Origin of the sequence: Microbacterium aquilitoris (assembly GCF_031932285.1) — a bacterium.
Lineage (GTDB): Bacteria > Actinomycetota > Actinomycetes > Actinomycetales > Microbacteriaceae > Microbacterium > Microbacterium aquilitoris.
Genome location: NZ_JAUZVT010000001.1, coordinates 956,653 through 1,397,464, shown reverse-complemented (window position 1 = coordinate 1,397,464; position 440,812 = coordinate 956,653). Strand labels below are relative to the sequence as shown.

At 70.0% G+C, this 440,812-nt stretch carries 430 protein-coding genes, 9 tRNA genes and 1 other RNA gene (1 of these 440 cut by a window edge); 161 read left to right on the top strand and 279 right to left on the bottom strand.

Annotated features, from left to right (window positions below; genetic code table 11):
• Positions 1-465: 465 nt before the first annotated feature.
• The 14 genes from tyrS to Q9S78_RS06735 all read right to left on the bottom strand — a co-directional run bounded on the left by tyrS (position 466) and on the right by Q9S78_RS06735 (position 14,935).
• Positions 466-1,779, bottom strand: coding sequence for a tyrosine--tRNA ligase (gene tyrS, locus Q9S78_RS06800; RefSeq protein ID WP_020098327.1), 1,314 nt, complete (start codon positions 1,777-1,779; stop codon positions 466-468).
• Between the two features lie 32 nt (positions 1,780-1,811).
• Entirely contained in the window at positions 1,812-2,162 is a 351-nt protein-coding gene (locus tag Q9S78_RS06795; RefSeq protein WP_231370949.1) for a VOC family protein, read from the bottom strand.
• Positions 2,163-2,201: 39 nt separating this feature from the next.
• Entirely contained in the window at positions 2,202-2,897 is a 696-nt protein-coding gene (locus Q9S78_RS06790; RefSeq protein WP_311869643.1) for a hypothetical protein, read from the bottom strand.
• A complete protein-coding gene (locus Q9S78_RS06785) occupies positions 2,894-3,535 on the bottom strand; it encodes a SatD family protein (RefSeq protein WP_020098325.1) in 642 nt (213 codons plus the stop codon). The genes Q9S78_RS06790 and Q9S78_RS06785 overlap by 4 nt, the downstream gene beginning before the upstream one ends.
• Before the next feature lie 79 nt (positions 3,536-3,614).
• Positions 3,615-5,045: an argininosuccinate lyase gene (gene argH, locus Q9S78_RS06780; RefSeq protein WP_311859534.1), complete on the bottom strand. Its 1,431-nt coding sequence runs from the start codon at positions 5,043-5,045 to the stop codon at positions 3,615-3,617.
• Positions 5,042-6,166 (bottom strand): DUF418 domain-containing protein, encoded by a 1,125-nt coding sequence (locus Q9S78_RS06775; RefSeq protein WP_311869640.1) that lies wholly within the window; start codon positions 6,164-6,166, stop codon positions 5,042-5,044. Before Q9S78_RS06775 ends, argH begins: the two co-directional genes overlap by 4 nt.
• Positions 6,145-7,068: an ornithine carbamoyltransferase gene (argF, locus tag Q9S78_RS06770; protein ID WP_311869639.1), complete on the bottom strand. Its 924-nt coding sequence runs from the start codon at positions 7,066-7,068 to the stop codon at positions 6,145-6,147. The genes Q9S78_RS06775 and argF overlap by 22 nt, the downstream gene beginning before the upstream one ends.
• On the bottom strand, positions 7,065-8,309 hold the full coding sequence (locus Q9S78_RS06765) for an acetylornithine transaminase (protein ID WP_311869636.1): 1,245 nt from the start codon (positions 8,307-8,309) through the stop codon (positions 7,065-7,067). The genes argF and Q9S78_RS06765 overlap by 4 nt, the downstream gene beginning before the upstream one ends.
• The gene (gene argB / locus Q9S78_RS06760; protein ID WP_018187244.1) at positions 8,306-9,205 is read right to left on the bottom strand and encodes an acetylglutamate kinase; all 900 of its coding nucleotides are present in this window, start codon (positions 9,203-9,205) and stop codon (positions 8,306-8,308) included. The genes Q9S78_RS06765 and argB overlap by 4 nt, the downstream gene beginning before the upstream one ends.
• Positions 9,202-10,359 (bottom strand): bifunctional glutamate N-acetyltransferase/amino-acid acetyltransferase ArgJ, encoded by a 1,158-nt coding sequence (gene argJ, locus Q9S78_RS06755; RefSeq protein ID WP_116228430.1) that lies wholly within the window; start codon positions 10,357-10,359, stop codon positions 9,202-9,204. The genes argB and argJ overlap by 4 nt, the downstream gene beginning before the upstream one ends.
• Positions 10,356-11,405, bottom strand: coding sequence for an N-acetyl-gamma-glutamyl-phosphate reductase (argC, locus tag Q9S78_RS06750; protein WP_311869633.1), 1,050 nt, complete (start codon positions 11,403-11,405; stop codon positions 10,356-10,358). Before argC ends, argJ begins: the two co-directional genes overlap by 4 nt.
• Before the next feature lie 208 nt (positions 11,406-11,613).
• The gene (locus Q9S78_RS06745) at positions 11,614-12,600 is read right to left on the bottom strand and encodes an NAD-dependent epimerase/dehydratase family protein (RefSeq protein WP_311869630.1); all 987 of its coding nucleotides are present in this window, start codon (positions 12,598-12,600) and stop codon (positions 11,614-11,616) included.
• Positions 12,597-14,183 carry a hypothetical protein gene (locus Q9S78_RS06740; protein WP_311859521.1) on the bottom strand — a complete coding sequence of 529 codons (1,587 nt, stop codon included), beginning with the start codon at positions 14,181-14,183 and terminating at the stop codon, positions 12,597-12,599. The genes Q9S78_RS06745 and Q9S78_RS06740 overlap by 4 nt, the downstream gene beginning before the upstream one ends.
• Positions 14,165-14,935, bottom strand: coding sequence for an ABC transporter ATP-binding protein (locus Q9S78_RS06735; protein WP_018187239.1), 771 nt, complete (start codon positions 14,933-14,935; stop codon positions 14,165-14,167). The genes Q9S78_RS06740 and Q9S78_RS06735 overlap by 19 nt, the downstream gene beginning before the upstream one ends.
• 59 nt (positions 14,936-14,994) lie before the next feature.
• On the opposite strand from Q9S78_RS06735, the gene Q9S78_RS06730 reads away from it, so the two are divergent.
• Both Q9S78_RS06730 and Q9S78_RS06725 read left to right on the top strand, forming a co-directional pair.
• Positions 14,995-16,119 (top strand): AAA family ATPase, encoded by a 1,125-nt coding sequence (locus tag Q9S78_RS06730; protein WP_311869628.1) that lies wholly within the window; start codon positions 14,995-14,997, stop codon positions 16,117-16,119.
• A 29-nt stretch (positions 16,120-16,148) separates the two neighbouring features.
• Positions 16,149-17,519, top strand: coding sequence for a carboxylesterase family protein (locus Q9S78_RS06725; protein WP_311869626.1), 1,371 nt, complete (start codon positions 16,149-16,151; stop codon positions 17,517-17,519).
• Positions 17,520-17,547: 28 nt separating this feature from the next.
• Here the strand turns inward: Q9S78_RS06725 and pheT are convergent, their stop codons facing one another.
• From pheT to infC, 10 genes are all read right to left on the bottom strand, one after another.
• Positions 17,548-20,058, bottom strand: a complete 2,511-nt coding sequence (gene pheT / locus Q9S78_RS06720; protein WP_311869624.1) for a phenylalanine--tRNA ligase subunit beta — start codon at positions 20,056-20,058, stop codon at positions 17,548-17,550.
• A complete protein-coding gene (gene pheS / locus Q9S78_RS06715; RefSeq protein ID WP_311869622.1) occupies positions 20,058-21,098 on the bottom strand; it encodes a phenylalanine--tRNA ligase subunit alpha in 1,041 nt (346 codons plus the stop codon). Before pheS ends, pheT begins: the two co-directional genes overlap by 1 nt.
• A 510-nt stretch (positions 21,099-21,608) precedes the next feature.
• The gene (locus Q9S78_RS06710) at positions 21,609-22,529 is read right to left on the bottom strand and encodes an amino acid ABC transporter permease (RefSeq protein ID WP_311869620.1); all 921 of its coding nucleotides are present in this window, start codon (positions 22,527-22,529) and stop codon (positions 21,609-21,611) included.
• Entirely contained in the window at positions 22,526-23,182 is a 657-nt protein-coding gene (locus Q9S78_RS06705; protein ID WP_311869617.1) for an amino acid ABC transporter permease, read from the bottom strand. The genes Q9S78_RS06710 and Q9S78_RS06705 overlap by 4 nt, the downstream gene beginning before the upstream one ends.
• Positions 23,183-23,251: 69 nt before the next feature.
• Positions 23,252-24,145 (bottom strand): glutamate ABC transporter substrate-binding protein, encoded by an 894-nt coding sequence (locus tag Q9S78_RS06700; protein WP_311869614.1) that lies wholly within the window; start codon positions 24,143-24,145, stop codon positions 23,252-23,254.
• Positions 24,146-24,205: 60 nt separating this feature from the next.
• Positions 24,206-24,925, bottom strand: a complete 720-nt coding sequence (locus Q9S78_RS06695; RefSeq protein WP_311869697.1) for an amino acid ABC transporter ATP-binding protein — start codon at positions 24,923-24,925, stop codon at positions 24,206-24,208.
• A gap of 141 nt (positions 24,926-25,066) precedes the next feature.
• Entirely contained in the window at positions 25,067-25,876 is an 810-nt protein-coding gene (locus Q9S78_RS06690; protein ID WP_028497503.1) for a TrmH family RNA methyltransferase, read from the bottom strand.
• An 82-nt stretch (positions 25,877-25,958) separates the two neighbouring features.
• Positions 25,959-26,339 carry a 50S ribosomal protein L20 gene (gene rplT / locus Q9S78_RS06685; protein WP_018187229.1) on the bottom strand — a complete coding sequence of 127 codons (381 nt, stop codon included), beginning with the start codon at positions 26,337-26,339 and terminating at the stop codon, positions 25,959-25,961.
• Between the two features lie 30 nt (positions 26,340-26,369).
• Positions 26,370-26,564, bottom strand: a complete 195-nt coding sequence (gene rpmI / locus Q9S78_RS06680; protein ID WP_018187228.1) for a 50S ribosomal protein L35 — start codon at positions 26,562-26,564, stop codon at positions 26,370-26,372.
• A gap of 47 nt (positions 26,565-26,611) precedes the next feature.
• Positions 26,612-27,286 (bottom strand): translation initiation factor IF-3, encoded by a 675-nt coding sequence (gene infC / locus Q9S78_RS06675; protein ID WP_081626449.1) that lies wholly within the window; start codon positions 27,284-27,286, stop codon positions 26,612-26,614.
• 202 nt (positions 27,287-27,488) lie between these two features.
• On the opposite strand from infC, the gene Q9S78_RS06670 reads away from it, so the two are divergent.
• Positions 27,489-27,887 (top strand): DUF1844 domain-containing protein, encoded by a 399-nt coding sequence (locus tag Q9S78_RS06670; RefSeq protein WP_018187226.1) that lies wholly within the window; start codon positions 27,489-27,491, stop codon positions 27,885-27,887.
• 46 nt (positions 27,888-27,933) lie between these two features.
• Here the strand turns inward: Q9S78_RS06670 and Q9S78_RS06665 are convergent, their stop codons facing one another.
• The 6 genes from Q9S78_RS06665 to Q9S78_RS06640 are packed head-to-tail and all read right to left on the bottom strand — an operon-like array spanning position 27,934 to position 32,281.
• On the bottom strand, positions 27,934-28,713 hold the full coding sequence (locus Q9S78_RS06665) for an SseB family protein (RefSeq protein WP_311869610.1): 780 nt from the start codon (positions 28,711-28,713) through the stop codon (positions 27,934-27,936).
• Positions 28,697-29,443, bottom strand: coding sequence for a bifunctional 1-(5-phosphoribosyl)-5-((5-phosphoribosylamino)methylideneamino)imidazole-4-carboxamide isomerase/phosphoribosylanthranilate isomerase PriA (priA, locus tag Q9S78_RS06660; RefSeq protein WP_018187224.1), 747 nt, complete (start codon positions 29,441-29,443; stop codon positions 28,697-28,699). The genes Q9S78_RS06665 and priA overlap by 17 nt, the downstream gene beginning before the upstream one ends.
• Before the next feature lie 50 nt (positions 29,444-29,493).
• Positions 29,494-30,141, bottom strand: coding sequence for an imidazole glycerol phosphate synthase subunit HisH (gene hisH / locus Q9S78_RS06655; RefSeq protein ID WP_018187223.1), 648 nt, complete (start codon positions 30,139-30,141; stop codon positions 29,494-29,496).
• On the bottom strand, positions 30,138-30,749 hold the full coding sequence (gene hisB / locus Q9S78_RS06650; protein ID WP_020098311.1) for an imidazoleglycerol-phosphate dehydratase HisB: 612 nt from the start codon (positions 30,747-30,749) through the stop codon (positions 30,138-30,140). The genes hisH and hisB overlap by 4 nt, the downstream gene beginning before the upstream one ends.
• A gap of 56 nt (positions 30,750-30,805) precedes the next feature.
• Positions 30,806-31,879, bottom strand: coding sequence for a histidinol-phosphate transaminase (locus Q9S78_RS06645; RefSeq protein WP_311869605.1), 1,074 nt, complete (start codon positions 31,877-31,879; stop codon positions 30,806-30,808).
• Between the two features lie 27 nt (positions 31,880-31,906).
• Positions 31,907-32,281 (bottom strand): LysM peptidoglycan-binding domain-containing protein, encoded by a 375-nt coding sequence (locus tag Q9S78_RS06640; protein WP_311859501.1) that lies wholly within the window; start codon positions 32,279-32,281, stop codon positions 31,907-31,909.
• A 304-nt stretch (positions 32,282-32,585) separates the two neighbouring features.
• On the opposite strand from Q9S78_RS06640, the gene lexA reads away from it, so the two are divergent.
• Positions 32,586-33,251, top strand: a complete 666-nt coding sequence (gene lexA / locus Q9S78_RS06635; RefSeq protein ID WP_020098309.1) for a transcriptional repressor LexA — start codon at positions 32,586-32,588, stop codon at positions 33,249-33,251.
• Between the two features lie 32 nt (positions 33,252-33,283).
• Positions 33,284-35,194 (top strand): prolyl oligopeptidase family serine peptidase, encoded by a 1,911-nt coding sequence (locus tag Q9S78_RS06630; RefSeq protein ID WP_311869601.1) that lies wholly within the window; start codon positions 33,284-33,286, stop codon positions 35,192-35,194.
• Between the two features lie 15 nt (positions 35,195-35,209).
• Here Q9S78_RS06630 and hflX read toward each other — a convergent pair whose 3' ends face one another.
• Positions 35,210-36,724 (bottom strand): GTPase HflX, encoded by a 1,515-nt coding sequence (gene hflX / locus Q9S78_RS06625; RefSeq protein ID WP_311869598.1) that lies wholly within the window; start codon positions 36,722-36,724, stop codon positions 35,210-35,212.
• A gap of 78 nt (positions 36,725-36,802) precedes the next feature.
• Here hflX and Q9S78_RS06620 point away from each other — a divergent pair, with 78 nt between their 5' ends.
• Positions 36,803-37,444, top strand: coding sequence for a class I SAM-dependent methyltransferase (locus Q9S78_RS06620; protein WP_311869596.1), 642 nt, complete (start codon positions 36,803-36,805; stop codon positions 37,442-37,444).
• Between the two features lie 6 nt (positions 37,445-37,450).
• Here the strand turns inward: Q9S78_RS06620 and dapF are convergent, their stop codons facing one another.
• From dapF to thyX, 19 genes are all read right to left on the bottom strand, one after another.
• Positions 37,451-38,317, bottom strand: coding sequence for a diaminopimelate epimerase (dapF, locus tag Q9S78_RS06615; RefSeq protein ID WP_116228414.1), 867 nt, complete (start codon positions 38,315-38,317; stop codon positions 37,451-37,453).
• Positions 38,318-38,355: 38 nt separating this feature from the next.
• Entirely contained in the window at positions 38,356-38,937 is a 582-nt protein-coding gene (locus Q9S78_RS06610) for a TetR/AcrR family transcriptional regulator (protein ID WP_311869589.1), read from the bottom strand.
• Complete coding sequence (locus Q9S78_RS06605) at positions 38,930-39,784, bottom strand: alpha/beta fold hydrolase (protein ID WP_311869587.1); 855 nt, start codon at positions 39,782-39,784, stop codon at positions 38,930-38,932. Before Q9S78_RS06605 ends, Q9S78_RS06610 begins: the two co-directional genes overlap by 8 nt.
• A 51-nt stretch (positions 39,785-39,835) precedes the next feature.
• Positions 39,836-40,756 (bottom strand): tRNA (adenosine(37)-N6)-dimethylallyltransferase MiaA, encoded by a 921-nt coding sequence (miaA, locus tag Q9S78_RS06600; RefSeq protein WP_311869586.1) that lies wholly within the window; start codon positions 40,754-40,756, stop codon positions 39,836-39,838.
• Positions 40,757-40,760: 4 nt separating this feature from the next.
• Positions 40,761-42,317, bottom strand: coding sequence for a tRNA (N6-isopentenyl adenosine(37)-C2)-methylthiotransferase MiaB (gene miaB, locus Q9S78_RS06595; protein WP_311869582.1), 1,557 nt, complete (start codon positions 42,315-42,317; stop codon positions 40,761-40,763).
• 49 nt (positions 42,318-42,366) lie between these two features.
• The gene (locus tag Q9S78_RS06590) at positions 42,367-43,245 is read right to left on the bottom strand and encodes an ABC transporter permease (RefSeq protein WP_311869580.1); all 879 of its coding nucleotides are present in this window, start codon (positions 43,243-43,245) and stop codon (positions 42,367-42,369) included.
• Positions 43,242-44,162 (bottom strand): ABC transporter ATP-binding protein, encoded by a 921-nt coding sequence (locus Q9S78_RS06585; RefSeq protein ID WP_018187209.1) that lies wholly within the window; start codon positions 44,160-44,162, stop codon positions 43,242-43,244. Before Q9S78_RS06585 ends, Q9S78_RS06590 begins: the two co-directional genes overlap by 4 nt.
• A 65-nt stretch (positions 44,163-44,227) precedes the next feature.
• Entirely contained in the window at positions 44,228-44,950 is a 723-nt protein-coding gene (locus Q9S78_RS06580; protein ID WP_311869578.1) for a regulatory protein RecX, read from the bottom strand.
• Positions 44,951-44,952: 2 nt separating this feature from the next.
• Entirely contained in the window at positions 44,953-46,011 is a 1,059-nt protein-coding gene (recA, locus tag Q9S78_RS06575; RefSeq protein WP_018187207.1) for a recombinase RecA, read from the bottom strand.
• A 227-nt stretch (positions 46,012-46,238) separates the two neighbouring features.
• Positions 46,239-46,460, bottom strand: a complete 222-nt coding sequence (locus tag Q9S78_RS06570; RefSeq protein ID WP_018187206.1) for a DUF3046 domain-containing protein — start codon at positions 46,458-46,460, stop codon at positions 46,239-46,241.
• A 7-nt stretch (positions 46,461-46,467) separates the two neighbouring features.
• A complete protein-coding gene (locus tag Q9S78_RS06565) occupies positions 46,468-46,788 on the bottom strand; it encodes a helix-turn-helix domain-containing protein (protein ID WP_018187205.1) in 321 nt (106 codons plus the stop codon).
• Positions 46,789-46,937: 149 nt separating this feature from the next.
• Complete coding sequence (locus Q9S78_RS06560) at positions 46,938-47,474, bottom strand: CinA family protein (protein WP_018187204.1); 537 nt, start codon at positions 47,472-47,474, stop codon at positions 46,938-46,940.
• A complete protein-coding gene (pgsA, locus tag Q9S78_RS06555; protein WP_311869575.1) occupies positions 47,474-48,040 on the bottom strand; it encodes a CDP-diacylglycerol--glycerol-3-phosphate 3-phosphatidyltransferase in 567 nt (188 codons plus the stop codon). The genes Q9S78_RS06560 and pgsA overlap by 1 nt, the downstream gene beginning before the upstream one ends.
• A 31-nt stretch (positions 48,041-48,071) precedes the next feature.
• Positions 48,072-50,777 (bottom strand): DNA translocase FtsK, encoded by a 2,706-nt coding sequence (locus Q9S78_RS06550; RefSeq protein WP_311869572.1) that lies wholly within the window; start codon positions 50,775-50,777, stop codon positions 48,072-48,074.
• A 66-nt stretch (positions 50,778-50,843) separates the two neighbouring features.
• The gene (locus tag Q9S78_RS06545) at positions 50,844-51,335 is read right to left on the bottom strand and encodes a GNAT family N-acetyltransferase (protein ID WP_018187201.1); all 492 of its coding nucleotides are present in this window, start codon (positions 51,333-51,335) and stop codon (positions 50,844-50,846) included.
• Between the two features lie 21 nt (positions 51,336-51,356).
• Positions 51,357-53,033, bottom strand: coding sequence for a ribonuclease J (locus tag Q9S78_RS06540; RefSeq protein ID WP_311869568.1), 1,677 nt, complete (start codon positions 53,031-53,033; stop codon positions 51,357-51,359).
• Positions 53,030-54,007: a 4-hydroxy-tetrahydrodipicolinate synthase gene (gene dapA, locus Q9S78_RS06535; RefSeq protein WP_018187199.1), complete on the bottom strand. Its 978-nt coding sequence runs from the start codon at positions 54,005-54,007 to the stop codon at positions 53,030-53,032. Before dapA ends, Q9S78_RS06540 begins: the two co-directional genes overlap by 4 nt.
• Positions 54,008-54,136: 129 nt before the next feature.
• On the bottom strand, positions 54,137-54,889 hold the full coding sequence (locus tag Q9S78_RS06530; protein ID WP_311869565.1) for an SDR family NAD(P)-dependent oxidoreductase: 753 nt from the start codon (positions 54,887-54,889) through the stop codon (positions 54,137-54,139).
• Between the two features lie 27 nt (positions 54,890-54,916).
• Positions 54,917-55,660, bottom strand: a complete 744-nt coding sequence (gene thyX / locus Q9S78_RS06525; RefSeq protein ID WP_311869563.1) for an FAD-dependent thymidylate synthase — start codon at positions 55,658-55,660, stop codon at positions 54,917-54,919.
• Positions 55,661-55,743: 83 nt separating this feature from the next.
• Here thyX and Q9S78_RS06520 point away from each other — a divergent pair, with 83 nt between their 5' ends.
• The 4 genes from Q9S78_RS06520 (at position 55,744) to Q9S78_RS06505 (ending at position 58,143) form a co-directional block, all read left to right on the top strand.
• Entirely contained in the window at positions 55,744-56,181 is a 438-nt protein-coding gene (locus Q9S78_RS06520; RefSeq protein WP_311869560.1) for a TlpA family protein disulfide reductase, read from the top strand.
• On the top strand, positions 56,174-56,740 hold the full coding sequence (locus Q9S78_RS06515) for a DUF4395 domain-containing protein (protein ID WP_311869557.1): 567 nt from the start codon (positions 56,174-56,176) through the stop codon (positions 56,738-56,740). Before Q9S78_RS06520 ends, Q9S78_RS06515 begins: the two co-directional genes overlap by 8 nt.
• Positions 56,741-56,834: 94 nt before the next feature.
• Positions 56,835-57,260 carry an OsmC family peroxiredoxin gene (locus tag Q9S78_RS06510; RefSeq protein ID WP_018187194.1) on the top strand — a complete coding sequence of 142 codons (426 nt, stop codon included), beginning with the start codon at positions 56,835-56,837 and terminating at the stop codon, positions 57,258-57,260.
• The gene (locus tag Q9S78_RS06505) at positions 57,253-58,143 is read left to right on the top strand and encodes a TIGR01777 family oxidoreductase (protein ID WP_311869556.1); all 891 of its coding nucleotides are present in this window, start codon (positions 57,253-57,255) and stop codon (positions 58,141-58,143) included. Before Q9S78_RS06510 ends, Q9S78_RS06505 begins: the two co-directional genes overlap by 8 nt.
• A gap of 17 nt (positions 58,144-58,160) precedes the next feature.
• Here the strand turns inward: Q9S78_RS06505 and Q9S78_RS06500 are convergent, their stop codons facing one another.
• From Q9S78_RS06500 to Q9S78_RS06475, 6 genes are all read right to left on the bottom strand, one after another.
• The gene (locus Q9S78_RS06500; RefSeq protein ID WP_311869554.1) at positions 58,161-58,610 is read right to left on the bottom strand and encodes a tetratricopeptide repeat protein; all 450 of its coding nucleotides are present in this window, start codon (positions 58,608-58,610) and stop codon (positions 58,161-58,163) included.
• Positions 58,607-59,419: a 4-hydroxy-tetrahydrodipicolinate reductase gene (gene dapB / locus Q9S78_RS06495; protein ID WP_018187191.1), complete on the bottom strand. Its 813-nt coding sequence runs from the start codon at positions 59,417-59,419 to the stop codon at positions 58,607-58,609. Before dapB ends, Q9S78_RS06500 begins: the two co-directional genes overlap by 4 nt.
• Positions 59,420-59,428: 9 nt before the next feature.
• Positions 59,429-60,250, bottom strand: a complete 822-nt coding sequence (locus Q9S78_RS06490; RefSeq protein ID WP_311869551.1) for a sulfite exporter TauE/SafE family protein — start codon at positions 60,248-60,250, stop codon at positions 59,429-59,431.
• Position 60,251: 1 nt separating this feature from the next.
• On the bottom strand, positions 60,252-60,851 hold the full coding sequence (locus tag Q9S78_RS06485) for a histidine phosphatase family protein (RefSeq protein WP_026302894.1): 600 nt from the start codon (positions 60,849-60,851) through the stop codon (positions 60,252-60,254).
• Positions 60,852-60,916: 65 nt separating this feature from the next.
• Positions 60,917-61,936: an aldo/keto reductase gene (locus tag Q9S78_RS06480; RefSeq protein ID WP_311869549.1), complete on the bottom strand. Its 1,020-nt coding sequence runs from the start codon at positions 61,934-61,936 to the stop codon at positions 60,917-60,919.
• A gap of 215 nt (positions 61,937-62,151) precedes the next feature.
• Positions 62,152-64,416: a polyribonucleotide nucleotidyltransferase gene (locus Q9S78_RS06475; RefSeq protein ID WP_018187187.1), complete on the bottom strand. Its 2,265-nt coding sequence runs from the start codon at positions 64,414-64,416 to the stop codon at positions 62,152-62,154.
• Between the two features lie 296 nt (positions 64,417-64,712).
• On the opposite strand from Q9S78_RS06475, the gene Q9S78_RS06470 reads away from it, so the two are divergent.
• Complete coding sequence (locus tag Q9S78_RS06470; RefSeq protein WP_018187186.1) at positions 64,713-64,895, top strand: DUF5302 domain-containing protein; 183 nt, start codon at positions 64,713-64,715, stop codon at positions 64,893-64,895.
• A 62-nt stretch (positions 64,896-64,957) separates the two neighbouring features.
• Here Q9S78_RS06470 and Q9S78_RS06465 read toward each other — a convergent pair whose 3' ends face one another.
• Positions 64,958-66,397, bottom strand: a complete 1,440-nt coding sequence (locus Q9S78_RS06465; protein WP_311869546.1) for a cation:dicarboxylate symporter family transporter — start codon at positions 66,395-66,397, stop codon at positions 64,958-64,960.
• 125 nt (positions 66,398-66,522) lie between these two features.
• Between Q9S78_RS06465 and Q9S78_RS06460 the strand changes: the two genes are divergently transcribed.
• Positions 66,523-67,788, top strand: coding sequence for a sensor histidine kinase (locus Q9S78_RS06460; RefSeq protein ID WP_311869544.1), 1,266 nt, complete (start codon positions 66,523-66,525; stop codon positions 67,786-67,788).
• Entirely contained in the window at positions 67,785-68,465 is a 681-nt protein-coding gene (locus Q9S78_RS06455) for a response regulator (RefSeq protein ID WP_116228397.1), read from the top strand. The genes Q9S78_RS06460 and Q9S78_RS06455 overlap by 4 nt, the downstream gene beginning before the upstream one ends.
• A gap of 4 nt (positions 68,466-68,469) precedes the next feature.
• Here Q9S78_RS06455 and Q9S78_RS06450 read toward each other — a convergent pair whose 3' ends face one another.
• The gene (locus tag Q9S78_RS06450) at positions 68,470-70,425 is read right to left on the bottom strand and encodes a GDSL-type esterase/lipase family protein (protein ID WP_311869539.1); all 1,956 of its coding nucleotides are present in this window, start codon (positions 70,423-70,425) and stop codon (positions 68,470-68,472) included.
• A 151-nt stretch (positions 70,426-70,576) separates the two neighbouring features.
• Between Q9S78_RS06450 and Q9S78_RS06445 the strand changes: the two genes are divergently transcribed.
• Positions 70,577-71,176, top strand: a complete 600-nt coding sequence (locus tag Q9S78_RS06445; protein WP_311869536.1) for a DedA family protein — start codon at positions 70,577-70,579, stop codon at positions 71,174-71,176.
• 2 nt (positions 71,177-71,178) lie between these two features.
• Here Q9S78_RS06445 and Q9S78_RS06440 read toward each other — a convergent pair whose 3' ends face one another.
• The gene (locus Q9S78_RS06440) at positions 71,179-71,823 is read right to left on the bottom strand and encodes an FMN reductase (protein ID WP_018187180.1); all 645 of its coding nucleotides are present in this window, start codon (positions 71,821-71,823) and stop codon (positions 71,179-71,181) included.
• Positions 71,820-73,016 carry an LLM class flavin-dependent oxidoreductase gene (locus Q9S78_RS06435; RefSeq protein WP_028497501.1) on the bottom strand — a complete coding sequence of 399 codons (1,197 nt, stop codon included), beginning with the start codon at positions 73,014-73,016 and terminating at the stop codon, positions 71,820-71,822. Before Q9S78_RS06435 ends, Q9S78_RS06440 begins: the two co-directional genes overlap by 4 nt.
• A 142-nt stretch (positions 73,017-73,158) precedes the next feature.
• On the opposite strand from Q9S78_RS06435, the gene Q9S78_RS06430 reads away from it, so the two are divergent.
• Positions 73,159-74,271 carry an acyltransferase family protein gene (locus tag Q9S78_RS06430; RefSeq protein WP_311869532.1) on the top strand — a complete coding sequence of 371 codons (1,113 nt, stop codon included), beginning with the start codon at positions 73,159-73,161 and terminating at the stop codon, positions 74,269-74,271.
• On the opposite strand, the gene ald is transcribed toward Q9S78_RS06430, so the two are convergent.
• Positions 74,244-75,353, bottom strand: coding sequence for an alanine dehydrogenase (ald, locus tag Q9S78_RS06425; protein WP_311869530.1), 1,110 nt, complete (start codon positions 75,351-75,353; stop codon positions 74,244-74,246). The two genes, Q9S78_RS06430 and ald, sit on opposite strands and share 28 nt — an antisense overlap.
• A 126-nt stretch (positions 75,354-75,479) precedes the next feature.
• On the opposite strand from ald, the gene Q9S78_RS06420 reads away from it, so the two are divergent.
• Complete coding sequence (locus Q9S78_RS06420) at positions 75,480-75,983, top strand: Lrp/AsnC family transcriptional regulator (protein WP_311869528.1); 504 nt, start codon at positions 75,480-75,482, stop codon at positions 75,981-75,983.
• A gap of 59 nt (positions 75,984-76,042) precedes the next feature.
• Positions 76,043-77,053 (top strand): isopenicillin N synthase family dioxygenase, encoded by a 1,011-nt coding sequence (locus Q9S78_RS06415; protein ID WP_020098278.1) that lies wholly within the window; start codon positions 76,043-76,045, stop codon positions 77,051-77,053.
• Between the two features lie 96 nt (positions 77,054-77,149).
• On the opposite strand, the gene rpsO is transcribed toward Q9S78_RS06415, so the two are convergent.
• The 4 genes from rpsO to Q9S78_RS06395 all read right to left on the bottom strand — a co-directional run bounded on the left by rpsO (position 77,150) and on the right by Q9S78_RS06395 (position 79,952).
• Entirely contained in the window at positions 77,150-77,419 is a 270-nt protein-coding gene (gene rpsO / locus Q9S78_RS06410; RefSeq protein ID WP_018187174.1) for a 30S ribosomal protein S15, read from the bottom strand.
• A 167-nt stretch (positions 77,420-77,586) separates the two neighbouring features.
• Complete coding sequence (locus Q9S78_RS06405) at positions 77,587-77,955, bottom strand: FKBP-type peptidyl-prolyl cis-trans isomerase (protein ID WP_018187173.1); 369 nt, start codon at positions 77,953-77,955, stop codon at positions 77,587-77,589.
• Between the two features lie 41 nt (positions 77,956-77,996).
• Positions 77,997-78,560, bottom strand: coding sequence for a YceI family protein (locus Q9S78_RS06400; protein ID WP_018187172.1), 564 nt, complete (start codon positions 78,558-78,560; stop codon positions 77,997-77,999).
• Positions 78,561-78,794: 234 nt separating this feature from the next.
• Positions 78,795-79,952 (bottom strand): PrsW family intramembrane metalloprotease, encoded by a 1,158-nt coding sequence (locus tag Q9S78_RS06395; RefSeq protein WP_311869525.1) that lies wholly within the window; start codon positions 79,950-79,952, stop codon positions 78,795-78,797.
• 64 nt (positions 79,953-80,016) lie between these two features.
• On the opposite strand from Q9S78_RS06395, the gene Q9S78_RS06390 reads away from it, so the two are divergent.
• Positions 80,017-80,880 (top strand): fumarylacetoacetate hydrolase family protein, encoded by an 864-nt coding sequence (locus Q9S78_RS06390; protein ID WP_018187170.1) that lies wholly within the window; start codon positions 80,017-80,019, stop codon positions 80,878-80,880.
• Between the two features lie 64 nt (positions 80,881-80,944).
• Here Q9S78_RS06390 and Q9S78_RS06385 read toward each other — a convergent pair whose 3' ends face one another.
• From Q9S78_RS06385 to Q9S78_RS06355, 7 genes are all read right to left on the bottom strand, one after another.
• Positions 80,945-81,397, bottom strand: coding sequence for a DUF4190 domain-containing protein (locus Q9S78_RS06385; protein WP_018187169.1), 453 nt, complete (start codon positions 81,395-81,397; stop codon positions 80,945-80,947).
• Positions 81,398-81,475: 78 nt separating this feature from the next.
• Positions 81,476-82,933: an aspartate ammonia-lyase gene (locus Q9S78_RS06380; protein ID WP_018187168.1), complete on the bottom strand. Its 1,458-nt coding sequence runs from the start codon at positions 82,931-82,933 to the stop codon at positions 81,476-81,478.
• 66 nt (positions 82,934-82,999) lie between these two features.
• Positions 83,000-83,980, bottom strand: a complete 981-nt coding sequence (locus Q9S78_RS06375) for an aldo/keto reductase (protein ID WP_311869523.1) — start codon at positions 83,978-83,980, stop codon at positions 83,000-83,002.
• Positions 83,977-84,366, bottom strand: a complete 390-nt coding sequence (locus Q9S78_RS06370) for a MerR family transcriptional regulator (RefSeq protein WP_116228388.1) — start codon at positions 84,364-84,366, stop codon at positions 83,977-83,979. The genes Q9S78_RS06375 and Q9S78_RS06370 overlap by 4 nt, the downstream gene beginning before the upstream one ends.
• 45 nt (positions 84,367-84,411) lie before the next feature.
• Positions 84,412-85,314, bottom strand: coding sequence for a phosphodiesterase (locus tag Q9S78_RS06365; protein WP_116228387.1), 903 nt, complete (start codon positions 85,312-85,314; stop codon positions 84,412-84,414).
• 36 nt (positions 85,315-85,350) lie between these two features.
• A complete protein-coding gene (locus tag Q9S78_RS06360) occupies positions 85,351-85,686 on the bottom strand; it encodes a hypothetical protein (protein ID WP_018187164.1) in 336 nt (111 codons plus the stop codon).
• Complete coding sequence (locus tag Q9S78_RS06355) at positions 85,683-86,933, bottom strand: inorganic phosphate transporter (protein WP_018187163.1); 1,251 nt, start codon at positions 86,931-86,933, stop codon at positions 85,683-85,685. The genes Q9S78_RS06360 and Q9S78_RS06355 overlap by 4 nt, the downstream gene beginning before the upstream one ends.
• 186 nt (positions 86,934-87,119) lie before the next feature.
• Here Q9S78_RS06355 and Q9S78_RS06350 point away from each other — a divergent pair, with 186 nt between their 5' ends.
• From Q9S78_RS06350 to Q9S78_RS06335, 4 genes are all read left to right on the top strand, one after another.
• A complete protein-coding gene (locus Q9S78_RS06350) occupies positions 87,120-89,219 on the top strand; it encodes a S9 family peptidase (protein WP_116228386.1) in 2,100 nt (699 codons plus the stop codon).
• Between the two features lie 69 nt (positions 89,220-89,288).
• The gene (locus Q9S78_RS06345) at positions 89,289-90,161 is read left to right on the top strand and encodes a hypothetical protein (protein WP_311859446.1); all 873 of its coding nucleotides are present in this window, start codon (positions 89,289-89,291) and stop codon (positions 90,159-90,161) included.
• Between the two features lie 193 nt (positions 90,162-90,354).
• Entirely contained in the window at positions 90,355-91,386 is a 1,032-nt protein-coding gene (locus tag Q9S78_RS06340; RefSeq protein ID WP_181900418.1) for a TerC family protein, read from the top strand.
• Positions 91,387-91,448: 62 nt separating this feature from the next.
• On the top strand, positions 91,449-92,735 hold the full coding sequence (locus Q9S78_RS06335; RefSeq protein ID WP_116228383.1) for a hemolysin family protein: 1,287 nt from the start codon (positions 91,449-91,451) through the stop codon (positions 92,733-92,735).
• A gap of 124 nt (positions 92,736-92,859) precedes the next feature.
• On the opposite strand, the gene Q9S78_RS06330 is transcribed toward Q9S78_RS06335, so the two are convergent.
• Together Q9S78_RS06330 and Q9S78_RS06325 are read right to left on the bottom strand one after the other, a co-directional pair.
• Positions 92,860-92,935: transfer RNA gene (locus Q9S78_RS06330), tRNA-Thr, on the bottom strand.
• Between the two features lie 29 nt (positions 92,936-92,964).
• Positions 92,965-93,933 (bottom strand): DsbA family protein, encoded by a 969-nt coding sequence (locus Q9S78_RS06325; protein ID WP_311859445.1) that lies wholly within the window; start codon positions 93,931-93,933, stop codon positions 92,965-92,967.
• 230 nt (positions 93,934-94,163) lie between these two features.
• Here Q9S78_RS06325 and Q9S78_RS06320 point away from each other — a divergent pair, with 230 nt between their 5' ends.
• The gene (locus Q9S78_RS06320; RefSeq protein ID WP_018187157.1) at positions 94,164-95,267 is read left to right on the top strand and encodes an ABC transporter ATP-binding protein; all 1,104 of its coding nucleotides are present in this window, start codon (positions 94,164-94,166) and stop codon (positions 95,265-95,267) included.
• A 79-nt stretch (positions 95,268-95,346) separates the two neighbouring features.
• A complete protein-coding gene (locus tag Q9S78_RS06315; protein WP_018187156.1) occupies positions 95,347-96,654 on the top strand; it encodes a DUF4032 domain-containing protein in 1,308 nt (435 codons plus the stop codon).
• Between the two features lie 6 nt (positions 96,655-96,660).
• On the opposite strand, the gene Q9S78_RS06310 is transcribed toward Q9S78_RS06315, so the two are convergent.
• From Q9S78_RS06310 to cysS, 3 genes are all read right to left on the bottom strand, one after another.
• Complete coding sequence (locus tag Q9S78_RS06310) at positions 96,661-97,299, bottom strand: NAD(P)-dependent oxidoreductase (RefSeq protein WP_311859444.1); 639 nt, start codon at positions 97,297-97,299, stop codon at positions 96,661-96,663.
• Between the two features lie 95 nt (positions 97,300-97,394).
• Positions 97,395-98,381, bottom strand: a complete 987-nt coding sequence (gene rlmB / locus Q9S78_RS06305; RefSeq protein ID WP_018187154.1) for a 23S rRNA (guanosine(2251)-2'-O)-methyltransferase RlmB — start codon at positions 98,379-98,381, stop codon at positions 97,395-97,397.
• A complete protein-coding gene (gene cysS, locus Q9S78_RS06300; protein ID WP_311859443.1) occupies positions 98,374-99,780 on the bottom strand; it encodes a cysteine--tRNA ligase in 1,407 nt (468 codons plus the stop codon). The genes rlmB and cysS overlap by 8 nt, the downstream gene beginning before the upstream one ends.
• Positions 99,781-99,838: 58 nt before the next feature.
• On the opposite strand from cysS, the gene Q9S78_RS06295 reads away from it, so the two are divergent.
• Both Q9S78_RS06295 and Q9S78_RS06290 read left to right on the top strand, forming a co-directional pair.
• Complete coding sequence (locus tag Q9S78_RS06295) at positions 99,839-100,765, top strand: DMT family transporter (RefSeq protein WP_311859442.1); 927 nt, start codon at positions 99,839-99,841, stop codon at positions 100,763-100,765.
• Between the two features lies 1 nt (position 100,766).
• Positions 100,767-101,240 (top strand): GNAT family N-acetyltransferase, encoded by a 474-nt coding sequence (locus Q9S78_RS06290; protein ID WP_311859440.1) that lies wholly within the window; start codon positions 100,767-100,769, stop codon positions 101,238-101,240.
• Positions 101,241-101,249: 9 nt separating this feature from the next.
• Here Q9S78_RS06290 and ispD read toward each other — a convergent pair whose 3' ends face one another.
• From ispD to Q9S78_RS06275, 3 genes are all read right to left on the bottom strand, one after another.
• Entirely contained in the window at positions 101,250-102,440 is a 1,191-nt protein-coding gene (gene ispD, locus Q9S78_RS06285) for a 2-C-methyl-D-erythritol 4-phosphate cytidylyltransferase (protein WP_311859439.1), read from the bottom strand.
• Positions 102,437-103,714, bottom strand: a complete 1,278-nt coding sequence (locus tag Q9S78_RS06280) for an acyltransferase family protein (RefSeq protein WP_311859436.1) — start codon at positions 103,712-103,714, stop codon at positions 102,437-102,439. The genes ispD and Q9S78_RS06280 overlap by 4 nt, the downstream gene beginning before the upstream one ends.
• Positions 103,715-103,809: 95 nt before the next feature.
• Entirely contained in the window at positions 103,810-104,292 is a 483-nt protein-coding gene (locus Q9S78_RS06275) for a CarD family transcriptional regulator (RefSeq protein WP_018187148.1), read from the bottom strand.
• Between the two features lie 133 nt (positions 104,293-104,425).
• Between Q9S78_RS06275 and Q9S78_RS06270 the strand changes: the two genes are divergently transcribed.
• A complete protein-coding gene (locus Q9S78_RS06270) occupies positions 104,426-104,911 on the top strand; it encodes a DNA modification methylase (RefSeq protein ID WP_311859435.1) in 486 nt (161 codons plus the stop codon).
• A 60-nt stretch (positions 104,912-104,971) separates the two neighbouring features.
• Here the strand turns inward: Q9S78_RS06270 and Q9S78_RS06265 are convergent, their stop codons facing one another.
• Positions 104,972-105,655, bottom strand: coding sequence for a winged helix-turn-helix domain-containing protein (locus tag Q9S78_RS06265; protein WP_311859434.1), 684 nt, complete (start codon positions 105,653-105,655; stop codon positions 104,972-104,974).
• The gene (locus tag Q9S78_RS06260) at positions 105,652-106,845 is read right to left on the bottom strand and encodes a sensor histidine kinase (protein WP_116228375.1); all 1,194 of its coding nucleotides are present in this window, start codon (positions 106,843-106,845) and stop codon (positions 105,652-105,654) included. Before Q9S78_RS06260 ends, Q9S78_RS06265 begins: the two co-directional genes overlap by 4 nt.
• Positions 106,846-107,022: 177 nt before the next feature.
• Between Q9S78_RS06260 and phoU the strand changes: the two genes are divergently transcribed.
• Complete coding sequence (gene phoU, locus Q9S78_RS06255; protein ID WP_311859433.1) at positions 107,023-107,694, top strand: phosphate signaling complex protein PhoU; 672 nt, start codon at positions 107,023-107,025, stop codon at positions 107,692-107,694.
• A gap of 79 nt (positions 107,695-107,773) precedes the next feature.
• Here the strand turns inward: phoU and Q9S78_RS06250 are convergent, their stop codons facing one another.
• Positions 107,774-108,523, bottom strand: coding sequence for a phosphoglyceromutase (locus tag Q9S78_RS06250; protein WP_311859432.1), 750 nt, complete (start codon positions 108,521-108,523; stop codon positions 107,774-107,776).
• Between the two features lie 41 nt (positions 108,524-108,564).
• Here Q9S78_RS06250 and Q9S78_RS06245 point away from each other — a divergent pair, with 41 nt between their 5' ends.
• On the top strand, positions 108,565-109,389 hold the full coding sequence (locus Q9S78_RS06245) for a class I SAM-dependent methyltransferase (RefSeq protein WP_311859430.1): 825 nt from the start codon (positions 108,565-108,567) through the stop codon (positions 109,387-109,389).
• A gap of 45 nt (positions 109,390-109,434) precedes the next feature.
• Here the strand turns inward: Q9S78_RS06245 and Q9S78_RS06240 are convergent, their stop codons facing one another.
• The 4 genes from Q9S78_RS06240 to Q9S78_RS06225 all read right to left on the bottom strand — a co-directional run bounded on the left by Q9S78_RS06240 (position 109,435) and on the right by Q9S78_RS06225 (position 112,679).
• Entirely contained in the window at positions 109,435-110,529 is a 1,095-nt protein-coding gene (locus Q9S78_RS06240) for an FUSC family protein (protein ID WP_311859429.1), read from the bottom strand.
• Between the two features lie 2 nt (positions 110,530-110,531).
• Positions 110,532-111,611: a CAF17-like 4Fe-4S cluster assembly/insertion protein YgfZ gene (gene ygfZ / locus Q9S78_RS06235; protein ID WP_311859426.1), complete on the bottom strand. Its 1,080-nt coding sequence runs from the start codon at positions 111,609-111,611 to the stop codon at positions 110,532-110,534.
• On the bottom strand, positions 111,611-112,216 hold the full coding sequence (locus Q9S78_RS06230) for a nitrobindin family protein (protein WP_311869519.1): 606 nt from the start codon (positions 112,214-112,216) through the stop codon (positions 111,611-111,613). Before Q9S78_RS06230 ends, ygfZ begins: the two co-directional genes overlap by 1 nt.
• 169 nt (positions 112,217-112,385) lie before the next feature.
• Complete coding sequence (locus Q9S78_RS06225) at positions 112,386-112,679, bottom strand: hypothetical protein (RefSeq protein WP_116228369.1); 294 nt, start codon at positions 112,677-112,679, stop codon at positions 112,386-112,388.
• A 109-nt stretch (positions 112,680-112,788) separates the two neighbouring features.
• Between Q9S78_RS06225 and Q9S78_RS06220 the strand changes: the two genes are divergently transcribed.
• The 8 genes from Q9S78_RS06220 to Q9S78_RS06185 all read left to right on the top strand — a co-directional run bounded on the left by Q9S78_RS06220 (position 112,789) and on the right by Q9S78_RS06185 (position 121,912).
• Positions 112,789-113,475: a response regulator transcription factor gene (locus Q9S78_RS06220; RefSeq protein ID WP_116228368.1), complete on the top strand. Its 687-nt coding sequence runs from the start codon at positions 112,789-112,791 to the stop codon at positions 113,473-113,475.
• 67 nt (positions 113,476-113,542) lie between these two features.
• Positions 113,543-115,711: an RNA degradosome polyphosphate kinase gene (locus Q9S78_RS06215; RefSeq protein ID WP_116228367.1), complete on the top strand. Its 2,169-nt coding sequence runs from the start codon at positions 113,543-113,545 to the stop codon at positions 115,709-115,711.
• Positions 115,708-116,646, top strand: a complete 939-nt coding sequence (locus Q9S78_RS06210) for an NUDIX hydrolase (RefSeq protein ID WP_311859419.1) — start codon at positions 115,708-115,710, stop codon at positions 116,644-116,646. Before Q9S78_RS06215 ends, Q9S78_RS06210 begins: the two co-directional genes overlap by 4 nt.
• 136 nt (positions 116,647-116,782) lie before the next feature.
• A complete protein-coding gene (locus tag Q9S78_RS06205) occupies positions 116,783-117,898 on the top strand; it encodes a phosphate ABC transporter substrate-binding protein PstS (RefSeq protein WP_116228365.1) in 1,116 nt (371 codons plus the stop codon).
• Positions 117,899-117,980: 82 nt separating this feature from the next.
• Complete coding sequence (gene pstC, locus Q9S78_RS06200) at positions 117,981-118,943, top strand: phosphate ABC transporter permease subunit PstC (RefSeq protein ID WP_018187132.1); 963 nt, start codon at positions 117,981-117,983, stop codon at positions 118,941-118,943.
• A complete protein-coding gene (pstA, locus tag Q9S78_RS06195) occupies positions 118,943-120,034 on the top strand; it encodes a phosphate ABC transporter permease PstA (protein ID WP_116228363.1) in 1,092 nt (363 codons plus the stop codon). Before pstC ends, pstA begins: the two co-directional genes overlap by 1 nt.
• A gap of 30 nt (positions 120,035-120,064) precedes the next feature.
• Positions 120,065-120,844, top strand: coding sequence for a phosphate ABC transporter ATP-binding protein PstB (gene pstB / locus Q9S78_RS06190; protein ID WP_018187130.1), 780 nt, complete (start codon positions 120,065-120,067; stop codon positions 120,842-120,844).
• Between the two features lie 258 nt (positions 120,845-121,102).
• Positions 121,103-121,912 (top strand): DUF559 domain-containing protein, encoded by an 810-nt coding sequence (locus Q9S78_RS06185; protein WP_311869517.1) that lies wholly within the window; start codon positions 121,103-121,105, stop codon positions 121,910-121,912.
• A gap of 121 nt (positions 121,913-122,033) precedes the next feature.
• On the opposite strand, the gene Q9S78_RS06180 is transcribed toward Q9S78_RS06185, so the two are convergent.
• From Q9S78_RS06180 to sigK, 4 genes are all read right to left on the bottom strand, one after another.
• Complete coding sequence (locus Q9S78_RS06180) at positions 122,034-122,918, bottom strand: aminodeoxychorismate lyase (protein ID WP_311869515.1); 885 nt, start codon at positions 122,916-122,918, stop codon at positions 122,034-122,036.
• Between the two features lie 293 nt (positions 122,919-123,211).
• Complete coding sequence (locus tag Q9S78_RS06175; RefSeq protein WP_311869513.1) at positions 123,212-123,850, bottom strand: DNA-directed RNA polymerase subunit beta; 639 nt, start codon at positions 123,848-123,850, stop codon at positions 123,212-123,214.
• Between the two features lie 76 nt (positions 123,851-123,926).
• A complete protein-coding gene (locus tag Q9S78_RS06170; protein WP_311869510.1) occupies positions 123,927-124,715 on the bottom strand; it encodes an anti-sigma factor in 789 nt (262 codons plus the stop codon).
• A complete protein-coding gene (gene sigK, locus Q9S78_RS06165; protein WP_311869508.1) occupies positions 124,712-125,299 on the bottom strand; it encodes an ECF RNA polymerase sigma factor SigK in 588 nt (195 codons plus the stop codon). The genes Q9S78_RS06170 and sigK overlap by 4 nt, the downstream gene beginning before the upstream one ends.
• Positions 125,300-125,514: 215 nt before the next feature.
• On the opposite strand from sigK, the gene Q9S78_RS06160 reads away from it, so the two are divergent.
• The 4 genes from Q9S78_RS06160 to Q9S78_RS06145 all read left to right on the top strand — a co-directional run bounded on the left by Q9S78_RS06160 (position 125,515) and on the right by Q9S78_RS06145 (position 127,925).
• Positions 125,515-126,189: a fasciclin domain-containing protein gene (locus Q9S78_RS06160; RefSeq protein ID WP_018187124.1), complete on the top strand. Its 675-nt coding sequence runs from the start codon at positions 125,515-125,517 to the stop codon at positions 126,187-126,189.
• A 118-nt stretch (positions 126,190-126,307) separates the two neighbouring features.
• On the top strand, positions 126,308-126,484 hold the full coding sequence (locus Q9S78_RS06155; RefSeq protein ID WP_311869505.1) for a glycine zipper domain-containing protein: 177 nt from the start codon (positions 126,308-126,310) through the stop codon (positions 126,482-126,484).
• Between the two features lie 39 nt (positions 126,485-126,523).
• Positions 126,524-126,596 (top strand) — tRNA-Lys (locus Q9S78_RS06150).
• Positions 126,597-127,337: 741 nt separating this feature from the next.
• Positions 127,338-127,925 (top strand): 1-acyl-sn-glycerol-3-phosphate acyltransferase, encoded by a 588-nt coding sequence (locus Q9S78_RS06145; RefSeq protein ID WP_020098252.1) that lies wholly within the window; start codon positions 127,338-127,340, stop codon positions 127,923-127,925.
• A gap of 28 nt (positions 127,926-127,953) precedes the next feature.
• Here Q9S78_RS06145 and Q9S78_RS06140 read toward each other — a convergent pair whose 3' ends face one another.
• From Q9S78_RS06140 to Q9S78_RS06120, 5 genes are all read right to left on the bottom strand, one after another.
• Positions 127,954-128,352: a nuclear transport factor 2 family protein gene (locus Q9S78_RS06140; protein WP_311869504.1), complete on the bottom strand. Its 399-nt coding sequence runs from the start codon at positions 128,350-128,352 to the stop codon at positions 127,954-127,956.
• Between the two features lie 108 nt (positions 128,353-128,460).
• Entirely contained in the window at positions 128,461-129,411 is a 951-nt protein-coding gene (locus Q9S78_RS06135; protein WP_311869500.1) for a manganese catalase family protein, read from the bottom strand.
• A gap of 106 nt (positions 129,412-129,517) precedes the next feature.
• Complete coding sequence (locus Q9S78_RS06130) at positions 129,518-130,228, bottom strand: glycosyltransferase family 2 protein (protein WP_311869498.1); 711 nt, start codon at positions 130,226-130,228, stop codon at positions 129,518-129,520.
• Positions 130,225-131,577: a PIG-L family deacetylase gene (locus Q9S78_RS06125; RefSeq protein WP_311869496.1), complete on the bottom strand. Its 1,353-nt coding sequence runs from the start codon at positions 131,575-131,577 to the stop codon at positions 130,225-130,227. Before Q9S78_RS06125 ends, Q9S78_RS06130 begins: the two co-directional genes overlap by 4 nt.
• Positions 131,571-132,641: an acyl-CoA dehydrogenase family protein gene (locus tag Q9S78_RS06120; protein ID WP_311869494.1), complete on the bottom strand. Its 1,071-nt coding sequence runs from the start codon at positions 132,639-132,641 to the stop codon at positions 131,571-131,573. Before Q9S78_RS06120 ends, Q9S78_RS06125 begins: the two co-directional genes overlap by 7 nt.
• 154 nt (positions 132,642-132,795) lie before the next feature.
• Between Q9S78_RS06120 and Q9S78_RS06115 the strand changes: the two genes are divergently transcribed.
• Entirely contained in the window at positions 132,796-133,398 is a 603-nt protein-coding gene (locus tag Q9S78_RS06115; protein WP_065571251.1) for a YdgH/BhsA/McbA family protein, read from the top strand.
• Between the two features lie 28 nt (positions 133,399-133,426).
• Here the strand turns inward: Q9S78_RS06115 and moaA are convergent, their stop codons facing one another.
• A complete protein-coding gene (gene moaA / locus Q9S78_RS06110) occupies positions 133,427-134,512 on the bottom strand; it encodes a GTP 3',8-cyclase MoaA (RefSeq protein ID WP_311869486.1) in 1,086 nt (361 codons plus the stop codon).
• Between the two features lie 138 nt (positions 134,513-134,650).
• On the opposite strand from moaA, the gene Q9S78_RS06105 reads away from it, so the two are divergent.
• Positions 134,651-135,040, top strand: coding sequence for a hypothetical protein (locus Q9S78_RS06105; protein WP_311869484.1), 390 nt, complete (start codon positions 134,651-134,653; stop codon positions 135,038-135,040).
• A 65-nt stretch (positions 135,041-135,105) separates the two neighbouring features.
• Here the strand turns inward: Q9S78_RS06105 and Q9S78_RS06100 are convergent, their stop codons facing one another.
• Both Q9S78_RS06100 and Q9S78_RS06095 read right to left on the bottom strand, forming a co-directional pair.
• Complete coding sequence (locus Q9S78_RS06100; RefSeq protein ID WP_311869481.1) at positions 135,106-135,444, bottom strand: hypothetical protein; 339 nt, start codon at positions 135,442-135,444, stop codon at positions 135,106-135,108.
• 36 nt (positions 135,445-135,480) lie between these two features.
• On the bottom strand, positions 135,481-135,957 hold the full coding sequence (locus Q9S78_RS06095) for an SRPBCC family protein (protein WP_311869478.1): 477 nt from the start codon (positions 135,955-135,957) through the stop codon (positions 135,481-135,483).
• 68 nt (positions 135,958-136,025) lie between these two features.
• On the opposite strand from Q9S78_RS06095, the gene Q9S78_RS06090 reads away from it, so the two are divergent.
• Entirely contained in the window at positions 136,026-136,814 is a 789-nt protein-coding gene (locus tag Q9S78_RS06090) for an NAD-dependent epimerase/dehydratase family protein (protein WP_311869475.1), read from the top strand.
• Positions 136,815-136,823: 9 nt separating this feature from the next.
• Here Q9S78_RS06090 and Q9S78_RS06085 read toward each other — a convergent pair whose 3' ends face one another.
• The 4 genes from Q9S78_RS06085 to Q9S78_RS06070 are packed head-to-tail and all read right to left on the bottom strand — an operon-like array spanning position 136,824 to position 139,801.
• On the bottom strand, positions 136,824-137,864 hold the full coding sequence (locus Q9S78_RS06085) for an ABC transporter ATP-binding protein (protein WP_311869472.1): 1,041 nt from the start codon (positions 137,862-137,864) through the stop codon (positions 136,824-136,826).
• The gene (locus Q9S78_RS06080; protein ID WP_311869469.1) at positions 137,861-138,643 is read right to left on the bottom strand and encodes a molybdate ABC transporter permease subunit; all 783 of its coding nucleotides are present in this window, start codon (positions 138,641-138,643) and stop codon (positions 137,861-137,863) included. The genes Q9S78_RS06085 and Q9S78_RS06080 overlap by 4 nt, the downstream gene beginning before the upstream one ends.
• A complete protein-coding gene (modA, locus tag Q9S78_RS06075; protein WP_311869466.1) occupies positions 138,640-139,407 on the bottom strand; it encodes a molybdate ABC transporter substrate-binding protein in 768 nt (255 codons plus the stop codon). The genes Q9S78_RS06080 and modA overlap by 4 nt, the downstream gene beginning before the upstream one ends.
• 1 nt (position 139,408) lies before the next feature.
• Positions 139,409-139,801, bottom strand: coding sequence for a TOBE domain-containing protein (locus Q9S78_RS06070; protein WP_311869464.1), 393 nt, complete (start codon positions 139,799-139,801; stop codon positions 139,409-139,411).
• Positions 139,802-139,915: 114 nt separating this feature from the next.
• Here Q9S78_RS06070 and Q9S78_RS06065 point away from each other — a divergent pair, with 114 nt between their 5' ends.
• Genes Q9S78_RS06065 through Q9S78_RS06050 form a run of 4 tightly spaced genes read left to right on the top strand, consistent with a single transcriptional unit; the run spans position 139,916 to position 142,639 of the window.
• Complete coding sequence (locus tag Q9S78_RS06065) at positions 139,916-140,698, top strand: HesA/MoeB/ThiF family protein (protein WP_311869460.1); 783 nt, start codon at positions 139,916-139,918, stop codon at positions 140,696-140,698.
• A complete protein-coding gene (locus tag Q9S78_RS06060) occupies positions 140,695-141,924 on the top strand; it encodes a molybdopterin molybdotransferase MoeA (RefSeq protein ID WP_311869457.1) in 1,230 nt (409 codons plus the stop codon). Before Q9S78_RS06065 ends, Q9S78_RS06060 begins: the two co-directional genes overlap by 4 nt.
• Positions 141,924-142,409, top strand: coding sequence for a cyclic pyranopterin monophosphate synthase MoaC (gene moaC / locus Q9S78_RS06055; protein WP_311869455.1), 486 nt, complete (start codon positions 141,924-141,926; stop codon positions 142,407-142,409). Before Q9S78_RS06060 ends, moaC begins: the two co-directional genes overlap by 1 nt.
• Positions 142,406-142,639: a MoaD/ThiS family protein gene (locus Q9S78_RS06050; RefSeq protein WP_311869453.1), complete on the top strand. Its 234-nt coding sequence runs from the start codon at positions 142,406-142,408 to the stop codon at positions 142,637-142,639. Before moaC ends, Q9S78_RS06050 begins: the two co-directional genes overlap by 4 nt.
• A 14-nt stretch (positions 142,640-142,653) precedes the next feature.
• On the opposite strand, the gene Q9S78_RS06045 is transcribed toward Q9S78_RS06050, so the two are convergent.
• From Q9S78_RS06045 to Q9S78_RS06035, 3 genes are read right to left on the bottom strand one after another with little or no spacing between them, the layout of a single operon-like run.
• Complete coding sequence (locus Q9S78_RS06045; RefSeq protein ID WP_116228340.1) at positions 142,654-143,082, bottom strand: molybdenum cofactor biosynthesis protein MoaE; 429 nt, start codon at positions 143,080-143,082, stop codon at positions 142,654-142,656.
• On the bottom strand, positions 143,079-143,567 hold the full coding sequence (locus tag Q9S78_RS06040) for a molybdenum cofactor synthesis domain-containing protein (RefSeq protein ID WP_116228339.1): 489 nt from the start codon (positions 143,565-143,567) through the stop codon (positions 143,079-143,081). Before Q9S78_RS06040 ends, Q9S78_RS06045 begins: the two co-directional genes overlap by 4 nt.
• Positions 143,568-143,588: 21 nt before the next feature.
• Entirely contained in the window at positions 143,589-145,148 is a 1,560-nt protein-coding gene (locus Q9S78_RS06035; RefSeq protein WP_311869448.1) for a molybdopterin-dependent oxidoreductase, read from the bottom strand.
• Positions 145,149-145,690: 542 nt separating this feature from the next.
• Here Q9S78_RS06035 and Q9S78_RS06030 point away from each other — a divergent pair.
• Complete coding sequence (locus Q9S78_RS06030) at positions 145,691-147,268, top strand: ATP-dependent nuclease (protein ID WP_311869446.1); 1,578 nt, start codon at positions 145,691-145,693, stop codon at positions 147,266-147,268.
• Positions 147,269-147,344: 76 nt separating this feature from the next.
• On the opposite strand, the gene Q9S78_RS06025 is transcribed toward Q9S78_RS06030, so the two are convergent.
• Positions 147,345-148,148, bottom strand: coding sequence for a MerR family transcriptional regulator (locus tag Q9S78_RS06025; RefSeq protein ID WP_311869444.1), 804 nt, complete (start codon positions 148,146-148,148; stop codon positions 147,345-147,347).
• Positions 148,149-148,284: 136 nt separating this feature from the next.
• On the opposite strand from Q9S78_RS06025, the gene Q9S78_RS06020 reads away from it, so the two are divergent.
• The gene (locus tag Q9S78_RS06020) at positions 148,285-149,139 is read left to right on the top strand and encodes a PhzF family protein (RefSeq protein ID WP_311859352.1); all 855 of its coding nucleotides are present in this window, start codon (positions 148,285-148,287) and stop codon (positions 149,137-149,139) included.
• Here the strand turns inward: Q9S78_RS06020 and Q9S78_RS06015 are convergent.
• Positions 149,136-150,068: an alpha/beta fold hydrolase gene (locus tag Q9S78_RS06015; RefSeq protein ID WP_311859350.1), complete on the bottom strand. Its 933-nt coding sequence runs from the start codon at positions 150,066-150,068 to the stop codon at positions 149,136-149,138. The two genes, Q9S78_RS06020 and Q9S78_RS06015, sit on opposite strands and share 4 nt — an antisense overlap.
• 86 nt (positions 150,069-150,154) lie before the next feature.
• Between Q9S78_RS06015 and Q9S78_RS06010 the strand changes: the two genes are divergently transcribed.
• Both Q9S78_RS06010 and Q9S78_RS06005 read left to right on the top strand, forming a co-directional pair.
• The gene (locus tag Q9S78_RS06010; RefSeq protein ID WP_311869441.1) at positions 150,155-151,228 is read left to right on the top strand and encodes a hypothetical protein; all 1,074 of its coding nucleotides are present in this window, start codon (positions 150,155-150,157) and stop codon (positions 151,226-151,228) included.
• An 88-nt stretch (positions 151,229-151,316) separates the two neighbouring features.
• Complete coding sequence (locus Q9S78_RS06005; RefSeq protein ID WP_311859347.1) at positions 151,317-152,336, top strand: ATP-binding protein; 1,020 nt, start codon at positions 151,317-151,319, stop codon at positions 152,334-152,336.
• A gap of 12 nt (positions 152,337-152,348) precedes the next feature.
• Here the strand turns inward: Q9S78_RS06005 and Q9S78_RS06000 are convergent, their stop codons facing one another.
• Entirely contained in the window at positions 152,349-153,527 is a 1,179-nt protein-coding gene (locus Q9S78_RS06000; RefSeq protein WP_311859346.1) for an NAD(P)/FAD-dependent oxidoreductase, read from the bottom strand.
• Between the two features lie 105 nt (positions 153,528-153,632).
• Here Q9S78_RS06000 and Q9S78_RS05995 point away from each other — a divergent pair, with 105 nt between their 5' ends.
• Both Q9S78_RS05995 and Q9S78_RS05990 read left to right on the top strand, forming a co-directional pair.
• Positions 153,633-154,145 (top strand): nucleoside/nucleotide kinase family protein, encoded by a 513-nt coding sequence (locus Q9S78_RS05995; RefSeq protein WP_311869439.1) that lies wholly within the window; start codon positions 153,633-153,635, stop codon positions 154,143-154,145.
• Positions 154,146-154,251: 106 nt separating this feature from the next.
• Complete coding sequence (locus Q9S78_RS05990) at positions 154,252-155,568, top strand: HNH endonuclease signature motif containing protein (RefSeq protein WP_311869437.1); 1,317 nt, start codon at positions 154,252-154,254, stop codon at positions 155,566-155,568.
• Positions 155,569-155,621: 53 nt separating this feature from the next.
• On the opposite strand, the gene Q9S78_RS05985 is transcribed toward Q9S78_RS05990, so the two are convergent.
• Together Q9S78_RS05985 and Q9S78_RS05980 are read right to left on the bottom strand one after the other, a co-directional pair.
• Complete coding sequence (locus tag Q9S78_RS05985) at positions 155,622-156,038, bottom strand: YciI family protein (protein WP_311859341.1); 417 nt, start codon at positions 156,036-156,038, stop codon at positions 155,622-155,624.
• Between the two features lie 91 nt (positions 156,039-156,129).
• Complete coding sequence (locus Q9S78_RS05980) at positions 156,130-156,771, bottom strand: TetR/AcrR family transcriptional regulator (protein WP_311859339.1); 642 nt, start codon at positions 156,769-156,771, stop codon at positions 156,130-156,132.
• A 179-nt stretch (positions 156,772-156,950) separates the two neighbouring features.
• Here Q9S78_RS05980 and Q9S78_RS05975 point away from each other — a divergent pair, with 179 nt between their 5' ends.
• From Q9S78_RS05975 to Q9S78_RS05950, 6 genes are all read left to right on the top strand, one after another.
• Positions 156,951-158,612, top strand: a complete 1,662-nt coding sequence (locus Q9S78_RS05975; protein WP_311859337.1) for an ABC transporter substrate-binding protein — start codon at positions 156,951-156,953, stop codon at positions 158,610-158,612.
• A gap of 88 nt (positions 158,613-158,700) precedes the next feature.
• A complete protein-coding gene (locus Q9S78_RS05970; RefSeq protein ID WP_018187080.1) occupies positions 158,701-159,525 on the top strand; it encodes an ABC transporter ATP-binding protein in 825 nt (274 codons plus the stop codon).
• Positions 159,522-160,331 (top strand): ABC transporter ATP-binding protein, encoded by an 810-nt coding sequence (locus Q9S78_RS05965; RefSeq protein WP_018187079.1) that lies wholly within the window; start codon positions 159,522-159,524, stop codon positions 160,329-160,331. The genes Q9S78_RS05970 and Q9S78_RS05965 overlap by 4 nt, the downstream gene beginning before the upstream one ends.
• Positions 160,328-161,407: an ABC transporter permease gene (locus Q9S78_RS05960; protein ID WP_311859335.1), complete on the top strand. Its 1,080-nt coding sequence runs from the start codon at positions 160,328-160,330 to the stop codon at positions 161,405-161,407. Before Q9S78_RS05965 ends, Q9S78_RS05960 begins: the two co-directional genes overlap by 4 nt.
• Before the next feature lie 2 nt (positions 161,408-161,409).
• Positions 161,410-162,423 carry an ABC transporter permease gene (locus Q9S78_RS05955; protein ID WP_311859333.1) on the top strand — a complete coding sequence of 338 codons (1,014 nt, stop codon included), beginning with the start codon at positions 161,410-161,412 and terminating at the stop codon, positions 162,421-162,423.
• Entirely contained in the window at positions 162,420-164,660 is a 2,241-nt protein-coding gene (locus Q9S78_RS05950; protein ID WP_311859332.1) for an exo-beta-d-1,3/1,6-glucosidase, read from the top strand. The genes Q9S78_RS05955 and Q9S78_RS05950 overlap by 4 nt, the downstream gene beginning before the upstream one ends.
• Positions 164,661-164,726: 66 nt before the next feature.
• Here Q9S78_RS05950 and Q9S78_RS05945 read toward each other — a convergent pair whose 3' ends face one another.
• Together Q9S78_RS05945 and Q9S78_RS05940 are read right to left on the bottom strand one after the other, a co-directional pair.
• On the bottom strand, positions 164,727-165,440 hold the full coding sequence (locus Q9S78_RS05945) for a response regulator (RefSeq protein ID WP_311859330.1): 714 nt from the start codon (positions 165,438-165,440) through the stop codon (positions 164,727-164,729).
• On the bottom strand, positions 165,437-166,699 hold the full coding sequence (locus Q9S78_RS05940; RefSeq protein ID WP_311859328.1) for a sensor histidine kinase: 1,263 nt from the start codon (positions 166,697-166,699) through the stop codon (positions 165,437-165,439). Before Q9S78_RS05940 ends, Q9S78_RS05945 begins: the two co-directional genes overlap by 4 nt.
• 59 nt (positions 166,700-166,758) lie before the next feature.
• On the opposite strand from Q9S78_RS05940, the gene Q9S78_RS05935 reads away from it, so the two are divergent.
• From Q9S78_RS05935 to Q9S78_RS05925, 3 genes are read left to right on the top strand one after another with little or no spacing between them, the layout of a single operon-like run.
• Positions 166,759-167,853, top strand: coding sequence for a tripartite tricarboxylate transporter substrate binding protein (locus Q9S78_RS05935; protein ID WP_376716530.1), 1,095 nt, complete (start codon positions 166,759-166,761; stop codon positions 167,851-167,853).
• Positions 167,850-168,446: a tripartite tricarboxylate transporter TctB family protein gene (locus Q9S78_RS05930; protein ID WP_311859324.1), complete on the top strand. Its 597-nt coding sequence runs from the start codon at positions 167,850-167,852 to the stop codon at positions 168,444-168,446. Before Q9S78_RS05935 ends, Q9S78_RS05930 begins: the two co-directional genes overlap by 4 nt.
• Position 168,447: 1 nt before the next feature.
• Positions 168,448-169,977, top strand: coding sequence for a tripartite tricarboxylate transporter permease (locus tag Q9S78_RS05925; RefSeq protein WP_311859323.1), 1,530 nt, complete (start codon positions 168,448-168,450; stop codon positions 169,975-169,977).
• A gap of 57 nt (positions 169,978-170,034) precedes the next feature.
• On the opposite strand, the gene Q9S78_RS05920 is transcribed toward Q9S78_RS05925, so the two are convergent.
• The 5 genes from Q9S78_RS05920 to Q9S78_RS05900 form a co-directional block, all read right to left on the bottom strand.
• Positions 170,035-170,931, bottom strand: coding sequence for an SDR family oxidoreductase (locus Q9S78_RS05920; RefSeq protein WP_116228321.1), 897 nt, complete (start codon positions 170,929-170,931; stop codon positions 170,035-170,037).
• Between the two features lie 35 nt (positions 170,932-170,966).
• Positions 170,967-172,778: a glycoside hydrolase family 15 protein gene (locus Q9S78_RS05915; protein WP_311869435.1), complete on the bottom strand. Its 1,812-nt coding sequence runs from the start codon at positions 172,776-172,778 to the stop codon at positions 170,967-170,969.
• Positions 172,779-172,858: 80 nt separating this feature from the next.
• Positions 172,859-174,046, bottom strand: a complete 1,188-nt coding sequence (locus Q9S78_RS05910; protein ID WP_311859321.1) for a glycosyltransferase — start codon at positions 174,044-174,046, stop codon at positions 172,859-172,861.
• 62 nt (positions 174,047-174,108) lie between these two features.
• Positions 174,109-174,804 (bottom strand): DUF2510 domain-containing protein, encoded by a 696-nt coding sequence (locus tag Q9S78_RS05905; protein ID WP_051090670.1) that lies wholly within the window; start codon positions 174,802-174,804, stop codon positions 174,109-174,111.
• A complete protein-coding gene (locus Q9S78_RS05900; RefSeq protein WP_311869433.1) occupies positions 174,801-175,418 on the bottom strand; it encodes an isochorismatase family protein in 618 nt (205 codons plus the stop codon). Before Q9S78_RS05900 ends, Q9S78_RS05905 begins: the two co-directional genes overlap by 4 nt.
• Positions 175,419-175,481: 63 nt before the next feature.
• Here Q9S78_RS05900 and Q9S78_RS05895 point away from each other — a divergent pair, with 63 nt between their 5' ends.
• On the top strand, positions 175,482-175,871 hold the full coding sequence (locus tag Q9S78_RS05895; RefSeq protein WP_018187062.1) for a DUF3054 domain-containing protein: 390 nt from the start codon (positions 175,482-175,484) through the stop codon (positions 175,869-175,871).
• A 9-nt stretch (positions 175,872-175,880) separates the two neighbouring features.
• Here Q9S78_RS05895 and Q9S78_RS05890 read toward each other — a convergent pair whose 3' ends face one another.
• The 12 genes from Q9S78_RS05890 to Q9S78_RS05835 all read right to left on the bottom strand — a co-directional run bounded on the left by Q9S78_RS05890 (position 175,881) and on the right by Q9S78_RS05835 (position 187,594).
• Positions 175,881-178,115, bottom strand: a complete 2,235-nt coding sequence (locus Q9S78_RS05890) for an MMPL family transporter (RefSeq protein WP_311869431.1) — start codon at positions 178,113-178,115, stop codon at positions 175,881-175,883.
• 36 nt (positions 178,116-178,151) lie between these two features.
• Complete coding sequence (locus Q9S78_RS05885) at positions 178,152-178,541, bottom strand: hypothetical protein (RefSeq protein WP_311869429.1); 390 nt, start codon at positions 178,539-178,541, stop codon at positions 178,152-178,154.
• A gap of 17 nt (positions 178,542-178,558) precedes the next feature.
• Positions 178,559-178,634: transfer RNA gene (locus tag Q9S78_RS05880), tRNA-Thr, on the bottom strand.
• 68 nt (positions 178,635-178,702) lie between these two features.
• Positions 178,703-180,256 (bottom strand): alpha/beta hydrolase, encoded by a 1,554-nt coding sequence (locus tag Q9S78_RS05875; protein WP_311869427.1) that lies wholly within the window; start codon positions 180,254-180,256, stop codon positions 178,703-178,705.
• Complete coding sequence (locus Q9S78_RS05870; RefSeq protein WP_018187058.1) at positions 180,253-181,407, bottom strand: DNA polymerase III subunit delta'; 1,155 nt, start codon at positions 181,405-181,407, stop codon at positions 180,253-180,255. Before Q9S78_RS05870 ends, Q9S78_RS05875 begins: the two co-directional genes overlap by 4 nt.
• A 30-nt stretch (positions 181,408-181,437) precedes the next feature.
• Positions 181,438-182,073: a dTMP kinase gene (gene tmk, locus Q9S78_RS05865; protein WP_311869425.1), complete on the bottom strand. Its 636-nt coding sequence runs from the start codon at positions 182,071-182,073 to the stop codon at positions 181,438-181,440.
• Positions 182,070-184,733: a type I DNA topoisomerase gene (gene topA, locus Q9S78_RS05860; protein WP_311869424.1), complete on the bottom strand. Its 2,664-nt coding sequence runs from the start codon at positions 184,731-184,733 to the stop codon at positions 182,070-182,072. The genes tmk and topA overlap by 4 nt, the downstream gene beginning before the upstream one ends.
• 77 nt (positions 184,734-184,810) lie before the next feature.
• Positions 184,811-185,137, bottom strand: a complete 327-nt coding sequence (locus Q9S78_RS05855) for an Rv3654c family TadE-like protein (RefSeq protein ID WP_020098196.1) — start codon at positions 185,135-185,137, stop codon at positions 184,811-184,813.
• Positions 185,137-185,433 (bottom strand): TadE family type IV pilus minor pilin, encoded by a 297-nt coding sequence (locus tag Q9S78_RS05850; protein ID WP_018187054.1) that lies wholly within the window; start codon positions 185,431-185,433, stop codon positions 185,137-185,139. Before Q9S78_RS05850 ends, Q9S78_RS05855 begins: the two co-directional genes overlap by 1 nt.
• A gap of 38 nt (positions 185,434-185,471) precedes the next feature.
• Positions 185,472-185,675 carry a DUF4244 domain-containing protein gene (locus Q9S78_RS05845; protein ID WP_018187053.1) on the bottom strand — a complete coding sequence of 68 codons (204 nt, stop codon included), beginning with the start codon at positions 185,673-185,675 and terminating at the stop codon, positions 185,472-185,474.
• A gap of 39 nt (positions 185,676-185,714) precedes the next feature.
• Entirely contained in the window at positions 185,715-186,608 is an 894-nt protein-coding gene (locus Q9S78_RS05840) for a type II secretion system F family protein (protein ID WP_311869420.1), read from the bottom strand.
• Positions 186,605-187,594 carry a TadA family conjugal transfer-associated ATPase gene (locus Q9S78_RS05835; RefSeq protein ID WP_020098194.1) on the bottom strand — a complete coding sequence of 330 codons (990 nt, stop codon included), beginning with the start codon at positions 187,592-187,594 and terminating at the stop codon, positions 186,605-186,607. Before Q9S78_RS05835 ends, Q9S78_RS05840 begins: the two co-directional genes overlap by 4 nt.
• A gap of 367 nt (positions 187,595-187,961) precedes the next feature.
• On the opposite strand from Q9S78_RS05835, the gene acs reads away from it, so the two are divergent.
• Entirely contained in the window at positions 187,962-189,932 is a 1,971-nt protein-coding gene (gene acs, locus Q9S78_RS05830; protein ID WP_311869417.1) for an acetate--CoA ligase, read from the top strand.
• A 6-nt stretch (positions 189,933-189,938) separates the two neighbouring features.
• Here the strand turns inward: acs and Q9S78_RS05825 are convergent, their stop codons facing one another.
• The 3 genes from Q9S78_RS05825 to sp36 form a co-directional block, all read right to left on the bottom strand.
• Positions 189,939-190,916, bottom strand: a complete 978-nt coding sequence (locus Q9S78_RS05825; protein ID WP_311869414.1) for a nuclear transport factor 2 family protein — start codon at positions 190,914-190,916, stop codon at positions 189,939-189,941.
• 74 nt (positions 190,917-190,990) lie between these two features.
• The gene (locus tag Q9S78_RS05820) at positions 190,991-191,458 is read right to left on the bottom strand and encodes a RidA family protein (protein ID WP_116228306.1); all 468 of its coding nucleotides are present in this window, start codon (positions 191,456-191,458) and stop codon (positions 190,991-190,993) included.
• Entirely contained in the window at positions 191,458-191,676 is a 219-nt protein-coding gene (gene sp36 / locus Q9S78_RS05815; protein WP_018187046.1) for a Sp36 family protein, read from the bottom strand. Before sp36 ends, Q9S78_RS05820 begins: the two co-directional genes overlap by 1 nt.
• 97 nt (positions 191,677-191,773) lie before the next feature.
• Between sp36 and Q9S78_RS05810 the strand changes: the two genes are divergently transcribed.
• From Q9S78_RS05810 to Q9S78_RS05795, 4 genes are all read left to right on the top strand, one after another.
• On the top strand, positions 191,774-194,413 hold the full coding sequence (locus Q9S78_RS05810) for a transglycosylase domain-containing protein (protein WP_018187045.1): 2,640 nt from the start codon (positions 191,774-191,776) through the stop codon (positions 194,411-194,413).
• Positions 194,410-195,369 carry a metallophosphoesterase gene (locus Q9S78_RS05805; protein WP_311869406.1) on the top strand — a complete coding sequence of 320 codons (960 nt, stop codon included), beginning with the start codon at positions 194,410-194,412 and terminating at the stop codon, positions 195,367-195,369. The genes Q9S78_RS05810 and Q9S78_RS05805 overlap by 4 nt, the downstream gene beginning before the upstream one ends.
• Before the next feature lie 16 nt (positions 195,370-195,385).
• Positions 195,386-195,459 (top strand) — tRNA-Pro (locus Q9S78_RS05800).
• An 86-nt stretch (positions 195,460-195,545) separates the two neighbouring features.
• The gene (locus Q9S78_RS05795) at positions 195,546-196,301 is read left to right on the top strand and encodes an HAD-IIB family hydrolase (RefSeq protein ID WP_311869404.1); all 756 of its coding nucleotides are present in this window, start codon (positions 195,546-195,548) and stop codon (positions 196,299-196,301) included.
• Positions 196,302-196,304: 3 nt separating this feature from the next.
• Here the strand turns inward: Q9S78_RS05795 and Q9S78_RS05790 are convergent, their stop codons facing one another.
• From Q9S78_RS05790 to sigJ, 4 genes are all read right to left on the bottom strand, one after another.
• A complete protein-coding gene (locus Q9S78_RS05790) occupies positions 196,305-196,943 on the bottom strand; it encodes a thymidine kinase (protein WP_018187042.1) in 639 nt (212 codons plus the stop codon).
• Between the two features lie 9 nt (positions 196,944-196,952).
• Positions 196,953-198,503 carry a malate:quinone oxidoreductase gene (locus Q9S78_RS05785; protein WP_311869401.1) on the bottom strand — a complete coding sequence of 517 codons (1,551 nt, stop codon included), beginning with the start codon at positions 198,501-198,503 and terminating at the stop codon, positions 196,953-196,955.
• A 132-nt stretch (positions 198,504-198,635) separates the two neighbouring features.
• Positions 198,636-199,706: an aspartate-semialdehyde dehydrogenase gene (locus Q9S78_RS05780; protein ID WP_311869400.1), complete on the bottom strand. Its 1,071-nt coding sequence runs from the start codon at positions 199,704-199,706 to the stop codon at positions 198,636-198,638.
• A 123-nt stretch (positions 199,707-199,829) separates the two neighbouring features.
• Entirely contained in the window at positions 199,830-200,735 is a 906-nt protein-coding gene (gene sigJ, locus Q9S78_RS05775; RefSeq protein WP_311869399.1) for an RNA polymerase sigma factor SigJ, read from the bottom strand.
• Positions 200,736-200,787: 52 nt separating this feature from the next.
• Between sigJ and Q9S78_RS05770 the strand changes: the two genes are divergently transcribed.
• Positions 200,788-201,531: an SDR family oxidoreductase gene (locus Q9S78_RS05770; RefSeq protein ID WP_020098185.1), complete on the top strand. Its 744-nt coding sequence runs from the start codon at positions 200,788-200,790 to the stop codon at positions 201,529-201,531.
• A 4-nt stretch (positions 201,532-201,535) separates the two neighbouring features.
• On the opposite strand, the gene Q9S78_RS05765 is transcribed toward Q9S78_RS05770, so the two are convergent.
• Positions 201,536-202,822 carry an aspartate kinase gene (locus tag Q9S78_RS05765; protein ID WP_018187037.1) on the bottom strand — a complete coding sequence of 429 codons (1,287 nt, stop codon included), beginning with the start codon at positions 202,820-202,822 and terminating at the stop codon, positions 201,536-201,538.
• A 132-nt stretch (positions 202,823-202,954) separates the two neighbouring features.
• Here Q9S78_RS05765 and Q9S78_RS05760 point away from each other — a divergent pair, with 132 nt between their 5' ends.
• Positions 202,955-204,346: a threonine/serine exporter family protein gene (locus tag Q9S78_RS05760; protein ID WP_311869393.1), complete on the top strand. Its 1,392-nt coding sequence runs from the start codon at positions 202,955-202,957 to the stop codon at positions 204,344-204,346.
• 19 nt (positions 204,347-204,365) lie between these two features.
• Complete coding sequence (locus Q9S78_RS05755; protein WP_020098183.1) at positions 204,366-204,764, top strand: DMP19 family protein; 399 nt, start codon at positions 204,366-204,368, stop codon at positions 204,762-204,764.
• A gap of 2 nt (positions 204,765-204,766) precedes the next feature.
• Here Q9S78_RS05755 and recR read toward each other — a convergent pair whose 3' ends face one another.
• Genes recR through Q9S78_RS05735 form a run of 4 tightly spaced genes read right to left on the bottom strand, consistent with a single transcriptional unit; the run spans position 204,767 to position 209,939 of the window.
• Positions 204,767-205,360 carry a recombination mediator RecR gene (recR, locus tag Q9S78_RS05750; RefSeq protein ID WP_018187034.1) on the bottom strand — a complete coding sequence of 198 codons (594 nt, stop codon included), beginning with the start codon at positions 205,358-205,360 and terminating at the stop codon, positions 204,767-204,769.
• 3 nt (positions 205,361-205,363) lie between these two features.
• Positions 205,364-207,481 (bottom strand): DNA polymerase III subunit gamma and tau, encoded by a 2,118-nt coding sequence (locus Q9S78_RS05745; RefSeq protein ID WP_028497492.1) that lies wholly within the window; start codon positions 207,479-207,481, stop codon positions 205,364-205,366.
• Positions 207,478-208,440 carry an asparaginase domain-containing protein gene (locus Q9S78_RS05740; protein WP_020098181.1) on the bottom strand — a complete coding sequence of 321 codons (963 nt, stop codon included), beginning with the start codon at positions 208,438-208,440 and terminating at the stop codon, positions 207,478-207,480. Before Q9S78_RS05740 ends, Q9S78_RS05745 begins: the two co-directional genes overlap by 4 nt.
• Complete coding sequence (locus Q9S78_RS05735; protein ID WP_311869387.1) at positions 208,437-209,939, bottom strand: amino acid permease; 1,503 nt, start codon at positions 209,937-209,939, stop codon at positions 208,437-208,439. Before Q9S78_RS05735 ends, Q9S78_RS05740 begins: the two co-directional genes overlap by 4 nt.
• Before the next feature lie 176 nt (positions 209,940-210,115).
• Here Q9S78_RS05735 and Q9S78_RS05730 point away from each other — a divergent pair, with 176 nt between their 5' ends.
• Positions 210,116-211,513 carry an aspartate ammonia-lyase gene (locus tag Q9S78_RS05730; protein ID WP_311869385.1) on the top strand — a complete coding sequence of 466 codons (1,398 nt, stop codon included), beginning with the start codon at positions 210,116-210,118 and terminating at the stop codon, positions 211,511-211,513.
• Here Q9S78_RS05730 and Q9S78_RS05725 read toward each other — a convergent pair.
• On the bottom strand, positions 211,479-212,192 hold the full coding sequence (locus Q9S78_RS05725) for a FadR/GntR family transcriptional regulator (protein ID WP_311869382.1): 714 nt from the start codon (positions 212,190-212,192) through the stop codon (positions 211,479-211,481). The two genes, Q9S78_RS05730 and Q9S78_RS05725, sit on opposite strands and share 35 nt — an antisense overlap.
• Before the next feature lie 91 nt (positions 212,193-212,283).
• On the opposite strand from Q9S78_RS05725, the gene Q9S78_RS05720 reads away from it, so the two are divergent.
• A complete protein-coding gene (locus Q9S78_RS05720; RefSeq protein WP_311869379.1) occupies positions 212,284-213,393 on the top strand; it encodes an NAD(P)-binding domain-containing protein in 1,110 nt (369 codons plus the stop codon).
• Positions 213,394-213,395: 2 nt separating this feature from the next.
• On the opposite strand, the gene Q9S78_RS05715 is transcribed toward Q9S78_RS05720, so the two are convergent.
• The 5 genes from Q9S78_RS05715 to ffs form a co-directional block, all read right to left on the bottom strand.
• Complete coding sequence (locus Q9S78_RS05715; RefSeq protein WP_311859269.1) at positions 213,396-216,002, bottom strand: glycoside hydrolase family 65 protein; 2,607 nt, start codon at positions 216,000-216,002, stop codon at positions 213,396-213,398.
• 69 nt (positions 216,003-216,071) lie between these two features.
• A complete protein-coding gene (locus Q9S78_RS05710) occupies positions 216,072-216,794 on the bottom strand; it encodes an HAD family hydrolase (protein WP_311869694.1) in 723 nt (240 codons plus the stop codon).
• A 22-nt stretch (positions 216,795-216,816) separates the two neighbouring features.
• Positions 216,817-218,040, bottom strand: coding sequence for an acetate kinase (locus Q9S78_RS05705; protein WP_311859266.1), 1,224 nt, complete (start codon positions 218,038-218,040; stop codon positions 216,817-216,819).
• Complete coding sequence (gene pta, locus Q9S78_RS05700) at positions 218,037-220,175, bottom strand: phosphate acetyltransferase (RefSeq protein ID WP_116228292.1); 2,139 nt, start codon at positions 220,173-220,175, stop codon at positions 218,037-218,039. The genes Q9S78_RS05705 and pta overlap by 4 nt, the downstream gene beginning before the upstream one ends.
• Positions 220,176-220,249: 74 nt before the next feature.
• Positions 220,250-220,346, bottom strand: an RNA gene (gene ffs / locus Q9S78_RS05695) — signal recognition particle sRNA small type.
• Between the two features lie 91 nt (positions 220,347-220,437).
• Here ffs and Q9S78_RS05690 point away from each other — a divergent pair.
• The 3 genes from Q9S78_RS05690 to Q9S78_RS05680 are packed head-to-tail and all read left to right on the top strand — an operon-like array spanning position 220,438 to position 224,963.
• Positions 220,438-221,469, top strand: coding sequence for an AAA family ATPase (locus Q9S78_RS05690; protein WP_311859263.1), 1,032 nt, complete (start codon positions 220,438-220,440; stop codon positions 221,467-221,469).
• 13 nt (positions 221,470-221,482) lie between these two features.
• Positions 221,483-222,730 (top strand): DUF58 domain-containing protein, encoded by a 1,248-nt coding sequence (locus Q9S78_RS05685; protein ID WP_311859262.1) that lies wholly within the window; start codon positions 221,483-221,485, stop codon positions 222,728-222,730.
• Positions 222,720-224,963, top strand: a complete 2,244-nt coding sequence (locus tag Q9S78_RS05680) for a transglutaminase TgpA family protein (protein ID WP_311859259.1) — start codon at positions 222,720-222,722, stop codon at positions 224,961-224,963. Before Q9S78_RS05685 ends, Q9S78_RS05680 begins: the two co-directional genes overlap by 11 nt.
• Before the next feature lie 78 nt (positions 224,964-225,041).
• Here Q9S78_RS05680 and Q9S78_RS05675 read toward each other — a convergent pair.
• The 3 genes from Q9S78_RS05675 to Q9S78_RS05665 all read right to left on the bottom strand — a co-directional run bounded on the left by Q9S78_RS05675 (position 225,042) and on the right by Q9S78_RS05665 (position 226,499).
• Positions 225,042-225,130: transfer RNA gene (locus tag Q9S78_RS05675), tRNA-Ser, on the bottom strand.
• 72 nt (positions 225,131-225,202) lie between these two features.
• Positions 225,203-225,979 carry an isocitrate lyase/PEP mutase family protein gene (locus tag Q9S78_RS05670; protein ID WP_018187020.1) on the bottom strand — a complete coding sequence of 259 codons (777 nt, stop codon included), beginning with the start codon at positions 225,977-225,979 and terminating at the stop codon, positions 225,203-225,205.
• Positions 225,980-226,052: 73 nt separating this feature from the next.
• Positions 226,053-226,499: an SRPBCC family protein gene (locus Q9S78_RS05665; RefSeq protein ID WP_020098170.1), complete on the bottom strand. Its 447-nt coding sequence runs from the start codon at positions 226,497-226,499 to the stop codon at positions 226,053-226,055.
• Between the two features lie 145 nt (positions 226,500-226,644).
• Here Q9S78_RS05665 and Q9S78_RS05660 point away from each other — a divergent pair, with 145 nt between their 5' ends.
• Entirely contained in the window at positions 226,645-227,442 is a 798-nt protein-coding gene (locus Q9S78_RS05660; protein ID WP_116228289.1) for a hypothetical protein, read from the top strand.
• A 4-nt stretch (positions 227,443-227,446) separates the two neighbouring features.
• Here the strand turns inward: Q9S78_RS05660 and Q9S78_RS05655 are convergent, their stop codons facing one another.
• The gene (locus Q9S78_RS05655; RefSeq protein ID WP_311869377.1) at positions 227,447-227,965 is read right to left on the bottom strand and encodes a GNAT family N-acetyltransferase; all 519 of its coding nucleotides are present in this window, start codon (positions 227,963-227,965) and stop codon (positions 227,447-227,449) included.
• 148 nt (positions 227,966-228,113) lie between these two features.
• Here Q9S78_RS05655 and Q9S78_RS05650 point away from each other — a divergent pair, with 148 nt between their 5' ends.
• The 5 genes from Q9S78_RS05650 to Q9S78_RS05630 all read left to right on the top strand — a co-directional run bounded on the left by Q9S78_RS05650 (position 228,114) and on the right by Q9S78_RS05630 (position 235,623).
• Positions 228,114-229,292, top strand: coding sequence for an ROK family transcriptional regulator (locus tag Q9S78_RS05650; protein WP_116228288.1), 1,179 nt, complete (start codon positions 228,114-228,116; stop codon positions 229,290-229,292).
• Between the two features lie 109 nt (positions 229,293-229,401).
• A complete protein-coding gene (locus tag Q9S78_RS05645) occupies positions 229,402-230,763 on the top strand; it encodes an extracellular solute-binding protein (protein ID WP_311859248.1) in 1,362 nt (453 codons plus the stop codon).
• A gap of 4 nt (positions 230,764-230,767) precedes the next feature.
• Entirely contained in the window at positions 230,768-231,712 is a 945-nt protein-coding gene (locus Q9S78_RS05640) for a carbohydrate ABC transporter permease (RefSeq protein ID WP_311859245.1), read from the top strand.
• The gene (locus tag Q9S78_RS05635) at positions 231,709-232,584 is read left to right on the top strand and encodes a carbohydrate ABC transporter permease (RefSeq protein ID WP_018187013.1); all 876 of its coding nucleotides are present in this window, start codon (positions 231,709-231,711) and stop codon (positions 232,582-232,584) included. The genes Q9S78_RS05640 and Q9S78_RS05635 overlap by 4 nt, the downstream gene beginning before the upstream one ends.
• 45 nt (positions 232,585-232,629) lie before the next feature.
• A complete protein-coding gene (locus Q9S78_RS05630; RefSeq protein WP_311859240.1) occupies positions 232,630-235,623 on the top strand; it encodes an alpha-mannosidase in 2,994 nt (997 codons plus the stop codon).
• A 6-nt stretch (positions 235,624-235,629) separates the two neighbouring features.
• Here Q9S78_RS05630 and Q9S78_RS05625 read toward each other — a convergent pair whose 3' ends face one another.
• From Q9S78_RS05625 to Q9S78_RS05610, 4 genes are read right to left on the bottom strand one after another with little or no spacing between them, the layout of a single operon-like run.
• The gene (locus Q9S78_RS05625) at positions 235,630-236,709 is read right to left on the bottom strand and encodes a DNA glycosylase AlkZ-like family protein (protein ID WP_311859237.1); all 1,080 of its coding nucleotides are present in this window, start codon (positions 236,707-236,709) and stop codon (positions 235,630-235,632) included.
• Positions 236,710-236,741: 32 nt separating this feature from the next.
• A complete protein-coding gene (locus Q9S78_RS05620; protein WP_311869374.1) occupies positions 236,742-237,473 on the bottom strand; it encodes a sulfurtransferase in 732 nt (243 codons plus the stop codon).
• Positions 237,474-237,514: 41 nt separating this feature from the next.
• The gene (locus Q9S78_RS05615; protein ID WP_311859233.1) at positions 237,515-238,453 is read right to left on the bottom strand and encodes an aldo/keto reductase; all 939 of its coding nucleotides are present in this window, start codon (positions 238,451-238,453) and stop codon (positions 237,515-237,517) included.
• Positions 238,454-238,495: 42 nt separating this feature from the next.
• Positions 238,496-238,858, bottom strand: coding sequence for a winged helix-turn-helix transcriptional regulator (locus Q9S78_RS05610; protein ID WP_311859230.1), 363 nt, complete (start codon positions 238,856-238,858; stop codon positions 238,496-238,498).
• 108 nt (positions 238,859-238,966) lie between these two features.
• Here Q9S78_RS05610 and Q9S78_RS05605 point away from each other — a divergent pair, with 108 nt between their 5' ends.
• From Q9S78_RS05605 to Q9S78_RS05595, 3 genes are all read left to right on the top strand, one after another.
• On the top strand, positions 238,967-239,827 hold the full coding sequence (locus tag Q9S78_RS05605) for an SDR family oxidoreductase (RefSeq protein WP_311869372.1): 861 nt from the start codon (positions 238,967-238,969) through the stop codon (positions 239,825-239,827).
• 77 nt (positions 239,828-239,904) lie between these two features.
• Positions 239,905-240,945: an LLM class flavin-dependent oxidoreductase gene (locus Q9S78_RS05600; RefSeq protein WP_020098159.1), complete on the top strand. Its 1,041-nt coding sequence runs from the start codon at positions 239,905-239,907 to the stop codon at positions 240,943-240,945.
• A gap of 93 nt (positions 240,946-241,038) precedes the next feature.
• Positions 241,039-241,692 carry a dihydrofolate reductase family protein gene (locus Q9S78_RS05595; RefSeq protein ID WP_311869370.1) on the top strand — a complete coding sequence of 218 codons (654 nt, stop codon included), beginning with the start codon at positions 241,039-241,041 and terminating at the stop codon, positions 241,690-241,692.
• Here Q9S78_RS05595 and Q9S78_RS05590 read toward each other — a convergent pair.
• Positions 241,689-242,078: a DUF3021 domain-containing protein gene (locus Q9S78_RS05590; protein WP_311859220.1), complete on the bottom strand. Its 390-nt coding sequence runs from the start codon at positions 242,076-242,078 to the stop codon at positions 241,689-241,691. The two genes, Q9S78_RS05595 and Q9S78_RS05590, sit on opposite strands and share 4 nt — an antisense overlap.
• Positions 242,079-242,149: 71 nt before the next feature.
• Here Q9S78_RS05590 and Q9S78_RS05585 point away from each other — a divergent pair, with 71 nt between their 5' ends.
• Positions 242,150-242,992, top strand: a complete 843-nt coding sequence (locus tag Q9S78_RS05585) for an alpha/beta fold hydrolase (protein WP_311869369.1) — start codon at positions 242,150-242,152, stop codon at positions 242,990-242,992.
• Here Q9S78_RS05585 and Q9S78_RS05580 read toward each other — a convergent pair.
• From Q9S78_RS05580 to Q9S78_RS05560, 5 genes are read right to left on the bottom strand one after another with little or no spacing between them, the layout of a single operon-like run.
• On the bottom strand, positions 242,959-243,804 hold the full coding sequence (locus Q9S78_RS05580; RefSeq protein ID WP_311869367.1) for a siderophore-interacting protein: 846 nt from the start codon (positions 243,802-243,804) through the stop codon (positions 242,959-242,961). The two genes, Q9S78_RS05585 and Q9S78_RS05580, sit on opposite strands and share 34 nt — an antisense overlap.
• Positions 243,801-244,616 (bottom strand): ABC transporter ATP-binding protein, encoded by an 816-nt coding sequence (locus tag Q9S78_RS05575; RefSeq protein WP_018187003.1) that lies wholly within the window; start codon positions 244,614-244,616, stop codon positions 243,801-243,803. The genes Q9S78_RS05580 and Q9S78_RS05575 overlap by 4 nt, the downstream gene beginning before the upstream one ends.
• Entirely contained in the window at positions 244,609-245,655 is a 1,047-nt protein-coding gene (locus Q9S78_RS05570) for a FecCD family ABC transporter permease (protein ID WP_311859211.1), read from the bottom strand. The genes Q9S78_RS05575 and Q9S78_RS05570 overlap by 8 nt, the downstream gene beginning before the upstream one ends.
• Positions 245,655-246,659: a FecCD family ABC transporter permease gene (locus tag Q9S78_RS05565; RefSeq protein ID WP_311869365.1), complete on the bottom strand. Its 1,005-nt coding sequence runs from the start codon at positions 246,657-246,659 to the stop codon at positions 245,655-245,657. Before Q9S78_RS05565 ends, Q9S78_RS05570 begins: the two co-directional genes overlap by 1 nt.
• Positions 246,656-247,573, bottom strand: coding sequence for an ABC transporter substrate-binding protein (locus tag Q9S78_RS05560; RefSeq protein ID WP_311859205.1), 918 nt, complete (start codon positions 247,571-247,573; stop codon positions 246,656-246,658). The genes Q9S78_RS05565 and Q9S78_RS05560 overlap by 4 nt, the downstream gene beginning before the upstream one ends.
• A 117-nt stretch (positions 247,574-247,690) precedes the next feature.
• On the opposite strand from Q9S78_RS05560, the gene Q9S78_RS05555 reads away from it, so the two are divergent.
• Entirely contained in the window at positions 247,691-248,515 is an 825-nt protein-coding gene (locus Q9S78_RS05555; protein WP_116228272.1) for an HAD-IIA family hydrolase, read from the top strand.
• Positions 248,516-248,539: 24 nt separating this feature from the next.
• Here the strand turns inward: Q9S78_RS05555 and Q9S78_RS05550 are convergent, their stop codons facing one another.
• Positions 248,540-249,037, bottom strand: coding sequence for a DUF427 domain-containing protein (locus Q9S78_RS05550; protein ID WP_020098152.1), 498 nt, complete (start codon positions 249,035-249,037; stop codon positions 248,540-248,542).
• Between the two features lie 73 nt (positions 249,038-249,110).
• Here Q9S78_RS05550 and Q9S78_RS05545 point away from each other — a divergent pair, with 73 nt between their 5' ends.
• Positions 249,111-249,734 carry a helix-turn-helix transcriptional regulator gene (locus Q9S78_RS05545; RefSeq protein WP_020098151.1) on the top strand — a complete coding sequence of 208 codons (624 nt, stop codon included), beginning with the start codon at positions 249,111-249,113 and terminating at the stop codon, positions 249,732-249,734.
• Position 249,735: 1 nt separating this feature from the next.
• Here Q9S78_RS05545 and Q9S78_RS05540 read toward each other — a convergent pair whose 3' ends face one another.
• Positions 249,736-251,871 carry a serine hydrolase gene (locus Q9S78_RS05540; RefSeq protein ID WP_311859199.1) on the bottom strand — a complete coding sequence of 712 codons (2,136 nt, stop codon included), beginning with the start codon at positions 251,869-251,871 and terminating at the stop codon, positions 249,736-249,738.
• 190 nt (positions 251,872-252,061) lie between these two features.
• On the opposite strand from Q9S78_RS05540, the gene Q9S78_RS05535 reads away from it, so the two are divergent.
• The 4 genes from Q9S78_RS05535 to cydC are packed head-to-tail and all read left to right on the top strand — an operon-like array spanning position 252,062 to position 257,852.
• Positions 252,062-253,489, top strand: a complete 1,428-nt coding sequence (locus Q9S78_RS05535; RefSeq protein WP_311859196.1) for a cytochrome ubiquinol oxidase subunit I — start codon at positions 252,062-252,064, stop codon at positions 253,487-253,489.
• 9 nt (positions 253,490-253,498) lie between these two features.
• Positions 253,499-254,533 carry a cytochrome d ubiquinol oxidase subunit II gene (gene cydB, locus Q9S78_RS05530; protein WP_020098147.1) on the top strand — a complete coding sequence of 345 codons (1,035 nt, stop codon included), beginning with the start codon at positions 253,499-253,501 and terminating at the stop codon, positions 254,531-254,533.
• A gap of 20 nt (positions 254,534-254,553) precedes the next feature.
• Positions 254,554-256,191: a thiol reductant ABC exporter subunit CydD gene (cydD, locus tag Q9S78_RS05525; protein ID WP_311859193.1), complete on the top strand. Its 1,638-nt coding sequence runs from the start codon at positions 254,554-254,556 to the stop codon at positions 256,189-256,191.
• Positions 256,188-257,852: a thiol reductant ABC exporter subunit CydC gene (gene cydC / locus Q9S78_RS05520; RefSeq protein WP_311869362.1), complete on the top strand. Its 1,665-nt coding sequence runs from the start codon at positions 256,188-256,190 to the stop codon at positions 257,850-257,852. The genes cydD and cydC overlap by 4 nt, the downstream gene beginning before the upstream one ends.
• Positions 257,853-257,870: 18 nt before the next feature.
• Here the strand turns inward: cydC and Q9S78_RS05515 are convergent, their stop codons facing one another.
• Positions 257,871-259,409 carry an SDR family oxidoreductase gene (locus Q9S78_RS05515; RefSeq protein WP_311859187.1) on the bottom strand — a complete coding sequence of 513 codons (1,539 nt, stop codon included), beginning with the start codon at positions 259,407-259,409 and terminating at the stop codon, positions 257,871-257,873.
• Between the two features lie 112 nt (positions 259,410-259,521).
• On the opposite strand from Q9S78_RS05515, the gene Q9S78_RS05510 reads away from it, so the two are divergent.
• Positions 259,522-261,030, top strand: coding sequence for an MFS transporter (locus Q9S78_RS05510; protein WP_311859186.1), 1,509 nt, complete (start codon positions 259,522-259,524; stop codon positions 261,028-261,030).
• Here the strand turns inward: Q9S78_RS05510 and Q9S78_RS05505 are convergent.
• The 3 genes from Q9S78_RS05505 to Q9S78_RS05495 are packed head-to-tail and all read right to left on the bottom strand — an operon-like array spanning position 261,025 to position 264,168.
• The gene (locus Q9S78_RS05505; RefSeq protein ID WP_018186988.1) at positions 261,025-261,630 is read right to left on the bottom strand and encodes a GNAT family N-acetyltransferase; all 606 of its coding nucleotides are present in this window, start codon (positions 261,628-261,630) and stop codon (positions 261,025-261,027) included. The two genes, Q9S78_RS05510 and Q9S78_RS05505, sit on opposite strands and share 6 nt — an antisense overlap.
• Complete coding sequence (locus Q9S78_RS05500; RefSeq protein WP_311869359.1) at positions 261,627-263,507, bottom strand: helicase HerA-like domain-containing protein; 1,881 nt, start codon at positions 263,505-263,507, stop codon at positions 261,627-261,629. The genes Q9S78_RS05505 and Q9S78_RS05500 overlap by 4 nt, the downstream gene beginning before the upstream one ends.
• A 4-nt stretch (positions 263,508-263,511) precedes the next feature.
• Positions 263,512-264,168, bottom strand: a complete 657-nt coding sequence (locus Q9S78_RS05495; RefSeq protein ID WP_311869356.1) for a phosphatase PAP2 family protein — start codon at positions 264,166-264,168, stop codon at positions 263,512-263,514.
• Between the two features lie 179 nt (positions 264,169-264,347).
• On the opposite strand from Q9S78_RS05495, the gene Q9S78_RS05490 reads away from it, so the two are divergent.
• Entirely contained in the window at positions 264,348-265,058 is a 711-nt protein-coding gene (locus tag Q9S78_RS05490; protein ID WP_311869354.1) for a thioredoxin-like domain-containing protein, read from the top strand.
• Positions 265,055-265,738, top strand: coding sequence for a DUF305 domain-containing protein (locus tag Q9S78_RS05485; protein WP_311859180.1), 684 nt, complete (start codon positions 265,055-265,057; stop codon positions 265,736-265,738). Before Q9S78_RS05490 ends, Q9S78_RS05485 begins: the two co-directional genes overlap by 4 nt.
• 67 nt (positions 265,739-265,805) lie before the next feature.
• On the opposite strand, the gene Q9S78_RS05480 is transcribed toward Q9S78_RS05485, so the two are convergent.
• The 3 genes from Q9S78_RS05480 to Q9S78_RS05470 form a co-directional block, all read right to left on the bottom strand.
• Positions 265,806-266,777 carry a carbohydrate ABC transporter permease gene (locus Q9S78_RS05480; protein ID WP_018186983.1) on the bottom strand — a complete coding sequence of 324 codons (972 nt, stop codon included), beginning with the start codon at positions 266,775-266,777 and terminating at the stop codon, positions 265,806-265,808.
• Positions 266,777-268,114, bottom strand: a complete 1,338-nt coding sequence (locus Q9S78_RS05475) for a carbohydrate ABC transporter permease (protein ID WP_018186982.1) — start codon at positions 268,112-268,114, stop codon at positions 266,777-266,779. The genes Q9S78_RS05480 and Q9S78_RS05475 overlap by 1 nt, the downstream gene beginning before the upstream one ends.
• Before the next feature lie 110 nt (positions 268,115-268,224).
• Positions 268,225-269,550 (bottom strand): ABC transporter substrate-binding protein, encoded by a 1,326-nt coding sequence (locus Q9S78_RS05470; RefSeq protein ID WP_026302873.1) that lies wholly within the window; start codon positions 269,548-269,550, stop codon positions 268,225-268,227.
• A gap of 266 nt (positions 269,551-269,816) precedes the next feature.
• On the opposite strand from Q9S78_RS05470, the gene Q9S78_RS05465 reads away from it, so the two are divergent.
• Positions 269,817-270,872: a LacI family DNA-binding transcriptional regulator gene (locus Q9S78_RS05465; protein WP_311859176.1), complete on the top strand. Its 1,056-nt coding sequence runs from the start codon at positions 269,817-269,819 to the stop codon at positions 270,870-270,872.
• 79 nt (positions 270,873-270,951) lie between these two features.
• On the opposite strand, the gene rplL is transcribed toward Q9S78_RS05465, so the two are convergent.
• The 6 genes from rplL to Q9S78_RS05435 all read right to left on the bottom strand — a co-directional run bounded on the left by rplL (position 270,952) and on the right by Q9S78_RS05435 (position 276,736).
• Positions 270,952-271,332, bottom strand: a complete 381-nt coding sequence (gene rplL / locus Q9S78_RS05460; RefSeq protein ID WP_018186979.1) for a 50S ribosomal protein L7/L12 — start codon at positions 271,330-271,332, stop codon at positions 270,952-270,954.
• Positions 271,333-271,382: 50 nt separating this feature from the next.
• Positions 271,383-271,871: a 50S ribosomal protein L10 gene (rplJ, locus tag Q9S78_RS05455; protein WP_018186978.1), complete on the bottom strand. Its 489-nt coding sequence runs from the start codon at positions 271,869-271,871 to the stop codon at positions 271,383-271,385.
• Positions 271,872-272,187: 316 nt separating this feature from the next.
• Entirely contained in the window at positions 272,188-273,210 is a 1,023-nt protein-coding gene (locus Q9S78_RS05450) for a hypothetical protein (RefSeq protein WP_311869352.1), read from the bottom strand.
• Positions 273,211-273,421: 211 nt separating this feature from the next.
• The gene (locus tag Q9S78_RS05445) at positions 273,422-274,426 is read right to left on the bottom strand and encodes a sugar phosphate isomerase/epimerase family protein (RefSeq protein ID WP_311869350.1); all 1,005 of its coding nucleotides are present in this window, start codon (positions 274,424-274,426) and stop codon (positions 273,422-273,424) included.
• A 36-nt stretch (positions 274,427-274,462) separates the two neighbouring features.
• Entirely contained in the window at positions 274,463-275,608 is a 1,146-nt protein-coding gene (locus Q9S78_RS05440) for a Gfo/Idh/MocA family protein (protein ID WP_376716535.1), read from the bottom strand.
• A gap of 81 nt (positions 275,609-275,689) precedes the next feature.
• Positions 275,690-276,736: a substrate-binding domain-containing protein gene (locus tag Q9S78_RS05435; RefSeq protein WP_311869347.1), complete on the bottom strand. Its 1,047-nt coding sequence runs from the start codon at positions 276,734-276,736 to the stop codon at positions 275,690-275,692.
• Positions 276,737-277,056: 320 nt separating this feature from the next.
• Here Q9S78_RS05435 and Q9S78_RS05430 point away from each other — a divergent pair, with 320 nt between their 5' ends.
• From Q9S78_RS05430 to Q9S78_RS05395, 8 genes are all read left to right on the top strand, one after another.
• On the top strand, positions 277,057-278,532 hold the full coding sequence (locus Q9S78_RS05430) for a sugar ABC transporter ATP-binding protein (RefSeq protein ID WP_020098132.1): 1,476 nt from the start codon (positions 277,057-277,059) through the stop codon (positions 278,530-278,532).
• A complete protein-coding gene (locus Q9S78_RS05425) occupies positions 278,529-279,596 on the top strand; it encodes an ABC transporter permease (RefSeq protein ID WP_020098131.1) in 1,068 nt (355 codons plus the stop codon). Before Q9S78_RS05430 ends, Q9S78_RS05425 begins: the two co-directional genes overlap by 4 nt.
• 113 nt (positions 279,597-279,709) lie before the next feature.
• On the top strand, positions 279,710-280,888 hold the full coding sequence (locus Q9S78_RS05420) for an ROK family transcriptional regulator (protein WP_311869340.1): 1,179 nt from the start codon (positions 279,710-279,712) through the stop codon (positions 280,886-280,888).
• Positions 280,889-280,955: 67 nt separating this feature from the next.
• Positions 280,956-281,633 (top strand): YqaJ viral recombinase family protein, encoded by a 678-nt coding sequence (locus Q9S78_RS05415; protein WP_311859164.1) that lies wholly within the window; start codon positions 280,956-280,958, stop codon positions 281,631-281,633.
• Positions 281,634-281,776: 143 nt separating this feature from the next.
• Positions 281,777-283,462 carry an MDR family MFS transporter gene (locus Q9S78_RS05410; protein WP_311869338.1) on the top strand — a complete coding sequence of 562 codons (1,686 nt, stop codon included), beginning with the start codon at positions 281,777-281,779 and terminating at the stop codon, positions 283,460-283,462.
• 1 nt (position 283,463) lies between these two features.
• Positions 283,464-283,949 (top strand): MarR family winged helix-turn-helix transcriptional regulator, encoded by a 486-nt coding sequence (locus Q9S78_RS05405; RefSeq protein WP_311869335.1) that lies wholly within the window; start codon positions 283,464-283,466, stop codon positions 283,947-283,949.
• Between the two features lie 139 nt (positions 283,950-284,088).
• Positions 284,089-285,120, top strand: a complete 1,032-nt coding sequence (locus Q9S78_RS05400; protein WP_116228251.1) for an NADP-dependent oxidoreductase — start codon at positions 284,089-284,091, stop codon at positions 285,118-285,120.
• Positions 285,120-285,398 (top strand): acylphosphatase, encoded by a 279-nt coding sequence (locus Q9S78_RS05395; protein ID WP_018186966.1) that lies wholly within the window; start codon positions 285,120-285,122, stop codon positions 285,396-285,398. Before Q9S78_RS05400 ends, Q9S78_RS05395 begins: the two co-directional genes overlap by 1 nt.
• Positions 285,399-285,401: 3 nt before the next feature.
• Here the strand turns inward: Q9S78_RS05395 and Q9S78_RS05390 are convergent, their stop codons facing one another.
• The 9 genes from Q9S78_RS05390 to Q9S78_RS05350 form a co-directional block, all read right to left on the bottom strand.
• The gene (locus Q9S78_RS05390; RefSeq protein WP_018186965.1) at positions 285,402-286,187 is read right to left on the bottom strand and encodes an amino acid ABC transporter ATP-binding protein; all 786 of its coding nucleotides are present in this window, start codon (positions 286,185-286,187) and stop codon (positions 285,402-285,404) included.
• Positions 286,174-286,848 carry an amino acid ABC transporter permease gene (locus tag Q9S78_RS05385; protein WP_176770681.1) on the bottom strand — a complete coding sequence of 225 codons (675 nt, stop codon included), beginning with the start codon at positions 286,846-286,848 and terminating at the stop codon, positions 286,174-286,176. The genes Q9S78_RS05390 and Q9S78_RS05385 overlap by 14 nt, the downstream gene beginning before the upstream one ends.
• A gap of 70 nt (positions 286,849-286,918) precedes the next feature.
• On the bottom strand, positions 286,919-287,716 hold the full coding sequence (locus Q9S78_RS05380; protein WP_311869329.1) for an amino acid ABC transporter substrate-binding protein: 798 nt from the start codon (positions 287,714-287,716) through the stop codon (positions 286,919-286,921).
• 108 nt (positions 287,717-287,824) lie between these two features.
• Complete coding sequence (locus Q9S78_RS05375) at positions 287,825-288,874, bottom strand: NAD(P)H-dependent flavin oxidoreductase (protein ID WP_311869326.1); 1,050 nt, start codon at positions 288,872-288,874, stop codon at positions 287,825-287,827.
• Positions 288,875-288,946: 72 nt separating this feature from the next.
• Complete coding sequence (rplA, locus tag Q9S78_RS05370) at positions 288,947-289,636, bottom strand: 50S ribosomal protein L1 (RefSeq protein ID WP_018186961.1); 690 nt, start codon at positions 289,634-289,636, stop codon at positions 288,947-288,949.
• A gap of 13 nt (positions 289,637-289,649) precedes the next feature.
• On the bottom strand, positions 289,650-290,081 hold the full coding sequence (gene rplK / locus Q9S78_RS05365; RefSeq protein WP_018186960.1) for a 50S ribosomal protein L11: 432 nt from the start codon (positions 290,079-290,081) through the stop codon (positions 289,650-289,652).
• A gap of 186 nt (positions 290,082-290,267) precedes the next feature.
• Complete coding sequence (nusG, locus tag Q9S78_RS05360; RefSeq protein ID WP_026302872.1) at positions 290,268-291,275, bottom strand: transcription termination/antitermination protein NusG; 1,008 nt, start codon at positions 291,273-291,275, stop codon at positions 290,268-290,270.
• A 106-nt stretch (positions 291,276-291,381) separates the two neighbouring features.
• The gene (gene secE, locus Q9S78_RS05355; RefSeq protein WP_018186958.1) at positions 291,382-291,648 is read right to left on the bottom strand and encodes a preprotein translocase subunit SecE; all 267 of its coding nucleotides are present in this window, start codon (positions 291,646-291,648) and stop codon (positions 291,382-291,384) included.
• A gap of 44 nt (positions 291,649-291,692) precedes the next feature.
• Positions 291,693-291,765: transfer RNA gene (locus Q9S78_RS05350), tRNA-Trp, on the bottom strand.
• Between the two features lie 220 nt (positions 291,766-291,985).
• Here Q9S78_RS05350 and Q9S78_RS05345 point away from each other — a divergent pair.
• Both Q9S78_RS05345 and Q9S78_RS05340 read left to right on the top strand, forming a co-directional pair.
• On the top strand, positions 291,986-293,803 hold the full coding sequence (locus Q9S78_RS05345; protein ID WP_311869323.1) for an HSP90 family protein: 1,818 nt from the start codon (positions 291,986-291,988) through the stop codon (positions 293,801-293,803).
• Positions 293,800-296,598: a hypothetical protein gene (locus tag Q9S78_RS05340; protein ID WP_311869320.1), complete on the top strand. Its 2,799-nt coding sequence runs from the start codon at positions 293,800-293,802 to the stop codon at positions 296,596-296,598. The genes Q9S78_RS05345 and Q9S78_RS05340 overlap by 4 nt, the downstream gene beginning before the upstream one ends.
• A 52-nt stretch (positions 296,599-296,650) precedes the next feature.
• Here the strand turns inward: Q9S78_RS05340 and Q9S78_RS05335 are convergent, their stop codons facing one another.
• The 7 genes from Q9S78_RS05335 to gabT are packed head-to-tail and all read right to left on the bottom strand — an operon-like array spanning position 296,651 to position 306,165.
• Entirely contained in the window at positions 296,651-298,015 is a 1,365-nt protein-coding gene (locus Q9S78_RS05335) for an NAD-dependent succinate-semialdehyde dehydrogenase (protein WP_311859148.1), read from the bottom strand.
• 38 nt (positions 298,016-298,053) lie between these two features.
• Complete coding sequence (locus Q9S78_RS05330; RefSeq protein ID WP_311869317.1) at positions 298,054-299,514, bottom strand: NAD-dependent succinate-semialdehyde dehydrogenase; 1,461 nt, start codon at positions 299,512-299,514, stop codon at positions 298,054-298,056.
• Positions 299,511-301,073, bottom strand: a complete 1,563-nt coding sequence (locus Q9S78_RS05325; protein WP_018186953.1) for an APC family permease — start codon at positions 301,071-301,073, stop codon at positions 299,511-299,513. The genes Q9S78_RS05330 and Q9S78_RS05325 overlap by 4 nt, the downstream gene beginning before the upstream one ends.
• A gap of 17 nt (positions 301,074-301,090) precedes the next feature.
• Positions 301,091-301,975, bottom strand: a complete 885-nt coding sequence (locus tag Q9S78_RS05320) for a universal stress protein (RefSeq protein WP_311869314.1) — start codon at positions 301,973-301,975, stop codon at positions 301,091-301,093.
• On the bottom strand, positions 301,972-303,330 hold the full coding sequence (locus Q9S78_RS05315; RefSeq protein ID WP_311869310.1) for a flavin monoamine oxidase family protein: 1,359 nt from the start codon (positions 303,328-303,330) through the stop codon (positions 301,972-301,974). Before Q9S78_RS05315 ends, Q9S78_RS05320 begins: the two co-directional genes overlap by 4 nt.
• Positions 303,323-304,804 carry an amino acid permease gene (locus Q9S78_RS05310; RefSeq protein ID WP_311869307.1) on the bottom strand — a complete coding sequence of 494 codons (1,482 nt, stop codon included), beginning with the start codon at positions 304,802-304,804 and terminating at the stop codon, positions 303,323-303,325. The genes Q9S78_RS05315 and Q9S78_RS05310 overlap by 8 nt, the downstream gene beginning before the upstream one ends.
• Positions 304,805-304,806: 2 nt before the next feature.
• Positions 304,807-306,165 (bottom strand): 4-aminobutyrate--2-oxoglutarate transaminase, encoded by a 1,359-nt coding sequence (gene gabT, locus Q9S78_RS05305; protein WP_311869304.1) that lies wholly within the window; start codon positions 306,163-306,165, stop codon positions 304,807-304,809.
• Between the two features lie 94 nt (positions 306,166-306,259).
• Between gabT and Q9S78_RS05300 the strand changes: the two genes are divergently transcribed.
• Positions 306,260-307,792, top strand: a complete 1,533-nt coding sequence (locus tag Q9S78_RS05300) for a PucR family transcriptional regulator (protein ID WP_311869691.1) — start codon at positions 306,260-306,262, stop codon at positions 307,790-307,792.
• A gap of 216 nt (positions 307,793-308,008) precedes the next feature.
• Here the strand turns inward: Q9S78_RS05300 and Q9S78_RS05295 are convergent, their stop codons facing one another.
• Positions 308,009-309,481 carry a helix-turn-helix domain-containing protein gene (locus tag Q9S78_RS05295; protein ID WP_311859136.1) on the bottom strand — a complete coding sequence of 491 codons (1,473 nt, stop codon included), beginning with the start codon at positions 309,479-309,481 and terminating at the stop codon, positions 308,009-308,011.
• Positions 309,482-309,604: 123 nt separating this feature from the next.
• Between Q9S78_RS05295 and aceA the strand changes: the two genes are divergently transcribed.
• Together aceA and aceB are read left to right on the top strand one after the other, a co-directional pair.
• Complete coding sequence (gene aceA / locus Q9S78_RS05290; protein ID WP_311859134.1) at positions 309,605-310,921, top strand: isocitrate lyase; 1,317 nt, start codon at positions 309,605-309,607, stop codon at positions 310,919-310,921.
• A gap of 43 nt (positions 310,922-310,964) precedes the next feature.
• Positions 310,965-312,590 carry a malate synthase A gene (gene aceB, locus Q9S78_RS05285; protein WP_311869301.1) on the top strand — a complete coding sequence of 542 codons (1,626 nt, stop codon included), beginning with the start codon at positions 310,965-310,967 and terminating at the stop codon, positions 312,588-312,590.
• A gap of 19 nt (positions 312,591-312,609) precedes the next feature.
• Here the strand turns inward: aceB and Q9S78_RS05280 are convergent, their stop codons facing one another.
• The 4 genes from Q9S78_RS05280 to Q9S78_RS05265 are packed head-to-tail and all read right to left on the bottom strand — an operon-like array spanning position 312,610 to position 316,736.
• Entirely contained in the window at positions 312,610-313,536 is a 927-nt protein-coding gene (locus tag Q9S78_RS05280) for a glycoside hydrolase family 43 protein (RefSeq protein WP_311869688.1), read from the bottom strand.
• A gap of 47 nt (positions 313,537-313,583) precedes the next feature.
• On the bottom strand, positions 313,584-314,468 hold the full coding sequence (locus Q9S78_RS05275; RefSeq protein ID WP_018186942.1) for a carbohydrate ABC transporter permease: 885 nt from the start codon (positions 314,466-314,468) through the stop codon (positions 313,584-313,586).
• Positions 314,465-315,445 carry a carbohydrate ABC transporter permease gene (locus tag Q9S78_RS05270; RefSeq protein WP_018186941.1) on the bottom strand — a complete coding sequence of 327 codons (981 nt, stop codon included), beginning with the start codon at positions 315,443-315,445 and terminating at the stop codon, positions 314,465-314,467. The genes Q9S78_RS05275 and Q9S78_RS05270 overlap by 4 nt, the downstream gene beginning before the upstream one ends.
• Positions 315,435-316,736: an ABC transporter substrate-binding protein gene (locus tag Q9S78_RS05265; protein ID WP_311869297.1), complete on the bottom strand. Its 1,302-nt coding sequence runs from the start codon at positions 316,734-316,736 to the stop codon at positions 315,435-315,437. Before Q9S78_RS05265 ends, Q9S78_RS05270 begins: the two co-directional genes overlap by 11 nt.
• A gap of 169 nt (positions 316,737-316,905) precedes the next feature.
• On the opposite strand from Q9S78_RS05265, the gene Q9S78_RS05260 reads away from it, so the two are divergent.
• Positions 316,906-317,925, top strand: a complete 1,020-nt coding sequence (locus tag Q9S78_RS05260; RefSeq protein ID WP_311869295.1) for a LacI family DNA-binding transcriptional regulator — start codon at positions 316,906-316,908, stop codon at positions 317,923-317,925.
• A gap of 48 nt (positions 317,926-317,973) precedes the next feature.
• Complete coding sequence (locus tag Q9S78_RS05255; protein WP_311869292.1) at positions 317,974-319,785, top strand: glycoside hydrolase family 2 protein; 1,812 nt, start codon at positions 317,974-317,976, stop codon at positions 319,783-319,785.
• A 126-nt stretch (positions 319,786-319,911) separates the two neighbouring features.
• Here the strand turns inward: Q9S78_RS05255 and Q9S78_RS05250 are convergent, their stop codons facing one another.
• The 8 genes from Q9S78_RS05250 to pnuC are packed head-to-tail and all read right to left on the bottom strand — an operon-like array spanning position 319,912 to position 329,452.
• Positions 319,912-321,711, bottom strand: coding sequence for a DEAD/DEAH box helicase (locus Q9S78_RS05250; RefSeq protein WP_020098110.1), 1,800 nt, complete (start codon positions 321,709-321,711; stop codon positions 319,912-319,914).
• A 42-nt stretch (positions 321,712-321,753) separates the two neighbouring features.
• A complete protein-coding gene (locus tag Q9S78_RS05245) occupies positions 321,754-323,103 on the bottom strand; it encodes an AMP-binding protein (RefSeq protein WP_311869289.1) in 1,350 nt (449 codons plus the stop codon).
• The gene (locus tag Q9S78_RS05240; RefSeq protein ID WP_311869287.1) at positions 323,096-323,707 is read right to left on the bottom strand and encodes a phosphohydrolase; all 612 of its coding nucleotides are present in this window, start codon (positions 323,705-323,707) and stop codon (positions 323,096-323,098) included. The genes Q9S78_RS05245 and Q9S78_RS05240 overlap by 8 nt, the downstream gene beginning before the upstream one ends.
• Positions 323,700-325,562, bottom strand: coding sequence for a VWA domain-containing protein (locus Q9S78_RS05235; protein ID WP_311869285.1), 1,863 nt, complete (start codon positions 325,560-325,562; stop codon positions 323,700-323,702). The genes Q9S78_RS05240 and Q9S78_RS05235 overlap by 8 nt, the downstream gene beginning before the upstream one ends.
• On the bottom strand, positions 325,559-326,194 hold the full coding sequence (locus tag Q9S78_RS05230) for a potassium transporter Kef (RefSeq protein WP_311869283.1): 636 nt from the start codon (positions 326,192-326,194) through the stop codon (positions 325,559-325,561). The genes Q9S78_RS05235 and Q9S78_RS05230 overlap by 4 nt, the downstream gene beginning before the upstream one ends.
• Complete coding sequence (locus Q9S78_RS05225; RefSeq protein ID WP_020098106.1) at positions 326,191-327,762, bottom strand: AAA family ATPase; 1,572 nt, start codon at positions 327,760-327,762, stop codon at positions 326,191-326,193. The genes Q9S78_RS05230 and Q9S78_RS05225 overlap by 4 nt, the downstream gene beginning before the upstream one ends.
• Positions 327,763-327,771: 9 nt before the next feature.
• Complete coding sequence (locus Q9S78_RS05220; protein ID WP_311869281.1) at positions 327,772-328,854, bottom strand: AAA family ATPase; 1,083 nt, start codon at positions 328,852-328,854, stop codon at positions 327,772-327,774.
• Positions 328,847-329,452 (bottom strand): nicotinamide riboside transporter PnuC, encoded by a 606-nt coding sequence (gene pnuC, locus Q9S78_RS05215; RefSeq protein WP_018186930.1) that lies wholly within the window; start codon positions 329,450-329,452, stop codon positions 328,847-328,849. The genes Q9S78_RS05220 and pnuC overlap by 8 nt, the downstream gene beginning before the upstream one ends.
• A 97-nt stretch (positions 329,453-329,549) precedes the next feature.
• Between pnuC and map the strand changes: the two genes are divergently transcribed.
• Both map and Q9S78_RS05205 read left to right on the top strand, forming a co-directional pair.
• Positions 329,550-330,323: a type I methionyl aminopeptidase gene (map, locus tag Q9S78_RS05210; RefSeq protein WP_020098103.1), complete on the top strand. Its 774-nt coding sequence runs from the start codon at positions 329,550-329,552 to the stop codon at positions 330,321-330,323.
• Between the two features lie 49 nt (positions 330,324-330,372).
• Entirely contained in the window at positions 330,373-331,590 is a 1,218-nt protein-coding gene (locus Q9S78_RS05205) for a pyridoxal phosphate-dependent aminotransferase (protein ID WP_311869278.1), read from the top strand.
• Positions 331,591-331,692: 102 nt separating this feature from the next.
• On the opposite strand, the gene Q9S78_RS05200 is transcribed toward Q9S78_RS05205, so the two are convergent.
• Genes Q9S78_RS05200 through Q9S78_RS05185 form a run of 4 tightly spaced genes read right to left on the bottom strand, consistent with a single transcriptional unit; the run spans position 331,693 to position 334,514 of the window.
• The gene (locus Q9S78_RS05200) at positions 331,693-332,829 is read right to left on the bottom strand and encodes a UDP-N-acetylmuramate dehydrogenase (protein ID WP_311869275.1); all 1,137 of its coding nucleotides are present in this window, start codon (positions 332,827-332,829) and stop codon (positions 331,693-331,695) included.
• A complete protein-coding gene (locus tag Q9S78_RS05195) occupies positions 332,829-333,236 on the bottom strand; it encodes a MaoC/PaaZ C-terminal domain-containing protein (protein ID WP_018186921.1) in 408 nt (135 codons plus the stop codon). Before Q9S78_RS05195 ends, Q9S78_RS05200 begins: the two co-directional genes overlap by 1 nt.
• The gene (locus tag Q9S78_RS05190) at positions 333,233-333,679 is read right to left on the bottom strand and encodes an FAS1-like dehydratase domain-containing protein (RefSeq protein WP_036324300.1); all 447 of its coding nucleotides are present in this window, start codon (positions 333,677-333,679) and stop codon (positions 333,233-333,235) included. Before Q9S78_RS05190 ends, Q9S78_RS05195 begins: the two co-directional genes overlap by 4 nt.
• A 37-nt stretch (positions 333,680-333,716) precedes the next feature.
• Positions 333,717-334,514, bottom strand: a complete 798-nt coding sequence (locus tag Q9S78_RS05185) for a sulfite exporter TauE/SafE family protein (RefSeq protein ID WP_018186919.1) — start codon at positions 334,512-334,514, stop codon at positions 333,717-333,719.
• Between the two features lie 87 nt (positions 334,515-334,601).
• Between Q9S78_RS05185 and Q9S78_RS05180 the strand changes: the two genes are divergently transcribed.
• Positions 334,602-335,636, top strand: coding sequence for a lactonase family protein (locus Q9S78_RS05180; protein WP_311869271.1), 1,035 nt, complete (start codon positions 334,602-334,604; stop codon positions 335,634-335,636).
• Positions 335,637-335,642: 6 nt separating this feature from the next.
• Here the strand turns inward: Q9S78_RS05180 and Q9S78_RS05175 are convergent, their stop codons facing one another.
• The 3 genes from Q9S78_RS05175 to Q9S78_RS05165 all read right to left on the bottom strand — a co-directional run bounded on the left by Q9S78_RS05175 (position 335,643) and on the right by Q9S78_RS05165 (position 338,615).
• Positions 335,643-336,200, bottom strand: a complete 558-nt coding sequence (locus tag Q9S78_RS05175) for an NYN domain-containing protein (protein ID WP_018186917.1) — start codon at positions 336,198-336,200, stop codon at positions 335,643-335,645.
• 70 nt (positions 336,201-336,270) lie between these two features.
• On the bottom strand, positions 336,271-337,998 hold the full coding sequence (locus Q9S78_RS05170) for an ABC1 kinase family protein (RefSeq protein ID WP_018186916.1): 1,728 nt from the start codon (positions 337,996-337,998) through the stop codon (positions 336,271-336,273).
• A 5-nt stretch (positions 337,999-338,003) separates the two neighbouring features.
• Positions 338,004-338,615 carry a PadR family transcriptional regulator gene (locus Q9S78_RS05165; RefSeq protein ID WP_018186915.1) on the bottom strand — a complete coding sequence of 204 codons (612 nt, stop codon included), beginning with the start codon at positions 338,613-338,615 and terminating at the stop codon, positions 338,004-338,006.
• A 264-nt stretch (positions 338,616-338,879) separates the two neighbouring features.
• Here Q9S78_RS05165 and Q9S78_RS05160 point away from each other — a divergent pair, with 264 nt between their 5' ends.
• Complete coding sequence (locus tag Q9S78_RS05160; protein ID WP_311869267.1) at positions 338,880-339,902, top strand: aggregation-promoting factor C-terminal-like domain-containing protein; 1,023 nt, start codon at positions 338,880-338,882, stop codon at positions 339,900-339,902.
• An 82-nt stretch (positions 339,903-339,984) separates the two neighbouring features.
• On the opposite strand, the gene Q9S78_RS05155 is transcribed toward Q9S78_RS05160, so the two are convergent.
• Entirely contained in the window at positions 339,985-341,280 is a 1,296-nt protein-coding gene (locus tag Q9S78_RS05155) for a M18 family aminopeptidase (protein ID WP_311869263.1), read from the bottom strand.
• Between the two features lie 514 nt (positions 341,281-341,794).
• Between Q9S78_RS05155 and Q9S78_RS05150 the strand changes: the two genes are divergently transcribed.
• Positions 341,795-342,520 (top strand): endonuclease domain-containing protein, encoded by a 726-nt coding sequence (locus Q9S78_RS05150; protein ID WP_311869261.1) that lies wholly within the window; start codon positions 341,795-341,797, stop codon positions 342,518-342,520.
• 129 nt (positions 342,521-342,649) lie between these two features.
• Here the strand turns inward: Q9S78_RS05150 and Q9S78_RS05145 are convergent, their stop codons facing one another.
• On the bottom strand, positions 342,650-344,266 hold the full coding sequence (locus Q9S78_RS05145) for a DHA2 family efflux MFS transporter permease subunit (RefSeq protein WP_311869259.1): 1,617 nt from the start codon (positions 344,264-344,266) through the stop codon (positions 342,650-342,652).
• A gap of 67 nt (positions 344,267-344,333) precedes the next feature.
• A complete protein-coding gene (locus Q9S78_RS05140) occupies positions 344,334-344,828 on the bottom strand; it encodes a metallophosphoesterase family protein (protein ID WP_311869258.1) in 495 nt (164 codons plus the stop codon).
• Between the two features lie 93 nt (positions 344,829-344,921).
• Between Q9S78_RS05140 and Q9S78_RS05135 the strand changes: the two genes are divergently transcribed.
• Positions 344,922-345,176 carry a hypothetical protein gene (locus Q9S78_RS05135; protein ID WP_116228474.1) on the top strand — a complete coding sequence of 85 codons (255 nt, stop codon included), beginning with the start codon at positions 344,922-344,924 and terminating at the stop codon, positions 345,174-345,176.
• A gap of 174 nt (positions 345,177-345,350) precedes the next feature.
• Positions 345,351-345,860 carry a hypothetical protein gene (locus tag Q9S78_RS05130; RefSeq protein ID WP_311869255.1) on the top strand — a complete coding sequence of 170 codons (510 nt, stop codon included), beginning with the start codon at positions 345,351-345,353 and terminating at the stop codon, positions 345,858-345,860.
• A gap of 51 nt (positions 345,861-345,911) precedes the next feature.
• Here the strand turns inward: Q9S78_RS05130 and Q9S78_RS05125 are convergent.
• The 4 genes from Q9S78_RS05125 to Q9S78_RS05110 all read right to left on the bottom strand — a co-directional run bounded on the left by Q9S78_RS05125 (position 345,912) and on the right by Q9S78_RS05110 (position 348,501).
• Positions 345,912-345,985 (bottom strand) — tRNA-Met (locus Q9S78_RS05125).
• A 24-nt stretch (positions 345,986-346,009) separates the two neighbouring features.
• A tRNA-Thr gene (locus Q9S78_RS05120) sits at positions 346,010-346,081 on the bottom strand.
• Positions 346,082-346,145: 64 nt separating this feature from the next.
• A complete protein-coding gene (locus tag Q9S78_RS05115; RefSeq protein ID WP_311869252.1) occupies positions 346,146-347,513 on the bottom strand; it encodes a M23 family metallopeptidase in 1,368 nt (455 codons plus the stop codon).
• Positions 347,514-347,712: 199 nt separating this feature from the next.
• Positions 347,713-348,501 (bottom strand): inositol monophosphatase family protein, encoded by a 789-nt coding sequence (locus Q9S78_RS05110; RefSeq protein WP_311869685.1) that lies wholly within the window; start codon positions 348,499-348,501, stop codon positions 347,713-347,715.
• Positions 348,502-348,532: 31 nt separating this feature from the next.
• Here Q9S78_RS05110 and Q9S78_RS05105 point away from each other — a divergent pair, with 31 nt between their 5' ends.
• Entirely contained in the window at positions 348,533-350,098 is a 1,566-nt protein-coding gene (locus tag Q9S78_RS05105) for a phytoene desaturase family protein (RefSeq protein WP_311869249.1), read from the top strand.
• 13 nt (positions 350,099-350,111) lie between these two features.
• On the opposite strand, the gene Q9S78_RS05100 is transcribed toward Q9S78_RS05105, so the two are convergent.
• The 5 genes from Q9S78_RS05100 to Q9S78_RS05080 all read right to left on the bottom strand — a co-directional run bounded on the left by Q9S78_RS05100 (position 350,112) and on the right by Q9S78_RS05080 (position 353,176).
• A complete protein-coding gene (locus Q9S78_RS05100; protein ID WP_311869246.1) occupies positions 350,112-351,119 on the bottom strand; it encodes a hypothetical protein in 1,008 nt (335 codons plus the stop codon).
• A 146-nt stretch (positions 351,120-351,265) separates the two neighbouring features.
• Positions 351,266-351,350 (bottom strand) — tRNA-Tyr (locus Q9S78_RS05095).
• Between the two features lie 87 nt (positions 351,351-351,437).
• A complete protein-coding gene (locus tag Q9S78_RS05090; RefSeq protein WP_018186904.1) occupies positions 351,438-351,926 on the bottom strand; it encodes an FBP domain-containing protein in 489 nt (162 codons plus the stop codon).
• A gap of 40 nt (positions 351,927-351,966) precedes the next feature.
• Positions 351,967-352,281, bottom strand: coding sequence for a hypothetical protein (locus Q9S78_RS05085; RefSeq protein ID WP_020098087.1), 315 nt, complete (start codon positions 352,279-352,281; stop codon positions 351,967-351,969).
• Between the two features lie 49 nt (positions 352,282-352,330).
• Entirely contained in the window at positions 352,331-353,176 is an 846-nt protein-coding gene (locus Q9S78_RS05080) for a LysM peptidoglycan-binding domain-containing protein (protein WP_311869243.1), read from the bottom strand.
• 93 nt (positions 353,177-353,269) lie between these two features.
• On the opposite strand from Q9S78_RS05080, the gene Q9S78_RS05075 reads away from it, so the two are divergent.
• From Q9S78_RS05075 to Q9S78_RS05065, 3 genes are all read left to right on the top strand, one after another.
• The gene (locus Q9S78_RS05075; RefSeq protein ID WP_028497481.1) at positions 353,270-353,761 is read left to right on the top strand and encodes a YajQ family cyclic di-GMP-binding protein; all 492 of its coding nucleotides are present in this window, start codon (positions 353,270-353,272) and stop codon (positions 353,759-353,761) included.
• Positions 353,762-353,857: 96 nt separating this feature from the next.
• On the top strand, positions 353,858-354,109 hold the full coding sequence (locus Q9S78_RS05070) for a hypothetical protein (RefSeq protein ID WP_020098084.1): 252 nt from the start codon (positions 353,858-353,860) through the stop codon (positions 354,107-354,109).
• Complete coding sequence (locus Q9S78_RS05065) at positions 354,106-354,555, top strand: BLUF domain-containing protein (protein ID WP_311869241.1); 450 nt, start codon at positions 354,106-354,108, stop codon at positions 354,553-354,555. Before Q9S78_RS05070 ends, Q9S78_RS05065 begins: the two co-directional genes overlap by 4 nt.
• Positions 354,556-354,613: 58 nt before the next feature.
• On the opposite strand, the gene Q9S78_RS05060 is transcribed toward Q9S78_RS05065, so the two are convergent.
• Positions 354,614-355,741 (bottom strand): Gfo/Idh/MocA family protein, encoded by a 1,128-nt coding sequence (locus tag Q9S78_RS05060; protein ID WP_311869239.1) that lies wholly within the window; start codon positions 355,739-355,741, stop codon positions 354,614-354,616.
• Positions 355,738-356,562, bottom strand: coding sequence for a sugar phosphate isomerase/epimerase family protein (locus Q9S78_RS05055; RefSeq protein WP_018186895.1), 825 nt, complete (start codon positions 356,560-356,562; stop codon positions 355,738-355,740). The genes Q9S78_RS05060 and Q9S78_RS05055 overlap by 4 nt, the downstream gene beginning before the upstream one ends.
• A 110-nt stretch (positions 356,563-356,672) precedes the next feature.
• Here Q9S78_RS05055 and Q9S78_RS05050 point away from each other — a divergent pair, with 110 nt between their 5' ends.
• Together Q9S78_RS05050 and Q9S78_RS05045 are read left to right on the top strand one after the other, a co-directional pair.
• Positions 356,673-357,272: a TetR/AcrR family transcriptional regulator gene (locus tag Q9S78_RS05050; protein WP_116228211.1), complete on the top strand. Its 600-nt coding sequence runs from the start codon at positions 356,673-356,675 to the stop codon at positions 357,270-357,272.
• On the top strand, positions 357,269-358,474 hold the full coding sequence (locus tag Q9S78_RS05045) for a multidrug effflux MFS transporter (protein WP_311869237.1): 1,206 nt from the start codon (positions 357,269-357,271) through the stop codon (positions 358,472-358,474). The genes Q9S78_RS05050 and Q9S78_RS05045 overlap by 4 nt, the downstream gene beginning before the upstream one ends.
• Here the strand turns inward: Q9S78_RS05045 and Q9S78_RS05040 are convergent.
• From Q9S78_RS05040 to Q9S78_RS05025, 4 genes are all read right to left on the bottom strand, one after another.
• Entirely contained in the window at positions 358,416-359,441 is a 1,026-nt protein-coding gene (locus Q9S78_RS05040) for an alpha/beta hydrolase (RefSeq protein WP_311869235.1), read from the bottom strand. The genes Q9S78_RS05045 and Q9S78_RS05040 overlap by 59 nt on opposite strands.
• Before the next feature lie 7 nt (positions 359,442-359,448).
• On the bottom strand, positions 359,449-360,822 hold the full coding sequence (locus Q9S78_RS05035) for an FAD-dependent oxidoreductase (protein ID WP_311869234.1): 1,374 nt from the start codon (positions 360,820-360,822) through the stop codon (positions 359,449-359,451).
• A 61-nt stretch (positions 360,823-360,883) separates the two neighbouring features.
• A complete protein-coding gene (locus tag Q9S78_RS05030; RefSeq protein ID WP_018186891.1) occupies positions 360,884-361,945 on the bottom strand; it encodes a polyprenyl synthetase family protein in 1,062 nt (353 codons plus the stop codon).
• A 23-nt stretch (positions 361,946-361,968) separates the two neighbouring features.
• On the bottom strand, positions 361,969-362,715 hold the full coding sequence (locus tag Q9S78_RS05025) for a demethylmenaquinone methyltransferase (protein WP_311869233.1): 747 nt from the start codon (positions 362,713-362,715) through the stop codon (positions 361,969-361,971).
• A gap of 93 nt (positions 362,716-362,808) precedes the next feature.
• Between Q9S78_RS05025 and Q9S78_RS05020 the strand changes: the two genes are divergently transcribed.
• A complete protein-coding gene (locus Q9S78_RS05020) occupies positions 362,809-364,059 on the top strand; it encodes an isochorismate synthase (RefSeq protein ID WP_311869231.1) in 1,251 nt (416 codons plus the stop codon).
• A gap of 12 nt (positions 364,060-364,071) precedes the next feature.
• Here the strand turns inward: Q9S78_RS05020 and Q9S78_RS05015 are convergent, their stop codons facing one another.
• Positions 364,072-364,551, bottom strand: coding sequence for a MarR family winged helix-turn-helix transcriptional regulator (locus tag Q9S78_RS05015; RefSeq protein WP_311869228.1), 480 nt, complete (start codon positions 364,549-364,551; stop codon positions 364,072-364,074).
• A 40-nt stretch (positions 364,552-364,591) separates the two neighbouring features.
• Here Q9S78_RS05015 and Q9S78_RS05010 point away from each other — a divergent pair, with 40 nt between their 5' ends.
• From Q9S78_RS05010 to Q9S78_RS05000, 3 genes are all read left to right on the top strand, one after another.
• Positions 364,592-365,485 carry an EamA family transporter gene (locus Q9S78_RS05010; protein ID WP_311869226.1) on the top strand — a complete coding sequence of 298 codons (894 nt, stop codon included), beginning with the start codon at positions 364,592-364,594 and terminating at the stop codon, positions 365,483-365,485.
• A gap of 10 nt (positions 365,486-365,495) precedes the next feature.
• The gene (locus tag Q9S78_RS05005; RefSeq protein ID WP_116228203.1) at positions 365,496-366,686 is read left to right on the top strand and encodes a GNAT family N-acetyltransferase; all 1,191 of its coding nucleotides are present in this window, start codon (positions 365,496-365,498) and stop codon (positions 366,684-366,686) included.
• A gap of 80 nt (positions 366,687-366,766) precedes the next feature.
• A complete protein-coding gene (locus tag Q9S78_RS05000) occupies positions 366,767-367,045 on the top strand; it encodes a hypothetical protein (protein WP_231370956.1) in 279 nt (92 codons plus the stop codon).
• Here Q9S78_RS05000 and Q9S78_RS04995 read toward each other — a convergent pair.
• The 4 genes from Q9S78_RS04995 to Q9S78_RS04980 form a co-directional block, all read right to left on the bottom strand.
• Positions 367,030-367,734 carry an esterase/lipase family protein gene (locus tag Q9S78_RS04995; RefSeq protein ID WP_020098071.1) on the bottom strand — a complete coding sequence of 235 codons (705 nt, stop codon included), beginning with the start codon at positions 367,732-367,734 and terminating at the stop codon, positions 367,030-367,032. The genes Q9S78_RS05000 and Q9S78_RS04995 overlap by 16 nt on opposite strands.
• Positions 367,731-368,522 (bottom strand): alpha/beta fold hydrolase, encoded by a 792-nt coding sequence (locus tag Q9S78_RS04990; RefSeq protein ID WP_311869214.1) that lies wholly within the window; start codon positions 368,520-368,522, stop codon positions 367,731-367,733. The genes Q9S78_RS04995 and Q9S78_RS04990 overlap by 4 nt, the downstream gene beginning before the upstream one ends.
• An 89-nt stretch (positions 368,523-368,611) precedes the next feature.
• Positions 368,612-368,902, bottom strand: coding sequence for a DUF1905 domain-containing protein (locus Q9S78_RS04985; RefSeq protein ID WP_020098069.1), 291 nt, complete (start codon positions 368,900-368,902; stop codon positions 368,612-368,614).
• A 20-nt stretch (positions 368,903-368,922) separates the two neighbouring features.
• Positions 368,923-369,195, bottom strand: a complete 273-nt coding sequence (locus Q9S78_RS04980) for a hypothetical protein (protein ID WP_311859062.1) — start codon at positions 369,193-369,195, stop codon at positions 368,923-368,925.
• A gap of 128 nt (positions 369,196-369,323) precedes the next feature.
• On the opposite strand from Q9S78_RS04980, the gene Q9S78_RS04975 reads away from it, so the two are divergent.
• Entirely contained in the window at positions 369,324-370,088 is a 765-nt protein-coding gene (locus tag Q9S78_RS04975) for an alpha/beta fold hydrolase (RefSeq protein ID WP_311869211.1), read from the top strand.
• Between the two features lie 43 nt (positions 370,089-370,131).
• The gene (locus Q9S78_RS04970) at positions 370,132-371,448 is read left to right on the top strand and encodes an HNH endonuclease signature motif containing protein (RefSeq protein ID WP_020098066.1); all 1,317 of its coding nucleotides are present in this window, start codon (positions 370,132-370,134) and stop codon (positions 371,446-371,448) included.
• Between the two features lie 6 nt (positions 371,449-371,454).
• Here Q9S78_RS04970 and Q9S78_RS04965 read toward each other — a convergent pair whose 3' ends face one another.
• The 3 genes from Q9S78_RS04965 to Q9S78_RS04955 are packed head-to-tail and all read right to left on the bottom strand — an operon-like array spanning position 371,455 to position 374,556.
• Positions 371,455-372,309, bottom strand: coding sequence for a PPK2 family polyphosphate kinase (locus tag Q9S78_RS04965; RefSeq protein ID WP_311869207.1), 855 nt, complete (start codon positions 372,307-372,309; stop codon positions 371,455-371,457).
• A 56-nt stretch (positions 372,310-372,365) separates the two neighbouring features.
• A complete protein-coding gene (gene menD / locus Q9S78_RS04960; protein ID WP_311869205.1) occupies positions 372,366-374,159 on the bottom strand; it encodes a 2-succinyl-5-enolpyruvyl-6-hydroxy-3-cyclohexene-1-carboxylic-acid synthase in 1,794 nt (597 codons plus the stop codon).
• Position 374,160: 1 nt separating this feature from the next.
• A complete protein-coding gene (locus tag Q9S78_RS04955; protein ID WP_018186876.1) occupies positions 374,161-374,556 on the bottom strand; it encodes a PLD nuclease N-terminal domain-containing protein in 396 nt (131 codons plus the stop codon).
• Between the two features lie 84 nt (positions 374,557-374,640).
• On the opposite strand from Q9S78_RS04955, the gene Q9S78_RS04950 reads away from it, so the two are divergent.
• Complete coding sequence (locus tag Q9S78_RS04950) at positions 374,641-374,958, top strand: DUF4229 domain-containing protein (protein WP_311869202.1); 318 nt, start codon at positions 374,641-374,643, stop codon at positions 374,956-374,958.
• Positions 374,959-374,961: 3 nt separating this feature from the next.
• Here the strand turns inward: Q9S78_RS04950 and Q9S78_RS04945 are convergent, their stop codons facing one another.
• From Q9S78_RS04945 to Q9S78_RS04935, 3 genes are read right to left on the bottom strand one after another with little or no spacing between them, the layout of a single operon-like run.
• Positions 374,962-375,942: a 1,4-dihydroxy-2-naphthoate polyprenyltransferase gene (locus Q9S78_RS04945; RefSeq protein WP_311869199.1), complete on the bottom strand. Its 981-nt coding sequence runs from the start codon at positions 375,940-375,942 to the stop codon at positions 374,962-374,964.
• 11 nt (positions 375,943-375,953) lie between these two features.
• Positions 375,954-377,129 carry an AMP-binding protein gene (locus Q9S78_RS04940; RefSeq protein WP_311869198.1) on the bottom strand — a complete coding sequence of 392 codons (1,176 nt, stop codon included), beginning with the start codon at positions 377,127-377,129 and terminating at the stop codon, positions 375,954-375,956.
• A gap of 9 nt (positions 377,130-377,138) precedes the next feature.
• Positions 377,139-378,041, bottom strand: coding sequence for a 1,4-dihydroxy-2-naphthoyl-CoA synthase (locus Q9S78_RS04935; RefSeq protein ID WP_020098061.1), 903 nt, complete (start codon positions 378,039-378,041; stop codon positions 377,139-377,141).
• Between the two features lie 95 nt (positions 378,042-378,136).
• Here Q9S78_RS04935 and Q9S78_RS04930 point away from each other — a divergent pair, with 95 nt between their 5' ends.
• A complete protein-coding gene (locus tag Q9S78_RS04930) occupies positions 378,137-378,550 on the top strand; it encodes a hypothetical protein (RefSeq protein ID WP_018186871.1) in 414 nt (137 codons plus the stop codon).
• A 7-nt stretch (positions 378,551-378,557) separates the two neighbouring features.
• Here the strand turns inward: Q9S78_RS04930 and Q9S78_RS04925 are convergent, their stop codons facing one another.
• Positions 378,558-379,319: a hypothetical protein gene (locus Q9S78_RS04925; protein ID WP_311869195.1), complete on the bottom strand. Its 762-nt coding sequence runs from the start codon at positions 379,317-379,319 to the stop codon at positions 378,558-378,560.
• Between the two features lie 59 nt (positions 379,320-379,378).
• On the opposite strand from Q9S78_RS04925, the gene Q9S78_RS04920 reads away from it, so the two are divergent.
• The gene (locus Q9S78_RS04920) at positions 379,379-380,272 is read left to right on the top strand and encodes a zinc-ribbon domain-containing protein (protein WP_028497479.1); all 894 of its coding nucleotides are present in this window, start codon (positions 379,379-379,381) and stop codon (positions 380,270-380,272) included.
• Positions 380,273-380,274: 2 nt separating this feature from the next.
• On the opposite strand, the gene Q9S78_RS04915 is transcribed toward Q9S78_RS04920, so the two are convergent.
• From Q9S78_RS04915 to Q9S78_RS04895, 5 genes are all read right to left on the bottom strand, one after another.
• Entirely contained in the window at positions 380,275-380,529 is a 255-nt protein-coding gene (locus Q9S78_RS04915; RefSeq protein ID WP_020098058.1) for a hypothetical protein, read from the bottom strand.
• Positions 380,530-380,554: 25 nt separating this feature from the next.
• Positions 380,555-381,124: a hypothetical protein gene (locus tag Q9S78_RS04910; RefSeq protein WP_311869192.1), complete on the bottom strand. Its 570-nt coding sequence runs from the start codon at positions 381,122-381,124 to the stop codon at positions 380,555-380,557.
• Positions 381,121-381,558 (bottom strand): hypothetical protein, encoded by a 438-nt coding sequence (locus Q9S78_RS04905; RefSeq protein ID WP_116228192.1) that lies wholly within the window; start codon positions 381,556-381,558, stop codon positions 381,121-381,123. The genes Q9S78_RS04910 and Q9S78_RS04905 overlap by 4 nt, the downstream gene beginning before the upstream one ends.
• 69 nt (positions 381,559-381,627) lie before the next feature.
• Positions 381,628-383,139 carry an arabinosylfuranosidase ArfA gene (gene arfA, locus Q9S78_RS04900; protein WP_020098055.1) on the bottom strand — a complete coding sequence of 504 codons (1,512 nt, stop codon included), beginning with the start codon at positions 383,137-383,139 and terminating at the stop codon, positions 381,628-381,630.
• A gap of 216 nt (positions 383,140-383,355) precedes the next feature.
• On the bottom strand, positions 383,356-384,369 hold the full coding sequence (locus Q9S78_RS04895; protein ID WP_116228191.1) for a LacI family DNA-binding transcriptional regulator: 1,014 nt from the start codon (positions 384,367-384,369) through the stop codon (positions 383,356-383,358).
• A gap of 76 nt (positions 384,370-384,445) precedes the next feature.
• On the opposite strand from Q9S78_RS04895, the gene Q9S78_RS04890 reads away from it, so the two are divergent.
• Together Q9S78_RS04890 and Q9S78_RS04885 are read left to right on the top strand one after the other, a co-directional pair.
• Entirely contained in the window at positions 384,446-385,258 is an 813-nt protein-coding gene (locus tag Q9S78_RS04890; RefSeq protein WP_020098053.1) for a DUF1206 domain-containing protein, read from the top strand.
• A gap of 55 nt (positions 385,259-385,313) precedes the next feature.
• The gene (locus Q9S78_RS04885; protein ID WP_311869188.1) at positions 385,314-386,300 is read left to right on the top strand and encodes an o-succinylbenzoate synthase; all 987 of its coding nucleotides are present in this window, start codon (positions 385,314-385,316) and stop codon (positions 386,298-386,300) included.
• A gap of 20 nt (positions 386,301-386,320) precedes the next feature.
• Here the strand turns inward: Q9S78_RS04885 and Q9S78_RS04880 are convergent, their stop codons facing one another.
• Positions 386,321-386,911 (bottom strand): TetR/AcrR family transcriptional regulator, encoded by a 591-nt coding sequence (locus tag Q9S78_RS04880; protein ID WP_018186861.1) that lies wholly within the window; start codon positions 386,909-386,911, stop codon positions 386,321-386,323.
• Between the two features lie 107 nt (positions 386,912-387,018).
• On the opposite strand from Q9S78_RS04880, the gene Q9S78_RS04875 reads away from it, so the two are divergent.
• Positions 387,019-389,904 (top strand): MMPL family transporter, encoded by a 2,886-nt coding sequence (locus Q9S78_RS04875; RefSeq protein ID WP_311869185.1) that lies wholly within the window; start codon positions 387,019-387,021, stop codon positions 389,902-389,904.
• Entirely contained in the window at positions 389,901-392,204 is a 2,304-nt protein-coding gene (locus tag Q9S78_RS04870) for a YhgE/Pip family protein (RefSeq protein ID WP_311869182.1), read from the top strand. The genes Q9S78_RS04875 and Q9S78_RS04870 overlap by 4 nt, the downstream gene beginning before the upstream one ends.
• 60 nt (positions 392,205-392,264) lie before the next feature.
• Here Q9S78_RS04870 and Q9S78_RS04865 read toward each other — a convergent pair whose 3' ends face one another.
• The 7 genes from Q9S78_RS04865 to Q9S78_RS04835 are packed head-to-tail and all read right to left on the bottom strand — an operon-like array spanning position 392,265 to position 398,679.
• Positions 392,265-393,134, bottom strand: a complete 870-nt coding sequence (locus tag Q9S78_RS04865; RefSeq protein WP_311869180.1) for an alanyl-tRNA editing protein — start codon at positions 393,132-393,134, stop codon at positions 392,265-392,267.
• A gap of 4 nt (positions 393,135-393,138) precedes the next feature.
• Positions 393,139-394,158, bottom strand: coding sequence for a c-type cytochrome biogenesis protein CcsB (ccsB, locus tag Q9S78_RS04860; protein WP_020098048.1), 1,020 nt, complete (start codon positions 394,156-394,158; stop codon positions 393,139-393,141).
• Between the two features lie 28 nt (positions 394,159-394,186).
• On the bottom strand, positions 394,187-395,923 hold the full coding sequence (gene resB, locus Q9S78_RS04855; protein WP_311869177.1) for a cytochrome c biogenesis protein ResB: 1,737 nt from the start codon (positions 395,921-395,923) through the stop codon (positions 394,187-394,189).
• A complete protein-coding gene (locus tag Q9S78_RS04850; protein WP_311869174.1) occupies positions 395,901-396,707 on the bottom strand; it encodes a cytochrome c biogenesis CcdA family protein in 807 nt (268 codons plus the stop codon). The genes resB and Q9S78_RS04850 overlap by 23 nt, the downstream gene beginning before the upstream one ends.
• The gene (locus tag Q9S78_RS04845; protein WP_018186854.1) at positions 396,704-397,303 is read right to left on the bottom strand and encodes a TlpA family protein disulfide reductase; all 600 of its coding nucleotides are present in this window, start codon (positions 397,301-397,303) and stop codon (positions 396,704-396,706) included. The genes Q9S78_RS04850 and Q9S78_RS04845 overlap by 4 nt, the downstream gene beginning before the upstream one ends.
• The gene (locus Q9S78_RS04840) at positions 397,300-397,929 is read right to left on the bottom strand and encodes a histidine phosphatase family protein (RefSeq protein ID WP_028497478.1); all 630 of its coding nucleotides are present in this window, start codon (positions 397,927-397,929) and stop codon (positions 397,300-397,302) included. Before Q9S78_RS04840 ends, Q9S78_RS04845 begins: the two co-directional genes overlap by 4 nt.
• 60 nt (positions 397,930-397,989) lie before the next feature.
• Positions 397,990-398,679 carry a DedA family protein gene (locus tag Q9S78_RS04835; protein WP_311859030.1) on the bottom strand — a complete coding sequence of 230 codons (690 nt, stop codon included), beginning with the start codon at positions 398,677-398,679 and terminating at the stop codon, positions 397,990-397,992.
• A gap of 108 nt (positions 398,680-398,787) precedes the next feature.
• Here Q9S78_RS04835 and aspS point away from each other — a divergent pair, with 108 nt between their 5' ends.
• The 6 genes from aspS (at position 398,788) to Q9S78_RS04805 (ending at position 405,448) form a co-directional block, all read left to right on the top strand.
• The gene (gene aspS / locus Q9S78_RS04830; RefSeq protein WP_311869167.1) at positions 398,788-400,128 is read left to right on the top strand and encodes an aspartate--tRNA(Asn) ligase; all 1,341 of its coding nucleotides are present in this window, start codon (positions 398,788-398,790) and stop codon (positions 400,126-400,128) included.
• A gap of 88 nt (positions 400,129-400,216) precedes the next feature.
• On the top strand, positions 400,217-401,389 hold the full coding sequence (locus tag Q9S78_RS04825) for a mechanosensitive ion channel family protein (protein ID WP_311869164.1): 1,173 nt from the start codon (positions 400,217-400,219) through the stop codon (positions 401,387-401,389).
• A 114-nt stretch (positions 401,390-401,503) separates the two neighbouring features.
• Positions 401,504-402,637, top strand: a complete 1,134-nt coding sequence (locus tag Q9S78_RS04820) for an ABC transporter substrate-binding protein (RefSeq protein WP_311869162.1) — start codon at positions 401,504-401,506, stop codon at positions 402,635-402,637.
• Positions 402,634-403,539: an ABC transporter permease gene (locus tag Q9S78_RS04815; RefSeq protein WP_311859024.1), complete on the top strand. Its 906-nt coding sequence runs from the start codon at positions 402,634-402,636 to the stop codon at positions 403,537-403,539. The genes Q9S78_RS04820 and Q9S78_RS04815 overlap by 4 nt, the downstream gene beginning before the upstream one ends.
• A complete protein-coding gene (locus Q9S78_RS04810) occupies positions 403,536-404,339 on the top strand; it encodes an ABC transporter permease (protein ID WP_020098039.1) in 804 nt (267 codons plus the stop codon). The genes Q9S78_RS04815 and Q9S78_RS04810 overlap by 4 nt, the downstream gene beginning before the upstream one ends.
• Positions 404,336-405,448, top strand: coding sequence for an ABC transporter ATP-binding protein (locus tag Q9S78_RS04805; protein WP_311869159.1), 1,113 nt, complete (start codon positions 404,336-404,338; stop codon positions 405,446-405,448). The genes Q9S78_RS04810 and Q9S78_RS04805 overlap by 4 nt, the downstream gene beginning before the upstream one ends.
• Before the next feature lie 5 nt (positions 405,449-405,453).
• Here Q9S78_RS04805 and Q9S78_RS04800 read toward each other — a convergent pair whose 3' ends face one another.
• The 5 genes from Q9S78_RS04800 to Q9S78_RS04780 all read right to left on the bottom strand — a co-directional run bounded on the left by Q9S78_RS04800 (position 405,454) and on the right by Q9S78_RS04780 (position 406,979).
• Positions 405,454-405,753 carry a Dabb family protein gene (locus tag Q9S78_RS04800; protein WP_020098037.1) on the bottom strand — a complete coding sequence of 100 codons (300 nt, stop codon included), beginning with the start codon at positions 405,751-405,753 and terminating at the stop codon, positions 405,454-405,456.
• Positions 405,750-406,007 carry a glutaredoxin family protein gene (locus Q9S78_RS04795; RefSeq protein WP_020098036.1) on the bottom strand — a complete coding sequence of 86 codons (258 nt, stop codon included), beginning with the start codon at positions 406,005-406,007 and terminating at the stop codon, positions 405,750-405,752. The genes Q9S78_RS04800 and Q9S78_RS04795 overlap by 4 nt, the downstream gene beginning before the upstream one ends.
• A 97-nt stretch (positions 406,008-406,104) precedes the next feature.
• Positions 406,105-406,203 (bottom strand): 30S ribosomal protein bS22, encoded by a 99-nt coding sequence (locus tag Q9S78_RS04790; protein ID WP_003792170.1) that lies wholly within the window; start codon positions 406,201-406,203, stop codon positions 406,105-406,107.
• Positions 406,204-406,283: 80 nt separating this feature from the next.
• A complete protein-coding gene (locus tag Q9S78_RS04785) occupies positions 406,284-406,475 on the bottom strand; it encodes a helix-turn-helix domain-containing protein (protein ID WP_018186843.1) in 192 nt (63 codons plus the stop codon).
• Positions 406,476-406,574: 99 nt separating this feature from the next.
• Positions 406,575-406,979, bottom strand: a complete 405-nt coding sequence (locus Q9S78_RS04780; RefSeq protein ID WP_311869155.1) for an ArsR/SmtB family transcription factor — start codon at positions 406,977-406,979, stop codon at positions 406,575-406,577.
• 67 nt (positions 406,980-407,046) lie between these two features.
• Here Q9S78_RS04780 and Q9S78_RS04775 point away from each other — a divergent pair, with 67 nt between their 5' ends.
• Positions 407,047-408,489: a TrkH family potassium uptake protein gene (locus tag Q9S78_RS04775; RefSeq protein WP_020098035.1), complete on the top strand. Its 1,443-nt coding sequence runs from the start codon at positions 407,047-407,049 to the stop codon at positions 408,487-408,489.
• Positions 408,482-409,153, top strand: coding sequence for a potassium channel family protein (locus Q9S78_RS04770; protein WP_026302859.1), 672 nt, complete (start codon positions 408,482-408,484; stop codon positions 409,151-409,153). Before Q9S78_RS04775 ends, Q9S78_RS04770 begins: the two co-directional genes overlap by 8 nt.
• A 9-nt stretch (positions 409,154-409,162) precedes the next feature.
• Here the strand turns inward: Q9S78_RS04770 and Q9S78_RS04765 are convergent, their stop codons facing one another.
• Positions 409,163-409,660 carry a MarR family winged helix-turn-helix transcriptional regulator gene (locus Q9S78_RS04765; RefSeq protein WP_018186839.1) on the bottom strand — a complete coding sequence of 166 codons (498 nt, stop codon included), beginning with the start codon at positions 409,658-409,660 and terminating at the stop codon, positions 409,163-409,165.
• A gap of 65 nt (positions 409,661-409,725) precedes the next feature.
• On the opposite strand from Q9S78_RS04765, the gene Q9S78_RS04760 reads away from it, so the two are divergent.
• A complete protein-coding gene (locus tag Q9S78_RS04760) occupies positions 409,726-410,982 on the top strand; it encodes an MFS transporter (protein WP_311869151.1) in 1,257 nt (418 codons plus the stop codon).
• Between the two features lie 9 nt (positions 410,983-410,991).
• Here the strand turns inward: Q9S78_RS04760 and proC are convergent, their stop codons facing one another.
• On the bottom strand, positions 410,992-411,825 hold the full coding sequence (proC, locus tag Q9S78_RS04755) for a pyrroline-5-carboxylate reductase (protein WP_020098032.1): 834 nt from the start codon (positions 411,823-411,825) through the stop codon (positions 410,992-410,994).
• Between the two features lie 59 nt (positions 411,826-411,884).
• On the opposite strand from proC, the gene Q9S78_RS04750 reads away from it, so the two are divergent.
• Complete coding sequence (locus tag Q9S78_RS04750) at positions 411,885-412,997, top strand: alpha/beta fold hydrolase (RefSeq protein WP_311869147.1); 1,113 nt, start codon at positions 411,885-411,887, stop codon at positions 412,995-412,997.
• Between the two features lie 9 nt (positions 412,998-413,006).
• Here Q9S78_RS04750 and tadA read toward each other — a convergent pair whose 3' ends face one another.
• Positions 413,007-413,435, bottom strand: a complete 429-nt coding sequence (tadA, locus tag Q9S78_RS04745; RefSeq protein ID WP_018186835.1) for a tRNA adenosine(34) deaminase TadA — start codon at positions 413,433-413,435, stop codon at positions 413,007-413,009.
• A 68-nt stretch (positions 413,436-413,503) separates the two neighbouring features.
• Here tadA and upp point away from each other — a divergent pair, with 68 nt between their 5' ends.
• Positions 413,504-414,136 carry a uracil phosphoribosyltransferase gene (gene upp / locus Q9S78_RS04740; protein WP_018186834.1) on the top strand — a complete coding sequence of 211 codons (633 nt, stop codon included), beginning with the start codon at positions 413,504-413,506 and terminating at the stop codon, positions 414,134-414,136.
• On the opposite strand, the gene Q9S78_RS04735 is transcribed toward upp, so the two are convergent.
• Together Q9S78_RS04735 and Q9S78_RS04730 are read right to left on the bottom strand one after the other, a co-directional pair.
• Complete coding sequence (locus tag Q9S78_RS04735) at positions 414,121-417,657, bottom strand: TM0106 family RecB-like putative nuclease (RefSeq protein WP_311869144.1); 3,537 nt, start codon at positions 417,655-417,657, stop codon at positions 414,121-414,123. The two genes, upp and Q9S78_RS04735, sit on opposite strands and share 16 nt — an antisense overlap.
• A gap of 22 nt (positions 417,658-417,679) precedes the next feature.
• Positions 417,680-418,579: a hypothetical protein gene (locus Q9S78_RS04730; protein WP_311869142.1), complete on the bottom strand. Its 900-nt coding sequence runs from the start codon at positions 418,577-418,579 to the stop codon at positions 417,680-417,682.
• A 56-nt stretch (positions 418,580-418,635) separates the two neighbouring features.
• Between Q9S78_RS04730 and Q9S78_RS04725 the strand changes: the two genes are divergently transcribed.
• Both Q9S78_RS04725 and Q9S78_RS04720 read left to right on the top strand, forming a co-directional pair.
• Positions 418,636-420,702: an NAD(+) synthase gene (locus Q9S78_RS04725; protein ID WP_311869140.1), complete on the top strand. Its 2,067-nt coding sequence runs from the start codon at positions 418,636-418,638 to the stop codon at positions 420,700-420,702.
• A gap of 22 nt (positions 420,703-420,724) precedes the next feature.
• Positions 420,725-421,282 carry a nucleosidase gene (locus Q9S78_RS04720; RefSeq protein WP_018186830.1) on the top strand — a complete coding sequence of 186 codons (558 nt, stop codon included), beginning with the start codon at positions 420,725-420,727 and terminating at the stop codon, positions 421,280-421,282.
• A 15-nt stretch (positions 421,283-421,297) separates the two neighbouring features.
• On the opposite strand, the gene Q9S78_RS04715 is transcribed toward Q9S78_RS04720, so the two are convergent.
• Genes Q9S78_RS04715 through Q9S78_RS04690 form a run of 6 tightly spaced genes read right to left on the bottom strand, consistent with a single transcriptional unit; the run spans position 421,298 to position 427,826 of the window.
• On the bottom strand, positions 421,298-421,477 hold the full coding sequence (locus tag Q9S78_RS04715; RefSeq protein WP_018186829.1) for a hypothetical protein: 180 nt from the start codon (positions 421,475-421,477) through the stop codon (positions 421,298-421,300).
• A 4-nt stretch (positions 421,478-421,481) separates the two neighbouring features.
• Positions 421,482-424,484, bottom strand: coding sequence for an AAA family ATPase (locus tag Q9S78_RS04710; protein ID WP_311869137.1), 3,003 nt, complete (start codon positions 424,482-424,484; stop codon positions 421,482-421,484).
• Positions 424,481-425,629, bottom strand: coding sequence for an exonuclease SbcCD subunit D (locus Q9S78_RS04705; RefSeq protein ID WP_020665440.1), 1,149 nt, complete (start codon positions 425,627-425,629; stop codon positions 424,481-424,483). Before Q9S78_RS04705 ends, Q9S78_RS04710 begins: the two co-directional genes overlap by 4 nt.
• Before the next feature lie 55 nt (positions 425,630-425,684).
• Entirely contained in the window at positions 425,685-427,166 is a 1,482-nt protein-coding gene (locus Q9S78_RS04700) for an MFS transporter (protein ID WP_311859009.1), read from the bottom strand.
• 42 nt (positions 427,167-427,208) lie between these two features.
• On the bottom strand, positions 427,209-427,526 hold the full coding sequence (locus tag Q9S78_RS04695; protein ID WP_311869135.1) for a DUF2277 domain-containing protein: 318 nt from the start codon (positions 427,524-427,526) through the stop codon (positions 427,209-427,211).
• Positions 427,527-427,568: 42 nt separating this feature from the next.
• Positions 427,569-427,826: a hypothetical protein gene (locus Q9S78_RS04690; RefSeq protein ID WP_311869133.1), complete on the bottom strand. Its 258-nt coding sequence runs from the start codon at positions 427,824-427,826 to the stop codon at positions 427,569-427,571.
• Positions 427,827-427,946: 120 nt separating this feature from the next.
• Here Q9S78_RS04690 and Q9S78_RS04685 point away from each other — a divergent pair, with 120 nt between their 5' ends.
• The gene (locus Q9S78_RS04685) at positions 427,947-428,279 is read left to right on the top strand and encodes a hypothetical protein (protein WP_018186823.1); all 333 of its coding nucleotides are present in this window, start codon (positions 427,947-427,949) and stop codon (positions 428,277-428,279) included.
• On the opposite strand, the gene Q9S78_RS04680 is transcribed toward Q9S78_RS04685, so the two are convergent.
• Positions 428,276-428,575 (bottom strand): GNAT family N-acetyltransferase, encoded by a 300-nt coding sequence (locus tag Q9S78_RS04680; protein ID WP_018186822.1) that lies wholly within the window; start codon positions 428,573-428,575, stop codon positions 428,276-428,278. The genes Q9S78_RS04685 and Q9S78_RS04680 overlap by 4 nt on opposite strands.
• 422 nt (positions 428,576-428,997) lie before the next feature.
• Between Q9S78_RS04680 and Q9S78_RS04675 the strand changes: the two genes are divergently transcribed.
• Positions 428,998-429,714: a winged helix-turn-helix domain-containing protein gene (locus Q9S78_RS04675; RefSeq protein ID WP_018186821.1), complete on the top strand. Its 717-nt coding sequence runs from the start codon at positions 428,998-429,000 to the stop codon at positions 429,712-429,714.
• A 61-nt stretch (positions 429,715-429,775) separates the two neighbouring features.
• A complete protein-coding gene (locus tag Q9S78_RS04670; protein WP_311869679.1) occupies positions 429,776-430,711 on the top strand; it encodes a DNA-3-methyladenine glycosylase family protein in 936 nt (311 codons plus the stop codon).
• 3 nt (positions 430,712-430,714) lie between these two features.
• On the opposite strand, the gene Q9S78_RS04665 is transcribed toward Q9S78_RS04670, so the two are convergent.
• Entirely contained in the window at positions 430,715-431,536 is an 822-nt protein-coding gene (locus Q9S78_RS04665) for an alpha/beta hydrolase (RefSeq protein WP_311859007.1), read from the bottom strand.
• Positions 431,537-431,604: 68 nt separating this feature from the next.
• On the opposite strand from Q9S78_RS04665, the gene Q9S78_RS04660 reads away from it, so the two are divergent.
• Positions 431,605-431,817 (top strand): hypothetical protein, encoded by a 213-nt coding sequence (locus Q9S78_RS04660; protein WP_018186818.1) that lies wholly within the window; start codon positions 431,605-431,607, stop codon positions 431,815-431,817.
• A gap of 25 nt (positions 431,818-431,842) precedes the next feature.
• Positions 431,843-432,574 carry a GNAT family N-acetyltransferase gene (locus Q9S78_RS04655; RefSeq protein WP_311869130.1) on the top strand — a complete coding sequence of 244 codons (732 nt, stop codon included), beginning with the start codon at positions 431,843-431,845 and terminating at the stop codon, positions 432,572-432,574.
• A 22-nt stretch (positions 432,575-432,596) separates the two neighbouring features.
• On the opposite strand, the gene Q9S78_RS04650 is transcribed toward Q9S78_RS04655, so the two are convergent.
• Positions 432,597-433,721 (bottom strand): zinc-binding alcohol dehydrogenase family protein, encoded by a 1,125-nt coding sequence (locus tag Q9S78_RS04650; protein ID WP_311869128.1) that lies wholly within the window; start codon positions 433,719-433,721, stop codon positions 432,597-432,599.
• Positions 433,722-433,802: 81 nt separating this feature from the next.
• Between Q9S78_RS04650 and Q9S78_RS04645 the strand changes: the two genes are divergently transcribed.
• Positions 433,803-434,369, top strand: a complete 567-nt coding sequence (locus tag Q9S78_RS04645; protein WP_311869125.1) for a TetR family transcriptional regulator — start codon at positions 433,803-433,805, stop codon at positions 434,367-434,369.
• A gap of 20 nt (positions 434,370-434,389) precedes the next feature.
• A complete protein-coding gene (locus Q9S78_RS04640) occupies positions 434,390-435,184 on the top strand; it encodes an aspartyl protease family protein (RefSeq protein WP_311869122.1) in 795 nt (264 codons plus the stop codon).
• A 3-nt stretch (positions 435,185-435,187) separates the two neighbouring features.
• Here Q9S78_RS04640 and Q9S78_RS04635 read toward each other — a convergent pair whose 3' ends face one another.
• Complete coding sequence (locus tag Q9S78_RS04635; protein ID WP_311858998.1) at positions 435,188-435,337, bottom strand: hypothetical protein; 150 nt, start codon at positions 435,335-435,337, stop codon at positions 435,188-435,190.
• Between the two features lie 2 nt (positions 435,338-435,339).
• Positions 435,340-436,170 carry an aldo/keto reductase gene (locus Q9S78_RS04630; RefSeq protein ID WP_020098019.1) on the bottom strand — a complete coding sequence of 277 codons (831 nt, stop codon included), beginning with the start codon at positions 436,168-436,170 and terminating at the stop codon, positions 435,340-435,342.
• Positions 436,171-436,272: 102 nt separating this feature from the next.
• On the opposite strand from Q9S78_RS04630, the gene Q9S78_RS04625 reads away from it, so the two are divergent.
• Genes Q9S78_RS04625 through Q9S78_RS04615 form a run of 3 tightly spaced genes read left to right on the top strand, consistent with a single transcriptional unit; the run spans position 436,273 to position 439,078 of the window.
• The gene (locus Q9S78_RS04625) at positions 436,273-437,544 is read left to right on the top strand and encodes a sensor histidine kinase (RefSeq protein WP_311869120.1); all 1,272 of its coding nucleotides are present in this window, start codon (positions 436,273-436,275) and stop codon (positions 437,542-437,544) included.
• Entirely contained in the window at positions 437,532-438,224 is a 693-nt protein-coding gene (locus tag Q9S78_RS04620; protein WP_018186810.1) for a response regulator, read from the top strand. The genes Q9S78_RS04625 and Q9S78_RS04620 overlap by 13 nt, the downstream gene beginning before the upstream one ends.
• Positions 438,221-439,078, top strand: coding sequence for a DUF4097 family beta strand repeat-containing protein (locus tag Q9S78_RS04615; RefSeq protein WP_311869118.1), 858 nt, complete (start codon positions 438,221-438,223; stop codon positions 439,076-439,078). The genes Q9S78_RS04620 and Q9S78_RS04615 overlap by 4 nt, the downstream gene beginning before the upstream one ends.
• A gap of 85 nt (positions 439,079-439,163) precedes the next feature.
• Here the strand turns inward: Q9S78_RS04615 and aztD are convergent, their stop codons facing one another.
• Complete coding sequence (aztD, locus tag Q9S78_RS04610) at positions 439,164-440,336, bottom strand: zinc metallochaperone AztD (protein ID WP_311869115.1); 1,173 nt, start codon at positions 440,334-440,336, stop codon at positions 439,164-439,166.
• A gap of 23 nt (positions 440,337-440,359) precedes the next feature.
• A protein-coding gene (locus tag Q9S78_RS04605; RefSeq protein WP_116228154.1) for a metal ABC transporter substrate-binding protein crosses the window boundary here: on the bottom strand, positions 440,360-440,812 show its 3' portion. Its footprint extends 444 nt past the window's final position; 453 of the gene's 897 nt are visible here — the last part of the coding sequence; its start codon lies beyond the right edge, outside the window — the gene reads right to left on this strand; its stop codon occupies positions 440,360-440,362.

Sequence of the window (440,812 nt, the reverse complement as noted above, 5' to 3'; positions counted from 1 at the left end):
AAGGAATCTCACCTCAGCCGAAGCTGAAGTCGAGGTTATTTGGCATTTGACAAGTGCACGCTGTTGAGTTCTCAAGGATCGGATGCTCCCACACCACCCCGCAGGGCTTCGTAGTGAGGCAACGTCACACTCTTCGCTCGACTCCCGAACGAGACGGCACGAAACGATCAGAAGATCATGTCGGGCTCATCACCACGGGGCTTCGAGGTGGAGTCCCCATCCTAGACCACGAGGTCCTGTTCTCTCTAGGAGAGGTTTGGGATGGATTTGGTTCTCCGCTTGAGGGGGCTGGGAGGCCTTTCAGTCTCTCGCTCTTCCCTGTGGGGCGAACAAGTAATAAGTTACGCGGCGCTCCGGAGTCGGGCAAATCTGGCCCGCATCCCGGGCGTGTCGCCTGTGTTTCCGGGCGAACGCGAGAGGCCGCCCTCCCTCGTCGGGGTGGGCGGCCTCGGGAGACGTCGGTCGTCAGGAGACGAACACGCCGGCCATCGTCTTCTTGCCGCGTCGGAGGACGGAGACACCGCCGGGCAGCGATCCCGTGATGACGTGTGCCTCGTCGACGACCTTCACACCGTCGACGGAGACACCGCCCTGCGAGATCGCGCGTCGCGCCTCACTCGCACTGGAGACCAGACCGGTGTCCAGAAGCGCTTGCACGACCGGGATCTCGCCGGCCGTCGCCACGTGCGGCAACTCCTCGAGCGCGGAGCGGAGCGTGGGCGCGTCGAGCGAGGTGAGATCCCCCTGCCCGAACAGCGCATCGGAAGCGGCGGCGACCGCAGTCGCGGCATCCACCCCGTGCACCGTCGTAGTCACCTCCATCGCGAGACGACGCTGGGCCGCGCGCCGGAAGGGTTCGTCGGCGACAAGGCGCTCGTACTCCTCGATGTCGGCGCGCGTCAGGAACGTGAACACCTTCAGGCGAGCGATGACGTCGGCATCATCCGTGTTGAGCCAGAACTGGTACATCCGGTACGGGCTGCACATGTCGGCATCCAGCCATACCGCGTTGCCCTCGCTCTTGCCGAACTTCGTCCCGTCGCTGTTGGTGATCAGCGGCGTGCCGATGGCGTGCACGGACGTCCCCTCGACGCGGTGGATGAGATCCGTACCGCTCGTCAGGTTGCCCCACTGGTCGCTGCCGCCGGTCTGCAGGACGCAGCCGTACTGCCGGTACAACTCGAGGTAGTCCATCCCCTGCAGGATCTGGTAGCTGAACTCGGTGTAGCTGATGCCCGCATCCGAGTTGAGTCGTGCGGCGACGGCATCCTTCTTCAACATCGTGCCGACCCGGTAGTGCTTGCCGACCTCGCGGAGGAAGTCGATCGCGCTCATCGGAGCGGTCCAGTCGAGGTTGTTGACCAGTCGCGCGGCGTTGTCGCCCTCGAAGCTCAGGAACCGTTCGACCTGGCCGCGCAGACGCTCGACCCACTCGGTGACGGTCTCGCGCGTGTTGAGCGTCCGCTCCGCCGTGGGCCGCGGATCGCCGATGAGACCGGTGGACCCGCCCACGAGCCCGAGCGGTTTGTGTCCAGCGAGCTGCAGACGCCGCAACAGGAGCAGCTGCACGAGGTTGCCGAGGTGCAGGCTGGGCGCGGTCGGGTCGAAGCCGCAGTAGTACGTGATCGGCGCTCCAGAGAGGAGTTCGCGAAGCGACGCTTCGTCGGTCGACACGTGCACGAGACCACGCCAGACGATCTCGTCCCACACATTCGCGAAGGACGGGTCGTTGGCGGGCGCGAGAGCCGTCAGTTCGGCACTCGATACGGATTCAGACACGCCCTCCAGGCTATCAGCGGGGCTCCGGCCGATCAGTCCGGCGACACCTCGTCGTACAGGCCGATGATGTTGCCCTCGGAGTCCCGCAAGTACACCCACCGCGAACGCTCATCGAGGGGCTGGATCTCGCCCATCTGCTCCCCGCCCGCGGCGACCGCGAGCGCGACGGTGTCTTCGATGCGGTCGACCGTGAAGACGACGGTGGGATGCGGCAGCACGCCCCGCACGTGCAGATCGCCGTTCGTCCCCTCGCCGTCGGGCTGCGTGATCGTCCCCATGTCGTCACCCCAGGGGGTGTAGTCGAAACCGAGCACGTCCTTGTAGAAGGCCTGGGCCCTCGGCATGTCGTCGACCGGGATCTCGAAGTGTTCCATTTTCGCCATGACCAGAGGCAAGCAGACCCCGGCATCCGCGGCAAGGGCTCAGGCGGCGGTGCCCCACCACAGGAGGATCGCCGCGCCGAGGGCAGTGACCCAGCTGACGAGACTGCCGATGAGGAAGTACTCCGCTCGCGTGCCGAGGTCGGTGTCTCGTGAGATCTCGGGGAAGCGCACGATCCCCTTCGCCGCGAGCACGGCGGCCAGGAGCGTGAACGCGCCGGTGACCGTCAGCGCGAACACGAGGACGCGCTCGAGCGGACCGATCAGACGCCCGCCCTTGAGCGCGGTGGGCGCATCGGGGGCGACCTCCCCGCCCCGGAGGGCGGCCCGGACGACGACGTTGCCGGACTCGGTCAGGAAGACGAGCGAGCCGAGCACGAACACGCCGACGTCGAGGCTCACGGCGCCGAGCGGTGACGTGACAGGCCACAGTTCGCCGAGAGGCCCCTGATCTTCGCGCACCCCTTGGAACGCGACCGCGCCGAGTGTCACGAGTCCCACCGCGACGAGCGGCCACAGCCCCGCACGGCCGCCGGCGGAGCCCGGAGTGGCGAGGATCCACATCGCGGCGGTCCCGGCAGCGACGAAAGCCCACACACCGGCATCCGCTCCCGACGCCACGATCAGCACAGCGAGCACGGCGACGACGAAGAACGCTGCCCGTCCGCGAGCCGGCGCGTGGAGTCGGATGAGATCCGCCAGACCCACGCCCAGGAGGACGATCCCGGCGCCGATCATGCGAGGCCCTCGCGCAGGTCGGCGAAGCCCGCGACGAGAGCGGCCGAACCCGCACTCGCCAGAGCCTGAGACACGGCGGGCTGCGTGATGCCCTCTGCATCCGCCAACTCGCGCTGGGTGCGACCGAGGCACCGGCCGTAGGTGAGGCGGCGAGCGCGCTCGCTCATCGACGCGACGAGTTCGTCCCTCGCGAGGAGGTAGGCGTTGGCGAGTGCCATGCGTTCGACCATGGCGGCATCCTCCCCCTGTGCTGCCGCGACACGCGTGCGCGCGTGCGGCACGGCGCGGTCTTGCAGCCGATGCGCCTCGTCGATGGCCGCGCGGGCCGCCCACCAGCCGGGCCCGTCCGTGATGTCGCCGCCGACGGGATCGACGGCGCCGACACCCAGCCCGAATCGCAGTCCGATGCCCTCCGGCAGATGCAGCTGGATCAGCAACAGCGACGTCAACGCGGCGGCGAGTCCGGGGAACACCGCCTGGAACTCGTCGCCGACCGTCGGCGCGAGAGGGGACTCGGCCACGGGATGATCGTCGTGCACCTGGCGCGACGTATCGATGATCGCTCGCTGCGCGCCGGCACGGTCGGCGAGGGTACGGGATCCGACGATGTCGGCGATCACCGCGACGCGAGAAGTCATGCCCCGCAGACTACGTCGGTTATGACTCGGTATCAATAAGCTTTTTGCTTATTTGAGACGAGGCATAAGAACAATCGGGTCAGAGTTGCAGACTCCGAGCGAGCTCCTGAGCCCGCGCGACGAGATCCGCCCGCTGCTCGGCGACCCGGACGGGCGCGGTTCCCCCCGCACCGTCGCGACTCGCGACCGAGCCCTCGACGGTCAGGACGTCACGGACTGCGGGATCGAGATGCGGCGACACCTCTGTCAGGAGCGCGTCATCCGCCTCCTCGAGTCCGATCCCCCGCTGCTCGCACGCCTGGACCAGTGCCCCTGAGATCTCGTGGGCGTCGCGGAACGGAACGCCCCGCTTGACGAGCCAGTCCGCCACGTCGGTGGCGAGGGAGAACCCCTCCGGCGCGGAGGCCACCATGCGGTCGGTGTGGAACCGCAGCGTCGCGATCATGCCCGCGAACGCCGGGAGCAGGACCTCGAGAGTCGTCACCGAGTCGAAGACGGGCTCCTTGTCCTCCTGCAGATCGCGGTTGTACGCGAGCGGAAGAGCTTTCAGGGTCGCGAGGAGTCCCGTGAGGTTGCCGATGAGACGACCCGACTTGCCTCGCGCGAGTTCGGCGATGTCGGGGTTCTTCTTCTGCGGCATGATGCTCGAGCCCGTCGAGAAGCCGTCGTCCAGACGCACGAAGGAGAACTCCCGCGTGTTCCAGATGATGATGTCCTCGGCGAAACGCGAGATGTCGACCCCGATCATCGCGGTCACGAAGGCGAACTCGGCGACCACGTCGCGTGCGGACGTGCCGTCCATCGAGTTCTCGGCCGGACGAGCCAGTCCCAGATCCTGCGCCACCGCCTGCGCATCGAGACCGAACGTCGCGCCCGCGAGCGCTCCCCCGCCGTACGGCGAGACGGATGCCCGCGCGGTCCAGTCGCGAAGACGCTCGAGGTCGCGGACGAGAGGCCAGGCGTGCGCCTGCAGGTGATGGGCGAGGAGGACGGGCTGAGCGTGCTGGAGATGCGTGCGTCCGGGCATGATCGCGGTGGGGTTCGCCTCGGCCTGCGCGACGATCGCGTCGATGACCCTCAGCAGGTCCCGCGCGATGACCCGCGAGTGATCGAGGAGATACAGACGCACGAGCGTGGCGATCTGGTCGTTGCGGCTGCGACCTGCGCGGAGCTTGCCCCCGAGTTCGGGGCCCACCTCCCGGATCAGAGCCGCCTCGAGGGCGCCGTGCACGTCCTCATCCGATTCGGCGGCGACGAGGTCGCCCGAGCGCACGGCATCGCGCAGGGCGTCGAGGCCCGCGTGCATCCGAGCCTCCTCGTCCGGCGTGAGGTATCCGGCGGACGCGAGTGCGCGCGCATGCGCGTGCGAACCGGCGAGATCGTATTCGGCGAGCGACCAGTCGAAGTGCGTGGAACGGCTCAGCGCGACGAGCTCCGGAGAGGGGCCCGTCGCGAACCGCCCGCCCCACAGTGCACCCTGATTCGTCGCCTCGCTCTTGCTCTCGCTCACGAGACCACCCTATCGGCGCCGGGTGGCTCCTCCCGAGGCACCAGGCGGCGCGACAGCGACGCGAGCGCCCGCTCGAGCGGGCCCTGGCCGAGGGTCGCCGCCCACGCGGAGCAGAGGAGCACGGCGCCCAGGCAGAACCACCAGAAGAGACCGAGGTCACGGAACGCCCGGAGGTCGGTGGTGTCCCCGAAGACGGCGAGAGCGACGAGGGCCCATACGAGGACCTGACCGACGTACGCCGTCAAGGGCATCGATCCGACGGCACGCAGCGGCGCCACGAGCCAGGTCACCGGCGTCCGGCAGAGCAGCAGACACGCGCCGATCACCGCGACCGCGAAGCCGCCTGACGCGATGACCTCCACGAGGCCGCCGCTGTGGGCCTCGGCGGAGAAGACCGCCTCCTCGTAGGACCCCGGCGCGGCGCCGCCAGCCCCGGCGACGGCCGAGACGCCTCCCCCGACGACCACCGCCGCGACCCCCGAGGCCAGGATCGTCACCTGGATCGATGCGCTCCCGAGATCCGATCGCCCCAACGCCATCCCGGCGACCACGAAGGCGATCCAGAGGGGGAACGGGTAGGCCCACCCCGTGAGGAAGAAGAGCGTTCGACCTGCGTCGGACCCCCATACCGGCAGACCGTCGATGAGCGGCAGCACCCACGGCACGGCCAGGGCCACGGATGCCGCGATCGCCCAGAGCGCGCGAGCGGAGAAGGCGAGCAGCGGAACGGCGAGGAGGAACAGGATCCCGTACGCCTGCAGGATGACGTAGATCGGGACGCCCGTCTGCGTGAGCAGCAGACCCACCGCCCACACGGCGCCCGCGCGGACGGCGAGTCGACGTCGGTCGACCCTCAACAGTCCGCCGCGGTGCGGCATCCGTCCACCCGTCATCAGCGCGATCGAGACACCCGCGAGGACGGCGAAGAGGATCGAGGATCGCCCGTTGACGAGATCGATCCACGTCGACGGGTCGGACAGCACGACGTCCTGCTCGATCGTCAGGAGATGCGCCGCGAGCATGCCGAACACGGCGAGCGCCCGGGCGAGGTCGATGCCGTGGAGCCTGGCGGGGCCGTTCCAGCTCCGCCAGGCATCCCTCACTGCTGTCGCAACAGCCACACCAGCAGCGCCTTCTGCGCGTGCAGGCGGTTCTCGGCCTCGTCCCAGACGACGCTCTGCGGTCCGTCGATCACGTCCGCGTCCACTTCGTATCCGCGGTCTGCGGGGAGGCAGTGGATGAAGACGGCGTCCTCCTGGGCGAGCGCCATCGTCTCCTGCGTCACCTTGTAGGAGCCCAGGTCCCGCAGGCGCGCGGTCTTCTCCTCTTCCTTCCCCATCGACACCCACGTGTCGGTCACGATGATGTCCGCACCGGCGGCCGCCTCGTTCGGATCGGTGAAGAGGGTGAGGGACCCGCCCGTCTCTGCGGCGCGGCGGTCGGCGTCGGCGACGACGTCCTCGCGGGGTGCGTAGTCCTCGGGCGAGGCGATGCGCACGTGCATCCCGGCGGTGACACCCGCCAGCGCGTAGGAGTGGGCCATGTTGGAGAGCCCGTCCCCGAAGAAAGCGAGAGTGAGACCCTTCAGCTCGCCCTTGTGCTCGCGGATCGTGAGCAGGTCGGCGAGCAGCTGGCAGGGGTGGAAGTCGTCGCTCAGCGCGTTGACCACGGGGACGCGCGTGTCCTTCGCCATCTCCTCGAGCCCGGCCTGCGCGTAGGTGCGCCAGACGATCGCGGCGACCTGGCGCTCCAGCACACGGGCGGTGTCGGAGGGGGTCTCCTTGCCGCCGAGCTGGCTGTTCGCGGTCGAGATGATGAGCGGCGAGCCGCCGAGGTCTGCGATGCCGACGGCGAACGACACGCGCGTCCGGGTCGAGGACTTGTCGAAGATGACGGCGACGGTCTGCGGACCCGCGAGCGGTTTCTCCTTCCAGCGGTCGGCCTTCAACTCGAGCGCGAGGTCGAGGATCTCGGCCTGCTCGGCGGGGGTCAGGTCGTCGTCGCGCAGCAGGTGGCGGGTCATGCGGAGGCCTCCGAGGTGTCGTGGGTCGTGTCATCGAGCATGAGGGCGTCCTCGACGGTGGCGAGGGCCCGGGCGAACAGGGTCTGGAACTCGTCGATCTCGACGTCGCCGATCGTGAGGGCCGGAGCGAGACGGATCGTCGAGTCGTTGGCGGCGTTGACGATCAGGCCGTGCTGCTGGGCAGCGGCGACGACGGCTCCGGCGACGGGATGCCGGAGCGCGACACCGATCAGCAGCCCCTGGCCGCGGCATCCCTCCACCAGAGGGGAGCCGATCGCGCCGACCGCGTCGCGGACCTGGCGGCCGCGCTCGGTCGCCGCCTCGACGAGGCCGGCGTTCTCGATCTCGTCGAGGACCGCAGACGCCACGGCCGTCGCGAGCGGGTTGCCCCCGAATGTGGATCCGTGCGTGCCGGGGTAGAAGAGCTCACTCGCGGCACCGAAGGTGATCAGGGCGCCGATCGGGATGCCGTTGCCGATGCCCTTGGCGACGGTGATCGCATCCGGGGTGATGCCGGTGTGCTGGAATGCGAACCACGCGCCGGTGCGCCCGGCGCCGGTCTGGATCTCGTCGACGATCAGCAGCGCGCCATGGCGACGGGTGATCTGCCGCGCGGCGGCGAGGTAGCCCTCGGGCAGCTCGAGCACCCCCGCCTCACCCTTGATCGGCTCGACGAACAGCGCAGCGACGCGGTCGTCGATGGCCTCTTCGAGCGCCTCGATCGTCGAGTCGAGGAACTCGACTCCAGGGACCATGGGCTCGAACGGCTGCTGCATGGCGGGCTTGCCGGTCAGGGCGAGCGTTCCCATCGTGCGCCCGTGGAAGGCGTTCTTCAGCGCGAGGATGCGAGGGCGATCGGTGCCGCCGTGCAGGCGCGCGAGCTTGAAGGCCGCTTCGTTGGCCTCGGCACCGGAGTTGCCGAAGTAGACCCGGCCGGAGTCCCCCGTGCCGGCGAGTCGCTTCAGCCGAGCCGCGAGACCGAGCTGGGGCGGCGTGGCGAAGTAGTTCGAGACGTGGCCGAGGGTCGCCGCCTGTTCGGCGACGGCCTGCACGAACACGGGGTGGGCATGGCCCAGGGAGATGACCGCGATGCCGCCGAGGAAATCGAGGTAGCGGGTGCCCTCGTCGTCCCACAGGTGTGCGCCTTCGCCGCGGACGAGCAGGGCGAACCGGTCCCCCGAGTTGAGGACGAGGTCGCGTGCCGCATCGTCCTTCCAGCTCACCGTCATCTGCGCGGTCATCCCGCCACCACCTCTGTTCCGATACCGCGTTGTGTGAAGAGTTCGACGAGCACCGAGTGCGGCTGGCGCCCGTCGATGATCGCCGCACGGTCGACGCCGCCGTCGACCGCGTCGAGGCAGGCCTGCATCTTGGGGATCATCCCCGACTCGAGGCTCGGCACCAGGGCGCGGAGCTCGGTCGCCGTCAGGTGCGAGACCAGCGAGTCGCGGTTGGGCCAGTCGGCGTAGAGGCCGGCGACGTCGGTGAGGATGACGAGCTTGACCGCGCCGAGAGCGACGGCGAGCGCGGCAGCTGCGGCATCCGCGTTGACGTTCAGGGAGCTGCCGGGCTGATCGACGTCCGGCGCGATCGACGAGACGACCGGCACCCGATCAGCGGCGAGGTGATCGAGGATCGCCGTCGGGTCGACGCCGACGACGTCGCCCACGTGCCCGAGGTCGTGCTCGGCTCCGTCGACGACGACACCGCGACGGCGGCCCCGGAAGAGTCCGGCGTCCTCCCCCGACATCCCGGTCGCGAACGATCCGTGCGCGTTGATGCGCGACACGAGCTGCGGGTTGATCTGCCCCGCGAGGACCATGCGGACGACCCCGATCGCCTCGGTGCTCGTGACGCGGTAGCCGCCCTTGAACTCGCTGGGGATCGCGAGGCGGTCGAGCATGGTCGAGATCTGCGGTCCACCGCCGTGCACGACGACGGGCTTCACCCCGACGTGGTGGAGGTACGCGATGTCCTCGGCGAAGGCGGCCTGCAACTCCTCGCTGACCATCGCGTTGCCGCCGTACTTGATGACGACGATCTGATCGCGGAAGCGCTGGAGCCAGGGCAGGGATTCGACGAGGACCGCGGCCTTGCCGGCGGCCTCTTCGGGCGTGGTCTGCTGGATATCGGTCATGACGAGTAGGCGCTGTTCTCGTGGACGTAGTCGTGCGTGAGGTCGTTGGTGAGGATCGTCGCCGCGGCCCGGCCGACCCGCAGATCGACGAGGATGTGCGTCGCGCGCGGAGTCAGGTCGACCTCCTCGCGGGGGCGGTCGGGACCGCCGGCCGTGCAGACCCGGACCCCGTTGAACGACACGTCGACGTCGTAGGGGTCGAAGGCGGCATCCGTCGTCCCGATCGCCGCCAGCACGCGCCCCCAGTTGGGGTCGTTGCCGAAGATGGCGGCCTTGAAGAGGTTGTTGCGCGCGATCGAGCGGCCGACCGTGACGGCATCCTGCTCGTTCTCGGCGCCGACGACCTCGATCGTGATGTCGTGGCTCGCACCCTCGGCATCCCCCTGCAGCTGCGCGGCGAGGTCGAGGCAGAGCTCGGTGAGGGCCAGCGCGAACGCGGCCGGCTCGGGACGGATGCCGCTGGCTCCGCTCGCGAGGAGCGTCACCTGGTCGTTCGTCGACATGCACCCGTCGGAGTCGAGCCGGTCGAAGCTGACCCGCGTGGCCTCGCGGAGCGCGGCGTCGGCGGCCGCGGCATCCAGGTCGGCGTCGGTCGTGATGACGACGAGCATCGTCGCCAGGCCCGGGGCGAGCATGCCGGCGCCCTTGGCCATGCCGCCGATCGTCCAGCCGTCCTGCGAGACGACGGCGCGCTTGGGACGGGAATCGGTGGTCATGATGGCGAGGGATGCCGCGTCTCCCCCGTCGGCGGAGAGGGCGGCGACACCCTTCGCGACACCGTCGAGGACCTTTCCGCGGAAGACCTCGTCACCGGTGCCGATGAGACCGGTCGAGCAGACGAGCACGTCACCTGCGCCGATCCCGAGGAGCTCGGCGGCCTTCTCGGCGGTCTGGTGCGTCGTCTGGAACCCGAAGGTCCCGGTGAAGCAGTTCGCTCCCCCGGAGTTGAGGACGATCGCCTCGACCACGCCGTCCCCGATGACCTGCTGCGACCACAGGATCGGGTTGGCCTTGGCGCGGTTGGTCGTGAAGACGGCCGCACCGACCTTCTTGGGCCCGCGGTTCACGACGACGGCGACGTCGTTCGCGCCCGTCGACTTGAGGCCTGCGGCGACGCCGGCCGCCTCGAATCCCTGTGCTGCCGTGACGCTCACGGTGCCACCCCGTTCACGCTCAGGCCCGTCGTCTCGGTGAGACCGAGGGCGATGTTCATCGATTGGATCGCGGCACCGGCGGTGCCCTTCACGAGGTTGTCCACGGCGGCGACGACGACGACGCGTCCGGCGGCCCGGTCGATCGCGAGTCCGAGGAGCGCCGTGTTGGCGCCCAGCACGTCGGCCGTCCGCGGGAACGAGCCCTCGGGCAGGAGGTGCACGAACGGCTCGTCGGCGTACGCCGATTCCCACGCGCCCCGGATCTGCGTGTCGGTGACACCGGGAGCGATGGGGGCCGTCGAGGTGGCGAGGATGCCGCGGGCCATGGGGACGAGGACCGGCGTGAACGAGATGCGGATGTCCGTCTCGGCCGGAGCGGCGGCGGCGAGCGCCTGCCGGATCTCGGGGATGTGCCGGTGCGTGCCGCCGACCGCGTACGGGTTGGCGGTGCCGAGGATCTCGGACGCGAGGAGGTTCGTCTCGAGGCTCTTGCCCGCCCCCGAGGGTCCGACGGCGAGCACCGTCACGATGTCGCCCGGGTCGATGACGCCGGCGGCGACACCGGGGGCGAGGCTCAGGGAGACGGTGGAGGCGTTGCACCCGGGCGCCGCGATGCGCCGCGCGCCGAGGAGGGCGTCGCGCTGCTTCGCGGTTCCGGTGGGGAGTTCGGGGACCCCGTAAGCCCACGGCTCGGAGAACGCACCCCCGTAGAACGCGTCCCACGCGGCGGGGTCGGTGAGCCGGTGGTCCGCCCCGGCATCGATGACGAGAGGAACGCCCTCGAGCATGTCGGTGTACTGCGCGGACTGACCGTGCGGCAGGGCGAGGAAGACGACGTCGTGACCGGCCAGGATGTCGGGGGTCGTGTCCTGCAGCGTCAGGTGCGCGAGCGACCGGAGGTGCGGCTGGTGGTCGATGAGGGGCTGTCCGGCGTTGGAGTGCGCCGTGACGGTGCGGATCTCGGCGTCGGGATGCGACGCGAGGAGGCGGAGGATCTCTCCACCCGCATAGCCGGAAGCGCCGGAGACGGCGACCGAGAAGGTCATGGATTCAACCTTATTGTCTGGAGTGAGCGGGGCCGAAGACGGCGACACCTGCGGCTCGATCCGCCGTGCGCGGAGAGCGGGAGGGGTCGCCTAGCGTCGGCGGTCGCCCAGACGTCGACGCGCGCGGACCACCGTCGAGACGGTGAGGGTCGCGGGCGAGGACATACCGCGACGGTAGCGCCGCGGCATCCGTCGTCGCAAATCGAGCTCAGCGCCCAGGCCGGAGCGCATCGATGAGAGCGAGCTCCTCGGCGCGTTCGAGACCCGCTGCGCGGGAACGGGCGACACCGCGTGCGCGCTCGTCCGCGAGGACGCGGTCGACCGTCTCGGAGAGGGGACGGATGCCGCCGCCCGCCGCCCGATAGGCGGCACCGCTCCGCGCGGCGAACCCGGGTACGTCGGCCGGGAGCCACAACGGGAGCGACCGGGGCCCGGACCAGAAGGCGACGCCGTGACGCTCGAGCCAGTCGGTCGGCGCGGCGTGCATCTCGCCGGTGTGGCCGGCGGTCTCCCGCGCGACGGTGAGGACGTCCGCGAGGGGGTGCGAGTGACCGACCGCATCGACGACACCGTCGAACCCGCGCGCCCCCGATGCCACGACGAAGGAAACCAGGTCGTCCACGTCGATCACCTGCGCGCGCAGCTCGGCGGCCTCGGGGACGAGGACGGGCTCCGCCCCGGCGGCGGCGAACCGCGCCGGCCAGTAGCCGAACCGATCCGTCGGGTCTCCGGGGCCCACGATGAGCCCCGGACGGACGATCGCCACGCGGGCGCCGAGCCCAACGGCAGCCTGCTCGCCGGCGACCTTGGCGCGGGCGTAGTCGTCCGGGTCGTCCTCGCCGAGAGGCTCCACCAGGCCCGCGTCCTCGTCGGCGCCCGGGGTGCTCGCGTCGGCATAGACGGACACGCTGGAGATGTACGTCGCGTGCGCGGCACGGTCACCGAGCGCGGATGCCGCGTGGGCGACGTGCGCCGGGACGGAGGAGACATCGACGATCTCATCCCAGTCGGTTCCGGCGAACGTGCGATACGCGTCCGGTTCGGCGCGGTCGAGCACGACGAGCTCGGCACCCTCCGGAGCCGTCCGACCGCCGCGACCGCTGACCGTCACGCGGGCGCCGCGGTCGAGCCAGGCCGCGGCGACCCGCCGGCCCACCCATCCGGTGCCGCCGAGGACGAGGACGCGGTCGCTCATGTCGTCGGGAGGGACCGGATGCGGTCGAAGAGCTCGGGTCCGGACCGGTCGAAGGTCCGCCCACCCAGGAAGACACCGAGGACGGCGGCACCGCATCCGACGATGAGGCCGACCGCGAGGGTCGCGAGACCCCAACCCGCCGGGCCTTGGACCATGCCGGTGACCGCGATGACGAGGACGGGGAGCGACAGCACGCCGATCACCGCCCACACGACGAAGACGAGGAGTCCGCTGACGAAGGTCTGGCCGGGGACGCTCTTGAACGGACTGTCCCCCGGCGCCGCAACGGGCGCGATGATCATCGCCGACGTCACCGCCGACACCCCGTATCCGACCAGGAGGACCCCCAGGGATGCGCCGAGCACGAGTGCAAGACGCCCGGCATCCCCACTGAGGACGCAGCTCACGATCGAGACGATGACGACGAGAGGGATGCCGAGGCTCGCCGCGCCGAGGAGACGTCCAAGACGGTCGTCTCGGCCGCGGATGCCCGTCGCGAGGACCGTCGCGTACGCCGTGCCGTCGTAGGAGATGTCGGCGTATCCACCGATCGCGAGCATGAAGGCCACGAGGACCGGGGACGCCGCGAACCCGAATCCGTCGACGCCGCCGATGAAGGCGAACAGGATCGGGAAGATCGGGACCACGAGCAACTGCCGGAGGTACCGCGGGTCGCGGAGCCACGCGTTGAGCGAACGGGCCCACGTCGCACCGACACCGCCGGTGGGCATGACGCCGAACAGACCGAGCTTGCCGGCGGCCACCTGCCGGCTCGACTGCCGCGGCGGGGCGGATGTCGACCGGTCGACGGCGCGGGACCAGGCCCACCCGAGGACGGCGAGGGTCGCGAGTGCGATGGCCACCCGAGCGAGCGCGAGCACTCCCTCGCCCGCGGCGAGCGCCGGCGCCACACCCCAGGCGGCGCCGAGCGGTGTCCAGGGCAGCACGGCGGCGGCGGCGCCGAAGCGATCGCCCAACGACCCCGTCCCCCCGTCGAGAAGGGCGAGGATGCCGGTGATGAGCGGGCCCGAGAGCATGATGACCACGAGCACGATCGTCCCGATGAGCTCCCGACCGCGCCGGTTCCCGCCCATGCCGCCGGAGAGCTCTCCCACGAGTCGCGAGGCGACGACGCAGATCGCGACCCCGATGAGCGCGGCGGGGATGCCCGCGAGCGCCGCCAGCGGCCAGCGCAGCCACAGGATGACGGAGATCAGGGCGACGAGCGTCGTGACGACGCCCGGGATGCCGGTGATCCCCGTACCGGCGAGCGCGAGCATCGTCTGGCGTCGCGTGAACGGGAAGGGGGCCAGGCGACGCGCATCGATCGAAGTGTCCATGCCGGTCGCGACGATCGGGGCGACGACCCATCCGAGGATCAGCGCGCTCCCCCCGAGGATGCTGACGCCGGCCGCGGCGTCGAGGGAGCCGAAGATGCTGAGCGAGATGATGCCCGCCGTCACGGAGGCCAGGATCCCGAGACCCCACAAGGCGCCGAAGATGAACCCGACGAGCTGCCAGGGCCGTCGGGCGAGCGTGTTGAAGAGCGCCCGGTACCGGAGCTTCAGGACTGTCGCAACCACTGCGGCCCCTCACTCGTGTGACGGCCGCCGACGAGCTCGACGAAACGGTCCTGCAGGGTCTGCCCCGCGCGGACCTCGTCGACCGTACCCGCGGCGAGGACCCGTCCGGCCGCGATGACCGCGACGTGGTCGCACATGCGCTGGACGAGGTCCATCGAGTGGCTCGAGACGATCACCGATCCGCCCGACGCCGTGTACCCGCGCAGCACGTCTTCGATGTTGGCGGCCGAGACGGGGTCGACGGATTCGAACGGTTCGTCGAGGACGAGCAGTCGTGGTGCGTGCACCAGTGCGCACGCGAGGGCGACCTTCTTGGTCATACCGGCCGAGTAGTCAGCGACGATCGTCCCGGCCGCGGGGCGCAGATCCATGAGGTCGAGGAGGTCGGAGACGCGGGGCGCGATCTCCGGGCGCGGAAGCCCGAACATCATCGCCGTGTAGGTGATGAGCTGCTCCCCGGTGAGACGGTCGAAGAGCCGAATGCCGTCGGAGAGGTTGCCGATCACGCGCTTGGCAGCGACCGGGTCGCGCCACACGTCGATCCCGTGCACCCAGGCGCCGCCCGCATCCGGACGCAAAAGCCCCGTCGCCATCGACAACGTGGTGGTCTTGCCCGCCCCGTTCGGGCCCACGAGGCCGTAGAACGAGCCGGACGGTACGACCAGATCGATGCCGGCGACCGCCGGAGTCGACCCGAACTGCTTCACCAGGCCGGAGAGATGGAGGGCGGGGACGCTCTGTTGCTCGCTCACGCGGCGAGCCTAGCGAACGGGCGTGTCGCGATGTCCACACCACCTGGCAGGGTGAGGGGATGCTGCGCACGCTCGCCGTCTCCGGTTACCGATCCCTCCGCGACATCGTGCTGCCCCTCGAAGCGCTCACGGTCGTGACGGGTCCGAACGGCTCGGGCAAGTCCAACCTCTACCGCGCGCTGCGTTTACTGGCATCCGCTGCGCGCGGCGACCTCGTCGGAGCCGTCGCACGCGAGGGAGGTCTGCCGTCCCTGCTGTGGGCGGGACCGGAGGAAGGTGGCGATCAGGGCACCGTGCGTCGGGGCCCGATCGCGGTGCAGCTCGGGTTCGCGTCGGACGAGCTCGGATACCTCGTCGACCTCGGCATCCCCCAGATCTCCCAGGAGAGCGTGTTCGCCCGTGACCCCGAGATCAAGCGGGAGCAGGTCTTCGCCGGCCCCCTGGCCAAGCCGGCGACCCTTCTGATCGACCGGCTCCGAACGCAGACGCGCGTTCGGGACGGCGCGTGGGTGAGTCTCGACCAGAAGCTCGCTCCGTTCGAGAGCATCATCACGGACCTGGCCGACGGCGACACCGCCCCGGAGCTGCTGGGGCTCCGACGGATGATGAACGGCTGGCGCTTCTACGACCACTTCCGGGTGGATGCGGACGCCCCCGCCCGCCGTCCCCAGGTCGGTACGCGGTCGCCGCTCCTCGCCCACGACGGGTCGAACCTCGCGGCGGTCTGGGCCACGGTCCACGACATGGGCTTCGGGCATCAACTCGATCGCGCCGTCGACGACGCGTTCCCCGGCAGTCGCGTGCGCGTCGAGGCTACCGACGGCGTGCTGCGACTCACCGTCAGGCAGTCGGGGCTCCTGCGACCCCTGGACGCGGCCGAACTCTCGGACGGGACCCTCCGTTACCTGCTCCTGTGCGCGGCGCTCCTGCCCGCCAGGCCCGCACCCCTCACGGTCCTCAACGAGCCGGAGTCGAGCCTTCACCCGAGCCTGCTCGAACCGTTGGCGCATCTCGTGCGGGCGGCATCCGAGCAGACGCAGGTCATCCTGGTGTCGCACGCGTCCGGGCTCGTCGACGCGATACCCGATGCCAACCGGGTCTCTCTCGAGCGGTACAGCAACGGCACGGCCGTCGAGGGACGGGGCCGATTGGACGGCCCACCGTGGAACTGGGGCAAGCGCTGAGCAGCCCCCTCGACGGATAGCGTTACGGGATGCCGCCACTCGCCGTCCCCGGTCCGATCCCGACGCGCTCCGGGCCCGTCACGGGCCTCCGCGACGGCGACGTCATCCGCTACCGGGGAATCCCCTACGCGACCGCCGCCCGCGGGGAGGCGCCCGTGGCGGCGCCGGCCGGACGCGCAGTGCTCAGCGCGGTGACTCCGGCGCCTGCCTGCCCGCAGCCGTCGTCGCGGATCCTCGACACCCTCCTGGAGGGCGCCCTCGACGGTGTGAGCCAGTCCGAGGACTGCCAACGCCTGTCGATCACGCTGCCGGCGGACCTCGATCCCGGTGAGGTCGTTCCCGTCATCGTCTGGTTCCACGGCGGCGGATACACGACGGGTGCCGGCGACCTCGAGATCTACGACCCCCGCGCGCTCGTCGTCGAGCAGCGCGTCATCGTCGTCGCCGTGACCTCGCGGTTGGGGCTGCTGGGGTTCGGCGGCGGCGGATCCGGCCCGAGGCATCCGCAGGACGGACCGCCCGCCAACCTGGGCCTGCTGGATCAGATCGAAGCGTTGCGCTGGATCCACGCGTCGATCGGCGCGTTCGGTGGGGATCCGACAACCCTCACCGCGATGGGCCAGTCCGCGGGCGCCGACGCGATCCTGCATCTCCTGATCAGCGAGGGGGCGCGCGGACTCATCCGCAGGGCCATCGTGCAGAGCCCGCCCCTCGGCGTCACCGGCGGACGGGAGCGCATGTTCCGAGCGATGGCGCGCGTGACGCGGGCGCTCGCCCCCGACGCCGCGACCGATGCGGTGCTGCGGCGGCAGTCCGGGGCGGAGCGCGCCTCCTGGCCGTTCGGCATCCGTTCGGGGCTTCCGTGGGGTCCGCGCTACGGTCACGCTCCCCTTCCGACCGAAGCGCAGCGGGATGCCGCGTGGCAGGCCGTCGCATCGGACGTCGACCTGCTCATCGGCACGACGCGCGAAGAGATCGCGATGTACCTGCCGGCGCTGCCCGTGGTCGCGCCGCTCCTGCGGGCTCCCGTCCTGGGGCGCGCTCTCCGAGCGCTGCTCATGCGCGCGATGGTGGGGCCGCTGACCCGCGTCGTCTACACGCGGCCCGTGCGGGCATTCGTCGATCGCCACCGAGCGGCGGGCGGTCGCGCCGTGCGGTACCTGCTGGAGGCAGCACCCGCGTCCAATCCGATCGGAGTCGGACACACCGTCGACGTCCCGCTGGTGCTCGGAACCCGCGATGCCTGGACGCGGACGAGCCTCGTTCCGCCCGACGCCTGGGCCGAAGTCGACGCGCGCGGGCGCGCGGTGCGGAGTGTCTGGGCTGACTTCGCGCGGACTGGCACCGTCGCACCCGACGCGGATGCCGATGCCTGCGGTATGCGCTTCGATCGCGGCTGACCGCAGCACACCCCGCAGGGTGATCGGATCAGTCGCGGATCGCGGCTCCATGCCGCTCGGCCGCGACCGCGACGCCCGCGAGCTTCGCGTCCGTCGCCTCCGCGGCGGTCAGCGTGCGGTCGTCGGCACGGAAGCGCAGGGCGAACGTGAGGCTCTTCGAGCCGTCCGGCAGACCGGTACCCCGGTAGTCGTCGACGAGGCGGATGTCCTCGAGGAGGGGGCCGGCCCCGTCGACGAGCGCGTCGCGCACCGCGCCGGCGGCGAGGTCGGCGGCCACGACGAGCGAGACGTCCTGCGTCGCGGCCGGATAGGTCGCGAGCGAGGCGGCGGCATCCGGTGCTGACGTGAGTGCGAGCACCGCGTCGAGGTCGAGCTCGGCGACGAAGGCACGGCCGTGCAGGTCAGCGGCCTCCGCGACGGCCGGGAGCAACTCGCCGACGTAGCCGACCTCGGTGTCCCCGACGAAGAGCGAACCGGCGCGTCCGGGGTGGAGCGCCGCACGCTGGGACTGGCGGACCTCGATCGCGACCCCGGCCGCCGCGGCGACCGTCTGGACCGCACCGAGCGCATCGGCGAGGTCGAAGGCGACCGCCGACTGGCCGGGACGCTTCACCAGGGCGTTGCCGTGCAGCAGGACGGCGACGTGCCGGGGCTGCGGCGGGATCGATGCGTGCAGTGCGGCGAGCGTGGCCTCATCGGGCAGCTGCGCGAGCGGCGGCACGGTGGTGGTGCCGTACTCGACGCCCTCGACCGGTGCGAACACCGTGCCGGTCTCGAAGAGGGCGACGTCGGTGAAGCCACGGGAGACGTTCCGGTGCGCGATCTGCAGAAGACCGGGAAGAAGCGAACGCCGCAGGAAGGGCGCCTGACCATCGAGCGGGTTGGCGAGCCTGATGGAGGGCAGATGCTCTCCCGTCGCAGAACCGTGCAGGTCGTTCTCATCCTCGGTCGTGAACGGGAACGCGACGACCTCGACGTGACCGGAGGCAGCCAACGCGTTGGCGACGCGACGACGTCCGCGCTGCGCAGCCGTGAGACCGCGTCCGGAGGGAGGCGTCGGGAGGATGGACGGGATCCGATCGAGCCCGTGCAGGCGCGCGACTTCTTCGGCGAGCGTCCATCGGTCGGTGAGGTCGGGGCGCCAGGAGGGCGGGATGACCTCCCAGCCGCCGTCGGCGTCGATGACCTCGCACCCGATGGTCTCGAGCGCGCCGACGATCTCGTCGGTCGTGTAGTCGACGCCGATGAGGCCGCTGACGAACGACTCGGGGAGGTCGACGGACGGGACGAAAACCTCGGCGAAGAGTGCGCCGCCCGCGGTCGTGTCGAGCGTGCCGCCGGCGAGTTCGACCATCAGGTCGGCGACGCGGCGTGCCGCGACGAACGGGATGAGCGGGTCGACGCCGCGCTCGAAGCGCCGGGACGCCTCGCTGGGCAGCTTGTGCCGACGCGCCGTGCGGGCGATCGACACCGGGTCGAAGATGGCCGCCTCGATGAGGACGTTGCGCGTGGCATCCCCCATCTCGGTCTTGCCGCCGCCCATGACGCCCGCCAGGCCGATGGGGCCCGAGTCGTCGGTGATGAGCAGGTCCTCGGCGTCGAGGGTGCGCTCCTTGCCGTCGAGGGTCGTGAGCTTCTCTCCTGCCGAGGCGCGGCGGACGGTGATGCCGCCGGTGAGCGTGTCGAGGTCGTAGCCGTGGATCGGGTTGCCCAGTTCGAGCATCACGTAGTTGGTGATGTCGATCAGGATGCCGAGCGAGCGGATGCCAGCGAGCGACAGGCGCGCGGTCATCCAGGGCGGCGTCGGCCGGGCCGGGTCGACGTCGCGGACGATGCGCACGACGAACTCGCTCGCACCGGGTTTGCCGTGGATGGGAGCCGCGTCGTCGACGGAGATGTCGAACCCGCCGGTGGGCTGCTCGAGCTCCTCGAAGGGGCGCAGGCCGGGGTCGGTGAAGCGGGCTCGGGTCGCGTGCGCGTACTCGCGTGCCGCACCGCGGATCGAGAGCGCGTACCCGCGGTCGGGCGTGACATTGATGTCGACGGCGACGTCGTCGAGGCCGAGGAGGGCGATCGCGTCGGTCCCGGCCTCGGGGTCGAAGCCGAGTTCCGTCAGGCGGAGGATGCCGGAGTGCTCCTCCCCCAGGCCGAGTTCCTTGGCGGAGGCGATCATGCCGTCCGAGACATGGCCGTACGTCTTCCGCGCCGCGATCGGAAACGGGCCGGGCAGGACGGCTCCCGGCAGCGTCACGACGACTTTGTCGCCCTCGAAGAAGTTGCCGGCGCCGCAGACGATGCCGCGGACGCCGCCGTTCGCCTCGCCGACGTCGACCTGGCACCACCGGATGGTCTTGCCGTTGGACTGCGGCTCGGCCTCGAACGAGACGACGCGTCCGACGACGATCGGACCGGTGAGGTCGAACGCGTGGACGTCCTCCTCCTCGAATCCGACGGAGACGAAGGAGGCGAGGACGTCCTCGGGGGTCGTGCCTTCGGCCACATCGACGTATTCGCCGAGCCAAGAGAGCGGGACGCGCATCAGACCACCATTCCGAACTGCTCGCTGAAGCGGACATCACCCTCGGCCATGTCGCGCATGTCCTGCACATCGCTGCGGAACATCAGCGTCCGCTCGATGCCCATGCCGAAGGCGAAGCCCGAGTACACCTCGGGGTCGATGCCGGCGGCGCGGAGGACGTTGGGGTTCACCATCCCGCATCCACCCCACTCGATCCAGCGCGCGCCACCGGGGAAGGTGGGGTGCCAGAGGTCGAGCTCGGCGGACGGCTCGGTGAAGGGGAAGTAGTTGGTGCGGAACCGGGTCTTCGCCTCGGCACCGAACAAGACCTTCGCGGCGTGGTCGAGGGTGCCCTTGAGGTGCGCCATCGTGATGCCCTTGTCGATCACGAGCCCCTCGAACTGCGTGAAGGCAGGGAGGTGCGTCGCATCGAACTCGTCGGTGCGGTAGACCCGGCCCGGGCAGAGGATGTAGATCGGCACGTCGCGCTCGAGCATCGAGCGGACCTGCACCGGGCTGGTGTGCGTGCGCATGACGAGGTGGCGGGCGACCGGGTCGACGAAGAACGTGTCCTGCATCTGCCGCGCCGGGTGATCGGGCGCGAAGTTGAGGGCGTCGAAGTTGAACCACTCGTGCTCGAGTTCGGGTCCCTCCGCGATCTCCCACCCCATGCCGACGAAGAGGTCGGCGATCTCCTCCTGGAGGAGGGAGATGGGATGCCGCGCCCCGACCCGTCCGCGCGGGGCGATCGCCGTGATGTCGACGCGTTCGGCTTCGAGCTTCGCTGCGGTCTCGGCGGCGGCGAGCTCGGCCTCTCGAGCCGCGAGCGCCTGGTTGACGCGACCGCGAGCCTGACCGACGAGCTTGCCGAGGGCGGCCTTCTGGTCGTTCGGGACGTTCCGCAGCTGCGCGTTCAGCCCGGCGAGGGGCGACCCCTCCGCGGTGTGAGCCGATCGTGCTGCTTTGAGCGCGGCGGTGTCGGGTGCGGCGGCGAAGGCTGCCAGCGCGTCTGAGACGGCGGCATCCACCGCCTCGGGGGTGATCTCGGGTGCGTCGGACACGAGAGACGAGTCTACCGGCGGGCCGGAGTGCGGCCCGCCGGTACTTCTCGAATCGGTTGTTACGGAGTCGCGCGGGAGTTTAGGCCCGAGTAGTCCAACCGCGACCCCGAGGGACACCCCGGAGATTTCGAGATATTGCCTGGTGTGCGCCACGGGCCGTAATAGCTGACGGTCACATCACTGAATACTGTGCTTCGGCAGACCGCAATGGACCTATACGCCCCCGTCCCCCCATCGCAGAGTGCGTAAGCCCGACCATCACTCTTCCAGTGAGCGCAGTTTGTGGGCCATCCCGCAAAGGCCGCCGACGGTCCGGCCAAAGTGAAAAGCGCAGCAATCACGATCGCGGCGCCTCCTACCCCTATTGACTTTTTCGTTTTGTTTCGCATGAATCCCCCCTGGATTCGGTGGGCAGACTGCCCTCCCGTTCTGGCAGAACTTACCGATGCACCTATTGGCAGTCAACGGCAACTGATAGCGGCAGTACGAGTCCGACCCGGCGATGAGCCCTCAGACAGCGCGTCCCGTGCCCGAGTCCTTCATGCTCGCCTTCAGCTGGGTGGCGATGAGTTCGGTGTCGGTCGTCTCTTGGATCGGACGACCGGAAGCGGCACCGGGAACGCGGGGTGAGCCGCTGAGGCGCTTCTCGACCAGCTTCGCTACACCGGACAGCGCAAGGCACAGACCGATGTAGATGACGGCGGCGACGATCGTCGCTTGGACGATGGGTCGGTCGAGCGAGTTCTGCGAGCCGAGGTACTTCGCATAGAAGAGAAGCTCCTCGTACGTGATGATGAATCCGAGGGCGGTGTCCTTCAACGTCACCACGAGCTGAGCAATGATCACGGGCATCATGGCACGGATCGCCTGGGGCAGGAGCACGAGACGCATCACGCCGGATTTGCCGAGTCCGAGCGCATAACCCGCCTCGGACTGTCCGCGCGGGAGCGATTCGACCCCTGCGCGAATTACCTCGGCGAGCACCGAGCCGTTGTAGACGATGAGGGCGATGACGACGACCCAGTACCCCTCGATCCGAACGCCGACGACCGGCATCCCGTAATAGAGGAGGAACATCGTGACGAGCACCGGCACCGCGCGCAGGAACTCGACGATGGCAGCGACCGGGACACGAACCCATGCGTGATTCGAGAGGCGTCCGATCGCGAGGATGAATCCGAGCGCAAGGGCTCCGACCGCAGCCACGGCGAAGGCCGCGAGTGTACGGCCCGCCGCGAGGAGGAACTGCTCCCAGATGCGGGTGTAGGTGAACGCGTTCCACTTCTCCGCAGAGAACTGTCCGGTCACCGCGAGGCGCCAAACGAGGAAGCCGATGACGGCAGCCACCACCAGGACGACGATCACACCGATGATGCGGTTACGTGCGATCGCTCGAGGGCCGGGGACGTCGTACAGGACGCTGCTGCTCATCGCGCCACCTTCCATCGGTTCTCGAGTGACCGCTGACCCCACGAGAGAAGCAGGACGAGGGCGACGAAGATGACCATGACCCAGATGATCACCACGAGTTGGTTCTCGCCTCGTTCGCTCAGCCAGTCGCGGGCGGACCCGAGGTTCATGACCGAGAACCCGGCGGCGACGGTCGTGTTCTTCAGAAGGGCGATGAAGACGCTCATCATCGGCGGGATCACGGAACGGAACGCCTGAGGGAGGACGACGAGCGACATGACCTGCCCGAAGGTCAACCCCAGCGCGCGAGCGGCTTCCGCCTGCCCCACGGGCACGGTGTTGATCCCAGACCGAACGGTCTCTGCGACATAGGTGGCCGTGTAGATCCCCAGGGCTGCGACGGCGAACGCGACCTGAACGCCTCCGCTCGACCTGATGTCGAGGAGAGGCGGAAGCGTGAAGGCGAAGCCGAAGAAGACGAGCGTGAGGGGGGTGTTCCGGATGGTGTTGACGTACGCCGTGCCGACCGCGCGCGCGATGGGAACGGGCGAGACGCGCATCGCGCCCACGATGATCCCGAGGATCAGCGCGAGAAGCCCTCCACCGAAGAACAGCACCAGGGTGCCTCGGAGCGCTTCTCCCCAGAAATCGAGGTTGTCGGTGATGACGCCCATGCGGTCCTTTCGAACGTCTCAAGAAGGGGAACCCCGGGGGGCGAATCAACGCCGCCCCGGGGTATCAGGTCAGTCGACCTGGGGCTGCGTGGCCTCGACGCCAGCCGGCTCGAGGTACTTCTCGTACAGGGCGGTCCAGACGTCGCCGCCGTCGGTGAACAGCTTGTTGATGTGGTCCTTCAGGACGGTGTCACCGTCCGCAAGGCCGACGCCGTAGCGCTCCTCGCTGAACGGCTTACCGGCGAGCTTGAGCTTGTCCTTGTCCTCCGCGACATAGCCGGCGAGGATCGCCTCATCCGTCGTGATGGCGTCGACCTGGCCGTTCAGGAGCTGCTCGACACACTCGGAGTAGGTCTGACGTTCAGTGACCTCGCCGTTGTACTCATCGCGGATGCGCTGCAGCGGCGTGGACCCCGTGACCGAGCAGGTGACCTTGTCCTTGAGGTCGTCCGGGCCGTTGATGGAGTCGTCGTCAGCGGCGACCAGAAGGCCCTGGCCGGTGATGAAGTACGGTCCGGCGAAGTCGATGACCTCGTCGCGAGCGGGGGTCATCGAGTAGGTGCCGACGTAGTAGTCGATGTTGCCGTTGACGATCTCCTGCTCGCGGTTGGCCGACGGGATCGTCTGGAAATCGATCTGATCCTCGTCGAAACCGAGGGATGCCGCGATCCACCGCGCGATCTCGACATCGAAGCCGGAACGCTCACCGGAGACGGCGTCCTCGTAGCCGAGGCCGGGCTGGTCGCTCTTGACACCGACGACGATCTTGTCGGCCTTCGAGGCGCGGTCGAACGTCGGGCTGCCGTCGAGGTTCACGTCGCTCGCGACCTCCCAGAGGGCCTTGTCGTCGTCACCGCCGGCAGCGCCGCCGGGGGTGGTGGGGCTGCCGCTGTTGCAGCCGGCGAGAGCGAGTGCCGCGATCGCGATGCCGGCGAAGGCGCCGGCGAGTCGAGTCTTACGCATGTGATCCTCCTGGTTTCGTGTCGTTCGTCATTCGTCGCGCCGGTGCAGGGCGCGGACGTCTCAGTGGGTGATGAGTTTGGAGAGGAAGTCCTTCGCGCGGTCGCTCTTCGGGTTGGTGAAGAACTCCTGCGGCGTCGCTTCCTCGACGATCAGCCCGTCGGCCATGAAGACCACGCGGTCAGCGGCCTTACGGGCGAAGCCCATCTCGTGCGTGACGACGATCATCGTCATCCCGTCCTGCGCGAGACCGACCATGACGTCGAGGACCTCGTTGATCATCTCGGGGTCGAGAGCCGAGGTCGGCTCGTCGAAAAGCATCACCTTGGGCTTCATCGCCAGGGCCCGCGCGATCGCGACACGCTGCTGCTGGCCTCCGGAGAGCTGAGCCGGCAACTTGTCGGCCTGGTGGCCGACGCCCACACGGTCGAGCAGTTCGCGGGCGAGCTTGTCGGCATCCGCCTTCTTCATGCCCTTGACCTTGATGGGCCCCAGGGTCACGTTCTCGAGGATCGTCAGGTGCGAGAAGAGGTTGAAGGACTGGAAGACCATGCCCACATCGGCGCGGAGGGCTGCGAGCGCCTTGCCCTCGGCCGGGAGATCCGCGCCGTCGATCGTGATCGACCCGCTCGTGATCGTCTCGAGGCGGTTGATGGTGCGGCAGAGCGTCGACTTACCCGACCCGGACGGGCCGACGACGACGACGACCTCGCCACGGTTGACCGACAGGTCGATGTCGGTGAGGGCCTGGAAATCGCCGTAGTGCTTCTGCACGTTCGTCATGACGACGAGCGGCTGGCCACGGCGGACATCGATGTTCGACGTGCGCGGCGCAGGATCGGCAGCAGGAGTGGTCATGCTCCGACCCTATGGGGGATGACGTCCGGAGACCCGCCTGGTTGCGCGGGGTTTACAGTTCCGTAATCATTCGGGTCCGTTGCCCGCGCGCTGGGCGAAAGCGGACTCGTACAGACAGACGCTCGCGGCGGTGGCGAGGTTCAACGATTCGGCCCGACCGTAGATCGGCAGTCGAAGCGACAGATCGACCAACGCCAGCGCATCGTCGTCGAGGCCTCGGGCCTCGTTTCCGAACACCCAGGCGGTCGGCTCGGCGAGGGTCCCGCGGTGATCGACGAAGTCCTCTCCCCCGACATCGGCAGCGACGATCCGGAGCCCCGCCGAGCGGGCACGACCCGCGGCATCCGCCAGTTCGATGCCGACCGCCACCGGAAGGTGGAAGAGCGAGCCGGTCGTTGCACGGACCACCTTGGGGTTGAAGGGGTCGACGGTGCGACCGGTGAGGATGACCGCGTCGGCACCGACGGCATCCGCTGCTCGGATGATCGTGCCGAGGTTGCCGGGATCGCGCACCTCCTCGCAGATCACGATGAGCTTCGGGTCATCGGCGAAGATGTCGCGCACCGACGTCGGCACCTGCCGGGCCACCGCGATGATGCCCTGCGGGGTCACGGTGTCGGCCATCGCCTCGATCACGGCCTCGCTCGCGAACTCTACATCGACGTCCGCGTCGGATGCCGCATCGCGAATGTCCTGGTGCTTCTCCCATGCCGACGGAGTCGCATACAACTCGATGAGCGTGTCGGGCCGCCAGACGAGGGCCTCCCTCGCCGCCTGCGGACCTTCGAGCAGGTAGAGCCCGGTCTCTTGACGGGCTGCACGCTTGGTCAGCTTCGCAACAGCGCGGACACGCGGCGATCGGGGGTTCTCGAGCACGTTCTCAGTGTAGGGCGCGGGTACGGCGGGCACGCGAAAGGGCGCCCTCCGAAGAGGACGCCCTTTCTGAAAGGTGCCGCGGTCAGGCCTTGGGGGCGTTGACGTCAGCCGGCAGCGCAGCCTTGGCGGTCGCGACGAGCGACGCGAAGACGGCGGGCTCGTTCACCGCGAGCTCGGCGAGCATGCGACGGTCGACCTGGACACCCGCGAGGCCGAGGCCCTGGATGAAGCGGTTGTACGTGACACCGTTCTGACGGGCAGCGGCGTTGATGCGCTGGATCCAGAGGCGACGGAAGTCACCCTTGCGCTTGCGACGGTCCCGGTATGCGTAGACGAGCGAGTGGGTGACCTGCTCCTTCGCCTTGCGGTACAGGCGCGAACGCTGTCCGCGGTAACCGGAGGCGCGCTCGAGGATGACGCGACGCTTCTTGTGGGCGTTGACAGCCCGCTTGACTCTAGCCATTTCTTCTACTTCCTAAATCTGCGTCGGCGATCAGATGCCGAGGAGCTTCTTGGCGACCTTGGCGTCACCCTTGGCCAGGACCTGCTCCTGGTCGAGGCGACGGGTACGACGGGTCGCCTTGCCCTCGAGGTTGTGGCGCAGGTTGGCCTGCTGCTTCATCAGCTTGCCGCTGCCGGTGACCTTGAAACGCTTCTTGGCACCCGAGTGGGTCTTCTGCTTCGGCATATCTCTTCCTTCGTTGGGGATCCCGCGGACGGGAGTCTGTGGTGCGCTTACTCCGCCGGAGCGGAAGCGGGGGTCTGTTCGTCGTCGGCCTGACCACCGCGCGCATCGCGCGCTGCCTGCTTGGACGCCGCGCGAACGGCGTTCTGCTCGGTCTTGACCTCGGACTTGTTCTTGTGGGGCGCGACGACCATGACCATGTTGCGTCCGTCGATCGTGGGGTTGGATTCCACGGTGCCGAACTCGGCCACATCCTCGGCGAACTTGCGGAGGAGACGGACACCCTGCTCGGGGCGCGACTGCTCGCGACCGCGGAAGAGGATCATCGCCTTCACCTTGTCGCCCGCCTGGAGGAAGCCCTCGGCGCGCTTGAGCTTGGTTATGTAGTCGTGCGCCTCGATCTTCAGACGGAACCGGACCTCCTTGAGGACGGTGTTCGCCTGATTGCGCCGCGCTTCCTTGGCCTTCTGCGCAGCCTCGTACTTGAACTTGCCGTAATCCATGATCTTGACCACGGGGGGCTTCGAGTTCGGGGCTACCTCGACGAGATCGAGGTCGGCCTCCTGGGCCAGGCGCATGGCCACCTCGATGCGGACGACGCCGACCTGCTCACCCGCGGGTCCGACGAGGCGGACCTCGGGGACGCGGATGCGGTCATTGGTGCGGGGATCGCTGATGCGGAACTCCTCTTCGTGCGGTGGACGGCCTCCGGTGACACGGAAAATGTGTCGCCGGGCGGAAGATCGTCACGTCCACCCCGCACGATGCATGCATCGGCGTTCTGTTCTGCACCCTGGACAACCTCGACGAGCGAGGCGGAGTGCGAGACCCGGTAGCCTGGAGCGGCAAGCGCGGGTGGGATGTGATCCTCTTTCGACACGGAGCAGAACACTCCGGTGCCCGCAGAAGTCTAGCAGAGAGCAGCACGTGAGTACTATTCCGGCCGACCACAGTGATCACGACCCCGAGCGCCTCTCGCGCTGGGAAGAACAGGAGCGGGTCGCACAGTCGGCCACGCGCGACATCGCGGACGTCCCGGCCGTCGAGGTGATCACCACCACGTCCGTTCACCTGATGAGCGCCGCCGCCGTCAAACTCGGTCTCGCCGACGATCCCGACCAGCAGAAGGACCTCGACGAGGCCCGCAAGCTGATCAACGCCCTCGCCGGCCTGATCACCGCCGCCGCCCCCGAGGTGAGCGACATGCACGCGCGCTCGCTCCGTGACGGGCTGCGGACGCTGCAGCTCGCGTTCCGCGAAGCATCCTCGATCCCCGACCCGATCGGCAAGGGTCCGGGCGAGAAGTGGACCGGCCCCGTCAACTGACACCGATACGAAGGGGGATGCCGTGCGGCATCCCCCTTCGTGCGTATCAGGCGCGGACGAGTTTGACCGTCAGGGCGTCCACGAGGACGGCGACGCGATCGTCCGCCGCCCATCGGGATGCGAGTCGCTGCAGGATGGCGTCGAGCGCGGGCTGATCGAGACCGTCGACGAGGTGCAGGCTCACGACGAGCTCGGGTCCCCGCAGACGCGAGTGGGGGTCCCCCGTCGCGACCGACAGATCCAGGACACCGAGCTCGGTGCCGATCGACTCCTGCAGGCCGGCGAAGACCTCCGGCGATACGTGCGGAGCCTCCCACGGCAGCCCCTGCCCGATCGCCCACACCGCGGGACGACGCAGGACGAACTCCGTTTCGCTGCCGGGATCGATGACGATGAGATCCGTGTCGTCCGCCGCGGCCGAGAGCGCGATCCGGATACCGTCGGCGGGGACCGGGCGGGCCGCGGCATCCCATCGCGACATCGCTGCGACCGACGTGAACACCGGAAGCACGCGACGGCCGTCGGGAGCGGCGACCGTGACGATCGAGAGTTCCTGCGTCTTGTCGACGATCAAGCCGGTCGGCCCGACACCCTCCTCGCCCTTCTCGGCGACCAGGGGGATGAGAAGGCGAGCCGTCCGGTAGGCGTCGACCACGGCTCCCGCCGAGCCCTCACCCGCGTGGAAGGCGGTCAGCGCCGCGAGCAGCGCCGGATCAGCGCTGCCGTCGTCTCCGCTGTGGGGGTTCGGCTGGAAGCTCCGCCCCTCCCAGGGGACGCCGGCGGAATCGGCCGCGCCGCCCGAGTGGGGGTCAGTGTCCGGCGACATCCAGCGCCTCGGCCAGCGTGAACGCGCCGGCGTACAGGGCCTTCCCGACGATCGCGCCCTCGACGCCCAGCGGGACGAGTTCGCGGAGCGCCGCGATGTCGTCGAGGCTCGAGATCCCACCGGATGCGACGACGGGCTTGTCGGTGCGGACGGCGACCTCGCGCAGCAGCTCGATGTTCGGCCCCTGCAGCGTGCCGTCCTTCGTCACGTCGGTGAGCACGTAGCGGCTGCAACCGGCATCCTCGAGACGGTCCAGGACCTGCCACAGGTCGCCGCCGTCACGGGTCCACCCGCGGGCTGCCAGGGTCGTCCCGCGGACGTCGAGCCCGACGGCGATCGCCTCGCCGTAGCGGAGGATGACGTCGGCCGCCCATTCGGGGTTCTCGAGAGCCGCGGTGCCGAGGTTGATGCGGGTCGCACCGGAGTCGAGCGCCGCGTCGAGGGATTCGTCGTCGCGGATGCCGCCCGAGAGCTCCACCTTCACGCCGCGGAGCGATTTGATCACCTTGCGCAGCAGTGACGCGTTCGAGCCGCGACCGAAGGCCGCGTCGAGGTCGACGAGGTGGATCCACTCCGCGCCCTGGCGTGCCCACTCCTGCGCTGCGTCGACCGGGTCGCCGTAGCTCGTCTCGGTGCCGGCCTCACCCTGCGTCAGTCGGACGGCCTTGCCGTCGGCGACGTCCACAGCGGGCAGCAGGGTCAGTTCGGGCGTGGATGCGAATTCGTTCATGGCTCCGGGTGGGATGGGGTGCACGCCGGGCGCGCGCACAAGGGGACAGGTTACTCCGACGCAGGAAGCGAGGAGATCCAGTTGGAGAGCAAGCGGATGCCGGCGGTCCCCGACTTCTCAGGGTGGAACTGCGTCGCCGAGAGCGGGCCGTTCTCGACGGCCGCGAGGAACGGCCGGCCGTAGTCGCACCAGGTCAGCACCGGCTCGCGGAACGGCTTGATGACGTCGAGCGTCCAGTCCTGCGCACCGTAGGAGTGGACGAAGTAGAACCGCTCGTCCTCGAGACCGGCGAACAGCGTGGAGCCCTCGCCCGTGCGGACGGTGTTCCACCCCATGTGCGGAAGCACCGGCGCCTGGAGTTCGGTGACCGACCCCGGCCACTCCCCCATCCCCTCGGTGTCGACCCCGCGCTCGACGCCGAGTTCGAACATGACCTGCATCCCGACGCAGATGCCGAGCACCGGCATCCCGCCCGCCAGGCGGCGACCGATGAGCTCGTCACCGCGACTCGCGCGGAGTGCGGACATGACCGCCGAGAACGCGCCGACTCCCGGGACGAGCAATCCGGCCGCGTCCGCGATGAGGCCGCGATCCTTGGTCAGTCGCGCATCGGCGCCCGCCTCGATCAGCGCTTTGACCGCCGAGTGGACGTTGCCGGAGCCGTAATCGAGGACCGCGACGACCGGTGCTGCGGTCACAGGGCGCCCTTCGTGCTCGGGATGCCCTGGACGAGCGGATCGAGCGCCTTCGCCTGACGGAAGGCGCGCGCGAACGCCTTGAACTCGGCCTCGGCGATGTGGTGGGGGTCGCGTCCGCCGACCAGCGTGACGTGGACGGTCAGACCGGCGTGGAACGCGATCGCCTCGAACGCGTGGCGGACGAGCGAGCCGGTGAAGTGGCCGCCGATGAGGTGGAACTCGTAACCCTCGGGCTCTCCGGAGTGAACCAGGTACGGACGCCCGCTGATGTCCACGACCGCCTGGGCGAGTGCCTCATCGAGGGGAACGAGGGCGTCGCCGTAGCGGGAGATGCCCGCCTTGTCTCCGAGCGCCTGACGGATGGCCTGCCCGAGGACGATCGCCGTGTCCTCCACCGTGTGGTGAGCGTCGATGTGCGTGTCGCCCGTCGCGCGGACGGTCAGATCGGTGAGCGAGTGTTTCGCGAAAGCCGTGAGCAGGTGGTCGAAGAACGGCACCGTCGTGTCGATCGTGCTCTGGCCGGTGCCGTCGAGATCCAGCTCGAGCTCGATCGTCGACTCGCTGGTCGCACGCCGGACGGAGGCGGTGCGGGACGCGGGGGTGCTCATGCGTCGAGTCTATCGACGCGCGGCATCCGTCCCGCCGCCCGATGTCGCGATGCCACTCAGAGCGAGGCGAGCGCCTCGAGGAATGCCGTCGACTCCTCTTCACTGCCCGCGGAGACGCGGAGGGTGTGCGGCAGCCCGACGTCCCGGACGAGGATGCCGCGGTCGTACAAGCCCTGCCACGTGGCCTGCGGGTCATCGACGCCGCCGAAGAGGACGAAGTTCGACCAGCTCTCGTACGGCGAGTACCCGAGGGCGCTGAGGGTGGCGGAGATCCGGTCGCGCTGGGCGACGATGTCATCGACCATTCGGAGCATCGTGGGCGCGTGCCGCAGGGCAGCGGTCGCAGCCGCCTGCGTGAGCGCGCCCAGGTGGTACGGCAGGCGCACCAGCCGGAGTGCGTCGATCACCGCAGGGTCGGCGGCGAGGTACCCCACCCGCGCACCGGCGAAGGCGAAGGCCTTGCTCATCGTCCGGGAGACGACGAGACGCTCACGCCCGTGGAGAAGGGTCAGCGCCGAGGGCTCGTCGTGCGGCGCGAACTCCTGGTACGCCTCGTCGACGATCACGATGCCCTGGGACGCGTCGTAGACCGCCTCGATGACATCGAGGGAGAGGGGCGTGCCCGTCGGGTTGTTCGGCGAGCAGAGGAACACGACATCGGGCTGTGCACGCTCGACCTGCTCGGCGGCGTCGGCCGCGGTGAGCGTGAAGTCCTCGCCGCGGGAGCCGCTGACGTACGTGGCGCCCGTCGCCCCCGTCAGCAGCGGATACATCGAGTACGTCGGCGAGAACCCGAACGCCGTCCGCCCCGGGCCGGCGAACGCCTGCAGCAGGTGGTGGAGGACTTCATTCGACCCGTTCGCCGCCCAGATCTGCTCCGGTTCGAGACCGTGGCCGAGGTAGTCGGCGAACCCCTCTCGCAGCACCGTGAACTCGCGGTCGGGGTACCGGTTGATGTCGCGGAGCGCCTGAGCGACAGCATCCAGGATGTCGTCCGCGACGTCTTCGGGAACAGGGTGGGTGTTCTCGTTGACGTTCAACGTCACCGGGAGGGAGGCCTGCGGGGCTCCATACGGGATCTGACCGCGCAGGTCGTCACGGAGGGGTAGGTCGTCGAGACTCGCACTCACCCCGCCATCGTAGGGCGTCACGACGCCTTATTCGGCCGCCTGAGCACTGTAGGAGGCGGGGATCGCGAGGGACTCGCCGGCGTCGACGGCAGTGGACGGGAGGGCGTTGAGGCGGACGATCTCGTCGATGACGTCACGCGGGTCGCTGTCGGGTGCGATGTCCTGGGCGATGGTCCACAGCGAGTCGCCGGGCAGAACGGTCACGGTGCTGAAAGAACCCGCGGGCGTGCCCGCATCGCCACTGGCGAGTGCGCCGCCGCCCGAAAGGATGCCGACACCCAGGGCGACGACGGCAGGCAGAGTCGCAACGGTCATGAGGGCGCGGCGCCCACGCGTCGTGAGACGCAGACGGGTGCGGACAGCGACCGGACGGGCGGGCGTGATGGTGGTGATCGAGTTCATGGTGTCCTCCTCGGGGCAACCCCGGTCAGATGAGATCTTCGCCCCCGCCCATCGGCCGGGACGGGCGGGTGCGAAGTTCTCTTCCGAATCTATCTTCGATGTTCGTACACTGTCAAGAGAGCGGTTATCCGCAGATCGATCGAAGACGACACGCGGTCGGCTACGGGACGATCCCATCGACACCGGATACGGTTTCGATGAACAGAGCCCATCACCAACCTCCGACATTCGAAGGCGAGTGCCCCCGGCTCGACGTCCGACGCCCGGAAAACCGGCGGGGACGCAGGGCCGTGAAAGGAACGACATGAGCGACAAGCCGCAGACCCGCCGGCGCAAGAGCCTGAGCGACAAGCAGCTCGCGATCCTCGAGGTGATCCAGCGGTCGATCGCTCGCTACGGGTATCCGCCGAGCATGCGTGAGATCGGGGATGCGGTCGGCTTGAAGTCGCTCTCGAGCGTCACCCATCAGCTCAATCAGCTCGAGCTGAGCGGGTACCTCCGTCGCGATCCCGGCAAGACCCGGGCTATGGAGGTCCTCATCGACCTCCCCGGCGCCGCCGGGGAGAACCCGGCCGATGCCGCGCCCGCCGTGGGCGACGCCGCCATGGTCCCCCTGGTCGGACGCATTGCCGCGGGGGTGCCGATCACCGCCGAGCAGCAGGTCGAGGAGATCTTCCCCCTTCCCCGTCAGCTCGTCGGCAAGGGCGACTTGTTCATGCTGAGGGTGTCGGGGGACTCGATGATCGACGCCGCCATCTGCGATGGCGACTGGGTCGTCGTGCGCTCGCAGGCGGATGCGTCAAATGGTGAGATCGTCGCGGCGATGCTCGACGGCGAAGCCACCGTCAAGACGTTCCGCCAGCGCGACGGACACACCTGGCTCCTCCCCCGCAACTCCGCGTTCGAGCCGATCCTCGGCGACGACGCGGTCGTCCTCGGGAAGGTCGTCGCTGTCCTTCGAGCCGTGTGATCCAGGTGGGCGCCACCGCGTAGCGTGAGGGCATGACGACGGTCGCTCCTTACGGTTCGTGGATCTCGCCCCTGTCCGCTGCGGACGCCTCCGCCGCGGCGCCGCGTTACGACGGTGCACGTTTCGTGGCCGACGAGGTCTGGTGGGGAGAGTCGCTGCCCGATCAGGGCGGTCGCTCGTCGATCCGGCGCTCGGTCGACGGCGAGGTCGAGGATCTCCTCCCCGCCCCGTGGAGCGCGCGCTCCCGCGTGCACGAGTACGGCGGCGGGTCGTGGACGACCGATGAGGACGGTCGGCTCTTCTTCGTCGAGAAGTCCGATCAGCGCGTCTGGTCGCTCCGCAGAGGAGAGGAGCCGACGCCGCTCACCCCCGACGACCCGCAGGCCCGTCACGGCGGCCTGCGGTGGCAGCACGGGGTGCTGCTCGCGATCCGGGAAGTGCACGACGGCAGCCCCGTGCCACGGCGATCGATCGTGTCCATCCCCCAGGACGGCGGCGAGGCGCGCGAGATCGTCGGGGGAAGCGACTTCCTCGCGCAACCGGCGCTGTCGCACGACGGCAGGCACCTCGCCTGGGTGGCGTGGGACCACCCGGACATGCCCTGGGACCGCACGCAGATCCGGGTCGGAGACCTCGCCCACGGCACCGTGACGACCTGGCGCCCGATCACGTCCGGCGAGACAGCGGCACTTCAGCCGGAGTGGGATGCCTCCGGCCGGCTCATCTGGCTCGACGACCCCTCGGCCGGTCCGAACGCCGGTCGGTGGAACCTGTGGCGGCGGGACGTGGCATCCGATCTTCCGGCGGAGCCGGTCGCCCCCGCGGACGCCGACACCGGAGGCGGACTGTGGGTGCTCGGCGTCCGGTGGTACGCACTCCTGCCGGACGGCGGGATCGTCGCGGTCCGGACGCACGGCGCCGACGAGGTGGTGCGCATCGACGCGGAGGGGACCGCTCGCGCGACCGGCATCCCCGTCCGATCGCGCGCGGTCGTCGAGGATGCCCTCGGATCCCGCGTGCTGGTGTCGGGGATGGCGCCCGGGGTCACCGGCATCTGGCAGCTCGACGAAAACGGCGACGTGACGCTCGTCGTGGGCTCGCGCTCCGACCTCGGCGACGAGTGGATCCCCCCGGCGCGCCCCTTCACGGTGCACGGCCGCCACGGCGACGTCCACGCGTTCGATCACCCGCCCACCAACCCGCACCACACGGCGCCCGAGGGCGAACTTCCGCCGTACATCGCCCTCGTGCACGGAGGCCCGACGGCCCACGTCGGCGGCGTGGCCGACAGCCGGATCACATTCTTCACGAGCCGGGGCATCGGCGTCGTCGAGGTGAACTACGGCGGCTCGACCGGCTACGGGCGGGCCTATCGCGACCGGCTCCGCGGGCAGTGGGGCGTCGTCGATCGCGACGATGTCGCAGCCGCGGCATCCGGTCTCGCCGCGGAGGGACGAGCGGATGCCGCGCGCCTGGCGATCGCGGGGAGCTCGGCCGGCGGCTGGACCGTGCTCGCGGCCCTCGTCGGCACCGACGTCTTCGCCGCGGGGATCTCCCGCTACGGCGTCGGAGACGCGCGCCTGCTCGCCACCGACACCCACGACTTCGAGGCCCGCTACCTCGACGGTCTCATCGGGCCGCTCCCCGCGGCGGAGGCGTTGTACCTCGAGCGCTCACCGCTCAGCCACACGGAGGGCTTCCGCGTGCCGGTCCTGCTCCTGCAGGGATCGGACGACGCGGTCGTGCCGCCGACGCAGGCGGAGGCCATCCGCGACGCCCTGGCCGAACGCGGCGTGCCGCACGCCTACGTCCTGTACGACGGCGAGGGGCACGGGTTCCGACGAGCGGAGACCGTCGTGCACGCGCTCGAATCCGAGCTGGCCTTCCTCGGTCAGGTGTTCGGCTTCGAGACCCCCGGGGTCCCCGCGATCGCGCTCAGCTGAGTCCGAGCCGATCGGTCAGCGCGCGTACGGCGCGAGCTCGGCCGCCAGCCGCTCCGACACGTGGGCGTGGACGGCGGTGCCGCCCTCCTCGTGACGGGTCGACAGGATATGACCGGACTCGTGGACGGCGCTGACGAGATCGCCGCGGTCGTACGGGACGAGCGCGTGGACCTCGACGGCCGGCAACGGCAGAGCGTCCTCGATCGTCGCGCGCAGCTCGACGATGCCTTCGCCGGTGCGCGACGAGACGAAGTGCGCCTTCGGCTCGAGGCCGCGCAGCACGAGGCGCGTGTCGGCGTCGATCAGGTCGGCCTTGTTGAAGACGACGATCTCGTTCGTCGAGCGCGCCCCCACATCGCCCATGACGTCGCGGACGGTCGCGAGCTGTGCGGCCGGGTCGGGGTGCGACCCGTCGACGACGTGCACGATGACGTCCGCGTCGCCGACCTCCTCGAGCGTCGAGCGGAACGCCTCGACCAGCTGGTGCGGGAGGTTGCGGACGAACCCGACGGTGTCGGTGAGCGTGTAGACCCGACCGTCGGCCGCCTGCGCGCGACGGACGGTCGCGTCCAGGGTCGCGAACAGCGCGTTCTCGACGAGGACGCCCGCGCTCGTCAGCTTGTTGAGCAGACTCGACTTGCCGGCGTTCGTGTACCCGGCGATCGCGACCGACGGGATCGTGTTGCGCTTGCGCTCGGCACGCTTGGCCTCACGGGCCGGCTTGAAGTCGCGGATCTGACGGCGCAGCATCGCCATGCGCGTGCGGATGCGTCGGCGGTCGAGCTCGATCTTCGTCTCACCCGGACCGCGCGAGCCCATACCGGCGCCGCCGGCGCCGACCTGGCCACCGGCCTGTCGGCTCATCGAGTCGCCCCAGCCGCGCAGGCGCGGAAGGAGGTATTCGAGCTGGGCGAGTTCGACCTGAGCCTTGCCCTCCCGGCTCTTCGCGTGCTGGCTGAAGATGTCGAGGATGACGGTGGTCCGGTCGATGACCTTGACCTTGACGACGTCCTCGAGGGCGCGTCGCTGGCTGGGCGCGAGCTCGGTGTCGGCGATGACCGTGTCGGCACCGACGGCGACGACCAGGTCGCGGAGTTCCGCCGCCTTACCGCGGCCGATGTACGTCGCGGGATCGGGATGCGGACGACGCTGCAGCACGCCGTCGAGGACGACGGCCCCGGCTGTCTCGGCGAGTGCGGCGAGCTCGCGCAACGAGTTCTCGGCATCCTCCGTCGACCCCTGGGGGTAGACGCCCACGAGCACGACGTTCTCCAGCCGCAGCTGGCGGTACTCGACCTCGGTGACGTCCTCGAGTTCGGTGGACAGCCCCGGGACGCGGCGGAGCGCGGCGCGCTCCTCGCGGTCCCACTGGTCGCCGTCCGTGTCGCCGTAGGCGACGGTGCTCTCGTCCTGCAGCGCCTGTGCGGCGCCGAACACGCGCACCCCCGAACGCGACTCCGCTCGCGCCAGCACCCGGTCTACCGGGTCCACCGGCTCGTCCGTCGCGGCAGGGGTGGTGGTGTCTGTCATGTGATCCTTTCGCGGCCTCGCGGCCATCCGTGAACTCTAGCTTCCCGCGGCTTCCACCGCCTCCGCTACGCTCGTCGCATGGGGAGCGACCATTACTTCAGCGCGTCCCCGTCCAGCTCCGAGAACCTCCGCCGCATCCGTGTGTCCCTCGCCGGTCGCGACGTCGAGGTGACGACAGCGGGCGGGGTCTTCAGTCCCGACCATGTGGACGGCGGGACGGCGGTGCTCCTGGCGAACACGCCTCCGCCCCCGGCGGGCGGTCATCTTCTCGATCTCGGATGCGGCTGGGGTCCCATCGCGCTGTCGCTCGCCATCGACGCGCCTCACGCGACGGTGTGGGCCGTCGACGTCAACGAGCGAGCCTTGGACCTCGTCCGCCGCAACGCTGCGGAACTCAGCCTCGATAACGTCAACGCCGTGCTGCCCGAAGATGTTCCGAGCGACGTCGCCTTCCGCACCATCCGGTCCAACCCGCCGATCCGTGTCGGCAAGGATGTCCTGCACGGACTGCTCGAGACGTGGATTCCCCGGCTCGCCGAGCGCAGCGATGCCTGGCTCGTCGTGCAACGCAATCTCGGTTCCGACTCGCTGCAGCGGTGGCTCGCGGCATCCCTCGACAGGGGCTATTCGGTCACCCGTGCCGCGACCGGGCGAGGATTCCGGGTGCTGAAGGTCCGCCGTCACGGCACGCCCGCGACGGGGACGATCACCCTCCCCTGAGCGACGTCAGGCGAGCGTGATCTCGCCCGAGAAGACGAGCGACGCGGGACCGGAGAGCAGGACGCGCTCACCGGCATCCGTCCGCACGACGCGCACCCCGAGACGGCCGCCGGGGACGTCCACCGTCCACCGGTCCGGGGCACCGGCGCCCGCCCAGTGACGCACGGCCAGAGCGGATGCCGCTACCCCGGTCCCGCACGAGAGCGTCTCCCCGACGCCCCGCTCGAACACGCGCATCCGGATCGCGCCAACGCCGTCGGTGATGAGGGGTTCTTCGGGGACGACGAACTCGACGTTCGCGCCGGCTGCCGGGACGGGGTCCAGGATCGGCTGGACCGTCAGGTCGAGCCCGTCGAGCTCGGCGATGCTCGAGAGGGCGACGACGACATGGGGGTTCCCGACGTCGATGCCGAGACCGGGGCGCGCGATCTTGAGACCGTGCGCCCGCACGAGGACCTCGTCGGAGGTCGGACGCCACAGGCCGAGGTCGACTTCGAATCCGTTGTCGGCGAGCGTGACGGTCTTGGTTCCGGCGCGTGTGCCGATGCGCAGGGTCTCGCCGGCGCCGAGCGTCGCGTAACCCGCACTCAGGAGGTACTTCACGAAGACGCGAACACCGTTGCCGCACATCTCGGCGATCGAGCCGTCGGCGTTGCGGTAGTCCATGAACCACTCGGCGTCGGGAGTCTCAGAGCCTGCATCGATGGCGGCTGAACGGACGACCCGCAACAGCCCGTCGGCTCCGATCCCGAAGCGTCGGTCGGTCAGCGCGGCGATCTGCTCGCCGGTCAGGTGCAGCGACCCGTCGGGGTCGGCGACGACGACGAAGTCGTTGCCCGTCCCGTGGCCCTTCGTGAATGCGATCGTCGACACCCGCCCAGTCTAGGTGCGGGTGGATGCCGCTTCGCCGGTCAGCGCGGCGGAGTCGACCCCGCTGCGCGGAGTCCCGCATCCATGAGATCGAGGGACCACGCGACGCTGTCCTCGACATCGATATCCATCCGGAAGCCGTGCGCGGCATCCAGGACAGCGAACCCGTGGAGCACGCTCCGGAGCATGCGGATGGCGTGGACGTGCTCCTGTCTCGGCAGTCCGTAGCTGTCGAACACTCCGCCGAGGGCGTCGAGACTGTCGTGGAGCGCGATCGCGAGCGGGTCGTCATCACCGGACGGCTCGGCGGCGGCGGTCGCGGCATACCGACCCGGGTGCGCCTGTGCATAGCGCCGGAAGGCGACAGCGACGTCGGTGAGGGCGGCGCCGCGGTGTTCCGATAGCGTCGCACGGAACACCCCCGCGAGGTCCTGCGCGGCCAGGGTCGCCACCCGATGGGTGAGCTCGACGAGCCCGCCCGGCACATGCTTGTAGAGCGACGGCGGACGGACGCCGACCCGCTCCGCCAGCGCCGTCATCGTCAGGGCGGCGAGCCCCTGCTCGTCGATGAGGTCGGCTGCGGCGCGCGTCACGGCGTCGACGTCGAGGCCGGCCCTAGGCATCCGCCGCCCCCGTCCCGATCGAGAAAGCCGTTCGCAGGAACGGGACGGCGAGGTCGACGACCTCCCCCGGCCGTTCGACGTGCGGGTAGTGTCCGGCACCCTCGATGACCGCCAGCCGGCCGATGCCGGGCCTAAGCGCGGCGATCACCCCTTCTCCCTCGGCCCGGGGGTCCGCCCAGTCCGGGTCGGCCGTGCCCATCACCACGAGGACCGGCACGGTCACCTGCGGGAGCTGCTCCCCCGCATCCGCGGGACTCGTCTGCCCCATGGCCCGGAGCGCGGCCATGCGCGCGGGATCGGCGAGATGACGGGCGATGCCAGCCTGCTCCTGCGCCCAGTCTGCGGGCTTCTGCGGAATGGCGAGGTCGAGGTAGCGGAGCCACGCGGGCACACTCCCACGGAGCATCATCGTCGCCAGGCGGGTCATGCCCTTCCGATGACGGGGGTGCCGGATCAGGCCGACCGGGTCGAATCGCTGCGTGCGGGTGAACGGGGCGAGCTCGACGACCCCGACGACGTCGTGCGGGGCGCGCGCTGCCGCGACCGTCGCAGCACCTCCGCTGATCGACTGGCCGACGATGACCGCGGGACCGCCGAGATGACGGATGACGGCGAGCAGATCACCGGCTATGTCACCGCGGCTGTAGCTCGCCCACGTGGCACTCGACTCGCCGCATCCGCGGATGTCGACGTTCGCCACACGGAACCCTGCCTCGACGAGGGCCGGCACGACGAAGCGATAGGAGCGCCGGGAGTCGCCCATCCCGTGTGCCAGAACCACGAGTGGACCGTCCCCGACCACGTCGAACGCGATCTCCCCGCCTTGGACCTGGATCTTCTCGACCATCGGCGTCTCCTTCGCATCGTGTTCGATACGAGAAGGCTACGGCTATTAGCTTTAGCTTGTCAAGGGGTCGAGGAGGCGGATGCCGGGGGTCCCGGCATCCACCCACCGAATGCCGGGGTACCTCTTGAACCACGAGACCTGACGCCGCGCGTACCGACGCGTGAACGCCTGAGTCTCGGCGACGGCCTCTTCTTCGTCCATCCGGCCGCCCAGCTGCGCGAGTGCCTGCGCGTAACCGATGGCGCGAGGCGCGGTCGGACCGGACTCGAGACCCCGGGCCCGGAGGCCCTCGACCTCGGCGAGTAGACCGTCCCGCCACATCCCCCGGACCCGCTCATCGAGGCGCTCGACCAGCTCTGCACGGTCCAGGTGGACACCGACGAGTTCGGTGGCGGGATGCCACAGCACGGGCGCCTCAGGGAGCGCAGCGCCGTGGGTGTCCGCCCCTTGGAGGAGCACCTCGAGGGCCCGGACGACACGCCGGCTGTTGCGCGGATCGAGGCGATCTGCTGCTCCCGGATCGAGGTCGCGGATCCGCTCGATCAGCGCCGCGGCTCCGAGCTCGTCGAGATCCGCCTCGAGCCGGGCGCGCAGCGCCGGGTCGCGGGGCGGGAAGCGGAAGTCGAAGACCACGCTCGACACGTAGAGCCCTGAGCCCCCGACAAGGATCGCGTCGGCCCCGCGATCGAGGATGCCGCGGATCGTCGCGCGCGCCCTCTCCTGGTAGACGGCGACAGCGACGTCCTCGGTCACATCGAACTCGTCGAACAGATGATGCGGGATGCCGCGCCGCTCTGCCAGGGGGATCTTCGCGGTCCCGATGTCCATGCCGCGGTAGAGCTGCATGGCATCGGCGTTCACGATCTCCGCCGCGCGGCCGCGACGGATCAACTCCTCGGCGAGGTTCAGCGACAGCGACGTCTTACCCGTCCCGGTCGCTCCGACGATCGCCCACAGGCGCTCCGCGCCCACGAGGTCAGAGTCCGGGCGTCGCGGTGCGGATCATCGGCAGGCCGAGCGACACGGCGCGCGGACCGGCGTCACCGGCCGGAGCCGGGAGACCGCAGGAGTCGGCCTGCGCACGATCCCACGCGTCGCCGGCGCGCGTGCGGCGGATGCGCAGCGGCGCGCCGTCCGGACTGTCGGCGAGGAGGTGGAACGGCGCGGCGTGCGTGACGACCGTCGTTACCACGTCGCCGGGACGCGGCGTCGGGGAACCCTCGGGCACCTCGAAGTGGACCAGGCGGTTGTCCTCGGCGCGGCCGGTCAGGCGGCGGGTCGCGGCATCCTTCTTCCCCTCACCCGTCGAGACGAGGGCCTCGACGGTGCGCCCGAGCTGAGCCTGGTTCTCCTCGAGGGAAATGCGCTCCTGCAAGGCGACGAGGCGGTTGTAGCGCTCCTGGACGACCTCCTTCGGGACCTGATCGGGCATCGTCGCAGCGGGTGTTCCCTCGCGGATCGAGTACTGGAAGGTGAAGGCCCCCGCGAATCTCGCTTGCTCGACGACGCGCATGGTGTCCTCGAAGTCCTCATCGGTCTCGCCCGGGAAACCCACGATGATGTCGGTCGAGATCGCCGCGTGGGGCATCTTCTCGCGCACGCGGTCGAGGATGCCGAGGAACCGCTCGCTGCGGTACGACCGCCGCATCGCCTTGAGGATGCGGTCCGACCCGGACTGCAGCGGCATGTGCAGCTGCGGCATGACGGCAGGGGTCTCGGCCATCGCGTCGATGACGTCATCGGTGAACGCAGCGGGGTGCGGGCTCGTGAAGCGCACCCGCTCGAGACCCGGGATCTCGCCCGCCGCGCGCAGGAGCTTGCTGAACGCCTGGCGGTCGCCGAACTCGACGCCGTAGCTGTTGACGTTCTGGCCGAGGAGGGTGACCTCGATCGCGCCGTCGTCGACGAGCAGACGGATCTCGTTCAGGATGTCACCCGGGCGGCGATCCTTCTCCTTGCCGCGCAGGCTGGGGACGATGCAGAACGTGCAGGTGTTGTTGCACCCGACGGAGATCGAGACCCAGCCGCTGTGCGCCGAGTCGCGCTTGGTGGGGAGCGTCGACGGGAACACCTCGAGAGACTCGAGGATCTCGAGCTCCGCCTCGCCGTTGTGCCGCGCCCGCTCGAGGAGGCTCGGGAGCGAGCCCATGTTGTGGGTGCCGAAGACGACGTCGACCCAGGGTGCCTTCTGCTGGACGGCGTCCTTGTCCATCTGGGCCAGGCAGCCGCCGACGGCGATCTGCATGCCGTCGTGCTTGTCCTTGCGGCTCTTCAGGTGCCCGAGGGTGCCGTAGAGCTTGCCCGCGGCGTTGTCGCGGACGGCGCAGGTGTTGATGACGACGACGTCGGCCTCGACTCCCGCGTCAGCACGGATGTAGCCGGCCGACTCGAGGGAACCGGACAGACGCTCGGAGTCGTGGACGTTCATCTGACACCCGAAGGTCCGTACCTCGTAGGTGCGGGAGCGGCCGTCGGCGGTGACGGCTGCGTCTGACGGGGCGATGAGAGTGGGGGCAGCGGAAGGGCTGGTCATGATCAGGCCATTCTACGAGCCGCGTCGCCTCGGGACGCCCCGGGCGGTGTCAGCGCAGGAGCGAGCGGATGCGGGCCGCAGAGATGGCGCTGAAGGTGACGGCGACGGCGACGAGAACGGTGACGGCGAGCCACACGGGGACGACGCTCGAGCCGACGAAGAGATCGATCCCGTAGATCTCCTTGAGGTCACTGATGGCGCCGGCGTCCCCGCCGGCGAGAGCGGCGATCGTCTCGTCGGTGAACGGCAGGCGCAGGAGCATGGCTCCTTGGGCGAACGGGAGGGCGTTGATGGTCGACGCGACGCCATCGGGGAGAGACCCGACCGGGATGTAGGAACCCGCGACGAATCCGAGGACGGTACCCACGACCGTCGAGAACGCGGAGTAGGCACCGGTCGTCTTCAGGAAGGAGGCCCCGAAGGCTCCGAGGGAGGTGAAGGCGACGCAGCAGAGCACCATCGCACCGATCGCCCGCAGGATCTCGAGAGGACCGAGCCACGTGCCGCGGACGAGTCCGAGTTCGAGCACGGTGAGGATGAGGATGATGCCCGACATGACGATCGCGACCGACACCGAGGACAGCAGGTAGCCGAGCACCAGCTGCGATCGACGGATGGGGGCGACGAGGAAGTCGGCGAACCGGCCCGAGGCGCGATCGTCCACGAACACGGAGACCGCGCCGATCCCCGAGGTCACGGTCGTGAGCAGGACGATGCCCGACAGCATCCAACTGTCGACGAAGGCCTCGATGTCGCCGCGGGATGCGCGCGGGAGGGTGCGCTCGAGACCATCGACCTGCAGCCGGGAGAGGAAGAGCGTGTAGAGGAAGAAGAGGATGAGCCCGCTCAGCAACGAGAAGAAGACGTTCATCCGATCGCGGAAGAAAAGGGTCAGATTGCGGCGCACGATGGCCGCGATGATGCTCATGCGGCGTCCCCGACGAGCTCACCGCGGCCGGTGAGGGCGAGGAAGACGTCGTCCATCCGACCGTGCCGGAACTCGAAGTCCAGAACGTCCTCGTCGTGCTGCGCCAGCAACGTCCGTGCCGCCCGCGAGTCGGACACCTCGATCGTCAGGATGTCGCCGTCGCGAGTCGCGCTCAGTCCACCGCGGGTGGCGAGAGCGGACAGCGTGTCCGGATCTCGTGTGGTGACGGTGAGGACGCTGCGACTGTGGCGAGCGCGCAGTTCTGTGGGCGTCCCGCTCGCGACGACGCGGCCCGCGTCGATGATGGTGACCTGATCCGCCTCCTCGGTCTCGGCCATGTAGTGGGTCGTCAGGAAGACGGTGAGACCCCGCTCGGAGCGGAGCCGATCGATCGCAGCCCACACCGCCACACGACTCGCCGGGTCCAAGCCCGCGGTCGGCTCGTCGAGGAAGAGGATCGACGGCTCGTGCATGAGCGCACGGGCGATGTCCGCGCGGCGACGCTGTCCGCCCGACAGCCGGCCGTAGGGACGGTCGAGGAACTCGTCGAGTTCGACGAGGAGCGAGAGTTCGTCGAGCCTGGCAGCGAAGCGCCGACGGTCGATGTGGGAGAGCGTGGCTCGCAGGGCAAGGTTCTCGCGGACGGTCAGACCGTCATCGAGCAGTGACCGCTGGAACACGACGCCGATCCGCGACCGCACCCGTTCGCTCTCTGCCGACACGTCGTACCCCGCGACGCGGACCGTCCCGGCGTCCGCTCGGAGCAGCGTCGTGAGGCATCCGATCGTCGTGGACTTCCCGGCACCGTTCGCTCCCAGGAAGGCGAACAGCTGGCCGTCCGGCACCGCGAAGGAGACCCCGTCGACTGCGGTGACGGTTTTGTAGGACTTCACGAGACCGTCGACCTCGATCGCCATGCGCACACTCCTCCGGCCGCGCCGGGCGCGCGTAGGGCGAGTCTGTCAGATGGACGCAACCGTGGTCACGGTTCGAAGCGAACCCCATGCCGCGGGGGTGCGCTCGCCTCGTCGAGCGCACGACGCGCAACCGACAGGGCGACGGAGCCGTACCCGCGCCGGGCCAGCTGACCGGCGAGGCGCCGGAGGGCCGTATCGCGATCGAGCCCTTCGAGCCCCCGCACCTTGGACCGTGCGAACTCGAGAGCCCTCTCGGCCTCATCGTCGGGAAGTTGATCGAGCGCCTCGTCGATCACGTCGCGAGGGATGCCGCGCTGCGACAGGCCCTGCGCGATCGCCATGCGACCCTGCGCCTTGCGGGACGTCGCTTTGTCGATCAGCTGCTCGGCGAGGGCGGCGTCGTCGAGGTACCCGAGCGAGACGAACCGATCGATGATGCCCTCGAGCTCGGCCTCGTCGAGATCGTGCTCGCGGAGCACCGACCGCGCCTCGCGAAGTGAGAGGGATCGCGTCCGGAGCTTGCGCAGCAGGATCCGCTCAGCCACGGCTGCGGGCGCATCCTCACCCGCCGGAGCCACGACGGGCACGGTGCCCGTCGCCGGGTGCGCGGCACGGGCCGCGGACCTCTCGGATGCCGCACGCTCGGCGATCCACGTCGCATGCCACGGCTGCGGATCATCGCCGTTTCCGGTGACATCGCCCGCGTCGGCCGGGGCCTCCGTCCGGCGTCCGAAGAGCGGGATGACGGGGGCGAGCGAGTCCCGCTCGCCCCCGTTCGAATCCGTCATGATCAGGCCGGGCGGCGAGCCGTCAGCTCGTCCGACACCGCGGCATCCTCGGCGACGGCCTTCGGCTGGCCGATGCCGAGCTTCTGCTTGATCTTGTTCTCGATCTCGGCAGCCACGTCGGTGTTCTTCAGCAGGAAGTTGCGCGAGTTCTCTTTGCCCTGGCCGAGCTGCTCACCCTCGTACGTGTACCAGGCACCCGACTTCTTCACGATGCCGTGCTCGACACCGAAGTCGATGAGGCTTCCCTCTCGCGAGATCCCGACGCCGTAGAGGATGTCGAACTCGGCCTGCTTGAAGGGCGGCGCCATCTTGTTCTTGACGACCTTCACGCGGGTGCGGTTACCGACCGCCTCGGACCCGTCCTTCAGGGTCTCGATACGGCGGATGTCCAGTCGCACCGAGGCGTAGAACTTGAGCGCCTTACCACCCGCGGTGGTCTCGGGCGACCCGAAGAACACGCCGATCTTCTCGCGGAGCTGGTTGATGAAGATCGCCGTAGTCTTCGTCTGGTTCAGGCCACCGGTGATCTTGCGGAGCGCCTGGGACATCAGGCGGGCCTGGAGACCGACATGGGAGTCACCCATCTCACCCTTGATCTCGGCCTCGGGGACGAGAGCGGCGACGGAGTCGATGACGACCAGGTCGATGGCACCGGAGCGGATCAGCATGTCGGCGATCTCGAGCGCCTGCTCACCGGTGTCGGGCTGCGAGACGAGGAGAGCATCGATGTCGACGCCCAGCTTCTCGGCGTAGCCGGGATCCAGCGCGTGCTCGGCGTCGATGAAGGCGGCGATACCGCCGGCCCGCTGCGTGTTCGCGATGGCGTGGAGCGTGAGGGTCGTCTTACCCGAGGACTCGGGACCGTAGATCTCGACGACGCGGCCGCGAGGGATTCCGCCGATACCCAGGGCGACGTCGAGGGCGATCGATCCGGTCGGGATGACCTCGACCGGCGCGCGCTCGTCGCTTCCGAGTCGCATGATCGACCCCTTGCCGAACTGGCGGTCGATCTGGGCGAGGGCCGATTCGAGGGCCTTCTCGCGGTCTGCAGGTGAGGGCATGTCGTACTCCTTGATACTCGCGGTTCCGTCGCCCGTAGGCTGTCGCGCTCCTCACCGACGGATCGGATGCTGCGACAGGGCGTGGGTGTCATCTGACGACATTCACGTTAGGAGGGGGCTCCGACATCGCTGCCGGATCCGGCCCTTACGTGAACGACGTCTCTACGACACCCGTTGTGCAGGAGACTACGCCCGCATCGAACGCATCTTCGATACGACACGCCGACTCACCGGCGTGGATCGAGCCTTCCGGCGCCGTAACGGCGGTCCACGGGGACGTCCGTCTCGGCGCACAGGGCATACCAGACATCACGCGGAGCGACACCTGCGGCCAAGGCCTCGCGGGCAGTCCGATTGTCGACGCCGGTCAGCACCAGGTCCGAGACGAGGGACGCGCCTCCCGATCCGAACTCGTCGGCGACGGCGCGATCGAATTCGCTGTGACGCATCGAGTGGTCAGCGCAGCGACAGCTCGGGGGCCGGGACCTCGTCGCCAAGGGAGGCGAGGTCGTCGGGAACGACGTCGGAGAGGGAATGCAGTCCCTCGAGCACCGAGATCCGCTCGCCGACCTCGCGCATGATCGCGGAGATCGGGACGTCGAGGGCCTCGGCCACGGCGGCGAGGATCTCGCTCGAGGCTTCCTTCTGACCGCGCTCGACCTCGCTGAGGTACCCGAGTGCGACGCTCGCCTTGCCGGAGACCTGTCGGAGGGTGTGACCCTTCTGCAGCCGGAAGTCGCGGAGGACGTCACCGATCTCTTGACGAACCAGGATCATGCGTGGGCCCTCCCTCAGCTGCGATCCACCGAATCCCTTGCGGGGGAACCACGGTACAACACGTTGGATGTCACCCTAGACCCCGCGTGCTGGGGAATGAGTGGGAATCACCGAGTCGTAACGCGCTCGGAACAAGGCCTATTCCCGGCTCAGAGCGCTTCCACCGCGAGGGCGATCGCACGGGCCGCTGCGGCCGTCCGGATCTCGTCCCGATCGCCCTCGAGCGCGAGGGACTCGACCCGCGAACCGAGCGGGGTCGACACGGCGATGTGGACTGTGCCGACGGGCTGGCCGTCCGAGGAGACCGGTCCGGCGATCCCGGTCGTGGCGATCCCCACGTCGGCCGGCTCGCCCTCGCCGACGACACGACGGATGCCGTCCGCCATCTGACGGGCGACACGGGGATGGACCGGCCCGTGCGCCTCGAGGAGGGTGCCGTCCACGCCGAGCAGCCGCTCCTTCAGATCCGTGGCGTACGCGACGATCGCCCCGCGGAACACCGAGGACGCCCCCGGGACGGACACGACGGATGCCGCGACCAGACCCCCGGTCAGCGACTCGGCGACGCCCAGCGTCCAGCCCAGTTCCCCGAGCCGTTCGACCAGTCGCTCCGAGTCCGAACGAGGACCGCGGGACACCGCGGTCTCCTCGAGCTCTTCCGGCAGTTCGCTGACGGTGCGGCGCATCATGCTCGGCGCGACGTGCTGGAACGGATGGCCGTGACGACGTAGTCGAGACCACTCGCAACGGTCAGCAGGACGGCGATCGTCATCGTCACCGTATTGACGACGTGGATCCACTCCCCTACGACCGTCCACAAGGGCAGGAGGGCGAGGGAGAGGGCGACGGCCTGTGCGACGGTCTTGAGCTTGCCCATCCACGCAGCCGCCACGACGTGGTCCGTCGCGACCACGAGGCGATGGACGGTGATGCCCAGTTCGCGCACCAGCACCAGCACGACCACCCACGGCGGGAGTTCACCGAGGATCGAGAGGACCACGAACGCGGCGCCGGTGAGCACCTTGTCGGCGATGGGGTCGAGCAGCTTGCCCAGATCCGTGACGATCTCATAGCGACGCGCGAGGTAGCCGTCGATCCCGTCGGTCGCGATCGCGACGATGAACAGGACGCCTGCCCACCAACGAAGCGCGCCGTCCGATCCGCCGTCGGCGAGCAGAAGCCAGACGAACACGGGTGCGCACAGGATGCGCACGATCGTGATGGCGTTGGGCAGCTGCCTCGGAATCGTCACGTCTTGAGCCTACCGAGCCCCGCAGCCGACGTCAGTCGCGGCCGGTGAGACCCCAGGCATCCTCATCGCCCTCGGACTCGACGACCTCGTAACCCTCGAACTGCTCCGTCACCGCGTCAGGCCCGTAAGGGTCGGTCGCGACGGCCTCAGCCGCAGGGGCGGCGGGGGCGGCATCCTCCGGCGGCTCCTCGCCGCGCAGGCGCGCGAGGACGGCAGGGAGCTCGTCGGGCGTCACGAGGACGTCGCGGGCCTTCGATCCCTCGGAAGGGCCGACGATCTCGCGCGCCTCGAGGAGGTCCATGAGGCGTCCGGCCTTCGCGAAGCCGACCCGGAGCTTGCGCTGCAGCATCGAGGTCGAGCCGAACTGGGTCGTGATGATCTGCTCGGCGGCCGCCAGGAGGAGCTCGAGGTCGTCACCGATGTCGGCGTCGATCTCCTTCTTCTCGATGACCGCTTCGACGTCCTTGCGGTACTCGGGACGCGCCTGGTTCTTGACGTGGCCCACGACCTTCTCGATCTCCTTCTCGGCCACCCAGGCACCCTGCACGCGGACCGCCTTCGAGGCGCCCATCGGCAGGAAGAGACCGTCGCCCTGGCCGATCAGGCGGTCGGCTCCGGGCTGGTCGAGGATGACGCGCGAGTCGGTGACACTCGTCACCGCGAAGGCCAGACGCGAGGGCACGTTCGCCTTGATGAGACCGGTGACGACGTCGACCGAGGGACGCTGCGTCGCCAGGACGAGGTGGATGCCGGAGGCACGGGCGAGCTGCGTGATGCGGACGATCGAGTCCTCGACGTCGCGGGGCGCGACCATCATGAGGTCGGCGAGCTCGTCGACGACCACGAGGAGGTACGGGTAGGGCTTCAGGACGCGCTCACTGCCCGCGGGGAGCTGGATCTCGTTGGCGACGACCGCCCTGTTGAAGTCGTCGATGTGGCGGAAGCCGAACGACGCGAGGTCGTCGTACCGCATGTCCATCTCCTTCACGACCCACTGCAGCGCCTCGGCCGCCTTCTTGGGGTTCGTGATGATCGGCGTGATGAGGTGCGGCACCCCGGCGTACGACGTGAGCTCGACGCGCTTCGGGTCGATGAGGACCATGCGGACGTCCGACGGCTTCGCCCGCATCAGAAGGCTCGTGATCATGGAGTTCACGAAGCTCGACTTACCCGAGCCGGTGGAGCCGGCGACGAGCAGGTGGGGCATCTTCGCGAGGTTGGCGACGACGTACCCGCCGCCGACGTCCTTGCCGATCCCGATCGTCATGGGATGCGTCGCCTGCTGCGCGTTCGGCGAGCGGAGGACGTCGCCGAGGGTGACGATCTCGCGGTCGGTGTTCGGGATCTCGACGCCGATGGCACTCTTGCCGGGGATCGGCGCGAGGATGCGGACCTCGTTCGAGGCGACGGCGTAGGCGATGTTGTTCGTGAGCGCCGTGATGCGCTCGACCTTGACCCCCGAGCCGAGCGAGATCTCGTACTGCGTCACGGTCGGGCCGCGGGAGAACCCGGTCACCTTGGCGTCGATGGAGAACTGCTCGAAGACACCCATGATCGCGCGGACCATGGCGTCGTTGGCCTCTGAGCGCGCCTTGTGGGGCGTCCCCGCCGCGAGCGCGTCAGCGGAGGGCAGGCGGTAGTCGGCGGCATCCGGATCGACGGAGTCGAGGTTCGCGGCCACGAAATCGGGCAGCGGCGGAACCGGCGGCGCCTCGGGCACGGCGTCGCGCTTGCGGCCGGGCGTGCGGGGAGCGGCGGGCGCGATGATCTCGGTGACCGCGTCGGGCACGACCTCGGGGGTCGGCGTCGTGACGGGGTTGTCGAAGCTGCCGTCACCGCTCGCCTCGAGAAGGGCCGTGAGGTCGTCCGCTCCGAGGCCGCCGTCGGCGTCCTCCTCACGGCCGGACTTGTTGCGGCGCCACCAGGGCAGGGAATCGCTCTCGTCCTCGGGAGCGTCGAACGCGACCGTCGGGCCGGTCTGTCCCTTCGCCGGGGCGGCGTCGGGATCGGGCCGCTCGGCGTCGAACATCCAGGCGTAGAGGTCGCCCAGGCGACGCCCGATGCGGTTGGGCGGCGTCTTGGTCAGGATGAGCACGCTCAGCAGGGCGAGCAGGCCCATGACGATTCCGGCGCCCACCTCGGTCAGCACCGTCAGGGGCTCACCGATCGCCCAGCCGAACAGTCCACCCGCGGCGCTCAACGCCATCAGACCCTCGCTGGGCTTCGGCCGGTCGGCCACGACGTGGCAGAAACCGGCCACCGCCAGGATGAACAGCCCCGCACCGATCCCGATGCGCCCGTTGTCGTGGACGGACGGCGGATGCCGGAACAGCCACCCGGCCAGGATCAGCAGGATGACGGGGAAGATAAAGGCCTCGCGGCCGATGAGCGCACCGACCGAGTAGGCGCTGATGTTCGTCCCGACCTCGGTACCGATGAGGAACCACTCCACGACGGCACCGGCGACGGCCATGAGCACCAGGAGGAACGGGAACCCGTCGCGGCGCTGATCCTTCTCGAGGGACTCGGATCCGAACGCCCGGAACATGCCGCCCGCGATGTGCGCGAGGCCCAGCCACGCGCGGACGACGATCGGCGGCCGATCGGCGTCATCGACGTAGTGGCGCGGTGCGGGTTCGGCCTTGCGGCGGGGGGCCGGATCGGCCTTCTTCGCGCGCGCCGAGGAGCCCGACGCGGACGCGCGGGGTTTGCTGGTCGGACTGCTACTCCTGGGCATACTCTCCACGGTAAGCCGCGGGACCGACATGTCCCAGGATTGACGCGACCCCGCGACCGTCGGGACTCAAGAGAGGCGCTTGATCATGGTGTCGCGCCCGAATCCGCTGCGGGTCACCGCGAACCCCTCCGAGCGATAGAGGACCTGCGCGAAATTACCTCGCTCGACGGAGAGGCAGATGCGCGCGCGGCCCTCGGCTCGAGCGGCCTCGCACAGCCGGCGCAGCAGAGTGCGACCGACGCCGTGCGAGCGCCAGAGCGCCTTCACCCCGATGATGAGCTCGGGCACCCCGGTCCCCACGTAGCCGAATCCGGGGTCGGTCCGAGGGAGGGTGCGGTACCAGGCCGCGCCGATCAGTTCCGACCCGGCGACGGCGACGAAACCGACGTCCCCCGGGCGCATCCATCCGGCGAGGTACCGACCGTGATCGGGATCGGCCAGGATCTCATGCCGCGGTCGCGGGGCGCCGGCTCGCCAGTTGGCGGCCTCGACGACCATGTCGCCGAGGAACACGCCGTCCGCCTGCGTGGCAGGACGAAGCGACCACGACTCGGGCATGCCCGAATGCTAGCGCCCGGGTCAGGCCTCGATCACCATCGGGACGATCATCGGACGGCGACGCAGCGACTGGTTCACCCAGCGGCCGATCGCACGACGGACGACCTGCTGCAGGGCGTGCGGGTCGCGGACGCCCGACTGGGCGGCTTCGGTCAGCGCCTGGGCGATCTTCGGCTTCACCGAATCGAACACGGCGTCGTCCTCCGCGACTCCGCGCGCGTGGATCTCAGGCCCCGTGACGATGCGGCCGGTCGCGGCATCCACCACCACGATGACGGAGATGAAGCCCTCCTCACCGAGGATGCGGCGGTCCTTGAGGTCGGCATCCGTGATCTCGCCGACCGATGATCCGTCGACGTAGACGAAGCCCAGGTCGAGCTGACCGACGACCGTCGCGACGCCGTCCTTGAGGTCGATGACCGTGCCGTTCTCGGCGATGATCGTGTTCGCCGCGGGGACGCCGCTGTCCTGGGCGAGCTTCGCGTTCGCCATCAGATGTCGGTACTCGCCGTGGACGGGGAGCACGTTCTTCGGCTTCAGGATGTTGTAGCAGTAGAGCAGCTCGCCCGCGGCGGCGTGGCCCGAGACGTGGACCTTCGCATTCGCCTTGTGGACGACGTTGGCGCCGAGCTTCGTCAGGCCGTCGATCACGCGGTACACCGCGTTCTCGTTGCCCGGGATGAGGCTCGACGCGAGGATGACGGTGTCGCCCTCCCCCGGCTCGATCGCGTGGTCGAGGTTGGCCATGCGGGACAGGACCGCCATGGGCTCTCCCTGCGACCCGGTGGACATGTAGACGATGCGGTCGTCGGGCAGGTCCTTGGCCTTCTTGTAGTCGATCAGCACACCGTCGGGCACATGCAGGTACCCCAGCTGCTCGGCGATCGTCATGTTCCGGACCATCGAGCGGCCGAGGAACGCGACGCGGCGACCGTGCGCGGCGGCCGCGTCGATGACCTGCTGGACGCGGTGGATGTGGCTCGAGAAGCTCGCGACGATGACGCGACGCGGCGCCTTGCCGATGACCTGGTCGAGCACCGGGCCGATCGCCCGCTCGAGCGGGGTGAACCCGGGCACGTCCGCGTTCGTCGAGTCGACGAGGAACATGTCGACGCCCTCTTCGCCGAGACGCGCGAAGGCGCGAAGGTCCGTGAGGCGGCCGTCGAGCGGCAGCTGATCCATCTTGAAGTCACCCGTTGCCAGCACGAGTCCGGCAGGGGTGCGGATGCCGACGGCGAGCGCATCGGGGATGGAGTGGTTCACCGCGACGAACTCGAGGTCGAACGGTCCGACCTGCTCGCGCTGCCCCTCCTTCACCGTCAGCGTGTAGGGCTTGATCCGGTGTTCCTTGAGCTTCGCCTCGACGAGCGCGAGGGTCAGCTGCGAACCGATGAGGGGGATGTCGCCCTTGCGCTTGAGCAGGTACGGGACCGCACCGATGTGGTCCTCGTGGCCGTGCGTGAGGACGACGCCGACGATGTCGTCGAGGCGTCCGCGGATCGCCTCGAAGTCCGGGAGGATCAGGTCGACGCCGGGCTGGTGCTCCTCGGGGAAGAGCACGCCGCAGTCGACGATCAGCAGCTTGCCGTCGAACTCGAAGACGGTCATGTTGCGACCGATCTCACCGAGTCCGCCGACGGGGGTCACCCGGAGCGTTCCGGGAGCGAGCTTGGCGGGGGCGGAGACGGTATTTGTCATCGAGTGGTTCCATGCACCTTCGGAAGGGCGCCGCCGGCAGCGGCATTGCGATCAGGTCGGAAGTTGGAGAAGTCGGCGCCCTCGATGTCCTTCACGAGGTCGAGCTCGTCCTCGATGAGGGCGGCCTCCCACTCTTCGGGTCCTACGAGCGGCAAGCGCACGCGCGGACTCGAGATGCGGCCGAGGCCGTGAAGGATGTACTTGGCGCTGACCGTCCCCGGGACGTGCGTCATGACGGCACGGACGAGCGGTTCGAGCTTCTGGTGGGCGGCGGTCGCCGTCGTGAGGTCTCCCCGGTTGACGGCATCCACGATGGCCCGGTACGGAGCCGACGTGATGTTCGCCGTGACGCCGATGAGACCGGCGGCCCCGATCGAAAGGTGCGGGAGGACGTTCGCGTCGTCGCCGGAGAAGTAGAGCAGGTCCGTCTGGTTGAGGACCCGGCTGACCTCGCTGAAGTCGCCCTTGGCGTCCTTCACCGCGAGGATGTTCGGGTGCTTGGCGAGGCGGAGGATCGTCTCGTACTTGATGGGCACGCCGGTGCGACCAGGGATGTCGTAGAGGATCACCGGCAGGTCGGTGGCGTCCGCGACGAGACGGAAGTGGGTCAGGATGCCGGCCTGGGTCGGCTTGTTGTAGTACGGCGTGACGATCATGATGCCGTCCGCTCCGGCCTTCTCGCTCGCCTTGTAGAGCTCGATCGCGTGCGCGGTCTCGTTGGAACCGCCGCCCGTGATGATCTTCGCGCGGCCGGAGGAGACGGATTTGCCCACCTCGACGAGCTTCAGCTTCTCGGCATCCGTCAGCGTGCTGGTCTCACCGGTCGTGCCGGTCACAACGATGCCGTCGGCACCGCCGGTGATGACGTCGTCGATGTGCTTCTCTACGGCCGGCCAATCGACCTCGCCGTCGGCCGTCATCGGAGTGACGAGCGCGACGAGCACCTGACCGAACGGATTGGCGGAGTGCGTCATGGTTCCCAGGGTACCGGTCGGGGTCCGTCGGCCGCGTCGTGGGTTCGTTGGGGGTGGGTGGCGGGGCGGTCGCGGGGCGACCGGTATCGCAGAGCAGCGGCGAGTCGCGCGGCGGAGCGGTCTTCTGCGTCAGCGGCCGCGGGAGGCGGCGGCGACCACGAGGCGATCGGGCAGCAGCCGCGACACGGCGACGAGCATCTTGTACCGGAGTGACGGGATGCTGACGGCCCGGCCGCGCGCGGCATCCTTCAGCGACGCGCGCACCACCTGCGGGGCGGTCAGCCACATCCAGCCGGCGACCCCCTCCTCCCCCGGCGGCAGGCCGAGTCGCTCGTGGAAGTTCGTGTGGACGTAGCCGGGACAGACCGCCGTGACGGTCACTCCCCTCGGGGCGTAGACCGCGTTCGCCCACCGGCTGAAGCTGACGACCCAGGCCTTCGCCGCGCCGTAGGTGCCACGCGGGACGAGGGCGGCGACCGAGGCGATGTTCAGGATGCGGCCGCGTCCTCGCGCGAGCATGCCCGGCAGGGCGGCCCGTGTCAGCCTCATCGTGACCTCGACGTGCAGTTCGAGGTGCCGGGCCTCGTCTTCGATGTCGCCCGAGGCGAACCCGAGCGAGAGCCCGTACCCAGCGCTGTTGACGAGAAGATCGACGCCCTGCTTGAGTCGCTCCTCGACGAGCCGTCGCTGAGCGGGGTCCAGCAGGTCCGCGACGAGGATCTCGGCACGTCCACCGCGGCCTTCGATCTCGTCGGCCAGGACCTGCAGGGCGCCGCGGTCCCGGGCGACGAGGACGACGTCGGCGCCGCGCGCCGCCAGCTGGCGGGCGTACTCCGCTCCGATACCGGAGCTCGCTCCCGTGACGAATGCAGTGCGGGTCATGCGCGTCAGCCTAGGACGCGCCGGAGGTCAGGGGGCGACGCGACCGTTCGCGTTGAAGGCGGCGAACGTGAGCGGCATGAGTTCGCGCCACACGTTCTCCATCTTCTCGGCGCACATCTCGATCTCGCGCTGCGGGAACGACGGGAAGTGCGTGCCCTCGCGCATCGTGCGCAGCGACAGGAAGTTCATGAGCGACCGGGCGTTCACCGTGACGTACATCGACGACATGATGTTGAGCGGCAGGACGATGCGGGCGACTTCACGCGCGACGCCGGCATCCAGCATCCGCTGGTAGCTCTCGAAGGCGGCGACGGATGCCTCGCGCGTCTCGCGGGCAACGAGCTCGACCTGCTCCTCGGAACCGGGGAGGAACTGGTACGCGCCGGGCTTGCCGACCTGGACGAGGTTCCGCTCGGGCGCGGGGACGTAGAACACGGGACGGAGCTCGCGGTAGCGGCCCGACTCCTCGTTGTAGGACGCCATCCGGTGCCGCATGAACTCGCGGAAGACGAAGATCGGCGCCTGCACGTAGAAGGTCATCGAGTTGTGCTCGAACGGCGAGCCGTGCCGATCGCGCATCAGGTAGTTGATGAGGCCGCGGTCGCGGGCGGTCGCCTCGGAGCCGTCGGCGGCCGAAGCGAGGGTCTGCTCGCCCTGCGTCGACACGCGCGCCGCGAACAGCACGTCACTGTCCGCTGCCGACGAGCGCACCAGCTCGACCGTGACATCGCTGCGGAACTCGATCTCGGGGCTCTCGGGGCGCTCACTCACGGCTCACACACTACCCGCCGGGGCCGTCACGAACGACGCGGGGCGAACCGCACCACAGCGCGCAGGACTACTGTGGAGCGGTCATGGAACTCCTCCCCGCCATCCTCGTGCTGACCGCGCTCCTCGTGGTCACCATCGGCATCGGTCTGACCCTGCGGTGGCGGCAGAACCGGCCCCGTCCCTTCGACCCGCGCGAGATCGTCGAACCGACCCGTCTCGGGGCGGAACGACTCGGCGAGACGGCGACGCTGCTGCAGTTCAGCACCGAGATGTGCAGCCGGTGCCCCGGCGTCCACCGCACTCTCCGCGAGATCGCCGCCGACCGCGACGGCGTCCTGCACCTGAACGTCGACCTCACGCACCGCGTCGACATCGCCCAGCACTTCCGCGTCCTGCAGACGCCCACGACACTGATCCTCGACAAGGACGGCATGGTGCGCTCCCGCTTCGGCGGTGTCCCGGGCCGCCAGGTCGTCGAGATGGAGCTCGACCGCGTGACGGCGGGAGCCGACCGTGGCTGAGGTGCGAGGGATCGACCCGCGGGGCCCGCGCTTCGCGGCATCCGTCACCGCAGTGTTGCTCCTGGTCGCGACGCTGCTGGCTCTCGTGGGCATCTCTACACAGGGCTCCGCGTCGTTCGGTTGGTTCGCCTATCAGCCCGTCGGGGACTTCGCCTTCGTCGCGGGGAGGGCCTGGGCGATCGAGATGGCACCGGCCGGAGCCCGCGTCGCAGACCCCGGCTTCCTCGCCGTCCTCGTCATCGCGCTCCTGTTCCTCTGGGGCGTCGTCTCGCCGCGAACCGCACCGTGGGGCGTGCTGTACCGCCGGGTGATCCAGCCGCGCCTCGCTCCCCCGACCGACCTCGAGGATCCCCGCCCGCCCCGCTTCGCGCAGGGCGTCGGTCTGTTCGTGACGACCGTGGGCCTCGCCCTGCACGTGCTCGGCGTCCCGCTCGCCCTCCCCATCGCGGCGGCGCTCGCCTTCATGGCTGCGTTCCTGAACGCGGCGTTCGGCCTGTGCCTCGGATGCCAGTTGTGGCTCCTCCTGCAGCGCGTCGGTCTCGTCGGCCGCACCGCCTGACGGTCGGCTCGCTCCGCGTCAAGTCATATCCCGCTCTGAACCGCGAGGCATATGCTCGGCAGCGATCGGTCACGACCACGACAGAGGAGACACCATGAGCGTCACGAGCGAAGCCACCACCAGCTGGAAGGGCACCCTGTTCGAAGGGTCGGGCGAGGTCGCCCTGGAGAGCTCCAACCAGGGACCGCTTCCCGTGAACTGGAAAGCGCGCAGCGAGGGATCGACCTCGGTGACGACCCCCGAGGAACTGATCGCGGCGGCCCATTCGTCGTGCTTCAGCATGGCCCTCTCGAATGCCCTGGCCGAGAACGGCACCCCTCCCGAGAGCGTCGAGACGACGGCATCCGTCACCTTCATCCCCGGGACCGGCATCACCGGCTCGCACCTGAACGTCAGCGCCACCGTCCCCGGCCTGTCGGCGGAGGACTTCGACCGCATCGCGAACGAGGCGAAGACGGGATGCCCCGTCTCGGCCGCTCTGTCGGGCATCGAGATCACGCTCGAGGCGACGCTTGCCTGAGCGCCGCGTCGTCGTCTCGGGCGCGTCCGGCCTGATCGGACGCGCCCTCATCGACTCCCTCGTCGCCGACGGCTACACCGTCACGCGGCTCGTCCGGCACCCCGCGCAGGGACCGGATGAGGTGACCTGGGCGCCCGGCGAGAAGCCGCTCGATCCCGCCGTGCTCGCCGGCGCGGAGGCCGTCGTCAACTTCAACGGGGCGACCATCGGACGCTTCCCGTGGACGGCCTCGTACAAGAAGCAGCTGGTCTGGTCGCGTCTGCGCCCGACGCAGACGCTCGCCCGCGCACTGCGGGAGCTCGGAGACGACGCGCCGCTGTTCGTCAGCTCATCGGCATCGGGGTACTACCCGCCCGACGGCCATGGGCGCACGTTCGACGAGTCCGGTCCGCGGGGCGACGCGTTCCTGTCCGAACTCTGCGGCGAGTGGGAGGCTGCCGCCGTCGCGTCGGGTGCGCGCACGGCGCTCCTGCGCACCGCTCCGGTCGTGCACCGCGACGGTGTGCTGAAGCCGCTCATGCTGCTCACCAAGCTCGGGTTGTCGGGGCCGCTCGGCCGCGGGACCCAGGTGTGGCCGTGGATCTCGCTCGATGACGAGATCCGCGGCATCCGTCACGTCATGGACCACGGCATCACGGGACCCGTGAACCTGACCGGGCCCGAGCGTGCCACGGCGAACGACCTCGGGTTCGCGCTCGCCCGTCGCCTGAACCGGCCCTACCTGCTGCGCGCACCCCTGTGGGCGATCCGGCTCGTCCTGGGCAAGGACGCCGTCGACGCGCTGCTCGCGACGGACTCGCACGTCGTGCCTGCGGTCCTCCTCGAATCAGGGTTCGAGTTCCACCACCCGACCGTCGAGGACGCCGTGGCCGCGGCCGTCTGAAGCCGCTCGGAGCTTCGTCAGCGGCGGCGTTCGGCGCGCTCGCTCGAGATCGCGGTACGGATCGCGCCGCGGGCGCGCCGACGGTCGCCGGCTCCGTCGTAGAGGAGCCCGAGCCGATACCAGGCACGCCAGTCAGCCGGGTCGGCCTCGACGGCGTCGCGGTAGGCGGGGAAGAGGGCGTCGACCTCGGCCTGGACGGGCCTGCCGCTGGGGCGGAGCGTGAGCTCCTCCGCGGGCAGGGCGCCCTCGGCTTCGAGTCGCCGCCCCAGGCGCTCCGCTCCGGCACCGAAACTCAGCTCTCGCCATAGGGCCCAGATGGCGACGACGGGCAGCAGCACGAGGGCGACACCCATGGCGATGCCGACCGGATCACCGCTGGCCACGAGCAGCACCGCGCGCTGACCGACCAGGTAGATGTAGAGCGCGAGGGTGACGGCGACGATCGCGACGCCGATCCGGGTCCTCATCGGGCGGTCGCCGCTGCGGCCTGGTCGGAGGCGTCGCCGTCGGCGACGGGCGCGGTGCGGGCGGGCTGCGGCATCCGGATGCCGATGTCGATCATCGAGTCGAGCCCCACGACGACGCCGGACGCGTCCCGCGCCGCCGCGAGGGCGACACGGATGCCGGGGGCATAGGCCGCGGCGGGGTCGATCGTGTCGTGGACGATCATGAGGGACTCCCCCGGTCCCGACAGGATCGTCTCCTGCCGAGCGACGACCCCCGGACGGCGCAGGGAGTGCACGGGGATGCTCGCGATCTGCTGGCCGCGGGCGCGCTGGTCGACGTGCGGCGCCTCGACGGGGCCGGCCTCGGAGCGGGCGGCCGCGATCAGCTCCGCGGTGCGGACGGCGGTGCCGCTCGGGGAGTCCACCTTCGTCTCACGGTGGGTCTCCACGATCTCGATCGAGGGGAAGAACGGGGCGGATGCTGCGGCGAGAGCCGACCCGATGACGGAGCCTAGCGAGAAGTTGGGGATGAAGACCGCGCCGGTGCCCGCGGCATCCACCAGGGGACGGACGAGGGCGATGCGCTCGGCCGACCAGCCGGAGGTCCCGACGAGGACGTTCTTGCCCCGCTCGATCGCGGCGCGGACGACGTCGATCGACACGGCGGGGGTCGACGCGTCGACGACGAGGTCGGCGGCGTCCAACTCGGCCAGGTCACTGGCGGAGCCGAGCACGGCGACCGTCTCGAAGCCCTCCGTCGCGGCGATGACCCCGGCGATGATGCTGCCGAGCTTGCCGGTCCCGCCCACCAGGGCCACGCGCGTCGTCATGCGTCCAGCCTAGGCGGGGAGGACGGCGGCGACCGTGTCCCACGCGAGCTTCACGACCAGCAGACCCAGGACGACGAGGAAGACGATCCTGACGAATCCGTTGCCGCCGCGGGTCGCCATCCTCGCGCCGATGAACCCGCCCGTGATGTTCGCGCACGCCATGACGAGACCGAGCACCAGGATGATCTCGCCGTGGACTCCGTAGACGATCAGCGCGGCGAGGTTCGTCGTGAGGTTCGCGATCTTCGCGTTGACACTGGCCTGCAGGAAGCCGAAGCCGAGTACCCCCACGAGGAGGATCACGAAGAACGAGCCGGTTCCGGGGCCCAGGATGCCGTCGTAGAACCCCACGCCGAGTCCGATGACTCCCGAGCGCCAGACGATCGCACGACGCTCGGCATGCCGAGGCTCGTGATGCAGGCCCATCCGGGGACGCAGGAGCGTGTAGACGCCGACCGCCACGACGGCGACGAGGACGACCGGGGTCAGGACCTCGCGCGGGACGTACCTCGACAGCGCGGCGCCGACGGCAGACCCTGCGAAGGCGCCGACGACGAGTGGGATCAGGATGACGAGGTGGACCTTCACCCGCCGCAGATAGACCCAACTGGCCGACAGCGTCCCGAAGAACGAGCTCAGCTTGTTCGTTCCGAGGATGAAGGGGGTCGCGACGTCCTTCGGTACGCCGATCACCAGCGCCGGCAACTGGATGAGGCCGCCGCCGCCCACGACGGCGTCGACCCAGCCGGCGACCCCGGCAGCGACCACGAGGAACAGTAGCGCGCTCGCGGAGACGGGGAGCCAGTCGGCGAGCAGAGGACCGGTCAGCACCTCACACCGAGAGGATGTCGGGAAGGCCCGTCCGCAGCTCCACGGGGAGGTGTGCCAGGTCGTTGTGGGACACGAGCGACCAGGGGCGCCCCGGCCGCTGCGCGAGAACGGTCAAGCCGCAGTGGGCCTGGTTGATCGTCAGCCAGCGCCACTCGGGCGCCTGCAGGACCTCGCGGACGAACCAGGCGATCACGAAGTTGTGGGTGATGAGCAACTCGTGCGCATGGGGACGGTGCGCGAGGAACTCCGCCCCGGCATCCGCCATCTGCGCGGATCCCGCGTCGGCCTCGGCCTCGGTGACGCCGCCGAAGAACGGCTCGTAGACGTGCGGGGTGTCGGGCGTCATGCCGCTCGGCACGCAGTCGAAGAGGAGGGCCGTGGGCTCGGGGTCGACGGCCGGCAGCCGCTCGGCGACGGCTCGCGCGGTCTCGGCGGCGCGCAGCAACGGCGAGTGCCAGACGGCCGTGAGCGGGACCCCCGAGAGGCGGTCGGCGAGGAGCTCCGCTTGACGACGTCCTCGCGGGGACAGCGGTCCGTCAGCGAGGCCGTGTTCGGCGTCGAGGTGTTCGCCGTGCCGCACCAGGTACAGATAGTGCGTCACGTGATTGCTCGCTTCGTCGGGGTGCACCGCGGGCTCCCCGGGCTCACATCCACCCTAAACCAGCCTCAATCCGTCGCCCGTGCGATCTCGGCGAGGTGTGCGCGACTCAGGTGCACTCCGACGCCTTGGACGAGTTCGTCGACGTGCGAGACGGCGTAGGCGTTCACGATCGGGGCGGCGACGATGCGCTGCGCGAGAAGCCAGGCGATCGCGACGGCGGCCGGGGGGACGGTCAACTCCCCAGCGATCCGATCCAGCGCGCGGAGCGTGCGCGCGCCGCGCCGGTTCATGCTGGCGGCGAGTTGGCGCCCGCGCACCGACCCTCCGACGCGGTCGCGCTCGCGGTGCACGCCCGAGAGGTACCCGTGCTCGAGTGCCTGCGAGGGCGTCACCGCGATGCCCTGGGCTCCGGCGACGAGGCGGAGGTCACCGTCGAACTCGTCGCGCCGGAGCACGTTGTAGGGAACGTCGAGCACGGTGAACCGGGGGTAGCCCGCAGCCGAGAGGATCCGAGCCTCCACGAGCTGGGTCGCGCGGTACCCGGCCGCTCCGATGGCCCGCACCTTGCCGGACTCGACGAGCCACTCGGCCGTCGCCAAGGTGTCCTCGAGCAGCGTCGTGCGATCGGCGGTGCCGTCGAGCGACAGGACGTCGATCCGATCCGTCCCGAGCCGGATGAGGGACGACTCGACGGCGCGCACGAGGTTGACGGGTCCGAGCCCGGGGTTGTCGGCGCCGCGTCCGACGCGGACCGAGAGGACGACGTCGTCGCGGTTGCGTCGCCCCGCCATCCACCGCCCGATGACGTGCTCGCTGCGACCGGCGGCGTAGCTGTCGGAGGTGTGGATCGCGTTGCCGCCGCGTTCGACATAGCGATCGAGGATCGCGTGGGCGGCGGCGATGTCGACGTGCCAGCCGAACTCGGCGCCGCCGAGGACGAGCGGGAACACGGAGAAGCCTGTCTCCCCCAACGGCACGCGGATCGCGCGCCCCACGGGTGCCCCGTGGACCGGGAGCGGACCGGAGGGGTGGGTACCGGGCGTCACCGTCGGCGACGTCTGATCCGCCGTCTCGTACGCTGCCATACCCGTCTCCTCGCGGAGCGCTCGGGGGTTTCACGTGCCCACGCACCCTCGGATGCGCTCACTCCGAGGGTAGAACAGCCCTCCGACACGGCGCGTCTGCAGGCACGACGGCGGGTGACGTTTCCATAACGGTTCGCGCACGTGCGGCCGGCGAATGCCCGGGGAACGGCGAACGCCCGCCCTCCGAAGAGGACGGGCGTTCGTCAGAGCGTGGCTCAGGCCTCGGCGGGCGCCTCTGCCGGCGCGTCGCCGGCCGGAGCCGACTCCTCGACGACGGGCTCGAGCGAGAGCTTTCCGCGGTCATCGATCTTCGTGATGCGCACGAGGATCTTCTGGCCGACACCGAGGACGTCTTCGACGTTCTCGACGCGCTTGCCACCGGCGAGCTTGCGGACCTCGCTGACGTGCAGCAGGCCGTCCTTACCGGGAAGGAGCGAGACGAACGCACCGAAGGTCGCGATCTTGACGACCGTGCCCAGGAACTGCTCGCCCACCTCGGGGTTGGTCGGGTTGGCGATCGCGTTGACCTGTGCGCGGGCGGCCTCGGCCGAGGGTCCGTCGACAGCGCCGATGTACACGGTGCCGTCGTCCTCGATCGAGATCTGAGCGCCGGTCTCGTCCTGGATCGCGTTGATCGTCTTGCCCTTGGGGCCGATCAGCTCACCGATCTTGTCGACGGGGATCTGGACGCTGATGACGCGGGGCGCGGTGGGCGCCATCTCGTCGGGTGCGTCGATCGCCGAGTTCAGGACGTTCAGGATCGTGAGGCGAGCCTCCTTGGCCTGGGTCAGCGCGGCGGCGAGCACGGACGACGGGATGCCGTCGAGCTTCGTGTCGAGCTGGATCGCCGTGATGAACTCGCTCGTTCCGGCGACCTTGAAGTCCATGTCTCCGAGCGCGTCTTCGGCACCGAGGATGTCGGTCAGCGCGGCGTAGCGCGTCTGGCCGTCGACCTCGTCGGAGACGAGACCCATCGCGATACCGGCGACGGGGGCGCGCAGCGGCACACCCGCGTTCAGCAGCGAGAGGGTCGAGGCGCAGACCGAGCCCATCGAGGTCGAGCCGTTCGAGCTCAGCGCCTCGGAGACCTGACGGATCGCGTACGGGAACTCCTCGCGGCTGGGCAGCACCGGCACGAGGGCGCGCTCGGCGAGGAAGCCGTGCCCGATCTCGCGACGCTTGGGGCTGCCGACACGGCCGGTCTCACCGGTCGAGTAGGGCGGGAAGTTGTAGTGATGCATGTAGCGCTTGCTCGTCGTGGGCGACAGCGAGTCGATCTGCTGCTCCATCTTGAGCATGTTCAGCGTGGTGACACCCATGATCTGGGTCTCGCCGCGCTGGAAGACCGCCGAGCCGTGGACGCGCGGGATGACCTGCACCTCGGCGTCGAGCGGACGGATGTCGGCGAGGCCACGACCGTCCATGCGGACGCCCTCGGCGAGGATGCGACCGCGGACGACGATCTTGGTGACCGACTTGTATGCGGCCGAGAACTCGAGCGGCGCACCGGCGGGGAGCTCCTCCGCCTCGACGGCGGCGATCAGCTCGGCCTTGACGCGGTCCTTGACCTTGTCGTCGGCAGCCTGACGCTCCTGCTTGTCGGCGATCTGGTACACGTTCACCAGGTCGTCGTACGCGCGGCCGGCGACGAAGTCGTAGACCTCGGAGCTGTACGGCGCGAAGACCGGGTAGACGCCGGGCTCGCGCGACGAGGACGCGGCCATCTGAGCCTGCGCCTCGACGAGCTGCTTGAGGAACGGCTTGGCGGCCTCGAGGCCACCGGCGACGATCTCTTCGCTCGGCTTGACGGCGCCGCCCTTGATGAGGTTCCAGCTGTTCTCGGTGGCTTCGGCCTCGACCATCATGATCGCGACGTCGCCGTCGGGGAGGACGCGACCGGCGACCATGAGGTCGAAGACGGCTTCCTCGACCTGGGCCTGGTTCGGGAACGCGACCCACTGGTCGGCGTGCTCGCCGTGGCCGGGGATGAGCGCGAGGCGCACGCCGGCGATCGGGCCCGAGAACGGCAGACCGGAGATCTGCGTCGACGCGGACGCTGCGTTGATCGCGAGGGCGTCGTAGTACTCGCCGGGTGCGATCGAGAGGACCGTGACGACGATCTGGACCTCGTTGCGGAGGCCGTCGACGAACGACGGGCGCAGCGGCCGGTCGATGAGGCGGCAGACGAGGATCGCCTCGGTGGAGGGACGGCCCTCGCGACGGAAGAATGAACCGGGGATCTTGCCTGCTGCGTACGAACGCTCTTCGACGTCGACGGTCAGCGGGAAGAAGTCGAAGCCCTCACGGGGGTGCTTGCCGGCGCTGGTGGCCGACAGGAGCATGGTTTCTTCGTCGAGGTAAGCGGCAACGGCGCCCTGCGCCTGCTGTGCCAGTCGTCCGGTCTCGAACCGGACCGTGCGGGTGCCGAAACGGCCGTTGTCGAGAACGGCTTCGGCGGCGGTGATTTCTGGACCTTCCAAGAGGTCTCTCCTTCTTTGTTTAGACTCGCACGCGCGTTTCGCGCACGAGATCATGCGAAGGAACAGGAACAGGCAGATATGGGCGCGCGGAGACATCCGCGAAGTCCGCCTGCGCTGGCCACCAGTCGAAGACCACCATCCGCCGGAAACGGGATGGGAATCCACCACAGGGGACCAGCTTCCTGCCGGGCCTGCTCCATGAGCTCACTGTGAAGTTGAGCGGATGCCGCGATGAGAACCGCGGGCAACCCGACCCAGCCTAACAGCGGACCCCCTTCTGTGCGTATCGTGGCGGGATGAGCGACGACGAGAAGACCGCGGACGCGGCATCCGATGACATGAAGCGGAAGTTCCGCGAGGCGCTCGAGAAGAAGAACTCGCGGAGCCGTCAGGGTGAAGCCCACCTCGACGGAGACTCCTCGGTGCACGGGACGCACGGCGCCGTCACCAAGCGCGAGTTCCGACGCAAGAGCGGCTGACCCCGAACGGACGAAGGCCCGGAAGCCGAGTGGCGTCCGGGCCTTCGTCGTACGGTCGCGTATCAGCTGCCGAGCTCGGCGCGACGTGCGCGCGCCCGGTCCTCCTTGGCCTCCGCCTCGGCGAGCGCCGCGTCGTTCAGACCCGAGGTGTCGACGGCACCGGTGTCGTCGGAGACCCCGTGGGCCGTCAGCGTCGCCTCGTCGAACGGGCGACGACCGGCGAGGACCTCCGCCACCTGCTCGCGGTCGATCTGCTTCGTCCACGTGCCGATGAGGAGCGTGGCGACGGCGTTCCCGGTGAAGTTGGTCAGCGCACGACCCTCGGACATGAACCGGTCGATCCCGACGATGACGCCGACGCCGTCGACCAGGTCGGGACGGTAGGCCTGCAGGCCGCCGGCGAGGGTCGCGAGACCCGCTCCGGTGACGCCCGCCGCACCCTTCGAGGCGATGATCATGAAGACGAGGAGGCCGATCTGCTCGGGGATCGACATGGGGGCGCCGAGACCGGTCGCGATGAACAGCGAGGCCATCGTCAGGTAGATCGCGGTGCCGTCGAGGTTGAACGAGTAGCCGGTGGGCACCGTGATGCCGACGACGGGCTTGGAGACGCCGAGGTGCTCCATCTTGGCGATGAGGCGCGGCAGGGCCGACTCGCTCGAGGACGTGCCGACGATGAGGAGGTACTCGCGCCCGAGGTACTTCATGACCTGGAAGATGTTGACCCGGGCGACGGCGTACAGGATCGTGCCGAGCACGCCCACGATGAACACGATGCACGTGATGTAGAACGCGATCATCAGGATGCCGAGGCTCACGATCGCCGCGAACCCGGTCTTGCCGACGACGGCGGCGATGGCCCCGAAGGCGCCGATCGGGGCGAGCCAGAGGATCATGCCGAGGATGCGGAACACGAGGGCCTGGAGGTGCTTGACCGCGGTCATGATGGGCTCGGCCTTCGCGCCCATCTTCTGCAGGGCGAAGCCGACCAGCAGCGCGATGAAGAGCACCTGCAGCACGCTCTCGCCGGTGAAGGCGGAGAAGAACGTCGTCGGGATGATCCCGAGGATGAACTCGGTCGTGGTCTTCGCCTCGGTCGCGTCGCCCGCGTCGTACTGGGCGTTCTGCATGTTCAGGCCCTCACCCGGGTGGATGATGTTGCCCACGATGAGACCGATGGCGAGTGCGAACGTCGACATCGCCATGAAGTACAGCAGGGCGAGGCCGCCGATGCGACCGACCGTCGCCGCCTTCGCGATCGATCCGACGCCCACGACGATCGTGCAGAAGATGATCGGCGCGATCATCATCTTGATCAGGTTCACGAACGCCTTGCCGACCGGCTCGAGGGACTCCCCGAAAGCGGGCCAGATGAGGCCGACGACGCAGCCGAGGACCACGGCGATGATGACCGAGATGTAGAGCCACGTGTGCTTGTCCCACGCCTGCTTGCCCCTGCGCGGGTTGTATCCGGGAAGCCGGAACGAGGATGTGAGGGCCATGATCTCTCCTGGGTGACAGTCGTTGTCGGAGTCGACGGCGGTGTCGACGAGGATCAGCGTGCCGGGTGTGCACGCGCCCCGGCAGTTGTGGTCGTATTGGTCGCAGAGCGGCGAGAGGAGGCGATGTGGCCCGTTCCGGCGCCGCGAGCGCGGCATCCCGCGTGTTCCTGGCCGTCGCGGCGGCCGTCGTCGTCCTGTCTCTGGCGATCGCGGGCATCCTCCTCTGGGAGGGGCAGCGCGCCGCCCGGGCCGAGGCGGAGCGCGTCACCCGTGCCGTCGCCGAGACGATCGCCGACAGCACCGGGGTCGCCGATGCCCTCGCGCGCGGCGACCGCGCCGCCGCGACGCGCCTCCTGCAGCCCGAGATCCAGGCGGTCACGGCGGATGCCGACGTCGATTTCGTCACGATCATGGACCCGGCCGGCATCCGCATCACCCACCCGGACCCGGCGCGCATCGGTGAGGCCTACATCGGGACGATCCCGGCCGGCACCGCATCGCTCACCGAGGAGTTCACCGGCACGCTCGGACCCTCGGTCCGCACGATCGTGCCCGTCCTGTCCGAGGGCGCGGTCGTCGGACGGGTATCGGTCGGCGTCACGATCGGCTCGATCACCGAGGCCCTCGAGCCCCGCGTCCTCGTCGCCGTCGCGATCGCCGTCGTCCTGGCAGCGGCGGGACTCGCGGGGGCTCTCTTCGCCCGACGCGCGACGCGCCGGGTCGCCGGCGACCTGCCGGCGGGGGCCGTCCGCGATGCCGTCTCGTCGTACGAATCGATGCGGACCCTCGGCGAGGCGCTCCGGTCGCAGACGCACGAGCACGGCAACCGGCTGCACACCGCGATCGCCCTGCTCGAGCTCGGGCGCACGAGCGAGGCGATCGGCATCCTCTCCGAGGACGCACGGCAGAGCCAGCTCCTCGTCGACCAGGTCGCCGCCCGCCGCGAGGGCGATCCCACCGTCGGCGCGCTCCTGCTCGGCAAGGCGTCGCAGGCGAACGAGCGCGGCGTCGAATGGCGGGCCCGCATCGACGCCGATGCTCCGCGCTCGGTCCTCTCCCCCGTCGACGCCGTCTCGGTCGTCGGGAACCTGATCGACAACGCACTGGATGCCGCGGCATCCGGTCCCGCTCCTCGGTGGGTCGACGTGAAGATGACGCGGACGACCGAGGACGAACTGGCCCTGGAGGTCGCTGACAGCGGAGCCGGGATCCCGGCCGAGATCGTCGACCGCGTCTTCGAGCACGGGTTCTCGACGAAACCCGCGGGCGCCGCGGGGCGAGGCGTCGGGCTCGCCCTGGTCCGTGCCATCGTCGACGAGGCCGAGGGGACGATCTCCCTGCGGTCCGACCCCACCACCTTCCGCGTGATCCTTCCTCGGCGGGGCGCATGATCGGTGTCCTGATCGTCGACGACGACGCCCTCACCCTCGAGCTCCACCGCCGGTACGTCGAGCGGCTCGATGGCTTCGAGGTCGTCGCCGAAGCCACTGGGGCGCGCGCGGCGGTCGCGGCCCTGCTCGACAGCCCGAGGGCGCCGGAGATCGACCTCGTGCTCCTGGACATGACAATGCCGGACGGGTCTGGCCTCGACGTCCTCCGTCACCTGCGGGCGCATACGGGGACCGTCGACGTGATCGCCATCACCTCGGTGCGCGAGGCGGACGTCGTCCGGCAGGTGATCGCTCTCGGCGCCGCGCAGTACCTCGTGAAGCCCTTCACCTTCGGCGACTTCCAGGAGCGGATGCGGCAGTACCTCCGCTTCCGCGAGCAGGTGACGCAGTCCGCCGGCGCGGCGACGCAGGCCGAGATCGACGCGATGCTGGGGGCGCTGCGCACCTCGCCCGCCCCCACCCTGCCCAAGGGGCTCTCGGCTGACACGTTCGACCGCGTGAGCGCCCTGCTGCGGACCGGACCCGTCTCCGCACGGGAGGCAGCTGATCGGCTCGGGATGTCGCGAGTCGCCGCGCGGCGTTACCTCGAGCACCTGGCCGACGCCGGACGCGCCGAGCGGGCGCAGCGCTACGGGACGCCGGGGCGGCCCGAGACCGAGTACCGCTGGGCCCGCTGAGCGGTTACGACCGCGGCAGACCGGCCCGCCCCGACGATCGACCGACCAGCACGTAATCCGGCACCTTCGCGGTGAGACCGTCCCCGGCTGTGCGGCCCCGCAACCGCCGCCACATCCACGGGAGTGCGTCGCGACGCAGCCACGAGCCCGGAGAAGTCGGGTCCTCGTCGACGTGAAAGGCCTCGTCGAGGTCGGCGAGCGCGTCCGCGTGCGGCACGCCGAGCGCTTCCGCCGCGCGGTACGCGACGTAGCGGTGCCCACGGGAGCGCAGGTGCACCTTGTCGTCGGCCCACAGGTCGACGCGGGCGAGCTCGGTCTCGTCGGCGAGATCGAGGAGGATCGCGCCGGTGCGCGCGGCGACCTGACGGAGGCGGGCGTTGTACATCGCGAAGCGGCGGGTGAACACGCGGGCGGCGACCCGATCGGGGAGGAAGACGGTGGCCAGCAGGACGTCGGACCCGGAGTCGCGCAGCCGGGTCACGGCATCCTCCACCCGAGCGGCGAGCGCGACCGGGTCGCAGGTGATCCGCACGAGGTCGTTCGCGCCGATCAGGACCGACACCAGGTCGGGGCGCATCCCGAGGCACCGCGGCAGCTGCTCGTCGACGAGGTGCGCCACACGGCGGCTCCGGACGGCGAGGTTGGCGTAGCGGAACGGGCGGGCATCGCCGCCGCTGAGGGCCAGCAGGTGCGCCAGCCGGTCCGCCCATCCACGGAACGCACCCACCGGCATCCGCGATGCGTCGCAGAGGCCCTCGGTGATGGAGTCGCCCAGCGCGACGTACCGGGACCACCTGCGTCGCGGGACGGGAACCGCCGCGTCCGGGCGGGGCCACGCCACGACTCGGCGCCCGGCATCGCGTCGGTTCAGGACGGCGGCCCGGTCGTAGTGCTCGAGCAGGCGATCGGCCAGTGCGTCCCAGGTGCGTCCCGAGACCGCCGACCGCGCCGCCTGCGCGAACGCGCGCCGCTTCGCGTCGTCGCCGACGAGGTCCAGGACGCGGGCGCGGAGGTCGTCGGCGTCGCCGGGGCGGTACAGCCACCCGTCCACGCTGCTGCGGACCAGGTCGACCGGCCCGCCGATCCCGGTCGCGACCACGGGGACACCGCTGGCCTGGGCCTCCTGGATGGTCTGCCCGAACGTCTCGCTCTCGCCGGGGTGGACGAACACGTCGAACGACGCGAGGGCTGTCGCCAGCGCATCTCCTTCGAGATGCCCGAGGAACACCGCATCGAGGAGGAGCTGTTCCAGCGCGGGTCGAGCGGGGCCGTCGCCGACGATGACGAGACGGATGCCGGGGGTTCCCCGCAAGGCGACGAGATCCTCGACCTGCTTCTCGGGAGCGAGCCGGCCGACGTACCCCACGATCACCTCGCCGGGGGCGATGCGCGCACGCCATGCGTCGTCACGGCGCTCCGGGGTGAAGCGCTGCCCGTCGACCCCGCGGCCCCACAGCGCGACGCGGTCGATCCCGAGCGCGTGGAGCTGGGTGTGCGCCGCCGCCGAGGGTGCGAGGGTCAGCGTCGCCCGCCGGTGGAGCCGTCGCACCTGCGCCTCGGCGAGCGCGGTCGCCTGGGGCAGACCGTATCTCGCGGCGTAGGCGATCACGTCGGTCTGGTACACGGCGACGCTCGGCAGCCGCCGGGACTCTGCGGCGAGCACCCCCTGCCACCCGAGGAGGAACGGCGAGGCGAGGTGGACCACGTCGGCGCCGAACCGCGCCAGGTCGCGGGCGATCGACGCCGCGGGCGGCACGGCGACGCGGACCGCCGGGTAGCGGGGCAGCGGGAAGGAGGCGACGGCGCGGCCCGGCATCCCGAGCTCGTGGCGCCGGACCCCGGGAGCGACGACGAACACGTCGTGCCCGCGACGCTGGAGGTGCTCCCGGATCTGCAGGACGGATCCGGTTACCCCGTTCATGTGCGGGAGGAAGGACTCGGTGATGACCGCGACTCTCACACGACCAGGGTGCCGGTGCGGAGGACTCCACCGGGGCTTCGAAGGGCCCGATCGCGGAGTGTTCATCCGCCCCTCCCGGTACGGTCACCGCCGCGTCGCCATCCGGCCCCCGTTCGCGCGGCGTTCACCGGACGCTGGTACGCAGAGGCCTGTGATCGGCGATCTCCTGACGAGTCTGGCCTCGAGCCCGTGGGCACTCCCGGCGCTGTTCGCCCTCGTCCTGGCGGACGCGGTGCTCGTCGTGATACCCGGTGAGGTGGCCGTCACGGCGACCGGAGCGCTCGCCGCGGCGACCGGCACTCCCCCGCTCGCCGCCGTCGTGGCCGTCGCCGCCCTCGCCGCCCTCTGCGGGGATGCGCTGTGCTACGCCGTGGGCCGTGTCGCGGGAGTGGAACGGTGGCGGTGGATGCGGCACCCCCGCATCCGATCGGCGTTCGCCTGGGCGGGGTCGCGTCTCGCGCGCAGCACGGCGACCGTGGTGTTCACGGCCCGGTTCATCCCGTTCGCGCGCCTGGCCGTCAACCTCACGGCCGGCGCCACCCGGGTGCCGATGGGCCGTTACTTCGCGGCGGTCGCAGTGGCTGCCACCGCGTGGGCGCTCTACCAGGCCGTCGTGGGCGCCGCGATCGGCGCGCTCCTGCCCGGAGACCCGGTGATCGCCGTCATCGTATCGATCGTCGTCGCGATCGCCCTCGGGCTGGTCATCGACGCCGCGGCGGCCCGCCTGTCGGGCCGCCGCGCGCGTCGGTGAGGTCACTCGCCGGACAGACCGCCCAGCAGGTGTCCGAACGATCCGCCCTTGCCGAGGTAGGACTCGGGATCGAAGGGGTCGAGAGCGTCCTCCGCCGGGCGCCGGGTCACGGCATCCGCCAGTTCCCGGGCGCCGCGCTCGATGCGCGCCGACAGCGGCGACACATCGTCCGCGCGCGCGCCCCAGTCCGACGACGCGGCGAAGACACCGGTGGAGACGGCCTCGGCGTGCAGATAGGCGAACAGCGGCCGGATCGCGTAGTCGATGGCGAGCGAGTGACGGGCCGTGCCGGCGTTCGCGCCGATCAGTACGGGCTTCCCCTGCAGCGCGTCGGGATCGAGCACGTCGATGAACGACTTGAACAGCCCCGAGTAGCTCGTCGAGAAGATCGGCGTCACGACGATCAGCGCGTCCGCCGAGACCACCGTGTTGATCATGGTCTCGAGCGCGGGCGGCGCGAAGCCGGTCAGCAGGTTGTTCGTGATGTCGTGCGCGTACTCGCGCAGCTCGAACGTGTCGACGGATGCCTCCACCCCCCGCTCGCGCAGGTCCGCCAGCACGGCGGCCGAGAGCTTGTCGGCCAGCATGCGCGTCGACGAGGGGTTCGAGAGCCCCGCCGACACGACGGCGATGCGACGGGCGGTCATCGCGCACCACCCAGACCGAACGCGGCACCGACCGGCGTCGGGGTGTCCTGGTAGGGGCTCGGGCCCGACAGGTTGTCGCCGCGGTTGGCGCGGGGACGTGCGTCGCGTGCGGGACCGTCGCCGTACGTGGCCGCGACGCGCGCGGCGTGCGTCGGCGCGTCGGGCACGATCGCCGGGCGATCCTTCGCGAGCTCCTTCCGGAGGACGGGGACGACCTCGCCGCCGAGGAAGTCGAGCTGCTCGAGGACCATCTTGAGCGGGAGTCCGGCGTGGTCGACGAGGAACAGCTGCCGCTGGAAGTCGCCGAACAGGTCGCGCATCCCCGCATAGCGGTCGATGACCTGCTGCGGTGAGCCGACGGTCAGCGGCGTCATCTCGGAGAAGTCCTCCATCGACGGACCGTGGCCGTACACGGGGGCGTTGTCGAAGTACGGGCGGAACTGCGCCTTGGCGTCCTGCGAGTTCTTCGCCATGAACGCCTGTCCACCGATGCCGACGATCGCCGTCTCGGGGGCGCCGTGACCGTAGTGCTCCCAGCGCTGGCGGTACAGACCGATGAGGCGCTGATAGTGCTCGGCGGGCCAGAAGATGTTGTTCGCGAAGAATCCGTCGCCGTAGTAGGCCGCCTGCTCTGCGATCTCGGGCGTGCGGATCGAGCCGTGCCAGACGAACGGCGCCACTCCGTCGAGGGGACGGGGTGTGGAGGTGAAGCCCTGGAGGGGGGTGCGGAACTTGCCTTCGAAATCGACGACGTCCTCGCGCCACAGCTTGTGCAGCAGAGCGTAGTTCTCGATCGCGAGGGGGACGCCCTGACGGATGTCCTTGCCGAACCAGGGGTAGACCGGGCCGGTGTTGCCGCGGCCCAGCATGAGGTCCATGCGGCCGCCCGAGAGGTGCTGCAGCATCGCGTAGTCCTCGGCGATCTTCACCGGGTCGTTCGTGGTGATGAGCGTCGTGGAGGTCGAGAGGATCAGGCGCTCGGTCTGCGCGGCGATGTACGCGAGCGTCGTGGTCGGCGAGGACGACCAGAACGGCGGATTGTGGTGCTCGCCGATCGCGAACACGTCGAGGCCGACCTCTTCAGCGTGCTTGGCGATCTCGACGGTCGCCGAGATGCGCTCACGCTCGCTGGGCGTGTGACCCGTGGTCGGGTCCTGCGTGATGTCGGTGACGGTGAAGATGCCGAACTGCACCCCGGGCCAGCTGGCGGCGCTGCTGGTGTCGCTCACGATGTCTCTCTCGATTCCCGGACGGTTCGCGCCCGATTCATGCAAGTGAATGTACCGGAGTCAACGTCTCAGTGTCCACGTTATTCCCGCCGGTACGCTGGCCCGAATGAGCACCCCCGGCCGCACCCGCCGCGTGCCCATCTGGGACAACGCCCGGGCCGCCTGCATCCTCCTCGTCGTCCTCGGTCACGCGATCCAACGCCTGACCTACGACTCCGACATCGCACAGAGCATCTACTACCTGATCTACGCGTTCCACATGCCGGCCTTCGCGCTGATCTCCGGGTACTTCTCCCGGTCCGATCCGCCGAGCCGGCGTCGGATGGTCCGCATCCTCACCGACATCGTCCTCCCCTACGTCATCTTCGACGGGCTCTGGACCCTCGCGAAGCTCGTCGTCGAGGGACGCATTGACCCGAACCTCACGCAGCCGTCGTGGACGCTCTGGTTCCTGCTCGCCCTCGCGATCTTCCGCCTCGTGCTCCCCTACCTCGCACTCCTCCGGATGCCGCTCCTCTGGACCCTCGTCGTCTCGATCTCGGTGGGGTACCTCCCGAACGTCGATTCCACGCTGTCCCTCTCGCGGACCCTCGGCCTGCTGCCCTTCTTCACCCTCGGCTGGTGGCTGCACCAGCACGGATTCCTCGACCGGCACCGACTCCTCGAGCGACGGCGCACGTCGCTCCGCCTCGCCGCCGGCGCCGCCCTGGTGGCGGCCGGCGTCTGCGCGTGGCTCTTCGTCGACGATTTGAGGACCATGGGACTCGGCCGATGGCTCTTCTATGAGGAGGACTACGCCGACCTCGGCGGCACGCAGTGGTGGGCGGGCGGCATCCGCCTGCTGCTGATGGCGGCCGCACTCGTGCTGAGCGTGGCGTTCTTCGTCCTCATGCCGCGTCGGGAGTACCGCTGGACGGCCATCGGGCGCGCCACCATGTACGTGTACCTGCTGCACTCCTTCGCGCTGTATCCGCTGCGCGAATCGGGGATCCTCCGCGGCCTCGACCCCACGTGGCTGTGGCTGCCCCTCGTCGCCGTCCTGTCGGTGGCGATCACGGCAGCCCTCGCCTCGACGCCGGTGCGCCGCATCTTCCGGCCGCTCGTCGAACCGCGGCCAGGATGGCTCTTCGCCGATCCCGGCCTCGTGGGGTCCGAGGGCAGCCGGCGCGACCCGACAGGATCGCGCCGCCCTCAGACCGCGACGACCGCCGGCTCGTAGTCGAGCCCGAACGCCGCCGCGACGCCCTTGTTGGTCACGCGACCGCTTCGGACGTTGAGACCTTTGGCCAGAGCGGGGTCGGCGGCAGCAGCGGCATCCCAGCCGCGGTCCGCGAGCGCGGTCAGGTAGGGCAGGGTCGCGTTGGTGAGTGCGCGCGTCGACGTCTCCGGCACCGCCCCGGGCATGTTGGCGACGCAGTAGTAGACCGCGTCGTGGACCGCGAACGTCGGGTCGTCGTGCGTCGTGGGCCGCGAGCCCTCGAAGCACCCGCCCTGATCGATGGCGATGTCGACGAGCACCGCGCCCGCCTTCATACCGGCGACCATGTCGAGCGTCACGAGCTTGGGTGCCGCCGCCCCCGGGATGAGGACCGATCCGATGACGAGATCGGCGGATGCCATCTGCTCGGCGACCTCGAAGCGGGTGGAGGCGCGAGTGTGGAGGCCCGCGTAGCGCTTCTCCAGTTCACGCAGACGCGGCAGCGAAACGTCCAGGACGGTGACGTCGGCTCCCATGCCGAGAGCGTTGGCCGCCGCGTGCTCGCCGGCGACACCGCCGCCGATGACGACGACCTTCGCCTTCGGCGTTCCGGCGACACCGCCGAGGAGCGTGCCGCGGCCGCCGGCCGCGCTCATGAGGGTGTGCGCGCCGACCGTGATCGAGATGCGACCCGCGACCTCGCTCATCGGGGACAGCAGCGGCAGTGCCCGGTCCGCCGTCTGGACGGTCTCGTAGGCGACGGCGGTGGTCCCCGCGGCGATGAGGGCGTCGGTCAGGGGCCGATCCGCGGCCAGGTGGAGGTAGGCGAACAGGGTGAGGTCGTCGCGCAGGTGCGGGTACTCCGCCGCGATGGGCTCCTTCACCTTGACGACGAGCTCCGCTCGCCCCCACGTCGACGCCGCATCCGGGGTGATGACCGCACCGGCGGCGGCGAACGCCTCGTCCGCGATCCGCGAGCCGGCGCCGGCGCCCGACTGCACGAGCACCTCGTGACCGCGCGCGACGAGCGCGTCCACCCCCGCGGGGGTGATGGCCACGCGGTTCTCGTTGTTCTTGATTTCCGTAGGGATGCCGATACGCATGGCGTCACGCTCCTCGTCAGCGAGTGATGTGCGACACATCCTGCAGAAGATTCGTTACGAGCAGGTGACAGTCGAAGATCCTTCGGCGAGAATGCTTCCGAGCCCCCGAAATGAGGATGAATCCCCGTGAGCACGTCTGATCCGTCGAAGAATCATCGGCCTCCCGCCGACCTGGACGATGTGGACCTCGCCATCGTCGACGAGCTCGCGGCCGACGCCCGGCTCACGAACGCCGAGGTCGCCGCGCGAGTCGGAGTCGCGGCATCCACCGCCCATGCGCGCACCCGCGCGCTCGTGGAGCGCGGCGTGATCACCGGCTTCCACGCGAGCGTGGATCAGCGGGTCGCGGGCGCGGGCCTGCAGGCGATGGTGCACGTGACGCTGCGCCCGGGCTCCCGTCACGAGAGCATCACCGAGTTCGCACACGAGGTGCGCGGTCTCCCCCAGGTGATCCAGATGTTCTTCCTCGGCGGATCCGACGACTTCCTCATCCACATCGCCGTCGCCGATTCCAGCGATGTGCGCGCCTTCGTCGTCGAGCACCTCTCAGCGCAGCGCAGCGTCGCGAACACGCGCACGAGCATCATCTTCGACTACCACCGCAACCGGGTCGCGGCTCCGTTCCACTGAGTCGGTAACCGCTTGAAACAATGCGCCGACCCCCTGAAACCTCTGCTTATCCTCGGACCATGTCTGTCCAGAGCCTCCCCGTCCTCGACCTGTCCCGCCTCGATGAGGGGCCGGATGCTGCGGAAGAATTCCGAGCCGATCTGCGCCGCGCGACCCACGAGGTCGGCTTCTTCTATCTGACCGGCACCGGGGTCTCGCCCGAGCTGGAGGATCGCCTCCACCGCGCCGCGCGCACCTTCTTCGAACTCCCCGACGAGGCGAAGCTCGAGATCGAGAACATCAAGAGCCCGCACTTCCGCGGCTACACGCGCATCGGCGGCGAGCGGACGCAGGGGCTCGTGGACTGGCGCGAGCAGATCGACATCGGACCCGAGCGCCCGGCGGTCGAGGACCCCGACGCTCCCCCCTACACCGCCCTCGTCGGACCCAACTTGTGGCCGAGCGCCCAGCCCGAGCTCCGTGAGATCGCCGAGGAGTGGACCGCGATCCTGTCGGCGGTGGGGCGGAAGCTGCTCCGCGCCTGGGCAGAGGCCCTCGGCGCACCGGAGACGTACTTCGACGACCACTTCGGCGAGGCGCAGACCCTGCTGAAGATCGTCCGCTACCCGGGCTCCAGCGCCCCGGAGCCTCAGCAGGGCGTCGGAGCGCACAAGGATGCCGGCGTCCTCACCCTGCTGTGGGTCGAGCCGGGGAAGGGCGGCCTGCAGGTCGAGAAGGACGGCGACTGGATCGACGCTCCCGCGGTGCCCGGATCGTTCGTCGTGAACATCGGCGAACTCCTCGAGCATGCGACCGGCGGCTACCTCACGGCGACGAACCACCGGGTCGTCTCACCGCGCGCCCCCGAGGATCGCATCTCGGTGCCGTTCTTCTTCAACCCGTCGCTCGACGCGGAGCTCCCCGCGATCGAGCTGCCCGCCGAGCTCGCGGCGCAGGCCCGCGGGATCTCCAACGACCCCCGCAACCCGATCCACGGTCTTCACGGCGAGAACGCCCTGAAGTCGCGGCTGCGGGCGCACCCGGACGTCGCAGAGATCTGGCACCCCCACCTCGTCAGCGCGCGCGTCTGACCGGCAGAGACCGTCCGGGAACGATGAAGGCCGCCCCACACCGTGGGGCGGCCTTCTCAAGAATGTTCTGCGCGATTGAACGCTGGCAGCGATGCCTTATCGACGGAGGCCGAGGCGCTCGATGAGCGAGCGGTAACGGTTGATGTCGACGTCCTGGAGGTAGCCCAGGAGACGGCGGCGCTGACCGACGAGCAGGAACAGCCCACGACGCGAGTGGTGGTCGTGCTTGTGCTCCTTGAGGTGCTCGGTGAGGTCCTTGATGCGCTGCGTCAGCATCGCGACCTGCACCTCGGGGGATCCGGTGTCACCGGGGTGCGTCGCGTACTCTTCGATGATCGCCTTCTTGACGTCTGCTTCCAGTGCCATAGGTGATCCCCTTCCTCTTCGTTGCGCGGCGCCCGACGCCTGATGCGAGGGCTCTCTTTATCCGCGGCCGATCGAACGGCAACCACAGGAGTCTACAGGACGAGGCGCCCCGCAGACGACCGAGGGCCCGGCCGCCGAAGCGACCGGGCCCCCGTGTGCGATGCGTCTCAGCCGACGGCGAGCAGATCGATGATGAAGATCAGCGTCTTGCCGCCGAGGAAGTGGCCACCGGCGGGACCGTAGGCCAGGTGCGGCGGGATGACGAGCTCACGACGTCCACCGACCTTCATGCCCGGGATGCCGTCCTGCCAGCCCTGGATGAGGCCGCGGAGCGGGAACTGGATGCTCTCGCCGCGGTTCCAGGACGAGTCGAACTCCTCGCCGGAGACGTATTCGACGCCGACGTAGTGGACGGTGACGGTGTCACCGGGCTTCGCCTCGGTGCCGTCGCCCTCGATCAGGTCGCGGACGACGAGGTCGGAGGGTGCGGCTCCCTGAGGAGCGTCGATCTCGGGCTTGGTGCGGTCTGCAGTCATGAGTCCATCCAAACCGAGCGGCATCCGGTGGTCAAACGCACTCAGGCCTGGATCGAGCCCTGGAGGTCGAGCTCGATCGTGACGTCCTTGCCGACGAGCACGCCGCCGGTCTCGAGCGCGGCGTTCCAGGTGAGACCGAAGTCCTCGCGGTTGATGACGGTCTTGGCCGTCGCGCCCGCCTTGTAGTTGCCCCACGGGTCGGTGCCGAAGCCGCCGAAGTCGACCTCGAACGTGACGGGCTTCGTGACGTCCTTGATGGTCAGGTTGCCGTCGACGAGGAAGTCGCCGTTCTCGATGCGCACACCGGTCGAGGCGAAAGTGATCTCGGGGTAGGTCTCGACATCGAAGAAGTCGGCGCTGCGGAGGTGACCGTCACGGCCCTCGTCCTTGGTGTCCAGCGACGCCGCGTCGACCTTGGCGTCGAGCTTGGCCTCGAGCGGGTTCTCGGGGGCGATCAGGGTCGCCTCCTTGACGTTGAAGTGGCCGCGGACCTTGGAGATCATCATGTGGCGGACACTGAAGCCCACCTCGCTGTGCGACGCGTCGAGGATCCAGGTACCGGCCTTGTAGCCGGGGATGTCGAGGGTGGCGGTGGAGTCGGTCATGATCGTCCTTCGTGGAGGGGTTCCGGCACGCGCCGGCGGTCAAGAGGGCGAAACGTCGCCGCGTCCGATCCTATTCCCGTGAATGAAGATTCGCCGGTGCGCGACCCCTCTTGACACCGCGAGGAGGCGGCGGGATCATTTCTGTACACCAACTCAGCGCCCGGAAGACTCGCAGGCATCGCCGCGGCACCGGGCGCTGAGTCTTTCTCCGGCCGCTGGTTCCCTGCGGGCGTTTCAGCCGACGAGCAGATCCTGCCGTGCCCGGGTAGCGCGTTCGAGGTAGACCCTCTCGTCCGCCGCGGCGCGCGGATCGCGTCCGCCGATCACCCGGTGGCGGGCGGCCGCGAGAGCGGTCGCCTCGACGATGAAACGCCGCATCGCTGCTGACCGGTCGCCGGGCAGGGAGCGCGCCCACGTGACGGCTCGCGAGCGTCCACGGCCGGTCGCGAGCATGTCGACCTCCGCCGGTGAGAACCATCCCGCGACCGCGTAGTCGCCGAGGCACGTGCGGGTGAGCCGCGCCTCTTCGCGCCGGAGCAGCACGACGCCGACGATGAAGAGGATGAACAGAGGCATCTGGAAGGTCGCGTAGAGCACGAAGAAGTCGGCGAACACCGCCGATCCGTTCCAGAGCGCGTGCAGTCCGATGGCTCCCCCGAGACCCACCGCCCACGGTCCGAGCGCCGCTGCGCCCCACACGCCCCGGCGTGCGGCGCGCCCCAGCGCGTACCCCGTGACGGCCGTGAACATCACGTGCGCGAACGGCGAGAGGATGCCGCGGAGGAAGAACGTGTAGGCCGCGCTCTCGGCCCCACCCGTGACGAGGCTGTCGGCGAAATAGAGGATGTTCTCCGTGAACGCGAAGCCCGCACCGACGAGCGCCCCGTAGACGACACCGTCGACAGGGCCGTCGAAGGCACGCCTCGCGGCGACGAAGATGAGCAGGACTCCCGCGCCCTTGGCCACCTCTTCGACGATCGGCGCCTGGAGGACGGCGGAGACGGTGTCGGGAAGGCCCGGCGCGACCAGCGTGATGACGAGGTCGACCCCGAGCGCGATGACGACGGATGCCACTGCTCCCCATGCGAGCGCGAGGACGACGAGGCCGCGGGGTTCCGGCTCCCACCGGTCGATCATCCTGATGGCGACGAGGACGAGGACCAAGGGGATGAGGGCGAGGAGCCCGGAGACGATGGAGGCCGCCGCACCGAGGAACGCCAAGAAATAAGCCGCCAGGCCGAGCGACGCGACGGCGAGGACGGCAGCCACGATCCAGAGGATCACGCGGCCGCCCGTCGGTGCGGGGACGGGGAGGTCGGGCCGCGGTGGGGCCGGCGGCGGAGCGGCGGGCGTCGCACGCGCCGGTTGTGCGAGGGGCGACGGGAACGACATGCGCTCAGCCTAGGGGCGGCCCCGGATCGTGCCCCGCCGCAGTCGAGGGCGATACCCTGGACCAATGCGCTTCGCCCACGTTGTCCCTGACGGAGTAGACGAGCCGCAGCTGGTCCTGGTCGAAAAGGACCGTGCCGCCCTGGTGTCGCAGCTCTTCGACGGAGCACCGTCGCGTCTTCAGCCGCTCATCGAAGGAGGCGACGCCCTCCTCGACCGCGTTCGGGAGAGCGCTGCGACCGCCGAGTGGATGCCGCTCGGCGACCCCGTCTTCGCCTCGGCGGTACTCGACACCCCCATCACCATCGCGATCGGGCTGAACTACTCGGCCCACTCGAGCGAACTCGGCCTCAAGGCCGACGCGGCGCCCACGGTCTTCATCCTGTGGCCGGGCTCGCTCTCGGGTCACCGTCAGACGACGACCTGGCCGCGCTCGCTCAGCCAGTCCGTCGACTACGAGGCGGAGCTCGGCGTCATCATCGGGGCGCCTGCCCGCGACGTCGCCCTCGAGGATGCCCTCGACCACGTCTGGGGCTACACCGTGGTCAACGACATCACGGCCCGCGACATCCAGTTCTCCGAGGCGCAGTGGTCGCGCTGCAAGTCGTTCGACGGCTTCACCCCGACGGGACCGTTCGTCGTCACCGCGGACGAGATCCCCGACCCGCAGGATCTGCACATCTGGGCGATCGTCGACGGGAAGATGGTGCAGGACGCCTCGACCGACCAGATGATCCACCCCGTGGCGAAGCTCGTTGCGTTCCTGTCGCAGTCCGCGACCCTTCTGCCGGGAACCCTGATCTCGACCGGCTCCCCAGGTGGCGCGGGCTATTCGCGCGACCCGCAGATCTTCCTCCGCGACCGTTCCACCGTGACCGTCGGAGTGGACGGGATCGGCGAACTGACGACCTTCTGTCGCATCACCGACTGAGACAACGCGAGACAGCGAGAAGCGGCGGTCACCCGAGGGTGGCCGCCGCTTCTTGTCGCGCAGGTCAGTTGTTGAGCTGCGACTGGTCGAGCTGGTCGCAGGGGATGGTCTGGCCGAGGTACTCGACGACACCAGATCCACCAGCGACACAGTTGGTCTGGTACTGCTGGTACAGATCCGCGGTGGAGTTCGCGAAACTCGCGACGACGACCACGATGATGATGATCGCGATGATCATGAGGACGATGCTCACGATGATCGCGGCGATCGCGAGACCATTCTTCGTGCCGGCCTTGCGGCTCTGCACCAGCGCCACGATGCCGAGGATCAGACCGATCAGCTGGGTTCCGGGGATGATCGCGAGGATCAGGGCGACGATCGCCATCGTGCGCCCCGGGACGGGGCCGGCAGCCGGAGCGCCGGCGTTGTACTGCGGTGCGTTGCCGTAGGCCGGCGCCTCATATGCCGGCGGCGCGGGCGGGATGTTCTGCGAGTTCGGCTGGTTGGGGTCGGTCATGTGAAGTCCTTCAGGTCGCTGATGGGCCGGGATACGACCCCGACGCTAGCGTCCGGCGTTCTCTCAGACAACCCGCAATCACGGACCCTCCACGGCACCCGGTTTTGTGATAATCGGAATCGCTCGGGTGACCGCCTGAAGCCCCGACAACCGTGCCGGCGAGAGCTGCTTGTCGACCTCGTCACGCGACATGAGCCCGGCCTCCACGACCAGGTCGCCCACGTTCCGCTTTGTCAAGAGCGCGGTCTTGGCGAGCGCGGCCGCGGCGGTGTAGCCGATGAACGGCGTCAGCGCCGTGATGACGCCCACGGACGACCCGACCATCGTGCCGAGGCGTTCGCGGTTGGCGGTGATGCCGTCGACGCAGTTGACGCGAAGGGTGCGCATGCCGCGCCGCATCCATGTGATCGACTGGAAGATCGAATGCGCGATGACCGGTTCGAACGCGTTGAGCTGCAGCTGCCCGCCCTCGACGGCCATCGTCACCGTGAGGTCCGCACCGGCGACGGCGAACGCGACCTGGTTGACGACCTCGGGGATGACGGGGTTCACCTTGCCGGGCATGATGCTCGACCCCGCCTGTCGAGGCGGCAGGTTGATCTCGCCGAAGCCCGCCTGCGGCCCGCTCGAGAGCAGGCGCAGGTCGTTGCTGATCTTCGACAGCTTGATCGCGTTGCGCTTGAGCGACGACGAGAACGACATGAAGGCGCCCGTGTCACTGGTGGACTCGACGAGGTCTTCGGCCGTCTCGAGGTCGAGCTCGCTGATCTCGCGCAGGTGCCGCAGCACGGCACGTGAGTAATCCGGGTGGGTCGTGATCCCGGTGCCGATGGCCGTCGCACCCATGTTGATCTCGTAGAGGAGGTGCGCGTTCTCGCGGAGACGGTGGTGGTCCTCCCCCAGCGTCGTGGCGAAGCCGTGGAACTCCTGCCCGAGGGTCATGGGGACGGCATCCTGCAACTGCGTGCGTCCCACCTTGAGGACGTCGTGGAACTCGTCGGCCTTCTTCAGGAAGGACTGCCGCAGCAGGTCCAGCTCCTCGAGCAGCGACTGCAGGTCGAGCCCGAGCCCCACCTTGATCGCCGTCGGATAGACGTCGTTGGTGGATTGGCTGCGGTTGGTGTGGTCGATGGGCGAGAGGAACGCGTAATCGCCCTTCTCGCGGCCCGCCATCTCGAGCGCGATGTTGGTGATGACCTCGTTCGCGTTCATGTTGGTCGAGGTTCCGGCGCCGCCCTGGATGACGCCCACGACGAACTGGTCGTGGAACTCGCCGTCGATGACGCGCTGGGCCGCCTGGTCGATGAGATCGGCGCGGGATGCGTCGAGCGCCCCGATCTCCTTGTTGGCGCGCGCGGAGGCCTGCTTGACCATCGCGAGGGCGACGACGAGGTCGCGGTAGACCGAGATCGGTCGCATCGAGATGGGGAAGTTCTCCAGCGCTCTCGCCGTGTGGATGCCCCAGTAGGCGTCGGCGGGGATCTCCATCGATCCCAGGGAGTCGGATTCGGTGCGCGTCGTCGCGTCAGATGCCATGTGCGGTGTCCTCGTGGGTCACAGGGGTGCAGGGATGGATCGAGCCTATCCCCGCACCCCTGGACCTCAGCGGTTCACGCTGGACATGTCGGCATAACGATCCCCGACCGCGGGCGCGACGTCGCCGAGACGACGGAGCTGGTCATCGCTCAGCGTCAGATCGGCGGCGGCGATGTTCTCCTCGAGCCGCTCGAGCTTGCGCGTACCGGGGATGGGGACGATGTCCTCCCCCTGGGCGAGCAGCCACGCGAGGGCGACCTGTGCGGGTGTCGCCTCGACCTCGGCGGCGACGCCCTCGATCACGTCGACGATGCGCAGGTTGGCGGCGAGCGCCTCGTCCTCGAACCGCGGGTTGCTGCGACGGAAGTCGTCGTCGTCGAGCTGATCGGCCGACCGGATGGCGCCGGTGAGGAAGCCGCGTCCGAGCGGCGAGTACGGGACGAAGCCGATGCCGAGTTCGCGCAGTGCCGGCAGCAGCTCGGCCTCGGGATCGCGGGTCCACAGGGAGTACTCGGTCTGCACCGCTGTCACGGGGTGGACCGCGTGCGCGCGACGGATCGTGGCGACGGATGCCTCCGACAGCCCGTACCCGCGGATCTTGCCCTCCTGCACCAGCTCGGCGAGCGCGCCCGCGGTCTCCTCGACGGGGACGGCCGGGTCCATGCGGTGCTGGTAGTACAGGTCGATGCGGTCGGTCTGCAGACGCTGCAGCGATCCCTCGACCGAGCGCCGGACGTTCTCGACGCTGCCGTCGACTCCGGAGCGGCCGTCCGAATGACGCACGATCCCGAACTTCGTGGCGAGCACGACTTCATCCCGGCGGCCCGACTCGGCGAGCGTCTTCCCGAGGAGCTCCTCGTTCGTGTGAGGCCCGTACATCTCCGCGGTGTCGAGCAGGGTCACACCGCGGTCGAGGGCGCCGAGGATGGTCCGCTCGCCCCCGGCGTCATCTTGGCCGGCACCGGTGTAGAACGCGCTGATGCCCATGAGGCCGAGGCCGATGCGGCCGACCTGCGGTCCGTGGGCTCCGAGAGTGGTGGTCTTCATGAGGGGCTGATCTCCTTGTCGTAGATGTCGATCTTGTGGTCGATGGCGGCGAGGCTCAGGGTCACCTCGTCGAGCTGGCGGCGAACGACCTCGCGATGCTCCACCAGCAGTCGTCGCCGCTCGGCGACGGTCGATTCCCCATCACGCACGAGCTCGGTGTAGCGGCGCATGGTGGCGATCGGCATCCCGGTCCACCGCAGCCGTGCCAGGAAGCGGATCCAGGCGAGATCCGCGTCGGAGTAGCGCCGGTGGGATGACGAGGCCCGGTCGACGGGCTGGAGCATCAACCCGGCGCGTTCGTAATAGCGCAGGGTGTGTGCGCTCACGCCGGTGGCTTCCGCGGCCTCGGCGATCGATGCGCCGGCGGAGCCGGAGAGGAGGGTCATGCCTTCACGGTAGAACTTCGAGCGCGCTCGAAGTCAAGCGGGCGCTCAGGAAGGTTTGCGCGAGAACGCCTCGAGCCGCTCCTGGGGGCTCAGAGCGGCCATCTTCTCGACCCACTCGGCGGAGAAGTAGTCGCCGGTCGGGGCATCGACGACGGGCACGACCGTGTGGGTGATCGTGTCGTCGTACACGTGGACGAGGTGGAAGGACTGCGCGGCATCCATTCCGTTGACCTCCGTCGCGGGACGCTGCAGATTCATCGTGTAGCAGGTCGCCGATGCCACGCTGACGGGGATGCCGGCGAAGGTGCCGTTCGTCGAGTAGTGGAGGTGGCCGGCGAGGATGCCGCGCACGTCGGTTCCCCCGATGATCTCGGCGAAGGCGTCCTGGTCGCGGAGCTCGAGGATGTCGAAGAACGGGATATGGCTCGGCAGCGGCGGGTGATGCAGCGCGAGGAGCGTGCCGAGCGGGGCGGGCTCGGCGAGGACGCCGCGGAGCCACTCGCGCTGCGCCGCATCGATCTCGCCGTGGTGCCATCCGGGCACCGTCGAGTCCAAGACGATGAGCCGCAGCCCGTCGAGGTCGTGCACGGCGGTGATCGGCTCGAGCGATCCGGGTTCGTCGAAGAGTCCCTCTCGCATTGCCGGCCGTTCGTCGTGGTTGCCTGCGACCCAGACGACGGGCGTGCCGAGCCGTTCCGCCACGGGCTCCACGAGCTCGCGCAGCCGTCGATACGCGTCGGGCTCGCCGAGGTCCGTGAGGTCACCCGTCACGACGAGGGCATCGGGGCGGATGCCGGTGCGCTCGATCGCCGCGAGGGCGGCCGCCGCTCCTCCGGTCGAGTCGTACGCGCCGCCGAGCCGACGGTCGCCGGCCAACAGGTGCGTGTCGCTCAGATGGACGATCGAGCGGAGGGCGGGCGCGTGCCGGCCGAAGGAGACGGACTGCATGCCGTCAGCCTATTGACCGCCGCGGACGGCGCGCGATCAGTGGTTGAAGAGGATGAGCAGGAGGCCGCCCAGCACGACGAGGCCGCACACGGCGAAGGACGCGTAGGCGCCGATCAGGGCGACACGCTTCTGCGCGACGCTGAGCGGGTTCTTCTTGGCCGCCTTCTTCGCGGCCTTCGCGGCGCGCTTCTGCTCCTTCGGCGTCATCACCGTCAGCGCGTCCGTGAAGGTCGCCGGGATGACCACCGGAACCCGTCCGGCGCGCACGAGCAGGCGCAGCCCGACGGCGTAGAACGACACGACGACCGACGCCGCGAGGAGCGCGGCGACGAAGACCTGGACGAAGGCGAGCCAGTCGATGGTGAGGTTCATCGGGCGTTCTCCTCATCGGATGCGGCGGCCGCCTGGGCGACGCGCTGCTGGCGGCGGGTGGGCGGCGGTTCCTCGGTGAGGTCCACGGCGGCACCGGAGTCGGCGACCTCGCTCATCGCGTTCGCCGCGGTGATCTCGTTGCGCCGCGAGCGCAGGAAGATCGCGAGGACGATCGCGACGGCGATGACCGCGCCGATGATGACGCCGATGAGTTCGCCGACGCCCTGGCCGAACAGGTTCTCGAACCCGACGATGAGGAACGCGGCGAGCGCCCCGACGATGCCGGCCGCGGGGAGGGTCAGCACCCAGCCCACGGTGATGCGCCCGACCGTCCCCCAGCGGACGATCGCGCCGCGGCGTCCGAGACCCGAGCCGATGACGGAGCCCGAGGCGACCTGGGTCGTGGACAGTGCGAAGCCCAGGGCGCTCGAGGCGAGGATCGTCGAGGCGGTGGATGCCTCCGCCGAGAAGCCCTGCGCCGGCTTCACGTCGGTGAGGCCCTTGCCGAGCGTGCGGATGATGCGCCAGCCGCCCATGTAGGTGCCGAGGGCGATCGTGAGCGCGCAGGCGAAGATGACCCAGAGCTGCGGGTCCGACTGGGTCTGCCAGCCGACCGTGATGAGGGCGAGGGTGATGACACCCATCGTCTTCTGCGCGTCGTTCGTGCCGTGGGCCAGCGCGACCAGCGAGGACGTGAAGATCTGCCCCCAGCGGAAGCCGTCGCGTCCGTCGGGCTTGTTGTCGTAGCGGCGGGTCACGACGTAGGCGATCTTGGTCGCCACGAACGCGATGATCCCCGCGGTGAGGGGTGCGATGAGAGCCGGCAGGACGACCTTCGAGAGCACGACCCCCGTGTCGATCGCACTGATCGAGGCGCCGACGATCGTCGCTCCGATGAGGCCGCCGAACAGAGCGTGCGACGAGCTGGAGGGGAGACCCAGGAGCCACGTCAGCATGTTCCAGGTGATGGCGCCGATGAGGCCGGCGAAGATGATGGCCGGGAAGATCGACTGCGAGAGCTGATCTTCGCGGATCATGCCGCCCGAGATCGTCTTGGCGACCTCGGTGGACAGGAAGGCGCCCACGAGGTTCAGACAAGCCGCGAGGAGGACGGCGACCTTGGGCTTCAGGGCACCCGTCGCGATGGGCGTGGCCATCGCGTTCGCGGTGTCGTGGAAGCCGTTGGTGAAGTCGAAGAACAGTGCCAGTGCGATGACCAGGACGACGATGAGTGCTGCGGTTTCCACAGTTCGCTTTCCGTCGGGAATCGGGGGAACGGGGTGCCGCGGCGATCGGCGTTGCGAACGAAAAGTTCACCCAGACGTCATCAGCAGTTCAGTCGGGCCTGGAAAATCCTCGCACAGGTTCCGCCACGGCATAACCCGCGCGCGCCCGCGAGGGTCGGTTAGCGTGGTCGGGTGACTTCCGAAGCCGTGACGCCGCCCGTCGCCGACCGCCGCCCCCTCACCCGGACCCACCACGGCGACGCCGTCTCAGATCCCTACGAATGGCTGCGCGCGAAGGACGACGAGGACGTCATCGGCCACCTCGAGGCCGAGAACGCCTACACCGACGAACGAACCGCTCACCTCGAGGAACTCCGGGGTCGCCTCTTCGACGAGATCAAGGGACGCACCCTCGAGACGGATCTCTCGGTCCCCTCGCGGCGCGGCCACTGGTGGTACTACGGCCGGACGGTCGAGGGCAAGCAGTACGGGATCAACTGCCGAGCGCCGATCAGCGACCCGGACGACTGGACCCCGCCGGTCCTCTCCCCCGAGACCGAGGTCCCCGGCGAGCAGGTCCTCCTCGACGGCAACGTCGAAGCGGACGGGCACGACTTCTTCTCCCTCGGCAGCCTCGACGTCTCCAACGACGGCACGCGCCTGCTCTACGGCGTCGACGTCGCGGGCGACGAGCGCTACACCCTCCGCATCCGCGACCTCGCGACCGGCGACGACCTCCCCGACGTCGTGGAGAACACCTCCTCCGGCGCCGTGTTCTCCCCCGAGGGTCGTCACGTCGTCTACACGACGGTCGACGACGCGTGGCGTCCCGACACGGTCTGGCTGCACGAAGTGGGGACGGATGCCGCATCCGATCAGGCGATCTTCACCGAGCCCGATGAGCGCTACTGGGTCGGAGCGGGCTTCACGCGAAGCGACCGCTACCTGGTGATCGGGGTCGGCTCGTCGATCACGTCCGAGGAGTTCCTGGTTCCCGCCGACGACCTCACCTCCGAGCCGCGCTCGGTGTGGCCGCGGCGCGAGGGCGTCGAATACTCGCTTACCCACGCGGTCGTCGACGGCGAGGACGTCCTCTACATCCTCCACAACGACGGCGCGCTCGACTTCGAACTCGTCCGCGTCGCGGCATCCGACCCCACCGGCGACCGTCACGTCGTCCTGCCCCACCTGCCGGGCCGGCGCCTGCTCGACGCCTCGGCCTACCGGGACTGGGCGGTCGTCGAGTACCGGCGTGATGGCCTGGCGCGGGTCGGCATCCTGGATTACGCCACCGACGAGGTGCGTGAGATCGGCTTCGACGAGCCGCTGTACGCGGTCGGCGCGAGCGGGTCGTCGGAGTGGGCACCGCCGGTCATCCGACTGGGCTACGCCTCGTTCACCACCCCCGGCACCGTCTACGACCTCGAGGTCGCCACGGGCGAGCTGCTGCTGCGCAAGAGCCAGCCCGTGCTGGGCGGCTACGACCCGGCGGATTACGGCCAGGAACGCGTGTGGGCCGTCGCCGACGACGGCACCCGCATCCCCGTGTCCCTCGTCTGGAAGCGCTCGTTCGGAGAGCCCGGCGGCTCACCCCGACCGCTCCACCTGTACGGCTACGGGTCGTACGAGCACTCCATCGAGCCCGGCTTCTCGGTGGCGCGCCTGTCGATGCTCGACCGCGGCGTGATCTTCGCGATCGCCCACGTCCGCGGCGGCGGGGAGATGGGCCGGCAGTGGTACGAGGAGGGCAAGCTCCTCCACAAGCGAAACACCTTCACCGACTTCGTCGCCGTCGGGCGCCATCTCGTCGCAGAGGGCTACACGTCGCCCGACCGGCTGGTCGCCGAGGGCGGCTCCGCCGGTGGACTCCTCATGGGCGCCGTCGCGAACCTGGCCCCGGACCTCTTCGCGGGCATCCTTGCCGGGGTGCCCTTCGTCGACGCCCTCACGACGATCCTCGACCCGTCCCTCCCCCTCACCGTCATCGAGTGGGACGAGTGGGGCGACCCGCTGCACAACGCGGACGTGTACGCCTACATGAAGTCGTATACGCCGTACGAGAACGTGCAGGAAGGGGTCCGCTATCCCCGCATCCTCGCGGTGACATCCCTCAACGACACCCGTGTTCTGTACGTCGAACCGGCGAAGTGGGTGGCCCGTCTGCGCGAGGTCGGTGCGGACGCGCTCCTCAAGTGCGAGATGGTCGCCGGACACGGCGGAGTGAGCGGTCGGTACAACTCGTGGCGCGAGCGCGCCTTCGAGCTCGCCTGGCTCCTGGACGTGATGGGACTCGCGGAGAACGACTGATCGTCGCGATTCCGGCGGCCCGCTGGGTACGATGCCGCCATGCCCATTGATCCTCAATACCGTGCGTCGGTGAGAATCGATCTCGACCTCGTCTGCGCTCATCCCGACGACCTGGTGAACGGCCCGGACGACGCATCCCGGATGTCGGCGTCGGCCCTGACAGCCGAGGACGCATTGCTGTCGATGATCGGGGTCTCCGTCGCACCGGGAGCCGAAGACCTCGTCCGGATCGAATCGTCGAGCGTCGCGATCGTCGACTCGCAGTGGCAGGGGACGTCGGGCAGCGTGCCGGCCGGGTCCTCCGACACGGCGAAGGTCGCGCAGGCCGGCGCGCGACTGGAGGGCATCGACTGGGCCCTGAACGAGCTCTTCGGTGGTGCGACCGGCGACGCCTCGGCGTCCGAGCTGCGTCAGCGTACGATCATCAAGGGTCTCGTCTGGAACGCGTCCGTCATGGTGGTGGACTGCCTGTTCGACGACGTGATGCAGTTGGCGGATGCCGCGGACGACCGCTCCGCGTGGCGCGAGACCCACGTGATCTCGCAGCTGCCACCCCAGTACGCGACCCACTACGACCGGATGTTCGCTCAGAAGTTCCTCGCCGCGACGATCGAGGTGACGTCCCGGTTGAGCGCCTCGCCCGTCTACCCGCCGACCGTCGCCCACGAACTCGCGCTCAAGCTCGTGCTCGACGAGGCGCAGCGCAACGCCGACCGCCTCGGCGGCGAGCTGCCCTCGGGCTGGCGCGAGCACCTCGACACGGTCCTCTTCCAGGACCTCGACGTGGAATCGCTCTTCGCCGACCAGGACGAGACCACGAAGCGGGATGCCGCGGCCGCCACGCCTCCCCTGGATTTCGCGAGCTGGTTCATCCCCTACGCGCACGCCCCCGCTCCGGCGCCCTACGCCAGCGACGACCTCAAAGAGCCCGCCGGCCGCTAGCACGAGGACCGCGTCGAGGCAATTGTCAGTTTCCGCGTCCGGCATCCCATAAAATCGGAATCCCCAGGGGGAGTACTCCGCTACGGTCGGTTCGTCATTACGGATGTGAAGGCGCATCCCGGACCACCGGTCTCGAAAGTTCGGGATGGAGAAGACTCTGGCGTCATTCGTTCACGCCATCGAGGAGACTCCTGTGGAAATCACCCCCCTTGTCTGGGGCATCACGATCGCTGTCACGATCGCATTCTTCGTCTATGAATTCTTCGCGCACGTGCGCAAGCCGCACGAGCCGTCGGTCGGTGAGTCCGCCCGCTGGTCGGCCTTCTACATCGGGCTCGCCCTGTTGTTCGGCGTCGTCATCGGTTTCGTGCCCGGCTGGGGATGGGTGTACTCCGGCGAGTACTTCGCCGGGTACCTGACGGAGAAGGCGCTGTCGATCGACAACCTCTTCGTCTTCCTCATCGTGATGGCCGGGTTCGCCGTGCCGAAGATCTATCAGCAGAAAGTGCTGATGATCGGCATCGTGATCGCCCTGATCATGCGCGGTGGATTCATCGCGGTGGGCGCCGCCCTGATCGAGAACTTCTCGTGGATCTTCTACATCTTCGGGGCGTTGCTGCTGTTCCTGGCCTACCGTCAGGCGTTCGCCCACGGCGACTCCGACCCGGCCAACGGCAAGTTCATGCAGTTCGTCCGCCGCATCCTGCCCGTCAGCGACGAGTACAACGGCGACAAGCTCACCGTGAAGAAGGGCGGCAAGCGCTTCGTCACCCCGATGCTGCTCGTCATCGTCGCCATCGGATTCGTCGACCTGATCTTCGCGGTCGACTCGATCCCCGCCATCTACGGACTCACGAACGAGGCGTACATCGTCTTCACCGCCAACGCCTTCGCCCTCATGGGTCTGCGTCAGCTCTACTTCCTCATCGGCGGTCTACTGGAGCGTCTCGTGTACCTGGCTCAGGGCCTGGCGGTCATCCTCGCCTTCATCGGCGTCAAGCTGCTCTTCCACGCTCTGCACGTCAACGAGCTTCCCTTCATCAACGGCGGCGAGCCGCTGCTGTGGGTACCCGAGATCCCGATCTGGCTCTCGCTGCTGTTCATCGCGGCCACGATCGTCGTGGCGACCGTCGCGAGCCTCGCCAAGACGCGTCGCGACGACGCGAAGGCCCTCGCGAACGGAACGCCCACGTCGACCCCGGAGCAGAAGAAGGAGCACAGCTGACCGATGGACAGCGACCATACGCGGACGCCCCTCACTGAGGCCGCAGACATCGAGGAGACCCGATGAACGACCTCGCCCTGAACATCGCCCTCGTCGTGGTGTTCGTCCTAGTGGGGGGCGTCTTCGCAGCCACCGAGATGGCGCTCGTGACGCTCCGCGAGAGCCAGATCAACGCGATCGCCGCACGGGGCAAGCGAGGAGCGAAGGTGGCGGGCCTGGCCCGCAACCCGAACACCTTCCTCTCCGCCGTCCAGATCGGTGTGACCGTGGCGGGCTTCGCGTCCGCCGCGTACGGCGCCACCTCGATCGCCCCATCGGTCGCCCCCCTCATCGAGTCGCTGGGGGCCGATCCGGGACTCGCCCTGACGCTGGCGACGCTCCTCCTCACGCTGCTGATCGCCTACCTCTCGCTCGTGCTCGGCGAACTCGTGCCGAAGCGGCTCGCGATCCAACGGAACGCCCAGTTCGCCTACGCCGTCGCGCCCGTCCTCGACGGGTTCGCGAAGGTCATGCGGCCGGTGATCTGGCTGCTCTCCGTCTCGACGAACGCGCTCGTCCGCCTGCTGGGCGGCGACCCGCACAAGACGGGTGAGGAGATGACCGACGAGGAAGTCCGAGACATCGTCGCCAGTCACGAAGGGCTGCCCGACGACGAGCGCCGCATCCTCGAGGACGTCCTGTCGCTGCGGGGCCGTCAGCTCAGCGAGGTCATGCGCCCCCGCCCCGAGGTCACCGCGCTCGACGACACCGCGACCATCGGCGAGGCGGTCGCGCACGCCCGGGAGCTGCCGTTCTCGCGCTACCCCGTCGCGGACACCTCGATCGACGACATCGTCGGGTTCGTGCACGTCCGTGACCTCTTCGAGGCGGTCGCCGAGGGTCGGGATGCCCCCTTGTCGGGCATCGTGCGACCGATCCCCTACTTCCCGTCGACGGCGCGCGTCCTGCCGACACTCACCAAGATGCGCGCCGAAGGGCACCAGATCGCGGTAGTGGTCGACGAGTACGGCGGGACGGACGGAATCGTCACCCTCGAGGACCTCGTGGAGGAGGTCGTGGGCGAGATCTTCGACGAATACGACACCGCGGTCGCGCCCGACGCGGATCGCGAGATCATCGACGGACGTCTGAACCTGCAGGACTTCTCGGAGGCGACGGGCATCGTGCTTCCCCGCGGAGCGTCCGACACGGTCGCCGGGTTCGTCATGGAGCGGCTCGGCCGCCTCGCCGTCGTCGGCGACGCGATCGAGGTCGACGGCGCGACCATCGAGGTCACGGCGCTCGATCGTCGACGGATCGCCGAGGTCCGGGTCACGACGCGCGAAGGCGCCGACCCCGACCCGGACTGACCGAGCGGCTGTGCCACCCGCGACGAGGTGAGCCTGTCCCGGACGCGCAGATCAACTGAGCCGTCGGACGAAGAGAGCCCCCGCATCCTGAACAGGAGCGGGGGCTCTCTCGCATTACGTGTCGTGGTGCCGGCTACAGGACTTGAACCTGCAACCCCCGTATTACAAGTACGGTGCGCTACCAATTGCGCCAAGCCGGCAGAGGGCCCAGTCTAACCGGGCCGCGGGGTCAGCCTTCGGGCGTGGCGGGTGCGGCGGGGGTCGCCGGAGCGGTGGGCGTCGGGGTCGGGGTCTGGTCCGTGTAGAACGCGTCGCTGGCGCTCGTCAGCACGAACTGCGAGAACTCCGCGGCATCCTTCAACGCGCCCATGTACGGCTGGCCGTTGACGAGGATCATCGGGGTCCCGGTGAGCTGCAGTCCGTCGGTGTCGGGGATCCCGGCGATGGCGCGCTCGGTGGCGTCCTTCGCCCACTGGACGTAGTCGCCGTCCTCGATGCACGAGCGGAGGGTGTCGGGGTCGCCCGCGCCCACGGCCTGCGCGAGATCGGCGAGCTCGACGTCCGAGAAGCCGTCGGTGTCCATGGCGGGCTGCCGCGTGAGCAGCTCGGTGTTGTAAGCGAAGAACACGCTCTCGTCGTGGGTCGCGACGCAGGCGGCGGCCGCAGCGGCACGCAACGAGTACTTCGTGCCGTTCGACTTGGCCGTCAGCATCGAGACGGGGTGGTAGCTCAGCGTCGCGGCTCCCTCGTCGACCCACGTCGTCAGCTGATCGACGTTCGCGAGCTGCCATTCACGGGCGCCCGGCGAGAGGTAGTCGACGTAGACGCGGATGTCGACGGGCGCCGTAGCGGATGCCGTCGGTGCCGGCGTGGCCGCCTTGTCCGAACCCGGCGTGGCTTCGACGGCGCTGTCGTCGATGGCACCCTGCTCGGATGCCACGCCGGTGACGTCGCTCACGGCGAACCCGTCGGAGCTGGCCGTCTCGGGCGTCAGGTCGCGCCCGCCCATCGTCGACGTGACCGACCACACGACCACGGCGGCGACGGCGGCGACAGCACCCGTGGCGAGGACGCCGAGCGAGATGCGGCGAGCCAGGCGTGCGCGCGACTGTCGGACGTGAACGCGCTTCGCCTTCTCGCGCACGGCTTCGCGACGATCGGTCGCGGATGACGGAGTGTCGCCGGAATCGGTGGACATGAAACCTCGGGAAAGTTCTGTGGTGCGGCCAACGGGCCCGGCGCCCGGGGGTGGCGCACGCTCCGATGTTAGTCAGACGCGCTGGAAAAAGGCTGACGAGACCGCATCCCTCCCCTGGCCGCGACCGTGGCATACTGAACACGCACCCGATGATGGGTGTGCGGGGAGTCCCCCCGCTCGCTTCACTACGGATCGTCCGGCACGTACCTGCCGGTGAAGGAGAAGAAACGATGGCGTCCGTCACATTCGACAACGCAACCCGTCTGTACCCCGGTGGCACCCGCCCGGCGGTCGACAAGCTCAACCTCGAGGTCGCCGATGGCGAGTTCCTCGTTCTGGTCGGCCCTTCCGGTTGCGGTAAGTCCACCTCGCTCCGCATGCTCGCGGGCCTCGAAGAGGTCAACTCCGGCTCGATCCGGATCGGCGACCGCGACGTCACCGACGTCCCGCCGAAGGACCGCGACATCGCGATGGTGTTCCAGAACTACGCGCTCTACCCGCACATGACCGTCGCCGAGAACATGGGCTTCGCGCTCAAGATCGCCGGTGTCGGCAAGGAGGAGCGTGCATCGCGTGTCCTCGAGGCCGCCAAGCTTCTCGACCTCGAGGAGTACCTGACCCGCAAGCCGAAGGCACTCTCGGGTGGTCAGCGTCAGCGTGTCGCCATGGGCCGCGCGATCGTGCGTCAGCCCCAGGTGTTCCTCATGGACGAGCCGCTGTCGAACCTCGACGCGAAGCTCCGCGTCCAGACCCGTACGCAGATCGCGTCGCTCCAGCGTCGCCTCGGCGTCACCACGGTCTACGTCACCCACGACCAGACCGAGGCCCTCACGATGGGTGACCGCATCGCGGTCCTGAAGGACGGCCTCCTGCAGCAGGTCGGCACCCCGCGTGACCTGTACGAGAAGCCGAACAACGTGTTCGTCGCCGGCTTCATCGGCTCGCCCGCCATGAACCTGTTCCCGGCGGACCTCGCCGAGGGCGGCATCCGCTTCGGTTCCGAGGTCGTTCCCCTCGACCGCGACACGGTCGGCCGCGCCAACGGCAGCCAGGTCACGGTCGGTGTGCGCCCCGAGGACATCGAGGTCGGTCCCGCCGACGGCAAGGGCCTCGCGGTCCAGGTCGACCTCGTCGAGGAGCTCGGCGCCGACGGCTACCTCTACGGCCACGTCGACATCAACGGCAAGCGCACCGACATCGTCGCTCGCGTCGACGGCCGCAACCACCCGAACGCGGGCGAGACGGTCACCCTGGCCGCCAAGCCGGGCCACGTGCACGCGTTCGACATCGAGTCGGGCGAACGCCTCAACGACAAGCCGGTCGTCTCGGCCTGATCGTCATCATCAGCAGGACCGCGGCGCGGGTGGGTCTCCGGACCTCCCGCGCCGCGGTGCGTGAGTCGGAGGTTCCCGCGTGGTCCATTCCCTGAGCATCACCGCCAGCAGCGTCGACGCCGGGCTTCTCGCCCTGCCATGGTCGACGCCCCTCGGCGAGTGGCCGAGCGACGCGATCGTCTCACTCCCCAAGGGACTCTCCCGTCACCTCGTGCGCTTCGCGAGCCTGTCGGGCCGCGTCGTCGCGGTGAAGGAGACCACCGCCGAGATGGCTCGCCGCGAGTACGAGATGCTCGGGTCGCTCGGGCGTCTCGATGTCCCCTGCGTGAGTCGCGTCGCCGTGATCGACGGTCGGCGGACCTCCAAGGGCGAGCCGCTCCCGGCTGCCCTCGTGACAGCGCACCTGCGCTTCTCCCTCCCCTACCGAGCCCTCTTCACCCAGACGCTGCGCCCCGACACCGCGACGCGTCTCGTCGACGCGCTCGCAGCGCTCCTCGTCCGTCTTCACAACGTCGGCTTCTTCTGGGGCGACGTGTCGCTGTCGAACACGTTGTTCCGACGGGATGCCGGGGCTTTCGCGGCGTACCTCGTCGACGCCGAGACGGGTGAGCTGCACGAGGGCGGGCTGACTCGCGGTCAGCGCGAGCACGACCTCGACGTCGCGCGCACGAACATCGCCGGCGAGATCATGGACCTCGAGGCCGGCGGCCGACTCGAGGGCGGCGTCGATGCCGTCGCGATCGCCGACGGCATCATGTCGTCCTACCGGTCGCTGTGGAGTGCCCTGACCGAGACCGAGACGTTCGCGGCGAACGAGACCTGGCGCATCACCGAACGCGTGCAGCGCCTGAACGGCCTCGGCTTCGACATCGGCGAGATGTCGATCGACGAGACCGCCGACGGCACGAAGGTCCTCATCCAGCCGAAGGTCGTGGATGCCGGCCACCACCAGCGTCGGCTGCTGCGACTCACCGGACTCGATGTCGAAGAGAACCAGGCCCGGCGGCTGCTGAACGACCTCGACGAGTTCGCGGCGCGCGTCTCACGTCTCGGCAGCGACGAGGAGATGGTCGCCCACGAATGGCTCACCCGCGTCTTCGAGCCCGTCGTCAAGGCGATTCCCTGGGAGCTGCGCAGCAAGCTCGAGCCTGCCGAGGTGTTCCATCAGGTGCTCGAGCACCGGTGGTACATGTCGCAGGCGCGTGGGCGCTCGATCCCGATCGCGGAGGTCCTGTCCTCCTACATCGACGGCGTGCTGCGGCACCGCCGGGACGAGGCGACCGTGATGGGCCCGCCGACCGAGACGACGGCGCTCCCGGTCATCACGTCCGACGTGCCCGTCAGCGACGACGACGAGGACGAGGTCGACTGGCGCGATCTCGTCTGACCGGCGTCAGTACCCGACGGTGAACCGCTCCCGTACGTGCGCGGGCGACTCGATCTCGTCGAGGACGGCGACGGCGACGTCGGCGCCGGAGATGAAGGACTCTCCCTTGTCGTCGGTGACGATGACGTCGCCGCCGGTGCGGTACGAGCCGGTGCGCTCCCCCGGTGCCCAGGCGCCGAAGCCGCCGGCCGGGTGGATGTAGAACCAGTCGCGGCCGCTCGTGTCGGCCTGGAGGTCCTCGAGGATGCCGATGGCTTCCATGGCCTCGGGCTTGATCTCGTCGGGGAAGCCGCTGTCGATGACGCGCGGCCCGCCCGGGGCGACGAGGCTGCCGCCGGCTCCGCCGATGACACCGACGCGCACGGACAGCGGCAGAGCCGCGATGACGCCGTCGACGGCCTCGCGCATCTTGCCGACCATGTCACCACGGGGCGAGGTGGCGAAGACGACGACGTCGACTCCGTCGAGTTCCGCCGCGAGGGCCGGGGCGTCGAGCATCGTGCCCTCGATGTAGGTCGCCCCCTCGATCCGATCGGCGGGGACCTTGCGCGCGACGGAGACGACGGTGTGCCCTCGACGGACACCCTCGGCGACGATGTTGCTGCCGGCGTAGCCGGTGCCTCCGATGACGGCGATACGGGTCATGATGGTTCCTCTCCTGCGGTTGGACAGTCGATTGCCAGTCTTACCCGTCTCTCTGTGGTCGCGCTATCCGTCCGCCCAGCGGCGGCGGAGATGCGTCACTCGCTCGCTGCCCGGAGGGTGGACACCTGGTAGAGCGCGACGGATGCCGCGATCCCGGCGTTCAGCGATTCGGTCGCCGCGTTGATGGGGATCGACACGATCTGGTCGCACGTCTCGGTGACCAGGCGCGAGAGGCCCTTGCCCTCGGAGCCGACGACGATGACGACCGGACGGTCGGCCAGCTCGAGCGCGGGGAGCGACACGTCGCCGCCGCCATCGAGACCGAGGATGAAGACGCCCTGCTTCTTGAACTCCTTGAGCGTCGTCGTCAGGTTCGGGGCGATCGACACCGGGATGCGGGCGGCAGCACCGGCGCTGGTCTTCCACGCGGCGGAGTTGACGCCCGCCGAACGCCGCTGCGGCAGGATGATCGCCTGTCCGCCGAACGCGGCCGTCGAGCGGATGATCGCGCCGAGGTTGCGGGGGTCGGTGATGCCGTCGAGGGCGACGAACAGCGGAAGCTGGCCGCGCTCGATGACCTGCTCGAGCAGGTCCTGCGGGTGCGCGTACTCGTAGGGCGGGACCTTGAGCGCGACGCCCTGGTGGACGCCGTCGAAGCCGGCCATGCGGTCGAGCTCCTGTCGAGTGACCTCGAGAACGGGGATCTCGCGGTTCGTCGCGATGGAGAGCATCTCCTTGACGCGGTCATCCATCTCGACGCGCTGCGCGATGTAGAACGCGGTCGCCGGGATCTTGGCGCGGAGGGCTTCGAGGACGCTGTTGCGCCCGGTCACTGTCTCGGTGTCGTCACCGGACTTCGCCTTGGGCGCGCGGCCGCCCGTGGTCTGGCGGATCTGCGGCTTGCCGCCCGCCGCGACGAAGCGCTCCTTGGCGGCCTTGCGCTTGCCGGCGGGGTGCCAGGCGCGGTCCTCGGCCTTGGGGGTCGGGCCGCGCCCCTCGAGCGAGCGCTTGTTCTTGCCGCCGGTCCCCTTCGTGGGGCCCTTCTTGCCGCGTCCCGCGGAGGGGTTTCCAGGCTTAGCCATTGTTCAGACTCCAATGGGTCCCCGAGGGACCGTCTTCGAGGACGACGCCGGCCGCCGCGATCGCGTCGCGGATGCGGTCGGCTGCCGCCCAGTCTTTCGTCGCGCGGGCGTCCGCGCGCTGGTGGATCATGGTGGTGACGAGGCGGTGCAGGGCGGTGGCCATGGACTGCGCCGTTGCCCCCGACCACTTCGCATCCATGGGGTCGATGTCGAGGAGGCGGGTCATCGCCGTCACCTGACGGAGCGCGTCGTCCGCGGCGGCGGAATCCTCCGCGTCGAGGGCTGCGTTGCCGCGGCGCACCGTCTCATGGAGGACCGCGAGAGCCTGCGGCGCGCCGAGGTCGTCGTCCAACGCGGCCGCGAATTCGGCCGGAAGGTCCGCTCCCGCGAACCACCCGACGGATCCGTCACCGGCGCGGATGGCGCGCTGCAGGAACGAGCGGATGCGGCCGAGCGCGGCGTCCGCTTCGACGAACGTGGACTCGGTGATGTCGAGGTTCGAGCGGTAGTGCGCCGAGATGAGCGCATAACGGACCACGAGCGGGTCGGTGTCGCGGAGGACGTCGTCGGCGAGGAGGAAGTTGCCGAGCGACTTCGACATCTTCTGGTCGCCGACGGTGACGAGACCGTTGTGCACCCAGTAACGGGCGAAAGCGTCACCGGCCGCGGTCGACTGTGCGAGCTCGTTCTCGTGGTGCGGGAAGCGGAGGTCCAGGCCACCGCCGTGGATGTCGAACTCCGGGCCGAGGTAACGGCGGCTCATCGCCGAGCACTCGATGTGCCAGCCCGGTCGTCCTGAGCCCCAGGGAGAGTCCCATGCGGCATCCGCGGGCTCGTCGGCCTTCGTCCCCTTCCAGAGCGCGAAGTCGCGCGGGTCCCGCTTGCCGCGCGGATCGGCGTCGGCGGCCGACTCCATGGCGTCGACCGACTGGTGCGTGAGGGCCCCGTACTGCGGCCAGGAGCGCACGTCGAAGTACACATCGCCGGCTGCCGCGTACGCGTGTCCCGCCTGGATGAGCCGCTCGATGAGCTCCTGCATCTGCGGGATGGATGCCGTCGCCCGCGGCTCGTACGTCGGGGGCAGGATGCCGACCGCGGCATACGCGCGCGAGAACTCGAGCTCCATCCGGTAAGCCAGTGCCCACCACGGCTCGGCATCGCTCGCGTTCGCGAGGACCTTGTCATCGATGTCGGTCACGTTCCGCACGAAGGTGACCCGGCCGAACCGGTGCGCGAGCCACCGGCGGAGGATGTCGAAGCTCAGCGCCGCGCGGACGTGGCCGATGTGCGGGCCGGATTGCACCGTCGGCCCGCAGACGTACATCGTGACGTTCTCGGGGTCGGCGGGCGCGAAGTCGCGCAGCGCCTGAGCCTGGGAGTCGTAGAGCCGAACCGTCACCGGTCCATGCTACCGGGGGGTGGCATCCGAGCCCGCTCCGAGGCGATAGAAAGGACGGGTGCTGCACGTGTTCGCCGTCTTGGCCGCCGCCCTCCTGTTCGGGACGACGGGAACCGCCCGAGCACTCGGCCCCGACGGGGCGTCCGCGCTCTCGGTCGGCGTCGCGCGCTCGGTGGTCGGCGGGACGGCCCTGGCCGTCCTGGCCTTCGGGCTCGCCGCCGCCCATCGCCGCCGGGCGACACACGGGCCGCGGCCCGCCCCGTCCTGGCGACCGCTCACTCTGATGGCCGTCACCGGAGTGGCTCTCAGCCTCTACCAGCCCCTCTTCTTCCTCGGGACGCAGACGAACGGTGTCGCCGTGAGCACGGTCATCGCGCTCGGCTCCGCGCCCGTGCTGGCCGGCATCCTCGAATGGATTCTCTCGCGCCGTGTGCCGTCGCCGCTGTGGATGGCCGCGACCGCCCTCGCCGCGGTCGGGGTGGTCCTGCTCGGCGTCGGAGGCGGAGGCGGCACGGGCGGTGTCGACGCGCTCGGCCTCGCCGCCGCCGTCGGCGCGGGCGCGTGCTTCGCGGTGATCGCGAACGCCCAGCGTCGTCTGCTCGACGCCGGCTGGGACGCCTTCACCGTCGTCGGCGCCATGGGCGTCGGCTCTGCGCTCGTGTGCGCGGCCGTCATCCCGTTCGTGGATCTGTCGTGGGCCCTCACGCCCCCCGGCATCGCGATGGCGCTGTGGCTCGGCCTCGCGACGATCGCCGTCGCCTACGCGCTCTTCACCTGGGGGCTGCAGGGCCTGACGGCGGCGACCGCAGCCACCCTGACCCTCGCCGAACCGCTCACGGCGACCGTGCTGGGCGTGACCGCGCTCGGCGAGACCCTGTCGCCGCTCGCCGTTGCAGGCCTCGCGGTCCTCGCCGTCGGACTCGCGACGCTCGCGTGGGGGTCCCGCCGCCCTCGCGACCCTCGACCGTACGCCGTGGAGGCCTGAGGTGGCCGCGCCCGAGGATCTTGACATCCGCGTGGACGACCTCACCGGGGAGGCATCCGTCGCACTCGTCCGGCAGCACCTGGCGGGCATGCACGAACTCAGCCCCGCCGAGAGCGTCCACGCGCTCGGTGTCGCGCAGCTGCAGGAGCCGTCCGTCACGGTGTGGTCCGCCTGGCGCGGCGGAGAACTCGCCGGGATCGGTGCCCTCGCATTCCTCGGCGACACCGACGGCGAACTGAAGTCGATGCGCGTCGCCGCCGCCCACCTCGGCACCGGTGTGGGTCGCGCGATCCTCCGCCACATCCTCACCGATGCTCGGGCGCGCGGGCTCACCCGGGTGTGGCTCGAAACGGGATCGGATGCCGGTTTCCTGGCCGCGCGCACGCTGTACGCCAGCGAGGGGTTCATCGAGTGCCCTGCGTTCGGCGACTACCTGCCCGATCCGGCGTCGACGTTCATGACGCGGGCGCTCTGATCCGTCCGCTCAGGCGGGGAAGACGACAGCCACCGCGAAGGCCGCGACACCGTCGCCGGTGCCGGTGAAACCGAGCCCGTCGGTCGTGGTCGCCGACACCGAGACCGGTGCCCCGAGGGCTTCGGAGAGCACTCGCTCGGCTTCGACCCGGCGGGCGGCGAAGCGCGGACGGTTGGCCTGCACCTGGACACTGACGTTGCCGACCACCCACCCCGCCTCGGCTGCGAGGGCGCGCGTCCGCGCGAGGAACGCCGCCGCGTGCGCCCCGGCGTACTCGGGCTGGGCCGTACCGAAATGCGTGCCGATGTCACCGAGCCCGGCTGCGGCGAGAACCGCGTCCACGATGGCGTGGGCCACGGCATCCCCGTCGGAGTGCCCCTTCAGCCCGGGCTCGCCCGGCCACTCCAGACCGGCCAGCCAGAGCGTGTCGTCACCGCCGAACGCGTGCACGTCCGTCCCCATTCCGACGCGCGGGATCGAGGGCGAGGCCGGCGACGCGGCGCGAGGGACCGGCTCGACGAGCGCGCGGGCGTGTTCGAGGTCGGCGGTGGTCGTGATCTTGAACGCCCGCTCGTCTCCCGGCACCGTACGCACCTGCGTACCGGCGGACTGCAGGAGGGCGGCGTCGTCGGTGTGGTCGGCTGCGGCATCCCGATACGCGCCGTCGAGGACCGCGCGTCGGAACCCTTGGGGCGTCTGCGCCGCGGCGAGCACGGAGCGGTCGACCGGCTCCACGACGACATCGTCCGCGACGCGCTTGAGCGTGTCCACGACCGGGAGGACCGGGATGACCGCGTCCGAACCCTCCGCGACGGCGTCGATCACGCGCGCGAAGACGTCCGGCGGGGTGAGCGCCCGCGCCGCATCGTGGACCAGCACGATCTCGACATCCGCCCAGACCGCGGCGAGGCCCGCCGCGACCGATTCCTGACGCGTCGCCCCGCCTGCCACCACCGACACCAGATCACGGCGCCCACCGGCCGCGCCCAGGGCCTCCGTTGTGGCGTCGCCGACGCGGTCGTCCGGGGCGACGACGATCACCTGCGCCTCGGGAGCGTCGAAGACGCCGCGCAGGGCGTGACGGAGGATCGTGTGCGCGTCGATGCCGACGAAGGCCTTCGGCGACCCTGCTCCGAGACGCGTCCCCGATCCCGCCGCGACGACGATGACGGCCACACGCGGAACGGGGATGATGCTCATGCCTTCGAGCGTACCGAGCGATCGGGCGACGGACGGCGGCGCAGGAGCAGGACGGCGACGCCCAGGAGGAGTGCGCCGACCGCGGCGATCGGCAGATCGAGGAACCACTCCATGACCGCGAACGGCGGAAGGAAGGCGCACACCCACGCGAGGCCGACGACGATCGGATGCGGGGTGGGACCGAGCGTGCCGAGCGCCTCCCACTTCGCGATCGCGAGCGACAACGCCAGGAGCACTCCGAGCACCGCGACGAACAGGACCGGTCGCGACCACCACCACTCCGCGGAGGCCGGAGTCGGAGCCGCTCCCGGGATCAGCAGACTGAGGCCGGTCAGAGCGAGCATGACGGGCAGGTGCCACAGGTAGATCGTCATGAGGCGCGACCCCAGCACGAAGACGACACCCTGCATCGGCCGGAGCGACATGAGGCGGGTGAGGAGCGGTTTCAGCAGCCGGAGGATGCACGCCTGCGCGACGCCCAACACGACCAGCGGCACGGTGGGAGGGTTCAGGTTGCCGAGCATGCTCGCCGAGTACGGCCCGATCGCGGTGAGCGGCCAGAGCGCCGCGTAGCACGCGGCCGCGATGCCGACCAGGACGAGCGGATGCCGCCGGTCGAACCATCCGTCCGCGTACCAGAACCCGAGTTGCTGGACGAGCGGCCACACGAACAGCAGGTTGAGGAGCCCGATCTCGGGGATGCCGATCGAGAAACGGGCCGCATCGACGAGGACGACCCCGGCGGCGAGGACCGCGAGGGTGAGGACGGGACGATGCGCGTGGCACGCGGCAAGGAAAGGGACCGCGGCCTGGCACAGCAGATACGCCGCGAGGAACCAGAGGGGCGATCCCGCGCCGATCGCGGCGTCGGCCACCAACTGCGGCGGCAGACCGGCAGCGGTCGCGACGCCGAGGACGATCGCGAAGAAGAGGAACAGCGGCAGGGCCGGCTGAGCGAGTCGGAGCGTGCGGGTGCGGATGAAGCCCGCGGCATCCCCGCCCTTCGTCGTCCACGACCGCCATCCGGTCGCGGCGGCGAAACCCCCGACGACGAAGAACAGCGGCATGATCTGCCCGACCCAGGTCGCGGCGTTGAACCAGGGCTGTTCCTCGGCGGGACGGGATGCCACGAGGCCGCCGTCCGGTCCGGGGCCGATCCCCACCTGCACGAGGTGGACGACGATGACGAACAGGACGCACACGACCCGCGCGAGATCGAGCGTGAGATCGCGGCGTGAGAGGTCGACGGCGGCGGGCGCGGCGCGGGTGGTCACCGCCTCATCATGCCGGTCCCCTGCTCACTCCGCACCGGAATGTGCCCGGACAACGAAGAACGGCCGGCTGGTGGGCCGGCCGTTCTGTCGACGTCTCAGGAGGCGAGGACCTCGTCGAGGACGGCGGATGCCTTCTCCTCGTCGGCCTTCAGAGCCAGGGCGATCTCGGAGATGAGGATCTGTCGCGCCTTCGCGAGCATCCGCTTCTCACCCGCGGAGAGACCGCGGTCCTGATCACGGCGCCAGAGGTCGCGTACGACCTCGCTCACCTTGATGACATCACCCGACGCGAGCTTCTCGAGGTTCGCCTTGTAGCGACGCGACCAGTTGGTCGGCTCCTCGGTGAACGGAGCGCGGAGGACGTCGAAGACCTTCTCGAGCCCGTCCTTCCCGATCACGTCACGGACGCCCACGAGATCCACGTTGTCCGCGGGGACCTCGATGATGAGGTCTCCCTGGGTGACGTTGAGCTTCAGGTATTTCTTCGTCTCGCCCTTGATGACGCGATCCTTGACCTCGATGATGGTCGCAGCGCCATGGTGCGGATAGACGACGGTTTCGCCAACCTCAAAAAGCATGCAGTTGTGTCCTTTCGGCAACCTCCAGAATACCACAGGCGACATACGCTAGAGTTCGCCGCCCTCCTGCCCGACGCCCTCGCCGCGACCCCATAGGATGAGAGGGTCGCCGTTCGTGTCATCTGGAGGATCCGTGAAATCGCGTCTCATCGCGTCCCTCGCCCTGGGCGCTGCTGTCGTTCTGGGCACCACCGGCTGCAACATGCTGGCACCGCAGGCGACGACCATCCAGTACTCCGCGTCCGACGGCGTCAACGTCCCCGACTCCGGCCCGCTCAAGGTGCGCAACGCTCTGATCATCGCGAACGAGGACGGCACGCTCGGCAACCTGGTCGCCGCCGTCGTCAACAGCACCGACGACGACCTGACGCTGAACGTCTCGATCGACGGCCAGGCGCAGAAGCTCGAGGTCGGTGCGAACTCGTCCGTCTCGCTCGGCGTCGACTCGGCCGCCATGCTCTTCGACGACGCGGGCAAGCCCGGCGCGGACGTCGACGTGTCCTTCCAGTCCGGCGAGGGTGAAGGCGTCCGCATCAGCGTGCCGATCCTGGACGGCACGCTCCCCTACTACACGCAGTTCGTGCCGACCCCTGCCGCGACGGCGACGCCCGCGAGCTGACCCGCCCGAGACGAAGAAGGCCCCCACCGCTGAGGTGGGGGCCTTCTTCGTCTCGGGCGGTCAGGACTCGAATCGGTACCCGAGGCCGCGTACCGTCAGCAGCATGACCGGCTCGCTCGGGTTCTCCTCGATCCGCGATCGAATGCGCTTGATGTGCACGTCGAGCGTCTTCGTGTCGCCGAAGTAGTCGCTCCCCCACACTCGGTCGATGAGCTGCCCGCGGGTGAGGACACGGCCGGCGTTGCGCATGAGGAGCTCAAGAAGCTCGAACTCCTTCAGCGGCATGGAAATCTCCTTGCCTGCGACGGAGACCGTGTGACGGTCGATGTCGAGACTCACCCGACCCCCCTCGATGACCCGGTCGTCGACGTCGAGATCGTCGCTCTCGCTGCGGCGGAGGACCGCCCGCATACGAGCCAGCAGCTCCCTCGAGGAGTAGGGCTTCGTGATGTAGTCGTCCGCCCCCAGCTCGAGACCGACGACGATGTCGACCTCGCTGTCCTTGGCCGTCAGCATGATGATCGGCACCTTCGAGGTGGATCGGATGACGCGGCACACCTCGGTCCCCGGCATCCCGGGGAGCATCAGATCGAGGAGGACGATGTCGGCGCCCCGGGACGTGAAGGCGTCGAGGGCCAAGCCGCCGTCCTCGGCGATCTCCACCTCGAACCCCTCCCGACGGAGGAGGTAGGCCAACGGGTCGGCGAGGTCGGGTTCGTCTTCGACGATCAGGACTCGGGTCATGGTGCGTTCCTTCTGGCGGGCGCCTTCGCGCCGGTCTTCTTCGGTTTCTTGTGCTTGCGGGGGATGGTGAGCTCGGAGGTGGCGACGAGAGGCAGGCGGATGGTGAAGGTCGACCCTCGTCCGGGGCGGGACCACAGTTCGACGGAGCCGCCGTGTCGCTGCACGGCGTGCTTCACGATCGAGAGGCCGAGGCCCGTCCCGCCCGTGCGGCGGGATCGTGCCTGGTCGGCGCGGTAGAACCGCTCGAAGATGCGCTGCTGATCGCTTTCGGGGATGCCGATGCCGTGGTCCGCCACGGCGATCTCGACCGCGCCGTCCGCCGTTCGGACCCCGACGCCCACCTGCGCTCCCGCCGGCGAGTAGGCGATCGCGTTGGCGAGGAGATTGCTGACGGCCTCGGTGAGGATCTGCGGATCGCCGCGGACGAACAAGCCCTTGTCGCCGCCGCGGGCGACCGTGATGCCGGCGGATTCGGCGGTGACCGCCTGCGACTCGATGGCCGACCGCACCACCTCGTCGACCGAGACGTCGCGCATCTCGGCGATCTCGTCGGCGGACTGCAGCCGGGACAGGTTCATGATGCGGGAGGTGAGCTGCCCGAGGCGGTTCGCCTCGGCGCTGAGACGGCGTGCGAAGTGACGCACCTGCTCCGGGTCGTCCGAGGCCGACTCGATCGCCTCGGCCAGCAGCGTCACCGCGCCCACCGGCGTCTTCAGCTCGTGGGACGTGTTCGAGACGAAGTCGCGCCGCATCTGCTCCACACGTTCGCGCTCGGTGATGTCGCGGATGACGATGAGGGTGAGCCGCGGGGTGATGACACTGGCGCGGGCAGCCACGACACGCGGCTCGACGCCCCTCTTGAGCGTCATGTTCTCGGAGGCAGGGAGACCCGTCTGACGGGCGTTGCGGACCAGCAGGCGCAGTCGATCCGAATCCAGGCTGTCGTTCACGCGCAGCGAGAAGACCTCGGCGGTCGCCGACGCAGCGAGGACGAGCATCGACGGATCGACGACGACGGCGGCGTCGTCCATCCCCTGCAGGACCGAGGCCGTGCCCTCCGGCAGATCCGTCGACGTCACCAGTCGGGTGCGCTCCCTCGCCCGTACGGCGTAGACGACGAGGCCCACGGCGCCGGCGCCGACCAGGAGCCCCACGACGAGCGCCAGCAGCTCGAGCTGCGTCGAATCCATGCCCCCAGCGTAAGGTGGTCGCACCCCCGCAATCGGACGGATATCGGGCCGTGCGCCCCGCACCGCCGACTGTTCACCGTGTCGGCACCGACCGTTAACCTGAGCGCGGGAGGATCGCCGAGGTCTCCGCGCGACACGTCGCGCCCCTCACCCGCCCGCACGAAGAGAAGGTGCTCCATGCGCGAAGTTTTCCACCAGTCCCTCGAGGACGTGCAGACCCGTCTCGTCGAGATCTCCGACCTCGTCACCGTCGCGATCGAGCAGGCGACCCGCGCCTTCGCGACGAGCGACGTCGCCCTGGCCGAAGAGGTCATCGACAACGACAAGGTGATCGACGACCGGGCCATCGAGCTCGATGAGCTCGCCATCGAGATCCTCGCCCGCCAGCAGCCGGTCGCGCGCGACCTGCGCATCGTCGTCGCCGCCCTCCGCGTCAGCGCGTCGCTGGAGCGGATGGGTGACATCGCCGAGCACATCGCCCAGCTGACGCGCATGCGCTTCCCCGAGCGCGCCGTCCCCAAGGGGCTCAAGAACACGTTCACGAAGATGGGCGAGATCGACACCGAGGTGGCCCGCACGCTGGCCGATCTCCTCCGCACCGAGGACCTCTCGCTCGTGAACCGCCTCCACGAACTCGACGACCAGCTCGACGCCCTGCACCTCGCCGTCTTCGAGAAGGTCCTCAGCGACAACTGGCAGGGCGAGGCCTCCGCGACGGTCGACGCCACCCTCGCCTCGCGCTACCACGAGCGCTTCGGCGACCACGCCCTCTCCGTCGCCAAGAAGGTCTCGTACCTGGCGACGGGCACATGGTCGGCCGACCCCGAGGGCGTCGACGCCGAGGTCTGATCCCACTCCGGGTGCGCCCGGACGACGAAGAGCGGATGCCGCGAGGCATCCGCTCTTCGTGTCTTCCGAGGTGTGCGGCTTACTTCTTTCCCTGCGAGGCGACCGCGGCGGCGCCGGCGGCGGCGGCCTCGGGGTCGAGGTATTCGCCCGGCCCGAGGGGCTCGAGGTTCTCGTCGAGGCGGTACACCAGCGGGATGCCGGTGGGGATGTTCAGCTCGGCGATGTCGTCGTCGCTGATGCCGTCGAGGTGCTTCACGAGCGCGCGCAGCGAATTGCCGTGGGCGGTGACCATGACGGTCTTCCCGGCCTTCAGGTCGGGGACGATCTCGCTCTCCCAGTAGGGAAGCAGACGGTCGATGACGATCTTGAGCGACTCGGTGCGGGGGACCTCGCCGTCGATGCCGGCGTACCGGAGGTCGCCCACCTGCGTGTACGGGTCGTCGTCGGAGATGTCCGGCGGCGGCACGTCGAACGACCGGCGCCACAGCATGAACTGCTCCTCGCCGAATTCGTCGAGGGTCTGCGCTTTGTCCTTGCCCTGCAGCGCGCCGTAGTGACGCTCGTTGAGACGCCACGAGCGCTTGACCGGGACCCAGAGACGGTCGGCCGCGTCGAGCGCGATGTTGGCGGTCTGAATGGCTCGCGACAGCACCGACGTGTGGAGGATGTCGGGGAGCAGGCCCGACTCCTTCAGCAGCTCGCCGCCGCGCTGGGCCTCCGCTTTGCCCTGATCGGTGAGGCGGACGTCCACCCAGCCGGTGAACTGGTTGGACTTGTTCCACTCGCTCTGACCGTGCCGAAGAAGGATCAACGTGTAGGGGGCTGTCATGCTCGCAATCCTACCGGCGCGGGCGATGGGATCATGGGGTCATGACGCGTTCCGAGCCGGTCGTGGGGCAGGTGACCCGAGGGACGACGAACACCAACCGGCTTCGCCGCGTGGACCGCTGGATCGCGCGGCATCCGATCCTGCGACGGACGGCGGATCCGCTCGTGGTCGACCTCGGCTACGGGGCGAGCGGCGTGACGGTGTTCGAGCTCGAGGCGAGGCTTCGCCGCGCTCGACCCGACGTCGAGGTGCGGGGGCTCGAGATCGAACCGGCGCGCGTTGCTCGAGCGCGGGAGCAGCTCGCGCACGTGCGTGCCGGCGACGGGGTGTTCGCCCCGGACGCGCGGGTGTCGTTCGCGCGCGGCGGCTTCGAGGTGCCGGTGCCGGGAGACCGTCGGCCCGCGGTCATCCGAGCGTTCAACGTGCTGCGGCAGTACGACGAGCAGGACGTCCCCGGGGCGTGGGCGCGGATGGCGGCGCGACTGCGTCCCGACGGCATGCTCGTCGAGGGGACGTGCGACGAGCTGGGGCGCATCTCGACGTGGATCGAAGTGGGACCGGATGCCGCACCCCGCAGCCTCACGATCTCGTTGCGACTCGCGGAGCTCGACTCCCCCGCGATCGCCGCGGAGCGTCTGCCGAAGGCGCTGATCCATAGGAACGTCCCCGGCGAGCGCGTGCACGAGGTGATCGACGCGCTCGAGCGGGAGTGGACGCGCGCCGTCGCGGCCTCGTCGTTCGGCCCCGTCCAGCGATGGCGCGCGACCCTCGAGGCGTTGGTCGCCGCCGGATGGCCGATCGGCTCGCGCTCGCGCTGGCGGCTGGGTGAGTTCACCGTGCCCTGGGACGCCGTCGCACCGCGGTGACGCGGTGCGCGTGTCGCTGGTACCGCGGTGACGCGGTGGCGGGTGTCACACCCGCGGGAGCAGCGCCCGCGCGTCGGCCGGGCTCAGCCCGGTCGCGCACAGGAGGTCGGTCGCGAGAGGGCGAAGCGCGGTGACGAGAGTCTGATCGCTCAGCGAACCGTCGGGCACGAGTGCCACCGGGTCGAGGCGGGCGGCGACGGCGGTGAGCAGCTCGCGCGCGGCGGGCTCGAAGGTGATGTCGGTCAGGGAGGACTGCAGGAGATCGGCGCCACGCGTGAGGTCGAGGAGCAGATCCGCTGCGACGTCGCGCGTGCGACCGTCGTCGACGAGGTACACCGAACGACGGGCGACGACGCGGAGGTTTCGCACCGCGAGGTCCATGCTGATCCGCATCCGCTCGTAGCGTGCGAGTTCGAACCGCTGCCGCCGGAGGAACGGCGAGATGCGCGCGATGGCGATGCCGGATTCGACGGACGTCCGCCAGTCGTCGACGAGCGTCTGCAGACTCCGCGCCTTCTCGAGCCCGCGCTCCGCGCGCACACGACTGCCGCGGCGCAGTCCCTGCGCGACGGTGCCCGCCGCGCCCTGGAACGCGTCGAACAGCCGGGCCGCGTCGGTCAGCGCGGTGCGGAGAGGGCTCCGCGGGATGAGGGCGGTCACCAGAAGGGCCATCGCCCCGCCGATGAGAGCGTCGAGAAGGCGGAGGAACGGCACCTGCGCCGGTACGACGACGACGATGATCGACTGGATCGCCGCCGCGATCGCAAACCCCGCCTGCGGAGACACGAACCGGGCGATCGAGAGACTCACCGCGAGCGTCAGTGCCAGCTGCCACCAGCCGCTCCCGGCGGTGACGACGACGAGCTCCGCGACGAACACGCCGAGCACCATCCCGATGACGGTCTCAAGCACCCGCCACGGCCGGGCGTCGCGGACCAGGCCGAGGCTCGAGATCGTGACGGTCGCCGCGATCAGCGGGGCAGGATGCCCCAGCCCGTAATGCGCGATCGAGAACGCAGCGCTCGCGGCGACGACCAACTGCACGATCGCGACGGCCGACCCGCGCAGGCGCGCCCAGCCCTCCCGCGGATACTTCCGGACGGTGGGCACCGGAGCCGTGGCGGTCGGTTCCCCCGTCATCGTCAGCGGCGCTGGGAGAGTCGGGGCAGACGAGGGACGGATGCCGCGCGCCCCGCATCCGGTGGCACGACGACCTCCTGAGCGGCAGCGACCTCGCCGTCGCCGACCTCGACGGTCAGTGCGGCGTCGACGGGCACCGAGCGCTTCACGATCGCCAGCGCGATGGGACCTTCTTCGTGGTGACGGGCGACCGAGGTGACCGCGCCGACGTCGGCGCCGCCGAGGCGGACGGCGCTGCCGGCGGTCGGGAGCTCGGCATCCGATCCGTCGAGCTGGAGGAAAACCATGCGACGCGGCGGATGCCCGAGGTTGTGGACCTTCGCCACCGTCTCCTGCCCGCGATAGCAGCCCTTGTCGAGGTGGACGGCGGTGCGCAGCCAGTCGACCTCGTGCGGAAGGGTACGTCCGTCGGCTTCGGCGCTCGCGCTCGGGCGCCAGGCCGCGACGCGCAGCGCGTCTGCCGCCAGGTAGCCGGCCAGCCGGACATCGCCGCGGACGGCCGCCGCAGCGAGATCGTCCCAGGCGGCGCGCGGGACGACGGCTTCGGCCCAGTCTCGGTCCGCCCCGGGATGCGGCTGCGTCGCCGCATACCCCCACCCGCCGACGCCGACGTTCGGCCATGGGTCACGCCAGACGACCGCGGCACCGAGCACGCCGACCGCTGCACCGGTACCCGCCACGACGCCGAAGTCGGCCGACGCATCCTGCGGATCCACGCGCAGCCGGAACCGCATGCGCGTCAGCCAGGTCAGCAGCCCTTGGGCGCGGTCCCGATCGACGATGAGCCACGTCCGCTCGCCGTCATCGACGACGGATGCCGCGTGCTCCACGTGCCCCTGCGGGTCGAGCACGAGCAGCTCGGTGCCGACGGCGGGGGCCAGCGAGGTCAGCGCCTGCGAGGTGATCGAATCCAGCCACGAGAGCCGGTCCTCACCGGCGACGGTCAGGACGACCCGGTCTCCGAGGGGCACGATCGCCGCACCGGCGGCGAGCTCGCGCTGCTCGCGGACCGGGTTCCCGAGGTGGGCGAGGCCCCGGTCATCGACGACGGCGCCGGGGACTGCCGCGAAGGCGTCGCTCATCACTGGACCTTCGCGAGCCGTGCGGAGGCGTGCGACGACAGTGCGGACCCGAGGGCGGCGACGTCCCACGCCCAGAGCAGGTGCCCGTCGACGAGCCCGTACATCCGGGTCGCCGACGCGTACTCCTTGGCGCCGGCGGGGCGCACGATCGCGTCCGTCGCGATGTCGATCCGAGGTCCGCGGACCTGACCGAGGTAGAGCTCGCTGATCCCGTCGGAGTGGACGAGGGCCACCGTGATCTCGAAGCCGCCTGCCTCGGTGCGAAGCTCCTCGACGTCATGGACGGAGCGCGGCTCGGAGCGGGGGGCGAGGGCCGGAAGGAGCGCGGGACCGGCGTCCGCCTCGGTCGCAGGACGCGAGAGGCGCCAGTAGCCGGTCTCGGCGACGAGGTCGGTGCGGTTGCCGTCGGCATCCTCGAACCAGGCAGTCGCCGAGTAGTTCAGGGCGTCGCCGCCGTCGTGGCTGAAGCTCACGCGGTGCGAGAACTCACCCGACATCGTCCGGCCCTGCGCGTCGTACTCGAGAACGCCGGTGCCTTCCCAGACACCCAGCAACCAGGAGAGCGGGACCAGATCAGCCGGAAGGTCCGTCGGCAGATCGATCACGAGCTCAGCGCTGACCGCGGTAGAGGTTCCAGACGACGACGCCGGACACGAACGCGATCGCGAGCGATGCGAGGCCGAGCAGCCCGACGAAGAAGAGTTCGAGTGCGACGAGATCCATGCCGTCCACTTTAGCGGCCGGATGCGGCCCCACGGTCGGCGGACGACGCGGTCACGCCGAGGCGAGGAGTTCGGCCAGCGCGAAGCCCGCGCCCAGCAGCCCCATGACCACCAGCGCGCCGAGCACACTGGCCGAGATCCTGAGGATGAAGCCCTGCGAGCGCCCCGTCGCCAATTGGACGGCGAAGGCCAGGAAGAAAGAGAGTCCGAGGCCCACGAGGAGCCATGCCCCGCGCCAGTCCGGTTCGACGAAGATCCCGATGGCCAGGGCGATGAGAGCCGCCGCCACCCAGACGGCGATGACACCGGCGGCCCGCGAGCGGGGAAGGATCTCGGGCGAGGTCATCCCCCCATTGTTGCGCACGTCCCGGCGGTGCGCAGGGACGCGGCGCAGGCGGCACCGGGGCTACCCCTAAGATGAGACGCGGTTCCGAGTCCGCACCGGAGGGTCCCCCTTGGCACAGTTGCTCGTCCTGAGCTCCGCCGCCGGCGGCGACTCCGTCCTGCCCGCTCTCGAACTGCTGAGCCACCGCGTCCGGCAGATCCCCGCGGAAGCGGCGCAGCTGGTCAACGCCCCTCACGCAGACGTCGTCTTCGTCGACGCGCGCCGAGACCTCGTCGGAGCGAAGTCGCTCTGCAAGATCCTCACGACCACCGGGCACGACGCACCGCTCATCCTCGTCGTGACCGAGGGCGGATTGACCGCCGTCTCGCCCGACTGGGGCATCGACGACGTCATCCTCGTGGCCGCCGGCCCCGCTGAGGTCGATGCCCGGATCCGCCTCGCCGTGGGGCGCGTGTCCAAGGAGCAGGTCTCGACCCGCATCCAGACCTCCGGCATCACGATCGACGAGTCCTCCTATTCCGCGAAGGTCCACGGCCGACCGCTCGACCTCACGTACAAGGAATTCCAGCTCCTGCACTTCTTCGCGACGCATCCGTCCCGCGTCTTCACCCGCGAACAGCTCCTGAGCGAAGTCTGGGGCTACGACTACTTCGGCGGCACCCGGACCGTGGACGTCCACGTGCGGCGGCTGCGCGCCAAGCTCGGCGACCTCGAACAGCTCATCGGGACGGTCCGCAACGTCGGCTACCGCTTCAACGTGTACGAGGACGAGCAGCTGCCAGGCTCCCCCGCCTGAGCGCGACACAGCGGCATCCGCTCGTCGTGTTCACGCACGGGACACGTCCCCCTGCAATGATGTGGGGATGATCGACACCCAGGTTCACGACTCCGGACTGGGCGACGCGGACGACGACGACTTCGATGACGTCGTCGAAGCGTACGACTCGCAGCTCCCCGACAACCGCTATCTCGACCGCGAGCTCAGCTGGCTCGCCTTCAACCAGCGGGTTCTGGAGTTGGCGGAGGATCCGAACCTGCCGACCCTCGAGCGCGCGAACTTCCTGGCGATCTTCGCCAGCAACCTCGACGAGTTCTTCATGGTGCGGGTCGCCGGACTGAAGCGCCGCATCCTCACCGGACTCGCGATCCCCACCAACGTGGGGCGCGCACCGCTCGACGTGCTCACCGACCTCGCGACCGCCGCACACGCCCTCCAGGAGCGACACGCCGCGGTCTGGTCGGAGCAGGTGCGTCCCGCGCTCGCCGAGTCCGGCATCGAGGTCGTCTCGTGGGCCGACCTCTCGGACGAGGAGCGCGAGATCCTCTACGACTACTTCTCCTCGCAGGTGTTCCCGGTCCTCATGCCGCTTGCGGTCGACCCGGCGCACCCGTTCCCGTACATCTCGGGACTCTCGCTCAACCTCGCGATCCGCATCCGCAACGCGCGCACCGGCCGCCAGGAGTTCGCGCGTCTGAAGGTGCCCCCGATGATGCCGCGACTCGTCGAGGTCCGGAAGGACGGCAACACCGTCCGGTACCTCCCCCTCGAAGAGCTGATCTCCGAGAACCTCGGCGACCTCTTCCCCGGCATGGAGATCCTCGAGCACCACACGTTCCGCCTCACCCGCAACGAGGACGTCGTCATCGAGGAGGATGAGACCGAGAACCTCATTCAGGCGCTCGAGGCCGAGCTGCTGCGTCGCCGGTTCGGCCCGCCGATCCGCCTCGAGATCACCGAGGACATGGACGACGTGACGCTGTCGCTGCTCCTCGACGAGCTCGACATCACCGACAACGACGTCTACCGGCTGCCCGCCCCGCTCGACCTCCGCGGCCTGTTCTCGCTGTCGCAGATCGAACGGCCCGACCTGCGCTACCCGGCGCACGTGCCGAAGACGGCGACACCGTTCCAGCCCGCGGAGCAGAACGGCCGAGCGGATCTGTTCGCGGCCATCCGCAAGGAGGACATCCTCGTCCACCACCCGTACGAGTCGTTCACGACGAGCGTCGTCTCGTTCCTGCAGCAGGCCGCGCGCGATCCGCACGTGCTGGCGATCAAGCAGACCCTCTACCGGACCTCGGGCGACAGCCCCATCGTCGAGGCGCTCATCAACGCGGCCGAGAACGGCAAGCAGGTGCTGGCCCTGGTGGAGGTGAAGGCGCGCTTCGACGAGGCGGCGAACATCGGCTGGGCCCGCACGCTCGAGAAGGCCGGCGTCCACGTGGTCTACGGCCTCGTGGGCCTGAAGACCCACTGCAAGCTGCTGCACGTCATCCGAGAAGAAGACGGCGCGCTCCGCAGCTACAGCCACATCGGGACGGGCAACTACAACCCGAAGACGAGTCGCATCTACGAGGACTACGGCCTGTTCACCGCGAACGAGCAGGTCGGTCGCGACCTCACCCGTCTGTTCAACGAGCTCAGCGGGTACGCGATCGAGAAGAAGTTCAAGCGGCTCCTCGTCGCTCCTCTCCACCTGCGCAAGGGGCTGCTGCGCCTCATCGACGCCGAGCGTCGCAATGCGCTCGACGGCAAGCCCGCGTACGTGCGCATCAAGGTCAACTCGATGGTCGACGAGCAGATCATCGACGCCCTGTACCGCGCCAGCCAGGCGGGGGTGAAGGTCGACGTGTGGGTGCGTGGCATCTGCTCGCTGCGCACCGATCTGCCCGGGGTGAGCGACAACATCACGGTCCGCTCGATTCTCGGTCGCTACCTCGAGCACTCCCGGATCTTCGCGTTCGGCCACGGCGGCGAGCCGCAAGTCTTCATCGGCAGCGCCGACATGATGCACCGCAACCTCGACCGCCGCGTCGAGGCGCTCGTACGGGTGACCGCGCCCGCCCACGTGAACGAGCTCATCGAGCTCTTTGACCTCGCGATGGACGACGCGACCAGCTCGTGGCACCTCGGCTCCGAGGGCGAGTGGACGCGTCATCACCTGGCCGCCGACGGCACGCCGCTGGTGGACCTGCAGGAGAAGACCATGGCGGCGGTGCTCCGTCGGCGACGCCAGCGGGCGGTGCGATGACGGAAACCGCGGTCTACGCCGCCGGCGGCGTGGTGTGGCGGATGCTCGACGGCAAGCTCCTCGTCCTCGCCATCCACCGCACGAAGTACCGCGATGTGACGTTGCCGAAGGGCAAGGTCGATCCCGGCGAGACGCTCGCCGAGACTGCCGTGCGCGAGATCCACGAGGAGACCGGCATCCGCGTCAACCTCGGGGTCCCCGTCGGCGTCTCGACGTACCGCATGCCCAGCAAGCGGACGAAGATCGTGCACTACTGGAGCGCGCAGGCCACCGAGAAGGCCATCCGCGAATCGGCGTTCGTCCCGAATCGCGAGATCGCCGCAGTCGAATGGATGCCGGCGCGAAAAGCCCTCGCGAAGATGAGCTACCCGGTCGACGTGGAGATCCTGGAGAACTTCCTGCGCCTCGTCGACGACGGCGTGCTCGAGACCTTCCCCCTCGTCGTCCTCCGTCACGCGAAGGCGACGCCGCGGGAGGAATGGTCGGGAGCGGATGCCGAGCGTCCCCTCGCCGCTCGCGGCAAGAAGCAGGCGAAGTCGATCGTCGGACCGCTCCGCGCCTTCGGCGTGCGGCGCGTGTACTCGAGCGACGCGGTGCGCTGCGTCGACACCGTCGCACCGCTGGCGGAAGCATTGCGCCGCGACATCCACCGCACCTCGACGATCTCGCAGGACGCCTGGGATGCCGGCGATGCGGATCCGCGGACGCTGGTCGGCAAGCGGGTGCGCGCGCGCAAGTCCGCCGTGCTGTGCTCGCACCGGCCCGTCCTGCCCGAGCTGATGCACGAGATCGCCCTCGCGACGGGCACGGTGAAGGGCTCGTATCTGGGCGAGTCCTCCGCCCTCGAGCCGGGTGCGTTCTCCGTGGTCCATCTCTCGGCCACCAACCCCGGATCGGGGATCGTGGCGATCGAGACGCACGCCCCCCAGGTGTGATCGGCCAGACGAATCCGTTCGGACCGGGTTCGTTCACCTGTCGTTCACCTCTGGAGCGGAACCTGGTCACCGGCGGCTCTTAGCGTCGAGCCAGCCCCGCACCCGGGGTGTCCCGATCACCCGAAGGAAATCACACGTGAAGCTCAACCGCATCGCCCGCGTGGGCGCTGTCGCAGCAGTCGCCGTTCTGTCGCTCTCCGCTTGCGCGGCGAACGAGGGCACCCCCGCTGGCGGCAGCCAGCCCTCCGACGGCGGAACCGCTCTGTCGGGCACCGTCAAGGCCACCGGCGCGTCTTCGCAGGGCGCCGCGCAGCAGGCATGGACCGCCGCCTTCCAGACGGCGAACTCGGACGTCACGATCAACTACCAGCCGACCGGTTCGGGCACAGGCCGCGACAACTTCATCGCCGGTTCCAGCAACTTCATCGGCTCGGACCGCGCGTACAAGACCGACGAGATCGCCGCCGGCAAGTTCGGCGCCTGCGCAACGTCGGACATCATCGAGGTGCCCGCCTACATCTCGCCCGTCGCCGTCGTTTTCAACCTCGACGGCGTCAAGGAGCTGAACCTGACCCCCGAGGTCATCGCCGACATCTTCAACGAGAAGATCGAGAAGTGGAACGATCCGGCGATCGCCGACCTCAACGAGGGTGTCGAGCTTCCCGATCTGGCCATCACGCCCGTTTTCCGCGGCGACGAGTCGGGCACCACCGGCACGTTCACCGCTTACCTCGCATCCGTCGCTCCCGACGCGTGGCCCTACGAGGACGACGACGCATGGCCCGTCAAGACCACGCGTTCGGAGGCCGCCCAGCAGACCTCGGGTGTCGAGGCCACCGTCAACGGCGGCAAGGGCACCATCGGGTACATCGACGCCTCGCGCGTCGGCGACCTGGGCTCGGCCGCTGTCAAGGTCGGCGACGAGTACGTGCCGTTCTCCTCCGAAGCCGCCGCTGAGCTCGTCGCCTCGTCGCCCCTCGAGGAGGGCCGCGCCGACGGAGACCTCGTTTTCGACGTCGACCCGGCCAAGGCACCCGCCGGCTCGTACCCGATCGCTCTCGTGAGCTACCTCATCGGATGCGCGCAGTACGAGGACGCGGCCACCGCCGACATCGTCAAGGCGTACTTCTCCTACATCGTCAGCGAAGAGGGCCAGAAGGTCGCCAACGAGGCCGCCGGTTCCGCTCCGCTGTCGACCGAGGTCGCTGAGAAGGCCCAGACCGCGATCGACATGATCAGCGCCAAGAAGTAAGACCCTCGCTGCTGGTGGCTCCCGCTCGTCGGGAGCCACCAGCAGCACTCACGTCCGCCCCGCTTCCGACCCGAGGACTGCGATGCCCCCCACCACCGATCTGGTCGCCGACCAGGACACCGCCCGGCGACCGGTGCGCCGACGCGGCGATCTCGTCTTCTCGAGCACCGCGCTGGGCGCGGGCATCATCATCCTCATCGTCCTCGCAGCCGTCACGCTTTTCCTCATCGTGGAGAGCATCCCGGCCTTCACCGCGAAACCCGATGAGACGCAGTTCCTGAACGGCGAACCGTTCTGGCAGTACGTCTGGCCGTTCGTCTTCGGCACCCTCTGGGCCTCGGTCATCGCACTCGTCGTCGCGACGCCGCTCGCGATCGGCATCGCCCTCTTCATCTCGCACTACGCACCGCGGCGGCTCGCCTCGGTGCTCGGCTATGTCATCGACCTGCTCGCCGCCATCCCCTCCGTCGTGTACGGACTCTGGGGTGCGCTGGTGTTCTCGCAGCTCCTGCAGCCGTTCTACGTCTGGCTGAACGAGAACTTCGGCTGGATCCCGTTCTTCGCCGGCGCGGTCTCCCCCGGCGGCCGCACGATCCTGACGGCATCCCTCGTCCTCGCGGTGATGATCCTCCCGATCATGACCGCGATCACGCGCGAGGTCTTCCTGCAGACTCCCGTCCTCCACGAAGAGGCGGCTCTCGCCCTCGGCGCGACGCGCTGGGAGATGATCCGGATGGCCGTGTTCCCCTTCGCCCGCGGCGGCATGGTCTCGGGCGCGATGCTCGGCCTGGGCCGTGCCCTCGGCGAGACGATGGCCGTCACGATGGTCCTCTCGGCCACGGGCGCGGTCACCTTCCAGGTGCTCAACTCGAGCAACCCGACGCCCATCCCCGCGAACATCGCCCTGAACTTCGGTGAGGCGTACGGCGACGGTGTCAACGTCCTCATCGCGACGGGTCTCATCCTCTTCATCGTGACCTTCGCGGTCAACGCGATCGCCCGGTGGGTCGTCAACCGCCGTGCCGAGTTCTCTGGAGCGAACTGATGACCACCCTCACCCGCTCCGAGACCCGCACGCCCGTGGGCAACTCGCTCACCGCGGGACAGCTGCCGAAGTGGATGCCGTGGGTGCTGCTCGCCGGCGCGCTCGTGCTCTCCGGCATCCTGTTCGCCATCATGAACAGCAGCGGCGACGTGGCCGAGTTCAACATCGCGGGTGCCACCTTCGTGGGTGTCGTGCTGTTCGCGATCGTCCTCGTCATCCTGTCGAGCGTCGTCGAGACGCGGCGCCGCGCAGCCGACCGGCTCGCGACCGTGCTGGTGTCGATCGCCTTCACGATCGCGCTGCTCCCGCTCATCTCACTCCTGTTCACCGTCGTGGTCAACGGCATCGCCCGGTTCGACCCGACCTTCTTCTCCTACTCGATGCGCAACATCGTGGGTGAAGGCGGCGGCGCCGTGCACGCGATCTGGGGCACGCTCATCGTGACCGGCTGGGCCACCGTCATCTCGGTGCCGATCGGTCTCATGACCTCGATCTACCTCGTCGAGTACGGGCGCGGCCGGGTCGCGAAGCTCATCACCTTCTTCGTGGATGTGATGACCGGCATCCCGTCGATCGTCGCGGGTCTGTTCATCGTCGCCGTCTGCGCGCTGCTGTTCGGGCCGGGCCTCAACACGGGCTTCATGGGCTCGCTCGCCCTGTCGGTGCTGATGATCCCCGTCGTCGTGCGCTCCAGCGAGGAGATGCTGCGCCTCGTCCCGAACGAGCTGCGCGAGGCGAGCTACGCCCTCGGTGTGCCGAAGTGGCTGACGATCGTGAAAGTCGTTCTCCCCACCTCGATCGCCGGCATCACGACAGGCATCATGCTGTCGATCTCGCGCGTGATCGGTGAGACCGCGCCCCTGCTGCTGACGGCCGGGTTCACTCAGTCGCTCAACATGGACGCGTTCGACGGCCCCATGATGACGCTCCCGGTGTTCGTCTACGACCAGTTCCAGAACCCCGGCACGAACATTCCCGCCGCGCTCGAGCGGGCCTGGGCCGGAGCGCTCACGCTCATCATCATCGTCATGGCGCTGAACCTCATCGCACGCTTCGTCGCGAAGAAGTTCGCCCCCAAGTTCGGCCGCTGACCCGCGGCATCCGACAGAAAGCACCCCGAAGTGTCCAAGAGCATCGAAGTCAACGACCTCAACGTCTACTACAGCGAGTTCCTCGCCGTGGAGGGCGTGTCCCTCGACATCGAGCCCCGCAGCGTCACCGCCTTCATCGGGCCGTCCGGATGCGGCAAGTCCACGTTCCTGCGGACGCTCAACCGCATGCACGAGGTCATCCCCGGCGCCCGCGTCGAGGGCGAGGTGCTGCTCGACGGCGAGGACCTGTACGGTCCCGGCGTCGACCCCGTGCTCGTGCGCCGTCAGATCGGCATGGTCTTCCAGCGTCCGAACCCGTTCCCCACGATGTCGATCCGCGACAACGTGCTCGCCGGTGTGAAGCTCAACAACTCGCGCATTTCGAAGTCCGACGCCGACGCCCTCGTCGAGAAGTCGCTGCGTGGCGCGAACCTCTGGAACGAGGTCAAGGACCGGCTCGAGAAGCCCGGCTCGGGCCTGTCGGGCGGTCAGCAGCAGCGCCTGTGCATCGCGCGTGCGATCGCCGTGTCGCCCGACGTCCTGCTGATGGACGAGCCCTGCTCGGCCCTCGACCCCATCTCGACCTTCGCGATCGAGGAGCTCATCCAGGAGCTCAAGAGCGAGTACACAATCGTCATCGTCACGCACAATATGCAGCAGGCGTCGCGCGTCTCGGACAAGACCGCGTTCTTCAACATCGCCGGCACCGGCAAGCCCGGCAAGCTCATCGAATACGACGAGACCGGCACCATCTTCACCAAGCCGTCCGTGCAGGCCACCGAGGACTACGTCTCGGGTCGCTTCGGGTGATCCTGTAGTTCGGGACGAGGGATGCTGCGCGGAGGCGCGGTGTCCCTCGTTGTGGTTTGTGGGGGTGCGGGCGGCGTGCGGCGTGTGCCGATGCAATGGATCGCGGGCGACACGCGGCATCCCGAGCCTCATGGGCGGGGTGTCGCGGCGGGACTATCGCATCCGCGGATTTCTCCCCCGCGGGGGTGGGATGCCGGTTCTCCCCGACCAGCGCTGGGTGAGGCATGGGTGGGCCCGGAGCGGGCGAGGCTCGCGGGTATGTGCGAGCTCCGGCATCCGATCGTCCGTCTGCGGCAGCTGCTGGATGCCGGGTGGTCGCAACGGCGGGTGCAGCGAGCGCGGCGTTCCGGCGGGCTCGTGCGAGTGCGGATCGGCGTGTACGCCTGGCCCGAGACGTGCGCGGAAGCCCGCCTGGCTGCGAAGCACGGCGGGGCGCTGGCGTGCGTGACGGCGGCGCGTCACCGCGGGCTCTGGGTGCTGGACGACGATCGGATGCCGCATGTCTGGATGCGGCCCGGGCAGCGCACGTACGACGACTCCTGCGACTGCACCGAGCATTGGGATGCCGCCGGCCCTGGGGAGGACCGGCGGGAACCGTCGTTGGCGAGGATCCTGCGACAGATCCTGACGTGCCACGGCGGTGAGGCGTTCTTCGTCGCGCTGGAATCCGCGCGACGGCAGGATCTACTCGACGGCGACGACATGCGCTGGCTGAGCCGGAACGTGAATCAGGACGGGCGGGATGCGCTGGCGCTCAGCCGGGACGACGCCGACAGCGGACTCGAATCGATGCTGCGCTGGCGGCTGCGGGAGCTCGGGCTGCGCGTGCAGACCCAGGTACGCATCGCCGGCGTCGGCGTGGTCGACGCGCTGATCGGCGACCGACTGATCATCGAAGTCGACGGTCGCGACAACCACGACGGGCCGTCGCTGCGCCACAAGGACCTCGTGCGCGACGCCAACGCGGCGATGTGGGGGTACGTGACCCTGCGGTTCGACTACGCGCTGATCGTGCACGACTGGGACATGGTCGAGCGCGCGATCCTCGGGGCGCTCGCGGGGTTGTGAACGGCTGCGCCGCGTGCGCGGATGCAATGGATCGGCGGCGACACGCGGCATCCCCGGCCCGCCACTCGGCGTGTCGGGGCGGGACTATTGCATCAGCGAACCCGCTGACGGGGCCGACGGGTCAGTCGCGCGGGCTGAGCAGGTACTGGTTGAAGGATGCCGTGAGTTCGGCGTCCACGGGCAGGGACCGCTCGTCGACGGCCGTGATGGGCGCGGCGAGGCGGACGCTCGAGACGAGCCAGGCGGCATCCGCGTCGTGGAGCGCCGACACGGGCAGGGTTTCGTACGCGGTCTCGAAGCCGCGCTCGGCGAGGTGGTCGAACAGGCTCAGCTGGGTGGTCCCGTGAAGGATGCCGCCGTTCGGCGCCGGCGTGACGAACGTGTCGCCCCGCCGGATGATGAGGGAGGCGGTCGGCGCCTCGAGCACGAAGCCATCGGAACTCACGAACACCGCGTCATCGGCACCGCGACGCTTCGCCTCGCGGATCGCCGCCATGTTCACGGCATACGACAGCGTCTTCGCGCCGAGTAGGAGCCAGGGCGCCCGCCCGGGCAGGTCGATGCTGTATCCGCGATCGAGGACCGCCACGGCGATCCCCTCGGTGCGCGGCTTCGTGAAGTCCGCCGCCGGCGCGACCGTCACCCACGCAGTCGGGGTGGGGCCGTGCTCCACACCACGGCTCAGGATCAGCTTGATGACCGCCTCGCCCTCCCCCGACGCCGCCTGCGCGCGGATGATCGCCTCGCGCCACTGCTCGAGGTTCGGCGCGGGCAGCTCGCAGATCTCCGCGGAATGAGCCAGCCGCGCGAGGTGCGGCTGGACCTCCTGCGCATGACCGTCGACGACGCCGATCGACTCGAAGATCCCGTCGCCGCGCTGCGTGCTCAACTCCCCCACGGTGAGCGCCGGAGCGGAGGGATCGATCTCGCTGAACGTGTCGGCGAAATCGGTGCGCGCATCGTCGGATGCCGCGGGGTCGATCATGAGAGCGAAGCGCCAAGCCATGCCACGAAGCCTACGCGGCGGCATCCGTGTCAGCGGATGCAATGGTTCGCGCGTGACACGCCGCCCACTCGGCCCGGGATGCCGCGTGTCGCCGCCGATCTCTTGCATCCGCGCGCGCCTCGAGTCACAGCCCCGACACGCCCGGCCGCACGAAAATCCTCGGCCGACCGGAATACCTCGGGAGCCCCTCCGTTACACTTTTCTAGCCGGGCCGCAGTAACCCCGGGCTCCATCTTCAGCCGCTGCGAGCGGCCACGCGCCGAGAGGCGTTCTGCGGCCCGGCACTTTCATGCCTACGTGAGGCCGTCCCGGCGCCAGAGCGCCGCGGCCGCCGCCAGATCACTCGCATACGTGTCGAGGCGCAGGGCCCGCGTTGTGAACGTCGACGCCCGCACCGGCTCGCTCTCGTCGTAGTCGTCGGCGAGATCGGTCGCCCCCGCCGACACGACGCGTGAGAAGGATGCCGCCCGCTCGAGCGCGAGCGCGAAGTCACCCGCGAACACTCCCCGCAGGATCAGGTCGATGAGCGAGACGAGCTCGCCGGGGCTCGCCGGAGCGGGCGCCCCCGCGATGACGACATCCGCCGACGACAGCCGCGTGCGCCCGCGCTCATAGAGCAGCGCCGCCGTCGTCGGGTCGTCGTGGATCATCAGCTGCAGCAGGTACAGCCGCCACAGCGCGCCAGGCAGAGACCGTGCGGGCGAATGCGCCCAGAGCTCCGCGATCGTCGCGATGCCGTGCGCATCGGTGAAGGTGACGAGCCGGTCGATGACCTCATCGTGCGGCTGCTCCCGCACACGGGACAGCAGAGCGGATGCCGTGGCGTGAGCCACGCGGCTGGCTTCGGCGGGATCGTCGGCGGCGAAATTCCGGTCGAACGAATCGGGTGAGCGGCGGACCGGCTTGTGGAAGTCGCGGGACGCGTCGGACATCGTTCCAGGCTACCCCCGCGACGACGAACCCCGCCCGGGCGGAGCCGAGGCGGGGTTCGTGTGGGAGCGGGGGCGATCAGGCGGTGGGGATGGCGATGATCGGCTTCGTCGTCGGCTTGCCATCGGGCGATCCGCCCGCCTGCTCGACGGTGACGGCGATCACGTCGCCAGGTGCGAAATCGCCGTCGAGAAGTGCGGTGACGTCGTCGGACGGGTCGAAGGTGCCGGCGGCGATCGGTTCCTCACCGCGGACGATCCAGAGCTCGAACGTACGGTCGTCGGCGATCTTGGGGGCGTCGTCGGTGGTCAAAACGACCTTGCCGAGCTCAGCCGACCAGTGGAGCTCAGCCTCGCCGCCATCGGCGAACTGTCCGGTGACGGTCTGCCCGTCGGGAGCGGACTCGATCTGCTCGAGAGCCTGGACCTCAAGGGGCGTACGAGCCTGCTCGACGAGCGAGCCCACTCCCCAGCCGATCCCGACGAGGAGAGCGGCAGAGGCGACGAGGGCGAACAGCCCACGGGTCCAGTTGCGTCGTTCCACGGTCTGGACGGCCTCGGTGGGCGGTCCAGCGGGAACCGTCTCGCGCTCCGGTTCGGGAGCGGGTACGGATGCGTCGGCGGCGGCCACCGGCTTCGGCTGCGGCATCGCGCTGATCTGGTCAAGGAGACGTGCCCGCACCTCGGGCGGTGGGGCTTCTTCACCCATGCCTTCGGCCAGGAAACCCGCGACCTGTGCATCGGCGTCGACGAGGGCTTCCCACTCGGGGTGAGCGGCGAGGGCCTGCTGGTACGCCTGCTCGTCCTCAAGCGACAGAGCATCGAGCGCGTGCCCTGCCGAGAGTTCGGCGAACTCCTTCTCGTTCACAGTGTCACCCCCATCTCCTGTCGTAGGCGGTTCAATCCATCGCGCATTCGCGTCTTGATCGTTCCGAGCGGTGCTCCGAGGAGCGTTGCGATCTCGCTTTGGCTGTACCCCCCGAAGTAGGCGAGGGTCAGTGCTTCACGCTGGGCATCAGGCAGAGTCCGGAGTGCGCGCACGACGCGGCGTCCTTCGATCCTCAGCTCGACTTGCTCGGCGATGCTCTCTTCTTGTGTGTACGCGTCACGAGCTCCGACTCGCGCATCCCGGTCCGAACTGGACTGCGAAGCGCGAACTCGATCCACGGCCCGACGATGTGCCATCGTCAGGATCCAGCTTCTTCCTTGACCCTTGTTCGGAGCGAAGGCGGAAGCGGATTGCCAGATCTCGAGGAACACCTCCTGCTGGACTTCCTCGCTCTGGGAGGGGTCGACGAGGACCCGTCGGATCAGACCGAAGACGCGGGAGGACAGCATGTCGTAGAGCTCTGCGAAGGCCGCCTGGTCGCCACCGGCGATGCGGACGAGGAGCTCACCGGCATGATCTGCCGTCTGCCCGTCGTCGGGGACTTCAACACCGTCGATAACCATTCCGACAAGCATGCCATTACGCGCGCACCCAGACGCGCAGGCGCGGGTGGGAAGTCCTGGTGAGACGTGCAGATCGAGACGGATCCGTGACCCGCTGGACCCCCGCGTCGACCGCTCCGGAAAAAATCTCGGCAGATGTGCAATCCGTTTGCCTAGTGGTTCCGAAGACCTGTTATCGCCGCCGCAGAGGGCGGTCCCAACACATGGAGGAAATCATGCTCAGCACGAAGAAGAAGATGACCGCAGCACTCTCTCTGACGCTGGCCGGCGCCTTCGCCCTGGCCGGATGTTCGTCGAGCGCAACGCCCGAGGCCGGAAACACCGATGACGGCATGCAGTCGCAGGCTCCGATGGAGTCGGCATCGCCCGAGGCCACCGAGGGCGGCATGGACACTGCGTCGACGCTCGTCGGCCCCGGCTGCGCGGACTACGCCGCAGCTGTTCCGGACGGTGCCGGTTCGGTCGAGGGCATGTCGAAGGACCCGGTTGCGACCGCGGCCTCGAACAACCCGCTTCTCAAGACGCTCACCGCTGCTGTCAGCGGCCAGCTGAACCCCGACGTCAACCTCGTCGACACGCTCAACGGCGACAAGTTCACCGTCTTCGCTCCCGTTGACGACGCGTTCGCCAAGATCCCGGCCGCCACGATCGACGGCCTCAAGACCGACTCGGCCACGCTGACCAAGATCCTCACGTACCACGTGGTCCCCGGCGAGATCGCTCCGGCTGACATCGACGGCACCCACAAGACCGTCGAGGGCCAGGACCTCGAGGTCACCGGCTCGGGCGATGAGCTCATGGTCAACGACGCCAAGGTCATCTGCGGTGGCGTCGAGACCGCGAACGCAACCGTGTACCTCATCGACTCGGTGCTGATGCCCCCGATGTAATTCACGGTCTCCTGACCGGCGGCGTCGTCGAAGCTCTGCGGGCTTCGGCGGCGCCGCCTCCTTTTGTTTCCGCCTCACGGGGGATGCCGGTAGCCGGGGCACTGCGTAGCGTCGAGACATGGCGAAGAACAACATGCGGGGAATGTCGTTCGGTCTGTGGATCGCGTTCGGGATGCTCGGAGGCACGGTCGTCGGGATGCTCTTCCTCGACAACATCGGACTCGGCGCCGCGTTCGGTCTCTCGTTCGGCATCATGTTCGGCATCATCTTCGGCTCGCAGAAGGACACGAAGTGACGGATGCCGCCGCCCTCGCCCATTAGGCTGGGTCGCTGAGGGCCTCTAGCTCAGTCGGTAGAGCATCGGACTTTTAATCCGCGGGTCGTGGGTTCGAGCCCCACGGGGCCCACCTCATTGCAACCCCGCGATCCCGACTCCGGACTGGGGTCAGCGATTCGCGACTCGCCAAAATGGCACCTCGACAGCAGTTGACAACGTTCCTGCGGGCTCAGCGGAGCGTTTCTCCGTCATAGCGACCGATTCCCCGCCGACGCGATAGCACCGCCTCAGAAGCGGTCCGTCCGCGCTAGCGATGTCGGCGACCGTCGATAGCGTGTCCGCGTCGGCGCGCAACGGCGCCGCATGATGCACAAGGAGCCTACCGATGACAATACACACCTCGCCTTACCACTCGACTGACCAGCGTGATCCGCGCGTTTGGCACGACTACAGCGACTGCCCCAACGGCCAGCAGATCTCCTCGACGAACCGCGCCGTCGGCAGGGGCGGCCTGCCCCGTTGCGGAGGTTGTGAGCGACTCGACTGATAGAGAGGGAGCGACGGCCAGCGGTTCGCCGCTTCCTCACCAATCAACGGCGCTGCTCTCATCGGCGTCGATCATGTTTATCCCGTGCACGAACCTCGAGCGGCTGAAGGAGTCAGACGAGCGCTCGACTGAGTGACGGGCGACTGCCTGCGCTCGCAGCTGCGGTCTGTCCGAGCAAGAAGAAAGCCCCGACTGTTACCACACAGCCGGGGCGAGACGAATGAGAAGTCCGCCTATCGATCCCAACGATACCGCGGGAACCTGGGAGTCGACCCGGCGCCCCCCTGCGTCCGGAGAGCACTGCAGGAGCGTTACGGTTGCGGAATGCTCCGCCTCGTCGCCCGGGTCTATTGGACATTCAGCAGATGGACGCTCGCAACTGAGCCCGCGCCGACCCGATCTACCGTCGTCCTCGGGGCGCCGCACACCTCCAACTGGGACTTCGTGCTCATGCTGGCGATCGCGTGGCGCCTGAAGATGCGCTTCCGCTGGCTGGGCAAAGAGAGCCTCTTTCGCGGCTGGCGCGGCCCACTGATGCGCTCGATCGGCGGCATCCCGGTCGACAGAGCGAACCCCACCGGGGTGGTCGACGCTCTCGTCCGCCGCATCCGTGACGGCGAGGTCTTCGGCCTCGTGGTGACGCCCGAAGGCACGCGCGGCGGCGTCGAACACTGGAAGTCGGGCTTCTACCGCATCGCCCGAGAGGCCGACCTTGGCGTCACGCTCGGATACGTGGATCGCTCGACCATGACAACCGGACTGGGGCCGACGCTCACGCTCACCGGCGACGTCGGCGCGGACATGGATGCCATTCGCACGTTCTACTCCGACAAGTCGGGGCTGCGTCCTGCTCGACGCGTCGAGCCTCGCTTGCGCGAAGAGGACGAGCCTCGGCCGGCAGCCTCGGCTTAGCCGCCGCTGAATCCGGCGACGAGAGGTCCTACTCGTCTGTCTCCGCCGTGTGCGGTGTTACATACCAATCGGTGAACGACCTCGCGCGGCCGTCGTCCGCCAAACGAATGACCATGAGGTTGTCGTACAGCCGACTCTTCGTCGTTGCGCCCGGGTAGCTGGTCCGGCCGCGGATGATCGCGATGTCGCCGTCGACCGCCGTGAGCTCATGCTCGAATGACCACGTGCCGGGCTCATCCTTCTGACCGATCCAACCCGCGAGGATGGCGTCATGGCCGATCCATGGCTTGGTCGAGGGGCCGTCGCGATACTCCGCGTCCGGCGTGAACAGAGACCGGATGTCGTCCGGGTCGTTGGTCCCCCACGCACGGACGTATCGGCCGATCCAGTCGTTGGCGGCTACCGCCGCTGCCTCGCGATCCCACATGGCCTCAGGGTCGCTGACGCGTGCGGCGAGCGCAAGGTGCGCCGCACCGCGAACGGCTGAACCCCGACCCCGCAGACGGGGTCGGGGTCGCGGTCGCACGTCGTCGGACTACGCCATCCGGCCGAACGTAGCCTCGATGTCGGCCATCTCCATCGCAGCCGTCGCTTCGATGAGGGCCCGGAGCTCCTTGTCGGCTCCCGGCGAGAACTCTTCCGGACGCTCCGGCGAGATGGTCATGGGTGAACCTACCGGTGCCTGCTCACTGGCATCCAGCTGCGTCCCGTCATTCGACGGCGACGCCCCCTGGAAGATGCGACCGGCTTCGGACTGGTTACCCAGATCGAACGAGTACTGCTTGCTCTGCAGCCCGAGGTCGACGAGACGCTTGACCTCCGGGAACTGCTCGGCATTCGTCTTCGGAATCGGCAACGAGGTGCGCCAATTCACCCCGAGGGTCTCGAGGGCTTTGGCGTAGGCGTTCTCGTGCGCCTGGTCCCGCACGATGAGGTACGAGATCGTGCTCCGCGCCATCTTGTTGTCCGTCATCTCGTAGAGGCGGCACTTCTGCAGGCGTCCCGTCGACTCCAGCATCAGGTTGTACAGCAGGTCGAGCACGAGGTTGCCGGAGTTGTAGACGTAGCTGCCCATCCACGGGTTGCCCGCGGCATCCACCGGCAGCGCACCCTGCGCGCCGACCAGGTAATGATGGATGTTGCTGTGGTCGACGGCGATGCTGAGCGGCGTCGCACCGCCCGCGCCGGGCTCGTCGACGGGATCGGTGGGCTTGCCCTTGTACCTGGGCGAGCCGTCCAGCAAACGGGAGATCGTCGTGCCGATGAGCTCGACGTGGCTGATCTCCTCGGTGCCGATGCCCTGGATGAGGTCCTTGTACGGCTTCCCGGACGGGCCGCGGAAGTTGATGCTTTGGAACAGGTACTGCATCATCGTGCGCATCTCGCCGAACTGTCCGCCGAGACCCTCCTGCAGTGCGTTGGCGGCCGCGGGATCGGGCTCGTCCTGTGCGATCTCATTGATGAACTCTTGAACGTGGAAGTACATGGTGCCTCCGGGGGTTGGGGAGCCCGACGATCCGCCTGTCTCCCCGCCCCGCCGTGCCCCTTGCCGACCTCGACGACACCCGCTACCTTCCGGCCCGAGAGTCGATTCAGCCGACCCCGGCGATGCGTTCGTGGGTTGCGCGGACGAACGCGGCGTACCCTCCGGGTGTGCGCCCCCAGAAACGGCCGGACGTGACCACCTCGTTCTCGTCCGTCGCGACTACGCGTGCGCCGAGCGAGCGTGCGGCTCGAACGAGCGCGACGTCCTCGTGCTCGTCGAGATCGGGGAACTCCCCCGCAGCGACGTACACATCGGCACGCAGTCCGAGGTTCGCGCCGTGCACGTTGCCCGCAGGACGACCCCGCGGATGCGTCCGCAGCCAATGCTCCGCATGATCGAGAGTGAGGTCCGCGAAATCCGGACGGACGGTGCCGAGGACGACGTCGGCCCCCGCCGCGCGGAGGTCGAGCTGATGGCTGAGCCAGGTGACGGGGACGACGGAGTCTCCATCCGTCGTGCCGATCCACACGTCGTCGGATGACCCCAGTTCGGCGAGGGCGGCGGCCACGCCGAGGCGTCGAGCCGTCCCCACGTTTCGCGCGTCGATCTCGATCGTGCGTACCGGCCAGCACAGCGCGATCCGGGCCGAGGCATCCGTGCACGCATCGAGGACGACGACCGTCACGATCCGCGCTCCCGGGTGCGTCCGCCGAGTGTGCTCGACGGCCGCGGTGAGCGCAGCGAGGCAGTCGCCCAGGAGCTCGGCTTCGTCGTGCACGGGGACGACGATCGCCACCGCGGGGCTACCGGGCGTCACGGGACAAGCCCTGTCTCTGCGGCGACCGACCGAGCGCCGCCGAGTCCGTAGACCTCGAGGACGAAGTCCTCCTCTTCGTGCAGCATCAGGCGGACGAACCCCTCGGCCGCACGCAGTGCCGCGTGCACGTCGTCACCGGACTGCGGATATTCCGTGACGGGATGCCGCCAGTGGCAGGCGATGAGGTGGCCACCGGCATCCATGGCTCCTCGTATGCGGTCGATGGCGACAGTCAGGTCGGCGGGGTTCCAGTAGTAGCCGACCTCCGAAAGGACGACGAGGTCGAACGTTCCGGCGGGCCACTCCCCCGGCAGCCCGAGGCGCTCGAGACGAACGTCGTCCCGACTGCCGAGGCGACGCCGTGCGATCTCGAGCGGAGCATCCGCGATGTCGACCGCGAGCACGGCGTCGCACCGGTCGACGAGGAGGTCGGTCAGGACACCTGTCGAGCAACCCAACTCGAGGGCGGAGGCGTATCGTTCGCGGGGCAGGCTCGCCAGCGTCACGGCGCGCTTGCGCTGCTCGTACCAGCGCGACTCGAAGCCCCACGGGTCGTCGCCGTTGCGACAGTAGAAATCCTCGAAGAATCCCCCCGCCAGGCTGGGCCCCGCCGGCCGGACGAAGACCTCGAACGGGCGGTCGAAATGCGCCTGCATCCTCTCGTGGAGCATCACCTCGTCCCCCGGCGCCGACGACAGCGGGGTGATCTGGCTGCGATGGTGACGCATCGCCGTGCGCTTGAGCTCGGCCGTCAACTCATCGAGCGTGACCACCTCGAGGTCGTCCCACGGCAGGTCGTCCGTCGATCCCCAGTGCCAGAGCCAGATCGGATACTCCCGCCACGGGACGCCGAGCTCCGTACACACCTCGGCGGTCACTTCCGCAGCGACGCGGTGATCGCGGTGACTGTCGCCTGACCAGGGCACGACGACGAGATGCGCTCCCTGTCCCTGCAGCAGCGCGCGGAGTGCCTCCGCGATCGCGTCGCGATGGTCGTCCGTGCCGCCGTCCGGCAGACCGAGGAATCGAACGTCGATCGACGGGCTCAGGTGATCGAGCGCTGCGGCGACCTCGCGCCGTCGCACCGCGGCCAGGTCGGCGGGAGTATGCGACGGCGAGTCGGGGTGAGATCCCTCGCCGTCCGTCGCGATGAGAACCGTCACCTTCGCGTCACGGCTGACAGTGCGCGCCATCAGCCCCGCGACGCCGAGGGTCTCGTCGTCGGGGTGCGCCGCGACGACGACGAGGTGCTCGAAGGTCTCATCCAACGACGGAAGCGCGCGATCGGCGAACGCCTCACGCCAGACCGCTTCACCTGTTCCTGGATCGCGGTGACTGAAGCTCACCATGCGCCGCGCCCTTCCGCGATGTCGGCGCCGATGCGCGCGAGGTCGCGTTCGCCGTGGTGCTGACGCACATAGATCTCGAGGTCGGCCACCCGGCGGGCGTGAGCATCGTCAGCCACGAGGGGCAACGGCCCGAGGGCTCGGGCGGATTCGGCGAGCGCCGTCTCGACCGCACCCGCGACGACAGCTCGGACGCGTGCGGCGATGGCGCCGGGGTGGGATGCCGCCGGCAGCCCTTCCGTCTGGTGCGCGGCCGATCGCAGTGCCAACCTCGCGGTCCACAGCGCGGCATCCACCCTCCCGAGGTGGACGCGCGACAGCTGATCGGCGCCCTCGCGCTGCGCTGCCTCGACGAGGGCGTCGCGGATCGGCAGGACGCCGCCCCACCAGCACGCCGCCACTCCGACGCCGCCGGCGGCGAAGCCGGGGCGACGCAGGTACCACCCCGGTTCACCGACCGGCGCGGCGGGAGCCGCCGCGAAGTCAACCGGCGCGCTGACGACCTGCGGGAGCCCTCGCGCGTGCCAGGGCCCCGTGCGAGCTGTCACCTCGGGGGTCTGCAGGGCCACGGCGAACAGGCGACGCTCGCCGCCGACCCACGCGGTGACGAGCGCGTGGGTCAGGTGCTGCGCCAGCGAGCACCACGGCTTGGTTCCCGTCAGCCGCCACCCGGAACCGTCGTCGCGCGCCTCCAGCCGAGTCCCGGCACCCTCGGCGGCGAACACCCCCCACGAGGATCCGGAGTCGGCCTGGATCGAGGCGAGGTCGAGGTCGTGCCCGTCGCGACGGGCCTGGTCGAGGATGTCGAGCGCGTCGAGGTGGGGTTCGAGGATGCGTGCCGCACCGACATCCCGGCTCGCGACCGCAGCGAGGAACGACCAGTCGTCGGCGAGCGAGCGCTGGTTTCCGCGCGCGGCGCCTGCGCCCACCGCCCAGGCGAGCGTGGCGGCAACGTCTATCCCGAACGCGTCGACCCGGTCAGCCTCGGCGAGCGACCCTGCGGCCGCATCACCGAACGGGCCAGCGCTGAGGTGGAGGTCGGACGAGTGTTCTCGCAGGCGGGTCACCCCCGCAGTGTGCGCGCGGAGCGAGCTGTGAGGCAGAGCCTTGCGGTTCCGGCGACGTGTCAGGTACGGGACGCCGTCCGATTCCGCGACAGCCATGTCCGCTGCAGCCGTTAGGCTCACCCAGGCCGGCTATCCGGCGATCACTGGGGGGGAAATGAAGATTCGTCACGCGCTCATCTCGTTCACTGCCGCTGGAGCACTTCTACTGGCGGGTTGCGCGGCTGTCGACGGTGAGGCGACAGCCAGTCCACCCGCCACGCCCGCCGCGGTCGAGGTCGACGAAAAACTGACGACGGTCGACGTCCGCGTGGCGAAGTCGATGCTCGACCCGGAAGGCGCGCTGTCCGACGATGAGATCATCGCGAGCGCGAAGGAGAACGGCCTCTCCGCGGTCGTCGAGGGCGACACGGTCGTCTACACGATGACGAAGTCTCAACGCGACGAGATGCTCGCCGGCATGCGGTCTTCAGCGCGGGAATCCGCCGATGATCTCGTCGCCGATGACGCAAACTCGGTCACCGCCGTCGACTTCGACGATGAGATGACGTCCTTCACGGTGTCGGTCGATCCCGCGAAGTACAGCGCGATGGAAGGATTCCTCGTGCTCGGCTTCTACATGCAGGGCGCGCTCTTACAGCAGTTCCAGGGAATCTCCGCCGACGACATCGACGTGACCGTCGACTTCGTTGACGACTCGACGGGCGAAGTGCTCGACTCTGGCTCGTTCCAGGACATGCGCAAGAACCTCGACCAGTAGGTCACCCCGTACGCCGGTCCGCCAGCGCTCAGCCTCCGATGGCGTTCATCCCTCGCGCGGGTTGCAGGAACGACGGGTCGTTGATCGCGTGACCCGGCAACTTGCCGAGCACGCACGCGTGGAGCGTCTCGGCGATGACACGGCGACGGTCGTCGGGCGCGGCGGCCACCGGCATCCCGCGCACAGCGCTCGTGACGTCGTACTCCGTCAGCGAGAAGAGGCAGTTGCGGAACTGACCGTCGGCGGTCAGGCGCAGGCGATCGCACGCTCCGCAGAAGGGTGCCGTCACCGACGCGATGACGCCGACCTCGTGCGGGCCGCCGTCGATCCGCCACTTCTCGGCGGGAGCACCGCCGCGGCCGGGGACCGGCTCGAGCGTCCATCGCTCCGACAACGCCTCGAGGATCTCCTCGCGCGTCACCATCGCGCTGCGGTCCCAGGTGTGCCCGGAATCCAGCGGCATCTGCTCGATGAAACGCAGCTGGGCCCCGACCTCCATCGCGAACGCCACGAGGTCCGCGAGCTGGTCGTCGTTCACGCCGCGCATCGCGACGGCGTTCAGCTTCAAAGGCTTCAGGTCGGATGCCGCGGCTGCCGCGATTCCCTCGAGCACGTTGTCGAGCCGGTCACGACGCGTGAGCGCGGCGAACCGCTCGCGGTCGATCGTGTCGATGCTGATGTTCAGCCGCGTCAGACCCGCATCGATCAGGTCGGGAAGCACCTCGGCGAGTCGGATGCCGTTGGTCGTCATCGCGACCTCGACCGGTCCGTCGGGTCCCGAGATCGCGGCCACGCGACGCACCACGTCGACGATGTCGGTGCGGAGCAGAGGCTCGCCGCCGGTGAGCCGGAAGGTGCGGATGCCGAGGCTCGCGGCCACCTCCGCGATCTCGACGATCTCGTCGGTCGTCAGGATGCTCGTGCGCGCGAGCCACTCGTTGCCCTGCTCTGGCATGCAGTAGGTGCAACGCAAGGAACAGCGGTCGGTCAGCGAGATCCGGAGATCGCGGTGGACTCGCCCATGGGTGTCGACGAGGCCGACGGCGGGATCCGGGACGGCGCCCGGCGGGATCTGCGGCGCGGCGCGACCCAGCGAGATCGGAACGGCCGTCACCGCTCTCTCCCCCTGTGGCATCCCATTGTCCGAGCCTAATCGCCGCCACCAGCCGCCGGGGCGAGGAGGGCAGTCGCGGGCTGTGAAGTCGGCACCAATCCCCGGCCCGGTGCCAGATCGCACGCTAGTTTTCGGCACATGAGCCTCCGCCGCACCGCGCTGCCACTCCTCGCGGCGACTGCACTTCTCCTGACCGCCTGCTCGCCGGCGGAGTTTGGCCGAGAGCAGACCGCCGCGGACCGACCAGACTCCGTCGTCACCGGAGCGGAAGGAAAGCTCGACGTCGCGACACTGCGCTACGTCGGCAAGGCCGACGCTTACGACGTCTACCTCGCGCGCGCGGCGGATGACGGAGACTCCTTGTGCCTGTCGCTCACCCTCGACGACGTCTGGCAGACCACCGAGTGCGAGACGGACTACGTGTCCATCCCGATCAGCGACAGCGCCAGTGTCGCCGCCGACCTGAGCTACCGCAGCGGGGAGGTCCGAGACATGATCTCCGACAACGTCTGGGTCACCCGCAAGTAGCCGCGCGCCTCATCGCCACGAACAGCTTCGTAACAGCTCCCGACGTCTCACCGCCGCTCCAGCCGTCAGGGCCGGATGCTGAAGAAGAGAACGAAGGTCGTCGCACTCGCGATGATCGCAACGCCGAGTCCGAGAATCGTCCAGACCGCGATGCGACTCGCGCGCGACGGACGCTGCCCGCCCAGACCTGCATACGCCGCGGCGCACGAGAGGCCGACCCAGCCCAGGAGGCCGCCCACACCCATCGCTATCCCCAACGCACGTTCTGTGTCATCCGAATCGGACAGCTGCGCGACGACGAGACCGCCGTCCCAGTGGACGCCCGCCAGACCGAGCATGAGAACGCCGAGGAGCCCGATGATGGTGGCGGCGAGAGCGAGGAAGAAGCTCCCGATGATGCGCATGACCCCATCCTTACGGACCGAGCGTTGCACGGAAGCTCAGCGCGATGCGGCGAGGACGACCGGGTCCTCGCACCCCCTCGCAAAGCCTCGGATGCGCCGGTCCATGTCGCGCTGCAGCACGAACGCGCCGATCCGTTCGGCGAGCGGAGCGAGCCAGGCGGGGCGGCATGCGAAGTTGTACCGCCAGACGGCGAGCGTGCTGTCGGGCTCTTCGGCCACCGGCGTGAACTTCCACCCACCGGCGAGACGCTCGAAGAACCAGGAGCCCTTCGTCATCTTCATCCCGACGTTCGACGGCGGGTTGTAGGAGACGTATTCGCTCTCCATCCGGAAGCCGAAGCGCTGCACGGTGAACGTGCGGACGCCCTTCCCCGGGGCGGTCGCGCCGTCGACGAAGTACTGACGGCGGATGAACGGATCCCAGCGCTTGCGGGTCTCGCCCGTGGTTTGCGACACCGCGAAGGCGACCTCCACCGGGACCGGCACGACGCAACGGGACTCGATGACGCGCATGGACTCATCGTTGCAGGTTCGACGGGCATGCCGGGACCGACGTCGTCACCCCCTGCCAGGATGAGCGCGTGAACACACTCGCGGGGTCTCGATGGGTCGTCACCGGCGCTGCCGGCAACATCGGAGTCGCCCTCCGCCGAGAGCTCCGGGCCGCAGGCGTCGAGCTCGTCTCGACCGACGTCAGAGACGTGGAGCCCGTCGACCGGACCGGCGATCGCGTCACCGTCGCCGACCTGGCCGACCTCGCTGCGCTCACGGCGATGTTCGAGGACGCCAACGGCGTGATCCATCTGGGCGGGTTGTCCGATGAAGCCGACTTCCACGACCTCGCGCAGGTGAACATCGTCGGCACGTACCACGTGCTCGAAGCCGCTCGTCGGTCGGGTGTCCGCAGGGTCGTCAATGCGAGCAGCAACCGGGTCACCGGAATGTATCCCACGGACGCACTCGTCGACCCGGACATGCCCCCGCGACCCGACGGCTTCTACGGTGTGTCGAAGGTGGCGGGCGAGGCACTGTGCCGCCTCTACTCCGACAAGTTCGGCCTCAGCACGATCTCGCTCAGGATCGGGAGCTACGAAGAGGAACCCCGAACCCCCCGCGAGCGTGCAACCTGGCTCAGCCATCGAGACGCGATCGCCGCGTCCACCGCCGCGATGACGACCGACGAGCATTACGCCGTCTTCTACGCGGTATCGGCGAACTCGGAAGTCTGGTGGGATCGGGCGGCCGGGGAGCTCGTCGGTTTCCGGCCCACGGACGACGCCGCGGAGTGGAACCTTCCCGGCGCCACGATCGAGCCGCAGGGCGGATCGTTCGCGTCGCCGTCGTACTCGCTCGATCGCATGCGTGACTGACGCCCCTACTCACGACAGCCGCACGAACCGCACCCGCGACGGGTCGACCTGCAGCCAGACCGACTCTCCAGGCGACCACGACACAGTCGCGTGTGACACGTCCACCATCCCAGCCGAGGTGTGCACCCGCATCCCCGCCACCGTCGGCTCCACACGGACGACAGTCGCAGCCCACGCGTTCGACCCTGCCCCACCTACGATCCGCACGTCGCCCGGCCGGAACACGGCGGCGAGCCCGACGCCCTCACGCGCGGCGGGTGCGGCCTCCGCCCCCCTCAGCATGCGGCCCGCGGCATCCGTCAACCCACCGCCCGCCGAGACGCCCGGCATCCGATTCATGTCGGCAACCGATGCGACGAAGGCGGATGCCGGAGCCGCCAGCACCTCGCGCACGGGACCGCTCTGCACCACGGCGCCCGCCTCGATCACGAACAGCCTCTCGGCCAGCGCGACCGCGTCGCCGGCGTCGTGCGTCACGGCGACCGTCGTCACCCCGACGAGCTGCTCCCGCAGCATCCCGCGGATCTCGGACGCGGTCACGGGATCGAGCGCGACCAGCGGCTCGTCGAGCAACACCACCCGCGGCGACGCCGCCAGAGCCCGCGCGATCGCGACGCGCTGCTGCTCTCCCCCCGACAGTTCGCGCGGCATTCGTGTACCCAGCCCGCCGAGGCCGACCCGGGAGAGCCACGCGTCGGCGTCGGAACGGGCCTGCGCGGCGGGTGTTCCGGCGGCACGCGGCCCGAAGGCGACGTTCTCGCGCGCGCTCAGGTGCGGGAAGAGGCGCGGGTCCTGACCGAGCAGCACGACTCCGCGATGCATCGGCGGCGTGTGCACCCGGGGTGCGGCCACGCGCTCCACGGTCCGTCCGGCCACGACGACCTCGCCGCCGTTCAGCGGTACGAGTCCGGCGAGCGCGTCGAGCAGCGTCGACTTGCCCGCACCGCTCGGACCCATGATCGCGACGGTCTCCCCCGCGTCCGCGTCGAGCGCGACGTCCACCCGGAAGCGCGCCCGGTCGACGACGACACGTGCCTGTAGCCCGCTCATCGGGCCGCCCCGGGTCGCCAGCCGCGCACCAGCATCAGGACGAGGACGGCGGTCGCCAGCAACAGGAGTGCGAGGGCCACCGCGGTGCCCTGCGTCACGCCGGCTCCGTTGAAGGCCGTGTAGATCGCGAGCGGCATCGTCTGCGTGACGCCGGGGCGGTTGCCGGCGAACAGGGCGGTCGCGCCGAACTCCCCGATCGCCCGGGCGAAGCACAGCACGACACCCGCCACGATGCCGGGGGCTGCGAGTGGCAGCGTGATGCGGCGGAGGATCGTCCACCGACCCGCTCCGAGGGCGGCGGCGGTCCGCTCGAAGTCCACCCCGGTCGACCGCACCGCGCCCTCGACGGCGAGGACGAGGAACGGCAGCGCGACGAATGTCTGCGCGACGACGACCGCGGGCGTGGTGAACGACAGCCCCCACCCGCCCAGCCAGCCCTGACGGCCGAACAGGTACAGCAGTGCGATCCCGCCGACCATCGGTGGAAGCACGAGCGGAACGGTCACCGCGGCACGCAGCACTGCCGCCAGGCGCGGGCCCGAGCGGGCGATCAGCAGCGCCAACGGCACACCGATCACGATGCACGCCGCAGTCGCCGCCGCCCCAGAGCCGAACGACAGTCCCAGGGCTTCGAGTGCCGCGGGCGAGGTCACGTCGGCGACGAACGTCGACCACTCCACCCGGGCGATGAGAGCCAGCAGCGGCAGGATCAGGAAGGCGAGACCGACGAACGCGGGGAACGCGAGGCTCCGCGGAACGTACCCGCGAGCAGAGCTCACGGCGCCCCGAAGCCGTGGCCGGCGAGGATCTTCCGCCCGGCCTCGGACCGCACGAACGCGATGAACGCCGCAGCCGCGTCGGGATTCGCAGCATCCTTCAGCGCGGCGATCGGATATCTGTTGACGACCTCGTCTGCGCCGTCGGGCACCACAGACGCGACGTCGCTCCGCCCGACCACATCGGTCGCGTACACGAGACCCGCATCGGCTTCACCGGCCGCGACCTTCGTCAGCACCGCCGTGACGTTCTGCTCGAGGCTCGCGGCGTCGACCGTGACGCCCCCCGCGCTCAGCAGCTTTCCGGATGCCGCGCCGCACGGCACCTCGGGCGCGCACAGCACGGTGACGACATTCGTCAGGTCGGCCAGCGTCGAGACCTCCTTCGGGTTGCCCGCCGGGACGACGATCACGAGCGTGTTCGAGGCGAACACCGCGGGCTCGAGCGCGAACTCCGACATCTTCGCCATCGTGGCCTCGTCGGCCGAGGCGAACACGTCCGCGGGTGCCCCCTCGGCGATCTGGGTCGCGAGCGTCGACGATCCGTCGTAGACCGGACTGATGGCCACCCCGGGATGGTCCGCCGTGAACGCCTCGTCGATCTCGTCGAACGAACCCTTGAGGGATGCCGCGGCGTAGACCGTCAGCGATCCGCCGATCTCATCGCCCGAGGTCGGCAGCGACGCAGACGGTGCGGGTGCCGCGCACCCGGTGAGCAGCAGCGCGAGAGCACCGAGGGCGAGCGGCCGAAGCAGGGACCGTCGCACGTCACTCCCCCGCCAGGTCAACGACGACGTTCGTCGCTTTGACCGAGGCCCGGGCGAGGGTGCCGACCTCGAGCTCCAGCTCGCGCACCGCCTCGGCGGACAGGAGGGAGACGACACGGTGCGAACCGGACTGGATGTCGACCTGGGCCATGACGCCGTCGACCTGCACGCGCGTCACGATCCCGACGAAGCTGTTGCGGGCGCTGGAGCGGTGCTCGTAGCCGTCGCCCGGGTCATTCGCCATGGAGACGGCGAAGGCGGCGAGCGCCTCGCCGGGAATCTCGGCGGGCACGGCGTCGGTCACCGGGAGCAGCCCCTGGTCGATCCACCGCCGCACCGAATCGTCGCTCACGCCGAGAAGGTGAGCGGCTCGCGCCACACGGTAGGTCGTCATGCGTCAATCATGCCGCCTACGCGGTCTAGGAGGCCCAGACCGAGCCGTATCTGCGGTTTCCTAACCTGCAGCGAATCCGATCCCGCGGCATCCGGACTCCCGTAAACTCGGGACATGCGCCCCCTGGTCGATCCCGTGTCCGAGTTGGATCCCGACGAGCGCAGGCGGACCGCTCGCCACACCGTTCTCAAGGGCATCGGCGACGAGGGGCAGCGGCGTCTCGCGAACACGCGCGTCGCCGTCGTCGGCGCCGGCGGCATCGGGTCGCCGGCGATCCTCGCCCTGGCCGCCGCGGGCATCGGTTCCATCACCGTGATCGACGACGACACCGTCGAGCTCCACAACCTGCAGCGCCAGATCGCGCACCGCATCGAGGACATCGGCGTCCACAAGACCGAGAGCACCGTGCGCGCCGTCGCGGCACTGTCGCCCGTCACCGTCGTCACTCCGGTCACCGCTCGCCTCGATGACGACAACGCGCAGGAGTTCTTCGCGGGTGCCGACATCGTGATCGACACGAGCGACTCGTTCGCTACGCGTCGCGCCGTCGCGGCCGCCACCGAGGCGATGGGGCTCCCCCTCGTATGGGGAGCCGTCCGCGAGTGGCACGCGCAGATCACGGTCTTCTGGTCGCGGCCCGCCGAGGGCGACCCGGTCGTTCTCAACGATCTCTTCGCCGTCGGCACCGAGGGCGACCCGCCCACCTGCGCGCAGGTCGGCGTGCTCGGTGCCCTGTGCGTGCAGGTCGGCGGCATCCTCGCCACCGAAGTGGTGAAGCTCGCGATCGGCGTCGGCACGCCGCTGCTCGGTCGCATGCTCGTCCTCGACGCGCTCTCGAGCCGTCAGCACGAGATCCCGCTGCGGTCGGCCGCAACGGCTGCGGCGGCGAGCGCATGAGCGGGCTCCGCAGCGTCGAGGAACAGCTCGCGCGCGTCCTGGCCGCGGTCCGAACGCTTCCCACCGAGGTCGTCCCCGTCGGGACATCTGCCGGCCGCACGCTTGCGGCACCGGCCGTCGCTGCGCACGACATCCCCCTCTTCGACAACTCCGCCATGGACGGCTTCGCCGTGCGCGCCGCGGACGTGGCGCCGGCCGGGCCGGGGCATCCCGTCTCGCTGCGGGTCGTCGCGGACCTTCCTGCCGGGGTGTCAGACGACCCGGCGCTCTCGGAGGGCGAGGCGGCCCGGATCATGACGGGATCGCCCACGCCCACCGACGCGGACGCGATCGTGCCGTTCGAGAACACCGCCGGCGGGCTCGCCGACTCGCTCGACATCGTCGAGGTGCTCGAGGCTCCCGCCGCGGGCGCGTTCATCCGTCGCCGCGGCGCGGACCTGCACGCCGGTGACGTCGTCATCACCGCCGGCGAGCGCATGGGACCGTTCCAGGTCGCTGCCGCCGTCGCCGCCGGCATCGACGAGGTGGCGGTCGTCCGCGCGCCTCGCGTCGCGATCGTCTCGACCGGCAGCGAGCTGACCGGCCCGGGCGAGCCCGTGCGCCGCGGACTCATCCCCGACTCGAACGGACCGCTCCTCGAGCATCTCGTCCCCGCGTCCGATGCCGAGGTTGTGATGGTCGCCCGCGTCCCGGACGACGGCGACAGGGTCGCAGGGGCCACCGCCGCTGCGCGCGCCGCAGGGGCGGACGTCATCATCTTCACCGGCGGTGTCAGCGCCGGAGCCTACGAGCCCGTGCGCGCCGCCTTCGACGGCTACGGCGAGGTCGAGTTCGCCAAGGTCTCGATGCAGCCCGGCAAGCCGCAGGCCTTCGGCACGGTGGGTGACGGATGCCTCGTCTTCGGCCTTCCCGGCAACCCGGTCAGCGTCGCCGTGTCGTTCGAAGTGTTCGTGCGCCCCGCTCTTCTCGCCCTTCAGGGCCGGTCGGTCATCCACCGCGCCCACGTGACCATGACCGCGGCGGAGGCGTGGACCACTCCGCCCGGACGCCGGCAGTACCTGCCGGCCGTGGTCGATGTCGCGGGAGGGACCGTGCGCCCTGCGACGGCGGGCGGCTCGGGCTCGCATCTGGCCGGCGGGCTCGCACAGGCATCCGCGTTCGCGATCGTGCCGGGCGAGGTGGCGAGCGTGGCCGTCGGCGACGTCGTAGATGTCATGCTGGTCTGATGAGCTTCCCCCACCTCGACTCGGCCGGCCGGGCGCACATGGTCGACGTCACGGCGAAGGCCCCGACGGTCCGCACGGCCACCGCACGGGGCTTCGTCCGGTGCAGCGCCGAGGTCGTCGCCGCACTCCGCGACGGCACCGCCCCGAAGGGTGACGTGCTGGCTGTCGCGCGCATCGCCGGCATCCAGGCGGCGAAGTCGACGGCGACGCTCCTGCCGCTCGCCCACGTGATCGGTGTGCACCGGGCATCCGTCGAGCTCGACATCACCGACGACGGCGTCGAGATCGGGGCGACCGTGGGAACCGCGGACCGCACCGGCGTCGAGATGGAGGCGATCACCGCGGTGTCTGTCACCGCGCTCGCCGTCGTCGACATGATCAAGGGTCTCGACCGGGCGGTGGTGATCGAGAACGTCCGCATCGTCGCGAAGTCGGGCGGGCGCTCGGGCGACTGGGTGCGTCCCGGAGAAGAGGACCGCTCATGACGCTCGTCCGCTACTTCGCAGCCGCTGCCGAGGCTGCCGGGACCGAGAGCGAGGAGCGCCCCGAGGCGACCCTCGCCGAGCTCCGTACGGCGATCCTCGACGAGCACCCCCAGCTGTGGTTCGTACTGCCAGACTGCGCGGTGCTCGTCGACGGTGTGCGCACCGACGGCGACGCCCCGCTCGCGGATGCGCGCATCATCGACGTGCTGCCGCCCTTCGCCGGCGGCTGATCAGAGGCTGAGCCTCAGCCGCCGATGCCCTTCCACGCCGTCGTGCCGTCGACTTCGAGCTGACGCTTCCACACCGGCAGGTCGGTCTTGATGGTCTCGATGACGGCGCGGCAGACCTCAAACGCCTCGGCCCGGTGCTCCGACGCGACGGCGATGACGACCGCGGCGTCGCCGACGGCGAGATTGCCGACACGGTGGCTGACGGCCACGACGGCGCTCGACGCATCGCCCGCTTCGGCGGCGATCCGGTGCAGGGTCGACTCGGCGTCGGGGTGCGCGCTGTACTCGAGGCCGACGACGGTGGTCGCGGCATCCGGATCGTTGTCGCGCACCCGACCGACGAAGGTGGTCACGGCACCGTATTTCGGGTCCTCCACCGCGCGCAGGTGCGCGTCGAGGTCGAGGGCGGTCTCTTCGAGCCGGGCGATCCGAACAGTGTTCACGAGTGGTCTCCGCCTCTCACCTGGTCGACCACGTGTGTGGCGACCGACACGATCACAGGGATGCCGGAGCTCACCGCACGCGGCGACCCCGGCAGATTGACGATCAGGGCTCCCTCGGGGTCGGCGACACCTGCGACGCCGCGGGAGATCACCGACAGTGGGGTGTCGGCGAGGCCGACGCGGCGAAGCTCCTCGGCGATGCCCGCCAGCGGCCGGGTCACGACGCGCTCGGTACCCTCGGGCGTCTGATCGCGCGGGCCGACACCGGTGCCACCTGTCGTGACGACGAGACCGGCGCCGGTGGCGAGGGCACGGCGCAGCACCGATTCGACGGAATCCGCGCCGTCGGGGACGACCTCGAGTCCGATGACCTCGATGCCCGCGTCTTCGAGCAGCTGCACCGCGAGCGGCCCGCCGCGGTCCTCGCGCTCGCCCGAGGCGGAGCGGTCGGAGACCGTGATCACGACGGCGCGGAGGGATGTCACGTGCTCACCCTAGGCCGTGCGTCACGAAACGGTGACGAGGGAACGCTGCCAGCCCGACGAGCCGTTCGGGGCGATCGCGGCGCGCTCCTCGACCTGCATGTCGCCGTTCTTGTTGATCGCGCGGACCGCCACGTAGTGGGTGCCGGGCGTGGCATCCCATTCGAGGACCCACTGCACCCAGGTGTCCTTATTGATGGGGTTGGACAGCTTCGCCGGCATCCACTCGCCGTTGTCGATGCTGACCTCGACGCGCTCGATGCCCACGGTCTGCGCCCACGCCACTCCCGCGATGGGGACGGTGCCCGCCTTGACGGGTGAGCCGCTCTTGGGGGTGTCGACGCGCGACGAGAACTTAATCGGCGCCTCGGCGCTGTAGCCACGCGGCGTCCAGTAGGCCTGGTCGTCGGCGAACGTCGTGATCTTCAGCTCGGTGACCCACTTGGTCGCCGAGACGTACCCGTAGAGACCCGGGATGACCATGCGGACGGGGAAGCCGTGCTCGGGAGGGAGGGGCTCGCCGTTCATCGCGACAGCGAGGATCGCATCGATGTTCTCGTCGGTGCCCGCCGAGAGGGGCGTGCTCGCGGTGTAACCGTCGATGCTGGTCGAGAGGATCATGTCGGCGCCCGCCTTCGGCCCCGCCATCTTGAGGACGTCGCGCAGCGGCACGCCCTGCCAGATCGCATTGCCGACGAGGTTGCCGCCGACCTCGTTCGAGACGCAGGTGAGCGTGATGGCGTACTCGTCGAGGCCCATGTCGAGCAGGTCCTGGAACGTCAGTTCGACGCGCTTGTCGACCATGCCGTCGATGACCAGGCGCCAGGTCGACGGGTCGATGTTCGGAACGGTGAGCGCGGTGTCGACCCGGTAGAAGTCGGCATTGGGAGTGATGAGCGGGCTGATGCCCTTGACGTCGAGCTCCGCGCCCGAGGGGATCGTGACTTTCGACTTCGGGGCGGGCAGCTTGAGTGCACGGCGGATCGCGTCGGCGGATGCGGTTGCCGCGCTGACCGTGCGCGCTGCGACCCCCACGACGAGAGCGGAGACGCCCGCGATGCCCGTCATCAGCAGGAAGCGTCGACGGTCGAGGCCGTCCTCGCGCGCGTCGGCGCCTGAGAGGTGCGCGTCGCGCCAGGCCCGCAGCCGGCGACCGAGGAAGAAGAGAATCGCCGCGCCGGCCAGTGTGCCGAGGAGCGGCGGCAGGAACGCGAGCGCCGTTGCTTCGGCGCGCGTGAGGATGGCCGCACCCGACAGGATGCCGGCGAGCACCAGCGCGATGACGCCCAGGGGCGGCCGGATGTACTCGAGGACGCCGGCGATCGCCGACGCGATGACGACAGCGAGACCGAGACCGGCGAGGAGCGCGATCTTGTCGTACTCGCCGAACGTGCTGATGGCGAATTCCTTCAGCGGACGCGGGACGATGTCGATGACGAACGACCCGACCGCGAGGATCGGACTCGAAGTGCTCGAGAACAGCAGCGCAGCCAGCTCGGCGATCGCGAGGAAGACGGCGCCTCCGACCAGGCCCGAGACGGCCGCCCAGAAGTAGAACCGCTTGCCTGTGGTGTGAGTGCTCATGTCATCCCTTCCGAGCTTCTTCGTAGCGAACACCGAATCGGATGCACCGAGGCTGCGGCGATGTCATGCGTGACGGGCTTGCGTGTCCCACTCTGACGCATGGCGGGGGTGGAATCTCCCTCTTGCGGATACGCAGTTCGCACCCATCCCGCTCGGTGATTGCTCCGGATTCGGGCACTCCCTCGCAGGGACGCACTCGTTGAGTGCGGGCTAAGGGCCGATAGCCTGGTCAGGACTCGACGGAGAGTTTCACTGAGGGGGATCCAGCCATCAAATCAACAGAATCACCGAGACGGCTCTGGTCGATCGATGAGTTCGGCCCACATGAGCTTGTTGGATTCGGCTTTGTCGGATACCGGAGCTTTTGGAATTCCGAAGTAGAAGCAATCGGGCCATTCGGGAAGCTTCACCTGGTCGCGGGAGCGAACAACAGTGGCAAATCCAACATTCTTCGCTTCGCGACCCAGATCCTGGCATCCTTCAATCCAGGGTCCCTGACGATTTCCTACCCGACAGGCACGGACCTGCCGATCGGGGGCGGAGTGTCAACGACGTTCCGTCTGGACCTCCTCGTGTCGGTCTCGGCAGATTTCGGACTCTCCGAACTTGCCGAGCGCACTGCATCCGGGGAGCGGCTCTTTTGGGTGAAGCGACTAAATACGCTGCTCGACTCGATGACCCACTCGAGCACAGAGATGAGACGTGTGCTCTGCATCCCGCTCATCGAGCAGGACAGGAATAGAAGCCAGCTAACCGTGGATCCGGAGTTCATCGAACGAATCCGCACCAATTACTACGAAACCCTTCCCGAAGACCGCCAGCTTGCTGTTGTCATGTCGCATGTCTCCGGACAGAGCCATGGAGGCAAAGATGCCGAACAGATCTCGGGGTTTTGCCGGTGGCTTCTTTCATTAACAAATGTGCCTCCTGTGGCCGAGGTCAGCGCGTTCAGACAGATCTCGAGCGGCGACAGCGCGAACTTTAGCGGATCTGGGCTTATCCGACGCCTTGCCGAGCTGGAAAATCCGCCTAGCCATGATGTTTATGAGCAGAACATCGCCCGCTTCGAAGGCATAAATCGGTTTGTGCAAAGTGTCATCGGCGACGACTCCGCTCGGATACGGGTGACCAGCGGTCAGGATGACATCCTGGTTGTCACCACTGACCGAGTCCTTCCGCTGGCAAGTCTCGGCACTGGCATCCACGAGGTGGTGATTCTGGCTCTCGCAGCAACTCTGTTGTCCAAGCATCTGATTTGCATGGAGGAACCTGAGATCCACATGCACCCAGTTATGCAACGACGACTGCTGACGTACCTCGCCGAAACAGACAACCGCTACTTGATCGCGACCCACTCGGCTGCGCTCCTGGACCAGTCCCTGGGGTCGATCTCTCACATCAAAATGAGCAGGAACGGGTCGCGCCTGACGGCGAGTGCCACATCCCAAGACGTATCTCACCTCGTCTCCGACCTGGGCTACCGCGCCTCCGACATAGTCCAGGCGAACTCAGTCCTCTGGGTCGAGGGGCCATCCGACAGGAACTATCTGCGGTTCTGGCTTACAGTTGTCGACCCCGACCTCATAGAGGGGGTCCATTACTCGATCATGTTCTACGGCGGTGCTCTTCTGTCGCATCTCACAGCCGAGGACGCGGGGGTGAAGGATTTCATTGCTTTGCGCAAGCTCAACAGGAACAGCGTGATCCTTATTGACTCCGACCGGACGAGCGAGGAGAAGGAGGTAAACGCGACCAAAAAACGCGTTCGTCGTGAATTCAACGACGACAACTCAGCCGGGTTTGCATGGGTCACCTGGGGATACACCATCGAGAACTACGTCCCGCGCCACCTCATGGAAGCTGCCATCAAGAGCGTGCATCCGCGCACGAAGTACACGTTCAGGGCTGGGCGGTTCGCCAACCCGCTAGCGAGCGCTAGGTTCAGCAACAAGACGTTCTCTCCGGACAAGACCGCCATATCTGCGGCCGTGGTGGAAAACTGGCTTCCGGCTGATCCGCTCCCGGACACCCTCCTCACCGATGTCAGACGCCTCTCCAAAGTGATCCGGGCTGCTAACGGGATCGATCCCAAGGTGTTTGTCGGGAGGCCCCGTAAGTAGCCTGAGGACTGGCGGTTCTCCTCATATTCCTGGGCCGACGAGTCCGGAACGCTTGCCGCCCGAAGTCGTACGACCGTCACCCCGCGAACGGCCACGCGACGGTGAGCCGCAGCGGCTCGTCATCGCGCGGTGAGTTGTGCCAGATCTCCCGCGGCGGGCCGATGGGGGTGCGACCGGCATCCGTGATCCAGGCGTGCACCTCGTCGTACAGCGCGAGGATCTCGGGGAAGTCCGTCTCGTGTCCTTCCGCGTGACGGAGGGCGACCTGGCCGCCGGTCATCCGGTAGCTGCGCACCTCGTCGACGCCGTCGATCAGGCCGTCGACGGGCACGACGATCTCGAGCGGACCGTCGGAGTCATCGGTGACCGGCGCGTGGAAGACGCCGAAGGCGTCCCCGGTCACCTGCAGTCCCGCGTGCTCGGCGATCTGCCGCAGGTGGTGGACCCCGTCGTGGATGATCTGGTCCATCTCCTGCGGCGCCATGCGGCGCATGACGCTCAGGACGGGGCGATCGCCCTCGATCGCGGTTTCGACAGCGGACATCGGCGTCTCCTTCGTGAGATGAAGCCGCGCTCGAGCGAGCACGACATGGTGAGCCTGCGTTCGACGATCCATCGCTGTTGTCGCTTCATCGAGCAGGGCGACAGCGGCATCCGGATCCGTGTCGGACAGGTCGACGATCGACGCGATCTGATCCAGTGAGAGGTCGGCCGAGCGCAGGAGCGCGATGAGCCAACCCGTCGGCACCTGATCGGCCGAGTAGTAGCGGTACCCGGTCTCGGCATCCACCCGGCGCGGTACGAGCAGTCCGCGATCCGCGTAGATCCGGAGCGCCTTCGCCGACAGCAGGGTCGACGCGCCGAACCGGCCGGCGGTCATCCACTCATCGTCTTGTGCAGTCACAGGTTCAGCATCGACCCGGCCCCAGGGGCGAGGTCAAGCACCGGCAGGATTCGCACGGGTTCTGGCCGAGCTGCACGACTGTGGTGCGTGCCGTCGGGCATAGCCTCGAACGGTGCCCGACCTCGAGATCCTCCGTTACGCCGCCTTCACCACGCACTCCGATGGCGGCAACCCCGCCGGCGTCGTGCTCGACGCGTCCGCCCTCGACGAGGCGTCGATGCAGGAGATCGCTGCGGACATCGACTTCTCCGAGACGGCGTTCGTGACAGGCACCGACAGCGTCGGCGCCCTGACGATCCGCTACTTCTCCCCCATCGCCGAGGTGCCGTTCTGCGGTCACGCGACCGTCGCCACCGCCGTCGCTCTCGCCGATGCTGGCCGCGTGGGGGCGGGCGCGATCCGGTTCGCGACGCCCGTGGGTGTCGTCGAGATCGGGGTGAGCACGGATGCCGCGGGCACACGCGCCTCGTTCACGAGCGTCGAACCGTCGGTGTCGCCGCTCACCGCAGACGATCTCACGGCGGTCCTCGACGAGATCGGGCTCGAGGCGTCGGACCTCGATGCGGAGCTTCCGCCGCGGATCGCTCACGCCGGCAACCCGCATCCGGTCCTCGTCATCGCCGACCGTGCGGCGTTCGACGGCTTCACGTTCGATGCGACGCGTGTGCGCTCTCTCATGGACGACCGCGCATGGCCCGCGACGATCACGGTCGCCCACCGTCTCGGGCCGGACCGCTTCGCCGCGCGCAACCTCTTCCCCGTCGGACGCATCACCGAGGACCCTGCCACCGGATCGGCCGCGGCGTCGTTCGGCGCCTATTTGCGGTCACTTGCTGCCGTCGCACCGCCCGCGCAGATCGTCATCGAGCAGGGCGCGCACGTCGGCCGGGCCGGCGAGCTGATCGTCGACATCCCGGCATCGGGCGGCATCGTCGTCACCGGCCACGCCGTCCGTATCGACTCTTAGATCGTCTCGCGGCGCATCAGCCCGAGGACCTCGGCCGGATGCTCGATCGCCGCGAAGTGGCCGGCGTCCGGCAGCACCACCTCGTCGAAGTCCTCGATCAGCGCCGCAAGCCCGGCACCGTCATCCGTGCCCACAAACACGTCACGGGAGCCGCGGACCGACCTCACCGAGCAGCGGATGCCGCGCCACGACGACTCGTCGTAGGCTGCGGCGGCACGGGACGCGGCGACGAAAGCCCGCGGTCGGATCTCGTCGGCGAGCGCGTGCACGACGGAGGGGTCGATCCGGCGAGACAGCGCGAAGAGGGGTGCGCTCAGGGGTCGCAGGAGCCCGCCGCGATCGAGCGCGCGGAGCAGCGGAGCGGACGCGTCGCCGAGACCGCGGAGGATGCGCATGGCCAGGAGCATCCCCGCGAAGGCGGGCAGCCCGAGCCCGCCTCGGAGCGGCCGCCGCACGGCGTCGAACACGGCCGGTCCCGACGGCGAGACGAGGAACACGGAGTCGGTCTGATCGGGGAACCTCGCAGCCAGGTCGAGCGCCAGCGCGCCGCCGAGCGAGTGACCGACGACATCCCATCGCTCGTACCCCAGCTGCGTGACGACCTCGCGGATCGCCTCGCTGAACCGCCCGATGTCGATCCCCTCCGACGGGAACGGGCTTTCGCCCCAGCCGGGCAGGTCCAGGGCGACGATGTTGCGCACCGGGTCGTCGCATCGAGCAGCGGCTCGCAGCAGCGGGGTCCAGGTCGTCCACGATCCGGCGGCGCCGTGCAGCAGGACGGTCGCCACGGGGCTGGCGGCGCCCCCCACGCGTGCGACAACCGTGCCGATCGTCGTCGGGATCTCGACCCGACGCAGGCCGAGGGCTGCGGCATCCGTCTCCAGTCGCGTCCGAGCGTGCGCGGATTCGGGTTGCCAGGTGATCGTCACGGAGGGTGTTCGTCGCCGACCGCGCATCGGATCGGGCGGCGCGCCGAGCTCAGGCGGACTGATTCACCGTGGGGCAGAATCACGACGTGAGCACCGATTCCCGCGCCCGGCGCGTCGCCGTGGGTCAGGACGCTGAGATCCTCGTCAGCATGACGCAGCCGGTCGCGGTGATCCGGGCGGCCGGCGAGGATGACCGGGTCGTCTCCTGGCCGGATCTGGACGTCGGCGACGTCGCGGTCGGTGTGACCGTGTACGCCGCTCCGGACGATGCGTGGGTCGTGTACGCGCCCAGCGAGGACGATGAGGGCGATCTGCATCGGCCGGTGACCGCCGTCCACGTCCGCTGGGTCGACGCGGTCACCCAGGCATATGCGGACGGCAGCAGGTACGCCGTCGGGGCGACGCGCCACGGGCTCTGGCTGCGCGAGCGCCACGAGCCGGATCCCCACGACCGAGCAGCGTGGTCGACGGACACGGAGCTCGTCGTCATCGCTGACGGTACGCGCACGACGCACACGACGCACACGACGCACACGACGCACACGATCGATCGACGCGTCCTCATCGTCGAGGACGCTGGCGACGCGCCGCGCATGGTCTTCTCGCCCGACGCGCCCGATGTGCGCGCGGAGCACGGCGGGACCTCCTACCACTACCGGTACGCGACCGCTCTGCTGCCCACCGGTCCGCTCCCGGAACGACTCTTACCGATGAGCGATGCGGTACCGCTGTCCGAAGAGGAGTTCATGGACATCCTCCACTGGAGACAGCCCGACGAGGTCGTCGACACCACACCGGACGTGCCCTGGCAGCGCATCCATCTGCCGATGGAGCGACGGGATGCCGCGATCACGGCGCTCGTCGACGAGTTCGGCGACCTCGCCCAGTATTGGCGGGGACCGGACGGGGAACCTCAACCGCTGATCCCCGGGCTGAGCGAGCCACGCATCGACATCCTGGGCGAATGGCCCGACACCCGTGTCGAGGTGACGTTCCGGCATCCGCTTCTTCCCGGTGGCCTCCTGCGGCGCGCGCTCCGCGTCTTCGACGACGCGGGTCGCATCACCCCTCATCCGTATGCGTCGATCCACCTCATGGAGGATCTCGACACCCACGCCCCGCTGCCGCCGGCGAGCCCGGGCGAGGTCCGCGCCTTCTGACGGGCGTCAGGGCACACCGGAGCGCGGGGCGGGCCTCGGGAATGCTTCTATGCTGACGGATACGACTGACACCGACCGGCGGGGGACCATGAAGGTGCGAACAGACGCGATCGAGGCGTGGGAGCAGCACGTAGCCCTGTTCGCGATCGTGAAGCTGGACTCGAGCGGCTTCGTGCGGGGATGGAACGTCGGGGCCGAGGACCTGAAGGGCTACTCCGCCGACGAGATCATCGGACAGCACTTCTCGCTGTTCTACCGCGCCGTCGACCGCGAGAACCGGCTCCCCGACACGCTGCTCGACAGGGCGCGTTCGGATGGGAGCGTCGAGGATCACGGGTGGCGGGTGCGCAAGGACGGCTCGCAGTTCTGGGCTCACGTGACGATCACCGCGATCCACGACGACACGGGCGTCGGCGGGTTCGTGAAGATCGTGCGCGACATTACAGCGGAGAAGCAGGCCCAGGACGAGCAGGTGTCCCTGCAGCGCACCTTCGCCCACGACCTCATCTCCCCTGTCACTGCCCTCCGCGGGTACCTCGACCTACTCGAGGACGAGATCGGTACGGACAACCGCTACCTGCGGCTCGCCCTCGAGACCAGTGAGCACCTTGCGGCGATGGCGGGCGCTTTGATGGCGGATGCCGTAAGCGGCATGCGCGACGACGAGCGCACGTTCGACGTGTCGCTCGTCGTGCGCGGATCGGCGACCGTCGTCCTCCGCGCCGGCGCGGAGGAGCGCATTCACTTCGACCGACTGGACACGGCGACAGTGCGCGGCGACGTCCTCGCTCTGCGCCGCGCGTTCGCGAACGTCCTCGAGAACGCGGCCCGATACTCCGACGAGGACATCCACGTCGAGGTCGTCCGCGGCGACGACACGGTCTCCGTGACGGTGCGGGATGCGGGCCGCGGCATCCACCCGGATGACATCGACACCATCGCGGCGCCCGGCGAACGCGGACGTCTCGCTGAGCCCGAGGACGGCGGCACCGGGCTCGGGCTCGCCAGCGTCGTGGCCGCCGTCGCCGAGCACCACGGCGCACTCGAGATCGACAGCGCCATAGGCGTCGGGACGACCATCACCATCACGCTTCCGCTGGCAGGCTAGGGCCCGCCAGCCTCAGCCGATGCGGGTGCGAAGGACCTCGGCATCCGTCTCACCGTCGACGAGCACGGCACGCGCGAGGTCGCGGGCATCCTCGACGTTCCACAGCAGCACGCCGACGGGCGTGCCCTTCTCGTCACGGTAGTAGACGACCGTGCGGTCCTCGTCGAGATCGACGACGAGCGGATCCTTCTCGGGGTCGAGCGTGCCGACCGCCTCCCATCGCACACCGAACACGGCCGAGTAGAAGTACGGGGTGTGGGTGTACGGGAGCCGCTCCCCTGCCATCGACCGGCCCACGGCGGCGCCCATCTCGTTCGCGTTGTCGACGTGCTCGACGCGCGTGCGTCCGAGGATCGGGTCGGGGTAGGACGCGATGTCACCGGCCGCCCAGATCGCGTCGTCGCTCGTGACGAGGTGCTCGTCGACGACGACACCCTCGTCCACCTCCAGCCCCGCCTGTTCGGCGAGGTCGGTCACAGGGTCGACGCCGAGTCCGAGCACGACGATGTCGGCGGGGCGCTCCTCGCCGCCCTCGAGGGCGACGTGCAGGCGGTTGCCGGCGGTCCGGACCTCCTCCACGCGGGCACCCGGAATCAACTCGACGCCGGCGTCACGGAAGAGCTGCTCGTAGCGCGTCGCGAGCTCGGGCGGGAACGTACCGTCGCCGAGGACGTCGGACGGGAACACGACCTCGGTCTCGACACCGTTCTGCACGAGCGCCGCGGCGATCTCGGCGCCGATGTAGCCGCCGCCGATGACGACCGCGCGACCGCCGTCGGCAGCGAGGTCCCGGAGGCGTCGATAGTCGTCCGCCGAGCGGAAGAACAGGATGCGGTCGTCCTCGGGCACGGGGATCTCGCGCGGCCGGGAGCCGGTCGCGAGCAGCAGCCGGCGGTAGCCGAGGTCGTTGCCCTCGCCGATCGAAACCGTCTTCGCCTCGCGGTCGATACCCGTCACTAAGGTCTCGAGCCGGATCTCCGCGCCCGTCTCCTCGGTACCCAGCGGAACCTGATCCCACGTGAAGTCCGGGTCGGTCCACAGCTTCTTCGAGAGCGCCGGACGCGTGTACGGCGGGTCGACGTCTGCGCTGAGGATGCCGATCGTGCCGTCGGGATCCAATTCCCGGATGCCGCGGGCCGCCGCATCCGCCACCATTCCGCCACCGACGATCAGATAGTCGTACGTCCGCATCACACGCTCCGTTCGCATCGTTTCGGCCACGCTATGTCGGGGTGCCGCGACGTGGCTCGGGGTTGCGGGATGCGGCCGAGGCGGTTAGGTCGTGAGGATGAGGGGATGCACACCGACGTGATCTTGATCGGCGGGCGCTCCGGGGTGGGGAAATCGTCCGTCGCGGCTGAGGCCTCTCACCTGCTCGGGCTCGCTGACGTTCGGCACGCCGTGATCGAGGGCGACAACCTGGACCAGGCGCATCCGCCGCCGTGGCGCAGCGGCATCCCGCTCGCGGAGCGGAACCTCGCCGCGATGTGGGCCAACTATCGCGAGGCCGGGTACTCGCGACTCATCTTCACGAATACGGTCAGCGTGCTGCAGGTCGCAGGACTCGCGGCGGCTCTGGGCGGCGAGGTGCGGTCGACCGCGGTGCTGCTGACGTCGACGGATGCCGTCGCCGCGGAGCGCCTTGCGAAGCGGGAGATCGGGACGGCGCTCGAGGAGCACGTGACCCGAAGTGTCGCGGCCGCACGACGGTTGGACGAGGGGGCTCCGGATGCCGTACGGATAGCGACGAATGGGCGAGGACTTGCCGACATCGCGCGCGATGTGCTGACGCAGGCGGAGTGGATCTAGGACCTTCCGCCGGATGAGCAGTTTCTCATTTTCGGATCTGGTCTCGGGGTGGTGATTCGGCAGTTCTCGGGGTTCCAATGTCGGAGGTTGGTGCGAGAGTGCAGGTATGACGGATGCGATGGAAACCCCCGGTGATGAGGCGTATCTCGCCGCCGTTGCGGGCATCGTTGCGGGCGTCGAGAGTGCGGGGCGTGTCATCGCTGCCGCGCAGATCGCGGAACTCCGCGTGCTCGCGGCAGCCGGACGGCTCGCCGATCAGCAGGGCGCACCCCGAAACGCGAGAGTCCAGGTGCACGACATGGTCCTGCGTTCCATCGCGGCGGAGGTCGGCGGGGTGATGCGGATGACCGACCGCACCGTGCAACGACGCATCGGGGAAGCCCGGCTCATCATCGAAGGGTTCCCCGCCGCCGTCGCCGCGTGGGAGGCCGGGCGGATCGTGCGCGGTCATGTGCTGGCGATCGTGGACGCGGGGACGAACCTGCCCGCAGAACTGTGGGATGAGTTCGAGACGGTCGCGATCGAACGCTGCGACGGTCAGACACCGAACCGAGTACGGGGCGAATTGGAGATCCTCGCCCACCGGATGCACCCACGCTCGTTCGCGGAACGACACGAAGAGGCTGCCGCGGGGCGGTGTGTGCGACTCGTTCCCGGTCGGGATGGGATGAGCGACCTGGTCGCGACTCTGCCGACGGTGATTGCGGAGGGGATCCACGACCGGCTGACACAGCAGGCGCGGGCGATCGTCGACACCCGCCAGGAACGCGCCCCGGGTTCAGCGATCATCACGACCGACGCGCGCTCGACGGATCAGGTCCGAGCGGACGTGTTCGCCGACCTGCTCCTGGCAGGGACACCGTCACTCGACGACACTCGCGACACGAGTGCCGGACCGCTCGGCGCGATCCGCGCACGCGTGCAGGTGTTGGTCCCCGCAGCGACGCTTTCGGGTGCGGACGACGGGCCGTGCAACCTCGCCGGCCGGTCGCCCATCGACCCCGCGACCGTCCGCACGCTCGCCGGGTTGACGCAAGTGTGGGAGCGCCTGTTCCACGACCCGGCCACCGGGGTGACGGTATCGACAGACTCCTACCGTGTCCCGTCGGGGATGCGCAGGTTCCTGCAAGCCCGGGATCAGCACTGCAGGTTCCCCGGATGCCGCGTCGCGGCCATCCGCTGCGAAGTCGACCACACCCACGACCACGCCCTCGGCGGACGAACCGAACTCTCCAACCTCGCCCACCTGTGCCAACGGCATCACTCGATGAAGCAATTCACCGCCTGGAAAGTCCGACAACTGAAGGGTGGTGTCCTCGAATGGACCTCACCCCTCGGCAGGATCTACCGCGAAGACGCACCCACCCCGGCCGTCGCCTTCACCCCTGCCGCAGCCTCACCCGGAGACCCCGCACCCTTCTGAACCGCTCCGCCGCGCCCGGATCGCATGCGCGGACAGGTGACCAGGTCGCGCGCTCACGCGCTCTCCTCTGCGCGCCAGCCCTTCTCCTTTTCGATGTACTCGTTGTCGGCGAAGTCCGCGAAGTCGGTCTCGTCGGTCACCCGCCGCACCTCGAGCTTGCTGCCCGGCGTCAGCGGTGCACGCTTCGCCCACTCGAGCGCCTCTTCGGCGGTCGCCGTCTGCACGATCCAGAACCCGTTGAAGAGCTCGTGGACCTCGCCGTAGGGTCCGTCGCTGACCACCGGCGTCTCGCCGTCGAAGTCCACGACGTACCCGGGCTCGGGCGCGAGACCGTCGCCGCCTACCAGCACACCGGCGGTGATCATCGACTCGTTGTACGCGCCCATGGCGTTGATGACCGCCTCGACATCGGTCCCGGCGAAGGCCTCAGCCGAGGCCGGGGTGCTCCGCATGATCAGCATGTGCTTCACGGTCATCTCCTGAGTTCCGGGGGACGTTTCCCGTCCCTCTCACTATCGCGCCGAACGGGCGCGACGGGAATCGACATCGATGCAGAAGAACTCAGGCGGGCTCCGCCAGGACCGACGGACGCGGCTCGATGACCGCCGCCACGATCGCCTCGATCGCGAACTCCGACGCCCTCCCGAGGTCGACGGCCGTCGGATCGAGCAGCCACTGCACCTGCAGCCCGTCCATCACGGCGAGGATCGCCGCCGAGCCGTGCGCGATCGACCCGGGGGCGGTGATCCCGCGCTCCTGACAGACGCGCTCGAACGCCTCGCGCAGGTCCTTCCGGAGCACGGTGTACCGGTGCTCGAAGTACGCCCGACCGGGGTGGTCGTCGGTGACCGACTCCGCCGACAGAACGGCGTAGGCCTGCACGATCCCGGCCCGCTGCATGTTCATGATCGCGGTGCGCACCAGATGGCGGAACAGCTCCATCCCGCCCGGGATGCGCCCGCCATCAAGATCGACGACGTCTGTCTGATCACGATGCTCGAGGACGTCCAGCAGCAGCTGATCCTTCGACCCGAAGTGATGGAGGATGCCGGCATGCGTCATCCCGACCTGCTCGGCGATGTCCTGCAGGGTGCCGTTCGCGAAGCCCTTCGATCCGAAGATCTCCTGCGCCGCGTCGAGGATCTCTCGGCGTCGGACGAGAGTCGCCGGGCGCGACTTCGTCTGGTGTCGACTGTCGACCATGATCTGCCTTCTTCCCCGGATGCGGATCAGATCTTACGCAGGTCGCGCGGCCCGCATCATCGGAGGGTTGTGAACTTACTTACTTGATTGTAAGTTTTCCATGCAATCACACTCAGCGCCGAGTGGCACTCCTTCGGAGGTCTTTTCGCGGCGCCGGGACCACAGATGAAGGAGAAGCAATGAGGCTGAAGACCTCCCTCGCCGCCGCCGGTCTCACCGCGGCACTCATCCTCACCGGCTGCGCCGCCGGCGGAGGAAACAACGACTCCGGGAGCCAGGGCTCCGGGGCCGCCCTCACGATCGCGAAGCCCGACGGCGCGATCACCACCGAATCCCACAACCCGTACCTGGGCGACTCGGCCGGCTCGCGCTACGGCTACTCGAAGGTGATCTTCGAGCCCCTCGCGCTCGTCAACCCGACGGGCGACCTTGGCACCACCCCGTGGCTCGCCGAGAAGGTGGAATGGAACGACGACTACACGCAGCTCACCGTCACGCCTCGCAGCGGCGTGAAGTGGAGCGACGGTGAGGACTTCACCGCCGACGACGTCGTCTTCACCTTCAACCAGTACCTCACCGGCAAGCTGACCGACACCGGCGCCCTCGGCGTCACCGACGTCACCGCCGACGGCGACACAGTCGTCCTGACCTTCTCGAGCTCGAAGTTCACCTCGCAGGGCCGCGTCCTGCACACTCCGATCGTCCCGGAGCACATCTGGAAGGACATCGAGGACCCGAACACCGACCCCCTCACCGACGAGGGCAAGCTCGTCGGCACCGGCCCGTACGTCATGTCGAACTGGTCGACCGAGTCCGTCTCCCTCAAGGCGAACCCCGACTACTGGGGTGGCGACCTCGCCGTCCCGCAGCTGAACTACGTCTCGTACGGCGACAACGCCGCCCTCACGACGGCCCTCGCGACAGGCGATGCGGACTGGGCCCAGGCCTTCATCCCGCAGGTTCAGCAGAGCTACCTCGACGCCGATCCCGACAACGTGTTCCTGGTCTCGCCCACCCCGGGCGCGGGCACGCTGTTCATGAACCTGCAGAAGAAGCCCTTCAACGACCCCGCACTGCGCGAAGCGCTCGCGTGGACGATCGACCGCGAGGCCTACGTCGACATCGCCCGCGAAGGCGCGAGCGAGGCGATCTGGAACAAGACCGGCCTCAGCTCCGTGCTCGAGAACGAGATCATCGACGAGTACAAGGACGACAACTACTCCGTGGACGTCGACAAGGCCAAGGAGATCCTCACCGACGCCGGTTACACCTGGAACAGCGGAAAGCTGACCGACCCCGACGGTGAGGCCGTCGAGTTCTCGGTGTCGGTCCCCGCCGGCTGGAGCGACTGGAACACCGAGCAGCAGCTCATCTCCGAAGAGCTCGACAAGGCGCTCGGCATCAAGGTGAACGTCGACCAGCCCGACTTCGGCGGCTGGGACGCCGGCAAGCAGGAAGGCAACTTCGACGCGATCATCCACTGGCTCGAGGACACCGGCAACGCGTACGGCCTGTACACGTCGACGATGGACCCGAAGTGGGTGGTCGACGGCAAGGCGTCCTTCAACTTCGGCCGTTTCGACGACCCGAAGGTCACCGAGGCGCTGAACACGTACGCCAATGCGGCATCCGACGACGAGCGGACCGAGGCCGGCGCCGTCCTGCAGAAGGCGTTCGTCGAGAACGTCCCCGCCATCCCGCTGGGTGCACACCCGCTGCTCGGCGAGTTCAACACGCGCAACTACGTCGGCTGGCCGTCGGAGGACGACCAGTACGCCGCGGGTGACCCGACGCAGCCCGGTGTCGTTCAGATCCTGACGAAGCTGAAGCCGAAAGAGTAATCCGACCGACGGTGGGACGGATGCCGCATGGCCCGCGGCATCCGTCCCCCCCACCCCTGCTCACCTCCACGAAAGCGAGCACGCACTGATGCGCGATTCGTTACTGTCCGTCGACGACTTCTCCGTCGTCTACGACGTCGACCCGCCGGTCGAAGCCGTCACCCACGTCAGCCTCGAACTGCGCCGCGGCGAGATCCTCGGCCTCGCCGGCGAGAGCGGCTGCGGAAAGACCACCCTCGCCTACGGTGTGCAGCGCCTGCTTAAGGCGCCCGCCGTCATCTCCAGCGGATCCGTCACCTTCCGCGACGTCTCCGGCGAAGACATCGACGTCAACTCACTCGATCCGGAAGAGATGCGCCGCTTCCGCTGGGACAAGATCTCCATGGTCTTCCAGGGCGCGATGAACGCCCTCAACCCCGTCGCCACGATCGGCTCGCAGCTCGCCGACGTCTTCGAGGTGCACCGCCCCGACATGAACCGGGCCGCACGACGGGACGCGGTCAACGAACTGCTCGAGATCGTCAAGGTTGGCGCCGCCCGCAGCCGTTCGTACCCGCACGAACTCTCCGGCGGCATGCGCCAGCGCGTCATGATCGCCATGGCACTCGCCCTCCGACCGCAGCTGATGATCATGGACGAGCCCACCACCGCGCTCGACGTCCTCGTCCAGCGCGAGATCCTCAAGCAGATCTCGCAGTTGCGACACGAGTTCGGCTTCTCCGTCATCTTCATCACCCACGACCTGCCGCTGCTTCTGGAGATCAGCGACCGCATCGCCATCATGCGCAAGGGCGAGATCGTCGAGATCGACACCGCCGAGCGCATCTGGACCGCCCCGCAGCACGAGTACACGCGCACGCTGTTGTCCTCGTTCCCGCGGCTGACCGGTGAAAGGGGGGTCGTCGTCCGATGACCACACTCGAGTTCGACAGCGTCACGAAGGTGTACCACGTCCGTGGAGCCGGCCAGATGAAGGCCCTCGACGACGTCTCGTTCACCCTCTCGTCCGGCCAGACGATCGGCCTCGTCGGCCAGTCCGGCAGCGGCAAGTCCACGATCGCCAAGATCCTCACCCAGCTCGAGACGCCCACGAGCGGCGAGATCCGCCTCGACGGGAAGCCCATCCCCCGCCGCGGCAAGGGTCTGCGCGACTACCGGCAGCAGCTGCGGATGGTGTTCCAGGACCCGTTCGCGTCCCTGAACCCTTACCACTCGATCCGCCACCACATCGAGCGACCCCTGCGCCTGGACGACGTCGTCCCGAAGAGGGAGGTCGAAGACGAGGTGCGCCGCCTCCTCGACCGTGTACGCCTCGAGCCCGACTCCGTCATCGATCGACGTCCTCACGAGCTCTCGGGCGGGCAGCGGCAACGCGTCGCGATCGCCCGGGCCCTGGCATCCCGCCCTCGCCTGCTCGTGGCCGACGAACCGGTGTCGATGCTCGACGTGTCGATCCGCATGGGCGTCCTCAACCTCCTCGCCGACCTGCAGCGCGAGGAGGGACTCGGGGTGCTCTACATCACCCACGACCTCGCGACCGCGCGCCACTTCAGCGACGAGATCCTCGTGCTCAACCAGGGCAAGGTCGTCGAGAGCGGCACCGCCGACGACGTGATCCTGCGTCCCCAGAACCCGTACACGCAGGAGCTCCGCGCTGCGTCCCCCGACCCCGAGAGCCACTTCGCGTCGGCTCCGGGACTCTCCGGAGGTACCCGATGACCGCCGTCGAACCCCAGCTCCCCGTCGAGACGCCCGACGCGCTCGAGGTCGGCACGACCGCGACCACGACCGTCAAGGGACGCTCCCGCATCCCGTGGCGCTTCCTCGGCAGTCGCGCCCTGTTCTACCTCTTCACGTTGTGGGCCGCGATCACGATCAACTTCTTCCTGCCCCGCCTCATGAAGGGCGACGCGGTCGACCAGTACCTGGCCCGCAACCGCAACGTGACGCCCGAGGCGGCCGACGCGCTCCGCGCCCTGCTCGGCATCGACACCGACAAGTCGATGTGGCAGCAGTACATCGACTACTGGGGCCTCATGCTCCGCGGCGACCTCGGCGTCTCGCTCCTGCACGGTCTCCGTCCCGTCGGCGAGGTCATCAGCCAGGCCCTGCCGTGGACGGTGGGACTCGTCGGCTTCGCCACGATCATCTCGTTCCTCGTCGGCACGATCGGCGGCGCCGTCATCGGGTGGCGCCGCGGCAGCCGCTCCGAGATCATGATCCCGATCACGACCTTCCTCAGCACCATCCCGTACTTCTGGCTGGGGCTGCTCGCCATCGCCCTCTTCTCGGTCAACCTCAAGTGGTTCCCGATCGGCAAGGCGTACGGCGTCGGCTACTCACCCGAGTTCACTCCGGAGTTCATCGGGCAGGTGATCCATCACGGGACGCTCCCCGCGGTGACGATCATCATCGCCTCCCTGGGTGGCTGGATGCTCGGCATGCGCAACATGATGCTCACGGTCCTCGACGAGGACTACATCACGGTCGCGCAGGCCAAGGGCATGCCGAACTCCCGCGTGCTGTGGCGCTACGCCGCCCGCAACGCGGTCCTCCCCCAGATCCAGAGCTTCGCACTGTCGATCGGCTTCATCGTCGGCGGAACGATCGTCATGGAGATGGTCTTCAGTTACCCCGGCGTCGGAAAGCTGCTGCTGGATGCCACCAACGGCAAGGACTACGCACTCATGCAGGGCGTCTTCCTGGTCATCACGCTGTCGGTGCTGGTGGCGAACATCCTCGCCGACATCGCCTACGCGTTCCTCGACCCGCGCACCCGCCAGACGGAGGCCTGACCATGACCACCACCGCCACCATCCGCATGGCCCGCACCGAGGACCCGACGCCGAACACGTTCTGGGCCCGCCTCGGATCGGCGTTCGCGATGTTCCGCAACGGCAAGTCCATCACGGGACTCGTGATCCTCGGCTTCTTCGTCCTCGTCGCGATCTTCGCGGACGTGCTCGCACCGTTCTCGCCGACGCAGGTCGACAACACCGCGCGCTTCCAGCCGCCCTCCCCCGAGCACTGGCTCGGGACCACCCACATCGGCGAGGACGTCCTCAGCCAGGTCATCCACGGCACCCGCGGAGTGATCGTCGTCGGCTTCCTCGCCGCCATCCTCGCGACGGTCATCGCGATCGTCGTGGGCGTCGTCTCGGGGTACGTCCGGGGGTGGAAGAGCGAGGGCCTCTCGGCGCTGACGAACGTCTTCCTCGTCATCCCGGGGCTGCCGCTCATCATCATCGTCGCGTCGATGTTCGAGGAGCCGCCGCTCGTCCTCATCGCCGCCGTCCTCGGCATCACCGGCTGGGCCTGGGGCGCGCGCGTCCTGCGCGCGCAGACGATGTCGCTCCGCAACCGCGACTTCGTCCAGGCCGCGCGCGCCAACGGCGAGCCGCTGCGGCGCATCATCACCGTCGAGATGCTGCCGAACCTCATGGCGCTCATCGCCGCGAGCTTCGTCGGCACGGTGACGGCCGCGATCCTCGGCCTCACGACCCTGTCGTACATCGGCGTCATCCCGGTGAACACGTACAACTGGGGCACCATCCTCAACTGGGCGAGCGCACAGGGCGCGTTCCGCCAGAACCAGTGGTGGTGGTACTTGCCCCCGGGCCTCTGCATCGCCGCCATCGGCGTGGCGCTGTCGCTCATCAACTTCGGCATCGACGAGTACGTGAACCCGCGCCTGCGCTCGGCCGGCGAACGGGCCCGCGCGATGAAGAAGAAGGGCCTGAACGTCAACGACGCCGTCACCGCCGTCCGCGCCGTCGAGGTCCCCACCAGCCGCCGGGAGGCCCGCGAATGACGACCGTCGACACTGCTTCCGCCGCGTACCTGGATGCCTCCCTGCCGGTCGACGAGCGCGTCGCCGACCTGCTCGGGCGCATGACGCTGCCCGAGAAGGTCGGGCAGATGATGCAGTTCGACGCCCGCGAGGAGCTCGAGCACATCGTGCTCGCGCGTCACGCCGGGTCGATCCTGCACACGTCCCCCGAGAAGGTGCTCCGCGCCGCGGAGCTGACCTCGCAGACGCGCCTGCAAATCCCGCTGCTCGTCGCCGAGGACTGCATCCACGGCCACTCGTTCTGGGAGGGCGCGACGATCTTCCCGACGCAGCTCGGGATGGCCGCGTCGTGGGATGCGGACCTCATCGAGGGCGTCGCGAAGGCGACGGCCGCCGAAGTGGCGGCCACCGGCATCCACTGGACGTTCTCCCCCGTCCTCTGCATCGCCCGCGACCTCCGTTGGGGGCGCGTCGGCGAGACGTTCGGTGAGGACCCGTTCCTCATCGGCGAGCTCGCCTCGGCGATGGTGCGCGGCTACCAGGGCGACGGCCTCGACGACCCCGATGCGATCCTCGCGACCGCGAAGCACTTCGCCGGATACTCCGAGACGCAGGGTGGCCGCGATGCGAGCGAGGCCGACATCTCGCGGCGAAAGCTCCGCTCCTGGTTCCTGCCGCCGTTCGAGCGCGTCGCGCGGGAGGGATGCCGCACCTTCATGCTCGGCTACCAGACGACCGACGGTGTGCCGATCACCGTGAACGACTGGCTGCTCAGCGACGTGCTGCGAGGCGAATGGGGCTACACCGGCACCCTCATCACCGACTGGGACAACGTCGGCCGCATGGTGTGGGAGCAGAAGGTGCAGCCCGACTACGCCAGCGCCGCGGCCGCCGCCGTGAAGGCCGGCAACGACATGGTCATGACGACGCCCGGGTTCTACGCCGGCGCTCTCGAGGCCGTCGAGCGCGGGATGCTGGCCGAGGCCGACATCGACCAGGCGGTCTCGCGCATCCTGTCGCTCAAGTTCCGCTTCGGGCTGTTCGAGAACCCCCGCCTGCCCGACCGGGAACGCATCGCCACGGTCATCGCGCAGGGCGCCCACGCCGACCTCAACCTCGAGGTCGCGCGGCGCTCCCTGGTCCTGCTCCGCAACGACGGCACTCTCCCGCTGGCACCCACCACACGCCGGATCGCCGTCGTCGGCCCGCTCGCCGACGACGCGCAGACGCAGCTCGGCGACTGGGCGGGCTCATCCGGGCAGGTCGATTGGATGCCGGACGGCCACCCGCGCGCGCAGATCACGACGGTCCTCGACGGGCTCCGCGAGCTCAGCGGCGGCACCGTCGAGCACGCCCGGGGCGCCGGCATCCTGGACCTCACCGACGATCCCGCGGGTGTCTTCCCCGACGGGCAGCCCCGGCCGCCGATCGTCGCACCGCAGGAGCCCGATGCCTCCGAGATCGCCGAGGCCGTTGCGCTCGCGGAACGCTCCGATGTCGTCGTCGCGGTCGTCGGCGACCGCATCGAGCTCGTCGGCGAGGGCCGGTCCACCGCGACGCTCGACCTCATCGGCGGGCAACGCGCCCTGCTCGACGCCCTGGCCGCGACGGGCACGCCGCTCGTCGTCGTGCTGATGGCGTCGAAGCCGCTGATCCTGCCGGAGTCGGTGCGCGCGGCATCCGTCGTCTGGGTCGCGAACCCGGGTATGCAGGGCGGACGAGCCATCGCTGAGCTGCTGCTGGGCGAGATCGAACCCGCCGGTCGCCTGCCGATCTCGTTCGCACGGCACGCCGGTCAGCAGCCGACGTACTACAACCAGATCCGCGGCCAGCACGGCGACCGCTACGCCGACCTCACGCAGCAGCCGGCGTTCGCGTTCGGCGACGGCCTGACGTACACGACCGTCGAGTACGGCGACGCGGAGGTCCTGACGCCCGTCGTCTCGGCCGGTGACACGGTCCGCGCACGGATCACGCTCCGGAACACCGGCGAGCGCCCCGCGCACGAGATCGTCCAGGTGTACGTCCGCGACACGGTGACCTCGGTGAGCTGGGCCGACAAGGAACTGAAGACCTACCGGCACGTCGACCTCGCCGCGGGTGCGAGCGCCACGGTCGAGATCGACCTGCCGGCGTCGGATTGCACGATCGTGGATGCGGCCGGCCGCCGCATCGTGGAACCCGGGGAGTTCGAACTCCTCATCGGGCCGTCGTCCCGCGACGAGGTGCTGCGGGCGGTCTCGTTCGAGATCCGCTGACGCGACGGAACAGCGAGGGGCGGGTGTCGTGGTGTCACCCGCCCCTCGCCGTGGCGACTCCCCGCTTCACCCCGGCGCGAGCCGGTACAGCACCTCGGGCCGACCGCGTTTGCCGTACCGGTGCGACACGACGATCGCGCCCGTCTCGGCGAGGTGCGTCAGATAGCGGTGAGCGGTCGCGCGCGACATCTTGCACGCCTCCGCGACCTCGACGACCGAACGGCCCGTCCCGGGGTCCAGCGCCGTGAGGACCCGTTCCAACGTCGGCACCGCCAGGCCCTTCGGGAGCGCACGCGGCCCGCTCGACGACGCAGACACGGTGCGGATGCCTCCGGTCGCCAGCAGTCGATCGATGTCGCTCTGCGCAAGGGGGCGCTCACGCCCGGCATCCGTGCGTGCCTGCCGCTCCTCGCGATACCGCTCCAACCGTTCGCGGAGCGCGGCCTCCGTGAACGGCTTCACGAGGTAGCCGGCCACCCGGGCGGCGAGCGCTTGGCGCACCGTGGTCTGATCCTGCGACGAGCTGATGACGAGCACGTCGGGACCGGCGTCACCGAAGGTGCGCAACCGGTGCAGCACCTCGATGCCGCTGATGTCGGGAAGGCGCATGTCGAGCAGGACGAGGTCGATTCCGGCCGTGCTCTGCGCGAGCGCGTCGCGCCCGGTTCCGGCGGCGCCCGCGACGGTGAACCCCGGCACCCCATCGACGAACCGGCAATGAAGGGCGCGCGCACCCTGGTCGTCGTCGACGACCAGCACCCGGATCGGTCGCTCGCTCACACGCGCTCCATCTCGAAGGCGAATCGCGCGCCGCCGAGGGCGGAGGCACCCACCTCGATCGTGCCGCCCCGCGACGACACGGTCCGTCGGACCGTGTCGAGTCCGTAGCCGCGACCGAAGCCCGACGCGTCGTCCTTCGTGGTGAAACCCTGAGCGAAGATCCGCGCCGCCGCGTTCGGGTCGATGCCGGGGCCATCGTCCTCGACGGCGCCGAACAGGCGCCCGTCCGCATCGCGGAGCACGCAGCGCACCCGCCGCGCCCCCGCCTCGCCGGCGTTGCGACACAGGTTCGTGACGACCGAGACCGCGCCGTCGTCCAGGTCACGATCGAGGGTGACGTCGAACTCGGCCTGCGCACCGAGATCGAGGAGCTCCGCGCGCACCGCATGCATCGTCGCCGCCGCGACCGGCTCGCCGCCGTCAGGCGAGCCGGACGTCCGGACCGGCGTCACCTCTTCGATGTACCCGAGGGCCTCCGCCGCGTCCCCGCGCGAGACGAGCCCGTGGATCACGTGGAGCCGTGTGTCGAACTCGTGCGCCTGTTCGCGCAGGGCCACCGTCGTGCGACGCATCTGCGCATTCTCGGCGGCGACGGCATCCGCTCGCCGGAAGCGGCGCTCGACCATCGCCGTCAGCGCAGAGCTGGCGAGGGAGGCCACGATGAGCGCGCCGATCCCCCACGGCAGCAGCGCGGCGAGGGCAGCGTCACGGTCGGCGGCGATGCTCGACTCGAGCACACCGACGGCGACCATGCCCACGACCGTCCCATCGCTCGCGCGCACCGGCACCTTCGCGCGCAGCGACGGTCCCGAGGCGCCGCGCTCGGTGCCGAGGAAGGTCTCGCCCCGCAGGACCGAGGAGTTCGTCGTCTCGACCTGCACCCCGCGCTCCGACGCCAGCGGATGCGTGATCCGGACGCCCTCGTCGTCGGTGATGACGACGTAGTAGACGCCCGCGGACTCCCCCACGAGCTCGGCGATCGGTTGCAGCGCCGTCGTCGCCGCGGCGAGGTCGCCGGCGTCGGCGAGGTCGGCCGGGGTCCCGGCATCCGTCACCGTCGCAAGCGTCGTCCGAACGTCGGCGAGATCGGCGAGACTCTGGGCGACGCCCATGACCCGCTCGGCGGTCGCGTCCCGGATCGTGCGTTCCTGCACGGTCATCGCGACCGCGAGCGTCGCCGACAGTGCCGCGAGGGTGACGACCGAGGGCAGGACGAGCAGCACGAGCCGGAGCGCGCGGGGCCGCCGCGGAGACGCCATCGTTCACCATTCCCGTCCGTGCGCGATGCGTGAGCGTTTAAGAGAACAAGTGCCGGAGGATGCCGCCGCCGCACCGCGCGCTGTCATCCTATTTCGATCTCGCGGAGACGACGACGTCCGCGCGAAAGGGAGCGATGATGACCCAGACAGACAGCCCGCAGCCTCCGCCGAACCGGCGCAGGACCGTGATCGGCCGCGTCGTGGGCGGTGTGATCGCGGCCGCGGCCATCGGCACGGCGGCCGCCGGTTCGATCGCCTCGGCGAGCACCGGCAACGACATCAACGCGTCGATGACGATCGTCGCCCCGGCCGCCGCCGGTGGCGGCTGGGACGGCGTCGCCCGCGAACTGCAGCAGGCGCAGAAGGCGAACGGCCTGGTCAACAACGTGCAGGTCGTCAACATGCCGGGCGCCGGCGGCACGATCGCCCTCGGCAACGTCTCGGTGCTCGAGGGTCAGCCGAACAACATGCTCGTGGGCGGCACGGGCCTGCTGGCCGCGACGATCCAGTTCAACTCGTCCGCGACGCTCGACGACGTCACGCCTCTCGCCGTGGTCGTCGAGGAGTACGACGTCATCGTCGTCCCCGCCGACTCCCCATACGAGACCCTCGACGACCTGGTGCAGGGCTGGAAGGAGGATCCGAAGGCCCTCCCCTGGACCGGCGGCGGATCGTTCGACCAGCTGGTCGTGACCGATCTCGCACTCTCGGCCGGTATCGACCCCGTCGACACCACGTACATCTCGTCCGACGGCGGCGGCGAGGCGATCCAGGCCCTCCTCAACGGCACCGCGAAGGCGGCCGCCGGCGGCTACCCCGACAACATCGACCAGATCGAGGCCGGGCGCCTGCGCGCTCTCGCCCTCGTCGCGAACGAGCCCGTCGAGGGGATCGACATCCCCACGGCCATCGAGCAGGGGTACGACGTCTCGCTCACGAACTGGCGGTCCCTCTCGGCACCGTCCGGCCTCGAGGACAGCGAGCGCGAAGCCCTGACCGAACTCGTCCTCGAGAGCGTCGCGACCTCCGAATGGGCCGACGCGATGGAGCGCTACCACTGGAACGAACGCATCATCACGGGCGACGAACTCGACGCGTTCCTGAAAGACGAGGAGACGCGCATCCGCGGTCTCTACGAGGAGATGGGCCTGTGACCTTCCCCGCCAACCCCACCTCGGCATCCGCCGTCGTCGGCCAGCGCCTGCGTCTGGTCTCGGGCCCCGGAGCCGCCGCCCTGCTGAAGGGGCTCACGATGCCCCTCATCCTCGCCGCATTCGCGACGTACCTCGTCGTCGGCATCCTGACGATGCGGGTGCCGGAAGGCACCGACTTCCCCGGTCCGCAGTTCTTCCCCGGCATCATCGCGGGGGGCCTCTACGCCTTCGCCGCCGTGCTCGCGGTCGGAGCGGTCCGCGAGATCCGAGCGACGCCCGACGCCCTGACGGCCGAGATCGACGCGGCGCGGGCCGAAGCGGCGGGTGAAGAGCCCGCGGCGACACCGGTGCGCGTCGACATCCGCTCGTTCGCCTGGGTGGTCCTCCCGTTCCTCGCCTTCGCCTTCCTGCTCGAATTCCTCGGGTGGATCATCGCGGCGGGCCTGCTCTTCTGGTGCGTCGCGAAGGCGTTCGGAGCGACCCGGCCCATCCACAGTCTGATCGTGGGCTTCACGCTCAGTTCAGTCGCCTACATCGGTTTCGACATGGCCCTCGGGATGCCCCTCCCGTCCGGCATCCTCGGAGGGTTCTGACATGGACGTCCTGACACTTCTCGGCGAAGGCTTCGCCGGCGCACTCACCCCCGCGAACCTGATGTGGGTCCTGATCGGATGCCTCCTCGGTACCGCCGTGGGCGTGCTTCCGGGGCTCGGATCGTCGATGGCGGTCGCGCTCCTGCTGCCCATCACCTTCTCGCTCGACCCGACCGCGGCGTTCATCATGTTCGCCGGCGTCTACTTCGGTGGGCTCTTCGGCGATTCGACGATGGGCATCCTGATGAACACACCAGGTCAGGCATCCGCCATCGCCTCGACGTTCGAAGGGCACAAGATGGCGCTGAACGGTCGGGCCGCGCAGGCGCTCGCCACCGCCGCCATCGGCGCGTTCATCGGCGGCATGGTCGCCTCGATCGTGGTCGTCTTCGTCGCTCCCGCCCTCGCCGACTTCTCGAGCAGGTTCGGGCCGGCGGAGTTCTTCGCCCTCGCCGTCTTCGCGTTCGCCGCGACCTCGTCGGTGGTGGCCGACAGCGCCATCAAGGGGCTGACGTCGCTGTTCATCGGCCTCGGCATCGCCGTGATCGGCATCGACGGCGTCTCAGGCGCGCCCCGGTTCACGATGGACTCGCCGAACCTGTTCGACGGCATCTCGCTCGTCACCGTCACGGTTGCGATCCTCGCGCTCGGCGAGGTCATCTACGTCGCCTGCCTCGAGCGCCACATGACGAACAAGGCGCTCATCCGGCCGACGGGTCGCCCGTGGCTGAGCCGCCGCGAGCTCAAAGAAGCGACCCCCGCGTGGCTGCGCGGCACCGCGATCGGCCTGCCGTTCGGCGTCATCCCGGCCGGTGGGTCGGAGATCCCGACCTTCCTGGCCTACGGCCTCGAGAAGCGACTCGACAAGCGCCGCAAGAACCCCATGTTCGGCAAGGGTGCGATCCGGGGGCTCGCCGCGCCCGAGGCCGCCGGCAACTCGACGACCGGCATGGCGATGGGCGCCCTGCTGGCTCTCGGCCTGCCGATCTCGGCGACCGCGGCGATCATGCTCGCGGCCTTCCGCCAGTACGGCCTGCAGCCCGGTCCGCTCCTGTTCGACCGCGCTCCCGAGCTCGTCTGGGCCCTGCTGGCGAGTTTCTTCATCGCGATGGTGGTCCTCCTCATCCTGAACCTGCCGTTCGCGATGCTCTGGGCGAAGCTCCTGCTGATCCCCCGCCCCTACCTCTACGCCGGCATCACGCTGTTCTGCGGGCTCGGCATCTACGCCACGTCGGGCTCGACGTTCGACCTCGTGATGCTGCTCGGTATCGGGCTGCTCGGCTTCCTGATGCGGGCGCTCGACTTCCCGCTCGCGCCGCTCATCATCGGCATGGTGCTGGGGCCGCTGGCCGAGACGAGCCTTCGGGATGCCGCGATGAGCGCCAACGGCGACTTCTCGGTGCTCGTGGAGGGACCCATCTCGATCACGCTCTACGCGCTGCTCGCCGCGGTCCTGGTGTTCGCGATCCGCGGCAAGGTCGTCGCCCGCAGGCAGGCGAAGGCCCCCGCGAAGGAGACGGTCGGCGTCTGACACGCAGACGCGAGAAGGCCCCGATGCGCAGCGCATCGGGGCCTTCGTCGTCCGCGCTTACGGCGTCGGCATACCGCCGTTGACGTTGAGGGTCTCGCCGAGGACGTAGCTCGACTCGGCCGACGCGAGGAACACGTAGGCCGGGGCGAGCTCGGCGGGCTGGCCCATGCGTCCGAGCGGGGTCTCCTCGCCGAACGACTCGATCTTCTCCTGGGGCTGACCGTCCGACACCTGCAGCGGCGTCCAGATCGGTCCCGGAGCGACCGCGTTGACGCGGATGCCCTTCGGGGCGAGCTGCTGCGCGAGCGCCTTCGTGAAGGCGTTGATGGTCGCCTTCGTCGAGGCGTAGTCGACGAGGGTCTCGGACGGCGAGTACGCCTGGATCGACGTCGTGTTGATGATCGTCGCGCCCGCCGGCAGGTGCGGCAGCGCCGCCTTGGTGATCCAGAACATCGCGTCGACGTTCGTCGTGAACGTGTCGTCGAACTGCTGGTCCTCGAGGGTGGTCAGATCCTTGTTGAAGATCTGCTTGCCGCCGTTGTTGACGACGATGTCGAGGCCGCCGAGGCCCTCGACGGCCTTCGCGACCAGATCGACGCAGTAGTCCTTGTCGCGTAGGTCTCCCGGAAGGGTGAGGACGGTCGCGCCGGCCTCGCGGAGAATGCCGGCGATCCGCTGCGCGTCCTCCTCCTCGACGGGCAGGTACGACAGGGCGACGTGGGCGCCCTCGCGGGCGAAGGCGATCGCGGTGGCCGCTCCGATGCCGGAGTCGCCGCCCGTGATGAGCGCCTTCCGACCCGTGAGGCGGCCGGTGCCGCGGTAGCTGTCCTCGCCGAGGTCCGCCTTCGGAGCAAGGTCGGCGTCGAGGCCGGGCTCGCTCTGGTGACCCTTCTGCGGCTGGATGTGCGAATAGAGCTCCACCGGGTTCGTGAACGTGTACTGGTCGCGTGACATCGTGCTCTCCTTCTTCGTGGTGGTCGTGATGGTCGTCAGCGGGCGTCGGCGTCGTCGCCGACCAGGTCGCGGATCGTGAGTGCGGCGCGGATCAGCGCGAGGTGGCTGAGCGCCTGCGGGAGGTTGCCGAGGAACGCCCCGCCGTCGGGGTCGATCATCTCGGCGAACATGCCGACGTCGTTCCCGGAGGCGACGAGCTCGTTCATCGCCGCGATGCCCTCGTCGTGCCGGCCCACGCAGACGAGCGCCGCGGCACGCCAGAAGGAGCACGCGACGAACGTCGCCTCCTCGTCGCGCATCCCGGTGTAGCGGAACAGGTGCGGTCCCTCACCGAGCTCGCCCGTGAGCGCATCGATCGTGCGCGACATCCGCTCACCCCGGTCGAAGCCGCTCAGCGAATGCAGCAGGACGGATGCGTCGAGGTCGCGGCTGCCCTGGGCCATGACGTAGGCGCCGCGCGACTCCGACCACCCGTGCTCGTCGACCCACTCGCGCACGAGGGATGCCTCGGCCGCCCACCGCTCGCTGCTGCCCGGGATCTGGCCGAGCTCGGCGAGGCGGACGGCGTCGTTGAGAGCCTGCCAGCATCCCATCTTGGATGAGACGTAGTGACGGACCTCGGGGAGCTCCCACATGCCGGAATCGGGGTTCCGCCACGCGTCGCACACCTTGTCGGCGTACATCGACAGCATGCGGCCGGTCTCGACGTCGAGCGCGTTCCCCGCCTCGACGTAGGCGCGACAGATGGCGAACAGGTCGCCGTACACGCCGAGCTGTACCTGCTCGCGGGCGGGGTTGCCCGTGACGACCGGACCGACGCCGCGCCAGCCGGGCACGTCGTACTCGGTGACGTGCCCGTCGAGCTCGCCGTCGAGGGTGTACATGACGTGGAGCTCCGGCCCGTGCCGGCGGATCGTCCGCAGCAGCCATGAGATCGCCGCGTGGGTCTCCTCCCGCAGCCCGAAGCCGATGAGGGCATCGACGGTGTACGCCAGGTCACGCACCCAGGCGAGCCGGTAATCCCAGTTCTTCCCGCCCGTGAGGTCCTCGGGGAGGGAGGTCGTCGCGGCCGCCGCGATCGCGCCGGTGGGACTGTGGATGAGCATCTTGAGCATGAGGGCGCTCCGTTGCACGTCGCGCGCCCAGGGCCCCTCGTACGAGAACTCGCGCGACCAGGCGCGCCACGCCTCGATGGTCCGGTCGATCCCGCGGTCGACGTTGTCGGGGTCGGGGAAGTGGATGGGCTCGTCGTGCGTGCCGACGATGATCAGCAGGTGGCGGCTGCCCTCCGCGGTCGTGAAGCCGCCCGCCAGACCCGTGGCGATTCCGTCGGCCGACGCCGCGGGCTCCGGACCGTAGTCGCGTCCGGTCACGCCTATCGTCGTGAGCCCTGAGCGCAGGATGCTGCGATCGTTCGCGCGGTCGTGCCAGGGCGCGGCGGTCTTCAGCGAGGTGCCGGGCTGCACGCGCCAGCGGAACGCGATCTCGCCCGTGACCCCGTCGACGCGGCGGGCGAGCTCGGCCCACGGCAGCCGTCCCGCGACACCCGTCACGAGAGCGTCGGTGACGCTGGCCGTGCCCGACGCGGTCGTGAACGTCGTGACGAGCACGTTGGTGCGCGGCAGGTACCGCCGCCGTACCTCGTACTCCTCGACGGGTTCGAGCTCGATGCAGCCGCCGGCGTCATCGTCCAGCAGCCGCCCGAAGATGGGCAGGTCGTCGATGCCGGGGATCGGCATCCAGTCAATCTGTCCGCGGAGCCCGATCAGCGCGATCGTCCGACCGTCGCCGATCGGTGCGTAGCTGCGCAGGTCCTGGCCGGGGCCGATGTCGTCGAGGGATGCCACTGCTCGAGTCTCGCTGGGGCCGCGAAGGATGGGATGCCGGTTGACACCCCGTCGACGATGTGTGACGGGAGCTGGGGACGTCAGGCCGCCGCTTCGGCGCGCTCGGCGAGACCGTCGATCGCACCGCGGTACTCGTCGAGCATGCGGTCCGCCCCCATGCGCGGACGCGCCGCCAGCGCGGCCGCGCGATAATCAGGCCGGCGCGCGATGACCCTCGTCCACGCGGACGCGATCGCCTGCGCGTCGTGCGGCGTGACGAGTCCGATGCCCGCCACCACCTGGGCGGAGTCCCCCACTGCCGTCGTGACCGGGGTCGCTCCGCTCGCGGCACCTTCGATCAGGCAGAGCGGCGACGCTTCGCCGAACGCACTCGTCAGCGCGACGATGTCGGCCGCGCGGTAGACGCGGGGCATGTCGTCGCGGATCCCCAGCAGGTGGACGCGCTCGGCAGGAGCCCCCGCCTCCGCGATCGCCGCCGTCAGGGCGGCGTTGTCGGCGGTCATCCCCGCGCCGCACATGACGTACTGAGCGCGGCTGTCCCGCGCCGCGTGTGCACCGACGGCGCGGAGGAAGAGCCCGGGGTCCTTCATCGCGTCGAAGCGTGCGGCGAGGAGGATCACGGGGACGTTCGGCGCGATGCCGAGGCGCGTGCGCAGCGGCATCCGCTCATGGGGCTTCGGGCGGTAGCGAGCCAGGTCGATGCCGTTCGGGATCACGAACCTCTCCACGGACGGCGGCGTGAAGCGGGCGTAGGCGTCGCTCGTCGATTCGGCGCACGAGATGGTCGAGGTGAGGCGACCGGATGCCGCCAGCTCCCCCAGCCAGCGCATGGCGGGGCCCGAGTGGGTCGGGTCGGACCTGTGGAGGCACGCGGCGATCGGGACGTCGGGAAGGAGACCGCGGGCGTCCAGGGCGAGGAGGAGCCCGAACGGCTGCTCCTTGAGCGTGAGGATCACGTCGGCGCGGGCGACGGCGGCGGCGGCGACGTCGAGCTCGGCGTCCGAGAAGCTCTCGGGGTCGGGCGGGAGGGCGCCCGCTTCGCGCCCGAGGTCGGACACCTCGATGCCCGCCTCGCGCAGCCACCGGTACCTCGGATCGGCGCTCATCGGCTGCAGCGCACCCTCGCGGCGGGCCTGCGACGCGATCGAGAGCACCGCGTGCTCGTGCGATCCGTCGAGGTGGAGCCCGGTGATGACGTTCGTGTGCAGCACCCGCGCACCACCGGCGAACAGGCCTTCGTACAGCGACAGGACGCGAGGACGGCTCATCCCCCCATGCTCAGGGGACGCCGTGCGGAGCCGATGAACCCGAGATGTCCATCACGTGAAGATCAGCGCGACGTGGTGACCGCGACCCACGCCGCGTCCGAGAACCCTGCGATCCACACGGCGAACACGACGAGGCCGACGACCGTGACGGCGGTCCACGTCCACAGCGGTGCGAGACCGCCGCCCGTGCGGCGGTGCACGACGACGGAGCGCCCGACGACGTAGACCCCCAGAGTGAGGACGAACGCGAGCGCCGCCCACCCCCACGCGAAGGGCGCATCGAGGCCGCGGCCGCGCAGAGCGCGGTGGTCGAGGCACGCGAAGAGGACGGCGGCCGCGACGAGGACGACGTCGATCACGACGAGGAGGGCGAGAGCGGCGGCGATCCAGCCCGCGGGGGTGAGCCCGCCAGACGGACCCCCGAGCCGCACGATCGTCCGGGCGTCGAGGAACACCCCGGTGTACAGGGGCAGAGCGGATGCCGCGATGGCGAGCCAGATCCAGACGGTGCCGCTCGACGGGGTTCCGCTCCGGGCGGCACCGGCGGGAGCTGACCGGGGCTTCGCGGCGGGGGCGGCGGGCGCGGCTGAGTCTGCCGGCTGTGCCGACGGTGCCGGCGGCGTCGTGACGGCCGGGGCGGCATCGGGCGCGGGGGTCGGCGCGACCGTGTCGGCAGCCCAGTCGGAGCCGTCCCACCACCGCAGCTGTCCGGGCTCCCCCGGATCGGCGTACCAGCCCGCGGGCGCCTGACGGCTCACCGCTCGCCCTCACCGACGTCGGCGGCGGGGCGGTCGCCGTCGCCGGTTGCCACGAGCTCCGCGCCGGCGTGGGCGAGCTCCGCCAGGGCCGCCTGGCTCGGCGCGGGCGCGACGCCGGCGATCAGATCCGTGAGGATCCGCACGCGCCGGCCGTGCGCGATCGCATCGAGAGCCGACGCGCGCACGCAGTGGTCGGTCGCGATGCCTGCGACATCGACCTCGACGACGCCGTGGGCGGTCAGGATGTCGTCGACCGTCTCACCGGCATCCGTCACGCCCTCGAAGAGCGAATAGGCGGGGATCCCCTGCCCTTTCTTCACGTGGTGGGTGACGGCGGAGGTGTCGAGGCCGGGGTCGTAGTCCGCCCCGGGCGTCCCGGCCACGCAGTGCACGGGCCACGAGTCGATGTAGTCGGGACTCGTCGAGAAGTGCCCTCCGTTGTCCCCGTCACCGTCGTGCCAGTCGCGCGAGGCGACGATCACGTCGTACTCCTCGGCGTGGCGCGCCAGATGGGCCGTGATCGCGGCGGCGACCGCGTCACCGCCGTCGACTCCCAGGGCGCCGCCCTCGGTGAAGTCGTTCTGCACATCGACGATGAACAGCGCTCGGGTCATGACTCGAGGGTACGACCAGTTGAGCGCGACGTGGACGGCGGATGCCGCGACTACCCTGGCGGCATGGACTCCCCCGCCCGCCAGACCACCACGACCGGCGGGATCCTCGCCGCATTCGGGATCGACGCCGTCCTCGTGACGGTCTTCGCCGCGATCGGTCGCGCCAGCCATGATGAGGCGGCGTTCGCAGGGCTGGCGACGACGGCGGGACCCTTCCTGCTCGCGCTGATCGTCGGGTGGCTGGGCGTGCTGGCGTGGCGCGCGCCGCTGGCGGTGCGGCGCACCGGCATCCCCCTGTGGATCGTCACCGTCGCCGGCGGCATGCTCCTGCGGGTGTTGACCGGTCAGGGGGTGCAGGTGGCCTTCGTCATCGTCGCGGCATCCGTCCTGCTCCTGATGCTCGTGGGCTGGCGCGCCGTCGCCGCACTCATCGTGCGGCGACGCGCCCGCTGACCCCGCGCGTCAGGGCTCGAGCGTCCGCCGGTACTCGGCGCGCGACATCTCCTCGGTGACGGGTGGCTCCGGCGTCTCGTCGACGCCCGAGCGCGCGAGCTTCGAGGGCCACCAGATGGTCCTGCCGATGTCGTACGCGAGGGCGGGGACGAGGAGGGAGCGCACGATGAACGTGTCGAGCAGCACCCCGAAGGCGACGATGAAGGCGAGCTGCACGAGGAACAGGATCTGGATGACGCCGAGGGCGGCGAACGTCGCGGCCAGCACGAGCCCCGCCGAGGTGATGACCCCGCCCGTGGCGACCAGACCGCGGAGGATGCCGCGGCGCGTCCCGTGTCGGACCGACTCCTCCCGCACCCGCGACATCAGGAAGATGTTGTAGTCGATGCCGAGCGCCACGAGGAAGACGAAGCCGTAGAGGGGCACGGCCGGGTCGCCGCCGGGGAAGCCGAAGACCTCGGTGAAGACGAGCGCGCTGACACCGAGGGCGGCGGCGAACGACACGATGACGCTGAGGATCAGCAAGACCGGCGCGAGGATCGACCGCAGCAGCAGCATGAGGATCAGCAGCACCACCACGAGGATCACGGGGATGATCACCGTCCGGTCGCGGATCGACGTGTCGTTGGTGTCGAGGTCGACGGCGGTGGTGCCTCCCACGACCGCGTCGAGCGTGCTCCCGGCGATCGCGTCGCGGAGGTCCCGCACGGTCTGCTCCGCCGCGAGCGAATCCGCCGCGTCCGAGAGCGTCGCGACGAGCATCACGTCGCCGCCGTCGACGGTGGCCGTCGGCGCCGGAGTCCCGGGAGGGCCCTGCGTCGTGAGCACGAGCTCGCCGTCCTCGACGGTCGCGTCTGCCTGCCCGGCGGGAGCATCGGCCGACACGACACCGATCGACTCGACCCCGTCCTGATCCGCGATGAGTTCGGCGGCATCCGGAGCCTCTGCCTCGGGGACGATCACGTACAGCGGACTGCCCGATCCCGCCGGGAAGTGTTCGGCGAGCACCGCCTGACCGTCTCGCGCCTGCGACGCCCCGAGGACCAGCTCGCTCGCCGGAACGCCTTCCGCCTTCAACTGGGTGACGCCGACGGATGCCGCCAGCAGCACCACGGTCGAGACGATCCAGACGATCCGCGCGCGACGCGCGACGAACCGCGCGAGACGTGCCCACAGTCCGCGCGCGGGCTGTGTCAGGTCGATCGGGAGCTCGGTCATGCCTGCCTTGGGGATGAACGGCCAGAAGGCCGCACGTCCGACGAGGGCGAGGAGAGCGGGGAGGAAGGTGAGCGCCGAGAGCATCGCGAACGCGATGCCGATCGAGGCGATGGGCCCGAGCGCGCGGTTGCTCGCAAGGTCGCTGAGCAGCAGGCACAGGAGGCCCGCGATGACGGTGCCGCCCGAGGCGAGGATGGGCTCGACCGACCCCCGCCAGGCCGCGGTCGCGGCATCCCATCTCCTCCGGCCCTCCCCGATGGCCTCGCGGAAGCGGGCGACGTAGAGCAGCGCATAGTCGGTGGCGGCTCCGATCACGAGGATGAACAGGATGCCCTGCACCTGCCCGTTGAGGACGACGATGCCTGCCTTGGCGAGCCACCAGACGCTCAGCAACGCCACGCAGAGGGCGAACACCGAGGTCAGCAGCACGAGGAGCGGAAGGAGCGGCGATCGGTAGACGATGACGAGGATGACGAACACCGCGCCGAGGGCGACCAGCAGCAGGAGCCCGTCGATCCCGGTGAAGCCTGTGGCGAGGTCGGCGGTGAAGCCCGCAGGCCCGGTGACCCACGCTCTGACGCCGTCGGGCGCATCGGCGGCGACCAGCTCGCGGACCTCGCCCACGATGTCGGTCACCTCGCCGCCGGAGTCGATCGAGACCACCACCTGCGCCGCCTCGCCGTCTTCGGAGGGGATCGCCGGTGAGACCTCCTGGACGCCCGTAAGATCCGCGATCCGGTCGGCGATCGTCTGGACGGCGTCGAGCTGAGGCCCGTCGAGAGCGCGGCCGGCATCGAACACGACGAGCGCCGGGATGGCGTCCCCGCCGAGGAAATCGCCCAGACGCTCCTGCACCTGCGTCGACTCCGCGCTCTGCGGCAGGAAGCTCGATTGGTCGTTCGTCGAGACCTCGTCGACCTTGCCGAAGTACGGTCCGCCGAGCGACCCTCCGGCCAGCCAGATGACGACGAGGACGAGCGGAAGCGCGATGCGCAGCCATCGCGAGGGCGTCGATGCAGGAGACATATACCTAGATTAGCTAGATATACTCTTTTTCAGCAATCAGGACCGAACGAAGAACACGATGATGGATGCCACGGTGGCGGCGATCCCGAGGGTCGCACCCCCGAGGGCGAGACCCGTGAGCATCCTCAGCGCGGGCGGACGCCGGGTGAACCGCATCCGGTCGTGCCATCCGTGGCGGTACCAGATCTTCGCCGTGTGGTCGGCCCCGATGCGGCTGCGATCGGACTCGTCGAGAGGAGCCGAGTTGACGTCTCCCTCGCTGTCGATCCAGCGGAGCGTCCGTCCGTCCTCATCGAGGTAGGCCTCGGCCGCGAGCCAACTCCCGTCGGAGGCCCACACGACCACGGCGACGATTCCGAGGACGACGGCAGCGCCGAATCCCACCCAGGTGAAGATCTCGAGAATCGCATCGAGGGCTTGTGTCACCCGTGTGTCCTCTGTTCTGGAGCCACCTAAGGGAATCGAACCCTTGACCTATTCATTACGAGTGAATCGCTCTGCCGTCTGAGCTAAGGTGGCGCGCTTCGCTCGCGCGTTGCACGATCATCGATCCTACAGGGTCTGAAGCGATGCTGCGAACGCAGGGATCAACCGGCCTCGCAGCGCACGTCACCGTCGGGCACCGTGCCCTCGTCGAAGTACGCGACGACCGTGTCGTCGATGCAGGCGTTGCCTTTGTTGAAACCGGTGTGCCCCTCCCCCACACGGGTGAGCAGGATGCCGGAGCTCAGCTGCTTCGCGAGCGCAGCCGACCACTCGTACGGCGTTGCGGGGTCGTTCGTCGTCCCGATCACGAGGATCGGCGCGGCACCGTCGGCGTGGATCTCGTTCCGCGTCCCGGTCGGCGGGTACGGCCAGGCGTCGCAGAGGTCGACGTCCGACGTCCAGTACGGCGCGAAGGTCGGCGCGTCCTTCGCCACCTCCGCGTTCGCCGCCGCGACGACGTCGTCGGAGTCCGGCGGGTAGTCCATGCAGTTGTAGGCCGAGAAGGCCTCGGTGGAGTTGTCGAGGTACCGCCCGTCGTAGCGGTTGTAGTACCGGTCGACGAGCTCGAACATCGCGTCGGGTTCACCCTGCAGGACCGCGGCGAGGGCCGATGAGAGCGTGCTCCAGTTCCCCTCGCTGTAGAGCGCCGACACGATGCCCATCACGAGGGCGTCCGAACCCAGCTTCCGTCCATCGGTCGCCGTCAGCGGTGCGGCGTCGACGGCGGCCAGTGCGTCGGAGAGCTGCTGCTGGGCGTTCGCGACTGGTCCGTCGAACGGGCAGTCGGATCCCTCGATGCAGTTCTCCAAGAAGGCGTCGAGGGCGGACTGGAACCCGACGGCCTGCCGCGCCCCGACGACCGCGCCGGGGATGGAGGGGTCCAGACCGCCGTCGAGGACGACGCGACCGACGTTCCGAGGGAACAGCTCAGCGTAGGTGGCGCCGAGGAACGACCCGTACGAATACCCGAGGTAGGCGAGCTTCTCATCGCCGAGGACCCCGCGAAGCAGGTCGAGGTCCCGGGCGGCGTTCTGGGTCGTGACGTAGGGCAGCACGCCGTCGCTGTTGACGTCGCAGGCGCGGGCGAAGGACTCGGCCGACGCGCGCTGCTCGGCGGATCGCTCCGGCGTACCCCGGGGAGCCGCGGGGATGTCGAAGAGGTAGTGGTCCATGGCCGTGGCGTCGAAGCAGCGCACAGGCGTCGACCGTCCGACACCTCGCGGGTCGAACCCCACGACGTCGTAACTGTCCAGCAGATCGCTGCCGACGGCGAACTCCGCCGCCTGCTGGACCAGGTCGACACCGCTCGCTCCGGGGCCGCCGGGGTTCACGAACAGCGATCCCTTCGACGTCCCGCCCGAGGCGAGGCGCACGATGATCGACAGCTGGATGTCGCCGCTGTCCGCGTCCGCCCAGTCCCGGGGAGCCGTCACGGAGGCGCAGTAATAGTCACCCTCGCCGATTCCCCGGCACTTCTCCCAGTCGACCTTCTGCCCGTAGTACTCCTCGAAGCCGGCCGGAGCCCCCTGCGTGATCGGGGTCCGGTCGGGACCAGGGCGAGCGGGAGCGGTGGGCGTGCACGCCGCGAGCAGCGCCGCGACCGCCCCGGTGGCGAGGAGAACGGATGCCGCACGGCGCCAGAACCCGCGGGTCACTGCGGGCGCCCCGTCGCGACCGTGATGAGCATGCTCTCGAGGGCGAGTGCGGGGGCGGCGTTGCCCTGCAGGTTCGTGCGTGTCAGCGCGATGGCGTCGAGCACCGTCAGGGTGTGCTGCGGCGTCCACGCGGCGGCCATGGCGTCGATCTCCGGTGTCAGCTCGCGGTTGATGAGGTCGGTGTCGCGACCGAACTGGCGCATGAGGGTGTCGCGATAGAGGGATTCGAGATCGGTGAGCACCCGATCGATCCCGTCGCGGAGGCTGCGCGTCGCACGGCGCTTCTGCTCGTCCTCCAGGGCGCTCACCTGGCTCCGGACGGCGGGGGGGACGGCGCCTCCGGGCGCGACCCCCAACGTCCGCAGGAGGGCCTCGCGCTCCCCCTCGTCACGGGTCGCCGTCAACGCCTTGGCGTCATCGGTCGCAGACTGCACGATCGACGCGGCGACCTCGACGGCGTCGCCGACCCCGCGCACGCGGAGGACCCCCCGGAGGGTTCGATCGCGACGCTCGCGGGACGCGGCATCCGTCGCCAGCCGCTGCGCCATGCCGATGTGTCGCTGGGCGAGCCGCGCGGACTGCTCCGCGATCGCCTCGTCGACGCCCGTGCGCTGGACGATCAGCCGCGCGACGTCGGCGACGTCCGGCTCGCGCAGCCGCAGGATGCGCACCCGCGAGCGGATCGTGGGGAGGAGGTCGGCGTCGCTCGGCGCGCAGAGGATCCAGACAGTCTGCTCGGGCGGCTCTTCAAGGGCCTTGAGGAGGACGTTGCTCGTGCGCTCGACCATGCGGTCGGCGTCTTCCATGACCATGACGCGGTACCGGCCGAGGGAGGGCGAGAAGTACGAGCGCTCGACGAGCGAGCGGGCGTCCTTGATCGAGATGATGACGCCTTCGGTGCGGAGCGCCGCCAGGTCGGGGTGCGTGCGCGCCATGACCTGGCGCATCGCGTTCTCGTCGCCGGGCTCGGCGATGAGCGCCGCGGCGAAGGCATAGGCGAGGGTCGAGCGGCCCGATCCGGGCGGGCCGGTGATGAGCCACGCGTGGGCCAGCTGCGACGGATCGGATGCCGCTGCCCGCAGCTGAGCGACGGCCTCGTCCTGGCCCCAGACCTCGCCCCACGGGAGCGTGTCGACGGTGGTGGAGGTCATGCGGTTCAGCCTACGAGGTGCCGGCGACCCTCAGGACGAGAGTGTGGACAGCCGCTCGGACACCCGCGCCCGGATGGCGTCGGCGATCTCGTCGATCGCCTGCGTGGCGTCGACGACGAGGAAGCGCTCCGGCTCGGCATCCGCCAACGCGAGGAAGGCGGCGCGGACCCGCTCGTGGAACGCGCTCTTCTCGGCTTCGAGTCGGTCGAAGGGCTTGTCGGCGGCATCCAATCGTTCCCGCGCGGTCGCCGGGTCGACGTCGAGGAGGACGGTGACGTCGGGCAGCGCACCTTCGGCGGCCCACAGCGACAGGTCGCGGATCTCGCCGCCGTCCAGCACCCTTCCGGCACCCTGGTAGGCGACGGAGCTGTCGAGGTAGCGGTCCTGGATGACGACCTCGCCGCGCTCGAGCGCGGGCCGCACGAGCGTCGCGACGTGGTGCGCCCGGTCGGCCGCGTAGAGGAGTGCTTCGGCGCGCGGGGCGATGTCGCCGCGGTGGTGCAGCACGATGTCGCGGATGAGCACGCCGACCTCGGTGCCGCCGGGTTCGCGCGTGCGGACGACGCTGCGACCCTGCTCACGGAGCCACTGCTCCAGCAGGGTCGCCTGCGTCGTCTTACCCGAGCCGTCGCCACCTTCGAGGGTGATCCAGAGCCCGGAGGTCACTTCTTCTTCGCCGCCGGCTTGCGTGCGGCGGGCTTGCGGGTCGTGCGCTTGGGCGCCGGCCCCTTCGCCCGCTTCTCGGCCAGCATCTGCACGGCGATCTCGAAGGTGATGTCGTCCGCCGTCTGCCCGCGCGGGATCGTGACGTTGGTGGTCCCGTCGGTGACGTAGGCGCCGAAGCGGCCGTCCTTGATGCGGATCGGCTTGCCGCTGACCGGATCGGCCTCGAACTCCTTGATGGAGGTCGCGGCGCGGTTCGCGTATTTGGGCTGCGAGTAGATCTCGAGGGCCTGCTTCAGCGTGATGTCGAAGATCATGTCCTCGCTGGCGATGCTCCGCGAGTCGGTGCCCTTCTTGATGTAGGGACCGTACGGGCCGTTCTGCGCAGTGATGACGGTGCCCGACTCGGGGTCGGTGCCGACTTCGCGCGGAAGCGACAGAAGCTTCAGCGCCGTCTCGAGATCGATCGTCTCGGGCGACATGCTCTTGAACAGAGACGCGCGCTTGGGTTTGGGTGCGACGACCTTCTTCGCACCGCGCTTGGGCTTGACCTCCTCGGCCGGCGCCTCCTCTTCGGGGAGGACCTCTTCGAGGTAGGGGCCGAAGCGGCCGTCCTTGATGACGACGTCGCGCCCGTTCTCGGGGTTCTGTCCGAGGACGCGGTCGCCGCCGACCGGCGCGTCGATCAGCTCTCGCGCCTTCTCCGGGGTGAGCTCATCGGGCGCGAGATCCTCGGGCACGTTGATGCGGCGCGGGGTCTCGGGGTCATCGCCCGGCACCTCGAGGTACGGCCCGTACCGACCGAACCGCAGGACCGCGACGTCGCCGATCTTCGTCGAGTTGATCTCGCGTGCGTCGATGTCGCCGAGGTTGTCGACGATGTTGCGCAGACCCACGTGGTCCTTCGAACCGAAGTAGAACTCGCGCAGCCACGCGGCGCGGTTCTGTTCTCCGCGGGCGATGGAGTCGAGGTCGTCTTCGAGCGCCGCCGTGAAGTCGTAGTCGACGAGGTCGGCGAAGTGCTCTTCCAGCAGGCGCACGATGCTGAAGGCGAGCCAGCTGGGCACGAGTGCCTGGCCGCGCTTGGACACGTACCCGCGGTCGAGGATCACGTCGATGATGCTCGCGAAGGTCGACGGACGACCGATGCCGTGCTCCTCGAGCGCCTTCACGAGCGATGCCTCGGTGTAGCGCGGCTTGGGGCTCGTCGCGTGCCCCTTCGGCTCGACGTCGGTCAGCTTTAGAGCGTCGCCGACGGCGAGCGACGGCAGCGACTGGTCGTCGGCGCGGTCGTTGTCGCTGCGCTTCTCGTCGCGGCCCTCTTCGTAGGCCTCGAGGAACCCCTTGAAGGTGTAGACGGTGCCGGATGCCGTGAACGTCGCCGTCTTGCCGGCGGCATCCGCGTCGATCGTCACGGTCGTGGTCTCGTACTTCGCGTCGGCCATCTGGCTGGCGACGGTGCGCTTCCAGATGAGCTCGTACAGGCGGAGTTCGTCGCGGTCGAGGCCGGAGGTGACCTCCTTGGGCGTCCGGAAGGTGTCACCCGAGGGACGGATCGCCTCGTGTGCCTCCTGCGCGTTCTTGGCGTTGTTGCGGTAGCTGCGCGGGTTCGCGGGCACGGCCTTGTCGCCGTAGAGCGCGACCGCCTGGGTGCGCGCGGCGGTGACCGCCTGCGCCGACAGAGCGGTCGAGTCGGTGCGCATGTAGGTGATGTAGCCCTTCTCGTAGAGCCGCTGCGCAACGCCCATGGCGTGCTTGGCGCTCATCGAGAGCTTGCGACCGGCCTCCTGCTGGAGGGTCGAGGTCGTGAACGGCGGCTTCGGGCTGCGCGTGCCGGGCTTGGCCTCGACGCTGACGACGGATGCCGCGCCCGACGCCTCGAGAGCTGCCGCCAGCTCGCGCGCCTGGTCCTCGGTGAGGACGACGACGGCCTTCTTCAGCGAGCCGGTGTCGTCGAAGTCGGTGCCGCGGGCCAACGGTGCGCCGTCGAGACGGGCGAGCCGGATGGCGAAGGCATCCGATCCCTTGACGGCGGTGGAGTCGACGTCCCAGTACGAGGCGGAGACGAACGCCATGCGCTCGCGTTCCCGCTCGACGACCATGCGGGTGGCGGCGGACTGGACGCGGCCGGCGCTCGTGCCCTGGCCGACCTTGCGGCGGGTGACGTCGGAGACGTCCCAGCCGTAGAGGCGGTCGAGGATGCGTCGGGTCTCCTGGGCATCCACGAGGGCGTGGTCGAGTTCGCGGGTGTTCTTCACCGCGGCCTGGATGGCGTCCTTCGTGATCTCGTGGAAGACCATCCGCTTGACAGGGACCTTGGGCTTCAGGGTCTCGAGGAGGTGCCACGCGATGGCTTCGCCCTCGCGGTCCTCATCAGTGGCGAGGAGGAGTTCGTCGGCGTTCTTCAGGGCTCGCTTGAGCTCGGTGACCGTCTTCTTGCCGCGGTCGCTCTCCACATAAAGAGGAGTGAAGTCGTTCTCGATGTCGATGGAGTACTTCCCGACGGAGGTCTTCTTCAGATCCGCGGGGATGTCCTTCTTGTCGGCGAGGTCGCGGATGTGTCCGACCGAACTCATGACTTCGTAACCGTCACCCAGGTATCCCTGGATCGAGCGCATCTTCGTCGGAGACTCGACGATGACGAGCTTCTTGCCCTGTGCCACGTGGCGTCCTTTCTTCGTTGCACACCATACACACCGAGTTGTCAAGAGCGCGCTGAGAGCCCCGCCGTCCCGAGCCCTCAGGGCGACCCGGGTGGTGGCCCCGCGCGGGCGCGCGCCCGCGCGTCCAGGGGGCCGACGTCGATCGAGACCTCCACGGTCGCGATGAGTCCGTCGATCCGACACGCGGTGAGCGACGCGCCGTTCCTCGCCGCGACGTCAGCGGCACTCACGCACGGTTCTCCCGGCACGAGTCCCGACGCCGTGTCTGCGGCGGCGAGGGCCGCGGCGTCGGCCGCTCCCGCCGCCCGCGCCGAGGATGCCGCGGCCGCTCCGGCGGCGACGAAGCCGACGGCCAGGGTGGCCGAGACCGCCAGGACCCCGACGGTCGTCGCAGCGCCCGCCATCAGTCGATCTCCGGGGCGGCGAGCGCGCACGAGGATGCGCGGAGGTCGGGCAATGGCAGCGGCACTCCCGGCGCGGCGGAGAGGTCCGCGCACACGAGATCACCCTCGCGGCGAGTCGTGACGGCCGCGCCCGCGGCGAGGGCGGATGCCGCAGCCCGCACCCGCTCGGCGGGTTCCTCGCGGGCGGCGTACCGCGCAGCCTGGGCCGCGGCGTGCTCCAGCCGCACCTGCCGAGCCCCCACCGACAACGCGGAGACCGCCAGAACGATGACGAGGACGACGGCGGGGACCGTCACGGCGAACTCCGCCGCAACCGATCCCCGCTCGTCCCGCCTCATGAGACGGTGAGGGCGCGCCGGACCAGGTCGGTGAGGATGCCGCGCACCTCGTCCGAGCGCATGATGATCACCAGCAGCCCGGCGAAGGCGACGGCCGCCATCGTCGCGATGGCGTACTCCGCTGTCGCGGCGCCGGACTCGTCGGCGAACAGGTCGGCCGCGCGGCGGCGGGTCAGGGTGGGCAGGTCGTGGGATGTCATGATCTCCTCCGGTGTTTTGGGTGATGGGCACGTCTGGGCTCACAGCGTGAGCGGGGCCGAGGTGAGGACCGAGAGCAGCATCGGACCGACGCCGAGCAGCAGGAACGCCGGCAGGGTGCACACTCCGAGCGGAAGCAGGAGCCGTCCAGAGAGGGATGCCGCCCGCAGCCGCCCGTCGGTGCGCGCCGCCTGGCGGCGGGACGCGGCATCCGCTCGCAGCAGTTCGACGGCGGGCGCGCCCGCGGATCGGGAGAGGGCGAGGACAGAGGCGGTCCCGGCGGTGGGTTCGAGACCCGAGGCCGCCGCGACGACCTCGAGCGCCCGCGGGATCGAGACGCCGCCCGACAGGGCGATCGCAATCACCTCGGCATCGAGTCCGGGGATCTCGTCGCCGGGCTGCGCCCGTGCGACCAGTGCACGCGTCCACCAATGGGTGAGGAACATGAGCAGTCCCCCCGCGACGAGGCACACGGCGCCCGGCGGGGTGGCCAGGACTGAGAACGGGTCGAACCCCAGGGCGGCGCCGAGGCCGAGGGCCACGAGAGGGAGCCACGAGATGAGCCGCGCCGTCGTCTGCGGTTCGGCGAGAGCGGTGCGGACGTCGTCGCGCGCCTGATGAGCGTCGCGGAGCGCCTCGGCGAGACCTCGGAGGCTCATCGCCAGCGGGGCTCCGACGACCGTCGCCACCTGCCAGGCGACGCCGATCTGCTGCCACGTGCCGCCGCGGTCGGTGAGGGCGGATGCGGCTGATCCCCCGGCATCCAGTCGTTCGCACACCGCCGCGGCCGTCTCGTCACCGGCGTGGGCGAGGTGGCGCCAGGCGGCAGCCGGCGCGATGCCGGCCTGCAGGAGGACGGCGAGACGCTGGACGACGCCGGCGATCCCCGCTGCGTCGGACGCAGCGCTGGCCTGGGCGGCTTTCCGCGCTTTCATGCGACGGCCTCGATACCGAGGCGGTCGTCGCGCACGACGGGGCGCGCGATCCCCGTCACGCGGCGCACTCCGTCGCGTCCGCGTTCGATGTGGACGACGGCCCCGATCGCGCTGGCCGTCTGGCGCGCGAGCGCTCGATCATCCATCCCGGCGAGCGCACCCAACGCCTCCAGGCGCGCCGGGACCTCGGCGAGCCCGCTCGCATGGACCGTCCCCGCGCCGCCGTCGTGACCGGTGTTCAAGGCGGTGAGGAGCTCGCGGACCTCCTCGCCCCGACACTCGCCCACCACGAGTCGGTCGGGCCGCATCCGCAGGGCTTCGCGCAACAGACGCCCGAGCGCGATCGCCCCGACGCCTTCGAGGTTGGCCTGCCGGGCTTCGAGACGCACGTGGTGCGGGTGGGCGATCCGGAGCTCCGCGACATCCTCGATCGTGACGATCCGCTCCGACACGGGAACGCGTCCGAGCAGTGCGGCGAGCAGCGTCGTCTTCCCGGCGCCGGTGGCTCCCGTGACGAGGACGTTGGCACGCTGGTCGACGAGCCGTTCGAGTCGGGCGCCCATCGCCGCGTCGAACGCGCCGCGGCGACCGAGGTCGTCGAGATCGGGCATTCCGGTACCCGGGAGGCGGATCGAGATCGTCGCCCCCGTGCACGAGATGGGCGGCAGGACCGCGTGGACCCGCACGCCGTGCTCCCAACGCACGTCCGCACAGGGCGTCGCGTCGTCGAGGTGGCGGCCCCCGAGCGCGATGAGCCCGACGGCGAGCTCACGCACGGCTTCTTCGTCGAGCGCCCAGTCCGGGATGCGCTCCGGTCCGCCGCCCCGGTCGACGTAGAGGCCGTCGGTGCCGTTGACGAAGACGTCCGTGACGCCGGGGTCGGCGAGGTACCGGCGCAACGGTGCGACCACCGGATGCCGCGGCACCGGTCGCGGCATCGCGGCGACTCCGGTGCCTCGAGGGGCGGCGATGAACGGATGCGGCATGCCCGGAACGCTAGGCGGGCGCCTCCGGCCCCGGACCTTCGACGTCGCCGGGCGTGGACGGAACGACCGTGTGAACGCGTGTGCAGAAAGCGACGACCGCGACCGTGAAGGAAAAGAGAAGGGCGGCACCCATTGGGGGAAAGGGTGCCGCCCACGCAACCGCGCTTCAGGGGGGATCAGCGCGATCGCGAAACCGAATCGATGTTCGGGCGATAACGATCTTACGCTCATCCTGGCTGGGATTGTGCCGCACACATGCCCAGCGCGCCGCACCCACTATCGGCGGTAGTCGCGCTCCTTGAGCCGAACCTAGAGTTGCCGCATCGCCGCACGAGGCCACGATGGCCTGCACGCAAAGGAGCGCCGCATGAGCAGCCAGATCGACCACCTCCTGAACGAGACCCGACGGTTCGCGCCCTCCGCGGACTTCGCTGCCGCAGCGAATGCGCACGCGGACCTCTACGACGCCGCCGCGGACCGCGAGGCGTTCTGGGCGGAGCAGGCCCGCAACCTTCACTGGCATACTCCCTTCACGCGCACGCTCGACTGGTCGAACCCGCCCTTCGCGACCTGGTTCGAGGATGGCGAACTCAACGTGGCGTACAACTGCCTCGACCGCCACGTCGAGGCAGGCCTCGGCGACCGTGTCGCCCTGCTGTGGGAGGGTGAGCCCGGCGACGAGCGTCGCGTCACCTACGCCGAGCTCACCGACGAGGTGAAGCGTCTGGCCAACGTGCTGACCGAGCTCGGCATCGACGCGGGCGACCGGGTCGCCATCTACCTGCCGATGATCCCCGAAGCCGTCGCCGCCATGCTCGCCGTCGCGCGCATCGGCGCCATCCACTCCGTCGTCTTCGGCGGGTTCTCGGCCGACAGCCTGCGCTCCCGGATCGACGACGCCGGCGCGAAGCTCGTCATCACGAGCGACGGCGGGTACCGCAAAGGCAAGGCATCCCCACTCAAGCCGGCCGTCGACCAGGCACTCGGCGACCGCGGACACGGACCGCAGGAGACCGTCGAGCACGTCCTCGTCGTCAAGCGCACCGGCACCGAGGTGAACTGGGAGGACGGACGCGACCTGTGGTGGCACGATCTCGTGCCGGCGGCATCCGCTGATCATGTCGCGCAGCCGTTCCCGGCGGAGAACCCCCTCTTCATCCTCTACACCTCGGGGACGACGGGGAAGCCGAAGGGCATCCTGCACACGAGCGGCGGCTACCTCACGCAGGCGGCGTTCACGAACAAGGTCGTCCACGACCTGCACCCCGAGACCGACGTCTACTGGTGCACCGCCGACATCGGGTGGATCACGGGACACACGTACGTCACGTACGGTCCGCTCGCCAACGGCGCGACGCAGGTGATCTACGAGGGCACCCCCGACACCCCGCATCCGGGTCGATGGTGGGAGATCGTGGCGAAGTACGGGGTGACGATCCTTTACACGGCGCCCACAGCCATCCGCTCCTTCATGAAACTCGGCAGGAGCATCCCCGAGCAGCACGATCTGTCGTCGTTGCGCCTGCTCGGCAGCGTCGGCGAACCCATCAACCCCGAGGCGTGGATGTGGTACCGCCACGTCATCGGCGGGGATCGGACGCCCATCGTCGACACCTGGTGGCAGACCGAGACGGGCGCGATCATGGTGTCGGCGCTGCCCGGGGTGACCGAGACCAAGCCGGGCAGCGCGCAGGTGCCGCTTCCCGGCATCGGCCTCGACGTCGTCGACGATCAGGGCCAGGAGGTCGGCAACGGCAACGGCGGGCTGCTCGTGCTGACCGAACCCTGGCCGAGCATGCTGCGCGGCATCTGGGGCGACCCGGACCGCTTCAAGGAGACCTACTGGGACAAGTTCGCCGACAAGGGCTACTACTTCGCCGGTGACGGGGCGCGCCTCGACGAGGACGGCGACGTCTGGTTCCTCGGCCGCGTGGACGACGTCATGAACGTGTCGGGCCACCGCCTCTCGACGACCGAGATCGAATCCGCCCTCGTCGGGAACGAGGCCGTCGCCGAGGCAGCCGTCGTCGGAGCCTCGGACGAGACGACCGGCCAGGCGGTCGTCGCGTTCTGCGTCATCAAGGAGTCGTACATGAAGGCGAACTCCCTCGACGGGCTCGTCGACACGCTCCGCGCGTGGGTGGGCGACCAGATCGGTCCGATCGCGCGTCCGCGCGACGTCTACATCGTGACCGAGCTCCCCAAGACCCGCAGCGGCAAGATCATGCGCCGACTGCTGCGCGACGTCGCGGAAGGACGCGAGGTCGGCGACACGACGACCCTCGCCGACACCATGGTGATGTCCACGATCAAGGGGCAGGTGACGAAGAAGGACTGACCGCGCTCACCCCGCCGTGGCGGCGGGGACGACATCCCAGTGCTCGCGGATCAGGCCTCCGTCGACGCGGAAGATGTCGAGCGCGGTGTAGGGATCATCGGACGTGGCTCCGACGGCCTGCGACAGCGTCCACACGAGGTCGCCGTCCGCCAGCGACACGGTCGACGCCGTGGGCGGGAAGGACGCACCCCCGCCGAAGAACTGCTTGAGGGCGGCCGTCCCGTTCGGGGCGACGGGATTGTGCTGCAGGTAGTTCGGATCGAACGCACGGTCGAGGATGCTGACGTCGCGGTCCTTGAACAGCGTGTCGTACGCGTCGACGGCGAACACCCGATTCTTCTCCTCCTGCGTCTCGGTGGGTGCCGGCGACGGCGTGGCGGGCTTGTAGAGGTCGCTGAACATCGAGTTCGTGTTGCCGCTGGCGGCCTTGCCCTGCGCGACGGGTTGCTCGAAGGCCCAGCGCTCGACGATCTTGCCGCCGGCCAGACGGAAGACGTCGGCGGCCGCGAGCCCGGTGCGCTCGTCGTCGGGGTCTGCGGTGATCTGATAGTGGACCGCGACCAGATCGCCGTCCGCGGCCGTGTGCGTGATGACGACCTGTGCGCCGGGAACGCTCTTGTGCGCCGCGGCGAACTGGGCGAGCAGGCCCACGGGCCCCGTTTCGGCGTTCCCGCCGTGGGTCACGGCGTCCTTCGCGATGCTCACGGCAGCGGCAGCCTGAGCCTCCGCCGAGTCGGGGTCGGCGAAAGCCGCGGAGAAGAGCCGCGTGACCGCGGCCAGGTTGGTCCCCTCGGTCGCGGGGTCATCGCGGTCCGCCCGCGCACCGCCTGCGGTCGCGGATGCCGCCTGAGCGGAGGGTCCGACGTGGGGTGTGCCCGCAGCGGCCGCAGGTCCTCCTGCGGCGCACCCGGTCAGCAGAGCGGCACCGGTGAAGACGGCGGCCGTGCGGAGGAGAAGGGACGACGCGACGCGTGAGCTGGTCATGGCGACAGCGTGACGCGGGCGTCTGAGTGCACGTTCCCGACGAGGTATCAGCTCGCTGGGAAGATGCACTCGGTTCAAGAAAGCGAGAAGACGACCTCGACCTCGACGGGGCTGTCGATGGGCAGAGCCGCCACACCGACGGCGGAGCGGGCGTGTCGACCCGCGTCGCCGAAGATCTCACCGAGCACGGTGCTCGCTCCGTTGATGACGGCGGGGTGACCGGTGAACTCCGGTGCGGATGCCACGAACCCCGTCACCTTCACGACGCCGGTCAGCCGGTCGACGCCACCGACCGCAGCGGCCGCGGCGGCGATCGCGTTCAGCGCGCACTGCCGCGCGAGCGAAGCGGCCTCGTCCGCGGACACGTACCCCTCGCCGTCGCCCACCTTGCCCGTTGCGGGCATCGCGCCATCGACCATGGGAAGCTGACCGGACGTGTAGACGAGGTCGCCGTGGACCTTGGCCGGGATGTACGCGGCGAGCGGCGGGACGACGGAGCCCAACTCGATGCCCAGCTCGGCGAGGCGTGCGGTGACCGACATCAGCCCTGACCGAACTGACGAGCGGCCACAGCCGCGGCATCCAGTCCCGCGTTGGCGGAGCCGTCGCCGCCCGAGGGACGCTTGAAGTAACCGACGAGGCCGCCTTCGGGGCCGGTCACCACCTGAACGAGCTCCCACCCCTGCTTGCCCCAGTTGTTGAGGATCGCCGCGGTGTTGTGGATGAGCAGCGGCGTGGTCATGTACTCCCACGTGGTCATTCAGGTCTCCCGGAGGTCGTGACTCGCGCGCCCGGACGGGCTCGACACAGGGACGGTCACCAAGGCATCGCCCAGCAATCTCCCTTACGATCAGCCTATGCCCCACTCGAAACGTACGGCCACCGGTGTGCTCGGAGGCCTGATGGGCCTCGTCGGCTTGAGCACCGTTGCGGGTCTCCTCGTCACGGCAACGATCACCCCGGCGATCGCGGTGTCCGGGTATGCGGCGTCGAGCGCGATCGAGATGTTCGACAAGATGCCGAGCTACCTCAAGATCGAGAAGCTCATGCTTCCGACGACGATCTACGCGAAGAACGACGACGGCAAGGACGTCAAGCTCACCGAGTTCTACGACCAGAACCGCATCCCGGTGACGTTCGATCAGGTCGCCCCGGTCATGTACGACGCGATCCTCTCGAGTGAGGACAAGAACTTCTACACGCACGGCGGCATCGACCTGCTGGGCACGCTCAGCGCGCTGGCGCGCAACGCGAGCTCGGGATCGAACCGCGGTGGCTCCTCGATCACGCAGCAGTACGTCAAGAACGTCCTCCAGCAGTCGTGCGAGGCGGAAGCCGTGGGCGCTGAGCAGGTTCGCGCGTGCTACGAGGAGTCGACGGCGAACAAGGGCACGCAGGGCTACCAGCGCAAGATCCAGGAGATGCGTTACGCGATCCAGCTGGAGAAGGAGTACTCGAAGGACGAGATCCTGATCGGGTACCTCAACATCGCGCACTTCGGTGGCACCGTCTACGGCATCGGCGCCGCGGCTCGCCACTACTTCGACACGACGCCCGACAAGCTCACGGTCGCTCAGGCGGCCGTCATCGCCGGCATGGTGCAGGAGCCGAACACGCTCCGCATCGACAAGCCGGGCGGCACGCTCACTGCGAAGGACGGCTCCCCTGTCAACGGCGAGGCCGACGGCTACCGCCTGACGAAGATCCGACAGGACTACGTCCTCAACCGCCTGCTGAAAGACAACAAGATCACGAAGGCTGAGCACGACGAGGCCATCAAGGCCCCGATCACCCCGAAGCTGACGTCACGTCCCCAGGGCTGCTCGGAGGCGAAGGGCGAGGAGTTCTTCTGCGCCTACGTCACCTCGATCATCCGGACCGACCCGGCCTTCGGTGAGACGAAGGAGGACCGGCTCGCGGCGCTTCGTCGTGGTGGTCTCAGCGTCTACACGACCCTCGACACCTCTCTCCAGTCGGCCGCGAACAAGGCCATCTCCGTCGTACCCGGAAGCGTCTCGTACATGAACCTCGGCGCATCAGGTGTGCAGGTGGAGGTCGGAACCGGCCGCGTCCTGTCGATGGTGCAGAACCGCCCATGGAGCGACCAGGCGGACGACAAGACAACCACCCAGGTCAACTACAACGTCCCCGTCAAGAACGGCGGCGGCAGCCACTCGGCGGGATCGACCTATAAGGTCTTCAGTCTCATCAACTGGATGCAGCAGGGCCACTCTGTCAACGAGGTACTCAATGGACGCGTCGGCGAGAAGACAGTGCTGACCGGCTGTGAGGGGGGTACGCAGGAAGTCAAGACCGGTGAGGGCAAGGGCGCGATCGGAAACTTCGAGGGGAACCGTGGTTACACCGGGACGGTCGCCCGATTCACAAAGGACTCGCTGAACTCCGGCTTCCTCACGATGGCTGAGAAGATCTCCGTCTGCAGCACCAACCGCGTCGCCGGAGACCTCGGAGTCACCCTCGGCGACGGAAAGCCGCTGGATCAGTTCAACAACCCCTACGACGTCCTCGGGTCGCAGGCCGTCGCCCCGATCGACATGGCGAACGCCTATGCGGCGATCGCCTCGAACGGCACCCTGTGCGCCGCGAAGGCCATCGATCGCGTGGTCGACGCCAACGGCGATGAGCGTCCGATCCCTGACACGAAGTGCGAGCGCAAGATCAGCGAAGACGTGGCTGCCACGGCCGCATACGTGCTGCAAAGCGTGATGAGCGCCAGCGGCACCGGAAGTGGTGCGCGGACGTTCGACGGAGTACCGATCTTCGGAAAGACGGGCATCCACCAGTTCCTGCACACGTGGATGATCGGCTCCAGCACGAAGGTGACGACAGCGGTCTGGGTCGGCAACGTGGCGGGAGACGAGCGTCTCGAGAACCACTATGAAAGCGGCTACCGCCTGTCCCGCATCCGTAACTCCATCTGGCCCGCCATGCAGCGCGCCGCCAACTCGGAGTTCGGCGGCGGCGAGTTCCCGAAGCCGGCGAGCGAACTGACCAAGCGGTCGTATGCGAGTTTGCCGAGCGTCATCGGTCTCGACACCGACGCCGCTCGCCAGCGGATCGAGGACGCCGGCTTCAGCGTCAGCGTCGGCGACCCGGTGCCGTCCCCCGAGGCGGAGGGCACGATCGTCGAGCAGTCGCCCGGCGCGGGCCGTGTCGTGTCGGGAACGACCGTCACGATCAGCCCGAGTGACGGCAAGGGCGTCGTCGTCCCCGGCGTCAGCGGCAACCCGAAGGACGCCACCGCGGCGCTGAACGCAGCCGGGTTCTCGAACGTCACGCTGAGTTGTACCGACGACCCGGGCGCGCCGACGCAGGGCGTCGTGACCGGAACGGATCCCGCCGCCGGCGAGACCGTCGCTCGAGACGCCGCCATCACCCTCAACTACCAGGCCAAGGCCTGCGACGGCGGGGGCGGGAACGACGGCCCGGGCAACGGCAACGGCAACGGCGGCCCCGGCAACGGCAACGGTCCGTGAGGCCCGCCGCACAGACCGCCTTCACTGCGCTCGGCGCGGTGGGGGCGGTCGGCGTCGCCGCCGGCGTCTGGGGCGTCGGCATCGAGCGCTACCTCTTCACGCTCCGCCGCCATGACCTCCACGTCCTGCCGCCGGGCAGCCCGTCGGTGACCGTCCTCCACCTGTCCGACGCGCATATGGCGCCGTGGCAGCACCGCAAGCAACGCTGGATCGCAGAGATCGCCGACACGGTGCAGCCCGACCTGGTGATCAACACGGGCGACAACCTCGGTCATCAGGACGGGCTCGGCGGCATCCGTGCGGCCTTCGCTCCCCTACGCGGCGTGCCGGGCTTCTTCGTCCACGGGTCGAACGACAAGATCGCCCCGAGCGCCCGCAACCCCTTCAAGTACTTCGAGGGACCATCGACGCACGTCGACTTCACGCCCTCGCTCGACACCGACGCGCTCGACGACTTCCTCACCGGACTCGGCGAGACACTGATCGACAACACGGCCGCCAGCATCCGTGTCGGCGGAGTCCGGATCAATGCGCTCGGCGTTGACGACGCCCACCGCGAGCTCGATGACCTCGACGCGGCATCGGCCGCCTTCCGCGCGCTCGGTGACGACGCGAGCGTCCGCCTGGGGGTCACGCACGCGCCCTACCAGCGGGTGCTCAACGCGTTCACGGATGCCGGTGCCGACCTGATCCTCGCCGGGCACACGCACGGCGGTCAGGTCCGCATCCCGTTCGCGAAGAAGGCCCTCGTCTCGAACTGCGACATCCCCCTCGATCAGGCCCGCGGCCTGACGCGGTGGTCGCACGATGGACGGACGGTGCCGCTCAACGTGAGCGCGGGTCTGGGCCATTCGATCTACGCCCCGGTGCGCTTCGGGTGCCGGCCAGAGGCATCCGTCCTGGTCCTCCGCGCCCGACGCGCCGACGATTCGCCCGAGGGGCGGTCGGCAGGGTAAGCTTGGAGGGTTGCCACGGGGTGTGGCGCAGCTTGGTAGCGCGCGTCGTTCGGGACGACGAGGCCGCAGGTTCAAATCCTGTCACCCCGACCGCAGAGAGGCTCCGCCGGATACCGGCGGGGCCTTTCGCATCCCTCCCCGGAGGGGCCATCTCACCTCCCTCGAAACGGAGCATCATGACCTCTCCCCGCCTCGTCGCGTTCGACCTCGACGACACGCTCGCTCCGTCGAAGACGGCCATCGATCCTCGCATGGGCGACCTGCTCCTGCGTCTCGCAGAGCGTGTCGAGGTGGCGATCATCTCGGGCGGTCAGCTGCAGCAGTTCCAGACCCAGGTGGTAGACCGGCTCCCTGACACGGATGCCACGACCCTCGACCGTCTGCACCTCATGCCCACGTGCGGCACGCAGTACTACCGCCTCACGACCGACGGCATCGACACGGTCTACGCGCTCTCCCTGACCGACGACGAGAAGTCCCGCGCTCTCGCCGCGGTCGAGGAGGAGGCGACGCGTCTCGGACTCTGGGAGAGCGAGACCTGGGGTCCGATCCTCGAGGACCGCGGCTCGCAGATCACGTTCTCGGCGCTCGGTCAGTCCGCTCCTCTGGACGCCAAGACGGCGTGGGACCCCACCGGCGAGAAGAAGAACACCCTGCGCGACGCCGTGGCCGCCCGCATCCCGGACCTCGAAGTCCGTTCCGGCGGCTCGACGTCGGTCGACATCACGCACCGCGGTATCGACAAGGCCTACGGCATGCGCAAGCTCGCGGAGCAGACCGGCATCCCCCTCGAGGACATGCTCTTCGTGGGAGACCGCCTCGACGAGCACGGCAACGACTACCCCGTCCTGGCCATGGGTGTGACCTGTCACGCCGTGGAGGGCTGGGAGGACACCGCCGCGTTCCTCGACGAGCTGATCCCGACCCTCTAGGCCTCAGCGCAGGCGTCCGCCCGATTCGCGTAGGTAGCAGCGCGCGCACATCGACTCGTACGTGACCCGGTCGGGCGACAGCTCGTCGATCGCGACCTGGTCGCCGTCGAAGACGAAGCGCCCGCTGACCAGGCGCGCGTTGAAGAGCGCCTTGCTGCCGCAGCGGCAGATCGTCTTGAGCTCTTCGAGGCTGTGCGCGAGTTCCATGAGTCGCGCCGACCCCGGGAAGGCCCGGGTCTGGAAGTCCGTGCGGATGCCGTAGGCGAGCACCGGGATGCCGTCGCTCACCGCGACCCGCAGGAGGTCGTCGATCTGCTCGGGCTGGAGGAACTGCGCCTCGTCCACGAGCAGGCAGGCCACGTCGGTGCGGACGTCGGGCACGAGAGCCGCCTCGGCCTCGCGCTGCACGCGACGGCGGTGCTCGGCGAACAGCTCGCGGGCGTCGTCGTCCGGACCGATGAGGAAGTCGACCGTGCGTTCGACGCCGAGACGGCTCGAGATCTGGTCGGCACCCTTCGTGTCGATCTCGGGCTTCGCGAGAAGGACGTGCTGGCCGCGCTCCTCGTAGTTGAACGCCGCCTGCAACAGGGCCGTCGACTTGCCCGAGTTCATCGCGCCGTAGCGGAAGTACAGCTTCGCCACGGGCGCGACTCAGACGTTGATCTGCAGCGCGGCTGCCGTCTTCTGCAGCACCTCGTGAGCGGTGTCAGGAGCACTGTTGAGCGTCTGACCGTACGTCGGGATCAGCTCCTTCAACGTCGGCTCCCACGCGGCGAGCCGGTCGGGGAAGCAGGTCTTCAGCAGACCGAGCATGATAGACGCACCGGTGGAGGCACCCGGGGACGCACCCAGGAGGCCTGCGATCGACCCGTCGGCGGAGCTGACGACCTCGGTGCCGAACTGCAGCACGCCGCCTTTCTTCGGGTCTTTCTTCATGACCTGCGCGCGCTGGCCGGCCTGCAGCAGCTCCCAGTCCTCGTCGCGCGCGCTCGGCATGAAGTCGCGGAGGGAGTCGACCTTCTTGCCGTGACCCTTCAACAGCTCGCTGACGAGGTACTTGATGAGGCCGGGATTGTCGATGGCGACCTTGAGCATCGGGAGGATGTTGCCCGGGCGCACCTGGGCGACGATGTCCGTCATCCGACCGTTCTTCAGGAACTTCGGGCTGAACGTGGCGAACGGACCGAACAGGAGGGATGCCTCACCGTCGACGACGCGGGTGTCGAGGTGCGGGACAGACATGGGGGGCGCGCCGACGGAGGCCTGCGAGTACACCTTCGCCTTGTGCTGCGCGACGAGCTCGGGCTTCGAGGTCTTCAGCCACTGGCCGCCGATCGGGAACACTCCGTAGCCCGAGATCTCGGGGATGCCGGAGCGCTGCAGGAGCTTGATTGCCCAGCCGCCCGCACCCACGAAGACGAACCGCGCCCGCACCTTGCCGGGCGTCCGGCCGACCGTCTGGCGGTAGGTGACCTCCCACGTGCCGTCCTTCTGGCGCTTGAGGTTCCGCACCTCTCGGTTGGTCTCGACATCCACGCCGGAGGCGGCGAGGTGCTCGAAGAGCTGGCGCGTGAGCGAGCCGAAGTCGACGTCGGTGCCCGCGGGGACGCGGGTGGCCGCGAACGGCTCGCCCTTGCGACGCTTCTGCATGAGCAGCGGCGCCCACTCGTTGATGACGCGGGAGTCCTCGGAGTACTCGATGCCAGCGAACAGAGGCTGTTCCTTGAGCACCTCGTAGCGCTTCTTGAGGAACGCGACATCCTTCTCGCCGCGGACGAAGGTCATGTGCGGCGTCGCGTTGATGAAGGTGGACGGCTCGTCGAGGACGCCGCGCTCGATAAGCGCGCTCCACAGCTGACGCGACTGCTGGAACTGCTCGTTGATGCCGATCGCCTTCGAGGGGTCGATCGTGCCGTCGGAGGACTCGGGGGTGTAGTTCAGCTCGCAGAGGGCGGCGTGGCCCGTCCCCGCGTTGTTCCACGCGTTCGAAGACTCCTGCGCGACCTCGGAGAGGCGCTCGAAGACGCCGATCTTCCAGTCCGGCTCGAGCTGCTGCAGGAGGGTGCCGAGGGTGGCGCTCATGATGCCGCCGCCGATGAGCAGCGCGTCGTACGTCTCCGTCGGACTCACTGCGGCGGGGCTGGTCGCCGCGGCGTTCTCTGCGGCGTGATCGTCTGCTCCGGGATTGTCAGTCACGGTCATCCAGTCTACGTCGCCGCTACGGTCCGGGTCGCCGCCCGCCGCCGGTCGAGGCGGCAGGAAAGCGTGTTCTTTCCCCTGATGAAAGGCGGATGCCGGGTGCCCGACCGCGCGCGGCGGGACCCGGCATCCGTCTCAGACGCGGGCGGCCAGGTCGGCGGCGACGAGCTCGGCGATCTGGACCGCGTTGAGCGCGGCGCCCTTGCGGAGGTTGTCGTTGCTGATGAAGAGCACGAGACCCTTGCCCTCGGGCGCGGACTGGTCGGCGCGGATGCGTCCGACGAGGCTCGGGTCGGCTCCGGCCGCCGCGAGCGGCGTGGGGACGTCCGCGAGGGCGACACCCGCGGCATCCGCGAGGACCTCACGGGCACGGTCGGGCGTGATGTCCTGCGCGAACTCGGCGTGGATCGAGAGCGAGTGGCCCGTGAAGACGGGGACGCGCACGCACGTGCCGGCGACGCGGAGGTCGGGGAGCTCGAGGATCTTGCGGCTCTCGTTGCGGAGCTTCTTCTCCTCGTCGGTCTCGTTGTCGCCGTCGTCGACGAGGCTGCCCGCGAAGGGGATGACGTTGAAGGCGATCGGCGCGACGTACTTCTGCGGCTCGGGGAAGTCCACCGCGGCACCGTCGTGGACGAGCCCGATGGCGCCGCCCTGAGCGACCACGGACTCGACCTGGCCGAGGAGCTCCTCGGCGCCGGCGAGGCCGGAGCCCGAGACCGCCTGGTACGTGCTGACGGTGAGCCGGACCAGCCCCGCCTCGACGTGCAGCGGCTTCAGGACCGGCATCGCCGCCATGGTCGTGCAGTTCGGGTTGGCGATGATGCCCTTGGGCAGGTCGTGGATCGCGTGCGGATTGACCTCGCTGACGACGAGCGGCACCTCGGGGTCCACGCGCCAGGCGCTCGAGTTGTCGATGACGACCGCGCCGGCCTCGGCGAAGCGGGGAGCGTGGGCGCGGGATCCGGTGGCCCCCGCCGAGAAGAGGGCGATCTGGATGCCGCTGGGGTCCGCCGTGGCGACGTCCTCGACGAGGATCTCCCGGCCGTCGACCACGATCGTGGAGCCCGCCGAACGTGCCGTCGCGAACAGACGCAGCTCGCGGATCGGGAAGGCGCGGTCGACGAGGATGTCGCGCATCACCGTCCCGACCTGGCCGGTGGCGCCGACGACGGCGACGGAGAATCCCGATTCGGAGAAGACGGTCATGGTGCGGTTCCTCGAGGGTGCGGCGCCGCGCGACGGGACGTCGCGGCAGGGCGCAAGAGAGCGGGTTCCGGCGATTCTACCGGCGCACCGGGTACCGCGATCCGCATGTGTCGCCGCGGGACGTCACACCCACGCGCTGAGCTTCTCGGGGTTCCGCATCATCCAGACATCGGTGATCCGCTCACCGTCGGTGGCGAAGGTGACGGCGGCGACGATGACGCCGTCGACCCGGATCGCATAACCGAGCCCGTCTCCGGTGATGGCCGGTTCGTAGGTCGCGGTCGGCTGCTTCGCCGCGAGCCCGAGAAGGAAGCGTGCGACGTGGTCTGCCCCGCGGACCGGCCGCCGCGCGGCGGACACGATCCCGCCACCGTCGGAAACCAGGACGACGTCGGGCGCGAGCACACGGACGAGGGCGTCGAGACTCCCGCTCGCACTCGCCGCCGCGAAGGCTGCGATCAGTTCGTCGTGACGACTCCGCGGGACGCCGGCCCCCGCGCGGCGTCCGACGTGACGACTAGCGGATGCCGCCAGCTGGCGGCACGCGGCCGCGGACCTCCCCAGCACCCCGGCGATCTCGGCGAACGGCACCGCGAACACCTCGTGCAGCACGAACGCCACGCGCTCGGCGGGGGTGAGCGTCTCCAGCACCAACAGCAGCGCCGTGGACACTTCCTCCGCCCCGACGACGACGGCGGCGGGGTCGCCGCTCGCCGTGCCGACCGGAATCGTCTCGGGCAGCCACTCCCCCACGTACGTCTCATGCCGGACTCGCGCGGAGCCGAGGACATCGAGACAGATCCGCCCCGTCACGCGCATGAGCCAGCCGCCGGGGTTCTCGATGGCCTCGCGCTCGCCCGCGTCCAACCGGAGCCACCGGACGTAGGCCTCCTGCGCCGCGTCCTCGGCGTCGGCCAACGTCCCGAGCATGCGGTAGGCGGCGGCGACGAGCGTACGGCGGTAGGCGTCCACGTCGCCGATCCGGCGGGTCGCGGCATCCGTCATGACGATCTCCGTCCCGGGCCTCACATTCGCGGAGGCTGCGTCGTCACCACAGTGACACACCTTCGGAAGGGACGACATGAAGATCGCAGTGGCAGGCGGGACCGGCACAGTGGGACGACTCGTGGTGGAGCGGGCACGGGAGGTGGGGCACGACGTCGCCGTCCTCTCGCGTGCCGCGGGGGTGGACCTGCGGGACCGCGCAGCCGTCGAGCGCACACTGGCGGGGGCGGATGCGCTCATCGACGTGGCGAGCGTCGGCACGACCAGCGCGGCAACGGCGACGGAGTTCTTCTCCGCGGCATCCCGCGCCCTTCTCCACGCGGCGGCGCGCACCGGGGTCGAACACGCGGTACTGCTGTCGATCGTCGGCATCGACCGGAATCCGAACGGGTATTACGCCGGCAAGGTCCTGCAGGAGCGCTTGTTCAAGGAGAGCGCGGTGCCGTGGAGCATCCTGCGGGCGACGCAGTTCCACGAGTTCGCAGGGCAGGTCGCCTCGCAGGCCCGTCTCGGGCCCGTGCAGCTGGCACCGCGGGCGCGAGCGCAACCGGTGGCCGCGGCGGCGGTCGCCGCGCGGCTCGTCGACCTCGCGGTCGCGGGCCCGCAGGGGCGGGTACCGGACCTCGCCGGTCCCCGCGAGGAACGCCTGGACCGGATGATCCGGGCCTGGATTCGCCGGGACGGATCTCGGCGGCTCGTCGTCCCGGTGAGCATCCCGGGCGCTCAGATGCGCGGCATGCGCGAGGGCCTCGCCCTGCCGGGACCGGGCGCCACCATCGCCGGGCCGAGCTTCGACGAGTGGCTCGACTCTCAGCGCTGACGCGTCAGCGACCGGTGCCGGCGTGGACGACGGCTTCGGTGTCGCCGTCGAGCCCGTAGGCGGTGTGCACGACGCGCGCCGCCTCGGCGAGGTCATCGCCGCGCACGACGACCGAGATGCGGATCTCCGAGGTCGAGATCATCTCGATGTTGACGCCCGTCGTCGACAAGGCCTCGAACAGCGTCGCCGAGACGCCCGAGTGCGTACGCATGCCGGCGCCGACGACCGAGAGTTTGCCGATCTGGTCGTCGTGGACGAGCTTGTCGAAGCCGACCGCGCTCTGCTCGACCGACAGGGCGCGCAGCGCCGTCGACGCCTCGGCCTTGGGGAGAGTGAAGGAGATGTCGGTGCGGCCGGTCGCGGCAGCCGACACGTTCTGCACGATCATGTCGACGTTCGCGCCGGACTTGGCGACGATCTTGAAGATGTCGGCGGCCTTGCCGGGGACGTCCGGGACGCCGACGACGGTGATCTTGGCCTGGCTGAGGTCGGTGGCGACACCGGTGACGATGGGCTCTTCCATCTCTTCTCCCTCTTCGTGGTCGGGGGCGGTCATCCCCGCACCGAGAACATAGGTGCCGATGCCCGAACTGAAGGTCGAGCGGGCGTGAATCATGACGCCGTGGCGGCGGGCGAACTCGACGGCGCGGATGTAGAGCACCTTCGCCCCGTTCGCGGCCAGCTCGAGCATCTCCTCGGACGTGACGGTCGCGAGCTTGCGTGCCTTCGGCACGACGCGTGGGTCAGCCGTGAAAATGCCGTCGACGTCGCTGTAGATCTCGCAGACGTCGGCGTTCAGCGCGGCGGCGAGGGCGACGGCGGTCGTGTCGGACCCGCCGCGGCCGAGCGTCGTGATGTCGCGGGTGTCGCGACTGAACCCCTGGAAGCCCGCGACGATGACGATGGCTCCCTCGTCGAGCGCCTCGCGGACGCGAACCGGAGTGACGTCGACGATGCGCGCGGCTCCGTGGGAGCTGTCGGTGATCATCCCGGCCTGGCTGCCGGTGAACGAGCGCGCCTCGAAGCCCATCGAGTTGATCGCCATCGCCAGCAGCGCCATCGAGATCCGCTCGCCACTGGAGAGCAGCATGTCGAGCTCGCGCGGCGCCGGCAGGGGCGAGACCTGGGAGGCCAGGTCGAGCAGCTCGTCGGTCGTATCGCCCATCGCGCTGACGGCGACGACGACGTCGTGACCGGCACGTCGGGCGTCGACGATCCGCTTCGCGACGCGACGGATGCTCTCGGCGTCGGCGACGGACGAACCGCCGTACTTCTGGACGATCAGGGCCATGTCGGATACTCCCGGGTGGATGCCGGGCGCAGCCGGCGGGCGGTGACGCACGCCCGCTCCCATCCTAGGGAGGACGACGCACGCGCTCGGCCATGTGACGCCCGCCGGAGCACCTCATTTAGGCTGGATGCCATGGGACGACGCCAGTTCTTCACGTCGCTGCAGGCGCTCGTCCGGTCCCCCGAGAACTCGGCGCCGCACACCGAGATGCTGCCGGTGATCGACGACGCCTTCGCTGTCGGAGTCCTCGATCTCAGCATCCGCATCGGGGAGTCGATGCTCGCCTCGGGGGCGCCCGCGAGCGAGGTCACCCTCACGATCGTGCGGGTCGCCGGCGTCTACGGGCTCGATCCCGTCCACGTCGACGTCAGCTACAACTCAATCACCGTCGCGCACCACCGGAGCGGCGCCGACAAGCCGATCACGCTCATGCGCGTCGTCCGCAGCCAGGCCCCCGATCACGCCCGCCTGCAGCGACTGCAGGCCCTCGTCACCCAGATCAGGGGCGGGATGCCGGTCGAAGCCGCCCGCGCCGAGTTCCGCATCGTGCGCCGCACGCCCTTCGCCTACCACCCGCCCGTCATCATCGCCGCGCAGGCGCTCCTCGCGGTCGGCGTGGCGGTGATGTTCGGCGCCAACTGGCTCGTCATCCTCCTCTCCTTCATCGCCGCCGGAGGAGCCGCGATCACGCAGTTCCTCCTCGGCCGGGTCCACGTTCCCTTCTTCTTCAGCCAGGTCGCCGGCGCGTTCGTCCTGACGCTCATCGCCGCCGTCGCTCCGAGCCTCGAGGCGACGGGGTGGCCGGTCGCGCAGGACATCAAACCGACGGTGATCGTCGCGTCGGGCATCGTGCTGATGCTCGCGGGGCTCACCGTGGTGGGCGCCGCGCAGGACGCGATCGACGGTTTCGCCCTGACGGCGACGGGCCGCATCCTCGAGCTCATGACGCAGACCCTGGGCGTCGTCCTCGGCATCCTCGCGGGACTCGAGACCGCCCGGGTGGTCGGAGCCGGGATGGACGTCCCCAACGACTCGCTGCCGTTCGGCCCCCTTCCGCTGCAGTTCGTCGGCGCGGCTCTCATCGCCGTCTCCGTCACGATCTACAACGGAGCAGGACTGCGCGTCGTCGCGGTCAGCGTGGGCCTCAGCGTCGTCGCCTGGGCGGGGTACACCGCGGCATCCGGTCTCGGCTTCGAGACGGCGGCCGCCAGCGGCGTCGGCGCCTTCGCGGGGAGCCTCGTCGGCATTCTCGCGGCCTATCGGCTGCACGTGCCGTCCGTCGCGATCACGACGGCGGCGATCCTCCCCATGGTCCCCGGAGCCGCCGTCTTCCGCGGTCTCCTCGGCGTCGTCGAATCGGGCAGCAGCACCGCCCTGCTCCTGTCGGGGTTCGCGACCCTCGCGTCGGCGGCGACGGTGGGGATCGCCCTCGCGGTCGGCGCCTCGCTCGGCATCTACGTCGGTCAGCCGCTGCGCGCCTCGCTCGGCACCGTCATCCGTGCCCGGGCACGTGAGCGCTCCTGACCTCCCCTAGGCTCGCCGCATGAGCTCTGCGAGTGACGAGATCTGGAACCGTGCCGTCGACCTCGACGAGCCCATCTCCCTGCCCGGCGACCTCGCCGTCCGACGGGTCCTCACCTTCCACGCCACGGTCCAGGGCAGCGGTTTCTGGAACGCGATCGAAGCCCACTCCGCAGATGAGGAGTTCCCGCTCGAAGCCGTAGCCGAGGGCTACCGCACGCTGGGTCTCGAGCCGACCGCCGAAGCCGTCGACCGCGCGGCAGCCGAGTACGACGAAACCGCGGGCATCGGCGACGACGATGCGTGGCGCGAAGCCGAGGAACGCGTCACCGAGGAGTACCGCATCGAGGACGAGGACATCGCAGCCGCCGTCGAGCGTACGCTCGCGCATGAGCCGGAGCTGTTCGCCCCGACCGACTGAGCTCAGACCGCGCGGCGACCCTCGAACGCACGACCGAGGGTGACCTCGTCGGCGTACTCGAGGTCACCGCCGACCGGAAGACCCGATGCGAGCCGGGTGACGCTGATCTCGAGCGTCCGAAGCAGGCGACTGAGGTACGTCGCCGTCGCTTCGCCTTCGAGGTTGGGGTTGGTCGCGAGGATGACCTCGGTCACCGTGCCGTCGGCGAGTCGCTGCATGAGCTGCGCGATCCGCAGATCGTCGGGGCCGATGCCCGCCATCGGACTGATCGAGCCGCCGAGCACGTGATACAGCCCGTGGAACTCACGGGTGCGCTCGATCGCCGAGACGTCCTTGGCGTCCTCGACAACGCAGATGAAGGTGCGGTCGCGGCGCGGGTCGCGGCAGATCGAGCACTGGGTCTGCTCGGAGACGTTGCCGCAGATCTCGCAGAACCGCACCCGTTCGCGGAGCTCGGACAGCAGCTGCGCCAATCGGGACACATCGAAGGACGGGGTCTGCAGGATGTGGAACGCGATGCGCTGCGCTGACTTTGGTCCGATGCCGGGAAGGCGTCCGAACTCGTCGATCAGGTCTTGGACGATGCCGTCGTACATGGGTCAGTTGAACCTCGTCGGAGGGGTGTACGGCTCTTCGCGGACGAAGCGCGCACCCAGGAGCTGGCGGACGGCGGCCTCGCCGACCCGCTCGATCCCTCCGGGACGGGGCCCGCGGGGCGGTTCCGGTGCGAGCCGGGGAGGCGGCGTCCGCACGGGGACCGGCGCGTCGGCGTCCACGGGAGGCGGCACGTCGTCCTCGTCGTCGTCGGTTGGAGCCTCGGCGGGAAGGACATCGCCCTCGCGCTGCACGGTGAGCGTTCGGACGGGCGACGGGGCGGCATCCTCGGGCTCGTCGTCCACGGGGAACTGGGCGGACGGAGCGCCGTCGTCGGTCGGGATCGGGGCGACTGCCCACTCGGTGACGGGCGCTGCCGCAGCCGGCGCGGACCGGGGCGCCGAGGTGGGACGGGATGCCGCGGCAGGGGTGACCCCGTACCCGCCCTCGGGTGCGTCGGGCTCGGGGGGCACGTCGGGACCGACGCCGCCGGGCGGGGGCGGGGTCGGATCGGTGTCGTGACGGGTGAGGTACTTCACCCGCACGCCGAGCACCGACAGGATCGCGGTTCGGAGATCTTCGCTCGGCCCCTTGCCCGCGGAGAGTTTCTTGAACGATTGCACGTCGGAGTGGCTCTGGAACGAGAGGGTCAGGATGTCGCCCTCGGCGTACGCGACCGGGCGCGAGGCCGTCGCTATCATCCACGAGGTGCGACTGATGTCCTCGAGCCGGCGGAGGATCTCGGGCCAGGAGTCGCGGATCTGCTCGAACGTGACGGGCCCGGTGGGCACCGCCGGCTCGGGAGCGGCGGCGGGCGCAGGCGACGCGGGTTCGGCGACAGCGGAGGACGCGGAAGCCTGCGCGACGGCCGGAGCGGGTGCCGTAGCCGGCGCGTGAGCGACGGCCGGTGCCTGCGCAACGGGAGGTGCCGCGACGGGAGGTGCCGTGGCGGGAGGGGGTGACTGCGCCGGAGCCGCCGCCTGCACCGGTGCAGCGGGAACGGGCGCTGCGTGAGCCCCGGCATCCGTCGCCGCGAGGACGCGCGCGACGAGGAGCTCCAATTGCAGGCGGGGCGAGGTCGTACCCGTCATGTCGTCTAGGGCCGTCACCACGAGGTCGGCGATCCGCGAGAGCCGATCGGTGCCGAAGGCCGCCGCCTGGCGTGCCATGCGCTCGAGCTCGTCGACCGGCACGCCGCGCAGCACGGCACGGGCACCCTCGCCGGTCGCGGCCACGATGATGAGGTCGCGCAGGCGCTCGAGCAGGTCGTCGACGAAGCGTCGCGGATCCTGCCCCGTCTGAACGACACGGTCGACGGCGCCGAACGCGGCCGCGGCGTCATGGGACGAGAAGGCGTCGACGACCTCGTCGAGAAGCTCGGCGTGCGTGTATCCGAGCAGCGCGACGGCACGCTCGTAGCCGACGGCACCGTCCTCGGACCCGGCGATGAGCTGATCGAGCAGCGACAGCGTGTCACGCGGCGACCCGCCGCCCGCACGGACGACGAGGGGCAGGACGCCCGGCTCGACCGAGACGCCCTCGGTCTGGCAGAGCTGCTCGACGTACTCGAGCATCGCGGCCGGCGCGACGAGGCGGAACGGGTAGTGGTGGGTGCGCGAGCGGATCGTCCCGATGACCTTCTCGGGCTCGGTCGTCGCGAAGATGAACTTGACGTGCGCGGGCGGCTCCTCGACGAGCTTGAGCAGCGCGTTGAAGCCCTGCGCCGTGACCATGTGGGCCTCGTCGAGGATGAAGATCTTGAAGCGGTCGCGGGCGGGCGCGAACACCGCACGCTCGCGCAGGTCGCGGGCGTCGTCGACGCCGTTGTGGGATGCCGCGTCGATCTCGACGACATCGAGGGAGCCGCCCCCGCCGCGGCTGAGCTCGACGCATGAGTCGCACGTGCCGCACGGGGTGTCGGTGGGGCCCTGCGCGCAGTTGAGGCAGCGCGCGAGGATGCGCGCCGACGTCGTCTTGCCGCAGCCGCGCGGACCCGAGAAGAGGTAGGCGTGACCGACGCGGTCGCTGCGGAGCGCCGTCATGAGGGGCTCGGTCACCTGGCTCTGCCCGATCATCTCGCCGAAGGTCTCCGGGCGATAGCGGCGGTACAGAGCGGTGGTCACCACAACAGACTACGGCGTGGCACCGACATCCGATCCGGCGCCCGCCCGTCGACCGCGGCGGCGATCGCGTCGCGGTCGGCACCCGCGGCCAGCATCGCGGCCAGGAGGATGCGCGCCTGACCCGGCCGGAGGGTCGGCGAGTGCACGGCGCCCGCTGCGGCGAGGTCGGCTCCGCCTCCTCCCCCGCCGTACGACGGGACGAGCACCCCCCGCGGCACGCGGCTCGACACGATGACCGGGATGCCGCCCGCCACCGCATCGCGGACCGCCGCCACGACCGTGGGGGTCGTGTTCCCCGACCCGAGCGCCTCGAGGACGATCCCGTGGGCGCCGGCGGCGAGGCTCGCCCGCAGGTGCACATCGTCGGCGCCCGGCGGGAGCGCGACGACGTCGACCCGCACCCCCGACACGTCGCCCGTCGCGTGCGGCGGAGCCCCGGCATCCCGCCGTGCGTGGCCGAAGGCGTCGGCGCGGTCGGTGGTCAGCTTCGACAGCCCCCACGTCGAGAGGATGCGGCCGCCGAAGGCGACCCACACGCCGGGGACCGCGGCCCGGGTCGCCGCCAACGCGACCCGGATGTTGTCGGGGCCGTCGGACGCGGGGTCGTCGGCCGTGAACTGGGCACCGGTGAAGACGACGGGGATGCGCGGGGCGCCGACCTGGATCGCCGCCAGGAGCGAGGTCTCCTCCAGGGAGTCCGTCCCGTGCAGGACCAGGACGCCGCGCACCGCGTCGTCGGCGACGGCGTCGGTCACCGCGTCGACGATCAGCTGCATGTCCGCGAGGGTGAACGTGGCCGAGTCCGCGGCGAGCGCGTCGACGACCCGGACGTCGTCATCGGGGGCGAGCCCGTGGAGAAGAGCGCCCCCACCGAGGACGGGAGCGCTCGATCCGTCCGGCGACCGGCGGCTCGCGATGGTGCCGCCGGTCGCGATGACGACCAGGTGCTGTGCGCTCACGCGCCGCTCTCGTCGGTGCGCTGCAGCGCGGCGAGGGTGCCGGTCTGCTCGGCCGCCAGCATCCGGATGCGGTCGCGCAGCAGGAACCATCCCCCGATGAGCGCCGGCACGATGACGATGAGCGAGCCCACGGTGAACGTCCCGATCGGGAAGTCCAGCGCCATGAGGACGATGACCGAGACGAGGAACACGAGCGTGATCCATCCCGTGTAGGGCGCCCCCGGCATCCGGAACGAGGGGCGTTCCATCACACCGGCCCGTGCCAATCGCTGGAGCTTGATCTGGCAGAGGATGATGACGCCCCAGGCGCTGATGATGCCGAGCGCCGACACGTTCAGGGCGATCTCGAACGCCTGGGAGGGCACGACCGCGTTCAGGATGACCCCGAGCAGGGTCACGGCCGCGGTGACCGCGATGCCCATGTAGGGGACGCCGGCGCGGTTCATGCGCATGAGGGGCGCGGGAGCCGAGCCCGTCACGGCCATCGAGTGGAGGATCCGGCCGGTGGAGTAAAGCCCGGCGTTCAGCGACGAGACGACGGCGGTGAGGACGACGAGGTTCATGATGACGTCGGCGCCCTCCACTCCGATCGAGCCGAAGAAGGTCACGAAGGGGCTCTCCCCCGACTTGTAGCTCGTGAACGGCATGAGGAGCGTGAACAGCAGCACCGAGCCGACGTAGAAGACCGCGAGGCGGAACACGACGGCGCGGATCGCCTTCGGCATGATGGTGCGCGCGCTCTCGGTCTCGCCGGCGGCCGTGCCGACGAGTTCGATCGACGCGTAGGCGAAGACGACGCCCTGCACCACGATGAGGGCGGGCAGGATGCCGTTGGGGAAGACTCCACCGTTGTCCGCGATCAGGTGGAAACCGGGGGTTGTCCCCGCGACGGGCGTACCGGTGACGACGAAGAAGATGCCGACGACGAGGAAGGTCACGAGCGCGGCGACCTTGATGATCGCGAACCAGAACTCCAGCTCGCCGAACACCTTCACCGACAGGAGGTTCATGGCGAGGACGAGGACCAGCGCGACGAGGGCGAAGACCCACTGCGGGATCGCGGCGAACGCTGGCACGTACTGCTTGAAGAAGTTCATGTAGAGCGCGACGGCGGTGACGTCGGCTACCGAGGTCATGGCCCAGTTGAGCCAGTACATCCAGCCGGCGGCGAACGCCATCTTCTCGCCGTAGAACTCGCGGGCGTACGAGACGAACGACCCCGTCGACGGGCGGTGGAGGATCAGCTCGCCGAGCGCGCGCATCACGAGGAACGCGAAGACGGCGCAGACCGCGTAGACGAGGACAAGTGCGGGGCCCGCCGTCGCGAGCCGGCCGCCGGCCCCCATGAACAGGCCCGTGCCGATCGCGCCGCCGATGGCGATCATCTGGATCTGACGCGGCCGGAGGCCCTTGTGGAAGCCCGCGCCCTCGGCCTGCGCGATCGAGGCCGTGCGGAGCATCGCGGCATCCGTTTTCGGGGAGGTCGACTCCGTCGTCATGGGTTCTCGCTTTCGTTGCCGCGCGGCGCCGTCGCCGTTCGGTATGTGATATCTGCCTTACAGGTTTGGGAACACTGAACACCCGTGACGGCGGATTCGTCAAGTTCTCGTCGTGAAGAGTGTCTAATCTGTCTGATAGGTTTGCGGCGTTCGGCCACCTCGAGGAAGAGAGCGACATGACGACGACGCGTACCGAGCACGACCTTCTGGGCCCTGCGGAGATCCCCGCAGACGCGTACTGGGGCGTCCACACCTCGCGAGCCCGCGACAACTTCCCCGTGACGGGGGTCCCCATCGGCACCTACCCTTTCCTGCTGCGAGGGCTCGCCTTCGTCAAAGAGGCGGCCGCGCTCGCCAACCGCGACCTGGGCCTGCTCGACACCGCTCGCGCCGACGCGATCGCGGCGGCCTGCCGCGACATCCGGGGCGGCGCCCTCGCGGACCAGTTCGTCGTCGACGTGATCCAGGGCGGCGCCGGGACCTCGACGAACATGAACGCGAACGAGGTCATCGCCAACCGCGCCCTCGAGCTCCTGGGTCACGCGAAGGGCGAGTACGCGTACCTGCATCCCAACGACCACGTGAACCTGAGCCAGTCGACCAACGACGCCTACCCCACGGCGATCGACGTCGCCCTCGTCGAAGGCGTCGACGGACTGGATGCCGCGATGGGCGTCCTCCACGACGCGTTCGCGGCCAAAGCCGCCGAGTTCGGCGGCTACGTGAAGATCGGCCGCACGCAGCTGCAGGATGCCGTGCCGATGACGCTCGGGCAGGAGTTCGGTGCGTTCGCGGTCATGCTCGACGAGGACCGCCTGCGCCTTCGCGAATCGGCCCGGCTGCTGCTCGAGGTCAACCTCGGCGCGACGGCCATCGGCACGGGACTCAACGCGCCGGCCGGCTACGGACCGCTCGCCGTCTCGCACCTCGCCGCGCTCACCGGGCGCCCGTTCACCCCCGCGACCGACCTGATCGAGGCCACCCAGGATCCCGGCGCCTTCGTGCACCTGTCGGGCATGCTCAAGCGCATCGCGGTCAAGCTCTCCAAGACGTGCAACGACCTGCGGCTGCTGTCGTCGGGGCCGCGCGCCGGCCTCGGCGAGATCACCCTCCCCGCCCTCCAGGCGGGCTCGAGCATCATGCCGGGCAAGGTGAACCCCGTCATCCCCGAGATGGTGACGCAGGTCGCGTACACGGTGATCGCCGACGACCTCGCCGTCACCCTCGCCGCAGAGGCGGGCCAGCTGCAGCTCAACGCCTTCGAGCCCGTGATCGTCCGGGCCCTCTCGCAGAGCATCGCGCACCTGACCGCCGCGTGCCGTCTGCTCGCCGAGCGGTGCGTCAGCGGCATCCAGGCCCGTCCCGACGTCATGGCCGCGCGCGTGACCGACTCGATCGGACTCGCGACCGCGCTGAACCCGCTCATCGGTTACCGCGCGGCGACCGAGGTCGCCGGCGAGGCGCTGCGCTCGGGACGTTCGGTTCCCGAGGTCGTCCTCGAACGGGGACTCCTCGACCCGGCCACGCTCGCGGCGGCGCTCAGTCCCGAGAAGCTGGTTCCGACAGCGGGCTGACGACGCGCTCGACGGCACCGAGGTGCGCGCGCATGGCCTCGCGCGCCTCGATCGCCGAGCCGATGCCGATGGCTTCGGCGATGGCGCGGTGCTCGCGCGAGGACGGCTCGCGGCGGTGGGCGATGAGGTTCACGACGCCCGACTGGTGGCTGAGGGCGTCACGGATGTCGCCGACGGCGCGGGCGAAGACCGCGTTGCCGGATGCCTCGGCCACCAGCACGTGGAAGCGCGAGTCGAGCTCGACCCACTCCCCCGGGTCGGTGGTCGCGTCCATGCGGTCGCAGAGCGCGACGAGGTCGGCGCGCTGCTGGTCGGTCCGGCGTTCCGCCGCGAGACCCGCCGCCGGCACCTCGATGTGAGGACGTGCCTCGCTGAGATCGCGAGGCGAGAAGTCGCCGTAGCCGAGCGAGAGTGCAGGGCGGTCGGAGGCGACGTAGGTTCCGCTCCCGGTGCGCGTGCGGGTGAGTCCGAGCGCCTGCAAAGAGCGGAGGGCTTCGCGCACGCTCGGGCGGCTGACGCCGTACTGCTCGGCGAGCGCGGCCTCGGAGGGCAGCCGTTCGCCGACCGCGAGCCGACCGGCGACGATGTCCTCGCGGAGCCCGTCGAAGACCCCGTCGGCGGCGCGGGCACCGACCGACGCCGAGCTCATCGAGCTCCCCCGGTCCGCCTCGTCACGCATGCCATCCGGTCAGCCTAACGGGCGCGCGGTCGGGGCGGCCCGGGCGACCGCGAGGGGGAACAGCGCGGGCACCGCGCGCGTTGCAGCGGGCATGCCCCCCACCCCCGTCGACGTCCTCGTCATCGGCGCGGGCCAGGCGGGGCTGAGCGCCGCGTACCACCTGCGCCGCCGCGGGTTCGTCCCGCTCCGCGACGCCGCCGCCGACGGCTCCCCCACCTTCCTCGTCGTCGACGCCGACGCCGATCCCGGTGGCGCCTGGCAGCACCGGTGGCCCACCCTCCTCATGGGGACGGTCAACGGCATCCACGAACTGCCGGGCTACGCTGTGCCGCCCGCCGATCCGGAGGCCCCCAGCCGCGAGGTGCTGCCCGCCTACTTCGCCGCCTACGAGGACCGGTACGACCTGCGGGTGCGGCGGCCCGTCCGCGTCCGCGCCGTCCGACGCCCGGACGACGACCCGCACGGACCGCTGACGATCGAGGCGGAGGATGCCGGGACGCCCGTTTCGTGGGCGGCGCGGTACGTCATCAACGCGACCGGCACGTGGCGGAAGCCCTTCTGGCCGACGTACCCCGGACAGGGATCGTTCGCGGGACGACAGCTGCACGTCCACGACTACCGTTCCGCCGAGGAGTTCCGGGGCCGACGGGTCGTCATCGTGGGCGCCGGGGTCTCGGCGATCCAGTTGCTCGACGAGATCTCGCGGGTGACCGACACCTTCTGGGTCTCGCGCACCGAGCCGCAGTGGGACGCGACGGGCTTCGACACGGCCTCCCGCATCCAGGCCATCGCGGGCGTCGAGGAGCGCGTCCGGCAGGGCCTCCCGCCGGGGAGCGTCGTGTCGGTCACCGGCGCCCACTGGTCGCCGTGGGCGCAGGCGGCGAAGGACCGCGGGGCTCTGGTGTGGCATCCGATGTTCACCGCTGTCGAACCGGACGGGGTGCGGATGCCGGACGGCACCCTCGAGCCCGCGGAGGTCATCCTGTGGGCCACCGGGTTCCGGGCCGACATCGCCCACCTCGCCCCGCTGGGGCTGCGTACGGCCGCCGGAGGCGTCCGGGTGCGCGACACCCGCGCGATCGACGAGCCGCGCCTCTTCCTCATCGGCTACGGCCCGTCGCAGTCGACGGTCGGCGCCAATCGGGCCGGACGCGAGGCCGTCCGCGCCATCTTCCGCGAGCGGGTGGCCGCGGGGGTCTGAGGTCAGACCCTCGCGGTCACGTCGCCCGCGTCGATCGCGGGGATCTGCTGCGTCCGGGTGTCGGGTTCGCCCGCGGCATCCGTGTTCTCGGAGTCGGCCGTCACGATGGGTATCGTTCCGGTGTGCACGGGGACGGAGGTGGCGGCGGTCGCATCGGGCACCGATGCCGACAGCAGCGTGCCGTCCTCGCGGAGCTGCTCGCCGATCTGCTTCAGCGTCGGGCGACCCGGGATGACGGGACCCTGGCCCTGCAGCGGCACCGAGACCGTCTCGCCACCCGCGACCGTGTAGCCGGCGCCGCGAACCGTGAACGAGACCCCCGGTCCGTCGCCCGCTGAGACGACCATCTCGTCGCGGCGGACGGTGATCTGCAGGCGGGTGCCGTGCCAGTGCAGCGTGTACGACAGCGACGGCCAATCCGCCGGCAGACGCGGGTCGAAGCTCAGCGCACCGCGGTGGTCGCGCATCCCGCCGAACCCGGCGACGAGGGCCGTCCACACGCCGCCGGCCGAGGCCACGTGCACGCCGTCGGACGCGTTGCTGTGCAGGTCGCCGAGGTCGACGAAAGCGGATTCGCGGAAGTACTCCAGCGCGAGGTCCTGGTACCCCACCTCGGCGGCGAGGATCGCCTGGACGACCGCGGACAGCGTCGAATCCCCCGTCGTCAGCGCGTCGTAGTACTCGAAGTCGGCGAGCTTCTCGGCGGGGGTGAACTGGTTGCCCTGCAGGTACAGCGCGAGCACGACGTCGGCCTGCTTGAGCACCTGGTAGCGGTAGATCACGAGCGGGTGGAAGTGCAGCAGCAGCGGGCGCTGCTCCTCGGGGGTGTTCTCGAGGTCCCACACCTCGCGCTCGAGGAAGACCGCGTCCTGCGGGTGGATGCCGAGGGCTTCGCTGTACGGGATGTGCATGGCCTCGCCGGCGCTCTGCCAGGCGACCGGCTCCGCCTCGTCGAGGTCGAGCCGCTCCGCCATCGCCCGATAGGACTCGGGCTGGTCGATCGCCATCTCGCGGACGACCCTGGCCGCGTACCGGAGGTTGTAGCGGGCCATGACGTTCGTGAACAGGTTGTCGTTGACGACGGTCGTGTACTCGTCGGGACCCGTCACGCCGTGGATGTGGAAGCTCTCGGGGTCACCGGTCTCGGTGAACCGCCAGAAGCCGAGCGTCGCCCACAGGCGCGCGGTCTCGACGAGGATGTCGACACCCTCCCGGTGGAGGAAGTCGGTGTCGCCGGTGGCGCGGACGTACTTGCCGAGGGCGAAGGCGATGTCGGCGTTGATGTGGTACTGCGCGGTCCCGGCGGCGTAGTAGGCGGACGCCTCTTCGCCGTTGATGGTGCGCCAGGGGAACAGCGCTCCCGCCTCGTTCAGCTGGCCGGCGCGCTTCCGCGCAGCGGGGAGCATGAGGTACCGCATCCGCAGCGCGTTCCGCGCCCAGAGCGGAGTCGTGTAGGCGAGGAAGGGCAGGACGTAGACCTCGGTGTCCCAGAAGTAGTGGCCGCTGTAGCCCGATCCCGTGACGCCCTTGGCGGGCACGCCGAGCGAGTCCGCCCGGGCGGCCGCCTGTGCGAGCTGGTACAGGCACCAGCGCGTCGCCTGCTGGAGGTCGTCGTGGCCCTCGATGACCACGTCCGAGCGCTCCCAGAACGCCGAGATCCAGGCCTCCTGGCGATCGAAGAGGTTCTGGATGCCCTCGTGCTCGACCCGGTCGAGGGTGCGACGGGCTCGCTCGACCAGTTCCCGCGCGGGGACGCCGCGGGACGTGTGGTACGCCACGGCCTTCGTGATCGTGACGGGCACCCCCTGGCGCGCCTGCACCCGGAAGACGTTCTTGGCGATGTCGGGCTCGACGAGGGAGCGGGACGAGTACTCGTTGTCGGTCTCGACGAGGTGGTCGGCGACGACGGCCACCGTCATGCCCGATTCGCTCACCTTGTAGGACAGCGCGGCGCGGTCGCCGTCCTGCCAGTAGTCCTCGGGCTGCAGCACGCGGTCCTGGAAGCCGTCGGCCTTGCGCGGGTCGAAGCCGGCCGAGGCCTGCTTTCCCAGGCCTCCGCCGCCGTAGACGTCCTGACCGTCCTGCCGGTTGATCAGCTGACAGCTGACGGTGACGGGCGCGTCGGCGTTGAGGACGGTGACCGAGATCCGCATGACGGCGACGTGCCGCTCCTCGAACGAGACCAGCCGCTCGTAGTCGATCACGACGTCCTTGCCGCTCGGTGTCATCCATCGGATGTGGCGGGTGAGGACGCCCCGGCGCATGTCGAGGGCGCGCTCGTACTCTCGGAGGTCGGCGATGTCGAGCGAGAGGGGCTCGTCGTCGACGTAGACGCGCATGACCTTGCTGTCGGGCGCGTTGATGATCGTCTGACCGACCTCGGCGAACCCGAACGCGCGCTCGGCGTGGCGGATCGGGAAGACCTCGTGGAAGCCATTGAGGAAGGTGCCGTGCTCGTGGGCGTGGCGGCCTTCGGGGTGGTTGCCGCGCAGACCCAGGTAGCCGTTCCCCTCGGCGAAGAGGGTCTCGGTGACGCCGGGGTCGTCCAGCGAGAACGACGTCTCGACGAGACGCCACGGGTCCACGGGGAAGCGCTGACGATCGATCATGAGGGTCCTTCTTCGGGTGGCAGGACGAGAAGCGGGGGGATGCCGGTGGCGCGGGCGCGCCGGGGCGGATCAGACGAAGACGGCGAGGTCGTCGACGACGACGTGAGCGCCGGCCTCGCGCAGGGCGGCTTCCCCTGCGCCGCGGTCGACACCCACCACGAGACCGTACCCGGCCGCGGCGGCCGAGCGCACGCCGGAGTGCGCGTCCTCGACGGCGGCGCTGTGCCGAGGGTCGACGCCGAGCATCTCGGCCGCGCGGGCGAAGACGTCGGGGGCGGGCTTGGAGTCCAGGTGCTCGGCCTCGGCGACGACGCCGTCCATGATGACCGGGAAGCGGTCGATGATGCCGGCGGCGGTGAGGACCTCGCGGGCGTTCTTCGAGCTGGAGACCACCGCGATCGGGACGCCGGCTGCCTGCAGCTTCTCGACGAGGGCGAGCGAGCCCGGGTAGGCGGCGATGCCGTCGGCGCGGAGGACCCGCTCGAAGACGACGTTCTTGCGGTTGCCGATCCCGCACACGGTGTCGGCGGACGGGTCGTCGGAGGGATCACCCCAGGGGACCTCGACGTCGCGGGAGCGCAGCAGGCTCGCGACGCCGTCGCAGCGCTTCTTGCCGTCGAGGTGCTCGAAGTAGTCGCCCTCGGCGTAGGCCGGTTCGATGCCCCAGGCCGAGAACAGCTCGGTGAACATGCTCTCCCAGGCGTGCATGTGGACCTCGGCGGTCGGCGTGAGCACGCCGTCGAGGTCGAAGAGGACGCCGTCGAAACGGGTGAGGTCGGGGAGCTCGGCCATCGTCACGCCTCCAGCGTATCCGTCACGCCGTCGCGACCGTGTGAGCCTGGCGGGCGATCTCGAGTTCCTCGTCCGTCGGGACGACGAGGACGGTGACGGGCGAGTCGTCGGTCGAGATGACACGGATGCCGCGCTCGCGGGAGGCATTGCGCTCGGCATCCACTCGCACCCCGGCGAAGCCGAACGTCTCGAGAGCCGCCGCCCGCACCACGGCGGAGTTCTCGCCCACGCCCGCGGTGAACGAGATGACGTCGGCACCGCCGAGCTGGGCCAGATACGCGCCGATGTACGCGCGGAGCCGGTGGATGTAGACGTCGAACGCGAGCGTGGCGTCGGCATCCCCCGCCTGCCGACGCGCGTCGATGTCGCGCATGTCCGAGGCGCCGGCGAGACCGAGGAGCCCGCTCCTCTTGTTCAGGAACGAGTCGAGCTCGCCCGGGGCCATGTCCTCGCGTCGGGCGAGGACGCCGAGGACGGAGGGGTCGATGTCGCCCGAACGGGTCCCCATCACGAGGCCCTCGAGCGGGGTGAGGCCCATGGACGTGTCGACGGATTCGCCCCCGCGGATGGCGGTCGCCGAGGCGCCGTTGCCGAGGTGCAGCACGATCTGCGACAACTCCGAGACGGGCCGCCCGAGGAAGGCGGCGGCGGCCTCGCTCACGAACTTGTGGCTCGTACCGTGGAAGCCGTACTTGCGGATGCGGTGCTTCTGCGCCATCTCACGATCGATGGCGTAGGTGTACGCCGCCGCCGGCATCGTCTGGTGGAAGGCGGTGTCGAATACGGCCACGTGCGGGACGTCGGCGAACGCCGCCCGCGCCGCGCGGATGCCCTGGAGCGCGCCCGGATTGTGGAGCGGCGCGAGGGCCGAGAGCTCGTCGATGTTGATCTCGACGAGCGGGGTGACGAGGGTCGGCTCGAAGAAGCGCGCACCGCCCTGGACGACGCGATGGCCGACGGCGACGGGCCGTGCCCGATCGAGCGACGGACCTTGAGCGCCGAAGGCCTCGAGCATGACCGCGAAGCCGGTCGTGTGATCCGGGATCGGGCGTTCGATGCGCGTCGTCGCCTTCGTCGCGGTGACGCCGGTCCCCTCCTCGGCGAAGAAGACGGTGTGCGTGGCGACGCCGGTCGCCTCGCCGATCCGCTCCACGAGCCCCGAGGCCAGCGCACGCTCGGTCTCGACGTCGACGAGCTGGTACTTGAACGACGACGAACCGCTGTTGATGACGAGGACGGGGGTCATGCGCGGGTCTCCGGGGCTGCGGCATCCGCCGCGTTCTGGGCTTGGATCGCGGTGATCGCGATGGTGTTGACGATGTCTTCGACGAGCGCTCCGCGGGAGAGGTCGTTGATGGGCTTGTTGAGGCCCTGCAGGACCGGGCCCATCGCGACCGCGCCGGCCGAGCGCTGCACGGCCTTGTACGTGTTGTTGCCGGTGTTGAGATCGGGGAACACGAACACGGTCGCCCGGCCGGCGACATCCGAACCCGGCATCTTCGTCGCGGCGACCGCGGCGTCAGTGGCCGCGTCGTACTGGATGGGGCCTTCGACGAGCAGCTTCGGGGCGCGCTCGCGCACGAGCGCGGTGGCCTCGCGGACCTTCTCGACGTCGGCGCCCGAGCCGGACTCCCCCGTCGAGTAGGACAGCATCGCGACCCGCGGCGAGATCCCGAACTGGTCCGCCGTCGCGGCCGACGAGACGGCGATGTCGGCGAGCTGCGGGGCGGTCGGATCGGGGATCACGGCGCAGTCGCCGTAGACGAGGACGCGGTCGGCGAGCGCCATGAGGAACACGCTCGAAACCACGTCGACGCCCGGCTTCGTCTTGATGATCTCGAACGCGGGGCGGATCGTGTGCGCCGTCGTGTGCGCGGCACCCGAGACCATGCCGTCGGCGAGCCCCAGGTGCACCATCAGCGTGCCGAAGTAGGAGACGTCCGTGACGGTGTCGGCGGCCTGGCGGAACGTGATGCCCTTGTGGGCGCGGAGACGCTCGTACTCCCGGGCGAACTTGTCGACGTGGACGGCGTCGAACGGGCTGAGGACCTCGGCGGCCTGGATGTCGAGACCCAGCTCGAGCGCGCGGGAGCGCACCTCGATCGGCTCGCCGAGGATCGTGATGTCGGCGATGCCGCGGGCGAGGGCCGTCGCCGCGGCGCGGAGGATGCGGTCGTCACTCCCCTCGGGTAGCACGATGCGCCGGCGCTCGCTGCGCGCACGCTCGATGAGGCCGTATTGGAACATGAGGGGCGTGACGACGCTCGAGCTCGCGAGCCCGATGCGACGCAGTAGATCATCGGTGTCGACGTGCGTGTCGAAGAGCGCCAGCGCGGTGTCGTAGCGTCGCTGCGAGTGCGCCGCCAGTCGACCGCGCGCGCTCATGATGCCGCGGACGGTCTCGTACGTACCCTGATCGGTCGCGAGGATCGGGAGGTTCGAGTCGAGCCCGTCGATCAGCCGCTCGACGTGTTCGGGGAGCTCGAACGGACCGTAGAGGACGATGCCCGACAGCGACGGGAAGGTTCCGGACGCATTCGCCAAAAGGGCCGCGAGGAGCACCTCGGTGCGGTCGGCGGCGACGGCGAGGATCGCCGCCTCTTCGAGCCGCGGCAGGACGTTGTTGAGCGACATCCCCGCCACGACGACGTGCAGCACTTCGCGGTCGAGAAGGGTCTCGTCGCCCTTGACCAGGCTCGCCCCGAGCGAACGGGCGACGTCGCCCACGGATGGAGCCACGAGGTAGGCATCCTCCGGGATCGCCCAGACGCCGATGTCGCCCGCCGCAGCGGGGACCTCCCGGACGGCTGCGACGATGTCGTCGAGGCGCTCCGGGTCGGCCCGGTTGACGACGACCGCGAAGATCCCCGCGCGCTCGTGCTTGAGCTCCGCCAGGGCGAGGGTGGCGAGGTTCCCCACCTGCTCGGGCGACAGACCCCCGGCATCCGGCGAACGCTCCCCGTCGGCGGGCTGACCGGCCAGTACGACGAGCACCGGAGCGCCGAGGTTCGCGGCGATCCGGGCGTTGTACCCGAGCTCGGCGGGACTGCCCACGTCGGTGTAGTCGCTGCCGACGATGACGACGGCGTCGCACTGCGCCTCGACAGCCTTGTAGCGCTCCACGATGCGGCCGAGAGCGGCATCCGGATCGGCGCGGACCTCGTCGTAGGTGGCGCCGATGCACTCGTCGTAGCCGAGGTCGACACCGTCGTGGTCGAGGAGCATCTCGAGCACGTAGTCGCGTTCCTCGGTCGAGCGGGCGATCGCTCGGAAGACCCCGACACGCGGCGACCGACGGCTCAGGGTGTCGAGGACACCCAGGGCGATCGTCGACTTGCCGGAGTGACCTTCGGCGGAGGTGATGTAGATGCTCTGAGCCACGCATCCAGCCTAGGCTCGCGGGTCGATGACCGGGCTGGGAGCCGAGGCTGCGGTCGAAGCGGGTACCCCCGCAAAAATAAGACTCTCCGCGAACCCGGCAGAGCCCGGTTACCCTTGCTACGTTTCCGTCCTGGGGGAGTTGGCCTGGGTGCCGTCTCGCGGAGAGCTGCTGCAAGTCTACCCGACGTCGGGCGCCCGCCTACGACGGCCGGGTTAGCATCGGTCCGGGCGCGCTGCTGCGCCGACCGCGTGAGGGGGACGGATGACCGACGACCAGACGACCATGACGGCGCCGGGGGGCGGGACCGCGACGCGGTCCACCAGCCGGGTCGATGCGACCGTGTTCGCCGAGACGACGACCGCACTCGTCGAGTCGGTGTCGAAGGTCATCGACGGCAAGCCGCACGCCGTCCGTGCCGCTCTGGTTTGCCTGCTGGCCGAAGGTCATCTGCTGATCGAGGATGTCCCCGGCGTCGGCAAGACGATGCTCGCCCGCGCGCTGGGCTCCTCGATCCGGGCGACCGTGCGCCGCATCCAGTTCACTCCCGACCTGCTGCCGAGCGACGTGACCGGCGTGAGCGTATACGACCAGTCCGAGGGCCGGTTCGACTTCAAGCCGGGCGCGATCTTCGCCCACATCGTGATCGCCGACGAGATCAACCGCTCCTCCCCCAAGACGCAGTCCGCACTGCTCGAGGCGATGGAGGAGCGCCAGGTGACCGTCGACGGCACGAGCCGAGGTCTGCCAGATCCGTTCCTCGTCGTCGCGACCCAGAACCCTCTCGAGATGGAGGGCACCTACGCGCTCCCCGAAGCGCAGCGCGACCGGTTCATGATGCGCATCTCGATGGGGTACCCGGATGCCGCGAACGAAGCGCTCATGCTGCGCCAGCGCGACAGCGCGAACCCCCTCGACGCGATCCGTCCGGTGATCACCGCCGAGAGCGTCGCCTCACTCATCTCCTGGGCGCGGACGGTCCACGTCTCCCCCGCCGTCGAGGAGTACGCCGTCGCGCTGTCGCGGGCGACGCGCGAGCACTCGGACCTGCGACTGGGCGCGAGCCCCCGCGCGACGCTGCAGCTCATCCGCGCCGCGAAGGTGTGGGCCGCGCTCGAAGGACGCGAGTACGTCATCCCCGACGATCTCGTGGCGCTGATCGAGCCCGTCTTCGCCCACCGGCTGATTGCGGCTCGGGGCGGGGCGGTGTCCCGCGGACGGGGCGGGGCAGACCTCGTCGCCGCCGCACTCGAGCAGGTCGTGGGCTCGGTGCGCGTCCCCGTCGCCGCGCGCTGACCGGTCGCCCGTCATGACGCGATGGCCGCTGACTCCTCGCGGCACGGGAGCGGTCCTCCTGGGCCTCGCCTCCTTCGTGCTGGCGCCGATCGTCGGTGTGCCGGCGCTCGTGTTCTTCGGCGTCCTCCTCGTGGCTGTCGTGGCGCTGTCCTTCGCCTCGCTGTGGCTCGGTCACCGGGCCGACGGCGTGCATCGCTCCTTCGCCCCGGACGTGGCCGCCGTGGGCGGCGAGGTGGACGTCCGGGTCCGGGTCGATTCGCGCTCCATGCTGCCGACGGTCGTGGGAACCTGGCACGACAGGCTGCCCCGGGGTGTCGAAGGCGAGCCGACCGGCGTCTATCCGGCGCTCCGCTCGGGGCTCGCCGCGGGCAGCCACCGCGTGGACATCGCCTACCGTGTGCATGCGCGGCGGCGGGGGGTGCGCCCGATCGGTCCGCTCGTGGTCGAGACCACCGATCCCTTCGGTCTGACGCGCCGGCTGCAGCAACTCGGCGGGAGCGTGCCCCTCACGGTGACCCCTGCCTTCATCCCGCTCGAGGTCCTCGACGATCTCCCCGGCGCCGCCGGCGGCACGATGCAGTCCACCACCGACCGGCTCGGGCAGGGTGCCGACAACCTCATCCCCCGCGCGTACGCTCCGGGCGACTCGATGCGCCGCATCCACTGGCGCGCCAGCGCGCATCGCGGTGAGCTCATGGTGCGGCAGGAGGAGCGCGAGTCCAATCCCGAGGCCGTCATCGTGTTCGATCGGACCGCCGCCCGGTGGACCAGCGAGGCCCTGCGCTCCCCGGGCGAGGATCCCGGCTTCGAGGCGGCGGTCTCGACGGTGGTCTCGGCGGCGGCGCGATTCGTTCGCGAGGGATACAGCGTCGCGGTCATCGACGTGGACGGCGCCGAACTCGTCCCGGGGCTCGAGGGGGGCGACACCACGGCGCTCGAGGCGATGACGACGGCTTTCGCGACCCTCACGGCTCGGCGCGACGGCTCGCTCCGGGATCTCGCGCCGCTGTTCGCGGGATCCACGCTCGGCCCGGTGGTCGTCGTGACCGGTGAGGTGGACGTGACGGATGCCGCCTCCCTCGCTCCCGTCGTGACGCACAGCAGCATGCCCGTCCTGTTTGTCGAGGGCAGCGCGGATGCCGCGCTGCGGACGGCGCGGGAGGCCGGGTGGCGCGTGCACCTGCTCGAACCCGAGGATGAGCTCGACTCGCTGTGGCCGGGCGGCGTCGGTACGGAGGGGATGCGCGCTCATGCCGGCTGAACCACAGGGCGCCGCGCGCCCCCGCTACGACGGGCCGTCGACCGTCGCGCTCCTCCTCGGTCTCGTGGCCGCCCTCGTCCCGCTGTTCAGCGTGATCGCCGGCGGCGCCTGGGCTGCGCTCGCCTTCGTCCTCGCCGGTCTGCTGCTCGGCGCCGGGTACCTGCTGCGACGGCTCCGGCTCGGTGCGCTCGTCGTGACCCCGTCCCTCCTGGCGATCTGGATCGCGACGATGACGGCCGTGTTCTTCTCGGATGTCGCCTGGTTGTTCATCATCCCCTCGGGTGAGGCGTTCGCCCGGGTGCCGCGATTGGTCGAGATCGCGAGCTCGGACATCGCCGTCGGCGTCGCGCCGCTCGAGGCTTCGGCCTCCCTCACGTTCCTCATCGTCGGCGCCGTCGGCTTGCTCGCGGTCGCCCTCGACCACGTCGTCCTGACGGCGCGGATGCCGCTGCTCGCCGGTGTCGCCCTGATCGCCGTCTGGCTGATCCCGACGCTGGCCGTGCCGCAGGTGATGGACCTGTGGGCCTTCGCGTTCCTCGCGGTCGTCCTGCTGTGGCTGCTGCGCGCAGAGACCCGCGCCCGCCACCGTGCGCGGTCCGCCGACGCACCGCGCGGCGGTGTCGGCGCCGTCGCGGCCGTGATCGCGGCATCCGCCATCGTCATCGCCGTGATCGCCGCGCCGGCGCTGCCGACGCCGGCCGCCCCCAGTGGCGGGTTCGGCGGGGGCACATCGATCGACGCGTCGCTGAACCTCGGCGACGACCTGCGCCGGCCCGCGGAGATTCCCGTGGTCCGGCAGTGGAGCGCCGCGGCGGCCCCGGCCTACCTGCGCGTCGCGACCCTCACCGAGCTGGAGGGGAACTCGTGGCAACCCGACCGCAACCGCTCGGTGCCGATCGATGAGTGGGTGCCCGAGGACTCCGCCGCGGACGGCATCGAGATCGTGGAGGACCGGCGCACGGTCGAGGTCCTCGACCTCTCCTCTGCGCAGCTGCCCGTCCCCGCGGACGCGGTCTCCTTCGACGGGGTGACCGGGAGCTGGCGGATCACCGCTGCGAACGGAACGGTCGCCTCGCCCACCTCCGCCGCACGCGGCCAGACGTTCGAGGTCGTGAGCCGGACGCCGCGGCCCACCCTCGAGCAGGCGCGCGCGGCCGAGGCCCGCGGCGGCCCCCGCGAAGCGGTGGAGCTCCCGGCCGACACCCCGTCGCAGATCGCCGATCTGGCGACGGAGGTGACGGCCGACTCCTCGAACGACTACGACCGTCTGCTCGCCCTGCAGTCGTGGTTCCGCGGGCCGAGTTTCGACTACTCGCTCTCGGCTCCGGTCGAGGAGGGCTTCGACGGCTCCGGCGTCGAAGCCGTCGAGCGATTCCTGCAGGTGCGGTCGGGGTACTGCGTCCATTTCGCGTCGGCATTCGCGATCATGGCGCGGACCCTCGACATGCCCTCCCGCGTCGTCGTGGGATTCCTCCCAGGCCTCCCGACCGGCGACGTCGAGGGCGACGACCGCGTCTATCAGGCCACGACCGCCCAACTGCACGCCTGGCCCGAGGTCTTCTTCGCGGGCATCGGCTGGGTCGCCTTCGAACCCACCAAGAGCCTCGGCGCCGCACAGAGATTCGCCTCGGAGGACGACGGCTCGAACGAGCCCGAGCCCGAGCCGTCGGCGACCGCCACGCCGCAGCCGACCTCGACCGCGTCGGCGGCACCGCGACCCGACGAGGACCCCACCGCGGGCGCCACGCCCACGACGACCTTCTCCGTCGTCACCGTGCTGCCGGTCCTGGGGATCGTGGCCGGCGTCATCCTCCTGCTCTCCCTTCCCGGTCTCGCCGGCGCGGTCGTCTCCCGCCGACGCCGGTCGCAGGCGCGACGCGGCAGCGCCGCTGCGGCGTGGCGTCTCGTGCAGGACACGGCGCTCGACCTCGGCATCCCGGTGCCCGAATCGGAGTCGCCGCGGGCGTTCGGCGAGCGGCTCCAGGCCGACCACGGCGGTCCGCCGGTCGCGCTGGATCGGCTCGTGGGCGCCGTCGAGCGCTCGAGCTACGCGCAGCCTGGTTCGTTCGGCGACGCCGACGGTGACGAGCTCGTGACGGATGCCGCCGCGATCCGCGCCGGGCTGTTCGCCGCCGTGTCGGTGCCACGTCGCCTTGCGGCGCGTCTGCTGCCGCGCTCGCTCGTCGTCCACCCGGGGTCGACCTTCGCCGAGGCGATGCCGCTGCAGCGCTGAGGTCCCGGCAGCGCTGAGGACCCGGTAGCTCCGGGAACGACGAAGCCCCGCACCATCAGGTGCGGGGCTTCGTTCCGGCGGAAGCGACAGGATTTGAACCTGCGAGACGAGTTACCCCGCCTACATGGATTCCAGCCATGCTCCTTCGGCCGCTCGGACACGCTTCCAACGGGAGAGCCTACCACGCAGGCTCCGCCCGCCCTGTCGAAGGTCGCGCTCCGGCATCCGTCCCGCTGCCGTCAGTTGAGGGCTCGGGTGCTGTCCGGGATCACGCCGTCCCGGTACAGATCGGCGGCGAGATCCTGGTACGCCGTCAACGCGACGCGCTGGGTGAGCGGGCCGTAGGAGATGCGGGCGACGCCGAGCTTCTCGTATTCGGCCGCGCGGAGGGCGCCGGGCAGTCCGATCACGCTGACCCGGCCGATGCCCTCGACCAGGCGGGCCGTGGTGTCGGCGTCGAGCGCTCCGGGCACGAAGACGACGTCGGCGCCCGCGTCGAGGAAGGCGCGACCGCGCGCGATGGCATCGGCGATCGACTCCTCGAGCGGGCGGTCCCCTGCTCTGGCGATGGCGTCGGTGCGGGCGTTGAGCGCGAACGGGACACCCTCGGACTCGGCTGCCGCGACGGCGGCGGCGACCCGCGCGACGGCCTCGTCGAAGGGCCGGAGACGGTCTTCCATGTTGGCGCCGACGATGCCGACGCCAATCGCCCGGCGGATCGTGTCGCCGGTGTCCTCATACCCGTCGTCGAGGTCGGCCGACACGGGGACGTCGCCGGCGGCCTCGACGATCCGGCCCACCATGTCGAGCGTCGTCTCGAGGGGGATCGTGCCGTCGTCGTAGCCGAAGGATGCCGCGATCGAGTGGCCCGCGGTCGCGATCGCTCGTGTCTCGGGCAGAGCGAGCACGGCCTTCGCCGAGATGACGTCCCACACGTTGATGACGCGGAGGATCTCGGGGGCGGCGTGCAGGTCGCGAAGGCGGCGAGCGCGGCCTTCGAGGGAGAGAGTGGTCATGTTCCCACCGTGCCACGACGGCCCGGTGGAATGCACCACCGGGCCGTCGCGAGCAGTCGGAGGCGCCGACCGCTCAGCCCACGTCGCCTCTCCAGGCACCGGTTTCAGCGCCGCGGGATTCGATGAATTCCTTGAACTTCTGCAGGTCCTTCTTGACCGCGTGGTCGTCGACGCCGATGGCGGCGCCGACGGTCTCGACGAAGCCCTCGGGCTTCCAGTCGAGCTGCACCGTGACGCGCGTCTCCGTGTCGCTCAGGCGGTGGAAGGTCACGACGCCGGCGTGATCCTCGTCGACGCTCTTCCACGCGACGCGCTCATCCGGATGCTGCTCCGTGATGTGCGCGGTGAACTCACGCTCCACGCCGCCGATCTTCACATTCCAGCGGTTCGTCGTGTCGTCGATCTGCGTGATCGACTGGACGTAGCTGAGGAAGTGGGGGAAGGACTCGAACTGGGTCCACTGGTTGTACGCGGTCGACACCGGCACACTGACATCGACCGTTTCGATGATGCTGGCCACGGTTCTCCTCTCGTCGCGATGTGCCGTCCATGATCGGCGGCGTTCCGGATGCCGCCCCAGGGGCTTGCGCCGGTGGCATCCGATTCGATAGACGGCCCGAGTAGGCTCGACGACGACTCCCGCCACGTCGACGCAAGGAGCTCCCGTGCGCACTCCCGTCCTGCCCCTGTCCATCGCGGCCGTGGCGGCGGTCCTCGCCCTGACGGGATGTACCGGGCCCGCCGAACCGGGCCCCACCGATTCGCCGTCGACGGCGACGACCACCCCCACGGAACCCGGCACGCCCTCGTCGACCCCCACAGCGGCTGCGCCGGTCGTCGAGAAGCCGGTCGAATGCGAGACCCTCGATCTCACCGCGACCACCGTCACCGGCGGAGACCTCGGCCCCTGCATCCAGGCGGTCCTCGTCCGCTACGACAGCGGCACGCTGACGATCTCGGGCGACGAACTGGCCGGGAAGATCGTCTACCACTACGACCCGATGTTCGAGTTCCGGGGCGAGCTGGAGACCGGTGCCGGCCCGGCATCCATCAGCTTCGTCGACGGCGCGATGCTCCTCGACGACGGGGACGGACCGGTCGTCGCCGACGTGGACTCGGCGGATGCGTCGCAGCAGGAGGCCGGGTCGACGGCGGAGATCTACCGCGTGTTCTCCGACCCCGGCTTCATGGGCGATCTGATCGGCGCCGGCGAGACGTGGCAGGTCTCCCCCGAACCCGAGGACGTCGAAACGCCCGACGGCACCGTCGAGGCCTACCGGCTCGTGAGCGCGGCACCGTACACGTGGTACGACATCCCGGTCGAGTCCTACACCCTCTGGATCACGACCGAAGGACTGCCCGTGGCCGCCGAATCCACCACAGGGTTCCTCGGACGCACCGCGACGATCACGCAGAAGCTGTCAGGGCTGGGCGACCCGGTGACGATCTCGCCGCTGTCCTGACCCGTCAGCGCCGCGCGAGCGCGGCGAGCGCGTCGCCGGCCATCCGCTGCGTCGTCCACTCCTCCATGCCCTCGGCACCGATCGAGCGATAGAAGCCGACGGCCGGCGCGTTCCAGTCGAGCACCGTCCATTCGAGCCGCGGGTAGCCGCGCTCGAGGGCGACGGCCGCCAGCGAACCCAGGAGCGCCGTGCCGTACCCGCGCCCGCGATCGGTCTCGTCGACGAACAGGTCCTCGAGCCAGATCCCGTGGCGTCCCGTCCAGGTCGAGAAGGTGAGGAACCACACCGCGATCGCCCGGATGCCGCCGTCCCGCTCGATCACGTGGGCGAACACCTTCGGGTCGTCGCCGAACAGCGCGGCGGTGAGGTCGCCGACCGTCGTGCGGACGGCATCCGGCTCCCGCTCATAGGCCGCGAGGGCGTGGGTCGCGGCCAGGATGCCGGCTTCGTCGCCGGGCCGCGCGACGCGCAGCACAGCGCCGTCTTCGAGGGTGCGGGCGGCCAGAGGTGAGGGCGAGGACATGCCACGAATGTAGCGGGCCCGGCAGGGGATCGCCGGTCGCCGCGGGGCGCGCTACGCTCGATCAACCGCCCCTCGGAGCAAAGCAGGTTCACCCATGGCCAGACGCGGCGCAAATCAACCCAGCGTCGGTGGTTACAACGAAGCGGTCGTGCTGGACCAGATCCGTCGTTCGCACGGCCACAGCCGTGTCGAGCTGGCCGACACCACCGGCCTGTCCGCGCAGACCGTCTCGAACATCGTGCAGCGACTCCTCGACGCGGGGATCGTGGAAGAGGCGGGGCGCACCAGCTCCGGCCGGGGCAAGCCGCGCACGACCCTGCGCCTGGTCGGCAGCAGCCGCTACGCGATCGGCGTGCACCTCGATCCCGGTCTCATCACCGTCGTCGTCCTCGGGATCGACGGCGACGTCGTCAGCCGCCACGCGCGAGCGACCCCGACGGCGCAGGACCCCTCCGACACGGTCGACGTGCTCATCCAGGACATCGAGATGGTCCTCACCGAATCGGGCATCGACCGCACTCGCATCGTCGGCCTCGGCATCGCCGCCCCCGGTCCCATCGACGTGCACCGCGGCATCGTGCTGGATCCGCCCAACCTGGCGGGGTGGCACCGCGTGCCCCTGCGCGATGCGATCGCCGCGGCGACGGGCCTGCCCGTCGTGCTCGAGAAGGACGTCACCGCCGCCGCGGTGGCCGAGAAGTGGACGGACGAGGCCGACGGCGCGCAGAACTTCGCGTTCCTCTACCTCGGCACCGGTCTCGGCGTCGGCCTCGTCATCGGCGACGAGGTCGTCCGCGGCGGGTCGGGCAACGCAGGCGAGATCGGCCACATCGTCGTCGACCCGGACGGCCTTCCGTGCGCGTGCGGACTGCGCGGCTGCATCGCCGTCAGCTGCGCACCGCTCCCCCTGATCGAAGAGGCCGAGCGGCGCGGAGTCATCCCCGCCGAGCGCCCCGACGATCACCCGACCGGGGTGGACGCCGCGATGACCCGACTCGTGGCGCTGGCGGACGCGGGCGACGATGGTGCGGACGAGCTCTTGCGACGGTGCAGCGAGCACGTGGCGCGGGCACTGGCCGTGGTGTCGAACCTGCTCGACGTCGACCGGATCGTGATGGGCGGACCGCTCTGGGACCGCGTCGGCCAGATGTTCACCGACACGATCCCCGCCCGGCTCGACGAGCTGCGTGCGGCCCGGGGCGTGCACCCCGTGACGGTGTCCGGCACCGTCCTGGGATCGGACGTCGGAGCGATCGGAGCGGCCTGCCTGATCCTCGACGAGGCGCTCACCCCGCGGACGACGTCGCTGCTGGTTCCGTCGGCGTGATCCCAATCACGTCACGGTCTCCGGTGCGCCTTGACTCATGTAATTCCACCCATTTGACTTACGGGGTCCGGACATCGGGTACGGGCGTCATGGTCAGCAAGGGGGCCCCGTGAGAATTCGCACCGCCATCACGTCCATCGCCGCAGCAGCCGCTGCCGTCCTCGTTCTCGGGGGGTGTTCCGCGGATCCCGGCGGATCCGAGGGCGACACCGTGACGGTCGTGTACGTGAAGACGAACGCGTTCACCGCGATGGACACCCTCATGAAGACGGCGAAGAAGGAGTTCGAGGCATCCCACGACGGGATCACCGTCGACCTCGAGCCGATCACCGCGAGCGACGAAGACTACAAGACACGTCTGCAGCTCTCGCTCGCCTCCCCCGACACGGCACCGGATGTGTTCTACGAGGACTCCTTCTCGGTCCGCAGCGACATCGAAGCGGGCTACCTGCTGGACCTCGACGACAAGGTCGGCGCGTGGAAGGACTGGGAGCAGTTCGACGAGAACGCCCGCACTGCCGGCGAGGGCGCCGACGGCAAGGTCTACGCGCTGCCCCTGGGCACCGACACCCGCGTGATCTGGTACAACAAGGACGTCCTCTCGAAGGCCGGCATCGCGTTGCCGTGGCAGCCCGAGAGCTGGGACGACATCCTCGCCGCCGCGGCGCAGATCAAGAAGAGCCAGCCCGACGCGGTGCCCTTCAACATGTACGCCGGAACCGGCACGGGCGAAGGCACCGTCATGCAGAGCTTCTACGAGCTGCTCTACGGCACTGGCGACGGGACCGGCCTCTACGATGACGAGTCCGGCAAGTGGGTCGTCGGCTCGCAGGGCTTCGTCGACTCGCTGACCTTCCTGCAGACCCTCTACGACGAGGGCTACGCCGTCAGCCCCGACAAGGCGCTCGACCCCAACGTGTGGCAGTCGGTCTTCGGAGACATGTTCCCTAAGGCGACCCTCGGCGCGACGGTCGAAGGGTCGTACACGCCCTCGTTCTGGGCGGAGGGCGGCGACTTCGCGTGGCCCGAATACGCCGACAAGATGGGCGTCGCGCTGTTCCCGACACAGGACGGTCAGGAGCCGGGAGGCGTGAGCATGTCGGGCGGGTGGACGCTCGCGGCCTCGGCCCAGACCGACGTCCCCGACCTCGCGTTCGAGTTCATGACGACGGTCGTCAACAAGAAGAACGCCCTCTGGTACGCGGTCAACAACTCCCAGATCGCCGTCCGCAAGGACGTGGCCGCGGACCCGGAGTACCTCGAGGCGAATCCGTTCGTGAAGGCGGTGACGGATGCCGTCTCGGTCACCCACTTCCGCCCCGCCAACAGCGACTACCCGCAGATCTCCGTCGCGGCCCAGGAGGCGACGGAAGCCGTCATCACCGGGCAGCAGTCCCCCGCCGAGGCAGCCGCCGCCTACGACGACGCCGTCCGCAAGATCGCCGGCGACGACGGAGTCGTCACCGGGTGAGCGTATGACGACGACCCTCGCACCGCCCCCCGACCCGGCCGTGCCCGCCCGCCGGCGCGCGCGCACGCGGGTCGGGTCGCGTGCGACACCGGCACGAGCCGTTCCCCTGCTGCCCGCCGTCTGCCTGCTCCTGGTCTTCCTGGCCGGTCCGATCGTGTGGGCCGTGGCGGGCTCTCTGACCGATCGCGCCCTCACCGGGGTGAGCGCGGCGAAACCGGAGTTCGTCGGCCTCGACAACTTCACGCGGCTGTTCGCCGATCCGGTCCTGCCCCTGTCGGTCCTGCTGACCGTCGTGTTCGTCGTGGGGTCGGCGATCATCGGACAGAACGTCCTCGGGATGCTGCTCGCCGTCCTCTTCCGCGCCGGGAGCCGGGTCGTCGCCGGCACCGTCGGTGTGATCGTCGTGACCGCCTGGGTCCTGCCCGAGATCGTCGCGGCGTTCGTCAGCTACGCGTTCCTCTCGGCCGACGGCACGCTCAACGGAGTGCTGTCGCTCGTCGGCATCCAGGGCCCGAACTGGCTGTACTCGCTGCCGCTGCTCGCCATCATCCTGGCCAACACCTGGCGCGGCACGGCGTTCTCGATGATGATCTACCGCGCGGCCCTCGACGACGTGCCGCCCGAGGTGACCGAGTCGGCCATGATCGACGGCGCCGGCACCTGGAAGCGACTCCGGTTCATCACCCTCCCCATGATCTCGGGCACGATCTTCACGAACCTGCTCCTGACGACCCTGCAGACCCTGTCGGTGTTCACCCTCATCTGGGTGATGACCAAGGGCGGCCCCGGCGACCTGTCGTCTACGCTGCCGGTGTTCGCCTACTCCCAGGCGTTCTCGTTCGGCGACATCGGCTACGGCAATGCGATCGCGATCGTCATGCTGGCCCTCGGCGCGGTGTTCTCGCTCGCGTACGTCGTCTCGCTCCGTCGACGGGGCGGCGTCGGGTGAGCGCCGCGACCGCGACGCGCCGACCGCGGCGGGCGCCGAGCGTGGCCTCGCCGCGCCGTCGTGCCACCCGGTTCTGGGCGAACCTCGTCCTCATCGTCATCGGCCTGCTGTTCGCCGCGCCTCTCGCGTGGGTCATCCTGGCTTCGATCGACTCCGCGGCGACCTACCGGGTCGCCTGGCCGGCACAACCGACGCTCGACAACTTCACCGACGTCCTGACGCCGGAACTCACGCTGCGCCCTCTCGTCAACAGCCTGCTGCTGTCGACGGGAGCAGCCGTCGTGACCGTCGTGACGGCCGTCCTCGCCGCCTATCCGCTGTCGCGCTACCGGTCCCGCTTCAACGGGCCGTTCCTCTACTCGGTGCTCTTCGCGAGCTGCCTGCCGATCACGGCGATCATGGTGCCGGTCTACAGCCTGTTCGTGCAGCTGCGCCTGATCAACCAACCGTGGGCGGTGACGCTCTTCCTCGCGGCCAGCGCACTACCGATGGCGCTGTGGATGACGAAGAACTTCATGGACTCCGTCCCGGTCAGCTTGGAGGAGGCCGCCTGGGTCGACGGCGCCAGCGCGATGCGGGCCCTGTTCACGGTCGTCGTCCCCCTCATGCGGCCCGCTCTCAGCGTCGTCTTCGTGTTCGTCTTCCTGCAGGCGTGGGGCAACTTCTTCGTCCCCTTCGTGCTGCTCCTGACCCCCGACTGGCAACCCGCCGCCGTGTCGATCTACGCCTTCTTCGGGCAGTACGGCGCCGTCGCCTACGGCCGTCTGGCCGCCTACTCGCTTCTGTACTCGGTCCCCGTCCTCGGCCTCTACCTGATCGTCACCCGCGGTCTCGGGGGGTCGTTCGCGCTCTCGGGTGCCGTCAAGGGCTGACCAGCACAGCCTCTCCTCCCGCCGCCTCTCTCCCGAAGGAACCCCATGCACCGCAACGACCGCCTGGCCCTGCAGCGCATCGACCGACTCGCCGGCGACCGCCTGCCGCCCGCCCTCTACCGCGAGACCGCTCCGCTCACGATCACCGCGTGGGAGGTGCCGGGCGAGCCCGTCCCGTTCGCCGAGGCGATCCGGCAGACCTACGATCCGGTGTCGGTGGGCGTGGCGTGGGGACGTCCGTGGGGCACGGTGTGGTTCCACGTCACCGGGAGCGTCCCGGCATCCTGGCGGGGGACGAGCGGGACGCGTCCCGAACTCGTCGTCGACCTCGGCTTCGACGCGTCCGGCCCCGGCTTCCAGGCCGAGGCGCTCGTCTTCCGCCCGGACGGCTCGATCGTCAAGGCCATCGAGCCGCGGAACGCCTCGGTCCCCGTCGAGGGCGACGAGATTGACCTCTGGATCGAGGCCGCCGGCAACCCCAGCGTCGCCGGGACCTTCACGTTCGCGGCCACCCCGCTCGGCGACCGGCGGACCGCGGGAGACGAGCCCATCTACCGGCTGCGTCGGCTGGAGCTCGGCCTTCTCGATGAGACCGTGTGGGAGCTGCAGCAGGACATCTGGACGCTCCGCGGTCTCGTCGACCAGCTCGAGCCGAACCGCACGCGTCACGCCCGTGTCCTCGCCGCCCTCGGCCGCGCCGTCGACGCCGTCGACCCCGACGACGTCACGGGCACCGCCGAGGCGGGGCGGGGCGAGCTGCGCGCGGTGCTCGCGGCCCCGGCATCCGCCTCGTCGCATCAGCTGACCGCGGTCGGTCACGCGCACATCGACTCGGCCTGGCTCTGGCCCATCCGCGAGACGGTGCGCAAGGTCGCCCGCACCTTCTCGAACGTCCTCGACCTCATCCGCACCGAGGACGACTTCGTCTTCGCCGCGTCGTCCGCCCAGCAGTACGCCTGGATGAAGGAGCACTACCCCGAGCTGTTCGGACGGATGAAGGATGCCGTCGCCGCCGGACGCTTCGCCCCGGTCGGGGGCATGTGGGTCGAATCCGACACGAACATGCCGGGCTCCGAAGCCCTCGCCCGCCAGTTCGTCGAAGGCAAGCGGTTCTTCCTCGAGGAGTTCGGCGTCGAGCCGCTCGAGGTGTGGCTGCCGGACTCGTTCGGCTACTCCGCGGCACTCCCCCAGATCATCCGGGCCGCCGGGTCGCGGTGGTTCCTCACGCAGAAGATCTCGTGGAACGAGACCAACCGGATGCCGCACCACACCTTCCTCTGGGAAGGCATCGACGGGACCCGCGTGTTCACACATTTCCCTCCGGTCGACACGTACAACTCCGAGCTGTCGGCCGCGGAACTCGCCCTCGCCGAACGCCAGTTCGCCGAGAAGGCGGATGCCTCGCACTCCCTCGTCCCGTTCGGGTGGGGCGACGGCGGTGGCGGGCCCACCCGCGAGATGATCGCCGCCGCGCGCCGTACGGCCGACCTCGAGGGGTCGCCGCGCGTGCACCTCGGATCACCGTCGCAGTTCTTCTCCGAGGCCGAGGCCGAGTACAGCGACCCGCCGGTGTGGTCGGGCGAGCTGTACCTCGAATACCACCGGGGCACCTACAGCGCCCAGGCGCGCACCAAGCGGGGCAACCGCCGCAGCGAGCACCTGCTCCGCGCGGCAGAGCTGTGGGCGACACTCGACACCGTCCGCACCGGAGCCGCCTACCCCGCCGAGCGCCTGCGCTCGCTGTGGCAGACGGTCCTCCTGCACCAGTTCCACGACATCCTGCCCGGCACGTCGATCGCCTGGGTGCACCAGGAGGCCGAGGCGACCTACGCACGCGTCGCGGCGGAGCTGCAGGAGATCATCGACACCGCCCTGCGCTCGCTGACCGGCGAGGGCGATCGGCAGCTGACCGCGAACGCGGCGCCGATGTCGCTGGCGGGCGCGCCGGCGCTCGCGGTCGCGGACGAGGCATCCGTCCTGCCCGTGGTCCCGGAGCCTGACGGTGACGGGTGGGCGTTCCGGCACGAGCGGTTCCACTGGGCGATCGACGCGCGGGGGCTCGTCGTGGGCGCGGTCGACCTCACGACGGGCCGCGAGCTCATCGACCCGGCCTTCCCGGGCGGCGTGCTGCAGCTGTTCCGCGACACCCCTCGCGAATGGGACGCCTGGAACATCGACGCCGAGGACGGCGCCCTCGGGACGACCCTCACGGATGCGGATGAGGTGGTCGTCGACGGTGCGGACCTCGTCGTGCGGCGGCGCTTCGGCGCGTCGGAACTCGAGCAGCGCTACCGCGTCGACCCGTTCTCGGGCGCCCTCGAGGTCGCCCTGCGCCTCGAGTGGCGGGAGCGGCAGAAGATGCTCAAGATCGCCTTCCCGCTGCGGGTGCGCGGCGAACGCACGGAGTCCGAGATCCAGTTCGGTCACCTCTCGCGCCCCGTCCACGCGAACACGACGTGGGATGCCGCGAAGTTCGAGACCGTGGCGCACCGGTGGATCCGCGTCGTCGAGGGCGACTACGGCGTCGCGGTGGCGAACGACTCCTCGTACGGCCACGACGTGCAGCGCGCACCCGGCCCCGACGGCGGAGCCCGGACGGTCGCGCGCGTGACACTCGTGCGCGCGCCCCTGTTCCCCGACCCCGAGGCAGACCAGGGCGCGCACGAGTTCCGACTCTCCGTCCTGCCCGCCGCGACCGTTGCGGGTGCGATCGGCGAGGGCCTCCGCCTCAACCTGCCTCCCTTCGCGGTGCAGGGTGCGGGCGAGGTCGCGCCGCTGCTCACGGTCGACGACCCCGGTGTGATCGTCGAGGCGGTCAAGCTGGCGGACGACGGCTCCGGAGACGTCATCGTGCGTCTTTACGAAGCGCTCGGCTCGGCACGGTCGGCGCAGCTGACGGCGGGCTTCGCGACCTCGACGGTCACGCAGACCGACCTGCTCGAGCGCGGGATCGAACCGACCGCGCTCCGCGCGTCATCGGGGACCGTCCGGCTCGACCTGTCGCCGTTCCAGCTCGTCACGCTCCGTCTGGCGCGCTGATCCGGATCACTCCAGCCCGCGGACCGGGACCCCGAGCCACTCGCCGAGGTCTCGGATCTCGGCGTGCACCATCTCGCGCTCGTCCTCATCGATCGGGGCGAGCTCGTGGACGGCGGCGACCACGAGGGTCTCCTTCTTCTTGTCGAGCGCCGCGTCGAGGAGGCCGACGAAACGATCGCCGACGAGGATGGGATGCGCGAAGTAGCCGTAGACCCGCTGGTGCTTCGGCTTGAACTGCTCGAGGACGAAGGTGAAGTCGAACAGTTCGGTCAGCCGCGGCCGGTCGAAGAGCATCCGGTCGTACGGGTTGAGGATCGCCGCACGGCCTCCGGGATCGTCGTCGAGCGCCGCGATCGCTTCGGGGTCGACGCGCCAGCGCCATGAGCTCCCCTCCACCTCGGCCTCGTCACCGGCCGTGCCGACGCCCGACCAGGACGATTTCTGCCGTGCGATGCCGAGCGCCTGCAGGCGGCGGCCCGCGAGCACTTCTTCGGCGTCGGTGGGGCTCATCGCGGCATCCGTCCCCGCATAGACCCGCTCGGGCAGGTCCCACACCCGCTGGCGTCCGACCCGCCCACTGATCGCGACGTCGCCGAGGTACGACAGGAGTTCCAGCATCCGCGGCACCTGGTTCGCCCCGTACCAGCCGCTCTCGTTCTTCGCCTGGACCGCGCTCGTGTCGGGGATCTCCGACGCCTGCAGCGGGCCGTCGCGGTCGAGGCGCCGCAGGATCTCGGCACGGAAGTCGGCGTTCGCATCGAGGTACTGTCGCGTCGCGCCGCCCAGCCTGCGTGTCGGCATGATCGCCCGGAGCGCGGAGAGGAGGGATGCCGGGCGGAAGTGCCCGTCGTACTCGAACAGCAGGCGGTCCGTCTCCACGGCTTTGGACAGCTGACCCGGCTCGTACGCCCAGCCGATGCGCGACCAGCAGATCGACTGCTCGCTGGGGGCGATGACGGCCGTCGGGTCGATCTTGATCGCGGCGATCTGCTCGGCGACCTCGACGACGTCGCCGGGCCGGTCGGCATCGAGCAGCTGCGCGCGCACCGCGATGCGGCGGGCCTCGTCCCTCGTGAGCCGGTGCATGGGATGAGGCTAGCCCCGACGTCCGACGCGGGTCAGCCCGTGGGCTGCAGCGACGCGTCGACGGTGCGGCGCTCGTCGAAGACGAAGCAGTCGCCCTCGAACCCGGCGGCCCCGACGTGCTCGAAGTAGCCGAGGATGCCGCCCTCGAGCTGGCGGGCGTCGATCCCGTCCTCGCGGAGGACGAGCGCAGCCTTCTCGCACCGGATGCCGCCGGTGCAGAAGCTCACGACCGTCTTGCCGACGAGCTCGTCGCGGTGGGCCGAGGCGGCTTCGGGGAACTCGGTGAACTTCTCGATCCGCCAGTCGAGCGCGCCCGAGAAGGTGCCGTGGTCGACCTCGAACGCATTACGGGTATCGAGCAGAACGACCTCGCGCCCGTCGTCGTCGACCCCCGCGTCGAGCCACCGTCGGAGCGTCGTCGGGTCCACGGCGGGGGCTCGACCGGCTTCGGGTCGGATCGCGGGACGATCCATCCGGATGATCTCGCGCTTGTGCTTGACGAGCATCTTGCGGAACGGCTGCTCGTCCGACCAGCTCTCCTTCGTCATGAGCGCGGCGAAGCGCTCGTCCTCACGGAGCTCGTCGACGAATCCGCGGACGTCCTCGGCGGGCCCTGCCAGGAAGAGGTTGATGCCCTCCTCCGCGAGGAGGATCGTGCCGCGGAGTCCCCGAGCCTCCGTGCGCTCCTTCAGCACAGGACGCAGCGACGCGGGGTCGGCGATGCGCGTGAAGAGGTAGGCGGAGATGTTCAGGACGGATGCCACCCCACCAGGGTAATCGCGGGGCGGCATCCGTCCTTCGGAACTCAGTCGACGAACGGGGCGGAAGCCGCGTCGAGGGCGGCGACCTCGTCGGCGGCGAGGTCGATCGTCGCGCCGGCGATGAGAGCGTCGACCTGGTCGACCCGCGACGCCGACGCGATGGGGACGGTGCCCTTGGCGCGCAGCCAGGCGAGGGCGACGGATGCCGGTGCGACGTCGTGCGCCGCTGCGACGTCGTCGAGCGCCGAGAGCACGGCGAGTCCCTCGGGGGTCGCGTAGGCCGCGGCCGATCCGGCACGCGGCGAGGACTGACCCGATGCATCGGTGGAGCGGTACTTGCCCGTGAGGAACCCGCTGGCCAGGGCCGAGTACGGGACGACCGTGAGGCCGAGCTCCTCGGCGACGGGCTTCACGTCGCGCTCGATCGCACGGTCGACGAGGTTGTACCGGGGCTGGGTGACGATCGGCTCCGCGACGCCCTGTTCGCGGGCCAGGCGCACCCACTCACGGGTGTTCTCGGCGGAGAAGTTCGAGATCGCCGGGTAGCGGATGAGGCCGTCGGAGGCGAGCGCACCGAACGCGGCCACGGTCTCCTCCAGCGGGGTCTCGTCGTCCTCTGCGTGGGCGTAGTAGACGTCGATCGTGTCGACGCCGAGCCGCGTGAGCGACGCCTCGGCTCCGGCCCGCACGTTGGCCGCTGACAGACCGGGGAACTCGGGGTGCTTCGAGACCTTCGTGGCGATCACGACGCCGGAGGGTCGTCGCGCGGCGATCCATTCGCCGAGGATCGTCTCGCTCTCGCCGCCGGAGTTGCCCGGCGCCCAGGCGCTGTAGACGTCCGCCGTGTCGACGAAGTCGCCACCGGCAGCGGCGAAGGCGTCGAGGACGGCGAAGGAGGTGTCGCGGTCCGCCGTCCATCCGAAGACGTTGCCGCCGAAGGACAGGGGGAACACGGTCAGGTCGCTCGTACCGAGAACAGTCATGGTCACGATCCTGACACGATGACGGATGCCCGGGGCCCGACCTCAGCGACGGACGATGTCGTCTGCGTTCACCTGGATCCAGCTCATGAGGGGCATGACACGCTCCATCAGCTCGACACCGCGCGGCGTCAGGGAGTATTCGACCCGCGGCGGGACCTCCGGGTACGACGTCCGCTCGACGATGCCGTCGGCGGCGAGAGTCCGGAGAGTGGTCGCGAGCATCTTCTCGCTGATGCCGTCGACGCTGCGCCGCAATTCGCCCCATCGGCGCGTGCCGTCCGTGAGGGAGAGGAGGACGAGCACGCCCCACTTGCTCATGACGTGATCCAGAACGGTCCGCGAGGGGCAGGCCTCCGTGAAGATTCCCGGCGACTCCTGCTGCAACTGCGCATAACTGACGGACATGTCAGCAGCTTACCAAAAAGTGGGTACCTTCCTTCTGGAATGTTTAGCGTCGCTTCGCGGGTTCTCTCCGGTGTCGCGCATCTCGCCCGATCACCGAAAGGACTCGCCATGACCATCCTCGTCACCGCCGCCAGCGGACAGCTCGGCCACCTCGTCATCGACGCCCTCCTCGCCCGCGGCGCCTCGCCCGACAGCATCGTCGCCGGCGCACGCACCGTGGCGAAGGCCGCCGACCTCGCCGACAAGGGCGTCCGCGTCGTCCCGCTGGACTACACCGTGCCCGAGTTGATCGATGCCGCCCTCGACGGCGTCGACAGCGTGCTGCTGATCTCGGGGTCCGACCCGGGCGCACGCCTGGCCGGCCACGTCAACGTCATCGAGGCGGCCGCGCGCGCCGGCGTGAAGAAGTTGGTCTACACGAGCGTCTCGCACGCCGACACCGTCGATCTCGTCCTCGCCCCCGACCACAAGGCGACCGAAGAGGCCATCGCGGCCAGCGGCATCCCCGCCGTCCTCCTCCGCAACAACTGGTACATCGAGAACTCGGCCGGCGACCTCGCCACCGCTGCGCAGACCGGAGTTCTCTCCGCCGCGGTCGGCGACGCCGCCATCTCGGCTGCCGCGCGGATCGACTTCGCCGAAGCCGCCGCCGCGGTCATGCTCGACGATGCCCACATCGGGCGCACCTACGAACTGGCCGGCCCCCGGGCGACCTACTCCGACATCGCCGCGGCGATGAGCGAGGTGCTCGGTCGCGAGGTCGTCTACGCGCCGGCCACCGCCGAGGAGCTGGCTGCCCGCCTGTCGTCCTTCGGCCTCGATGAGGGCACGGTCGGGTTCGTCGTGGCGCTCGACACCGGCATCGCGCGCGGCGACCTCGACGTCACGGACTCGGCCCTCACCGACCTCATCGGGCGTCCCGCCACATCGTGGGTCGACGCACTGCGCGCCATCGCCCCCGCGAGCTGACCCTCGTCCGACGCTATCGCGGCCGCGGCATCCATATTCATTGGAATGGATGCCGCGGCCTTCGCGTTGTTTTCGGTATGCAGAGCTTCGGAACGCTGTCCTTCGGCCATTACGGTCCCCTCGGCGGGGGTCGCGAACTCACCGCCGGCGATTCGCTGAAGCAGGCGATCGACCTCGCGCAGGGCATGGACGAGCTGGGTGTCAACGGCGCCTATTTCCGCGTCCACCACTTCGCGCGCCAGCAGGCGTCCCCCATGCCGCTGCTCGCCGCGATCGCCGCACGGACCTCGCACATCGAGGTCGGGACCGGCGTCATCGACATGCGCTACGAGAACCCGCTGTACCTCGCCGAGGAGGCGGCGGCCGTCGACCTCATCAGCGACGGGCGACTGGCGCTCGGCGTGAGCCGCGGCTCACCCGAGAGCGTCGTCCGCGGTTACGAGACGTTCGGCTACACCGGTTCGGAAGACCCCCGCGGCGCCGACCTCGCTCGTGAGCACTTCGACCTGTTCCTGCGCGCGATCGACGGGGAGGGTCTCGCCGAGAGCGACCCGCACAGCCCGTTCGGCGGCGGACAGGGGCTGCAGCGGATCGAGCCGCACTCCCCCGGGCTGCGCTCGCGGGTGTGGTGGGGAGCGGGCAACCGCGACTCGGCCGAGTGGGCAGGGCGCATGGGCGTCAACCTGATGTCCTCGACACTCCTCACGTCGGCGGACGGACGACCGTTCGACATCCTGCAGGCCGAGCAGATCGACGCCTTCCGCACCTCGTGGCGCGAGGCCGGTCACGCCGGTACGCCGCGGGTCTCGGTGAGCCGCAGCATCTTCCCGATCACCACGGCGGAGGACGCCATGTACTTCGGCGGACGCTCGGACGGCGACCAGATCGGAATCATCGACGGAATGCGCTCGACGTTCGGCAAGACGTACGCCGGCACGCCCGACGAACTCGTCGAGCAACTGCAGCACGACGCCGCAGTGCGAGAGGCCGACACCCTCATGCTGACCATCCCCAGTCAGTTGGGTGTCGCCTTCAACCTGCGCCTCGTCGAGTCGTTCGCACGCCACGTTGCTCCGTCGCTGGGCTGGGTTCCGACGAACGCGGTCGCCACGGCCTGACGCCGACCCACCCGGGTCGAGGCTCGACGCGGACGACGGTGCTGCGCGACACTGATCCCACCGGCGTCCGCCGGGAGCGGCGGAAGGCACAGCATGACCCGGATTCGCGTCGACCTCAACATCTCCCTCGACGGGTTCGCGACGACGACCGATCAGACCCCCGAGAATCCCTTCGGCGACGACTGGGGGCGCTTGACGCGTGACTACACCGCCACGCGGACGTTCCGCGAGCGCGTGCTCCACGACACCTCGGGCGAGGGGACGACGGGACTCGACGACGCGTACGCCGCTCGCTACTTCGATGCGCTGGGTGCGGAGATCATGGGTGCGGGGATGTTCGGCCTGCACGAGCACGGAAGCGATCCGGACTGGCGCGGATGGTGGGGAGACGACCCGCCGTTCCACATTCCCGTCTTCGTCCTGACGAACGCGGCGCGACCCTCGATCGAGTTCGCCAACGGAACGACCTTCCACTTCCTCTCCGCGACACCGCGCGCAGCCCTCGAGCTCGCCGTCGACGCCGCCCGGGGCGGTGACGTCCGCATCGGGGGTGGCGCCGAGACCGTCCGCGCGTTCTTGCGCGACGGCCTCGTCGACGACCTTCATGTCGCGATCGTGCCGATCGTGCTGGGGCGCGGCATCCGCCTCTGGGACGATCTGCGCGGGCTGGAACAGGGGTATCGCGTGACCTCGGAAGCCGCGCCGAGCGGCGTCGTGCACACCTCCTTCCGGCGCGAGGCGGTCTAGGCGTCCGTAGCGCGCGCCCTGGGCCGGATCAGCTTGCCAAATACGACGTAGAGGACACCCCACAGAACGACCCCCGTCCCGAGGAACACCCCGACGACCGCGAGATAACCCCAGATGTCCTCGAGCGGGAACCATCCGCTCAGGAGCAGCGCGGGCAGGACGGTCATCGTCATGAGGGCGAAGTGGACCGCCGATTGCCGCACCAGGCTCCACGGCTCGACGCGATAGATCAGCGACGTGGCGATGACCGCAGCGACGATGACCCCGACGGCGATCGTGGATCGTCCGTTCGACTCGTCGCCCTGCACCAGCAGCGCGATCCCGATCGACGTCATGACCACGAGGGCGATGGCCGCCGAGAGCATCACACGCATCGGCAGCTTCACGCGCCCAGACTACTAATGGGCGGATGCCGCACAGGGAAACACCCACGACGGCACTCGGCTAGCGTGGCCCCGTGGCGATCACCCGGCGAACCGTGCCCCGCGGCGACGTCGACCTGTCCGTCCTCGACGCGGGCGGAGACGGTCCGCTTCTCATCCTTCTCCACGGCCTGGCCGGGAGTGCCACCGAAATGGTCGCGACAGCCGACGCACTCACGAATTCCTTCCGCGTCGTCGCCCTCGACCAGCGCGGGCACGGACGGAGCACGCGACGACCGTCGGATCTCTCGCGCTCCGCGTTCGTCGATGACGTCGTCGCGGTGATCGACCTGTTCTCGGCCGCGGAGCCGGTGGCGCTCGTCGGTCAGTCGATGGGCGCGCACACCGCGTTCCTGACCGCTTCGGCCCACCCCGATCGCGTCTCGGACCTCGTCATGCTCGAAGGTCATGCGCAAGGAGGACGCCCGGGCGAGGCCGCGGCCGTCGGCACCTTCTTCGCCTCGTGGCCGACGCCGTTCGCCGACTCCGCCGCCGCGCTCGCGTTCCTCGGCGACTCACCCCTCTCCCGTGCCTGGATCGCCGACCTCGTGGATGCGGACGGTGGCCTGTCACCGCGATTCGACGCGGACGTCATGGCGGCCATCCTCGAGGACGTCCATCGACCTCAGTGGACGGCGTGGGAGAGCCTGACCGTGCCGACCCTCGTCGTGTTCGGGACGGACGGCATGTTCAGCTCGGCGCAGCGCGACGAGCTGATCGCACGCCGCCCGCAGACACGTCGCGCCGACCTCACACGTGGAAGTCACGACGCGCACCTCGATGCGACGGACGAGTGGATCGCCGCCCTTCGCCGGCACCTCGTGGGCGAGCGCCCCTCCCCCACTCAGCCGACGAGCGGGCCGCCCTCGCGCCAGTAGCCGAGGAACGACACCCGATCCTTCGGCACACCGAACCGGCCGGTGAGCAGACGCCGGAGCGAGGTGACCGTGCCGGACTCGCCGGCCAGCCAGACGTAGACCTCATCCCGCGGCAGATCCGCCGTGGCATCCGCCCATGCCGCGACGGCACGCTCGAGGCCCCCGGCATCCTCGCGGTCGATGCGGTGAGCGCGGTGAGGCGAGACGACGTGCGGTGACAGCAGGTCGTCCGCGGGGGCCGCGGCATCCACCATCACGTCGGCGACGACACCGTCGGGCAACGCCGACACGATGTTGCGCGCCGCGGGGTACGCGGTCTCGTCCGCGACGAGCAGCACCCGACGTGCCGAACCCGGATGCCAGTGCAGGCCGTACCCCGTCCACCCCATGCGGCGGTCGGGTCCGGTCACGACGAGGCGGTCGCCGGGGCGAGCAGACGCAGCCCACGCAGACGCCGGCCCTGCCGGGGTGTGCAGGTAGACGTCGACGTCGATCTCGCCGTCGTCTGCTCGGATCGCGGCGGGGGTGTACGTCCGGAGCACGTTCCGCTCGGTCTCGTCGAGCTCCTTCCACCGCGTGTACCAATCGGAGGGGTGGGGCGTCGGCTCGTCGAGCAGGCCGAAGTCGGCGAGGCCGCCACCGGGGAGCGGCAGGACGAGCTTGATGCGCTGATCGAGACCCCACTCCGCGAAGCTCCGCAGTGCGTCGCCGCGCAGCGTGATCCGGATGAACCTCATGCTCAGCCGCACGGTCGCGGCGACCTCCACCTCGAAGGCGCTGTACGCCCAAGGGCGCTCGAGGACTGCTGTCATGGTCGGACCTCCGTGACGTGGGGCGCACGGAGCGGGACGACGAGCGGCCCTCCCGTGACGGGATCGGGGATGACGGTGTTGGCGAGGCCGAAGACGGCCGACACGTTCTCGCTCGTAACGACCTCGGCAGGCGGCCCTTCGGCGATGACCCGCCCGTCGCGCATGGCGACGACGGTCGTCGCGTAGCGCGCCGCCTGGTTGAGGTCGTGCAGGACGGCGACGATCGTCCGGCCCTGCTCGTGGAGGGCCGCAAGGAGTTCGAGCAGTTCGACCTGATGCGCGACGTCGAGGTACGTGGTCGGTTCGTCGAGAAGCAGCACCTCGGTCTGCTGCGCGAGGACCATCGCGATCCACACCCGCTGGCGCTGCCCGCCCGACAGTGCGTCGACCGGCCGGTCCGCCAACTCGGTCGTCCCGGTCGCGGCGAGCGCCTCGACGACGGCCGACTCATCGGTCGGCGACCAGGGTCGCAGCATCCCCCGATGCGGATACCGGCCCCGCGAGACGAGGTCGCGCACCGTGATCCCCTCGGGCGCGACGGCGGTCTGCGGCAGAAGCCCCATCCGCCGCGCGAGCGTCTTGGCGGGGATCCCGGCGATCGACCGGCCGTCGAGGACGACCTGCCCTTCCTCTGGTGCGAGCAGGCGCGCGAGACCGCGCAGAAGCGTCGACTTGCCGCACGCGTTCGGGCCGATGACGACGGTGAACGAGCCCGGTTCGATCTGCAGCGAGAGCTGGTCGACGATGCGGGTGTCGGCATAGGCGAAGGAGGCCTGCTCGACGGTGAGGGAAGCGGGTGGGCGATCAGGCACGACGACGGAGCTCCAGGACGATGACGGACAGAAGGTAGAGGCCGCCGACCGAGACGGTGACGACGCCGACGGGGAGGGGCGCGGGCAGCGCGTGCTGCGCGACGAGGTCGGAGGCGAGCAGGACCGTCGCCCCGAGGAGGGCCGACAGTCCGAGCGGCAGCGACGGCGTGCGCGCGAGGCGGCGGGCGATCTGCGGAGCCGCCAGGGCGACGAAGGCCACGGGGCCTGCGACGGTGGTCGCCGCCGACACGAGGCCCACCCCCGCGAGCAACGCCAGGGCCCGGACGGCATGCGGACGCGCCCCCGTGGCCGCGGCGAGATCGTCCCCCAACTCGAGCTGTCGCATCCGTGGGACGAGGCAGAACGCCCCCACGACGATCGGCACAGCGGCCACCAGCGCCCCGGTGACGGGGCCTGCGGAGACGCCGTTGAGCGATCCGGCACCCCACGCCGATGCGAACATCGCGGTCTCGAGTTCGACCTGCAGCAACAGCCAGGTGTTCAGCGACGCCAGCATCGCCGAGACCCCGATGCCGATCACGACGATCCGAAAGCCCTGCAGTCCGTCGCGCGAGGCCAGCATCTGGATGACGAGTGCCGTCACGAGCCCGCCGACCAGCGATCCGGCGACGAGAGCCTGCCAGCTCGCGGACACGAGCACGAGCGTCAGGAGCATGCCGCTGAAGGCACCGCTCGAAAGTCCCAGGATGTCGGGACTCGCGAGCGGATTGCGCGTGACGGTCTGAAACAGCGCACCCGCGACGCCCAGGAGCGCCCCCACCCCGACCGCGGCGATCACGCGCGTCAGCCTCCAGTCGACGACCACGGTGTGTTCGATCCCTTCGCCGCCGCCCGCCAGGATCGTCGGGATCCGCTCGAGCGGGACGGGGAAGTCCCCGAGGATCAGACCCAGCGTGGCCAGCACGACCAGCACGACGGATGCCGCGACCCCCACCGCGAGCACGCGCCGCCGCCCGGCGGCGACGGACCGAGCCGGTCGCCCCACTCGGCGCTCGCGGTCCACGACGGTCGCGACCATCACAGGGCCCTCGCCGTCCGTCGACGCGCGAGCGCGATGAGGAGCGGGGCTCCGACGAAGGCGACGACGACCCCGACCGGGACCTCGGCGGGGGCGATCACGACGCGGCCGAGGATGTCGGCGGCGAGCACGACGACAGGGCCGGCCAGCAGCGACAGCGGCAGAACTGCACGCTGATCGGGTCCGACGATCCACCGCACGACGTGCGGGATCATGAGGCCGACGAACGAGATCGGCCCCGCGATCGCGGTGGCGGCCCCGGCGAGGAGCGTCACTGCCACGATCACTCCGACACGGATGCGGGCGACGTTCACTCCCTGCGAGCGCGCGACGTCGTCGCCGAGCGCCATCGCGTTGAGTCCGGGGGCGAGCGCGAGCGCGAGGACGGCACCCGCAGTGACGAGAAGGGCGATGGCGCCGAGGTCGTCCAGCCCTGCTCCGAGCAGGGACCCCGCGTTCCATCCGCGCATCCGGTCGAAGGCTTCCGGGTCCGTCAGCGTGATGGCGGTCGTGATGCCCGACAGAACGGCGCCGAGAGCGACACCCGCGAGGATGAGGCGAACCGGTCCGCCCGGCCCGCTCGCACCGATCACGGAGACCGCCATGGTCACCAGCAGCGCGCCGGCGAAGGCGGGCCAGACGACCTCTCCCGGGCCGGACAATCCGAACAGGGACACGCCGAGCGCGACGGCGAACGCCGCCCCCGCACCGACCCCGAGGAGCCCGGGATCGGCGAGGGGGTTGCGCGTGAACGCCTGCATGAGCGCTCCGGCCGCGCCGAGCGCCGCGCCGGCGATGAGCCCGACGACCGTGCGCGGCACCCGCAGGTCCCAGACGACGAAAGACGTCTCCCTCGTCCCCCTGCCGGCGAGCGCGTCGATCACCGCCGGCGGGGCGAGCGGGTTGGCGCCGAGCGCGAGCGACGCGATCACGGCGGCGGCGAGGATCGCCGCGACGACACCGACGCTGAGGATGCCTCGACCCGGACGCGTGGCGACGGTCACCGGCTCGCGGACAGGTACCGCTCGATGTCACCGAGGACGGCCTCGGCCCCCTTCGGGCCGACGCCGGACACCCACGTGCTGGTGTCGACCAGCGTCGCATCGGGGAACGCGCTGGCGACCGCACCGGGGATCGCGGAACGGTCGTCGACGTCCGCGGCCGTCACGAAAACGTGATCCGCCGTCGCCGACGCGATGTTCTCGGGCGACAGGTCCGCCTGCAGGCCGTCCTCCCACTCCCGGTCGGGGATGGTGAAGCCGACGCACTCGAGCAGGCTGCCGGCGAACGAGACCGGGCCGTAGAGGCTGAGCGTCGTCTCGTCGCGCGGGCGGATGAGCTGCACCGTCTGACCGTCGAGTGCGTACTCGCTCTTCAGGCGCGCGCATTCTTCATCGACGCCGGTGAGGAGACCGGCGACCTCGTCCTCACGGCCCAGCGCCTCGCCGATCAGCGTGGCGTTCTCGCGCCACGGGTCGGCCTGCGAGGCGATGAAGACCGTCGGGGCGATGGCGCTCAGCTGCTCGTAGAGTTCGGAATGCCGCGACTCGGTCCCGAGGATCAGGTCGGGCTTCAGCGCCGCGATCGCCTCGAGGTCGGGCTCGGGGACGGTCCCGACGGGAGCGACGTCCGAGGCCCCGAGGTACGAGGGCAGTTCCGTCACGTTCCCCGCGACGGCCGCACCCACGGGCGTGATGCCGACGGCCACCGCTGTGTCGAGCTCGAGCGGCTCGAGCGTCACGACGCGCTCCGGCTGGTCGGGCACGTCGGCCGTGCCGCGGGCGTGCTCGACGGATCGCGCTCCCGGGGCCGCGGATCCGCTCGCCGATTCGGGTGCGGTGGCGGCGGTGCATCCAGCCAGAGCGAGAGCGATCATCCCGGCCGCGGAGGCGAGGAGCAGTCGTGAGCGTGAGGACATGGTGAGCAGGAACCTTTCCTTGGAGCTAGGTAAGGACAGCCTAACCAAAGTCGAACCATGGACCGGATCGCCATCCCCCCACCCGGGCCGAACGCGCCGCGGGCGTAGGGTGAAGGCATGCGGACCCGGGCGGACATCGAGTGCTGGCTGACCGACATGGACGGCGTCCTCGTCCACGAGAACACGCCGATCCCGGGCGCCGCGGAGCTCCTCGAGCAGTGGCGTGACGACGGCACCCCGTTCCTCGTCCTCACCAACAACTCGATCTTCACGCCGCGCGACCTCAGCGCACGACTCCGCGCCTCGGGCCTCGTGGTCCCGGAGGAGTCGATCTGGACGTCAGCCCTCGCCACCGCGGACTTCCTCGCCTCGCAGAAGCCTGGCGGCACCGCCTTCGTCATCGGCGAAGCCGGCCTCACGACCGCGCTGCACGAGGCCGGTTTCATCATGACCGAGACGAGCCCCGACTACGTCGTCGTCGGCGAGACGCGGAACTACTCGTTCGAGGCGATCACCAAGGCGATCAGGTTCATCGGCGCCGGGTCGCGCTTCATCGCCACCAACCCCGACGCGACCGGGCCCTCGACCCAGGGGGTCCTGCCCGCGACCGGCGCGATCTCGGCGCTGATCACCAAGGCGACCGGCAAAGAGCCCTACGTCGTCGGCAAGCCCAACCCGATGATGTTCCGCTCGGCGCTCAACCGCATCGGTGCCCACTCCGAGAACACCGGCATGATCGGCGACCGCATGGACACCGACGTCGTCGCGGGAATCGAGGCGGGACTCCATACGGTGCTCGTCCTCACCGGCATCAGCGACAGCGCCGAGATCGAGCGGTACCCGTTCCGACCCGACGAGATCCTGGGCTCCGTGGCCGATCTCGTCCGGCAGGAGCCGCGCGAGAGCGACTCCCCCGACGTGCAGCCGTCGCTCGGGCTCTGACCGCCGGGGTCACTCAGGGAGGGGTCACCACCCCATCGACCCCGCGATGCCCTTGAAGGGTCCCACCACCTGAGCGGTGATCCACCCGCCGTAGAACCGCCCCGGCTGCGGAGTGACGACCTCGCCGGCGACCGTGCACTCGTCCATCTCCTGTGCGTACACCGCCACGCGATCGGCGAGCTCTTCGTAGCCGGGCTCGGGGTTCGGATAGTTCCACGCCGCGCCGGGCACGGTCCGCCCGCCCCCGTGGACGTCGAGGTAGCGCGCAGCGCCCTTGAACTCGCAGAACGACGCTCCCGGCGCCCGCGTCAACGCGCCCGGGACGAAGTCAGCGATGGGCAGGTAGTAGACGGGCGGATGACTCGTCTCGAGAACCCGCAGCGCTCCCTTCGTGGCGACGATGCGTTCGCCGCCGAGGGTGATCGTCACGGTCCCGCGGACCGGCTCGACGCGAGGGGGTCGGGGATAGTCCCAGACGCTCTCCTGTCCCGGGCCGACGGGGTCTGGAGTGGGGTGCCGCATGCCCTCCAGATTAAGGGCGGAATCCCATCCTGGGGCCGCCTCCGAGCACCGGGCATCCCGCGATAATGGAGCCATGACGGCCCGGCGCCCGACGGCCTACAACGCGATCTCCACGTCCTCGCGCGTGGCGATCCTCCATCTGCTGCAGACGACCCCGCAGCAGACCGTCGGCGAGCTCGTGAAAGCCACCGGGCTGCACCCGAACACCGTGCGCGAGCACCTGCAGCGCTTGATCGAGCGCGGCTTCGTGGCCACCGAGGTCGAGAATCGCACCGTCCGCGGCCGCCCCCGCGTGTTCTACCGCGCGGTCGACGGTGCGAGCGTGTCGAGCCCCGAGCACCGTCGCAAGGTGCAGGCCGCGGTCGAGCGCGGCGACCTCATGCGCCGCGTCATGCCCGAAACCGCGGGGACCCTCACGGGCGAGGAGCAGCATCAGCTCGATGCGCTCGTCGAGCAGCTCCTCGACGGCGGGTTCGATCCGGAGATCGACGAGGACGGCCTCACGATCGATCTCACTCCGTGCGCCCACGCCGCCGACCAGGCGGATCACCGCGAGACCCTGTGCGGGGTCCACCTCGGGCTGATGCAGGGGGCGCTCCGCGAGGCGGGCGGACCGCTCGCCGTGGACGGCATGCGTTCGTCCTGCGACCCGCAGCAGTGCGTCATCCAGCTGCTTCGCCGGCGCCCCGACGCGTGAGTCAGTAGGCGAGGTTGCTGCGCACGGACGAGTACCAGATCCACGCGTAGCCGCCGCGGTAGTGCATCTTGTACCAGTGCCGCTTCGAGTCCGAGACCTGCAGCGGTGTGCCGACGGGCACCGTTCCGCCGACCGCGCCGCCCGCGCTCTTCCGCCACGTCGCGTTCTTCGTGGTCCGCACGTGCAGGTCCGAATGGTTCGCGGCCGCGCCGAAGGAGCCGTTGACGTGCGAGTAGACGGTGCGCGCGATGTCGCGGATGCCGGCCTTCGACGATCCGGCGTCACCGATGACCGTGAGCACGAAGGTCCCCTTCGGGCCCCGGATGATCGCCGTGTCCGCCTGGAGCAAGCCGCCCTTCACCCAGAGGGAGCCGGGCTTGGACGCCTGCCATGCGGAGGCGGGTATGCCGTTCGGGATGCGGGAGCGGAACAGCTGCGTGTGCATGAGGTCGAGCATGAGCGCCCTGCTCGACGCGCTCAGCAGCTGCTTCTTCTCGATCCGCGACAGCAGCAGACTGAGGTCGTTGGACGTCGTGCGGTTGCCGCCGTAGAGGACGTCCTGCCCTTTGAGGACGCGCCCGTAGGAGGTCTGGCTGTACCCGCCGGCGGCGATCTGCTTGTTCAGGTTGGAGATCCCGATCCAGTGGACGAGGTCGGTGTGGCAGTAGTTGTCCGACATCCAGATGAGCTCTCGCAGGCACTCCTTCACGGTCAGCCCCGAGGACAGCTTCGTCGACAGCGACGCCTGCTTCTTGTCCACCCGGGTCAGCGCCGCCCAGGCGACGAACAGCTTCATCATGCTGGCCGGCTCGCGGCGGGTGGCACCGGTCACTCCCGACACGACCTCCAGCCCGCCGATCTGCCGCACGGTCACGGCGTACGACGATGACGGATGCCGCTTGGTCGCCGCCGTGATCTTCGCGCGCAGCGTGTCGGCGGCAGCGGTCCGGACGGCCGTGCACCCGTCGCCGGAGATGACCGTAGCGTTGAGCCGGCTCGTCGAGCCGATCGCGAGGACGGAATCCTTGCGCCGGTCGAGCATCGCTGCGGCGGCATCCGATACGCACTCGGTGCGGGCGTAGAGGAAGGGCTGGCGGAGCGCACCGGCGACCGCCGCCGCCGTGCCGGTCTCATGATTGGGCGCGTCCGCGCCCGAGACGACGACGGCGCGGGTGGTCGTGGCGGGGTACTCTCCGGCGGCCGAGACGGCGACCGCCTCGTTCGTCCCGCCGGGAAGACGCCTGACGCTGATGCCTGCGGCCCGGATCTTGTCGACGAAGTTCCGGCCCATCATCGACATCACGTTCGTGAGGACGACCTCCTTCGCCCCCACCGCCCGGAGCGCGTCCATCGTCGCGGTCGAGGCCGTCCCGCGGCCGTCGACCGCCATGAAGCCCGCGCCGGTGGCGTTCGCGGCCGCAGCGGCGATCGGAGCGGTGCCCATCGTGCGACCGTCGGCCATGTACACCCGCTTCACCGGCCCCTGGAACCGGAGGACCGCTCGCGACAGGGCGTAGGTGTCACCGCCGGCGATGCGCTCGACCGGAGCGATGGCGCCGAGCAGGCCCGCCACCTTCGTCCCGACGGAGGTCGTCGACCCGACGACGAGGATGCGGCTAGGCCGCAGCCGCTTCAGTTCAGCCGTGATCGCGGCGGGGATCGCATCGGGCGCGACGTAGAGGAGGGGCGCGCGGCGGGCGCCGGCCAGGTAGGCAGCGGTCTGCGCGTCATGACGCTTGGCGGCCGAGACGACGACCTCCGTGCTGCCGTCGGGGAAGAGCGTGCGGCTCGCTGTGATCGTCTGGTCAGCGGCCGTCGGCGCGCTCAGTCGCGTGATCGAGGGCATGCGCGGGGCCGGGGGCGCCGCCAGGCGTGCACCGGCATCCGGCGAAGGTGCGGGGGTCGGCGTGGGCGACGGCGACGGCTTCGGGGTCGGAGCGACCGTCGGAGTCGGGGTGGGCGTCGGAGTCGGAGTCGGCGTTGGCTTCGGGGCCGGAGTCGGCGTGGGCGTCGGAGTTGGAGTCGGGCTCGCGGTGGGAGTGGGGGTCGGCGACGGGGTGGGGACGGTCCCGGCCGCGGCCGGTCCCGCGGTGAGGATCAGCACCGCGGTCACCCAGACCGCCGTGAGCGCTGTCATCCGCCGCATCATCGCGGGAACACGGGAGGATTCGCCACGAGTCATGTGGCCCACCGTAGGGGGCGGAGACCGCTCCCACCATGGGGGTGGTGCGGCGCGGCGGCATCCGGGTGTTTTGCACGGCCCGATCCGATCCCGCGATCGGGACCGCGTCGTACCGTCGGAACATACCCGTGGAAGGACCAAGCCCGTGGACTTTCTGGACCCGCTCATCCTGGCTCGCCTGCAGTTCGGACTGACGACGCTCTACCACTACCTGTTCGTGCCGCTCACGCTCGGCATGGCGCTCACCGTCGCGATCTTCCAGACGATCTGGCACCGCACCGGCGACGTGAAGTGGCTGCACATCACGCGCCTGTTCGGCAAGATCTTCCTGATCAACTTCGCGATGGGCGTGGTCACCGGCATCGTGCAGGAGTTCCAGTTCGGCATGAACTGGTCGGACTACTCGCGCTTCGTCGGCGACGTGTTCGGCGCTCCGCTCGCCTTCGAAGGCCTCATGGCGTTCTTCTTCGAGGCGACCTTCATCGGGCTGTGGATCTTCGGGTGGGACAAGCTGCCCCGCCGCATCCACCTGCTCACCATCTGGGCGACCGCATTCGGCTCGATCCTGTCGGCCTACTTCATCCTCACCGCGAACGCGTTCATGCAGAACCCGGTGGGCTACACGCTGAACCCCGAGACCGGGCGAGCCGAACTGACGAACTTCTTCGCGCTGCTGACCAACCCGGTCGCACTCGCCGCCTTCCCGCACACGATCTTCGCGGCGTTCATGTTCACCGCGGCCGTCGTCATCGCCGTCGCCGCCTACCACCTGCGTCGCGGCCAGCACCTCGACACCATGCGCCCGGTGCTCCGCTACGGGATGTGGTTCATGATCATCTCCTTCGTCGGCACCGCGATCAGCGGCGATCAGCTCGGCCTCGTAATGGTGCAGACGCAACCGATGAAGATGGCGGCCGCCGAGGCGCTCTGGAAGACCGCGTGCGGGGCGGACGCATCCTTCTCGATCTTCTCCATCGGCACCCCCGACGGCACGGCCGAGGTCTGGTCGCTGCGCGTCCCGTACCTGCTGTCGTTCCTCTCGACGCACACACTCGACGGCTGCGTCGAGGGCCTCAACAACCTGCAGGCCGATTACACGGCGCGCTTCGGCTCCGGCATCGACTACATGCCCGAGATCTGGGTCACCTACTGGTCGTTCCGCTGGATGATGGGCTTCGGCGGCATCGCCACCCTCATCTCGGTCGCAGGTCTCTGGGTCACCCGCAAGAAGGCCACGCGTCCCGTCGCCGGCTGGATGTGGCGCGTCGCCATCTGGTCCGCCCCGCTCCCGCTGTTCGGCAGCCTCGTGGGCTGGATCTTCACCGAGATGGGTCGCCAGCCCTGGATCGTCTTCGGTCTCATGCACACCGCGGACGGGGTCTCCCCCAACGTCCCCGCCTGGACCGTGCTCATATCGCTGGTCGCCTTCACCGCGATCTACGCGTCGCTCGCGGTCGTCGAGTTCCGCCTCATCCTCAAAGCCGCGCAGCAGGGTCCCGACCCGCTGCCCGGACCCGATGACCCCGACCCGCGGGACCTGCCGGTCGACCAGACCCCCTCGACGGTCTACTAGGAGCACGCCATGGATCTCGCCTACCTCTGGTTCTTCATCGTCGGTGTCTTCTTCGTCGGCTACTTCGTCCTCGACGGGTTCGACTTCGGCGTCGGGATGAGCCTGCCGTTCCTCGGCCGAGATGAGGTGTCGCGGCGCCAGGTCATCAACACGATCGGTCCCGTGTGGGACCTCAACGAGACCTGGGTCATCGTCGCCGGAGCCTGCCTGTTCGCCGCGTTCCCGGAGTGGTACGCCACCCTGTTCAGCGGGTTCTACCTGCCGCTGCTGCTCATCCTGCTCGCCCTCATCCTGCGCGGCGTCTCGTTCGAATACCGACACCAGCGCGAAGGACTCGCGTGGAAGCGCGGCTTCGACCGGATGATCGTGATCGGCTCCGTGATCCCGGCGCTTCTGTGGGGCGTCGCGTTCGGCAACATCGTGCAGGGCGTCCCGATCGACGCCGACAAGAACGTCACGGGCTCGCTTCTGACGCTCCTGAACCCCTACGCACTGTGCGTCGGGGCGACCACGCTCCTCCTCTTCTTCCTCCACGGGCTGTACTTCGTGGGACTGAAGGCCGACGGCACGGTCAAGGAGGAAGCGCACCGCCTGGCACGTCGCGTCGCCCTCCCGACGATCGCGTTCGCCGCCGCGACCGTCGTCTGGACCACGGTCATCGCGATGGATCGCGAGGCACCGGCACTGGCGGCGGTGATCGGATGCGGCGTCGCCGCCGCGCTCGCGCTGCTCGGGTCGGCCGTCGCGAACCTCCGTCGCCGCGACGGGTGGGCGTTCGCCCTCGGAGCGGTCACGATCGTCGGCGCCGTCCTGATGCTGTGGTTTGCCCTGTTCCCCTACGTCATGCCGTCCTCCACCGATCCGGCGAACTCGCTCACGATCGAGAACGCCTCGAGCACCGACTACACGCTCGGCGTCATGACCTGGGCGGCGGTCATCTTCCTGCCCGGCATCCTCGCCTACCAGGCCTGGACCTACTGGGTGTTCCGCAAGCGCATCTCGCGGGTGCAGATCGAGAAGGCGGATGCCGCGGCTGCTCACTGAGCCCGCGGGAGGATCGAGCCATGCCTGACGAGACCGAGCCGCGGCAGCCGCCGGTGGACCCCCGCCTGTGGCGGTACGCCGCGGCATCCCGATCGTTCTTCGTCGTCATCGCCCTTCTGTCCCTCCTGCAGACGGCGGTCATCGTCGGCTTCGCCTTCTTCACGACCCGAGCGATCGTCGATGCGATCGCCGGGGCCGACCTGGCCGGGACCCTTCTCGCCCTCGCGGGCATCGTCGTCGCCCGCTCGGTGCTCGCGCTGATCCGTGAACGCGTCGCCGCGCGCGCGTCGGCGCGCGTCGAGTCGCAGCTGCGCGCGGCCGTGCTCGACGGCGTCGCGCAGCTCGGCCCGGAGTGGACGGCGTCGCGCAGCACGTCGCACCTCGCCCTCGTGGCGGGGCGCGGACTCGACGCCCTCGAACCGTACGTCGGGCGCTATCTGCCCCAGCTCGTGCAGACCGTGATCGCGACGCCGATCCTCGTCGCGGCGATGTGGTCGGCCGACGCGATCTCGGGCCTCACGGTCCTCCTCACCCTTCCCCTCATCCCGATCTTCATGATCCTGATCGGCCTGGCGACGCGCTCCGTGCAGCGCCGCCAGTGGGAGACACTGACCCGGCTCGCGACCCGGTTCTCCGAGACGGTGCAAGGACTGTCGACGCTCACCGTCTTCGGCCGTCAGCGTCGCGCCGCCGACGCGATCGAGCGAGTGACGGACGACTACCGCCGCGAGACGATGACGGTGCTCCGAGTCTCGTTCCTCTCGGGCTTCGCACTGGAGTTCCTCGCCTCGATCTCCGTTGCGATCGTCGCGGTCGCGATCGGGTTCCGCCTGATCGACGGCTCCCTCACCCTGAGCGTCGGCCTGTTCGTCCTCCTCCTCGCACCGGAGGCGTTCCTGCCCCTCCGTCAGGTCGGCGTGCAGTTCCACGCCGCGAGCGAGGGGGTAGCGGCCACGCGGGACGTCTTCGCTGTGCTCGATGATGCCGCCGCGGCATCCGCAGACATCGCGCCGGCACCCGCGCCGACCGGGACGGACCACGTGCTGCGCGTGCGGGACGTGCGTGTGCGCGATCTGCCGCCCGTGACCCTGGACGCGCGCTCGGGCGAGATCGTCCTGATCGAAGGGCCGAGCGGTGCCGGCAAATCGAGCCTGCTCCACGCGCTCCTCGGCTTCGCCCCCGCGACCGGACGCATCGAGTTCGACGGCGTCGCGGCGAGCTCGCTCGCGCCGTCGGCCTGGCTCGGATGGGCGGGACAGCGCGCCGGTCTCGCCGCGGGCACGGTCGCGGAGAACATCCGCCTCGGCGACGACGACATGCCGGAACGGACGGTCCGCGAAGCCCTGGCGCTCGTGGGCCTCGGCGCCCTTGACCCCGCCCGGATGCTGGGCGTGCAGGGCGCGGGGCTGTCGGGCGGGCAGGCGCAGCGCGTCGCCGTCGCCCGCGCCCTCGCCCGGCACCTCCGCGGCCACGCTCCCGTGCTCGCCCTCGACGAGCCGTCCGCGGCCCTCGATGCCGACGCCGAGGCGCACCTGTGGCGTTCCCTGCGTCAGGTGGCGGATGCCGGGGCCCTGATCGTCCTGGTCTCGCACCGAGAGAGCGCCCGGGGCATCGCCGATCGCGTCGTGCGCCTGAGCGGTGCGGAGGTCACCGCATGACGACCATGCGTGACGTCCTCCGCGACGCGGTCCCGACACCGCGGAGATTCTGGCCCGCACTCGCATCCGGGTTCCTGTCCGAAGCGTCGGCCGTCGCGCTCCTCGCCGTCAGCGCGTGGCTCATCGTCCGGGCCTCGGAGCAACCGCTCGTCATGTACGTCACGATGGCCGTCGTCGGTGTCCGCGCTTTCGCCCTCTCCCGCGCGTTCTTCCGCTACACCGAGCGCCTGTCCAGTCACGACGCCGTCCTCCGGCAGCTCGCCCGGACGCGGACCGATCTGGTGCGGCGGCTGCTCCCCCACGCCCCCGCGGGACTCGCCTCGTCATCGCGCGGCGACGCCTCTGCGGCCCTCGTCGACGACGTCGACGAACTGCAGAACCTGTCGCTCCGCGTGATCCTCCCGCTCGTCTCGTCGGCCACGGTGGCGATCGGATCGGTGCTCCTGGTCGCACTCGTGTGGTGGCCGGCCGCCCTCACCCTGCTCGCCTGCCTCCTCGGCGCCGCGGTCGCCGCCCTCGCGTGGGGCTGGGTGGCGGGGGCGCGGGCGGAGCGATCGATCGCCCCGCTCCGTGCGCGACTGCGCGACGCGGTCCTCGATCACCTCTCGCGGCTCGACGTCCTCGTCTCCTTCGGTGCGGAGTCCGCCTCGCGCGCCGCCGTTCAGGACGCGGATGCCGCCCTCCGCCGTGCCGTTCTCCGTCGGGCGGGCGCACAGGCGGGGACGGCCGCCCTCGTCTCCCTCGCCGCGGGCGCCGCGATGGTCGCCGCCCTTCTCGTGGCCGCCCCGGCCGTCGCGCCCGGTGGTCTCTCGGGCCCCGCGCTCGGCGTCGCCATCCTCGTGCCGATGGCGGTGTTCGAGGTCTTCACGGGCGTCCCCCTCGCCGCGTCCGCCTGGCGGCAGGTGCGGGCCGCGGCATCCCGTGTCGCCGGCGTCGTGCCCGAAGAAGTCCCGAGCGAGATCCCGGCAGAAGGGACTCCGACCGGCGAGGCTCCATCACTCGGCGACGGGCTCCGGCTGCGCGGCGTCGACGTGCGCTGGCCGGGCGCCGCGGCGCCTGCGCTGACCGGGGTCGACCTCGACGTGCACCCCGGCGAGCGCCTGCACATCGTGGGTGCGAGCGGCGCCGGCAAGTCGACGCTCGCTCACGCCCTCGTGAGGTTCCTCGCCGTCACCGGCGAGTACTCCATCGGCGGACGCTCGGTCGACGAGATCGCGCCCGACGACCTGCGCCTGACCGTGGGACTGTGCGAGCAGCATCCGATGCTCTTCGACGAGGACATCCGGCAGAACCTCCTCTTCGCTCGCGACACCGCGACCGACGCGGAGCTCGAAGCCGTGCTGGAACGGGTCGGGCTCGGCGACTGGCTCCGCGCCCGCGGGGGGCTGGGCGCGCGGGTCGGCGAGCGCGGCGCCCTCGTCTCGGGCGGGCAGGCCCAGCGCATCTCCCTGGCGCGGGCGTTGCTCCGCGGGTTCCCCGTGCTCATCCTCGACGAGCCGACGGCAGGGGTCGATCCGGCCGCCGCCGACGCGCTCCTGACCGATCTGCTGGGCGCCGTCGACGGGTCGCACGCGGTCGTGCTGATCTCGCACGCCGGGGTCCCCGCATCCCTCGTCGATCGCACCGTGCGCGTCGCGGGCGGACGACTGACGCCCGCCTGAACCTCAGCGCGCCGTGGTTCAGGTCGTCGGGGCCTCGCGCTCCGCCGCCGCCGCGATGCGGTTCGCCATGCCCTTGAAGATGAACCCGTGGAAGGGCAGGACGGCGAACCAGTACAGCCGGCCGGCGAGCCCGGTCGGGAAGAAGACGGCCCGCTGCTCGTACCGCGATCCGGAGCCCTCGGGCTTCGCGCGCAGCTCGAGCCAGGCGAGCCCGGGCACCTTCATCTCGGCGCGCAGGCGCAGCAGGCGGCCCTCCTCGACGGCTTCGACGCGCCAGAAGTCGATCGCGTCGCCGGCGGCGACCTTGCCGCGGCTGCGGCGACCGCGCTGCAGGCCGACACCGCCGACAAGGCGATCCATCCAGCCGCGGACCGCCCAGAGGAACGGCGACGAGTACCAGCCGTTCTCCCCGCCGATCCCGACGATGACGCGCCACAGCTGCTCGGGGCTCGCCGACGTCGTCGCGGACTGCTCGTCGGTGAAGACGAGCCGGCCCGCCCACTCGGGGTCGCTGGGCAGCGGGTCGCTCGGCACGGAGGAGACCTCGGCGTCCTGCCAGCTGGTCTCGACGGCGTCGGCTTCGACCTTGCGGAGGGCCAGCCGCACGGACTCGCGGTACGGCGTCAAGCCGCCCTCGGGACGCGGCAGCAGGTCGTCGACGGAGTGGTCGTCCATGATGCACTCGTTCTGCAACGAGGCGATCAGCGGGCGGGCGATCGCCCGCGGCACGGGCGTCACGAGGTTCACCCAGTGCGAGGCGAGTCCGGGAGTCAGCACCGGCAGCGCCGCGATCGCGCGTTGGCGGAGCCCGGCTTCGACCGCGTACCCGTTCATCATCTGGCCGTAGCGCAGTACGTCGGGGCCGCCGATGTCGACCGCCCGATTGACCTCCGGATCCACGTGGGCCGCAGCGAGCAGGTAGTGCAGGACGTCGCGGACGGCGATCGGCTGGATGCGGTTGCGCACCCACTTCGGCGCCGGCATGTACGGCAGCACGTCGGTCAGGTGACGGACCATCTCGAACGAGGCCGACCCCGATCCGATGACGACACCGGCCTGGAGGACGAGCGTCGGCGCCCCGCTGTGCAGCAGCGTCTCGCCCACCTCGACCCGCGAACGCAGGTGAGGACTCAGCGTCACACCCGCCGGGTGCAGCCCGCCGAGGTACACGATCCGACCGACGGATGCCTCGGCCGCCGCGTCGGCGACCGTCTCCGCCGCGCGCAGGTCCTTCGTCTCGAAGTCGTCGCCCCCGCCCATCGAGTGGACGAGGTAGTAGAGCACGTCGACGTCGTCGACCGCCCGGGTCACGGCATCCGCGTCCTCGGCAGCACCTTCCACGACCTCGACCTGGCTCCCCCACACGAACGCCGCGAGTCGCGCCGGGGTGCGGACGAGGACGCGCACCCGGTACCCCGCCGACAGAAGCCGTGGGACGAGCCGCCCGCCGAGGTATCCGGTGGCTCCGAGGACGAGTGCGCGCGGCGCGGAACCATCCGGTCGAGGCCGTGCGACGAGGGCCGGTTCACGGCCGGTGGGGGCGGAGAGCTCACTCATGCCGCCACGATAGACCGGTCCCGACGGGGGTCGGGCCCTGCTCAGCCCGTCGTGTTTGTCAAGAGACACGCCCCGGGATGCGAGGGTCCGATCGACTACGTACCGTGGAGAGATGGCCAGGTCATCTCGCCCCTCGGTACCCCCGTCCTCCGAAGCACTGACCCGCTCCGCGCCACCTCCGCGGCTGGGCGTCGACGACGTCGTCGTGGTCGACACCAAGCGCGTCCGGACAGCGATCGGCGGCACCGTCGTCGGCAACTTCATGGAGTGGTTCGACTTCGGGATCTACGGCTACCTCGCCGTGACGATCACCGCGGTGTTCACGGCAGACCTCCCCGAACCATGGGGTCTGCTGGCCACCCTCTTCGGGTTCGCGATCTCGTTCCTGGTCCGCCCTATCGGCGGGCTCGTTCTCGGTCCGCTCGGCGATCGCATCGGACGCCAGAAGGTCCTGTTCTTCACCATGGCGATGATGGCTCTGGCAACCGCTCTCATCGGCGTGCTGCCCACGAGCGCTCAGATCGGGCTCTGGGCGATCATCCCGCTCTATGTCTTGAAGATGATCCAGGGCTTCTCCACCGGTGGCGAATACGCGGGCGCGACCACCTACGTCGCGGAGTTCTCGCCCGACAAGCGGCGAGGTTTCTGGTCGTCGTGGCTCGATCTCGGCTCGTACGTCGGCTTCGCCGCCGGTGCCTCCGTCGTCGCTCTCACGACGATCATCACCGAGTCGGTCTGGGGTGAGACCGCGATGACGGACTTCGGGTGGCGCATCCCGTTCCTCGTCGCAATCCCGCTCGGCATCGTGGCGATCTGGTTCCGCCTCAAGATCCCCGAGACCCCCGCCTACGAGAACACCGCCGGAACCGACGAGGAGCCGGATCGCGATGATCCTCTGGCACGCCATGGCATCGTCGGCATCCTCCGTCACCACTGGCGTGAGGTGCTCATCGGCATCGCGATCGTGGCAGCGACGAACACCGCAGGCTACGCGCTCACCAGCTACATGCCGACCTACCTCGAGAAGGAGGTGGGGATCTCCAACCTGGGCGCCGCTGTCGCCACCGTGCCCGTGCTCCTGGTCATGTCGGCGTGCCTGCCGTTCATCGGCCGGCTGAGCGACCGCATCGGGCGTCGACCGGTGTACATGATCGCGGCCGGCTCGACGATCGTCCTCATGATCCCGGCCTTCGCGGTCATGCAGATCGGTCAGGAATGGGCTGTGTTCATCGCCCTCGGAATGGTCGCCATCCCTGTGGCGTTCTACGTCGCCGTTTCGGCGTCGACACTGCCTGCACTCTTCCCGACGGCGTCGCGGTTCGGCGCCATGGCGATCGCCTACAACGTCTCGGTCTCCCTGTTCGGCGGCACGACGCCGCTGTTCAGTCAGGCGCTCATCGATCTGACCGGCAACACCTTCATGCCGGCGTTCTACATCATGTTCTTCGCCGCGCTCGGCGGCGTCGCCCTGCTGTCGATGAAGGAGACCGCCAAGCGTCCGTTGCTGGGATCCGTTCCCACCGTCGAGACGCGCGAAGAAGCCGTCGAGGTCGTCGCTCGTCAGGACGAGGACCCGCTCATCGACACGTCGACGATGCCGATCCCCGTCCACCGGTCATAGCCGCATGCCGTACGCGCTCGACCCCGGCGATGACGGCAGCGCCGCGAAGCCCAGACGGGTGTAGAACGCCATCGCGCCGGTGTTCTCCGCCGAGGCGACGAGGTGGAGACCGGCGACGCCCCGTTCCCGCAAGGCGGCGAAGAGTGTCTCGATGAGTCGGCGCCCTGCCCCCTGCCCCTGCGCCTGCGGCAGCAGGTCGATGTGCAGGTGGGCGGGGAAGTCGGCCGCGTACCGCTCGGGCTTCTCGCCGCGGCCGTACGCGTAGAGCAGCGTGCCGTCCTGACGCGTGACCTCGGCCTCGGGCTTCGGCCAGCGGTTCGCGAACCGCGGCCACCACTGCGTCCGGAACCACTCCTCGAACCCGTCCGTATCGTCGGTCGCCACGACGTATCCCACCGGCGTCCCGTTCCCGTCCTCGACCACGAAGACGAGGTCCGGGTGGCGTTCCGCGTAGGGCAGCGCCCAGATGTGGCCCCAGATCGCGTCGTCCTCGAAGATCCCGGTGGCATCGCTCCCGGCATCCGCGGTCCGCAGGCAGATCTCCGAGAGCGCCGGCTCATCGCCGGGACGGAACGGACGGATGCCTCCCGCCGCGGTCATCGCCGGCGTCCGTTCCCGAACACCCCGCGGATGACGCTGCCGATGATCGACTGGGTCGTCTTCGACCCGAGGATCTCCTCGAGAGGGGATGCCTCGCGCGTGCGGCTCGTCCGGGTGCTGCCGCCGGTGGTCCGGAGGATCCGCTCGTACTCCCGCTGGGCATCGCGCTCGGCCTTCTGCTGCGCCTTGTCGGCTGCGGCCTTCTGCTTCGCGTACTCCGCGTCGGCCTTGGCCTTCTCGGTCGCCGCCTTCGCCGCATCCGCCGCGGCATCGGCGGCGGCCATCTTGGCGCCGAGGATCTCGCGCGCGGACTCGCGGTCGACGGGAGTCCCGTAGGTCGCGAGGAGCGGCGACGCGGCGACGACGGCCTGCACGGCCGCCGCGGGCGTCGGGGACATGAGGCCCTGGGGGGCGCGCAGGCGCGTCCACGCGACCGGGGTGGGGGCGCCCTTCTCGTTCATGACCGTGACGATCGCTTCGCCCGTTCCGAGCTCCTGCAGGACGCGTTCGAGGTCGTATCCCGAGGTCGGGTACGTACTCACCGTCGCGCGGAGGGCCTTCGCATCATCGGGCGTGAAGGCACGGAGCGCGTGCTGGATGCGCGAGCCGAGCTGACCGAGCACGTCCGCCGGCACATCCTTGGGGGTCTGCGTCACGAAGAAGACGCCGACGCCCTTCGAACGGATGAGCCGCACGGTCTGCACGATGGCGGCGGTGAACGCCTTCGACGCGTCGCGGAAGAGCAGGTGCGCCTCGTCGAAGAAGAACACCAGCTTGGGCTTGTCGGCATCCCCCACCTCGGGGAGGATCTCGAAGAGCTCCGCCAGCAGGTACATGAGGAAGGTCGAGAACAGTTCGGGCTTGTCGGCGATCCCCGGCACCTCGAGGAGAGAGATGACACCCCGCCCGTCGGGTGCCGTCCGCAGGAAGTCGTGCACGTCGAACTCCGGTTCGCCGAAGAAGACGTCCGCGCCGCCGTCGGCGAAGGTGATGAGTTCGCGGAGGATCACGCCCGCTGTCGCGGGCGACAGGCCGCCGAGGTCCTTCAGCTCGGGCTTGCCCTCGTCGCTCGTCAGGTAGGTGAGCACCGCCCGGAGGTCAGAGAGGTCGACGAGCGGCAGGCCGTGGGCGTCGGCGTAGTGGAAGACGAGGCCGAGACTCGACTCCTGCGTCTCGTTGAGCCCCAGGACCCGGCTGAGCAGCAGCGGACCGAACCCGGTGACGGTCGCCCGCACGGGGACCCCGGTGCCGATGCCGCCGAGGGCGAAGTACTCCGTGACGGATGCCGCCGGTTCCCATGCCTGCCCGATCGCCTCCGTGCGGGCCAGCAGCTTGGGGTTCGGCTCCCCCGCCGTCGCCACGCCGGTGAGGTCGCCCTTGATGTCGGCGGCGAAGACGGGCACCCCCTTCGCCGCGAGCTGCTCGGCCAATCCCTGGAGCGTGCGGGTCTTACCCGTGCCGGTGGCACCCGCGACGAGGCCGTGCCGGTTGGTCATGGCGAGCGGGATGCGGATCTGCGCGTCCGGGAGGGGGGCACCGTTCACGAGGGCCCCGAGGTCGAGGGTCGCCTCGTCGAAGGTGTACCCCTGGGCGATGCGGGCGACCTCGCCGTCGTCCAGCGGGCCCCCGGCGGGAGGGGCCGCAGCGGGCTGAGCGGATTCCGCCGCCGCGGGCTCGGCAGACGCGGGCTCGGCGGGTGGCTCCGCCGCAGCGGGCTCGGCAGACGCGGGCTCGGCGGGAGCGGCATCCGTCGTCACCGCCGCGGCACGGGCGGCCGCGAGGGCGGCCTGCGCGCGCGCGAGTTTCAGTTCCGCCGCGGCGGCAGCGGCTTCCGCTTCGAGGCGGGCGAGTTCGGCGGCGGCTTCATCGGCGCTCATGTCGTCAGCCTAGCGAGAGGCGTCGCTCGCGCTCCCTGACGATGGGAATCGTCAGGGCGGCGGCGACGAGCATCGTCGTGGCGACTCCGAGCACGGTCCCACCGAGTGTGTCCGTGAGCCAGTGCGCGTGCACCTGGGTCCGACTGAAGGCCATCAGCAACGCCCAGGCGAGGCCCACGACCGCGACCCACACGCGGGGGAAGAGGATGACGGCGACCGTCGCGATCACGGCGGCATTCGCCGTGTGCCCCGACGGGAACGACCCGTGATCCGAGATGACGAGCATCTCCTCGGGGCGCACCCGCCCGAACAGCCCCTTCAGCAGCTGCACGACGAGGGCGCCGACGATCGATGCCGCGAGGAAGAACACGGCACCCCACGGCCGGCGTGCCAGCGCGAGCAGCGCGGCGCCGACGAGCGGGACGACGTAGGTCCCGACGACTCCTGCTCCGAGGATGTTCATGAGGAAGGAGATCGGACGGATGCCGGGCAGGAACGTCGTCACGTACGTGTTCCACCACGCATCCAGGTCGATCAGCTCCGAATCGGTCGATTCGACCGCGATGCCGGTCGCGAGGGCGACCACGAGGAGGATCGCGCCGATGACGGCCAGGCGCAGGCCGATGCCGATCTCGTGTTCATGCGTGGGCACTCTCGTCATGGGCTCATCCTGGCCGACATCCCGCCGACGAACCTGCCCCTTGCGCTCGCGGCAGTGGACGGTCGCAGGGTCACGGGAACCTATGAACGACGCCCATCCAGGGCCTCCGCAGATGCAGGCGAATAAACTCGAACCGGCGCGCCCGCGCCCTCCCCACCCCGACCGACGAGGCCACTCCCATGACCCCGAACGACCCTGCCGGAAAGCGGACGAGCGGCAACCCCGCGACGCAGGCCCAGCTGAACCTGACCGTCAAGCAGCAGCGCGAGCAGCAGAAGCAGCAGAAACTCGCCGAGTACCAGCGTCAGCTCGCCAAGCGCCGCCGCACCAAGGCCACCTGGTGGATCGTCGGGTCCACCGCCGCGGTCCTCGTGGTGGGTCTCGTCGTGGCCTCGTTCCTCCTGACACCTCGCCCCGTGTCGATCGCCCGGGGAGATGGTGACGGCAGCGGCATCCGCGGCGTGCAGACCTTCGATCACACGGCCACCCACGTCGAGGGCGCCGTCGATTACGAGCAGACCCCGCCGGCCGGCGGCGACCACAACGCCGTCTGGCTCAACTGCGGCGTGTACACGCAGCCGGTGCCGAACGAGAACGCGGTCCACGCCCTCGAGCACGGCGCCATCTGGATCACCTACGACCCGGCCCGGGTCGACGAGGCGGGCGTCGCGGCGCTCGATGCGCAGCTGCCCAAGGACTACACGGTCCTCTCCCCCTACGAGGGCATGGACACCCCGATCGCCGTCAGCGCGTGGAACGCGCAGCTGAAAGTCGACTCCCCCGACGACGAGCGCATCGGCGAGTTCGTCAAGGCCTACTGGCGCAACACCAACGGTCCCGAGCCCGGCGCAGCGTGCACGGGCGCCCTGGACGCCCCCGGCAAGCAGTGACGACCGAGACCGTCGGCGACGAGCCGGGCACCCCGCGCACCCTCCCGCCGTGGTGGGTGGTGCTGCTGGTCGGCCTCGCCGTCGCCGCGGTCGCGTTCTCGATCGGCCGCTTCTCGACCTTCGGGATCGCCGGATCCACGCCCGCCGAAGGCTCCGCGGACGCCGGCTTCGCCCGTGACATGCAGGTGCACCACGCGCAGGCGGTCGACATGGCGATGACGATCTACGCGGAGACGGACGACGAGGAGCTCCGGGCCCTCTCGTACGACATCGCGACGGGACAGTCGTCCCAGCGCGGCGAGATGCTCGACTGGCTCGTCCAGTGGGGGCTCCCGCAGTACGGCGACGCACCGATGGCGTGGATGTCGGCATCCGGTTCCGGTCACGCCCATGGAACGGCCTCGGACGCGCCGCAGACCGACGAGCAGGTCCGCGAGGCGATGGGCATGGCTTCGGACGACGAGCTGGCCGCCCTGCACAGCGCGACGGGCAAGACCGCGGACTGCATGTTCCTCTCGCTCATGATCCGCCACCACGAGGGCGCGATCCCGATGGCCGAGGCCGTCCTCGAGCTCGGCACCGACGCGCGCGTGAAGACGGTCGCCGAGAACATGAAGAAGGGTCAGACCTTCGAGATCGAGGCCATGACCTCGATGCAGCAGCGCCTCGGCTGCAGCTGACAGGCACGAACGAGAAGAGGGGGATGCCGGTGGCCACCGGCATCCCCCTCTTCTGTCGTTTCGGCGATCAGCCCTTCGTCGCCCCGGCCAGGAGGCCGCGGACGAAGAAGCGCTGCAGCGCGAAGAACACGATCAGCGGGACGAGGATCGAGATGAACGTACCCGCCGACTGCAGGAACCACTTGTTGCCCCAGGTCCCCGACAGGGAGTTGAGGGCCTGCGTGATCGGCAGTGCACCCGGCGAGGCGAAGATCGTCGCGACGAGCAGGTCGTTCCAGACCCAGAGGAACTGGAAGATGCCGAACGACGCGATGGCGGGAGCGGCCAGCGGCAGGATGATCCGGAAGAACACCTGGCCGTGTCCGGCCCCGTCGACGCGCGCAGCTTCGATGATCTCGCCCGGGATCTCGGCGATGAAGTTGTGCAGCATGAACGTCGCCAGCGGCAGCGCGAAGATCGCGTGCGCGATCCACACGCGGGCGAAGCTGTAATCGACCTCGTTCAGACCGAAGCCGGGGAAGATCGGCACGTCATTGATGCTCAGGCCGTCCGAGAACAGGCTGAGCAGGGGCACGAGGGCCATCTGCAGCGGCACGATCTGGAGCGCGAAGACGAACACGAACAGCGCGCTGCGCCCCTTGAAGTCGATCCACGCGAACGCGTAGGCCGCGAGGGCCGCCATGACGATCGGGAACACCGTCGCGGGGATCGTGATCGCGAGCGAGTTCACGAAGGCCGAGGCGAGCGTCGTGGACGTCCCGCCCGAGTTCAGCGCCTGCATGTAGTTGTCGAGCGTGAACTTCGGATCGGTGAACGCCGTCCACCATCCGCTCGTCTGCGTGTCGCTTCCGGGGCGGAACGAGGTGACGAACAGACCGAAGGTCGGGATCGTCCAGAAGATCGCGATGATGGCCGCCGCGATCGTGGCGCCCTTCGACGTGAGCTTCTTGTGGGCGATCGCCTCGTTGCGGCGGGTGTCGCGCGCGACCTGGCGCGCGGTGCGGTTGTCGACCGGCGTGGTCGGGGCTGCCACGGTCATCAGCGGATTTCCTTCTGCTTGGCCATCGATCGGGCGTTGTAGACGATCAGCGGCAAGACGAACAGGAACAGCACGACGGCCAGCGCGGACGAGTGTCCGAAGCTCTGGAACCGCTGCTGCTGGTTGACCATCTCGAACCCGAGGACGGTCGTGTCGTCGCGACCACCGGTCATGACGGCGACGATGTCGTAGACCTTCAACGAAGCGATCGTCACGGTGGTCAGCACGACGATCAGCGACGAGCGGATGCCGGGCACCGTGACGTTGCGGAAGCGCTGCCACGCGTTGGTGCCGTCGAGCTCGGCGGCCTCCATCTGCTCGACCGGGACAGCCTTGATCGCGGCCGAGAGGATCACCATCGCGAAACCGGTCTGCGTCCAGATGAAGACGACCAGCAGCATGAGCGTGTTGATGACCGGCTTGATGGCGAGCCACTGCACCGGATCGCCGCCGAAAGCGGTGACGATCGCGTTGAGGAGGCCGATCTGGTCGCCCTGGCGGGCGTCGTACATGAACTTCCAGATGATGCCGGCGCCGACGAACGAGATCGCGACGGGCATGAACACGAGGACCTTCAGCAGCTTCTCGCCCCGGGCCCGGTCGATGAAGACCGCGTAGGCGAGACCGATGACGACCGAGATCGTCGGCGCCAGCAGCGCCCACAGGATCGTGTTGACGATCGAGGCCGTGCCGGTGGGGTTCGTGAAGACCCAGATGTAGTTCTCGAGGCCCACGAACTCATCGCCCGTCTTGTCGAAGAACGATTTGAAGATCGTCGCGATCGCCGGGTAGACGAGGCCGAGGATCAGCATGATGCTCGCCGGGGCCATGAAGAGGATGAGCTGGAACAGGTATCCCGCGCCCTGACGGGAGCGGAAGTCCGCGAAGAAGAGCAGCGCCCCGACGAGGAGCGCGATGGCCACCACGTAGACGACGGCGTTGGCGTACGGACGCAGCAGCAGGAAGGCGAGCACCGGGATCACGAGACAGGCGACCAGCCGCATGATGAAGTAGCCGCGCCCGGGGCGCGGCGCGAACTCGATGAGCACCAGGATGATCGCCACCACGAGGCCGAAGACCAGCAGGATGACGGGGATCTGGATGAGCGGGTTCAGCGCGCCGAGCCACAGGAAGAAGCTGTTGAGCGAGAAGCCGATCGTGATGCGCGCCGATTCCTCGGTCGAACCGGTGAAGGCGAGCAGGAAAGCGACCAGAGCGATGAGGATGAAGCCTGCGGCGACGACGATCTTCGTGATCGATCGACCCCTCGGGTCTTGAGCGTGGGTGGTGACGGCAGGTTCGGTGTCGACGGGCCTGTCGACGGTCGTCTGCGACATGCGGGTTCCCTTCTGGGTACAGCGGCGTACCCGTGCGGTACGGACGGGAGAAGCGGGGCCGGGCTTTGGAAGCCCGACCCCGCTCGGCTCAACCGATCGTCAGGCGACGATCAGTTCTCGTAACCGGCCTGGATGTCGGAGAGCACCGTGTCGGTGTCCTTGCCGTCGATCCAGTCGACCATGCCCTTCCAGAACGAGCCCTGACCCACCGTGGCGGGCATCAGGTCGGATGCGTCGAAGCGGAGGACCGTGGAGTCGTCCTGCAGCGTCGTCATCGCTTCCTTGAGGAACTCGCTCGAGGCGAGGCTGGGGTCGGCCTTCTTGTTGGCCGAGATGACGCCACCGAGCTCGACGCGAGCGTCAGCGAACTCGGGCGATGCCATGAATTCCAGGACCTTCTGTGTCGACTCGTCGTCCGAGAAGCCGGCGACGAACTCGCCGCCGCCCTCGATCTGGAGCTCACCCTCGGTGTAGCCGGGCATGATGAACGCGTAGACGTCACCGTCGGGCGCGACCTCGGGGGTCTTGCCGTCCGCGGTCTTCACGTCGAGGAAGTTCGCCGACAGGAACGAGGCCTGGTGGGTGAGGGCGCAGTCGCCGCTCGCCACGGCCGCCGCGACATCGCCGAACGCCGTCGAGTTGATGCTCTTCACGTCGCCGTAGCCGGCGTTGACGTAGTCGGGGTTGAGGAGGATCTCGCCGACCGCGTCGAACGCCTTCTTGATCTGCGGGTCGGTGAACTTCACGTCACCGGCGACCCACTGGTCGTAGACGTCGGCACCGGACTGGCGCAGGACGAGGTCCTCGACCCAGTCGGTGCCCGGCCATCCGGACGCCGCCTCGGACGAGAAGCCGGCGCACCACGCGGGCTTGCCGGTGGTCTCGACGATCTTGTCGGAGAGGGCGATCATGTCGTCCCACGTCTTGGGGACCTCGACACCCCACTCCGCGAACTGCTTCGGCGAGTACCAGACGTACCCCTTCAGGTTCGCGAGCATCGGTGCCGCGTAGAAGGTGTCGTCGAAGGTGCCGTACTTCTTCCAGTCGGGCGACCAGTTCTCGTCGACGGCCTTCTCGACCGCTTCGGGAGCCTTGAGGACCTTCCCGGTGTCGACCAGGGTCTTCAACAGACCCGGCTGCGGGACGACCGCGATGTCGGGGGCGTCGCCACCGGTCACCTTGGTGACGATGTTGCCCTCGAACGACTTGTCGCCGACGTACTCGACGGTGATGCCGGTGTCCTTGGTGAACTGGTCGAAGGACTTGTTGAGGGCGTCTGCCTCGCCGCCCGTGATGCCGCCGGAGATGCGGACGGTCTTCTTCGCCTCGCCGCCGCCGTTTCCGCTGCCACCTTCCGCACACCCTGCCAGCATCAACGCTGCCGCGCCGAGAAGGGCGACGGGGGCAAGAAGACGGTATCGCTGTGACAATGCCATGTACTTCTCCTCTTTCGGGATCATCGTCCGCCCAGAGGAGCCTTGGCCGCATCCTTGGGGAACCGATTCCAGGACAACCTACTTGGCCGAACACTCTCCGCACAACTGCGAAATATCAAGGTTCTGCAACCATTGTGCTTTCGGTTATGATCCGCATGGGATCGCTCCCATGAACTGAGGATGGAACCGGTTCCCTTCGCGGCCGCCACCGACTACGCTGAGTCCTCGACCACGGGGACAGGTCATGACGGGGTCGAGGAGGACCGATGAGCACCATCGCCGACGTTGCACGCGAAGCCGGCGTCTCCAAGGCGACGGCCAGTCGCGCCCTGACCGGCAGCGCACAGGTGTCCCCGGCCACACGACAGCGGGTCCACGAGGCCGCACAGCGCCTCGGTTACGTCCCCTCGACCAGCGCCGTCAGCCTCGCCACGGGGCGAACCCGCAATATCGGCGTCGTGCTCCCCCACGTGAACCGGTGGTTCTTCGCCGAGGTCCTCGAGGGCATCCAGGCATCCCTGTTGGAACGCGGGCTCGACCTGACCCTCTACGACGCGACGCCCGGCAGCGCCGGCCGTCGGCGCGTCTTCGACGACTTCCTCTCCCGCAAGAGGTTCGACGGCCTCATCGCCGTCGGCCTCGAACCCGCCGCGAGCGAGACCGAGGCGCTGCTGGCCCTCGACCGACCCGTCGTCAGCGTGATCGGCACCGAGCAGACCACGAGCCTCGTCACGCTCGACGATCGGCTCGCCGCCGCCCTCGCGACATCCCATCTCATCTCGCTGGGACACCGGCGCATCGCCTTCCTGGGCGGCACGTCCTCGAGCCACTGGCCTCACGTCGAGTCCGCCCGCTTCGACGGATATGCGCGGGAGATGCACGACTCCGATCTCGGCGCGCAGGTCACCCGCACACCGGCGGAACTGTCGATGCCGGCCGGCTACGAAGCAGCCGTCGACCTCCTCAGCGATCCGTCGGAGCGCCCGACAGCCATCGTGGGGGCCTGCGACGAAGTGGCGATCGGGGCCATCATCGCGGCGCGACGTCTCGGCATCCTCGTCCCGTCCGAGCTCAGCGTCATCGGCATCGACGACCACGTCAACGCCGAGATGTTCGCCCTCACCACCCTTCGCCAGGTGCCCCGCGAACAGGGGGCGACGGCGGTGGAACTGCTCATGCGCCACATCGAGGACGCGACGCTCGACCCCGTCACCGTGATGATCCGGCCGCGCCTCGTCGTCCGCAACTCGACGGCGCCGCGCTCGGGCGCGACCGCCGCTGCGGTCCGCGACTCAGGGCTCTCCCGCACCGCCGAGCCCTGACGGTTCACCACCGGGCCGGTTAACGCCGGAAGGCTCCGGATGCCGCGGCATCCGGAGCCTTCCAGTGAAGGGATTCGCCTTACTTGACGGAAACCGTCGCGCCGGCGGCCTCGAGGGCCTCCTTGGCCTTGTCGGCAGCTTCCTTGTTCGCGCCCTCGAGCACGGCCTTGGGAGCACCGTCGACGACGGCCTTGGCCTCGCCGAGGCCGAGCGAGGTGAGCTCGCGGACGACCTTGATGACCTGGATCTTCTTGTCGCCGGCAGCCTCGAGGATGACGTCGAAGGAGTCCTTCTCCTCAACCTCTTCAGCAGCAGCGCCACCGCCGGCACCGGCAACGGCGACGGGGGCAGCAGCGGTGACGTCGAACTTCTCCTCGAACGCCTTCACGAACTCGCTGAGCTCGACGAGGGTGAGGCCGGCGAACTGCTCGAGCAGCTCCTCGGTGGAAAGCTTCGCCATGATGTATCTCCTAGATAGATGGGGTTTGTGTAAAAGAGCTCGCTCGTCGCTTACGCGGCGTCAGCGGTCTCCAGCTTTTCGCGAAGCGCGTCGATGGTGGCGGCAGCCTTGCCCATCGTCGCCTTCATCATGCCCGCAGCCTTCGCCAGCAGAACCTCACGGCTCTCGAGCGAGGCGTACTTGTTGACCTCGTCGGCAGTGAGGGCGTTGCCCTCGAAGATGCCGCCCTTGATCACCAGAAGCGGGTTGGCCTTGGCGAAGTCACGCAGAGCCTTGGCAGTGGCGACGAAGTCACCGTGCACGAAAGCGACAGCCGAGGGGCCCTTGAGGTCCTCGTCCAGAGCCGTGATCCCCGCGCTGTTCGCGGCGATCTTGGTCAGCGTGTTCTTCACCACGGCGTACTGCGCGTCCTGACGGATGTTGTTGCGCAGCTCCTTGAGCTGGGCAACCGTCAGACCGCGGTACTCGGTCAGCAAGACGGCGTTCGAGTTCTCGAAGTTCTTCGTGAGCTCGGCGACCGATGCATCCTTCTGCGCCATGGTCACTCCTTGATGTGTACGAGACGTCCCGCGGCAGCGGGACATCGACCTCGACGGTCGGGCTGCATGAGAAAAGCTCCGGCGCAAGCGCACGGAGCTTTGAGCCCGGTTTCCCGGAAGTCTGTCGTACACCTGCGTGGGCCCCTGCGATGCAGAGCTTCGATCGCATGCGCGGACGCACGACGATGACCGACGGTCTTTGGCTTGTCCCCCAGTGTACGTGCCGCCGCCCGGCGCGCCAAATCCCGGCGTCCGCGCCCGTGTGTGCGCCGCGCGCCCGGGACGCGAGAGCGCCGCTTCGTGCCGAGTGCGCCTGCTATTGCCCGGCAAGAAGGGGCCTTCTCGGCAAGAAGAGACGCTCTCGCGAGGTGGGGAGGGTGATGCGGAAGGCCCGCAGGCGGTCAGCGAGCGCATCGGGGGTGACGACGTCGCGGCTGGCGCAACGCAACACCCGTCGGCCCGTGATGCCACGCACCCAGTCCTCGCGTTCCTTCTCCGCCAGAAGGATGCCGCTGAGCGGGCGCCCGGCGGTGAGCGCGGGGTCCGTGTACTTGCCGTCGCCGTCGCACTCGAGGAACGCGTCCGCCTCGACGAGTTCAAGGTCCATCCAGTATGTGCCGGTGCCGGCGGGCACCTTCACCTGGAGGCCGGGCTGCATGAAGCCCAGCCGCCGCACCTGCAACTTCGTCACCGACTCGAGCGGCAGCTCCGATCTGCCGTCGAGCACCTCGACAACGTCGCGCGCCGCCCGCACTCCCCGCTTTCCGGAGCTGCGCCGCAGCCGCTCCCGCAACCGCTCTCGAAAAGCATCTCCGCCCGCCACGTCATAGCGCCGCGGCGGGCCGGCCACACGTTGCATCGCCGCGTCGGCCGCCGCCACGGCCACTTCGAGGCTCGCGCCGCGCAGTAGATCGCTGACCGTCCGCTCGAGACTCGTGCACGGGAGTCCGTCCACCGTGACGATGTCCACATCGTCGACCGCGTCACGATGTCGTCCGACCGTGGGTCCGCTGTGCCGACCCACCCCGGCGTCGACCGCGTGCACGCGCTGGACGAACAGCCGGTAGAGAGGCAATCCGTGGAGGACCGCGGCCGAGGTGAACGAGAACACCGGCGGCGCCCCGGCATCCGATGACACCGCGGCGATGTGGAGGCGGTGCTGCGATTCGGGCCACAGGTCCCGCCAGGTCCCGCCGTCGCAGTACCACCCCCTGCGCACCCGCACGAGGTCGCCGCCCCGGAGCGCGTCGTCGATGTCCCGTCTGCTCCACCCATCGAAGACGAGGTCGTCTCGACGCCGCAGCGCCGACGCGGCGGCAGCCAGGTCCAGTTCTCGCATCCCCCGAGCGTGCCGCCCGGTCCGCCCGGACGACACGCGCACGTCGCCCTTCCGGACAGCCCCGGTCGCCTCGCCCGTGTGGAGGAGGCACGAAAGCGCGTCCCCGTACCGAAAGCGAGGGCGGATGCCGCGCCACAGCCGACGCGCTCGACAGGACCGCGCGCTCTCGGGCCCCGGCGCTGCGCCCGCTCGCGCCCCTCCGCGCGAGCGCTCAGCGCGTGCTGAACGCGGCGTCGAAAGCGGCGGCGGACGGCTCGTAGGTCGACAGCCGCCGAACGAAGGCGAGAGCCTCGGGGGCGCCGACCAGGCGGTCCATGCCCGCGTCCTCCCACTCGACGGAGAGCGGACCGGTGTACCCGATCGCATTCAGCATGCGGAAGGCGTCCTCCCACGGCACGTCGCCGTGACCGGTGGAGATGAAATCCCACCCGCGCCGCGGATCAGCCCAGGCGAGGTGGGACGACAGCCGACCGTTCCGACCGTTGCCGAGTCGCTTCTTCGTGTCCTTGCAGTGGACGTGGATGATGCGGTCGCGGAAGTCCCACAGGAACGACACGGGGTCGAGGTCCTGCCACACCATGTGGCTCGGGTCCCAGTTGAGTCCGAACGCCTCGCGGTGCCCGATGGCCTCGAGCGCGCGGTGAGTCGTCCAGTAGTCGTAGGCGATCTCGGAGGGGTGCACCTCGTGGGCGAACCTCACGCCGACCTCGTCGAAGACGTCGAGGATCGGGTTCCAACGCGCGGCGAAGTCCTCGTAGCCCGCATCCACCATGTCCTGGGATGCCGGCGGGAACATCGCGACGTACTTCCAGATCGACGACCCCGTGAATCCGGTCACGATCTTCACGCCGAGCTTCGCCGCCATCCGGGCGGTGTCCTTCATCCCCTCGGCCGCACGCCGCCGCACCCCCTCGGCCTCGCCATCACCCCACACCCGGTCGGAGAGGATGTCGCGGTGCCGCTGGTCGATCGGATCGTCGCAGACCGCCTGCCCGCCCAAGTGGTTCGCGATCGCATGCGCCTGCAGGCCGTTGCGTTCGAGGATGTCCCGACGACTCCGGACGTACTCCGCGTCGTCCCAGCGGGAGACGTCGAGGTGGTCGCCCCAGCAGGCGATCTCGAGTCCGTCGTACCCCCACTCCCCGGCGAGGCGCGCGACCTCCTCGAACGGCAGGTCGGCCCACTGGCCGGTGAACAGGGTGATCGGTCGCGCCATTGCAGATCCTTTCGTGGATGCGGGTCGCCCCGCGGGTCAGTCGTTCGTCGGCACCCAGCGACTGCCCGCCGCCGAACTGCGTTCCACCGCGTCGAGGACGCGTTGCACATGGAGACCGTCCGCGAACGAGGGTCGAGGCGCGACCCCCTCGGCGATCGCCGTGGAGAAATCCCGCACCTGGTGCGAGAACCCGTGTTCGTATCCGAGGATGTGTCCCGTGGGCCACCACGGCTCGAGGTAGGGATGACCGTGTTCGGTGACGAGGATGCGGCGGAAGCCGAGCTCGGTCTCGGCGACGGTCGCGTCGTAGAACTCGAGCTCGTTCAGCCGCTCGAGGTCGAAGGCCAATGCGCCGCGGGTGCCGGACACCTCGACCCGGAGAGCGTTCTTGCGCCCGGTCCGATACCGGGTCGCCTCGAAAGAGGCGAGGGCCCCGGAGCTGAGCCGGCCGGTGAACAGCGCGACGTCGTCGACGGTCACCCGTCCGCGCTCGGCGCTCGCGGTCCCCGACAGCCCGATGCCTTCACCCAGGAGCGGCCGTTCGTGGACGAGTGTCTCCACGATGCCGGACACGCTGTCGACCGTCTGTCCCGTGATGAACTCGGCCAGGTCTACGGCGTGCGCGCCGATGTCGCCGAGTGAGCCCGAGCCGGCCTTCTGCTTGTCGAGTCGCCAGGTCATCGGCGCCTCGGCATCCATCAGCCAGTCCTGCAGATACTCGGCGCGCACCTGGCGGATGTCGCCCAGTCGACCCGCGGCGACCAGGTCGCGGGCGAACGTCGCCGCCGGCACCCGCCGGTAGGTGAAGCCCACCATCGAACGGATGCCGCGCGCCTCGGCGCGAGCCGCGGCCTGCGTCATCGCCTCGGCCTCGGCGACGGAGTTGGCCAGCGGCTTCTCGCAGAGCACGTGCTTGCCCGCCTCGAGCGCGGCGATCGCGATCTCGGCGTGGGTGTCGCCGGGGGTGACGATGTCGACCACGTCGACATCGTCCCGGGCGATCGTCGCGCGCCAGTCGGTGGAGGACTCCGCCCAGCCCCATTTGGCCGCCGCCGCTGCCGTCGACCCGGCGTCGCGGCCGGTCACGACGTGCAGGACGGGGTCGAGCGGCAGGTCGAAGAACCTCGGGGCGACCCGCCAGCCCTGTGAATGGGCGGCACCCATGAAGCCGTGGCCGATCATCGCGACCCGGAGCCTTGTCGTCATGACGGTGTCCTCTCGAAGAAGGTGGGGGCGCCCACGCACCGGGCGCCCCCGTGGTGATCACTCGAAGGCGAGGTCGATGTACTGGTCGACGTTCTCCTTCGTGACGACCGGCGCATCGAGGACGATCCGGTTCGGGATGCCGGGGGTCACGATGTCCCCGAGGGTCTTGCTCTGCGCGATGAGACGGGCCAACGCCACGCCGTCCGCAGCCTGCGTGGACGGGTAGATGACGGTCGCCTTCAGGACGCTGTCGTCCGCTTCGATGGCCTCCATGGCAGCCTTGCTGCCCGCGCCGCCCATCATGAAGAACTCGTCGCGGCCCGCGGAGGCGATGGCGGCGAGGACGCCGATTCCCTGGTCGTCGTCGTGATTCCAGATGGCGTCGATCTTCGGGTTGGCCGAGAGCAGCTGCGATGCCGCGGACTCGCCACCGGCGACCGTGAAGTCGGCGGCGACCCGGGCGGAGACGTCGAGTCCGCAGTCCTTCAGCGCGTCGGCGAACCCCTGCGACCGGTCCTGCGTGAGGGGTAGCGAATCGATGCCGGCGATCTCGGCCACGACGGCGTCGGTCTTCCCGTCGAGCTGTTCGCAGATGTAGGTGCCCGCAGAGACTCCCATGCCGTAGTTGTCGCCGAGGACGGTGGCCCGGGCCGCGAAGGGGCTCGAGAACTCGCGGTCGACGTTGATGACGGGGATGCCCGCGTTCATGGCGGCGATCGCGGCCTCGGTCAGGGCCGCACCGTCGGTGGGCAGGAGGACGATGGCGTCCACCTTGTCGTTGACGAACGTCTCCACGGCGGCGATCTGCGCGATGGGGTCGTTGGTTCCTTCCGCCGTCTTCAGCTCGACGTCGTCGAAGCTTGCGGCGGCGTCTGCGGCGCCGGAGTTGATGGCTCCGAGCCAACCGTGGTCGGCTGCGGGACCGGAGAACCCGATCGTGACGGTGTCCCCGCTCGCCGCGTTCTCCTCCGACGTGGTGCCCTGCCTCTCGGCACCGTTCTCGTCGGCTCCGGTCCCCGTACAGCCGACCAGCAGGCCGACCGAAGCGGCGGCGGCGACGCCGGTCAGGATGAGGCGCGTGCGCGCCGTCATGCGTGAGCGCATGTCTTCCTCCTTGAATGTGATGCAGCTCTGGTGTGAAGCGACCAGCGCACCTCTCGGCCTCGAGAACGCACACGAGGAGGGTCAGCGCTGACGGGATGAACATAACAGAACGGATGTCGTGTCCGTCAACTTTTGTTTTTCTATCGTCAGAAGTACCGGCACCAGAATCCTGAACGTAAATGGCGGAATCTCGGGCGAGATGCTTCGGAGAGACTGCTGATACCTCGGCGCTGTGCCCCTCGCCAAAGGCTTGACGCGCATGTTATGTTCGCGACGTGATCAAAGATGACCATGAACCGTCATTACTCGAGGTGCGAGGAGTGACAAAGTCCTTCGCCGGTGTCCGCGCCCTGCGCGGAGTAGACCTCGACGTCCGCCCCGCCGAAGTGCACTGCATCCTCGGACAGAACGGTGCCGGCAAGTCCACCCTGATCAAGACCCTCGCCGGCGTGCACAGACCCGACGCGGGAGAGATCCGGTGGGACGGCGCGATCGTCGACATCCCCGACCCGGATGCCGGTCTCGCCCTCGGCATCGCGACGATGTACCAGGAGCTCGACGTCGTCGACGGGCTGACGGTGGCCGAGAACATCTTCCTCGGCCACGAACTCTCCCGGGGCGGATTCACCCGACGGGGCGAGGCGGCGCGGCGGACCCGCGAGCTGCTGCGACGACTCGGTCACGGTTCCCTCTCGCCCCACGCCGAGGTCGGGCAGCTGAGCGCGGCCAACAAGCAGATCGTCGCGATGGCGCGAGCACTCTCCCACGAGGTCAAGCTGATCATCATGGACGAGCCTTCCGCCGTCCTCGACAGCCACGAGGTGCAGAACCTGTTCGGTGTCGTGCGCGAGCTGACGGCGGCGGGGATCGCCGTCGTCTACATCACCCACCGCCTCGAGGAGATCCGCCAGATCGGCGACCGCATCACGGTCCTCAAGGACGGCCGGACGACGGCGACGGGACTCCCCGTCGCCGACACGCCGACGCCCGATCTGATCCGCCTGATGACCGGGCGCGACGTCGCGAACGTCTTCCCGCCGTCCTCCCCGCCCGCCGCCGACGCCCCGGTGGTCCTCGACGTCCGAGACCTGTCGCTGCGCGACGTGTTCGAGGACGTGTCCTTCCAGGTGCGCGCCGGCGAGGTCGTCGGTCTCGCCGGCCTCGTCGGATCGGGACGGTCCGAGATCCTCGAGACCGTCTACGGCGCCCGACGCGCGACCTCCGGCACCGTCACCGTCGCGGACCGGCCCCTGCGCCGGGGCTCGGTCGTCGACGCCGTCGCGGCGGGGGTGGGGCTCTCCCCCGAGGAGCGCAAGAGCCAAGGCCTCGTCCTGGACGAACCCATCGCGATGAACGTGACCCTGCCGTCGATGTCGAGGTTCTCGCGCGGTGGCTTTCTGGACTTCCGCGGCGAGCGCGCCGCGGCTCGCGAACAGATCGAGGCGCTCGAGCTCCGACCCGCCGACCCCGACCGGCCCGCACGCACGCTGTCGGGCGGCAACCAGCAGAAGATCCTGCTCGCCCGTTGGCTCGTGCACGGAACGCGGGTCCTCCTCCTCGACGAGCCGACCCGCGGCGTCGACGTCGGCGCGCGCGCCGAGATCTACGCCCTCATCCGCCGACTGGCAGCCGAGGGCAACGCGGTCGTCGTGGTCTCCAGCGAGATCGAGGAGGTGATCGGCCTCGCCGACACCGTGCTCGTCGTCGCGGAGGGCCGCATCCTCTCCACCCTTCCGTCCTCCGAGATCGACGAGCACGGCGTGCTCGACCTCGTCATGAAAGGAACCGCCGCGTGAGCGAGCAGACCACCGCCGGGGCGGACACCCCGCTGACCTCGACCGACGCACCTCCGACCACGTCGACCGTCACGGTCGACGACGCACCCCTCTGGCGCCGCATCCTCTCGGGGTCGGTCGGACGCAACATGGGCCTGGTCCTCGCTCTCCTCGTCCTCGTGATCGTGGGCGCGGCATCCGCCCCCGACACCTTCCTCGGCCTGTCGAACATCATGGTGATCCTGCGCCAGGCGTCTATCGTGGGCGTGATCAGCATCGGCATGACGCTCGTCATCATCGCCGGCGGAATCGATCTCTCGGTCGGGTCCGTCCTGGGCCTCGCGTCGGTCGTCGGAGCGCTGGCTGCCGTCCAGGACCTCGCCGACCAGACCCACTGGATCGTGATGGTCATCGTCGCCCTCGCGGTCGGCGTCTTCGCGGGGTTCCTGAACGGGATCGTGATCGCCTACGGCAACGTCGTCGCCTTCATGGCCACTCTGGCCATGCTCGTCGGGGCGCGCGGGTTCGCCGAGATCCTCGCCAACCGCAGGACGCTGCAGGTCGGCGGACAGCGCGAGTTCATCACGTTCATGAACCTCGACATCCTCGGAGTCGACATGCTCATCTGGATCTTCCTGGTCGTGTCGGTCCTCGGCTGGGTGCTGCTGAACCGGACCACCTTCGGTCGCCGCACCGTCGCCATCGGAGGCAACCGCGAAGCGGCACGCCTGGCCGGCATCAACGTCAAGCGCCACGTCATGTACCTCTACGCGATCTCGGGCCTGTGCGCCGGAATCGCCGGCGTCATGATCCTCGGACGCACGACCGCGGGAGCGTCGGTCAACGGGCAACTCCTCGAGCTCGATGCGATCGCGGCGGTCGTGGTGGGCGGAACGCTCCTCATCGGCGGCCGGGGCACCGTGACGGGAACCGTCTTCGGCGTGCTGATCTTCGCCACCCTGACCAACGTCTTCGTTCAGAACAACATGTCGTCCTCGGTGCAGGCCGTGGCGAAGGGCGTCATCATCGTCATCGCCGTGCTCCTGCAGCAGCGGTTCGCGCGACCGGCCGGCCGGACGTCCTGACGCCACACGCGCAGGCCGACGAGGTCACATGCACGTCAGACATAGCGCGGCGGTGGAGAATCGACGGATGTCGAGGCGTGCGCCCGATCGCAGGACCCGGAAGAGATGATCCGATGACCGACTCCCCCGCCCTGGCTCCCGGAGCCAGCGAGCTTTTCCAGCTGCTCCGCGACGGGGCACCCCGCACCCGTGCCGAACTCGCCAAGTCGACGGGACTCGCGCGGTCCACGATCGCGGCGCGCGTCGAGGAGCTCATGCGGATGGGTCTGGTGACGGCGGTGGCGGACAAGGTCTCTACAGGCGGTCGCCCTCCGTCCCAGTTCGCCCTCAACCCGGCAGCCCGGGTCGTCATCGCCGCGGATCTGGGGGCCTCCCACGCGACGGTCGCTGTCAGCGACCTGGCCGGAGTGGTCCTCGCGCAGTCGTCGGAGCCCATCGACATCGCCGACGGCCCGGACTCGGTGCTCGCGTGGTTGCTCGACGTCGCGCGACGGCTCCTCGCGCAGGTCGGTCGCGACGATGCCTCGGTGGCGGCGATCGGCATCGGCGTGCCCGGACCCGTGGAGCACTCGAGCGGCCGGCCGTCCAACCCTCCGATCATGCCCGGCTGGGACCGGTTCGACATCCCCGGCCGCCTCCAGGAACACCTCCCGGTACCCGTCCTCGTCGACAACGACGTGAACACGATGGCCCTCGGCGAACGCGCCGCGGCATGGCCCGCAGTCGACGATCTGCTCTTCATCAAGATCGCGACGGGGATCGGCGCAGGACTCATCTCAGATGGGCAGCTCAGGCGAGGCGCCCAGGGCGCAGCCGGCGACATCGGCCACGTTCATGTGGCTCGCGGCGGCGATGTGCCGTGCACCTGCGGCAACCGCGGCTGCCTCGAGGCACTCGCCTCGGGACCGGCGATCGCGCGCGGACTCCGCGCGATCGGCGTCGACGCGCGCACCTCGAACGACGTCGTCGAACTCGTCAAGCGGGGAAACGTGGAGGCCATCCAGGCCGTCCGGCAGGCGGGCCGTGACATCGGGGAGGTCCTCACCACCTGCGTCAGCCTGGTCAACCCCTCGGTGATCGCCGTCGGCGGGTCGATGGCCCGCGTCGGAGAGCACCTGATCGCCGGCATCCGCGAGGTCGTGTACTCCCGATCCGCCCCGCTGGCGACGGCGCATCTGTCGATCGTCCAGTCCGCGACGGGCGCCGACGCCGGCGTTCTGGGCGCGGGGATGCTGGCGATCGAGCACGCGCTCTCGCACGACGTCCTCGCCTCGACGTCACTGAGGGCGTGAGCATCCTCGCCGTCGGCATCCGGCGGGTCGGGGCGAGCGTGCGGGAGGGGCGACTTAGGATCGACGGGTGACTCCCGAACTCGCTGCCCGGATCGTCGCGGACTCCCGCGACCGGGTCGCGTGGATGCGGGCTCGCTCCCGCGGGATCACCGCCACGGACGTCGCGTCGCTCACGAGCGACCGCGCCATCGCCCGGGCCGCCGAGGCCAAGCTCAACGGGTCGGGATTCAGCGGCAACGCCTACACCGACCACGGCCGACGCCGCGAGCCCGAGATCGCCGCGTGGGTGGCGGCGACCCACGGCATCCTGCCCTCGTCCGCCCTGTTCCACGCCGAGGTCGAGAAGCGTCACCTCGCGACCCCTGACGGGATCATGGTGGATGCCGGGGGCCGTGTCGTTCTCGCCGAGATCAAGACGACCAACAAGACCTGGAAGTCGATCCCCCGCACCTACATGCGTCAGGTGTGGTGGCAGCAGCACGTCCTCGGCGCCGAGCGGACGCTCGTCGTGTGGGAGGAGCACCAGGACTTCGTGCCACTCCGAGACGAGCCGCGCTGCGCATGGATCGACCGCGATGAGGCCGAGATCGGCGCGCTCGTGCACTTGGCGACGTCGCTCATCGATGAGCTCTACCGCCGCACCACCGGCAACACCCCGCCGCGACGCGAGCAGCCTGCACCGGTCAGTCGTCGTGAGCAGTTGCGCGAGCGCGACATCTTCCGCGCGCTCGCCCTCGCGGACTGATCACCGCTTCACCTCCGGGCTGCGGTCCGTGAACTCGGCGCGCCCGCACGCCAGGCGTCTGCATATAGTTGACACGTGTCAAGCATCGGCATATAGTTGACTTCTCTCAATCTTTGATGTGAGTCAACCATCTGGAGCTGTACATGACCACCACTACTCCGACCCGGCGTCGGGTGCTCGTCCCGCTGTCGGGCCTTCTTCTCGGCATGTTCGTCTCGATGATCGCCTCGACCGTCGTATCGACTTCCCTTCCGGTGATCATCCACGACCTGAACGGCGACCAGGGCGCCTACACCTGGGTCGTCACCGCCACCCTCCTCACCACCGCGATCTCGACCCCGATCTGGGGCAAGCTCGCCGACCTCATGGGCCGCAAGACGCTTTACCAGATCGCCCTCGTGATCTTCGTGCTGGCGACCGCCGCCGCCGGATTCGCGCAGGACCCGGGCACGCTCATCGCCTTCCGCGCCGCGCAGGGCGTCGGCGCCGGTGGCCTCGCCGCCCTCAGCCAGGTGCTGATGGCCGACATCATCAGCCCGCGCGAGCGCGGACGTTACATGGGCCTGTTCGGAGCCGTCATGGCCGTCGCCACGGTCGGCGGTCCGCTCCTGGGCGGTGTCATCACCGACGGTTTCGGCTGGCGCTGGAACTTCTTCGTCTCGCTCCCCGTCGCCGTCGCCGCTCTCCTCTTGGTGCAGCGCACGATCCCCGCCTCCGCCCCGTCGACGCGCCGACCGAAGATCGACTACATCGGCATCGTCCTCCTCTCGACCGCCGTCTCGCTCCTTCTCATCTGGGTCACCAACGCTGGCCGCAGCTACGACTGGTGGAGCACGGAGACGGTCCTCATGGTCGGCGGCGCCGTCCTGGCCGCAATCCTGTTCGTCATCGTCGAGCTCCGCAGCTCGGAGCCCCTCGTCCCGCTGACCCTGTTCCGCGACCGCACGTTCACCCTCGCTGTGGTCGCCTCGATCGCCACCGGCATCGCGATGTTCGGCGCATCGGTCTTCCTCGGCCAGTACATGCAGATGGCCCGCGGCGCGACCCCGACCGAGGCGGGCCTCATGACGATCCCGATGATCGCGGGGCTGCTGCTCTCGTCCATCGGCGTCGGAGCCCTCATCACCCGCTACGGACACTGGAAGCCGTACCTCGTGGTGGGCAGCATCCTGCTGACCGCGGGCGCCGCCCTCCTGTCGACCATCCACTACGACACCGACTTCTTCCTCGTGTCGGTGTACATGTTCCTTCTCGGTGCCGGTGTCGGCATGACGATGCAGAACCTCGTCCTGGCCGTCCAGAACAGCGCGAAGCCGAGCGAGATCGGCGTCGCGAGCTCGGGAGTCACCTTCTTCCGCAGCCTCGGCGGCACGATCGGCGTCTCGCTCATGGGCGCCGCGCTCGCCTCGCGGGTCGCCGACCTGTTCGCGGGCTCTCACGAGCGTGTCGTCGCGGCGCTCACCGCGATCGGCCCGGCCGGCGCGACGTGGGGAAAGCAGCTCAGCTCGGGAACGCTCCCCCGTGTCTCGGAGATGCCTGACCAGCTCCGCGTCATCGTCGAGGACATCTACGCCCAGGGGATCTCGTCCGCATTCCTGATCGCGGTGCCCTTCGGCATCCTGAGCATCCTCGCGGTGATCTTCCTGCCGAACCGGTCGCTCAGCACGATGACCACTTCGGAGCGTCGCAACGCCTCGGAGGCGGACCTCGCGACCGTCTCGGTCCCCGCCGCGATGGACAGCATCACCGCCACCGGCACCGTGCCCGTCACCGGTTCCGACGTCGGCACCGATGCTCGCTCCGAGGCCGAGGCGACGCCCCGCCGATAATATGGCCGAGATGTCTACGCAGTCCGATCGAGAGGCGCGCACCCTGGCGGTGCGCGCCCTCGAGGGCGAGTTCAGTGATCTGATCGCCTTGTTCCGCCGCCGGATCACCGAGAACGCGAACCGGGTGAGCCCCGGCATGCTGCCGGGTGCGTACAAGGTCTTCACGACGATCGCGCGGCACGAGCCGGTGACGCAGTCCGCTCTCGCCGAGATGCTCGCCGTCGACAAGGGCCAGCTGAGTCGCACCGTCCGGGAGCTGGCCGATCTGGACCTCATCGAGCGCACCCCCGACCCGACCGACGGTCGCTCCAGCCTCCTGTCCGCCACGGCGCGCGGTCACGAGCGCCTCGCGGATGCCCGCGGCCCGCAGGAGGGGGCACTGCTCGAGGCCCTCAGCGACTGGCGCGTCGAGGACATCGAGAACCTCGCTCACCTCCTGCACGCCCTGGTCGCCGGGTCACGGCCCGACGGCAGATCCCTCTCTTAGGCCGCGCCGAGGGCCTCAGGGCGGGCTTCTTGCCCCGGTGATGCCGACGTAACACCGCCGAGACAATGGCGAGGTTGACTGGTCATCCACCGAGCACCTAGAGCGCCCGCCGTCGAGCGCTGGTGAGAAGGAGCCGCCGATGCGATTCCGGCCACTGCGATCCGCAACCCCCACCGCGAGCGACATCGTCGAGGTGACCGCTCCCCCCGCTGCCATGCGCGCCGTCGTGTACGACGGGCCGGGCGATGCCGGGGTCCTGCGCGAAGCCGACATCCCGGTCCCCGAGCCGGCTCTCAGCGAACTGCTCGTGCGCGTCGTCGCCGCCGGCACGAATCCCATCGACGCGAAGACGCGTTCCGGCCGGGGCGTCTCGGGGCAGATCCCCGAGTATCCCTCGACCCTCGGGTTCGACTTCAGCGGCATCGTCGTGAAGAGCCCCTTCGAAGCTCACCCCCTGCAACCGGGTGATCAGGTCTTCGGCATGGTCCCCTTCCCGCGGTCGGGCGGCACTTACGCCGAGTACGTGGTCGTGCCGACGCTCTCCGTCGCACGCAAGCCCGCGTCACTGTCGCACGTCGAGGCCGCGGGGGTCCCCCTGGCCGCGTTGACGGCCTGGGGGCTGGTCGTCGAGACCGCTCACGCGCATGAGGGCCAGCGGGTGCTCGTCCACGCAGGTTCCGGCGGAGTCGGCCACTTCGCCGTGCAGCTGGCCGCTTACTTCGGAGCCCATGTCACCGCGACGGGATCAGACGGCAACCTCGGGTGGCTGCGTGAACTGGGGGCGTCGGTCGCGATCGATTACGCGACGACGCGGTTCGAGGACGTGGTCGGCGACGTGGACGTCGTGATCGACCTCGTCGGCAACGTCCACGACGACACGGGCGCCCGCTCTCTCGGCGTCCTGCGGCCCGGGGGCCTGTACATCATGGTCCCGACGGGCGGATGGGACGGCTACGCGGATGCCGCCGCCTCGGCCGGCGTGCGCGCGACGACGTACAAGGTCGTGCCCGACGGGTCGGTGCTGGCGACCCTCGGTCGGCTGCTCGACTCGGGCGCCATCCAGGTCTACATCGACAAGGTCTTCGACCTCGCCCACGCCGCGGACGCGCACCGCGAGGTCGAGCGGGGTCACGTCCGCGGCAAGGTCGTCCTCAGCGTGACGGAGGCGTGATGCGGCGCATCCGTCTGGTCGTCCGCGGCATCGTCCAGGGCGTCGGGTTCCGCTACTCCCTGCAGCACATCGCTCGCGGCGCGGGCGCGACGGGATGGGTCAGGAACCTCGCAGGCGGCTCCGTCGAAGCCGAGGTGCAGGGGGATGCCGCCGCCGTCGAGTCCGTGGTGGAGTGGGCGGCGACCGGCCCGCGCGGAGCGGTCGTGGACCACGTCGCGATGACCGAGCTGACGCCGGTCACGGACGAGGACGGGTTCGAGATCCGGCGCGACGCCTGAGGCTCAGTCCTCGAGCGGACGCAGGATGCGGTCGAGGAATCGCCGCGTGCGCTCGTTCGTCGGCGCGGTGAAGATGTCGCGCGGATGCCCGCGCTCGACGATGACGCCGTCGTCGAAGAACACGACCTCGTCCGCCACCTGCCGCGCGAAGGCCAGCTCGTGCGTGACGATGACCATCGTCCACCCCTCCTCGGCGAGCTCCTTCAAGACGAGGAGCACCTCGCCGACCAGCTCGGGGTCGAGCGCGCTCGTCGGCTCGTCGAACAGGAGCACGTCGGGCGCGAGGGCGAGCGCCCGGACGATGCCGACACGCTGCTGCTGACCGCCGGAGAGCTCGTGCGGGTACGCATCGCGCTTCTCGGCGAGTCCCACGCGACCCAGCAACCGTTCGGCCTCTGCGGTCGCGGCATCCTTCGACGCACCGTGGGCGTGCACGGGACCTTCGATCACGTTCTCGAGCACGGTGAGGTGCGGGAACAGGTTGTTCTGCTGGAACACCATGGCGGACCGGTCGCGGAGGGCGGCGCGGTCGAGCTTGGCCGCGCGGCCCTTGAGAGGCTGTGCGAAGTCGTGACGCTGACCATCGGAGAAGGCGACGACACCGGCGTCGGGGGTCTCGAGGCCGTTGAGGCAGCGGAGGACCGTCGTCTTGCCCGAACCGCTGGGGCCGATCAGGCAGACGACCTGCCCGGGCGCGACGGAGAAGTCGACGCCGTCGAGGACGACGTTGTCGCCGAACGACTTGCGGAGCCCGGTGACGGCGAGAAGGGGTGCGTCAGTGTGCGACACGGCGGTCGAGCCTCCGTTCGATGCGGTCCTGGCCGAAGGACAGGACGAGGCAGAAGAGCCAGTAGATGAACGCCGCCTCGATGTAGATGACGAGGAACTCCGAGGTGAAGGCGGCGATGCGCTGCGCCGAGAGGAAGAGCTCCGCGACGGTGATCTGGGCCACCAGCGACGTGTCCTTCACGAGAGAGATGAAGGTGTTCGACAGCGGCGGCACCGAGACGCGGGCCGCCTGCGGGAGGATGATGCGCCGGAGCACCGTCGCCCGCGAGAGCCCGACGGTGAAGCCCGCCTCCCACTGCCCCTTCGGCACCGACAGGATCGCCGCCCGCACGACCTCAGCGGCGTATCCGCCCACGTTCAGCGAGAGGGCGATGACTGCAGCGAGGTACTCATTGATCAGGACACCGATCTGCGGCAGACCGTAGAAGATCACGAAGATCTGCACGAGCAGCGGCGTACCGCGGATGGCGGAGATGTAGACACGCGCCACGCCGGAGAGAAGCCGGTTGCCCGAAATCCGCATCAAGGCGGCCGTGATCGCAAGCACCAGTCCGAGCGCGAAGGAGATCAGCGCCAGCGGGATCGTCGCGGTGATCCCGGCGCTGAACATCGGCCAGAACGAGGTCAGGATCAACTGCCATGTATCGGCGTCCACCGGCATCCTTTCGCAGAACAGGGAACGGGCTCGGCGGTCGCGTTACCGCGCCGCGCCGAGCCCGTCGACACGAATGTCACTCGGTGACGTCGGCCCCGAAGTACTTCTCGCTGATCTTCGCGAGGGTTCCATCTTCGCGCAGGTCGTCCAGCGCACCGTCGATCTTCTCGATGAGCGCCTTCTTGCCCTTGGTCGTGACGACGGCGCTCTTGGCGGGATCGGTCTCGGCGGCGATCTTCAGCCCAGTGGGACCGTCGGTCTTCTCGTAGTCGAGGAAGGTCAGCTTGTCGTTGACAGTCGCCTCGACGCGGCCCTGGCGCAGCAGCTCGACAGCCTGCGCCCAGCCCTCGATCGGGGTGACGTCGGCACCGGCCTCTTCGGCGAGCTTGTAGAAGTTGCTCGTGAGGGACTGCGCTGTCTTCTTGCCCTCGAGGTCGGCGAAGCTCGAGATCGAGTCGTCGCTGTCCTTGACCACGACGACGCTCGGCGACACCGTGTACGGCTCGCTGAAGAGGTACTTCGCCTCGCGCTCGGGGTTGATCGAGACCTGGTTGGCGATCACGTCGACGCGACCCGCGTCGAGCCCGGCGAAGATGCCGTCCCACTGCGTCTCCTTGAACTCGATGTTGAGGTCGAGCTTCTTCGCGACGGCTTCGATGATCTCGACGTCGTAGCCGACGAGCTTGCCGTCCTCGTCGTGGTAAGTGAACGGACGGTACGTGCCCTCGGTCGCGACGGTCAACGTACCGCCCTTGGCGAGACCGAGGTCGTCACCACCGGCGCCGGGAGCATTCGAGCTCGAGGAGCAGGCGGTCAGAGCCAAAACGGCGCTGAGGGCGAGGGCTCCGAGGGCGGCGGTACGACGACGGGACATGGGTCTCCTTGGTGAGGGGGAAGGGGAGGCACGCGAAGGCTGTGGCCCGCACGGACCCCCAGTACAACACGCATCCGCGTGAATGATTCCCGCAGGTGACGGACTGTGTCAGCGGGATGCCGCGGGAAGGCCCGCGGCGAGTTCGGCGAAGACCTCGCCCACGTCACCCCGGTGCGACAACCCCGCGGCCTGACCGGCCCAGAGCGAGATGAGGTCCGCGTCGTGAGGCGCAGCGGTGCGGAACGCGGCCGTCAGCCAGTTCTGTGCCGGGAAGGGTGCGATCGCGCCCGCAGCCTCGATGGTCCGGACGGCCCGATTCGGGATGCCGCGGGCCAACCGCCCGCTCATCGCCCGCGTCAGCACGGTGTCCGTATCGGCCGCTGCGCGCAGCGCCGTCCGATGCGCGTCGGAGGCCGCAGACTGCCGCGTCTGCAGGAACGCGCTCCCCACCTGGACGCCGGCCGCACCGAGCGCGAACGCGGCCGCGACGCCCCGTCGGTCGGCGACGCCGCCGGCCGCGATGACGGGTACGTCCACAGCGTCCACCACCTGCGGCACGAGCGCAAACGTGCCGACGAGCGATTCCTCCGCCCGGCGCAGGAAGCTCACGCGGTGCCCGGCGGCCTCCGCACCGCTCGCGACGATCGCGTCCACTCCCCCGTCCGCCAGCGCGACGGCCTCGGCGACCGAGGTGGCGGTTCCCACGACCCGGATGCCGCGTCGATGCGCCTCGTCCACGGTCTCGGCACGTGGCACGCCGAAAACGACGCTGAGGACGGCGGGCGCGGCATCCCACACCGCGTCGAGCTGCTCGTCGAGATCTGGGAGGAACGCACGCGGCAGAGGCGGGTCGGCGACACCCGCCGCGGCAAGGAGCGGCGCGACCGCCGCGCGGGCCGCATCGAGGTCAGCCTCAGCGGGGAGGACCTCGTCACCCGTCGGGAGCCAGAGGTTCAGTGCGAACGGGCGGTTCGTCGCGGCACGGAGAGCGGACGCCGTCTCGCGGATGCGGGCGCCGGAATAGCCGTAGAGCCCGAACGAACCGAGACCCCCGGCATCGCTGACGGCCGCGGTCAGCGCGACCGAGGACAGTCCGCCGAACGGCCCGAGGACGATGGGGGCGTCGATGCCGAACAGCGTCGGGAGGTCGCGGGTCACGCGACGACGCTACCAAGCGGGAACGACGAAGGGGCCCCACCCGGAGGTGGAGCCCCTTGCTGTCTGGACGACTCAGACGAGAGCGTTGACGTCCAGCGGGATGCCAGGACCGAACGTGGTCGAGATGGCGCCCTTCTGGATGTAACGGCCCTTCGAGCTCGAGGGCTTCAGACGCACGATCTCTTCGAGCGCGGCGTTGAAGTTCTCGTTGAGCTGGTCCTCCGAGAAGGACGCCTTGCCGACGACGAAGTGCACGTTGGCGTGCTTGTCGACGCGGAACTCGATCTTTCCGCCCTTGATCTCCTCGACGGCCTTGGCCGGGTTGGGGGTCACGGTGCCGGTCTTCGGGTTCGGCATGAGGCCACGGGGTCCGAGGACCTTTCCGAGGCGACCGACCTGGCCCATGAGCTCGGGGGTCGAGACTGCCGAGTCGAACGCGGTGTAGCCACCGGCGACCTTCTCGATGAGCTCGGCGCCACCGACCTCGTCCGCACCAGCGGCGAGAGCGGCTTCAGCGGCGGGACCGGTCGCGAACACGATGACGCGGGCGGTCTTGCCGGTGCCGTGGGGCAGGATGACCGTGCCACGGACCATCTGGTCCGCCTTGCGCGGGTCGACGGCGAGCTTCAGCGCGACCTCGACGGTCGAGTCGAACTTGGCCGAACCGGTCTCCTTGGCGAGGGCGACAGCCTGCTCGGAGGAGTAGAACGTGGAGCGGTCGATCTTGGCCGCTGCTGCTTCGTAAGCCTTGGACTTAGCCATTGTTCTGTTCCCCTCAGCTCTCGACCGTGATGCCCATGGAACGGGCGGTGCCGGCGATGATCAGCGAGGCGGCCTCGATGTCGTTGGCGTTCAGGTCGGGCATCTTCGTCTCGGCGATCTGGCGAACCTGATCCTTGGTGAGCTTCGCGACCTTGGTGGTGTGCGGGGTCGCAGAACCCTTGGCCACACCGGCGGCCTTCTTGATGAGCTCCGCGGCGGGCGGGGTCTTCAGGATGAACGTGAAGCTGCGGTCCTCGTAGACGGTGATCTCGACGGGGATGACGTTGCCGCGCTGCGACTCGGTCGCGGCGTTGTACGCCTTGCAGAACTCCATGATGTTGACGCCATGCTGACCGAGCGCGGGGCCGATCGGCGGCGCCGGGTTGGCTGCACCGGCGTTGATCTGAAGCTTGATCAGGCCGGTCACCTTCTTCTTCGGTGCCATTTCCTCTTCCTTTCACGAGCGAGGTGGATGCCTCGTTCTCCCACGCTCCCGGCGGATCCGGGTCGTGGTGGTGTCTGCGCGCACGACGAAACGGCGCACAAACCACATGAGTCTACCGCATCCGGCATCCCCCAGCATGACGAAGGCCCCGCCGGAGCGGGGCCCTCGCGTCGCGCGGTGCTGCGCTTACTGCTTGGTGACCTGATCGAACGACAGCTCGACCGGCGTCTCGCGCTCGAAGAGCGAGACGAGGACGGTGAGCTTGCCGCTCTCGGGCTTGATCTCGGAGATCGATCCGGGCAGGCCCGCGAACGAACCCTCCTTGATCGTGATGGTCTCGCCGATCTCGAAGTCGACCTCGGTGATGACCGAGCGGGCCTGCGTGGCGGAGCCCTTCGTAGCGGCGCCACCCTTGGCGGGCGCGACCTCCTTGGCCTCGACGAGCGGCTTCAGCATGTTGAAGGCCTCTTCGAAGCGCAGCGGCGTCGGGTTGTGGGCGTTGCCCACGAAGCCGGTGACACCGGGGGTGTGGCGCACGACGGACCAGGTGTCCTCGTTGAGCTCCATGCGGACCAGCACGTAGCCGGGGATCCGCACGCGGTTGACCATCTTGCGCTGGCCGTTCTTGATCTCGACGACGTCCTCCATCGGGACCTCGACCTGGTAGATGTCGTCCTCGACCTCGAGCGTGGACTTGCGCTGCTCGATGTTGGCCTTCACCTTGCGCTCGAAGCCGGCGTAGGAGTGGATGACGTACCACTTGCCCTCGAGCGAGCGGAGCTCCTGCCGGAACGCCTCGTACGGGTCGTCGGAGGTCTCGTCCTCGTCGTCGCCGAGCTCGGGACCGTCGTACGGAGCCACCTCGTCGGCGGCGGCCGCGGCGCGCTCTTCCTCTTCGTCGGCGAGCGACTCGGTGAGCACCTCGGCGGCGGCCTCGGCCTCGTCGGCCTGGTCGATCTCGAGCGCGTCGTTGACGATGCGGTCTGCCTCGGGGTCTTCGATCACGACGGCATCCTCTCCGGTCGGCTCGTCCTCGACGGGCTCGTCATCCTCGATGTGCAGGGCGGCGTGCTCGGCGGACTCGGCGGAACGCTCCTGGCTCGCCAGGACGTTGCCCTCCTGGGCTTCGTCGTCCTCGCTGGACTGCTCTGCGGCGGTCGACCAGTCGGCGTCGTCCACATATCTCTCGGTCACGTGATTCACTTCCCTGCAGGTTCGGCTTCGATGTTCAGCGGCGACAGCGGGTGCGTCCGGTTGCCCGGGATGCCGCCCGTCACCGCGACGGATGGTCGTCCGGTCGTCAGCTCGGCACGCCGAAGACGACGTCGACGACCCAGGTGAAGAGCAGGTCGAGGCCGTACACGATGGCCATCACCACCACGACGAAGCCCAGGACGACGAGCGTGAACTTGACCAGCTCCTGGCGAGTCGGCGTGACGACCTTGCGAAGCTCGGCGACCACCTGGCGGATGAAGAGGGCGATTCGCTGGAAGAAGTTGAGCTTCTTCTCACGGGTGGCGCCGCTGCTGGCAGCGACGACCTCGCCGTTCGGCTCATCCTGGACCATTCAACCCACCTGTTGCTCGGTTCGAGTCAGCTGACGCTGACGCGCAGGGCGGACAGGAATCGAACCTGCAACCTGCGGTTTTGGAGACCGCTGCTCTGCCAATTGAGCTACCGCCCTAAGGTCTTGCGACCCGGGAATCCGCATCCTGCCGGGCCCATGGGCACGGCAAAAGAATGCAGACAACTGCGTGGACAAGCATACGGCATGGCTCGGAGGGTGGCGAACGCGCGGCATCCCTCGTCGCCGTCGGGCGCCGTCGGTAGGCTTGATCGGCCGTCCCGCAGCCGGTGCATCGGGGGGTGCGGCATCGGACGAACGACGACTACCGAGGAGCGCGGTGACCGACAGTACTGCCGCCCAACAGTTCCAGGTCGACCTCCGCGGAGTCATCGACCTGCTGAGCCGCCACATCTACTCGAGCCCGCGGGTGTTCCTGCGCGAACTGCTCCAGAACGCCGTCGACGCGATCGCGGCGCGACGGGCGCTCGACGGGGGCGGCGGCCGCATCCGCATCACACCCGTCAGCGACGGGTCGACGGAGTTCGTGATGCGCGACGACGGCGTGGGTCTCACCGAGACCGAGGTCGCGGACCTGCTCGCGACAGTGGGACGCAGCTCGAAACGCGACATCTTCGATCTGCCGCGCGGCGACTTCCTGGGGCAGTTCGGCATCGGGATGCTGTCGTGCTTCATGGTGTGCGACACGATCGTCATCCGCTCACGGAGCGCCGCCGGATCGGCTGCCGTCGAGTGGACCGGCCACTCGGACGGCACCTTCGCCGTCGCGCCGTACGCCCAGGACATCCCGGTCGGAACGAGCGTGCACCTGACTCCGCGCGCCGACACCCGGGCGCTCCTCGGCACGAGCACCGTCATGGAACTCGCCGAGACGTTCGGCCGGTACCTGCCGCACACGGTCGTCGTCGACCTCCCCGGCGGCGGCGAGACGACCGTGACCGAACCGGCGCCCTTCCTCGACGGCGACGTGGAACGACAGCTCGCCTACGGCCGCGAGCTCATCGGCGCCGAGCCTCTCGACGTCATCCCGCTGCACGTGCCGGGAACGCAGACGCGGGGCGTGGCCTTCGTCCTGCCCTTCGCCCCTCCCCCGACGGCACGTCAGAGCACCCGTGTCTACCTGCGGCGGATGCTGCTGACCGAGCGCGCCGACGAGCTGCTGCCCGCCTGGGCGTTCTTCGCCCGGGCCGTCGTCGACTCCGGCTCGCTGCACCCCACCGCCAGTCGGGAGTCGCTCGTCGATGACGACGCGCTCGAGCAGACCCGGCAGGAGATCGGCGAGGCGATCCGCCGCTGGATCCTCGACGCAGCACTGCAGGACCCCCTGCGGCTGTCGCAGTTCGTGTCGATCCACGAGGTGGCCCTCAAATCGCTCGTCCGCCACGACGACGAACTCGCCCGGTTCATCGTGCGATGGCTGTCGGTCGACACGACCGCCGGGCGGTTGCGCATCGAGGAGATCGCCCGCCGCTTCCCGCTGGTGCGCTACGCCGAGAGCGTCGACGAGTTCCGCCAGGTCGCCAGCATGACCTCTGCCGGCGGCATCCTCGTCAACGGCGGCTACCTCTACGACGCGGACCTCGTCCGCCGCATCCCGGAGCTGTTCCCCGGTGTCGAGGTGGAGCGCGTCGACGTCGTCGGCGAGATCGACCGTCTCGATCTGGCGCCGCTCGACGACCGCGCTGCGGCGACCGCTCTCGAAGACCGGGCCCGGGCCGCACTCGAGGACGTGGACGTCGCCGTCCGCACCTTCGAGCGTCCAGAGCTCCCGGGTCTGTTCGTCGCCGACCCCGAAGTCCTGCGCGCACTCGATCGCGGCCGGGCACGCAGCGCCGGCGGAGCCCTGTGGGGCGGCGTCCTCGACCGGGCCGCGAGCGTCGTGTCGGGCCGCGGGGCGGAGGAGCCTGCCGCGCGACTCTGCCTCAACTGGACGAACCCGGTGATCCGCAAGCTCGCCGCGACCCCGGCGGGTCGCGTGTTCGACCTGAGCGTGCAGCTGCTGTACGTGCAGTCGCTGCTCGCGGGCCACCACCCCCTCGGACCGCGCGACCGCACGATGATGTCGACCGCACTCTCGGAGCTGGTCGACCGCGCGATCGACACCGACATCCCGCCCGCGACAGAAGGAGCCTCATGACCGGCTATGCCACCCGCATCCGATCCCTCTTCGACGAGATCGACAACACCCCGTGGGGCCCGCAGGAGCAGGCCCTCGTCGCACAGGCGGTCGCGCTGGCCCAGGAGAGCGGCGACGAGCGCCTGGAGTACGAGGCCCGCCTGCGGCAGACCTCGAGCGCCAACATGGGTGGCGACACCGACCTCATGCTGACGTCGTTCGCGTGGTGCCTGGCCCACCACGACGCCGACCCGGAGCGGTTCCCCGCCGAGGTCGACGGCGCCGGCGACGTGCTGTGGCAGTACAAGTGGATGGCGAGCGCCCTCGGCAACTCGCCGGAGTTCCCCTCCGAGCAGATCGCCGCCGTGCTCGACGACATGGAAGCCCACTATCAGCGCGCGGGCGTCGGTCCCAGCGGGGTGCTCATGGCCCGATTCGAGGATGCCTGGGCCGCGGGGCGCATCGACGAGGCGACGGAGCTGCAGCGGACGCTCGAGGCGACCCCCCGCGACGACTACAGCCACTGCGACGCGTGCGTGCGCAGCCAGTTCGCCGGGTTCTTCATCGAGACCGGCCGCGAGGAGGACGCCATCCGTCTCGTCGGCGAGATGATCGAGAACGGCTTCTCGTGCGGCGAAGAGCCCGAGCACGCGCTGGCGCGCATCCTCCTCCCCTACCTGCACGCGGGGATGCTCGACGAGGCCCGAACCGCGCACCTGCGCAGCTACCGCCTCGCGAAGGACAACCCCGACAACCTCGCGATCGTCGCGAAGAACGTCGTGTTCTGCGCCGTCACCGGCAACGAGGCGCGCGCCCTCGCCCTCGTCGAGCGCCACCTGCCGTGGCTCGTCCACGACGGTCTCGACGCCGACGGACACGGCACGGCCCTCGGCGCATTCGCACTCGCCCTCGACGCCGTCGCTGCGGCCGGCCACCCGGAGCTCACCGTCCGCGGCTCGGACGCGGAGAACCTGGTCCCCGTCTTCGGCGAACACGACGGCCCGTGGCGCGTCGACGACCTCGCGACCGCCGCCTGGGCCGCCGCGGGCTCGATCGCCGACGCCTTCGACCGCCGCAACGGCACGGACGCCCACACCCGGAACCTCGAGCGCCTGCGCGAGATCGGCACGGAGCGCTACGACGTGCCGATCCGCTCGCACGACTTCTCGACGGTGATCGCGGCAGCTCCCGTCCTCACGCGGGAGGACCGGGTCGCGCGCGCCGTCGCCCTCGCACACGCCGGCTCGTCCGCCGCGATCGACCCGCTCCGCGACCTGTTGACGGATGCCGATCCCGCTGAGCGCGTGACACTGTCGTCCCACCTGCTGGGCGGCCTTGTCGCCACCGATCGGATCGACGAGGCCGAGGCGTTCCTCCCCGAGCGCCTGGCCATCCTGCGCGCCGCCGGCCACGCCGAGCAGGCCGATCTCGAGGACCGCCTCGGCCTGATCCTCTTCGGGAAGGATCTGGCGGAGGCCGGCGACGCCCTCCGAGCCGAGGCGGCCGCCGCTGTCGGCGCTCCCCCCGCGGTCCGGGCCGACCTGGTCGCGACGCTGGCGGTCGCGAAGATGTATGAGGGATCGTTCGCAGAGGCCCGCGACGACGCGCGCGAGGGCGTGCGCCTGTTCCTCGAGGCCGGCGACGCGGTGCGCGCGCAGGGCGTGCGACTGCTCGCGGTCGACGCCGCGGCATCCGCGTCGCTCTTCGACGATGCCCGCGCCGATCTGGACGCACTGCTCTCGGAACCGATCAGCGACGGCCGTCGGGCGCGGGCTCTCGCGGCGAAGGCCCGCCTGCACGGCGTGGCCGAGGAGTTCGCCGAGGGCGCGGCCGCCGCAGACGAAGCGGTGAGACTGCTCCTCTCGCTGGGCGCGGACGACCTGCGCGTCGGCGAGGCCTTCGTCCTGGCCGGAGCCCTGCACGAGGACGCGGGAGCCGCTTCCCTCGCCGCGGGTCGCTACCGATCCGCCGTCGAGCGGTTCGAATCGGCGGGTGCTCCCACGGCCGATCCGCGGTACCGGCTGGGCCGGGCCATGATCTCCGCCGGGATGCCGGAGGAGGCGGTCGACGCGCTCCACCAGGTCCTCTCGGACGAGACCGCCGCTGAGGTGCCCGCCGGATCGCGCGCGATCACGGTGGGGCTTCTCGCCCGGGCCTACGAGGGCGCCCGCGACTTCGGGAACGCCGTCGGAGCGTGGGGCTTCGCCGCCGACCTCCACGAAGAGGCGGGCGAAGCCGAGGGTCAGGCCTTCGCGCTCGTCGCGCAGGGCCGCCACCTCGGCAACTTCGGCGAGTACGACGACTCCGTGATCGCGCTCGACACCGCCATCGCACTGATCGCCGGCCGCGAGGAGCAGATCGGCCTGCACGCCGAGGCGCTCCACCTGCTCGCGCAGGCGAAGATGCAGCGCGGAGACGAGGACGCGTTCGACGTCATCGACCAGGCGCTGACGCTCGGTCGCGCCAACGAGGCGCACTGGTACGTCGCCGACGTGCTCGACACCCGCGCCCGCCTGCTGGCCGCGCGCCAGCGCACCGACGAAGCGGTCGCGACCGCGCTCCAGGCCGCGGACGGGTTCGCTCAGGCCGGCGACGCCGGCTCGGGCGCCGGTTCGGAACTCCTCGCCGCCCGGCTGCTCGTCGGCGCCGAGCGAGCGGCCGATGCCGTCCCGCTCTACCGGGCCGCCATCGAGCACGCGACCACGAGCGAGAACGAGCCGCTCCGCCAGCAGGCGGCGCTGGAACTCGGCGACGTCTACGACGGTCTCGGTCGCCACGGCGACGCCGCGGAGGTCCGCGCGACGACCTCGGCCTGAGCGGGAACGGTGAGGGGCGGCATCCGATCGGATGCCGCCCCTCACGACTCGTTCAGCCGATGCGGACAAGCTTCTTGTTGACGAACTCGTCGGCTGCCAGCAGGCCCAGCTCACGGCCGGTGCCGCTGCGCTTGATGCCGCCGAAGGGCAGGCCCGGCTCGTCGGCGAGGACGAGGTTGACGTAGACCATGCCCGCCTCGATCCGGTCGGCGACGCGGGTCGCCTGCTCGGGGTCGGTCGTGTAGACGTAGGACCCGAGGCCGAACGGGGTGTCGTTGGCGACGCGGACCGCCTCGTCCTCATCGGCCACGCGGTAGACGACGCCGGCGGGACCGAACAGCTCCTCGCGGTAGACGTCCATCTCGGGGGTGACGTCCGTCAGGACGGTCGGCGCGAAGAACGCCCCGTCGCGCGTGCCACCGGTGACGATCGTCGCGCCCTGGGCCGCGGCATCCTGGATCTGCTTCTCGAGACGCTCGGCCGCGGCGACCGACGAGAGCGGGCCGAGGACGGTGTCGGTGCTCCACGGGTCGCCCACCGATGCCGCCGACATCTTCGCTGTGAACGCCTCGACGAACGCGTCGTACAGGCCGTCGACGACGATGAAGCGCTTCGCGCCGTTGCAGGACTGGCCCGAGTTGTCGAGACGCGCGTCGACGGCGGCCTGCGCGACCGCGTCGATGTCGTCGGCCGACAGCACGATGAACGGGTCCGAGCCACCGAGCTCTAGGGCGACCTTCTTGAGGTTGCGTCCGGCGACCTCGGCGACGGCGGCGCCGGCGCGCTCCGACCCCGTCACCGATGCACCGTGCACACGCGGGTCCGCGATCACGTCGGCGGCCTGCTCGTTCGTGAGGTACACGTTCGTGTAGACCCCCGCCGGGAAGCCCGCATCGCGGTAGATCGCCTCGATGGCGGCCGCCGACTCGGGACACTGCGGTGCGTGCTTGAGCAGGATCGTGTTGCCGACCGCGATGTTGGGGGCGGCGAACCGGGCCACCTGGTAGTACGGGAAGTTCCACGGCATGACGCCCAGCAGCACGCCGAGGGGCGCCTTGCGGATGACGGCGGTCCCCTCCCCCTCGATCGGGATCGGCGCGTCGGCGGTGATCTCGTCGATGTGGTCGGCGTAGTACTCGGTGATGTCGGCGGCGAAGTCGACCTCGCCGAGGGCACCGTCGATCTGCTTGCCCATCTCGCGGACGATGATCTTCGCGAGGTCCTCGCGCCGCTCGCGGTGCAGCTGCGCCGCACGGCGCAGGAGGTCGGCGCGCTCGGTGGGAGTGGAGGTCCGCCCCCACCCCCGGGCGGCCTCGTCGGCGGCCCCGAGGGCGCGCTCCACCTCGTCGGCGGTGGCGGTGGGGTACGTCGCGTGGGTCTCGCCGGTGGCGGGGTCGATGACGGCGTAGTCGCTCATGATTCTCTCCAGTGATTCCGGTCGGTCAGGGGATCCGGTCAGGCCGGGATCAGGGTGTACTTCACGTTCAGGTACTCGTGGATGCCTTCGAGGCCACCCTCGCGGCCGATGCCCGACTGCTTCACGCCGCCGAAGGGCGCTGCCGCGTTCGAGACGACACCGACGTTGAGCCCCATCATCCCCGTCTCGAGGCGGTCGATCATGCGGTGCCCGCGGGCGAGGTCCTGGGTGAAGACGTACGAGACGAGGCCGTACTCGGTGTCGTTCGCGAGGCGCACCGCCTCGTCCTCGTCCGAGAACGTGCTGATGGCGAGGACCGGCCCGAAGATCTCCTCACGGAGGATCGCACTGCCGGGGACGACGCCTTCGACGACGGTCGGCTCGTAGAACGTGCCGGGTCCTTCCAGGGCGTTGCCGCCGACGACGATGCGGGCCCCCCGCTCGACGGCGTCGCCGACGAGGTCCTTCGCCTTCGACACCGCACGGTCGTCGATGAGGGGTCCGATCTGCACGCCGTCCTCGGTACCGCGACCCACGGTCATCTCGCGGACCCGGTCGGCGACGCGGCGCGAGAACTCGGCGGCCACCGACTCGTGCACGATGAAGCGGTTCGCCGCCGTGCAGGCCTGGCCGATGTTGCGGAACTTCGCGAGCATGGCGCCGTCCACCGCCTTGTCGAGGTCGGCGTCGTCGAACACGACGAACGGGGCGTTGCCGCCGAGTTCCATCGAGACGCGGAGGACACCCTCGGCGGCCTGCGCGATGAGCTTCTGGCCCACCGGTGTCGATCCGGTGAAGGACAGCTTCCGCAGTCGCGGGTCGGCGATGATCGGCCCGGAGACCGCGCCCGACGATGCCGTGGTGATGACGTTGACGACACCGGCGGGGACGCCGGCCTCGGCGAGCAGTTCGACGAAGAACAGCGTCGTCAGAGGCGTGAGTTCGGCGGGCTTGATCACGACGGTGCAGCCGGCGGCGAGCGCCGGGGCGATCTTGCGGGTCGCCATCGCGAGCGGGAAGTTCCACGGGGTGATGAAGAACGACGGGCCGACGGGACGCTGCGAGACGACGATGCGCCCGGTCCCTTCGGGGTTCATGCCGTACCGGCCCGAGATACGGACCGCTTCTTCGCTGAACCAGCGGAGGAACTCGCCGCCGTAGGCGACCTCGCCACGGGACTCGGCGAGCGGCTTGCCCATCTCGAGCGTCATGAGGAGCGCGAGGTCCTCCTTGCGCTCCTGCACCAGGTCGAACGCCCGGCGGAGGATCTCGCTCCGCTGGCGCGGGGCGGTCGCCGCCCAGGCCTCCTGCGCGGCGACGGCGGCGTCGAGGGCGCGGATGCCGTCGGCCGGGGACGCGTCCGCGATGCTGCGGATGACCTCGCCCGTCGACGGGTCGACCACGTCGAGCGTCTTGCCTCCTTCGGCATCCACCCACTCCCCGCCGATGAAGAGCTGGTTCGGGATGCGGGACAGGAGGTCGGACTCGCGGGAGGTCATCGGAGGGTCTCACTTTCTGCGCGCAGCTTTCGCGCGCTCGGGGGTGCGTCGAGGGACAGGGTCTGGCCACGGAAGAACGCGGGACGACGGATCGACTGCCAGATCATCGTGACGATCCCGACGACGATGATCAGCATGCCGAGGATGAAGACGATCCCGACGCCGAAGATCTGCGAACCGGACCCGTAGGCGGGGTCCATCGAGTCGACGAGGGTCGTCACGAACAGTACGGCGAGGATCACGCCGCCGATCAGTGGGAAGAGGAACGTGAAGAACACGTTTCTCACCGAGTCGAACCACTGCTTGCGGAAGTACCAGACGCACGCGAAGGCGGTGATGCCGTAGTAGAAGCAGATCATCATGCCGAGGGTGAGGATCGTGTCCCACAACGTGTCCTCGCTGACGATGCGCATTACGGCGTAGAAGGCGGAGGCCACGATCGCGGACACGACGGTGGCGTAACCCGGCGTGAAGAACCGCGGGCTGACCTTCGCGAACGAGGGTGGCAGGGCGCCGTAGTGCCCCATCGCCAGGAGCGTCCGCGCGGGTCCCACGAACGTGGACTGCAGCGAGGACGCGGAGCTCGTGAGGACGGCGAGGGAGACGAGGAAGGCGAGCGGCCCGAGCACCGGATCGGACAGGAAGAAGAACACGTTCGCCTGGATGTCCTCGTTGCCGAGGCCGAGCTCCCCTGTGCCGACGCCGGCGAACATGATCATCGCCACCGCCAGAAGCAGGTACAGCGAGACGATGGTGATGACCGTGACAGTGGCGGCTCGACCCGGCGTACGCTCGGGGTCCTTCGTCTCCTCGTTCATCGTCAGGGTGACGTCCCACCCCCAGAAGATGAAGATCGACAGCGAAAGCCCGGCGGCGAAGGCACCGAACGAGGACACCGCGAACGGGTTGAACCATTCGAGGTCGAACGGTTGCGGGTCGAATCCGCCGCCGCTGACCGCCTGGACGATCGCGACGACCGCGAACAGGACGAGCACGGCGATCTGGAACGTGACGAGGACGTACTGGAGCTTCTGCGTCGTCTGCATGTCGCGGTACGAGATCCACGTGGCGGCGAGCATGAACAGCAGACAGACGCCGATGTTGATCGGCAGGATGAACGCCAGGTCGGCGATCCCCGGGTTGCCGGTGATCTGGGAGATCAGGAGGAAGAGGAACTCCACCGCGACTCCCGCGAGGTTCGACAGCACGAGGATCGTCGCGACGACGAGGCCCCAGCCGGCCATCCATCCGATCCACGGACCGAAGGCGCGGGTTGCCCACGTGAACGACGTCCCGGCATCCGGCATCCGGTTGTTCAGTTCGCGGTAGCCGAAGGCCACCAGCAGCATGGGGATGAACCCCACGAGGATGATCGCCGGGATCTGCGAGCCCACGACGGAGGCCGTCGGCCCCACGGCGGCCGTGAACGTGTACGCCGGCGCGATGCAGGAGATGCCGATGACGACAGCCCCGATGAGGCCGATCGTCCCGGCGCTGAGGCCCTTCTTCGAGAGGCCGCCGTCGGCGACGGGGGCCTTCTCTGCTGCGTGCTGGCTCATCGTCGAGCTCCTTCGGGTCAGCGGGACGGGTCGGTGGTACGGGTACGGGGGACGACGACCATCGGGACCGGGATCTCGCTCAGGAGCTTCGCGGCGACGGAACCGAGGAAGAGGCGGCGCGGCTGGGCGAGCCGGCTCGACCCGACGAGGATCAGTTCGCCCGGCAGCCAGTCGAGGTGCGCGACGGCGTCCTCGATGCTGTCGCCCTTGGCGGTCACGATGTCGGCGCGGACCCCCTCCGGGATCGCCGCGAGCACATCGGTGAGGACCTGCTCGGCGTGCGCCGCGCCGGCGAGGCGGATGACACCCGTGTCGACGGATGCCGGCAGGTCGACCGTCACGAGCGAGACGAGCCGCAGCGAGGCACCGGTCGCCGAGGCGAGGGCGACGGCCTCCTCGAGGAGGACGTCCGCTCCGGCGCGCGTGCCGACGGCGACGGTGAGGCGTGGGACACCGGCATCCGTCACCCGCTTGCGGGCACCGCGCGGCACGAGGACGACCGGCACGTCGGAGGAGTGCAGGAGCTGGCTCGTCGTGGAACCGAGCCGGTGCCGTCCGCGGGCGCCGCCGTCTGCCGCACCGACGATGAGATGCGTCGCGCCGAACTCGTCGGCGGCCTCGACGAGCCCCTCGGCGAACGACTCGGCGTAGCGCGCGTGCTCACGGTGCACGACGCCCGTCTGCACCGACGCGGCGGCCTCTGCGAGCCAGGACTCCGCCTGACCGAGCAGGTACCGATCGTACGAGGCGTCGGGCGGGGTGATGACGCTCCGCCCCTCCCCCGGCAGGACGAGGACGATGTCGAGTTCGGATCCGGATGCCGCCGCGATCCCGCCCGCGACGGCCACCGCATCGCGGCCCGCCTTCGTCGCGGTGTACCCGACGACGATGCGGCTGCTCATACCCGGCCGTCCGCGAGGATGTTCCGCGCGGCGAGGCGTCCCATGCGGATCGCGCCGTCGACGTGCTGGTAGCCGGCACCGGCGATGTCACTGCACGCGAACTGGATCGGGCCTAGCGGGGTGCGGACGTCGGCGCCGTAGCGGTGCAGACCACCGAGGTCGAAGCTCGCCGCGTACGCGCCGCGGGTCCACTCCTCCGTGCCCCAGTCGCTCTCGTAGTAGACGACGGGGTCCTTCGCCTCGGGACCGTAGTAGTGCGACAGCGACTCGAGGATCCGTTCCTTGCGCTCCTCCGCGCTGAGGCGGAACATGTCGTCGGCGTTCCGGTCCGAGACGAAGCCCACGAGCGTCCCGCGCGGGTCGTCGTGGTTCGTGTTGTCGTACGCCTCGTGGCAGATCTCGTACGGACTGAACGCGGTGCCCGAGAGACCCTTCTCGCGCCAGAACGGCGTCTCGTAGACGGCGTGGACCTTGATGACGAAGCCCATCGAGATGTGCTGATGCATCTGGTGCTGCAGGCGCGGCATCGGCGGGACGAACGAGATGCGGTTGTAGAGCACGGGTGCGACGGCGAGGACGGCGCTCCGGGCGCGGACCGTCAGTCCGTCCGCGTGCGCCGTGACCCCGGCATCCGACCACTCGATGGTGCGGACGGGACGGTTCAGGAAGACGTCGTCGCCGAGCCGTTCGGCCAGGAGGACCGGAACCTGCTGGAGTCCTCCGACGACGCGCTTGTCGAGGATGAAGTCCGCGTCGACGAGGTGCGAGTAGCTGCCCGCGCTCGCGGCCATGAGCAGCGACTGCAGCAGCGAGAACGCGTGCGTGGGCTTGGTGAGCATGGCGGATCCGGTCGCGAAGGCGAGGTTGCGGACCGCCTCGTCGTCGTCGGTCTGCTGGCGCAGCCACGCGTCCCACGTGATCGTGTCCCACTCGGCGGCCTTCGGGTGCGCGAACGGACGGTCGGGATCGATCTCGGCGACCATCGCGTCGAGGCGCCGGGTGATCTCGTCGATCGTCCGCTCGGTCTCGGGGCTCACGGGGAACATCTCCCCCGTGAAGCGCGAGACGGTGCCGTCGGGTCCGACGTAGACGCTGTCGCCTTCGCGGTAGCGGCTGAAGGTGTCGAGACCCAGCTCGGCGACCGTGTCGATGAGCGCGTCCTGGTCGGGTGAGACCCACTGCCCGCCGAGCTCGAGCATGGCGCCGTCGATGACGTCGGTCCACAGACGCCCGCCGACGCGCTCGCGGGCCTCGAGGACCGCGACCGACAGGCCCGCCTTGCGCAGCTCGTGCGCGGCGGTGAGGCCGGCGGCGCCGGCGCCCACGATGACGACGTCTCGGGTGATCTCAGTCATTCACGACTCCTTCGTTGGAGGGGATGCGCTCGTTCGACGCGTGGTCGGGACGGCGACGGAGGTTGCGGCGGACGAGCGGCCAGAACACGAGGAGGACGCCGGTGGCGATGAGGCTCGTCCACACCTGGGAGCGTCCCGATTCGGACGTCAGCATCACGACGACCACGGCGGCGATCGCCGCGATGAGGAGGATGTTGAGCCACGGGTGGAACCACACCTTGAGCTTCAGCTTCGCCACCTCTTCGGGCGTCATCTTCTGGCGCAGTCGCATCTGCGTGAGGGCGATGAAGACGTAGACGAAGAGGGCCACGAGGCCCGCCGAGTTCATGATGAAGTCGAAGATGCCCGAGGCGGGGGCGAGGAAGTTGACGAGCGTGGCGATGAGCCCGCCGATCGTCGAGGCGAGGAGCGCGACGACGGGGACGCCGGTCTTGGAGCGTGTGGTCACGGCCTTCGGCGCGAAGCCCTTGTCGGCGAGCGCGGCGAACATGCGCGATGCCGAATACAGGCCGGAGTTGAGCACCGAGAGCACGGCGGTGAAGATCACCAGCTGCATGATGACGTCCGCGCCGGGGATTCCGAATTTGGCGAGCGCGATCGTGAACGGCGCGTTGGCGACGTCGGTGGGCACGGGCAGTTCATCCCACGGGACGACCGCCACGATGACGAGGACCGAGCCGACGAAGAAGAGCAGGATGCGCCAGATGATCGTGCTGGTGGCCTGACGGATGCCCTTGGCCGGGTCGACCGACTCGGCGGCGGCCATGACGGCGATCTCGGTTCCGAAGTACGAGAAGATCACGAGCGCGACGCCCGTGAAGGCGACGCCGATGCCGTTGGGGGCGAACCCGCCGTGCTCCCAGAGATTGGGTACCGAGAAGGTCGCGTTCGGCCACAGTCCGAGCGCGAACAGGAGGCCGGCGCCGAGGAACACGACGATGGCGAGGACCTTGATGCTCGCCAGCCAGAACTCGACCTCACCGAAGGTGCGGACGGAGATCAGGTTCGTTCCGACGAAGATCGCGATGAGGATGAGGGACCACGCCCACGACGGCACGGCGGGGAACCACGTCTGCATCGTCTCGCCCCCGAGGACCGCCTCATAGGCGAGGACGCCGACCCAGAAGTACCAGTAGAGCCAACCCACGAGGTAGGCCGCCCAGTCGCCCAGCCCGACGCGGGCGTACTCCATGAACGACCCGATCGCGGGACGGGATGCCGCCATCTCGCCGAGCATGCGCATGGCGAAGAACACCAGGAGGCCGCCGACGAGGTAGGACAGGACGGCCGCGGGGCCGACCGTCCGGATGACGTTGCCGGAGCCGACGAACAGACTGGCGCCGATGATCCCGCCCAGGGTGATCATCGTCACGTGACGCGAACGGAGCTTGTTCGAGCGCGCTTTGGTGACCGCTCCGAGTCCCGCGGAGGTCTCGGGCGAGACGGGATTCGACCAGTTGTCCGTACCCGCCATACTCAGGCCTTCCCCAGCGCCTCTGCGACGACGTCGAGGCCCTCCGCCAGGAGCTCGTCCGAGATGGACAGCGGCGGCAGGAACCGGATGACGTTGCCGTAGGTGCCGCAGGTCAGGACGATGACGCCCGCCGCGATGCATGCCTTCGCGATCGCCCCGGTGAGCGCGGCGTCGGGGGCCCCCGTGGTCGGATCGACGAATTCGGCGGCGATCATGGCGCCCAGTCCGCGCACCTCGCCGATGCGGGGATCGGATGCCGCAAGCTCGCGGAGCCGCGTCGTCAGGACCTTCTCGATCTCCTGCGCCCGCTCGATGAGGCCGTCGTTTTCGAACGCGTCCATCGCAGCGAGAGCGGCGGCGCAGGCGACGGGGTTGCCGCCGTAGGTGCCGCCGAGGCCACCGGTGTGCGTGGCATCCATGATGTCGGCGCGTCCGGTGACCGCGGCCAAGGGCATTCCCCCAGCGATGCCCTTGGCCGTGGTGATCAGGTCCGGCACGATGCCGAAGTGTTCGCTCGCGAACATAGCGCCGGTGCGGGCGAACCCGGACTGCACCTCGTCGGCGATGAAGACGACGCCGTTCTCGCGGCACCAGTCGACGACGGCCGAGAGGAAGCCGTCGGCGGGGACGACGAAGCCGCCCTCGCCCTGGATGGGTTCGATGATGACGGCGGCCAGGTTGTCGGCACCGACCTGCTTCTCGATCATCGAGATCGCGCGGGCCGCGGCATCCGCCCCGGACAGTCCGTCGCGCAGCGGGTACGAACCGGGCACGCGGTAGATCTCGGAGGCGAACGGACCGAAGCCGCTCTTGTAGGGCATCGACTTCGCGGTCAGCGCCATCGTGAGGTTCGTGCGGCCGTGGTACGCGTGGTCGAACGCGACGACGGCCTGCTTGCCGGTGAACTTGCGGGCGATCTTCACCGCGTTCTCGACCGCCTCGGCGCCGGAGTTGAACAGCGCGCTCCTCTTGGCGTGGTCTCCGGGAGTAAGCCGGTTGAGGGTCTCGGCGACCTCGACGTACGACTCGTACGGCGAGATCATGAAGCAGGTGTGAGTGAGCTGCGCGGCCTGCGCGGCGATCGCCTCGACGACCTTGGGGTGGGCGTTGCCCACCGTCGTGACGGCGATACCGGAGCCGAGGTCGATGAGCGAGTTGCCGTCGGCGTCGAGGACGACGCCTCCGCCGGCGGCGACGGCCGCGATCGGGACGGTGTGACCGACGCCCGCGGCGACGGCCTCGGCCTTGCGTGCGAGGAGCTCCTGCGAACGGGGGCCGGGGATCGCGGTCTCGAGGCGGCGTTCCTGCGGAAGGGACGGTCCACCGAGGGGCGTGCTGACGGGAGCGATCGAGGTACTCATGCGGCGAGCGTAGAGGTGTGCGCGCATGCGGTCACTCGCCATTGCGTCTATTCTCGGCGCAGGACTGTACGCGTCGTACACCGGAGAGGCCGACATGGTGGCACGGGATGCCGATCCCACCCTGCGCGCCCTCATCGGTCGGGGGGAGCTGAGACTACGGCTCGCGGGCGCCGAGGCCGATCTGCCGCCGGGCGCCCTCGACCGGGCGACGCGGTGGGTGCACAGCTCCGACCTCGACGATCCGACCCCGTTCCTCGCCGAGGATCTCGTGCTCCTGACGACCGGGACGCAGTTCCCCACCGGCATCCGCTACCCCTTCGACGCTTACGTGGGGAGACTCGTCGACCGCGGTGTCGCCGCACTCGGGTTCGGGACCGAAGTGGTGCGCGACGGCATCCCGCCGGGACTCGCCGTCGCCTGCCGCCGTGCGAACCTGCCGCTGTTCGAGGTGCCCTACAGCACGCCGTTCATCGCCGTCGCGCGCGCCAACGCCGAAGCCGTCGCCGCCCAGGCGTACGCGCGGCGCAGCTGGGCGCTGTCGGCGCAACGCGCGATCGCCCTCGCGGCGCTCCGGCCCGACGGACTCGACGCGACGATCGCCGAGCTCGCCCGTCAGCTCGACACGTGGGTGGGGATGTACGACGCGGCCGGCGAGCTCGTCCGCGAACACCCCGCCGGCGCCCTCTCGGAGGGAGCGGCGGGAGCACTCCGAGCCGAAGTCGGGGCGGTGCTGCGACGCGGAGCGCGCGCCGGTTCGTCGTTGCGCTCCGACTCCGACGCGTTCACGCTGCAGACCCTGGGGCGCGGCGGAGAGCTGCGCGGCGTCCTCGCGATCGCGGCGGGCGAGCTCGACCGCGCCGGCCGAGACGTCGTCACGGCCGTCATCGCGATGGCGGGCCTCGCCCTCGAACAGCACCAACGACTGTCGCGCGCCCGCAAGGCGCTACGGTCCGGGATGGTGCGCTCGATGCTCGCCGGCGACCCGGGCCTGGCCCGGCAGATCTCCCGCGACGTGTGGGGCGCCCTTCCGCCCGCGCCGGTCGTGGTCGCGGTGACGGATGCCGCCGGTCGGCGCACGGACGCCCTCCTCGATCTGCTCGAGCTGCGCGCCGAGGAGCGCCACGGCGGTCTGTTCTTCGGCAGCGTCGACGACGACGTCGTGATCGTGGTCCCGGCATCCGCTGCGCCAGTACTCGAGGAGTTCCCGGAACGGTTCGACGTGCGCCTCGGCCTGTCGGAGCCGGCACCCTACGCCGAATTCGCGCGCGCCCTCGACCAGGCCCGCGCGGCACGGGGCCGCGCCTCGGGCCCGGGGATCGTGAGGTTCGAGGAGGTGCAGTCCCGCGGCATCCTCTCGGCCCTGTCGGCAGGGCAGGCGTCGACGGTCGCCGCGGCGTACCTCGACCCGCTCCGCGAGCACGATCGCTCGCACGGCGCCCGGCTGGAGGAGACCCTGCGGGCCTGGGTCGTCGCCGACGGCTCGAACGACGCCGCCGCGACCGCGCTCGGGGTCCATCGGCACACCGTCCGCACGCGCCTCGCCGCCGCCGAGCGCATCCTCGGCGTCGACCTGTCGTCGTTCGCCGCCCGCGCCGAGCTGTGGGCGGCCTTGCACCTCGGGCGGTGACGGCGGGGCGGGCATGTCGTGTGGCGCGGTGCGGGACCGAACGGCGGAGAATCTCGCGCCGCGCCGGGCTCGCCGTGGCGGCGGGCGGCGTGTCCCGCCGGATCTCCGCCGTTCGTGCCACCGGGGAGTCCTCCACCCCCGCGGCGCTCCGACACGCCGGAGAACGGATGCCGCACCGCGGCGCGTCGCGCAGATCGCCGCCGTGCGACCCGAACCTCACTCCGGCGCGTGCGCCTCGAGGAACTCGTACAGGTCGGTCGTGTCGACCCCGGGGAAGGCTCCGGTCGGGAGGGTCGCGAGCAGGGTGCGGGGCGTCCGGACGTTCGGCCACGCCTGGTCGCGCCACGTGCGCTCGAGCTCGACCGGGGGACGCCGGCAGCAGACCTCGACGCCGTGGCGCGACACCCCGCGGTTCGGCGTCTCGCGCCCGATGAACCACTTCGTGTCGTCGAAGCGGACGCCGACGCTGACCGAGTGAGCGCCGTCGCTCGAGGACTCGACACGGGCCGTGCACCAGTACGTCCCGTTGCCGGTGTCGGTGTACTGGTAGTACGGGTTGAACTTGTCGGGGATGTCGAAGACGACCCGGCTCGTCCACCGCCGGCAGCACAGCTGCCCCTCGATCGAGCCGAACCGGTCGGCGGGGAAGTTCACGTCGTCGTTCTCGTACGCCTTCGTGATCGTGCCCGATTCGTGCACCTTCAGGAAGTGGACCGGGATGCCGAGATGCCGGGTCGCGAGGTTGGTGAACCGGTGCGCGGCGGTCTCGTATGAGACCGAGTACGCGTCGCGCAGGTCTTCGATCGAGATCGCGCGGCGCGTCTTCGCGTCCTGCAGGAACGCCGTCGCGTGCGACTCGGGCACCATGAGCGCGCCGACGAGGTAATTGGTCTCGACGCGCTGGCGGAGGAACTCGGCGTACGAGGTCGGCTCCGCCTGCCCGAGGATGCGACCGGCGAGCGCCTGCAGCACCGGCGTCCGCGAGTCGCCGCGGCCTGGGATCGTGCTCGAGAGGTACAGCCGCCCGGTGCGGTTGTCGGCGACGGAGCGGGTGGATGCCGGCAGGTCCGACACGTAGTGCAGCGAGTACCCGAGGTGCGCCGCGATCTCGGACGCGGTCCGCTGCGTGAGCGGCCCGCCGGGGTGGTCGACGGCCGCGAGGATGGCTTCGGCCTGCTCCTCGAGTTCGGCGAAGTAGTTGTCCTGCCTGCGCATGAGGTGCCGCAGCTCCACGTTCGCCCGACGTGCCTCTTCGGGTGTCGCGGAGCGCTCGTCGTTCAGCCGCTCGATCTCGCCGTGGAGTGTCAGCAGCGTCTCGAGGACGCCGTCGGGGACGGACTTCCCGATACGGAAGGGCGTGATGCCGAGAGCCTGGAACGTCGGTCCCTTCATCGCGCGCTCGAGGGAGATCTCGAGGGTCGCGCGCTCGTCGAGCGGCTCTGCCGTCAGGAGCGCGTCGATCGTCGTGCCGAGGGCCCGGGCGATCGCCTGGAGCAGTGAGAGCTTCGGCTCGCGCTTGCCGGTCTCGATCATCGACAGCTGGCTCGGCGCTCGCGAGACGGCGGCCGCCAGCTCGTCGAGGGTCATCCCGCGCGCCGTGCGCACCTGTCGCACGCGCCGCCCGATGCTCAGCGCGTCCGGTCCGTGATCAGCGGATGCCGCATCCGCCCGATCTTCATCGATCGTCATGACGGGGAGTGTGTCACGGCAGCAGAAGATCGCGCAATCTTTCCGTCCCGAATCGTCTCGCAGTACGGCCTTCTTCTCGCACAGTGGTGTCACGACCCGCTCCCGACCCCTCAGGAGGACGCCATGACCTTCCCCACCACCCCGCCGGCCCATCCGATGCGCGCCGGAGATCAGACGCAGAGCGCCGCCGACCTGCAGGCCGAGTGGGACGCCGACCCGCGCTGGGACGGCGTCGAACGCACCTACAGCGCCGAGGACGTCATCCGGCTGCGCGGGTCGGTCCGCGAAGAGGCGACCCTCGCCCGTCGCGGCGCGGAGAACCTGTGGAACCTGCTGCACACCGAGGACTACGTGAACGCGCTCGGCGCGTACACCGGCGGCCAGGCCGTCCAGCAGGTGCGCGCCGGACTGAAGGCGATCTACCTCTCGGGGTGGCAGGTCGCCGCCGACGGCAACCTCGCGGGCCAGACGTACCCCGACCAGAGCCTGTACCCCGCCAACTCGGTGCCGTCCGTGGTCCGCCGCATCAACAATGCCCTGACGCGGCAGGACCAGATCGAGCACGCCGAGGGCGGCGCGACCCGCGACTGGCTCGCTCCGATCGTCGCCGACGCCGAGGCCGGATTCGGCGGCCCCCTCAACGCGTACGAGCTGGCGCTGTCGATGATCCAGGCGGGGGCCGCCGGCATCCATTGGGAGGACCAACTCGCCAGCGAGAAGAAGTGCGGCCACCTCGGTGGCAAGGTGCTCGTTCCGACGCAGCAGCACATCCGCACGCTGAACGCGGCCCGGCTCGCCGCGGACGTCGCGGGGGTGCCGACGATCATCATCGCCCGCACCGACGCGCTCGCCGCCGACCTGCTCACGAGCGACGTCGACCCGCGCGATCAGGGATTCACGACGGGCGAGCGCACGGCCGAGGGCTTCTACCGGGTGCGCCCCGGACTCGACGCCGTCATCAGCCGCGGCCTCGCCTTCGCCCCGTACGCCGACCTGCTCTGGGTCGAGACCGGCGAGCCCGACATCGAGCTCGCCCGTGCCTTCGCGGCGGCGATCCACGAGCGCTTCCCGGGCAAGCTGCTGGCCTACAACTGCTCGCCGAGCTTCAACTGGAAACGCCATCTCGACGACGAGCAGATCGCGACCTTCCAGCGCGACCTCGGCGAGCTGGGCTACGCGTTCCAGTTCATCACCCTCGCGGGCTTCCACGCCCTCAACCATTCGATGTTCGACCTCGCGAAGGGCTATGCGGAAAGCGGCATGACCGCGTACGTGGCCCTGCAGGAGGCGGAGTTCGCCGCCGAGAAGCACGGCTACACCGCCACCAAGCACCAGCGGGAAGCCGGAACCGGCTACTTCGACCTCGTCTCCACGGCGCTCAACCCCGACAGCGCCACCCTCGCCCTGGTCGGATCGACCGAGACGGCGCAATTCCACTGACACGACCGGATGCCCCGGCATCCCCTTTCTTAAGGAGTACGACATGACCCTCATCGACACCCCTCCCCCCACGACGACCGCCCTGACCGTGCGCGGACCGCTGCGCGAGCGGTACGAGGAGATCCTCACGCCCGGCGCCCTCGACTTCGTCGCGCAGCTTCACGAGCGGTTCGGCGGACGCCGCCACGACCGTCTCGCCGACCGGATGCGGCGCCGTTTCGAGATCGGCAACGGTCAGGATCCGACCTTCCGCTCCGACACCGCGCACATCCGGGACGACCCGGACTGGCAGGTCGCCGGAGCCGGCCCCGGCCTCGAGGACCGCCGCGTCGAGATCACCGGCCCCACCGACCCGAAGATGACGATCAACGCGCTGAACTCGGGTGCCCGCGTGTGGCTCGCCGACCAGGAGGACGCCACGAGCCCCACCTGGGAGAACGTGATCGAGGGGCAGCTGACGCTCCGCGACGCGATCCGCGGCGAGCTGAGCTTCGCGAGCCCCGAAGGGAAGATCTACGAGGTCATCGCGGAACGGACGCCGACGATCGTCATGCGTCCGCGCGGGTGGCACCTGCCCGAGAAGCACATCGACGTCACCGACCGCTCGGGCCGGACGCTCGCGGCATCCGGTTCACTCGTCGACTTCGGCCTCTACGTCTTCCACAACGCCGAACGCCTGATCGCCGACGGCCGCGGCCCCTACTTCTATCTGCCGAAGATCGAGTCGGCCGAGGAGGCGAAGCTGTGGGACGACGTCTTCACCTTCAGCGAGCGGTTCCTCGGGATCGCCCACGGCACGATCCGGGCGACGGTGCTGATCGAGACGCTGCCCGCCGCGTTCGAGATGGAGGAGATCCTCTTCGAGCTCCGCGACCACGCGGCGGGACTGAACGCCGGCCGCTGGGACTACATCTTCTCGATGATCAAGAACTACCGCGGCCGCGGTGCGCGCTTCGTCCTGCCGGACCGCAGCCAGGTGACCATGACCGTGCCGTTCATGCGGGCTTACACCGAACTGCTCGTCCAGACCTGCCACAAGCGGGGCGCCTTCGCGATCGGCGGCATGAGTGCCTTCATCCCGAATCGGCGCGACCCCGAGGCGACCCGCACCGCGTTCGAGAAGGTCGCCGCCGACAAGAAGCGCGAGGCGGGCGACGGGTTCGACGGCACCTGGGTGGCGCACCCCGACCTCATCCCGGTGGCGCAGACCGAGTTCGACGCCGTCCTCGGCGACCGCCCGAATCAGGTCGATCGCCGACGGGACGAGGTCCACGTGTCGCCCGCACAGCTCATCGACTGCCACATCGGGTTGCCGATCACCGCAGCCGGTGTCCACGGCAACGTATCGGTCGCGATCCGGTACATCGAGGCGTGGCTGCGGGGCCTCGGGGCGGTCGCGATCGACGGACTGATGGAGGATGCGGCGACAGCCGAGATCAGCCGTTCGCAGATCTGGCACTGGATCCACCAGGACCTGTCCACCGAGGACGGCACGCGCATCACGCGCGACTACGTCGAGGGCCTCGTCGCGCAGGTGCTCGACGAGGCGATCCGCCACGACGGCGACCGGTTCGACGCCGCCGCACAGGTGTTCCGCGAGGTCGCGCTCGACGAGGACTTCCCGGCGTTCCTCACCCTCGGCGCCTACGCGCGATTCCTCGTGGAGTGACCCGCCGTCGGGGTGACCGTCAGCCGAGGTCGACGGCCACCCCGCCGGACGCGATGCGGATGGGCGCGACGTGCAGGCCTCGATAGATGTACTGCTCGTCCCAGCCGTGGAAGACGAGCACATCGCCGTCGGCGGTCGACACGACGTCCTGGCCTCCAGGGCCACGGAAGGCTCCGTCGCTGCCGGAGGTCGTCAGGATCGGCTCGGGCTGCTTCCGATACGGGCCCTCGAGCTCGTCCGACCAGGCCGCACCGACGGCGTACGAGTCGCCGCCGTAGTCGTTCGCCGAGTAGAGAAGGGCGTAGCCCCCGTCGCGGGCGACCAGGGTGGGTGCTTCGACGAGAGCCCCCTCCCACGGCTGGTCCTGCGCGAGGAGGGCGACGGGTGCGGCGGCCAGCGACAGCCCGTCGGCCGCCAACGGGGCCATCATGAGCCGTGTGTCGAGGGCGCAGCAGTTTCCGTCCGTTTTCCACAACAGGTAGCGGGTGCCGTCCGGGTCGTCGAAGGTGGCGGCGTCGATCGCGCCGCCCTCCTCGACGGGACACACGAGCGGCTCGTCGGATGCCGGGACGAAGGGCTCGTCGAGCGACGGCGCGACGGCGACGCCGATGCACTGCCGACCCGACGCAGCGTGCTCTGCGGTGACGTACATGACGTACTCCTCACCGAGAGCCGTCACCTCGGGCGCCCAGGTCCGCCCGGGTGACGCCCACGCCGGCAGCGTCGGCAGCGCATCGCGCCGTTCGACCGTCCAGCTCTCGAGGTCGGCCGACGTTGCGACGCGGATGTTCAATCCGTGGCTCCCGGTGGCGAACGCGGCGTACCCGGAATCGGTCGACACCACGTCGGGATCGGGGAAATCCTCGTCGAGCACGAAACCCGTTCCGGATGCCGAGCCCGCGGAGGGCGCCGGCGCGGACTGCGACGCGGCGCCGCAACCGCTCATCGCCAGCACCCCCACGATTGTGAACGCTGCCAGCTCTAGGGCGCGTCTCATCCCTTCACCGCCGCTCCGGCCACCGAATCGACGATCTGCCGCTGTGCGAAAGCAAAGAGGATGAGGACCGGAATCGAGGCGATCGCGGCGCCGGCCATGACGATGCCGAAGTGGGTTCGGAACGCGCCCTGAAGCATGGCGAGTCCGGGCTGGAGCGTCATGTTCTCGGGCGAGAGCAGGACGTACACGGGCCACAGGAAATCGTTCCAGTTGCCGAGGAAGGAGAGAACGGCCAGGGTCGCGAGAGCCGGCCGCGCGAGAGGGAGCGCGACCTGGAAGAAGATTCGGAAGTCCCCCGCACCGTCGATGCGGGCCGCCTCCTCGATCTCGGGAGGGATGCCGAGGAAGAACTGGCGGAGGAAGAAGACCCCGAAAGCGCTCGCCGCCCCCGGCACCGTGATCGCGAGGATCGAATCGAGCCACCCGAAGTTTTCGACCAGCAGGTAGTTCGGGATCAGGAAGACGACCGGCGGCACGAGCAAGGTCGCGATGATGAGACCGAAGACGATGTTCCGGCCGGCGAAATCGAGCCGGGCCAGGGCGTAGGCGGCCATCGACGCGGTGACCAGGATGAGTACGGTCTGCAGCGTCGCCGCGGCGAAGCTGTTCCAAAGCCAGAGGAAGATCGGCTGCTGACCGCTGAGCAGGAGCGTCTGGTAGGCCTCGAGCGAGGGCGGGGAAGGAAGGGCGTACGGGTTGCGGACGGCATCCGCGTCGGTCTTCACCGAGGTGAGCAGCATCCAGATGAGCGGGAAGATCACGACGAGCGCCAGGGCGCCGAGAACGGCGTATGCGGTGAGGTCCCCCGCTCGACGGGGGGATCGGCGGCGCACGGGGCGCGACGGCTTCGTCGTGGCGGGACGGACGGCGGTGTCGGTCATGAGGCGGCTTTCTCGCTGCGCTCGCGCTGCAGGCGGAAGTTGACGACGCTGATGATCGCCAGGAAGGCGAAGAGCACGTAGCTCATCGCCGAGGCCGGCGCCATGTTGTTCTGGGACAGGCCCTGGTCGGCGATGTACATGATCGCGGTGCGGGTCTCGTTGCCGGGACCACCGTTCGTCAACAGGAACGACTGTCCGAACATGTTCGCCGAGGCGAGGATCGTCGTCGTCGTGATAAAGATCATGACTGGGCGCAGTCCGGGCAGCGTCACACTGAAGAACGTGCGGGCGGCTCCCGCGCCGTCAAGCGCCGCGGCCTCATAGAGGTCGGTGTTGATGCCCTTGAGACCGGCCAGGAAGATGACGGTGTTGAGCCCCGCGGTCCACCAGACGGTGACACCGACCAGCGAGACCCACACCCAGGGCGTGTCGACCACCCATGGAGTGTCGCTCGGCAGGCCGAACAGCCCAAGCAGGTGGTTCAGGATGCCGGACTGCGTGTCGAAGACGTAGCTCCAGATCACGCCGACGATCGCGACACCGAGCACGTACGGCGCGAAGAAAACGGTTCGGAAGAAGGTGGCTCCCCGCAGCTTGCGGTTCAGGAGGACGGCGATGAACAGCGGCACGACCACGAGGAACGGGACGCTCAGGACGACGAACAGCCCCGTCGCCCGCATCGAGTTCCAGAAGTCCGCCGACGTGGTCGAGCCCGCGGTGAAGAGGTCGAGGTAGTTCTTCAGGCCGATGAAATCCTGACTGTCGCGGAACGGGGACCAGTTGGTGAGGCTGATCCACACGCCGAACACGGCCGGCACGATGACGAACGTGACGAACAACGCCAGGAACGGTGCGAGGAACAGGTAAGCGATGAGGGTGCGCCGACGGCGCGCGGCCGGACGACGGCCACGACCGCCCGGCCGACCGACGATGCGGTCGGCCGGGACGGCCGTCGTGGCGGCGAGGTCACTCGCCATACTTCTGCTGGTTCTGTTCGATGATCGCGTCCGCCTTCGCCTTCGCATCGTCGAGCGCAGCCTGCGGCGTCTTCTTGCCGGTCAGCGCCTCATTGATCGCGGTGGTGATGAGCGCGTTGGCCTCGTTGATGCCGGGCGACACGGTCTCATAGTGGGCGTAATCGAGCTGTTCCATGAACGGCTCGAGGTTGGGGTACTTCTCGAGGATGGCCGGGTCCTCGCGGACCGTGTTGGCCGCGGGGAGCTCGCCCGTCTCCGCCCAGCCGGCCGAGTTGTCGTTCATCCACTTCACGAAGGTCGCGGCGGCCGAGGTCTCGTCAGCGCTCTGTCCCTTGTTCGCGGGGAAAACCCAGTGCGTCGAGCTCGACCAGACGGCCTTCTCGTCGCCGATCTGCGGCACCGAGGCGGCTGCCCAATCGAGGTCGCCGAAGGCGGTGTTGGTGGTCTGCCACACGCCGTTCCAGTTGAAGGCGGTGTCGCCGGCGAGGAGCGCCTTGATGTTGCCGTCCTGCGCGACGTTCTTCGGGCTGTAGCCCTTGTCGACGAGGTCGGTCATCCAGGTGAGCGCCTTGGCCCCGGCATCCGAGTTGAAGGTCGCCTCGGTCACGTCGTCGTTGTACAGATCGCCGCCGAACTGCCAGAGCAGGCTCTGGAACTCGAACGTCCCCGTGAAGACGTAGCCGTCGACCCACTCGCCCTGGACGCCGGCCGCCTTCAGCTTCTCGAGCGCGTCGAGGTAGCCCTGACGGTCCGTCGGCACCTCGGTGAGGTCGGCCTTCTTCATGACGTCCTTGTTCGCGAACATCCCGAGCGGCGTGACGCTCCACGGCACGGCGTACTGCGCGTCGCGGAAGTCCCCCATCCCGAACACGTCGGGCGGGAAGTCGCCCTCGCTGTAACCGAGCCCGTCGATGATCTCGTCGGCGGGCTGCAGCAGGTTCTGCGCGGCGTACGTCGCCAGGTCGTCGCCGTGGAGGACGGCGACATCGGGCCCCTTGCCCGCTTTTACCGCGAGCGGCATCTTCGAGTTGATGTCCGCCCATTCCTGGGGGACGTTCTTGACCTTGATGTTGTCGTGCTCGGCGTTGAACTTGTCGATCAGCTTGGGGACGATGGTCGGCGCGGCGCCGCCCGTCCAGCCGTGCCAGAAGGTGACTTCGACGGCGGGACCGTCGTAGTCCTCGCCCGACACCCCGCCCTCGCTGGAGTTCGTTGCCCCGCAGGCGCTGAGTGTGACGACGAGCGCCGAGGCGACGCCGAGACCGAGGCCCCGCGAAAGTCGCGTAGTCATGTGGTTGCTCTCCTTTGAGTACTCCCCGCCCGGAAGCTCGGGCGCGCTGTGTGAGTGTCGTCGAACTTACAGCGCTAGAAATTTGGTGTCAACGGGCTCGGCCACCGCCTGCCGGAGCGAACCGGGCGAGCGCTGTACTGTGGCCCGCGAGCCGTTGAAGGGAATCTCCATGCGAGGACCGCGCCTACAGGACGTCGCAGAACGGGCGGGCGTGTCGATGAAGACCGTTTCCAACGTCGTCCGCAACCACCCACACGTCTCGGCCGCGATGCGCGAGCGAGTTCAGCGGGCGATCGACGAACTCGGCTACCGGCCCAACGTCGTCGCCCGACGCTTGGCCACCGGGCGAACGGGTTTCGTCGCCGTCGCCTTCGCCGATGTCGCGATCCCCTATTTCGCCGAACTCGCGCACGTGGCGTCGCGACGGGCCCGGGATTTCGACTACCGCGTGCTCCTCGAAGAGACCGACGACACGATCGAGGGCGAGCGCGCCCTCATCGCGAGCTCCGAGGCGGGCCTCGTCGACGGCATGCTCTTCCAGCCGTCGAAGATGAGCCCCTCCGAGATCGCCCAGCATCGTTCGCAGATCCCCATCGTGCTCCTCGGCGAGATGCCTGCGCCCCTGACGATGGACCACGTCATGATCGACAACGTGGCCGCAGCGCGCGAGATCACGACACACCTGCTGGATTCAGGAAGGCGACGGATCGGCTTCGTCGGCCACGAGACGACGTCCCTCAGCGAGACGTCCCGCCAGCGCATCCTCGGATACCAGGAAGCCCTGACGGGGGCGGGCGTCCGGGCCGACCCGCGGATGCTCGTGGCCACAGCATCCATAGATGCCGCCGACACGGCGGCCGCGGTGCGTCAGGCACTGAGCGACGGGTGGGATGTCGACGCGGTCGTGTGCCGCGACGACCTCGCCGCGATGGGCACCCTCCGAGCCTTGCACGAGCGCGGGATCCGCGTGCCGGAGGACGTGGCGGTGACCGGGTGGGACGACACACGCCTCAGCGCCGTCACGTTCCCGAGCCTGACGAGCGTCAGTCCCGACGTCGATGCACTGTTCACCCGTGCCATGGAGCTTCTCCTAGAGCGGATCGCGGGGTATGACGGCGCAGGGCGGCATGAGATCGCCCCCCATCGGATCGCCATCCGCGAGAGCGCGCCGTCGATCCCTGCACCCTGAACGGGCCCATCGAACCTTCCAGGTTTACAGCGCTGCACAGCATGAGGCATGCTGGACGCCATGATCGATGACGACCGCGGCGCCGTGCGTGCCAGCACGCAAGACGGCACCTACCCCCGGCCCCAGCTCGTCCGGTCGACATGGGCAGACCTGAGCGGCTCGTGGGCCTTCGCCCACGACGACGCCGACGGGGGCGTCGCCTCTGGGTGGCCGGCATCCGGGGTCGCCCAACGGGACATCGTCGTCCCGTTCCCGCCCGAGTCGTCCGCGTCGGGCGTCGGGGACACCGGGATGCACCCGATCGTCTGGTACTCCCGCGACCTCACCGACGCCGACCTGCGGGCCGCCGGTCACGAGTCGGGCCGGCGCCTCCTCCTGCACTTCGGAGCCGTCGACTACCGCTGCGACGTCTGGGTCGACGGATCACTCGTCGGTTCGCACGAGGGAGGTCACACGCCGTTCGTCCTCGATGTGACCCGCGCTGCACGCTCGGGGTCCCGTGTGGTCGTCCGCGTCGAGGACGACCCGCTCGACATCGCTCAGCCCCGCGGAAAGCAGGACTGGCGCGAGGATCCCCACGTCATCTGGTACCACCGGACGACCGGGATCTGGCAACCGGTGTGGCTCGAGAGCGTGCCACCCCTCCACGTCACCGGGCTCCGATGGACGACGGACCCGCGCGCCGGGATCGTCACGGTCGACCTCGAACTATCCGCTCGACCCCGGTCAGGGACGGATGCCGCGATCTCCCTCTCGTTCGCGGGACGTACGCTCGCGACGGTCCGCGCCGTCGTCACCGAGAACGAGGCGACCGTCGTCCTGCCCATCGCCGAGCTCCGCAACGGCCAGGCCTACGAGGAGTTGCTGTGGTCGCCCGAGCATCCGCGCCTCATCGACGCCGAGGTGCGGGTCGGTGACGACGTCGTCGCCTCGTACCTCGGCATCCGCACCGCTCACGTCGCGCGCGGACGGTTCTGGCTCAACGACCGTCCCTACTATGTGCGCTCCGTGCTCAACCAGGGGTACTGGCCCGAGTCGCACCTGGCCGCACCGTCGGCGGCTGCCCTGCGAGAGGAGGCGGAGCTCATCCTGTCGATGGGCTTCAACGCGACGCGGGTGCACCAGAAGTTCGAGGATCCGCGCTTCCTCCTCGCCGCCGACCAACTGGGTCTGCTCGTTTGGGGCGAGGCGCCCGGCACCTACACGTTCACGCAGACCGCCATCGAGCGCACGACGCGCGAGTGGCTCGAGGTCGTTCGCCGCGACGCATCCCACCCGTCGATCGTCACGTGGGTGCCGCTCAACGAGAGCTGGGGTGTGCAGCACATCGCGACGGATCCGCGGATGCAGCACTTCGCCCGCGCTCTCGTGGCGCTCACGAAGGCCCTCGACCCGACCCGGCCCGTCGTGTCGAACGACGGCTGGGAGCAGGTCGACACCGACATCGTCGCGATCCACGACTACGAGTGGCGGCCCGAGGTCGTGCGGGAGCGGTATGCGACGGATGCCGGCATCCGTCGCCTCATCGACGCGACCGGACCGGCGGGTCGCGACCTGGTCCTCGGCGGCGACGTGTCGGATGCGCCCGTCATGCTCACCGAGTTCGGCGGCATCTCGTTCGACACCGCCGCGGCCGAGGGTGCCTGGGGCTACTCCTCCGCGACCTCGCCCGACGACTTCGCGGAACGCTTCGAGGGGCTCATGGCAGCCGTCCATGCGAGCGAGGCACTCGCGGGCTTCTGCTACACCCAGCTCGCCGACACCCTGCAGGAGACGAACGGCCTCGTGACCGACGACCGCACGCCGAAGATCCCGATCGACCGCATCCGCGCGGCGATCATCGGGAGCCACGCCGGCTGAGGTGGGGCGCCCGGTGAGCCGTCAGCGGATGCAATAGTTTCGGCACGACACGCCGCGGCATCCGGCCCGCGCACGGCGCGTCGCCCGCGATCCATTGCATCCGCGAACGGTCAGCGGCGGATGCCGTCAGTCGCGGCCGTGGCGGGGCTTGCGCTCCGGGCGGTCGTCGTACGAGCGCTTCGGCCGGTCGTCGAACGAGCGCTGCGGGCGCTCGCCACCGGGACGGCCGCGGTCGGGGCGGATCTCGATGAGCTGGCCCGAGATGCGGGTGCCGCTCAGACGGTCGAGGACCGACGAGTCCATCGACGTCGGCAGCTCGACGAGCGAGAAGTCGGGCCGGATCGTGATCGCGCCGAAGTCGTCACGGCCGAGGCCGCCCTCGTTCGCGAGCGCGCCGACGATCTGACGCGGCTCGACACGGTGACGACGGCCGACCGCGATGCGGTACGTCGTGAAGTCGCCCTTGCCGCGACGCTCGCGCGGAGCGTCGGAACGCTCGCGCGCCGGACGGTCCTTGCTGCGGTTGCCACGGTCGGCGTCGGCGGCCAGCGTCTTCGCGAGCTGGTCGGATGCGGGGTCGAGGAGCAGCGGCGTCTCGCCCTGTGCCACGACGGCGAGGGCGGCGGCGACATCCTGCTCGGGCACGTCGTGGTTGCGGACGTAGTGCGCGATGACGTCGCGGAACCCGGTGATGCGGTCGGTCTCGGCGAGCGCGGCGGTGATCGCGTCGTCGAAGCGGGCGAGTCGCGTCGAGTTGATGTCCTCGGTGGTCGGCAGGTGCATCTGCGTGGGCGCCTGACGCGTCGCGCGCTCGATGTGCGCGAGCAGGTAGCGCTCGCGGGGCGTCACGAAGCTGATCGCGTCCCCCTTGCGGCCGGCACGGCCGGTGCGGCCGATACGGTGCACGTACGACTCGGTGTCGGTCGGGATGTCGAAGTTCACGACGTGGCTGATGCGCTCCACGTCGAGACCACGAGCGGCGACGTCGGTCGCGACGAGGATGTCGAGCTTGCCGTCCTTGAGCTGAGAGATCGACCGCTCACGCTGCGGCTGCGGGATGTCGCCGTTGATGGGTGCGGCGCTGAATCCGCGGGCGCGGAGCTTCTCGGCCAGGGTCTCGGTCTCGTTCTTCGTGCGGACGAAGATGATCATCCCGTCGAAGTCCTCGACCTCGAGGATCCGGGTGAGCGCGTCGACCTTCTGCTGGTACGACACGATCAGGTAGCGCTGCGTGATGTTCGTGTTGGTGGAGGTCTTGGTCTTGACCGTGATCTCCTCCGGGTCGCGAAGGTACTGCTGCGCGAGACGACGGATCGACGGCGGCATCGTCGCGGAGAACAGGGCGACCTGCTTCTCGGCGGGCGTCTTCGCCAGGATCTGCTCGACGTCCTCGGCGAACCCCATCTTCAGCATCTCGTCGGCCTCGTCGAGGACGAGGTTCTTGAGCTGCGAGAGGTCGAGGGTGCCCTTCTCGAGGTGGTCCATGATGCGGCCGGGGGTGCCGACGACGATGTGCACGCCGCGGCGGAGGGCCGACAGCTGCACGCCGTAGCCCTGCCCGCCGTAGACGGGGAGGACGTGGACGCCCTTCATGCGGGCGGCGTAGGACTCGAACGCCTCGCACACCTGGAGCGCGAGCTCGCGGGTAGGGGCGAGAACGAGCGCCTGCGGAGTCTTCTGGGTCAGATCCAGGTTCTCCATGATGGGAAGGGCGAATGCGGCGGTCTTGCCGGTACCGGTCTGCGCCATGCCGACGACGTCGCGGCCGCCGAGGAGGACGGGGATGGTCGCGGCCTGGATCGCGGAGGGCGTCTCGTAGCCGAGGTCCTTGATGGCGGCGAGGACGGGACCGGTCAAACCGAGTTCATCGAAGCCGGGGAGGGCGGGGGTTTCAGCGGATTCGGTCGGGGTCTGGGGGTCACTCACCTATCCACCGTAGTGGAGTGGGCTGAGAAGCGCCCGGGCCGGTCAGCCGGCGGCGCTGCGGTAGCGCCGCGGCTTGCCCTCGCCGAGCTCGATGAGCCGCTCGTACCGCCGCACGTCGACGTCCCGACCGAGCAGCGCCGACAGGACGCGCTCGACGGCATCCGCGTCGCCGCCGACGATCCGCGCGTCGATGCTCCCGTCCGCCGCCTGCTCGATGCTCCACCCCCGAGCCCCGTGGGTCTGCAACTGCTGGGTGAGGTCGACGCATGGGATCCGCCGGCCGTCGGTGGCGAGGAACACGGTGTTCTCCCGCCCCTCGAGGTCCGCGATGCCGATCCCGCCGTCGGCGAAGCGCACAAGCCGTCCGGTGTCACCGGTGCGGTAGCGGACGAGCGGCAGCAGCGGGTTCTCCCCCGCCGTCACCGTGATCTCCCCCACCGCACCCTCGGGCACCACGGTTCCCTCTGCGTCGAGGACCTCGACGTGCACGCGCCGGTCGAGCACACGGAACGGTCCGTCGTCCGTGCGGACGGCGATCGGCCGGGTCTCGTGCAGACCGTAGACGTCGAAGACGGGGCATCCGTAGGCCTCTTCGAGGTCGGCGCGGAGCGGCCCCGAGATCGCCATGGCGCCCGAGAACAGCGCGAGCGGATGCAGGACGCCCCGCAGCTCGGGCTGGAGCAACTCGGCGAGGCTCGTCGGGTGCCCCGCGATCACCTGGGGATCGGCGTCGCGCAGGAACGCGACACGGTCGCCCGATCGCCGCCACGCGCCGGTGTCGAGGTTCAGACGCGCCATCGCCCGGTGCGCGAACCCGCTCACGAGCGAGACGTACGTGAACGCCTGCCGCTGGAAGACGACGGATGCCACGGCGAGCCGCTCGCCGTCCGGAGACCAGTCGATCCCCTGCGCCCGGACGAGCGAGACCATGAGGTGGAAGCCGCGGGCGACCTCTTCGACGTCGTCGGGGATGAGGAGGGCGGCGCCGGTCGACCCCGAGCTCGTGCCGTGCAGCATCCGGTCGAGGTCCGCGTCGAGCGGGACGAACGTGGCGAGGTCGTCGACGAGGTGCTGCCGCGTGATCGGCGGGAAGTCCGTGAGCGCGGCGAGGTCGCCGAGTCCCCGGTACGCGAGCAGGTTCCGCGCCGCCCCGAGGTGCTCCTCGAGCCAGCCGTCCGTCGGCAGCGGCCGGCGGGTGCGCTCGACCATCTCGGCCGTCAGCCGGTCGCCGGTCGCGTGGACCCAGTCGGGTGCGGCAGGATGCCGGCGCCACCGGCGCAGGCGTGCGGCACCGGCGGCATCCATCGTCGGCCACCGTTCCGCGTCGGTCAGGACCGCCGCCGAGCCCGGGGCGTATTCGGCGAGCGCGAGTGAGTCGTCGGGATCACTCACTCGAGTACCTCGCGGCCGCCTCCTTCGCCCGCGCCTCGGCGAGCCGGCGGGCGATCTCGTCGCGGTGGCGGTGCGCCGCGTACGCCTGCGCGAGCGCCGCGTTCCGGCGCAGGGAATCGCGTGCCTCGAGCAGGCTGCGGGCGGTGGCGACGTCCTCGCCCGCGGGCCGCAGTCCCGCCCACAGGAGGAACGTGCGGACCGCCTCCTCGCGGCGCTCGTCGTCCGACAGCCACTCCCAGGGGTCGACGACCGGGGCGAGACGGAGCGCGAGGGCGTCGACGGCGCGACCGATGCCGGGAGCCGCGGCCACCGAGGGTGCGAACGGTTCGACGAGGTCCTCGCTCGCGACGAGCCAGAGGCCGATCGCCGCCCCGCGGCGCACCCTGTCGTCGTCCTCGTGGGCCGTGGCGAGCAGCCGCGGACGGAGCACGTCGCCGGCGAGTGCGACGACCGAGACGCGCGCATCGAGGAAGGAGCGCGGGACGCTCGCCATCCGTGCCGCGACCGCAGCGACAGAAGGACCCGGAACGGTCGCCTCCCACGCGCGGTCCTCGGGTGGGGCCGATGCCGACCACGCCGACAGCAGTTCTTCGGACTCAGCCATGGAGCGCCTCCGCCAATCGGGCGCACGCGGCGGGTGCGTCGTCCATCGTCTGGACGTGCAGGACGTCGTACCCGGCTGCCGCGGCCTGCGCATCGACGCGCGTCGAGCGCGTCGAGAGCAGGAGGGTCGCCGTCGTCAGCATCGGCCGCACACGCGCGGCGACGTCGGCGTACTCCGCATTGCCGTCGCCGAACATCGACACGAGACCGTCGTCGGAGAGGACGAGGAGGTGCCGCCGCTCATCCGGTGCGGGTGGGCGGAGCCCGGCGTAGCGACGCTCGAGCAGGTCGAGGGGGAAGGTCGTGCCGCCGCCGAAGAAGAACGCGAGGTCGCGGACGACGCCGCCGACCGTCCGCTGGTAGTCCTCGGAGCCGGCGACCTGGCCCGGCCCCGAGAAGCTCGTGACGCGCACGCGGCCCCCGCCGCGGAGCACCGACAGCGCGACGATCATGCCGGCGAGGACCGCCGACGATCCGCGGCCCGGCCGCGGCATGGAGCCCGACGAGTCGATGAAGACGTCGAGCGCGATGCTCGCCTCACGCGGCGTCGGCTCGTCGGGCAGGAACGATCGCCGACGCGTCGTGACCCCGGGGAGGACGGTGGCCCCGGCCTGCAGGGTCGCGGGCAGGTCGAGGTCGGCGAGGTCGTCGCCCGTCTCCCAGACCTCGAGCGGACCCGGCAGCTCCGGAGCGGGGACCGCTGGCATCCGCTGCGTCAACGGTCGCACCCACGGGGCAGCCTCCGCGCGGTACCAGGCGGCCATGACCTCGTCCGGGTCGCTCGCCCCGTACAGCGCGAGCGTGCGGGCCAGCCCGAGCGCCTGGCCGTTACCGTCGCCGACGCCGGTTCCCTCGCCGGCCTCGCCGATCGCGCCCGGACCGCTCGACCCGGGGTGGGCCGGGATGCCGCCGTGCAACCGGCGGTCGGAGAGGATGCGGCCGAGCTCCTCGGCGGTCACCGGCGCGTCGTCGGCGGCGCAGCCCTCGCCGTGGCCCGGCCCGGCCGGCGGTGTCCGTCGCGACGACCGCTGCCGCTCCACGATGTAGGGCGCCGTGAGCACCCCGAACCGCATCGCCCCGAGCACCGGATCGTGCGCGAAGGAGCGCACGACGCCGGCGAGCTGGTCGGCATCCGCCTCGGGACGCGTCGTGATCGCTCCCGTGAGCTCGGCGGCGATGCGCTCGCGCTCGCGACGCGCTTCGCGGAGCGCGCGTTCCTGCTCGCGGTGCTTCTCGGGGATCTCCTCCCACGGTGCGTCGGAGCGTCCGCGCGGCAGAGCCGGTGGGGCCGGAGCCGGCGGCGCGGGCGGGCAGAGTCGCCCGGCGGGGAGGCCCCAGACGAGTTCGAAGGTCCGCAGGTAGACCCACCAGAGGCGATCGGCGCTTTCGGGCGCGGGGAGCGTCGCCTGCACGAGTCGCACGATCCCGACCGGCTCCGTGTCGCCGCGGCGGCGTTGCAGCAGCGCGACCCGGGCGTTGACGAGCAGGTCGGTCCAGAGGTTCGACAGGAGCGCGAGGTCGTCCGCCGTGACCGGGTCCGCCCCCGCGGCGGCGAGTGCGCGGGCGAGCTGATGGCGGATCTTCAGCGAATCCATCCGGGTGGCCGGGGCGAGGACGTGATGGCCGATCTCATGGGCGAACAGGCTCTCGGCCTCGTGTCCGACGCCCCACGTGCGGATCATGTCGGGGTCGACGGTCACCGACGGCGGGAACGAGAACCAGGCAGCGGTGCCCTTCGCGGCGCCCTCACCCGGTGCGAGACGCACGTCGCGCAGGTGCACACCCCAGAGCCCGAGGGCGCTCTCCCACGCCTCCCGCGTCCCACCCTCCAGCGCGACCGTCGCCGGGGCGCTCACGCGGCATCCCGCACGTGGACCCAGGCGAGGTAGGAATCGGGGAACAGCACGATGCTCGCCGCTCCCCCGGCCGCCGCCTCGGGCGCGACGTCGAGAGCACGCAGCCGCGATCCCCACGCGTCGGCGTCGAGGCGCCACCACTGCTCGCCCGTCCGGACGCCGAAGGCTCCCGGGTCGCCGAGCGGAGCCGCCTCGACAGGCGGTGCGATCCACGCCCCGCCGAGGCCGGCGAAGCCGCCGACGGCGCATACGTAGCCGCGGGATGCCGCCCGCCCCGGCCACCAGAACCGGTCGTCCCGCTGCGCCTCGAGGAACGCGTCGAGGTCGGCGGAATCGAGCCCGAGGGCTGCGGCCGCGGCATCCGGATGCGTCTGCGACAGCCGTGCGACACGCTGCAGGGCGTCGTCCCGGAACGCGAGGGCACCGGCTCGCCAGGCGGCGACACCGGCGAGGTCGACGGCGTCGACGTCGGATGCCGCGGCGAACCCGGCGGCGAACGACGCCGCGAAGCGTGCGGGGTCACCCCCGGCTGCCGCCGTGTTCCGGGCGGCGAGATCGACGTCGAGGCCCTCGACGTGCGGCATCGGCGCGGACGGGGGCGCAGCCGCGAGGTGCCCGGGACGCCGGATCACGCGCGGCGCTCCGCCCACCGCAGGTAGGCCGTGTAGCGCTGGTGGAGGTACTTGAGCGTCACGAGGTCGTCGAAGTCGCGGCCGTAGACCTTGCCCGTCGCCGCGATCGCGCGGATGCGCGCTTCGATCTCGGTGAGGCGGCGCGACGCGTCCACAGCGCTGACGCCGTCGAGCCCGCGGTCGAGGTCGGCCAGCAGCGTCCGGACCGGATCGTCCTGCCCGCGGCCGAGCGCCTCGTACTGCCGGCACGACTCCGCGAACATGTCGCTCAGCCAGCTCGACAGGTCGGTGGCGAGCTCGCGTTCGGCGCCGACGTCGAACCGCGGATGCGTCGGGTTCGGCAGCAGCTTGCCACGCAGGACGAACGGCAGGATCGCGGCGACGTCGGCGATTTCGACCGTCGGCCGGCCGCGGAACCACGCCATCGCCTTCGCGTAGAGGATGAGCGTCTGGAGAGCCCGGACCGACGGCCCGTTGATCGTCTGGGCGCCGAGGTCCGCGGTGAGGTCGGCGCCGGAGTTCGACTCGATGACCTCGGGCACCCGGCCGCCGGCCGTCGTGACGGTGTCCTTCGTCCGGTACTCGAACCGCCGCCCGCCACCCTGGACGAACTCGAAGTGGCTGAAGAAGAACTCCAGGCGGCGACGCACGGCGTCGGGAACGGGCACCGCCCGCACCTCGTCGCGCATCCGACGCTGCTCGTCGCCGTCGAAGACGAGCTCGTCGGGGACGTGCTCCTCCGGCTTCTCGCCCGCCTCGACGCGGGCGACGAGCTCGTCGAAGAACCGACTGTTGAACCCCGCCGCCGGGACGGTGACGTCCATGCGGTCGCGGAGCGCCTGGATGACGGGGAACGTCCCGCCGCCGGCGTCGTCGTTGGCGGTGAAGAACCAGCTCTCGACGCCCGACTCCGGCGCCGTCCGCCGCATCTGGTCGTGGCTCTCGACATACCCCTCGGCGACCATCGTCAGGAGCGCGGACTGGGTCTTGGTCGGGATGCGGTTGTACTCGTCGACGATCTTCACGGGGCGCGTGAGCCACTCGCGCCACGCGATGCCGATCTCGGCGAGTGAACCCGCCTGCACGAGGTCGCGCGGCAGCGGGATGCCGACGAGGTCGCTGATCGTGAGCTGCGGCTGCCCCTGCTGCACGCCGCGGCGCACCTCCTCGGCGGTCGACCCCGAGAGGACGCCCATGAGGACGGCGACGGTCGTCTTGCCGCGGCCGGGTCCGCCGATCAGCAGGCACTTGCCACCGACGACGAACGACAGGAGCGGGAGGAGGACGTTCGATGAGAAGGACGGCTGGGTCGGCAGAGAGATCTCCGCCCCGGCATCCCCCACCCCGAAGGTCAGCGGATCGCCGTCGGAGAACTCGATGTCGTAATAGGGCGAGATGACGGCACGGTTGACAATCCAGTAGTAGGCGCGACGGGCCTTCTCATCGAGCGCGGGCGCCTCGGCGCGGCCGGGTGCGCGGAAGAGATCCTCCGCGGTGAGCGGTGCGACACCGGCATCCGCTGCGCTCGTCGTGGGTGATTCCGAGAGCTTGTGCCAGCGGTCCGCCATCGCGCCAGCCTAACGGGACGCGTCGCCTGTGGTGCGCCCGCGGAGGGCCTCCTGCTCGGCGAGCGGGCGTCCTTCGAGGGGAGCCGCGAACGACGTGGCCCGCGCGATCGCCTCGCGCGCGGCCGGCAGGACGGCGGCGACCCGCTCGGCGACCGATCCGCGCACCTCCAGCCACGGCGCCGACTGCTCGGCGAGCACCTCGCGGAACCGGCGCTGCATGGCGTGCCGGATGTGCTCGCCGTCGCGCATCCCGTCCTGCACGAACGGGATCTCGTCCCCCGTGAGGACGTACAGGGCCGGCCGATGGCCGTCCGCACGACGACGGATGCCGGGGGCCGGGCGCCCGACGTAGCGCTCATGCCAGAGCGCCGTGGCGAGCACGTCGGTGTCGCAGACGAGCACCGGCGTGGGGACGCGGCGGAGCGCGGCATCCTCCATCGCCATCTGGCGGTCGACGACGAGATCGAACTCGTCGCTCCGCCACGGGGCGTCGAGGCCGCCGTCACGGATCTCGGAGTACTCGCGGCCGTACTCGGGCACCCACGTCGTCCCGAGCTCTTCGGCGAGCGCCGCGGCGAGGGTCGTCGAACCGGTCGACTCGGCACCGAGCACGACGATGCGGGCCGCAAGCGACGCCCGGGCCGCGGGGGCGAGTTCGTGCCAGTGCGCAGCGATGTCGGCGCGGATCGCCGTTCCCGAGATGGGGTTGTGGATGCGCCCCGGGTCGACCTGCACCCAGGTCGCGCCGAGGCGTCGGGCGAGCTCCTCGCCGTAGGCGTCGGACGTGAAGACCGCATCCGCCGGGCTGTCGAGCAGGCCCGCGATCGTCGCGGTGTGCGCCTGCCACGCGGTGTCGGAGGCGAAGTCGACGGGGGTGTCGTCGAGGTGGTCGACGACACGGACGGTCGGGTGCTCCTCGCGGATCCAGGCCGCGCGCTCGGCGAGCGGGATCGACTCGACCGACGCGGCGATGACCTCGACCGTCACCCGTTCGCACTGACGCGCCGCGGAGCGGATGAGGTGGGCGTGCCCGGCGTGCAGGGGGTAGAACTTCCCCACCACGACGCCGTGGCGGAACCGCGTGTCAGACACGCGCGGCCGCGACCTCGCCGGGGGCCGACGTCCGCTCGACGCGCCGCCAGCCCGCGTAGCCGCCGACGCACAGACCGATGAACAGGACGTAGAGGGCCGCGACGATCCACAGGCCGGTCACGATGGACAGCGCGACGAAGGCGATGTCGACCCCGATCCAGACGAACCAGTTCTCGATCCACTTGCGGTTGAGCATGTACTGGGCGACGAGGCTCGCCGCGGTGGTCGCGGCATCCGCCACCGCCACCTGCGAGTCGGTGAAGGTCGCCAGGAACCAGGCGAGCACGGCCGTCCCGCCGATGCCGGCGACCACGAGCCAGGGGACGGCACGGCGCGGCGTGCGGGCGATGTAGCCCTTGTCCTGCTCGACGCCGCGCCCCCAGCGCACCCAGCCGTGGACCCCGAGCACGAGGTAGACGACCTGGAGTGCTGCGGCGGCGTAGAGCCCGGCCGGCACGAAGACGGCGAGGAAGACGATGTTGTTGGCGATGCCGAGGGGGTAGGTCCAGATGTTCCGGCGAGCGGCGAGGAACACGCACGCGGCCCCCGTCGCGAATCCGACGATCTGCATCCATTCGGCCAGGATCCACTCGAGCACACGACGAGCCTAGATGGGCGTCGAGCGGCTCCCGACCACGGCGAGGCATGCGGACGTATGATTGTCCGTTGCGCCTGATGACCGAACGGACTGCCTCGTGATCGAAATCCTCACCCCCGACCAGATCGACCGCGCCCGCACAACGGGTGGACTCGTCGGCGACATCCTGCACGGGATCAAGGAGCGCGTGAAGCCGGGGACGAACCTCCTCGAGATCGACGCGTGGGCGAAGGACATGATCCTCGGCGCGGGTGCCGAATCCTGCTACGTCGACTACGCGCCGTCGTTCGGTCGCGGCCCGTTCGGCCACTACATCTGCACGGCCGTGAACGACGCCGTCCTCCACGGTCGGCCGCGCGATCAGCGCGTCGTCGCGGGCGACCTGTTGACCCTCGACCTCGCGATCAAGACGAGCGGCGTGGCCGCGGACGCCGCGATCAGCTTCACCGTCGGGGGCGGCGCCCACGCCGAGAACGACCCGCTCATCACGGCGACCCAGGAGGCCCTGGCCGCCGGCATCGAGGCGGCGCAGCCCGGCGCCCGGATCGGCGACATCTCGGCCGCGATCGGCGACGTCCTCACCGCCGCGGGCTACCCCGTCAACACCGAGTTCGGCGGGCACGGCATCGGTACGACGATGCACCAGGATCCGCACGTGTCGAACATCGGCCGCGCGGGCCGTGGCTACCGCCTGCGCCCCGGCCTCATGCTCGCGATCGAGCCGTGGGTCATGGTCGACACCGACGAGCTGAAGGTCGACGACGACGGCTGGACGCTCCGGAGCGCGACGGGATGCCGCACCGCGCACACCGAGCACACGGTCGCGATCCTCGAATCGGGCAACGAGATCCTCACGCGCCCCACGCGCTGACCCGCGTCACACCTCTCGCCCGAGCGATGCCCGACGGTACGCTCGGAGGGTGACCGAACGCGCCCCCGTCTCCCGCAAACTCCGTGTGTCCGAAAAGCTCAGCGCCATCGCCGAGTCCGCGACCCTCAAGGTCGATGCCAAGGCCAAGGCCCTGCAGGCCGCCGGTCGCCCGGTGATCTCGTACGCGGCCGGAGAGCCCGACTTCGCGACGCCGCAGTTCGTCGTGGATGCCGCGGCCGAGGCCCTGCGCGACCCCGCCAACTTCCGCTACACGCCCGCCGCCGGCCTCCCGGTGCTCCGTGAGGCGATCGCGGCGAAGACCTTCCGCGACTCCGGGCTCGAGGTCGCGCCGTCGCAGGTCATCGTCACCAACGGCGGCAAGCAGTCCGTCTACCAGGCCTTCCAGGCGGTCGTGAACCCCGGCGACGAGGTCCTCCTCCCCGCGCCCTACTGGACCACCTACCCCGAGGCGATCGCCCTCGCCGACGGCGTGCCCGTCGAGGTGTTCGCCGGCGCCGACCAGGAGTACAAGGTCACCGTCGACCAGCTCGAGGCCGCTCGCACCGACAAGACCACGGTGCTCGTGTTCGTCTCGCCGTCGAACCCGACCGGCGCGGTCTACACCCCCGACGAGACGAAGGCCATCGGCGAGTGGGCCCTCGCCCACGGCATCTGGGTGATCAGCGACGAGATCTACCAGAACCTCGTCTACGAGGGCGCGCGGGCCCAATCGATCGTCGAGGCCGTACCGGAGCTCGCCGGCCAGACGATCCTCGTCAACGGCGTCGCGAAGACGTACGCCATGACCGGCTGGCGCGTGGGCTGGATGGTCGGCCCCGCCGACGCCATCAAGGTCGCCGGCAACCTGCAGTCGCACCTGTCCTCCAACGTCAACAACATCGCGCAGCGCGCGGCCCTCGCCGCCCTCACCGGGCCGCAGGACGAGGCCGAGAAGATGCGACAGGCGTTCGACCGTCGTCGCGGGCTGATCGTCGCCGAACTCGCGAAGATCCCGGGCGTCACCGTCCCGAACCCGCTCGGTGCTTTCTACGTCTACCCCGACGTGACGGGCCTGCTCGGACGCGAATGGGACGGCGTCCGCATCGAGACCTCCCTCGAGCTGGCGGACTTCATCCTCGAGCGCGCCGAGGTCGCCGTCGTCCCGGGTGAGGCGTTCGGCCCCTCGGGCTACCTGCGCTTGTCCTACGCGCTCGGCGAGGACCAGCTGCTGGAGGGCGTCCAGCGCCTTCAGCGCCTCTTCGCCTGACGCAGGGCGGACTCGGGCGACGATCGCCGAGGTCCCCTTCCGGCCGGGAATGAGCGTGCTGTTCCCGGCCGGATCGGGACCTCGGCGTCGAACGCCCCGGGGTCAGAGCTCGACGTCGAAGAGCACCGGCTCGGGCTGCAGGAGCACGCCGAACTCGGACTGCACGCGCTGCTGGATGAGCCGCGCGAGGGCGGCGACCTCTTCGGCCGTCGCCCGGCCGCGGTTCGTGAGCGCGAGCGCGTGCTTGGTCGACAGCGACGCCTGCGAGCCGGGCAGGCGGAAGCCCTTGCGCATCCCCGCGTGCTCGATGAGCCATGCGGCGCTGATCTTGACGGGCGCGGGTCCGCCGGCCCGCGGCGGGATGAACCCGTCGAACCGGTCGAGCGGGATGACGCGATCCGCCTCGAGGGCGGGCGCCATCGACCACCGCGGCGCCTCCGCGGGGAGGGTCGCGGCGAACTGCGCCGACACGACCGGGTTCTGGAAGAACGACCCGGCACTCCACGTGTCGTGGTCGCCCTCGTCGAGCACCATGCCTTTGCGTCCGCGGATCTCGAGGACGGTCTCGCGGATCCACGCGAGGGTGACCTCGGCATCCGCGTCGAGTCCCAGCGCCGAGCGCAGCTGCGCACCGCGGACGGGCACGGCGCCGTGGCCGACCTGGGCGAGTTCGAGGGTCACCGACAGGATGACGGCCGAACGCTCCGGCACCGAACCGTAGTGCTTCTTCAGCACCGAGGTGCGAAGACCGAGACCGAGATCGGATGCCGGGACCACCGACACCTCGCCGGTCGCCTCGTCGATGAGCTCGACCTCGACCAGCGTCTCGACGATCTCCTGACCGTACGCACCGACGTTCTGAATGGGCGCGGCGCCCGTCGTGCCGGGGATCCCGGCCATCGCCTCGATGCCGCTGAGCCCAGCCGCGACCGTCTGCGCGACGAGGTCGTCCCACGAGTGACCCGCCTGCACCCTGAGGCGCACGTGACCGGGGTTCGGCGAGGGCAGCCGCTCGATGCCCGACGAGCGGACGAGGATCACGGTGCCTTCAAACTCCTCATCGGAGAAGAGCAGGTTCGATCCGCCGCCGAGGACCAGCCACGGCTCCCCCGCCGCCCAGACCTCGCGGAGCGCGTCGGCGAGTTCGTCGGCCGTCGTCGCCTCGACCATCCGCTGCGGAGACCCGCCGACCCGGAGAGTCGTGAGCTGAGAGAGCGGGACGGGCGTGATCTCGGGCATCAGGATGCCGCGCGGACGCGCACCTGCGCCTTGCCGAGGACGGTCGTGCCGTCGTGGCTGACCGTCAGATCGATACGCACGGCATCGTCGTCGACCGCGCCGACCTTCGCGACGACCGTGACGTCCGCGCCGGCCTCGGTGTCGACGAGGACGGGGCGCGTGAAGCGCACGCCGTACTCGAGGATGCGACCGGAGTCGCCAAGCCACTCGACGATCGTCTCGACGGCGAGGCCCATCGTCAGCATGCCGTGGGCGAGGACGCCGGGCAGGCCGACGCGCTCGGCGACGGCGTCGTTGTAGTGGATGGGGTTGAAGTCGCCCGACGCTCCCGCGTACCGGACGAGCGACGCGCGCGTCAGGTGGACGGTGCGCTCGGCGACGACCGCGCCGACCTCGAGGGGGATCATTCGTCTCCTCCCACCAGCAGGACGGACGTCGCCGTGACGACGTGGTCGCCACCGGCATCCGTGATCTCGGCTTCGCTCGTCACCATCGCACCCTTGCCGAATGCACGGATGCCGGTGACCGTGAGGCGGCCGGTCAGCTCGTCGCCCGCGACGATGGGTCGCGTGTAGCGGAAGCGCTGCTCGGCGTGGACGACGCGCTCGAGCACGATGCCCGAGTCGGGCTCGCCCAGCAGCTGCTGCAGCGTGATGTCCTGGATCACCATCGCGAAGGTGGGCGGCGCGACGACGTCGGCGTAGCCGAGGGCCTGAGCCGCGGCGGGGTCATCGTGCTGCGGGTCGGTCGCGAAGACGGCACGGGCGAACTCGCGCACCTTCTCGCGTCCGACGAGGTACGGGGTGGTCGGCGGGAAGGCTCGACCGAGCAACTCGGGATTCACAGGCACCGGACGATCCTACCGTCCGGGCCTCCCGCGGGTCCGGTCAGCGGGCGCGGTGGGCGCGGATCGCTTTGATCCCGAGCTGCACCGCGATGAAGGTGAGGTACACCGCGAAGAGGACGTTCGCCGTGAAGGGATCGACGAGGGTCGCGAGCCAGGCGCCGAGGGCCGTGGTCGTGCACGCCGCGACGCCGATGACCGCCGCCGCGACGAGGTCGACGTTGTGGCGACGCAGGTTGCCGATCGTGCCCGAGATGGCGGTGGGGATCATCATCAGCAGCGAGGTGCCCTTGGCGACGAGGTCGCTCGTCCCGAAGAGGAACATGAGCGCCGGCACGACGATGACTCCGCCGCCCACGCCGAGGAGCCCCGCCATGATCCCGGTGAAGACGCCGAGCACGGCGAATCCGATGCCGGTGCCCCACGTCAGGGGGACCTCCGCATCACGCGACGGCACCACGATGAACAGCATCACGATCACGACGACGAGGAAGGCGATGAACCCCCACCGGATCGCGTTCTGCGGCAGCCGCGCGAGCAGCCAGGTGCCGACCTGCGCACCGATGACGGCGGCCGCGGCGAGGATGAGCGCGGGGATCCACGCCACCGCGCCGACAGCGGCGTACGAGATGACGCCGACGGCGGCGGTCGGGACGATGGCGGCGAGCGACGTGCCCGCGGCGCGGCGCTGGTCGAAGACGAGGAGCGTCAGCAGGAGCGGGACGATGACCGTGCCGCCGCCGACTCCGAACATGCCCGACATGAGCCCGGCGAGCAGACCGATGCCGAGGGCGCTCAGGTAGTAGCGCGGGGTGCGGTCGATGGTCGGGAGCGCGGTCACGAGGGCAGATCCGACACGAAACGCATGCCTCGACCCTACTCCCGGGGACCGCAGCGGCCGCTCCGGTCAGCGGCATACGATCGGATCATGTCCTCTTCGCTCGTCCTCGTGGCCAATGCCGGTGACTCCTCGATCAGCACGTTCCGCGTGACGGATGCCGGGCTGGAACGCCTCGCCGTCACCGCGGGCACCACCGGCTGCTCGAACTTCGCCGTCGACGTCGACCGTGGCCTCGTGTACGCATCGGTGAAGGCCGACGACGACAACCCGGACGCCGGCATCCTGACCCTCGCCCTGGATCGCGAGACCGGCGCGCTCACCCCGCTCTCGCGGGTCGCGCTACCCGGCGGCGCGATGAACTACCTCTCGCTGACGCGGCAGGGTTCCGTGCTGCTCGGCGCGGCCTACTCGGGCGGGTACGGCATCGTGTGCGCGGTGGGCGACGACGGCGTCGTCTCCGCACCGACCGCCGAGGTGCGGTTCCCACGGCTGCATTCGGTGCTCGCGAGCGGCGACGGGCGCCACGCCTACTTCGTCTCGCTCGAGACCGACCTCATCGCGCAGTACGCACTGGGCGACGACCTCTCCCTCTCCGCGCTCGACCCGGCGACCGCGGACGCCCCCGCAGGGAGTGGACCGCGGCACCTCGCGTTCAGCGACGACGAGAGGACCGTCTACGTCCTCACCGAGTTCACGGGCGAGGTGCTGCGTTTCCGCCGCGACCCGGCGAACGGCATCCTCGACTTCGTCGACGCGACCCCGGCCCACGACCCGTCCGAGAAGCTCCGCCACAGCGTCATCGACGAGGACCCGCGCGAGAACCACTACGTCTGGGGCGCCGACATCCACCTCACCGACGGCGTCGTGTGGGCGTCGGAGCGCACGGCGAGCACCCTCGCGGCGCTGCGCATCGACGCCGACGGCTCGCTCAGCGCGCCGACCGGCTTCGCGGCGACCGAGGAGCAGCCGCGCGGGTTCGCGGTGAGCGACGACCGCGCGCTGCTCGTCGCGGCGGGCGAGCGGTCGACGACAGTCTCGCTGTACCGCGTCGACGGCGCCGACCTGCACCTGCAGGGGCGGTACGAGACCGGCCGCGGCGCGAACTGGGTGCGGTTCGCCTGACCCCGCTCAGCGCAGGAACTGCTCCGGGTCGAACTCGTCGATCGGGATGATCCGCACGCGCGGCAGCTGCGCGTCGAACGCGCCGGCGTCGTATTCGAGATCGAAGAAGCGGATGCCGGGGATCTGAGCGAAGCCGGCGTTGCGGAACTCCTCGAATGCCAGCACGCCGATGCGTCGCGATCCGTCGGCGAGGACGCCGAGGTCGTCGACGAAGTCGCCGTCGTGACTGACGAGCACCACGTCGTCACCGTGCTGCTGCAGTGCCTGGAGCGTCCGCTGGATGGCGAGGTCGACGACCTTCTCGTCGGGGTCGCCCGACAGCGGCACGGGCTGGTAGCCGAGCGCGAGGAGGGCCTGCACGAACGACATCGGCAGGTTCGTCGAGGCATTCAGGAAGAAGAGGCCGCGCGCGTCCTGGTTCCATTGGTCGGCGACGAAGGTGAGGATGCGGTCCCACCGGGGCCGCTCGTCGGGCTGGGGGCGCCGCCCCAGGATCGATCCGCCGAGGGTCGCGTCGATGTTCTCGCCGTCGACGAGAATCCAGGTCCTCCGGTTGTCGGCCATGCCGCCTCCTCCACGCGCACCGTCAGAGCTGTGCCGGTGCGCCCGACTCATCCTAGGCGGCGGCCGCCCGTCACCCGCGGCGGCCGAAGACGCCCGCCAGGAGCGCGTGGGCGAGAGGCAGGAGCGAACCGGTCATCAGGACGCCGCCGAGAACCGGGTCGTCGGGACGCAGTGTCGCCCCACCGACCAGGAGGGCGGCGAACAGCAGTCCCGACAGCGTGCGACGGCCCAGCTGCTCCAGCCGCGCGACGCGGCGTTCCAGTGCCGGGTCGGGGAACGAGATCCGCCGGTCCTCCACACGCGTGATGAGCTCATCCACGCGCCCCGGCAGCCGCGACGCGGTCGTGATGCTCGAGACGGCACGCCGCAGGACGTCGCCGACGGCGTTACGTCCTTCCTCGCGGACGAGACGTGAGGCGTACGGTTCGACCGCATCCCAGAGGTTGAAGGTCGGATCCAGCGCGCTGCAGACACCCGAGGTCAGCGACATCGCGCGAACGATGAGGAGGAAGTTCTCCGGCAGCTGGAACGGGAGTGCCCGCACGACGTCCTGGAACTCGATCGCGAACGCGCGGAACTCCCGCGGGTCCACCTCGCGGAGTTCGGCGAACCCCATGCCGCCGAAGCGGGCGAAGAGCTGCGTCATCGCTCGTTCGAGCTCGGTCGTGTCCGCGCTCGGCAGCAGGACGCCCACGTCGCGGATGCTCTGCACGAGCGCGACGCCGTCGCGGGCGGCGACGGCGATCATGAGGCGCCGCAATCCGTTCCGCAGACCCGGCGGGACCTCGCCCATCATGCCGAAGTCGATGAAGGTGAGCCGCCACGACGGGGCGTCGGCACCGGCGGCATCCGTCCCCGTGAGGGGTGTGACGAAGATGTTCCCCGGATGCGGGTCGGCGTGGAAGAACCCGTGGGTGAACACCTGGTCGAACATGACCGACGCGAACACCTTCGCGACCTCGGCGGGATCGATCCCGGCGGCACGCAACGCGTCGTGGTCGGTGATTTTGATCGCCGTGACGTCCTCGAGCGTGAGCGCGCGACGGGACGTGCGCTCCCAGACGACCGCGGGGACGCCCACGCGGGGATCACCGGCGAAGTCCGCCGCGAACCGCTCGCCGTTGGCCGCCTCCTGCAGGTAGTCGATCTCCTCGAGACTCGTCTCGGCGAACTCCTCGACGAGCTGGGGGGCGTCGACGCGGTCCGACACGATGCGGACGTGGCTGAGCCACCGGCCCACGCGACGCAGCGCCGCGAGATCGGTGTCGACGATCCGCTGGATCCCGGGGCGCTGCACTTTCAGGATGACGGCGTCGAGCCCGGTGAGGGCGGCATCCTCCTCCGACAGCCGGGCCCGATGGGCCTGACCGAGGGATGCCGCGGCCACCGGCACGCTCTCCACGGCGACGAACGCGCGGTCGAGCGGCACGCCGAGCTGCCCTTCGGCCTCGGCACGGATCTCGGGGAACGGGACGGCAGGGACTTCGTCCTGCAGTCCTTCCAGTTCCTTCGTGATCTCGGGAGGGAGGACGTCCAGGCGCGACGACATGAACTGGCCCACCTTGATCATCAGGCCACCGAGGTCGATCGCGAGACCGTGGAATCGGCGGGCGATGCGCTGCATACGCGCCGATCGCCCCCGCACACCGATCCAGCCGAGGCCGATGCGCGGCAGGAAGAGCTCGAACCACCATGTGACGGCGAGTGCCCTCGCCGCGAAACGGAGGATCCGTCGATAGCGCGCCCGCGCGTCGCGGTCGTCGGGAAGGTTCTCGCCTTCCCGACGCCGTGCTGCCACGCGGATCAGCCCTGCGCGAGCAGGGCGTAGAGCCGACGGCGAGCCTCTTCGAGGATCTCCACGGCCTCCGCCACCTGCTCGGGGGACCCGGATCGCGCCACCTGCGCGGCGGCCTGCGCCAATTCGACGCCCGCCTTCGGCAGCGCCGTCGCGCGCGGGTGGTGCTCCTTCGTCGGGCCAGCGGTCTCCCAGGGCGCCGAGCCGGCCGCCTCGTCGGCGACCATCCGACCCGCGTCGGTGAGCGAGTACGTCTTCCGTCCGCCCGCCTCTTCGGCGACGATGAGCCCCTCGTCCGCGAGGAGCTGCAGCGTCGGGTAGACCGACCCCGCGCTGGGCTTCCACGATCCGCCGCTTCGCGAATCGATCTCCTGAATGATCTGGTAGCCGTGCATGGGCTTCTCGGAGAGGAGCGCGAGCACCGCGGTCCGGACGTCCCCGCGGCTCATACGGGAGGGGCCGGGACGCTGATCGAACGACGTGCGGAACTGTTCGAACGCCTCCATGAGCCCGGCGCCGAGGTTGCCGAGATCCATGCCCTGGGGGCCGGATCCGAACCCGCGGCCGCTGCCGCCGAAACCGCTGGACCCGAAGCCCTGCGAACCGAATGGACTGTTCATGATGTCTCCTTCACGTGGTGACCGATACACAACGATATATCGCTTGGAAGGGTCCGCGGCGGACCTCAGGAAGTTGCCAGGCTCCGTGATCAGGACTTTTGTGAGCGGGCGACCGATCGAGGATATCCAGGTAACGTTCGGGTAACGCTCAGGTACGTCGGCCAGAGTGGGCGACTCGTGCCCGCCCGAACGGTCACGCTCGCCTTTCACAGGCGTGCCCTCGCTACACGGAACCATTACTGCTGCATGCCTACTGACTCGACTGTGCCCTCCACCCGCCGCTCCATCCGCTCCACCCAGATCGAAGCCCGTCGCCTCCGGCGGCGCCCGGTCCTCGTCCTCTCGACGCTGACCACGGCCTTCGTCATCGCCGCGAGCGCGACCGCCATGGCCCCCGCGCCGCAGGCCGCATCATCGGAGACCTCCACTCCGGCGATCGCCCTGGCCTCCTTCACTCAGAAGCTCCCCGAGTCGCTGACCGACGGTGTCGCGACGTCCGCTCCGGAGTCGAAGATCCAGTCCACGCTCCAGCGTGCGCAGGACGCCGCGGCCGCCTCCACCGACGTGACCGCCGACATCACGGCATCCAAGCTCAACGTCGGCACGACGGACATCACGGTCCCGACCGACGGCCTCTCGAAGGCCGTCGACGACCTCGAGACCGTGTCGTCGCTGCCGCTCCTGCTCGACACCCGCGACGCGACGGCCGAGCTCGAGACCGAGATCACCGCCGTCACCGAGAAGACCAGCGCCCTCCGGGGACGTCTCGACGCCGCGATCGCCAAGGAGAAGGAACGCCTCGCCGAGGAGAAGCGCAAGGCCGAGGCTGCCGCCAAGGCCGCAGCCGAGAAGAAGGCTGCCGAAGAGGCAGCGGCCGCAGAGGCCGAGGCCAGCGAGTCCCGCTCGTCGTCCTCTTCTTCGTCCCGCTCGTCGAGCTCTTCGAACTCCGTCCCCACCAGCGGCAAGGCGCGCAGCGGCACGTCGGCCGCCGCCGCGCAGTCGACCGCGCGGGGCATGCTCGGAAACTACGGCTGGGGCGACGACCAGTTCTCCTGCCTCGTCTCGCTCTGGGACAAGGAGTCGAGCTGGAACTACCGCGCGCACAACTCCTCGAGCGGCGCGTACGGCATCCCGCAGGCGCTCCCCGGCAGCAAGATGAGCAGCGCCGGATCCGACTGGGAGACCAACCCCGCCACGCAGATCGCCTGGGGCCTCGGCTACATCGACGGGCGCTACGGCAGCCCGTGCGGTGCCTGGAACCACTCGAAGAACAACGGCTGGTACTGATCACCAGCTGACACCGCGGATGCCGCGGGTCCCCGACATGACGTCGGCGGGCCCGCGGCATCCGTCGTTTCGGCGTTGAGCCTCAGGCGGTGAAGAAGGCCTCCGCCACCCGCGACAGGTCGTGCAGGTCGCTCACGCCGGCGAGCTCGCGCGCGGAGTGCATCGACAGGATCGGGATGCCGACGTCCACCGTCGCGATCCCGAGCCGGGTCGCCGTGATCGGACCGATGGTCGAGCCGCACGGCACGGCGTTGTTCGAGACGAACTCCTGCGAGCCGACACCGGCGGCGTCGCACCAGCCGTGCCAGGCGGCCGCGCCGGCGCCGTCGGTGGCGTAGCGCTGGTTCGCGTTGATCTTGAGGATCGGGCCGGAACCGAGGCGAGGCTGGACCACCGGGTCGTGCTTCTCGGCGTAGTTCGGGTGCACCGCGTGCCCGACGTCGCTGGAGACGCACCACGACGACGCGAGCGAGCGCAGCTGCTGCTCGCGGTCGGCCCCGAGGGAGAGCTGGATGCGCTCGAGGACGTCTGCCAGGAACGGTCCGGCCGCACCCGAGCGGGTCGCGGACCCGACCTCCTCGTGATCGAACACGGCGAGCATCGCGATGCGCTGCGCGTCGAACCCGTCGGCCGCACGCTCGAGGGCGACGACGCCGGCGTGGACCGAGGCGAGGTCGTCGAGACGGCCCGAGGCGAAGAACACATCGCCCTTGCCGAACACCGCCCCTCGGGCGGCGTCGGCCGTGACCACGTCGTACCCGCGGATGCGCGAGGCGTCGACGCCGGCTTCGGCGGCGAGCTCGCCGAGCAGGTCGGCGGAGTCCGCGTCGCCGAGGCCCCAGACCGGCTGGGTCTGACGCTGCTTGTCGAGGGCGAGGCCGTCGTTGACCTCGCGATCGAGGTGGATGGCGAGCTGCGGCAGGCGCAGGAGAGCGCCCGTCGCGGCGAGGACGCTCGTCCCGTCGTCGAGCACGAGGCGACCGGCGAGGCGCAGTTCCCGGTCGAGCCACGAGTTCAGCAGCGGACCGCCGTAGACCTCGACGCCGGCCTGCAGCCAGCCCAGGCTCCCCGTCGTGGGACGCGGCTTGAGCTTCAGGGCCGGGGAGTCGCTGTGTGCGCCGAAGACATGGACGCCGGTCGCGGCATCCGCCCCGTTCGGGACGACCCACGCGAGGACAGCTCCGTCGCGCACGACGAAGAACCGCCCGCCGGGCTGGGAGGGCCATGCGTCGCGCTCGTCGAGCTCCGTGAAGCCCGCGTCGCGCACTCTGCGGGCGACCTCGGCGGCAGCGTGATAGCTCGAGGGCGAGGCGGCGACGAAGTCGGCGAGATCGGCGGCGTGGTCGGGCGCTGCCGAGCCGGTGAGGGGCGTGGACATGGGTGTACCTCCAGAGAAGGATGCCGGGCGGGACCCTCCGATCGTAGTTCGGCCGCGCTTCGCGCCACCCCAGCCACTTCCCCTGTCACGACACGCCGCGGCGCCCCGTCGTTCGCGGCAGGGGAAGACTCCCATGGCGGAACTCACTCGCTCCCCTGTCACGACACGCCGCGGCGGCTCGCAGTTCAAGACAGGGGAGGCCTTCTGCACAGGCGGGGATCGGCGGCGTCCCCTCTCCGACTCCACAGCCCAGCGGCGGCGGGGTCGACGTCGGCGGGACGCTGGACGGATGCACCCCCTTCCCGCGTCGCTCGGCGAGCGGTTCTCGGTCGCCTCTGCTCGGGCAGCCGGTATCCCGACGAGTCGACTGCGAAGAGGCGACCTCGTGCGGCCATTCCACGGTGTTCGGGAGCGTCGAGACGCGCACGACGACTCAGGATCTGATCGCTTCGGGATGCCGCGAGGAGACGCCGAGGCGGCGCACCTCCTTCGCGCACGGCAGTACGCCGCAAGGATGGCTCCGCATGAAGCCTTCAGCCATATCACCGCGGCGGTCATCTGGGACATCCCCCTTCCTCCGGGTGTGCTGCATGATCGTCGAGTGCACGTGGGAGTCGAGGGCCCGCGACGGCTCCCCCGTTCCGTCGGGGTGCGCGGCCACGAACTGCTCCCTGGCATCGCACGGTTCGCGACCCACCCCACGACCGGACTCCGCGTGACGGACCCCGCGTCGACATGGGCGACGCTCGGCGCGATCCTGCGCTCGCAACGGGACCTCGTCGCCGCGGGCGACGCGATCGTGCGGACGTGGCGGGTGCCAAATCCCCTCGCGACTATCGATGAGCTGGCGGTTGCGATCGACCGCGGGCGACGGGTCGGCATCCGCTCACTTCGCGAAGCGCTTCCCCTGCTCCGGACCCGGGCAGCTTCGCGACCCGAGAGCCATCTGCGGCTCGCGCTGCTCGACGCGGGACTGCCTGAACCACGTCTCAATCACCCGATCGTCGCCGACGGCCGCGTCGTGGCGACGGCGGACCTCGTCTATCCGGGTGCGCGTGTCGCGGTCGAGTACGAGGGCGAGCATCACCTGCTCGATCCCGGGCAGTGGGCATACGACATCGAGCGCTACGACGCGCTGCGCGCCGCCGGATGGACCGTCCTCCGCCTCACGAAAGCGGACGTGTTCGGCCATCACGCTCAGGCGGCCGCGAAGGTCAATGCCGCTCTCACGGCGCGCTGACCTCCCCTGTCACGAACGGCGAGACCCGGCGGCGTGTTGTGACAGGCGAGTGCCGGCCGGCGGCGTGGGCTGCGTTCCCCTGTCGCGAACTGCGGCCGCGCGCGGCGTGTTGCGACAGGGGAATGACGGTCAGGCTCCCTGGACGCGCTCCGCCGGCCGGGGCGCCTGAGCCTCGACGTCGCGGCGGCGGCCGGAACCGAGGGCGAACGTCGCGCCCAGCCCGATGACGAGGAAGCCGGCGGCTGTCAGAGCCGAGGCGCGCGTGCCGTCCGAGAAGGCGGTGCGCGCGGCATCCGCGATCTGCGCCTGCGACGGGTCCGCCTCGAGACCGGCGATCGCCGCTCCCGCCGAGTCGACGACGGCGGTGACGACGGTGTCGGCTGCGGCCGACGGGACGCCGGCATCGTCGAGGGATGCCGCGAGCACGCCTCCCGTCGTCGTGAACAGCACCGTCCCGAGGATCGCGACGCCGAGCGCCGACCCGACCTGGCGGGAGGTGGACTGCATGCCCGAGCCCTGGCCCGACTTCTCGACGGGGACGTCCTGCAGGATGACGCCGGTCAGCTGGGCCGTCGCGAGTCCGACGCCGAACCCGTAGACGGCGAGGGCGGGGATGAGCCAGCCCCAGGCGGCATCCGGTCCGATGATGAACCCCGCCCAGGCGATGCCGATGATTTCGGCGAGGATGCCGACGCGCACCACGACGACCGCCGGGACCTTGCCGCTGAACGCGCCCGCGGCGCCGCTCGCGACGAACGATCCCCCGGCGAGGGCGAGGAGGAGGAGCCCGACCTGGAGCGCGTCGAAGCCGAGGACGAACTGGAGCCACAGCGGCAGCGCGAGGATGAGGCCGAACTCGCCGAGCGAGACGACGAGGGCCGCGATATTGCCGTTCCGGAACGACGAGATGCTCAGCAGCGAGAAGTCGATGAGGGGGTCCTGGCCGCGGCGACCGCGGCGGAGGCCCCACCGGACGAACAGGACCAGCGCGACGAGAGTGATGGCGAAGGCGAAGGGGATCGGCGAGACGGAGAGCGGCCAGGTCCAGCCGCCGATCGTGAGACCGTCCTCGGCGATCCACCAGCCGAACGTCCTGCCCTCGATCAGGCCGAACACGAGCGAGCCGAAGAGGATGACGGACAGCAGAGCGCCCACCCCGTCGATCGAGCGCTTACGGCTCTCCCGCGACTCGGCGACGGTCAGCAGCACACCGATGACGATGATGATGCCGAGCGGGATGTTGATGCCGAACGCCCACCGCCACGAGAACGCCGTGGTGAGCCAGCCGCCGAGGAGCGGGCCGACCGCGGCCATGCCGCCGATCGTCGATCCCCAGACGGCGAACGCGATGCCGCGCTCGCGGCCGCGGAACGTGGAGTTGATGAGCGACAGGGTGGTCGGCAGGATCATCGCTCCGCCGACGCCCTGCACGAAGCGGGCGAGGATCAGCAGCTCACCCGTCGGCGCGAAGCTCGCCAGCACCGACGACGCCGCGAAGACCGAGACGCCGATGAGCATGACGCGGCGTCGGCCGAAGCGGTCGGCGAAGGCACCGAACAGCAGCAGCAGCGAGGCGAAGACGAGGGTGTAGACCTCCTGGACCCACTGCACCTCGGTCGAGCTGATCTTCAGCTCCTCGACGATCGACGGCACCGCGACGTTGACGATCGTCGAGTCGACGATGATCAGCGACACCGCGACACTGATGAAGACCAGTCCGAGCCACCGGCGGGAGTCCGTCGCCATGAGATTTACCTCGCTTTTCTAGCAATCCGACAGCGATAGTACTCCTCCGACGGCGGGGTGCAACCCGTCAGATGCGACGAAGATCCACGGAACGGATGCCGCCGTCCGCGAGCTCCACCACCATCAGCGTGTGATGGGGCTGACGCCGTCGGTCGGTCGGCGAACCGGGGTTGAGGAGCCGCATCCCGCTCGGCGACGTCGTGTCCCACGGGATGTGGCTGTGGCCGAACACGAGTAGGTCGGCATCGGGGAAGGCAGTATCCATCCGCTCCTCGCGGCGCTGCTTCTGCCCGGTCTCGTGCACCACGGCGACGCGGACCCCCTCGATCTCGCGGCGCGCGATCTCGGGGAGGATGGCACGCAGATCGTCGCCGTCGTTGTTGCCGCACACGCCGAGCACGTCACCGTGCGCACGAAGGTCGCCGAGGACGGATGCCGAGACCCAGTCCCCCGCGTGGACGATGAGGTCGGCGACATCCGCTTCGCGCCTGACCGCGTCGGGCAGAGTGCGCGCACGGCCGGGGATGTGGGTGTCGGAGATCAGCAGCAGTCGCGTGGTCACCGCGGCAGGGTAGCCCAGCCCGGCGCGAGGCGACAGCCTCTGCGCGAGCAAGGTGGAGTGGGTGAAGGTGAGGTTCTCGAAGGAAGGAACACCATGAGCACTCCCGAGCAGACCGGCGACGACGGCATCCGCCTCGACCCGAACGACGCACCCACGGAGGACACGACGGTCGGTGACACCGCGGCCGCCGACGCCGAGTTCGAGGGACGCCCCCTCGACACCCCGGCGGACGAGCCCGAAGAGACATATGCCGCAACCGACATCCAACCCGAATCGCAGGGCGAGGATCCGGTCGTCGTCGAGCTCGGCGAGGAGGGCGAGGGCGACCTCTCCCCCATCGACGTCTGACTCGCCGGATCGACGCATCGCGTTCACCGACGCAACAGATCGTGCTCGACACGCCGCCCACCGACCCGGTGAGGCGGCGTGTCGCGTCGAATCCCTTGCATCCGCCGACAGGTAAGGATGCCGCGGTTCGACCTGCGTCTTCACCTCCCCCACGATCTGTGTCAGGTTCAGGTCATGAATACCGCTCCCGATGCGCAGGTGCCGTTCACGTCGGCCGACATCACGGTGCACACGCTCACGACGTGGGCGCTCGGATCGGTCATGGTCGGCGCGTACTGGGGGGCCGAGGCCTCCTCGCCGGGCGGCGGGTTCGACTATCTCGGCTGGTTCCTCGCTTTGAGCACCGTCGCCGTCTTCATCCTCTGCTGCCTCGGCTCGCCGCTGGCGTGGCTGACGGCGCGAGCGTTGCGGACCGTCACCTCGACGTGGGTGTACATCGTCGCGTTCGGGGCGTTGGGCACTGTGGCCTCCGTCCCCGTCGTCTGGGTCATGCTCCCGTGGACGTCGCTGGAGGGCGAACCCGTCCTTAGTCTGCGGATGCTGGGTGTCGCCGTACTCTGCGGCATCTGCGTAGCAGCGGCGCGAGCAGTGGCGTTCCTGTCACGTGCACGCCGTGAGCGGCGGCCACCGCGACCGGTCGAACCGGAGGATGCGCTGCTGGACGCGATGGGAACGGCGAGCTGACCCCCGCCCGGACATGACAAAACCCCCGGGGTGGAGCCCAGGGGTTTTGCGTAGCGGGAGCGGGGCTTGAACCCGCGACCTCACGATTATGAGTCGTGCGCTCTGACCAGCTGAGCTACCCCGCCGTGGCGCATCTGAAGGATGCTGCGAGCCCCGAGTCAGGATTGAACTGACGACCCCTTCCTTACCATGGAAGTGCTCTGCCACTGAGCTATCGGGGCGTGCTGCCCGCAAGCGGGCAACTAGAAGAGGATACCAGAGTCGCGGCATCCCTCTGTAACCGGGTCAGCCTCGCGTGTGCTCCTTCAGCCACGGAAGCGGATCGATGCGGGTGGTTCCGCCGAGCAGCACCTCGAGGTGGAGGTGAGGACCGGTGGACTTGCCCGTGCTGCCGACCTTGCCGAGGACCTGGCCGGCCTTGACGGTCTCGCCGGGCGAAACGCGGAGGGAGCCGTACTCCATGTGGCCGTAGCGGGTCGACACGAGCTGGCCGTCGATGATGTGGTCGAGGACGACCGTCACGCCATAGTCCCCGCCCGCCTCGGTGGCGATGCGCACGGTACCCGCTGCGACCGCGTGGATCTCGGCGCCTCGCCCGGGGGTGAAGTCGGTGCCGTGATGCACCCGCGAGAACTTCGACAGGTACGAGGTGGATCCGAACTGCGCCGAGATCGGCACACCGACCGGGAACGGCCACTGCACCTCGGCGGTCGCATCGTTCACCCACGTTCCCGCGAACTTGGTGACGCCGGATTCGGCGGCCACGTCGGCCATGGACTCGATGTCGTACTCGTCCGAACGCGCGAGATCGCCGGCCGCGGCCGTCGATCCCGAGACGTACGCCTGGATCTCGGGAGCCTCGGTCGGGGTCTTCTCGCTGGCGAGCGTCATGTCGCCGCGGACCTCCTGGCCGAACGCACCCACGGCCGCAACCGGGGTCGTCGTTCCGATGGCGAGAAGGCCGACGACGCCGACGACGCTGACCGAGAAGGATGCCGCGGCCAGCCGCTTGAACACGACACGGCCGCGCCGGGGGCGCGGGGGCTGGTCGGCCATGCGGACACGGGTCTTGCGCTGAGTCTGCTCGTCGGCGTCAGCGGCTGCGCGGGCGACCTGGATCGGCGTCTCGCCGGTGAAGGAGAACACCTTCGCCGCGAGTTCGAATTCGTCGATGCCGGGAGCCGCGTCGTGGCCGGAGGCGTGCGTCGAGTCCGCGGACGGGAGGACGATCGTCTCGTCGAGGAACTCGCGAACCGGCGTCGCCTCGGGGGTCGCGGTGGCCTCGGCAGTCGTGGAGCGCGCAGAGCGAACGCGACGACGCAGCGGGACGGGGGCGACCGGGATCTGCGCGACCGGGCTCGCCGCAATGGCGGATGCGGCATCGGCAGACGGCACGGGGACCGAGTCGGCGATGACGGCGTCGGCGATGGTCTCGGACACAACGGATTCCGCCAGCGACACGGGCCCGAGGTCTGCAGCCGAGGAGTCCGCCGCAACGGCACGCGTGCGACGACGGCGCAGCGCCGGGGTGTCGGTGGCCTGGATCATCGCGATGACGTCACCCATGGCGGCGACGGCCTGGACGGTTGCCGTCTCGGCGTCGCTGACCGGGGCCGCAGCCTGCTTGCGATACTCCGCACGGGTCAACGGCATGGAGCCGGACGCGGCGGGTCGCCGATCGCGACGCGCGGCGGGCGCGTCAGTCGGGGAGGTCTCGAAAGTCAAACGTGCGGGCTCTCGGGTAGAGCGGCCGGGGCCGCGGGGCTTCAAGGACAGACACCCTCGCTCGGGCAGCGAAGGTAACGATCAGATAAACACGCTACACGAACGGGCCTGGGAATGGGATGTCCATTCACAACCCGATGGTGGCCGTCAGTCGCGCGAAGAGCTCGGGGCCCGCCGCGACGGTCATGTCGCGCCCGGGGAATCCACCGGGCGCGCCCGCGACCCGCCCGCCCGCCTCGGTCACCAGCAGTGCGCCGGCGGCGTGATCCCAGGGGTGGAGGCCGCGCTCGAAGTAGCCGTCCAGCCGCCCGGCGGCCACGTAGGCGAGGTCGAGCGACGCCGCTCCGGCGCGCCGCAGGTCGCGCAAGAGCGGCATGACCGCGGCGACGCGGGCGAGGTCCTCCTCGTGGTACTTCGGGTCGTACCCGAAGCCGGTGGCCACGAGCCCACCCGCCTCGCCGACGCTCGACACGGCGAGGCGCTCCTCGCCCCGCCAGGCTCCGCCACCGCGCACCGCGTAGAACGTCTCGCCGACAGCCGGGTTGTGGACGACACCGGCGAGGGCCGTCCAGGTCGGGGGCGTGGGCTCTCCGGACACCGCCGCGATGCTCACGGCGTAGTGCGGCATCCCGTAGGCGTAGTTGACGGTCCCGTCGATCGGGTCGACGACCCACGTGATGTCGGAGGTGCCCCGCTCGGCGCCGGACTCCTCTCCGAGGAAGCCGTCGTCGGGGCGCTCGGCGGCGAGCCGCGCGCGGATGAGGGCTTCGACCTCGCGGTCCGCCTCGGTGACGATGTCGGCGATGACGGACTTGGTCGCGGCGATCGCGACACCCTCCTGGCGACGGCGCAGCGCCAGGGCGCCGGCGTCACGGGCGATGTCGAGGGCGAGGTCGGCGAGCGCAGCGGCATCCATCCCTCCACGGTACGCCGCTAGGTTGAGCATCATGAGCGCCATCCGCGACGTCGTCATCGTGGGCGGAGGGCACAACGCCCTCGTCGCCGCTGCCTATCTCGCCCGCGCGGGACGCACCGTGACGGTGCTCGAACGTCAGGGTCACGTCGGCGGCGCAGCCGTCTCGGAGCGCCCCTGGCCGGGAGTGGACGCGCGCCTGTCTCGTTACTCGTACCTCGTCAGCCTGCTCCCCCGCACCGTGATCGACGATCTGGGACTCGACATCCGACTCGAGCGGCGACGCTACTCGTCGTACACGCCCATGCCGGAGTCCCCGGACCGCGGCATCCTCATCGACAACGCGGATGCCGCCGCCACCGCGGCGAGCTTCGCGCACGCGACGGGCGACGACGGCGAGGCGGCACGGTTCTCGGCGCTGTACGAGAGGGTGGCCCCGCTGGGCAGGGCGCTCTTCCCGACCGTCACGGCGCCTCTGCGGAGAGAGTCCACCGTCCGCGCCGCCGTCGGCGACGACGCCCTCTGGGAGGCGGTGTCGGGCCGTCCGCTCGGCGAGTTCATCCGAGGGGCACTGGCAACCGACGTCGCCCGCGGCATCGCGTTAACGGACGGCCTGATCGGAACCTTCGCCCACTCAGACGACGAGTCGCTCCGTCAGAACCGCTGCTTCCTCTATCACGTCATCGGTGGCGGAACCGGGACCTGGGACGTCCCGGTCGGCGGCATGGGTGCCGTCAGCGCCGAGCTCGAGCGCGCGGCCCGGTCGGCGGGCGCCGAGATCCGGACCGGCGCCGAGGTCGTCGCGGTCTCCCCCGACGGTGACGTGGAACTCGCCGACGGCGAACGGCTCGGGGCGCGGCTCATTCTGAGCGGCGTGGGCGCGGCGGTGCTCGACGGCCTCCTGCGCGCCGGCGGCAGCATCGGCACCGGCGCCGCCCGTCCCGAGGGGGCGCAGATCAAGGTCAACATGCTGTTGTCCCGCCTGCCCCGACTGCGGGACACCTCGGTCGACGCTCGCGCCGCGTTCGCCGGCACGTTCCACATCAATGAGACCCTGTCGCAGGTGGATGCCGCCCACGACCGTGCGGCGGGCGGAGCCATCCCGGATCCGCTGCCGGCGGAGATCTACTGCCACTCCCTCACCGACCCGTCGATCCTGGGACCCGAGCTGCGCGCGTCGGGGGCGCAAACACTCACCCTGTTCGGGCTGCAGGTCCCCCATCGACTGGTCGCCGGAGGTGCCGCGGACCGTCACGCCCTGTGGGCGGCGGCCGAGCGGTCGCTGGACTCGGTGCTGGCCGAGCCGATCGCCGACCTCCTGTACCGGGCACCGGGCGGGAGCCCCTGCGTCGAGTCCCGCACGACGGCGGACCTCGAGCGGGACCTCGGCATGGTCGGAGGCGACATCTTCCACGGTGAGCTGTCGTGGCCGTGGGCTCGAGACGACGAACCGCTCGAGACCCCCGCCGAACGGTGGGGAGTCTCGAGCGGTGTCGAGGGTGTGCTGCTCTGCGGATCGAGTGCCCGCCGTGGTGGAGCGGTCAGCGGGATCGGCGGACACAACGCGGCGATGGCCGCTCTCGAGATGCTGCCGGGCTAGCCGGCCCGCGGTCTCAGTAGCGCGGCGGCGGCGGCACGTCCGGCGCGCTCGGCGCAGGCGGGACCGGCGGTGCGGGCTGATCGGGCTGGGACGCGTCGCCCGGAACCGGCGGTGCCGGGGGAACCGCCGGCGCATCCGCGGGAACGGACTCGGGAGCCGGGGGCGCCTGGGAAGCCGTCGCGCCGTACGGCTGCTGCGGGTAGCTCGGCTGGCCGGTGTAGTAGGCGTTCCAGTCGGGCGACCCGTCGGGCATGACCGGGAGCGGGGTGCGGCCGTCCGCGTACGTCGGCCAGGCCTGGACGGGAGCCGCCGGAGCGGTCAGCGCGGGGTCGAGCTGCGCGACGGAGCCGTACGGCTGGGCGGTGTAGCCCTGGGAACCGTAGCCGGAGACCGGGGAACGATCGCGCTTCGGGGCGAACAGCGCGTTGACGAGCGGGACGAGGGCAGTGCCGACGGCGGCGAGGATCGTCACCGAAACGACGACCTTCCAGTAGATGTCGCGGAAGTCGGTGAACTCGGCGAAGAGCAGCGGGATGATCAGCATGACGGCCAGGATGACGACGAGGCCCATGGTGACGTAGGCGACGATGCTCGTGAAGGTCGTCTGGTGTCGCGCGAACGACTTGCTGTAGAGCCGGATGTGGAGCAGGGCCGCCTGCAGGATCAGCACGATCAGGATGAACTTGAAGAACCGCTCGGCGCCGACGCCATAGTCGCCGGGAGCTTCCGGCATCCAGATCATGAACGCCCCCGCGATCAGCGCGACGACCCACGACACGATGCTCGCCAGTGCGAACCAGGCCGGGCGGCGCTCGGCGAGGGATGCCTCGAGGATCGACACTCCCGCGAAGGCGGCGAGCAGGAGGATCGTCAGGAACGCCCGGGCCACCATTCCGTTGGAGTCGCCCACCAGGACCCAGACGACGCAGACGATCGCCGCGGCGATCAAGGCGCCGATCGCGACCCAGATCGCGGCTCGGAAGATCTTGCTCGAATTCGGCGCAGTGCTCGGTTCGCTCATCCTCGGCATCCCTTCGGCGGAGGCCTCCCCCGCCCTCGATCCCCCATCCTGTCAGACCGCCCCGTGGGCGACGGAGATGTCCACAGGGGTTGCGCACGCCGGGAGAAACAAGAAAGAGCCGCGAAGATGTCCGCAGCTCTTTCGTCTGGTGGCGAGTGAGGGATTCGAACCCCCGAATGCAATGCAGTCTGATTTACAGTCAGATCCCTTTGGCCGCTTGGGTAACTCGCCAGGTGCGCACCCGCCCGGCTTTCTCAGTCGACCGGAGGCGCGATCACCGATACTACCCTCCCCGAGGGCATGTCGAAAACCGAGGCCTCAGGCGGCGGAGGCGACGCGCTCCACGAAGGATTCGAGCCGGTGCCGGGTGCCGTCGATCCGCCGATCGACGCTCGCGCGGATCTCGCTCGGCGCGAGCGGACCGGCGATCCGCACGTTGTCGTGGCAGGTCAGATCGGCGCACACGTAGGTACCGACGCTGTCGCCGCGGTCACCGGCATCCCCCGCCCGTCGCGCGGTGAACATCGTCACCTGGTTGCCCGGCTGCATCGTGTGGCAGATGTTGCACATCGCCGACCGGGCGCGGGCGGCGCCGTTCGCGGCGCGCAGGACGATGCCGGTGGGCTCGCCGCCGATCTCGGCGACGACGTAACCCCGGCTGCGCGTCGTGGGGTCTCGCCAGGCGAGGAAGTCGAGATGATCCCACTCGAGGATCGGGAAGTCGTGGGGCAGTTCGAGACGTTCCCGCTCGTCCCTTGTCGCATTGACGAGCACGTCGCGCAACTGGTCCTCTGTCAGCGGCCGCATCACTCCAGTCTACGAAGCGACGGATGCCGCGGCTCCGCCGTCAGCTCCCGACGGCCAGGATGATCGAGGCCGCGCCGACGAGTGCGATCCCGAGGACTGTTCCGGCCGCGGGCCAGACGAACCCGCGTCGACGGATGCCGGCGAACACCAGACCGACGATGCCGGCGAGCATCGCCGCCGACCCGCCCGCGACGAGCAGCGCGAAGGTGAGGATGAGGAGCCACCCGTACTGCTCGTCGACCGTCGCGACCAGGACGAGCACGAGGAGGGTCGGCAGGACCGACAGGACGACGATGGCGACAGCGGCGATTCCCCACGCGCGTTGCGCGAGCTGAGGAGGTGCGGGCGTGCTCACCCCGTCAGGCTACGGGTGGAACGCGCCCGCGCCGGGCGGCGCGCGGGGCTCAGCCCTTGGCCTCGATGGACCGGCTGGTCGGCCGGAGCTGCACCCGGTCGCCCGGCTGCAGAATGTGCTCGGGACCGCCTGCTTCATTGAAGCGCTGCACCGTGATCGCGTCGACGCAGAAGCGGTCGCCGATACCGCGATAGGTGTCGCCGGGCTGCACGGTGTAGAACGTGGGCTTCCCGTCCACCTTCTCGACGGGACCCTCCGCGTACTCGCCGGTGCCGGTGTCGGTGAGGGCGCCGGACATGCTCACGGAGATCCGCCCTGACGAGGTGGGCTCGGACACCTCGATGCGTGCGATGCCGTCGCAGTCCTGGTGGGTGCGATAGCCGCCCTTCTTCGCCTCGTTGAGCGCCGCCGCCGTCACCGTCCCCTCGGGGAGGATCGCGAGGTAGTCGCCCTCGTAGATGTCGCCCGCACCGTCGAACGCGTTGGCGGCGTCGAAGTCGCCGCTGTCGAGGCAAAAGCGCTCGACGATCGCCCAGTACGAATCGTTCGACACCACGCGGTAGACCGTCGCGAGACCCTTCCCGTTGGATCGCTCCACGACGCCGGTGGCCCCGGGAGAGATCGACCCGCGATCCTTGCCGGGTGCGACGCCCAGGCACTTGCTCTCGGGCGGTGCGGGCGTCGTCTCGACGGGTGCGGGCTCCGCGGGTTCCGGCGTCGGGGTCGGAGTCGGGGTCGGCGGCGCGATGCGCGCGGGACTGGTCGACGGCGAGGGCGCTTCCGCCACCACCTCGTCCGTCGGGATCATGCCGATGACCGCCGGCGCCGCGAGCGCCAGCAACCCCACGACCGCCCCCACGGCGATTCCGAGCATGATCTTCCCCCGACGATCCATGCCTCGACGCTAACGGTCGCGGATCACGGGCGCGCAACGATGTGGATGTCGCGACCCGCGGCATCCGCTCGGCACAGCGGTACCCTCGAACGCATGGCATCAGACTCTTCGTTCGACGTGGTCAGCAAGGTAGATCGTCAGGAGGCGGACAACGCTCTCAACCAGGCGCGCAAAGAGGTCGAGCAGCGCTACGACTTCAAGGGCACCGGCGCCTCGATCGAGTGGAGCGGTGAGTCGATCCTCATCAAGGCGAACAGCGACGAGCGGGCCAAAGCCGTGCTCGACGTCTTCCAGTCCAAGCTCATCAAGCGCGGCATCTCCCTGAAGAGCCTCGAGTCCGAGGACCCGCAGCCCTCGGGCAAGGAGTTCCGTCTCGTGTCCACGCTCAAGGAGGGCATCTCCTCCGAGGACGCGAAGAAGATCACCAAGCTGATCCGCGACGAGGGACCCAAGTCGGTCAAGGCGCAGATCCAGGGCGACGAGCTGCGCGTGCAGTCGAAGTCCCGCGACGACCTGCAGGAAGTGCAGCGGATGCTGAAGGCCGCCGACCTCGACGTCGACCTGCAGTTCATCAACTACCGCTGACTCGCGGGTGAGCGGCCAACGGGTTGTCAAGCCCGCGCGGCTGTCGGGGCCCTCACCTACCGTGGCTACTCTGCACCACGAGTAAGTGAGGTCCCCGTGTCTGAGCACCACCCATCCCCCGGCACGGTCTGGGCGCGCGTCGAAGACGGCTTCCACGTCGGCAGCCGCGACGGCAACTTCCTCGGCTACATCGAGCGACGTCGGGACGGGCGTTACGACGCATTCGACATGCGTTCGGCGGTGATCGGCACGTTCGCCGACCTGGTCTCCGCGATGCGGACGCTCTCGTCGGTTCCGACACCCGCGCCGGGGACGAACGGCATCCTCACGATCCGGGAGAACCGATGACCGCCGCCGACGACACCGTCTTCTCCGTCGTGTACTCCAGCAACGCGACCGCCCCGTTCAGCGACGACGCACTCGGCGAGCTGCTCCAGCAGAGCCGGGCCTCGAACGCGCAGCGGGAGATCACCGGGATGCTGCTGTATCGCAACGGCCGCTTCATCCAGATCCTCGAGGGCCCCGAGCAGGCCGTCCGAGAGACGATGGGCAAGATCGAACGCGATCCGCGCCACGACCACCTGCGCGTCCTCATCGACGAATTCATCGAGGAACGCAACTTCGCCGAGTGGACGATGGGCTTCGAGCCCATAGCGATGCCCGACGAGAACGCGCCCGAAGGCTTCCGCGACACGTTCGACGACCTCGAAGCGCACGGCGACCCGTCGGCCACGCTCCGCGCCGCACGCGAGCTGAGCCTCTGGTTCCGGGTGCGCGCACACCAACCGCGCTGACGAACGGACGACGGCCCGGACCCCGCCGAGGGATCCGGGCCGTCGTGCTGTCAGCTGATCAGAGCGTGCGGGCGAAGGGGTCGAAATCGACCGGAACCGCAGGCACCGGCGCGACGGTGCTGTCGATCTCGAGGTACTGGCCGGTCTCGGCCGAGTCCTGCGCCGACAGCAGCACGTCGAGCACGTGGAAGCCGAGCTCGCCGGTCGCGACGTGCGTGCGGTTCTCCGCGATCGCGCGGACCATGTCGAGGACACCGAGACCACGGCCGACGACCGTGCCCTGCTGCTCGACGTCGATCCACTCCTGCTCGGTCTTCATCCCGTCGCGGAAGACGCCGAGCGGCTTCACGTAACGGGTCGGACCGTCGAAGCGGTTGGGGTCGGGCAGCACGATCGAGCCCTCGGTGCCGTGGATCTCCACGACGCCGTGACGCTCGAGCGCCGAGTCGAAGCTGAGCAGGTGCGTGCCGTGCTGGCCGCCCTCGAACGTCGACAGGACCTGCACCGAGGACGGCACCTCGACGGGGAACGTCTCACCGGCGCGGGGGCCGGTGTGGATGTGACGCTCCGTGCGGAAGCGCGATCCCCGCGCCGCGACACCGGCGATCGGGCCGAGCAGGCTGACGAGCGCCGAGAAGTAGTACGGCCCCATGTCGAGGAGCGGTCCCGCACCCTTCGCGAACAGGAACGCCGGTTCGGGATGCCACAGGTCGGGCCCCTGCGTCTGGAAAGCCGTCTGCACGAACAGGGGCGTGCCGATGACGCCCTCGGCGATCGCACGCTTCGCGGACTGGAACCCGGGGCCGAGGATCGTGTCGGGCGCCGAGCCGACGCGGACGCCGGCAGCGTCGGCATCCTTCAACAACTGGCGAGCACCCTCGCGGTCCAGGCCCAGCGGCTTCTCGGTCCACACGTGCTTGCCGGCCGCGACCGCCTGCGACGAGACCGCGATGTGCGACTCGGGGATCGTGAGGTTGACGACGAGCTCGACCTCGGGGTTTCCGAGGACGTCCTCGAGGGTGCCCCACGAGGGGACGCCGTGCTCCTCGGCCTTGGCCTGGGCGCGCTCAGGGATGATGTCGCCGATGGCGACGACCTTCACGTCGGGGAACGACGTCAGGTTCTCGAGGTAGGTCTGGCTGATGACACCGGCACCGACGATGCCGACTCCGACGGGACCGGTCATGCGATGAACCCGCCGTCCTTCAGGAAGGCGTAGGACGCCGCGATGTCCTCGAACACGTCGCCGGGGGCCTTGTCGTACTCGATGACGGCGTACCGGATGTTCGTGCCGGCGCGCAGCGATGCCGCGAGCGGGACGTCTCCGGTGCCGGCGCGCAACTGCTCGAGCGAGTCGGAGCCGAACTCGTCGGAGCCGGGAGCCCACGGGTTGGATGCCGGGGCGATGCCGTCCTTCACGTGCACGGCGATGAGCCGGTCGCCGAGCTTCTCGACGAGAGCCGGCACGTCCTGGCCGCCGGTGAGCGCCCAGAACAGGTCGAGCTCGATCTCGACGCGGTCGTCGGTGAGCTCGAGGAAGCGCTCGTAGGCGGTCTGTCCGTCGAAGGACTTCACGAACTCCTGCGCGTGGTTGTGGTAGCCGACGGTCATGCCGAAACCGGCGGCCGTCTCGGCGAGCCGGTTGAGGCGCTCGGCGATGTCGGCGACGCCCTCCTCGGTGAACCAGCGCTCGGCGGGGACGAAGGGGTCGATGACCGTGGTCATCCCGATCTTCGCGGCGGCCTCGAAGACGACCTCGGGCGCGGGGGTGGGGATCGAGCCGTCCGGCGTCCACAGCTCGTCCGACAGCAGGGGCGCGTGGCCGGTCGGCGAGGCGAGGCCGCTGGCGTCGAGCGCCGCGCGGATCTCATCGGGACGGCGGACGAAGTCGAACGCCTCGACGTTGCGCAGGCCGAGAGCAGCCAGCTTGTCGAGCGATCCGGACATGTCCTCGCTGAATTCTTTCGCGAGCGTGTAGAGCTGGACTGAGGCGAGTGGCAGAGCCATGGGCCTTCCTTCGTAACGTCGTTGTCGGATGCCGCTGGGCGGCGTGCCACGACGATATCAGAATTAACCTCCAGGTGGAGGTTTTCTTCCCGTCGCCCTACTCTGTCCCCATGGGCGCAGACGAAGACGCGGTGATCGGTCGCCGCGGATCGCGGCCGAAGGGCGTCGCCCGTCGGCAGGAGATCCTCGACCGCGCCATCGAGGTGTTCCGTGAGCAGGGTGCCAGCGGCACGTCGCTCCGCAGGATCGCCGAGGCCATCGGAGTGTCCCACGCCGCTCTCCTGCACTACTTCGACTCGCGCGAGCAGCTGCTCGTCGCCGTCTACGCGCACGCCGAGCAGAACCACGAGAATCCGCCCGGGCTCCGACCCGGCATCGACACGATGATCCACGCCGCGCGGCGGAACGTCGACATCCCGGGCCTCGTGACCCTCTACTCCACGCTGCTCGCCGCTTCCCTCGAGGACGAAGAGGGCGTCGGGCGAGACTTCTTCACCGCCCGCTTCGACGTGCTCCGCGGATCCATCACCGAGAGCCTCCGGGTCCAGCAGCGCGAAGGTCTCGTGCGGGACGACGTCCCCGCCGAGCACCTCGCAGCCCTACTCATCGCGGCATCCGACGGTCTGCAGATCCAGTGGTTGCTCGACCCCGGCGTCGGGCTGGAGTCCACACTCCAGACCCTCGGCGTGCTGCTGCGCCCACCGGCATGACCCCGCCGCACCTCACCCGCGGACTCGTCGTCGTCCTCGGGTTCCTCTCGGCCGTCGGGCCCTTCGCGATCGACATGTACCTCGCATCGCTCCCCCAGATCGCCGACGAGCTCGAGTCCGCACCCGCCACCGTCCAGCTGACGCTCACCGCGTTCCTGCTCGGGCTGGGTGTCGGGCAGCTGCTGCTCGGCCCGCTCTCGGACATGTGGGGACGCCGGCGCGTCCTCCTCCTCGCGACGACGGCGTTCACCCTCACGAGCGTCGCCCTGATCGCCTCACCGAACATAGAGGTCTTCATCGGCCTCCGTCTCCTGCAGGGCTTGTCGGGAGCCGCAGGAGTGGTGGTCGCGCGGGCCATCGCCGTCGATCTCAGCACGGGGCGCACCGCGGTTCGCGCTCTCAGCCTCATCGCGACGGTGGGCGGACTCGGTCCGCTCGTCGCGCCCCCGATCGGCGGCCTCGTCGCCTCGTTCTCGGGGTGGCGCGGCGTGCTCATGGCCCTCGCGGTCGTCGCCGTCCTCATGCTCGTGCTCGCCTGGCTCGTCGTCCCGGAATCCCTCCCCCGTGACCTCCGGCACACAGGCGGCCTGCGCGCGATGCGGTCCTCCTTCGCGCACTTCGTGAAGGACCCGATCTACCTCGGATACACCGGCGCATACGTCTCCGGCTTCGCGGGCCTGTTCGCGTACGTCGCGGCATCCCCTTTCGTCGGCCAGGTCATCCTCGGGATGCCGCCCCTGCTCTACGGTCTCGGTTTCGCCGGCGGCGGTGCCGCACTGCTGGTCGCCAACCTGATCAACGCGACGTACGCGCCGCGGATCGGGCCGGAGCGGATGCTCGTGGTCGGGGCCACCCTCGGCGTCGCGTCCGGGGCGGTCATGACGGTGTCGGCGGCCACCGGCATCCTGTCGATCCCGCTCTTCCTCGCCTGCGCGTTCACCACGATGGGCGGCGCGGGACTGACCTTCGGCAACGCGAACGCACTCGGCCTCGCCCGCGCGACGGCGAGCAACCGTGGTGCGGGGGCGGCGCTCATGGGCGCTTGCCAGTTCGCCGTCGGTGCACTGGTCACGCCGGTCGTGGGCCTGTGGGGCGAGGAGACGGCGGTGCCGATGGCGGGCGTCATGCTGCTGGGAGCTGCGATCAGCCTGACGCTCGGGCTCGCCTCAAACCGCGCGAGCGGCCGAACACACCCCGGATGAGCCACCGCTCGAGGGCCAAGTAGGCCTGCTCGCGCGGTGTGGGCCGGGACAGGAACACATCGTGGATGCCGCCCTCGATCCGTGCGAGGGTCACCTCCCGCCCGATCCGGGTCGCCGCCCGGGCAATGTCGTCGACGACGAGGACGGAGTCGCTGCCGGTCATCTCCGCGTTCCACGCGAAGGGGTTGGTCGACCTCGTGGAGAGGAGCACGATCGTCGGGCACCCCGCATCCACCCCCGCCGACACGCGCCGGTGCCCTTCGACGATCGCCGCCAACCACCCGGGATGCGTCGGGAACCCTCGCTCGGGCCGCCACTCGCGCCGATACCCGCGCACGGGAAGAGCACCGACCTCGGTCTGTGCGCGCGTGTAGAAACCGAGGTCCACGACCGGGTGCGCCCCCATCGGATCGACTCGGGCACGCATCTGCACCAGCGGCGACAGCGCCTGCCGACCGAGGGTCCCCAATTGCAGCTCGAGCCATGGGCTGTTCAGGACGAGCGCCGAGAGCCGGCCGGGATGCCGCGACGCCCACAGCGTCGCGGTGAGACCACCCGTGGAGTGACCCATCATCACGAGTCGGCGACGTGAGGGCGGCCCCTCGAGCGGATGCCCCATGGCCTCGAGAGCCGCGGCGATGTCGGCGTCGTACACGTCGAGCGAGGTCACGAAGCCGGGTGTCTGCCCCGGCCGGAGGCTTCGACCGTACTTGCGGAGGTCGAGGGCGTGGAACCGCGCGCCGAGCGACGCCCAGAAGCGCGCGAGCTCGACCTGGAAGAAGTAGTCAGACCAGCCGTGCAGGTAGATCACGTCGACGTCGCGCAACGGTCCCGTGAGGCTCGCGAGTCTCGGCGGATCGAGCCGGACGAGCGTCGCGACGACCTCGCCTTCCTGGTCGCTGCCCAGGGGCAGCGTGAGCCGCTCGAACGGACGCCCCAGGACGTCCTGCTCCCAGCCGCCGGTCATCGCGTGATCACTCCCCGCGCGAGACCCGCACCATCTCGTCGCGGTCGACGACCTTGATGCGCTCGCGCTCGTGCGGGGCGCCGAGGGCGACCTCGTGCTCGTCGAGTCGGTGCCAGCCGTCCAGGTCGGTCCAGGCGACCTGGCGCTCGGCGAGCAGCGAGATGATCGCCTCGTCGGACGGGTCCTCGGGAGTCCACCAGGACGCCTGGTCGTTGATGAGGTGACGGATGGTCTCCATGGCGTCGGACTTGGTGTGGCCGATGAGTCCGACCGGGCCCCGCTTGATCCAGCCCGTCGCGTAGACGCCGGGGACGCGCTCGTTCGAGCCCTTCTCGACGACCTGACCCTCGTGGTTCGGGATGACGCCGTGGCGCTTGTCGAACGGGACGTCGGGCAGCGGCGAACCGAAGTAACCGACCGCGCGGTAGACCTGGCCGATGGCGATCTCGCGCATCTCGCCCGTGCCCTCGACGCCGCCGGAGTTGTTGGGCCGCGTGCGCTCGGTGACGATAGCGCTGACGCGACCGTCGGCATCCTTCTTGATCTCGACGGGACGCGCCCAGAAGTGGAGGTGAAGACGACGACTGGCCTCGCCGCCGGCGTTGTTGACACTGGGCCGCTTGCGCCACGACTGCAGCACGCGGTCGATGACCATGACCTGCTTGTTCGACGCGATCGCCGCTTTGGAGGCCTCGTCGTAGTCGAAGTCCTCGTCGTAGACGACCATGTCGACGTCGTTCAGCTCGCCGAGCTCGCGGAGCTCGAGCGGCGTGAACTTCACCTGCGCGGGACCGCGGCGACCGAAGACGTGGACGTCGGTGACGGGCGACGCCTTGAGGCCCTCGTAGACGTTCGCCGGGATCTCGGTGGGCAGCAGGTCGTCGGCGTGCTTCGCGAGGACCCGTGCGACATCGAGAGCGACGTTTCCGTTGCCCAGGACCGCGACGGATGCCGCGTCGAGCGGCCACTCCCGCGGGAAGTCCGGGTGCCCGTCGTACCAGCTGACGAAGTCCGCGGCGCCGTACGACCCGTCGGCGTCGATGCCGGGGATGTCGAGGTCGGCGTCCTTGATGGCACCGGTCGCGAAGATGACCGCGTTGTAGTGCTTCTTGAGGTCGGCGAGGGTGATGTCGGTGCCGAAGCGGACGTTGCCGAAGATGCGGATGTCACCGCGGTCCAGCACGTCGCGGAGGGCGTTGATAATGCCCTTGATGCGCGGGTGGTCGGGGGCGACGCCGTAGCGGACGAGCCCGTACGGGGCGGGCAGGTGGTCGAACAGGTCGATCGAGACGTCGAACTTGCGCTCTGCCTTGAGGAGGATGTCCGCCGCGTAGATGCCGGCGGGTCCTGCGCCGACGATGGCCAGCCGGAGCTTGGTCATGGGTGTCCTTTCCGAGAGCCCGCGAACGGGCGTGACGAAGAAGCGGCGATTCCGCCGGGTTTCAGCTGGAGCGGTCGACGACGACCTGGGCGAAGCGGGTCAACGCATCCCGCACTTGCCCGTCGGGAAGCGGCGCGAGAGCCGCGACGGCGCGGTCGGACCACTCGTGCGCGAGCAGGCGGGTCGCCTCTGTCGCGGGGTGGACGCGCAGCTGCGCGAGCGGTTCGTCGAGGATCGCGGGGTCGGCGCCGTCGGAGATGCGGGCGACGCCCTCGTCGATCGTGACCTTGAGGGCCTGCGAGGCCGGGTCGGTCGCACGGCCGAGAAGCAGATAGGGCATGGTCGGGACGCCGGCACGCAGGTCGGTGCCGGGCACCTTGCCGGTCTCGGCGGGGTCGGCCGACAGGTCGATGACGTCGTCGAGCAGCTGGAAGGCGACGCCCACGCGCTCACCGAACTCGCGGACGGGAGCCGCGTACTCGTCGGACGCGTCGGAGAAGACGACGCCCGTCTCGGCGGCGGCGGCGATGAGCGAACCGGTCTTGTCGCTGAGGACCTGCAGGTAGAACTCGACCGGGTCGTCGCCGGGCTGGGCGCCCACCGTCTCGTGCATCTGCCCGAGGACGAGACGTTCGAAGGTGTCGGCCTGCAGGCGGATCGCCCGCTCCCCCACCTGCGCCATGAGCTGGCTCGCACGGGAGAAGAGCAGGTCGCCGGTGAGGATCGCGACGTTGTTGCCCCACACGGCGTGGGCGCTGGGAACGCCGCGTCGACGGTCGGCTTCGTCCATGACGTCGTCGTGGTACAGCGAGCCGAGGTGGGTCATCTCCAGCGCCGTCGCACCCGCGAGGACGTCGTCGGTCACCCCCGAGCCGAGCTGCGCGGTCAGGATCGCCAGCATGGGCCGCATCCGCTTCCCACCGGCCTCGTAGAGGTAGCGGGACGTGACGTCGGCGAGCGAGTCGCCGACCTTCAACTCACCGGCGAGGCGGGCTTCGACGAGGTCGAGCCCTTCTTCGACCGTGGTGAGGAGCTTCCGCATCCGCGGTCCCACGAAAATGCGTTCGGTGACGCCGAGTCGGCTCGCGATCTGCGAGCCCGGAGTACCGGGGCGGGGGGTCATGGCTCCAGCGTACCCGTCGCGCCCTACGCCTGGTCCGGGGTGGCGGGCTTGCGTGCCCGGTGCAGGGCCACGATCCCGAAGCTGAGGTCGCGCCAGGCCACCTGATCCCAGCCGGCCTCGCGCATGCGACCGGCGAGGGTGCGCTGGTCGGGCCAGTCGCGGATGGACTCGTTGAGGTAGTCGTAGGCGGCGGCGTTCGAGCTGAACGCGCGGGCGACGATGGGCAGGACGCGGTCGTTGTAGAAGCGGTACAGCCCACGCATGAGCGCTGCCGGCGGGTGAGAGAACTCGCAGATGACGAGCGTGCCGCCCGGCTTGGTGACACGCAGCATCTCGCGGAGCGCCTTCTCGGGATCGTTGACGTTGCGCAGGCCGAACGAGATCGTGACGGTGTCGAACTCCTCGTCGGCGAAGGGCAGGGCCGTCGCGTCGGCCTCGACGAACGACAGGTTCGGGATGCCGCCGTGCCGCCGCTTCCCTTCGGCGATCATCCCCGCCGAGAAGTCGCCGGCGACGACCTCGGCACCTGAGCGGGCGAGCGAGACCGAGCTCGCCCCCGTGCCGGCAGCCAGGTCGAGGATGCGCTGACCGCGACGCGGCGCCACGGCGCGCGTGGTCGCGATGCGCCACAGCTTGTCGTTGCCGAGGCTCAGCACCGTGTTGGTGCGGTCGTAGGCCGCCGCGACCTCGTCGAACATGCCGCTGACGCGCGCGGGGTCCTTGCCGAGGTCCGCGCGGGTGGACGGGGTGCGGGAGGGCTGGTCGGTCACGTGTCGAGCCTAATCCGGGCAGGGTGCGGTGAGGCTGCGCGGCGGGGCTGAGAGGCGCGGCCCGCCGCATCACCGCCGGATTAGGCTGGCGGGGTGACCACGTCTGCACTCGGCATCCCGCGGCTGCGTGCCGTGACCCGCCGGATCGAACCGGTCGACGAGCCGCTCCTCTACGCCTCTCCCGACGACCCGACCGTGTGGTCGCGTCGCGGTGACCTGCTCGTCGGTGTCGGTCGTGCGGCCGAGCTCCCCGCGGGCACGCCGGCTGCTCAGTGGTGGCGCGACGTCGCTGCCGTCGCGGAGATCGACGACAAGGTGGGGATGCCGGGGTCCGGCCTCGTCGCCTTCGGCACGCTGCCGTTCGACCCCGCGAACAGCTCGGCAAGCGCCGCGCTGGCCGTGCCGCGCATGATCATCGGTCGCCGCGGCGACACGAGCTGGGTCACCCACGTCTTCGTCGAGGGCGAGCCGGAACGCGACGAGCCGCAGGCGATCGGTTTCGGACCGCACTGGTCGGCGACCGTGGGCCCCGGCGCCTGCACGCCCGACGGCTACCAGGGCGAGGTGCGCGCCGGGCTCGAGGCGATCGCTTCCGGCGAGGTCGCCAAGGTCGTCCTCGCCCGGGACCTGGTGGGCACTGTGCCGGCGGGTTCCGATCTGCGCCGCCTCGTCCGTGCGCTGGCGTCGGCCTACCCCGACACCTGGACGTTCGCCGTCGACGGCGCGATCGGGGCGAGCCCCGAGACCCTCGTGACCGTCTCGGGCGGCACGGTCACCGCCCGGGTGCTGGCCGGGACGGCCGCGCGCGGAGCCGACGCGGATGCCGACACCGCGGCATCCCTCGCCCTGGCGACGAGCGCGAAGGATCTCGACGAGCACCGGTACGCCGTGCAGAGCGTTCTCACTTCGCTGCGTGCGCACACGTCGGCCCTGGTCGCCGAGCCCGAGCCGTTCATGCTGAAACTGCCGAACGTCTGGCACCTGGCGACGGACGTCGAGGGCACCCTGTCAGGCCACGCGTCGTCCCTCGACCTCGTCGAGGTCCTGCACCCGACGGCGGCCGTCGCCGGCACGCCGACACAGGCTGCGCTCGAGGTCATCCGCCGGGTCGAGCCGTTCGACCGCGGCCGCTACGCCGGCCCGGTCGGCTGGATCGACGCCGCGGGTGACGGAGAGTGGGCGATCGCCCTGCGCTGCGCGCAGTTCGACGTGCACACGGATGCCGGGGCGGACATTCCGCTCATCGCGCACGCCGGCGCGGGAATCGTGGCCGGCAGCGATCCCGAGACGGAGATGCTCGAGACCCGGGTGAAGTTCCGCCCGATCATCGACGCGCTCGCCTGACGGGCGCCTCGCTCACCTTTCGGAGGTCAGCTTCGACAGTAGCCCGGCGAGCGTGTCCCGCTCAGCGGCCGTGAGCGGTGCGAGGATCTCGCGCTCGGTCGCCAGATGATCGGGCAGGACCGCATCGAGCAGCTCACGTCCGGCGTTGGTGAGTCGCACGAACTTGCCGCGTCCGTCGTCGGGATTCGGCTCGCGGACAACGAGACCCAGCCGATCCAGGCGGTTGAGGCGCTGGGCGACGGCGCTCGAGGTGATCATGGCGTCGGCGGCGAGTTCGGCGGGAGTGATCCGGAAGGGCTCGCCCTGACGCGCGAGCGTCGCGAGCACGTCGAACGTCCCGGCATCGATGCCGTGAGACGCGAAGGTCGCCGCGAGCCTCGCGTCGACGACGGCCGCGGCGCGGCTGAGACGACCGATCACCGCCATCGGACTCACATCGAGACCGGGCCGAGCGGTGCGCCACTGGATGAGGATGCGATCGACGTGATCCATCCCTCGACCATATCGCTAAGCAGTGAGCTATATTGACTAAGTGCTTAGCAAAACGATGTCGGTCGTCGCGATGACGGCGGTCGCTCCGATCCTCTGGGGCACGACGTACATCACGTCGACGACCCTCCTCATCGGGGGCCATCCGCTCCTGACCGCGACCGTGCGCGCGCTGCCCGCCGGCATCCTGCTCCTCCTCATCGGACGGCGACTCCCCCGCGGCTCGTGGTGGTGGAAGTCCGCCGCGCTCGGCGCGCTCAACATCGGCGGCTTCTTCGCTTTCCTGTTCATCGCCGCCGACCGACTGCCCGGCGGCGTCGCGGCGGTGGTCGGGGGCATCCAACCGCTTCTGGTCGCGGTGCTCGCCTCGCGCGTGCTCGCCGAGAAGCTGACGGGGCGGGTCGTCGCCGCGGGGGTCGCCGGGGTGATCGGCGTCGCACTCATCGTCCTGCGGGCCGCGGGCGGGCTGGATGCGATCGGTATCGTCGCCGCCCTGCTGGGTGCGGTGTCGATGGCGCTGGGCGTCGTGTTGACGAAGGTCTGGGCGAGCGAGCACCCTCCGCTCGTGGTGACGGCCTGGCAACTGGCCGCGGGCGGCATCGTCCTCGCCGCACTCACGGCCGCCTTCGAGCCGCTTCCCGCGCAGCCCCCCACGCTCACCAACCTCGCCGGGTACACCTACCTGAGCCTCATCGGAACCGCGCTCGCGTATGCCCTCTGGTTCCGAGGGATCGCCGCGCTGCCGACGCGGGTTCCTGCGTTCCTCGGGCTCTTGAGCCCCGTCGTCGCGCTCGCCATCGGCGGTCTCGCCGCGCACGAGACGCTCACCCCGGCCCAGGTCGTCGGCGTCGCGCTGGTGTTCGCCTCCGTCGTGACCGTCATCGGCGGGGCGGCGCGACACGGTGTGCGCCGCGAACCGCAGGAGCCCTGCCCGTAGTCTCACGGGTATGCGTGACGCCGTCTGCAGCTTCTGCCAGAACATCGTCGAGGACGGCTTCGACGTCGTCGCCCGCGGCGAGCACATCCTCGCCGTCCTCGACCGGCATCCGATCAATCGCGGACATGTGCTGGTCATTCCGCTCCGCCACGCACCCGACCTCGCATCGCTCACGGCAGATGAGGTGACCGAGCTCGCCCTGATCGCGCAGGCCGCCGATCGCGCCATCCGGGACGTCCTCGCGTCGACGACGACCGGGACGAACCTCGTGATGTCGAACGGGGAGGATGCCGACCAAGGCACTCCGCATGCGCACCTCCACGTCATCCCCCGTCAGCCGGGCGACGGCTACGAATTCCGAGAGGATGCCACCCGCTACCCGCTCGAGCCCCTCTCCGACGCCGAGCGCGACGCCCTGCGGGCTCGCCTTCGCCCCGCGGCCCGGTCGCAGGAGGAGGTTGGGAGTACCGCCCTCGCTCGAAAGGACGCCCCGATGTTCTCCTCAACCGTCGTCGACCACTGGGTCCCCGCCGTCGCCCGTTCGCACACGGGCGCGGACGTCGTCGTCGCGGTCGACTCGGGACTTCCCGAGAATCGGTCGGTGTCGCTTCTGCGCATCCAGGACGGACCGGCGATCCTCGCGGTCTCACCTGAGAAGGCCGAACGCCTCTCGGTGAGCGACGGCGACGACATCTCCCACGCGGAACTCGTCGCACGCCTGAAGGACGCCGGCGTCACCCTCAACGACCCCGACAACCTCTTCTACCTGCCCGCCGCAGAGCGCGACGCGCTTCGGAGCGAAGCGCCTCGCCGTGAAACCCGCGAACTCACCGCGGCGGACGCCGCGGCTTTCGCCGAACTGACCGCACGAGCGCCCGAGGACGACCTCGACGAAGCGTTCGTCGAACTCGACCACTGGCTCGTCTTCGGAACGTTCGCGGGTGACACGCTGGCGTCCGCCGCGAGCATGTACCCGTGGAGCGGCAGTCGCCTGGCTGACCTGGGCGTCATCACCCTCCCGGATTACCGCGGACAGGGTCTTGCGCGGGCGACCGTGCGAGCCATGAGCGCGGCGGCGATCGCGCGCGGATACGAACCGCAGTATCGGTGCCAGCTCGACAACACGGCATCCGTCGCCCTCGCGAAAACCGCCGGATTCCGGCTCTTCGGCGAGTGGGAGGTCATCGACGCCGACGACTGACTCGTCGGACTGCGACCACGCACTCGCGAGCGGCGGCCCCGCACGCGCGAGGCCGTCACCCCTAGGCTGGCGCCGTGATCATGACTTTCCCCGTGGGCAACGCCGAGCGGCACATCGTCGTCTTCTCGTTCGACAAGTTCTGGGGTCGGCTGACCATCACGGTCGATGGGCAGAGCATCGTCGACACCGTTCGGCTGTTCTCCGCGAGCACGGTGAAGACGTACGCGTTGGAGGTGGGTCAGCAGGAACGGCACACTGTGCGCATCGAGAAGCATCGCGCGACATTCTTCGCGGGGTTCCGTCCGCAGCAGGTCTACGCCTTCGTCGACGACGTGCTCGTCGCTCAGGGAGTCGCCTGACCGGCCGGACTTCCGTCGCCCTCCGACAGGGCGACCAGTTCCGCGATGACACGAGGGTCCGCGAGCACCCTGAAGTGGCCGCCGGTGTCGAGTCGCACGTTCCTCGCGGCGCCGGCGAGCTCGCTCCCCTCCGGGATGTGCGGGTCGAACTCCCCGTAGACCGAGACGATCCGGGCATTCGCCTCCCGCTCCTTCGCGAGGGCGAGGATCGTCGCGCTCCTCGGTGAGAAGATCCGGAGGGACGGCAACACCATAAGCCGGCCGTACCGCGATCCGCCGAAGGGTGTCGCGACAGCGAGCATGCGGGCGATCCGCCCGTCCGCCGCGTCGAGCACCATCGCGCGTTTGCCGACGAGTCCGCCCTTGCTGTGCGCGAAGAGAACGCAGCCGCGCAGACCGTTCGCGCGCAGATACTCGATGACCCGGGCGGCCGCCTCGTCGACCGGGCGACGGTTGTGGTGCAGCACTTGGACGACGTGGACCGGATGCCCCCGGTCGTGCATCGCGGTGATGAGGGGATACATGAACTGCCAGGTCTCGTAGACGCCTGGGAGGATGACGATGGGCGTGCGATCCCCCTCCGAGAACGCCCGGGGGTCGGTGCGGTTCAGCGTCGCCCGGATCTGCCAGACCGCCGCGTACAGGTAGTCCCTTGCCCACCACACCGCGTTGCGCACGAACGCCGTCATCGCGGCGACTTTCCCGGGCTCGGCAGCGTATGCGCGGAGAGGAACGCTTCCATCGCACCGGCGACCGCCCGCGGAGCGCGGTCCTGCACGACGTGCCACCCCCGCGGAACCTCGATCACCGCGGCATCCGGAGCGGCATCCCGCAACCGGCGGCACCACGACAGCCCTGCGATCGGGTCCTGCGCACCGCGGAGCACGAGCAGCGGCCTCGTCAGCAGTCCCACGCGCTCCTCGATCGGGTACGCGACCATGTGCCGCAGCTGACGCAGGTACCAGGGGATGCCGCATCGCACGTAGTCGCTCAGCACCTGCCAGTTCGCGCGCGGCGTCTCACCCACCACGTCGAGTGCGAGAGCCCGCGCCTGTGCGAACGCCGTCCGATGGTGATCGTCGGCGACGGGTCCCACCGCGACGAGGTGCGTCACCAGGTCGGGGCGCTGCACCGCGAGCTCGACGACCCATTGGCTCCCCATCGAGTGGCCGACGGCGACGGCATCCGTCACCGCCTCGCGGTCGAGCAGCGTCGCGAGCGCACCCGCCATCGCGCGGACGTCGAGGTCTCGAGAGGGGCGGCGCAGGCCGCCGAAGCCGGGCAGATCGATCGAGATCACGGAGTGCGCGAGCGCGAGCTCGTCGTGGAGCCGACGCAGGTAGCGGTGCGACATCCCGATTCCGTGGACGAGGAGGAAAGTGCGCTGAGCGGCGGCATGGGACGAACGCACCATGCGGAAGTCCAGCCCGTCCATCGTCAGAACGTGGACGACCGGCTCGCTTCGACGAAGACTCACGCGTTCCCTCCTGCTCGTCTCCAGAGGCGTCTCCGAGATCGAGGAGCACCACGCTAACCGTCACCGGCGCCGACGAATGCGGGGTTGACCTATCTCAGCCGACGCGTCAGGTGCACCGTGACCGCGTCACCGATCCCCTTGCCGAGCTTCTTGCGGACTGCCGCGTTCAGGGACACCATGTGGCCGCCGGTGCCCGTCACCATAAGCCCGACGTTCGGCATCTCGACCTCGTCGACGGTGAGGTCGACCCTGACCGAGCGGCCGGTACCGAAGAACTCCGCCGAACCGGGCATCTCGACGCAGGCCCAGGTCTCCCCCTTGACCTCCACGCCGATCGGAGCCGTGAAGGTGTGGTCGAGGGCAACGGGTTCGAAAGGCACGGGATCTCCCTGAGGAACGGTCAGCGGAAAGAGGGACGGCGGGAGACCCTCCGGGCGATGAGCGGCACGCTCACTCCGAGGGCGGCGACGACGACGAGGGCGGCGAGCGACCACGTCATGGTGGCGTAGGCGCCGTCGAGGGCGGGTGTCGAGGCGAGCCCAGCGTCCCCACCGGGCACCCGGTCCACGAGGATCGCGGCCGTGATCGCGGCCGAGACGAGCACGCCTGCCAGAACAAGGGCGATGAGCCCGACCCCGACGATCCAGGCGATGAGCGCTTTCCGTCGCTGCATGGGTCCCCCTCTCGCAGCCGCGGATGCGGTGCGTCCCCCCGTCGCACACTACCGGGTGGCCGAACGCAGCTCCATGCCGATCACCGTCAGGCCTTCGGCATCCGCGGCGTCGCCGCTAGCCTCGCAGCATGACTGTCGTCCTGCTGCACGGGTGGCCGGGGCTTCCCTCCGACTACGACGAGGTGGTCGCGGGCCTCGCCGCCGACAGAGTGATCGTTCCCGACCTCCGCGGGATGGGCGCCGGGTACGGCGGAATCACGGGCATCGAGGAGGCCACGGCGCAGGCGCACGCCGACCGTGTGCTCGAGACGCTCGACGCTGAAGGTGTCGACGATGGCATCGTCATCGTCGGGTACGACATCGGCAGTCGCATCGCGCAGGCCGCGCTCCGGACGGCGCCGCACCGGTTCCGCGGCGCGGTGCTCACGCCCGCCTATCCGGGGATCGGCGACCGTGCGGCATCCCCCGCCCTCGCCTCGACCTTCTGGTACCAGCATTTTCACCGCGAACCCGTGGCCGCCGCGCTCATCGACGGCGACGAACGCGCCGTCCGCACGTACCTCAACTACCTCTGGGAGACGTGGCGAGCGGATGCCGCACCGCCGCCGCACCTCGACGAGATCGTCGCGGCCTACGCACGGCCGGGTGCCTTCGCCGCGAGCCTGCAGTGGTACGTCGCCAACCGGGGCTACGCCGCGGACGACGAGCCGATCACCGTGCCAACGACGATGCTGTGGCCCGACAGGGATCCCCTCTTCCCGGTGGAATGGGCTGACAGGCTCTCGGAGCACTTCTCCGACGTCCGCCTTGAGGTCGTCACCGACTGCGGGCACTTCGTCCCGGTCGAGCGAGCGGATGCCGTCGCGCATGCCATCCGCTCGCATCTGCCCTGACCGTGCTCGAGGCGATGTCGGAGGTTGGTGACAGAGTGCAGGCATGACGGAAGCGATGGAAAACCCCGGTGGCGAGGAGTATCTCGCCACCATCGCGGGGATCGTCGCGGACGTTGAAGACGCGGGCCGTGTCATCGCTGCCGGGCAGATCGCGGAGTTGCGCGTGCTCGCCGCCGCGGGACGGTTGGCGGAGGCGCAGAGCGCACACGCGGACGCGAACGTCCTCCTGCACGACATGGCGCTGCGGTCGATTGCTGCCGAGGTCGCCGGGGCGATGCGCACGACCGATCGGACGGTGCAACGCCGGATCGGGGAAGCACGGGTGACGATCGAAGGGTTCCCCGCCGCCGTGGCCGCGTGGGAAGCCGGCCGGATCGTACGCGGACATGTGACCGCGATCGTCGACGCCGGGGTGAACCTGCCCGCCGAGCTGTGGGCGGAGTTCGAAGCCGCCGCGATCGAGCGATGTGAGCGTGACACTCCGAACCGGGTGAGAGGCGAACTCGAGATCCTCGCGCACCGGATGCATCCACGGACCTTCGCCGAACGGCATGAGGAGGCGGCCTCGGGGCGGTGCGTGCGGTTGATCCCGGGGCGGGATGGGATGAGCGACCTGATCGCGACTCTCCCGACGGTGATCGCGGAGGGGATCCAGGATCGATTGACGCAGCAGGCCCGGGCGATCATCGACACCCGCGGGGAGCGCTCGGCGACTTCAGATGTGATCGCGACCGACGCGCGCTCGACGGATCAGGTCCGCGCTGATGTGTTCGCGGACCTGCTCCTCGCCGGCACCCCGGCATTGGACGACACCCGCGACACCACCGCCGGGCCGCTCGGCGCGATCCGCGCCCGGGTGCAGGTGTTGGTCCCCGCCGCGACATTGTCGGGTGCCGATGACGGGCCGTGCGATCTCGCCGGTCGCTCCCCCATCGACCCGGGTACCGCACGGCTTCTCGCCGGTGACACGGGTGTCTGGGAACGCTTGTTCCACGACCCGGCCACCGGGGTGACGGTATCGACCGACTCGTACCGTGTCCCGTCCGGGATGCGCCGCTTCTTGCAAGCCCGGGATCAGCACTGCCGGTTCCCCGGATGCCGCGTCGCCGCCATCCGCTGCGAAGTCGACCACACCCACGACCACGCCCTCGGCGGTCGGACAGAACTCTCCAACCTCGCCCACCTCTGTCAGAGACACCATTCGATGAAGCAGTTCACCGCCTGGAAAGTCCGACAACTCCAGGGCGGAGTCCTCGAATGGACCTCACCCCTCGGCAGGACCTACCGCGAAGACGCACCCACCCCGGCCGTCGCCTTCACCCCTGCCGAAACAACGCCCGGCGACCCGGCACCCTTCTGACGGACGTCACGTTGCCGCGAGACGCGCCTTCTCGGCCTCGACGTCGAAGTCCGCCACGGGCCACTGCGGATCGATGCGTTCCAGGACGTCGATCAGCAGCGCCTGCACGGCCAGCCGGGCGTACCACTTGGCGTTCGCGGGGACGACGAACCACGGCGCCCGGTCGGTGGAGGTGCGTTCGAACACCGTTTGGTAGGCCTCCATGTACGCCGGCCAGAGTTCGCGCTCGTCGACGTCGCCGGGGTTGTACTTCCAGTGCTTGTCGGGCCGGTCGAGCCGCTCCGCGAGCCTGGACTTCTGCTCGTCGCCCGAGATGTGGAGCATCACCTTCACGATGTGCACCCCGCGCCCCGCCATCCGCTCCTCGAAGTCGGCGATCGCTCCGTAACGTCGTTCGATCTCCTCCCCGGGTGCGAGCTGGCGGGCCCGGCCGATCAAGACGTCCTCGTAGTGCGAACGGTCGAAGACGCCGATGTACCCCGGCTCCGGCACCTCCTTCTCGATGCGCCACAGGAAGTCGTGGGCCAGCTCCTCTGCCGTGGGCTTCTTGAACGCCTTCAGATGCACACCCTGCGGGTCGGTCGCCCCGATCACGTGACGGACGATGCCGCCCTTGCCCGCAGAGTCCATCGCCTGCAGCACGAGCAGGACCGACGGCGAATCCGGCTGCGTGCGGCTCTGCGCGTAGAGCCGCTCCTGCAGCTGGTCGAACCGCTCCGCCGCGGCGGCGAGATCCGCCTGCCCCGCCTTCTTGCCGCCGTCGTAACCGGGGGTGGATGCCGGGTCCACGTCCGCGAGCCGGAATCCCGGCCCCACCCGCAGCAGCGTCGACGGGGAGGCGGTCCAGTGAGCGTCAGTCATGCGCCACATCCTGCCGTGCCGTCGTCGCCGGCGCGACCGCCTTGCGGATGCCGCGACTACCGGCTCAGGGGTACTTCGATGATCTGGCGTCCTCCAGCGGGCGACGTGAGCGCCTGATCCAAGGCACCGCGCGTCGTGATGCGCTGGTACTCCCAGCCGTAAGCGCGGGCGAGTTGCTCGAGACGCGCGGTCTGCGGGGTGTACTGCACCCGATCGAACGCCTGCGGGCTCGCGACACCGGCGACCTCGAGGCCGTCGAAGATCGTCCCGCCGCCGTCGTTGCCGACGATGACCTGGATGCGCGGTTCGTCTTCTGCGGCCGGATGCAGGAGCGCTCCGACGTCGTGGAGGAAGGCGAGGTCGCCGAGCAGCACCCGGGTGACGCCCGGTACCGCGCCGCGCTGAGATGCCGCAGCGATGCCGAGCCCCGTGGCGATGGTGCCGTCGATGCCGGCGAGCCCGCGGTTCGCGTGAACGGGGACCTTCTTTCCGCCGAGCAGTTCGTCGGCCACGCGCACCAGCCGCGACGATCCGAAGAGCAGCCTGTCGTGCGGCCATGTCGCCCGCCACACCGCGTCGACGAGAGTGGCCCGATCGACCGGGGCACGGATCGCCCCCAACTCGGCCGAGATCGCGCCGAGCCGTTCGGCGGGAACGGCCGAGGACAGCGCATCCGCGTCCGGTGCCGCCGGGCTGAGGTCGACCACCTGGTCTCGCGACGCGCGCATCCACGCCCCCAGCCATTCGCGGTCGCCCGTGCCTCGCGCCGCGGTTACATCGTCGACCGCGACCGTCACGCCGTTGAGATTCAGCTGCTCCCCCGGCCCGCGGACCGCCATCACCTCGACGTCGCTGCGGCTGAGCAGTCTCGCGACCTCGCGGCTCAGAGTCGGATGCCCGAACACGACGACTCGTTCGATGCGACCGCCGAGCTCCGCATCCGACAGCAACGTGCGGTAGCCGTGGACCAGGTGCCGTCCGTACCGTGCGCCGCTCACGATCTCCGCGATCAGCGGGAAGCCGCCGGCGTGCGCGAGTTCCTCGGCATCCGACCCGGCATCCGCCCCGGCGACGACCACCGTGCGCGGTCCCGCCTCGAGCACGACCGGCTCCGTCTCGACGACCTCGAGTGCCGCACCGACACCGCCGCCGCCCTGGTAATGCGCGCCCCATTCGGCCTCGACGGTCTCCGCCTCGACGTCGGCCTCGGTCGGATCGGATGCCGCATCCTCCGCACTCGACGACGGCACCCACGCGGGAAGCTCGCCCGCGAGCGGCTCCCGGAACGGGATGTTGAGGTGCACGGGCCCCGCGACCCGCGAACCGCTGCCGACGGCGGCATCCCACCCCTCGTCGGCGGCCGCCCGGAAGGCGGCGACCTCGTCGGCCTCGGCGGACTCGGCGAGCGCCTCGGCGACGGGAAGGTCGGACTCGAGGCGCACGAAGCCGGAGAACATGCCCGGCTGACGCGTGGCCTGGTTGGCGCCGATGCCGCGGAGCTCCGGCGGCCGATCAGCGGTGAGGAGGAGAAGGGGCACACCGGAATGGTGGGCTTCGAGGACGGCGGGAAGGAGGTTCGCGACGGCGGTACCCGAGGTGCAGACGACGACCGCCGGCATCCGGTCCTCGCGGCCGATCCCGAGCGCGGTGAAACCCGCGACGCGCTCGTCGATGCGGACGTGCAGACGGATCAGCCCGCGCGCCTCGAGCTCGGCGGCGACGAGGGCGAGCCCCTGAGAGCGCGACCCTGGCGAGAGGACGATGTGACGCAGACCCCGCTCGACGAGTCGCGTCAGGAGCGCCGCTGCGGCATCGGTCGCGGGCGCACGGCCGGGTCCGTCCGTCGCCATGTCAGGACCGCGAGCCGCGCGACTGCTCGTCGCTGTCGTCCTCGGCGGGTGGATCCGCCGGACGGTCACGCGGGTCCGGCGCTTCGGAGTCGAGCGCGGCGAGCTCCTCTTCGAGACGGCGGATGCGGTCGTCCTGGTCGCTCGACGTGCCGATGCGTCCGAGGAAGTCGGGGTCGTCGTCGGGCGCCCTGAACACGACCCGGCTCGACGAGGCCCGCGACCGCCCGATGACGAACCACAGCACACCGCCCACGACCGGCAGCAGGATCACGATGAGCAGCCAGATCGGCTTGCTGACACCGCGATGCCGTGTCGGCGGCTGAACCGCGCAGTCGACGATGCTGTAGACCCAGAAGGCGGCCAGCAGCAGCGCCAGAACGAGGTACACGCGCGCCATCCCCCCATCCTAGGCGCGCTCCCCCGGACCGAGGCCGCCGCGCACCGACGCCGACCGCACAGCCGGCGGCCGTAGAATGTCCGCATGCGTGCCCGGTCCGCCTTCGTCTACGCGCTGCTGCGGCTGCTCGCCTTCTTCGTCCCCTTCGGGGTCATGATGCTGTTCCCGGTGCTGCGCGAGCAGTACTGGCTCGCGGCCATCTTCGCGGCCCTCATCGGCCTGAGCCTGTCGGTGCTGTTCCTGCGCCGTCCCCTCGACGAGGTCTCCGTCGGCATGGCCGAGCGCCGAGAGGCGCGGCGCCGGACCGACAGCGACGAGGCCGTCGAAGACGCCTTCCGTGACGAGCACGATCCGGATGCCGCGGCGACGCCGCAGCCGGCATCCGACGACTCCGCCCGCTGAGCCTCAGACGGCGACGTACGCCCAGAGGATGAAGCCGCTCCAGGCGAGCGACGCCAGCGAACTGAGCTGCAGCGCGACGATCAGTTCGCGCGCCGTGCGGTAGGTCCAGACGATGAGCGTCGCCGACAGCGTCGCCAGGAGGACCAGCAGCGACAGCCACGCCACCGGGTAGAACGGTGCGACGATGGGCACGGTCGCGAACGGCACCAGCATGAGCACGGTGTAAAGCACCTGCGATGCGCGCTTGCCGATGAGCACCGTCAGCGTGCGCTTGCCCGCCACGCGATCCTGCGCGATGTCGCGGAGGTTGTTGGTGACGAGCACACCGCACGCGAGCGCTCCCACCCCGATCGAGGGGATCCACGACTCCTGCGGCACCGATCCGGCCTGCACGAAGGTCGTCCCGATCGTGGCGACGGGCCCGAAGAAGACGAAGACGAACACCTCGCCGAGGCCCGAGTAGCCGTAAGGCCGCTTGCCGCCGGTGTAGAACCACGCGGCGACGATGCACACCGCGCCCACCGCGAGCAGCCACCAGTGCTGCGTGCGGATGACCACGGCGATGCCGACGAGCGCGGCGATCGCGAAGAACAGCAGGGCGGCGATCAGCACGGCGCGGGGGGTGACGCGGCCCGACGCCGTGAGCCTCGCGGGGCCGACGCGGTGGTCGTCGGTCCCGCGGATGCCGTCACTGTAGTCGTTGGCGAAGTTCACCGCGATCTGCAGCGAAACGGCGACGGCGAGGCAGCAGAGGGCGAGCACCCAGTGGAAGCCGCCGCCGACGGCGATCGCCGCGCCCGTGCCCACCAGGATCGGGCTGATCGCGAGGGGGAGCGTCCGGAGACGGGCCGCCCCGATCCAGTCGCGAGCGGTCACCGGCGAGGGCTTCGGCGGCGCCGACGACACGCGCGCCTTCGCCGGGTTGCCTCGCGGCGCCGAGCGCTTCGCGGCGGGCTTGCGGGGGGTCTTTCGGGATGCGGCCACGAGCAAGGATCTTATTCCCCGCGCGGCGTGGGCTCCTCGTCGTCCGCGAGCAGTCGGCGCAGAAGCGCGCGATCGGGCTTGCCGGTCGAAGTCATCGGCACCTCATCGAGCACGAGCAGCTCACGCGGTCGCGCGGGTGCCCCGATCGCCTCGGCGACGACCTGTCGCACGTCGTGGAGCACGTCGGGCTCGGCCCGGCCCCTGAGCGCGCGGCGCGCCAGGACGACGACGGATGCCTCACCCCACCGCTCGTCGCGCGTCGGCACGACGACCGCGCCCTCGAGACCCTCGAGCGCCCGGACGGCCTGTTCGACGCGGTCGAGCGAGACGTTCACGCCGCCCGAGACGATGACGTTGTCGCGACGTCCCGTGATGCGGAGGACGCCGTCCTCGAACGACCCGGAATCGCCCGTGCGGTACCAGCGCGCACCGTGGCCGTCGCGGACGAACGTGTCGGCCGTCCGCTCGGGATCGCCGAGGTAGCCGTCGGCCAGTGTCGGACCGCCGAGCTGGACCTCGCCGTCCTCGACACGCAGCCGCACACCCTCGAGCGGACGCCCCTCGTAGACGCATCCGCCGCTCGTCTCGGTCGACCCGTAGGTGCGGACGATGCGGGCGCCGAGCGCGGCGGCGCGGTCGGCGAGCGCGGGCGGCAGAGCCTGCCCGCCGACGAGCACGGCGTCGAACGAGGCGAACGCGCGGGCGACCGCGGCATCCGTCTCCCCTGCCTCGACCAGGGTCTGCACCTGGGCGGGGACGAGGGACGTGTAGGTCGGGACGCGGTGTCCGCCCTCGCTGGCGGCCATCGCCGAGGCGGCCGCCGTGAAGGTCTGCGCCGTGAAGGAGCCGGCCAGGATCGCCGGGTCGCGACCCGCGACGAGCGCTCGCACCATGACCTGGACGCCCGCGACGTAGGTCGCGGGGAGGGCGAGCAGCCACGAGCCGCTGCCGATCCGGTCCGCCGTCGCGAGCGCCGACGAGGTCAGCGCCGACCGGCTGAGCGCGACGGACTTCGGGTACCCGGTCGAGCCGCTCGTCGTGACCACGACGGCCGTGCCCGCGGGGACGTCGGTCGGAAGATCGGATGCCGCGCCGAGAGCGACCGCCGGTCCCGCGCCGAGCACCGCGGCACGGAGCGCGCGGAGCACGTCACGCGGATCCGCGGAATCGAGGCGGCTCAGCTGCATGGCGCGGACTCAGTAGTGGTACGGGTACGGCGACCAGTCCGGATCGCGCTTCTCGAGGAAGGCGTCGCGCCCTTCGACGGCCTCGTCGGTGCCGTAGGCGAGGCGCGTCGCCTCGCCGGCGAACACCTGCTGGCCGACCATGCCGTCGTCGATCGCGTTGAACGCGAACTTCAGCATGCGGATCGCGGTCGGGGACTTGCCGAGGATCGTCCGCGCCATCGAGATCGCCTCGCGCTCGAGGTCGGCGTGCGGGACGACGCGGTTCACCGCGCCCATCTCGTACGCGCGCTCGGCGGAGTACTCCTCAGCGAGGAAGAACACCTCGCGCGCGACCTTCTGACCGACCTGGCGAGCCATGTACGCCGAGCCGTACCCGGCGTCGAACGATCCGACGTCGGCATCCGTCTGCTTGAACTTGCCGTGCTCCGCGCTCGCGATCGACAGGTCGCAGACGATGTGCAGCGAGTGCCCGCCACCCGCCGCCCAGCCCGGGATGACGGCGATGACGACCTTGGGCATGAAGCGGATGAGGCGCTGCACCTCGAGGATGTGGAGCCTCCCCGCGCGTGCCGGATCGGGTGTCGTCGCGTCATCCGCGGCGTACGTGTAGCCGTCTCGGCCGCGGATGCGCTGGTCGCCGCCGGAGCAGAACGCCCAGCCGCCGTCCTTCGCGCTCGGGCCGTTGCCCGTGAGCAGCACGACGCCGATCTTCGGGTCCTGCCGCGCGATGTCGAGCGCGCGGTACAGCTCGTCGACGGTGTGCGGCCGGAAGGCGTTGCGCACCTCGGGACGGTCGAACGCGATGCGGGCGATCCGCCCGTCGATCGAGACGTGCGCGGTGATGTCGGTGTAGTCCGCGGCGCCGGGCGCCTCGGTCCACTCCGACGGGTCGAAGAGCTCGGAGACGGTCACCCGGCCAGCCTACGCGCGGGCCCCACGGGCGGTCCGATCGTGCGAAGCTTGTAGGGCGGTCCTCACCCCCGACGAGGCCGCGGAGGGACCCCCGCATGAAGATCACGAGATCATCCGACTGGCGGGACGCTCTTCCGTTCGAGGTACCCGTCCTCGCCGCCGAGGCCGTGCCCGGCGAGCCGACGCGCTGCGTCAGCTGCCCCGCCGGCAGCGAGCCGCTGGAGCGGACCGAACTGTGGGCCGTCAAGCACCGGCATCCCAACAACCACGCCGGATTCGTGCGCTACTACTGCGCCGAGCACGCCCCCAAGACCGCCCCGCCGCCCCCGCCGTCGGTCGCCCGCCCGGGCAAGGCCCGCGGCACCGCGCCGAAGCCGCGTCTCGAGCGGACCGTCGCACCGAAGCGTCCTGCGGCCTCGCTCGATGTCGTCCGCGCCATGTGCCCGAACTGCTTCGTCGAGGTCTCCGCGACCGGCGAGTGCGGGATGTGCGGCCAGCAGGTCGCCTGAGCCGGAATCAGGGCTCGGTGACCGTCGCGCGCGCGGCGTTCGACAGCCACCACGACTCGAGATGATCGACCACGGCGGCGGGGAGCAGACCCGACGCCGTCGACGACAGCCCTTCTGATCCGTCGGCGAGTCGGACAGCGCGGTACAGCAGGACATCGGTATTGGCGACGACTAGTCGAAGATGCGGTTCATCGCCTTCGAAGAGGTCTTCGCTCCGCCGGTCGCCCTCCGTCGATTCGATCACGCCGTCACACGACTCGACCAGGTCCACCAACGGGGCCGCAGCAGCGTCCGCAGCCGACGCGAAGCGCCATGAGGAGAGAACGTAGGCGGCCATGGATCCCCTCTCCGTCTTCCCGGTGACGCGGGCCGAGAGCTGTTCAGTCGCTCCGGCGGCGAACATGTAGTCCACCGGTTCCGAGTTGGCGGGGTTGTCGCCGATCGCGACCGTACACACCTCCGTGGACGGCCCGGGCAGCGTTCCTGCGGGAGTACACGCGCCTTTCCCGCGCGTGTAGCCGTGGGACGTCGACGTCATCTGGATCATGTCCTCACCCACCGGCGTACCGTCGAGGGCGTTGGCGAAGGGGGCGTCGAAGGGGATCTCTCGAGTGCACGAAGCCTGCTCCGCCGGCTGGGCGATCGTGGGAGTCGGCGCAACGGAGCGTGGTTGTTCCGACTCGAGGCCATTCGTCGACACGCACCCGGTCAGGATGACAGCGAGCACAGCGAGCACAAAGACGATGGGAAGGCCTGGGAGTGATCGCATCTCGCCAGTATGGTGCCCGAGCCGCGTGACGTGTCCGCCCCCTCCCCTACCGTCGACCCGTGACGGAACCGGTGCGGTGGTGGTGGGAGCGGCGGCAGTTCTCGCGCGGCACCGATGTCCCCTACGCCGTCGGCACCTACCGATCGGCGTGGGCAGCGTACCCGGAGCTCGTCCGGCAGTACCACCCCGACCTCAACGGTGGCATCGTCCTCTCGCAGATCCCGCCCGCCGCAGACGTGCTGCTGTGCTGGGAGTGCTCCGCCGGCCATCGGTTCGCCGCGACGCCGACCGAGCAGCGCGAGCGTCCGGGGCGCGTGCGACGGCGGTCGGCCTGGTGCCCGGAGTGCTCGGCGCTTGCGGCGCCCCGCCCCGTGAGGGTTGTCGAACGCATCGACGCGGGCGCGGTCCTTGCCGCCGTGCAGCAGGCGAAGGCGGTGCGGATGCCGGTGGCCCCCGCTCAAGCTTCCGCGCGGAAGCGCGCGGTGCCGGCCATCTGCGAAAAGACCCCGGACCTTCCCGCGGGCGAGCCGTTCGTCAGCGCGTGCGCTCCCCCGCCGGCATCCGCTGCCGAAGCCCGGCTGCGCGCGGATCTGACCGCGGCGATGCTGTTCACCGAGGGGATGACGGCGGTCCGGGTGGCGCGACCATTCTTCCGCCATAGGGAGGTGTGGCCCGACATCCTGCTCCCCGAGCTGCGGGTCGCGGTCGAGTACGACACCCCCGGGCGCCACGGGCTCGAGCACGTGGGTAAGCGGGAGGCTTCCGATCGGCGCAAGGACGCGCTCCTGCGCACCGCGGGGTGGGAGGTCGTGCGCGTGCGCACGGGAGGGCTCGAACCGCTGGGGCCGCATGACGTCGTCCTCCGGACGGCGGGCACGCGAACCGTTCCCACGATCGTCGACGCGCTCCGCCGGATCCGGGGTGACCTCGTGGTCGACGCGTACCTGCGGTGAGATCAGGCGTACGCGCGATGCACGTGCCAGTGGTCGCCGTCGTCGTAGATGTCGAAGACGAAGGCCTCCCCGCCGTGGTCGGTCGCTTGGAACCGCCATGCGCGAGCGGCCGACGCGGGCAGTGCAGGCCACATCCCTCGACCGAGGCGGGTGGGGGTGTCGGACACGGTCCACCGCCGGCCGCCGAAGAACATGCGGGCGGGCACGTCATCGACGAACCACAGCGTCAGATCGTGTTCGAATGCCCGGGCTTCCATGAGACCCAGATTAGAACATCTGTTCTCATCCGTCGAGCCACACCTTCGAATCAATGTCCTGCTCCCAGCTGATCACGTGGGCCCGGTGGAGCGGCACCGCTCCCGGCGCGAGGACGTGGGGGATGCCGTGGAACCACGCCCCGCTGACGCCGCGACGCACCATCTCCTCGAGCCAGGCACGGTTCGCCGCGGGCACCTCCATGGCCGACGTGAACGATGCCGGATCGAACGGTGCGACCTCTGCCGGCTCGATCGGGTCGCCGACCGCCGAGACCGTCCGGTCGAGGACGACCGTCCCGTGCGGCAGGTCGTCCGCCGGGATCGCCCAGAACTCCGCCCGCGGCAGCTCTCTGCCTCGGATCTCGCGCCACGCCCGCCAGATCGCGTGAGGGTGGACGGGACTCAAGAACACGACCTCGGTCCACCCCCTGCCGAGGCCCGGGATGACCGTGTCACGCAGACGTCGGCGCTCCGGGGTGTCGTCGTACTTCGACATCGCCCGCCCGTACGCCGCGGGGTCGATGTCCGCCAGATCGGATGCCGGGACGAGCACCTCGCCCACGAGATCGACGCACTGTTGGAAGACGAACCTCACGTCGCCGACCGAACGCCGTCGAAGGGCGTGATCGTCCGCCACGTGCCGCCCTCGTCGAACAGGAACAGGCGGAGGGGAGTCGAGCCGAGCATCGGGTCACCGGCGGCATCCCCGTACGGATAGGTGCCGCACGCGTCCGCGGTCGAGGCGACGCGAATTTTGTCGCCGGCCGCGATGTCACCCTTCTCGGCCACGTCCACGGTGACGAGATACACGTTCGTGTCGTACTCCATGATCCGCGTCGTGCCGTCCGACTCGACCGAGCTCGTCACCACGACCGCCTGCGATCCGGCGGCGCGCTCCTCGTCGGTCTCGTACGACACCCACGACGCACACGCCTGGACCTCCACGAAAGGGAGCCGGACACCGTCGCATCCGGCGAGCGCGACCCCCAGCACCACCAGCCCGACCGCGATCGTCGTTCGTCGCCGCATCCCGCACCCCCTGCCGAGGAGTGTCCCATCCGGGGACATCGTCTCGCCAGGGGTGCGGAACGGCAGAACTCAGCCGAGCGCGACCGCCGTCCACGACACCGGCGGGAGCGTGATGGTCAGGGTCCCGTCATCGACGCGGGCCGACTCGTTCGGCCGCGGGGCGACGCGCTCGCGGTCGGCGAGGGTGTTCTTCGCGTAGACGTCGTCGTCCGAGAGGGTGTGCGTCTCGACGATCGAGCCGGCACCGAGCCCCGTCACGTCGACGGTGACCTCGATCGACTCGGTCGTGCTGCGGTTGACGAGGAAGACGGCGCTGCGACCCGTGGCGTCGTCGTGCGTCGCAACGGCATCGACGAGCGGCACCTCGCCGAACGCGGCGGTCTCGTAAGACGGCGCATCGACGAGGACCCGCATCGCGTCGCCCTGCGCGAGGCGCGAGGTGATCGAGAAGGGGAAGAACGTCGTCTGACGCCAGGCCGGGCCGCCAGGCTCGGTCATGATCGGCGCGATCACGTTGACCAGCTGCGCGAGCGAAGCGCTGGCCACCCGGTCGGCGTGCTTGAGCAGCGAGATCATGAGGCCGCCGAACACCACGGCATCCACCACGGAGTACACGTCCTCGAGAAGGCGCGGCGCGACCGGCCAGTTGTCGATGCCGTCGATCTTCTCGACGTTCTCCCACCGCGACAGGTACCAGACGTTCCACTCGTCGAACGAGATGTCGATCTTCTTCGACGACCGCTTCACGGCGGCGACGTGGTCGGCCGTCGCGACGACGGTCTCGATGAAGCGGTCCATGTCGACCGCCGAGGCGAGGAAGCTGCCGATGTCGCCGTCCTTCTCCTCGTAGTACGCGTGGCACGAGATGAGATCGACATCGTCATAGGTGTGCGACAGGACGACGCGCTCCCATTCGCCGAACGTGGGCATCGTCGCGCCCGACGAACCGCAGACGACCAGCTGGATCGACGGGTCGAGCTGCCGCATCCCCTTCGCGGTCCGCGACGCGAGCTTGCCGTAGTCCTCGGCCGAGCGGTGCCCGAGCTGCCACGGACCGTCCATCTCGTTGCCCAGGCACCACATGCGGATGCCGAACGGGTCGGTCGCGCCGTTGGCGACGCGCTGGTCGCTGAGCGCAGTGCCCGAGCGGATGTTGCAGTACTCGAGCAGATCGATCGCCTCGAGCGTGCCGCGGGTGCCGAGGTTGACGGCCATCATCAGGTCGCTGCCGACCTTGTCGAGCCACGACGAGAACTCGTGCAGGCCGACCTCGTTCGTCTCGGTCGAGTGCCAGGCAAGGTCGAGCCGGCGGGGCCGCTCGTCGACGGGACCGACCGAGTCCTCCCACCGGAAGCCCGACACGAAGTTGCCGCCGGGGTAGCGGATCGTGTCGACCCCGAGCTCCTTGACGAGGTCGATGACGTCCGTGCGAAAACCCTCGGCATCCGCTGTCTCATGACCCGGCTCGAAGATGCCGTCGTAGATGTGGCGGCCGAGGTGTTCGACGAAGCCGCCGAAGATCTTGCGGCGGACCTCCCCGATGGGCGATGCGGCGTCGACGGTGAGGCGTGCGGAGGTCATGTGGGGCGTCCTTGTCCGGGAAGGTAAACGTTGTAAATCATGATGGCGACGCGGATGCCGGGCGTCAAGGCCTCCGCCCCTCCGACCGCGTCGACGGATGCAATGGATCCGACGCGACACGCCGGGCTCGGCCCACGAGAGGCGGCGTGGCGCGCAAGAACTCTTGCATCCGCGAACGCCAGGCCCGCGCACCACGCGCCGCGCCGCCGACCGCGATCAGCGACGCCCCGGCGCCGACTCCCGCACACGCAGCGTGAATTCGCCCGACTGCACCCGGTGAGGGATGTCGGATGCCGCGGCGACGCGACCGAGCAGGGTGTCGACCGCGGTCTGTGCGATCCACCGTCGGCCGGGATCGATCGTGGTCAGGGAGGGGATCGAGTACTGCGCCTCGTCGAGGTCGTCGAACCCGACCACGGCGACGTCGTGAGGCACCCGGAGTCCCGCCTCCTGCAATGCGCGGATGGCACCAAGCGCGAGGGTGTCGTTGAGCCCGAAGACGGCGTCGAAGGCGACGCCACGGGCCACAAGGTCGCGCACGGCGTCGGCTCCTCCCGAGCGGTCCCAGAAGCGCGTGGCGACGATCAGCTCGGGGTCGAGCGCGACCCCGGCCGCCGCCAGCGCGGCGCGATGCCCCTGCAGGCGAAGACCCGCCGCGCCGTCGGCATCGCCGTCGTGGGCGCCGAGGACGGCGATGCGACCCCTGCCCGCGTCGAGCAGATGCGCCGTCGCCGCCTGTGCGGCCTCGGCGTTCCGCATCGTGACGTGGTCCAGCGGCGCGTCGAACACCCGCTCCCCGAGCAAGACAGTCGGGTACGCCCCCGGGCGCGCGGCGAGGTCCGCCGCATCCAGACCCAATGGACTCATGATCAAGCCGTCGGTGAGACCGAGGCGGGGGCTCCGCAGCAGCTCGCGCTCACGCTCCCGCTCGCCGCCGGTCTGCTCGACCAGGACGACCACGCCGCGCTCCTCGGCTCGTGCGATGACCATGCCGGCGAGCTCGGCGAAGTAGCTGAGCGCGAGATCGGGGACGGCGAGGGCGATGGCGCCCGTTCGGCCGCTCCGGAGGTTGCGCGCCGTCAGGTTCGGCGTGTATCCGAGCTCGGCGACCGCTCGCTCGACGTTCCGGCGGGTATCGGGTCGGACGTGGGGGTGACCGTTGATGACGTTCGAGACCGTCTTGATCGATACACCAGCCAGCCGCGCGACGTCGTGCAGTGTCGGTGTCATCCGGCCCTCCTGGGCGTCACTGTACCGCGCGCGCAACCCCCGCGCGGACCGGCGGCGGCGTCACTACGCTGGCGCGATGAGCTCCTCAGCCAAGACCGCAGCACACGGCGCGAAGAACAGCAGGGCGGTGCACGTGCTCGCACGAGCGGGCTTCGCAGCGAGCGGCGTGGTCCACATCATCGTCGGCCTCATCGCTGTGTCCCTCGCCCTGGGACTCTCCGGCGGAGGGCAAGCCGACCAGTCGGGAGCCCTCGCCCAGCTCGCGGCCGCCCCCGGAGGCGTGTTCCTGCTGTGGGCCGCCACGATCGGCCTCGCCGCTCTGGGGCTCTGGCACCTGTTGAGCGCCTTCCTCGACCGCAGTGCCTCCGACGGCAAGGAGCGCGCGCTCCACATCGTGAAGAACGCGTCGAAGGGCGTCGTCTACCTCGTCATCGCGTTCAGCGCCGGCACCTTCGCGGCCGGCGGATCCACGAGTTCGGCCGGGTCGACCCGCTCGCTCACCGCGGATCTCCTGTCGACCCCGGGCGGCGTGTTCCTCGTCGTCGCGATCGGCCTCGTCGTCATCGGCATCGCCGGGTACCTCGTCTTCAAGGGCGCGACCCGCCGCTTCGAGCGGGATCTGACTCTGCCGTCGGGCACGGCCGGCCGGGGCGTCCGGATCCTGGGCACGGTCGGATACATCGCCCGAGGTGTCGCATTCGCCGGCGTCGGCGTGCTGTTCCTGGTCGGTGCGGCGACGAACGACCCCGAGAAGTCGACCGGTCTCGACGGAGCACTGCGGTCATTCGCCGAGCTCCCCGCGGGCAAGATCCTCCTCGTCCTCATCGGTGCGGGCTGGATCGCATACGGCGTCTACGCCTTCTTCCGCGCCCGCTACACCCGCCTCTGACGTGCGGTCGTCGAACCTTCCGCACGACGACGCCCGCGCGGGCCAGGATGGGGTCATGCATCTGCCCTCGCTCGCCGACCTCCGCGCGAGCGCGCGCGTCGTGTCTCTCCCGCTCCACACCCGGTTCCGCGGCATCGACATCCGCGAGGCGATGCTCTTCGAAGGCCCCGAAGGGTGGACCGAGTTCTCGCCGTTCACCGAGTACGGCGATGTCGAGTCGGCGTCGTGGCTCGCCGCGGCGATCGAATTCGGCTGGCAGCCGACCCCGGCAGCGCTGCGCGACCAGATCGGGGTGAACGCGACGGTGCCGGCGGTGGCCGCGGCATCCGTCCCCGATGTCCTGGCGCGATTCGACGGATGCCGGACCGCGAAGGTCAAGGTCGCCGAGCCCGGTCAGGTGCTGGCCGACGACGTCGCGCGGGTGCGCGCCGTTCGCGAGGCGATGGGTCCTGAGGGGCGCATCCGCATCGACGCCAACGGCGGGTGGAACCTGGACGAGGCGGAGAACGCCGTCCACTCGCTCGCGGCGTTCGACCTCGAGTACGTGGAACAGCCCTGCGCGACGGTGGCCGAGCTCGCCGAGCTGCGCGGACGCATCCGGTACATGGACATCCCGGTCGCCGCCGATGAGAGCGTGCGCAAGGCCGACGACCCGGTCGCCGTCGCGCGGGCCGGCGCGGCCGACCTGCTCGTGATCAAGGCGCAGCCGCTCGGCGGGGTGCGGCGGGCCCTGTCGGTCGTCGCCGAAGCGGGGCTCCCCGCGGTCGTGTCGAGCGCCCTCGACACCTCGGTCGGCCTCGCCATGGGGGTCGCCCTGGCGGCATCCCTCCCCGAGCTGGAAGTCGACTGCGGATTGGGGACGGCGTCGCTCCTCGCGGCGGACGTCACCGGCGAGCCGCTGCGGCCCGAGGGCGGGATGCTGCCCGTCCGCCGCGTCGTGCCCGATGCCGCGCTGCTCGACGCGCACGCCGCGACGCCGGAGCGCCGGGACTGGTGGCTCGCCCGCCTGGAGCGGTGCCACGCGGTCCTGCAGGCCGGCTGACGATCCCCAGGAGATCCGGGTCAGCCGACGAGGAGCGGCACGAGCTGCTCGAGCCGCGACTGCATGGCCCGGTTCGCCTGACGCTCCGACAGCCGCTCGAGTGCGGCCTGCACGCTGCACTGCTCCGAGACGTCGAGGAGCAGTTGGGCGGCGTCGGCGACCGTCATCCGCAGGGGCAGTCCATGCCGTTCGCTCACGTCGCCGACGATCGTCTCGATGCGTCGCAGCATCTGCGCGCGCCACGAGAGGAACGCCTCCGCCAGACGCGGGTCGCGGAGCGCCTGCGTGCGGACCTCGCTGAGCAGCTGCGGCTCCATCCGCTCGGACAGTGACATCGCGGCGATCTGACGGACGAGATCGACCACGTCGCCGCCGCCCGAGAGCGTCTTGACGCGCACCGACACCTCGTCGAGCTTGTCCTCGGACAGCTGCGTGATGAGGGCGAGGAAGAGCTCGTCCTTCGACTCGAAGTTGGAGTAGAACGCGCCCCGCGTGAATCCCGCGCGCTCGCAGATCATCTCGACGGATGCCGCATCGAGCCCGACCTCGGCGAACACCTCGTGTGCGGCTTCGAGCAGGCGCGCACGCGTGTTCTCGCGGCTTCGCGCCATCTCACACCCGCCCTTCAGGATTGGGAGCTGTATTCGGGTCTACGATACACATGTGTATTGGATACAGCGCTGTATCGAAACCGTCCGACTCTGATCCAGGAGCGCCTGTGTCCACAATCCTCTTCACCCTCGGCCGATGGGCCTACCGGCACTCGTGGCGCGTGCTGATCGCCTGGATCCTGCTGCTCGGCATCATCGGCGGCGGTGTCGCCCTCTTCATGAAGGGCACCGACAACTCGTTCACGATCCCCGGGACCGAGGCGCAGCAGGGACTCGAGCTGCTGAACCGCACGTTCCCGCAGGCCAGCGGGGCGAGCGCCCAGCTCATCGTCGTCGCCCCCGACGGCGAGACGGTGAAGGATCAGCCGCTCCGCGGCGAGATCGACGACCTGGTCACCCGGCTCGGCGACATCGACGGCGTCACCTCGGCGACCTCCCCCTTCGACGAGATGGTCACCGGCCTCGTGTCGGACGACGACCGCGCCGCGCTCGTGCAGATGCAGTTCGACGGTACGTCCACCGAGGTCAGCCACACGACCGTCGACGCGGTCGAGAAGGCCGCCGCCGACTTCCACGCGAACCTGCCCGACGGCGCACAGTCCGCGCTCGGCGGCGACCTCTTCGCGGCATCCATCCCGGCACTGTCGATCGTCGAGGTCGTCGGTGTGCTCGTCGCACTGTTCGTCCTGATCGTGACGTTCCGCTCGTTCGCCGTCGCCTGGTTCCCGCTCGTCAGCGCTCTGATCGGCGTCGGACTCGCGATCGCCCTCATCTTCCTTGCAACCGCGGTGACGACGATCTCCGCCACGACCCCCATGCTCGCCGTCATGCTCGGCCTCGCCGTCGGGATCGACTACGCGCTGTTCATCGTGTCGCGACATCAGGACCAGGTCCGCGCCGGCATGGATCCCGAGGAGTCCGCCGCCCGTGCCGTCGGCACCGCCGGATCGGCCGTCGTCTTCGCCGGAGTGACGGTCATGATCGCCCTCGTGGGACTCAGCATCGCCGGCATCCCGTTCCTGTCGACGATGGGCATCGCGGCTGCCGTCGCCGTCGCGGTCGCGGTCGCCGTCGCGATCAGCCTCACCCCCGCACTCCTCGGATTCGCGAAGGGTCGCGTCGTCGGCTGGGGCGGGGGGATGCTGCAGCGCGGCGTCCCGACCCGCCGTCGCCGCGCGGCCGAGGTCGACGCAGCGGCGACCGAGGGCGACGACGCCGCACCCGAGCCCGAGCCGGCACCCGCCCCCGGGCCGGTGGCACCCGCGCGACCCAACCGCTGGGTGATGCTCGTGACGCGGCATCCGATCATCGCGACCGTCGCCGTCGTCGTCGGACTCGGCATCATGGCCATCCCGTCGGCGAGCCTCCACCTCGCACTGCCGAACGCCGGTGTCCAGCCGCCGTCGAGTCAGGCGCGCCAGGCGTACGACCTGAACGCCGAGTACTTCGGCGCGGGGTCTAACGGTCCCCTCGTCATGGCCGGCACGATCGTCACCTCGACCGATCCGCTCGGCCTCATGGACGATCTCAAGAAGGAGGTCGAGGCGATCCCCGGCGTGAAGCGCGTCGCCCTCGCCACCCCCAACGCCACCGCCGACACCGGTCTCATCCAGATCGTGCCGACCACGGCGCCCGACGACCCGGCGACCGCCGACCTCGTGCGCGAGCTCCGCTCGCACCACGACGAGTGGCAGGACGAGTACGGCGTGGATCTGAAGGTCACCGGCTACACCGCCGTCGGCATCGACGTCTCCGACCGGCTCGGGGCCGCACTGCTGCCCTTCGGCATCTTCGTCGTCGGGCTGTCCTTCATCCTCCTGATGATCGTGTTCCGCTCGATCTGGGTGCCGCTGAAGGCGACCCTCGGCTACCTGCTGTCGATCCTCGCCGCGTTCGGCGCCGTCGCCGCGGTGTTCGAATGGGGCTGGCTCGCCGACGCCCTGCACGTGACGCGCACCGGCCCCGTGATCAGCTTCATGCCGATCATCCTCATGGGCGTGCTGTTCGGCCTCGCCATGGACTACGAGGTGTTCCTCGTCTCCCGCATGCGAGAGGACTTCGTCCACGCGGTGCGCGCCCGAGGCGGACGCGCGAACCGCGAGACCGCGATCGCGGCCGTCCGCAGCGGTTTCACCGCCTCGGCCCGCGTCGTCGTCGCAGCGGCCGTCATCATGTTCGCCGTCTTCGCCGCCTTCGTCCCCGAAGGCGACAGTTCGATCAAACCGATCGCCCTGGGCCTCGCCGTCGGCATCGCCGTCGACGCCTTCCTCGTCCGCATGACCCTGACCCCGGCGGTCATGGCCCTGCTGGGCGACAAGGCCTGGTGGATGCCGCGCTGGCTCGAGCGGCTGCTCCCCAAGGTCGACATCGAGGGCGAAGCGGTCGAGCACGAGCGCGCACACGCCGACTGGCCCGAGCCCGACTGGAACGGTGCCCTCGCGGCCGACGACCTCGAGGTGCGGGCCGAGTCGGCCGACACCGACGTCGTGCTCTTCTCGGGCGCGCACGCCCGGGTCGCGGACGGCGGCACGCTTCTCGTGACGGCAGCCGATCCGCACGCCTCCCGCGCGTTCCTGCTGACCGTGGCGGGGCGTATCGCCCCGACCTCCGGCCTGCTGCGCGTCTCCGGTCACCTGCTCCCCGGGCGCGCCGCATGGGTGAGAGCCCATGTTTCCGTCGCCGAGCTGACCGGCTCGGAGTCGCCGCTCGCCGACCTGCGGCGAGCCCTCGCCGGCCGCACCCGGTTCGTCGTGATCATCGGTCTCGACGCCCTCACCGGAGCCGACCGCGATCAGGCCGCCGCCCTCCTCCGCGACGCATCGAACGCCGTCGCCGCGAAGGCCGGGCAGCTCACCGTCGCGGCCTCGGCCCGCGACCTCGGCGCCGCCCGCGAGCTGCTCGCCGACGCCTACCGCCCGAAACCCGACACCCTGCGTCTCGACACCTCCGCCGCCCTCGACGCCGACACCCCCACCCAGGTGATCCCCTCATGACTCTCCCCATCGAACGCGCGCAGACCCGGCGCCCCATCTCGTGGCTCACCCTCCTGGGTGTGCTCCTGCTGCCGGCCGTCATCGGCGGCATCCTCGTCGCTGCCCTCTACAACCCCACCGAGCGGCTCGACGCACTGAACACCGCGATCGTGAACAACGACAAGCCGGTGGAGGTGAACGGCCAGACCACACCTCTCGGCCGCCTGCTGACGGCGGGCCTCGTCGAGGGCTCCGACGACCTGGACAGCAACCTCACGTGGACGATCTCCAACTCGGATGACGCGAAGGAAGGGCTCGAGGACGGCACGTACGACGCGATCGTCACCATCCCGAAGAACTTCTCCGCCGCGGCGACCTCGACCGCTCCCGGCAAGACGCCCGAGCGCGCGACGATCGAACTGACGTCATCGCCCGACTCGCGCATCGTCGACGAAGCCATCACGTCGCAAGTGACCTCGACCGCGGCATCCGTCCTCGGAGAGCGGCTCACGAGCGGCTACCTCGAGAACGTGTTCCTCGGCTTCACGACGCTCGGCGAGCAGCTGGGCAAGGCGGCCGACGGGGCGACCCAGCTCACCGACGGCGCCCAGAGCGCCGCCGACGGTGCTGCCCAGCTCGCCGACGGCGCGTCGACCGCGTCCGACGGCGGGTACTCCCTGGCCGACGGCATCCGCAAGCTGCAGACCGGTGCCGACGGCATCGCGAGCGGCGCCGGCGCGATCTCCGGCGGCGCGTCGGGCCTCGCCACCGGCGCCCACCAGCTCGCCGACGGCGCAGGCGCTGCGGCCGATGGGCTCGACACCCTCGCGGGTGGCGCGGACCAGCTCGCGGACGGCGCTGCCGCCACCTCGCGCGGGCTCGACGAATGGTCCGCGGGCGCGCGGCCGATCGCGGACGGCACGAAGGAGCTCGCCGACGGCCTGGCCAAGGCCGCCGAGCAGACCGCCGCGATCCCCGCGATCCCGTCGGAACTCGTCGACGGGGTGAAGGCCCTCACCGCCAACGGCGAGCAGAACAGCCAGGCCGTGACGTCCATCGTCGACGCCCTGTCGTCCGCCGCGAAGGCGTGCGTCCCCGCGCAGGCGGGCACCGCACTGTGCGACCAGTTGACGGCTGCCGCGGCCCAGGCGACCAAAGCGCTGCCCCAGCTGCAGAACACCGTGGGCGACTCGGAGCAGCTGGCGAAGGACCTCGACGCGCTCGCGAACTTCGGCCCGAACCTGAGCGAGGGTCTCAGCACGTCGGCCGCCGCCGCGAAGAAGCTCGCCGGCGGAATGGACCAGCTCGCCGACGGGGCCGACAAGCTCGCCACCGGCGCGGGCGGGCTCTCGAGCGGCGCGTCAGGCCTCGCGGACGGCGCGGGCACGGCCGCGACCGGCGTGCGGCAGCTCGCCGGCGGTGCCGACAAGCTCGCGGGTGGAGCCGACAAGCTCTCGTCCGGCGCAGGCCAGCTCGCGACCGGTGCGCAGGCCCTCGCCACCGGCGCCGGCACCGCCGCGGACGGCTCGGACCAGCTCGCGGACGGCGTCGGCTCGCTCGCCGACGGCGCCGGCGAACTGTCGACGGGTGTCGGCAAGCTCGCCGACGGCACCGGCGACCTCGCGACCGGTCTCGACAAGGCCGTCGACGGCGTCCCGAGCTACACGAAGTCCCAGGCGGCGGACCTCGCGTCGATCGTCGCGAACCCCGTCGTCGCCGAAGGCGCGGGCACCTCGCTGTTCGGCGCCTCCGCCGTCCCGCTGCTCGCGACGCTCGCGCTCTGGTTCGGTGGGCTGGCATCGTTCATCGTGCTTCGCGCCGTCCCCCGCGCCGCACTCTCGTCGCGCCGCTCATCCGCCGCACTCGCACTGCGCGCCCTCGCCCCCGGAGCGCTGCTCGGCGCCCTGCAGGGCGTCCTGGTGGCCACCGTCGTCCAGCTCGCCGCCGGCTACGACTGGGGCGCCTGGTGGCTCTTCGCCGCGATGTGCGTGCTCGCCGGAGTCGCGTTCGCGGCGGTCAACCACGCCCTCGTCGCGCTGTTCGGCGGCATCGGGCGGTGGGTCTCGGCGCTCGTCGGAGTCATGGCCCTCGCCACCGGGATCGTCTCGACGGTTCCCGGCACGCTCCTCGACGTGGCCGGCCTCCTGCCGACCGCCCCGGCCTACACGGCCATGCTGGCCGCGCTGACGGATGCCGGGGGCGGCGCACCCGCAGCCGTGGGACTCGTCCTCTGGACGCTCGTGGCGATCGGCGCCGGCATCCTCGCCGTCACCCGACACCGCTCCACGTCGGCCCGGGCCGTCCTCACCCAGCCCGCCTGAGCCGGACGCGGCGTCGGGCCCGCAGGGCTCGGCGCCGCCCGGCCGACGGCAGCGCGCGACTCAGCCGGCGAGGCGGATCGTCGTCGTCATGACGAGTTCGAGGCCGCCCGGGACCTCGGTCGACGCGAGCGCCACGGTGATCGCCTCGATCCCCGCCAGGGATGTCAGGTGCGTCCCGCCGCAGGGCAGTTCGACGGCGCCCTCGGGCAGCTCGCAGCGCCAGGTGCGTCGGCCCGCGAGCGTGTGGTCGTCGCGATGGATGCCGATGGCTCCCGGCGCGCCCGCCCACTCGGCGAGGGTCGCGTCGGCGCGCGCTTCGACGGCTCGAAGGTCGGCCAGCGCAGCGGGGTCGAACCCCTTCTTCCGCAGCGATTTGCCGATGCGGTAGACGTCGGTGGAGCCGTACGGGGTGATGCGGGACGTCTGGATGGCGAGCATGTCGAACGCGGGACGACCCGCGGCATCCGTCGGCACCTGCTTCGTCCAGGCGTCCTCGAGCGCGGCGTCCAGGGCGAGGGATGCCAGGTGGCAGGCGGTGTGCCCGGCGGACAGCGCAGCGCGCAGCTCGGGGTCGACGTGAGCGTCGACGCTCTCCCCGACGGCGGGCGCGGCCCCCTCGACGACGTGGACGACGACGAAGGTCCACCCTTCCGTCCCCATGCGGACCGGCAGGTCGGGTCCGATGACGAGCGCGCCGTCGCGGATGCCGCCCGTCAGCGTCGCGAGCACCGGCACGTCGCCCGCGGCCGTCCGCAGCACGCCGATGTCGGCGGGCTGGTCGGGCCACGCCGTGTCGACGGGGTGGAACGGGGTGCGGTCGAGCACGACTCCGGAACGCCCGTCGGGCAACGGCGCGATGTGGACGACGTCGGCCGTTCCCGTGAGCTCCCCGTCGGGGTAGGTCACGACGGTGGCGGGGATGACGGTCACGGGCTCAGCTGGGCAGGCCGCTGTAGGAGTGCAGCCCCTGGAAGAACTGGTTCACGATCGTGAAGTTGAACAGCACGGCGGTGAACCCGACGATCGACAACCAGGCCGACCGCGTCCCCCGCCACCCGCGGGTCGCCCGCGCGTGGATGTAGCCGGCGTAGACCACCCAGATCACGAAGGTCCAGACTTCCTTGGTGTCGAAGCCCCAGTAGCGTCCCCACGCATCGTTCGCCCAGATGGCCCCGGCGATGAGGGTGAAGGTCCAGAGGACGAAGCCGATGATCGCGAAGCGGTAGGCGAGGGACTCGAGCACCTCGGCGCTGGGCAGCGTCCGCAGGAACGGCAGCCGGGTGCGGGGTGCGGCATCCGACCCGACGGCCGCGAGAGCGATGCGCTCCCGTCGCGACTGGAGGAGCTGCACGATCGACAGGGCGAACGCCAGTGCGAAGAAGGCCGACGCGAGCGAGGCGACGAAGACGTGGATGACGAGCCAGACGCTCTTCAGCGGGTCCGACAGCGGGACGACCTCGACGTAGTAGGCCAGGGCGGCACCGCCGAGGAGGATGACGATGAGGCCGTTGATGAAGGCGCCGAGGAAGCGGAGGTCGTACTTCACGAGCACGGTGAGGAACACCATCACGACGAGCATCGTGCCGGTGAGGGCGAACTCGTAGTTGTTCGACCACGGCACACGGCCGGCGGCGATGCCGCGGGTGACGTCAGCGCCCACGTGGAAGAGGAAGCCGATCGTCGTCAGCACGACGCCGAGGCGCGCGAACAGGTAGCGGCCGCGCTTCGACGGCGCGGCTTCGAGGGCGACCTTGGCGGCCGCCTCCTCGGCGTGGATCTCGTCGATGGTCTGACCACCGCCGCCGGCCGCGACGAGCGTGCGCGCCTTCGCGTCCTGCGCCTTGATCGCCAGCTCGGAACGGCGGGCGAGGTCGACGGTGAACGCGAGGAAGCCGAGCGTGTAGATCGCGATCGCGGTCCACAGCAGCAGCACGGAGATGTCATCGAACGACATGAGGGTCCTCCGGAGGAGATGGGTGGGTTCAGTTTACGTTCGCGGGGACGGCCGGGGCGGATGCCGGTTCGTCATCGAGCACCCTGCCGTGCCGCCGGGCGAGGTCGGCGACCGCGATCGCGATCGCAGGATCCTCGCCGCGGGCCAGTCCCGCGTACTCGAGCGTCACGGCGTCGCCGTCCGGGGTCGCCTTCACCCACATGCGCCGGCGCGGGACGAACAGGGCCGTGAAGAGACCGACCATCGCGAGGATCGCGAACGCGAGCACCCACGGGGCGCTCGAGTCGTTGTGGATCGACAGCGAGACGTAGCGCTTCACCGACTCTGCGGCGCCGTTCTTCGTCTCGTCCTCGAAGGTCACGCTGCCGCGGCCGCCCGGCAGCTGGACGGTCTGCCCCGGCGAGAGCTCGAGCGACGGGGTGTCGGCGTTGCGCCCGGCGATCTCGGTCATGCCGTCGGTGTCGAGGGCGTAGACGGAGCGCGCGTCGCCGTTGTCGATGCCGAGGTCGCCCTCGTAGACGAAGAATGTCAGGCGTGGGTCGACGAGGTCGCCGTACGCCGAGGTGAGGGCGCCGCTCTGGAGCGTGGCGACCGTCGGGTAGAAGAAGCCGACGAGGCCGAGCTGCTCACCGCCGGTGTCGGGGATCTTGACGACGCCCGACGAGGTCATCGTGGGGCTCTGCGGCAGGAACGGCACCGACTCGCTGAAGACGACGTCGCCCGAGCCGTTGCGGACGGTGATCGTCGGAGCGTAGCCGTTGCCCATGAGGTAGACGCGGTCGCCCGCCATGGTGATCGGGTGGTTCACCTCGATGACCTGGTCCTCGGCCTTCTGCCCGGGGAAGCGCGTCGTCACGTGAGCGGCGAAGTCGCCCGCCTGCCCCGACGGCGGCGGCGCGTAGGTCACGTCGAAGCGGTCGAGGGTGATGGAGTACGGCGTCAGCGCCTCGGTGTCGACGAAACGGCCCGGGTTGAAAGAGGTGTAGCCGAGGCCGAGCGAGTTGACGAAGCCGTCGCCCTCGGTGATGACCGTCTGACCGGTGTAGGTGAACCCGCCGCCGATGCCGACCGAGAGGAGCACTCCCACAAGGGCGCCGTGGAAGATCAGGTTGCCGGTCTCGCGGAGGTAGCCGCGTTCGGCGGAGACCGAGGCGACGCCGTTCCGGTCGTACCGCTCGACGCGGTAGCGGGCCGAGCGCAGCTGCGCCTCGGCGAGGTCGACCGCGTGCGCCGCGTGACCCGCGGCATCCTCACCCTCGGGAACGGCGACCCGCGACTCGACGTGATCGTCCAGGCGGGACAGGCGCGCAGGGGTGCGCGGAGGGCGGGCGCGCAACGCCTTCCAGTGGTGCCTGGTGCGCGGCAGCACGCAGCCGATGAGGGAGATGAACAGGAGGATGTAGATCGCCGAGAACCACACCGACGAGTAGACGTCGAAGAGCTGGAGCGTCTCGAAGGTCGGGTAGAGGTCGGGGTTGGTGGCCCGCCACTGGGTGACGCCGTTCGGGTCGGCGCTGCGCTGCGGCACGAGCGATCCCGGGATCGCCGCGATGGCGAGCAGCAGCAGCAGCACGAGGGCCGTCCGCATGCTCGTCAGCTGCCGCCAGCCCCACCGCAGCCAGCCGACGATGCCGAGCACGGGCTGAGTCGGCGAGCCGTCGTCGGCCGCGCCCCGCTCGCCCGTCTTGTCGAGGTGGTCGCTCGGTCGGAGCGGTCCGTCGACGGCCGTCGCGCCGGAACGGTCAGAAGAAGGTCGGGACACCACCGATCACCCCCTGGAAGTTCGAGATGAGCGTCGTCCACACCCCGGTCACCATGAGGACCCCGAGCGCGACCAGCAGGACGCCACCGACGATGTTGACCGTCCGGATGTGGCGGCGCACGAACGAGACGGAGCGTGTCGCCCAGCCCGCGCCGAGCGCGAGGAGGACGAACGGGAGCCCGAGTCCGAGGGAGTAGGCGACCGCCAGCGTCCCGGCCCGGAGGGGGTCCGCCTGGCTGTAGGCCATCGTCAGGATCGCTGCGAGCGTGGGGCCGATGCACGGCGCCCAGCCGATCCCCATGGCGACACCCAGCAGCGGGGCGCCGAGGATGCCGAGGTTCTGCGTGAGCTGCGGACGATAGATCTTCTGCGCGAAGCCGAAGACGCCGACGAAGACCAGTCCGAGCGCGATCACGACAAGACCCAGGATGCGGGTGATGAGGTCCTGGTACTCGATGAAGAGACGTCCGAGGGTGCCGGCGAACACGCCCATCATCAGGAAGATGACGGTGAACCCGGCGATGAAGAGGGCGACCCCGAGCAGGAGGCGTCCGCGGGCCGGCGCATCGACGCGGGTCCGCGTCGCGGTTCCCGCCGGGCCGGGGCCGGCGGCATCCGTCGATGTCACCCGTGAGGCGCGAGGGGTCATGGCCCCGCCGAGGAAGCCGAGGTACCCGGGGACGAGCGGCAGCACGCACGGCGAGAGGAAGGAGACGAGTCCGGCGAGGGCCGCGATCGGGATCGCGATCCACAGCGACCCGTCGACCACGATCGACCCGGGGTTCATCCCTTCTCCGCCAGGGTGTCGTCGACGAGCTCGCGGAGCGTGGTCGCATCGGGCAGCTGACCGAACAGTCGTGCGGCCACCCGGCCCTTGCGGTCGACGACGAGCGTCGTCGGTGCCGCCTGGAGCGAGGTCCAGTCCGCGAATGCGAGCTTCAGGTCGACGTCGCCACGGGCGAGGATCGACGGGTAGGTGATCTTGTACGTCTCGTCGAAGGAGGTCGCCTGCTCGGGACCGTCGTAGATGTTGACGCCGAGGAAATGGGCTCCGTCGCCCTTCGTGTCCTGATAGGTCTGCTCGAGGACGGGTGCCTCCGCCCGGCACGGACCGCAGGCGGCGTACCAGAAGTTGAGGACGACGACGTCGCCCGCGAAGTCGGTGCTCGAGATCTCCGACCCGTCGGTGCTCGTTCCCGTGAACGACAGGGCGTCGCCGCGCTGAGCGGCGGGGATCGTCTCGACGCGACCGTCGCTCGAGATGAAGCCCTGCGTGTTGCCTTCGCGGTACAGGTCGGAGAGGTTGTCGTTCTCACTCGAGCAGGCTGCGAGACCCGCGACGAGCGTCAGAGCCGCGACGGCGGCGAGGATGCGGCGTCTCATACGGCCCCCACGTCCACAGCGCCGGCGGTCGGGGCCGGCTCGGCGTAGTCGACTTCGCGCCAGACGTCGCCGTCGAGCTCGAAGCTCGTGATGCTCGACAGGTCGCACCGGCGGCGACGCGGGTCGTGACGGAGCGGGAGTCCTGCGACGGACAGGTGCGTGATCCAGATCGGGAGCTGGTGCGAGACGATCACCGCGTCGCCCGAGGGCGTTCGGTTCCACGCGTCGCGCATCGCCGCCTGCATGCGCTCGACCACCTCGAGGTAGGCCTCTCCCCAGCTCGGCAGCGCGGGAGTGCGCAGGTGCCACCAGTTGAGCGGGTTGCGCAGTGCGCTCCGCATCCGCTTCCCCTCGAAGACGTTCGTCGGCTCGAGCACACGGGCATCGATCACGGGGGTCAGCCCGAAGAGCTCCGCGATCGGGGCGGCGGATTCGCGCGCCCTCTCGAGCGGGGACGAGACGAGCGACTTGACGGGACGCCCCTGCGCCTTCAGGTGCTCGGCCGCGGCACGGGCCATGTCCTGACCGTCGTCGCTGAGGTGGAAGCCCGGAAGTCGCCCGTACAGCACGCGGTCGGGGTTATGGACCTCCCCGTGGCGCACGAGATGGAGGCGGGCGGCAGGCACGCCTTCAGTCTACGTGAGGGGGTCCTATGCAGGGCCTGAGCGCCGACCGCACGCGGGGCCTCAGCCGGCGGCATCCTCCGTCGACTCCCGGCGGTGACGGACGGCGGCGCGAATGCGGACGAACAGGAACCACGCGACGAGGGCGACGACGACGACGATCACGATGTTCTGGAAGACGCCGGCGTACTGCTCGACGATGTGCCAGTTCTCGCCGAGGAAGAATCCCGCGAGCACGAAGATCGAGTTCCAGATGAGGCTGCCGGCCGTCGTCAGGAGCCCGAACTTCCACCAGGGCATCTTGGAGACGCCGGCTGGGATCGAGATGAGGCTGCGGAACAGCGGCACCATCCGGCCGAAGAAGACCGCGACCGAGCCGTGCCGCTCGAACCAGGCGACCGTCTTGGTGACGTCCTCCCCCTTCATGAGAGGCAGCTTCTCGGCGACGCGCGTGAGACGCTCCGCGCCGAGGACGCGGCCGAGCACGTAGAGGATGTACGCGCCGGCGAGCGACCCGAAGGTGGTCCAGCCGATCGCTTCGGCGAGGGTGAACGACCCCCGCGACGCGGCGAGACCGGCTACGGGCAGCACCGCCTCACTGGGGATCGGCGGGAAGAGGCTCTCGAGGCCGACGGCGATGGCCGCGCCCGCGGGACCGATCGTCTCCATCAGCATCACGAGCCAGTCGGCCAGGGCCGACAGCCACGACCCGCCACCCGAGGAGGAGGTGGCGGCAATGTTCACAACGGTCATCGGGTGCTCTCTCGCCCTCGGTGATCGGATGCCCGGCCGGGCCCCCCGTCGGGTCAGCCTACGGGGCGGGAGGTTTCGGAACCTGGGCGCCGCGTAGACTCGACCCTCGTGAGTGAACGCACCCTCGTCCAGCAGCTGCAGTCCCGTGAAGACGGCCCCGTCTCGGTCTCCGGATGGGTCGAGACCGTCCGCGACCAGAAGAAGGTGCAGTTCGTCATCCTGCGCGATGAGACGGGCGCCGTGCAGCTCGTCAATCCCGCGACGCGCCCCGCCGAGGACGGCAGTGAGCAGGATGCCGCGGCCCTGGCGCTGACGGACCTCATCTCCAACCTGTCGACCGGCACCTTCCTCACCGCGACCGGTGAGCTCAAGCACGACGAGCGGGTCAAGCTCGGCGGCGTCGAGATCAAGATCGGCGGGCTCGACATCGCGGCCGCCGCTCTGCCCGAGACGCCGATCGCGGCGGACTCCGGCCTCGACAAGCGCATGGACTGGCGCTTCATCGACCTGCGCCAGCGTCGCAACAACCTCGTCTTCCGCATCCAGACGACCCTTGAGCACGCGATGCGCACCTACTGGGTGGAGCGCGACTACATCGAGGTCCACTCCCCCAAGCTCATGGCCTCGCCGTCGGAGTCCAACGCCGAGCTCTTCGAGGTGCCCTACTTCGAAGACAAGACGGCCTACCTCGCGCAGAGCCCGCAGTTCTTCAAGCAGATGGCCCAGGTCGCCGGCTTCGGCAAGATCTTCGAGATCGCGCCCGCCTTCCGCGCCGACCCCTCGTTCACCTCGCGCCACGCGACCGAGTTCACCTCGATCGACGCCGAGATCAGCTGGATCGACTCGCACGAGGACGTCGCCCGCATGCAGGAGGAGCTCCTGCAGACCGCTATCCGCGCCGTCGCCGACAAGCACGGCGACGAGATCAAGGCCCTGTTCGACATCGATGTGGTCGTCCCGGAGCTGCCGTTCCCGCGCATCCCGCTCGCCGAGGCGCGCGAGATCGTCGCAGCGCGCGGCTACGAGATCCCCCGCACCGACGGCGACCTCGACCCCGAGGGCGAGCGTCAGATCGCGGCGCACGTGCAGGAGACCTACGGTCACCAGTTCGTCTTCATCACCGATTACCACCCCGAGATCCGGGCGTTCTATCACATGCGCGACGAGGAGACCGGGCTGACGAAGTCGTACGACCTGCTCATGAGCGGCGTCGAGATCACCACCGGTGCGCAGCGCGAGCACCGCGTCGACGTCCTGATCGAGCAGGCCAAAGAGAAGGGTCTCGACCCCGAGCACCTCGACTTCTACCTCGACTTCTTCCGCTTCGGTGCGCCGCCGCACGGCGGCTTCGGCATGGGCCTCGCCCGCGTGCTGATGCTGCTGCTCGGCCAGGACTCGATCCGCGAGGTCACGTACCTCTTCCGCGGACCCACGCGCCTCGCCCCGTAACACGGCACCCCGCACTCTCGACAACCGCTCGGCTCCGGCCGGGCGGTTGTCGTATGGTGGCTGACTCTCCGACGGAAGGATCAGCGGTATGTGGGATGGATGGGTGGACTTCGGGATCGCGGCCGTCGTCGGGATCGGCGTCGCGATCGTCGTCGCCGTCATCGCGACGATCGTGCTGGCGGTCGTCGCGCGCCGCCGGCGATGGGCGGGGGTTCTGAGCCGGCAGTCCCGCGCTCCGTTCCGGCTGCTGCTGCTCGTGGTCGCGCTCTGGGTCGCCGTCCGGGTGGCATTCCCCGACGAGACGTGGCGCGGCATCCTGGGCCAGATCCTGACGATCCTCATCATCGCGGCGAGCGCGTGGCTGCTGGCCTCGCTGGTCGTCGTCGCCACCGACGTGGCGCTCGGGCGGTACCGCATCGACGTGCCCGACAACCGGGTGGCCCGCCGCATCCGCACGCAGACCCTCGTCGTCCGGCGTCTGGCGATCGCGATCATCGTCATCATCGGGATCGGCGCCGTGCTCCTGACGTTCGACTCGGTCCGCGCGATCGGGGCGAGCGTGCTCGCGTCCGCGGGCATCGCCTCGATCGTCGCGGGCCTCGCCGCGCAGTCCGTGCTCGCCAACGTGTTCGCGGGTCTGCAGATCGTCTTCAGCGACGCCCTCCGGGTCGATGACGTCGTGGTCGCCGACGGCGAGTGGGGCCGAGTCGGCGAGATCACCCTGAGCTACGTCGTCCTCGACCTGTGGGATGACCGACGCCTGGTCCTGCCGTGCACGTACTTCACGACGACCCCCTTCGAGAACTGGACTCGCAAGGGATCAGAGCTCCTCGGCGCCGTCGAGATGGACCTCGACTGGAACGTCTCGCCCGCCCTCATGCGCGCGCACCTGCGGCAGGTCCTCGAGCGCACCGACTTGTGGGACGGACGAACGTCGGTCCTGCAGGTGACGGATGCCGTCGCCGGCTACGTCCGCGTCCGCATCCTCGTCACGGCGAAGGATGCGCCGACTCTGTTCGACCTCCGCTGCCTCGTCCGCGAGGCCATGGTCGCGTGGGTGCAGGAATCGATGCCGCAGGCCCTGCCGGTCCAGCGCGTCCTGATGACGGATGCCGCAGCCCCCGCACCCCGGACGCCCACCGACCCGACGCCCACCGGTGACGGACTGTTCACGGGCAGCGCCGAGGCCGAGCGACGCGCGAGCACCTTCACGAACGCGATCCCGATCCTGCGGGACGACAACGCGGAGCCGTCGACGTAACGTCACCGACCGTTCACGCATCGGGAGTCCTCGGGTCATCGGCCGGACGTAGCTTCCCCTCGTTCCCCCCGGCGCCCCGCATCCGCGGACGCCGGAACACCCGAGAGGAAACGCATGTCCCGCATGTCCCGGCGGCGAGCCGTCACGCTCGCCCTCACCACCATCGCCGCGCTGTCCCTGGCCGGCTGCGCCGGTGCCACCGGCGCCGAGAACGCCTCCGGCGCCAAGCCCGCCGCGGCGACCGCGAAGAGCGTCAGCGACCTCGGCGGCTTCGACAAGCTCGAGGCGGCGGCCAAGGCCGAGGGCGCCCTGAACGTCATCGCCCTCCCCCGCGACTGGGCCAACTACGGCAAGATCCTCGACCTGTTCACCAAGCGCTACCCCGAGATCACCGTCACCGAGCAGTCGCCCGACTTCTCGAGCGCCGAGGAGATCACCGCGGCCAAGACCAACGAGGGCCTCGACACCGCGCCCGACGTGTTCGACCTGGGCCTGACCGTCGCCCTCCAGAACACCGACCGCTTCGCGCCGTACAAGGTCCAGACCTGGGACGACATCCCTGCGGAGCTGAAAGAGTCGACGGGCCTGTTCGTCGGCGACTACGGCGGGTACATGTCGGTCGGGTACGACTCCTCGAAGTTCGCCGCGCCGACGCAGCTCAGCGACCTGCTGAGCTCGGAGTTCCGCGGCTCGGTCGCCATCAACGGCGACCCGACGCAGGCCGGTGCCGCCTTCGCCGCCGCCGGGCTCGCTACCGTGCAGTCCGGCGGGTCGCTCGATGACTTCCAGCCGGGGATCGACTTCTTCTCGAAGCTCGACAAGGCCGGCAACATGCTGAAGCTCGACGTCACGAGCGCCACCGTCGCGAGCGGTGAGACGCCCGTCGTCTTCGACTGGGACTACCTGAACGCGGCGCACTCCGCCGACGTCCCCACCTGGAAGACGGTCGTGTTCGACGGCGTGGGCTATGCCGGCTACTACAACCAGGCCATCAACGCCGACGCCCCCCACCCCGCCGCCGCGCGGCTGTGGGAGGAGTTCCTCTACAGCGACGAGGTGCAGAACCTCTGGCTCAAGGGCGGGGCACGTCCCGTCCGCATGGAGGCGATGACGAAGGCCGGAACGATCGACGCCGACCTCGCCGCGAAGCTCCCGAAGGCCCCCGCCGACACGGTCGTCCCCGCCGAGGACCAGTCGACCGAGGCCGGCACGCTCCTCGGCAAGGAATGGGCGGCCGCGGTCCAGTGACCGCTGTCGCCCCCGCGGGGAGCCCGGTCACGGGCTCCCCGCTCCCCCGCTCGCGGCGGATCGGATGGTCATGGCTGGGCCTCGTCCCCTTCCTCGCCTACCTCGCCCTGTTCCTCCTCCTCCCCACCGTCCTCGCCGTCGTCACGGGCTTCCAGGACGGCACCGGGGCGTTCACGTGGGACAACCTGACCGCCCTCGTCGATCCGGTGATCACCGAGACGTTCTGGAACTCGACCTGGGTCTCGCTGCTCACCGCGGCCATCGGCGCGATCGTGGGATCGCTCGTCTGCTTCGCTCTGCTGGGGCTGCCCGAGGCGGGAGTGATCCGCGCCGCGGTGGATGCGGCATCCGGTGTCCTCGCGCAGTTCGGCGGCGTCATGCTCGCCTTCGTGATGGTCGCGACGCTCGGCACGCAGGGTGTCATCACCCGCCTGATCGCCGGCGCTCTGGGAATCGACATCTTCGCGGACGGCGCCTGGATCTACGGACTGCCGGGCCTCATCCCCGCGTACATCATCTTCCAGGTGCCGCTCATGGTCCTCACGTTCATGCCGGCCCTCGCCGCCCTCCGCCCTCAGTGGGCCGAAGCGCACATGACCCTCGGCGGCACGCGCGCCGGCTTCTGGGCACACGTCGGCTTCCCCGTCCTCGCCCCCTCGTTCCTCGCGAGCTTCCTCCTGCTGTTCACGAACGCGTTCTCGTCCTACGCGACGGCAGCCGCGCTCGCCAGTCAGGGCTCGTCGATCGTGCCGCTGCAGATCCGCACCGCGCTCACGAGCGAGACCGTGCTCGGCCGCGAGAACCTCGCGGGGTCGCTCGCGCTCGGCATGATCCTGGTCGTCGCGGCGGCGATGGTCGTCTACAACCTGGTCCAGCGGCGGGCCTCGAGGTGGCAGGCATGACCCGCTCGCCCCTCGCCCCCTCCCGGGCGACACGGTGGACCATCGGCATCCTCGTAGGAGCGGTGTTCGCTGTCCCGTTCGCAGCGACCCTGCTGTTCACCCTGACCGCCGCCGACGGCAGCCTGACGCTCGACCGCTGGACCGCGCTGTTCGACCCTGCCCGAGCCGCGGCCTACGTCCCCGTCTGGGCGGGCCTGGTCAACTCCCTCGTCCTCGCGGTGGTGACGGTCGCGATCGTCCTCGTCGTCCTCGCGCCCACGATGGTGCTCGTCGCCCTGCGCTACCCCGCTCTCCGACGGGTGTTCGAGTTCTTCGCCCTGCTGCCGATCACCATCCCGGCCATCGTCCTGGTGGTCGGTCTGGCACCCATCTACCTCGCGATCGGCAGGACGTTCGGCACCGGGACGTGGAGTCTCGCCTTCGCCTACGGCATCATCGTCCTCCCCTTCGCCTACCGGTCGATCCAGGCCTCGATCGACGCCGTCGACCTTCGGACGCTCGCCGAGGCGGCGCGCACGCTCGGCGCGAGCTGGCCGGCGGTCCTGATCCGCGTCATCGCGCCGAACCTGCGGCAGGGGCTGCTGGCGGCATCCCTCATGACGGTCGCCGTCGTCCTCGGCGAGTTCACGATCGCCTCGCTGCTGAACCGGCAGGTGCTGCAGACGGGACTCGTCCTCGTCAACAAGCAGGATGCCTGGGCCTCCGCGATCTTCACCCTGCTGGCGCTCGCCTTCGCCTTCGTGCTCCTGCTCATCATCGGCCGCGCGGGACGCGTCGGCGCCGGAAGGAAGACCTCATGACTCTCGACGTGACACCCGCTGCCCGCGCTCTGCCCCAGACCGCGGACAACCGCCTGCTCGCCGCCGCCGGCGACGGCACCCGCGTGGCGCTGCGCGGCATCGTGAAGGACTACGGTCCGACCCGGGTGCTGCACGGCGTCGACCTCGACATCGCACCGGGCGAGTTCGTGTCGCTCCTGGGGCCGTCCGGGTGCGGCAAGACGACCGCGCTGCGCGTGATCTCCGGCCTCGAGGACGCCACGGCGGGAACCGTCTCGTTCGGCGGAACCGACGTCTCGCGGACGCCGACGAACAAGCGCGACATCGGCATGGTGTTCCAGGCCTACTCGCTCTTCCCCCACCTGCGCGTGCGCGACAACGTGGCCTTCGGGCTCCGCCAACGCCGAGTGGATGCCCGGGCTGCGCGTCGCCGGGCCGGTGAAGCGCTCGAGCTGGTCGGCCTCGACCACCTCGCGGACCGCTACCCTCACCAGCTCTCGGGCGGGCAGCAGCAGCGCGTGGCGCTCGCTCGCGCGCTCGTGACCGAGCCCCGGGTCCTCCTGCTCGACGAGCCGCTGTCGGCCCTCGACGCCAAGGTCCGCGTCCAACTGCGCGACGAGATCCGGCGCATCCAGCTCCGCCTCGGCACCACGACCATCTTCGTGACGCACGACCAGGAGGAGGCCCTCGCGGTGTCGGATCGCATCGCCGTCATGGATGCCGGGCGCATCGAGCAGATCGGGTCCCCCGAAGAGCTCTATCTCCGACCCGCCACACCCCGCGTGGCCGCGTTCATCGGGCTGTCGAGCTCGGTGCCCGGCGTCGCCGCGGGCGGCACGGCCACCGTGTGGGGGACGGATGTGCCGCTCCAGAGCGACGTCCCCGACGGGGAGGTCGACGTCCTGCTCCGTCCCGAGCACGTTCATCTGGTCGGTGCCGGATCAGGTGTGGGGGCGGTCGTCGAGGAGAGCATGTTCCTCGGCAGCATCCGCCGCTCGCTCGTGCGCACCGACGACGGGTCGCTCGTCCGCCTGCAGCATGCGCCCGACGAGAGGCTCCAGTTCGGCGAGCGGGTCCGCATCGCCGTCCGGCCGGTTCCCGTCGTCGCGACGCCTCGGCAGACCCGCTAACGGCCTCAGACCTCGAAGTCGACCGCCAGGCGGTCACCGGTGACGCTGCGGATGTAACCGGCCACCTGCTGGTGAGCGGGGTGCGTCTGGTAGGCATCCAGCGCGGCGAGGTCATCGAGGTCGATGACGAGAGCGACGTCCGCGTTGCTCTCGGGCACGGCGACGTTCACGCCGACGCTCAGCGAGCGGATCACGGGGACGACGCCGACCAGGCCCTCGAGGAGGCGCGCGACCTCGGCCGCGTGCTCGGCTCTCGTCTCGGCGTCGTCGGCGGCCATCCGCCAGATGACCGTGTGCCGGATCATGCGCGGTCCTTCTCGGCGAGGGCGGCACGGAGGCGATCCGCAGACAGTCGCCAGTGGGCGTGCAGGTCTCCGTCGATGAGGACCACCGGGATCTTCTCCCACCACGTCGAATACAGCTCGGCGTCGTCGGCGATCGACAGCTCCCGGACCTCGACCTGCCCCTCGGGGAGATCGGCGACGACGGTGTCGACGATCTCGCGCGCGACGTCGCAGAGGTGGCAGTCGGGTTTCGAGATGAGGGTGAGTGCGGTCACGGCATCCATTCTCACCCGGGAATGGATGCCCCGGACGCAACACGAAGCGCCCCGACGACCGGCTGACCGGACGGGGGCGCTTGGTGTGCAATGCCGCTTACTTCTTGTTGCGGCGCTGGTGGCGAGTCTTGCGAAGCAGCTTGCGGTGCTTCTTCTTCGCCATGCGCTTGCGGCGCTTCTTGATGACTGAACCCACGGTAAACCTCACTAAGTAGGGGTCTGGACGCCCGATATCGGCGTCCGGGAACGGCAGAACGAAAAATGCCTCGGATCAGTCTAGCCGACGTCGGCGATGGGACGTTGCAACGCTGCGGTGACGGCCGTCTCGGGGACGCGGTAGCTGCGACCGAAGCGGACAGCGGGGAGTTCGCCGGAGTGCACCAGACGATAGACGGTCATCTTCGAGACGCGCATGAGGTCTGCGACCTCGGCGACCGTGAGAAAGCGCACATCCGAGATGTCCGACATGTGTGTCCCCTTTGAATTTTTCATCCCCGCGAGTCCCTCCACATTAGGGGTTCGCTGGGACGCCTGTAAACCTGTGTGACCGGTGTGACGGAAGGCGGGTCAGCGACCCGGCAGCTTGTTGAAGACGCTGGTGACCGCGTGCTTGGCCGACGCGGCGGCCCGCCCCACGACCTCGGCGGCGTGCGCCGCTCCCTCCGTCAGCGTCGCGCCGGCGGCATATTCGTCGTCGACGACCGCGAAGAACGGGAAGAGCCAATCGTCGACCGCGTCGAGCGGCTCGGGCGACAGGCTGTAGTAACGGTGCTGGCCGTCCTCGCGGACGGAGACGAGGGATGCCTCGCGCAGTACCTTCAAGTGCTTCGATACGGTCGGCTGGCTGACGCCGAGCGCGGTGACGATCTGCGAGACACTCGTCCCGTTACCCCCGGACGCCCCGCGCTCGCGGAGCAACTGCAGGATGTCCCGACGGGTTCCGTCGGCGATCACGTCGAAGATGTCCGCCATGGCATTAGGTTAGCCCGCCCGCGCGCGGGAGTACCATGACAACGATCCGAACGAGGAAGGGGCGCGGATGACGGGCTTATCCGTCGACGAGCGCGCCCGACGGCGCGGACCGGCGTGGCATCGCCGCGCGTCCTCCGCGATGCGCGACCTGGCCACGGCATCGCCGTCCCGGTTCGCCGTCCTCGTCTTCTCGGCGCTGATCCTCGTCTTCACCGCTCTCTTCTCGCTGCCGATCATGGCCTCGGACGGCCGGGTGACCCCGCTCCCCGACGCGCTGTTCACGGCGGTGTCGACGATCTGCGTCACGGGCCTCTCGACCGTCGACATGGCGACCCACTGGTCGCCCCTCGGTCACGTCGTCGTGTTCATCGGCGTCAACGTCGGCGCCCTCGGCGTGCTGACTCTCGCCTCGATCCTCGGCCTCGTGATCTCCAAGCGACTCGGACTCCGGGCCAAGCTCCTCGCCGCGGGCGACAGCAACCCGATGCGCGCGCACGGCGGCCCGGTCAACGAGGGCCAGGCCGTGCGCCTGGGCGAGGTCGGTCAGCTGCTCGCCACGGTCGCGCTCTCGACCCTCGTCATCGAAGCCGCCCTCGCGATCCTCCTCTACCCGCTGCTGCTGGCGAGCGGGGTCGACGCCGTCACCGCGCTCTGGGAAGCGCCGTACTACGCGGCGATGGCCTTCACGAACACCGGTTTCGCGCCGAACGCCGAGGGGCTCGCGCCCTTCGCCCAGAACTACCTGCTCCTCACCGTCCTCATGGCGGGGGTCTTCCTCGGGTCGATCGGCTTCCCGGTCATCTACGCACTCTGGAAGCACCAGTGGCACCTGCGCAAATGGTCGATCCACGTCAAGCTGACGCTGATCACCACGGTCGTCCTGTTCTTCGCCGGCGCCGTCGCCTTCGTGATCCTGGAATACGGCAATCCGAAGACCTTCGGGACGATGGATGCCTGGGACACGACGTTCCAGGCGCTGTTCCTGTCGGCCATGACACGCTCGGGCGGATTCTCGATCATCGACATCGGCGAGATGCACGAGTCCTCGCTCGTCGTGGGGTCGATGCTCATGTTCGTCGGCGGCGGATCCGCGTCGACGGCGGGCGGCATCAAGGTCACCACGCTCGCCGTCCTCGCACTCGCGGTGTGGTCCGAGGCGAAGGGCCGCCCGAGCGTCTCGGCGTTCGGACGCCGCATCCCGAGCGACGTGCAGCGGGTCGCCCTCTCGGTCGTCGCGTGGGGCGCGACGATCGTCGCACTGTCGACGATCACCATCGCCCACCTGACGAAGGCGCCGCTCGACGAGGTGCTCTTCGACGTGGTGTCGGGCTTCGCGACGGTCGGCCTGTCGACGGGGCTGACGCAGGAACTCCCCGACCCCGCCGTCTTCGTCATGGCCCTGACGATGTTCATGGGGCGCGTTGGTACAGTGACACTCGCCGCGGCGGTGGCCGCGACCAATCGAACGCAGCACTATGCGCTGCCCGTGGAGAGGCCCATCGTTGGTTGAGCAGTTGCGCAGCGATTCGCCCGTCCTCGTCATCGGACTCGGTCGCTTCGGCGCCGCGTGCGCCGGCGAACTCGACCGTCTCGATCGTGATGTCCTCGCGATCGACGACAGCCTCGACCTCGTGCAGAAGTGGTCGGAGCGCGTCACGCACGCCGTTCAGGCCGACGCGCGCAACATCGATGCGCTGAAGCAGATCGGCGCACAGGACTTCCAGGTCGCCGTGGTCGCGGTCGGGTCCTCGATCGAGGCATCCGTACTCATCACGGCGAACCTCGTCGACCTCAAGGTCCCGCAGATCTGGGCGAAGGCGGTCTCGCAGTCGCACGGCAAGATCCTCGCCCGCGTCGGCGCGAACCACGTGATCTACCCCGAGCGCGAGGCCGGCGAGCGCGTCGCCCACCTCGTGAGCGGCCGGATGCTCGACTTCATCCGCTTCGACGACGACTTCGTGCTGGCCAAGATGTACCCGCCGCGCTTCATCCGCGGCGTCGGCCTGAACGAGTCCGGAGTCCGTTCCAAGTACAACGTGACCGTGGTCGGCGTGAAGAGCCCCGGCAAGCCCTTCCGGTACGCGGAAGCGACGACCGTCGTGACCAACCACGACCTCATCATCGTGTCGGGGACGAACTCCGACATCGAGCGGTTCGCGTCGCTCGACCGCTGAGGACCTCGGTCAGATCTCGCGCTGCGCGTTGGCGAGGAGGCGCGCGAGGAGGCCCGCGAGGGCGTCGCGATCGGCGGGCGAGAATCCGTCGAGCAGCCGCTCGTCGTGAGCGAGGGCACGGGGCATCTCGCGTTCCACGACGGCACGGCCGGCATCCGTCAACGACAGCTGGACGGCTCGGCCGTCCCGGTCGGAGCGCTCGCGGCGCAGCAGCCCGACCGACTCGAGTCGCGTCGTGAGCTTCGTCGTCGCCGCCCCGCTGAGCATCGTCTCGGCTGTCACCTCGCTCGCCCGCAGGGGTCGGTCCATGCGGGCCAGGGCGCAGAGGACGTCGAACTCGGAGCGCGAGACGCCGCTGTCGGCGAGGAGGCGCTCGATCTGCGCGGTCGCGAGCGCGCTCGTGCGGTTGAGCCTCCCCCAGACATCGATGGGAGACGTGTCCATCTCGGGCATCGACGACGCCCAGGCGGCGCGGATGCGGTCGATCAGATCGGCGCGCTCGGTCACGGGTCCACTGTAGCCGTGCGCACCTATTTAGTTCACTAGTAAATCATCGGTGTACAATTGGACGAATGACCGCCCTCGACACCGGAACCACCTCGACCGCCCCCGAGACCACCGCTCCGCGCCTGCTCTCGCAGCCGCCCGCCGTCTGGGCCATCGCTTTCGCCGCGATGATCGCGTTCATGGGGATCGGGCTCGTCGGCCCCATCCTGCCCACGGTCGCAGCCACGCTGCACGCCGCCCCCGTCGAGACGTCGTTCCTGTTCACGAGCTACCTCGCCGTGACCGCCTCGGCGATGTTCTTCACGAGCTGGCTGTCGACACGTATCGGCACGCGCGCCGTCATGATCCTGGGGCTCTCCGTCATCGCCCTCGCCGCCGTCGGCTGCGCGCTGTCTCCGACCATCGGCGCCCTGATCGCCTGCCGCGCCGTGTGGGGCCTCGGCAACGCGCTGTTCCTCTCGACCGCGCTCGCGTCGATCGTCTCGGCCTCCGGCGGACGCAGCGAGCACGCCGTCATCTTCTACGAGGCCGCACTCGGCATCGGGCTGGCCGTCGGCCCGCTCGTGGGTGGCCTGCTCGGCGAGATCGGCTGGTTCGCGGCGTTCTGGGGAACCGCATCCCTCCTCGCCGTCGGCGTCGTCGCCCTCCTCACCCTCGTCCGCGACCCCGGGCACGCCGCGCAGCGCAGCTCGATCGGCGCGCCCTTCCGCGCCTTCGCCGACAAGGGGCTGCTCGCGATCAGCGTCGTCGCCTTCCTCTACAACGCCGGCTTCTTCGTCACACTGTCGTACACGCCCTACGCCCTCGAGCTACCGGCCGTCGGGATCGGCCTGGTCATGATGGGCTTCGGCATCGGCCTCGCGATCGCCGGCGTCCTCATCGCCCCGCGCCTGACGAAGCGGTACTCGGTCGTCTGGGTGCTGTTCTGGTTCCTCGTCGCCTTCGCCGCAACCCACGTCGCCGCCTCGCTCAGCGCAGGCTCGCGTCCCCTGCTCGTCGTCTGCGTCGTGCTCCTCGGCGTCGAGATCGGCGCGGTGAACACGATCCTCACCGAAGCGGCGATGGAGGCGACGACCCTGCCGCGTGCCGTCGCGAGCTCGGCCTACTCCGGATTCCGTTTCTTCGGCGGCGCCATCGGCGCACCCGTCGGCACCGCCCTCGCGGTGTACGGCGTCGGCGCCCCCTACGAGGCCGCGGCGGTGTCGGCCGCGGTCGGCGCAGCCATCCTGTTCGCCGTTCGCCGCGTCGTCGGCCGGGCCGACCACACCGCGGTGCTCAGCGAGCGGACGACGGCCGAGGACCTCACCCTCGGCGACGCCTGAGCGCCGGCCTCAGACGCCGGTCGCCAGCTCGCGCGCGCGGGCCAGCGCGGCATCCGTCGCCTGCGCGAAGAGACCGTCGAGGTTCCCCGTCTGCAGGACGCCGATGGCGCGCTCGGTCGTCCCCTTCGGGCTCGTGACGCGGCGGCGGAGTTCGGCGGGATCCTCCCCTGATGCCGCGAGCAGCGCGGTCGCCCCGATGAAGGTCTGCTCGGCCATGAGCCGCGCATCGGCCTCGTCGAACCCCTTGCCGCGCGCGGCTTCGGTGAGGGCCTCGACGAGCAGGAACACGTAGGCCGGGCCCGACCCCGAGATCGTCGAGAGCGCGTCGATCTGCGCCTCGGGAACCTCGATCACGACGCCGCACGTCTCGAACAGCCGCCGCACGAGGGCGACGTGCTCGGGCGTCGCGGTCGAGCCGGCAGCAAGGCCCGTGACGGCCTTGCCGACGACGGCCGGCGTGTTCGGCATCGAACGGATGACGGGGATGCCGGGGCCGACGATCGCTTCGAAGGTGTCGATCGTGACGCCCGCCGCGAGGCTCACCACGATCGTCCCGGGGCGCAGCGCGCCCGCGATCTCGCGCAGCACGTCGGGCACCATGGCGGGCTTCACCCCGATGAGGACGATGTCGGCGGATGCCGCGGCATCCGTGTTCGCGCTCGGCTCGTCCGCCAGCGCCACGCTGGTGACGGCGTCGAGCCCGTCGAGCTCGCCGGCCTTGGCGGCGGTGCGGTTGGTCACCACGACCGACGATGCTTCTCCCGAGCGTGAGATGCCCTGGGCGATCGCACCCCCCATCGAACCTGCTCCGAGAATGGCGACGGGCGGGAGGTGGTGCGTCATGGACCCATCCTGTCATCGACGCCCTCGGCATGGATGCGGCGGCCGCCTATCATCGGGTCATGACCCTCCTCGACGGAATCTCGTCCCGCATCATCGACACGGACCGCCTGGGCGTCAACATCCTCGAGCGCATCGGCGACGACCCCGGCACCGCGCCCGACCGCACCGTCGTCCTCCTGCACGGCGGGCTCTCCTCCGCCCTCGTCTGGCAGGAGCTCATGCAGGACCTGCCTGCGGAGTTCCGCGTCGTCGCGGTCGATCTGCGTGGGTTCGGCGGTACGGAGCACATGCCGGTCGAAGCGAGCCGCGGCGTCCGCGACCTCAGTGACGACGTCGCCGTCGCGCTGGCCGAGCTCGGCATCGACGCACCGCATCTCGTCGGTTGGGATCTCGGCGGAGCGGTCGCTCTGCAGTTCGCCCTCGACCACCCCGTGCGGACGATTCTGCTCGAGTCCCCCATCTCGCCCTACGGGCTCGGCGGCACGCGCCTGGACGGCACCCGGTTGACCGACGACGACGCCGGCTGCGGCGCGGGCATGGCGAACGCGGAGTTCGTGCGCCGACTCAACGCCCGCGAATCCGACGAGGAGTCCCCCACCTCGCCGCGGAGCATCTTCCGCTCGTCCTTCGTGGCGGAGGGGTTCACCACCGAGCACGAGGACCTGTGGGTCGAGGCGATGCTGTCGACCTCGACGGCGACCGGCAACTACCCCGGCGAGGCCGTCACCAGCCCGCATTGGCCCGGATACGCTCCGGGCCGCTTCGGCGTGCTCAACGCGCTCGCGCCGTCGAACTTCGACGTGTCGGCGATCGTCGAGCTGCCCGTCAAGCCGACCATCCTGTGGGTGCGCGGCGTCCTCGACCCGATCGTGTCGGACGCATCCTTCTCCGACCCGAACCACCTCGGCGCGCTCGGCATCCTGCCGGACTGGCCCGGCGCCGATATCGCGCCCGCCCAGCCGATGGTGTCGCAGACCCGTGAGGTCCTGCGCCGCTACACGGATGCCGGGGGTGTCGCCACCGAGCTCGCGCTCCCCGGCGTCGGCCACACGCCGCACCTCGAGCGTCCCGCGGTCTTCCGTCGCGCGCTGCTCGAATTGACGGGGTACATCGGGTCGCCGGCATCCCCCGCCCCGCCGACCGAGGCGATCATCCTCAGCTCGTCCGACTGACGCGCGGGATCAGCGCTTCTCGTCGAAGAACGCGCGCAGGAGCGTCGCACCCTCCTCGGCCCGCACGCCGCCGAGGACCTCGGCGCGGTGCGGCATCCTGCGGTCGCGCAGCAGATCGTGAACCGATCCGGCGGCGCCGGCCTTCTCATCCCAGGCACCGAACACGACCCGGCCGACGCGCGTCTGCAGGATCGCCCCGGCGCACATGACGCAGGGCTCGAGGGTGACGACGAGGGTGCAGTCCTCGAGGTTCCAGGACCCCAGAGCGGATGCCGCGGCCCGCAGCGCGACGATCTCGGCATGCGCGAGCGGGTCGCCGTCGCGCTCGCGCAGGTTGCGACCTTCGCCGATGACCTCGCCCGCCCGCGTGACCACCGCACCGACGGGGACATCACCGTGGGCGGGGGCGGATGCCGCGAGTTCCAGCGCCCTCGTCATCGCCGCATCATCGGCGGCGGGAACGGGCAGACTCACGAGGTCAGCGTAGCCCCGGTACCCTTGGGCTCATGCGTGTGCACGTCGCCGACCACCCCCTCATCACCCACAAGCTCACGGTGCTGCGCGACAAGCGCACCACCTCACCGGTCTTCCGCCAGTTGACGGAGGAGCTCATCACGCTCCTCGCGTACGAGGCGACCCGCGGCGTCCGCGTCGAGGAGATCGAGATCGACACCCCGGTCACCCGCACGACCGGACTCAAGATCAGCGAGCCCCGCCCGCTGGTCGTCCCGATCCTGCGCGCCGGTCTCGGCATGCTCGAGGGCATGACGACGCTGCTGCCGACGGCCGAGGTCGGCTTCCTCGGCATGGCTCGCAACGAGGAGACCTTCGAGCCGTACACGTACGCCGAACGGCTTCCCGACGACCTGAGCGATCGGCAGTGCTTCGTCCTCGACCCGATGCTCGCCACCGGCGGCTCGCTCGGTGCCGCGATCGACTTCCTCTTCGCGCGCGGCGCGCAGGACGTCACCGCGGTCTGCATCCTCGCCGCCCCGGAAGGCGTCGCCGCCATCGAGAAGCAGGTCGGCGACCGCGATGTGACCCTCGTGCTGGGCGCGATGGACGAGCGCCTCAACGAGAAGGGCTACATCGTCCCCGGCCTCGGCGACGCGGGCGACCGTCTCTACGGAACGGTCTGAGGCGGCACCGTCTGAGGCAGTTCGGTCCGAGGCGGCACCGCCCCCTCGGCTGATGCCGTCTCGACCAGACGGGCGAACGCGCTGAGACGCGCGACCCCGTCGGGCGTGCGCGGCAGGTCGTCGAGCAGGCCCGTGCTGTAGACGACGTAGGCCGTGTGCATCGCACGCGAGACGGCGACGTTGATGCGGTTCTGCAGCAGCAGGAACTCGAGCCCGCGCGGCGCATCGCGACCCGACGACGCCGCGAGCGAGACGACGACGACGGCCGCCTCCTGTCCCTGGAACCGGTCCACCGTCCCGACGCGCACGCCGGGGAACCCTGCCGCGACGAGCGCCTCTTCGACGAGCACCTGCTGCGCGTTGTAGGGCGTGACGACGATGACATCCTCGGGCGCGAGGGGACGGGTGGCGTCGCCGTCGGACCAGGGGGTACCGCTGAGGTCGCGGACGATCCGGACGACCTCCTCCGCCTCCTCAGGTGACTGCGTCGCGTTGCGCGTGTGGGCGATCGGCACGGGGATCACGCCCGCAGGCACGCCCTCGAGCCGCCGGAGCGTCGTGTCGGGGTGGGCCTCGAGTCGGCCCTCGTAGGCGAGCTGCGAGACGGGTTCGGCGACCTCCGGCCGCATCCGTCGCGTGCGGGCGAGGAAGTAGCCGCGATCTGCCGGGATGACCGCATGGTCGTCCATCACCCACGCGAGTGCCGACGTGTCGACGGGCTCGGGGTGGGTGCCCTGGCTGACCTGAGGCAGCTGCTGCGGGTCGCCGAGGAGCAGCAGCCGCTTCGCGGCGGCCGAGACCGCGATGGTCGAGGCGAGCGAGAACTGACCCGCCTCGTCGATGACGAGCAGATCGAGCGAGCGGCGCCCGACCCGTCCGGTGTGGGTGAGGTCCCATGCCGTGCCGCCCACGACGAACCCCGCAGGCTGGGAGTCGATGTAGGCGGCGAGCTGATTCTTGGCGATGACGGTGAAGCGTTCCTGCCCGGTGGCCGGCCCCTTGGGCGCCTTGGCGACCTGCGCGGCATCCACCCCCGCCTCGACGATCCGGTCGAGCATGTGCTCCACCACGTTGTGCGACTGCGCGACGACGCCGACGCGGAAGCCGCGCTCGCGAACGAGGCGCGCCACGACGTGCGACCCGACGTAGGTCTTGCCCGTCCCCGGAGGGCCCTGCACGGCGAGGTAGCCGTCGGTCGCCTCAGCGAGCGCCGCGGAGATGTCGGCGACGTCGTCGCCGGTGCGCGGCAACGGAGTCTCACGGCGCGGCGGGCGGCGGAGCAGCAGGTCGGTCGCGGGATCGGTCGGCAATGCCGGCGCCGCGGCCAGCACGGCGTCGGCCCACTCGTCGATGGCGGCCTGCTGGCTGCCTGCTCGCGGTGGCGCGGGCGGCGTGAGCGCGACGGGCAACTCCTGCCAGGTGAACCCCTGATAGGCGTTCTCCTCGATCACGACACCGTCGTCGAGGACGTCGACGACGGAGATGGACCGCGCCGCGTGGATCCACCGCGGGCTCGTCTCGATGGGGAACGGCGCCGGCAGCTCGTAGACGGCGTACGGGCTCTGCCCCACGGTCACCCGCGTGCCGGGGGCGAACTCGCCCCGGATCTCGACGACACGGCGGACGGCGGTCAGCCCTTCCGGACGGTGCCAGTCGGTGAGCACCCGGCAGCGGTCGCGATCAACGACCACGACGTCGCGGGTGTCCTCCCAGACCGACACCGGTTCGCGGAGGCGGAGGAAATGCGTCGCCCAGAAGGTCTTCGCCTCGCGCGGGTAGTAGTCGATCGCCGCCGCCCCGAGTCGGAGCGCCTGCGCGACCGATTCGTCCTCGGCGTCGGCAGCGAACCGGGCGAGCGAATCGGCGTGCGGCGAGGGCTCGTAGACGGCTTCGCCGGCGTCGGGCTCCCGCGAGGGCACGAGCTTCGCCTCTCGGGCCCGCTCCACGAGCCAGTCGCGCAGTCGACGCGTCGACACGCAGTCGTAGCGGTTGTAGTCGGCGAGGTCGTCGAGGATCATGCGGGCGGCCTCGTCATCGCCGGCATCCTGCAATCCGCGAGCCTCGACGTAGCGGACGATCGAGTCGTCCCCGCGCTGCACGTCGCTCGTGCGCACCTCGTCGCCCATGTAGAGCGGTTCGAGCTTCTTGATGGAGTACGACCGCGAGCCGACGCGCAGGGCACGCCGGACGATCGGGTAGAGGTCGACGAACACTCCGTCGCGGAGCAGCCGATCGACGGCCGCTTCGCCCACGCCGTGCCGTGCCGCCATGGCGAGCAGGTGCGTCGGCTCGTACGGCGCGTAGTGGTAGATGTGCAGGCCTGGGTGGGCGCGGCGGCGGACGGCGACGAACTCGAGGAAGTCCTCGAGCGCGCGCTTCTCGTCGGCGAACGAGTGGGCCCACAGCGCGGAGTACTGCTCGGTCTCGTCGACCCAGCCGAACAGGTAATCGATCCCCCACTGCACGGCCGCGCCCTCGGTATAGAGCGGGTCGCCCTCGAAGTCGAAGAACAGGTCGCCGTGGTCGGGTCGTGGCAGTGCCCCCAGGGCCTTGGGGAAGACGACGTCGAACGTCGGGGTCGCGGGCGCCGTCCCGGCGGGGGCGTCGTCGACGCCGCCGGCGGGGCTCTCGAGCTGCAGGCGCGCCTGGGTCCGGAGCCCCGAGAACGTGTCCCACGACATCCGAGGAGGAGCTTCGCGGGATGCCGCGAGGTCGTCGATCGTCGTGATGCCCGCCGCGCGGAGGCGGTCGCGCTGGACGGGACGCATGCCGGCGACCAGCAGCAGGTCACGGTGGGAAACGACCTCGAGATCGCAGGTCGCGCACCGCCCGCACGCGACGACCCGAAGCTCGCCGCGGTCATCGCCCCAGGGGATGGGCTCGCCTGCCGCACCGGCGGCGAGATCCCGGTCGGCGATGAGCGCGCGGAGGCGCTCGCGTCGCAGTGAGAAGACCGGCATGAGGTCGCGGACGGCGTGCGTCGAGGTCGTGCCGTCGCCGAGGAGCAGCTGCACCTCGTCGGCGCGGGGAACACCGAGTCGGTCGAGCTGATCCACGTATGCCGCCAGCTGCATGAGGGCCGTGACCCGCGCGTGGCGAGCGAGTTTGGTGTCCTGCACGATCCAGCGGCCGTCGTCGCCGCGGACGAGGAAGTCGGCGAAGCCGACGAACTCGTCGGTCGAGAACGCCGCCTGGTAGACGACGTGGACGGCGGGGTCGGCGAGAGCCGCATCGGTCGCGGCGACCGCCGCCGCCAGGCCCGCGGCATCCGACGACCTGGTCTCGGGGATCTCGGCGACCGCCCCCGGGTGCGCGGCGCGGTAGGCCTCGTACACCCGCCGCTCGTGCTGGGTGCCGAGGCGGCCCGCGCGTTCGAGGGTGAGGTCTTCCGGGTCGTCGACCGCCGCGATCCGGCCGAGCTTCGCGTCGATCGCCCGCAGCCAGGCGAATTCGCACTCGGCCGCGGCTTTCAGGTCGCTCGCGCTCCAGACGATCCGGCCGTCGTCTTCGATATATCGCATGATCCCCTCTCGGGAATCGACACTATCCGCGGTCGCCGACACTCTTCCCGAGCATGCCGCGACGCCACACGTCCATGCGCTGCTGCGCGAACGTCGTCCCGAGCTCGTGGCGCATCTCGGGATGCTCCGCCCAGAACCGGATGGAGGCGTAGATGAGCCACGCGTGGGCGCGGAAGCCGCTGACGTTCAGGTCGAGCAGGATCTCGTCGTCGGCGGCGCGCAGCTCGACGGACGGGGTGAAGTCCCCCGTCGTCTCGTCGACGGCCCACACCGTCGGAGCGACGCGCGCGATGCGGGACCAGTCGATGTCGTCCGTGTCGTCGAGGTAGTAGCGGGTCACGCCCGACGGTCCGATCCCGACGCCGATCGGCAGCCGACCGAAGGATGCCGCGCGCCACGTCGAGACGATCGCGATGCTACCCGCCAGGAGGACCACGAGAGCCCCCAGGAGCAGCGGGATGAGCCAGATGAGGGCGAGGGCGGCATCCGTCGTCACGGACCGGACGATCGCCCAGACGAACGCCGCGGTCGACACGACGCCCGCCACGGTGAACCACGCACTCACCCACGACCCGGCACCGCGCTCGCGGAAGAAGTGCACCCACGAGTCGGGAGGGCGCTTCTCCGCTCGCGTCAGGGCGACCGCGTTGAGGAGTTCCGGCATGCCCCGTTCACCGCCGGCGCGCTCGAAGTGGACGCCGAACCCGAGCGTCGCGCCCGCGAAGACGAGCACCCACCACGTCGCGGCACCGACGTTCCCGCCGAGTACCGCGAACGCGAGCGCCGCGGCGCTCCCGAGCACGACCAGGCTGTAGATAACGACGGTCCACGGACGGATGCGGGTGGGCCTGCCGACCCGCCAGTCCTTCGGGAGCGGATACGGCGGCGGGAGCGGCGGGTATCCGCCGGCACGGGTGGGCACCTGACGATGAAAGCACAGGCTGCCGCACGCGGGCGGGCACCTGACAGACTGGAGCCGTGACCCAGGACTTCCCGTTCGAGAACCCCTACCGGCACGGTTTCGCGCGCGTCGCCGCGTGCACGGTGCCGGTTGCGATCGCCGATCCGGCGACCAACGCCGAGGCGGTCCTGACCAGCGCCCGCGCCTGCCACGACGAGGGTGTGGCCGTCGCCGTCTTCCCCGAACTCTGCCTCTCGGGGTACGCGATCGAGGACCTCGTCATGCAGGACGTCGTGCTCGACGCCGTCCTCACGGCCATCGAGGCGCTCGTCGCGGCATCCGTCGACCTCTCCCCCCTCCTCGTCGTCGGCGCACCGCTGCGCATCCAGAACCGGCTCTACAACTGCGCCGTCGTCATCCACCGCGGGCGCGTGCTCGGCGTCGCGCCCAAGTCGCACCTGCCCACCTACCGCGAGTTCTACGAATCCCGCTGGTATGCACGCGGCGACGGCGCACCCGACACCGTGACGCTTGCGGGCGACGAGGTGCCGGTCGGTACCGACCTGCTCTTCGAGGCGACCGACGTCCCCGGACTCGTCGTCCACGCCGAGATCTGCGAGGACTTCTGGGTGCCGGTGCCGCCGTCCTCGCACGCGGCCCTTGCCGGCGCGACCGTCCTCCTGAACCTCTCGGGCAGCCCGATCACGATCGCCCGCGCCGAGGACCGCCGCGTCCTCGCGCAGTCGCAGTCCTTCCGCTGCCTCGCCGCCTACGTGTACGCCGCCGCCGGCCAGGGCGAGTCGACGAACGACGTCTCGTGGGACGGGCAGACGCTGATCTACGAGAACGGCACGCTCCTCGCCGAGACCGAGCGCTTCCCCGACGGACCGCGGCACGCGATCGCCGACATCGACCTCGATCGCCTCCGCCAGGACCGCCTGCGTCAGGGCACCTTCGAGGACAACGCCCGCAGCGAATCCACCTGGTCGAATCGCATCCCCTTCACGGTCGGGCCCGCGGCATCCGTCTCGGGGCTCCGCCGCCCGCTCGACCGGTTCCCCTTCGTGCCGGACGACCCCGCCCGCCTCGACCTCGACTGTTACGAGGCCTTCAACATCCAGGTGTCGGGTCTCGAGCAGCGCCTCCGCGCGATCGGGCAGCCGAAGCCCGTGATCGGCGTCTCGGGCGGGCTCGACTCGACCCACGCCCTCCTCGTCGTCGCGCGCGCCATGGACCGCATGGGACGCCCGCGCAGCGACATCCTCGCCTTCACGATGCCGGGCTTCGCGACCGGCGAGCACACGAAGTCGAACGCGATCGCCCTCGCCGAGGCGATCGGCGCGACGATCGAGACGATCGACATCCGTCCGATGGCGACCGAGCTGCTGGCCGGGCTCGGGCATCCGTTCGCGAAGGGCGAGCCCGTCTACGACGTGACGTTCGAGAACGTGCAGGCCGGCGCCCGCACCGACTTCCTGTTCCGCCTCGCCAACCAGCGCGGCGGCGTGGTCATCGGCACGTCGGACCTGTCGGAGCTCGCCCTCGGCTGGGCGACCTACGGCGTCGGCGATCACATGGCCCACTACGGCGTCAACGCGGGCGTGCCCAAGACCCTCATCCAGCACCTCATCCGCTGGGTGATCGCGCACAGCGACGAGTCGGGCGCGACTCTGACCGACCGTGCGAAGGAGGTGCTCCAGGCCGTCCTCGACACCGAGATCAGCCCCGAGCTCGTGCCGGCCGGTCAGGACGGCAAAGTCCAGTCGACCGAGAGCACGATCGGGCCGTACGCCCTGCACGATTTCACGCTCTTCCACGTGCTCCGCTACGGCTTCCGCCCGTCGAAGATCGTCTTCCTCGCCGAGCACGCCTGGTCGGATGCGGAGACCGGAGCGTGGCCTCCGGGCTTCCCTGCCGACGACCGATTCGCCTACGACCGCGCGACCATCGTGCGGTGGATGCGGGTCTTCCTGAAGCGCTACTTCGGGTTCGCGCAGTTCAAGCGCAGCGCCGTCCCGAACGCGCCGAAGGTGTCGCCCGCCGGCTCACTCTCGCCGCGCGGCGACTGGCGTGCACCGTCCGACGGCAACGCGACGGCGTGGCTCGCGGAGCTCGATGCGGCCTTCCCCGGCGAAGCGTCCTGATCCACGGTGGGATGATGGGTCGGTGAAGCTCCTCGTCGCCGCTCTGGATTCCGAACTCGTCGCCTTCCCCGAGGAGCTCCCCGGCTTCGACCGGCTCGTCACCGGGCCCGGCAAGCTGCAGGCCACGTACGCCCTGACGCGAGCGCTGGACCGCGCGAGCTACGACGAGATCGTGGTCGTCGGCACCGCCGGATCGGTGGATGCCGAGACGGTGGGTGTGCACGAGGTGACCACCGCGCTGCAGCACGACGTGTCGGACGTCGACGGCGTCGCAGGTCAGCACGTCTCGCTGCCGCCGACGGTGTCGATCGCCGGCCGCGAGGGGACGACGATCGCGACGGGCGACCACTTCGTCGACGACGCCGACACGGTCGAGGCGATCCGCGCCCTCGGCGGAACACTCGTCGACATGGAGGCATACGCCTACATCTGGGTGGCCCAGCAGTTCGGCGTGCCGATCCGCATCCTGAAGGCGGTCTCGGACAGCGCGCAGGACGATGCGATCACCGACTGGCGTGACGCCGTCGCGATCTGCAGCGGTCAGCTGCGCGAGCGCATCAGCGAGCTGTACGGCGTCTGACGTCCGCGAGAGGGCTCAGGCGTCCCGGCGGCTGAACAGCGAACGCAGCACGAAGAAGACGATCAGTGCCACGACGGCGACGAGCAGGAGCTTGCCGACGAGGAAGATCGCCTTGAGTGCGATGTCGACGACGATCCACGCGATGATCACCGCGACGACGACGCCGAGGATGGTCCAGATCGTGCCTTTTCTCATGCCTTCAGCCTAAGGGCTGCGCCACGACGTCCTGCCGGACGATGCTGGGGCCTTCGGGGGTCGCCTCGACGACGAGCTGGGCGGGGATCTGCTCCTTCATCGCCTCGACGTGGCTGATGACGCCCACGATACGGCCGCCGGCACGCAGCTCGTCGAGCGTCCGCATCGCGAGCTCGAGTGTCTCGGGGTCGAGCGAGCCGAAGCCCTCGTCTATGAACAGCGTGTCGAGCCGGATGCCGCCGGCACGCGACGTGACCACCTCGGCGAGTCCCAGGGCGAGCGCGAGCGAGGCCAGGAAGGTCTCGCCGCCCGAGAGCGACTGCGGCGAGCGGAGCCGTCCCGTGTGCGCGTCGAGGACCTCGATGGACAGACCGGATGCCGCGCCCCGAGCCTGCTTCGCATCGGAGTGACGCAGGGTGTACCGGCCCGACGACATCTCGGCCAGGCGCAGGTTCGCGGCGGCGACGATCTCCTCGAGCTCGGCCGCGAGGACGAAGGTCTCGAGGTCCATCTTCATCGTGTTGGGAGCCCTGCCCGCGACGGTGTCGGCGAGACGCGTGATCGCGGCGGCATCCTCGGCCTGGCTCGCAACGGCGCCCGCGGCGGCGTCGATGCGCTCGACCAGGTCGCGCAGGCCCGTCGCGACGTTGACGGAGTCGGCCTCGGCGGTGATCGCGGCGGAGCGGGCCTCGTCCGCCTCGGCCGCTGCGCGTGCCGCGGCGGCCAGGGCTTCGGGCTCGACGTGCGCGTCGACGGTCTCGAGTTCGAGCTCGAGAGCGCGCGCCCGCGCGGCGGTGAGGGCGGCGGCATGCTCCTCGACCCGATGCGCGAGTCGGCTCGTCTCGTCGGCCGGCAGCAACGCCGCGACGACGTCGTCGAGGGTCTCGAACACCGTGTCGGCGATGCGCGCGTCGCGGTCGCCCGCGGCGGCGTCCGCCGCCTCTCGACGGGTCTGCTCGTCACGACGGGCTTCGAGCAGACGCGCAGCGAGACGGCGGAGCTCCTCATCGGCGGCGATGCGCGCGGCGACGCTCTCGTGATCGCCGCGCGCCGCCTCGACCGCTCGCCGCGCGGTCTGGAGCGTGCCCTCGACCGTCGCGAGCTCTTCGCGCAGAGCGCCCGCGCGCTCTCGAAGAGCAGCTGTTTCGCGGACGGCGTCTGCCTCGAGCGCGTCGATCTGCTCGGCGTCGCGCGTCAGTTCGTCGACGCGCGAACGCGCCGCCGCAGCGGCCGCGAGCTCGTCGTCGAGGTCGGCCAGGGCGGCAGCCAGATCGTCGGCCCCGCGACCGCCTGCCGTGGCCGCGGCCGTCGTGACGGCTTCTCGCGCTGCGGCGGCCGCCCTCGCGGCATCCTTCTCCGCCGCTGCCGCGTCGTCCCGCGCCTTCTCGGCGGCCGCGAGGTCGTCGTCGGTGACCGGTTCGCTGTCGTGCACGGCCGGGCGGGGGTGCGCCGTCGAGCCGCAGACCGCGCACGGTTCACCGTCGGCGAGGGATGCCGCGAGCTCGCCCGCATACCCGCGCAAGCGGCGGCGGAGCAGCTCTCCGACGCGAGCTGATGCCGCGGCGGAGGCCGCGTTGGCGTCGACGTACGCGGCGTCGGCGTCGGCCGCGCGGGGAGTCAGCCGCTCGAGCGACCGGGCGGCGTCGAGTCGCGCGGCGAGATCGATGCGCGAGGCGGCGAGGTCATCGTGCCGCCCCGCGATGGCGCGGGCTTCTGCGAGCTGTTTCGCCGCGCGCTGCCTGCGCTCGGGAACGGCCGAGAGCACGGCATCCAGGTCGCGGAGTGCCTCGTCCAAGCCGGCCAGCTCGTCGCGGCGACGCTGCTGCGCGTCACCGAGGGCCGCGGCATCCCGCTCCGCCTCGGCGGCAGCCTGGGCGCGGGCGATGCGGCTCGTGAGATCGTCGACCGTCGCGGCGAGGTCGTCGTCCGGCGAACCGCCCGCGGCGTTCCAGGCGTCCTCTGCGGCACGACGATCCGTCTGCGCCGCAGCCAGCACTCCCGCCGCACGCGTCGCGTTCTCGACGGGAGCGCGCAGCGCCTCCGCAGCGCGTGCGCGGTCGAGGCGCCCCCGAAGGGCGTCGATCTCGGCGGACTCGGACTCGCGCGCGGAGAGATCCGTGCGCGCTCTTCGGAGGTCGGCGAGACGCTCCGCGATCTGGACGAGCCGCCGATGCTCGGCGGCCGCCGCCTCGGCCCGGGACGTCGCGACCGCTCGTTCGTTACCGCGGGCGTCGACCCGGTACTCGGCTCGGGCGAGTGCGCGCTCGACGGCGTCCTTACGTCCGAGGACGTCGGATTCGAGGGGCGCGTCGCCCGTATCGGTCCCGTGGAGGTCGTGGGCCGCGACCTCGCGCTCGGCGACCTCGAGGAGTGTGCGCACCCGGGCGCCGGTCTCGTCGAGCCGCTTCTGCGCGTCGCGCCGTCGCTCGTCGAGAGCGTCTTTGTACGCCTCGAAGCGCTTGGTCCCGAAGAGGGTGCGAAGCAGCTGCTGGCGTTCAGCGTTGGCCGCGAGCAGGAACCGGGAGAACTTGTTCTGCGCGAGCAGGATGACCTGCTGGAACTGCTGCGCGCTGAGCCCGAGCACCTCGTCGAGGGCGATCCCGACCTCGCGCTGCTTTGCGGCACGTCCGACCCACCGGTCGTCGACCCACTCCTCGAGCTCGGCGCGCGCCGGTTCGAGGGTCAGACCGCCGCCGCGTTTGGCCGGCCGCTCGTATTCGGGCGCCCGCGTCACGCGCCAGCGGGTGCCCCCGACCGTGAACTCGAGGCGCACCTCGGTCGGGTCGGTGAGGAAGCTGTGGTCGCTCCGGAGACGCCGGTCGCCGCCCTCGTAGCGCGGTACCGAGCCGTAGAGGGCGAAGCTGACGCCGTCCAGGATGCTGGATTTGCCGGCGCCGGTGCGCCCCGAGATCAGGAAGAGACCGTCGTCGTCGAACGCGTCGAAGTCGACGACCTGACGCTCGCGGAACGGCCCGAACCCGGTGAGTTCGAGGCGGTGCAGCTTCACGCCATCGCCTCCTGGCGGACGCGCTCGTCGAGCACCTCGTCTATGAGGCCGGCCTCGCGCTCGGTCGCCCCCTGCCCCTCGCGCACGTGCTCGAGGAAGGCCTCGACCAACTCGCGGTCGGAGCGCGCCGCGCGGACGCGGTCGACGTAGGTCGCCGTGTCGCCGGTGCGGACCTTGGCAGGCGCGTGCACGACCTTCGCGCAGAAGGGGAACCGCTGCTGCAGCCGACGGAGCGGGTCGGCCTCGGGAAGGTCGTCGGTGTACTCGACGCACACCCATGCCTCCGCATGCTCGGCGAGCGCCTCGTCGGTCAGGATCTCGGCGAACGGACCGCGGAGCGTCACGAGGCGACGGGGAACCGGCAGGTCGAGCCACTCGACGCCGGCGAGGCCGTCGGCATCCAGGTCGATGAGCCAGGAGCCGCGGGGCTTGTCGCCCTCGCCGAAGCTGTAGTGCAGAGGCGCGCCGGCGTAGCGGACACTCTCGGACAGACGCTGCCGCCCGTGGATGTGCCCGAGCGCCATGTAGTCGACACCGTCGAAGGTCGACAGCGGCACGACGTCGAGACCGCCCTGCTGGATGTCGCGCTCGAGCTGAGGCGTCGGCTCGACGCCCGCGGCGAAGCAGTGCGCGATCGCCACCGACCGCCCGCCCCGTTCGGCGAGGTCGGCGCGGACGAGGTCCATCGCCCGCCCGAGGACGGCGGCCTGGGTCCGCACCCCCTCCCACCGGTGACGCAGGAGCGCCGGCTCGAGGTACGGGATGCCGTAGAACCGCACCGGCCCGTCGGCGTCCTCGATCGTGAGCGGGGTACCGACGGCATCCGGATCGGTCAGGACGTGGATGCCGTCGCGCAGCAGCCCTGCCTGGAACCCGAGCCGCGCCGCGGAGTCGTGGTTGCCGCTCGTGACGATGACCCGTGCACCCGCGTCGGCGATGCCGCGGAGGACGTCGGACAGGAGCGTGTACGACGCGGCGGCCGGAGTCGCGGAGTCGAACACGTCACCCGCGACGATCACGACGTCGACGCCGTGCTCGCGGACCTGCGCCGTCAGTTCGCTCAGCACACCTCGGAGCGCATCGAGCGTGGAGTGACCGTGGAAGGTCCGCCCGATGTGCCAGTCGGAGGTGTGCAGGATGCGCATGCTCACACGCTAGGTCGAGGCTCCGACATCGCCGCCGAGGCGTGCCGCGCAGGCGTCACTCGGAGGCGGGCGACACCGCTCCTCGACGACGCAGGTTGATCAGGTCGACGACCGAGATGAGGGTCGCGATCGCCAGGAAGAGCCCGACCGCCGCCATCCCGTAGGCGTACGCGTCGTGGAAGACGGCGAGGGATTCGAGGCCGGCACCCGATTCGCGGTAGATCGTCGCGTAGAACAGGGACAGCCCGATGGCGGTACCGACGGCGGTGCCCACGCGCTGGCCGAGCTGGCCGACGGAACCCGCGAGTCCGCCTTCCCGGACCGGGATCTCGGACAGGGTGAGGGTCTGGTTCGGCGATACCACGAGGCCGCCTCCCGCGCCCGCGACCAGAAGCGCGGCGGCCATGCCGTAGGCGACGGTCTCGGGCGGCATCGTGTATGCCACGATCGTGAGCGCCACGACGCTGACGAGGACGGTCAGCAGCCCGATGGTCACCAGCTGGCGACCGAACCGGTTGACGAGCAGTCCGCCGTAATACGACGAGAAGGCGCTCGCGACCGCGAAGCCGATCGAGACCATGCCCGCGAAGACCGGCTCGAGACCCACACCGATCTGCAGGAACAGGGTCCCCAGCAGGAACATCGGCGGGATCGCGGTGAAGTAGGCGACCACCACGAACGTGCCGTTTCGATACGAGGGGATGCGGAACATCCGGAACGGGATGAGGGGCTGACGGCCGGATGCCGCGTACCGCCGCTCCCACCAGAAGAACAGCGTCGCGAACAGGACGAAGGCCGTCAGGAGCCACCAGCGGTTGGGGTCGTCATCGGGCGAGCCGGTCGTGAACAGGAACGGCCACATCAACGAGATGACCGTGAAAGCGAAGAGGACGATGCCGATCGGATCGAGCTGCAGGCGCTTTCCGCTCGCGGTGCGCGTCTGCGGCAGCAGCCAGATGACGCCGGCGAGCACGAGCAGGCAGAGGGGCACGTTGAACCAGAAGATGCCGCGCCACCCGTCGGTCTCTCCACCGATCGCGATCATCAGTCCGCCGAGGGTGGGTCCGAACGCGGTCGCGATGCCGATCGTCGCACCGAAGAGGCCGAACGCGCGGCCGCGTTCCTTGCCCGTGAACAGCTGCTGGATCGTGCCCATGACCTGCGGCATCTGTATGCCGGCCGCGATGCCCTGCACGAGTCGGGCCGCCATGAGCACCTCGATGCTCGGCGCGAGTGCGCACGCGGCGCTCGTGAGGGTGAAGAGGCTGAGGCCGATGATGAAGAGGGCCTTGCGCGACCGCTGGTCTCCGAGGCGGCCGAACGGGACGAGTGCGAGGCCGAAGGTGAGGATGTACCCCGAGACGACGAGCTGCAGCTGGGTCGAGGTCGCACCGAGGGAGGTCTCGATGGCGGGGAGCCCGACGTTGACCTTGCTGAGGTCGAGGATCGTGAACGCGGCTACCGACACGCAAACCCAGAACGCCCGCCAGCGCTGCGAGGAGGACAGGGGGATGCTGGCTGTAACAGGCGATGTCATGACCGTCCCACGCTACCGGCAGCCCAGCGGACGAGGGCGATCTCAGGATGCGGCGACGCGCTCCGCCTTCTTCCGGTCCTGGAACTCCCGGAGGGCCTCGTAGCGGTCCGCGGACCGGGCACGACGCTTCTCCGCCTCTTCATCGCGATCCTTCGGAGGGACCGTCGACACGAGGTCGTCCAGGAGCCGTCGCGTCGCCGCGGCGATCTCGTCGACGGCGCGGTCGAACGCCTCGGTGTTCGCCTGAGACGGTTTGTTCATCCCGCTGATCTTGCGGACGAACTGCAGCGCGGAATCGCAGCACTCGGCATCCGTCGCCGCCGGCTCGAAATTGTGGAGCGGAACGATGTTGCGGCACATGGCCGTCACGGTACGCCCGCGTGTCCGCGTCCACCAGGGGGCTCACTCGGCGCGACGATCCGCCTGCTCATCCGTCAGCACGTCGGGGTCGAGGCCCTGCTGGATCTCGGCGCTCTCGACGAACTGGTCGGATGCGGGCTCCGGCATCGGGGCACCGTCGCCCCGGCCCCGATCGGCCTCGTCGGCCGCTTCCTTCTGCTCATTCGTGACGGCACCGGAGGCGACGACGGCGGTGTCCTCCTCCGCCCATCCACCGGCGGCGGCCGCTTCGCTCGTCCGGTCGGTTGCGTCGTTGTCCATGGCCGTCTCCTCGTCGTGGTCGTTTAGCCATGCTCGCCCGGATGCGTCGGGCGGTCGATGGGCTTGACCCGGTCGCCGGGTCGCGACTACGAACGAAGAGGACGGGGCGGAGGGAGCGGGATGTCGGGACACGGTCGGGACACGGCGGGCGGGCCGTTCGTGGTGACCCTCGTCGTCGATCTGCCGATCACGAAGCCCGACGCTCTGGAGACGATCGCGTTCGCGTGCGACGGTGTCGTCGAGCACGCGCGTACCGCGTATCCGCGCGTGAGCCTCTCCCCCGGCGCGTGGGCGGAAGTCCAGATCCCCAAGTTCGCCGACCCCCCGCCGCTCGCGATCGACGTCTGCTCCGACGAGTCGACAGCAGTCGCCCGGGCCGCAGCCGACAGGCTCAAGGGAGCGCTCGAGAACCTGGGCTGGCGGATCCGCGATCCGAAGCCCGGTGAGGCCTAGGCCGTCCGCCGCTCCTTCAGGAGAGACTCGTGACCCGGGTTCGCGTCGAACCAGTCGGCGACGTACCAGCAGACGGGGATGACGCGCCGATCACCACGGCGCTCGAGATCCGACACCACCCGCCGCACCAACTCTCCCGCGTACCCGGACCCACGGAATGTGGGGATCGTGTACGCACGGGTCAACGCGATCGTCGTGCCGTCGTCGTTGTAATCGAGGATGCTGACGAGATCCTTGCCGCGGTGCAGGCTGTACCGCGCGGCATCCTTCTCGTCGGTGAAGATCAGCTCGCTCATGCGCTCACGCTACGCCGATCGCCGGGTGCCACACACGATCTCCGACGGATTGAGCAATCTGTCACATTCCGTCATGCGGCGCTCCTCGGGGCCGGGCGGTTTGACACATCCCGACGCGGTTCGTCATAATCGGCCACATGACTGACTTCGCACGCACTCTGTCCGCCCGGGAGGCGAACGGAACTGCCGGCATCATGATGCCGCAGCGTGCTGTCATGTGTTGCCGAATGTGTCGCTGACACGGTGATCCCCGCCGGGTCGCGCCGCCGTTTCTGAACACGGCGAGTCCGACCCCCGAGACTCCAGCTTTGCCGCCCACAACGCGGATGCCGGTTTCTCGCACATCGGCCTATGCGAGGCCACCCGCGCAACACTCTCGAACCCGCGTCCCGCTCCGGGTTCCCCCTTCGAAGGACATCGCCATGTCGACCTCCGCTCTCCTCTCCGCCCCCGCCGCTCCCCGTCACCTCCGCGCCGTCGAGGACATCGCCACGCCGCCTGTGACGGAGCGCCCCGCTCCCAAGGGACTCCCCGCCGGCACCGCCCCCCGCGGGTTCGCCCTCTACGTCGGTCTCGACGAGCTGAAGGCCGCCGCTGACGGCGTCAGCCTCTCGGTCATCGTCGATGCGCTCCGCCGGACGATCGCCGAGCTCGCCCCGTCTGCCGAGACCCACGCGACGGTCGCCCTCGCCCCGGTCGGCGCCGGTGGCCGCGACGTCGACGTCGTGCGACTCGCCCTGCACGAGCCCGCCGCCGTCGCCCGCACCAAGCCCGAAGAGCCCCTCGACGAGCACGTGCCCGGTGGCGTGACGATCGACATCTCCCGTCGCCGCGTGCACATCGACGGCGAGACCGCGTCGCTCACCTTCAAGGAGTTCGAGCTGCTGCAGTACCTCGTGCTGCGCGAGGGCCGCACCATCGAGCGCACCGAGCTCGTCTCATCGCTGTGGAGCCACACCGACGGCGACGACGCTCCCGGCGAGCGCACGATCGACGTCCACGTCCGCCGCCTGCGCTCCAAGCTCGGCCGCTACGAGGACATCGTCCGCACGGTGCGCGGCATCGGCTACCGCTTCGACCGGCACGCCGACGTCGTGATCCGCTACGGCCACGGCACCCCCTCGCCCGACCGCTTCTGATCAGGCCGCTGTCGGCGCCCGGACGTAGGGTGTCGGCATGAGGTCGGGACTGCGTGAACGGATGCCGCATCCGTCGCCGTCCTCGCACCTGAAGCCGCTCGAGGCGGAGTACCGCCCGAAGGTCCTCACCGACGTGGCGGGCGCGATCCGGTATCAGCAGCGCGGAGCGCACGACCCGTCGCAGACCACGGCGGACGGCGTCATCTGGCGGGCGACCCGTACTCCCGAGGGGCTCGCGACGATCGCGATCCGCCCGGGTCTGCGAACGGTCCGGGCGGCCGCCTGGGGACCGGGTGCCGCGTGGACACTCGACCAGCTGCCGCGGCTGTGCGGCGCGGACGACGACCCCGGCGACTTCGATGCGTCTCGGCATCCGCTCATCGCGGCGACCCACCACCGGCGGCCCGACCTGCGGATCGGGGCGACCGACCTCGTCTTCGACGCACTCGTCAGCAGCGTCTTCGAGCAGAAGGTCACGGGGCTGCAGGCCTTCGGGGCGTGGCGCTGGATCCTGACCCGCTACGGCGACGCCGCGCCCGGCCCGACACCGCGGCAGATGTACGCACCGCCGGCGGACTGGCGGATGATACCGAGCTGGTCGTGGCACCGCGCCGGCCTCGAACCGCCGCAGTCGCGCACGATCGTCGACGCCGCACGCCGCCGCGCCTCGATCGAGCGTGCCGCCGCCGCGGCCACGACGGGAGACGACCGCGACCGGGTCTTCACGAGCCTGCCGGGCGTGGGCGTCTGGACGAGCTCCGAGACCCGCATCCGCGCCTTCGGCGACCCCGACGCGGTCAGCTTCGGCGACTACCACGTCGCCCATCAGGTGGGCTACGCGCTGACCGGCTCACGCGTCGACGACGACGGGATGCGGGAACTCCTCGAGCCGTGGAAGGGACAGCGGCAGCGGGTCATCCGCCTCATCGGGGCCAGTGGCGTCATCGAGCCGCGACGCGGTCCCCGCCTCGCCCCGGAGGACCACCGGGGCCGCTGACCGTCAGATCCGCTGGAGCGCAGCGAGTGCGGCGGGCAAATGGTCGAGGACCGCGATGTGTCCGACGTCAGGGATCCGCAGCAGCGTCGCCTGAGGGATGCCGCCGGCGATCGCCGTCGCATGCGACGGCGGGATAACGCGATCGAGCTCGCCCTGCAGGACCATCACCGGAGCGACGACGTCGGCGAGCGCGAACCCCCACGGCCGGGTGAAGGCGACGTCGTCGTCGACCAATCCGTCCGACCCCCACTGCGCGGATGCCGCGACGTCCTCGCCCAGCGACGCCCATGTCTCTTCGAGCGCGCGGTAGTCCGCCTCGACGAAGCTGGTCGGATCGAACTCCTCGACCTCGAGGTGAGCCGTGCGCGACGCGATCCCCGCGGTGGCGGATCGAAGACCGGACGGATCGGCCATGCCCGAGAACCACGACGCGTCGCCGGGACGGAACGGGGCGATCGACGCGAGGGTGACGACGCCGGCGACGCGCTCGGGTGAGAGTGCAGCGACGCCGAGGGCATGGGGGCCGCCCCCGGAGGCTCCCACCGACACGGCGTCCCGAAGGTCGAGGATGTCCAACACGTCGGCGACCCGTGCGGCCGCCTCACGGACGCTTCGCCCGGGCAGGCGGGGCGCTCCCCCGTACGCCGGGCGGGCGATGGAGACGACGTCGAAGCCTGCGGCATCCGCCATTGCGGCCACGGGCGGCAGGACGGCACCGGTCTGCGGGGAGCCGTGATGCCACAGGAGCACCGGGCGCTCCACACCCGGCCGGTCGACGCTCGCGTGGACGACGTGGTCGGCCAGCTCCGGACGAATGAGCCTCATGCGCGTCACAGTAACCGTCTGCGGTCCGATGCGCGAGCGCCGGGCGACGGGAACCGTAGGCTGGCCGCATGGTGCAGCGACAGCGAGGACGCGGATTCTGGATCCTCGGGACGGTTCTGCTGTTCGCCGGCGGCATCCTGTTCGGACTCATTTGGCAGAACGTGTGGGTCGGGCTCGTCCTGGCGGCGGCGATCTCGATCGGGTGGCTCATCGCCTACGAGTCGCGCCGCGGGCGGAACCAGGGAATCTACGACCGTGACGACGACGGCGCCCAGCTCTGACCCCAACGCGCGGAAGGATCCTCCGGTGGAGTTCAGACCGCTGCGCGAGTCAGACCTGACCTCCGCTCCCGCGTGGACGGCGGGGCATGAGCTCCGACCAGATCTGTGGCGTGGCGAGCACACCCGCGCCGTGGCCCTGGAGACCGACGAGATCGTCGCCGTCGGGATCATGTGGACGAGCCGCGTGCACGGCGACCGCTATTGGGTGGACGTCGTGGTGCACCCCGCGCACCGCCGTCGCGGGATCGGCACCGCCGCCGTCCGGCACCTCACAGGCCTTCGCGCCGCGCCCCTCCCCCTCATGACACGCGCATACGTGGACGACCCCGCGCTCGCCTTCGCCGACGCGCTCGGCGCACGGACGATCCAGGTCGTGCCGCCTGCGGAGTCGACGACCACGGCGCGGGCCGCCCTGCGCGCCGATCCGGCTGCGATCGCCGTCGACGCGGTCGACCGGACGGTGATCGAGGCGGCGAACGCCCGGATCTACGAGTGGACGCATGCGTCGTGGAGCCCGGTCGGACCCGCCTTCGCCGATGCGCTCAACGAGGACCTGTGGGACGAGATCGACACCGAGGCATCCTCCGTCGTGGGGGATGCGACCGGTCGGGTCCTCGCGCTCGCCCTCGTCTACCTTGACGGCGAGATCGCGGACGTGGAGTTCGACGGTCACGTCAGCGATCCGCACTTCCTTCCCGTTCTCGCCCGGTTGCAGCCAACCGGCCGCTGGTTCCGCCTCGTCGAGATCCCGGTGTGATCGCCGGGCGATCCGCTCCGGTTCAGAGGGTCACGACGATCTTCCGCGCAGAGACCCCCGCGCGCTGACGATCCAGCGCCTCCTGTATCGCACCCACCCCGTCGCCGGCCACGACCGGCTCGGGCAGCGGACGGACGGTGCCGTCCGCCAGCCACTGCGGCAGCAGTCGCCCCCACAGCCGGCGCCCGATCTCGTCGTCGCGCAGGCTCGTCCCCCAGATGAAGGCGGCTCGGATGCCAGCCCGACGCGCGCGAGCGTTCAGCAGAAGCGTCCTCAGCCCCAGGCGTGCGAACGTGGGCAGCATCGCGGGGAAGAGCCGGCGGCGCCCTGCAAGCTCGGCGAGCGAAACGGGCATGCTCGCCATCGCGAGCACCGAACCGCCCGTTCGACGCAGCACCTCGATGCATCCGGCGGTCGACGTCTCGCCGAGGGCCACGGCACCGACGACGGGGCGCCCGCCGATTCCCGCCACAAGTTCATCGACGGCGCCGGGGGAACCGTGGTCGACGACGACGTCGGCACCGAGCGACCTGACGAGGTCGGCGTTTCGCGGCGACGCCGTGCTGACCACGTCGTATCCCGCCGCGCGGGCGAGCTGGATCGTGTTCATACCGACGCTCGTCGACCCGCCCCACACGACGACGACGCCGCGGTCGCGAGGACGCGCCTCGGCGGGGTCGTGGATCGCCAGTCCGAGGTGGCGCGGCTGGAACAGCGCGCACGCGGCGGTGGAGACCCCGAGGGGAAGGACGGAGGCCTCCACGTCCGAGATGCCGTCCGGGATGGGGGCCGTGAGGTGTTCCAGGAGCGTCGTGTACCGCTGGAACGCGCCCTCGCGCCGGGAATCGCGACCGCGATCCGTTCCCGTCGCGAGCCCGAAGACACGATCACCGACGCGGAACCGCGTGACCTCGGAGCCGATAGCGACCACGTCGCCGGCGACGTCGGAGCCGAGTACCGCCGGCGTCGGCAGCCACCGGTAGGTGACCGAACCCGTGCCCTGGATGACCCAGTCAACCGGATTGACCGCGACGGCGTGGACGCGCACGAGGACCTCGCGTGCCGCCGGGTCGGGCGTCGGCATCCGCTCGACGGAAAGACGCGCGCGGGGCGCGGCGAGGACGGCGGCGTCGTGGTGTCGGGGCATGTCGGTTCCTCCGGTCGTGATGTCACGTGGTGTCATCACTGTACCTCGCATGACACAGGGTGTCGTCACTATGCTGTCCGGATGGCCAGATGGGCACCGGACACCCGGGAACGACTGCGAGCGGCGGCGCTCTCGCTCTTTGAGGAGCGCGGCTACGCGGCGACCACCGTGCCCGACATCGTCGACCGGGCCGGTGTGACGCGTCGCACGTTCTTCCGCCACTTCAGCGACAAGCGCGAGGTCTTCTTCGACGACGACGAGATCCCGCAGATCGCGACCCGCATCATCTCCGAGGCGCCGCGGGACGCGCACCCGATGCAGGTCGTGACGGGCGGTCTTCGGATGCTGGCGCGCGAGCGTTTCGAGCCCCGGCGTGCCGAGATGCGCTTCGCCCGTCGGGTGATCGCGTCCGAGCCGGCGCTGCGCGAACGGGACCTGCGCAAGCAGGCGGATCTGCGGGACGCCATCCGGGAGGGCTTCCGCCGTCGCGGCGAGGACGAGGCGACGGCGGCGGCGATCGCCGGAGTCACCGTCGAAGCCCTGCAGGCAGCACTGGAGGCATGGGCATCCGAGCCCGCGGGCGCCTCTCTGACCGATCACCTCGACGAGGTGCTCCGCCGGATGCGGGCGCTGCTGCAGTCGCTCTGAGCGGTCATTAGGGTGATGCCGTGAGCACCGTCATCCCGCTCGACCTCGATGCCGATCCGGACCTGCCCGACGCGATCGCGGTGCGGGTGGTGGCCGAGATCGACGGCACGATCCACAGCCTCATCGTCGACACCGGCGGCGCGCGCAGCGGCCTCGTCGACGGTCCGCTCACGGCCGGGCTCGAGCGGCTGACACCGCAGGACCCGGGCGGCGGCGGGGTCTTTTCCCGGGCCGGGTCGACAGAGCGCGTCACCGCGCGTGAGCTGCGCATCGGCGACCTCGAGGTCGAGCGGCCGGTGTTCGACCTCGAACCGAATCCCGCGGCGCCGTCGCTGCTCGGGCTCGATGTGCTGCGTCGCCACCGGCTGGACTTCCGCTTCGACGCCGCGCTGCTCGAGCTCGACGCCGACTCGCCTGTGGACGAGCGGCGGGCCCTGGTGCAGTCCTCGCGCGGCCATCCCTACGTCGACGTCGCCTGGGCGGGCGGCGTATGGCCGGCCATCTGGGACTCGGGCGCGAGCGTGAGCGTCATCGACCGGGGCGTCGTGGCGCGGCATCCGGAACACTTCCGCCCTGCGGGTGAGGCGGAGGGGACGGATGCCTCGGGTGCCGCGAACGAACTTCCACTCGTCCTGCTCCCGGAGGTGACGATCGGAGGTCGCCGGCTCGCTCCATCGATCGCCGCCGTCGCCGACATCGCGGGGCTCACCCGACCGGACGATCCGCCGTTCGAGCTCATCCTGGGGATGCCGGTGCTCCGCCACGCGGACTGGGCCGTCGACCTGCGCGACGGCTGGTGGGGATATCTCGCCTGAGCGCTAGCCCACGCGTGACCGACGGTCGGCGGCATCCTCACTTCCGTGGCGCGCGGCGAGCCGCACGATCCAGTAGATCCCCCAGACGAGCAGCGCGATCATCGCGACGACTCCGAGGAGGATCAGCAGATGCCAGCCGACGAGTCCACCCATGCTCACATCTCCTCGTGGGTGTCGGGGTCGCCGTCCCACAACCGGCCGCGCTCGAGGGCCGAGATCGCGGCGATCTCGTCGTCCGTCAGCGAGAACTCGAACACGTCGGCGTTCTCGGCCTGGCGGGCGGGGTCGGCGGACTTCGGAATGGGCGTGCTGCCGAGCTGAACGTGCCAGCGGAGGACGACCTGCGTCGGCGTGACATCGTGCGCGGCCGCGGTGTCGATGACGACCTGCTCGCTCAACAGCTCCGAGCGCCGGGCGAGCGGGCTCCAGCTCTCGGTGCGGATGCCCTGCGAGGCGTGGAACGCCCGCAGGTGCGCCTGCGGGAAGTACGGGTGCAGCTCGACCTGGTTGACCGTCGGCACGACGCCGGTCGCCTCGATGATCCGGGCGAGCATCGGCTCGGTGAAGTTGGAGACGCCGACCGATCCGACGCGCCCCTCCTTCTGCAGATCGACCATCGCGCGGTAGGTGTCGACGTATTTGTCGACGCTCGGGTTGGGCCAGTGGATGAGGTACAGGTCGATGCGCTCGAGTCCGAGACGCTCAAGCGATCCCTCGGCGCTGCGGCGGGTCTCGTCGTAGCCGTGATCGCGACCGGGGACCTTCGTCGTGACGATGAGGTCGTCCCGGATGCCGCTGCGCCGCACGGCCTCGCCGACCTCGCGCTCGTTCTCGTAGTTGACGGCCGAATCGAGCAACCGGTAGCCACCCTCGATCGCGGTGACGATCGACTGCGTGCCGTCCTCGCCGCGGAGGTTGTAGGTGCCGAGACCGAGCTGCGGGAACGCGGTGCCGTCGTTGAGGGAGACCGTGGGGATGCTGACCATTCCGCCACCGTACGCCGGATCCGCCCTTTGGGGGTTAACCCGAAAGGAGGTCTCGGGTCCGCCCCGATGTGGCGGTCTCGGGGTCGCCCCTAGCGTGGGGACATGACTTCCGACACCTCCGCGCCTCCCCGGCGGCTCCGGCCGCTGCGGCGCCTGGGCGCGCTCGCGCAGCTCGCCGCCATCGCCCTGGTGGGCATCGGCATCCTCACCACCGCCGCCACCCTTTTCGGCACCGGTATCGGCTTGGCGCTCGTCCTGGGTATCGGCCTCGTCCTGATCATCGCTGCGCTCTACGTCGCGTGGGCCGCGGCCTGGCTCGAGCATGAACGAGCCGAAGGCCTGTACGGCCACGGCATCCCGCCGCTGGCGATCCGCGCGAGCGGTCAGCCGGGCTTCCGAGGCTTCCTCCGCACGCTGTGGCTCCAGTTCACCGACGGGGCGATGTGGCGCGGCATCGGCAGCTTCGCGATCGCCGCCGTGCTCGGCTGGGTCGTCATCGGCGCCACGTCGGCAGTGGTCACCGGAGTGGGGCTCGCCGTCTCGCCTCTCGGTGGCGCCGCGGGCGGCCGACTGCCGGTCCTCGGCATCCTCGTCACCGACGGCTGGGCCGTCGCGGGCGGCATCCTCGCAGTCCTGGTCAGCCTCGGCATCCTGTTTGGGGTCACCCTGCTCGACGACCTTCTGACCCGGTCGATCCTCGTGCCCTCGCGCGAGGCCGTCCTCGCCGAGCAGGCGCGGACCGCCGGGGCCCAGCGGGCCGGTGCGGTGCGGGCCAGCGAGGTCGAGCGCACCCGCATCGAACGCGACCTGCACGACGGCGTCCAGCCGCGGCTCGTCTCGGTCGGGATGACCCTCGGCTTGGCGCAGCAGAAGATCGACTCCGACCCGGTTGCGGCGAAGGCGCTCATCGATGAGGCTCACACCTCGACGAAGGCGGCCATCACCGAGCTCCGTCAGCTGGCTCGCGGCATCCACGCCTCGGTCCTCGACGACCGGGGACTGGATGCCGCCCTCTCGGCCCTCGCGGCACGGTCTCACGTCCCCGTCGCCCTCGACGTCCGTCTCGACGAACGCTGCAGCGCGACCTCGGAGGCGGCGGTGTACTTCGTCATCGCCGAATCGCTCACCAACGCCGCCAAGCACGCCCGCGCCACCGAGGTGCGCGTCGTGGTCCGCAGCCGCGACGACGCCCAGGCCGGACGCCTCATCTGGGCGCGCGTCGAGGACAACGGCATCGGCGGCGCACGCGTGCTGCCCGGCGGCGGTATCGACGGGATCATGAACAGGGTGCTCGCCGCCGGCGGCACCGCGACGCTCGACAGCCCGATCGGTGGACCGACGGCTCTGGAGGTGACGGTCCCGTGCGCATCCTGATCTGCGAGGACTCGACGCTGCTGCGCGAAGGCCTGGTCCGCGTGCTGGAGGACGCCGGTCACACCGTGGTCGCCGCCCTGCCCCACGCCGGCGACATCGTCGAGACGGTGACCGCGTCGGCGCCGGAGCTCTGCATCCTCGACGTCCGGCTGCCGCCGACGTTCACCGATGAGGGCATCCGGGCGGCGCTGACGCTGCGGGCGCAGCATCCCACCCTCCCCGTGCTGGTGCTCAGCCAGTATGTCGAGGAGCGCTACGCGAGCGACCTCATCACCGGGCAGAACGCCGCCCTCGGGTACCTGCTGAAGGACCGCGTGGCCGACGTCAAGGACTTCCTCGACTCGATCGACCGGATCGCCGCCGGGGCCACGGTCCTCGACCCCGAGGTCGTCGCCCAGCTGCTGACCCGCCGAGCGCGGGATGAGCGGATGTCGCGCCTCACCGACCGGGAACGCTCCGTCCTCGCGCTCATCGCCGAGGGCAAGAGCAACGCGGCCATCGCCACGGCGCTCTTCGTCTCGGAGGCGAGCGTCGAGAAGTACATCACCTCGCTCTTCCAGAAGCTCGGCCTCGAACAGGATGAGCACGGCAACCGACGGGTGCTCGCGGCTCTCGTCCACCTCGAACACGGCACATCGCCCGCCGCTGGGCATCCCGATCAGAACGGAACGAACCGATGAGCATCGACCTCACTCCCCCGCCCACGACGCCCACGACACCCGACGTGCAGCCGCCTCAGCAGCCGCGGCGCGCGTCCGCGCAGATCGTCTCGATCGTCGCGATCTGCGTCGGCGGGGTGGTGCTGAGCGGAGCGCTCGTCTCGGGCATCGGCTCGATTCTGTACGCGGCCACCGATCGCGGTGAAGGCAGCCGCTCGGCCGATGTGGCGGGAGTCACGGGCCTGTCGCTGGACGTCTCCGCCGGTCACGTCGTCGTCGACTATGCGGACGTCGACGAGGCGACCCTCACCGTCGACGGGAACCGCGACTGGAAGCTCGAGCGGCGCGGCGAGACGCTGTCGCTCTCCAACTCGCGCCCGTGGTGGATGCTGCAGGTGGGCTTCGACGCGACCGAGAATCGCGCGACGCTGACGCTCCCCGAGGAGATGGCGGACCAGAAGCTGGATGCCGACGTCAACGTCGCGGCGGGATCGGTTACGGCAGACGGCACCTACGGGCTCCTCGACGTGTCGGTCGGTGCGGGCGACGCGACGGTGACCGGCACCGCGGACGACGTCCGGGTCGATGTCAGCGCCGGTGATGCCGACGTCGCTGTCGGCGACGTGCAGCGCGCGAATCTCACCATCGGCGCGGGTCAGATCACTGCCGACCTCCGCGGCGAGGACCTCGACGACGTCCGTGTGGATGTCAGCGCGGGGACCCTCGTGGCGACCCTCCCTGACGAGGCGTACCGCGTGACGTCCGACGTCTCCGTCGGCACGTTCGACAACCGTCTGCAGACCTCGACGAGCGCCACGCGCACCATCGACGCCACCGTCTCGGCCGGTACGGTCACCCTCCGCCCCGGCGTCTAGCCCCTTACGTACGACGAGCCGTCGCAGATGGTCGCCCCCGAACCGGGGAAACGACCATCCGCGACGGCTCGCGGTGTGTGAGGCGTCAGCCGACGACGGCGATCTCGTTCGGCACGTGGTCGAGCGCCACGGTCTTCGCGATCTTGTCGGCGGCCAGGTCGACGATGACGATCTCGCTGTCGACGGGATCGGTCACGTAGGCGAACGACCCTGCGACCTTGACGGACGGGTGCGGGTCCTGCCATTCGGCGGGTCCCTCCCACGGGTCGACGACCTTCAGCGACGACACGACCTCTCCGGTGGCCGGGTCGATCGTGTGCAGCTTGCCGTCGGTACCGATCAGGACCGCCTCGGCGTCCGGTCCGCGTCCGACGCCCCGGTAGGTGTACTCGACACCCTCGGGCAGAGCGACCTTCTTCAGGGTCTTCGCTGCTGTGTCGATCAGGGCGATGTCACGGAGGAGGTACCCCTCGGCATCCGGGTCGTCCTTGTAGTCCATGACCACGAGCGGGCTGTTCTCGGACACGTAGGCGTTGCCCATGCGGCCGTACTCGTCAGGAGACGTGAGCTTCGTGATGGTGCCGTCCTTCACGACGAGGGCGCCGTTCTCGCAGCCGAAGACCACCGCTTCGTCCTTCGCGGTTCCTTCACCGTGCACGCCGGGGCACTCGTCGTTCGACGCGATCTCGTTGCGGTCCTTGTCGAGGACGCGGATGCCGGTGCGCCCTGACTCGTCGCCGACGGTCGTCAGCAGGGTGCCGTCCTCGAGCTCGACGGAGACGCCGTGGTGCGCGGTGACGCCGGCGATGACGTCGGCCTTCGGGAGGGCATCGCCCGTCTTCGCCAGCTCTGCCGAGTCGAAGATCGTCGTGTCGCTGGTCGCGTCGTCGTACAACACCGTCTTGCCTGCGTGCGAGACGACGTGCCCCGCGGTGGCGGCGGGCACGACGAGGTCGGTGAGCTCTGGCTGCTGCGCGTCGAGCAGCTGGAAGCCCTTCGACGTGGTCACCATCACGTGTCGGCCGTCGCCGGCGGCGTTGAGGCGGATGAAGTCCTCGGAGCCGAACTCGCCGAGATTCGCGTAGTCGTCGCCACCGAGGACGAGCACGCCCCCCTCGTACCCGACGGCGACACGCGGGCCGTCGGGTACGGCCGCGCTGTCGGCGGGGTCGGATGCGGGCTGCGCTGCGGACGCGCAGCCCGCGAGGAGCAGGGCAGCGGCGCCCGCGAGGGCACCGAACTGCAGGGTCTTCTTCATGGGTTTCCTTTCCAGGGAATGCCTCACGGGGTGAGGCCGTCGGCGATGCTCTGCAGGTTGCGTCGCATCATGTCGAGGTAGGTGCCGCCCGGCGAGCCTTCGGGGGCGAGGGACTCGGTGAACAGCGAGACGACGTCGACGTCGCGGCCGGCCTCGTCGGCGAGCACCCGCATGAGCCGGTCGGGCTGCGACGAGTCGGCGAAGATCGTCGTCACGCCGGCCTCGTCGATCGCGTCGACCAGGCCTTTCAGGTCCGAGGCGCTGGGCGCGGCGAGCGTCGTCCCACCCGGGATCGCCGCCCCCAGGATCCGTACGTCATAGCGCCGGGCGAGGTAGCCGAAGACGTGATGGTTCGTGACGAGCGCCCGGTGCTCGGCGGGGATCGCACCGAGGGTGTCGGCCATGTCGGCATCCAGCTCGTCGAGCTCGTCGAGGTAGGCAGCGGCCGCCTTCTCGACGACGGATGCCTCCACCCC

Coding starts and splice junctions, on each gene's coding strand:
- Q9S78_RS06795 (WP_231370949.1), bottom strand. CDS start 2,162: ATGGCGAAAATGGAACACTTCGAGATCCCGGTCGACGACATGCCGAGG.
- Q9S78_RS06790 (WP_311869643.1), bottom strand. CDS start 2,897: ATGATCGGCGCCGGGATCGTCCTCCTGGGCGTGGGTCTGGCGGATCTC.
- Q9S78_RS06785 (WP_020098325.1), bottom strand. CDS start 3,535: ATGACTTCTCGCGTCGCGGTGATCGCCGACATCGTCGGATCCCGTACC.
- argF (WP_311869639.1), bottom strand. CDS start 7,068: ATGACCCGCCACCTGCTGCGCGACGACGACCTGACCCCCGCCGAGCAG.
- Q9S78_RS06765 (WP_311869636.1), bottom strand. CDS start 8,309: ATGACCGCGCAGATGACGGTGAGCTGGAAGGACGATGCGGCACGCGAC.
- argB (WP_018187244.1), bottom strand. CDS start 9,205: ATGACCGATATCCAGCAGACCACGCCCGAAGAGGCCGCCGGCAAGGCC.
- argC (WP_311869633.1), bottom strand. CDS start 11,405: ATGACCTTCTCGGTCGCCGTCTCCGGCGCTTCCGGCTATGCGGGTGGA.
- Q9S78_RS06745 (WP_311869630.1), bottom strand. CDS start 12,600: ATGAGCGACCGCGTCCTCGTCCTCGGCGGCACCGGATGGGTGGGCCGG.
- Q9S78_RS06730 (WP_311869628.1), top strand. CDS start 14,995: ATGCTGCGCACGCTCGCCGTCTCCGGTTACCGATCCCTCCGCGACATC.
- Q9S78_RS06725 (WP_311869626.1), top strand. CDS start 16,149: ATGCCGCCACTCGCCGTCCCCGGTCCGATCCCGACGCGCTCCGGGCCC.
- pheT (WP_311869624.1), bottom strand. CDS start 20,058: ATGCGCGTCCCGCTCTCTTGGCTCGGCGAATACGTCGATGTGGCCGAA.
- Q9S78_RS06710 (WP_311869620.1), bottom strand. CDS start 22,529: ATGAGCAGCAGCGTCCTGTACGACGTCCCCGGCCCTCGAGCGATCGCA.
- Q9S78_RS06705 (WP_311869617.1), bottom strand. CDS start 23,182: ATGGGCGTCATCACCGACAACCTCGATTTCTGGGGAGAAGCGCTCCGA.
- Q9S78_RS06700 (WP_311869614.1), bottom strand. CDS start 24,145: ATGCGTAAGACTCGACTCGCCGGCGCCTTCGCCGGCATCGCGATCGCG.
- Q9S78_RS06695 (WP_311869697.1), bottom strand. CDS start 24,925: ATGACGAACGTGCAGAAGCACTACGGCGATTTCCAGGCCCTCACCGAC.
- rplT (WP_018187229.1), bottom strand. CDS start 26,339: ATGGCTAGAGTCAAGCGGGCTGTCAACGCCCACAAGAAGCGTCGCGTC.
- rpmI (WP_018187228.1), bottom strand. CDS start 26,564: ATGCCGAAGCAGAAGACCCACTCGGGTGCCAAGAAGCGTTTCAAGGTC.
- Q9S78_RS06665 (WP_311869610.1), bottom strand. CDS start 28,713: ATGTCGCCGGACACTGACCCCCACTCGGGCGGCGCGGCCGATTCCGCC.
- priA (WP_018187224.1), bottom strand. CDS start 29,443: ATGAACGAATTCGCATCCACGCCCGAACTGACCCTGCTGCCCGCTGTG.
- hisB (WP_020098311.1), bottom strand. CDS start 30,749: ATGAGCACCCCCGCGTCCCGCACCGCCTCCGTCCGGCGTGCGACCAGC.
- Q9S78_RS06640 (WP_311859501.1), bottom strand. CDS start 32,281: ATGAACTCGATCACCACCATCACGCCCGCCCGTCCGGTCGCTGTCCGC.
- lexA (WP_020098309.1), top strand. CDS start 32,586: ATGAGCGACAAGCCGCAGACCCGCCGGCGCAAGAGCCTGAGCGACAAG.
- Q9S78_RS06630 (WP_311869601.1), top strand. CDS start 33,284: ATGACGACGGTCGCTCCTTACGGTTCGTGGATCTCGCCCCTGTCCGCT.
- hflX (WP_311869598.1), bottom strand. CDS start 36,724: ATGACAGACACCACCACCCCTGCCGCGACGGACGAGCCGGTGGACCCG.
- Q9S78_RS06620 (WP_311869596.1), top strand. CDS start 36,803: ATGGGGAGCGACCATTACTTCAGCGCGTCCCCGTCCAGCTCCGAGAAC.
- Q9S78_RS06610 (WP_311869589.1), bottom strand. CDS start 38,937: ATGCCTAGGGCCGGCCTCGACGTCGACGCCGTGACGCGCGCCGCAGCC.
- Q9S78_RS06605 (WP_311869587.1), bottom strand. CDS start 39,784: ATGGTCGAGAAGATCCAGGTCCAAGGCGGGGAGATCGCGTTCGACGTG.
- miaB (WP_311869582.1), bottom strand. CDS start 42,317: ATGACCAGCCCTTCCGCTGCCCCCACTCTCATCGCCCCGTCAGACGCA.
- Q9S78_RS06590 (WP_311869580.1), bottom strand. CDS start 43,245: ATGAGCATCATCGCGGCCATCGTGCGCCGCAATCTGACCCTTTTCTTC.
- Q9S78_RS06585 (WP_018187209.1), bottom strand. CDS start 44,162: ATGGCGATCGAGGTCGACGGTCTCGTGAAGTCCTACAAAACCGTCACC.
- Q9S78_RS06580 (WP_311869578.1), bottom strand. CDS start 44,950: ATGACGGATTCGAACGGGGGCGAGCGGGACTCGCTCGCCCCCGTCATC.
- recA (WP_018187207.1), bottom strand. CDS start 46,011: ATGCCCTCACCTGCAGACCGCGAGAAGGCCCTCGAATCGGCCCTCGCC.
- Q9S78_RS06570 (WP_018187206.1), bottom strand. CDS start 46,460: ATGCGTCACAGCGAATTCGATCGCGCCGTCGCCGACGAGTTCGGATCG.
- Q9S78_RS06565 (WP_018187205.1), bottom strand. CDS start 46,788: ATGATCCTGGTTCGTCAAGAGATCGGTGACGTCCTCCGCGACTTCCGG.
- Q9S78_RS06560 (WP_018187204.1), bottom strand. CDS start 47,474: ATGCGCCGCACCGTCAGCGAACTGCCGGAAGAGCTCGAGGAGACCGCG.
- Q9S78_RS06550 (WP_311869572.1), bottom strand. CDS start 50,777: ATGCCCAGGAGTAGCAGTCCGACCAGCAAACCCCGCGCGTCCGCGTCG.
- Q9S78_RS06545 (WP_018187201.1), bottom strand. CDS start 51,335: ATGCCCGAGTCGTGGTCGCTTCGTCCTGCCACGCAGGCGGACGGCGTG.
- Q9S78_RS06540 (WP_311869568.1), bottom strand. CDS start 53,033: ATGACAAATACCGTCTCCGCCCCCGCCAAGCTCGCTCCCGGAACGCTC.
- dapA (WP_018187199.1), bottom strand. CDS start 54,007: ATGACGCACTCCGCCAATCCGTTCGGTCAGGTGCTCGTCGCGCTCGTC.
- Q9S78_RS06530 (WP_311869565.1), bottom strand. CDS start 54,889: ATGACCCGCACTGCATTCGTCACGGGAGCGAGCTCCGGTATCGGAGCG.
- Q9S78_RS06520 (WP_311869560.1), top strand. CDS start 55,744: ATGGAACTCCTCCCCGCCATCCTCGTGCTGACCGCGCTCCTCGTGGTC.
- Q9S78_RS06510 (WP_018187194.1), top strand. CDS start 56,835: ATGAGCGTCACGAGCGAAGCCACCACCAGCTGGAAGGGCACCCTGTTC.
- Q9S78_RS06500 (WP_311869554.1), bottom strand. CDS start 58,610: ATGAGGACCCGGATCGGCGTCGCGATCGTCGCCGTCACCCTCGCGCTC.
- dapB (WP_018187191.1), bottom strand. CDS start 59,419: ATGACGACGCGCGTGGCCCTGGTGGGCGGGACCGGCAAGCTCGGCAGC.
- Q9S78_RS06480 (WP_311869549.1), bottom strand. CDS start 61,936: ATGGCAGCGTACGAGACGGCGGATCAGACGTCGCCGACGGTGACGCCC.
- Q9S78_RS06470 (WP_018187186.1), top strand. CDS start 64,713: ATGAGCGACGACGAGAAGACCGCGGACGCGGCATCCGATGACATGAAG.
- Q9S78_RS06465 (WP_311869546.1), bottom strand. CDS start 66,397: ATGGCCCTCACATCCTCGTTCCGGCTTCCCGGATACAACCCGCGCAGG.
- Q9S78_RS06455 (WP_116228397.1), top strand. CDS start 67,785: ATGATCGGTGTCCTGATCGTCGACGACGACGCCCTCACCCTCGAGCTC.
- Q9S78_RS06440 (WP_018187180.1), bottom strand. CDS start 71,823: ATGACCGCCCGTCGCATCGCCGTCGTGTCGGCGGGGCTCTCGAACCCC.
- Q9S78_RS06430 (WP_311869532.1), top strand. CDS start 73,159: ATGAGCACCCCCGGCCGCACCCGCCGCGTGCCCATCTGGGACAACGCC.
- ald (WP_311869530.1), bottom strand. CDS start 75,353: ATGCGTATCGGCATCCCTACGGAAATCAAGAACAACGAGAACCGCGTG.
- Q9S78_RS06415 (WP_020098278.1), top strand. CDS start 76,043: ATGTCTGTCCAGAGCCTCCCCGTCCTCGACCTGTCCCGCCTCGATGAG.
- rpsO (WP_018187174.1), bottom strand. CDS start 77,419: ATGGCACTGGAAGCAGACGTCAAGAAGGCGATCATCGAAGAGTACGCG.
- Q9S78_RS06405 (WP_018187173.1), bottom strand. CDS start 77,955: ATGACTGCAGACCGCACCAAGCCCGAGATCGACGCTCCTCAGGGAGCC.
- Q9S78_RS06400 (WP_018187172.1), bottom strand. CDS start 78,560: ATGACCGACTCCACCGCCACCCTCGACATCCCCGGCTACAAGGCCGGT.
- Q9S78_RS06395 (WP_311869525.1), bottom strand. CDS start 79,952: ATGTCGTTCCCGTCGCCCCTCGCACAACCGGCGCGTGCGACGCCCGCC.
- Q9S78_RS06390 (WP_018187170.1), top strand. CDS start 80,017: ATGCGCTTCGCCCACGTTGTCCCTGACGGAGTAGACGAGCCGCAGCTG.
- Q9S78_RS06385 (WP_018187169.1), bottom strand. CDS start 81,397: ATGACCGACCCCAACCAGCCGAACTCGCAGAACATCCCGCCCGCGCCG.
- Q9S78_RS06380 (WP_018187168.1), bottom strand. CDS start 82,933: ATGGCATCTGACGCGACGACGCGCACCGAATCCGACTCCCTGGGATCG.
- Q9S78_RS06375 (WP_311869523.1), bottom strand. CDS start 83,980: ATGAAGACCACCACTCTCGGAGCCCACGGACCGCAGGTCGGCCGCATC.
- Q9S78_RS06370 (WP_116228388.1), bottom strand. CDS start 84,366: ATGACCCTCCTCTCCGGCTCCGCCGGCGCATCGATCGCCGAGGCCGCG.
- Q9S78_RS06365 (WP_116228387.1), bottom strand. CDS start 85,314: ATGCAGTCCGTCTCCTTCGGCCGGCACGCGCCCGCCCTCCGCTCGATC.
- Q9S78_RS06360 (WP_018187164.1), bottom strand. CDS start 85,686: ATGAACCTCACCATCGACTGGCTCGCCTTCGTCCAGGTCTTCGTCGCC.
- Q9S78_RS06335 (WP_116228383.1), top strand. CDS start 91,449: ATGAACGACCTCGCCCTGAACATCGCCCTCGTCGTGGTGTTCGTCCTA.
- Q9S78_RS06325 (WP_311859445.1), bottom strand. CDS start 93,933: ATGTCCACCGATTCCGGCGACACTCCGTCATCCGCGACCGATCGTCGC.
- Q9S78_RS06320 (WP_018187157.1), top strand. CDS start 94,164: ATGGCGTCCGTCACATTCGACAACGCAACCCGTCTGTACCCCGGTGGC.
- Q9S78_RS06310 (WP_311859444.1), bottom strand. CDS start 97,299: ATGACCCGTATCGCCGTCATCGGAGGCACCGGCTACGCCGGCAGCAAC.
- rlmB (WP_018187154.1), bottom strand. CDS start 98,381: ATGGCTAAGCCTGGAAACCCCTCCGCGGGACGCGGCAAGAAGGGCCCC.
- ispD (WP_311859439.1), bottom strand. CDS start 102,440: ATGAGCATCATCCCCGTTCCGCGTGTGGCCGTCATCGTCGTCGCGGCG.
- Q9S78_RS06275 (WP_018187148.1), bottom strand. CDS start 104,292: ATGCTTTTTGAGGTTGGCGAAACCGTCGTCTATCCGCACCATGGCGCT.
- Q9S78_RS06265 (WP_311859434.1), bottom strand. CDS start 105,655: ATGACCCGAGTCCTGATCGTCGAAGACGAACCCGACCTCGCCGACCCG.
- Q9S78_RS06260 (WP_116228375.1), bottom strand. CDS start 106,845: ATGGATTCGACGCAGCTCGAGCTGCTGGCGCTCGTCGTGGGGCTCCTG.
- phoU (WP_311859433.1), top strand. CDS start 107,023: ATGCGCGAAGTTTTCCACCAGTCCCTCGAGGACGTGCAGACCCGTCTC.
- Q9S78_RS06250 (WP_311859432.1), bottom strand. CDS start 108,523: ATGACAGCCCCCTACACGTTGATCCTTCTTCGGCACGGTCAGAGCGAG.
- Q9S78_RS06245 (WP_311859430.1), top strand. CDS start 108,565: ATGACGCGTTCCGAGCCGGTCGTGGGGCAGGTGACCCGAGGGACGACG.
- Q9S78_RS06240 (WP_311859429.1), bottom strand. CDS start 110,529: ATGACGGGGGAACCGACCGCCACGGCTCCGGTGCCCACCGTCCGGAAG.
- ygfZ (WP_311859426.1), bottom strand. CDS start 111,611: ATGAGCGACGCCTTCGCGGCAGTCCCCGGCGCCGTCGTCGATGACCGG.
- Q9S78_RS06225 (WP_116228369.1), bottom strand. CDS start 112,679: ATGACCTCGCCCGAGATCCTTCCCCGCTCGCGGGCCGCCGGTGTCATC.
- Q9S78_RS06215 (WP_116228367.1), top strand. CDS start 113,543: ATGATCGACACCCAGGTTCACGACTCCGGACTGGGCGACGCGGACGAC.
- Q9S78_RS06210 (WP_311859419.1), top strand. CDS start 115,708: ATGACGGAAACCGCGGTCTACGCCGCCGGCGGCGTGGTGTGGCGGATG.
- pstC (WP_018187132.1), top strand. CDS start 117,981: ATGCCCCCCACCACCGATCTGGTCGCCGACCAGGACACCGCCCGGCGA.
- pstA (WP_116228363.1), top strand. CDS start 118,943: ATGACCACCCTCACCCGCTCCGAGACCCGCACGCCCGTGGGCAACTCG.
- Q9S78_RS06185 (WP_311869517.1), top strand. CDS start 121,103: ATGTGCGAGCTCCGGCATCCGATCGTCCGTCTGCGGCAGCTGCTGGAT.
- Q9S78_RS06180 (WP_311869515.1), bottom strand. CDS start 122,918: ATGGCTTGGCGCTTCGCTCTCATGATCGACCCCGCGGCATCCGACGAT.
- Q9S78_RS06175 (WP_311869513.1), bottom strand. CDS start 123,850: ATGTCCGACGCGTCCCGCGACTTCCACAAGCCGGTCCGCCGCTCACCC.
- sigK (WP_311869508.1), bottom strand. CDS start 125,299: ATGGTTATCGACGGTGTTGAAGTCCCCGACGACGGGCAGACGGCAGAT.
- Q9S78_RS06160 (WP_018187124.1), top strand. CDS start 125,515: ATGCTCAGCACGAAGAAGAAGATGACCGCAGCACTCTCTCTGACGCTG.
- Q9S78_RS06155 (WP_311869505.1), top strand. CDS start 126,308: ATGGCGAAGAACAACATGCGGGGAATGTCGTTCGGTCTGTGGATCGCG.
- Q9S78_RS06145 (WP_020098252.1), top strand. CDS start 127,338: ATGCTCCGCCTCGTCGCCCGGGTCTATTGGACATTCAGCAGATGGACG.
- Q9S78_RS06140 (WP_311869504.1), bottom strand. CDS start 128,352: ATGTGGGATCGCGAGGCAGCGGCGGTAGCCGCCAACGACTGGATCGGC.
- Q9S78_RS06135 (WP_311869500.1), bottom strand. CDS start 129,411: ATGTACTTCCACGTTCAAGAGTTCATCAATGAGATCGCACAGGACGAG.
- Q9S78_RS06125 (WP_311869496.1), bottom strand. CDS start 131,577: ATGGTGAGCTTCAGTCACCGCGATCCAGGAACAGGTGAAGCGGTCTGG.
- Q9S78_RS06115 (WP_065571251.1), top strand. CDS start 132,796: ATGAAGATTCGTCACGCGCTCATCTCGTTCACTGCCGCTGGAGCACTT.
- Q9S78_RS06105 (WP_311869484.1), top strand. CDS start 134,651: ATGAGCCTCCGCCGCACCGCGCTGCCACTCCTCGCGGCGACTGCACTT.
- Q9S78_RS06100 (WP_311869481.1), bottom strand. CDS start 135,444: ATGCGCATCATCGGGAGCTTCTTCCTCGCTCTCGCCGCCACCATCATC.
- Q9S78_RS06095 (WP_311869478.1), bottom strand. CDS start 135,957: ATGCGCGTCATCGAGTCCCGTTGCGTCGTGCCGGTCCCGGTGGAGGTC.
- Q9S78_RS06085 (WP_311869472.1), bottom strand. CDS start 137,864: ATGAGCGGGCTACAGGCACGTGTCGTCGTCGACCGGGCGCGCTTCCGG.
- Q9S78_RS06070 (WP_311869464.1), bottom strand. CDS start 139,801: ATGACGACCTACCGTGTGGCGCGAGCCGCTCACCTTCTCGGCGTGAGC.
- Q9S78_RS06065 (WP_311869460.1), top strand. CDS start 139,916: ATGCGCCCCCTGGTCGATCCCGTGTCCGAGTTGGATCCCGACGAGCGC.
- Q9S78_RS06060 (WP_311869457.1), top strand. CDS start 140,695: ATGAGCGGGCTCCGCAGCGTCGAGGAACAGCTCGCGCGCGTCCTGGCC.
- moaC (WP_311869455.1), top strand. CDS start 141,924: ATGAGCTTCCCCCACCTCGACTCGGCCGGCCGGGCGCACATGGTCGAC.
- Q9S78_RS06050 (WP_311869453.1), top strand. CDS start 142,406: ATGACGCTCGTCCGCTACTTCGCAGCCGCTGCCGAGGCTGCCGGGACC.
- Q9S78_RS06035 (WP_311869448.1), bottom strand. CDS start 145,148: ATGAGCACTCACACCACAGGCAAGCGGTTCTACTTCTGGGCGGCCGTC.
- Q9S78_RS06025 (WP_311869444.1), bottom strand. CDS start 148,148: ATGACCGCCGGCCGGTTCGGCGCGTCGACCCTGCTGTCGGCGAAGGCG.
- Q9S78_RS06005 (WP_311859347.1), top strand. CDS start 151,317: ATGAAGGTGCGAACAGACGCGATCGAGGCGTGGGAGCAGCACGTAGCC.
- Q9S78_RS06000 (WP_311859346.1), bottom strand. CDS start 153,527: ATGCGGACGTACGACTATCTGATCGTCGGTGGCGGAATGGTGGCGGAT.
- Q9S78_RS05995 (WP_311869439.1), top strand. CDS start 153,633: ATGCACACCGACGTGATCTTGATCGGCGGGCGCTCCGGGGTGGGGAAA.
- Q9S78_RS05990 (WP_311869437.1), top strand. CDS start 154,252: ATGACGGATGCGATGGAAACCCCCGGTGATGAGGCGTATCTCGCCGCC.
- Q9S78_RS05980 (WP_311859339.1), bottom strand. CDS start 156,771: ATGGTCGACAGTCGACACCAGACGAAGTCGCGCCCGGCGACTCTCGTC.
- Q9S78_RS05975 (WP_311859337.1), top strand. CDS start 156,951: ATGAGGCTGAAGACCTCCCTCGCCGCCGCCGGTCTCACCGCGGCACTC.
- Q9S78_RS05970 (WP_018187080.1), top strand. CDS start 158,701: ATGCGCGATTCGTTACTGTCCGTCGACGACTTCTCCGTCGTCTACGAC.
- Q9S78_RS05965 (WP_018187079.1), top strand. CDS start 159,522: ATGACCACACTCGAGTTCGACAGCGTCACGAAGGTGTACCACGTCCGT.
- Q9S78_RS05960 (WP_311859335.1), top strand. CDS start 160,328: ATGACCGCCGTCGAACCCCAGCTCCCCGTCGAGACGCCCGACGCGCTC.
- Q9S78_RS05955 (WP_311859333.1), top strand. CDS start 161,410: ATGACCACCACCGCCACCATCCGCATGGCCCGCACCGAGGACCCGACG.
- Q9S78_RS05950 (WP_311859332.1), top strand. CDS start 162,420: ATGACGACCGTCGACACTGCTTCCGCCGCGTACCTGGATGCCTCCCTG.
- Q9S78_RS05940 (WP_311859328.1), bottom strand. CDS start 166,699: ATGGCGTCTCCGCGGCGGCCCCGCGCGCTCCGGCTCGTGCTGCTCGTC.
- Q9S78_RS05935 (WP_376716530.1), top strand. CDS start 166,759: ATGCCGCCGCCGCACCGCGCGCTGTCATCCTATTTCGATCTCGCGGAG.
- Q9S78_RS05925 (WP_311859323.1), top strand. CDS start 168,448: ATGGACGTCCTGACACTTCTCGGCGAAGGCTTCGCCGGCGCACTCACC.
- Q9S78_RS05920 (WP_116228321.1), bottom strand. CDS start 170,931: ATGTCACGCGACCAGTACACGTTCACGAACCCGGTGGAGCTCTATTCG.
- Q9S78_RS05910 (WP_311859321.1), bottom strand. CDS start 174,046: ATGAGCCGTCCTCGCGTCCTGTCGCTGTACGAAGGCCTGTTCGCCGGT.
- Q9S78_RS05900 (WP_311869433.1), bottom strand. CDS start 175,418: ATGACCCGAGCGCTGTTCATCGTCGATGTGCAGAACGACTTCACCGAG.
- Q9S78_RS05895 (WP_018187062.1), top strand. CDS start 175,482: ATGGACTCCCCCGCCCGCCAGACCACCACGACCGGCGGGATCCTCGCC.
- Q9S78_RS05890 (WP_311869431.1), bottom strand. CDS start 178,115: ATGTCTCCTGCATCGACGCCCTCGCGATGGCTGCGCATCGCGCTTCCG.
- Q9S78_RS05870 (WP_018187058.1), bottom strand. CDS start 181,407: ATGACCTCCACCACCGTCGACACGCTCCCGTGGGGCGAGGTCTGGGGC.
- Q9S78_RS05855 (WP_020098196.1), bottom strand. CDS start 185,137: ATGGCGGGCGCTGCGACGACCGTCGGGGTCCTGGCGGTCTCGGCCACC.
- Q9S78_RS05845 (WP_018187053.1), bottom strand. CDS start 185,675: ATGACATCCCACGACCTGCCCACCCTGACCCGCCGCCGCGCGGCCGAC.
- Q9S78_RS05840 (WP_311869420.1), bottom strand. CDS start 186,608: ATGAAAGCGCGGAAAGCCGCCCAGGCCAGCGCTGCGTCCGACGCAGCG.
- Q9S78_RS05835 (WP_020098194.1), bottom strand. CDS start 187,594: ATGCCGCATCCGTTCATCGCCGCCCCTCGAGGCACCGGAGTCGCCGCG.
- acs (WP_311869417.1), top strand. CDS start 187,962: ATGAGCAGCCAGATCGACCACCTCCTGAACGAGACCCGACGGTTCGCG.
- Q9S78_RS05825 (WP_311869414.1), bottom strand. CDS start 190,916: ATGACCAGCTCACGCGTCGCGTCGTCCCTTCTCCTCCGCACGGCCGCC.
- Q9S78_RS05820 (WP_116228306.1), bottom strand. CDS start 191,458: ATGTCGGTCACCGCACGCCTCGCCGAGCTGGGCATCGAGTTGGGCTCC.
- sp36 (WP_018187046.1), bottom strand. CDS start 191,676: ATGACCACGTGGGAGTACATGACCACGCCGCTGCTCATCCACAACACC.
- Q9S78_RS05810 (WP_018187045.1), top strand. CDS start 191,774: ATGCCCCACTCGAAACGTACGGCCACCGGTGTGCTCGGAGGCCTGATG.
- Q9S78_RS05795 (WP_311869404.1), top strand. CDS start 195,546: ATGACCTCTCCCCGCCTCGTCGCGTTCGACCTCGACGACACGCTCGCT.
- Q9S78_RS05785 (WP_311869401.1), bottom strand. CDS start 198,503: ATGACCGTGACTGACAATCCCGGAGCAGACGATCACGCCGCAGAGAAC.
- Q9S78_RS05780 (WP_311869400.1), bottom strand. CDS start 199,706: ATGACCGTCTTCTCCGAATCGGGATTCTCCGTCGCCGTCGTCGGCGCC.
- Q9S78_RS05770 (WP_020098185.1), top strand. CDS start 200,788: ATGAAGATCGCAGTGGCAGGCGGGACCGGCACAGTGGGACGACTCGTG.
- Q9S78_RS05765 (WP_018187037.1), bottom strand. CDS start 202,822: ATGGCCCTGATCGTCCAGAAGTACGGCGGTTCGTCCGTCGCCGACGCC.
- Q9S78_RS05760 (WP_311869393.1), top strand. CDS start 202,955: ATGGGACGACGCCAGTTCTTCACGTCGCTGCAGGCGCTCGTCCGGTCC.
- Q9S78_RS05755 (WP_020098183.1), top strand. CDS start 204,366: ATGAGCTCTGCGAGTGACGAGATCTGGAACCGTGCCGTCGACCTCGAC.
- recR (WP_018187034.1), bottom strand. CDS start 205,360: ATGTACGACGGCATCGTCCAAGACCTGATCGACGAGTTCGGACGCCTT.
- Q9S78_RS05735 (WP_311869387.1), bottom strand. CDS start 209,939: ATGACGACGGAGTCGACCTCCCCGAAAACGGATGCCGCGATGCTCCGC.
- Q9S78_RS05730 (WP_311869385.1), top strand. CDS start 210,116: ATGACGACGACGCGTACCGAGCACGACCTTCTGGGCCCTGCGGAGATC.
- Q9S78_RS05725 (WP_311869382.1), bottom strand. CDS start 212,192: ATGCGTGACGAGGCGGACCGGGGGAGCTCGATGAGCTCGGCGTCGGTC.
- Q9S78_RS05720 (WP_311869379.1), top strand. CDS start 212,284: ATGCCCCCCACCCCCGTCGACGTCCTCGTCATCGGCGCGGGCCAGGCG.
- Q9S78_RS05715 (WP_311859269.1), bottom strand. CDS start 216,002: ATGATCGATCGTCAGCGCTTCCCCGTGGACCCGTGGCGTCTCGTCGAG.
- Q9S78_RS05710 (WP_311869694.1), bottom strand. CDS start 216,794: ATGGCCGAGCTCCCCGACCTCACCCGTTTCGACGGCGTCCTCTTCGAC.
- Q9S78_RS05705 (WP_311859266.1), bottom strand. CDS start 218,040: ATGACCCCCGTCCTCGTCATCAACAGCGGTTCGTCGTCGTTCAAGTAC.
- Q9S78_RS05690 (WP_311859263.1), top strand. CDS start 220,438: ATGACCGACGACCAGACGACCATGACGGCGCCGGGGGGCGGGACCGCG.
- Q9S78_RS05685 (WP_311859262.1), top strand. CDS start 221,483: ATGACGCGATGGCCGCTGACTCCTCGCGGCACGGGAGCGGTCCTCCTG.
- Q9S78_RS05680 (WP_311859259.1), top strand. CDS start 222,720: ATGCCGGCTGAACCACAGGGCGCCGCGCGCCCCCGCTACGACGGGCCG.
- Q9S78_RS05670 (WP_018187020.1), bottom strand. CDS start 225,979: ATGACCACTCTCTCCCTCGAAGGCCGCGCTCGCCGCCTTCGCGACCTG.
- Q9S78_RS05655 (WP_311869377.1), bottom strand. CDS start 227,965: ATGTCCTCGCCCTCACCTCTGGCCGCCCGCACCCTCGAAGACGGCGCT.
- Q9S78_RS05640 (WP_311859245.1), top strand. CDS start 230,768: ATGACGACGACCCTCGCACCGCCCCCCGACCCGGCCGTGCCCGCCCGC.
- Q9S78_RS05630 (WP_311859240.1), top strand. CDS start 232,630: ATGCACCGCAACGACCGCCTGGCCCTGCAGCGCATCGACCGACTCGCC.
- Q9S78_RS05625 (WP_311859237.1), bottom strand. CDS start 236,709: ATGCACCGGCTCACGAGGGACGAGGCCCGCCGCATCGCGGTGCGCGCG.
- Q9S78_RS05615 (WP_311859233.1), bottom strand. CDS start 238,453: ATGACTGTTCTCGGTACGAGCGACCTGACCGTGTTCCCCCTGTCCTTC.
- Q9S78_RS05610 (WP_311859230.1), bottom strand. CDS start 238,858: ATGTCCGTCAGTTATGCGCAGTTGCAGCAGGAGTCGCCGGGAATCTTC.
- Q9S78_RS05605 (WP_311869372.1), top strand. CDS start 238,967: ATGACCATCCTCGTCACCGCCGCCAGCGGACAGCTCGGCCACCTCGTC.
- Q9S78_RS05600 (WP_020098159.1), top strand. CDS start 239,905: ATGCAGAGCTTCGGAACGCTGTCCTTCGGCCATTACGGTCCCCTCGGC.
- Q9S78_RS05595 (WP_311869370.1), top strand. CDS start 241,039: ATGACCCGGATTCGCGTCGACCTCAACATCTCCCTCGACGGGTTCGCG.
- Q9S78_RS05580 (WP_311869367.1), bottom strand. CDS start 243,804: ATGACAGCAGTCCTCGAGCGCCCTTGGGCGTACAGCGCCTTCGAGGTG.
- Q9S78_RS05570 (WP_311859211.1), bottom strand. CDS start 245,655: ATGGTCGCGACCGTCGTGGACCGCGAGCGCCGAGTGGGGCGACCGGCT.
- Q9S78_RS05560 (WP_311859205.1), bottom strand. CDS start 247,573: ATGTCCTCACGCTCACGACTGCTCCTCGCCTCCGCGGCCGGGATGATC.
- Q9S78_RS05555 (WP_116228272.1), top strand. CDS start 247,691: ATGCGGACCCGGGCGGACATCGAGTGCTGGCTGACCGACATGGACGGC.
- Q9S78_RS05550 (WP_020098152.1), bottom strand. CDS start 249,037: ATGCGGCACCCCACTCCAGACCCCGTCGGCCCGGGACAGGAGAGCGTC.
- Q9S78_RS05545 (WP_020098151.1), top strand. CDS start 249,111: ATGACGGCCCGGCGCCCGACGGCCTACAACGCGATCTCCACGTCCTCG.
- Q9S78_RS05540 (WP_311859199.1), bottom strand. CDS start 251,871: ATGACAGCGCTCACGGCGGTCTGGGTGACCGCGGTGCTGATCCTCACC.
- cydB (WP_020098147.1), top strand. CDS start 253,499: ATGGATCTCGCCTACCTCTGGTTCTTCATCGTCGGTGTCTTCTTCGTC.
- cydD (WP_311859193.1), top strand. CDS start 254,554: ATGCCTGACGAGACCGAGCCGCGGCAGCCGCCGGTGGACCCCCGCCTG.
- cydC (WP_311869362.1), top strand. CDS start 256,188: ATGACGACCATGCGTGACGTCCTCCGCGACGCGGTCCCGACACCGCGG.
- Q9S78_RS05515 (WP_311859187.1), bottom strand. CDS start 259,409: ATGAGTGAGCTCTCCGCCCCCACCGGCCGTGAACCGGCCCTCGTCGCA.
- Q9S78_RS05510 (WP_311859186.1), top strand. CDS start 259,522: ATGGCCAGGTCATCTCGCCCCTCGGTACCCCCGTCCTCCGAAGCACTG.
- Q9S78_RS05505 (WP_018186988.1), bottom strand. CDS start 261,630: ATGACCGCGGCGGGAGGCATCCGTCCGTTCCGTCCCGGCGATGAGCCG.
- Q9S78_RS05500 (WP_311869359.1), bottom strand. CDS start 263,507: ATGAGCGCCGATGAAGCCGCCGCCGAACTCGCCCGCCTCGAAGCGGAA.
- Q9S78_RS05495 (WP_311869356.1), bottom strand. CDS start 264,168: ATGACGAGAGTGCCCACGCATGAACACGAGATCGGCATCGGCCTGCGC.
- Q9S78_RS05490 (WP_311869354.1), top strand. CDS start 264,348: ATGACCCCGAACGACCCTGCCGGAAAGCGGACGAGCGGCAACCCCGCG.
- Q9S78_RS05480 (WP_018186983.1), bottom strand. CDS start 266,777: ATGACCGTGGCAGCCCCGACCACGCCGGTCGACAACCGCACCGCGCGC.
- Q9S78_RS05475 (WP_018186982.1), bottom strand. CDS start 268,114: ATGTCGCAGACGACCGTCGACAGGCCCGTCGACACCGAACCTGCCGTC.
- Q9S78_RS05470 (WP_026302873.1), bottom strand. CDS start 269,550: ATGGCATTGTCACAGCGATACCGTCTTCTTGCCCCCGTCGCCCTTCTC.
- Q9S78_RS05465 (WP_311859176.1), top strand. CDS start 269,817: ATGAGCACCATCGCCGACGTTGCACGCGAAGCCGGCGTCTCCAAGGCG.
- rplL (WP_018186979.1), bottom strand. CDS start 271,332: ATGGCGAAGCTTTCCACCGAGGAGCTGCTCGAGCAGTTCGCCGGCCTC.
- rplJ (WP_018186978.1), bottom strand. CDS start 271,871: ATGGCGCAGAAGGATGCATCGGTCGCCGAGCTCACGAAGAACTTCGAG.
- Q9S78_RS05450 (WP_311869352.1), bottom strand. CDS start 273,210: ATGCGAGAACTGGACCTGGCTGCCGCCGCGTCGGCGCTGCGGCGTCGA.
- Q9S78_RS05445 (WP_311869350.1), bottom strand. CDS start 274,426: ATGGCGCGACCGATCACCCTGTTCACCGGCCAGTGGGCCGACCTGCCG.
- Q9S78_RS05440 (WP_376716535.1), bottom strand. CDS start 275,608: ATGATCGGCCACGGCTTCATGGGTGCCGCCCATTCACAGGGCTGGCGG.
- Q9S78_RS05435 (WP_311869347.1), bottom strand. CDS start 276,736: ATGCGCTCACGCATGACGGCGCGCACGCGCCTCATCCTGACCGGCGTC.
- Q9S78_RS05420 (WP_311869340.1), top strand. CDS start 279,710: ATGACCGACTCCCCCGCCCTGGCTCCCGGAGCCAGCGAGCTTTTCCAG.
- Q9S78_RS05410 (WP_311869338.1), top strand. CDS start 281,777: ATGACCACCACTACTCCGACCCGGCGTCGGGTGCTCGTCCCGCTGTCG.
- Q9S78_RS05405 (WP_311869335.1), top strand. CDS start 283,464: ATGGCCGAGATGTCTACGCAGTCCGATCGAGAGGCGCGCACCCTGGCG.
- Q9S78_RS05400 (WP_116228251.1), top strand. CDS start 284,089: ATGCGATTCCGGCCACTGCGATCCGCAACCCCCACCGCGAGCGACATC.
- Q9S78_RS05395 (WP_018186966.1), top strand. CDS start 285,120: ATGCGGCGCATCCGTCTGGTCGTCCGCGGCATCGTCCAGGGCGTCGGG.
- Q9S78_RS05385 (WP_176770681.1), bottom strand. CDS start 286,848: ATGCCGGTGGACGCCGATACATGGCAGTTGATCCTGACCTCGTTCTGG.
- Q9S78_RS05380 (WP_311869329.1), bottom strand. CDS start 287,716: ATGTCCCGTCGTCGTACCGCCGCCCTCGGAGCCCTCGCCCTCAGCGCC.
- rplA (WP_018186961.1), bottom strand. CDS start 289,636: ATGGCTAAGTCCAAGGCTTACGAAGCAGCAGCGGCCAAGATCGACCGC.
- rplK (WP_018186960.1), bottom strand. CDS start 290,081: ATGGCACCGAAGAAGAAGGTGACCGGCCTGATCAAGCTTCAGATCAAC.
- secE (WP_018186958.1), bottom strand. CDS start 291,648: ATGGTCCAGGATGAGCCGAACGGCGAGGTCGTCGCTGCCAGCAGCGGC.
- Q9S78_RS05340 (WP_311869320.1), top strand. CDS start 293,800: ATGACCGGCTATGCCACCCGCATCCGATCCCTCTTCGACGAGATCGAC.
- Q9S78_RS05335 (WP_311859148.1), bottom strand. CDS start 298,015: ATGAGCGACTACGCCGTCATCGACCCCGCCACCGGCGAGACCCACGCG.
- Q9S78_RS05330 (WP_311869317.1), bottom strand. CDS start 299,514: ATGACCTCCCGCGAGTCCGACCTCCTGTCCCGCATCCCGAACCAGCTC.
- Q9S78_RS05325 (WP_018186953.1), bottom strand. CDS start 301,073: ATGAGCCAGCACGCAGCAGAGAAGGCCCCCGTCGCCGACGGCGGCCTC.
- Q9S78_RS05320 (WP_311869314.1), bottom strand. CDS start 301,975: ATGAGCAGCCGCATCGTCGTCGGGTACACCGCGACGAAGGCGGGCCGC.
- Q9S78_RS05315 (WP_311869310.1), bottom strand. CDS start 303,330: ATGACTGAGATCACCCGAGACGTCGTCATCGTGGGCGCCGGCGCCGCC.
- Q9S78_RS05310 (WP_311869307.1), bottom strand. CDS start 304,804: ATGGCGGGTACGGACAACTGGTCGAATCCCGTCTCGCCCGAGACCTCC.
- gabT (WP_311869304.1), bottom strand. CDS start 306,165: ATGAGTACCTCGATCGCTCCCGTCAGCACGCCCCTCGGTGGACCGTCC.
- Q9S78_RS05300 (WP_311869691.1), top strand. CDS start 306,260: ATGGTGGCACGGGATGCCGATCCCACCCTGCGCGCCCTCATCGGTCGG.
- Q9S78_RS05295 (WP_311859136.1), bottom strand. CDS start 309,481: ATGACGATCGATGAAGATCGGGCGGATGCGGCATCCGCTGATCACGGA.
- aceA (WP_311859134.1), top strand. CDS start 309,605: ATGACCTTCCCCACCACCCCGCCGGCCCATCCGATGCGCGCCGGAGAT.
- aceB (WP_311869301.1), top strand. CDS start 310,965: ATGACCCTCATCGACACCCCTCCCCCCACGACGACCGCCCTGACCGTG.
- Q9S78_RS05280 (WP_311869688.1), bottom strand. CDS start 313,536: ATGAGCGGTTGCGGCGCCGCGTCGCAGTCCGCGCCGGCGCCCTCCGCG.
- Q9S78_RS05275 (WP_018186942.1), bottom strand. CDS start 314,468: ATGACCGACACCGCCGTCCGTCCCGCCACGACGAAGCCGTCGCGCCCC.
- Q9S78_RS05270 (WP_018186941.1), bottom strand. CDS start 315,445: ATGGCGAGTGACCTCGCCGCCACGACGGCCGTCCCGGCCGACCGCATC.
- Q9S78_RS05265 (WP_311869297.1), bottom strand. CDS start 316,736: ATGACTACGCGACTTTCGCGGGGCCTCGGTCTCGGCGTCGCCTCGGCG.
- Q9S78_RS05260 (WP_311869295.1), top strand. CDS start 316,906: ATGCGAGGACCGCGCCTACAGGACGTCGCAGAACGGGCGGGCGTGTCG.
- Q9S78_RS05255 (WP_311869292.1), top strand. CDS start 317,974: ATGCTGGACGCCATGATCGATGACGACCGCGGCGCCGTGCGTGCCAGC.
- Q9S78_RS05240 (WP_311869287.1), bottom strand. CDS start 323,707: ATGGCTGAGTCCGAAGAACTGCTGTCGGCGTGGTCGGCATCGGCCCCA.
- Q9S78_RS05225 (WP_020098106.1), bottom strand. CDS start 327,762: ATGGCGGACCGCTGGCACAAGCTCTCGGAATCACCCACGACGAGCGCA.
- Q9S78_RS05200 (WP_311869275.1), bottom strand. CDS start 332,829: ATGCCCGAGATCACGCCCGTCCCGCTCTCTCAGCTCACGACTCTCCGG.
- Q9S78_RS05195 (WP_018186921.1), bottom strand. CDS start 333,236: ATGATCCCCCTCGAGGTCGGCGCGGTCGTCGCCGAGCGCACCGTCCAC.
- Q9S78_RS05180 (WP_311869271.1), top strand. CDS start 334,602: ATGTCCTCTTCGCTCGTCCTCGTGGCCAATGCCGGTGACTCCTCGATC.
- Q9S78_RS05175 (WP_018186917.1), bottom strand. CDS start 336,200: ATGGCCGACAACCGGAGGACCTGGATTCTCGTCGACGGCGAGAACATC.
- Q9S78_RS05165 (WP_018186915.1), bottom strand. CDS start 338,615: ATGAACAGTCCATTCGGTTCGCAGGGCTTCGGGTCCAGCGGTTTCGGC.
- Q9S78_RS05155 (WP_311869263.1), bottom strand. CDS start 341,280: ATGTCCACGCCCCTCACCGGCTCGGCAGCGCCCGACCACGCCGCCGAT.
- Q9S78_RS05150 (WP_311869261.1), top strand. CDS start 341,795: ATGGCTCCGCATGAAGCCTTCAGCCATATCACCGCGGCGGTCATCTGG.
- Q9S78_RS05145 (WP_311869259.1), bottom strand. CDS start 344,266: ATGGCGACGGACTCCCGCCGGTGGCTCGGACTGGTCTTCATCAGTGTC.
- Q9S78_RS05135 (WP_116228474.1), top strand. CDS start 344,922: ATGAGCACTCCCGAGCAGACCGGCGACGACGGCATCCGCCTCGACCCG.
- Q9S78_RS05130 (WP_311869255.1), top strand. CDS start 345,351: ATGAATACCGCTCCCGATGCGCAGGTGCCGTTCACGTCGGCCGACATC.
- Q9S78_RS05115 (WP_311869252.1), bottom strand. CDS start 347,513: ATGCCGTTGACCCGTGCGGAGTATCGCAAGCAGGCTGCGGCCCCGGTC.
- Q9S78_RS05110 (WP_311869685.1), bottom strand. CDS start 348,501: ATGGATGCCGCTGCGCTCGCCGACCTCGCCCTCGACATCGCCCGTGAC.
- Q9S78_RS05105 (WP_311869249.1), top strand. CDS start 348,533: ATGAGCGCCATCCGCGACGTCGTCATCGTGGGCGGAGGGCACAACGCC.
- Q9S78_RS05100 (WP_311869246.1), bottom strand. CDS start 351,119: ATGAGCGAACCGAGCACTGCGCCGAATTCGAGCAAGATCTTCCGAGCC.
- Q9S78_RS05090 (WP_018186904.1), bottom strand. CDS start 351,926: ATGCGGCCGCTGACAGAGGACCAGTTGCGCGACGTGCTCGTCAATGCG.
- Q9S78_RS05080 (WP_311869243.1), bottom strand. CDS start 353,176: ATGGATCGTCGGGGGAAGATCATGCTCGGAATCGCCGTGGGGGCGGTC.
- Q9S78_RS05075 (WP_028497481.1), top strand. CDS start 353,270: ATGGCATCAGACTCTTCGTTCGACGTGGTCAGCAAGGTAGATCGTCAG.
- Q9S78_RS05065 (WP_311869241.1), top strand. CDS start 354,106: ATGACCGCCGCCGACGACACCGTCTTCTCCGTCGTGTACTCCAGCAAC.
- Q9S78_RS05060 (WP_311869239.1), bottom strand. CDS start 355,741: ATGACCGGTCCCGTCGGAGTCGGCATCGTCGGTGCCGGTGTCATCAGC.
- Q9S78_RS05055 (WP_018186895.1), bottom strand. CDS start 356,562: ATGGCTCTGCCACTCGCCTCAGTCCAGCTCTACACGCTCGCGAAAGAA.
- Q9S78_RS05050 (WP_116228211.1), top strand. CDS start 356,673: ATGGGCGCAGACGAAGACGCGGTGATCGGTCGCCGCGGATCGCGGCCG.
- Q9S78_RS05045 (WP_311869237.1), top strand. CDS start 357,269: ATGACCCCGCCGCACCTCACCCGCGGACTCGTCGTCGTCCTCGGGTTC.
- Q9S78_RS05040 (WP_311869235.1), bottom strand. CDS start 359,441: ATGACCGGCGGCTGGGAGCAGGACGTCCTGGGGCGTCCGTTCGAGCGG.
- Q9S78_RS05035 (WP_311869234.1), bottom strand. CDS start 360,822: ATGACCAAGCTCCGGCTGGCCATCGTCGGCGCAGGACCCGCCGGCATC.
- Q9S78_RS05030 (WP_018186891.1), bottom strand. CDS start 361,945: ATGACCCCCCGCCCCGGTACTCCGGGCTCGCAGATCGCGAGCCGACTC.
- Q9S78_RS05015 (WP_311869228.1), bottom strand. CDS start 364,551: ATGGATCACGTCGATCGCATCCTCATCCAGTGGCGCACCGCTCGGCCC.
- Q9S78_RS05005 (WP_116228203.1), top strand. CDS start 365,496: ATGCGTGACGCCGTCTGCAGCTTCTGCCAGAACATCGTCGAGGACGGC.
- Q9S78_RS05000 (WP_231370956.1), top strand. CDS start 366,767: ATGACTTTCCCCGTGGGCAACGCCGAGCGGCACATCGTCGTCTTCTCG.
- Q9S78_RS04995 (WP_020098071.1), bottom strand. CDS start 367,734: ATGACGGCGTTCGTGCGCAACGCGGTGTGGTGGGCAAGGGACTACCTG.
- Q9S78_RS04980 (WP_311859062.1), bottom strand. CDS start 369,195: ATGCAGCGACGGAAAGCGCTCATCGCCTGGATCGTCGGGGTCGGGCTC.
- Q9S78_RS04975 (WP_311869211.1), top strand. CDS start 369,324: ATGACTGTCGTCCTGCTGCACGGGTGGCCGGGGCTTCCCTCCGACTAC.
- Q9S78_RS04970 (WP_020098066.1), top strand. CDS start 370,132: ATGACGGAAGCGATGGAAAACCCCGGTGGCGAGGAGTATCTCGCCACC.
- Q9S78_RS04965 (WP_311869207.1), bottom strand. CDS start 372,309: ATGACTGACGCTCACTGGACCGCCTCCCCGTCGACGCTGCTGCGGGTG.
- menD (WP_311869205.1), bottom strand. CDS start 374,159: ATGGCGACGGACGGACCCGGCCGTGCGCCCGCGACCGATGCCGCAGCG.
- Q9S78_RS04955 (WP_018186876.1), bottom strand. CDS start 374,556: ATGGCGCGCGTGTACCTCGTTCTGGCGCTGCTGCTGGCCGCCTTCTGG.
- Q9S78_RS04950 (WP_311869202.1), top strand. CDS start 374,641: ATGCGTGCCCGGTCCGCCTTCGTCTACGCGCTGCTGCGGCTGCTCGCC.
- Q9S78_RS04940 (WP_311869198.1), bottom strand. CDS start 377,129: ATGCAGCTGAGCCGCCTCGATTCCGCGGATCCGCGTGACGTGCTCCGC.
- Q9S78_RS04930 (WP_018186871.1), top strand. CDS start 378,137: ATGAAGATCACGAGATCATCCGACTGGCGGGACGCTCTTCCGTTCGAG.
- Q9S78_RS04925 (WP_311869195.1), bottom strand. CDS start 379,319: ATGCGATCACTCCCAGGCCTTCCCATCGTCTTTGTGCTCGCTGTGCTC.
- Q9S78_RS04915 (WP_020098058.1), bottom strand. CDS start 380,529: ATGGAAGCCCGGGCATTCGAACACGATCTGACGCTGTGGTTCGTCGAT.
- Q9S78_RS04905 (WP_116228192.1), bottom strand. CDS start 381,558: ATGCGGCGACGAACGACGATCGCGGTCGGGCTGGTGGTGCTGGGGGTC.
- arfA (WP_020098055.1), bottom strand. CDS start 383,139: ATGACCTCCGCACGCCTCACCGTCGACGCCGCATCGCCCATCGGGGAG.
- Q9S78_RS04895 (WP_116228191.1), bottom strand. CDS start 384,369: ATGACACCGACACTGCACGACGTCGCGCGGCTGGCTGGTGTATCGATC.
- Q9S78_RS04890 (WP_020098053.1), top strand. CDS start 384,446: ATGAGCTCCTCAGCCAAGACCGCAGCACACGGCGCGAAGAACAGCAGG.
- Q9S78_RS04885 (WP_311869188.1), top strand. CDS start 385,314: ATGCATCTGCCCTCGCTCGCCGACCTCCGCGCGAGCGCGCGCGTCGTG.
- Q9S78_RS04880 (WP_018186861.1), bottom strand. CDS start 386,911: ATGGCGCGAAGCCGCGAGAACACGCGTGCGCGCCTGCTCGAAGCCGCA.
- Q9S78_RS04870 (WP_311869182.1), top strand. CDS start 389,901: ATGACTCTCCCCATCGAACGCGCGCAGACCCGGCGCCCCATCTCGTGG.
- ccsB (WP_020098048.1), bottom strand. CDS start 394,158: ATGTCGTTCGATGACATCTCCGTGCTGCTGCTGTGGACCGCGATCGCG.
- Q9S78_RS04850 (WP_311869174.1), bottom strand. CDS start 396,707: ATGAACCCCGGGTCGATCGTGGTCGACGGGTCGCTGTGGATCGCGATC.
- Q9S78_RS04845 (WP_018186854.1), bottom strand. CDS start 397,303: ATGAGACGCCGCATCCTCGCCGCCGTCGCGGCTCTGACGCTCGTCGCG.
- Q9S78_RS04835 (WP_311859030.1), bottom strand. CDS start 398,679: ATGACCGTTGTGAACATTGCCGCCACCTCCTCCTCGGGTGGCGGGTCG.
- Q9S78_RS04825 (WP_311869164.1), top strand. CDS start 400,217: ATGTGGGATGGATGGGTGGACTTCGGGATCGCGGCCGTCGTCGGGATC.
- Q9S78_RS04820 (WP_311869162.1), top strand. CDS start 401,504: ATGTCCCGCATGTCCCGGCGGCGAGCCGTCACGCTCGCCCTCACCACC.
- Q9S78_RS04810 (WP_020098039.1), top strand. CDS start 403,536: ATGACCCGCTCGCCCCTCGCCCCCTCCCGGGCGACACGGTGGACCATC.
- Q9S78_RS04805 (WP_311869159.1), top strand. CDS start 404,336: ATGACTCTCGACGTGACACCCGCTGCCCGCGCTCTGCCCCAGACCGCG.
- Q9S78_RS04800 (WP_020098037.1), bottom strand. CDS start 405,753: ATGATCCGGCACACGGTCATCTGGCGGATGGCCGCCGACGACGCCGAG.
- Q9S78_RS04785 (WP_018186843.1), bottom strand. CDS start 406,475: ATGTCGGACATCTCGGATGTGCGCTTTCTCACGGTCGCCGAGGTCGCA.
- Q9S78_RS04780 (WP_311869155.1), bottom strand. CDS start 406,979: ATGGCGGACATCTTCGACGTGATCGCCGACGGAACCCGTCGGGACATC.
- Q9S78_RS04775 (WP_020098035.1), top strand. CDS start 407,047: ATGACGGGCTTATCCGTCGACGAGCGCGCCCGACGGCGCGGACCGGCG.
- Q9S78_RS04760 (WP_311869151.1), top strand. CDS start 409,726: ATGACCGCCCTCGACACCGGAACCACCTCGACCGCCCCCGAGACCACC.
- proC (WP_020098032.1), bottom strand. CDS start 411,825: ATGACGCACCACCTCCCGCCCGTCGCCATTCTCGGAGCAGGTTCGATG.
- Q9S78_RS04750 (WP_311869147.1), top strand. CDS start 411,885: ATGACCCTCCTCGACGGAATCTCGTCCCGCATCATCGACACGGACCGC.
- tadA (WP_018186835.1), bottom strand. CDS start 413,435: ATGACGAGGGCGCTGGAACTCGCGGCATCCGCCCCCGCCCACGGTGAT.
- upp (WP_018186834.1), top strand. CDS start 413,504: ATGCGTGTGCACGTCGCCGACCACCCCCTCATCACCCACAAGCTCACG.
- Q9S78_RS04735 (WP_311869144.1), bottom strand. CDS start 417,657: ATGCGATATATCGAAGACGACGGCCGGATCGTCTGGAGCGCGAGCGAC.
- Q9S78_RS04715 (WP_018186829.1), bottom strand. CDS start 421,477: ATGAGAAAAGGCACGATCTGGACCATCCTCGGCGTCGTCGTCGCGGTG.
- Q9S78_RS04705 (WP_020665440.1), bottom strand. CDS start 425,629: ATGCGCATCCTGCACACCTCCGACTGGCACATCGGGCGGACCTTCCAC.
- Q9S78_RS04700 (WP_311859009.1), bottom strand. CDS start 427,166: ATGACATCGCCTGTTACAGCCAGCATCCCCCTGTCCTCCTCGCAGCGC.
- Q9S78_RS04695 (WP_311869135.1), bottom strand. CDS start 427,526: ATGTGCCGCAACATCGTTCCGCTCCACAATTTCGAGCCGGCGGCGACG.
- Q9S78_RS04690 (WP_311869133.1), bottom strand. CDS start 427,826: ATGGACAACGACGCAACCGACCGGACGAGCGAAGCGGCCGCCGCCGGT.
- Q9S78_RS04685 (WP_018186823.1), top strand. CDS start 427,947: ATGTCGGGACACGGTCGGGACACGGCGGGCGGGCCGTTCGTGGTGACC.
- Q9S78_RS04680 (WP_018186822.1), bottom strand. CDS start 428,575: ATGAGCGAGCTGATCTTCACCGACGAGAAGGATGCCGCGCGGTACAGC.
- Q9S78_RS04675 (WP_018186821.1), top strand. CDS start 428,998: ATGTCGACCTCCGCTCTCCTCTCCGCCCCCGCCGCTCCCCGTCACCTC.
- Q9S78_RS04670 (WP_311869679.1), top strand. CDS start 429,776: ATGCCGCATCCGTCGCCGTCCTCGCACCTGAAGCCGCTCGAGGCGGAG.
- Q9S78_RS04665 (WP_311859007.1), bottom strand. CDS start 431,536: ATGAGGCTCATTCGTCCGGAGCTGGCCGACCACGTCGTCCACGCGAGC.
- Q9S78_RS04660 (WP_018186818.1), top strand. CDS start 431,605: ATGGTGCAGCGACAGCGAGGACGCGGATTCTGGATCCTCGGGACGGTT.
- Q9S78_RS04650 (WP_311869128.1), bottom strand. CDS start 433,721: ATGCCCCGACACCACGACGCCGCCGTCCTCGCCGCGCCCCGCGCGCGT.
- Q9S78_RS04645 (WP_311869125.1), top strand. CDS start 433,803: ATGGCCAGATGGGCACCGGACACCCGGGAACGACTGCGAGCGGCGGCG.
- Q9S78_RS04635 (WP_311858998.1), bottom strand. CDS start 435,337: ATGGGTGGACTCGTCGGCTGGCATCTGCTGATCCTCCTCGGAGTCGTC.
- Q9S78_RS04630 (WP_020098019.1), bottom strand. CDS start 436,170: ATGGTCAGCATCCCCACGGTCTCCCTCAACGACGGCACCGCGTTCCCG.
- Q9S78_RS04625 (WP_311869120.1), top strand. CDS start 436,273: ATGACTTCCGACACCTCCGCGCCTCCCCGGCGGCTCCGGCCGCTGCGG.
- Q9S78_RS04615 (WP_311869118.1), top strand. CDS start 438,221: ATGAGCATCGACCTCACTCCCCCGCCCACGACGCCCACGACACCCGAC.
- aztD (WP_311869115.1), bottom strand. CDS start 440,336: ATGAAGAAGACCCTGCAGTTCGGTGCCCTCGCGGGCGCCGCTGCCCTG.